The organism is Pseudomonas sp. S49 (assembly GCF_009866785.1).
Lineage (GTDB): Bacteria > Pseudomonadota > Gammaproteobacteria > Pseudomonadales > Pseudomonadaceae > Aquipseudomonas.
In genome coordinates, this window is the sequence record NZ_CP019432.1 from 3,803,438 (window position 1) to 4,264,810 (window position 461,373).

General features: G+C 60.0%; 396 protein-coding genes, 3 pseudogenes and 1 riboswitch (1 of these 400 running past the window's edge). Of the genes and pseudogenes, 222 read left to right on the forward strand and 177 right to left on the reverse strand.

Going from position 1 to position 461,373, the window contains the following annotated elements:
- Positions 1-222 precede the first annotated feature (222 nt).
- Positions 223-1,752: a hypothetical protein gene (locus PspS49_RS16755; protein WP_160040547.1), complete on the forward strand. Its 1,530-nt coding sequence runs from the start codon at positions 223-225 to the stop codon at positions 1,750-1,752.
- A gap of 222 nt (positions 1,753-1,974) precedes the next feature.
- Here the strand turns inward: PspS49_RS16755 and PspS49_RS16760 are convergent, their stop codons facing one another.
- Both PspS49_RS16760 and PspS49_RS16765 read right to left on the reverse strand, forming a co-directional pair.
- Positions 1,975-7,449, reverse strand: a complete 5,475-nt coding sequence (locus PspS49_RS16760; RefSeq protein ID WP_160040550.1) for an ATP-binding sensor histidine kinase — start codon at positions 7,447-7,449, stop codon at positions 1,975-1,977.
- 29 nt (positions 7,450-7,478) lie between these two features.
- Positions 7,479-8,150, reverse strand: a complete 672-nt coding sequence (locus PspS49_RS16765) for a response regulator transcription factor (protein ID WP_160040553.1) — start codon at positions 8,148-8,150, stop codon at positions 7,479-7,481.
- A 200-nt stretch (positions 8,151-8,350) separates the two neighbouring features.
- Here PspS49_RS16765 and PspS49_RS16770 point away from each other — a divergent pair, with 200 nt between their 5' ends.
- The 5 genes from PspS49_RS16770 to PspS49_RS16790 all read left to right on the forward strand — a co-directional run bounded on the left by PspS49_RS16770 (position 8,351) and on the right by PspS49_RS16790 (position 12,985).
- Entirely contained in the window at positions 8,351-9,367 is a 1,017-nt protein-coding gene (locus PspS49_RS16770) for a DJ-1/PfpI family protein (RefSeq protein WP_127928322.1), read from the forward strand.
- Positions 9,368-9,497: 130 nt separating this feature from the next.
- Positions 9,498-9,869: a response regulator gene (locus PspS49_RS16775; RefSeq protein WP_150774782.1), complete on the forward strand. Its 372-nt coding sequence runs from the start codon at positions 9,498-9,500 to the stop codon at positions 9,867-9,869.
- 294 nt (positions 9,870-10,163) lie between these two features.
- Positions 10,164-11,366 (forward strand): NAD(P)/FAD-dependent oxidoreductase, encoded by a 1,203-nt coding sequence (locus PspS49_RS16780; protein WP_150750998.1) that lies wholly within the window; start codon positions 10,164-10,166, stop codon positions 11,364-11,366.
- Positions 11,367-11,419: 53 nt separating this feature from the next.
- Positions 11,420-12,349, forward strand: a complete 930-nt coding sequence (locus PspS49_RS16785) for an MBL fold metallo-hydrolase (RefSeq protein ID WP_127928328.1) — start codon at positions 11,420-11,422, stop codon at positions 12,347-12,349.
- A gap of 159 nt (positions 12,350-12,508) precedes the next feature.
- A complete protein-coding gene (locus PspS49_RS16790; RefSeq protein WP_150750997.1) occupies positions 12,509-12,985 on the forward strand; it encodes a short chain dehydrogenase in 477 nt (158 codons plus the stop codon).
- 46 nt (positions 12,986-13,031) lie between these two features.
- Here the strand turns inward: PspS49_RS16790 and PspS49_RS16795 are convergent, their stop codons facing one another.
- Complete coding sequence (locus tag PspS49_RS16795; RefSeq protein WP_150774784.1) at positions 13,032-13,466, reverse strand: DNA methylase; 435 nt, start codon at positions 13,464-13,466, stop codon at positions 13,032-13,034.
- Positions 13,467-13,660: 194 nt separating this feature from the next.
- Here PspS49_RS16795 and PspS49_RS16800 point away from each other — a divergent pair, with 194 nt between their 5' ends.
- From PspS49_RS16800 to PspS49_RS16815, 4 genes are all read left to right on the forward strand, one after another.
- On the forward strand, positions 13,661-13,909 hold the full coding sequence (locus PspS49_RS16800) for a DUF6555 family protein (protein ID WP_016984867.1): 249 nt from the start codon (positions 13,661-13,663) through the stop codon (positions 13,907-13,909).
- A 2-nt stretch (positions 13,910-13,911) separates the two neighbouring features.
- The gene (locus tag PspS49_RS16805; protein ID WP_127928334.1) at positions 13,912-14,304 is read left to right on the forward strand and encodes a GFA family protein; all 393 of its coding nucleotides are present in this window, start codon (positions 13,912-13,914) and stop codon (positions 14,302-14,304) included.
- A gap of 110 nt (positions 14,305-14,414) precedes the next feature.
- Positions 14,415-14,702 (forward strand): hypothetical protein, encoded by a 288-nt coding sequence (locus PspS49_RS16810; protein ID WP_160040556.1) that lies wholly within the window; start codon positions 14,415-14,417, stop codon positions 14,700-14,702.
- A gap of 1 nt (position 14,703) precedes the next feature.
- Positions 14,704-15,132 carry a hypothetical protein gene (locus PspS49_RS16815; protein WP_160040559.1) on the forward strand — a complete coding sequence of 143 codons (429 nt, stop codon included), beginning with the start codon at positions 14,704-14,706 and terminating at the stop codon, positions 15,130-15,132.
- A 111-nt stretch (positions 15,133-15,243) separates the two neighbouring features.
- On the opposite strand, the gene PspS49_RS16820 is transcribed toward PspS49_RS16815, so the two are convergent.
- Positions 15,244-16,251 (reverse strand): NAD(P)-dependent oxidoreductase, encoded by a 1,008-nt coding sequence (locus PspS49_RS16820; protein WP_160040562.1) that lies wholly within the window; start codon positions 16,249-16,251, stop codon positions 15,244-15,246.
- A gap of 492 nt (positions 16,252-16,743) precedes the next feature.
- Here PspS49_RS16820 and PspS49_RS16825 point away from each other — a divergent pair, with 492 nt between their 5' ends.
- From PspS49_RS16825 to PspS49_RS16835, 3 genes are all read left to right on the forward strand, one after another.
- Positions 16,744-17,106, forward strand: coding sequence for a hypothetical protein (locus PspS49_RS16825; RefSeq protein WP_127928342.1), 363 nt, complete (start codon positions 16,744-16,746; stop codon positions 17,104-17,106).
- 839 nt (positions 17,107-17,945) lie between these two features.
- Positions 17,946-18,533: a nucleotidyltransferase family protein gene (locus PspS49_RS16830; protein WP_224790117.1), complete on the forward strand. Its 588-nt coding sequence runs from the start codon at positions 17,946-17,948 to the stop codon at positions 18,531-18,533.
- A 99-nt stretch (positions 18,534-18,632) separates the two neighbouring features.
- Positions 18,633-19,100, forward strand: coding sequence for a thiol-disulfide oxidoreductase DCC family protein (locus tag PspS49_RS16835; RefSeq protein WP_160040564.1), 468 nt, complete (start codon positions 18,633-18,635; stop codon positions 19,098-19,100).
- Here the strand turns inward: PspS49_RS16835 and PspS49_RS16840 are convergent.
- The 3 genes from PspS49_RS16840 to PspS49_RS16850 all read right to left on the reverse strand — a co-directional run bounded on the left by PspS49_RS16840 (position 19,084) and on the right by PspS49_RS16850 (position 21,556).
- Positions 19,084-19,575 (reverse strand): DUF2269 domain-containing protein, encoded by a 492-nt coding sequence (locus PspS49_RS16840; protein WP_127928349.1) that lies wholly within the window; start codon positions 19,573-19,575, stop codon positions 19,084-19,086. The genes PspS49_RS16835 and PspS49_RS16840 overlap by 17 nt on opposite strands.
- A gap of 1 nt (position 19,576) precedes the next feature.
- A complete protein-coding gene (locus tag PspS49_RS16845) occupies positions 19,577-20,704 on the reverse strand; it encodes a saccharopine dehydrogenase NADP-binding domain-containing protein (protein WP_160040567.1) in 1,128 nt (375 codons plus the stop codon).
- 99 nt (positions 20,705-20,803) lie between these two features.
- Entirely contained in the window at positions 20,804-21,556 is a 753-nt protein-coding gene (locus PspS49_RS16850) for an autotransporter outer membrane beta-barrel domain-containing protein (protein WP_224790116.1), read from the reverse strand.
- Positions 21,557-21,832: 276 nt separating this feature from the next.
- Positions 21,833-22,039: riboswitch (cobalamin riboswitch) on the forward strand.
- 91 nt (positions 22,040-22,130) lie between these two features.
- On the opposite strand from PspS49_RS16850, the gene PspS49_RS16855 reads away from it, so the two are divergent.
- From PspS49_RS16855 to PspS49_RS16880, 6 genes are all read left to right on the forward strand, one after another.
- A complete protein-coding gene (locus tag PspS49_RS16855) occupies positions 22,131-24,068 on the forward strand; it encodes a TonB-dependent receptor (protein WP_160040570.1) in 1,938 nt (645 codons plus the stop codon).
- The gene (locus PspS49_RS16860; protein WP_127928361.1) at positions 24,068-24,427 is read left to right on the forward strand and encodes a (2Fe-2S) ferredoxin domain-containing protein; all 360 of its coding nucleotides are present in this window, start codon (positions 24,068-24,070) and stop codon (positions 24,425-24,427) included. The genes PspS49_RS16855 and PspS49_RS16860 overlap by 1 nt, the downstream gene beginning before the upstream one ends.
- The gene (locus tag PspS49_RS16865; RefSeq protein WP_160040573.1) at positions 24,424-25,344 is read left to right on the forward strand and encodes an ABC transporter substrate-binding protein; all 921 of its coding nucleotides are present in this window, start codon (positions 24,424-24,426) and stop codon (positions 25,342-25,344) included. The genes PspS49_RS16860 and PspS49_RS16865 overlap by 4 nt, the downstream gene beginning before the upstream one ends.
- Positions 25,345-25,394: 50 nt before the next feature.
- Positions 25,395-25,598, forward strand: coding sequence for a PLD nuclease N-terminal domain-containing protein (locus tag PspS49_RS16870; RefSeq protein ID WP_127928365.1), 204 nt, complete (start codon positions 25,395-25,397; stop codon positions 25,596-25,598).
- Between the two features lie 181 nt (positions 25,599-25,779).
- Positions 25,780-26,844 (forward strand): FAD-dependent oxidoreductase, encoded by a 1,065-nt coding sequence (locus PspS49_RS16875; RefSeq protein WP_160042554.1) that lies wholly within the window; start codon positions 25,780-25,782, stop codon positions 26,842-26,844.
- Positions 26,845-26,947: 103 nt separating this feature from the next.
- The gene (locus PspS49_RS16880) at positions 26,948-28,348 is read left to right on the forward strand and encodes a PLP-dependent aminotransferase family protein (RefSeq protein ID WP_160040576.1); all 1,401 of its coding nucleotides are present in this window, start codon (positions 26,948-26,950) and stop codon (positions 28,346-28,348) included.
- Here PspS49_RS16880 and panB read toward each other — a convergent pair whose 3' ends face one another.
- Positions 28,349-29,164: a 3-methyl-2-oxobutanoate hydroxymethyltransferase gene (gene panB, locus PspS49_RS16885; RefSeq protein ID WP_160040579.1), complete on the reverse strand. Its 816-nt coding sequence runs from the start codon at positions 29,162-29,164 to the stop codon at positions 28,349-28,351.
- A gap of 305 nt (positions 29,165-29,469) precedes the next feature.
- Between panB and PspS49_RS16890 the strand changes: the two genes are divergently transcribed.
- From PspS49_RS16890 to PspS49_RS16900, 3 genes are all read left to right on the forward strand, one after another.
- Positions 29,470-29,892, forward strand: coding sequence for a VOC family protein (locus tag PspS49_RS16890; protein WP_127928371.1), 423 nt, complete (start codon positions 29,470-29,472; stop codon positions 29,890-29,892).
- A 52-nt stretch (positions 29,893-29,944) separates the two neighbouring features.
- Positions 29,945-30,454 carry a GNAT family N-acetyltransferase gene (locus tag PspS49_RS16895; RefSeq protein ID WP_127928373.1) on the forward strand — a complete coding sequence of 170 codons (510 nt, stop codon included), beginning with the start codon at positions 29,945-29,947 and terminating at the stop codon, positions 30,452-30,454.
- Positions 30,455-30,595: 141 nt separating this feature from the next.
- On the forward strand, positions 30,596-32,137 hold the full coding sequence (locus PspS49_RS16900) for a class I SAM-dependent methyltransferase (protein WP_150774991.1): 1,542 nt from the start codon (positions 30,596-30,598) through the stop codon (positions 32,135-32,137).
- A gap of 120 nt (positions 32,138-32,257) precedes the next feature.
- Here PspS49_RS16900 and PspS49_RS16905 read toward each other — a convergent pair whose 3' ends face one another.
- Positions 32,258-32,740, reverse strand: coding sequence for an anti-virulence regulator CigR family protein (locus PspS49_RS16905; protein ID WP_174245128.1), 483 nt, complete (start codon positions 32,738-32,740; stop codon positions 32,258-32,260).
- Positions 32,741-32,936: 196 nt separating this feature from the next.
- Between PspS49_RS16905 and PspS49_RS16910 the strand changes: the two are divergent.
- Positions 32,937-33,320: pseudogene (locus PspS49_RS16910) on the forward strand (alpha/beta hydrolase); the annotation flags it as partial.
- Between the two features lie 147 nt (positions 33,321-33,467).
- On the forward strand, positions 33,468-33,623 hold the full coding sequence (locus PspS49_RS16915) for a DUF2986 domain-containing protein (protein WP_077572520.1): 156 nt from the start codon (positions 33,468-33,470) through the stop codon (positions 33,621-33,623).
- Between the two features lie 81 nt (positions 33,624-33,704).
- Here PspS49_RS16915 and PspS49_RS16920 read toward each other — a convergent pair whose 3' ends face one another.
- Positions 33,705-34,589, reverse strand: a complete 885-nt coding sequence (locus PspS49_RS16920) for an EamA family transporter (RefSeq protein ID WP_160040585.1) — start codon at positions 34,587-34,589, stop codon at positions 33,705-33,707.
- A 108-nt stretch (positions 34,590-34,697) separates the two neighbouring features.
- Here PspS49_RS16920 and PspS49_RS16925 point away from each other — a divergent pair, with 108 nt between their 5' ends.
- Positions 34,698-35,465 (forward strand): helix-turn-helix transcriptional regulator, encoded by a 768-nt coding sequence (locus tag PspS49_RS16925; RefSeq protein ID WP_160040588.1) that lies wholly within the window; start codon positions 34,698-34,700, stop codon positions 35,463-35,465.
- Here PspS49_RS16925 and PspS49_RS16930 read toward each other — a convergent pair.
- From PspS49_RS16930 to PspS49_RS16960, 7 genes are all read right to left on the reverse strand, one after another.
- Positions 35,425-36,171 (reverse strand): class I SAM-dependent methyltransferase, encoded by a 747-nt coding sequence (locus PspS49_RS16930; RefSeq protein WP_150774995.1) that lies wholly within the window; start codon positions 36,169-36,171, stop codon positions 35,425-35,427. The genes PspS49_RS16925 and PspS49_RS16930 overlap by 41 nt on opposite strands.
- 114 nt (positions 36,172-36,285) lie before the next feature.
- The gene (locus tag PspS49_RS16935; RefSeq protein WP_137219559.1) at positions 36,286-36,723 is read right to left on the reverse strand and encodes an SRPBCC family protein; all 438 of its coding nucleotides are present in this window, start codon (positions 36,721-36,723) and stop codon (positions 36,286-36,288) included.
- A 56-nt stretch (positions 36,724-36,779) separates the two neighbouring features.
- Entirely contained in the window at positions 36,780-37,166 is a 387-nt protein-coding gene (locus PspS49_RS16940) for a nuclear transport factor 2 family protein (protein ID WP_077572513.1), read from the reverse strand.
- 81 nt (positions 37,167-37,247) lie between these two features.
- Positions 37,248-37,991, reverse strand: a complete 744-nt coding sequence (locus PspS49_RS16945; protein WP_150750976.1) for an SDR family oxidoreductase — start codon at positions 37,989-37,991, stop codon at positions 37,248-37,250.
- A 46-nt stretch (positions 37,992-38,037) separates the two neighbouring features.
- Entirely contained in the window at positions 38,038-39,141 is a 1,104-nt protein-coding gene (locus PspS49_RS16950) for an alkene reductase (protein ID WP_127928387.1), read from the reverse strand.
- Between the two features lie 117 nt (positions 39,142-39,258).
- Positions 39,259-40,515 (reverse strand): cation:dicarboxylase symporter family transporter, encoded by a 1,257-nt coding sequence (locus PspS49_RS16955; RefSeq protein WP_127928389.1) that lies wholly within the window; start codon positions 40,513-40,515, stop codon positions 39,259-39,261.
- 112 nt (positions 40,516-40,627) lie between these two features.
- Positions 40,628-41,053: a VOC family protein gene (locus tag PspS49_RS16960; protein WP_026000724.1), complete on the reverse strand. Its 426-nt coding sequence runs from the start codon at positions 41,051-41,053 to the stop codon at positions 40,628-40,630.
- A 156-nt stretch (positions 41,054-41,209) separates the two neighbouring features.
- Between PspS49_RS16960 and PspS49_RS16965 the strand changes: the two genes are divergently transcribed.
- The 4 genes from PspS49_RS16965 (at position 41,210) to PspS49_RS16980 (ending at position 45,615) form a co-directional block, all read left to right on the forward strand.
- Entirely contained in the window at positions 41,210-42,088 is an 879-nt protein-coding gene (locus PspS49_RS16965) for a LysR family transcriptional regulator (RefSeq protein ID WP_127928391.1), read from the forward strand.
- Positions 42,089-42,211: 123 nt separating this feature from the next.
- Positions 42,212-42,403, forward strand: a complete 192-nt coding sequence (locus PspS49_RS16970) for a hypothetical protein (protein ID WP_150750974.1) — start codon at positions 42,212-42,214, stop codon at positions 42,401-42,403.
- A 168-nt stretch (positions 42,404-42,571) separates the two neighbouring features.
- A complete protein-coding gene (locus PspS49_RS16975) occupies positions 42,572-44,956 on the forward strand; it encodes a DUF3772 domain-containing protein (RefSeq protein WP_160040591.1) in 2,385 nt (794 codons plus the stop codon).
- Positions 44,957-45,153: 197 nt separating this feature from the next.
- Positions 45,154-45,615: a DUF3574 domain-containing protein gene (locus tag PspS49_RS16980; RefSeq protein WP_127928397.1), complete on the forward strand. Its 462-nt coding sequence runs from the start codon at positions 45,154-45,156 to the stop codon at positions 45,613-45,615.
- A gap of 153 nt (positions 45,616-45,768) precedes the next feature.
- Here the strand turns inward: PspS49_RS16980 and PspS49_RS16985 are convergent, their stop codons facing one another.
- The 20 genes from PspS49_RS16985 to PspS49_RS17080 all read right to left on the reverse strand — a co-directional run bounded on the left by PspS49_RS16985 (position 45,769) and on the right by PspS49_RS17080 (position 67,756).
- Positions 45,769-47,169, reverse strand: coding sequence for an APC family permease (locus tag PspS49_RS16985; RefSeq protein WP_160040594.1), 1,401 nt, complete (start codon positions 47,167-47,169; stop codon positions 45,769-45,771).
- Positions 47,159-49,546, reverse strand: coding sequence for a TonB-dependent receptor (locus tag PspS49_RS16990; protein WP_127928401.1), 2,388 nt, complete (start codon positions 49,544-49,546; stop codon positions 47,159-47,161). Before PspS49_RS16990 ends, PspS49_RS16985 begins: the two co-directional genes overlap by 11 nt.
- Before the next feature lie 427 nt (positions 49,547-49,973).
- A complete protein-coding gene (locus tag PspS49_RS16995; RefSeq protein WP_160040597.1) occupies positions 49,974-50,639 on the reverse strand; it encodes a sulfite oxidase-like oxidoreductase in 666 nt (221 codons plus the stop codon).
- Positions 50,640-50,797: 158 nt separating this feature from the next.
- Positions 50,798-51,853 (reverse strand): substrate-binding domain-containing protein, encoded by a 1,056-nt coding sequence (locus PspS49_RS17000; protein WP_160040600.1) that lies wholly within the window; start codon positions 51,851-51,853, stop codon positions 50,798-50,800.
- Between the two features lie 23 nt (positions 51,854-51,876).
- Positions 51,877-52,902 carry an ABC transporter permease gene (locus PspS49_RS17005; protein WP_160040603.1) on the reverse strand — a complete coding sequence of 342 codons (1,026 nt, stop codon included), beginning with the start codon at positions 52,900-52,902 and terminating at the stop codon, positions 51,877-51,879.
- The gene (locus tag PspS49_RS17010; protein ID WP_160040606.1) at positions 52,895-54,451 is read right to left on the reverse strand and encodes a sugar ABC transporter ATP-binding protein; all 1,557 of its coding nucleotides are present in this window, start codon (positions 54,449-54,451) and stop codon (positions 52,895-52,897) included. Before PspS49_RS17010 ends, PspS49_RS17005 begins: the two co-directional genes overlap by 8 nt.
- 8 nt (positions 54,452-54,459) lie before the next feature.
- Positions 54,460-55,131, reverse strand: a complete 672-nt coding sequence (locus PspS49_RS17015) for a methionine ABC transporter permease (RefSeq protein WP_007950374.1) — start codon at positions 55,129-55,131, stop codon at positions 54,460-54,462.
- On the reverse strand, positions 55,128-55,928 hold the full coding sequence (locus tag PspS49_RS17020) for a methionine ABC transporter ATP-binding protein (protein ID WP_160040609.1): 801 nt from the start codon (positions 55,926-55,928) through the stop codon (positions 55,128-55,130). The genes PspS49_RS17015 and PspS49_RS17020 overlap by 4 nt, the downstream gene beginning before the upstream one ends.
- A complete protein-coding gene (locus PspS49_RS17025; RefSeq protein ID WP_160040612.1) occupies positions 55,925-56,734 on the reverse strand; it encodes a MetQ/NlpA family ABC transporter substrate-binding protein in 810 nt (269 codons plus the stop codon). The genes PspS49_RS17020 and PspS49_RS17025 overlap by 4 nt, the downstream gene beginning before the upstream one ends.
- Before the next feature lie 27 nt (positions 56,735-56,761).
- The gene (locus PspS49_RS17030) at positions 56,762-57,808 is read right to left on the reverse strand and encodes an isopenicillin N synthase family oxygenase (RefSeq protein WP_127928413.1); all 1,047 of its coding nucleotides are present in this window, start codon (positions 57,806-57,808) and stop codon (positions 56,762-56,764) included.
- 495 nt (positions 57,809-58,303) lie between these two features.
- Positions 58,304-59,221 (reverse strand): catechol 1,2-dioxygenase, encoded by a 918-nt coding sequence (gene catA, locus PspS49_RS17035; RefSeq protein WP_160040615.1) that lies wholly within the window; start codon positions 59,219-59,221, stop codon positions 58,304-58,306.
- Between the two features lie 163 nt (positions 59,222-59,384).
- The gene (gene catC / locus PspS49_RS17040) at positions 59,385-59,675 is read right to left on the reverse strand and encodes a muconolactone Delta-isomerase (protein WP_150652796.1); all 291 of its coding nucleotides are present in this window, start codon (positions 59,673-59,675) and stop codon (positions 59,385-59,387) included.
- A gap of 15 nt (positions 59,676-59,690) precedes the next feature.
- A complete protein-coding gene (locus PspS49_RS17045) occupies positions 59,691-60,812 on the reverse strand; it encodes a muconate cycloisomerase family protein (RefSeq protein ID WP_160040618.1) in 1,122 nt (373 codons plus the stop codon).
- A 22-nt stretch (positions 60,813-60,834) separates the two neighbouring features.
- Positions 60,835-61,596: a 1,6-dihydroxycyclohexa-2,4-diene-1-carboxylate dehydrogenase gene (locus PspS49_RS17050; protein ID WP_160040621.1), complete on the reverse strand. Its 762-nt coding sequence runs from the start codon at positions 61,594-61,596 to the stop codon at positions 60,835-60,837.
- A gap of 21 nt (positions 61,597-61,617) precedes the next feature.
- Positions 61,618-62,631, reverse strand: a complete 1,014-nt coding sequence (gene benC, locus PspS49_RS17055; RefSeq protein ID WP_160040624.1) for a benzoate 1,2-dioxygenase electron transfer component BenC — start codon at positions 62,629-62,631, stop codon at positions 61,618-61,620.
- Positions 62,632-62,651: 20 nt separating this feature from the next.
- Positions 62,652-63,140 (reverse strand): benzoate 1,2-dioxygenase small subunit, encoded by a 489-nt coding sequence (gene benB / locus PspS49_RS17060; protein WP_137216584.1) that lies wholly within the window; start codon positions 63,138-63,140, stop codon positions 62,652-62,654.
- Entirely contained in the window at positions 63,140-64,495 is a 1,356-nt protein-coding gene (gene benA / locus PspS49_RS17065; protein WP_160040627.1) for a benzoate 1,2-dioxygenase large subunit, read from the reverse strand. The genes benB and benA overlap by 1 nt, the downstream gene beginning before the upstream one ends.
- Before the next feature lie 153 nt (positions 64,496-64,648).
- Positions 64,649-65,605 (reverse strand): AraC family transcriptional regulator, encoded by a 957-nt coding sequence (locus PspS49_RS17070; protein WP_160040630.1) that lies wholly within the window; start codon positions 65,603-65,605, stop codon positions 64,649-64,651.
- Between the two features lie 884 nt (positions 65,606-66,489).
- Entirely contained in the window at positions 66,490-67,413 is a 924-nt protein-coding gene (locus PspS49_RS17075) for a helix-turn-helix domain-containing GNAT family N-acetyltransferase (RefSeq protein WP_160040633.1), read from the reverse strand.
- Positions 67,414-67,480: 67 nt separating this feature from the next.
- Positions 67,481-67,756, reverse strand: a complete 276-nt coding sequence (locus PspS49_RS17080; RefSeq protein WP_160040635.1) for a hypothetical protein — start codon at positions 67,754-67,756, stop codon at positions 67,481-67,483.
- Between the two features lie 138 nt (positions 67,757-67,894).
- Between PspS49_RS17080 and PspS49_RS17085 the strand changes: the two genes are divergently transcribed.
- Both PspS49_RS17085 and PspS49_RS17090 read left to right on the forward strand, forming a co-directional pair.
- Positions 67,895-68,731, forward strand: coding sequence for an AraC family transcriptional regulator (locus PspS49_RS17085; protein ID WP_127928435.1), 837 nt, complete (start codon positions 67,895-67,897; stop codon positions 68,729-68,731).
- Positions 68,732-68,785: 54 nt separating this feature from the next.
- Positions 68,786-69,382 carry a LysE family translocator gene (locus PspS49_RS17090; RefSeq protein ID WP_127928437.1) on the forward strand — a complete coding sequence of 199 codons (597 nt, stop codon included), beginning with the start codon at positions 68,786-68,788 and terminating at the stop codon, positions 69,380-69,382.
- Between the two features lie 112 nt (positions 69,383-69,494).
- Here the strand turns inward: PspS49_RS17090 and PspS49_RS17095 are convergent, their stop codons facing one another.
- Positions 69,495-70,265 carry an AraC family transcriptional regulator gene (locus PspS49_RS17095; protein WP_123593317.1) on the reverse strand — a complete coding sequence of 257 codons (771 nt, stop codon included), beginning with the start codon at positions 70,263-70,265 and terminating at the stop codon, positions 69,495-69,497.
- 231 nt (positions 70,266-70,496) lie between these two features.
- Between PspS49_RS17095 and PspS49_RS17100 the strand changes: the two genes are divergently transcribed.
- The 7 genes from PspS49_RS17100 to PspS49_RS17130 all read left to right on the forward strand — a co-directional run bounded on the left by PspS49_RS17100 (position 70,497) and on the right by PspS49_RS17130 (position 78,948).
- Positions 70,497-72,122: an APC family permease gene (locus tag PspS49_RS17100; RefSeq protein ID WP_127928439.1), complete on the forward strand. Its 1,626-nt coding sequence runs from the start codon at positions 70,497-70,499 to the stop codon at positions 72,120-72,122.
- 22 nt (positions 72,123-72,144) lie between these two features.
- Entirely contained in the window at positions 72,145-73,071 is a 927-nt protein-coding gene (locus PspS49_RS17105; RefSeq protein ID WP_160040638.1) for a 4-hydroxyproline epimerase, read from the forward strand.
- Between the two features lie 55 nt (positions 73,072-73,126).
- Positions 73,127-74,074, forward strand: a complete 948-nt coding sequence (locus PspS49_RS17110) for a dihydrodipicolinate synthase family protein (RefSeq protein ID WP_102899119.1) — start codon at positions 73,127-73,129, stop codon at positions 74,072-74,074.
- A 73-nt stretch (positions 74,075-74,147) separates the two neighbouring features.
- On the forward strand, positions 74,148-75,740 hold the full coding sequence (locus PspS49_RS17115) for an aldehyde dehydrogenase (NADP(+)) (RefSeq protein ID WP_150775013.1): 1,593 nt from the start codon (positions 74,148-74,150) through the stop codon (positions 75,738-75,740).
- Entirely contained in the window at positions 75,730-76,992 is a 1,263-nt protein-coding gene (locus PspS49_RS17120; RefSeq protein ID WP_160040641.1) for an FAD-dependent oxidoreductase, read from the forward strand. The genes PspS49_RS17115 and PspS49_RS17120 overlap by 11 nt, the downstream gene beginning before the upstream one ends.
- Positions 76,993-77,164: 172 nt before the next feature.
- Positions 77,165-77,998 (forward strand): oxidoreductase, encoded by an 834-nt coding sequence (locus PspS49_RS17125; protein WP_160040644.1) that lies wholly within the window; start codon positions 77,165-77,167, stop codon positions 77,996-77,998.
- Between the two features lie 11 nt (positions 77,999-78,009).
- Positions 78,010-78,948, forward strand: coding sequence for an AraC family transcriptional regulator (locus tag PspS49_RS17130; RefSeq protein WP_160040646.1), 939 nt, complete (start codon positions 78,010-78,012; stop codon positions 78,946-78,948).
- 5 nt (positions 78,949-78,953) lie between these two features.
- Here the strand turns inward: PspS49_RS17130 and PspS49_RS17135 are convergent, their stop codons facing one another.
- The 3 genes from PspS49_RS17135 to PspS49_RS17145 all read right to left on the reverse strand — a co-directional run bounded on the left by PspS49_RS17135 (position 78,954) and on the right by PspS49_RS17145 (position 80,491).
- Positions 78,954-79,166 carry a DUF2945 domain-containing protein gene (locus PspS49_RS17135; protein ID WP_160040648.1) on the reverse strand — a complete coding sequence of 71 codons (213 nt, stop codon included), beginning with the start codon at positions 79,164-79,166 and terminating at the stop codon, positions 78,954-78,956.
- Between the two features lie 29 nt (positions 79,167-79,195).
- Complete coding sequence (locus PspS49_RS17140) at positions 79,196-79,396, reverse strand: hypothetical protein (protein ID WP_160040650.1); 201 nt, start codon at positions 79,394-79,396, stop codon at positions 79,196-79,198.
- Between the two features lie 168 nt (positions 79,397-79,564).
- The gene (locus PspS49_RS17145) at positions 79,565-80,491 is read right to left on the reverse strand and encodes a Gfo/Idh/MocA family oxidoreductase (protein WP_160040652.1); all 927 of its coding nucleotides are present in this window, start codon (positions 80,489-80,491) and stop codon (positions 79,565-79,567) included.
- A gap of 188 nt (positions 80,492-80,679) precedes the next feature.
- On the opposite strand from PspS49_RS17145, the gene PspS49_RS17150 reads away from it, so the two are divergent.
- The 6 genes from PspS49_RS17150 (at position 80,680) to PspS49_RS17175 (ending at position 85,381) form a co-directional block, all read left to right on the forward strand.
- Positions 80,680-81,729, forward strand: coding sequence for an NAD(P)-dependent alcohol dehydrogenase (locus PspS49_RS17150; RefSeq protein ID WP_160040654.1), 1,050 nt, complete (start codon positions 80,680-80,682; stop codon positions 81,727-81,729).
- Positions 81,730-81,852: 123 nt separating this feature from the next.
- Positions 81,853-82,548 (forward strand): tRNA (adenine(22)-N(1))-methyltransferase TrmK, encoded by a 696-nt coding sequence (locus PspS49_RS17155; protein ID WP_316916589.1) that lies wholly within the window; start codon positions 81,853-81,855, stop codon positions 82,546-82,548.
- A gap of 181 nt (positions 82,549-82,729) precedes the next feature.
- The gene (locus PspS49_RS17160) at positions 82,730-82,945 is read left to right on the forward strand and encodes a 4-oxalocrotonate tautomerase family protein (protein WP_016987787.1); all 216 of its coding nucleotides are present in this window, start codon (positions 82,730-82,732) and stop codon (positions 82,943-82,945) included.
- Complete coding sequence (locus PspS49_RS17165) at positions 82,942-83,598, forward strand: DsbA family oxidoreductase (RefSeq protein ID WP_160040656.1); 657 nt, start codon at positions 82,942-82,944, stop codon at positions 83,596-83,598. The genes PspS49_RS17160 and PspS49_RS17165 overlap by 4 nt, the downstream gene beginning before the upstream one ends.
- Before the next feature lie 49 nt (positions 83,599-83,647).
- Positions 83,648-84,358 (forward strand): SDR family NAD(P)-dependent oxidoreductase, encoded by a 711-nt coding sequence (locus tag PspS49_RS17170; protein WP_160040658.1) that lies wholly within the window; start codon positions 83,648-83,650, stop codon positions 84,356-84,358.
- Positions 84,359-84,451: 93 nt separating this feature from the next.
- Positions 84,452-85,381, forward strand: coding sequence for a LysR family transcriptional regulator (locus PspS49_RS17175; protein WP_160040660.1), 930 nt, complete (start codon positions 84,452-84,454; stop codon positions 85,379-85,381).
- Positions 85,382-85,438: 57 nt separating this feature from the next.
- Here PspS49_RS17175 and ycaC (PspS49_RS17180) read toward each other — a convergent pair whose 3' ends face one another.
- Positions 85,439-86,071, reverse strand: coding sequence for an isochorismate family cysteine hydrolase YcaC (gene ycaC / locus PspS49_RS17180; protein WP_160040662.1), 633 nt, complete (start codon positions 86,069-86,071; stop codon positions 85,439-85,441).
- A gap of 189 nt (positions 86,072-86,260) precedes the next feature.
- Positions 86,261-87,271 carry a LacI family DNA-binding transcriptional regulator gene (locus PspS49_RS17185; RefSeq protein ID WP_160040664.1) on the reverse strand — a complete coding sequence of 337 codons (1,011 nt, stop codon included), beginning with the start codon at positions 87,269-87,271 and terminating at the stop codon, positions 86,261-86,263.
- Positions 87,272-87,475: 204 nt separating this feature from the next.
- On the opposite strand from PspS49_RS17185, the gene PspS49_RS17190 reads away from it, so the two are divergent.
- From PspS49_RS17190 to PspS49_RS17200, 3 genes are read left to right on the forward strand one after another with little or no spacing between them, the layout of a single operon-like run.
- Positions 87,476-88,639 (forward strand): Gfo/Idh/MocA family oxidoreductase, encoded by a 1,164-nt coding sequence (locus PspS49_RS17190; protein ID WP_174245065.1) that lies wholly within the window; start codon positions 87,476-87,478, stop codon positions 88,637-88,639.
- On the forward strand, positions 88,629-89,711 hold the full coding sequence (locus PspS49_RS17195; RefSeq protein WP_160040668.1) for a sugar phosphate isomerase/epimerase family protein: 1,083 nt from the start codon (positions 88,629-88,631) through the stop codon (positions 89,709-89,711). The genes PspS49_RS17190 and PspS49_RS17195 overlap by 11 nt, the downstream gene beginning before the upstream one ends.
- A gap of 42 nt (positions 89,712-89,753) precedes the next feature.
- Positions 89,754-90,992 (forward strand): nucleoside permease, encoded by a 1,239-nt coding sequence (locus PspS49_RS17200; RefSeq protein ID WP_160040670.1) that lies wholly within the window; start codon positions 89,754-89,756, stop codon positions 90,990-90,992.
- Between the two features lie 83 nt (positions 90,993-91,075).
- Here the strand turns inward: PspS49_RS17200 and ycaC (PspS49_RS17205) are convergent, their stop codons facing one another.
- Together ycaC (PspS49_RS17205) and PspS49_RS17210 are read right to left on the reverse strand one after the other, a co-directional pair.
- On the reverse strand, positions 91,076-91,708 hold the full coding sequence (gene ycaC / locus PspS49_RS17205) for an isochorismate family cysteine hydrolase YcaC (RefSeq protein WP_007915995.1): 633 nt from the start codon (positions 91,706-91,708) through the stop codon (positions 91,076-91,078).
- 128 nt (positions 91,709-91,836) lie between these two features.
- On the reverse strand, positions 91,837-92,433 hold the full coding sequence (locus PspS49_RS17210; protein WP_127928479.1) for a TetR family transcriptional regulator: 597 nt from the start codon (positions 92,431-92,433) through the stop codon (positions 91,837-91,839).
- 141 nt (positions 92,434-92,574) lie between these two features.
- On the opposite strand from PspS49_RS17210, the gene PspS49_RS17215 reads away from it, so the two are divergent.
- Genes PspS49_RS17215 through PspS49_RS17230 form a run of 4 tightly spaced genes read left to right on the forward strand, consistent with a single transcriptional unit; the run spans position 92,575 to position 96,417 of the window.
- Complete coding sequence (locus PspS49_RS17215; RefSeq protein ID WP_160040673.1) at positions 92,575-93,675, forward strand: alkene reductase; 1,101 nt, start codon at positions 92,575-92,577, stop codon at positions 93,673-93,675.
- A 60-nt stretch (positions 93,676-93,735) separates the two neighbouring features.
- Positions 93,736-94,518, forward strand: a complete 783-nt coding sequence (locus tag PspS49_RS17220; RefSeq protein ID WP_116029652.1) for an SDR family oxidoreductase — start codon at positions 93,736-93,738, stop codon at positions 94,516-94,518.
- A 14-nt stretch (positions 94,519-94,532) separates the two neighbouring features.
- A complete protein-coding gene (locus PspS49_RS17225) occupies positions 94,533-95,363 on the forward strand; it encodes an alpha/beta hydrolase (RefSeq protein WP_160040676.1) in 831 nt (276 codons plus the stop codon).
- 55 nt (positions 95,364-95,418) lie between these two features.
- Entirely contained in the window at positions 95,419-96,417 is a 999-nt protein-coding gene (locus tag PspS49_RS17230; RefSeq protein WP_160040679.1) for an NADP-dependent oxidoreductase, read from the forward strand.
- 215 nt (positions 96,418-96,632) lie between these two features.
- Here the strand turns inward: PspS49_RS17230 and PspS49_RS17235 are convergent, their stop codons facing one another.
- Entirely contained in the window at positions 96,633-97,565 is a 933-nt protein-coding gene (locus PspS49_RS17235; RefSeq protein WP_160040682.1) for an AraC family transcriptional regulator, read from the reverse strand.
- Positions 97,566-98,134: 569 nt separating this feature from the next.
- Between PspS49_RS17235 and PspS49_RS17240 the strand changes: the two genes are divergently transcribed.
- The 4 genes from PspS49_RS17240 (at position 98,135) to PspS49_RS17255 (ending at position 102,065) form a co-directional block, all read left to right on the forward strand.
- On the forward strand, positions 98,135-99,484 hold the full coding sequence (locus PspS49_RS17240; RefSeq protein ID WP_160040685.1) for an MFS transporter: 1,350 nt from the start codon (positions 98,135-98,137) through the stop codon (positions 99,482-99,484).
- Between the two features lie 99 nt (positions 99,485-99,583).
- Entirely contained in the window at positions 99,584-100,276 is a 693-nt protein-coding gene (locus PspS49_RS17245) for a fumarylacetoacetate hydrolase family protein (protein ID WP_150776312.1), read from the forward strand.
- A gap of 41 nt (positions 100,277-100,317) precedes the next feature.
- Entirely contained in the window at positions 100,318-101,076 is a 759-nt protein-coding gene (locus PspS49_RS17250; protein WP_122599609.1) for an SDR family oxidoreductase, read from the forward strand.
- Between the two features lie 32 nt (positions 101,077-101,108).
- Complete coding sequence (locus PspS49_RS17255) at positions 101,109-102,065, forward strand: 2-hydroxyacid dehydrogenase (RefSeq protein WP_150750927.1); 957 nt, start codon at positions 101,109-101,111, stop codon at positions 102,063-102,065.
- 568 nt (positions 102,066-102,633) lie between these two features.
- Here the strand turns inward: PspS49_RS17255 and PspS49_RS17260 are convergent.
- Together PspS49_RS17260 and PspS49_RS17265 are read right to left on the reverse strand one after the other, a co-directional pair.
- Positions 102,634-104,760, reverse strand: a complete 2,127-nt coding sequence (locus tag PspS49_RS17260) for a TonB-dependent siderophore receptor (RefSeq protein ID WP_160040688.1) — start codon at positions 104,758-104,760, stop codon at positions 102,634-102,636.
- A gap of 167 nt (positions 104,761-104,927) precedes the next feature.
- Positions 104,928-105,512 (reverse strand): TetR/AcrR family transcriptional regulator, encoded by a 585-nt coding sequence (locus PspS49_RS17265; protein WP_150750925.1) that lies wholly within the window; start codon positions 105,510-105,512, stop codon positions 104,928-104,930.
- A gap of 212 nt (positions 105,513-105,724) precedes the next feature.
- On the opposite strand from PspS49_RS17265, the gene PspS49_RS17270 reads away from it, so the two are divergent.
- The 4 genes from PspS49_RS17270 to PspS49_RS17285 all read left to right on the forward strand — a co-directional run bounded on the left by PspS49_RS17270 (position 105,725) and on the right by PspS49_RS17285 (position 112,038).
- Positions 105,725-106,402: a type 1 glutamine amidotransferase domain-containing protein gene (locus tag PspS49_RS17270; protein WP_127928502.1), complete on the forward strand. Its 678-nt coding sequence runs from the start codon at positions 105,725-105,727 to the stop codon at positions 106,400-106,402.
- A 103-nt stretch (positions 106,403-106,505) separates the two neighbouring features.
- Positions 106,506-107,630 carry an alkene reductase gene (locus PspS49_RS17275; RefSeq protein ID WP_160040691.1) on the forward strand — a complete coding sequence of 375 codons (1,125 nt, stop codon included), beginning with the start codon at positions 106,506-106,508 and terminating at the stop codon, positions 107,628-107,630.
- Positions 107,631-107,909: 279 nt separating this feature from the next.
- A complete protein-coding gene (locus tag PspS49_RS17280) occupies positions 107,910-109,448 on the forward strand; it encodes a cryptochrome/photolyase family protein (RefSeq protein WP_160040693.1) in 1,539 nt (512 codons plus the stop codon).
- 127 nt (positions 109,449-109,575) lie between these two features.
- Positions 109,576-112,038, forward strand: a complete 2,463-nt coding sequence (locus tag PspS49_RS17285) for a PAS domain-containing protein (RefSeq protein WP_160040695.1) — start codon at positions 109,576-109,578, stop codon at positions 112,036-112,038.
- Here the strand turns inward: PspS49_RS17285 and PspS49_RS17290 are convergent.
- Positions 112,000-113,547, reverse strand: a complete 1,548-nt coding sequence (locus tag PspS49_RS17290; RefSeq protein ID WP_160040697.1) for a sensor domain-containing diguanylate cyclase — start codon at positions 113,545-113,547, stop codon at positions 112,000-112,002. The genes PspS49_RS17285 and PspS49_RS17290 overlap by 39 nt on opposite strands.
- A gap of 265 nt (positions 113,548-113,812) precedes the next feature.
- On the opposite strand from PspS49_RS17290, the gene PspS49_RS17295 reads away from it, so the two are divergent.
- Positions 113,813-115,063 carry an MFS transporter gene (locus PspS49_RS17295; RefSeq protein WP_160040699.1) on the forward strand — a complete coding sequence of 417 codons (1,251 nt, stop codon included), beginning with the start codon at positions 113,813-113,815 and terminating at the stop codon, positions 115,061-115,063.
- An 81-nt stretch (positions 115,064-115,144) separates the two neighbouring features.
- On the opposite strand, the gene ycaC (PspS49_RS17300) is transcribed toward PspS49_RS17295, so the two are convergent.
- Positions 115,145-115,777 carry an isochorismate family cysteine hydrolase YcaC gene (gene ycaC, locus PspS49_RS17300; RefSeq protein WP_007916011.1) on the reverse strand — a complete coding sequence of 211 codons (633 nt, stop codon included), beginning with the start codon at positions 115,775-115,777 and terminating at the stop codon, positions 115,145-115,147.
- A 211-nt stretch (positions 115,778-115,988) separates the two neighbouring features.
- Between ycaC (PspS49_RS17300) and PspS49_RS17305 the strand changes: the two genes are divergently transcribed.
- Together PspS49_RS17305 and PspS49_RS17310 are read left to right on the forward strand one after the other, a co-directional pair.
- Positions 115,989-117,575 (forward strand): sensor domain-containing diguanylate cyclase, encoded by a 1,587-nt coding sequence (locus PspS49_RS17305; protein WP_160040701.1) that lies wholly within the window; start codon positions 115,989-115,991, stop codon positions 117,573-117,575.
- Positions 117,576-117,710: 135 nt separating this feature from the next.
- Positions 117,711-118,457 (forward strand): helix-turn-helix transcriptional regulator, encoded by a 747-nt coding sequence (locus PspS49_RS17310; protein ID WP_150750917.1) that lies wholly within the window; start codon positions 117,711-117,713, stop codon positions 118,455-118,457.
- A 261-nt stretch (positions 118,458-118,718) separates the two neighbouring features.
- Here the strand turns inward: PspS49_RS17310 and PspS49_RS17315 are convergent, their stop codons facing one another.
- The 5 genes from PspS49_RS17315 to PspS49_RS17335 all read right to left on the reverse strand — a co-directional run bounded on the left by PspS49_RS17315 (position 118,719) and on the right by PspS49_RS17335 (position 159,401).
- Positions 118,719-120,677, reverse strand: coding sequence for a MacB family efflux pump subunit (locus PspS49_RS17315; protein WP_160040703.1), 1,959 nt, complete (start codon positions 120,675-120,677; stop codon positions 118,719-118,721).
- A 2-nt stretch (positions 120,678-120,679) separates the two neighbouring features.
- On the reverse strand, positions 120,680-121,828 hold the full coding sequence (macA, locus tag PspS49_RS17320) for a macrolide transporter subunit MacA (protein WP_160040705.1): 1,149 nt from the start codon (positions 121,826-121,828) through the stop codon (positions 120,680-120,682).
- Between the two features lie 66 nt (positions 121,829-121,894).
- Positions 121,895-139,720 (reverse strand): non-ribosomal peptide synthase/polyketide synthase, encoded by a 17,826-nt coding sequence (locus PspS49_RS17325; RefSeq protein ID WP_160040707.1) that lies wholly within the window; start codon positions 139,718-139,720, stop codon positions 121,895-121,897.
- A complete protein-coding gene (locus PspS49_RS17330) occupies positions 139,717-152,733 on the reverse strand; it encodes a non-ribosomal peptide synthetase (RefSeq protein ID WP_160040709.1) in 13,017 nt (4,338 codons plus the stop codon). Before PspS49_RS17330 ends, PspS49_RS17325 begins: the two co-directional genes overlap by 4 nt.
- 257 nt (positions 152,734-152,990) lie before the next feature.
- Complete coding sequence (locus PspS49_RS17335) at positions 152,991-159,401, reverse strand: non-ribosomal peptide synthetase (RefSeq protein WP_160040711.1); 6,411 nt, start codon at positions 159,399-159,401, stop codon at positions 152,991-152,993.
- A gap of 477 nt (positions 159,402-159,878) precedes the next feature.
- Between PspS49_RS17335 and PspS49_RS17340 the strand changes: the two genes are divergently transcribed.
- The 4 genes from PspS49_RS17340 to PspS49_RS17355 all read left to right on the forward strand — a co-directional run bounded on the left by PspS49_RS17340 (position 159,879) and on the right by PspS49_RS17355 (position 163,343).
- Positions 159,879-160,673: a helix-turn-helix transcriptional regulator gene (locus PspS49_RS17340; RefSeq protein ID WP_150776092.1), complete on the forward strand. Its 795-nt coding sequence runs from the start codon at positions 159,879-159,881 to the stop codon at positions 160,671-160,673.
- Positions 160,674-160,706: 33 nt separating this feature from the next.
- A complete protein-coding gene (locus PspS49_RS17345) occupies positions 160,707-162,101 on the forward strand; it encodes an efflux transporter outer membrane subunit (RefSeq protein ID WP_160040713.1) in 1,395 nt (464 codons plus the stop codon).
- Between the two features lie 157 nt (positions 162,102-162,258).
- Positions 162,259-162,864 (forward strand): SCO family protein, encoded by a 606-nt coding sequence (locus tag PspS49_RS17350; protein ID WP_008079652.1) that lies wholly within the window; start codon positions 162,259-162,261, stop codon positions 162,862-162,864.
- On the forward strand, positions 162,864-163,343 hold the full coding sequence (locus PspS49_RS17355; protein ID WP_160040715.1) for a copper chaperone PCu(A)C: 480 nt from the start codon (positions 162,864-162,866) through the stop codon (positions 163,341-163,343). The genes PspS49_RS17350 and PspS49_RS17355 overlap by 1 nt, the downstream gene beginning before the upstream one ends.
- A gap of 78 nt (positions 163,344-163,421) precedes the next feature.
- Here the strand turns inward: PspS49_RS17355 and PspS49_RS17360 are convergent, their stop codons facing one another.
- Entirely contained in the window at positions 163,422-163,922 is a 501-nt protein-coding gene (locus PspS49_RS17360) for a hypothetical protein (RefSeq protein WP_160040717.1), read from the reverse strand.
- A 233-nt stretch (positions 163,923-164,155) separates the two neighbouring features.
- Here PspS49_RS17360 and PspS49_RS17365 point away from each other — a divergent pair, with 233 nt between their 5' ends.
- The 3 genes from PspS49_RS17365 (at position 164,156) to PspS49_RS17375 (ending at position 166,369) form a co-directional block, all read left to right on the forward strand.
- Positions 164,156-164,530: a hypothetical protein gene (locus PspS49_RS17365; protein ID WP_127928539.1), complete on the forward strand. Its 375-nt coding sequence runs from the start codon at positions 164,156-164,158 to the stop codon at positions 164,528-164,530.
- A complete protein-coding gene (locus PspS49_RS17370; protein WP_093430734.1) occupies positions 164,527-164,724 on the forward strand; it encodes a helix-turn-helix transcriptional regulator in 198 nt (65 codons plus the stop codon). The genes PspS49_RS17365 and PspS49_RS17370 overlap by 4 nt, the downstream gene beginning before the upstream one ends.
- A gap of 103 nt (positions 164,725-164,827) precedes the next feature.
- Complete coding sequence (locus PspS49_RS17375; protein ID WP_160040719.1) at positions 164,828-166,369, forward strand: alkaline phosphatase D family protein; 1,542 nt, start codon at positions 164,828-164,830, stop codon at positions 166,367-166,369.
- 33 nt (positions 166,370-166,402) lie between these two features.
- On the opposite strand, the gene PspS49_RS17380 is transcribed toward PspS49_RS17375, so the two are convergent.
- Positions 166,403-167,419, reverse strand: a complete 1,017-nt coding sequence (locus PspS49_RS17380) for an ABC transporter substrate-binding protein (protein ID WP_127928543.1) — start codon at positions 167,417-167,419, stop codon at positions 166,403-166,405.
- Between the two features lie 407 nt (positions 167,420-167,826).
- On the opposite strand from PspS49_RS17380, the gene PspS49_RS17385 reads away from it, so the two are divergent.
- On the forward strand, positions 167,827-170,037 hold the full coding sequence (locus PspS49_RS17385; RefSeq protein WP_160040721.1) for an LTA synthase family protein: 2,211 nt from the start codon (positions 167,827-167,829) through the stop codon (positions 170,035-170,037).
- 82 nt (positions 170,038-170,119) lie between these two features.
- Here PspS49_RS17385 and PspS49_RS17390 read toward each other — a convergent pair whose 3' ends face one another.
- On the reverse strand, positions 170,120-172,156 hold the full coding sequence (locus tag PspS49_RS17390; RefSeq protein ID WP_160040723.1) for a TonB-dependent receptor: 2,037 nt from the start codon (positions 172,154-172,156) through the stop codon (positions 170,120-170,122).
- A gap of 335 nt (positions 172,157-172,491) precedes the next feature.
- Between PspS49_RS17390 and katG the strand changes: the two genes are divergently transcribed.
- Entirely contained in the window at positions 172,492-174,762 is a 2,271-nt protein-coding gene (katG, locus tag PspS49_RS17395) for a catalase/peroxidase HPI (RefSeq protein WP_160040725.1), read from the forward strand.
- Between the two features lie 488 nt (positions 174,763-175,250).
- On the opposite strand, the gene pepN is transcribed toward katG, so the two are convergent.
- From pepN to PspS49_RS17425, 6 genes are read right to left on the reverse strand one after another with little or no spacing between them, the layout of a single operon-like run.
- Positions 175,251-177,908 (reverse strand): aminopeptidase N, encoded by a 2,658-nt coding sequence (pepN, locus tag PspS49_RS17400; protein ID WP_160040727.1) that lies wholly within the window; start codon positions 177,906-177,908, stop codon positions 175,251-175,253.
- A gap of 10 nt (positions 177,909-177,918) precedes the next feature.
- Positions 177,919-178,749: a DUF2797 domain-containing protein gene (locus PspS49_RS17405; RefSeq protein WP_160040729.1), complete on the reverse strand. Its 831-nt coding sequence runs from the start codon at positions 178,747-178,749 to the stop codon at positions 177,919-177,921.
- Positions 178,746-179,006 (reverse strand): DUF1315 family protein, encoded by a 261-nt coding sequence (locus PspS49_RS17410; protein WP_007919229.1) that lies wholly within the window; start codon positions 179,004-179,006, stop codon positions 178,746-178,748. Before PspS49_RS17410 ends, PspS49_RS17405 begins: the two co-directional genes overlap by 4 nt.
- Before the next feature lie 32 nt (positions 179,007-179,038).
- The gene (locus tag PspS49_RS17415; RefSeq protein WP_150750902.1) at positions 179,039-179,908 is read right to left on the reverse strand and encodes a rhomboid family intramembrane serine protease; all 870 of its coding nucleotides are present in this window, start codon (positions 179,906-179,908) and stop codon (positions 179,039-179,041) included.
- Positions 179,905-180,876, reverse strand: coding sequence for a metallophosphoesterase (locus tag PspS49_RS17420; protein ID WP_007919225.1), 972 nt, complete (start codon positions 180,874-180,876; stop codon positions 179,905-179,907). Before PspS49_RS17420 ends, PspS49_RS17415 begins: the two co-directional genes overlap by 4 nt.
- The gene (locus PspS49_RS17425; protein WP_003224174.1) at positions 180,876-181,766 is read right to left on the reverse strand and encodes an NAD(+) kinase; all 891 of its coding nucleotides are present in this window, start codon (positions 181,764-181,766) and stop codon (positions 180,876-180,878) included. Before PspS49_RS17425 ends, PspS49_RS17420 begins: the two co-directional genes overlap by 1 nt.
- A gap of 115 nt (positions 181,767-181,881) precedes the next feature.
- On the opposite strand from PspS49_RS17425, the gene PspS49_RS17430 reads away from it, so the two are divergent.
- Complete coding sequence (locus PspS49_RS17430) at positions 181,882-182,832, forward strand: DUF1853 family protein (protein ID WP_160040731.1); 951 nt, start codon at positions 181,882-181,884, stop codon at positions 182,830-182,832.
- A 130-nt stretch (positions 182,833-182,962) separates the two neighbouring features.
- On the opposite strand, the gene PspS49_RS17435 is transcribed toward PspS49_RS17430, so the two are convergent.
- Entirely contained in the window at positions 182,963-184,246 is a 1,284-nt protein-coding gene (locus tag PspS49_RS17435; RefSeq protein ID WP_160040733.1) for an arsenic transporter, read from the reverse strand.
- 165 nt (positions 184,247-184,411) lie between these two features.
- Positions 184,412-184,969, reverse strand: a complete 558-nt coding sequence (locus tag PspS49_RS17440) for an NAD(P)H-dependent oxidoreductase (RefSeq protein WP_127928563.1) — start codon at positions 184,967-184,969, stop codon at positions 184,412-184,414.
- 184 nt (positions 184,970-185,153) lie between these two features.
- Here PspS49_RS17440 and PspS49_RS17445 point away from each other — a divergent pair, with 184 nt between their 5' ends.
- Both PspS49_RS17445 and PspS49_RS17450 read left to right on the forward strand, forming a co-directional pair.
- On the forward strand, positions 185,154-185,384 hold the full coding sequence (locus tag PspS49_RS17445) for a hypothetical protein (protein ID WP_127928565.1): 231 nt from the start codon (positions 185,154-185,156) through the stop codon (positions 185,382-185,384).
- A gap of 85 nt (positions 185,385-185,469) precedes the next feature.
- Positions 185,470-186,363 carry a LysR family transcriptional regulator gene (locus tag PspS49_RS17450; RefSeq protein WP_160040735.1) on the forward strand — a complete coding sequence of 298 codons (894 nt, stop codon included), beginning with the start codon at positions 185,470-185,472 and terminating at the stop codon, positions 186,361-186,363.
- Here the strand turns inward: PspS49_RS17450 and PspS49_RS17455 are convergent.
- The 5 genes from PspS49_RS17455 to PspS49_RS17475 all read right to left on the reverse strand — a co-directional run bounded on the left by PspS49_RS17455 (position 186,329) and on the right by PspS49_RS17475 (position 191,712).
- Positions 186,329-186,943, reverse strand: a complete 615-nt coding sequence (locus PspS49_RS17455; protein ID WP_034152338.1) for a GNAT family N-acetyltransferase — start codon at positions 186,941-186,943, stop codon at positions 186,329-186,331. The genes PspS49_RS17450 and PspS49_RS17455 overlap by 35 nt on opposite strands.
- 14 nt (positions 186,944-186,957) lie before the next feature.
- Positions 186,958-189,213 (reverse strand): Orn/Lys/Arg decarboxylase N-terminal domain-containing protein, encoded by a 2,256-nt coding sequence (locus tag PspS49_RS17460; RefSeq protein WP_127928569.1) that lies wholly within the window; start codon positions 189,211-189,213, stop codon positions 186,958-186,960.
- Between the two features lie 203 nt (positions 189,214-189,416).
- Positions 189,417-190,175, reverse strand: a complete 759-nt coding sequence (gene dnaQ / locus PspS49_RS17465; protein ID WP_038366028.1) for a DNA polymerase III subunit epsilon — start codon at positions 190,173-190,175, stop codon at positions 189,417-189,419.
- A gap of 217 nt (positions 190,176-190,392) precedes the next feature.
- Positions 190,393-190,863 (reverse strand): ribonuclease HI, encoded by a 471-nt coding sequence (gene rnhA / locus PspS49_RS17470; protein WP_007910572.1) that lies wholly within the window; start codon positions 190,861-190,863, stop codon positions 190,393-190,395.
- 90 nt (positions 190,864-190,953) lie between these two features.
- Positions 190,954-191,712, reverse strand: a complete 759-nt coding sequence (locus tag PspS49_RS17475; protein ID WP_007910573.1) for a methyltransferase domain-containing protein — start codon at positions 191,710-191,712, stop codon at positions 190,954-190,956.
- A gap of 66 nt (positions 191,713-191,778) precedes the next feature.
- Between PspS49_RS17475 and gloB the strand changes: the two genes are divergently transcribed.
- The 9 genes from gloB to PspS49_RS17520 all read left to right on the forward strand — a co-directional run bounded on the left by gloB (position 191,779) and on the right by PspS49_RS17520 (position 206,005).
- Entirely contained in the window at positions 191,779-192,546 is a 768-nt protein-coding gene (gene gloB, locus PspS49_RS17480; RefSeq protein ID WP_127928571.1) for a hydroxyacylglutathione hydrolase, read from the forward strand.
- 99 nt (positions 192,547-192,645) lie between these two features.
- On the forward strand, positions 192,646-194,109 hold the full coding sequence (locus PspS49_RS17485) for a transglycosylase SLT domain-containing protein (protein WP_160040737.1): 1,464 nt from the start codon (positions 192,646-192,648) through the stop codon (positions 194,107-194,109).
- Between the two features lie 417 nt (positions 194,110-194,526).
- On the forward strand, positions 194,527-196,359 hold the full coding sequence (locus PspS49_RS17490) for an extracellular solute-binding protein (RefSeq protein WP_150750895.1): 1,833 nt from the start codon (positions 194,527-194,529) through the stop codon (positions 196,357-196,359).
- Complete coding sequence (locus PspS49_RS17495; RefSeq protein ID WP_127928575.1) at positions 196,356-198,197, forward strand: extracellular solute-binding protein; 1,842 nt, start codon at positions 196,356-196,358, stop codon at positions 198,195-198,197. Before PspS49_RS17490 ends, PspS49_RS17495 begins: the two co-directional genes overlap by 4 nt.
- 4 nt (positions 198,198-198,201) lie before the next feature.
- Positions 198,202-199,275 carry a microcin C ABC transporter permease YejB gene (locus PspS49_RS17500; RefSeq protein ID WP_160040739.1) on the forward strand — a complete coding sequence of 358 codons (1,074 nt, stop codon included), beginning with the start codon at positions 198,202-198,204 and terminating at the stop codon, positions 199,273-199,275.
- Between the two features lies 1 nt (position 199,276).
- Positions 199,277-200,296 (forward strand): ABC transporter permease, encoded by a 1,020-nt coding sequence (locus PspS49_RS17505; RefSeq protein WP_160040741.1) that lies wholly within the window; start codon positions 199,277-199,279, stop codon positions 200,294-200,296.
- 1 nt (position 200,297) lies between these two features.
- Entirely contained in the window at positions 200,298-201,908 is a 1,611-nt protein-coding gene (locus PspS49_RS17510) for an ABC transporter ATP-binding protein (protein ID WP_160040743.1), read from the forward strand.
- A gap of 19 nt (positions 201,909-201,927) precedes the next feature.
- Positions 201,928-202,722: an enoyl-ACP reductase FabI gene (gene fabI / locus PspS49_RS17515; RefSeq protein WP_007910591.1), complete on the forward strand. Its 795-nt coding sequence runs from the start codon at positions 201,928-201,930 to the stop codon at positions 202,720-202,722.
- A 151-nt stretch (positions 202,723-202,873) separates the two neighbouring features.
- Entirely contained in the window at positions 202,874-206,005 is a 3,132-nt protein-coding gene (locus PspS49_RS17520; RefSeq protein WP_160040745.1) for a hypothetical protein, read from the forward strand.
- Between the two features lie 81 nt (positions 206,006-206,086).
- Here the strand turns inward: PspS49_RS17520 and PspS49_RS17525 are convergent, their stop codons facing one another.
- The 4 genes from PspS49_RS17525 to PspS49_RS17540 form a co-directional block, all read right to left on the reverse strand.
- The gene (locus PspS49_RS17525; protein WP_127928583.1) at positions 206,087-207,052 is read right to left on the reverse strand and encodes a sensor domain-containing diguanylate cyclase; all 966 of its coding nucleotides are present in this window, start codon (positions 207,050-207,052) and stop codon (positions 206,087-206,089) included.
- A 63-nt stretch (positions 207,053-207,115) separates the two neighbouring features.
- The gene (locus tag PspS49_RS17530) at positions 207,116-207,694 is read right to left on the reverse strand and encodes a hypothetical protein (protein ID WP_038366052.1); all 579 of its coding nucleotides are present in this window, start codon (positions 207,692-207,694) and stop codon (positions 207,116-207,118) included.
- 1 nt (position 207,695) lies between these two features.
- The gene (locus PspS49_RS17535) at positions 207,696-209,858 is read right to left on the reverse strand and encodes a xanthine dehydrogenase family protein molybdopterin-binding subunit (RefSeq protein ID WP_160040747.1); all 2,163 of its coding nucleotides are present in this window, start codon (positions 209,856-209,858) and stop codon (positions 207,696-207,698) included.
- A gap of 22 nt (positions 209,859-209,880) precedes the next feature.
- Positions 209,881-210,336, reverse strand: coding sequence for a (2Fe-2S)-binding protein (locus tag PspS49_RS17540; protein WP_003224136.1), 456 nt, complete (start codon positions 210,334-210,336; stop codon positions 209,881-209,883).
- Between the two features lie 266 nt (positions 210,337-210,602).
- On the opposite strand from PspS49_RS17540, the gene PspS49_RS17545 reads away from it, so the two are divergent.
- Positions 210,603-211,433, forward strand: coding sequence for an alpha/beta hydrolase (locus PspS49_RS17545; protein WP_105709196.1), 831 nt, complete (start codon positions 210,603-210,605; stop codon positions 211,431-211,433).
- A gap of 111 nt (positions 211,434-211,544) precedes the next feature.
- On the opposite strand, the gene PspS49_RS17550 is transcribed toward PspS49_RS17545, so the two are convergent.
- On the reverse strand, positions 211,545-211,937 hold the full coding sequence (locus PspS49_RS17550; RefSeq protein WP_160040749.1) for a GFA family protein: 393 nt from the start codon (positions 211,935-211,937) through the stop codon (positions 211,545-211,547).
- A 621-nt stretch (positions 211,938-212,558) separates the two neighbouring features.
- Between PspS49_RS17550 and PspS49_RS17555 the strand changes: the two genes are divergently transcribed.
- The 3 genes from PspS49_RS17555 to PspS49_RS17565 all read left to right on the forward strand — a co-directional run bounded on the left by PspS49_RS17555 (position 212,559) and on the right by PspS49_RS17565 (position 214,800).
- Complete coding sequence (locus tag PspS49_RS17555; RefSeq protein WP_007910609.1) at positions 212,559-212,924, forward strand: hypothetical protein; 366 nt, start codon at positions 212,559-212,561, stop codon at positions 212,922-212,924.
- A 157-nt stretch (positions 212,925-213,081) separates the two neighbouring features.
- Entirely contained in the window at positions 213,082-213,993 is a 912-nt protein-coding gene (locus PspS49_RS17560) for a carboxymuconolactone decarboxylase family protein (RefSeq protein ID WP_238786292.1), read from the forward strand.
- A gap of 138 nt (positions 213,994-214,131) precedes the next feature.
- Positions 214,132-214,800: a class I SAM-dependent methyltransferase gene (locus tag PspS49_RS17565; RefSeq protein WP_160040751.1), complete on the forward strand. Its 669-nt coding sequence runs from the start codon at positions 214,132-214,134 to the stop codon at positions 214,798-214,800.
- 422 nt (positions 214,801-215,222) lie between these two features.
- Here PspS49_RS17565 and PspS49_RS29870 read toward each other — a convergent pair.
- Both PspS49_RS29870 and PspS49_RS17570 read right to left on the reverse strand, forming a co-directional pair.
- Positions 215,223-215,318, reverse strand: a pseudogene (locus PspS49_RS29870) (metal ABC transporter ATP-binding protein); the annotation flags it as partial.
- Positions 215,319-215,570: a transmembrane sensor/regulator PpyR gene (locus PspS49_RS17570; RefSeq protein ID WP_160040753.1), complete on the reverse strand. Its 252-nt coding sequence runs from the start codon at positions 215,568-215,570 to the stop codon at positions 215,319-215,321.
- Positions 215,571-215,858: 288 nt separating this feature from the next.
- Here PspS49_RS17570 and PspS49_RS17575 point away from each other — a divergent pair, with 288 nt between their 5' ends.
- From PspS49_RS17575 to PspS49_RS17610, 8 genes are all read left to right on the forward strand, one after another.
- On the forward strand, positions 215,859-216,383 hold the full coding sequence (locus PspS49_RS17575; RefSeq protein ID WP_160040755.1) for a sigma-70 family RNA polymerase sigma factor: 525 nt from the start codon (positions 215,859-215,861) through the stop codon (positions 216,381-216,383).
- A 4-nt stretch (positions 216,384-216,387) separates the two neighbouring features.
- A complete protein-coding gene (locus PspS49_RS17580; RefSeq protein ID WP_160040757.1) occupies positions 216,388-217,353 on the forward strand; it encodes a FecR domain-containing protein in 966 nt (321 codons plus the stop codon).
- Between the two features lie 89 nt (positions 217,354-217,442).
- Positions 217,443-219,863 carry a TonB-dependent receptor gene (locus tag PspS49_RS17585; protein ID WP_160040759.1) on the forward strand — a complete coding sequence of 807 codons (2,421 nt, stop codon included), beginning with the start codon at positions 217,443-217,445 and terminating at the stop codon, positions 219,861-219,863.
- 93 nt (positions 219,864-219,956) lie between these two features.
- Positions 219,957-220,460: a VOC family protein gene (locus PspS49_RS17590; protein ID WP_160040761.1), complete on the forward strand. Its 504-nt coding sequence runs from the start codon at positions 219,957-219,959 to the stop codon at positions 220,458-220,460.
- Between the two features lie 35 nt (positions 220,461-220,495).
- Entirely contained in the window at positions 220,496-221,329 is an 834-nt protein-coding gene (locus PspS49_RS17595; protein WP_160040763.1) for an AraC family transcriptional regulator, read from the forward strand.
- A 185-nt stretch (positions 221,330-221,514) separates the two neighbouring features.
- A complete protein-coding gene (locus PspS49_RS17600; protein WP_077572353.1) occupies positions 221,515-221,817 on the forward strand; it encodes a metalloregulator ArsR/SmtB family transcription factor in 303 nt (100 codons plus the stop codon).
- 61 nt (positions 221,818-221,878) lie between these two features.
- The gene (locus PspS49_RS17605; protein ID WP_160040765.1) at positions 221,879-222,862 is read left to right on the forward strand and encodes a zinc-dependent alcohol dehydrogenase family protein; all 984 of its coding nucleotides are present in this window, start codon (positions 221,879-221,881) and stop codon (positions 222,860-222,862) included.
- Between the two features lie 22 nt (positions 222,863-222,884).
- Positions 222,885-223,193, forward strand: coding sequence for an antibiotic biosynthesis monooxygenase (locus PspS49_RS17610; protein WP_160040767.1), 309 nt, complete (start codon positions 222,885-222,887; stop codon positions 223,191-223,193).
- Between the two features lie 137 nt (positions 223,194-223,330).
- On the opposite strand, the gene PspS49_RS17615 is transcribed toward PspS49_RS17610, so the two are convergent.
- From PspS49_RS17615 to PspS49_RS17625, 3 genes are all read right to left on the reverse strand, one after another.
- The gene (locus PspS49_RS17615) at positions 223,331-223,918 is read right to left on the reverse strand and encodes a LysE family translocator (RefSeq protein WP_160040769.1); all 588 of its coding nucleotides are present in this window, start codon (positions 223,916-223,918) and stop codon (positions 223,331-223,333) included.
- A gap of 246 nt (positions 223,919-224,164) precedes the next feature.
- The gene (locus PspS49_RS17620; RefSeq protein ID WP_160040771.1) at positions 224,165-226,402 is read right to left on the reverse strand and encodes an ATP-binding protein; all 2,238 of its coding nucleotides are present in this window, start codon (positions 226,400-226,402) and stop codon (positions 224,165-224,167) included.
- Entirely contained in the window at positions 226,399-227,013 is a 615-nt protein-coding gene (locus PspS49_RS17625) for a biliverdin-producing heme oxygenase (RefSeq protein WP_160040773.1), read from the reverse strand. Before PspS49_RS17625 ends, PspS49_RS17620 begins: the two co-directional genes overlap by 4 nt.
- Before the next feature lie 275 nt (positions 227,014-227,288).
- Here PspS49_RS17625 and PspS49_RS17630 point away from each other — a divergent pair, with 275 nt between their 5' ends.
- The gene (locus PspS49_RS17630; RefSeq protein ID WP_150750881.1) at positions 227,289-227,909 is read left to right on the forward strand and encodes a LysE family translocator; all 621 of its coding nucleotides are present in this window, start codon (positions 227,289-227,291) and stop codon (positions 227,907-227,909) included.
- On the opposite strand, the gene PspS49_RS17635 is transcribed toward PspS49_RS17630, so the two are convergent.
- On the reverse strand, positions 227,906-228,319 hold the full coding sequence (locus PspS49_RS17635; RefSeq protein WP_038366096.1) for a VOC family protein: 414 nt from the start codon (positions 228,317-228,319) through the stop codon (positions 227,906-227,908). The genes PspS49_RS17630 and PspS49_RS17635 overlap by 4 nt on opposite strands.
- A 210-nt stretch (positions 228,320-228,529) precedes the next feature.
- Here PspS49_RS17635 and PspS49_RS17640 point away from each other — a divergent pair, with 210 nt between their 5' ends.
- From PspS49_RS17640 to PspS49_RS17650, 3 genes are read left to right on the forward strand one after another with little or no spacing between them, the layout of a single operon-like run.
- Complete coding sequence (locus PspS49_RS17640; protein WP_160040775.1) at positions 228,530-229,612, forward strand: trifunctional transcriptional activator/DNA repair protein Ada/methylated-DNA--[protein]-cysteine S-methyltransferase; 1,083 nt, start codon at positions 228,530-228,532, stop codon at positions 229,610-229,612.
- 32 nt (positions 229,613-229,644) lie between these two features.
- Positions 229,645-230,442: an isocitrate lyase/phosphoenolpyruvate mutase family protein gene (locus PspS49_RS17645; RefSeq protein ID WP_160040777.1), complete on the forward strand. Its 798-nt coding sequence runs from the start codon at positions 229,645-229,647 to the stop codon at positions 230,440-230,442.
- 1 nt (position 230,443) lies between these two features.
- Entirely contained in the window at positions 230,444-231,073 is a 630-nt protein-coding gene (locus PspS49_RS17650; protein ID WP_127928622.1) for a DNA-3-methyladenine glycosylase, read from the forward strand.
- Positions 231,074-231,267: 194 nt separating this feature from the next.
- Here PspS49_RS17650 and PspS49_RS17655 read toward each other — a convergent pair whose 3' ends face one another.
- The 3 genes from PspS49_RS17655 to PspS49_RS17665 form a co-directional block, all read right to left on the reverse strand.
- Positions 231,268-232,365: an extracellular solute-binding protein gene (locus PspS49_RS17655; RefSeq protein WP_160040779.1), complete on the reverse strand. Its 1,098-nt coding sequence runs from the start codon at positions 232,363-232,365 to the stop codon at positions 231,268-231,270.
- A 2-nt stretch (positions 232,366-232,367) separates the two neighbouring features.
- Complete coding sequence (gene aguA, locus PspS49_RS17660) at positions 232,368-233,477, reverse strand: agmatine deiminase (RefSeq protein ID WP_150750878.1); 1,110 nt, start codon at positions 233,475-233,477, stop codon at positions 232,368-232,370.
- A 104-nt stretch (positions 233,478-233,581) separates the two neighbouring features.
- Positions 233,582-234,466, reverse strand: a complete 885-nt coding sequence (locus tag PspS49_RS17665; protein ID WP_160040781.1) for a LysR substrate-binding domain-containing protein — start codon at positions 234,464-234,466, stop codon at positions 233,582-233,584.
- 351 nt (positions 234,467-234,817) lie between these two features.
- Here PspS49_RS17665 and PspS49_RS17670 point away from each other — a divergent pair, with 351 nt between their 5' ends.
- Complete coding sequence (locus PspS49_RS17670; RefSeq protein ID WP_160040783.1) at positions 234,818-235,333, forward strand: DoxX family protein; 516 nt, start codon at positions 234,818-234,820, stop codon at positions 235,331-235,333.
- A gap of 3 nt (positions 235,334-235,336) precedes the next feature.
- Here the strand turns inward: PspS49_RS17670 and PspS49_RS17675 are convergent, their stop codons facing one another.
- Entirely contained in the window at positions 235,337-236,953 is a 1,617-nt protein-coding gene (locus tag PspS49_RS17675) for a L,D-transpeptidase family protein (protein ID WP_160040785.1), read from the reverse strand.
- A 151-nt stretch (positions 236,954-237,104) separates the two neighbouring features.
- Here PspS49_RS17675 and PspS49_RS17680 point away from each other — a divergent pair, with 151 nt between their 5' ends.
- The 4 genes from PspS49_RS17680 (at position 237,105) to PspS49_RS17695 (ending at position 240,398) form a co-directional block, all read left to right on the forward strand.
- The gene (locus PspS49_RS17680; RefSeq protein WP_007918401.1) at positions 237,105-237,815 is read left to right on the forward strand and encodes a murein L,D-transpeptidase catalytic domain family protein; all 711 of its coding nucleotides are present in this window, start codon (positions 237,105-237,107) and stop codon (positions 237,813-237,815) included.
- Between the two features lie 241 nt (positions 237,816-238,056).
- Positions 238,057-238,314 carry a DUF2790 domain-containing protein gene (locus PspS49_RS17685; protein WP_122607625.1) on the forward strand — a complete coding sequence of 86 codons (258 nt, stop codon included), beginning with the start codon at positions 238,057-238,059 and terminating at the stop codon, positions 238,312-238,314.
- Positions 238,315-238,323: 9 nt separating this feature from the next.
- Positions 238,324-238,995: a heavy metal response regulator transcription factor gene (locus tag PspS49_RS17690; RefSeq protein ID WP_007918415.1), complete on the forward strand. Its 672-nt coding sequence runs from the start codon at positions 238,324-238,326 to the stop codon at positions 238,993-238,995.
- Positions 238,992-240,398, forward strand: coding sequence for a heavy metal sensor histidine kinase (locus tag PspS49_RS17695; protein WP_160040787.1), 1,407 nt, complete (start codon positions 238,992-238,994; stop codon positions 240,396-240,398). The genes PspS49_RS17690 and PspS49_RS17695 overlap by 4 nt, the downstream gene beginning before the upstream one ends.
- Positions 240,399-241,034: 636 nt before the next feature.
- Here the strand turns inward: PspS49_RS17695 and PspS49_RS17700 are convergent.
- Positions 241,035-242,447, reverse strand: coding sequence for an MFS transporter (locus PspS49_RS17700; protein WP_160040789.1), 1,413 nt, complete (start codon positions 242,445-242,447; stop codon positions 241,035-241,037).
- A 103-nt stretch (positions 242,448-242,550) separates the two neighbouring features.
- On the opposite strand from PspS49_RS17700, the gene PspS49_RS17705 reads away from it, so the two are divergent.
- Complete coding sequence (locus PspS49_RS17705) at positions 242,551-243,438, forward strand: LysR family transcriptional regulator (RefSeq protein WP_150750870.1); 888 nt, start codon at positions 242,551-242,553, stop codon at positions 243,436-243,438.
- Here PspS49_RS17705 and PspS49_RS17710 read toward each other — a convergent pair.
- Complete coding sequence (locus PspS49_RS17710; protein ID WP_160040791.1) at positions 243,435-244,055, reverse strand: cell wall hydrolase; 621 nt, start codon at positions 244,053-244,055, stop codon at positions 243,435-243,437. The two genes, PspS49_RS17705 and PspS49_RS17710, sit on opposite strands and share 4 nt — an antisense overlap.
- Before the next feature lie 199 nt (positions 244,056-244,254).
- Between PspS49_RS17710 and PspS49_RS17715 the strand changes: the two genes are divergently transcribed.
- Positions 244,255-245,106 carry a CAP domain-containing protein gene (locus PspS49_RS17715; protein WP_150750868.1) on the forward strand — a complete coding sequence of 284 codons (852 nt, stop codon included), beginning with the start codon at positions 244,255-244,257 and terminating at the stop codon, positions 245,104-245,106.
- A 994-nt stretch (positions 245,107-246,100) separates the two neighbouring features.
- On the opposite strand, the gene PspS49_RS17720 is transcribed toward PspS49_RS17715, so the two are convergent.
- The 4 genes from PspS49_RS17720 to PspS49_RS17735 all read right to left on the reverse strand — a co-directional run bounded on the left by PspS49_RS17720 (position 246,101) and on the right by PspS49_RS17735 (position 251,097).
- Positions 246,101-246,256, reverse strand: a complete 156-nt coding sequence (locus PspS49_RS17720) for a DUF2474 family protein (protein WP_095118385.1) — start codon at positions 246,254-246,256, stop codon at positions 246,101-246,103.
- Positions 246,243-247,259 carry a cytochrome d ubiquinol oxidase subunit II gene (cydB, locus tag PspS49_RS17725; protein ID WP_150750866.1) on the reverse strand — a complete coding sequence of 339 codons (1,017 nt, stop codon included), beginning with the start codon at positions 247,257-247,259 and terminating at the stop codon, positions 246,243-246,245. The genes PspS49_RS17720 and cydB overlap by 14 nt, the downstream gene beginning before the upstream one ends.
- Before the next feature lie 3 nt (positions 247,260-247,262).
- Positions 247,263-248,666, reverse strand: coding sequence for a cytochrome ubiquinol oxidase subunit I (locus PspS49_RS17730; protein WP_160040793.1), 1,404 nt, complete (start codon positions 248,664-248,666; stop codon positions 247,263-247,265).
- Between the two features lie 106 nt (positions 248,667-248,772).
- Positions 248,773-251,097 carry an FdhF/YdeP family oxidoreductase gene (locus PspS49_RS17735; RefSeq protein WP_160040795.1) on the reverse strand — a complete coding sequence of 775 codons (2,325 nt, stop codon included), beginning with the start codon at positions 251,095-251,097 and terminating at the stop codon, positions 248,773-248,775.
- 354 nt (positions 251,098-251,451) lie between these two features.
- On the opposite strand from PspS49_RS17735, the gene moaA reads away from it, so the two are divergent.
- Both moaA and PspS49_RS17745 read left to right on the forward strand, forming a co-directional pair.
- Positions 251,452-252,450 (forward strand): GTP 3',8-cyclase MoaA, encoded by a 999-nt coding sequence (moaA, locus tag PspS49_RS17740; protein WP_160040797.1) that lies wholly within the window; start codon positions 251,452-251,454, stop codon positions 252,448-252,450.
- A 35-nt stretch (positions 252,451-252,485) separates the two neighbouring features.
- Positions 252,486-253,382 carry a bestrophin family protein gene (locus PspS49_RS17745; protein WP_150650441.1) on the forward strand — a complete coding sequence of 299 codons (897 nt, stop codon included), beginning with the start codon at positions 252,486-252,488 and terminating at the stop codon, positions 253,380-253,382.
- A gap of 404 nt (positions 253,383-253,786) precedes the next feature.
- Here PspS49_RS17745 and glp read toward each other — a convergent pair whose 3' ends face one another.
- Both glp and moaB read right to left on the reverse strand, forming a co-directional pair.
- Entirely contained in the window at positions 253,787-254,992 is a 1,206-nt protein-coding gene (gene glp, locus PspS49_RS17750) for a gephyrin-like molybdotransferase Glp (RefSeq protein ID WP_160040799.1), read from the reverse strand.
- Positions 254,989-255,528, reverse strand: a complete 540-nt coding sequence (gene moaB / locus PspS49_RS17755) for a molybdenum cofactor biosynthesis protein B (protein WP_095124582.1) — start codon at positions 255,526-255,528, stop codon at positions 254,989-254,991. The genes glp and moaB overlap by 4 nt, the downstream gene beginning before the upstream one ends.
- Before the next feature lie 289 nt (positions 255,529-255,817).
- Here moaB and PspS49_RS17760 point away from each other — a divergent pair, with 289 nt between their 5' ends.
- The 8 genes from PspS49_RS17760 to PspS49_RS17795 all read left to right on the forward strand — a co-directional run bounded on the left by PspS49_RS17760 (position 255,818) and on the right by PspS49_RS17795 (position 263,852).
- Positions 255,818-256,717 carry a LysR family transcriptional regulator gene (locus PspS49_RS17760; RefSeq protein WP_160040801.1) on the forward strand — a complete coding sequence of 300 codons (900 nt, stop codon included), beginning with the start codon at positions 255,818-255,820 and terminating at the stop codon, positions 256,715-256,717.
- A gap of 216 nt (positions 256,718-256,933) precedes the next feature.
- Positions 256,934-257,779 (forward strand): formate dehydrogenase accessory sulfurtransferase FdhD, encoded by an 846-nt coding sequence (fdhD, locus tag PspS49_RS17765; RefSeq protein WP_160040803.1) that lies wholly within the window; start codon positions 256,934-256,936, stop codon positions 257,777-257,779.
- Positions 257,776-258,261: a cyclic pyranopterin monophosphate synthase MoaC gene (gene moaC, locus PspS49_RS17770; protein ID WP_160040805.1), complete on the forward strand. Its 486-nt coding sequence runs from the start codon at positions 257,776-257,778 to the stop codon at positions 258,259-258,261. Before fdhD ends, moaC begins: the two co-directional genes overlap by 4 nt.
- Entirely contained in the window at positions 258,258-258,509 is a 252-nt protein-coding gene (locus PspS49_RS17775; RefSeq protein WP_093440717.1) for a MoaD/ThiS family protein, read from the forward strand. The genes moaC and PspS49_RS17775 overlap by 4 nt, the downstream gene beginning before the upstream one ends.
- A 2-nt stretch (positions 258,510-258,511) precedes the next feature.
- Complete coding sequence (gene moaE / locus PspS49_RS17780; RefSeq protein WP_160040807.1) at positions 258,512-258,973, forward strand: molybdopterin synthase catalytic subunit MoaE; 462 nt, start codon at positions 258,512-258,514, stop codon at positions 258,971-258,973.
- Positions 258,974-259,303: 330 nt separating this feature from the next.
- The gene (gene chrA, locus PspS49_RS17785; RefSeq protein ID WP_150774678.1) at positions 259,304-260,647 is read left to right on the forward strand and encodes a chromate efflux transporter; all 1,344 of its coding nucleotides are present in this window, start codon (positions 259,304-259,306) and stop codon (positions 260,645-260,647) included.
- A gap of 407 nt (positions 260,648-261,054) precedes the next feature.
- Entirely contained in the window at positions 261,055-262,419 is a 1,365-nt protein-coding gene (locus PspS49_RS17790; protein ID WP_160040808.1) for a glutamine synthetase family protein, read from the forward strand.
- Between the two features lie 149 nt (positions 262,420-262,568).
- On the forward strand, positions 262,569-263,852 hold the full coding sequence (locus PspS49_RS17795; protein WP_150774677.1) for an FAD-binding oxidoreductase: 1,284 nt from the start codon (positions 262,569-262,571) through the stop codon (positions 263,850-263,852).
- Positions 263,853-263,957: 105 nt separating this feature from the next.
- Here PspS49_RS17795 and PspS49_RS17800 read toward each other — a convergent pair whose 3' ends face one another.
- Both PspS49_RS17800 and PspS49_RS17805 read right to left on the reverse strand, forming a co-directional pair.
- Positions 263,958-264,743 carry a DeoR/GlpR family DNA-binding transcription regulator gene (locus PspS49_RS17800; RefSeq protein WP_095113584.1) on the reverse strand — a complete coding sequence of 262 codons (786 nt, stop codon included), beginning with the start codon at positions 264,741-264,743 and terminating at the stop codon, positions 263,958-263,960.
- 253 nt (positions 264,744-264,996) lie between these two features.
- Positions 264,997-265,890, reverse strand: a complete 894-nt coding sequence (locus PspS49_RS17805; protein ID WP_238786293.1) for a LysR family transcriptional regulator — start codon at positions 265,888-265,890, stop codon at positions 264,997-264,999.
- An 85-nt stretch (positions 265,891-265,975) separates the two neighbouring features.
- Here PspS49_RS17805 and PspS49_RS17810 point away from each other — a divergent pair, with 85 nt between their 5' ends.
- Positions 265,976-266,752, forward strand: coding sequence for an NAD(P)H-dependent oxidoreductase (locus PspS49_RS17810; protein ID WP_160040811.1), 777 nt, complete (start codon positions 265,976-265,978; stop codon positions 266,750-266,752).
- Between the two features lie 545 nt (positions 266,753-267,297).
- On the opposite strand, the gene PspS49_RS17815 is transcribed toward PspS49_RS17810, so the two are convergent.
- From PspS49_RS17815 to PspS49_RS17830, 4 genes are all read right to left on the reverse strand, one after another.
- Complete coding sequence (locus PspS49_RS17815; RefSeq protein ID WP_150750855.1) at positions 267,298-268,317, reverse strand: AbrB family transcriptional regulator; 1,020 nt, start codon at positions 268,315-268,317, stop codon at positions 267,298-267,300.
- Positions 268,318-268,367: 50 nt separating this feature from the next.
- Entirely contained in the window at positions 268,368-269,015 is a 648-nt protein-coding gene (locus PspS49_RS17820; protein WP_150650431.1) for a hypothetical protein, read from the reverse strand.
- 72 nt (positions 269,016-269,087) lie between these two features.
- On the reverse strand, positions 269,088-269,510 hold the full coding sequence (locus tag PspS49_RS17825) for an HD domain-containing protein (RefSeq protein WP_160040813.1): 423 nt from the start codon (positions 269,508-269,510) through the stop codon (positions 269,088-269,090).
- A 15-nt stretch (positions 269,511-269,525) separates the two neighbouring features.
- Complete coding sequence (locus tag PspS49_RS17830) at positions 269,526-269,915, reverse strand: hypothetical protein (RefSeq protein WP_160040815.1); 390 nt, start codon at positions 269,913-269,915, stop codon at positions 269,526-269,528.
- 165 nt (positions 269,916-270,080) lie between these two features.
- On the opposite strand from PspS49_RS17830, the gene PspS49_RS17835 reads away from it, so the two are divergent.
- Complete coding sequence (locus PspS49_RS17835; protein ID WP_160040817.1) at positions 270,081-270,512, forward strand: hypothetical protein; 432 nt, start codon at positions 270,081-270,083, stop codon at positions 270,510-270,512.
- A 77-nt stretch (positions 270,513-270,589) separates the two neighbouring features.
- On the opposite strand, the gene PspS49_RS17840 is transcribed toward PspS49_RS17835, so the two are convergent.
- Complete coding sequence (locus tag PspS49_RS17840; RefSeq protein WP_095113590.1) at positions 270,590-270,874, reverse strand: hypothetical protein; 285 nt, start codon at positions 270,872-270,874, stop codon at positions 270,590-270,592.
- A gap of 565 nt (positions 270,875-271,439) precedes the next feature.
- Between PspS49_RS17840 and PspS49_RS17845 the strand changes: the two genes are divergently transcribed.
- Positions 271,440-271,715 (forward strand): fructose-bisphosphate aldolase, encoded by a 276-nt coding sequence (locus PspS49_RS17845; protein WP_160040819.1) that lies wholly within the window; start codon positions 271,440-271,442, stop codon positions 271,713-271,715.
- Between the two features lie 425 nt (positions 271,716-272,140).
- Here the strand turns inward: PspS49_RS17845 and PspS49_RS17850 are convergent, their stop codons facing one another.
- Both PspS49_RS17850 and PspS49_RS17855 read right to left on the reverse strand, forming a co-directional pair.
- The gene (locus tag PspS49_RS17850; RefSeq protein ID WP_160040821.1) at positions 272,141-272,866 is read right to left on the reverse strand and encodes a hypothetical protein; all 726 of its coding nucleotides are present in this window, start codon (positions 272,864-272,866) and stop codon (positions 272,141-272,143) included.
- 87 nt (positions 272,867-272,953) lie between these two features.
- Positions 272,954-273,502: a cupin domain-containing protein gene (locus PspS49_RS17855; RefSeq protein ID WP_007950154.1), complete on the reverse strand. Its 549-nt coding sequence runs from the start codon at positions 273,500-273,502 to the stop codon at positions 272,954-272,956.
- A gap of 364 nt (positions 273,503-273,866) precedes the next feature.
- On the opposite strand from PspS49_RS17855, the gene PspS49_RS17860 reads away from it, so the two are divergent.
- Complete coding sequence (locus PspS49_RS17860; RefSeq protein WP_160040823.1) at positions 273,867-274,049, forward strand: hypothetical protein; 183 nt, start codon at positions 273,867-273,869, stop codon at positions 274,047-274,049.
- Between the two features lie 41 nt (positions 274,050-274,090).
- Here PspS49_RS17860 and PspS49_RS17865 read toward each other — a convergent pair whose 3' ends face one another.
- The 3 genes from PspS49_RS17865 to PspS49_RS17875 form a co-directional block, all read right to left on the reverse strand.
- On the reverse strand, positions 274,091-275,374 hold the full coding sequence (locus tag PspS49_RS17865; protein ID WP_123594283.1) for an FAD-binding oxidoreductase: 1,284 nt from the start codon (positions 275,372-275,374) through the stop codon (positions 274,091-274,093).
- Positions 275,375-275,423: 49 nt separating this feature from the next.
- Positions 275,424-276,914: an aldehyde dehydrogenase gene (locus tag PspS49_RS17870; RefSeq protein WP_160040825.1), complete on the reverse strand. Its 1,491-nt coding sequence runs from the start codon at positions 276,912-276,914 to the stop codon at positions 275,424-275,426.
- Between the two features lie 267 nt (positions 276,915-277,181).
- On the reverse strand, positions 277,182-278,558 hold the full coding sequence (locus PspS49_RS17875) for a glutamine synthetase family protein (protein ID WP_064120847.1): 1,377 nt from the start codon (positions 278,556-278,558) through the stop codon (positions 277,182-277,184).
- 282 nt (positions 278,559-278,840) lie between these two features.
- Here PspS49_RS17875 and PspS49_RS17880 point away from each other — a divergent pair, with 282 nt between their 5' ends.
- From PspS49_RS17880 to PspS49_RS17900, 5 genes are all read left to right on the forward strand, one after another.
- Entirely contained in the window at positions 278,841-279,602 is a 762-nt protein-coding gene (locus PspS49_RS17880) for a gamma-glutamyl-gamma-aminobutyrate hydrolase family protein (protein ID WP_150750846.1), read from the forward strand.
- Positions 279,603-279,972: 370 nt separating this feature from the next.
- Entirely contained in the window at positions 279,973-281,115 is a 1,143-nt protein-coding gene (gene potA, locus PspS49_RS17885; RefSeq protein ID WP_007919249.1) for a polyamine ABC transporter ATP-binding protein, read from the forward strand.
- A complete protein-coding gene (locus PspS49_RS17890) occupies positions 281,112-282,026 on the forward strand; it encodes an ABC transporter permease subunit (RefSeq protein ID WP_127928700.1) in 915 nt (304 codons plus the stop codon). The genes potA and PspS49_RS17890 overlap by 4 nt, the downstream gene beginning before the upstream one ends.
- Positions 282,023-282,898, forward strand: a complete 876-nt coding sequence (locus tag PspS49_RS17895; protein ID WP_127928702.1) for an ABC transporter permease subunit — start codon at positions 282,023-282,025, stop codon at positions 282,896-282,898. Before PspS49_RS17890 ends, PspS49_RS17895 begins: the two co-directional genes overlap by 4 nt.
- 176 nt (positions 282,899-283,074) lie before the next feature.
- Complete coding sequence (locus PspS49_RS17900) at positions 283,075-284,172, forward strand: polyamine ABC transporter substrate-binding protein (RefSeq protein WP_034155530.1); 1,098 nt, start codon at positions 283,075-283,077, stop codon at positions 284,170-284,172.
- 236 nt (positions 284,173-284,408) lie between these two features.
- Here PspS49_RS17900 and thpR read toward each other — a convergent pair whose 3' ends face one another.
- On the reverse strand, positions 284,409-284,930 hold the full coding sequence (gene thpR / locus PspS49_RS17910; RefSeq protein ID WP_127928704.1) for an RNA 2',3'-cyclic phosphodiesterase: 522 nt from the start codon (positions 284,928-284,930) through the stop codon (positions 284,409-284,411).
- Positions 284,931-285,037: 107 nt separating this feature from the next.
- On the opposite strand from thpR, the gene PspS49_RS17915 reads away from it, so the two are divergent.
- Complete coding sequence (locus tag PspS49_RS17915; RefSeq protein WP_160040827.1) at positions 285,038-285,232, forward strand: hypothetical protein; 195 nt, start codon at positions 285,038-285,040, stop codon at positions 285,230-285,232.
- Positions 285,233-285,397: 165 nt separating this feature from the next.
- Here the strand turns inward: PspS49_RS17915 and PspS49_RS17920 are convergent, their stop codons facing one another.
- Positions 285,398-285,751: a DUF1428 domain-containing protein gene (locus tag PspS49_RS17920; protein ID WP_095118352.1), complete on the reverse strand. Its 354-nt coding sequence runs from the start codon at positions 285,749-285,751 to the stop codon at positions 285,398-285,400.
- A 2-nt stretch (positions 285,752-285,753) separates the two neighbouring features.
- Complete coding sequence (locus PspS49_RS17925) at positions 285,754-286,836, reverse strand: hypothetical protein (protein ID WP_160040829.1); 1,083 nt, start codon at positions 286,834-286,836, stop codon at positions 285,754-285,756.
- Positions 286,837-287,122: 286 nt separating this feature from the next.
- On the opposite strand from PspS49_RS17925, the gene PspS49_RS17930 reads away from it, so the two are divergent.
- Entirely contained in the window at positions 287,123-287,398 is a 276-nt protein-coding gene (locus tag PspS49_RS17930; RefSeq protein ID WP_160040831.1) for a hypothetical protein, read from the forward strand.
- A 71-nt stretch (positions 287,399-287,469) separates the two neighbouring features.
- Here the strand turns inward: PspS49_RS17930 and PspS49_RS17935 are convergent, their stop codons facing one another.
- Both PspS49_RS17935 and PspS49_RS17940 read right to left on the reverse strand, forming a co-directional pair.
- Entirely contained in the window at positions 287,470-288,534 is a 1,065-nt protein-coding gene (locus tag PspS49_RS17935; RefSeq protein WP_127928710.1) for a hypothetical protein, read from the reverse strand.
- 116 nt (positions 288,535-288,650) lie between these two features.
- Positions 288,651-288,854 (reverse strand): hypothetical protein, encoded by a 204-nt coding sequence (locus tag PspS49_RS17940; protein WP_007918829.1) that lies wholly within the window; start codon positions 288,852-288,854, stop codon positions 288,651-288,653.
- 243 nt (positions 288,855-289,097) lie between these two features.
- On the opposite strand from PspS49_RS17940, the gene PspS49_RS17945 reads away from it, so the two are divergent.
- From PspS49_RS17945 to PspS49_RS17965, 5 genes are all read left to right on the forward strand, one after another.
- On the forward strand, positions 289,098-290,852 hold the full coding sequence (locus tag PspS49_RS17945) for an L-lactate permease (protein WP_160040833.1): 1,755 nt from the start codon (positions 289,098-289,100) through the stop codon (positions 290,850-290,852).
- A gap of 422 nt (positions 290,853-291,274) precedes the next feature.
- On the forward strand, positions 291,275-291,898 hold the full coding sequence (paoA, locus tag PspS49_RS17950) for an aldehyde dehydrogenase iron-sulfur subunit PaoA (RefSeq protein WP_160040835.1): 624 nt from the start codon (positions 291,275-291,277) through the stop codon (positions 291,896-291,898).
- A complete protein-coding gene (locus PspS49_RS17955; protein ID WP_150750837.1) occupies positions 291,895-292,851 on the forward strand; it encodes a xanthine dehydrogenase family protein subunit M in 957 nt (318 codons plus the stop codon). Before paoA ends, PspS49_RS17955 begins: the two co-directional genes overlap by 4 nt.
- Positions 292,848-295,046 (forward strand): aldehyde oxidoreductase molybdenum-binding subunit PaoC, encoded by a 2,199-nt coding sequence (gene paoC / locus PspS49_RS17960; protein WP_160040837.1) that lies wholly within the window; start codon positions 292,848-292,850, stop codon positions 295,044-295,046. The genes PspS49_RS17955 and paoC overlap by 4 nt, the downstream gene beginning before the upstream one ends.
- 283 nt (positions 295,047-295,329) lie before the next feature.
- A protein-coding gene (locus PspS49_RS17965; protein WP_202982094.1) for an IS3 family transposase occupies positions 295,330-296,513 on the forward strand; the annotation gives its coding sequence in 2 pieces (ribosomal slippage) (positions 295,330-295,594 and positions 295,594-296,513; 1,185 coding nt in all).
- Here PspS49_RS17965 and PspS49_RS17970 read toward each other — a convergent pair.
- A complete protein-coding gene (locus tag PspS49_RS17970) occupies positions 296,478-296,981 on the reverse strand; it encodes a cupin domain-containing protein (RefSeq protein ID WP_160040839.1) in 504 nt (167 codons plus the stop codon). The genes PspS49_RS17965 and PspS49_RS17970 overlap by 36 nt on opposite strands.
- Positions 296,982-297,078: 97 nt before the next feature.
- Here PspS49_RS17970 and PspS49_RS17975 point away from each other — a divergent pair, with 97 nt between their 5' ends.
- Positions 297,079-297,972 (forward strand): LysR family transcriptional regulator, encoded by an 894-nt coding sequence (locus PspS49_RS17975; protein WP_150750834.1) that lies wholly within the window; start codon positions 297,079-297,081, stop codon positions 297,970-297,972.
- Positions 297,973-297,991: 19 nt separating this feature from the next.
- On the opposite strand, the gene PspS49_RS17980 is transcribed toward PspS49_RS17975, so the two are convergent.
- On the reverse strand, positions 297,992-298,936 hold the full coding sequence (locus PspS49_RS17980) for an aldo/keto reductase (RefSeq protein ID WP_174245067.1): 945 nt from the start codon (positions 298,934-298,936) through the stop codon (positions 297,992-297,994).
- A 112-nt stretch (positions 298,937-299,048) separates the two neighbouring features.
- Here PspS49_RS17980 and PspS49_RS17985 point away from each other — a divergent pair, with 112 nt between their 5' ends.
- Together PspS49_RS17985 and PspS49_RS17990 are read left to right on the forward strand one after the other, a co-directional pair.
- A complete protein-coding gene (locus PspS49_RS17985) occupies positions 299,049-299,819 on the forward strand; it encodes an alpha/beta fold hydrolase (protein WP_160040841.1) in 771 nt (256 codons plus the stop codon).
- An 88-nt stretch (positions 299,820-299,907) separates the two neighbouring features.
- On the forward strand, positions 299,908-300,774 hold the full coding sequence (locus PspS49_RS17990; protein ID WP_127928727.1) for a CAP domain-containing protein: 867 nt from the start codon (positions 299,908-299,910) through the stop codon (positions 300,772-300,774).
- Positions 300,775-300,960: 186 nt separating this feature from the next.
- Here PspS49_RS17990 and PspS49_RS17995 read toward each other — a convergent pair whose 3' ends face one another.
- Together PspS49_RS17995 and PspS49_RS18000 are read right to left on the reverse strand one after the other, a co-directional pair.
- Positions 300,961-302,244, reverse strand: coding sequence for a Zn-dependent hydrolase (locus PspS49_RS17995; RefSeq protein ID WP_160040843.1), 1,284 nt, complete (start codon positions 302,242-302,244; stop codon positions 300,961-300,963).
- Positions 302,245-302,380: 136 nt separating this feature from the next.
- Positions 302,381-303,865 carry an NCS1 family nucleobase:cation symporter-1 gene (locus tag PspS49_RS18000; protein WP_160040845.1) on the reverse strand — a complete coding sequence of 495 codons (1,485 nt, stop codon included), beginning with the start codon at positions 303,863-303,865 and terminating at the stop codon, positions 302,381-302,383.
- Positions 303,866-304,491: 626 nt separating this feature from the next.
- Here PspS49_RS18000 and hydA point away from each other — a divergent pair.
- From hydA to preA, 3 genes are all read left to right on the forward strand, one after another.
- Positions 304,492-305,931, forward strand: coding sequence for a dihydropyrimidinase (hydA, locus tag PspS49_RS18005; RefSeq protein WP_150750830.1), 1,440 nt, complete (start codon positions 304,492-304,494; stop codon positions 305,929-305,931).
- A 168-nt stretch (positions 305,932-306,099) separates the two neighbouring features.
- Positions 306,100-307,467, forward strand: a complete 1,368-nt coding sequence (locus tag PspS49_RS18010) for an NAD(P)-dependent oxidoreductase (protein ID WP_160040847.1) — start codon at positions 306,100-306,102, stop codon at positions 307,465-307,467.
- Complete coding sequence (gene preA, locus PspS49_RS18015) at positions 307,468-308,742, forward strand: NAD-dependent dihydropyrimidine dehydrogenase subunit PreA (RefSeq protein ID WP_137216458.1); 1,275 nt, start codon at positions 307,468-307,470, stop codon at positions 308,740-308,742.
- 244 nt (positions 308,743-308,986) lie between these two features.
- Here the strand turns inward: preA and PspS49_RS18020 are convergent, their stop codons facing one another.
- Complete coding sequence (locus PspS49_RS18020; RefSeq protein ID WP_007919317.1) at positions 308,987-309,607, reverse strand: TetR/AcrR family transcriptional regulator; 621 nt, start codon at positions 309,605-309,607, stop codon at positions 308,987-308,989.
- A gap of 139 nt (positions 309,608-309,746) precedes the next feature.
- Between PspS49_RS18020 and copC the strand changes: the two genes are divergently transcribed.
- Entirely contained in the window at positions 309,747-310,109 is a 363-nt protein-coding gene (gene copC, locus PspS49_RS18025; protein WP_127928742.1) for a copper homeostasis periplasmic binding protein CopC, read from the forward strand.
- Positions 310,110-310,112: 3 nt separating this feature from the next.
- The gene (gene copD, locus PspS49_RS18030) at positions 310,113-310,970 is read left to right on the forward strand and encodes a copper homeostasis membrane protein CopD (protein ID WP_160040849.1); all 858 of its coding nucleotides are present in this window, start codon (positions 310,113-310,115) and stop codon (positions 310,968-310,970) included.
- 115 nt (positions 310,971-311,085) lie between these two features.
- Here the strand turns inward: copD and PspS49_RS18035 are convergent, their stop codons facing one another.
- Positions 311,086-312,228: an HlyD family secretion protein gene (locus PspS49_RS18035; RefSeq protein WP_160040851.1), complete on the reverse strand. Its 1,143-nt coding sequence runs from the start codon at positions 312,226-312,228 to the stop codon at positions 311,086-311,088.
- The gene (locus tag PspS49_RS18040; protein ID WP_160040853.1) at positions 312,225-313,880 is read right to left on the reverse strand and encodes an MFS transporter; all 1,656 of its coding nucleotides are present in this window, start codon (positions 313,878-313,880) and stop codon (positions 312,225-312,227) included. Before PspS49_RS18040 ends, PspS49_RS18035 begins: the two co-directional genes overlap by 4 nt.
- 294 nt (positions 313,881-314,174) lie before the next feature.
- Here PspS49_RS18040 and PspS49_RS18045 point away from each other — a divergent pair, with 294 nt between their 5' ends.
- From PspS49_RS18045 to PspS49_RS18070, 6 genes are all read left to right on the forward strand, one after another.
- Entirely contained in the window at positions 314,175-315,470 is a 1,296-nt protein-coding gene (locus PspS49_RS18045) for an OprD family porin (protein WP_160040855.1), read from the forward strand.
- Positions 315,471-315,753: 283 nt separating this feature from the next.
- Positions 315,754-316,578: an NAD(P)-dependent oxidoreductase gene (locus PspS49_RS18050; RefSeq protein ID WP_160040857.1), complete on the forward strand. Its 825-nt coding sequence runs from the start codon at positions 315,754-315,756 to the stop codon at positions 316,576-316,578.
- 30 nt (positions 316,579-316,608) lie between these two features.
- Entirely contained in the window at positions 316,609-317,502 is an 894-nt protein-coding gene (locus PspS49_RS18055) for an SMP-30/gluconolactonase/LRE family protein (RefSeq protein ID WP_150750821.1), read from the forward strand.
- A 64-nt stretch (positions 317,503-317,566) separates the two neighbouring features.
- On the forward strand, positions 317,567-318,538 hold the full coding sequence (locus tag PspS49_RS18060) for a TRAP transporter substrate-binding protein (RefSeq protein WP_095118327.1): 972 nt from the start codon (positions 317,567-317,569) through the stop codon (positions 318,536-318,538).
- A gap of 76 nt (positions 318,539-318,614) precedes the next feature.
- Entirely contained in the window at positions 318,615-319,142 is a 528-nt protein-coding gene (locus PspS49_RS18065) for a TRAP transporter small permease (RefSeq protein ID WP_150650396.1), read from the forward strand.
- Complete coding sequence (locus tag PspS49_RS18070; protein WP_127928758.1) at positions 319,142-320,422, forward strand: TRAP transporter large permease; 1,281 nt, start codon at positions 319,142-319,144, stop codon at positions 320,420-320,422. Before PspS49_RS18065 ends, PspS49_RS18070 begins: the two co-directional genes overlap by 1 nt.
- A gap of 49 nt (positions 320,423-320,471) precedes the next feature.
- On the opposite strand, the gene PspS49_RS18075 is transcribed toward PspS49_RS18070, so the two are convergent.
- The 3 genes from PspS49_RS18075 to PspS49_RS18085 all read right to left on the reverse strand — a co-directional run bounded on the left by PspS49_RS18075 (position 320,472) and on the right by PspS49_RS18085 (position 323,037).
- The gene (locus PspS49_RS18075) at positions 320,472-321,272 is read right to left on the reverse strand and encodes a sulfite exporter TauE/SafE family protein (RefSeq protein ID WP_160040859.1); all 801 of its coding nucleotides are present in this window, start codon (positions 321,270-321,272) and stop codon (positions 320,472-320,474) included.
- Positions 321,273-321,281: 9 nt separating this feature from the next.
- On the reverse strand, positions 321,282-322,526 hold the full coding sequence (locus PspS49_RS18080) for an FAD/NAD(P)-binding oxidoreductase (protein WP_160040861.1): 1,245 nt from the start codon (positions 322,524-322,526) through the stop codon (positions 321,282-321,284).
- A gap of 169 nt (positions 322,527-322,695) precedes the next feature.
- Positions 322,696-323,037 (reverse strand): metalloregulator ArsR/SmtB family transcription factor, encoded by a 342-nt coding sequence (locus tag PspS49_RS18085; protein ID WP_150750817.1) that lies wholly within the window; start codon positions 323,035-323,037, stop codon positions 322,696-322,698.
- A 91-nt stretch (positions 323,038-323,128) separates the two neighbouring features.
- Here PspS49_RS18085 and PspS49_RS18090 point away from each other — a divergent pair, with 91 nt between their 5' ends.
- A complete protein-coding gene (locus tag PspS49_RS18090; RefSeq protein ID WP_160040863.1) occupies positions 323,129-323,992 on the forward strand; it encodes an MBL fold metallo-hydrolase in 864 nt (287 codons plus the stop codon).
- Positions 323,993-324,117: 125 nt separating this feature from the next.
- Entirely contained in the window at positions 324,118-324,975 is an 858-nt protein-coding gene (locus PspS49_RS18095; protein ID WP_127928765.1) for a tyrosinase family protein, read from the forward strand.
- 3 nt (positions 324,976-324,978) lie between these two features.
- On the opposite strand, the gene bkdR is transcribed toward PspS49_RS18095, so the two are convergent.
- Complete coding sequence (gene bkdR, locus PspS49_RS18100; protein ID WP_016985245.1) at positions 324,979-325,467, reverse strand: Bkd operon transcriptional regulator BkdR; 489 nt, start codon at positions 325,465-325,467, stop codon at positions 324,979-324,981.
- A 185-nt stretch (positions 325,468-325,652) separates the two neighbouring features.
- Between bkdR and PspS49_RS18105 the strand changes: the two genes are divergently transcribed.
- The 5 genes from PspS49_RS18105 (at position 325,653) to PspS49_RS18125 (ending at position 331,866) form a co-directional block, all read left to right on the forward strand.
- Positions 325,653-326,888 (forward strand): 3-methyl-2-oxobutanoate dehydrogenase (2-methylpropanoyl-transferring) subunit alpha, encoded by a 1,236-nt coding sequence (locus PspS49_RS18105; RefSeq protein ID WP_127928767.1) that lies wholly within the window; start codon positions 325,653-325,655, stop codon positions 326,886-326,888.
- A 1-nt stretch (position 326,889) separates the two neighbouring features.
- The gene (locus PspS49_RS18110) at positions 326,890-327,948 is read left to right on the forward strand and encodes an alpha-ketoacid dehydrogenase subunit beta (protein WP_003224000.1); all 1,059 of its coding nucleotides are present in this window, start codon (positions 326,890-326,892) and stop codon (positions 327,946-327,948) included.
- Entirely contained in the window at positions 327,949-329,220 is a 1,272-nt protein-coding gene (locus PspS49_RS18115) for a dihydrolipoamide acetyltransferase family protein (RefSeq protein WP_150776141.1), read from the forward strand.
- Positions 329,221-329,227: 7 nt separating this feature from the next.
- Positions 329,228-330,601, forward strand: a complete 1,374-nt coding sequence (lpdA, locus tag PspS49_RS18120; protein WP_160040865.1) for a dihydrolipoyl dehydrogenase — start codon at positions 329,228-329,230, stop codon at positions 330,599-330,601.
- Between the two features lie 245 nt (positions 330,602-330,846).
- A complete protein-coding gene (locus PspS49_RS18125; RefSeq protein WP_008086978.1) occupies positions 330,847-331,866 on the forward strand; it encodes a branched-chain amino acid aminotransferase in 1,020 nt (339 codons plus the stop codon).
- A gap of 283 nt (positions 331,867-332,149) precedes the next feature.
- On the opposite strand, the gene PspS49_RS18130 is transcribed toward PspS49_RS18125, so the two are convergent.
- The 3 genes from PspS49_RS18130 to PspS49_RS18140 all read right to left on the reverse strand — a co-directional run bounded on the left by PspS49_RS18130 (position 332,150) and on the right by PspS49_RS18140 (position 335,100).
- The gene (locus tag PspS49_RS18130) at positions 332,150-332,974 is read right to left on the reverse strand and encodes a TIGR03915 family putative DNA repair protein (protein ID WP_160040867.1); all 825 of its coding nucleotides are present in this window, start codon (positions 332,972-332,974) and stop codon (positions 332,150-332,152) included.
- On the reverse strand, positions 332,971-334,191 hold the full coding sequence (locus tag PspS49_RS18135) for a putative DNA modification/repair radical SAM protein (protein ID WP_160040869.1): 1,221 nt from the start codon (positions 334,189-334,191) through the stop codon (positions 332,971-332,973). Before PspS49_RS18135 ends, PspS49_RS18130 begins: the two co-directional genes overlap by 4 nt.
- Positions 334,192-334,347: 156 nt before the next feature.
- Positions 334,348-335,100, reverse strand: a complete 753-nt coding sequence (locus tag PspS49_RS18140) for a helix-turn-helix transcriptional regulator (RefSeq protein WP_160040871.1) — start codon at positions 335,098-335,100, stop codon at positions 334,348-334,350.
- Positions 335,101-335,179: 79 nt separating this feature from the next.
- Between PspS49_RS18140 and PspS49_RS18145 the strand changes: the two genes are divergently transcribed.
- Positions 335,180-336,283, forward strand: coding sequence for a cytochrome P450 (locus tag PspS49_RS18145; protein ID WP_160040873.1), 1,104 nt, complete (start codon positions 335,180-335,182; stop codon positions 336,281-336,283).
- Positions 336,284-336,411: 128 nt separating this feature from the next.
- Here the strand turns inward: PspS49_RS18145 and PspS49_RS18150 are convergent, their stop codons facing one another.
- Entirely contained in the window at positions 336,412-337,731 is a 1,320-nt protein-coding gene (locus PspS49_RS18150) for an Nramp family divalent metal transporter (protein ID WP_127928780.1), read from the reverse strand.
- Between the two features lie 143 nt (positions 337,732-337,874).
- Complete coding sequence (locus PspS49_RS18155; RefSeq protein ID WP_160040875.1) at positions 337,875-338,411, reverse strand: chalcone isomerase family protein; 537 nt, start codon at positions 338,409-338,411, stop codon at positions 337,875-337,877.
- Positions 338,412-338,558: 147 nt separating this feature from the next.
- Here PspS49_RS18155 and PspS49_RS18160 point away from each other — a divergent pair, with 147 nt between their 5' ends.
- Together PspS49_RS18160 and PspS49_RS18165 are read left to right on the forward strand one after the other, a co-directional pair.
- On the forward strand, positions 338,559-339,332 hold the full coding sequence (locus tag PspS49_RS18160; protein ID WP_160040877.1) for a hypothetical protein: 774 nt from the start codon (positions 338,559-338,561) through the stop codon (positions 339,330-339,332).
- Positions 339,333-339,416: 84 nt separating this feature from the next.
- A complete protein-coding gene (locus PspS49_RS18165; RefSeq protein ID WP_007915061.1) occupies positions 339,417-339,974 on the forward strand; it encodes a hypothetical protein in 558 nt (185 codons plus the stop codon).
- Here the strand turns inward: PspS49_RS18165 and PspS49_RS18170 are convergent.
- The 4 genes from PspS49_RS18170 to PspS49_RS18185 form a co-directional block, all read right to left on the reverse strand.
- Positions 339,964-340,680, reverse strand: a complete 717-nt coding sequence (locus PspS49_RS18170; protein ID WP_160040879.1) for a prolyl oligopeptidase family serine peptidase — start codon at positions 340,678-340,680, stop codon at positions 339,964-339,966. The two genes, PspS49_RS18165 and PspS49_RS18170, sit on opposite strands and share 11 nt — an antisense overlap.
- A 179-nt stretch (positions 340,681-340,859) precedes the next feature.
- On the reverse strand, positions 340,860-341,972 hold the full coding sequence (locus PspS49_RS18175; protein ID WP_160040881.1) for a succinylglutamate desuccinylase/aspartoacylase family protein: 1,113 nt from the start codon (positions 341,970-341,972) through the stop codon (positions 340,860-340,862).
- A gap of 201 nt (positions 341,973-342,173) precedes the next feature.
- Entirely contained in the window at positions 342,174-342,953 is a 780-nt protein-coding gene (locus PspS49_RS18180; RefSeq protein WP_016775210.1) for an ABC transporter substrate-binding protein, read from the reverse strand.
- A 351-nt stretch (positions 342,954-343,304) separates the two neighbouring features.
- Positions 343,305-343,733: a rhodanese-like domain-containing protein gene (locus PspS49_RS18185; protein ID WP_160040883.1), complete on the reverse strand. Its 429-nt coding sequence runs from the start codon at positions 343,731-343,733 to the stop codon at positions 343,305-343,307.
- Between the two features lie 101 nt (positions 343,734-343,834).
- Between PspS49_RS18185 and ftrA the strand changes: the two genes are divergently transcribed.
- A complete protein-coding gene (gene ftrA / locus PspS49_RS18190) occupies positions 343,835-344,812 on the forward strand; it encodes a transcriptional regulator FtrA (RefSeq protein WP_160040886.1) in 978 nt (325 codons plus the stop codon).
- Between the two features lie 155 nt (positions 344,813-344,967).
- Here the strand turns inward: ftrA and PspS49_RS18195 are convergent, their stop codons facing one another.
- Positions 344,968-347,889, reverse strand: coding sequence for a hypothetical protein (locus tag PspS49_RS18195; protein ID WP_160040888.1), 2,922 nt, complete (start codon positions 347,887-347,889; stop codon positions 344,968-344,970).
- A gap of 274 nt (positions 347,890-348,163) precedes the next feature.
- On the reverse strand, positions 348,164-351,082 hold the full coding sequence (locus PspS49_RS18200; RefSeq protein ID WP_160040890.1) for a hypothetical protein: 2,919 nt from the start codon (positions 351,080-351,082) through the stop codon (positions 348,164-348,166).
- 539 nt (positions 351,083-351,621) lie between these two features.
- Between PspS49_RS18200 and PspS49_RS18205 the strand changes: the two genes are divergently transcribed.
- Both PspS49_RS18205 and PspS49_RS18210 read left to right on the forward strand, forming a co-directional pair.
- On the forward strand, positions 351,622-352,002 hold the full coding sequence (locus PspS49_RS18205; RefSeq protein ID WP_160040892.1) for a DUF6124 family protein: 381 nt from the start codon (positions 351,622-351,624) through the stop codon (positions 352,000-352,002).
- Between the two features lie 2 nt (positions 352,003-352,004).
- The gene (locus tag PspS49_RS18210; RefSeq protein WP_116030089.1) at positions 352,005-352,274 is read left to right on the forward strand and encodes a hypothetical protein; all 270 of its coding nucleotides are present in this window, start codon (positions 352,005-352,007) and stop codon (positions 352,272-352,274) included.
- Positions 352,275-352,413: 139 nt separating this feature from the next.
- On the opposite strand, the gene PspS49_RS18215 is transcribed toward PspS49_RS18210, so the two are convergent.
- A complete protein-coding gene (locus tag PspS49_RS18215) occupies positions 352,414-352,827 on the reverse strand; it encodes a hypothetical protein (RefSeq protein WP_127928799.1) in 414 nt (137 codons plus the stop codon).
- Between the two features lie 34 nt (positions 352,828-352,861).
- Positions 352,862-353,200, reverse strand: a complete 339-nt coding sequence (locus PspS49_RS18220) for an FKBP-type peptidyl-prolyl cis-trans isomerase (protein WP_127928801.1) — start codon at positions 353,198-353,200, stop codon at positions 352,862-352,864.
- Between the two features lie 142 nt (positions 353,201-353,342).
- Here PspS49_RS18220 and PspS49_RS18225 point away from each other — a divergent pair, with 142 nt between their 5' ends.
- Together PspS49_RS18225 and PspS49_RS18230 are read left to right on the forward strand one after the other, a co-directional pair.
- The gene (locus tag PspS49_RS18225; RefSeq protein ID WP_160040894.1) at positions 353,343-354,386 is read left to right on the forward strand and encodes a M4 family metallopeptidase; all 1,044 of its coding nucleotides are present in this window, start codon (positions 353,343-353,345) and stop codon (positions 354,384-354,386) included.
- A gap of 14 nt (positions 354,387-354,400) precedes the next feature.
- Complete coding sequence (locus PspS49_RS18230) at positions 354,401-354,712, forward strand: protealysin inhibitor emfourin (protein WP_095118301.1); 312 nt, start codon at positions 354,401-354,403, stop codon at positions 354,710-354,712.
- 1 nt (position 354,713) lies between these two features.
- Here the strand turns inward: PspS49_RS18230 and PspS49_RS18235 are convergent, their stop codons facing one another.
- Positions 354,714-355,226 carry a hypothetical protein gene (locus PspS49_RS18235; protein ID WP_127928805.1) on the reverse strand — a complete coding sequence of 171 codons (513 nt, stop codon included), beginning with the start codon at positions 355,224-355,226 and terminating at the stop codon, positions 354,714-354,716.
- 86 nt (positions 355,227-355,312) lie between these two features.
- The gene (locus tag PspS49_RS18240; protein ID WP_127928807.1) at positions 355,313-355,621 is read right to left on the reverse strand and encodes an RcnB family protein; all 309 of its coding nucleotides are present in this window, start codon (positions 355,619-355,621) and stop codon (positions 355,313-355,315) included.
- Between the two features lie 431 nt (positions 355,622-356,052).
- Here PspS49_RS18240 and PspS49_RS18245 point away from each other — a divergent pair, with 431 nt between their 5' ends.
- Together PspS49_RS18245 and PspS49_RS18250 are read left to right on the forward strand one after the other, a co-directional pair.
- Positions 356,053-357,345 carry an MFS transporter gene (locus PspS49_RS18245; protein WP_077573511.1) on the forward strand — a complete coding sequence of 431 codons (1,293 nt, stop codon included), beginning with the start codon at positions 356,053-356,055 and terminating at the stop codon, positions 357,343-357,345.
- Between the two features lie 12 nt (positions 357,346-357,357).
- Positions 357,358-358,128, forward strand: coding sequence for a substrate-binding domain-containing protein (locus PspS49_RS18250; protein WP_016986234.1), 771 nt, complete (start codon positions 357,358-357,360; stop codon positions 358,126-358,128).
- Here PspS49_RS18250 and PspS49_RS18255 read toward each other — a convergent pair.
- Positions 358,118-359,032: a LysR family transcriptional regulator gene (locus PspS49_RS18255; RefSeq protein ID WP_127928815.1), complete on the reverse strand. Its 915-nt coding sequence runs from the start codon at positions 359,030-359,032 to the stop codon at positions 358,118-358,120. The two genes, PspS49_RS18250 and PspS49_RS18255, sit on opposite strands and share 11 nt — an antisense overlap.
- 251 nt (positions 359,033-359,283) lie before the next feature.
- Between PspS49_RS18255 and PspS49_RS18260 the strand changes: the two genes are divergently transcribed.
- On the forward strand, positions 359,284-361,092 hold the full coding sequence (locus PspS49_RS18260) for a monovalent cation:proton antiporter-2 (CPA2) family protein (protein WP_123376652.1): 1,809 nt from the start codon (positions 359,284-359,286) through the stop codon (positions 361,090-361,092).
- A 145-nt stretch (positions 361,093-361,237) separates the two neighbouring features.
- Here PspS49_RS18260 and hcnC read toward each other — a convergent pair whose 3' ends face one another.
- The 5 genes from hcnC to PspS49_RS18285 all read right to left on the reverse strand — a co-directional run bounded on the left by hcnC (position 361,238) and on the right by PspS49_RS18285 (position 366,149).
- The gene (gene hcnC / locus PspS49_RS18265; protein WP_160040896.1) at positions 361,238-362,497 is read right to left on the reverse strand and encodes a cyanide-forming glycine dehydrogenase subunit HcnC; all 1,260 of its coding nucleotides are present in this window, start codon (positions 362,495-362,497) and stop codon (positions 361,238-361,240) included.
- Positions 362,490-363,899, reverse strand: coding sequence for a cyanide-forming glycine dehydrogenase subunit HcnB (gene hcnB, locus PspS49_RS18270; RefSeq protein ID WP_160040898.1), 1,410 nt, complete (start codon positions 363,897-363,899; stop codon positions 362,490-362,492). The genes hcnC and hcnB overlap by 8 nt, the downstream gene beginning before the upstream one ends.
- Positions 363,896-364,213 (reverse strand): cyanide-forming glycine dehydrogenase subunit HcnA, encoded by a 318-nt coding sequence (gene hcnA, locus PspS49_RS18275; protein ID WP_160040900.1) that lies wholly within the window; start codon positions 364,211-364,213, stop codon positions 363,896-363,898. The genes hcnB and hcnA overlap by 4 nt, the downstream gene beginning before the upstream one ends.
- Positions 364,214-364,453: 240 nt before the next feature.
- Entirely contained in the window at positions 364,454-364,993 is a 540-nt protein-coding gene (locus PspS49_RS18280) for a hypothetical protein (RefSeq protein WP_160040902.1), read from the reverse strand.
- A gap of 226 nt (positions 364,994-365,219) precedes the next feature.
- Positions 365,220-366,149 (reverse strand): membrane protein, encoded by a 930-nt coding sequence (locus PspS49_RS18285; protein WP_007914999.1) that lies wholly within the window; start codon positions 366,147-366,149, stop codon positions 365,220-365,222.
- Positions 366,150-366,456: 307 nt separating this feature from the next.
- Here PspS49_RS18285 and PspS49_RS18290 point away from each other — a divergent pair, with 307 nt between their 5' ends.
- Together PspS49_RS18290 and PspS49_RS18295 are read left to right on the forward strand one after the other, a co-directional pair.
- The gene (locus tag PspS49_RS18290; RefSeq protein WP_127928829.1) at positions 366,457-367,140 is read left to right on the forward strand and encodes a response regulator transcription factor; all 684 of its coding nucleotides are present in this window, start codon (positions 366,457-366,459) and stop codon (positions 367,138-367,140) included.
- Positions 367,118-368,512: a HAMP domain-containing sensor histidine kinase gene (locus PspS49_RS18295; protein ID WP_127928831.1), complete on the forward strand. Its 1,395-nt coding sequence runs from the start codon at positions 367,118-367,120 to the stop codon at positions 368,510-368,512. Before PspS49_RS18290 ends, PspS49_RS18295 begins: the two co-directional genes overlap by 23 nt.
- A gap of 129 nt (positions 368,513-368,641) precedes the next feature.
- Here PspS49_RS18295 and PspS49_RS18300 read toward each other — a convergent pair whose 3' ends face one another.
- Genes PspS49_RS18300 through PspS49_RS18310 form a run of 3 tightly spaced genes read right to left on the reverse strand, consistent with a single transcriptional unit; the run spans position 368,642 to position 370,892 of the window.
- A complete protein-coding gene (locus tag PspS49_RS18300) occupies positions 368,642-369,052 on the reverse strand; it encodes an SRPBCC family protein (protein WP_160040904.1) in 411 nt (136 codons plus the stop codon).
- A 23-nt stretch (positions 369,053-369,075) separates the two neighbouring features.
- Positions 369,076-369,873 (reverse strand): SDR family oxidoreductase, encoded by a 798-nt coding sequence (locus PspS49_RS18305; RefSeq protein ID WP_160040906.1) that lies wholly within the window; start codon positions 369,871-369,873, stop codon positions 369,076-369,078.
- Entirely contained in the window at positions 369,870-370,892 is a 1,023-nt protein-coding gene (locus PspS49_RS18310) for an aldo/keto reductase (RefSeq protein ID WP_160040908.1), read from the reverse strand. The genes PspS49_RS18305 and PspS49_RS18310 overlap by 4 nt, the downstream gene beginning before the upstream one ends.
- 112 nt (positions 370,893-371,004) lie before the next feature.
- Between PspS49_RS18310 and PspS49_RS18315 the strand changes: the two genes are divergently transcribed.
- Both PspS49_RS18315 and PspS49_RS18320 read left to right on the forward strand, forming a co-directional pair.
- Positions 371,005-371,901: a LysR substrate-binding domain-containing protein gene (locus PspS49_RS18315; protein WP_127928838.1), complete on the forward strand. Its 897-nt coding sequence runs from the start codon at positions 371,005-371,007 to the stop codon at positions 371,899-371,901.
- Positions 371,902-373,176: 1,275 nt separating this feature from the next.
- Entirely contained in the window at positions 373,177-373,836 is a 660-nt protein-coding gene (locus PspS49_RS18320) for an isoprenylcysteine carboxylmethyltransferase family protein (protein WP_160040910.1), read from the forward strand.
- A gap of 121 nt (positions 373,837-373,957) precedes the next feature.
- Here the strand turns inward: PspS49_RS18320 and PspS49_RS18325 are convergent, their stop codons facing one another.
- Both PspS49_RS18325 and PspS49_RS18330 read right to left on the reverse strand, forming a co-directional pair.
- Complete coding sequence (locus tag PspS49_RS18325; RefSeq protein ID WP_160040912.1) at positions 373,958-374,623, reverse strand: HAD-IA family hydrolase; 666 nt, start codon at positions 374,621-374,623, stop codon at positions 373,958-373,960.
- A 69-nt stretch (positions 374,624-374,692) separates the two neighbouring features.
- Positions 374,693-375,106: a response regulator gene (locus tag PspS49_RS18330; protein ID WP_095118272.1), complete on the reverse strand. Its 414-nt coding sequence runs from the start codon at positions 375,104-375,106 to the stop codon at positions 374,693-374,695.
- 199 nt (positions 375,107-375,305) lie between these two features.
- Between PspS49_RS18330 and PspS49_RS18335 the strand changes: the two genes are divergently transcribed.
- Positions 375,306-376,247 (forward strand): class I SAM-dependent methyltransferase, encoded by a 942-nt coding sequence (locus PspS49_RS18335; protein ID WP_160040914.1) that lies wholly within the window; start codon positions 375,306-375,308, stop codon positions 376,245-376,247.
- Positions 376,248-376,368: 121 nt separating this feature from the next.
- Here the strand turns inward: PspS49_RS18335 and PspS49_RS18340 are convergent, their stop codons facing one another.
- The gene (locus PspS49_RS18340; RefSeq protein ID WP_160040916.1) at positions 376,369-377,148 is read right to left on the reverse strand and encodes a helix-turn-helix transcriptional regulator; all 780 of its coding nucleotides are present in this window, start codon (positions 377,146-377,148) and stop codon (positions 376,369-376,371) included.
- Positions 377,149-377,258: 110 nt separating this feature from the next.
- Here PspS49_RS18340 and PspS49_RS18345 point away from each other — a divergent pair, with 110 nt between their 5' ends.
- Positions 377,259-378,374 carry an extracellular solute-binding protein gene (locus PspS49_RS18345; protein ID WP_150750788.1) on the forward strand — a complete coding sequence of 372 codons (1,116 nt, stop codon included), beginning with the start codon at positions 377,259-377,261 and terminating at the stop codon, positions 378,372-378,374.
- Positions 378,375-378,532: 158 nt separating this feature from the next.
- Positions 378,533-379,651, forward strand: coding sequence for a P1 family peptidase (locus tag PspS49_RS18350; protein WP_150775054.1), 1,119 nt, complete (start codon positions 378,533-378,535; stop codon positions 379,649-379,651).
- A gap of 350 nt (positions 379,652-380,001) precedes the next feature.
- Here the strand turns inward: PspS49_RS18350 and PspS49_RS18355 are convergent, their stop codons facing one another.
- Complete coding sequence (locus tag PspS49_RS18355) at positions 380,002-380,634, reverse strand: TetR/AcrR family transcriptional regulator (protein WP_160040918.1); 633 nt, start codon at positions 380,632-380,634, stop codon at positions 380,002-380,004.
- 163 nt (positions 380,635-380,797) lie between these two features.
- Here PspS49_RS18355 and PspS49_RS18360 point away from each other — a divergent pair, with 163 nt between their 5' ends.
- Positions 380,798-381,238 carry a hotdog fold domain-containing protein gene (locus PspS49_RS18360; RefSeq protein ID WP_160040920.1) on the forward strand — a complete coding sequence of 147 codons (441 nt, stop codon included), beginning with the start codon at positions 380,798-380,800 and terminating at the stop codon, positions 381,236-381,238.
- Positions 381,239-381,302: 64 nt separating this feature from the next.
- Here the strand turns inward: PspS49_RS18360 and PspS49_RS18365 are convergent, their stop codons facing one another.
- On the reverse strand, positions 381,303-381,989 hold the full coding sequence (locus PspS49_RS18365) for a GNAT family N-acetyltransferase (protein ID WP_160040922.1): 687 nt from the start codon (positions 381,987-381,989) through the stop codon (positions 381,303-381,305).
- Positions 381,990-382,140: 151 nt separating this feature from the next.
- Here PspS49_RS18365 and PspS49_RS18370 point away from each other — a divergent pair, with 151 nt between their 5' ends.
- A complete protein-coding gene (locus PspS49_RS18370) occupies positions 382,141-382,626 on the forward strand; it encodes a DUF3592 domain-containing protein (protein ID WP_160040924.1) in 486 nt (161 codons plus the stop codon).
- 9 nt (positions 382,627-382,635) lie between these two features.
- On the opposite strand, the gene PspS49_RS18375 is transcribed toward PspS49_RS18370, so the two are convergent.
- A complete protein-coding gene (locus tag PspS49_RS18375) occupies positions 382,636-383,193 on the reverse strand; it encodes a YceI family protein (protein WP_160040926.1) in 558 nt (185 codons plus the stop codon).
- Between the two features lie 74 nt (positions 383,194-383,267).
- Entirely contained in the window at positions 383,268-384,623 is a 1,356-nt protein-coding gene (locus PspS49_RS18380) for an MATE family efflux transporter (protein WP_150775050.1), read from the reverse strand.
- Positions 384,624-384,822: 199 nt separating this feature from the next.
- Here PspS49_RS18380 and PspS49_RS18385 point away from each other — a divergent pair, with 199 nt between their 5' ends.
- The 3 genes from PspS49_RS18385 to PspS49_RS18395 all read left to right on the forward strand — a co-directional run bounded on the left by PspS49_RS18385 (position 384,823) and on the right by PspS49_RS18395 (position 387,661).
- Positions 384,823-385,383 carry a chorismate mutase gene (locus PspS49_RS18385; RefSeq protein WP_127928864.1) on the forward strand — a complete coding sequence of 187 codons (561 nt, stop codon included), beginning with the start codon at positions 384,823-384,825 and terminating at the stop codon, positions 385,381-385,383.
- 123 nt (positions 385,384-385,506) lie between these two features.
- Positions 385,507-385,869, forward strand: coding sequence for a hypothetical protein (locus PspS49_RS18390; protein ID WP_160040928.1), 363 nt, complete (start codon positions 385,507-385,509; stop codon positions 385,867-385,869).
- A gap of 148 nt (positions 385,870-386,017) precedes the next feature.
- On the forward strand, positions 386,018-387,661 hold the full coding sequence (locus tag PspS49_RS18395) for a sensor domain-containing diguanylate cyclase (RefSeq protein WP_160040930.1): 1,644 nt from the start codon (positions 386,018-386,020) through the stop codon (positions 387,659-387,661).
- On the opposite strand, the gene PspS49_RS18400 is transcribed toward PspS49_RS18395, so the two are convergent.
- The 3 genes from PspS49_RS18400 to PspS49_RS18410 form a co-directional block, all read right to left on the reverse strand.
- On the reverse strand, positions 387,662-387,955 hold the full coding sequence (locus PspS49_RS18400; protein ID WP_150750779.1) for a hypothetical protein: 294 nt from the start codon (positions 387,953-387,955) through the stop codon (positions 387,662-387,664). It lies immediately after the preceding gene.
- 81 nt (positions 387,956-388,036) lie between these two features.
- The gene (locus tag PspS49_RS18405) at positions 388,037-388,423 is read right to left on the reverse strand and encodes a cytochrome c family protein (RefSeq protein WP_150750778.1); all 387 of its coding nucleotides are present in this window, start codon (positions 388,421-388,423) and stop codon (positions 388,037-388,039) included.
- Positions 388,424-388,475: 52 nt separating this feature from the next.
- Positions 388,476-389,807, reverse strand: coding sequence for a PLP-dependent aminotransferase family protein (locus tag PspS49_RS18410; RefSeq protein WP_160040932.1), 1,332 nt, complete (start codon positions 389,805-389,807; stop codon positions 388,476-388,478).
- Positions 389,808-389,896: 89 nt separating this feature from the next.
- Here PspS49_RS18410 and PspS49_RS18415 point away from each other — a divergent pair, with 89 nt between their 5' ends.
- Complete coding sequence (locus PspS49_RS18415) at positions 389,897-390,790, forward strand: DMT family transporter (RefSeq protein ID WP_160040934.1); 894 nt, start codon at positions 389,897-389,899, stop codon at positions 390,788-390,790.
- Between the two features lie 3 nt (positions 390,791-390,793).
- On the opposite strand, the gene PspS49_RS18420 is transcribed toward PspS49_RS18415, so the two are convergent.
- Positions 390,794-391,609, reverse strand: coding sequence for an AraC family transcriptional regulator (locus tag PspS49_RS18420; RefSeq protein WP_160040936.1), 816 nt, complete (start codon positions 391,607-391,609; stop codon positions 390,794-390,796).
- Positions 391,610-391,740: 131 nt separating this feature from the next.
- On the opposite strand from PspS49_RS18420, the gene PspS49_RS18425 reads away from it, so the two are divergent.
- Positions 391,741-392,253, forward strand: a complete 513-nt coding sequence (locus tag PspS49_RS18425; RefSeq protein ID WP_150750776.1) for a carboxymuconolactone decarboxylase family protein — start codon at positions 391,741-391,743, stop codon at positions 392,251-392,253.
- Between the two features lie 287 nt (positions 392,254-392,540).
- Here the strand turns inward: PspS49_RS18425 and PspS49_RS18430 are convergent, their stop codons facing one another.
- Positions 392,541-393,986 carry a SulP family inorganic anion transporter gene (locus PspS49_RS18430; protein ID WP_160040938.1) on the reverse strand — a complete coding sequence of 482 codons (1,446 nt, stop codon included), beginning with the start codon at positions 393,984-393,986 and terminating at the stop codon, positions 392,541-392,543.
- A gap of 157 nt (positions 393,987-394,143) precedes the next feature.
- Between PspS49_RS18430 and PspS49_RS18435 the strand changes: the two genes are divergently transcribed.
- Positions 394,144-394,461 (forward strand): hypothetical protein, encoded by a 318-nt coding sequence (locus PspS49_RS18435; RefSeq protein ID WP_127928882.1) that lies wholly within the window; start codon positions 394,144-394,146, stop codon positions 394,459-394,461.
- Between the two features lie 53 nt (positions 394,462-394,514).
- Positions 394,515-395,060 (forward strand): hypothetical protein, encoded by a 546-nt coding sequence (locus PspS49_RS18440; RefSeq protein WP_007908120.1) that lies wholly within the window; start codon positions 394,515-394,517, stop codon positions 395,058-395,060.
- 40 nt (positions 395,061-395,100) lie between these two features.
- Here PspS49_RS18440 and PspS49_RS18445 read toward each other — a convergent pair whose 3' ends face one another.
- Positions 395,101-395,736 carry a hypothetical protein gene (locus PspS49_RS18445; RefSeq protein WP_127928884.1) on the reverse strand — a complete coding sequence of 212 codons (636 nt, stop codon included), beginning with the start codon at positions 395,734-395,736 and terminating at the stop codon, positions 395,101-395,103.
- 127 nt (positions 395,737-395,863) lie between these two features.
- Positions 395,864-396,322 carry a GNAT family N-acetyltransferase gene (locus tag PspS49_RS18450; protein WP_160040940.1) on the reverse strand — a complete coding sequence of 153 codons (459 nt, stop codon included), beginning with the start codon at positions 396,320-396,322 and terminating at the stop codon, positions 395,864-395,866.
- A 142-nt stretch (positions 396,323-396,464) separates the two neighbouring features.
- On the opposite strand from PspS49_RS18450, the gene PspS49_RS18455 reads away from it, so the two are divergent.
- Complete coding sequence (locus tag PspS49_RS18455; RefSeq protein WP_160040942.1) at positions 396,465-397,109, forward strand: TetR/AcrR family transcriptional regulator; 645 nt, start codon at positions 396,465-396,467, stop codon at positions 397,107-397,109.
- Between the two features lie 19 nt (positions 397,110-397,128).
- On the opposite strand, the gene PspS49_RS18460 is transcribed toward PspS49_RS18455, so the two are convergent.
- The 3 genes from PspS49_RS18460 to ggt form a co-directional block, all read right to left on the reverse strand.
- Positions 397,129-398,142, reverse strand: a complete 1,014-nt coding sequence (locus PspS49_RS18460; RefSeq protein ID WP_160040944.1) for a hypothetical protein — start codon at positions 398,140-398,142, stop codon at positions 397,129-397,131.
- Between the two features lie 166 nt (positions 398,143-398,308).
- On the reverse strand, positions 398,309-398,842 hold the full coding sequence (locus tag PspS49_RS18465; RefSeq protein ID WP_150775039.1) for a cysteine hydrolase family protein: 534 nt from the start codon (positions 398,840-398,842) through the stop codon (positions 398,309-398,311).
- A 66-nt stretch (positions 398,843-398,908) separates the two neighbouring features.
- Entirely contained in the window at positions 398,909-400,636 is a 1,728-nt protein-coding gene (gene ggt, locus PspS49_RS18470; protein ID WP_127928894.1) for a gamma-glutamyltransferase, read from the reverse strand.
- A gap of 153 nt (positions 400,637-400,789) precedes the next feature.
- On the opposite strand from ggt, the gene PspS49_RS18475 reads away from it, so the two are divergent.
- Complete coding sequence (locus PspS49_RS18475; protein WP_127928896.1) at positions 400,790-401,305, forward strand: methylated-DNA--[protein]-cysteine S-methyltransferase; 516 nt, start codon at positions 400,790-400,792, stop codon at positions 401,303-401,305.
- 98 nt (positions 401,306-401,403) lie between these two features.
- Here PspS49_RS18475 and PspS49_RS18480 read toward each other — a convergent pair whose 3' ends face one another.
- Positions 401,404-401,991 carry an NUDIX domain-containing protein gene (locus tag PspS49_RS18480; RefSeq protein WP_160040946.1) on the reverse strand — a complete coding sequence of 196 codons (588 nt, stop codon included), beginning with the start codon at positions 401,989-401,991 and terminating at the stop codon, positions 401,404-401,406.
- Between the two features lie 195 nt (positions 401,992-402,186).
- Between PspS49_RS18480 and PspS49_RS18485 the strand changes: the two genes are divergently transcribed.
- Both PspS49_RS18485 and PspS49_RS18490 read left to right on the forward strand, forming a co-directional pair.
- Positions 402,187-406,965 (forward strand): RHS repeat-associated core domain-containing protein, encoded by a 4,779-nt coding sequence (locus tag PspS49_RS18485; RefSeq protein ID WP_160040948.1) that lies wholly within the window; start codon positions 402,187-402,189, stop codon positions 406,963-406,965.
- A complete protein-coding gene (locus PspS49_RS18490; protein WP_150751077.1) occupies positions 406,962-407,381 on the forward strand; it encodes a hypothetical protein in 420 nt (139 codons plus the stop codon). Before PspS49_RS18485 ends, PspS49_RS18490 begins: the two co-directional genes overlap by 4 nt.
- A 126-nt stretch (positions 407,382-407,507) precedes the next feature.
- On the opposite strand, the pseudogene PspS49_RS18495 reads toward PspS49_RS18490, so the two are convergent.
- From PspS49_RS18495 to PspS49_RS18505, 3 genes and pseudogenes are all read right to left on the reverse strand, one after another.
- Positions 407,508-408,509 (reverse strand): annotated as a pseudogene (locus tag PspS49_RS18495) (chitinase); the annotation flags it as partial.
- A 43-nt stretch (positions 408,510-408,552) separates the two neighbouring features.
- Entirely contained in the window at positions 408,553-409,188 is a 636-nt protein-coding gene (locus PspS49_RS18500) for a lytic polysaccharide monooxygenase auxiliary activity family 9 protein (protein WP_150775037.1), read from the reverse strand.
- 221 nt (positions 409,189-409,409) lie between these two features.
- The gene (locus PspS49_RS18505; protein WP_150751080.1) at positions 409,410-409,847 is read right to left on the reverse strand and encodes a hemerythrin domain-containing protein; all 438 of its coding nucleotides are present in this window, start codon (positions 409,845-409,847) and stop codon (positions 409,410-409,412) included.
- Between the two features lie 148 nt (positions 409,848-409,995).
- On the opposite strand from PspS49_RS18505, the gene PspS49_RS18510 reads away from it, so the two are divergent.
- Positions 409,996-410,421: a GNAT family N-acetyltransferase gene (locus PspS49_RS18510; RefSeq protein ID WP_007908103.1), complete on the forward strand. Its 426-nt coding sequence runs from the start codon at positions 409,996-409,998 to the stop codon at positions 410,419-410,421.
- 117 nt (positions 410,422-410,538) lie between these two features.
- Here PspS49_RS18510 and PspS49_RS18515 read toward each other — a convergent pair whose 3' ends face one another.
- On the reverse strand, positions 410,539-410,889 hold the full coding sequence (locus tag PspS49_RS18515; protein WP_127928908.1) for a hypothetical protein: 351 nt from the start codon (positions 410,887-410,889) through the stop codon (positions 410,539-410,541).
- 134 nt (positions 410,890-411,023) lie between these two features.
- On the opposite strand from PspS49_RS18515, the gene PspS49_RS18520 reads away from it, so the two are divergent.
- From PspS49_RS18520 to PspS49_RS18555, 8 genes are all read left to right on the forward strand, one after another.
- A complete protein-coding gene (locus PspS49_RS18520) occupies positions 411,024-411,353 on the forward strand; it encodes a DUF6388 family protein (protein ID WP_160040952.1) in 330 nt (109 codons plus the stop codon).
- A 25-nt stretch (positions 411,354-411,378) separates the two neighbouring features.
- Positions 411,379-412,083 carry a YoaK family protein gene (locus PspS49_RS18525; protein WP_150751081.1) on the forward strand — a complete coding sequence of 235 codons (705 nt, stop codon included), beginning with the start codon at positions 411,379-411,381 and terminating at the stop codon, positions 412,081-412,083.
- 148 nt (positions 412,084-412,231) lie between these two features.
- A complete protein-coding gene (gene tusD, locus PspS49_RS18530) occupies positions 412,232-412,624 on the forward strand; it encodes a sulfurtransferase complex subunit TusD (RefSeq protein WP_150751082.1) in 393 nt (130 codons plus the stop codon).
- A gap of 1 nt (position 412,625) precedes the next feature.
- Positions 412,626-412,982 (forward strand): sulfurtransferase complex subunit TusC, encoded by a 357-nt coding sequence (tusC, locus tag PspS49_RS18535; RefSeq protein ID WP_160040954.1) that lies wholly within the window; start codon positions 412,626-412,628, stop codon positions 412,980-412,982.
- Complete coding sequence (tusB, locus tag PspS49_RS18540) at positions 412,982-413,275, forward strand: sulfurtransferase complex subunit TusB (RefSeq protein ID WP_160040956.1); 294 nt, start codon at positions 412,982-412,984, stop codon at positions 413,273-413,275. The genes tusC and tusB overlap by 1 nt, the downstream gene beginning before the upstream one ends.
- Positions 413,272-413,607 carry a TusE/DsrC/DsvC family sulfur relay protein gene (locus PspS49_RS18545; RefSeq protein ID WP_150775033.1) on the forward strand — a complete coding sequence of 112 codons (336 nt, stop codon included), beginning with the start codon at positions 413,272-413,274 and terminating at the stop codon, positions 413,605-413,607. The genes tusB and PspS49_RS18545 overlap by 4 nt, the downstream gene beginning before the upstream one ends.
- Positions 413,604-414,605 carry a glycosyl transferase family protein gene (locus tag PspS49_RS18550; protein WP_160040958.1) on the forward strand — a complete coding sequence of 334 codons (1,002 nt, stop codon included), beginning with the start codon at positions 413,604-413,606 and terminating at the stop codon, positions 414,603-414,605. Before PspS49_RS18545 ends, PspS49_RS18550 begins: the two co-directional genes overlap by 4 nt.
- A 91-nt stretch (positions 414,606-414,696) precedes the next feature.
- Positions 414,697-415,698 carry a glutathione S-transferase family protein gene (locus tag PspS49_RS18555; RefSeq protein WP_127928923.1) on the forward strand — a complete coding sequence of 334 codons (1,002 nt, stop codon included), beginning with the start codon at positions 414,697-414,699 and terminating at the stop codon, positions 415,696-415,698.
- A 116-nt stretch (positions 415,699-415,814) separates the two neighbouring features.
- Here the strand turns inward: PspS49_RS18555 and cysG are convergent, their stop codons facing one another.
- From cysG to PspS49_RS18585, 6 genes are all read right to left on the reverse strand, one after another.
- Positions 415,815-417,209, reverse strand: coding sequence for a siroheme synthase CysG (gene cysG, locus PspS49_RS18560; RefSeq protein ID WP_127928925.1), 1,395 nt, complete (start codon positions 417,207-417,209; stop codon positions 415,815-415,817).
- Positions 417,210-418,490 carry a serine--tRNA ligase gene (gene serS / locus PspS49_RS18565; RefSeq protein WP_160040960.1) on the reverse strand — a complete coding sequence of 427 codons (1,281 nt, stop codon included), beginning with the start codon at positions 418,488-418,490 and terminating at the stop codon, positions 417,210-417,212.
- 15 nt (positions 418,491-418,505) lie between these two features.
- Complete coding sequence (crcB, locus tag PspS49_RS18570) at positions 418,506-418,880, reverse strand: fluoride efflux transporter CrcB (protein WP_064390665.1); 375 nt, start codon at positions 418,878-418,880, stop codon at positions 418,506-418,508.
- Entirely contained in the window at positions 418,880-420,202 is a 1,323-nt protein-coding gene (locus tag PspS49_RS18575; RefSeq protein WP_064587012.1) for a replication-associated recombination protein A, read from the reverse strand. The genes crcB and PspS49_RS18575 overlap by 1 nt, the downstream gene beginning before the upstream one ends.
- Positions 420,203-420,343: 141 nt before the next feature.
- Positions 420,344-420,964 (reverse strand): outer membrane lipoprotein chaperone LolA, encoded by a 621-nt coding sequence (gene lolA / locus PspS49_RS18580; RefSeq protein ID WP_127928929.1) that lies wholly within the window; start codon positions 420,962-420,964, stop codon positions 420,344-420,346.
- Between the two features lie 67 nt (positions 420,965-421,031).
- A complete protein-coding gene (locus PspS49_RS18585) occupies positions 421,032-423,440 on the reverse strand; it encodes a DNA translocase FtsK (RefSeq protein ID WP_034155142.1) in 2,409 nt (802 codons plus the stop codon).
- A gap of 309 nt (positions 423,441-423,749) precedes the next feature.
- On the opposite strand from PspS49_RS18585, the gene trxB reads away from it, so the two are divergent.
- The 4 genes from trxB (at position 423,750) to infA (ending at position 426,549) form a co-directional block, all read left to right on the forward strand.
- Positions 423,750-424,709, forward strand: a complete 960-nt coding sequence (gene trxB / locus PspS49_RS18590; RefSeq protein ID WP_150775027.1) for a thioredoxin-disulfide reductase — start codon at positions 423,750-423,752, stop codon at positions 424,707-424,709.
- Positions 424,710-424,772: 63 nt separating this feature from the next.
- Positions 424,773-425,453 (forward strand): leucyl/phenylalanyl-tRNA--protein transferase, encoded by a 681-nt coding sequence (gene aat / locus PspS49_RS18595; RefSeq protein ID WP_150751088.1) that lies wholly within the window; start codon positions 424,773-424,775, stop codon positions 425,451-425,453.
- Between the two features lie 57 nt (positions 425,454-425,510).
- Positions 425,511-426,218: an arginyltransferase gene (locus PspS49_RS18600; RefSeq protein WP_110719379.1), complete on the forward strand. Its 708-nt coding sequence runs from the start codon at positions 425,511-425,513 to the stop codon at positions 426,216-426,218.
- A 112-nt stretch (positions 426,219-426,330) separates the two neighbouring features.
- Complete coding sequence (gene infA, locus PspS49_RS18605; protein ID WP_002553999.1) at positions 426,331-426,549, forward strand: translation initiation factor IF-1; 219 nt, start codon at positions 426,331-426,333, stop codon at positions 426,547-426,549.
- Positions 426,550-427,503: 954 nt separating this feature from the next.
- On the opposite strand, the gene clpA is transcribed toward infA, so the two are convergent.
- Positions 427,504-429,774, reverse strand: a complete 2,271-nt coding sequence (gene clpA, locus PspS49_RS18610; protein WP_016987404.1) for an ATP-dependent Clp protease ATP-binding subunit ClpA — start codon at positions 429,772-429,774, stop codon at positions 427,504-427,506.
- Between the two features lie 30 nt (positions 429,775-429,804).
- On the reverse strand, positions 429,805-430,188 hold the full coding sequence (gene clpS, locus PspS49_RS18615) for an ATP-dependent Clp protease adapter ClpS (protein ID WP_016987405.1): 384 nt from the start codon (positions 430,186-430,188) through the stop codon (positions 429,805-429,807).
- A 224-nt stretch (positions 430,189-430,412) separates the two neighbouring features.
- Between clpS and PspS49_RS18620 the strand changes: the two genes are divergently transcribed.
- Positions 430,413-430,694: a cold shock domain-containing protein gene (locus PspS49_RS18620; RefSeq protein ID WP_127928935.1), complete on the forward strand. Its 282-nt coding sequence runs from the start codon at positions 430,413-430,415 to the stop codon at positions 430,692-430,694.
- Between the two features lie 77 nt (positions 430,695-430,771).
- Here the strand turns inward: PspS49_RS18620 and icd are convergent, their stop codons facing one another.
- Complete coding sequence (gene icd / locus PspS49_RS18625; RefSeq protein WP_034155137.1) at positions 430,772-432,028, reverse strand: NADP-dependent isocitrate dehydrogenase; 1,257 nt, start codon at positions 432,026-432,028, stop codon at positions 430,772-430,774.
- Between the two features lie 481 nt (positions 432,029-432,509).
- On the opposite strand from icd, the gene PspS49_RS18630 reads away from it, so the two are divergent.
- The 24 genes from PspS49_RS18630 to PspS49_RS18745 all read left to right on the forward strand — a co-directional run.
- A complete protein-coding gene (locus tag PspS49_RS18630; protein WP_127928937.1) occupies positions 432,510-434,735 on the forward strand; it encodes an NADP-dependent isocitrate dehydrogenase in 2,226 nt (741 codons plus the stop codon).
- Between the two features lie 200 nt (positions 434,736-434,935).
- Complete coding sequence (locus tag PspS49_RS18635; protein ID WP_160040962.1) at positions 434,936-435,382, forward strand: NUDIX hydrolase; 447 nt, start codon at positions 434,936-434,938, stop codon at positions 435,380-435,382.
- 59 nt (positions 435,383-435,441) lie between these two features.
- On the forward strand, positions 435,442-436,566 hold the full coding sequence (gene mnmA, locus PspS49_RS18640; protein ID WP_127928939.1) for a tRNA 2-thiouridine(34) synthase MnmA: 1,125 nt from the start codon (positions 435,442-435,444) through the stop codon (positions 436,564-436,566).
- Positions 436,563-437,186 carry a high frequency lysogenization protein HflD gene (gene hflD, locus PspS49_RS18645; RefSeq protein ID WP_127928941.1) on the forward strand — a complete coding sequence of 208 codons (624 nt, stop codon included), beginning with the start codon at positions 436,563-436,565 and terminating at the stop codon, positions 437,184-437,186. Before mnmA ends, hflD begins: the two co-directional genes overlap by 4 nt.
- A gap of 127 nt (positions 437,187-437,313) precedes the next feature.
- On the forward strand, positions 437,314-438,684 hold the full coding sequence (gene purB / locus PspS49_RS18650) for an adenylosuccinate lyase (RefSeq protein WP_016987412.1): 1,371 nt from the start codon (positions 437,314-437,316) through the stop codon (positions 438,682-438,684).
- 86 nt (positions 438,685-438,770) lie between these two features.
- Positions 438,771-439,940, forward strand: a complete 1,170-nt coding sequence (locus PspS49_RS18655) for a cupin domain-containing protein (protein WP_102899355.1) — start codon at positions 438,771-438,773, stop codon at positions 439,938-439,940.
- On the forward strand, positions 439,933-440,358 hold the full coding sequence (locus tag PspS49_RS18660) for a GNAT family N-acetyltransferase (RefSeq protein WP_034155132.1): 426 nt from the start codon (positions 439,933-439,935) through the stop codon (positions 440,356-440,358). Before PspS49_RS18655 ends, PspS49_RS18660 begins: the two co-directional genes overlap by 8 nt.
- Before the next feature lie 233 nt (positions 440,359-440,591).
- A complete protein-coding gene (locus tag PspS49_RS18665; RefSeq protein WP_160040964.1) occupies positions 440,592-441,353 on the forward strand; it encodes a secretin N-terminal domain-containing protein in 762 nt (253 codons plus the stop codon).
- Between the two features lie 474 nt (positions 441,354-441,827).
- A complete protein-coding gene (gene aceA / locus PspS49_RS18670) occupies positions 441,828-443,153 on the forward strand; it encodes an isocitrate lyase (protein WP_007920195.1) in 1,326 nt (441 codons plus the stop codon).
- Between the two features lie 646 nt (positions 443,154-443,799).
- A complete protein-coding gene (locus tag PspS49_RS18675) occupies positions 443,800-444,213 on the forward strand; it encodes an NADH-quinone oxidoreductase subunit A (RefSeq protein WP_003223812.1) in 414 nt (137 codons plus the stop codon).
- Between the two features lie 10 nt (positions 444,214-444,223).
- Positions 444,224-444,898 carry an NADH-quinone oxidoreductase subunit B gene (locus PspS49_RS18680; protein ID WP_007920192.1) on the forward strand — a complete coding sequence of 225 codons (675 nt, stop codon included), beginning with the start codon at positions 444,224-444,226 and terminating at the stop codon, positions 444,896-444,898.
- A 73-nt stretch (positions 444,899-444,971) separates the two neighbouring features.
- On the forward strand, positions 444,972-446,756 hold the full coding sequence (gene nuoC / locus PspS49_RS18685; protein ID WP_064117789.1) for an NADH-quinone oxidoreductase subunit C/D: 1,785 nt from the start codon (positions 444,972-444,974) through the stop codon (positions 446,754-446,756).
- Positions 446,757-446,758: 2 nt separating this feature from the next.
- On the forward strand, positions 446,759-447,256 hold the full coding sequence (gene nuoE, locus PspS49_RS18690; RefSeq protein WP_007920186.1) for an NADH-quinone oxidoreductase subunit NuoE: 498 nt from the start codon (positions 446,759-446,761) through the stop codon (positions 447,254-447,256).
- Positions 447,253-448,608: an NADH-quinone oxidoreductase subunit NuoF gene (gene nuoF / locus PspS49_RS18695; RefSeq protein WP_007920184.1), complete on the forward strand. Its 1,356-nt coding sequence runs from the start codon at positions 447,253-447,255 to the stop codon at positions 448,606-448,608. Before nuoE ends, nuoF begins: the two co-directional genes overlap by 4 nt.
- 133 nt (positions 448,609-448,741) lie before the next feature.
- Positions 448,742-451,456 carry an NADH-quinone oxidoreductase subunit NuoG gene (gene nuoG, locus PspS49_RS18700; RefSeq protein WP_137219226.1) on the forward strand — a complete coding sequence of 905 codons (2,715 nt, stop codon included), beginning with the start codon at positions 448,742-448,744 and terminating at the stop codon, positions 451,454-451,456.
- Positions 451,453-452,460, forward strand: a complete 1,008-nt coding sequence (gene nuoH, locus PspS49_RS18705; RefSeq protein WP_007920179.1) for an NADH-quinone oxidoreductase subunit NuoH — start codon at positions 451,453-451,455, stop codon at positions 452,458-452,460. Before nuoG ends, nuoH begins: the two co-directional genes overlap by 4 nt.
- A gap of 11 nt (positions 452,461-452,471) precedes the next feature.
- Positions 452,472-453,020 (forward strand): NADH-quinone oxidoreductase subunit NuoI, encoded by a 549-nt coding sequence (nuoI, locus tag PspS49_RS18710; protein WP_007920177.1) that lies wholly within the window; start codon positions 452,472-452,474, stop codon positions 453,018-453,020.
- A gap of 9 nt (positions 453,021-453,029) precedes the next feature.
- Positions 453,030-453,530: an NADH-quinone oxidoreductase subunit J gene (gene nuoJ / locus PspS49_RS18715; protein WP_007920176.1), complete on the forward strand. Its 501-nt coding sequence runs from the start codon at positions 453,030-453,032 to the stop codon at positions 453,528-453,530.
- Between the two features lie 3 nt (positions 453,531-453,533).
- A complete protein-coding gene (gene nuoK / locus PspS49_RS18720) occupies positions 453,534-453,842 on the forward strand; it encodes an NADH-quinone oxidoreductase subunit NuoK (protein ID WP_003223790.1) in 309 nt (102 codons plus the stop codon).
- Entirely contained in the window at positions 453,839-455,692 is a 1,854-nt protein-coding gene (nuoL, locus tag PspS49_RS18725; RefSeq protein ID WP_038362640.1) for an NADH-quinone oxidoreductase subunit L, read from the forward strand. Before nuoK ends, nuoL begins: the two co-directional genes overlap by 4 nt.
- 39 nt (positions 455,693-455,731) lie before the next feature.
- A complete protein-coding gene (nuoM, locus tag PspS49_RS18730) occupies positions 455,732-457,264 on the forward strand; it encodes an NADH-quinone oxidoreductase subunit M (protein ID WP_016986254.1) in 1,533 nt (510 codons plus the stop codon).
- 7 nt (positions 457,265-457,271) lie between these two features.
- Positions 457,272-458,735 carry an NADH-quinone oxidoreductase subunit NuoN gene (nuoN, locus tag PspS49_RS18735; protein WP_007920173.1) on the forward strand — a complete coding sequence of 488 codons (1,464 nt, stop codon included), beginning with the start codon at positions 457,272-457,274 and terminating at the stop codon, positions 458,733-458,735.
- Positions 458,736-459,183: 448 nt separating this feature from the next.
- The gene (locus tag PspS49_RS18740; protein WP_160040966.1) at positions 459,184-460,509 is read left to right on the forward strand and encodes an OprD family porin; all 1,326 of its coding nucleotides are present in this window, start codon (positions 459,184-459,186) and stop codon (positions 460,507-460,509) included.
- A gap of 179 nt (positions 460,510-460,688) precedes the next feature.
- On the forward strand, positions 460,689-461,373 hold the 5' portion of the coding sequence (locus PspS49_RS18745; RefSeq protein ID WP_160040968.1) for an acyltransferase. The gene runs 527 nt beyond the window's last position; 685 of the gene's 1,212 nt are visible here — the first part of the coding sequence; the start codon lies at positions 460,689-460,691; the stop codon falls past the right edge of the window.

The window sequence follows — 461,373 nt, forward strand, 5'->3', positions numbered from 1 at the left end:
TGTCGCGTGTTCGAGGAAACGCCCGTAACGAATGGGACTTGTGGTTAGATATCCAGTCTCCGCTTGAGGCCGAGTGGAAAAATTTCAAGAGGCAGAACGTATTTGGAAATCAGATTCTGCTCACTTACAGCATGTATTTCAGGAACGCCAATAGCGCATTGCAAGAGTAGAAACCATTCAGACATATGACATGTCTGTCGCGGAATCCAAAGGACCGTAACAATGAACAATCATTTTCGCCCTACCCCTCCCAACGAAGATTATCCAGTTACCAGGCTTCCCACTCGTGCATACGCCCGCTTCGATCACCTCGAGGTCATCTCGGGTACCAACTCTGTCCTGCTGGCATTCGACTTGGTCGATGGAGAATGGCTGGACCAGGAAGGACAAAAAAACCCGTTACTCAATGTCGAGCAACCCAACGAGGTTGCAAAGGCGTGGAGTAACTGGAAACAACTTCCTTTGCACCAAGCCCCCAATCCTTTCGAAGCCATGCCAATGTATCGGTTGGAATTCGAACTGTCTGACGGACGTGGATTTTTTGGATTACCACCACTCCCCTCGACAAATGATCTACGCGCCCTACGCAACGCAGCGGGAGATATTGAGAGGCTGTGGTTTGAGCTGGAAATTTACAATCAGCGCGGACAGGGACTCGAAGTGGCACAGCTTTATCCCGGACTCTTCGCTAACCCCGTCCAAGTATATATAAAGGGAAAAATGCCAAAAGCGCGAAAGAATAAATCCCTGTCCACCGTTTTTTCCCTCAACCGTCTGCCGACCATCTCCACGGGCCAGATGGAAATTGAGCTTTCCAGCGCCACTGCCGACCTTTTAGCGGTGTATGACGTGGGACAAGGCAATGCAAATGCGCTGATGTCGACTGAACAGTTCCCTGTTGGGTTACCGACACACTATTACGACCTTGGCGCTGGCGTTTACAGAAACAAGCACACAACGCCTCACCCGCTAGCGTTTTGTTTCACCCAATCGCCGTCGATCATACTTTCCCATTGGGACGCCGATCATTGGGCTGGAGCCTACGCGCTTAACATCAACAACAATTATCCCGCGCTCAAGCGCAAGTGGATTGCACCACTTCAAGAGGTCGGTCCTCTGCACATCGCGTTTGCCCACGACGTCATCAATAACGGTGGAGAATTTCTCATCTACTCCCCGCTTCCCGGGCAGATCGGTAACGCCAAGCTATCGAAACAACGGCGTATCAGATTTATGTGCGGTCAAGGCAGAGACCGCAATGGCACCGGGATCGTCATGGCAGTGGAAGAGCCTGACAATATCCCTGCAAGAAGCTGGCTGCTTACTGGTGATTGCGACTATCTGCACTTCGTTAAACAACTGAGCCCGTTACCACCCGTGGGTATGGTTGCACCGCATCATGGCGCCGATCTGGACAGCAAGAGCCCCATCCCTAAACCACCAAGCAACGTGAATTACAAGCGGCTGGCATACTCGTTCGGCCCGGGAAACAAACACGGCAAAGCGGCAGTCCGGCATCCGACATCGCAAGGTGTGACACTTCACAACCATGCGGACTGGGATCACTATTACTGGAATTTGATAACTCCCGGCGACCGTATTCCCAGAGGCGATATTTTGGCGACTTGTGAGCATACAATCGTAACTGCGCGCGGCGGTGCATTGATCGGGTGGGATTCTCCCCCCGGAGCTCTAAGCGCGCCATGCCACGGCACCGCAATCCAATGTTCCGCACCGCTCATCCAGAGCTAGCGGAGCCACCGTCCTTTTCCTGGATGACCTGTAGAACGGAAGGCGAGTATGCATACGCATTGACAGTAAGACTGACAGTCTCGCCTTCGGAGCTGCTCCTCCAGGAATTTATTCCGTTGAAGTCCTGCTGTGCACCAGCATGACGATAATCGAACCCCAACTATTTCTCTGCTGTTGATCTGTCATAAACATCAGATCTTGAGACAGATGGGATTTTCAGATCTACATCTCTCCCTCCCCCATCGGCAACGCCAACACAACCCGCGCCCCACAAGGCGCATTCACCTCCGCCCACAAGCGTCCGCCATGCGCCTCAATGATCGACCGGCAGATCGACAGCCCCATCCCCAGCCCGGTGGATTTGGTGGTGTAGAACGCAGTGAAGACCTCCTCCACCCGATTGCAGGCGAATCCCGGCCCGGAGTCGCTGACGGTAATCCGCACGTTTCCACCGGCACGATCGCTGGTGATAGACAGCCGACGCTCGCCCTCCTCCATCACCGCCATGGCCTCCAAACCATTGACGATCAGGTTGAGCAGAACCTGTTGCAACTCAACCCGGTCGGCCAATACCGCCGGCAAGTCGCTGGCCAGTTGCACGGACACCACGACCCCATATCGAGTCGCCTCACTGCGCGTAAACCCGACCATCTCATCCACCACCGCATTGAGATCCAGCGCTTGCCGTTGCGGTGGTGTCTTGCGGATCAGCGCGCGGATGCGACCGAGCACGTCGGCTGCGCGGTTGCCATCGTTGATGATGCGCTTGAGCCCCAGTTCGACTTCATCGGTGTTCGGCGGTTGTGCGCCGAGCCAGCGCAACGCGGCGTTGGCATTGGTCACGGTGGCGGCGATCGGCTGGTTGACTTCGTGAGCGATGGACGCCGCCAGTTGGCCCATGGTCGCCACGCGGTTGGCGTGGGCCAATTCCGCTTGCACCTCGCGATACCGGCGTTCGCCTTCGCGCACTTGTTCTTCCGCCTGTTTGCGTTCGCTTAAATCAAGCACGAATGCCACGCCCTGTTGCTGACTGGCTTCGAACGCGGCCAGACCGACAATCACTGGCAGCCGACTGCCGTCCTTGCGGATGTATTCCTTCTCGAACGGCTGGGCGCGCCCGGTGCGGATCGCCGTCGCCAGCGCCGCTTCGCTTTCGGCGCGTCGTGCCGGCGGGGTCATGTCGCGCCAATGCACGTTTCCCGAGAGCAGATCATCGCGTTGGTAACCGACCATGCGCAGGAAAGCGTCATTGGCCTCGATGATTTCTCCTTCGACACTCCAGACAATGATGCCGATGATGTTGGCGTCGACCAGCCGGCGAATCTTTGCTTCACGCTCGGCGACGTCGCGATACAGCCGCGCGTTGTCCAGCGAGATTGCCGCTTGTGAAGCGACCAGCCGCAAAACGGCAATGCGCGCCGGGCTGAACACGCCGGCCGACAGATTGTTTTCCAGGTACAGCGCCCCAGCGACCCGACCTTGATTCATCAATGGCAGGCACAGGATCGAGCGGACGCCGTGCTGTTGCATGTACGGATCAGCGGCGAATGCCGGATCGGCGACGGCATCGTCCAGACATAGGTTTTCGCCGGTGCGCAGGGTCTGGTAGAGCACCGATTCGGCCAGCGCGGTTGCGTTGATCGGCTCATTGCAGAGTAATGTGCTGCTGTCGCCAATGCGGGTTCGCGCGGCGATATACGGCGTCTCGCCTTCGGTGAGAATCAGCACACCCTGCTCGGCGCCGGCCTGTTCGATGGCGGTGCGCATGACCGTTTCAATCAAGCGGTCGAGAACAATTTCGCCAGACACGGCCTGGGACACCTTGAGCACTGTGGCCAGATCCAGATGCTCAACGGCGGTGATGATGGTCGCTGTCGCGCTCGGCTGCGCGTCTTCCTGGCGCAGAAAACGGTGCCGCCGCTCCAGTTGCCGCACCTTGCCATCGGCCCCCCAACGCAGGTAACCGTAGCGCGCGTCTTGCAGGTAGACGCGGGCGATTTTCGCCAGACCGCGAGCACCGTAGAAACGCGACGCCAGTTCGTTGGCCAAAGCCTCAATGTGAACGAAGCCGCTATCCACCGCCAATTGAATCGCCCGCTCGTACAGCAACTCTGCTTCGATCGGTTGCCCCGCAACCCGAGCGATTTCGGCACCGACCAGCGCTACATGACTGGCGAAGGTTTCGGCACACTGTTGTGCCCAGATTTGCAGTTGATCGTGGTGCTCTGCCAAGCGTTGCAGTGGATCGGTATCGGCGTCGCCATGAACAGCCAATGTCAGCGCTGCGTAGAAGTGGTATTCGGCCTCCTCGAAAAACGAAGAAATTACCCACATCAATTCCCGGGCCTGGGCCGCGCATTCAGCCGCTGCCGCGTAATCCCCGGCCAGATAGCGCGCCTGCAACTTGCGCACCCAATATTTGCCACGGGCCAACGCCAGATCAGGCGCAGCGAGGTTCGTCTCGAAGCGCGTTTCATCAAATTGTTCATCGTTGAAACTGCCAAATTCCACAGTCTGCCCGCGCAGCATGCGGATCAATGCTCGTTGGCAACTCATGAAGCTCACCACCAACCCGAAGCGGATTTTCTGCGCGTAGGCCAGCCCCGCCTCGGCCTGAACCTGCACCTCCGCCAGCGGCTCGCCAATAAACAGCAGGTCAGAAATCAGGCTGTTGCCGGCATAGGCCGCGTAGGGCAAATCGCCGATGCGGTTCGCGGCGCTAAGTGCACGGCGCAGCAATTCGCGGCACTCGCGCACTGGGCGCATCCAGCGCACCACGAAGATCGAGAAGCACAGATAAGTGCTCGCCTCGTAGCGTGTCAGGCCGCGGCGGTCGACCAGATCACACCCCAAACGGCCAAAGTGGTAGCCAGCGGCATAGTCGCCGAAGCGCCGCCCGGCGACACGGGCAACGTTGGCGTAGAGCACGCAAGAGGCGTCGCAATTACCCTGTTGCAGGCTCAGGCTGACGGCTTTGCAAATGGTAAGGCAGGCAAGGTTCGCATCTGACTGCAACGCCGGAGCGAACAGTTTGCTCAACGCATCCAGCGTCACCAGTGAGGCCGGATCTTCCATCAACGGCAAGTCGATCAGTTGTTCGATGCTGCGTTCGCCCAGTTGCACCCAGATCTGCTGGTATTCCCGGCGCACTTGCTGATCGTCCGGATGTGCCGTCCAGTCGATGCCAACCTGGCGCAGATAGGCCAGGCAGACGGCAACCGCGCGGTCGCTGCGATCGAGCAAAAGGTAGACATCCATGTGCAGACACGTCACCGCGGCGCGCTCCACTGTGTTTGCCGCGCGCTCGGCCAGAACCTGCAATCGGGAGTCGGCCAGCGCAAATTGTCCGGTAAGAAATTCGCACTCGGCGCGGTTCAGCTCCAGGGCAAACGCCAACTCATGGCGGCTGTCATAGCCTTGTTCGCCAAGCACCGTCGCGCCCGCGCCCAAATAGGTCAGCGCGGAGGTGTAAGCGGTCGAAGCCTTGGCACGCTGACCGGCGAGCAGGTTGAATTCGGCCAACTGCTCACGCTCGGACCGGGCGCTGATCAGGCTGGCGCCGCGATTGAGCTGGCCGACAATTTCAAAGATTGCCTCTTCGCGGCCCTCGCCCGGCGTTTGCAGCGCCAACAGCCGGCCGATGCGCAAATGCGTCTGCGCGCGCTCGGCTTCGGCAATCAGCGAGTAAGCCGCCTCGTGCACACGGTCGTGTGCAAACGCACAGGCGCCGTCCAGCCGTTCAACCAGATCCTGGCGCACCGCCGGCCACAACGCCGCGTGCACGCGAGCCGTGGACAGATCGAGGACAGTGGCCAGCGTATCGATCCGCGCGACGTTCCCCAGGCACGCCAGTTGTTGCAGGGCCTGGCGGGTTTCCAACGGCAAACGCGCCAGCTTGCCGACCATCAGATCGACAACGTTGTCGGTGTAACCTTTGCCGTTGATCAACTCCAGATCCCAGCGCCAACGGTTGAACTGATGGTCGTAAATCAGCAGTTCTTCCTCGGCGAGAGCCTGGAGAAACTGGATAACGAAAAACGGATTGCCGCCGGTCTTGTCCAGTACCAGCCGCGCCAGAGTGACGATGCTCGCGGGTGGGCAACGCAGGGCTTCGGCAATCAGTTGTTCGATGTGCACACCGGCGAGCGGGTTCAGGCGAATCTCGTCGATGTGCGCGCCGGCATTGCGAATGGCTTTGAGTTTGCCGCTGAGCGGATGGTCGGCATCAACCTCATTATTGCGGTAGGCGCCAACCAGCAGCAGATAGCCAACCTCCGCGCGGGTCAGCAGATCTTCGAGCAGATCCAGTGTCGCCGCATCCAGCCATTGCAGGTCATCGAGGAACAGCGCTAACGGGTGTTCAGGTCGGGCGAAGACGCTGATAAAACGCTGTAGCACCCGCATGAACCGCTGCTGAGCTTGTTGCGGTTCAAGTTCCGGCACCGGTGGCGGCTCGCCGATAATCAGTTTCAATTCGGGGATCAGTTCGGTCATCAGACGCGCGTTCGGTGACAGTGCCTGCAACAGCGCCGCGCGCCATTCAACGAGCACTTCGCGGCGCTTGCCCAGCAGCGTACGCACCAGCCCCTGAAAGGCCTGAACCAGCGTCGCATAGGGAATATCGCGCTTGTACTGGTCGAACTTGCCGCAGGCAAACAAGCCGCGCGAGGGCACCAGCACTTTATGCAACTCGTTGACCACAGAGGACTTGCCGATGCCGGAATAACCGGAGACCAGCACCATTTTCGGCGATTGGGTTTGTACCATGTGGGCGAACGCATCAATCAGCGTTTGCACTTCGCGCTCGCGACCGTAGAGCTTTTCCGGGATCAGCAGGCGATCGATGGCGCCCTGCTCGTTCAGCGTGAATGTCTCGATGTGCCGGTCGCGTCGCCAGTCGTCCAGGCAACGGCGCAGGTCATGCTCGACACCGGCAGCGGTTTGATAGCGCTCTTCAGCGGTCTTGGCGAGCAACTTCATGACCACCCGCGAGAGCATCACCGGCACGGTGGCCACCCGTTGACAGGCCGGCATCGGCAACCGCGCGATATGGCAATGCACCCACTCCATCGGGTCATTGGCGCTGAACGGCAGCGAACCGGTGAGCATTTGATAAAGGGTCACGCCAAAGGCATACAGATCACTGCGCGAATCGATCGAGCGATTCATCCGCCCGGTTTGTTCAGGCGCCATGTAGGCCAGGGTGCCGGCGATGGTTTCCGGTGGCTCCGGCGCCTGCCGTTCACGGGGTAGACGTGAGGCGAGACCGAAGCCGGTCAGCCGTGCCTGGCCGTCGCTGCAATTGACCAGAATGTGTTGCGGCTTGAGGTCTTTGTGCACCAGACCGCACTGGTGCAGACGGCCCAGCGCCACGGCGATATTGATTGCCAGCAGCAGGGCGGTCTCGGTGTCCAGCGGAGCAGTCAGCAAGCGCGACAGCGGCTCACCGCCGGGGTCGTCGAACACCAGGCATGTCGTTGCGCCTGCGCGTTCAAGGACTTGCGGTTGCAGCGCCCATTCAGCGTTGAGATCGTCCTTGAGGCTGTATTCATGCGCCAGGCGATCAAGGGTCGCAGGCAGCGGCTGAGCGAGGGCCGGGCGCATCACCAGAACACTGTGACGGCCCTCCCTCTGGTCGCGTTCGCGAGCAAACACCCGTTCGCCGTCGTCCCACAACATCTGCTTTTTGCTGGCCATATGTGTCGACACCGTCAATGGGTTGCTGCTCAACCGTTGCGGCGCGCGGGCTCGATGCCCAGGGCTTCGGCTATACGCACCAGATCCGCCACTGAGCGGGCTGACAGTTTTCTCATCACCTGGCCGCGATGGACTTTCACCGTCACTTCGCTGAGGTTGAGTTGCGCGGCGATCTGCTTGTTCATCAGCCCTGCGATGACAAACCCCAGCACCTCACGCTCACGCACGGTCAGCGTCTCGTAAGCCAGACGCATAACCGCGCCAGACTGCTCGGCAAGCAACCGCGCACTGTCCCGGGCCAGCGCGCTGGCCACGGCGTCGAGCATGTCCTGATCGCGAAACGGCTTGGCGAGAAAGTCCACTGCACCCGCCTTCATCGCCTTGACGGTCATGGCGATATCGCCATGACCGGTCATGAATACGATGGGAATGCGCACGCCGGTCTTTTCCATCTGCTCCTGAAAGGTCAGGCCGCTTTCACCCCGCAGGCGCACATCGAGCACCAGACAACCGGGGACATCGCGTTTGGCCGATGCGAGAAAATCCTGGGAGGTTTCGAAGGTCTGCACCTGCAGGCCGATCGAACGCAGCAAACCGTCGAGAGCCTGACGCATGGAGGCGTCGTCGTCGACCACATAAACCACCGGTTCCCTCAGCACGGGCGGGCTTGCGCTGGGGCTGGAATGCGACCACAGAGTCATCGTGAGTCCTCGGCGAGATCGCAACGCGTGCGATGTGCAGGTGAATAAATCTAGTCCATGATGGCAACCGCAGCCAGATGCCAGCCAAACGGTCGCGCAGCAGGCTAGCAGTCGGCGCACGTTGCCGACAGGCCAGAAAACCCTGAATATCGGCCATGCCGCAACCGTCCCACTTCAGCCGATTGAACAGGCAGATTTCGATGCCCAGCGTTTCCCCGCAGCCCGGCACTTCAACCGCGCAATCACGCGACGTGGTTTTCATCGCCTACCCGCGAATGAGCCTGCTCGACCTCAGCGGTGCACAAACGGTGTTCTGGGCCGCGAGCAAAGCAATGTCCGAACGCAGTCAAGCGGGCTATCAACTGCACACCGCCAGCCTTGAAGGCGGGTTGGTGCACACCGTCGAAGGTTTGGCCGTCGACACCCGCGCGCTACGCGATCTGAACATGGCCGCACTGGATACCCTCGTCGTCCCCGGTGCCCCGGACATCTGCCAGACCCTAGACGAGCATGGCCAACTGACCGACTGGCTGCGTCGCGAGGCGCCGAGCGCGCAACGCGTGGTCTCGGTGTGCAGTGGCGCGTTCCTGCTGGCCAAGGCTGGCCTGCTCGACGGCTGTCGCGCCGCAACGCACTGGGCCATGTGCGAGACGTTGCGCGAACGCTTCCCGACGATCGAAGTGGATGCCGATGCGATTTTCATCCAGCAAGGGGCGGTGTGGACATCGGCGGGGGTCACGGCCGGTATCGATCTGGCGCTGGCGCTGGTCGAGGCGGATGCCGGCCGCGAAGTGGCCTTGCAGGTAGCCCGCGAGCTGGTGGTGTACCTCAAACGCCCCGGTGGTCAGGCGCAATACAGCACGTTGCTGCAAGCGCAGGTGCAGGACAGCCCGTTGTTCGAGCCGCTGCACCTGTGGCTGATGGACAACCTCGGCGATCCCAGACTGAGTGTGGAGCGTCTCGCCGAGCAGGCCAGAATGAGCCTGCGCAATTTCACCCGGGTCTACAAACAGAACACCGGCCGCACGCCATCCAAAGCCATCGAACTGTTCCGCCTCGAAGCGGCCAAGCGTCTGCTGGAAAACTCGGCGCACAACATCGACAAGGTCGCGCGCCTCTGCGGTTTCGGTGATGAAGAGCGTCTGCGCGCCTGCTTCCAGCGTCACCTGTCGATTTCTCCGCGTGATTACCGTAGTCGCTTCACTCGTGAAGGCTGATCGCCGGAAGCGCTGACTATCAAAGGGTCTCGACGCGCTATACCTAGGTATAGTTTTGCGCCAGCGCGGACGGCGTATGGTGCAAGAACGACAGGAGTCGTCACGCTTGCCCATCCGGTCAGGGAGCCCTATGCACAACACGGTTGTCATTGCAGTGGTTGACGACGACGAGGCCATTCGCAGTGCGCTGGAAAGCTTGTTGCGCGCCAGCGGTTATCGGGTACGGACCTTTCCCGACGCCCGCACCTTCCTTGAATCAACAGGGCCTGAGCAGGCGCACTGCCTGATTTCCGATATCCAGATGCCCGGCATGAGCGGCCTGCAACTCAATGAGGCGTTGCAGGCGCAAGGCTGGCGCATCCCGGTGATTTTCGTCACTGCTCATCCCGATGACGTGAACACCCGAGTCCCCGGAGTGGTGGCTTGCCTGCCCAAGCCCTTCCAGGCCGATGACTTGCTCAGCCATATCAAACAAGCCCTGAATAGAACCCCTCCCGTGTAGGAGCTGCCGAAGGCTGCGATCTTTTGATGTTGCCTTTTAAAAGCAAGATCAACAGATCGCAGCCTTCGGCAGCTCCAGCAGTTCGATACCTTCGTATACCTCCCTTCGACCCATGCGTAATCCACGCACACCGATGGACAACTGCGCCCGCGCCTCCCACGCCATAGCATTGCTTTCGACAGCGGGCGATTAAGCGCCATGCAGTACGGCAAGCAGTTTGCGGCGGCCAGTGATCGTCACGCCAAGGTCGAAACGACCCGGTTTTATCCATCCATCAGCGTCAGGGAGCACATTATGAAACAGCAATTATTGGTGATCGGTGCAGGGTTCGGTGGGCTATGGAGCACGTTGAGCGCCGCGCGTTTGCTGGATATGCATGACCGCAACGATGTGGAAATCACACTGCTCGCCCCGCAAGCCGAACTGCGCATCCGTCCGCGTTTCTACGAACCCGATGTGCACAGCATGTACGCGCCGCTGGATGCACTGTTCGCTGCCGTCGGTGTGCGTTTCGTCAAAGGCACCGCCGAGAGCATCGACGGCCAGGCACGTCGCGTTGGTTATCGTGATGAAAGCGGTCGTCCGGGTGAGCTTTCTTACGATCGACTGGTGCTGGCCAGCGGCAGCCAACTGGCCCGTCCGCCGGTGCCGGGGCTGAAAGAGCATGCGTTCGACGTCGACCAGATCGAATCGTCGGCGCGCCTGGAACGCCACCTCCATTCGCTGGCCAGTCAACCGGTCAGCAAGGCCCGCAATACCGTGGTCATCGCCGGGGGTGGTTTCACCGGTATCGAAACCGCGACCGAAATGCCGAGCCGTCTGCGCGCCATTCTCGGTGACGATCAAGACGTCCGGGTGATCATCGTCGACCGCAGCAAAGACATCGCCGCGACCATGGGCGACGGCATCCGCCCATCCATCATCGAAGCATCAAAAGCACTGGGCATCGAATGGATCGTCGACGCCAGCGTTGCCGCCGTGGATGCCAACGGCGTCACCCTCGCCGACGGCCGTCACATCGAGAGCAACACGGTGATCTGGACCGTGGGTTTCCGCGCCAGCCCGCTGACTGAACAGCTCAATGCCGAGCGCGATGGCCAGGGTCGTCTGCACGTCGACGGCAACCTCAAAGTGCAAGGCCTTGAACACGTGTTCGCCGCCGGTGATGTCGCCCGCGCCGCCACCGACGACGTCGGTAATTTTTCGGTGATGTCCTGCCAGCACGCGATCAGCCTCGGCCGTCACGCCGGCAACAACGCCGTCGCCGATCTGCTCGGCTTGGCACCGACCACCTACCGTCAGCCGAAATACGTGACCTGCCTCGACCTGGGCGCCTGGGGCGCGGTGTACACCGAGGGCTGGGATCGCCAGCTGAAACTGGTGAAAGACGAAGCCAAGGAACTGAAGACGCAAATCAACAGCGTATGGATCTACCCGCCGGTCGCCGAGCGTAGCGCCGCTCTAGCCGCTGCCGACCCTGCGATTCCGGTGGCCTGATCTGCCCCGAGCGCCCAAGAACCGATGTCTTGCCTGATAAAAAGGAGAACACCATGACCATGCATCTGGATTCCTTCACCGCCAACAGCGCCACCCTGCAAACCCCGACCGAAGAGCTGGTGCCGTCGCGCTACGCGCTGCGCCTCGGTGACATCGACGTGATGGTAATCAGCGACGGCGTTCTGCCGCTGCCGACCCAGACCATGTCGACCAACGCCGATCCCGCCGACCGCGCTGAGTGGTTCAAAGAGATGTATCTGGGCCCCGACGCGTTCGACTGGGCACTCAATGTGCTGGTGGTACGCAGCGGCGAACAGGTGATCCTTGTCGACGCCGGACTTGGCGGCCAGTTCCCCGGCTTCCCCCGCGCCGGGCAGTTTCCCAAACGCCTCGCGGCGGCCGGCATCGACCTCGCAGACGTCACCGATATCGTCATCACCCACATGCACATGGACCACATCGGCGGACTGCTCGTCGACACGGTGAAAAACCGCTTGCGCGACGACGTGCGCATCCACGTCACCGCCACCGAAGTCGACTTCTGGACCTCGCCGGACTTCACCAGCACCGACATGCCCGCGCCGGTGCCGGACGTGCTGCGCTCGACCGCCAATGCGTTCATCCAGCAGTACCAAAGCAAGCTGCGCATCTTCGAAGACGCGTTCGAAGTCGCCCCCGGCGTAGTCGCCAAAATCACCGGTGGCCACACCCCGGGCCACTGCGTGGTCTACGTGACCTCCGGCGCCGAACGCCTGACTTTCGCCGGCGACGCCCTGTTCCCGGTGGCCTTCGACCACCCGGACTGGCACAACGGCTTCGAGCACGACCCAAATGAAGCCGTGCGCGTGCGCGTGCGCCTGCTGCAGGAAGCCGCCGCCAGTGGCGAACTGTTTGTCGCCACACACCTGCCCTTCCCGTCGGTCGGCCGCGTTGCCGTCAATGGCGAGGCGTTCCGCTGGATTCCGGCGATCTGGGATTACTGATTGAGCTAGCGCCACACCGCTTCGCCCGGCCTTGGTCGGGCGAAGTTGTTTTCGCCTGTTACAGATCCGTTCCGGGACAACCGCTACCTTTCCTCTTTTACATGGAACGACGCTCGATCCTTGTTCTCTACCGCTGAACCTACAGCGGAGGGATTGACCATGATTGCCCCTGAAACCGGTATGAAACCGGGTGAGCGTTATCGCATTGAAAGCGTCGAGCGCGCGCCGCAATTTCCTGGGTTTTTCCTCGACGGCAAGTATTACCTGGGCCCCGAGTTGCAGACGGCCGTTGGCTGGCTCGAAGGGCAGCATTTCCTGTATGACCAACTTGATCCCAATGGCGACCCGGTTTATCCGGACAGAATCGTCGGCACGATCACCGCGCGGACACTGGAACTGTCAGATGGCCTGCGTATGAGCATCGATGAAATACCGTTTCAGGCAGAAGCCGTTGCGCCATTCCAGACGCCTGACAAAGCGACCATTGAAACCCGACCACTGGCGATATCTCAGCGACGTACAGCCACTGGCTTTCGACAGCCGATGCAGCCTTCGGCGCTCCTGGTTGCAGGTGCAGCATTGCTGGTCGGGCTGTGCCTGTTGGCGATCAATCGTTCTGGCCGTCGAGTCAAATAGGCTTTGCACGACCTGGGCGGTGAGCGCTTTTCGTCACGGCCCACGATCAAAGGCTGATCACAGCGTTTGCCTCGCGCATGAAGATTTCCACGGTCTTCGGGCCGATGCCGTCGAATTCCGCCAGTCGCTTCTCAAACGCCGGGCGATCAGCGCTGACCTCGACCATATGGCTGACCGTGCCCGCGTACTCGTCGTTAAGCTTGCGTGCCAAGGCGTGCAGCCGCACGGCGGTGGTCTCGTCGTAACGCACGTAATGCGCCTCCCCGAGCATCGCGACCAGCTCACGATGGCTGCACGCAGCCAGTTTGCGCGGTGTATCGCGCCCGTGTTTATCGGCAATCACCCGATAGGCTTCGGCGGCTATTTCGGCCTGTATCCGCTTGCCCATCAGGAAACTGGCAAGCAGCCATTTGAACAGTGCAGCGTCATCGTTGTGCTTGAGCTGAATGTTCAAATCCCTGGCGCTGATCGTCTTGTTCACCGGGTACCTCCGGGGTTGAAATCGAGGGGATTTTTCGTGTTCTGTCTGCTTGGCAAAGGCTTGATCTTTAGGCCGCCGCCGGTTCCAACCGTTCAAAGCAAAACAATTGTCAGCAGCCTGAAACAAACCCCGAAAATCCTTTGAATTTTTTCCGTCGGCAAAACTCATTTGCGTATGAGCGTAAGGAGGAACGCATGAGCAACGTCGACATCTTCGTCATCGAATACAAACTTCACGGCCAGCCAAAGTCATTCGTCATCCGCGCAAAAACCATGCGCAACGCCGACGCATGGCATTGGGCGAGTTGCGACGCCGGCATCGCGCCGATTCCCAAACCCGGCAAGCCACCGTTGAAAGTCATCTCCAAACCCCAGGCCGAACGGTTTGGCATCACCGAGGTGAAATGGCGCGAAACGGCGACGGTGGACTGGATGGAGGCTTAGTCATGCTCAAACAAATAGGCAACACGCTGATCCGCCGTGACCACCGCGCGAGTTGCCATTGCGGCGCCGTCATTCTAGAAATCCACCTGCCCGAAGGCCTGCCCACGCCCCACCGCTGCGACTGCTCGTTCTGCAAACGCCGAGGCGCAATTGTTGCCGCAGTCCCGGCGGCTGACCTGAAAGTGATCCGCGGTAAGTCTGCGTTGCTGAAGTACAGCTTTGGCCAGCAAGTGGCAGAGCATTTTTTCTGCGGGAATTGCGGCATTTACACCCATCACCGACGTAGTACCAATCCGCAGGAGTTTGGTTTCAATGTTGGCTGCCTTGAAGGGGTTAATCCTTACGATCTGGGTGAGGTGCCGGTGGCGAATGGCGGGGCTTGGCAGTCGCCGTGAGATTCCTGTGGTTAATGTGACTGGGTTAAGCTCATTTGATTGAGGGGTGAGTTTCATCTCCTCCGAACAGAGCGAATGGCCTGGCCCGTTAGCCAGACTTCAGGAAGTTTATGACCTCAAAATTGGCAATCTCGAATCTTTTAGGGCCATGGCACGGGGATGCCCATACCGGGCTGATGCAACGCTGCAAGGAGTCATGGGATACACCGCTAGTGCATTTGAGCGATCTCATGGTCGCTACTTTCTTGAATCAGGATATCGCTCCCGAACAGCTGTTGATCGAGGCAAAGGAGCGCATCGAAGTGCGCGAAAGAGATGGCTCCGAGTACTTCGACGGCCAGCTTTTCGAAGCGATAGAAAATGTGAGGTCTCGGGGGCTGGATTTTTCTGGAGTTTGATATGGGGTTCTCCTCCACGCTATGGGCTTGGTACGGCCAGAATGAGTACAAGCAGGTTCTTACCGCGTGCGAAGTAATCGAAGCGCTTGGGTTTCTGGCCCAACCCTCGGACATACAGCAGGCAACTATCCCGGATTGCCCCGCCTGTGAAGTCTGGTCCGAGATGATTCTTCCGATAGAGAAGGTACTTTCAATCTGCGGCAGCGGGCTACCGGAGGACGTGAAGAGCCGGCTGGAAGACATTTGGCAGCGATGCAATAGCCTTACCCAGGCAGCACTTCATTGCCATGATCGCCTGATCTTTGAGCATGAAGAATGGATGCCCATCAGGACACGCGCCACCGAGTTGTTGGCTTTAATGGAGTCGACGGAAATCCATCCATTCCTGGGTGACTTGCTATTGGACTGTAAAAAGTTGCTCTCGGAATAATTCGCTGAGTAGTTCACGCTTACCAGATCGGTTTTACGTTTCAACGGTTGAGTGAATGTCCATCACCGCCGACCTGAATGAGCGGCAAGTCGCCGGTGTTGCGCAGGACGGTTACTGCACTCGTAATTCCAGCAGCTCACCGCCCTCTTTACTCAAACGCTCTAGATACGCACCGGCATCGAGCAACTGATAAGGGAAGTACAGACCTGCCGGAGTGGGTGGTTTGCCATCCAGCCCAAGCAGCCGTTCCAATAACATGGCCACGCTGAGCCCTGTCAACGCTGCGGCACCTGCCGGGTGAACGACGGCATGCCGTGTGTGCAACGCCCGACCCTTGCGATCCTCGCCGACCATTTCGATGAGGATCTCGGTCGACATCGGCCGACCCGCGCGTCGCGAAGAACTCACCCCGCTGGCCAGATTGAACTGCACATTTGGCGCGTCGGTGGCGGCAGCCAGTCCGGTAACATCAATGGACGAGAAGCCAGAGGCTTGCATCGACGTGCCGTCCACCGCCCGGAAGCTGACGTTCTGCTCCTCACCTTCACGCCAGACGTAATTGCCATCGCGCCGCGTCAGGGCGGCGGGCAGCATTTTGCTCAAGTGTTCAAAATCTTTAGCCACGGTCGGCCCGCCGCCGTCCTGCTCGTCAACCAACGCATCAATGCGAATATCGCGCACCCGGGCAAACGCCTCAGCAATGTGCAGCGCCGCCACCGTCGTCGCGCCCACCATCCATTCGTAACCCAGCACGATGGGGGACGCGTCAGGGCGATGGATGTAACTGGCGATTTGCGGCGCAATCTCGAAAATGCCGGACGAAATGCTCAGATGCGGTACCTTGCGCTGCTGCGCAAAACGCAGCCCGACCAGGGAATGATCCATGTAGAAAACCGCCACAGCGCTGATCGGGCGATCACCCAGCCCCAAGTCATCGGCAGCAGGATCAATGACTACGCCCTGCGCCCCGCCCATTTCTTGCGCGGCTTGTTGAGCCTTGGCCAGGTCGCGGCCGCCGATCAGTAACGGTACGTCAGGATGCGCGGCGCGCAACGCTTCGGCAGAACGGTGGCCGATGGCGCCGGAGCCACCCAGAAACAAAATCGGATGAACTGACATGGGTATCCTTCCTCGTCTTTTTGGGATGCAACTTAGTGTTGGTGCGTGCCCGGGCGTGAGGGTTCCAGGCCATTGCCTGAGCTGGAGGGCGGGCCGACGAATGTCATTTTGAACGGCGTGTTGATGAGGCGTGTTTAGGAGTTTTTTGTGGTTGTTTAAAAGACACGTCGCGTTACCGGCTCAAGGCTACAACTTCTTGCGCCGTTGCCTACGACTACGCCAGAATCCGCCGGCTTGTGCGCCTCAAGGGCCACCGGTAACTTGGTTCGCGTCACTGATTCCCAGTGATCGGGTTTAGTAGCCCGTGGTAAATGAAAGTGCACAAGCGTCCGTCAAAAGGTATTTACGTACCTGCACTTGATGGCGGCTGTGCGTAGGGCGCCCTCGGGCGCGCCGGCTTTCTTCTTTTCCCCGGTCTACTAACCTGCGTACAGCTGCCACCCCTTGTTTAGTAGCTCGGTGCGGCGGCCACACCACAGGAAAAAGAAGAACATGTTCAAGATCACGCCGAACCCGCCGGAGACAGATCCGGCCTCCCCGTACGAATCTCCCGATTCCAGGAAATTCCACGAAGCCGCCGAACGCGCCCTTGATTACTACCTCACACCAACCCAACGCATCATGGGCAGCGACAAAAAACACGCCCCCATGTTTCTAGCCAACGCCGACTACGACAGCGAGTCCCTGCTCGTCAACGCCAGCGAGTCCCTAAGCTCAGCCACCGAAATGCTCTGCAACTTCGCCGCCCTCTTGGACCCAGGCCACCGCAAAACTGCGCTGGGGATTGCGCAAGTGGTGATGCTGGGGGAATTGGCGGTGAATCAAGCACTGGATAAAGTTGTGCCGGTGGATTGAGGGGACATCCCTTTGTGGCGGCGGTCTGGCTGCTGTCACAAAGGGATCAAGATTGCATTGGGCGTCTGCTTTCGGCCAAAAGCGGACATTTAGAGCAGGTATGATAGATCCGTCGTTTTTCTTCCCTATTTGGCAATTTGCGGACACGCCTTTACATTCTCAGAGCTGGAAAACGAAAGTTTAAAAATCAACTAGCTGCCTTTTAAAGTAGGTGCCGATGGTTACTCCCCTTGATGTTGAGGGCTTTGATGTTGGATGGATCGCTACTGACGCCATCGGGCACATTGCGTTGTTCACTACGGCTGGTCGGGGTCCGATTCCTGACTCCGCACTTCCCTCCACCGAGGACTGCGAAGAATGGGTCCTTTCATTGTCGGAGGTGTCCGATGTAAATTCAGTCACTTCCATGTCTGGCGCAAACGCTTTCGTCGCCTTTGCCAAGCGTGGACTCTTTGCCTATGACTGGTCGGACGTCCATCGCGCTGCAAGCCAAGCCTTGAACGGGTATGAGCTACAATACCGTCCATTAAGTCCACTAACACTTGACGATTTGCCTACCCCTTTACGGCCGTTGGCTGAGCTTACCCGGCTATCTGGCGTAACGTTCGGAGTATCTATCATAGTGATGGCTGATCGGGTTTCTTAGCCATTATTGGGCGATCAGTGCTGTTTTTGGCTGACTGCTGTCGACCACTGAGGGCAACTCAGAGTCGTTATCAGACGAATCGAACGTCCGCTTCTGGCCGAAAGCAGACATTCACGACGATCCGCTTCAATCTGAAAACAGTCGAAAGCATTCATCAAATGTCACGATTGTGGATACCTTTGCCAAGATCCACATGACCAAGCGCAATGAGAAACACCCAATGCAGCACGAAACACAGCTAAAAACCCTGCTCACTCAGGATCCTGTAAGGATGAAAATCCTGCGCATGGCTCGCGAGCTGAACTTGCCGGATTGCTGGATTGGCGCCGGCTTCGTGCGCAGCCTGGTGTGGGATCACCTGCATCAGCGCCAGCCATCAGCGTTGCCCGCAGACATCGATGTCATCTGGTTCGACCCGGCACGTGCCAGTGCGCAAACCGATTCGGCGCTGGAAAGCACACTCTCGAGCCTCTGCAGTGAAGTGAACTGGTCTGTAAAGAATCAGGCTCGAATGCACTTGCGCAACGCCGATGCTCCCTATCGCTCCGCTGCCGATGCGATGACCTGTTGGCCCGAAACGGCAACTGCCGTTGCTGTCAGACTTGATCGTCAAGACGAGATAGAGGTTTCGGCGCCGTTGGGGCTGGATGATCTGTTCTCGCTGGTGGTACGGCCAACAGAACGATTCAGAATCGAAAAACATGCCATGTTTCTGGATCGCATTCGAGCCAAGGCGTGGCGTGAGACTTGGCCCGACTTGATGTTTGTCACCGAACGGTGAGTTCTCACCTCAGCCGGTTCCTGCCAAGTACGGCCATTCGCAGACAGCAACTTCTAAGGCTATGATCGCAACATTCCAGCCTCTCCCGAACCCAACCCCATGCCCACCTCAAAAACCCGCCCAATCCCCGCCCCGCTCCTCAACCCCGGCGAATCCGTGGTCTTGTTCGACGGCGTGTGCAAACTCTGCAACGGCTGGGCACGCTTCCTTATCCGCCACGACCACCAACGCCGCGTGCGTCTGGCCGCCGTGCAATCGCCCGAAGGTCAGGAGCTTCTGGCGTGGGCCGGTCTGCCCATAGATCAATTCGACACCATGGCCGTTATCCGTGACCGCCACTACTGGGAACGTTCCGACGCATTTCTCGAAGTCATCCGCCAATTGCCCGCCCGCTGGCAGCCGTTGCGACTGCTGCGCATTTTCCCCCGGGGCCTGCGCGACTGGGCTTACGACCGCATTGCGCTGAATCGCTATCGTCTGTTCGGCAAATACGACACCTGCCTGCTGCCCACTCCAGACCACGAACAGCGCTTTCTGAAAGCAGCGGCGTCTACATCAGAAAACTGAACAACTGCACAGGTGTCATCTTCGTCACCATCATCAGCACGATGACGAACATCCCGGAAAAACCGAGCACGCCCATCCAGAACCATTTGCGGTAAACCGCCTGATAATGCTCATCAAGCCCCGCCCCCGCTTCGCTCGCACTCGTCGCCATCACATACAGTCGCTTCTGCAACAGCAACACCGGCAGCCACAGCGAGCCGACGCAGAGGAAAATGATCAACGACGTCAGCACCCACTCGGTGCTCATGGTCAAGCCTGAAAGCCGCATCAGCAGATAACCGCTGATGATCTGCACGAACCCGGCCGGTGTGGTGATCCAGGTGTCGAAGCGCACGACCATGCGTGCGACATGCGCGATCACTTGCGGGTTGGCCGTGCGACTGGCGGCGATCAGGTAGAGGTAGGAGCCCATGCCGAAGCCGAACAGGAAAATCGCCGCGATGATGTGCAGGTACTTCAGGCACAGATAGAGCATGTCAGCGCTGCCCGTCCGAGAAGTTCACGGCCAGGCTCAGGTTGGCCGGGTCGTTGATCGCGGCCATGTACTCGGCGACGCTGATTTCGCCCACGCAAGGTCGGGCGCCGGCGGTCGGCACGTAGCCTTGGGCCATTTTCGTCGCCAGTGCTACGGCGGCGCAGCTGGGGATTTCCGGGCCTTTGTCGTTCAGGGCGGTGAGTTGCGCGGTCATGGACAGCGGTTTACCGTCAACGCCAAGGCCCTGCACGTCGATGTACATCGCGCTTTTGCCATCGCCGAAACGCTCGAAGCGCGTGCCCAGGCGATGCAATCTTGCGGCCCACAAAGCATGGTCACGCACCAGTCCGATTTTGAGTGCCTGAGCCAGCAGACCATTGGCGATACCGCCGAGCTTGAGCCCGGCGCCCGCCTTGAAACTCAGGGTCTGCGCGCCATAACGCCTGGCGAAGATATCCATGTCCGGGACATCGACATTGGCCAGCAGCCGCGTGCCCATCTGCGGCATTTTGCGCAAGGTCAGGTCCAGCCAGCCGGACACTTCGTGCACCTTGCCGTTTTTCAGTTGCTTGATCGGTTTGCCGGCATAGGCGAGTACGCCTTCGATGGTCGACAGACCCGGCATTTTCGCCGATGAGGAAATGCCGTGTTCGATCGAGTCGATGCGTGAAAAACGCTGGCGCTGTTCATCGATGATCGCGGATGACAGCGTCGGCACCGAGCTGCAACCGCTGAGGATCGCCACGCCGGCCAGTTTCGCTCTCGCGTCGAGAATGTGGATGCCGTTGACGAAGGTGCGGCAGTCCGCCAGATCGCAGTAGTTCACGCCAGCGTCGATGCAACTCTGCGCAACGGCGTAGGATTGCCCCTGAAACGGCCCGCCGGTATGCACGACCAACTGAATGTTCAGCGCACGCAATGCGGCTTCGAACTCTTCGCCCATGGCGTCGCCGCACCAGCCTTCGCAGACGTTGCCCGATTGGCTGTTCAGCTCATCAACTTTGCGCTGCAACTTGCGCGGGTCACGACCCGACAGCACCAGCCCGATGTCCGGCATCAGCGCCAGGTGCCGGCACACGATGCTGCCGAAGTTTCCGTAACCACCGACCACCATCACCCTGAACGGCATGCAATTCTTCCCTAAATCAATCCATCAAACAGGCGTGCAGGATATAGGGCTGAACGTCAGCAAGCCATCCACTGTAGGAGTGCGTTTTACCCGTAAGGACTAGAAATTGATCTTGAACCCCAACATCGCGTCATACCCATGGCTGTCGCCATCAAAGCCCTGCCGATAGCCAGCCGAAGCGGTAAACGTGGTGCGCCGGTTAGCCTGGTAATCCACCCCCACATTGACCTCGCCCCACGTGCCCTGAATGTCGGATTCGAACGGGATGTACCCCGATTCAGAGGAAAACTCGGTTTTCGGTTGCCCCTTGAATTCATGCCAGATACTCGGACGGATCCAGCCATTGGTGCGCCGTGCGCTCTTGTCGACGCCCTCGGTGTCCCAGTCCTTGGCGATACGTACGCCGGCGCGGCCGATCAAAGAATCCACGTCCTTGAAGCGAATTTTCGCGCCGACGTCATCACTGCTGTCCAGATCGACGTAGCTGTAGATCGCCTGCAATTGCGGCTCGATGTACCAGTCTTTGTCGACTTCGAACGGGTAGCCGTTTTCCAGCGACGCGGTGTAGCCCCAGCCACGGGTTTTCAGTTTGGCCAGGTCGTTGGGTTTGGCTTCGATGTCGAAGCGGTTGACCTGCAACACGCCGTCCAGATACCAGCCGGAGGGGCCGAAGTGTGTCCAGTAGGCGCCGACGCCGTAAGCGCGTTGGCGTTGTTGCCGCGACTGTTCAATGAAGAGCCGGCTGTGGTGGTAATGGTGGTGCCCGTCTGAGTGCTGATCGACGCATCGACACCGGCTGCAGGCAAACAGGTTTGCGAGACGTTGTAGGCACCCGCCGCCAAAGGCCCGCACGCGGCCTGAACGTCTGCGAGCATCAGGGTGTTGGCCATGGCGACCAGTAAAGCGTTACGAATGAAATGCGGGGCGTGCCCGCCGTGAGGATGGCCGCTGGCACCTTGCATGAGAACCTCCCTGTTCAGCGTGCCAGGCGTATCCCTCACGCCTGTCGACGCCGCGCGATATTGCGTTGTGATGACCGCTATAGACCTTAGTAGTTATTTCGAAAGTTGGTAATTCGCGGGTCGAGGACCTGGATTGACGAGTTGACGAACGGTCATTCGAATGTTCAGATGCCGCCCAGTTTCAGGTGTCCCATGCCGCCGTGCATGGGGTGAAACGGGAAACCGGTACGTTCTTTTCGAACAAGTCCGGTGCTGCCCCCGCAACGGTATGCGCGTGATGCTTTCGATACACCACTGTGGCCGCACGGCCATGGGAAGGTGAAAGCCTCGATACGCGCGAGCCCGGAGACCGGCCTGAATTGCTGTTTGGCAAAATCCTGCGGTGGGCGGGCATGGGCCGGTATTGGCTGTGCGCGATGCCTTCTCCTGCATGCTCTTCTGCGAAGATCCTTTTCGAGAAGACAATGATTCGACCTTTCTACACCTCGGCTCCAACCCTTCTGTTCGGCTGTTTGTTCAGTCCCCTGCTGCTGGCAGATGACACGCCGCTGGAACTCAATCAGCAAATCGTTTCCGCACCGTCGGTGGAGTCGACCACGGTCGCCGAGATGGCGAAGTTCGGCAGCAAGGTCGAGATCGTCACCCGTGAGCAGATCGAACGCGCCGGGCCCAGCGCCGATGTCAGCCGCGTCATGCAGATGTTTATTCCCGGCCTGTATGTGGCGCCGAAAAACGGCCCGTTCGACTACGGCACCTATTCGCTGCTGGGCGGGCGCAACGATGACACGCTGATCCTGCTCGACGGCGTGCGCCTGAACAATCGCCTGTACGGCGGCCTCTATCTGGACACCCTGCCGGCCAACGCCATCGAGCGCATCGAAGTGCTCAAGGGTGGCCAGAGCCTGTTGTTCGGCACCCAGGCGGTGTCGGGGGTGATCAACATCGTCACCCGCAGCCCGCAATCGCGCAAAGCCTCCGGCGAGGTGAATCTGGGCGTCGACAGCTTCGGCGGCACCACCGAAGACGCTCGGGTCGAAAACATCTTCAGCAACGGTTTCGGCGATCTCGGTTTGCTCGCGTACGTCAGCCACAACGTCTCCGACGGTTACCAGCCCTATCGCAACCGCGATATGAAAAACGTCAGCGAGAAGAACCGCGCCTACGAAGTCACCACCTTCGGCGGCAAGGCGATTCAGTCGTTTGGCGAGGATGCACGGCTGGAACTGTTCTACCAATACGCCGACGCCAACCTCGACTTCGCCCGTCCGGTCGACAATCACAAGACCACCAACGACCGCGTGCAGCAGATCGCCACGGCGACTTTCGAGCAGACCATCAATGAGCGTCTGAGCTACTTCGTCAAAGGCCATATCAACGACTGGGACACGCGCTACACCCGGGTCAACAACGTCGCCGGCGGCGGCACCAAAGTCATCAACCACAACGACTATTGGGGCTTCACCGATTGGGGCGTGCAGGCCGAAGGCAAAGCAGAATTGCCCGGTGGCCATGTGTTGGTGTTCGGCACCGACAACCAATGGTTCAAGGGCCAGGACGATGTGCTGATTATCGACAACGACAAGGCTGAAGCGCACGCGTTCTACACGCAACTGCGCCCGCAGATCGACGCCCTGCCCGACTGGCACCCGAGCATCGGCGTGCGTCACGAGGCCATGAGCGGCGGCGACAGTGCCACGGTCGGCATGCTCACTTCGCTGTATGACCTCAATGACAACTGGGCGGTGCGCGGTCAGTACGGCAGCGCCTACAAACTGCCGAACGCCGAGCAACTGTTCGTCAACGAGCCGGGCGACGAGATCGGCAACCGCAATCTCAAACCGGAAAAAAGCCGCAACGCCGAACTGGGTGTCGACTACAAAGGCTTTCTGCTCGACCGCGAATTCAGCGCCAGCGTGACCCTGTTCAAACGCAAGATCGACGACCTGATCACCCTCGATGACATTCAGTGGGTCAACGGTGAAGGCACGATCCAGATGCGCGGTTTCGAGGCCGACGCCAAACTGGCGCTCAACGATCAGTGGAGCCTGCAAGCGGACATGACCCGCAACCTCACCGAGTCGCGCACCGGTGTGACGATCAACGACATCCCGAGCTTCTTCGCCCGTTCACGCGTGGGTTATGAGTCGGAAAATCGCCTGTGGGGCGTTGGCGGTGCGATTCGCTACATTCGCGACATCAAAAGCTCAAAGCAGGTCGAGTACGGCAACTATTCGGTGGTCGACGCCGACGCTTATCGCTATTTCGACAACGCTCATCAACACCGCGTAAGCCTGCTGGTGGAAAACCTCTTCGACCGCGATTACGTCACCAGCCGTTCGAGCAACGTCGATAACCTCGGCCGGCCGTTCACCTCCGAAGTACGCTACACGTACCGCTTCTGATGAGTGACATCAAAACCGTCGACGGCGTCGACACGCACCCGGACTGGTCGCACGTGCCCGAGCACGCACGCCATGTGTTCCTCTGCACCGGCCCGCGTTGCACCCAACGCGGCGCCTTGCAGTTATGGAAAACCTTGCGCCGGCATTTACTCGCGCACGATCGCATCGAGAAGCCGGGCGGCGTCTTGCTGACGCGCACGCACTGCCAGTTTCCGTGCAATCAGGGGCCGATCGTGACCGTGTATCCGGAGCGCTGCTGGTATGGCGTGCGCAGCCATGAAGATGTGCAGCGGCTGGTCGAGGGGCATCTGGTGGACGGTGAAGTGGTTGCGAACTTGCTGATCAAGGCGCGGCCATGAACAGGTTGTGGATGTTATTGAGTGCCCTGCTCTGCGCGGCCCCCGCGTACGCCGACCATTACCGTAATTGCGGCGAAGACTGGCGCGCCGCTGCGCCCTCACGCATCGTCGCGCTCAATCAGCATGCGGCGGATCTCGTGCTGGCACTGGGTGCCGGGCCAGCGCTGGTCGGCGTGGCTTATCTGGATGACACCGGTGCCGGGCAGCGCCAAGCCGAGTATTTCGGTGTGCCGGTGATCGCGCGGCAATACCCGGCCAGCGAAGTGCTTTACGCTGCGAAGCCGGATCTGGTGATCGGCGGTTTTGCCACGGCGTTCGGCGACGGGGTGACCTCCCGCTCGGGACTGGCGCGCAATGGCGTGGGTTCGTATCTGCTGGAATCCGCCTGCAACGGGCACTCGCTGGATTATTTCGCGCATGTACGCAATGACTTGCTGACGCTGGGCAAGCTGCTGCACCAGCAGCAAAAAGCCCAAGCATTGATCGACTCCATGGAAAAGGACATTGCCGGCGCCCGAGCCTTGGCCGGCACGGGTAAACCGTTGTCCGTGTTCTATCTCGACAGCGAAGTCAAAAGCCTCGACAGCGAAGGCCGACGCGGATTTGTCACTCCGCTGCTGGCGGCTGCCGGGGCACGCAATGTGTTCGCCGACATCAACCTGTATCGAGTCACCGCCAACAGCGAAACCCTGCTGGCCAGCGACCCGGACGTGATCCTGCTGGCCGACGCCGAATGGTCGCCCGCCCGCCGCAAACGCTACCTGTTGACCCACGACCCGGTCCTCTCGCAACTGCGCGCGGTGCGCGAGAACCGCATCATCGAGATCCCTTTCACCCACCTGCTGCCAACCTACAACAGCGGCCGCGTCGCCTTGCAACTGGCCCGCCAACTCAACGCGCTGGACAAAAATAAATGAACCCGCCGCACCGTACGCTACCTAACGAACAGACCATCAGGAGGTAGCCAATGCAAATCGAAACCGTGTGGATCGTACTGGCGGCAGTTCTTCTGCTAATCGAACTCTGGGCCATCAATCGGGTGCGCAAGAGTCAGGGGAAATCGAGCAACAAAGGTGTATGGATTGTGCTGATCGTGTTTGTGCCGTTGTTCGGCTTGATTGCCTGGGCGTTGGCGGGGCCCAAGCATGTCAGTCGGCATTCGGCGTCGTAACCTGACTCTTGATCCATAGCGACTGAGCATCCGTCACGGACTGGCATGCCAAATGCCCGCGGGAAATATGGCCGCTTAACCCGTTGCAGGTTTACGAGCCCTGCTTTGGCCGGGCTCTTTTCTGTTTGCTCCCATCGTCACCCTGTTGCAGGATCAGCCGTCGACAACAGGGAATGTTGAAATGGATCAGAAAGCATGTGGACGAATTGTGGTGGTGGGTGCAGGCATCGTCGGCGCCTCCCTTGCGTATCACCTGTCCGGTAAAGGTGCGCAGGTCACGTTGATCGAGGCTGACGAGATCGCGAGCGGCGTGACGGCAAGCTCTTTCGCCTGGATCACTGCCACGCACGCCGGCGCTGATCCGATTGCGCAGTTGCGCGGTATGGCCATAGAAGCATATCGACGACTCGAAACCGAGCTGCCGGATTTGCAGATTCGCTGGACCGGGGCTTTGTCGTACAACGAATCAGCAGAGTATCCGGCGTCGGCGACATTGTTATCGTCTGCCGAGGTGCTTGCCCGCGAACCCAATCTGAAAAATCCCCCACCGTGCGCGTTATTTTGCGCTGACGAAGGTGCGCTCGACGCCGTGCAGACCACCCACGCCTTGATTGCCAGCGCCCGGGCGCTGGGGGCGCAATTGCTCACGCAAACCCGAGTGACCGCTTTCAAAACCTGCAACGCAGATGTCACTGGCGTTGAAACCACAGCGGGCACGTTTGAGGCCGACCTTGTTGTGCTTGCCGCGGGGACTGGCACCCGGCAGTTAACACAGATGCTCAACGTTTCCCTGCCCATCGACGCCTCGCCGGCCATTTTCATCCGCTACAAGACCCAACCGGGCCTCGTCAAAGGCATCATTTCCAGCCCCGAAATGGAAATTCGGCAAAGCGCCGACGGCACGTTGCTGGCCGCTGAAGATTATCTGGGAGAAACGCCGGGTAACTCGCCGACGGACATCGCACGGCAAACCGCCGAAGCCATACGCAAAGAACTTCACGGGGTGGTTTTGATTGAGCCGCAAACCGTCGCCATCGGAATCCGGCCCATGCCCGCTGATGGCATCCCCGTGGTCGGTTACCTGCCCGGCGTCGGCGGAGTTTACGTTTGTGCGATGCATCCCGGTGTAACGCTGGCGGCAATCGTCGGGCGCCTCGCCAGTGAAGAAATCCTTGATCGCCAGTCATCTGCAGCCCTTGTGCCGTGCCGTCCTCAGCGCTTTTTCAAGAACTCGGGCGATGCTTGATTTAGACTCGCCGACGTCTTGCAGCAAGGAATGCGCACCAGCAACGCATGGTCATTTTGCGCAACTCGGACAGCGAAAAATCGCAGTGAAAAGGAGAACAACATTGCCGGCCCCCAAGCACACCGCGTTCGCCTATCAAGCGGTCTATCACTACATCGTCGGCCTGATCGAGGCGGCCAGTGGCACGACTGAGCAGAAACTGCCATCCCTGCGACAACTGGCCCTGCGCCTCGGCGTTTCGGTCTCAACGACCAAATACGCCTACGCACTGCTCGAGGACGAAGGCAGAATCCACGCCAAACCCAGGTTCGGCTATTTCACCCGGTCGATGCCGGCAGCGACTGTGACAGCCAGCTCCGGCAATCTTCTGGACCACGTCTTCGCCAGCGCCCGTCAGCCCGGCATGCTGGCGTTGAGCAGCGATGCGCCGGCGATGTTGCTGTCGCTGCAGGGGCCGTTGTTGCTGATGGAGCGTGAGCTGACTCGCCAATACCCGCCCTCGAATGCACCGCTCTATCAGCCACTCGGCGAGCCGGAATTACGCGCCGCCCTGGCTGAACGCTACACCCGTTCCGCTCACAACCACTGGCAGGCCGAGCAGGTGTATATCGGCGCGGAGCTGCGCAGCGTATTGGAGTTGTCGCTCAGTGCCTTGAATCTCGGTGGCACTGTGGCGCTGGTGGAGTCGCCCTGCTCGTGGGCGATTCTGCGCCAGTTGCAGGCGGCCAATATCCGCGTCATCGAAATGCCCCTCGGCGATGACGGCCGCTTCAACTTGTCTGCGCTCAACGAACTGCTCACGCGCGAACCGGTGCGCCTCGCGGTGCTGTCCTCCACGGTGAATATTCCCCAAGGCCAGTTGATGCCAGCACAGGATAAACAGCAGATCTGTCACTGGCTGGCCGAGCGCGATGTCTGGCTGTTCGAAAACGATGCTTGGGGCGAGTTGTGTTTCTCCGATTCACCCGCGCGCTATCGCGATTTTGCCGACCCGGACAAGCTGCTGGTGTTCTCGACGTTCGACAAGATCATTGGCGGCGAAGCCCCGTATGGTTATGTGCTGTGCCGCCAGCATGCACCGCAATTTCATCGATTGTTTATGCAGCGTGGGTTTCGCCTCTCGCCCATTCGGCAGAAAGCGATTGCCAGACTCTACAGCTCCAGGCGCATCGACCAGCACCTGACCACCCTGCGAGCACTGTTGCGCAAGCGCATGCAACAGCTACAGACCTTGCTGGAAGAACACGGTAACGGTCAGTGGCAGGTAGTCGCCCCACAGGGCGGTGCGAGCTTCTGGCTCAAGGCTGTGCGTCCAATCGACATGCAACGGGTGTTCGAGCGTTTGCTGACCGAGCGAATCGCCATCGCCCCCGGCGAGATCTTCAGCCAGCAAGGCGCCTGGAAGCAGTACCTGCGCCTGAGTTACACCCTCGATTGGGACAAGGACATCGGCCATGCGGTGCAACGACTGGCGCAGGCTATCGGCGCAGAACATCACGCGTAATTAGAGTCCATAACAATGCCGCGCTTCCGGAAACCGGCCATGGCGCACATCGTCGGCAAACTGCGCGCAGGCCTCACTGATCACCGCGCCAACATCGGCGTAGCGTTCGACGAAACGCGGCAGATGCTCACCGCCCAGGCCGAGCACATCTTCGGTGACCAGCACCTGCCCGTCGCAAGCCGGTGAGGCGCCGATGCCGATGGTGGGCATTTTCGACTCCAGGGTAATCTGCCGCGCCACGCCCTCCGCCACACCTTCGAGCAACAGGCTGAAGGCGCCTGCCTCGAGATTGGCCCGGGCATCCTCGGCAATCACTGCGCCGGTCTCAGCGGTCAGGCCCTGGGCCTTGAAGCCGCCCATGACATTGACGAACTGCGGCATTAACCCGACATGGGCCATGACCGGAATACCACGTGCCACCAGAAACTCGACCGTTGGTGCCAAGGCCTTGTTGGCCTCCAGCTTCACCGCGTCGCAACCGGTACGCGCCAATACCTGAGCGCAATTACGAAAGGCTTGCTCGTGGGATTCCTGATAACTGCCAAAGGGCATGTCGGCCACCACACAGGCCAGACGCGTGCTATCGACCACAGCCCGCGTGTGGCCGATGATTTCTTCGAGCTGCATGCTCAGCGTCGAGGCGCGGCCATAACCGACCATGGCCGTGGAGTCGCCGACCAGAATGAAGTCGACGATCGGGTCGATCAGTTTGGCGATACTGCTGGAGTACGCCGTCAGCGAGACGATTTTCTGTTGGCCTTTCATGGCGACCAGTTGCGGCACGGTCAGGCGTTTGGTGAGGGTATGCAGGCTCATGGGCGGCTCCTTGAGGCAGCCGTCCGTAAACGATAAATGTCGCCGAAATCAACGCGAAAATCTTTCATACAGTGCTCAATTCCAAAGGTTTCGAGCGCTCGATTATTCGCCTGAGGTAAAAACATTCAATGCACAGATTTGCCTTAAAAAGCGACCCACGTGCACCCTGCTTCGGACGTTCTCGGTGAAATGCCGATAGCAGCCTGGATGTTTTATTCAGCCGTTTACCGCAGGATACGAAGCTTACGAAGGATTCAACCGATCGATTTTGATCACGGCTTACAACTCGAAACGGAAGTCACCTCATGCTCGAACGCAACAGACTGGTCCCGGAATTGATGGTGACCAACCTGCAAAACAGCCTGCGGTTCTGGGTGTCTTGCCTGGGATTCAGCATCGCTTATCAGCGGCCCGAAGACGGTTTCGCCTACCTGAATCTGAATGGCGCACAGGTCATGCTCGAGCAAGTTGATCCAGATGCCGGCCAATGGTTGACGGCACCGCTGAGCAAGCCCTTCGGACGCGGCATCAACCTGCAGATCGATGTTGCCGAAGTCGCTTCGATCATCCGTCATCTCGGGCAGGCCGGTTTTTCGCTTTACCGTGATTGCCAAGACACTTGGTATCGCGCTGACAACATTGAAGTCGGCCAGCGCGAATTCATCGTTCAGGATCCCGACGGGTATCTGGTCAGACTGGTAGAGCGCTTGGGTGAACGAGCAATTTGAGCTTTACCCTGACGCAACGCTACGATTGCCGAACAACACAGGAGCGCCATTCATGGAAGAAGTCATTACCTACCGAACTGCCACCGCCGAAGATGCGCCGGCGATGTGCGAACTGGGCCAATTGCTCAATTCGGTTCACCACGCCGCCCGCCCCGATATCTACGCCGCCGCCACCGAAGATTTCACCCGAGATTTGCCGCACTGGGCCGGGGTATTTGAAAAGGCAGGCCAGATCGTCTTTATCGCCAGCGCCGGTGAACGGCCCGTGGCGTTCATTACGGCCACCCTCTCCGCCAGTTCCGGGCCGTTGATGCAGCCGCAGAACGTGGTGCGCATTGGTTCGGTGTGTGTCGCCGAACCGTTCTGGGGTAAAGGTATCGGTCGTACGCTGATTCAACGCGTCAAGGACTGGTCCATCGCGCACGATGCGCAGGATTTGCGCCTGACGGTATGGCCATTCAACGAGCGCGCGGTGCGCATGTATGCCGAGTTCGGGTTCGAGACCCGCGCCTTTGAGATGGGTGTGCGTTTGTCAGCAGCGGACAAGTCCGATCATCAATAACCTCTGCGAAATATCCGCATGACCCCTATCGAATGCTGCCATCCTGCCGACAACATTCTGATGGACACCGAGAGGTTTTCACGACGCCAGTCCACCTCCCTGTAAGTGCCACTTCCTATTACGATTCAAGAGGCTGCACCCATGAGCAACGCCTGGAACGAAGGTTATTTCACCGACGAAGGCTACACCTACAGCTATAGCCGGGAAATCAATCCGGTTTTCCAGCGTTACTGCCTGTTGTTGCGCGGCTTTGCCGGGCTGGACAATCCCGACGGTTACCACTGCGAACTCGGTTTCGGTCAGGGTGTGTCAATCAATATTCACGCCACAGCCAGCCCTGCCGGTTTCGTCGGTACGGACTTCCACCCCGGTCAGGCGGCTCACGCGATTGAGCTGGCGGAACTCAGCAACAACGGCGCAAGACTCTATGACGACAGCTTCGAGCAACTGCTGGCGCGCCATGATTTGCCGCAATTCGACAGCATCAGCCTGCATGGCATCTGGACCTGGGTCAGCCGCGACAACCAGAAACTGATCGTCGAATTCGCCCGCCGCCACCTCAAACCGGGTGGTCATCTGTACGTCAGTTACAACGCATTCCCGGGCTGGTCGCCTTCAGCGCCGTTGCGCCAGTTGTTCAGCCTGCACGACCGCTTTGCCAGTCACTCGACGCGGGCGGATCAGCGCATCGATGCCGCGTTGCAGTTTTCCGAAGCGCTGCTGGCGGCCAACCCCAAGTACGCCATCGCCGCGCCGAGTCTGGGCGCCCGGCTGCAGACCATCAAAGGTCAGGACCGCCAATACGTCGCTCACGAATATTTCAATCGCGACTGGAACTGCATGTATTTCGCCGACATGGTGGATGCGCTGGCCCCGGCCAAGCTCGATTACGTCACGACGGCGGTGCCGCTGGATTCGGTCGACGTACTCAACCTGAGCGCCGAAGGCCTGGCCTTTCTCGACGGTATCGAGCACCCGATAATGCGCGAGCAGGCGCGTGACTACTTCGTCAACCAGGCTTTCCGTCGCGACCTGTACGTGCGCGGTGCCAACCGACTCAGCGCGACCGAGCGCCGGTCGCGCATGCTCAATACGCGATTTGTGCTGATGCAACCGACAGAAAACGTAGCGTCCAGCGTCACTGGCCCCGCTGGCGAAGCGTCACTGCAAGCGGAAATTTACGGCCCGGTCCTCGATGCACTCGCCGGCCAGACCTACGAAGCCAAAACGATGCAGCAGTTGCTCGATGCGGTGTCACCAATGGCCTACGACGATCTGGAACAGGCCATCGCCATCCTGGTCAGTATGGGCGCGGTAGCCCCTTGCCAGAGCGAAGCCGCCGAGGCGCTGGTGTACGAACGCTGCGCCGCGTTCAACCTGCAACTGTGCAAACGCGCGCTGTTCAATGCCGACATTCAGGTGCTGAGCAGCCCGGTTACCGGTGGCGGCGTCACCGTCAGTCGTTTCCAGCAACTGTTCCTGATTGCGATCCGTCAGGGCAAGCAGCACCCGGCGGAGTGGGCGCAACTGGCGTGGAGCGTCATCGCCGAACAAAACGAAGTGTTGGTCAAGGACGGCAAAACGCTGACCACCGCCGAAGCCAACATCGCCGCACTGACCGAACAGGCTCAGGCTTTTGCCGAGCAATCGCTGATCGTGCTGAGTGCTTTGAAAATCGTTTGATCAAGGTGGGTGGCGCGCAGTGGTGCAGGCAGGAAATCTGCTGCCACTCGCGCCATCGGCACAGGCCACTGCCGGCAGTCAAAAGCCCATGGCAAACGGCAGCATTTGCCAAGGGGCGCCTTAATCAAACGCCCCGTTGAGCACCTCATAAATCAGCCCGGTTGCCAGCGCGACGAGGATCAGATCCGTGCCCACCTGCTTCCATTCATAACCATCGTAATGCGGCAGACGACCGACCAGACGTCCATCGAGCTTTTTCGCGATCCCGGGCGGCAGCGGTTTGCCGCGCGCAAGGTTCTTTTGAATGCCCGGTGGCAGCGAAGGGCCCGGGCTCCAGTAGTCGCGGTAGCCGCCAACAATCCCGAGCACATTGCCGCGATCGATGCTTGGGCCATGACTCCAGTCACCACCGGAGTTGTTGCCCTTGTTGCCGCCATTGCCTTTCTGGTTACCGTGCCCCTGCACGTTCTGCGAATTGCCCTTGCCATTGCCATTGCCATTGCCCTGACCCTTCCCATTACCGGGATCAGCCAATGCCATCGCCGAACTGAAAACCAGCGCAAGGGACGAAATCATTGCAATCAACGTACGTGACTTCAACATGCGGCGCGCTTTCATGGTGAGTTGCTCCTGTGTCAACTTGACGTTACACATCAGCTTAGTTTATTCCGGCTGACCGATCGTCGATTACAGCCCAGCCCATCGACACCGCCCAACAGGAGCTATTTCAAGGATTTAAAGTTCAGCCACATCGACGTACTGGTCAAAGACCTTGAACAAGCTTGTGCTTGCGGACATGGAGCGTCTGGTGGCCGGACGTGAGCGCATCTACCTCGACCGCTTCTGGAACGAGTTCGCCGGCACCCCGGCCAAAGTCGATGAAGGCACCCGTCAGCACTACGCCAAGCTCTACGCCCGGCCCGGCGCCATGCACGCGGTTTTCGCGCAATTTCGCAGCATTCGTCAGGACGCCATCGACAACGCTCCCGTCCTGCAGAAACACTTGAGCATGCCGGTGCTGGCCGTGGGCGGTGAAAAGTCCTTCGGCAACAATGAAGCGATAGTCATGCGCAATGCCGCGGACAACGTCACCGAAGTGGCGATCCCGGCGGCGGGACATTGGTTGATGGAAGAAGCCCCGGCGCCGACCATCAAGGCGGTGCGCGACTTCATCGCAATGTAAGGAATGGCATTGCCTTGGACGGAGGCTTACGTCAGGATTCGCCCCTTTTCGAGGGCAAAGTGCAGCCTATCTCGTGGCTCGTCCATTGATGCGTACGTTCACGCCCTTCGCTAACCGATATTCAAACTTGCAGACCGGGTAGAAAACATGAATCGCCAAAAGAAACTCAAGCAGTTGTTCAAGGAAAAGGCCAAAAAGGCCAGCGCCAAACTCGCGCCGAAAAAGCCTAAATACATCAGCAAGGCTGATCGGGCGAAACTGGAAGCTGAAGCCGCAGAGCCAGTCGAAACCAGCGAAAGCTGAAATCTCTCTCGCCTGGCGAAAATCCTCTGCATTCTCCAACGGTCTGTCCAAGGCACAATGGGTCGCATCAACTACTGAACGTTAATGCCGCACACGAAGGCGAAGAAACATTGCGTGCAGGTGCCCTGATCCCAAGGCGATTGCCAGTAACACCAGCAAAATCAAAAACCAATCGCCCGGACTTGGGAATTGGCCGAAGATCGCCATCGAGCTGAAGATCCCGAACACAGGGATCAACAGCGACAACGGTGCCACGCGCGACATCGGGTATTCGCGCAACAGCAGGTTCCATCCCCAATAACTGAAGTGCGTCGCGGCATAGACCTGAAACGCCAGCGAAAACACCGTCATCGCATTGAGCTGCGACGGCAATGCCGAGAACGGTGCCGAGCCATGCAACAGCCACGTCAGCAGCATGAGCGGGATGGGTGGAAACAGGCTCGCCCACACCACAAACGCGAAAATCTCACGCACCTTCGAGACCTTGATCACGACGTTGCCAATGCTCCACGCCAGGGCGCTGCCAATGACCAGTGCCAAACCCGCCACCGATGCGTCGCCGGGGCGACTCAATACGATGCCCATCAGGCCCGCGGCGGCCAACAAAGTGCCAAGCCATTGCAACCGGCCCAGACGTTCGCCGAAAAAAACCACGCCCCAACCCAAGGTAAAAAACGCACTGAACTGGATCAGCAGCGATGCCGTTCCGGGGGGCACGCCCCAAGCAATACCAAGGTTGATCAACGCCCACATCGCCACGCCGAAAATCAATCCGTAAGCAGCCAGCCAGTGGAACGCCACACGAGGACGCTCGACAAAAAACACCCAGGGCAATGCGGCCAACGTGAAACGCAGTGCGGTCAGCAGCAGCGGGTCGATAGCGGCCAGTCCGAGTTTGGTCACGGGGAAGTTCAATCCCCAGACAGCCGTCACCAGAACGGCGAGTACAAGATGCTTCTTTTGCATGGTCAATCTTTCCCGGCGCCGAGCGGAAGTACTCGGGCGCGGAGAAATATGCCGGCAATCGGCCTGGCCTGCTTTCAGTCACAGGCCAAACTTCATTAGAATCGGGCCATGCGAGAAATGACCCGTCATACTTACCAGAACACCCCACGCGATGCCGTCGTGACCGCCATTGATTACGCGGACGGCACGCTGTTCCCGCTGCACGATCATCAGCGTGGCCAATTCGCCTACGCCGCTAGCGGCGTCATCACCGTGTTTACCGATGACGGCAACTGGGTCGTGCCGCCGCAACGCGGTATCTGGGTTCCCGCGCGACTGCGCCACTCCATGCAAATGCGTGGGCCTGTCACGTTGCACAACACTTACATCCGCCAGCAAGCGGCGCAGCGCCTCGGACTGCCGGGGCAATGCCAGGTGCTCGATGTGTCGCCGTTGTTGCGTCATCTGCTGTTGAAAGCCATCGATGTACCGGCGCGCTATTCCACGCAAGGGCATGACGGCCATTTGATGGGCTTGCTGCTGCACGAAATCGCCAGCATGCCCGTGCTTTCGCTCAATGCGCCATTGCCGGCGGAACCTAGACTGGCAATGGTGTGCCGCGCGTTTCTGCAGCAGCCTTCGCTGGAGGTCGGTATCGACGACATGGCGCAACGGGCGGGCATGAGCCGACGCACCTTCACCCGACACTTTCGGCTGCACACCGGTATCAGCTATATCGAATGGCGCCAGCAAGCCTGTCTGCTGGCGGCGATTGTCATGCTCGGCAAAGGTAAGTCGGTCACACAGGTCGCCATGGACTTGGGCTACAGCAGCTCCAGTGCGTTTGCGACGGTGTTCAAGCAAGTGTTGGGGGAAGTGCCGAGTCGCTACTTTTAGAGGCGTCCGTTTTACACGTCAGCCACGCGCCCCAGAACAGACTGCTGAAAAACCGCGTCGCCTCGCCAAATCCAGCCTCGCGCAACAGCGCCTGAACTGCCGCCTCGGAATGCGGCGGATCGGCGCCTTGCAGAATCTTGCCCAGCTTGGCCTTCACCTCCTCCGCACTGGCACCCTGCTGGCGCCAACGCTGCCCCCATGCCTGCAGCAATAATGGTTGGCTGGTATAGGCGTAATGATTGCCCGCGACAATCAGCGGCGCGCCCTGCTTGAGACGTGCCTGAATCGTTTGCAGGATCTGGCGCTTGGGATCGTCACCGTTCAGATGATGGAGCACGCCGATCAAAGTCGCCGCGTCGAATTGCCCATCGGCCGGCAAGTCCTCGACATGCCCGAGATGAACCTGCGTCCGATGCAGCAAGTCGTTGGCCTCCAAATGCTGCACGGCGGCTTCAAGCATCGGCGCGGAAGGATCGACCGCGATGAAACGCCACTGCGGTTCCAGCGCCGCCATCGCAATGATTTCCTGCGCCGTACCGCCCGCGCCGACCACCAGTATGTTGGCCGGGCGCGAACCGAGACTGGCGGCCAACATGCAGGCCGCCAGATCGTGGCAGGCGTCGTAGCCGGCCAGGGCGATGCGGCTTTGCCGGGCGTATTCGCTGGCGCGCAAGGTGTCGAATTTTTCTGCTGATGTTGGGTTCACGACGAGACTCCTTTCTGTTTCAGAAGAAACTACGCCGAGACATCAGATAAGAAAAATTCATTAATTTTATGCCCTGCATTCCTTACGGGAATGCGGGGTGTAAACGGTGTGATGTCAATGCTGAGCGATCAATGCCTGCAGCCCATTGTGACCCTCAACGATCAGGCTTTGGATCAGTGCCTGATAGTGCTCAGCGGTATTCAGCTCTTGAGGATCGAAACTTGCCGACCAACTGATGAGCGTTTTGTTCTGTCCCGTCAAAGCGACCAACTTCACGCTGGCCACGTAGTTATCCAGCGGTAAAGGTGCCTCTTCAAAGCGGTAGGACAGCGATAATGCTGAGTCATCAAGCGCCAACAAGCGTTCTCTGACAACCGCGCCATCGGTCAGCGTGAGGGTGCGAATACAACCCACCCTCTGCGCTGCACCGCCTTCGATCTGGCTGCTCACGATCGAAGGATGCCAGTTCTGAATCTGGCCAAACTGCTTCAACACGTTCCAGATCTTTTGTGCATCGCCGTCCACGACAGCGTCAAACTCAACCATCGGCATGACATAAATCCTCTTATGTTGATCCCCGGCAGCGAACTGCCGGGAGCGGTCGGTATTCAGACCTCGAACTGGTGATACACCTTGGCAATGACCTTCCAGACACCGTCGATTTTGATCAGGGTCAGGTAGTCGTTGTAGTCGGCACCAATTGCATCCGTTTCCATGTCCACACGTACCACCGCAGTGGTCGGGGTGATCGCCAGCACGTCGAGTCGCGTGCTGATTTCGGGGGCTGCGCCGTTCTTCTCGACAAAGTCGAACAGGTTCTTGATCGGGCCGCCGAGCAGTTCGCCGTTGGTGAAACCGTACATCACTGCCTCTTTATGGAAGGCTTGAGCGACGCCTTGCGCGCTGCCAATGCGCAGGCCTTCGACGTATTGATTGGCGGTCGCGATCACAGCGTTGTATTCAGCCGTCGGTACGGCTTTGATGTTCTTGGACATGGTTGTTTCCTATCGTTGGGGGTGAGTGACAAAGGCTGCCGGGAGCCGGGGTTGGCACTCGGCAGCGGGAGTAACCGACGTTCACCAATCCTGGCGCGTCGGCGAAATGATCAGGTCGTTGACGGTGACGTTTTCCGGCTGGTTGAGCGCGTAGATCACGGCACGGGCGATATCGTCAGGCGCAATGGCGATGCGGTTGAGTTCCTGGGCGGCCTTGCGCCCTTCTGGATCACTGACCTTGTCCGCCCAGCCGGTATTGATAACGCCGGGGCTGACCGTGTTGACGCGGATGCCGTGCTGCACGCCCAACTCCTTGCGCATGGACTCGGTCATGGCCTGCACGAAGAATTTGGTGGCGCTGTAAACACCCGCCGCCGGCCCGACCTGATGGCCGGCCACCGAGTCCATGTTGAGGATCTGCCCGGACTTGTGCTCGAGCATCATTGGCAGCACGGCTGCTGTGGCATTGAGATAGCCCTTGATGTTGACGTCGATCATCTTGTCCCAATCCGCCACAGCCAGATCGACCCAGTTGGAGAACAGCATCAGCCCGGCGTTATTCACCAGAATGTCGACAGCGCCATAGGTGTCCTGCGCGAATCTGGCGAGCGCCCGGGTTTGATCCGGCCGGGTCACATCAGTGGTAAAAGCGGCCACGTCGTGACCGGCTTCACGCAACTCGGCGACGAAGGCTGCCAGACCCTGTTCATCCAGCGCGGCAGCAACGACGCGAACGCCGTGTGCTGCCAGCGCACGAGTGGTTGCCGCCCCGATACCGGACGATGCGCCGGTGACGATGGCGACTTTGTTGTGCAGATAGTTCATGTTCCGTTCCTCTTTACAGTGAATGCGATTGCGTCCGGGCAGTCATTCATGCGTTTGCGGTGGGCCAGTCGATGTAGCCTTTGGCGCCTCCGCCGTAGTAACTCTCACGCGGCGCAATGGTCAGTTCGAGACCGCGCCGCAGACGTTCCACCAGATCGGGGTTGGCAATAAACAGGCGACCAAACGCCACCGCGTCGATGCGGCCCTGCGCCCGACGCTCAAGCGCCATCGCCAGGTCATAGTTGTTGTTGCCAATGAACGCGCCTTCGAACTGCGCACTCAGTGCGTCCAGGTCCACGCCCGCGGGCACGGTTCGAGATGTGGCAGTGGCACCTTCGACGAAATGCAGGTAGGCCAGATTGAATCGATTGAGTTGCTGGATCAGGTACCCGTATGTCGCCATGACGTTGCTGTCGGGCGGCGTATTGCCGGCATCGGGCGTTACAGGTGAAAGGCGGATACCGACGCGGTCGCTGCCCCAGATCGAAACCACCGCTTCAGTCACTTCCAGCGTCAGCCGCGCACGGTTTTCGATGGAGCCGCCATACCGATCGGTGCGCTGATTGGTCGAATCGCGCAGAAACTGGTCGAGCAGATAACTGTTGGCAGAATGCACTTCCACACCGTCGAAACCGGCGCGCTTGGCGTTCTCGGCAGCCAGTTTGTACTGCTCGATGATTCCCGGAATTTCCGAGGTCTCAAGCGCACGCGGCATCGACACTTCGACAAAACCTTTCTCGGTGTACGTGCTGCCCTCAGCCTTGATCGCCGAAGGCGCGACCGGTGCCTGGCCATTGGGCTGCAACTCGACACTGGAGAAACGCCCGACATGCCACAACTGGCTGACGATTTTTCCACCCGCGGCGTGTACAGCATCGGTGACTTTCTTCCACCCGGCGACCTGCTCTTGCGACCAGATTCCCGGGGTCATCGCATAGCCGCGCCCCTGAGCGGAAATGTTCGTCGCTTCGGCGATGATCAAGCCTGCACTGGCGCGCTGGGCGTAGTACGTCGCGTGCATTTCATTCGGCACGCCGTCTTCGGCCATCCGGCTGCGGGTCACCGGTGCCATGACAATCCGGTTGGCTAACTGCAGCGCGCCCATGGCCATGGGCGAAAAAAGGTCGGTATCACCAGCGTTATCAATCATAAGCACTCCAAATCAATAGACCGGTCGTCTAGTAAAAAGACCCAAAAAAACGCCCCTGTGCCAGCGGGCGTGCACTCGTCAAAAGTGCGATTGCAAAAGCGAATGTCCGCGAAAAACTCACACTTCGGCTGCGGTACGAGCACGTGAGGGTTCAAGCGCAGCCCTTTCCCACTTGGCAATCACCAGCGGTGCGATGGCATTGCCCAATACATTCAGCGTGGTCGTGCCGCTGTCGATGATCCTGAAAATACCTGCGATCAACGCCACACCCTCTAAAGGAAGACCGGCTGAAGCCAACGTTGCGGAGAGGATGATGATGGCAAACCCGGGCACACCCGCCGCGCCTTTCGAGGTCAGCACCATCGTCACCACCAGCAGGATCTGCTGCGACAGGGACAGGTCGATGCCATAGAGTTGCGCCACGAAAATCGTCGCCACGCCGAGGAAAATCGAGGCACCGTCCAGATTGAAGGCATACCCGACCGGTACCACGAAACTGACAATCCGACGCGGTACACCGTAACTCTCCAACCGAGTCATCAACTGCGGCATGACGGCGGCCGATGCGGCACTCGAGAACGCCAGAATCAATTCACTGCGAAAGTAGCGGATCAATTTGAAAATGTTCTCGCCAATCAAGTAGCAAATGCCACCGAGTATCACCAAGGCGAAGACCACCAGAGCCAGGTAAACCACACCAATCAACTTGAGCAGCGGCAACAGCGAGGCAAACCCAAACGTCGCGACAGTCGCGCCGATCATGCCGAAGACACCTATCGGCGCGTAGGCCATGACCATTGAGACCACTTTGAACATCGCGTCGGAAATGCTCTGAACCAGCGCGATTGCAGGTGCACTTTTCTCTCTCGGCAGCGCATTCAGGGCGAGGCCGAACAGCACGGCGAAGAACAGCACCGAGAGCAATTTCGCTTCCGACATCGCCACCAGAACATTGTCCGGCACGATGTTCTGCAGGATCACCAGTGCGCCTTTTGATGGCTCCATGTTGATCGACGCCGTGCCGTGGGACAGGCCGGAAATATCGGTGCCGGTACCCGGCTCGAAGATATTTGCGAAACACAGGCCGACCACAATCGCCAGCGCGGTTATCGCAAAGAAATACCCCAGCGACTTGATGCCCATGCGGCCAAACGACTTGTTATCGCCACCGCCGGCAATGCCCAGAATCATGCAACAGAACACAATCGGTACCACCACCATCTTCATCATCTTGATAAAGATGTCGCCCAGAGGCTTCAGGATCTCCACACTCACCCACGTTTGATACTGCGGATGGGTATTGAAATACCAACCGACGAGCACGCCAAGCAACAGCCCGGCAACGATTTGCCACACCAGGGGAATACGTTTCATGTCTAGCCTTCTTGTTGGAATGAAAGGTCTGCGCTAAGGGCAGTTGCTAGAGTCATGAGCTTCCAGCTCACTTGAGACCGAATGGCACAACCGGGTTGTGCCATGACGTTTGTCACTTGGCGAAGAGCTGGCTCATATCCTTGAAAGCCTTGAATTCCAGAGCGTTGCCGCATGGATCAAAGAGAAACATGGTGGCTTGCTCGCCAACCTGCCCCTGAAAACGAATGTACGGTTCGATCACAAACTCGGTGCCAAAGGACTTCAGGCGTTCGGCCAAGGCTTCCCACTGTTGCCAGCCCAGAATGATGCCGAAGTGCGGAACCGGAACGTCGTGACCGTCGACCGGGTTGCTGTGAACACTTTCCTGGGACGCGGTTTTCGGGTGTTCGTGAATGACCAGTTGGTGGCCATAAAAATCGAAGTCGACCCACTGAGTACTGGAGCGCCCTTCTTCAAGACCAAAGACTTCACCGTAAAAGGTGCGCGCTGCAGCCAGATCGTAAACGGGGATAGCGAGGTGGAAAGGCGAGAGGCTCATCAGAACTCCGATCATATTGTTGTGGGTTGGCGAACATTCCTACCGTCATCGGCGCCTTGGGTTCAGCCGCTGCCGGGGTATGGGAAACATCCTAGGACGGAAAACCAAACATAAAAATCAATATATATTTCTTAGAAACACAATTAATATTTGTGAATGATCAAAGAACTGAAGACACTTATCGCCGTCGCTCGCGAAGGTACTTTCGCTGCAGCAGGCAACAAAATCGGCCTCACGCAGGCCGCCGTCAGCGCACAGATCCAGCGCCTGGAAGCAGAACTCGGCTTCGAGCTTTTCGACAGAAAGGGGCGCTCGGCACACCTCAACAAAATGGGCCAGCAGATCCTCCTGCAGGCGCAAGAACTGCTCAGGCTCTACGACAGCCTCGGTTCGACAACGGTGGGATTGCCGCCCAGCGTGCTGGTCAACATTGGCGCGATTGCTTCGGTGCAGCGCTCTTACTTGCCTGACGCGCTGGCAAAGTTTCACCAGCACTGCCCGCAATGCCGATCCCGGGTAGTGCCGGGCTTGTCGATGGAACTGGTCAACCTGGTGGATGTTGGCGAGATCGACATGGCCGTGATCATCCGCCCACCCTTTTCACTGCAAAGCGACCTGCGCTGGACAACGCTGGCACTGGAGCCTTACCGATTGATCGTGCCCCGTGACGTGCCGGGCGATGACTGGTCCCAGTTGCTGTGCAGCCAGCCGTTCATTAGATATGACCGATCTTCCTTTGGCGGCAGGCAGGTCGACCGCTTTTTGCGGCAGATGCATTTCACACTGCGTGAGGTCTGCGAACTGGATGAGCTGGAAGCAATTATCAAACTGGTCGAAAACGGTGTCGGCGTGGCGTTGGTGCCGCAAACGGCGCCCGACTTTGCATGGCCTGCCGGTGTGCGGGTGCTCGACCTCGGGCAGCACACTTTCCACCGTGATATCGGACTGGTGCACCGGTCGCGGCAGACTTTTACAGAACCTGTGCGGATGCTGGCTGAACTGATCAGTGCTCAGGTGAAGATGGGGTATGAGTGAGGCCTTCAAAAAACAATCATTAACCGCATCAATAACAACCATTGATTCAATGAAGTTCTCTTATCAGGCTCGCGGCGTAAGATCGGCTCCAGACCTAACCACTACCCCACGGAGCACACACTCATGAAACGCCAAGCCCTTTTCAGCATCGCTTTCTCACTGTTCGCCCTGAATGCTTTTGCCGCTGAACCTGCCACCCAGACCGATCCGCTGTTCAGCGACGCAGTAGCCGCCGCCACCCAGACCGACCCACTGTTCAGCGACGCAGTCGCCGAAGGCGGTTCAGACCGTCTGCTCGAACGCCGCGCCGTCTGAATGCAGCGCTTCAGCGCAGTCACCGAAGAAAGGCCCGACCTTACCCGTCGGGCTTTTTTCGTTTGGCAGCGCTGCGCACCTGCCCTGCTCTGCCGGAAAGTTTTCCTCCTCGATCGGCTCGATCACCTAACCTCATAGACTGTGTGATTCATTCGAGCCGCCTCATCCATGCGCAACACATTGAAGTCGTTGTTTTTTGTCGTGTTCATGCTGCTGGTTGGCGGCAGTCCGCCGCTGTGGGCAGCCGACTTGCCGGCGCCGGTAACCACCGCTGCCGCGCCGTTGCCGGTGATTTCGCAAAGCGATCTGCAGGCCTTGCAACTGCGCCTCGATGGCCTCAAACAACAGATTTCCGCCGCGAACAACTATAACCAGCTCGAGGGCCCGCAGGATCGGGTGCAGGCGTTCATTCTGGATGTCGACCGGTTGTCGGCGGCGTTGTTGCCGCAGCAGGCGCAGTTGGCCGTGCAGTTAGGGGTGCTGGGGGCCGCGCCGGACGCTGATCTGGCGGCGGAGCAGGCAGACATCGTCGCGCAACGGGCATCGCTGGCCGAGCAGAAGAACAAGGTCGACGGCACGCTGAAGAGTCTGGCGGCGCTGAAGCAGAGCGCAGCGGATCTGATTACGCAGATCGCCGGCATCCGTCGCACACTGCTGGAAAGTGAGCTGACGCTGGGCACTGACAGCGTGCTGAGCCCGAGTTTCTGGTCGCCACTGGTGAGTCCGACCGAGGATGATCGTCAGCGTCTGCGCTTTTTCGTCGCGCAGGTGCGCGACACCTGGGCCACCGTGTGGGCACCAGGCGAACGCGCCTACACCAGTGTGCTGATGGCGTTGGCGCTGATCATCTGGACATTCGGCCGCAGGCTGGCCGAACGCGGTCTGACCTGGGTGTGCATTTACCGCATGCCCGAGGGACGCCTGCGCCGCAGTGCGCTGGCGTTCGCCTCGGCGCTGGCGACCATCGTCACCACCGGCATTGCCTTGCAATTGCTGTTCTATGCCTGCACCCGCCACCAACCGTTGCCGCCGGTGCTGGAAACCTTCTCCGAAGAATTCGAGAAGGTGGTGTATGCCTGCGTCCTGCTCACCGGGTTGAGCCGCGCGTTGTTGTCGACCGAACATCCTTCGTGGCGCCTGCCGGCGATTGCCGATCAGGTGGCGCTGGCGCTCAGGCCCTACCCGCGCATCCTGTCCTGCACGTTACTGGTGCTGGTGACGCTGGTGCAGGTGAGCAACGCCACCGGCATGAGCAGCCAGATCGTGATTGCCGGGCGCGGGGTCATTTCGATCGTCGTGCTGATGATCGTGACGATCCTGCTGTTGCGCGTCGGCAAAGTGCGCAAGGCGCTGGTCGCGGCCAATGACGCGGAGGCGGCGAACAGTACGTTTGCCGGGGTGATTTACACCCTGGCCAGCGTCTCGATGTTCGTCTCGGCGATTGCCCTGCTCGCCGGCTATGTATCGCTGGCACGGTTCATCAGTTATGAGCTGGTGTGGGCGTACATTGTCTTGTCGGGTTTCTACCTGCTGATTCAACTGGTCAAGGACGTCTGTGAGCATGTGTTTTCACCCCGCCATGCGAGCGGCAAGGCGCTAAAACAGCTGCTCGGCATTGGTGATCGACGGCTTGATCAGATCGAGATTCTGCTATCGGGTTTCAGTCGGGCAGCGCTGCTGTTGCTGGCGGTCATCGCCCTGTTTGTCGGCGGCATCGGCACCACGCTCGGGCAACTGGCGAGCAACATCATGGCGATCCTCGGCGGTGCCGGGCTGCGCAAGCTGAACATCGTCCCCGGCCACCTGCTCAATGCCGTGCTGGCGCTGATGATCGGTATCTGGCTGATCCGCGCCCTGCGCCGCTGGCTCGACAATGAGTTCCTGCCCAAGACCGACATGGACCCGGGCATGTGTGCGTCGCTGAGCACGCTGTTTTCCAACATCGGTTATGCCTTTGTGATTCTGTTGACGCTGTCGTCGCTGGGCGTGCAGTGGACCAATCTGGCGTGGATCGTCAGTGCGCTCTCGGTGGGCATCGGCTTTGGTTTGCAGGAGATCGTGAAGAACTTTGTCTCGGGTCTGATTCTGCTGACGGAACGGCCGGTTAAGGTCGGCGACTTGATCAGCATCAGTGGTGTGGAAGGCGACATCCGCCGCATCAACGTGCGCGCCACGGAAATCCAGCTCAGCGACCGCTCGATCGTCATCGTGCCCAACTCGCAACTGATCTCGCAGAACCTGCGCAACGTGACGCTGGGCGGCAGCGCGCAAGGCGTGGCGGGACTGGAACTCGTGTTCCCGCTGGACATCGATCCTGAAGAGGTCAAAGAGCTGTTGCTCAACACCTACCGGGAGAACGAAACCATCCTTGATAAACCGGCGCCGTTCGTGCGCTTCAGCAAATTGTCACCGGACGGGATTACCTTGTCGGTGACCGGTTATGTGGGCAGTCCGAGGATTGTCGGGGTGACCAAAAGTGATTTGCTGTTCGAGATTCTCAAGCGGCTGGGTGCGGCAGAGATTGCGTTGGCGAAACCACCGGCGGGTGCGTAATGAATCGGTGAGGCTCTGGCATGGAATATTTTCGCTGTCTGAAAAATCGCTTTCGCGAGCAGGCTCGCTCCCACATTTTTTGCGCGGTGAAGGGTTATTCCCGAAGCGCCTATATGCCTGCCTTTTAGGTCTTTATTGGCGGTCAGAGCGCAACCTTATACTCGAGCGGTTTACTCATCGTTCAATAAGGATGTTCCATGCCTCGACGTCTTCTACTGGCTGCACTGTTCATCGCAGTCGCCGGTTGCGCCAGCCCTCCTCCTGCGTCCGTGCACACCCATGATCCCGCCAGTTCGACCCTGCAAGGAGATGCCTCGCGACCGGCGCAGGCGCAGTGGATTCGCACCGAGTTGTACTTCTCAGTGGGTTCGATCGATGGCAAGGACGGTGCAGTCAGCCCGGCGCGCTGGCGTGAGTTTCTTGATCAGGAGGTGACGTCGCGGTTTCCTGATGGATTCAGTGTGCTTGATGCATATGGGCAGTGGCGGGATAAGGGCGCGAAGGAGCCTGAGCGCTTGAGCACCAAGGTGATTGTGATTTTGCATGAGAACAGCCCGAAGAATGCGGGCAACATCGAAGCGATTCGCCTGGCTTACAAGCGTATTACCGGGGACTTGTCGGTGCTGCGGTTGTCGCAGCCGGCGGAGGTGTCCTTCTAGAATCAGAAGCCCCTCACCCTAGCCCTCTCCCAAAGGGAGAGGGAACCGATCCGGGGATATTGAAGAAGTACGCCGACCTGAACGTGCTTCACTGAATCCATAATCGATTTCGACCTGTATTTGCTTCACTGAATCCATAATCGACTCGGTCTTTCAGGTCGATGTATCACGCAAGACAACTCGGTCGGCCCCCTCTCCCTCCGGGAGAGGGCTGGGGTGAGGGTTCGCTTTTAAACGGCTCAACCCGGCCAATAGCACGGCACCAACCAGCAACACTCCAATCCCCAAAAACGCCCCAACCCCCACCACCGTCACGCTGGAATACAGCATGTACAGGCACAACCCGAAAAACAGCAGCGGCAACAGCGGATACAACGGCACCTTCACCGGCCGCGGCACCTCGGGAAAACGCCGCTGCAGGATGATCAGCGCCACGCTGCTCAAACTCAAAAACAACCAATACACCGGGGTCAGGTACTCGACCATTGTGTTGAAACCGCTCTGGGTAAAACTGCCAAACAGTACCAGCAACAACGCCACCGCACCTTCCGCCAGCAGCGCTTTACGCGGTATGCCATGGCGGTCGTCCCATTCGCCGAAACCGCGCAGCTGCGGCACATCACGCGCGGCGGCGTAAGTAGTGCGAGCGCCGACCAGCAGCGTCGAGTTGATGGTCGCAATCGCCGCGATGCCGACCATCAGCAAAATCAGCATGACACCCGGTGCACCAAAAGCACGGTTCAACAACTCAACCGCCGGCGCATTGCTGGCCGCCAGTCCGACGAATCCCAGGCCCTGAACGAACGCCCAATTGAGCGCCAGATAGATCGCCATCAACACGCTCAGCGCACCGAGCATGGCAATGAAAATCCCCCGCCGGCCATCACGCACTTCCGCCGACAACGTCGCCGCATCGCTCCAGCCGCCAAATGCCAGAAAGACGAAAATCATCGCCGCTGAAAATCCGGCCATGCCGGTGTTTTGCGCGACGGGCGCAAGACTCGGCGCAGGCGCTTCGATGCCTTGCCAAGCCAAAAAAACGCCGGCACTGGCAATGCTCAAAAAACCTAGCGCCAGCAACCCCACCAACAAGGTTTGGGTGAGAAAGCCAATGTGCTTTCCAGTGAGATTGAGCAGTACCAGCGCCGCAATCACCGTCCCGGCAAACAACCCCGAGCCGTACTGACCCAGCGGCACCACCGCATTGACGTAATCGGCAAACATGAACGCCGACAAAGCAATCCACCCGGTGTGCATCACCGAAAACCGCGACCAGGCGAACAGGAATCCCATGCGCTCGCCATACGCCGTGCGCAGAAAGTGATAATCACCGCCCGGGTGCGGAAACGCCGTGGCCATCTCGGCAAAACACAGTGCGCCAATCATCGACGCGACACCGCCCAGCACCCACACCAGATAGAAATGCTCTGGCCCGACGTTGAGGGCCACGGTCGGCGCGGTTTTCAGAATATCGGTGGTGATCACCATGCCCAGCGTGATCAGCAACGCCTGAAACACCGGCAGATGCCGCCCCGGTCCCGCGTCAGAAACCATAGGTGGCGCGGGCGTAGTAGTAGGCGCCGTTAGTGCCGATCGGCGAGAGCACGTCGTACGGCAGGTTGCCGCCGTAGTTGATCGCCGAACCGGAGCGTTCCGGGTAGTTGTCGGTGAGGTTGTTGCCGCCCACGGCAATGTTGAATTTCGGGGTGAATTTGTAAGCCACTTCGGCGTCCAGCTGCCACACGGCACCGTAGGTTTGCTCCGGTTGCGAATCGCCGAAATCGAAGACTCGGGTGGTCTCGCCCTGGCGCGTCAACCTCCCAAGCAGGCCCCAGTGTTCGCTGGCCCAGTTGGCGGAAAAGATGAAGCGATCCTTCGGCGCTGCGTCGGTCAGGGTGTTGGTTTCTTCGACGCCAACAAGTGCATCATTGCCGATGCCCAGCGCCGTCAGTTGCGACGGCGTGCCTTTGGTGCTGGTGACTTTGGTGTGGTTGTAGGTGTACGCGGTGGTCAGGCCCAGTTGCCCTTCGTAGAACGGCTGGTGGTAGTTGAGCACCAGTTCGGCGCCGTCGGTGCTGGTGTCGGCGGCGTTGGTGAAGAAGTTGACGTCGTGCACGCCAGCAACGCCGAAGTTGTCATTGATGTAGTTTTCCAGCGCATCGCTGCCAATGCGTTGCGACAGGGTGATGCGGTCTTTGACGTCGATGCGGAACACGTCCAGCGAGGCGTCGAAGCGTTCGTTCAACTGAAAGGTCAGGCCGAGGCTGAAGTTCTTCGAGGTTTCCGGATCAAGCTTCTCGGCGCCCAGTGCGCGGGCGATCGGGTCGTTGACCGAGAGCACGCGGATGTCAGTCAGCGTGCCGCCATCGCCGAAGTTGCTGGTGGTGTTCTGGAAGCCGCTTTGGGCCAGCGACGGTGCGCGGAAGTTGTTCGATACCGCACCGCGCAAGGCCCATTGCTCGGTGAGCTTGTAGCGACCGCTGAGTTTGCCGGTGAGTTTGCTGCCGGCATCGTCGTAATGCTCCCAGCGGGTGGCGGCGTCGACAAAGAAGCGATCAGTGAGATCGCCGGACAACTCGGCGTAAGTGCCGAACACGTTGCGATCCAGATCCGACTCTTCGCTCGGGCGCAGGCCGTTGGCGCCGTCGGCTCCGGAGCCGATGTAGGAGGCCTCGTCACCGGCATAGGTGAGGTAGTTTTCGTAGCGGTATTCACCGCCGACCGCCAGTACGAACGAGCGCTCGCCAAGACGCAGTTCGCGGCTGAAATCGAGGTTGGTGGTGGTCTGGCGCAGTTCGTAATCGCCGGTGTCGAACTTCGTGGGTGAGTCTTCACCGAGGCTGGCGTTGAGCGTCTGCCGGGTCGAGCCATCGAAGCGGTTGCGACCGTGGGTGATGCTGCTGTCGAAATCCCACTCGTCTCCGAGCAGGCCTTTGAAACCGGCGGTGGCGGAAATGTCCTTGTTGTCGCCGAGCGATTGCGGCAAGTAGCCGTTGGGGTAGAACTGCGGCTGTTCATACGGGTAGCGATAGAACTCGGCGCCGGTGGTGTGGCGCTGGTTATAAGTACCGAAGCTGTAAGCCTTGCCGCCGGCCAGCGGCAGTTCGCTGTTGAACCAGAGGTTGACGTCTCGCGCTACGCCGTCGCCCATCACATAGTTGCGCTGGCCGGGGGTGTCGGCAAAACCGTCGAAACCGGCGCGGTTGGTCGGGTTGCGATCTTTGTATTCGGTGCCGCCGCGGATAAACCCGCCCTCTTCGCCCAGGCGCGTGCCGATCTTCGCCGTGGTCACGCTGTTCTGGCCGTCGGTGGTGGTCTTGTCGATAGCGTCCTGATGGGTGTGATAAGCGCCATAACTGGTCGACACTTCGCCGCCCTCGGGGGCGTCGTCGAGAATGATGTTGATCACCCCGGCAATCGCGTCTGAGCCGTACTGCGCGCCGGCACCGTCACGCAGCACTTCGATACGTTTGATCGCGCTGAGCGGGATCGAGTTGAAGTCGACCGGCGCAGTACCGCGACCAATCTTCGACGAGTCGTTGACCACCGCTGAGGTGTGGCGGCGCTTGCCGTTGACCAGCACCAGTACCTGATCCGGGCTCATGCCACGCAGTTGCGCCGCGCGCACGTGGTCAGCGCCACCGGAGTTGGATTGGCGCGGCAGGCTGAAGGATGGCAACAGCGTCTGCAACGCCGCGCCCAGTTCACCATCAGCGGCGCCGGCGGATTTGAGGTCTTCGGCGGTGAGCACGTCGACCGGCACCGGCGAATCGAGCACGGTGCGCGAAGTGCCACGGGTGCCGGTGACCAGCACGGTACCGAGGCGGGATTCGCTGTCGGCGCTGACGGAAGTTTCTTCGGCGTTAGCGGGAAGTTGCCAAATAGCGGACACGACAGCGGCCGCCAGTAATGAACGGGAACGGTAATGCATATAACAGCTCCTTGAATCGCAGTTAATACCCGGCCGTTACCGACAATAAAGTTCGGCAAGCAATGCGCGGCAATGTCTGCTGTAGTTTTGGATTTCTGGAAGGCAGTAAAGCTTTTTTACGGTGAGTTGCAGTTTCCCCAGCGTGAGACGTTTCCCCTTGAAAGCCGATGCTAGACAAGCTGCCGCAACTCGTAAAAGAACCAATAACGCTTAGGTTAGATCGCTCCAAAGGAGTGTTCTTAGTTCAGCAGAAGTGTTGCTGAGCCAACACTTCAACCAACTAAAAACAATTTTTAGACTGAAATACGGTTCCCTGTAGGAGTGAGCATGCTCGCGATTGCGGTATATCAGTAAGAAAGTTGTCAACTGACACACCGCTATCGCGAGCAGGCTCACTCCTACAGTTTTGATCTGCATCAGACGCTACTTAGTCGAACTCTTTTTCCAGCCAGGCATCCTCGGCAATATCCAGTTCATCACCACTGAATCGCTGTTCGGCAAACGGATCGGCGTGCAGATGAAAGCCGTTTTGCTCCCAGAAACCCGCTTGTTCCTGTTCGACGAATTCAAGCCCGCGCAACCACTTCGCGCTCTTCCAGAAATACCGCCCCGCCACCACCAGCCGCAGTGGCCAGCCATGTTGCGCGCTCAGCGGCTGGCCGGCGTAGTGGGTGGCCAACAAACTGTCGGGGTGTAACAGATCATCGAGTCGCAAGTTGGTCTGGTAATCGTGGTCGGCATGGGCCATGACGAACGCCGAGGTTGGCTGGATATCGAACGCCTGCAACAAATCCTGCAGATGCACCCCACTCCACTCGGTGTCGAACTTCGACCAGCGTGTCACGCAATGGATGTCGCAGCGCAGTTGTCGTTGCGGCAGTGCCTGCAGGTCGGCGTAACGTAATTCGATAGGCTGTGCGAGCGTGCCGAACAGGCGCAGCGACCAGTTGGCGAGGTCGTAGTCCGGGATTTCGCCTTCGTGGAGAATTGGAAATCGCTCCGTCAGCACTTGGCCTGGGGGCAGTCGTTTACCGAGCGCCGGATCGGTTTTCGGGGAACGGCTTTTGCGTAAGCGGTCAGCTTTGTTGTGCATGTAAGCTCCAGAACTCCCTCAGTTTGCGCAACTACGCGTTACCCCTGTGGGAGCGAGCCTGCTCGCGAAAGCGGTGGGTCAATCAACAGAGATATCAACTGATCAGACCTCTTCGCGAGCAGGCTCGCTCCCACATGGGCAATGTCGTGGCAAATGTTCTAGTTGGCCACGGGAATCCACGGGGCCCGCGCGACATTCGCGGTATCACCGAAGGCCGGGAGTTTCTGCGCCAGATCTCGAACGTTTTTCACGTCCAGATCCAGCAACTGCTGACGGGTAATCAGTGTCGGCGGTACCAGCACCTGATGCCCCGGATTTTCCCCGGCAATCAACATCGCCAGACTGCGCACACTGATTGCCCCGGCCACTTGCGGATTGACCGCTGCCGTCGCCGCCCAGGCGCTGTCCGGCTCTTTCATGATTTGAATATCGGCAGTGGAAATATCGGCGCTGTAGATCTTCACCTTGCTCGCCAGCCCCGCCTCGTCGACGGCGATTTTCGCGCCTTTGGCGAACTCATCGAACGGCGCAAAAATCACGCTGATGCCCGGATTGGCGCGAAGCACGGCGCTGGCCTGATCCGCAACCGAATTGGCGATCGGCGGATTCAGCGTGCCAAAGCGTGCCTTCTCGACGATGCCCGGATTGGCTTTCTTGACCTGACTCCAGATCTCGTCGCGGCGCTCCATCGGCGTAAAACCGCTGATGTACACGTAGCCGGCATCGAACTTCGTGCCGTTGTCCTTGACGGCTTGATCGAGGGCCAGACGCGCCAGCGCATGGTGATCCTGCTCGACCTGAGTCACTTGCGGGGTGTTCAGATCGACGTCGAAAGCGACGACTTTGATGCCTTTGGCGATAGCGCGATCAATCGGTGCTTTCAGGGTTTCGGCCAAACCGAGCTGGACGATGATGCCGTCGACGCCCAGATCGATCGCCTGATCGATCATCTCGCCCTGACTCGCCGCCTGCTGCCGGGCATCGAATACGCGCAGGTTGGCACCCAGTGCTTCGGTCTGTTTTTCGACGCCGCGCAAATACGCCTCGGGGAAGTCCCCGGAGAACAAATACCCCACCAGCGCGATCTGCACCTGACCTTTGTCGAACGGTGCGGGTGCGCCGGGCAAGGCTTTGGCCTGAGCGCTCAGTGCCATCGCCGAAAGCAACGCACCGGCGAGGCAATGACGGGCGAACTGTGTGATTGAACCGTGCATACAACATCCTTGAATGAAGCGGCTCAACGCGCCCGATGCGCGAGGCCGAAGGTGAACATCAGGGCCAGCACCAGCACCAGTCCCTTGACGAAATCCTGTGCGTAATACGGCGCGTTGAGCATGGTCAGACCGTTGAGCAACGCCGCCACCAGCAGCGCGCCGACCAAGGTGCCAAAGGCGTTGGGCTTCTTCGCGCCGAGTACGGCAAACCCGATCAGCGCCGCGCCGAGGGCATCCAGCACCAGACCGTTACCGGAACTGACGTCACCACGGCCCAAGCGCGCCGCCAGCAACAATCCGCCCAGCGATGCGAGCAACGCCGAGAGCACGTAAGCCAATAATTTGAAGCGCTGCACCGGTGCACCGGCCAGTCGTGCGGCTTGCTCGTTGCCGCCGATGGCATAGAACAAACGACCAATGCGCGTACGTTCGAGAAACAGCCACACCGCCACCGCTACCACCGCCGTGATCAACACCGGAATCGGCACCACCTCCCACAACCGCCCACGCCCCAGCGCCAGAAACGCAGCACTGAAGGTACCTTCGGTTTCCTCACCACTGGGCAAAGTCATGCCTACCGCAATCGAGCGCCCGCCAGTGGGAATCAGCTGCACGCCGATTACCAGAAACATGCTGCCCAGCGTCGCGAGAATGTCCGGCACCCGCAGTTTGACGATCAGCCAACCGTTGAGCAGGCCGACCAGCGCCCCACCGGCCAGACTGATCAATACCGCCGGCACCGCACCCCAGCCGAGCACGACCATCACGTAACTGGCGATCATCAGGCTCATCGCCGCCACCGCGCCAATCGACAGATCGAGGCCGCCGACGGCCATGGTCAGCGTCACCCCCAGCGCCAGCAGCGCGACAATCGACACCGATTGCAGGATGCTGAACAGGTTGCCGACGCGCAGGAATGCCGGCTCGGCCACACTGAAAAACACCACGATCAGCGCCAGCAGCCACAACAGGCCGTAGCGGATCAACCCGTGCAGCAGACGTTCGGCGCGTGCCGGCTCGATCGATAACAGTGAACTTGAATCAGGCACTCGCTCTGCTCCTTGGCGTGGCTTGAGGGGAATGTTCGGTGACGTCGCTGCCGGCCAGTGCAGCGACCAGATCAGCACGATTGAGGCCGGCGCGCGGGTACTCGGCGACCACCGCGTGATCGCGCACCAGCAGGATGCGGTCGGCAATCTCCAGGGCTTCATCGACGTCGGCGCAAATCACCAGCGTCGCCCGGCCCCTGGCGCTGTCGCGCAACAGTTGGCCGATGTCGCGGCGGGCACGCACGTCGACGCCTTGGAAGGGCTCATCAAGGATCAATACCCGCCCTTCGCCGAGCAGCCAGCGGCCGAGCACGACTTTCTGTTGATTGCCGCCCGACAGCGCGCTCATCGGCACATCGATACCGGCAGTCTTGATCCCCAGCGCCGCCACCTGTGCCTCGACCGCTGCCGCTTCGGCGCGGTTGCGGATGAAATCGCCGCGGGTAAAGCGTTCAAGAAACGGCAAAGTCAGGGTGCGACGCAAAGAAAAATCAGGTATCAGCGACTGACTGGCGCGATCTTCGGCTGCGAAGAAAACCCCGCTTTGAATGGCCTGGCGCGGTGAGTCCGCACACCAGTCCGCGCCACCCAGTTGCACCCTGCCCGAGGCCGCTTTACGCAGACCGAACAGCACCTCGGCGATTTCGCTTTTACCGGCGCCCAACAGCCCGGTCAGCACCACCACTTCATTCTCGTGCAGGCTCAGATCGAACGCGGCGGAGCGCGGCAGGATTTGCATGGCGCTGAGCTTCAACACCTCGCGCCCGGTCACGCGCAGCTGGTAAACATGTTCGGCCAGCGCCTGCCCGAGCATGGCGCTCACCGCTTCCGGCAATTGCCGAGCGGTGAACTCGCCCGCGAACTGGCCATCGCGCAGAACGATGGCGCGATCCGCCACGCGTTGCAGGTCGGAGAGTCGATGGGAGATGTACAGAATCGCCACTCCGCGAGTGCGCAAGGTGTCGATCAATCCAAACAGCCGCTGCGCCTCGGCATCGGAGAGCGCGGCGGTCGGCTCATCCAGAATCAACAGGCGCGGCTGCAAAGCCAAGGCTCGAGCGAGCACCACCAATTGCCGTTCGGCCTGACCGAGATGCTCGATCGGCTGCTCCAGCGGCAAGGTCAATCCCAGCCCGGCGGCGATGCTCGCAGCGCGTTCCAGCAGGCGTTGGCGATTGAGCCAGAAGTCAGCGTCTGGCTTGCACAGTTCATCGAGCAGGAGGTTTTCCGCGACGCTCAGACCCGGTGCGATGCCCTCGTTGATCTGTTGGTGCACCGCGACAATACCGAAGCGTCGCGCCGACAGCGGCGAACTGAAATGGCGTGGCGCGCCCTCCAGCCAGATCTCGCCCGCGTCGGCAGTCTGGCTGCCCGCGAGGATCTTCACCAGAGTCGACTTGCCCGCACCATTGGCGCCGAGCAGCGCCACCACTTCGGCGGGATAGATGTCCAGGCTGACCGCGTCCAGCGCCCGGCTCGCGCCAAATATCTTGCTCAACTCACGTACACGAATCAGCGGTTCGCGGACGACGGCGACCGGCACACTCATACAATTCCTTAGCGGCGATGCGCCAGCGAACGAACCAATCGATCACCCAGGCTTTGCACGCCTTGGACGAGGATCACCAACACCACCACCGTGGCAACCATCACTTCATTGTTGAACCGCTGATAGCCGTAACGGATCGCCAGATCACCGAGCCCGCCACCGCCGATCACGCCGGCCATCGAGGAAAAACCGATCAGCATCACCAGCGTCAAGGTGATCCCGGCCAACAACGCCGGCAGCGCTTCGGGTAGCAACACCTTGAAGATCACATGACCGATGTCGCCGCCCATGGCGAGGATCGCTTCGATGCGCCCCTTGTCGACTTCGTCCAGAGCGTTTTCGACGATGCGCGCGAAGAACGGAAACGCGCCAATGGTGATCGGCACCACAGCGGCGGTGCTGCCCAGCGTTGTGCCGACCACCAGCCGCGTCAGCGGGATCAGGGCGATCAGCATCACCACGAATGGCAGCGAACGGCCGAGGTTGACCACGCCACCCAGCACGGCATTGAGGCGTGGCATCGGCAGCAGTCCATCGCGTCGACTGATAAACAGCAGCACGCCCAGCGGCAAGCCGATCAGCAGCGTGAACAGCCCTGCGAGCAGGACCATGTACAGGGTTTCACCGGTGGCGTTGAACACCAGTTGCAGGATTTCATCCCAATTGACCGTGCGGTTCATGAGTGCGCCGCCCGTACGCCGTATTGTTTTAGAAAACTCAGGCCCGGCTCAGCGTGGCCCAGCGGCAGACCGCAGGTCGGCCGCAGCGAAGCACCCAGTTGCGATTGCGGATCGGCCAGCAGCCGTGGCACCGGCCCGGCTTCGACCAAGCGTCCATTGGCCATGAACGCGGCGTGGTCGCAGATCGACTTGACCACGTCCAGTTCGTGGGTGATCAACACGATGGTCACGCCCAGTTGCCGATTGATATCGCGCAGCAATTGCAGGATCGATTCGGTGGTTTCCGGGTCGAGCGCACTGGTGGCCTCGTCCGAGAGCAAATACGCCGGCTCAGCGGCCAAAGCGCGGGCAATGCCGACGCGCTGTTTCTGGCCGCCGGACAGTTGCGAGGGAAAGGCCTGCGCCTTGTCACTCAAACCGACCAGATCAAGCAGTTCGCGAACCCGCACATGACGCCACGGCTTGCCGACCTTGGCGATCTCCAGCGGCACCGCGATGTTGTCGAACACCGTGCGCGAATGCAGCAGATTGAAGCCTTGAAAGATCATGCCGATGCGCTGGCGCTGCTGGCGCAGTTCGCTGACCGACAGCGTCGTCAGGTCGATGCCATCCAGCAGAATGCGTCCGCTGTCCGGTCGTTCGAGCAGATTGAGGCAACGCAGCAGCGTCGACTTGCCCGCGCCGCTACGCCCGAGAATCCCGTAGACCGCGCCGTCGGGAATGCTCAGCGAGACCTGGTCGAGTGCCGGTTGCGCGGCCGAAGGATAAGTCTTGCTCAACTGCTCGATGGCGATCATGGCTTGCCGCCCGCCACCGGAATCACCGAACCGGCGAAGTTGTCGGTGATGTATTTGGCGACCTCGGGCGACGTCAGGTCCTTGGCCAGTTGCGCGATACGCGGGTCGTGTTCGAGCTTGGGCGTGGTCACCAGAATGTTGGCGTAGGGGTTGTGCTCGGCTTTCTCCAGACCCAAGGCATCCTTGGCCGGCACCAGGCCTGCGTCGAGCGCGTAGTTACCGTTGATCACGGCCAGATCGACGTCGTCCAGCGAGCGCGGAATCTGCGGCGACTCGATCTCGAGAATCTTCAGCTGTTTCGGGTTCTCGGCGATGTCCTTGGGCGTTGCCTGGTCCGCTGCCGGGTCGTTGAAGCCGGATTTGAGTTTGATCAGGCCGTTGTCCTGCAACAGGTACAGCGCGCGGCTCAGGTTGGTGACGTTGTTGGGCACGGCGACGGTGCCTTTTACCGGCACGTCGGCGAAGCTTTTGTGCCGGTGCGAGTAGATGCCCAAGGGTTCGATATGCACCGTGGCCGCCACCGCAAGTCTCTCGCCGAGGGCCTTTTCCTGGGATTTCAGGTACGGCAAGTGCTGGAAGTAATTGGCGTCGACGTCACCGTGCACCAACAGTTCGTTGGAGTTCACACCGTTGGGGATCTCGATGACTTTAAGATTCAGCTGCGGATCGATTTTCTGGATGTACGCCAGAATCTGCGCGTGCGGCACCGGGTCAGCGGCGACGCGCAACGGCTCCAGCGCTTGCGCACCGAACGACGTCACCAGCGCGCCGAGCACGGCCAGGGTCAAACCTGCTTTCTTGATCATGTGCGGAGTCCTTGAGCGAGTGATGAGTCAGGCGGATTTACGAATAGGCGGTGGCGGCAGCAGCGCATCGGCGTAGAAGCGCTGCGCGACATCCGGATGCGAGCGCAGACGCCCCTTGAGGTAGTTCCAGCCGACATCGCGAAACAGCGGATTGAGCGGATCACTCGCCGGCCCGCGCGCCTCGCGCAACAGTGCGGTGGGCAGCGGATACAGCGGCACCACGGCATCCAGTTGCGCGCCAAGGAAGAACGCGACAGACAGGCGTTCGCTACCCGCCGGTGGCGAAACCACGCGATGTACCGTGGCCCGCAGATAACCGTTGCTGGCCAGTTCGAGCAGTTCGCCGATGTTCACCACCAGGGTGTTCTCGCGCGGCAATGCATCGATCCAGCGGCCCTCTTCGATTTCGACCTGCAGACCGGCCTGCTGGTCTTGCAGGAGGAAGCTGAGGAAACCGGAATCCTTGTGCGCGCCGACGCCTTGATGGCTTGACTCGCTGGATTGACCGGGATAGCGCATCAATTTGATGTGCTCGTTGGGCTTGTCGCCGTAGAGCTGATCAAACGCATCGGCCCGTAGCGACAGTGCCTGAGCGAACGCACGCAGCAGGCGTAACGACATGCGCGTCATCGCCTCTTGCCATTCCAGCAGCAAAGGTTTCAGTTCCGGCAGTGCCGCCGGCCATTGGTTGGGGCCTTGCAGCCGCGCCCAGAACGGGCTGTCTGCGTCTAATGGCAACACCTCGCGCTCGGCGCCCAGATCGAACTGTTCACGCTGATCGGGCTGGCCACGGGTGATCTCCGAGGCGGCACGGTTGTAACCGCGAAAGTGTGGTGAGTTGATCATGCCGACGGCGTTTTTCTCGCTGTCGGGCAAAGCGAAGAACTGCCGAGCGTGGGCCTGTACCTGCTTGAGCAAAGCGCTGTCGATGCCATGCCCGGTCAGGTAGAAGAACCCGACGTCACGGGCGGCGTGGCGCAGGTTTTCAAGAAATTCGTAGCGCTGTTGCGCCGTGCCTTCGAACAGCGACAGGTCCAGCGTCGGTAATGCGGTGATGTCGAGGGTATGCGGCATGATTCACTCCCGTGTGAATCAAACCTGAAGAACCTGTGATCGATTCAGCGTGTGCCGTCATGGCAATCGGGGGTCTATCGGTTTGATGCGTTTTGATTCGTCGTTGTGACAAAACTAAACGATCTTAAAAATACGTAGCCAATATCTTTTTCGCATTACCTTAGGCCTGATTTCCCCTCACCCCAGCCCTCTCCCGGAGGGAGAGGGAGCCGATCGAGGTGTATATCGCGATACATCGACCTGAACGACCGAGTCGATTATGGATTCGGCACAAACTGTTCAGGTCGGCGTAGCACTAAATATCGCCTCGGTCAGTATCCTCCCAACCCTCTCCCGGAGGGAGCCGACCGAGTTGTTTAGCGTTATGCATCGACCTGAACGACCGGGTTGGATTCGGTACAAAACGTTCAGGTCGACGTAGCGCTCAAGGTCATCTCGGTCAGTCCCCTCTCCCTCCGGGAGAGGGTTAGGGTGAGGGAACCAGACGACTCGGTATCAAGCGTCTTGCAACGCACGCGGCCGTTGGCTGCGTTGTTCGGCACTGGCGTCCGGTGCCTGCTGCAACTGGAAGTCGAACTTCAGCTCGGCATAACGCCCCAAAACCGCGTCCTCGCGGAACACCACCTCCCCGACCAAACCTTCACGGGTCGCATAGGCGAAGTCATCCCACAGGTATTGATCACCCGACAGATTGATCTGCGTCGTCAGGTGCCGATGCCCCGGTGCGCTGATGAAGAAATGCACATGCGCCGGGCGCTGGCCATGGCGGCCGAGCTGGTTCAGGCATTCCTGGGTCGGCCCTTGCGGGTCGCAGCCATAGCCGGACGGCACGATGCTGCGAGCGCGGTAGCGGCCCTCGGCGTCAGTGATGATGCGGCGGCGCAGGTTGTACTCGGACTGGCTCGGGTCGAAAAACGAATAGGTGCCCTTGGTGTTGGCGTGCCACAGGTCAACGGTGGCACCGGACAACGGCTGGCCCTGCAGATCGAACACCTGGCCTTCGAGGTGCATAACGGTGGCGACGCCCTCCTCGCTGCCGTCATCCATGCGGCACTCGCCTTCACACAGCGGCGCGCCGGCCACGTACAGCGGGCCTTCGATGGTGCGCGGTGTGCCGCCGGTCAAGCCGATCTGTGCATCCTTGGCATCCTGTAGCAGGTCAAGAAAATGCTCGAGGCCCAGCCCCGCGACCAATAATCCTGCTTCCGAGCGCGCACCCAAACGGTTGAGATAGTCGACCGCTTTCCAGAACTCGTCCTCGCTGATCTCGAGGTCTTCGATGATCTTGGCGCTGTCCTGCAAGATGCGCAGGACGATGGTTTTCAGCCGGGAGTTGCCGTCGTCGTTGGCAAAACCGGCGGCTTCTTTGAAGAATGTTTGCAGCTCGGCGGTGTGGGCAATTTTCACGGTCATGGTGGTTACCTCATCTTGTTGTTTTGTCGACGCAGTTCTTGAGTTCCAGCACCGTCCCTTGTAGGAGTGAGCCTGCTCGCGATAGCGGTCTGCCAGTTACCATCAATGCTGAATGACACACCGCTATCGCGAGCAGGCTCACTCCTACAGGGACCGGGTTGGGTCAGCGATCGTCGCTGTGGATCGACGACGGATGCCGGCAGAGGCCATCGACCTCGATGTCCATGTAGGGGAACAACGGCAAAAGCATCAGCGTGTCGTGCAGGGCCTCAACGCTCGGCACATCGAACACGCTGTAATTGGCGTAATGCCCGGCGATGCGCCACAGGTGCCGCCAGACACCTTCGCGTTGCAGCCGTTGGGCCAATTCCTTCTCGTCTGCCTTGAGCCGGGTGGCCAGTGACGGGTCCATATCGACGGGTAATTTCACGGTCATTTTTACGTGGAACAACATGCTGGTTCTCCTGATTCAGTGGCGGCGAAAACGCGCCAGACGCTCTTCGTCCAGCGTCAGGCCAAGGCCCGGGGTTCGCGGGATGTGCAGGTGGAAATCGCGGTACTGCGGCGCTTCGGTGACGATGTCTTCGGTCAGCAACAACGGGCCAAATAGCTCCGTGTCCCAGGTCAGTTGTTTGAGCGTGAGGAAGGCGTGCGCCGAGGCCAGCGTGCCGACGGAGCCTTCGAGCATGGTCCCGCCGTAGAGCGCGATGCCTGCTGCTTCAGCGATCTGCGCGGTTCTGAGCACAGCACGCGGGCCGCCGTTCTTGGCGATTTTCAGGGCGAACACACTGGCAGCGCCGTCAGCAGCAAGACTGAAAGCATCCTCGACACTTTCGATCGATTCATCGGCCATGATCGGCGCCGGGCTGCGCTGGTTCAGGCGAATCTGCCCGGAGCGGTTGACCCGCGAAATCGGCTGTTCAATCAGGTCGATGCCGTTGTCACCCAGTACCTGACAACCACGAATCGCCTGGGACTCATCCCAATACTGGTTAACGTCAACCCGCACACTGGCACGCTCGCCCAAGGCTTTTTTGATCGCCACCACGTGCTTGAGATCCTGCTCCAGCGGGTTGGCACCGATCTTCAATTTGAAGATGCGATGGCGACGCGCTTCAAGCATCTGCTCGGCTTCGGCAATGTCGCGCGCGGTGTCGCCGCTGGCCAGGGTCCAGGCCACTTCGAGGCTGTCCCGCACGCGGCCACCGAGCAGTTCACTGACCGGCAGGCCGAGGCGCTTGCCTTGAGCATCGAGCAGTGCACTTTCGATGCCGGACTTGGCGAAGGTATTACCCTTGGCGATCTTGTCGAGCCGATGCATCGCGGCGTTGATGTTGTTGGCCTCCATGCCAACCAGCGCCGGGGCCAGATGTGCGTCGATATTGGCTTTGATGCTTTCCGGGCTTTCATAACCGTAGGCGAGGCCGCCGATGGTGGTGGCTTCACCGATGCCTTCAATACCATCGCTGCAGCGCAGGCGCAGAATCACCAGGGTCTGCTTCTGCATCGTGTGCATCGCCAGTTTGTGCGGGCGAATGGTCGGCAGGTCGACGATGATCGTCGTCAGGTTTTCAATCAGAATTCGCTGCATTTCAATGTCCCTCGAAAAGTCATCAACCAAGGTCGCCGCCACCGACCGGCAGGGTCACGCCGGTGATGTACGAGGCGTCATCGGAAGCCAGAAAGAGGATCGCGCCGACCTGTTCATCAAGGCTGCCGTAGCGTTTCATCAGGCTGCTGTCGAGGGTTTGCGCGACGATTTCCTGATACCAGGCCTGCTCCTGCGCCGACGGTTCGGCGGCATTGCGCGGGATGCGCCGGGGCGGTGCTTCGGTGCCACCCGGCGCGGTGGCGTTGACGCGAATACCGCGCTCGGCGTTCTCGAATGCCAGGCACGCGGTCAGCGCATTGATACCGCCCTTGGCCGCGCCGTACGGCACGCGATTGACGCTGCGGGTAGCAATCGATGAAACGTTGACGATGGCGCCGCCCCCTTGCTTGAGCATGTATGGCAGCGCGGCGTGGCAACACCACAGGGTCGGGAACAGCGAGCGGCGCACTTCAGCCTCGATCTGTTCGACTTCGTAATGCTCGAAGGGCTTGGCCCAGATCGTGCCGCCGACGTTATTGATCAGGATGTCGAGTCGGCCGAAAGTGTTGATCGCCTCGACCATCACCCGCGCACACTCGGCGTATTGCTCAAGGTCGGCGGTCAACGCGAGAACACCCTCGCCTTGCAGCTCGTGAACCAGCTCGGAGCGGTCGACGGCAACCACTTGCGCGCCTTCGCGCAACAGGCGTTCGCACACACGGCGGCCGATACCCTGCGCCGCGCCAGTGACCAGCGCGACCTTGTTGGAGAATCTGTTGTTCATGACAACCTCGAAAGAAGGGTTTCAGGCAGCCGCTGCGGCGAATTTTTCGTAGTAAAAATTCGCGGGAGTGATGCCCTGCTCGCGGATGTATTGGCTGACCGCTTCGACCATCGGCGGCGGGCCGCAGAGGTAGACGTCGACATCGCCTTCATTGAGGTGGCGCGGCTCGATGTGCTGGGTGACGTAGCCCTTCAGAGGATGCGCACTCTGCGGGTTGGCCACGCAGGCACCGAAACTGAAATTGGCGATCCGTGCGGCAAAGGACTCGAGACGATCGAGTTCCACCAGATCGAAATCGTTGGTCACGCCGTAGATCAAATGCACCGGGTGCGCGCTGCCCTGCTCGGCGATCTTTTCCAGCATCGCGGTGAACGGTGCCAGGCCGGTGCCGCCCGCCAACAACAGCAGCGGCCGCTTGATCTCGCGCAGGTAGAAGCTGCCCAAAGGCCCGGCCAGGTTCATGCTGTCGCCAGCCTTGGCCAGCCCGGTTAGGAAGCTGCTCATCAGGCCACCGGGCACGTTGCGAATCAGGAAACTGACTTCTCCGTCCTTCTGCAATGAGCTGAAGGAGTAAGCGCGGGTCTGCTCGCTGCCGGGCACTTGCAGGTTGACGTATTGCCCCGGCAGAAACGCCAGTTTGCTCAGCGCTTCGCCCTTGATCGACAGCGCGATGGTGCTCTCGGACAACTGCCGGACAGCGCTGATCGAGGCCTGGAAATTCGCCTGTTCGGTCTTGCACACATGTGAGCCGGCCGGCACTCGCACGACGCAATCGCTTTCAGCGCGCATCTGGCAGGTCAGCACATAACCTTGCGCAAGCTCGTCGTCGCTCAAGGCGTCTTCAATGAAGTTGTCGCCCATGTCGTACCGCCCGGCCTCGGCAAAACATTTGCAGGTGCCGCAGGCGCCATCGCGGCAGTCCAGCGGGATGTTGATGCCTTGGCGATACGCCGCATCGGCCACGGTTTCATGGCCGCCAGCCTCGATGAAACGGGTGACGCCGTCTTCAAAATTAAGCGCAATCTGGAAATTCATGGTGCACCTCGCCGTGTCGACTAGATGTGGTAGATGTCGATGACCTGACGGACGTAATCGTTTTTCAGCACGACTTTCTTGGCCTTGATCAGCGGCTGTTCGCCACGCAGATCGAGGGTGTAGAAACTGCTGCCGAAGTAGCTGTCGGTGACCTGATAGCGAAAGCTCAGGGTGTGCCAGTTGAAGCGCACCAGGCACTGGTCTGCGCTCTGCTCGACGATTTCGATGTTGCTCAGGTTGTGCGAGGTGCGGGTGTCGGGGATGGTCGCGCTGGAGCGCTCGGTCTTGATCCGGAAGATGCGATCTTCGAGGCCGCCACGGTTGCCGTACCAGATCAGCGAGATTTCGCTTTGAGGGTCTTCGGTGAGCGTGTCGTTGTCGTCCCAGGCCGGCATCCAGAAGGTCGCATCGGCGGCGTACAGTTCCAGCCATTGATCCCACTGGCCGTCATCGAGATAACGCGCCTCGCGGTAGAGAAAATCGCGCACGCTGTCGTAGAGGTTGCTCATCACACGGCCTCCACGGGGATCAACTGTGGCTCGGCGGCAGCGGCCTTGAGCATGGTTTCCTGCCAGTACTTGTGTTGCAGCACGAACAGGCCTTCGTCTTCGGTGCGCATGCCGGAGAGCAGCGGTTTCAGGTCGATTTCTTCGGCCGCTGCGTCCGCGCCTTCAACCCAATGGGTGGCGCCACGGGACATATCATTCCAGCCGCGCCCGGCGCCGTAGCCGGTCTGGCATGAGCGGAACTCTTCCAGATCATCCGGCGTGGCCATGCCGCTGACGTTGAAGAAATCTTCGTACTGCCGAATACGTTTGGCGCGCGCATCGGCGCTCTCGCCTTTGGGAGCGATGCAGTAAATGGTGATTTCGGTCTTGTTGACCGAGATCGGCCGGGCGATACGGATCTGTGAGCTGAACTGATCCATCAAGTACACGTTGGGGTACAGGCACAGGTTGCGTGAGTTCTCGATCATCCAGTCGGCGCGGGCCTGGCCGAAATCCCGGGCCAGTTCGTCGCGACGCTCATAGGCGGGACGATCTTCAGGGTTGGCCCAGCGGGTCCAGAGCAGCAGGTGGCCGTGATCGAAGGAATAGAAACCGCCGCCCTTCTTCGCCCAACTGCCAGCGCTCATGGTCTTGATCGCCTCACCTGCTTCGCGCTGTTGACGCTGGTTCTGGGTGGCGGCGTAGTTCCAGTGCACCGAACTGACGTGGTAACCGTCGGCACCGTTTTCGGCGGTGAGTTTCCAGTTGCCTTCGTAGATATAGGAACTGGAACCGCGCAGTACTTCTAGACCTTCTGGCGACTGGTCGACGATCATGTCGATGATTTTTGCCGACTCGCCCAGATGTTCGGTGAGGGATTTCACATCGGCATTCAGGCTGCCGAACAGGAAGCCGCGATAGGACTCGAAACGCGCGACTTTGGTCAGGTCGTGAGAGCCTTCGCAGTTGAAACCTTGCGGGTAACCCGCTTCGCTCGGGTCTTTGACCTTGAGCAGTTTGCCGCTGTTGTTGAACGTCCAGCCGTGAAACGGGCAGGTGTAGCTGGAACGGTTGCCGGACTTGTGCCGGCACAGCATGGCGCCGCGATGGCTGCAGGCGTTGAGAAAAGCGTTGAGCACACCGTCCTTGTTGCGCGCGATAAAAATCGGCTGGCGCCCCATGGTGGTGGTGAGAAAATCGTTGTTGTTGGGCAGCTGGCTTTCGTGGGCAAGGTAAATCCAATTGCCTTCGAAGATGTGCGCCATCTCCAGTTCAAACAGACGCGGATCAGTGAACATCTCCCGCTTGCAGCGGTAGGCGCCCTTCTCCTTGTCTTCTTCAAGCATGGCATTGAGGTAGTCGATTCCCAGGGACATGGCCGGGGCCTCCATTGTTATTGTTCAGGCCAGGTCAGGTTAGGGAGGCGATGCACGGGGCAATAGCCGAATCCTGCAGATCGCTATCCGTTTTGTGCAGGATGGCGCGGCAGATGATTCGGCGTGTTTCAGAGGGGGGTTTAGCGCAGTGTTTTAGTGGCGGCGTTTGAAGGTCTGCGACGGCAGTTCGCCGTACTGTTGGCGATAGCTTTCGGAGAAACGACCCAGGTGCAGGAAGCCGTAGTCCAATGCCAGTTCGGTGAGGTTGCGTACCGGGCAGCTTGGGTCGCTGAGGCAGGTGTGAATGCGCGCAAGCTTGCGCTGGCGGATGTATTGCATCGGCGTGACGCCGAGTTGGCGTTCGAACAACGCGTACAGCGAGCGCGGGCTCATGCTCGCCTGCGCCGCCAGATGTTCGGCCGGCAAATCCAGTTTAAGGTTACGTTCGATGTAATCGAGGATGCGCTCGAAGCTGACGTTCGGTGCGCTCAGGCACTCACGGCTGACATTGGTGCTCATCAGTGAGATCAGTTTGCTGCCGATGATCTGCGCGTAATGCTCCTGTACCCGTAACAACGGATCGCTGGCCTCGGCTTCCTGGCAGATCATCGCGAGCAGGTTGGTGAAACCTTCCAGCTCATCGAGCCGATAGTGATTGCGCAGGAAACGGATACCGCTGGAGGGGTGCTGCCAGCGCTGCTCGTCGCACACCGATTCGAGCACGCTGACCGGCACCTTGAGGATGAATTTCTCGCAGTCTTCCGAGTACGTCAGATCAACCGGATCATCCGGGTTGATCAACAGCAACTCGCCAGGCACCAGATGCTGTTCGTGCTTGTGCCCGCGCCACAGGCAATTGCCTTGCAAGAGCACTTGCAGGTGGTAAACGGTCTCCAGCGCCACGGAGGTCACGCGCACGCTGCCGCCATAGCTGATGCGGGCCAGATCGAGATCGGCGAGTTTGCGATGGTTGAGGCTGGCTTGCGGGTGGGTGGTTCTGGACAGGCCAATGAAGTGCTGGCCGACGTGCTGATTGACGTAGTCGGAGACGGCATAAGGGTCAGCGTGACGGAACACGCTGCTGCGATCGCTCAGCAGATGGCTGTCCATGGGGCGTTGCTCGTTGTTGTCGTTATTTTTGGGATCACGGGGATTCAGGCATCACGAGCCACAGTACGCCGGAGTGTCAGAGTGGGCAATTGGACGAAGGTTTGGGTGCTCGATAATCGAACGCTTTTTGCGGACTACAGAGTGGTTTGAACAACGCCTACACTTGCCGAAGAAATGCCCTACACGCCAAAAAAACCCGACACAGAAAAATCCTACTTATGACAGCTTTATAAAACAAAAAAAAACCCGTTTCAGTCGAAACTGAAACGGGCTTCTCCCACCTCAACGGCCGTTACTTCAGGTCGTCAAAGTGGTCTCGCAGGAACTCGTAAAAGCGAAAGGCTTTAAACAATCTCCATACAAGGCTCAGCGTACGCAGCAAAAGCTTCATACGTTTTGGCCTCCAGGGCTGGGGGCCAAACCTCCAGCAAGCTTACCGGATCATGCTTGCCTTCAGCATGCATGTCAAAGCAGCCAATGAGGCGGCCGGTTGAAAGCCCTCCGAAGTATCATTCCGGCACGGGTGCAAAACCGTGTCAGAGGGAATGAAATCGTTGAGTTGCCAGCCAAACCTCGTCGCTGCTTAGACATGTGAGCGTCGGCATCATAACCCTCAATAGAACGATACATGACCAGGTAATTCATCGGCTTTGTAAAACGTTATTTCTGCCAGCATTGCTCTTTTCAACATTGGATAACGTATGCATCCACCTGAAACAGAATATTAATGTTGCGAGGGGACGCAAAGACTCATACCATGAGCACATGTCAAAGCAGCTAGTGAAGCAACAAACCTCAGCCGCAAACCGAGGTTAAAAAAACCACCCCGCTAAGGTGGTTTTTTTTCGTCTGCCTTTTCACTGCACTCGACGACGAAAAACAGATCACAACGTCCGCGCCCACGTCTGACTCACCAGATCCTTGCCAAAGCTGTGAACCGCCTCCTCCTCCACCAATTCAAAACCGGCCTTCTGATAAATCTTGCGCGCAGCGGTCAGGTTACTGGTCGTCCACAAGGTCATTTTCTGGTACCCGATCTGCCGGGCAAAGCGCAGGCACTCCTCGACCAGACGGCTGCCAATGCCCAAGCCCCGCGCGCTGGCGTCGACGTAGAGCATGCGCAGTTTGGCGGTTGTTTCATCCTGGCGGACGATGAACACCGAGCCGATGACCTTGCCGTCCTTTTCCGCAATCCAGCAGCGCTCGCTCGTCGGGTCGTAATCACGCAGGTACTTGGCGACCACCTCGGCCACCAGCGCCTCGAACTCCGAATTCCAACCGTACTCACGGGAATACAGGGCCGCTTGTTGCTGCATCACCGTGCCCATGTCGCCGGGCTGCGGATCGCGTAATACGTAGGTTGCGTCTTTGTTGCCTTGCAGCAGTGCCTGGATCAACGTCATGGCGCCGATCAGTTGCTTCTGCTGCGGTTCAGGCAATCGCTCGAGCATGGCGACGATCTGTTCGCGGGAGGCCTTTTCCAGCGGAATCAGGATTTCACGGCCCAAATCGGTTAAGTGCAATTGCGCAGCGCGAGCGTCCGTGGGCGACGGGACTTTCTGGATCAAGCCGCGCTTCTCGAAACCGCTGATGATGCGGCTCATGTAGCCGGCGTCCAGGCCGAGCATCTGGCGCAGGTCGGCACTGGTCAGGTCACCGCGCGAGGCCAATTCATACAAGATGCGTAGCTCGGTCAGCGAGTAGTCGCTTTGCAGCAAATGCTCCTGCAATACGCCGATCTGATGGGTGTAGAAGCGGTTGAAGCCGCGCACAACGTCGGCTTGCTCGAGGAGATGGCTGCTGGACATGGCAGATACTCAGTTAATTGCTTAAAGCAACTATATATTTGCCTAAAGCAACCATGTCAACAGAAAGCTATCGACACTTGGCCAACACCACCTGACAGGTGTCCGGCGTGCCCCCGGAGCGCCCGGCATAACGGATGCAGTTGTTCATCGATTTCTGCCGGGCCATGTTCAGACTGGAGCCCCAGGCCAGACCGCCCTCGCCGACCGACGGCAAGGCTTTCGCGTAGCAGGCGTCGCCAACACCCGACGGTGGATAGTGTTTTCGGCTGGAGCAACCTGCATTAAGCGTCAGGCTAAGGCCGATCAGGGTAAGCATGCCCCAGAGCGTGCATCGGTTGAGCATCGTTTTTCACCTGCCGCCAAAACGGGTCGTAACCTGCTGAGTCTAGCCCTCTCACCTGCACAAATCTTCTAAACGTCGATGACCATTGCGCGGTATTTTATGGGGCCGCACCTTTCAATGGCGAACACTGGAGCCTTCGTGGATAAACGCAACTGGATCGAGCTGTCCCAGGATGTCGACACCGGGATTGAATCGATTCGTGCTCACTTCGAGGGGCATGCCTACGATCCGCACTGGCATGACAGCTTTCTCGTCGGCGTCACCGAGCAAGGTGTGCAGCAGTTCAATTGCCGCCGCGTGCGCCATCGCAGTACGCCGGGAAACGTGTTCCTGCTGGAGCCGGGGGAAATCCACGATGGGCAAGCGCCGACCGAGGAAGGTTTTACCTATTCGATGCTCTACCTCGATCCGCACTGGCTGGAGCGTGAACTGCATGCGCTGTTCGAAGACGCACCGTCCGACAGCCAGCCCGGTTTTGCCGACACGCTGAGTCAGGACCCGCGTCTGGCCACAGCGATCAGTCACGCTTTCCATGCGTTGCATGACGGCGATCTGCGCATCGTCCGGCAGACCGCCGTCGATGGTTTGCTGAGCTCGCTCACGCGCCATCTCGACTGGCGCAAGCGCCAGGTTTTCGATCCGCGCCTGCCATTGGTGGCGCAACTGGCGCGGGATTATCTGCACGCGCATACCTATGAAGATATCGGTCTCGATGATCTCGCGCGGGTCTGCGGGGTCGACCGTTTTCGTCTCAGCCGCGCCTTCAAGTCGGCTTTTGGCCTGGCGCCCCACGCGTACCTGATCCAGTTGCGCCTGGCCAAGGCGCGGCAGTTACTGGCCCGGGGTGAAACGCCGGCGCAGGTCGCCAGCGTGCTCGGTTTTGCTGATCAGAGTCACATGGGGCGGTGGTTCCGCCGCGCCTATCAACTCACCCCCGCCGACTACCGCAAGCGCTGCTCAAACCTTCCAGACTGATCCACAACGACTGGCGATCATGGCTTCCTGTGTTTACTTCCAAGGAATCCGCCCGTGGCGTCATTATTGCCCTTCCTGCTGTTTGCTTTCGTTGCCTCGATCACGCCGGGGCCGACCAATATTCTGGTGTTGAGCCACAGTTCGCGCCAAGGCTTGCTCGCCACGCTGCCAATCATTTTTGGCGCCTGCGCAGCGGCGGCACTGATTGTATTGGTGGTCGGCCTCGGTGCCGGTGAAACCTTGCTGCGCTACCCGCGCGTGCAGCAAGCCATGGCCTGGGGCGGCGTGCTTTGGTTGAGCTGGCTGGCGTGGCAGATCTATCGCAGCACGCCGCCATCGCTGGACCCTACGGATACACAGGAAGAAAGTTTCAACGTGCTGGGCGCCGCCATGCTGCAACTGGTCAATCCCAAGGTATGGATGATGGCTGTAGCGGTGGTCAGCGTGTTTGTCGGCGGTGGCGACAAGACCCTGCGACTGCTGGTGTTGTCGCTGGCGTTTCTGTTGGTGTCGTTGCCATGCATGACGTTCTGGGCGTTGCTGGGTGTGGGCAGTGCGCGATTGATGGGATCGCCGAAAGCGTTCAAGCGGATGAACACGGCACTGGCGTTGTTATTGCTGCTCTCGGCATGGCTAACTGTCCTGGCTTAACGCCCTCGTAGGAGCTGCCGAAGGCTGCGATCTTTTGATTTTGTTTTTTAAGATCAAGATCAAAAGATCGCAGCCTTCGGCAGCTCCTACATAGCGCTTCAATACCATTTCATCAGGGTGAGGTGGCCTGCCGGTACTCACGCGGCGTAAACCCGGTCGACGCCTTGAACTGCCGAGTGAAGGCGCTGTGATCGGTATAGCCGCATTGCAACGCCACATCGGTAATCGGCAAGTCGGTGTGCAGCAAGCGGTGCGCGTGTTCGAGGCGCACTTTCTGGATCATCTGCCGTGGCGTCAGGTGGAACACGCGTTTGCAGTAACGCTCCAGTTGCGCGACTGAAATACCGGCGATTCGCGTCAGTTCACCGAGGGTCACGCGGCGATTGAAGTTCGCGCGGATATGCTCATCGACAGCCGCCAGCCGCTCGAATGCCGGGTGCGTTTCACTGGCCGATTGCAGGTCCACGGAAATCCCCGCCAGGCCAATGATCACCCCGTCACGGTTGTACAGCGGCTGCTTGTGCGTCAGGCACCAGCCCGGTTCGCGACTGCCGTACAGATGCAGTTCGAGCTGATCCTCCAGCACAAAGCCCTCCTCCAGTACCTTGCGATCCTGCTCGGTGTAGCCGGGTCCGAGTTGTGCCGGGAACACCTGCGCACTGGTTTTCCCGAGCAACGGGCGCAAATCCTTCAAGCCACAGCGTTGCACCAGCGTGCGATTCGCGAGCACGTAACGGGCTTGCACATCCTTGATGAAAATCGCCGCATTAGGGATCACATCGAGCATCGGCAACAACAGCGCGGCGCCAGCCAAGAGCTCCTCAAGTGTTTGCGGACGATGCCCATCAATGCCTTGAGACAGGATCGAAAACGCCTGTTGCATCAAAGATTCCTCTCGTAACGTGGATGGACGAAGCGCCCGCCATGCGGTCTTCGCGTGCAGATTGCAGCATCGCTCAAGACCTGTCGAGGGCCACGTTTCGCCAGCGCGACTGTGCTGATTTCGTCATCGAAGCCGCCGCAAAACATCAATCGCCCCACCGTTGATAAGTTCAAAGTCTGGCCGTCCCAGTGACACAACTGCCTATCCAATAACTCACAAGAAGGCGATGCCATGTCAGGCCAAGGCAAGTTCAAAAAACAGCTTTCACTGATCGACCTCACATTTATCGGGCTCGGGGCGATCTTCGGTTCCGGCTGGTTGTTCGCAGCCAGTCATGTGTCCGCCATTGCCGGGCCGGCGGGGATTTTTTCCTGGCTGCTGGGCGGCTTTGCGGTGTTGTTGCTGGGCATCGTTTACTGCGAGCTGGGCGCGGCATTACCGCGTGCCGGTGGTGTGGTGCGTTACCCGGTTTACTCCCACGGGCCGCTGCTCGGCTACTTGATGGGCTTCATCACCCTGATTGCGTTTTCCAGTTTGGTGGCGATCGAAGTGGTTGCTTCGCGCCAATACGCGGCAGCGTGGTTTCCCGAGCTGACCAAGGCTGGCTCTGGCGATCCGACGATCCTCGGCTGGATGGTGCAGTTCGGCCTGCTGTGCGTGTTTTTCCTGCTCAACTACCGCAGCGTGAAAACCTTCGCCAAGGCCAACAATCTGGTCAGCGTGTTCAAGTTCATCGTGCCGCTGCTGGTGATCGGCGTGCTGTTCACCTTCTTCAAACCGGCCAATTTCGAGGTACAGGGTTTCGCCCCGTTCGGCCTGTCGGGTGTGGAAATGGCGGTGTCGGCGGGCGGGATCATTTTCGCTTATCTGGGTCTGACGCCGATCATCTCGGTGGCCAGCGAAGTGAAGAATCCGCAGCGTACCATTCCCATCGCGCTGATCCTCTCGGTGCTGCTGTCGACGCTGATTTACGTGCTGCTGCAAATGGCCTTTCTCGGCAGCATCCCGACGGAAATGCTCGCCAATGGCTGGGCCGGTATCAGCAAGGAGTTCGCCCTGCCGTACCGTGACATCGCGCTGGCACTGGGCGTGGGCTGGCTGGCCTGGCTGGTGGTCGCCGACGCGGTGATCTCGCCGAGCGGTTGCGGCAACATCTACATGAACGCCACCCCCCGCGTGATCTATGGCTGGGCGCAGACCGGGACCTTCTTCAAAGTCTTCACCCACATCGATGAAAAGTCCGGGATTCCGCGTCCGGCGCTGTGGCTGACTTTTGCCCTGTCGGTGTTCTGGACCCTGCCGTTTCCGTCGTGGGAAGCGCTGATCAACGTGGTCTCCGCCGCGCTGGTGCTGAGCTACGCCGTGGCACCTGTGTCAGTCGCCGCACTGCGCCGCAATGCGCCGGACATGCCACGGCCGTTCCGGGTCAAGTGCATGGGCGTGCTCGGGCCGGTGTCGTTCATCATCGCCGCGCTGATTGTCTACTGGTCGGGCTGGAACACTGTGTCGTGGCTGATCGGCCTGCAAATCCTGATGTTCGTCGTCTATCTGCTCTGCGGTCGTTTTGTGCCGACCGGCCACCTGAATCTGGCCAGCCAAGTGCGTTCCTCGGCATGGTTGATCGCCTTCTATGCGGTGACCATCGTGCTGTCGAAACTCGGCACCTTTGGTGGCCTCGGCATCCTCGCTCACCCGTTCGACACCATCGTCGTCGCTGCTTGCGCCACCGGCATTTATTACTGGGGCGCCGCGACCGGTGTGCCGGCGCACCTGCTGCGTCTGGAAGAGGACGACGAGGAAAGCGAAGTCACCGCCCCTGCCTCAACCGTTTCTGCACGCCCTGCCGGCGCCTACTGAAATCACCTAAAGGGATCTATTCATGAAAGAACTACACGTCATTGATTCCCATACCGGCGGTGAACCGACGCGCCTGGTGATGAACGGCTTCCCCGATCTGCCCGGCAACAGCATGGTGGAGAAACGCGATGCGCTGCGCACTGAGCATGATCAATGGCGCCGCGCCTGCCTGCTGGAACCACGCGGCAACGATGTGCTGGTCGGCGCGTTGTATTGCGAACCAGTATCGGCGGACGCCACTTGCGGGGTGATTTTCTTCAACAACGCCGGTTATCTGGGCATGTGCGGCCACGGCACCATCGGCCTGATCAACTCGTTGCAGTACTTGGGAAAAATTCAACCGGGCATCCACAAGATCGACACCCCGGTCGGCCCGGTCAGCGCCACGTTACATGACGACGGAACCGTCACCCTGGGCAACGTCCCAGCCTACCGCCACCGCAAACAGGTGCCGGTGGACGTGCCGGGCTTCGGTCAGGTATTGGGCGACATCGCCTATGGCGGCAACTGGTTCTTCCTCGTTTCCGAGCACGGTCAGACGCTGACGATGGACAACGTCGAACACCTCACCGCCTACACCTGGGCGATGCTCAAGGCCCTCGAAGATCAGGGCATTTACGGCGAGGACGGTGCCGTCATCGATCACATCGAACTGTTCGCAGACGACGCCGTTGCCGACAGCCGCAACTTCGTCATGTGCCCCGGCAAAGCCTACGACCGCTCGCCGTGCGGCACCGGCACCAGCGCCAAACTCGCCTGTCTGGCCGCCGACGACAAGCTGCAACCCGGCGCAACCTGGGTGCAGGCGAGCATCACCGGCAGCCAGTTCGAAGGCCGCTTCGAATGGGACGGCGAACGAGTCCGCCCGTTCATCACCGGCCGCGCTTACATGACCGCCGACAGCAAATTACTGATCGACGAAGCAGACCCGTTCGCGTGGGGCATATGAGCCACCGCGCTGACTTTTCACCTCAATTTGAACGATGTGCCAAGGAGTTAAAACAATGAGCGACAACATCTTCACCGGTTGCATGCCGGCCCTGATGACCCCGTGCACCGCCCAGCGCAAACCGGACTTCGATGCCCTGGTGGCCAAGGGTCGCGAGCTGATCGATATCGGCATGAGCGCCGTGGTTTATTGCGGTTCGATGGGCGACTGGCCGTTGCTCACCGAGGCTGAACGGCAGGAAGGCGTGGCGCGTCTGGTCGCTGCCGGGATTCCGACCATCGTCGGCACCGGCGCAGTGAACTCACGCGAAGCGGTTTCCCATGCAGCGCACGCGGCGAAAGTCGGCGCGCAGGGTCTGATGGTGATACCGCGCGTACTGTCCCGTGGTGCTTCGGCGACTGCGCAAAAAGCCCACTTCGCAGCGATTCTGCAAGCCGCACCGAACCTTCCAGCAGTGATCTACAACAGCCCTTACTACGGCTTCGCCACCCGCGCTGATCTGTTCTTCGAACTGCGTCGCGAGTACCCGAACCTGATCGGCTTCAAGGAATTCGGCGGTGGTGCTGACCTGCGTTACGCCGCCGAAAACATCACTTCCAAGGACGATGATGTGACCTTGATGGTCGGCGTCGACACGCAAGTGGTGCACGGTTTCGTCAACTGCAACGCCACCGGTGCGATCACCGGTATCGGCAACGCCCTGCCCCGCGAAGTGCTGCAATTGGTGGCGCTGAGCAAGAAGGCCGCACAAGGAGATGCCAAGGCCCGTCGTCAGGCGCGGGAGCTGGAATCGGCGCTGGCAGTGCTGTCGTCGTTCGATGAAGGCTGCGATCTGGTGCTGTATTACAAGCACCTGATGGTGCTCAACGGCGACAAGGAATACACCCTGCATTTCAACGAGACCGATGCGCTGAGCGACTCGCAGCGGCGTTATGCCGAGAAGCAGTACTCGCTGTTCCGTCACTGGTACGAGAACTGGTCGGCGGAACAGAATTTCGCCTGATCGACTCCCCCCTCACCTGCCGCGAAGCGTTGTGCTACGCGGCAGGTATTTCCCTTTTTATCAGGAAGACACCATGACTCTGACGGGCCACATGCTGATCGGACAGCAATCCATTGCGGGCAATCGCGAGGCTGTTCGCGGGATCAATCCGGCCACGAATGAAGCGCTGGAACCGGCGTATGCCGGAGGATCGACGGAGCATGTCGAACAGGCCTGCGCGCTGGCCTGGGCAGCGTTCGATGTTTATCGCGAGACAGCACTGAGTCTCCGCGCCGAATTTCTGGAAAGCATTGCTGGAGAAATCGAAGGGCTCGGCGATGAACTGATCGAGCGTGCCCACGCCGAAACCGGGCTACCGCGTACACGTTTGCTAGGCGAACGCGGGCGTACTTGCCAACAATTAAGAATGTTCGCCCGCACCGTGCGCGCCGGTGAGTGGCTGGATGTGCGCGTCGATAGCGCGCAGCCGCAACGCCAACCGCTGCCGCGTGCCGATCTGCGTCAACGGCAGATTGCACTGGGGCCGGTCGCGGTATTTGGTGCGAGCAATTTTCCGCTGGCGTTTTCCGTGGCCGGTGGTGACACCGCGTCAGCATTGGCCGCCGGTTGCCCGGTGATCGTCAAGGCGCACAGCGCGCATCCCGGCACCAGCGAACTGGTTGGTCACGCGGTGACGCGGGCAGTAAAAGCCTGTGGTTTGCCGGAAGGCGTGTTCTCGTTGCTGTACGGTTCCGGCCGCGAAGTGGGCATTGCGCTGGTCACTGATCCACGGATCAAAGCGGTGGGCTTCACCGGTTCGCGCAACGGCGGTCTGGCGTTGATTCAAGCGACGCAAGCCAGGCCCGAACCGATTCCGGTGTACGCGGAAATGAGTTCGATCAATCCGGTGCTGCTGTTTCCGGCGGCGCTGGACAATCGCACACAGGCGTTGGCTGAAGGGTTTGTGGCTTCGCTGACACTGGGCGCGGGTCAGTTCTGCACCAATCCGGGTTTGGTGATTGCCTTGAAAGGGCCGGTGCTGGACCGGTTCATTAGCGCCACCCGCGAGATCATTCAACGCAGCCCGGCGCAGACGATGCTGACACCGGGCATTTTCAGCACTTACGAATCGGCCGTGAATGCGTTGGCCGAGAATGCCAGTGCGAACATCGCGGGTGTTGGTCAGAGCGGCAACGGCCCGAACCAGTGTCAGGCGCACATATTCGTCACAGAAGCGGCCGACTTTCTCGCCGATCACAGGCTGCAAGCGGAAGCATTCGGCGCGGCGGCGCTGATCGTGCAATGCAGCAGTGAGGCTGAAATGCGTCAGGTGACCGAACATCTGGAAGGCCAGTTGACCGCGACATTGCATCTGGATGACCAAGACCTGGAACAGGCGCGTGCATTGCTGCCGACGCTCGAGGGCAGGGCCGGTCGCTTGCTGGTCAACGGCTGGCCAACCGGGGTCGAGGTGTGTGACGCGATGGTGCATGGCGGGCCGTTCCCGGCCACATCCGACTCGCGCACGACATCCGTCGGTACAGCGGCGATCCTGCGTTTCCTGCGCCCGGTGTGCTATCAGGACTTCCCCGACAGCTTGTTGCCGACCGCACTGAAACAAGGCAATCCGCTGCAATTGCGTCGTCTGCTCGATGGACAAAGGGAAGCTCTGCACCATGGCCAATAACGTCTCCCACGACATCGCCGTGGTCGGCGCCGGCATCATCGGCGTCGCCTGCGCACTGCGTCTGGCTCGCCAAGGATTGCGCGTGGTGGTGATCGATCAGCAGCCACCCGGCCACGGCGCCTCGTTCGGCAACGCCGGGCATCTGGCGACCGAGCAGGTGTTTCCGATTGCCGACGCGTCCATCCTCAAGCGCCTGCCGGCGATGCTGATGGACCCGATGGGACCGTTGCGACTGGACTGGAAATACCTGCCGCGCGCCTTGCCGTGGTTTACGCGCTTGTTGCTGAACCTGCGCCCGACGCCGTTTCAGAACACCGTGGCAGGTTTGCGCGCGCTCAATGAAAGCAGTCTAGAGGCCTGGCAGCGCTTGCTCGCCGACATCCAGCGGCCGGAATTGCTGAAGATCGATGGTTCGCTACTGGTGTTCGAACGACCCGAATCGCGTCAGGCAATCCAGGCATTACAGACTCGACTGCATCAGCAGCAGGTGCCGGTCGATTACTGGCAGGCCGGTGCCATACGCGACACGGCGCCGCAACTCAGCCAACAGATTCAGGGCGGCTTGTTCTTCCCGCGCACCGGGCATTTCATCGATCCCTACCGCGTGGTGTGTGAATTGGTCGAAGCGGCCAAGGCCAGTGGTGTGAGTTTTGTCCAGCAACAGGTTCAGGGCGGCTATGTAGAGGAGCACGGTGTTTCGCTGATCACCGGATCGGGTGGTTTGACGGCCAGCCGGGTGCTGATCGCCTGTGGTGCGCACTCAGCGAAACTCACCGCCGCCCTCACCGGCAAAAAAGTACCGCTGGACACCGAGCGCGGTTACCACCTGATGCTGCCGCAGGAACACGACCGACTGCCCTTCCCCGTTACCTCACTGGAGCGCAAATTCATCATGACGCCGATGTCCGAAGGCTTGCGCCTGGCCGGCACTGTCGAATTCGCCGGACTGGAAAAACCGCCGAGCATGGAGCGCGCGTGGCAGTTGCATCGGTTGAGTCAGGGCTTGTTTCGCGAGGATCTGAGCGCTGACGCAGCGACGCCGTGGATGGGTTTTCGACCATCGTTGCCCGATTCATTGCCGGTGATTGATCAGGTTTGTGAGGGCAAGGTGTTGCTTGCGTTTGGGCATCAGCATCTGGGGCTGACACAGGCAGCGGTGACGGCGGAGATGGTGGTGCGGATGACGGGCGCAGATGCAATCCCGGCAACGGCTTTGCCAAGTGGCGCGCCCTATCGATTGGCACGTTTCTGACGGCCACAGAACAGCAAGATCGACCGTGAGCGTGCTTAGCGGCGCTGCCACCGTTTTATCTGCACATCACGAGCGCCTGATAGGAATAGGCAAGTCTCCAAGACAAACCGGCATAGGTCACCGGTTGGGGGATGGCTACCATGACACCACACCCGAGTCATTGGAGACCGTCATGAAACCCAGCAAAACCCTGTTCATCACCGGCGTCAGCAGCGGTTTCGGCCATGCACTGGCCAAGGAAGCCATTGCCAACGGCCACCGCGTGATCGGTACTGTGCGCAATGAAAGCGACCTGAAAAACTTCCAGGCGCTGTCCCCGGACAACGCTTACGGCGTGCTGCTGGACGTTACTGATTTTGAGCGGATCGGCAGCGTCGTTGCGCAAGTGGAAGCCACTCACGGTCCTGTCGATGTGCTGGTCAACAATGCCGGTTACGGTCACGAAGGCATTTTTGAAGAATCGCCGCTGGAGGACATGCGCCGTCAGTTCGACGTCAATGTGTTCGGCGCTGTCGCCATGACCAAAGCCTTCCTGCCCTACTTCCGCCAGCGTCGCGCCGGCCACATCCTCAACATCACCTCCATGGGCGGCACCATCACGATGCCCGGCATCGCCTATTACTGCGGCAGCAAATTTGCGCTTGAAGGGATCTCCGATACCCTGAGCAAAGAGCTGCGTCCCTTCAATGTCTACGTCACGGCGGTGGCGCCTGGCTCGTTTCGCACCGACTGGGCCGGCCGTTCGATGCAACGCACCGCGCGCAGCATTGCCGACTACGACGCCAGTTTCGACCCGATCCGCCAAGCCCGGGAAGCAAAAAGCGGCAAACAGCTCGGCGACCCGCAAAAGGCTGCGCAAGCGATGCTGCAGATCATCGATTGTCCCGAGCCGCCCGCCCATTTGTTACTCGGCAGTGATGCGTTGGGGCTGGTGCGTGACCGACTGCAACGGGCGCTCGACGAGATTGATCAATGGCAAGCGCTGAGCTGCTCCACCGATCACTGAGAGAGAAAACAATGACGCCGGCCGATGGCAGCACCGCGCGCATGGTGCAACTGATGAAAGTCCTCGCGCCGGTCGAGGGCTACAACCTCAGCGCGCTCGATGACGTGCGCTTCCTGCGCTCGAACCGCCCACTGACCCGCACACCAGTGTTGTACGACCCCGGCATTGTCATCCTCTGTCAGGGTCGCAAGCGCGGTTATCTGGGTGAGGACACCTACGTCTATGACGCGCAGCATTATCTGGTGGTGTCCGTGCCCATCCCCTTCACCATGGAGACCGACGCCACGGCAGCCGAGCCGATGCTCGCGATTTACATGCAACTGGATTTTCAGTTGGCCAGCGAGTTGATGTTGCAAGTGGATGAGGTGCATGGCGTCAGCGATGCTGAGCCAAAAGGCATGTACGCCTCGCCGATGGACGACGCGCTGCGCACCACGACCTTGCGTTTTCTCGAGGCGATGAGCGTCGCCGGTGAAGCGCAAATTCTCGGGCCGGCGCTGGTGCGTGAGATCTATTACCGCATTCTCACCGGCGAGCAAGGTGGATCAATGCGTGCCGCGCTGCACCGTCGCGGGCATTTCGGCAAGGTCAGCCGGGCGATCCGCAAGATTCACAGCTGTTATCAGCAGCGCCTCGACGTCGAGCAATTGGCCCACGAAGCGAGCATGAGCGTACCGAGTTTTCACCTGCACTTTCGCAACGTGACCGATACCTCGCCGATGCAATACCTGAAGTCGACACGCCTGCATCAGGCGCGGCTGCTGATGCTGCGCCAGGCGATGAGCGCATCGGCGGCAGCGTTCGACGTCGGTTATGAAAGCGCCTCGCAATTCAGTCGCGAGTTCAAGCGATTTTTCGGCCGCACGCCGCAGGCGGAGATTGAATGGATGAAGGCGACGTACTCATTGCCGCCGCCGACAACGCCTTCCGAATTCGTATCGTCGCACTAGACCGGTCATTTCGCGGGATGAAGGGCCGCGCCGTGGTGCATCGCCAGATGTCCGGTCTTGTCACTTTTGACTTCGTACTGCGGTTCGTCCTTGGAAGCAGGCCGATGGCGGCCCATGAACTCGACATCCCGGGTGTGCACCTTGAGCACCTTGCCGCGAATCTCCCCGGCCTCGCTGTTCCAGTGAACCGCGTCGCCAACCTTGAATGACGTGCTCATGGCCTGCCCCCCACACTTATTCAATCCGGTCATCGCGACTCAGGATGCTCGCTCGACACCGAGTTGTTGGCCGCCACATCCGTCATGTCTTCATCGACCGGCGACTCTTCATCGGCGGGCAATGGAACCTCAGGCGGGTTGCGTTTCGGATCATGCCCCGTCTCATTGTCCGTCGTCCGTGTCACGTCTTGCTGTGACCGGTTGCCCGGTGCATTTTCATCGATGTCCATGCTTGCTTCTCCGTTCTTGTACGCGGGATATCCGCGCTTAAACGTGAGAGGCAACGGCACAGCGCAAGTGCCGAGCACTGGACGAACGGTGCTCCAACGAAAAAAACCTGCCGTTCAGGGCAGGCTTTCGCTTGGCGATTAAAATAATCGTGCCGGGCCAGCCGGACGCTAATCGTAGAACGCCTCAACCAAAACCCGACTGCCGACAAAGAAACTGTCCGCCACCAACCGTAACGGCTGCACATCCAGGTCACTGGCCTTGTCGCCGATCAACTGTTGGAAATGTCTGTACACCGCCGCGTACTCGCCCTCCTCCGACACGGCCTGACGCACGCCATCGATGCTCAACAGAGCCCCGCCGTTTTCCAGACGCAGAACACCCTCGGCACAACGAACTTCGATACTCCACAGCTCATCATGCCCATGGTCGAAATCGAACTCCGCCCGCACATCAAGCTGACGCGCATCCGCCATTTTGATCGACGCAGCAATTGGCGACTGGCAGTTGCTCGGTACGCGCAGCTCAGCGGATTCGACAAACAGCGGCAGCTTCAGCAGATGGGTGACGATCGACAAGGCATTGATCCCCGGATCGAACACACCGAGGCCGCCGGGTTGCCAGATCCAGGCCTGGCCGGGGTGCCATTTGCGCACGTCTTCTTTCCAGTCGATCTGCACGCTTTGCAAAGTGCGCGAGGCGAGCCAGTCGCGAGCCGCTTCGATACCGGGCGCGTAGCGTGAATGCCAGGCAAACAACGCGCTGACGCCCTGCCCGGCAGCCTGATCGACCAGCGCCAGCGCTTCGCCCAACGTGGCGCACGGTGGTTTTTCCACCAGCACATGTTTGCCGGCAGCCAGCGCCTCTTGCACCAATGCAAAGCGACCTTGTGGCGGCGTGCAGAAGGCAATCGCGTCAACCTGCGGACCGTTTTCCAGCAGCTCGCTCAACGAACGGAAATTTTCGACACCGGGGCAAGGCTTGCCTTGGGTAGCGACGGAGACCAACTGGAAAGCGGGATTGGCGAGGATCGCCGGGACGTGTTGATCCTGGGCAATCTTGCCGTAGCCCACCAGACCGAGACGGATTGGTTGCATCAATGACTCCTGTTTTGATTTTGTTGTCGTCAGTGAACCGGGAGATTACCTGTAAACGCCACGAGCGTCTGTCCGCGCAATGTCACAACAACGCACAGGATCAGGCAAGGATTGCACAGGAATGCACTAGTGCCCGAAGCGCCGGAAAAGAAACAATGCCTTACGACAAACCGATCGAGGATGTTCCCATGCTTGTACAAGCCTACGGCGCCCACGCGGGCGACAAACCCCTTGAACCGATGCAGATAAACCGCCGCGCGCCGGCCGCCCATGATGTGCAGATCGATATCGCCTTTTGTGGCATCTGCCATTCGGATCTGCACCAGGTGCGCGCGGAATGGGCCGGTACACAATTCCCATGCGTACCGGGGCATGAAATCGTCGGTCGCGTTTCCGCCGTCGGCGCACATGTGTCGGACTATAAGGTCGGTGATCTGGTCGGCGTCGGTTGCATCGTCGACAGCTGCAAACATTGCGATGACTGCGAAAGCGGTCTGGAAAACTATTGCGACGGCATGATCGGCACCTACAACTTCCCGACCGCGGATGCGCCGGGCTGGACGCTGGGCGGCTACTCGCAAAACATCGTTGTGCATGAACGCTACGTGTTGCGCATCCGTCATCCTGAAGCGCAACTGGCCGCCGTCGCACCGCTGCTGTGCGCGGGCATCACCACCTACTCGCCGCTGCGTCACTGGAATGCGGGACCGGGCAAGAAAGTCGGCGTGGTTGGCATCGGTGGCCTCGGCCACATGGGCATCAAAGTGGCTCACGCTCTGGGCGCCCACGTTGTCGCATTCACTACCTCTGAATCCAAACGCGAAGCGGCCAAAGCGCTTGGCGCCGATGAGGTTGTGGTGTCGCGCAATGCCGAAGAAATGGCCGCACACGCCAAGAGCTTCGACCTGATCCTCAACACCGTCGCCGCGCCGCACGATCTCGATGCATTCCTGGTGCTGCTCAAGCGCGATGGTGCGTTGACGCTGGTCGGCGCGCCTGCGACGTCGCATCCTTCGCCGAACGTGTTCAACCTGATCATGAAGCGCCGCACGATTGCCGGCTCGATGATCGGCGGCATTGCCGAAACTCAGGAAATGCTCGATTTCTGTGCCGAGCACGGCATCGTTTCCGACATCGAACTGATCCGCGCCGACCAGATCAACGACGCCTACGAGCGCATGCTCCAGGGCGATGTGAAATATCGTTTCGTGATCGACAACGCAACGTTGGCCGGCTAAGCCTCAGCGCCCATTGGCCGTTCAGCGCGGCCAATGGGCCATTGAATTCCGTCGCCGGGATTTGACAGGTCCGGCGTTGCTCGCCAGAGTCGCACCCCTTTGCCTGCCATCAAGGGGTTGCCGTTGAACGAACAGACATTGTCCATGCGCCTTGAGCGGGTGGCTGCCCACGTACCTGCCGGTGCGCGATTGGCGGATATCGGCTCGGATCACGGCTATCTGCCGGTGGCGCTAATGCGCCGTGGTCTGATCAGCGCGGCCGTGGCTGGCGAAGTCGCGTCGACGCCGTTCCACGCGGCTGAACGCACCGTGCGCGAGAATGATCTGCAGCAGCAAATCAGTGTGCGCCGGGCCGATGGTCTGGCAGCAATCAAACCTGACGACGGCATCACCGCCATCAGCGTCTGCGGCATGGGCGGTGAAACCATCCGCGACATCCTCGACAGCGGCAAGGCCCACCTCAACGGCCAGGAACGTCTGATCCTGCAACCCAACGGCGGCGAACAACCCTTGCGCCAGTGGCTGATGGAAAACGGCTACCGCATCCTCAGCGAAGAGCTGCTGCGGGAAAACCGCTTCGACTACGAAATCATCGTCGCCGAACGCGCTGAACCGGTGATCTATACCGACAAGGAACTGTACTTCGGCCCCTTGCAGATGCAGGCCCGCAGCCCCGAGTTTCTGCGCAAATGGCAGCACAAACTTCACCATAAGCAGAAGACGCTGAGCCAACTCGCCCATGCGCAGCAGGGTTTACCGGATGGAAAGGTGCAAGACCTGACGCAACAGACACGCTGGATTACCGAGCTGCTGGCCTGAGCGCCAGCGTTTCGCACTGAGAAAACGCGTGCACAGGATGACTGCTCGCGCGCCCTCATTTGATACACCACATCATAAATGATGTACCCCAAGCCCCATTTATCAATTCTCTCCTGCCTCTTAAAGTCCTCTCCAACAGCCGCCCATCACTCCGACGGGCCAGCGACTGGAGATACCCCAAATGCCTTTCATCAGCGTACGTATCACCCGTGACGGCGTGACCCGGGAACAGAAAGCCCAGGTCATCAAGGAAATCACCGAAACGATGCAGCGGGTGCTGCACAAGGACCCGAAACTCACCCACATCGTGATCGAGGAAGTCGACACCGATAACTGGGGTTACGCCGGCATCACCACCACCGAATATCGCCAACAGTTGGCGGACTCGCAGTCATGAGCCGGGCCGTGAAAATCGATTTCGTCTCGGATGTCGTTTGCCCCTGGTGCGCATTGGGCGCCACCGCTCTGGAGCAAGCGATCCGGAATCTGGCGGGCGAAGTCGACGTGGAACTGACCTACAAACCGTTCGAACTGAACCCCGACATGCCCGCCGAAGGTGAACACGCCATCGAGCACATGATGCGCAAATACGGGCGCAGCGCTGAGCAAGTGGCAGATCGCAACGCGATGATCATCGAACGCGGCGAGCAGATCGGTTTTCACTTCGACCTGGAAAAACGCAGCCATTTCCACAACACCTTCGATGCCCATCGACTGCTGTTCTGGGCCGCCACACAAGGACGTCAGCGTGAGTTGAAGCAAGCCTTGCTCAAGGCCTACTTCACTGACGGCAAGAACCCGAATGACCACGCCACGCTGGTGATGCTGGCAGGCGCAGTCGGGCTCGACAGTCAGCGTGCGCAAGAGGTTCTGGCCAATGCAGAGTTCAGCCAGGCCGTGCGCGAACTTGAACGGTTTTACCAGCAGCGCGGCATCGACTCGGTTCCGGCCATGGTCCTTGATGACAAACAGGTCATCCCCGGTTCCCAGTCCGTCGCTTATTACGAGCAAGCGTTACGTCAAGCCGCGCAGATTGCGGCTCACGCCTGACACCCGAACTTCGTTTTTTCAAACCATTCAGATTGCATGAGGAAACATCATGAGCACGTCCAAAAAAGTTGTAGTGATCACCGGCGCCTCGCAAGGCATTGGCGCAGGCCTGGTCAAGGGTTTCCGTGAACGCGGCTATCAGGTTGTCGCGACCTCCCGTTCGATCAAACCGTCCACTGACGCGGATGTTCTCGCCGTCGCCGGTGACATCGCCGACCCGCTGACCGCCGAACGTGTGATTCGCGAAGCCGTTGCTCGTTTCGGGCGCATCGACACGCTGGTCAATAACGCCGGGATATTCGTCGCCAAGCCTTTCACCGAGTACAGCAAGGAAGACTACGCACAAGTGGTGGCGACCAACATGAGCGGCTTCTTCCACATCTCGCAATTGGCCATTGCCGAAATGGAGAAAAACGCCAGCGGCCACATCGTCAGCGTCACCACCAGTTTGGTCGATCATGCGATTGACGGCGTACCGTCGGTGCTCGCGTCGCTGACCAAAGGTGGCATCAACGCGGCGACCAAATCCCTGGCCATCGAGTACGCCAAGCGCGGCATTCGGGTCAACGCGGTGTCGCCCGGCATCATCAAGACACCGATGCACGGCGAAGAGACTCACGCCGCCCTCGGTAGCCTGCACCCGGTTGGGCATATGGGTGAGATCGACGACATCGTGCAAGCGATCCTTTACCTGGACAGTGCGAAGTTCGTGACCGGCGAAATCCTCCATGTCGACGGTGGTCAAAGCGCTGGCCATTGACACCTCCCCACGGCACTGCCGGTGTGTACCGGCGGTGCCGCTTCATGAGATAAACCTGAGAATGAACCGTCAGTTGATCCTCAGGCTTATTCCATGAAGCGCCACTTTGAAGACTTGCAGTTAGGCAGCATCGAACTCTTTTGCCTCGCCGCTGAAGCCGGCAGCTTCACCGCCGCCGCGCAGCTTGCGGGTGTGACGCCGGCCGCGGTGAGCCGGTCGATTCTTCGCCTCGAAAAAAGATTGGGTTCACGCTTGTTTGCCCGAACTACCCGCAGCATTCGCTTGACCGAAGCGGGCAGAAACTTTTTCGTCCAGTGCAGCCAGGCGCTGACGCAACTGGTCGAAGCGCAACAAGAAGTCATGGGCGCACAGTCGTCACCGTCCGGTCAGTTGCGCATCAGCCTGCCCACCACTTACGGGCACCACCGCATTCTGCCGCTGCTGCCAAAATTCCGCGCGCTCTACCCTGACGTCACCGTCGACATCCACTTGGGCAACCGCAATATCGACTTCGTCGGCGAAGGCTACGACCTGGCGATCCGCGTCCGCGCCCAACCGGACTCGACCATGGTCGCGCGGCTGCTGGAGGATGCCAAACTGGTGGTGGTCGCCTCCCCCGACTATCTGAAAAAGGCTGGCACACCGCAGACGCTTGAGGATCTGGTGCAACACGAATGTATTCAGTTCGAACTGCCGAGCAGCGGGCGGCGGATTTCCTGGCTGTTCCAGGAAAACGGCCACGATCGCGAAGTGATTTCCGACGGCGGTTACTCCTGCTCCGATGACGTGCTCGGCGGTGTCACGCTGGCCAGACATGGTGCCGGGGTCTTCCAGACGTACAAGTTCATTGTCGAAAAGGAGCTGGCGGACGGCAGCTTGGTCGAGGTACTTAAGCCGTACGCCGGGCGCTCGCGACCTTACACCTTGCTGTATCCGCATGGACGGTATGTGCCGCAACGGGTCAGGGCGTTTGTCGACTTTCTGTTGCAGTTTCGTGATGAGTGGGCGGTTGACGCTGATTGAATCGGCGCAACACAAAAGCCTGCTTTTCATGGCAGGCTTTTGTGTGGTCGCGCAGGCTTACTTCTGCTGTGCGGTCAGCGCCGTGTAGCTGTTCATCAGGTTGCGGTAGTTCGGGATCCGCTGCGACAGCAGGTTACCCAGACCTTCAATGTCGTTGCGCCAGTCGCGGTGCAGCTCACACGCCACCGAGAACCAGTTCATCATCTGCGCACCAGCCTGAGTCATGCGGCTCCACGCGGCTTGTTGCACGGTGGTGTTGAAGGTGCCGGAGGCGTCAGTCACCACAAACACATCAAATCCTTCCGCCAGCGCCGACAAGGTCGGGAACGCTACGCAGACATCCGTGACCACACCGGCAATGATGATTTGCTTGCGACCGGTAGCTTTGATCGCCTTCACAAAATCTTCGTTGTCCCACGCGTTGATCTGACCAGGACGAGCGATGTACGGCGCATCCGGGAACATCTCTTTCAGTTCCGGTACCAACGGGCCGTTCGGGCCTTGTTCGAAGCTGGTGGTGAGGATGGTCGGCAGTTCGAAGAACTTGGCCAGATCCGCCAGGGCCAGTACGTTGTTCTTGAACTCGTTTGGCGAGAAGTCCTGCACCAGGGAAATAAGGCCGGTCTGGTGGTCGACCAGCAGCACGATGGCGTCGTCTTTGTTCAGGCGGTTATAGGTTGGAGTGGTCATGGTCTGCTTCCCTTTTGAGTTTTAGAAGTTGTTGTTGCGTTCAAGTTGGGTACAGATTACTGACGCACAGGGACGGGATAAATCGGCTGAAAAGCGTTTCACCGTCAACTCAAAAAGGACAATTTTCCGGCTGCCGGTGAGTCTGAAAAACTGGCACCACTGACAAACCTGCGCGGAGCAGTCACGGGGTCATTTATCAGCTGCAGGTCCCCGCGCCGTGCTGTCGCGCTTCGTCAATGTGAACGGCAACACCACATGCCGTTGCGGCAACGGCTGTTTCTCGATCAGCGCAATCAGCATTTCCACGGCCTTCTCGCCGAACATTTCGGCGGGCTGGGCAATGGTCGTCAGCGGTGGATCGCAGTACGCGGCCATTGGAATATCGTCGAATCCGGCGAGAGAAATATCCTCCGGCACACGCAGCCCCTGCTCTTTAATGCTCTTGAGCGCGCCGATGGCCATTTCGTCATTTTCACAAAACAGCGCGCTCGGTCGGTTGTCGAGCGCGAGCAGTTTCCCGGCACCCGAATAGCCAGCGTCCAGGGTGAAATCGCCGTGACAGATGAGCGTGTTGTCCAGCGCAAGACCGGCGTCGCGCAGGGCCGCCTCATACCCCGCCAGACGATCACGCGTGAGCGGGCTGCCTTTGGGTCCTTTGATCAGTCCGATGCGCTGATGCCCCATCGCGATCAGGTACTCGGTCATGGCTTTGGCCGCCGCAACGTTATCCAGACTGATCGTTGGATGCCGTCCGTGCCGGATGACTTCGCAGGCATTGACGATCGGGGTCAGCACTGGCTCGGCGGCGGATTCATCGAATGGATCAAAGGCACGCAACTGAATCACGCCATCGGCTTGATGGGCGTACACCAGATCAGCGAACTGGCGCTCAAGTGATGCCTGGCCCTGGGTGTCGCACAACAGCAACCGGTATCCGGCGGCCTGCGCGGCTTTCTGTGCGCCGCTGATCACCTTGGCGAAAAAAGTGTTGGCAATAGTCGGGACCAGAATCACCAGGTTGCCCGTTCTGCGCGAGCGAAACTGCACCGCCATCAAATTCGGTCGATAGCCGGTTTGCTGGACGGCGGCCATGACCCGCTCGCGGGTATCGGGCAGCACACGCTCGGGGGACTTCAATGTTCTCGACACCGTTGCTACCGAGACACCCGCCAGCCGTGCCACTTCGCGGATATTGGACAAGACTGCCTCGCTCTTTCAATCAAATCGGCCGTCGAGCTTACCGCACAGCGTCACACGCCGAAACGTTGGCATTCGTCAGACACGGTTTGACACTCGCTGATTTCAGGCCTAGATTTCGCCGACGATGTAACCGGTTACATCATCAATGTTCCGCATGAATCCACTGAGACAATTGCCATGATTGCAGCAGGTAGAAAAATAAGAATGGGCTTCGTCGGCGGTGGTGAAGGCGCCTTCATCGCCCAGGCACACCGGCAAGCCGCCGGCCTCGATGGACGCTTCGAACTGGTCTGCGGTGCGTTCAGCCGCGACGCCCACAACAATCAACGCAGTGGTGCGGCGCTTGGGCTGCCTGCGCAACGCTGCTATGACGCCTGGCAAGACATGCTGGCCGCCGAGCACGCACTGCCGGCCGATCAGCGCATGGAACTGCTGGTGATCGTCACGCCTAATCACCTGCACGCCCCTATCGCCAGTGCAGCACTGAGTGCGGGTTTCCATGTGTTCAGTGAAAAGCCCGCTGCGCTCAATCTGGCGCAAGTGCAGGACTTGGCCCGCGTGGTCAACAACAGCCAGCGGATCTACGCCTTGGCACATACCTACCTGGGGTATGCGATGGTCTGGCAGGCACGCGAGATGGTCGCCAACGGTGAAATCGGGCGTCTGCGCAAAGTCCTCGTCGAATACCCGCAAGGCTGGCTCAGCAGCGATGTGGCTGGCCAAGGCAACAAACAGGCGGGCTGGCGCGACAATCCTGAACAATCCGGCATCGGTGGCTGCATCGGTGACATCGGCACGCACGCGTTTTCCCTCGCGGAGTTTGTCGCCGGTCAACCCATCCAGTTCATCAGCGCGATGCTCGGGTCGCATTTGAGCAGTCGCCAACTGGATGACGACGCCTCGATGCTGTTCAAAATGGCCGACGGCGCCAGCGGCGTATTGATCGCCAGCCAAGTGTGCGCCGGCGAAGAGAACCCGCTGAAGATTCGTCTGTATGGCGACAAGGGCGGGCTGGAATGGCGTCAGGAAGAGCCCGCCAGTCTGATCCATCGCCCCTTGAATGAGCCGATGCGCGTGCTGCGCTCGGGCCTTGGTCAACCTTGGCTGTGCGCAAACGCCACGCGGCGCATGCGCTTGCCCGCCGGGCACCCGGAAGGCTACCTCGAGGCCATGGCCAATCTCTACGGTGACCTCGCGCAGGCCATTTTCCAGGGTGCGAGCGGCCCTGACGCACCGGGCGTTCCCGGCATAGCCACCGGGCTGCGCGGCATGGCCTTCATCGAGACCGCCATCGCCAATCATTGTGGCGAAGCCAAATGGACTGCAATACCTGACCTTGCCAATGGAGCAACCGCCAATGAACTTTAATCAACAACGCCCGAGCGGGATGCGCGGCCCCGGCATCTTTCTCGCCCAATTCATCGCCGACGAAGCGCCTTTCGATACCTTGGCCAACATCGCGCAATGGGCAGCTTCTCAAGGCTACAAAGCCATCCAGTTGCCAACCCTCGGCACGCGCTTCATCGACCTCGAACGCGCCGCCGACAGTCAGGATTATTGCGACGAACTCATCGCCGTATGCGCCAAGGCCGGCGTGGTGATCAGCGAGCTGTCGACGCACCTGCAAGGCCAACTGGTCGCGGTGCATCCGGCGTTCGACGCACTCTTCGATGACTTCGCCCCGGCAGCGCTGCGTGGCAATCCGCAAGCACGCACCGAATGGGCGATCAACCAGTTGAAACTGGCGGCGCGCGCCAGTCAGCGCTTGGGGTTGACCGCCCACGCGACCTTTTCCGGCGCCCTGCTCTGGCCCTACGTCTACCCATGGCCGCAACGCCCTGCCGGCCTGGTGGAACAGGGCTTTGCCGAATTGGCGAAACGCTGGTTGCCGATCCTCGAATGCTTCGATGAGGCCGGTGTCGACCTCTGCTACGAGATCCACCCCGGCGAAGACCTGCACGATGGCGCCTCTTTCGAACAATTCCTTGAAGCGGTGAATCATCATCCGCGCGCGGCAATTCTGTATGACCCGAGCCATCTGTTGCTGCAGCAAATGGACTACCTGGGCTTCATCGATCGCTACCACGCGCGCATCCGCATGTTCCACGTCAAGGATGCGGAGTTTCACGCCAACGCGCGATCCGGCGTCTACGGCGGCTATCAGGGCTGGGTTGATCGCCCGGGGCGGTTTCGTTCATTGGGCGATGGCCAGATCGACTTCAAAGCGATCTTCAGCAAACTGACTCAATACGACTTCAACGGTTGGGCCGTGCTGGAGTGGGAATGCTGTCTGAAAGACGCCGCGCAAGGCGCTGCCGAAGGGGCGGCCTTCATCGAGCGACACATGATCACCCGAACCCGCAAGGCATTCGACGATTTCGCCAGTGTGAGTGCTGACGAGCAATCCAACCGGCGTCTGCTGGGCCTTGGCGAACCCTGATTACCACGCTGTTACCGACATAAAAATAATACGGTGATTGAAATGAACGTAATGAATGCGCGACTCAGCGTCATGATGTTTCTGCAGTTTTTTATCTGGGGCGGCTGGTTCGTCACCCTCGGCACCTTTCTCACCACGACACTGGCAGCCAGCGGCGGCCAGGTGGGAATGGCGTTCTCCACGCAGTCGTGGGGCGCGATCATTGCGCCGTTTGTCGTTGGTCTGATTGCTGATCGCTTTTTCAATGCCGAACGCATCTTGGCAGTGCTGCACCTGCTGGGCGCGGTGCTGCTCTTTCAGCTTTATCGGGCAACTGATTTCAGCGCGTTTTATCCCTATGTGCTGGCCTACATGCTGGTCTACATGCCAACGCTGGCCCTGGTCAACGCGGTAGCCTTCAGACAGATCAAAGACCCGGCCCGGGAGTTTTCCCGCATCCGCGTGTGGGGCACCGTTGGCTGGATCGTCGCCGGCATCGTGATCAGTTTCGGCTTTGCCTGGGACGCTCAACAGACGATTGCTGCAGGCGGTTTGCGCAACACGTTCCTGATGTCCGCCGTGGCCTCGCTGGTGTTGGGCCTCTACAGTTTCAGCCTGCCGAAAACCGCACCGTTGAAATCCACCACCGATACACCTGGTATCAAACAGATGGCGGGGATGGACGCATTGGGCCTGCTCAAGGATCGCAGTTATCTGGTGTTCTTTCTCGCGTCCATCCTGATCTGCATTCCTCTGGCGTTCTATTACCAGAATGCCAATCCGTTTCTGGCCGAAATCGGTGTCACCAACCCCACCGCGAAGATGGCTCTGGGTCAGGTCTCCGAAGTGCTGTTCATGCTTCTGCTACCCCTGTTCATCCAGCGTTTCGGCATCAAGATTGCCTTACTGGTCGGGATGCTGGCCTGGGCCTTGCGCTATGTGTTGTTCGCCTACGGCAACAATGGTGACCAAGCGTTCATGCTGCTGATCGGTATTGCACTGCACGGCGTGTGTTATGACTTTTTCTTCGTCTGTGGGCAGATCTACACCGATGCCAAAGCGCCCGAGCGCTTCCGCAGCTCGGCTCAGGGCCTGATCACCTTGGCCACTTACGGTGTGGGCATGCTGATCGGATTCTGGGTGGCGGGTCAGATCACTGACCACTTCACCGCGCAAAACGGCCACGACTGGAGAAGTATATGGCTGTTCCCGGCAGGATTTTCGGTGGTGGTTCTGCTGTGTTTCGCACTGGCGTTCAAAAGCCGTGGCGGCGAAAAGGAAGGGATGCCGTCGACCGTCTAGAAACGCCGTTCTGATAGGCGCAGCGGCAGAAAACAGAAAAAGCCTGCTTTTCAGGGCAGGCTTTTCGTTTACATCGCGCAGGCTTACTTCTGCTGTGCGGTCAGCGCCGAGTAGCTGTTCATCAGGTTGCGGTAGTTCGGGATCCGCTGCGACAGCAGATTACCCAGACCTTCAATGTCGTTGCGCCAGTCGCGGTGCAGCTCACACGCCACCGAGAACCAGTTCATCATTTGCGCGCCGGCCTGAGTCATGCGACTCCACGCGGCTTGTTGCACGGTGGTGTTGAAGGTGCCGGACGCATCAGTCACCACAAACACCTCAAATCCTTCCGCCAGCGCCGACAAGGTCGGGAACGCTACGCAGACATCCGTGACCACACCGGCAATGATGATCTGCTTGCGCCCGGTGGCCTTGATTGCCTTCACAAAATCTTCGTTGTCCCACGCGTTGATCTGACCAGGACGAGCGATGTACGGCGCATCCGGGAACATCTCTTTCAGTTCCGGTACCAACGGGCCGTTCGGGCCTTGTTCGAAGCTGGTGGTGAGGATGGTCGGCAGTTCGAAGAACTTGGCCAGATCGGCCAGGGCCAGCACGTTGTTCTTGAACTCGTTTGGCGAGAAGTCCTGCACCAGGGAAATAAGGCCGGTCTGGTGGTCGACCAGCAGCACGATGGCGTCGTCTTTGTTCAGGCGGTTATAGGTTGGAGTGGTCATGGTCTGCTTCCCTTTTGAGTTTTAGAAGTTGTTGTTGCGTTCAAGTTGGGTACAGATTACTGACGCACAGGGACGGGATAAATCGGCTGAAAAGCGTTTCACCGTCAACTCAAAAAGGACAATACCGATCAACCAGGCACTTCTGCACTGTCGGCAGATATCAGCAATGACGCGGTCATTTCAGCGTGGCATACCGCAAGGATTTCATCGGCCAGCGCTGAATCATCCGGGCAGGCACGCGACAGAATAATCGCGCCCACCGCCCGCGCCAGCATGTCGATCATTTTCACTCGCCCCTCACCAGATGCCGCGTCGGGCCCTGTCGGGTACTTGTCGCCGAGCGTCTGCAGCGTGCGTTCGATCCCCTCGGCAAACGCCGTTTTCACATCGTCAGACTGACGCGCTGCGTCGCCGCACAAAGCGGCCATGGTGCAACCGCTGCCCCGCCCGTCCCGATGTTCTTTCGAGACATAAGCGTCGATGAAACCTTGAACATCGACCATTTCGGCACCGACCAACGAGCGCGCAAGGCTGTTGGCCGAGGCTTCGGACATCAGGTCGGCCTTCGAGCCGAAGTGTTTGTAGAAACCGCCATGGGTAAATCCGGCCGCCGCCATCAGGTCCGCAACGCCGACACCGTCAAAACCTCGCTCACGGAACAACACCGAAGCGGTCTCGACGATGTGCTCGCGGTTTGCCTGCGCCTGGGCTTTGGTCACTCTCACGTGCAATACCTCCGCTGAAAAATCATGCGCAGATGATACATAGATGTCGGCCATAATCAAAACCGTTGACAGTTTAGATTTCGATCATCATCCTAATTACAGAAGTTATCGCTGCTCATCCACAGGCACGGATCAAACCCCATGACCGATCAAAATCTGTTCACGCCGTACACGCTTGGCTCCCTGACGCTGGCGAATCGCATCGTTCTCGCGCCGCTGACCCGCAATCGAGCGGGCGAAGGCTTTGTGCCCAGTGAGTTCGCAGCCACCTATTACAGCCAGCGCGCCTCCGCTGGCCTGCTGATTTCTGAAGCGACGCAGATCTCCCGACAGGGCCAGGGCTATCAGGACACCCCGGGGATTTACACGCAGGCGCAGATCGATGGCTGGCGCAAGGTGACCGCTGCGGTGCACGAACAAGGCGCGAAGATCTTTCTGCAACTGTGGCATGTCGGTCGTGTTTCACATGTTGATCTTCAAGAAAACGGCGCCGCACCTGTAGCGCCCTCGGCGATACGCCCGGCGACCAAAGTGTTCGTCAACAACCGTTTTGAAGACGTTTCCGCGCCACGAGCACTGGAGATCAGCGAACTCCCGGGGATCGTCAACGATTTCCGCCAGGCAGCGGTCAACGCGATCGCCGCTGGGTTCGATGGTGTGGAAATCCACGGTGCCAACGGCTATTTGCTCGATCAATTCATCAAGGATGGCGCCAACGTGCGCACCGATGCCTACGGCGGCTCGATTGAAAATCGTGCGCGCTTGTTGCTGGAAGTGACGGCAGCAGTCGTCGCCGAGATTGGCGCAGATCGCACCGGCATTCGCCTCTCGCCGGTGTCGCCGGCCAACGGGGTGTCGAGCAGCGACCCGCAAGGGCAGTTCGATTACATCGTCGAGCAACTCGATGCGCTGGGCATCGTTTATCTGCATGTGGTCGAAGGCGCAACCGGCGGGCCGCGCGATGTCGCGCCGTTCGATTTCGGCGCTCTGCGCCAGCGATTCAAAAACACCTACATCGCCAACAACGGCTACGACCTCGAGCTGGCGAACGCGCGGATTGCCGAGGACCACGCCGATCTGATCGCCTTCGGTCGCCCGTTCATTGGCAATCCCGATCTGGTCGAGCGCCTGGCGGCCGGTGCGCCGCTGGCCGGTTTCAACCCCGCCACCCTGTATGGCGGCGGTGCGGAAGGCTACATCGACTATCCGACCTTGGCTGAATGGAGCGCTAGTGCTCAGTAAGCCGAGCACCAGCGTATTTACTGCCTCTCCTTAATCGTTTTTGTGAAAAGAGATGACCCTATGAACGCCCACCCTACTGTTCTTATCACTGGCGCCTCGACCGGCATCGGCGCGGTTTACGCCGAACGTTTCGCCCAACGCGGGCATGATCTGGTGCTGGTCGCCCGCGATCTTCAGCGCCTGGAAACGCTCGCCGCGAAGTTGCGCAGCGAATACAGCGTCGCCATTGATGTGCTGCAGGCCGACCTGACCCAACTCAGCGATCTGCACACCGTCGAAACGCGCCTGCGCGACGATGCGCGCATTGGCATCCTCGTCAATAACGCGGGCGCCGCGCAGTCCGGCAACTTCATCGAGCAGAGCACCGACAAAGTGGCCAATCTGGTCGCCCTCAACACCACGGCACTGGTGCGGCTCGCCAGCGCCATCGCTCCCCGTCTGGCAAAGGCCGGTGACGGCGCCATCATCAACATCGGCTCGGTGGTCGGTCTGGCCCCGGAGTTCGGCATGTCGGTCTACGGCGCGACCAAAGCGTTTGTCCTGTTCCTGTCTCAGGGCCTGAGTCTGGAACTGTCGCCGTTGGGCGTCTACGTACAAGCCGTGCTGCCGGCCGCGACGCGTACCGAGATCTGGGATCGCGCAGGCATCGATATCAACACCTTGAGCGAGATCATGGAAGTCACCGATCTGGTCGATGCAGCGTTGGTCGGTTTCGATCGTCGCGAACCGGTGACCATTCCACCGCTGCATGAAGGTGAGCGCTGGGATGCCTTGCAGACCGCGCGGCAGGGCCTGCTGGCACAGATCCGCCAGTCGGCAGTCGCCCAGCGCTATCTGGCGTGATTACAGTGGAACAAATGCCTTTCGTCAACGCCGCCAACCAATCGATTTTGGTTGGCGGCACGGCCTTCGCCTATCGCGACCTCGGCCCGAAATCGGCGGTGCCGCTGATCCTGCTCAATCATTGGGGCGCGGCACTTGACGACTTCGACCCGCGAATCGTCGATGGTCTGGCGCGAACCCGGCGCGTGCTCGCCATTGACTATCGCGGTGTCGGTGGCTCAGGCGGCACCGCGCCCCTGACCGTCGCGCAGATGGCCGACGACGTCATCAGCCTGATCGCTGCGCTGGAATTCACCAGCGTCGATCTGCTGGGTTTTTCCCTCGGCGGATTCGTTGCTCAGGACATCGCGCTCAAAGCGCCCGCGTTGGTGCGGCGCCTGATTCTGACCGGCACCGGACCGGCTGGCGGAGTCGGTATCGCCAAGGTCGGTGCGGTTTCCTGGCCACTGATGTTCAAGGGTTTGCTGACCCTGCGCGATCCCAAGTTCCACCTGTTTTTCACCACAACCGCCAACGGACGCCGGGCCGCGACAGACTTTTTGCAACGCCTGAAAGAACGCCGCAAAGACCGCGACAAGCGCCCGACACCCAGCGCTTTTCTACGGCAGTTGAGAGCCATCAAGGCATGGGAAAAACAGACGCCGCAGAACCTTGGCGGCCTGCAAATCCCGACGCTGGTGGTCAACGGTGACAGCGACATCATGGTGCCCACGGTCAACTCGATTGACCTGGCGAAGCGGATTCCCTACGCGCAACTGATCATTTATGAAGACGCCGGACACGGCGCGATTTTCCAGAACTACGCTGACTTTGTCAGCAAGGCGCAGGCGTTTCTCGACCATTGAGGTAATCCGCTCAGGCAACGCAGCCCTTCCCCAAACAGTGAGAGCCGTATCCACCATGAAAGCTTATTTTATCGATCGTTACGGCAAGCAGAACGGGCGTATTGGCGATGTCTGCGAGCCTGTATCCGGCGCCCATGACGTGCTGATTGAAGTCCATGCAGCCAGCGTCAACGTACTCGATTCAAAGATTCGCAGCGGCGAGTTCAAACTGATTCTGCCGTACTCATTCCCCTTGGTGCTGGGCAACGATTGTGCCGGCGTGGTGATTGAGGTTGGCGCAGCGGTCAAAGGTTTCAAGCCCGGCGACGCGGTGTATGCACGCGTGCCCGAACAGCGAATCGGCACCTTCGCCGAGCGAATCGCCGTCGAGCAAAACGCCGTGGCGTTAAAGCCCGTCAACCTCAGTATGGAGCAAGCCGCCGGCATTCCCTTGGTTGCCCTGACAGCCTGGCAAGCGCTGGTCGACATCGCCCGTTTGCAAAAGGGGCAGAAGGTCCTGATTCACGCCGGTTCCGGCGGTGTCGGAACAATCGCCATTCAACTGGCCAAGCGCCTCGGCGCTGTTGTCGCGACCACCACCAGCACCGCGAATGTCGAATGGGTTAAAGCGCTAGGCGCAGATGTGGTGATTGATTACAAACAGCAGCACTTCGAGCGCGAATTGCGCGACTACGACGTGGTGCTGAACAGCCTCGGCACCGACGTCCTGGAAAACTCGCTCAAGGTACTCAAACCGGGTGGTCAGCTGATTTCCATTTCAGGCCCGCCAACTGCCGAGTTCGCCAAGGCGCAGGGCCTGGCCTGGCCGCTGCGGCAAGTCATGCGCTTGTTGAGCCTGAGCATTCGGCGCAAGGCGCGCAAGCAGGATGTCCGTTACAGCTTCCTGTTTATGCGGGCCAACGGTGCACAGCTGCAAGAAATCACCTCCCTCATCGAGGCCGGCCACATCACGCCGGTGCTGGATCGCATCTTCGCCTACGAGTCGACTGGCGAAGCACTGAACTACGTTGAGCAAGGTCGTGCAAAAGGCAAAGTGATCGTTCGGATCAAATAGCGAAATGCCTGTCATCAGTTGGCGAAAAAACCATGGATAACGTTTCCTGCAATACCGAAGAGCGCCCTGCCAGCGAACAGGACGAAACGCAGAACAACCACGAAAGTGGACAAGCAAATCACCAACCGCCCGAACCTGTGCAGCAGACCGCCACGCTCAGCACTGCGCCTGTCGTCTGGCGGCCCTTGATGCTCCAGCCTTAGTGTCCCAAGCCCTTATGTGTCCAACGGCGATTGCGGCGTATCCGGATTGAGTTGCCGGCGGCGAAACTGTCCCGGCGGCTGGCCGTGAATCTGCCGAAAGCGTCGGGAGAAATACGCCTCGTCAGCGAAGCCGCACAACCGCGCCACCTCACCCACTGAGCGTGTGCTGTTGAGCAGGAAATTGCGTGCCGCGTGCATCCTGCGTTCAAGCACCAGTTCGGTGAAGGTCTTGCCGATTTCCTTGCGCAACCAGTGCGTCAGATAGGTCGGGGACAGGTACGTCGCCGCAGCCACCTTGATCAGATTGAGATCGGGGTCGGCAATGTTCTTGCGCAAGTATTCGAACATGCGGCCCAGCGCATCCCGGCGGCTGACCTCGGCCGCATTCTCCTCGGCCAAACGCTTGAGTGGCTCGGCGTAAAGGAAACACACGCTGCCAATCAGTTGCAGCAGCAAGCCCTTGAGCATCTCGCGCGTACCAAACTGACGGTTCTCGTCCAGCGTGCGCATCTGCTCGATCAAGGCACAGACCTTGGCGAAGTCCTCATCCCCGAGAATAAAATCCAGATGCTCCTGAAAACGGAATGGCGATAACTCCGGCGCCAGCAGAATCGACACCTCCTCCAGGTCCATCGGGTCGCACTGCAAATGCGGCAACAGAAAGGTCTGGGAAAAATTGATCACCATGAAATTGCTGTCCGCTGGATGCGGGATTACGTGCACCCGGTGCGGCAGGATGAATGCCAGGGTATTGCGCGGGAACGGGCGCTCGACGTTGCCGATGTGCTGCACGGTGTCGCCACCGAGGTTGATCTGGATCTGAAAATACTCGTGCCGATGGGGACTGGTCTCGGCGCGCCGGCCCTTTTTGTCGCGGATGTAGAAGTCGGTCAATTCGCTGCGCTGCTGCATGACATAGGTGGGAATACGGCTGGGTGACGACATCTGCGCGGAATCCTCGACAGGTATTTTGCAGTGAACTGACGACCGTCATCTTGCAGACATGTACGCAGTGCACGCAAGCAGTCATACGACGACCTGCCTCTCCAAGGATTTTTCATCTTCGATATGGCGTTTAGCCTGTCCAAAACCGCCGAAAAACAATTACGATTTTTTATCGTTAATAATCAACTAATTAATCGACACATCTAAATAATTCATCAGGAGATTAACCCATTTATTTCTTGGACAGGTTTAGCAACGCCACTGCCATAGAAAAAAAACGTTCTAACTCCTCGGTTGCTTTACCGATGTTGTACGACCACTGTTAGCCGACGCAGCCCAACCTCTTCCAAAAACAATCACAGGTGTGCACGTCATGATTCAATTTTTCCCCCTCGCCGCCCCTCCCGACATTGTCCCGATCACGCCGACTGGAAGACGTTTCTAAACGTCTGACGCCGGCTACTCGCACCGTTCGCTCCAGTATCGATTGCTATGCCCCGACCATCGCGGGCAACGCCTTCGGCTGCGCGAAAACATCTCGATTCTTCTAACAATAACGAGGTCTCTCCATGTCGAATTCACATGCTTCCCAAGCCACCGTGCCGCCGGTGATAGACGGCGCCCGAGACGCCGTCCTGCCGCAACGCCTGCCCTCGCGGCGACGCTGGTTCATGCTCTCGCTGCTGCTGATTGCGACGATCATCAATTACATCGACCGGGTCAATATCTCGATTGCCGCGCCATTCATGGCCAAAGACCTGGGTCTAGACAAGATTGAAATGGGCCTGATTTTCTCGGCATTTGCCTGGACCTATGCCCTGGCTCTGGTCCCTGCCGGGTTTATCGCTGACCGCTTCGGTTCGCGCTTCACTTACGGCGTGTCGCTGATCAGTTGGTCAACGGTGACCGTGTGCCAGGGCTTTGCCACGGGCTTCGCGTCCTTGTTCGGTTTGCGTCTGGCGGTCGGTGCGATGGAAGCACCGGCGTTTCCGGCCAACAGTCGCGCGGTGACGGTGTGGTTCCCGGCGCGGGAGCGCGGTCTGGCCAGCAGTATCTACGTCTGCGGGCAATACCTGGGCACGGCGCTGTTTACCGGTGCGCTGCTCTGGCTGGCGACCACCTTCGACTGGCGTCACGTGTTCTACAGCACCGGCCTGCTCGGCATCGTCTTCGGCGTGCTGTGGTTGTACCTGTATCGCGATCCGTTGAACTGCAAGAAGGTCAGCAAAGAAGAGTTGAAGTACATCGAAGCCGGCGGTGGTCTGGTCAAAAGCAGTCAGGAACGTACCCGCTTCAACTGGCGACAAATCGCCGAGCTGTTCAGCTACCGGCAAATCTGGGCGATTTGCATCGGCAAGTTCGCCAGCACCTCGGCGCTGTACTTCTTTCTGACCTGGTTCCCCACCTACCTGATCGAAGAACGCCAGCTGACCATGATCAAGGCCGGGATCTTCGCAGTTCTGCCATTTGTCGGCGCGACGGTCGGCATCCTTCTCGCCGGCATTGTGTCGGACTTGTTGATCCGCCGTGGCTATTCGATGTCCTTCGCTCGCAAGTTGCCGCTGGTGATCGGCTCGATGCTGGGCATGTCCATCGTGCTGGTGAATTTTACCGACTCGAACACGATCTGCATCGCCGTGCTGACCATTGCGTTCTTCGCCCAAGGCATCGCCTCTTCTTCGTGGGCCGCCGTGTCGGAAGTGGCGCCGAAGGAACTGATCGGCTTGACCGGCGGGGTCACCAGCCTCGCCGCCAACATTGGCGGCATCGTCACGCCGATCGTGATTGGCGCGATTGTGCATGCGACCGGCTCATTCGCCTGGGCCTTCTGGTTCATTGGCAGCGTGGCGCTGATTGGCACCCTCTCCTACTCACTGCTGCTCGGCCGCTTGTACCGCATCGAATTGAAAGTGCGCTGACGCCAACAGCACCGTTTTCTCCAACTAGAGGCGGCTTTCGTCCAACTTCACCAACGACTGCCGCCGTACGCTGAAGCTACCAACAGGACTCATAACAGGATGAACATGACTGAATACGTCTTCACCCCGGATCTGCCCGTGACCTTGCCCGTTGTCGGCAGTGAGCAACGTTTTCCCGTTGGCCGGGTATTTTGTGTCGGGCGCAACTACCCGTGGCCAGACGCCGTCGGCCAGTCGCGCCAGCCACCGGTGTTTTTCATGAAACCGGCGAGCACCGTCGTCGACGCCGTCGGTGAAGTGGCATTCCCTTCGCTGACCGAGGATTTCGCCCACGAAATCGAGTTGGTGGTGGCCATCGGTGAAGGTGGCGCGAATATTCCGGAGAGCGAGGCGCTGGCTTATGTCTGGGGTTACGCCGCCGGCCTCGACCTGACCCGTCGGGATGTTCAGCGCGCCGCCAAGGGCAACGGTTTGCCATGGGAAGGTGCCAAGGTGTTCGACGGCGCCGCACCGATGACCGCCATCGTGCCAGTGACCCGCGCAGGCCATCCCGAAGGTGAGTTGTGGCTGAACGTCAACGGCCAGGAGCGTCAGCGCGACAGCCTCGACAGCCAGATCTGGTCGGTCGCTGAAGTGATCAGCCGGATCTCCCAGTCAGTGGCGCTAAGGGCCGGCGACCTGATCATGACCGGCAGCCCCGCCGGCGTCGACGGCCTGCAACCGGGCGATGTGATCAATGCCGGCATCGACGGTATCGGCCAACTGGAAATGCGCGTCGGCCCACGGGCCTGAACGCCGCAGTGATTTGAAGACAGGAGAACAACAAAATGTCCATCACACATCCTTTGAAAGTCGCGCTGGTCACCGGCGCTGGCAGCGGAATCGGCCGCTCCGTGGCGCTTGGCCTGCTAGCCGACGGTTACACTTTGGTGCTTGCCGGTCGCCGGCCGGAACCGTTGCAAGCATTGGTCGAACTGGCGGCAAGCGAGGGGCACGAAGCCCTGGCGGTGCCGACCGATGTGCGCGACCCGGCCAGTGTCGACGCGCTCTTCGCAACCATTGCCGAGGTCTACGGGCGTCTGGATGTGGTCTTCAACAATGCCGGGGTCAATGCCCCCGCTGTGCCCTTGGACGAACTGACGTTCGAGCAGTGGCGCAACGTGATCGACACCAACCTCAACGGGGTTTTCCTGTGTGCCCGTGGCGCCTTCGGCCTCATGCGCCGGCAACAGCCACAGGGCGGACGCATCATCAATAACGGTTCGATTTCGGCACACACTCCGCGCCCGTTCAGCAGCGCCTACACCGCCAGCAAACATGCGGTGCTGGGGCTGACCAAATCGCTGGCGCTGGACGGTCGCGAATTCAACATCGCCTGCAGCCAGATCGACATCGGCAACGCCCTGACCGAAATGTCGGTACGCATGACCAAAGGTGTACGTCAGGCCAACGGCAGCATCGCCGTGGAGCCGATGGTCGACGTCAAGCATGTCGCCGATGCCGTGCGCTACATCGCCGGCCTGCCGCTGTCGGCCAACGTTCTGAACATGACCGTCATGGCCACCGCCATGCCGTTTGCCGGCCGCGGTTAAGCCGGCCTTTTTATTCGGTAAGAGAGGTTTACATGAAGCCAGAAGTCTTGCAGCTCAGCCCGATCCTGATTCCTGAAATCAACACGCGTCTCGACGAATTGTTCACGGTCCGACGCTATTTCCAGCAGGCGGACAAACAGGCGTATTTACAGGAGCACGGCGCGAATATTCGCGGGGTGATCACCGGTGGCCATACCGGCATCACCCAAGCCGTCATGGCGCAACTGCCGAAACTTGAAGTGGTGGCGGTCAACGGCGTCGGCACCGATGCGGTGGACCTGGCTTACGCTCGGGATCGCGGCATCCGCGTGACGGCGACCATTGGCGCGTTGACCGAAGACGTCGCCGACCTCGCCATCGGACTGCTGATTTCCGTGTGTCGCGGGTTGTGTACCAGTGATCGCTATGTACGCTCGGGCCAATGGCCGCATAGCGCCACACCGCTGGCGCCGCTGCCGCTGGCGCGTCAGGTGTCCGGCATGCGTATCGGTATTGTCGGCATGGGCCGGGTGGGCCGCGCGGTGGCTAGTCGAGCGGCGGCGTTCGGCTGTCCGATCAGTTACACCGACCTGCAACCGATGAGCGATACACCCCACACTTTCGTCGCCGACCTCAAGCAGTTGGCCCGCGACAGCGATGCGCTGATTCTCGCCGCCGCTGCCGACAAGGCTGAAGCCATCATCGATGCTTCCGTACTACAGGCCTTGGGCAAGGACGGTTATCTGATCAACGTGGCACGGGGCAAACTGGTCAACGAGGCTGATTTGGTGGCAGCACTCGCTGCCGGCGAGATCGCCGGTGCGGGGCTGGATGTGTTTGTCGATGAACCGAATGTGCCGGAAGCCTTGTTCGGTAATGAGCAAGTGGTGCTGCAACCGCACCGCGCCAGCGCGACATTGCAGACGCGCACGCGGATGGGAGAAATGGTGGTGGCGAGTCTGCTGGACAGCTTTGCCGGGAAGACGCCGCAGGGTTGTGTCACTGGTTAAGTGGCAGGTGCCGAAACAGCTGCCCTCACCCTAGCCCTCTCCCCCAGGAGAGGGAACCGATTGGGGGATATTGGCGATGAGCGCCGACGTGCAATAGCGTCTGTGAATCCATGACCGCCAAGCATTGCGGATGAACCCGTAATCGACGCGATCTTTCAGGTCGATGCATAGCGCAAGACATCTCAGTGGGTTCCCTCGCCCCCCAGCAGAGGGAGCCGATTGGGGGATATTGGCGATGAGCGCCGACGTGCAATAGCGCCTGTGAATCCACTACCGTCAGGCATTACCGATGAATCCATAATCGACGCGATGTTTCGTGTCGATGCATAGCGCAAGACACCTCGGTCGGCCCCCTCTCCCGCAGGGAAAGGGACCGATTGGGGGATGTTGGCGATGTGCGCCAACGTGCAATAGCGCCTGTGAATCCACTACCGTCAGGCATTACCGATGAATCCATAATCGACGCGATGTTTCAGGTCGATGCATAACGCCAGACACCTCGGTCGGCCCCCTCTCCCTCAGGGAGAGGGCTGGGGTGAGGGGCAGCCGTTGCAGCGTCGAGCTCGGCTTACAAGGTATAGGAAATCCCCACCTGCACCGTTCTCGGCGCACCCGGATAGGCGTAGACATTACCAAACGCGCCCTCTTCATAATCCCGGTCAAACAGGTTTTTCACGTCAAGATTAAGCCGCACCTTCTCGTTGACCTTATAGAAGCCGAGCAAATCGACGACGGTGTAGCTGTCCATCGAGAACGCAGTATTAGCGGTTTGCCCAGCACGCTCGTCGACGTACTTGAGTCCGGTGCCCAGGCCGAGGCCTTTGAATGCACCGTCCTGAAATTCGTAAACGTTGAGCAGGCTGAAGCTGTTTTGCGGAATGTTCATCAACCGTGTGCCCGAGCGGATCACATTGTCTTTGGTCACTTCGGCATCCACGTAGGCGTAGCCGCCGATCACCCGCCATTCGGGGGTCAGGTTGCCGGCGACGTTCAGGTCGAAACCACGGCTGCGCACTTCCCCGGCCGCCACGCTGAAGGTCGAGTCCACCGGGTCGGTGGTCAGCACGTTGCGTTTTTCGATCTGATAGATCGCTGCATCCACGCTCAACTGATGGTCCAGCGCTTCCCACTTGACGCCCATTTCGTAGGACTTGCCTTTCTCCGGTGCAAAGCCTCCGCCCACGCGGCTCGCGCCGGTGTTGGGCTTGAACGAACGTGCAGTGTCGGCATAGATCGCCAAGGTCTCGGTCAGATCGTAGGTCACGCCGAGGCGTGGCGTCACCGCGTTGTCGCTGGCCTGCCAGTTTTTTCCGCCCGGCACATAGGTTTCATAGTCGTGCTCGAAACGCTCGAAACGCGCCCCGGCCAATACCTTCAGACGCTCGGTCAACGCCACCTGATCCTGCACGAACGCGGCATAGGTCTTGAGGTTTTCCTTGTCGTGAGTCGGCGTGCGAGTCAGCGCCGGACGCGGCTGGCCGTAGACCGGATCGAAGATGTCGATCGGGTAGGCGCCGACCGCGCCGCTGGAGCGCTGAATGATCGACTTGTAATCGTAATCTTCGTATTCGATGCCGGTCAGCAAGGTGTGCTGCAAGCCACCGGTGCTGAAATGCCCGGTCAGATTGAGCTGGGTGTCCTTGTCGGTCCACTCCAGTTTGCGGTAGTTGAAGTTGCGCCCCAGGGTTCGACCGTCATCGGCAATGCCGTTGGCTTCGATCGCGTTGCCCTCAAGCGAGCCGTCGAGCCACTGGAAACCACCGCCCAACGTCCAGTCATCATTGAGCAGATGTTCGAAGCGCAGTTGCGCCATGTTGTTGTCGTTGTGCAATTTGCCGGCGTCTTTTTCGCCGAAAAACGTGTCGCGCGAGGCGGTGCCGATCTGCTTGGCGTAACGCGTCACGCCGCGATCCAGTGGATGATTGTTGCGCATGAAATCACCCTCGAAGATCACTCGGGTGGCATCGCTGGCCTGCCAGGTCAGCACCGGCGTGATGCCGTAGCGCTCGGTCTCGACGTGATCGCGGAAGGTATCGCCGCCCTCACCCACGACGTTCAATCGATAGGCCAGGCGACCGTCTTCATCCAGTGGGCCGGAAGCGTCCAGCGTGCCGCGTTTCATGCCTTGATCATTCAACTGACTGCCCAGCGTGACCGTGCGCTCGGCCAAAGGCTGCTTGGAAACCACATTGAAGGTGCCGCCGGGATCGCCACGACCGTAGAGCATCGTCGCCGGCCCGCGCAGCACTTCCAGACGCTCGATGGTGTTGGCGTCGGGCATGTTCGGGTAGCCGCGATTGATCGGGAAACCGTTGCGGTAGAACTCGCCGGTGGTGAAGCCGCGCACGGTGAATGTGGTCAGGCCCTGCCCGCCGAAATTGTTCGCCCGGCCGACGCCGCCGGCATAGTCCAGTGCATCCTGCAGACGCGTGGCGCCGAGGTCTTCGACCGCATCCTTGGTCACTACGCTGATCGATTGCGGGGTTTCATGGATCGAGGTGTCGGTACGGGTGGCACTGGCAGAACGTGTCGCGCGATAACCCTGCACCGGGCCGTCGGCTCGTTCGTAATCCGCCGTGCCGACCACGTCGGTCGCCTCCAGCTCTAGCGCTGAGGATGTTGAATCGGCCTGTTCGGCCCATGAGGAAGAAGACAACGCCTGCAGCACGCAAATTGAAAGCAGAGTACGACGCATGAAATGAAAACCTTACGAATAGGCCAGAACGAGGGGTAAAACCGCCAGCAAAGCGCCGCGGATGGTATACCAAGTGTTCCGTTATTGAAACTTATTCCCATTCGTATGTTTGAGCGGACCGCGTGCCAGTACGCGTGTCATCCATTGCATCGCACAAAAAACCTTGGTCAAACGTGCAAAAGCTGTTTCGTCATTGCCATCGAAGTATCCAGGGATTGCCCGGTACGCTGCAGCTTGTTCAGCAAACTGGCGCCCAACCACAACTGATACAAGGTTTCCGCCAGATGCCGGGCATCGCCCTTGGGCAGACTGTTTTCAGCCTGGCCCTGCTCGATGCACAGGGTGATGCGCGCCACCACTTGCTCGGCGCCATCGCGCAAGGTCAGACGCATCGACTCCGACAGGTCGGCGACTTCGGCGCTGAGCTTGACTACCAGACACTCATCGCCGTGCCCTTCGAGGGTGCAGCGGTTCTGCCAGCCCTGCCAGTAATCCATCAGCCGCTCGTAGGCGCTCAGCCCCGGCAGCGTCAGGCGCCGCTCCATGTCGGCGAGGTAGCCGACGAAGTAATCCGCCAGCAAGGCCTGACCGTACAACTCTTTGGATTTGAAGTAGTGATAGAACGAACCCTTGGGCACACCGGCGGTTTGCAGGATTTCGTTGAGGCCGACACTGGTGAAGCCCTTCTCGGCCATCATCCGGTGGCCGGTGTCGAGCAAATGTTGGCGGGTGTCGTCGTAGGTCGGTTTCATCGGGCGCACATTACCAGGCAATAGACCAGTCGTATATTTCGAGGAACGGAAGTTTGCCATACCTGTCGATGAAAAACCGCCGGATAAAAAATTACTAGACGACTGGTCTAATTGGAATCTATGCTGCGCCCCGACAAACGTTTTCTGACCGGTGTGGCCGATGTGCGAATCCTTCGCTCAATCGAAGACACCTGATCGACTCAAGGTGCTCTATGAAAATCCTGATGGTTTTGACTTCCCACGATCAACTCGGCAACACCGGCAAGAAAACCGGCTTCTGGCTGGAAGAGTTCGCCGCGCCCTACTACGCCTTCAAGGACGCCGGCGCCGACGTCACACTGGTCTCGCCGGCCGGTGGCCAGCCGCCGCTGGACCCGAAAAGCGATGAGCCCGATGCGCAGACCGCCGAGACTGATCGCTTCCGCAAAGACTCCGCCGCGCAACAGGCACTGGCCAATACCGGGCGCTTGGCCGACGTCAGCGCCGATGATTTCGATGCGGTGTTTTACCCGGGCGGCCACGGCCCGCTGTGGGACCTGGCCGAAGACAAGCAGTCGATCGCGTTGATCGAAGCGTTTGACCGCGCCAACAAACCCCACGGTTTTGTCTGCCATGCGCCGGGGGTGTTGCGTCACGCCCTCAACGCTGACGGCAAACCGCTGGTCCAGCATCGCCAGGTCACCGGTTTCACCAACTCCGAAGAAGAGGCCGTCGGCCTGACGGACGTCGTGCCGTTCCTGATCGAGGACGAGTTCCAGCGTCTCGGCGGCCATTATTCGAAAGTGGCTGACTGGCAGGTTCATGTGGTCGCCGACGGGCAACTGGTCACTGGCCAGAACCCTGCCAGCTCGGCCGCTGTCGCGAAAAAACTACTGGAGATGCTGGGCTAAAACCTCGCTTCCAACCTTCCTAACGCCGGGTGCGTATTGCCCGGCGTTATTTTTTCACCCCATCAATAGACGACTGGTCTAATAAGTCGCAAAAAGGTCACACATGAACAACAGCCGTTTCTTCACCCCCGCCACTCTCGGCCATCACACCCTGAAAAACCGCATCGTCCTGCCGCCCCTCACCCGCCAGCGCAGCACCCAACCGGGCAACGTCGCCAATGAGCTGATGGCCGAGTATTACCAACAGCGCGCCGGCGCGGGTTTGCTGGTCACCGAAGGCACGCAGATCGAACCCCGTGGCCAGGGTTATGCGTGGACGCCGGGCATTCATACGCCTGAGCAAATCGCCGGATGGCGCAAAGTCACCGAGGCGGTGCATGCCGTGGACGGGGTAATTTTCGCCCAGTTGTGGCACGTCGGCCGTGTCTCCCACACCGCGCTGCAACCCGACGGCGCAGCGCCGGTTTCGGCCTCCGCCGTGGCTACAGATCGGGTCAGCGTGTTTATCGAAACCGCGCCCGGTGCCGGTGAACTGGTGCCGCCGTCGGCACCTCGGGCGCTCAGTACCGATGAAGTGCAGGAACTGGTTCAGCTGTACATCCAGGCCGCACGCAACGCCATGGACGCCGGTTTCGACGGCATCGAATTGCATTGCGCCAACGGTTATCTGGTGAACCAGTTCATCTCCGCCCACAGTAATTTGCGCGACGATCAGTACGGTGGTTCGCTGCACAACCGCCTGCGCTTTCTCAAGGAAGTAGTCGCCGGCGTCGCCGAGTGCATCGGCAAGGAAAAAGTCGGCGTACGGTTCGCGCCGCTGTTTACCACCACCGATGAAGCGCGCACTTACCTGGGCATGGTCGAAGAGGATCCGCACAGCACTTACATTGAAGCGATCAAAGTGCTGCAGGACGTGGGCATCGCCTATCTGTCGATTGCCGAAGCCGACTGGGACAACGCCCCGGCGATGCCCCTCACGTTTCGTCAGGCAGTACGTGACACCTTCAGCGGCGCGATCATTTATGCCGGGCGTTACACCGCAGAATCCGGTGCGCAACTGCTTGAATCCGGATTGGCCGACTTCGTCGCTTTCGGTCGCCCGTTCATGGCCAATCCCGATCTGCCGGCGCGCATTGCCAATGACTGGCCGTTGAATGCGTTGAACCCGGCGACGGTGTATGGCGGCACCGCCGAGGGCTACACCGACTACCCCGTTTTTCCCGGCTAAGCCATTCAAGACAAAATAAACGCTTCCGAAATATCGGGAGCGTTTATCCGAGTCGGAGTGCAAACCCTTGTGGGAGCGAGCCTGCTCGCGAAAGCGGCGTGTCAGTCACCCAAAATGTTGAATGGGACGACGCCTTCGCGAGCAGGCTCGCTCCCACAGGGGGATGTGAATATTCACCGCACAAAAACCTATACAACTACTATAATCTGTACAACTATCTGGACTTGATGTTTAAACGTCCACTCGGCAGCCTGCTGCTCATTACGCTGAATCCGTGAAATGAACAAAACCCATCGGCTGTGCCTCGTTCTGGGTGACCAGTTATCGTTTGATCTGGCTTCATTGGCAGGCCTGGATCGCGAACAGGATCGTGTGCTGCTGGTCGAGGTCATGGAGGAAGCGAGCCACGTTGCCCATCATCCGCAGAAGATCGCTTTAATCTTCAGCGCCATGCGTCACTTCGCTCAGGCGCTGGAGAACCAGGGCTTCCAGGTGCAGTACGTGACCCTCGACGACCCGCAGAACAGCGGCTCGGTGCCCGGCGAATTAAAGCGCTGGCAGGCGCTGCTGCAGGCCAACGAATTGCACATGACTGAATGCGGCGACTGGCGTCTGGAGCAATCGCTCAAGGAATGTGGCTTGCCGATCCATTGGCATGCCGACAACCGTTTCCTCTGCAGCCGCGATGAGTTTCGTACGTGGGCCGCTGGCAAAAAGCAGCTGCGCATGGAGTTCTTCTACCGCGAGATGCGCCGCAAAAGTCGTCTGCTGCTCAACGGCGATGGCACGCCGGTCGGCGGCGCCTGGAACTTTGATGCCGACAACCGCAAACCCTTGCCGAAAACGGTAAAGGCGCCCTACCCGGCTGGTTTTACCAACGATGCAATCACCCTTGAAGTCCTCGCACTGGTCAAGGATCGCTTCGCCAGTCACTACGGCAGTCTGGATGACTTCAACTATCCGGTGACCCACGCCGATGCCCAGGCCCTGTGGGCCTGGTTTCTCGATTACGGTCTGGCCGGGTTCGGCGATTATCAGGACGCGATGGCCAGCGACGAACCGTATCTGTTCCATGCGCGCATCAGCGCGGCGCTGAACATTGGCTTGCTCGATCTGCGTCAACTCTGCAGTGACGTGGAGTCGGCCTATTGGTCAGGCAACATTGCCCTGAATGCCGCCGAAGGCTTCATCCGCCAACTGATCGGCTGGCGCGAATATGTGCGGGGCGTTTATTGGCTGCACATGCCGGAATACGCCGAGGGCAATGCCTTCGGTAACACGCGGCGCCTGCCAGAGTTTTACTGGACCGGCGATACAAAAATGAACTGCATGCGCCAGGCCATCGGCCAAAGCCTGAAACACGCCTACGCCCATCACATTCAGCGCCTGATGGTCACCGGCAATTTCGCCCTGCTCGCCGGCATCGCGCCAAGCCAGATCTGTGAGTGGTATCTGGCCATTTACATGGACGCTTTCGATTGGGTCGAGCTGCCCAACACCCTCGGCATGGTCATGCACGCCGATGGCGGTTACCTCGGTTCCAAGCCTTATTGCGCCAGCGGCCAGTACATCAACCGGATGTCCGACTACTGTCGCGACTGTGCTTACTCGGTGCGCGAAACCACGGCCGACAACGCTTGCCCGTTCAATGCCTTGTACTGGCATTTTCTGATGCGCCACGGTGACCTTCTGCGCGGCAATCAGCGCATGGGCATGATGTACAAAAACCTCGATCGCATGCCGCCGGAAAAACAGCAGGCTTTGTGGCACCGCGGGCAAGGGCTGCTCGACAGACTGGATCGCGGCGAATCGCTATGAAAGCGCGCGAGCCTTGATCCCCGTGCAACTTAACCATGAGGCCCCGGGTCAATGGCTCACAAAGCTTGTGAAGCAGAGGGCTTGAAACACACCCATTGAACGCAAGCCAACCATCAACGCATGAAGGGTGAACATCCTGAAACAGCTTACTCGCGAGGAGCTTGAGTCCGAAGTCACGCGCCTGCGTCTGGCCGTCAAGGCGACCTGCGACGCCGTTTGGGACTGGGATCTGCAAACCAACCAGGTCATCTGGAACGACTCGCTGCAACAGGCGTATGGCTACGCATCAACGGCCATAGAACCGACGTGTGACTGGCGGTTTGCGCAGATTCACACACAGGATCGCTCGCGCGTGACAACCTCGATTCGCTCGGCCATTGACGGCTCTGGCACGACCTGGAGCGCTGAGTACCGCTTCCTCTGCCACGATGGCTCATACGCCGAAGTCCTGGATCGCGGACATCTGATCCGCAATGCCGACGGCAAAGCCGAACGCATGATCGGTGCGATGCTCGACCTGACCCGTTCACGCAGTGCCGAAACCGCACTGCGCCAGAGCGAAGAGCGCTTCAGCACCATTCTGGAGACCATCGAGGCGGCGTTCGCCATCGTCAAAGTCAAATTCGACGCCGACGACCACCCCATCGACTATTACTTCGTCGAGGCCAACCCGGCGTTCGAACGTCAGGCCGGGGTCAATCTGCGTGGCAAATGGGTCACCGAGTTTGCGCCCAACCTGGAGAAATTCTGGTTCGAAACCTACGGTCATGTGGCCAAGACCGGCGAGCCGGCAAACTTCGAGAACTACGCCAATACCTTCGAACGCTGGTTCGATGTGCGCGCCGTGCGTGTCGGCGACCCGGCCGATCGGCAGATTGCGATCTTCTTCAGCGATGTCACCGAGCGCCGCGACGCGCAAGAACGCTTGCGCATCAGCGAGGCCGTCGCCCGGGAAAACGTCGAACGCGTCCAGCTCGCTCTGGCCGCCGGCGCCATTATCGGCACCTGGCACTGGCACTTGCCCAGCGATCGCTTCAGCGTCGATGAAGCCTTCGCGCGGGTGTTCGACCTCGACCCGGCCTGGGGCCTCGACGGTCTGAGCCTGGAGCAAGTGGTGATGACCGTTCACCCGGATGACAGGGAAGGACTCACAGCCGCGATCAACGAAGTCATTGCCCGTGGAGGTGCCTATTCGCACCAATACCGAGTGCGCGGCGCAGATGGCCAATACACCTGGATTGAAGCGAACGGCCGCGTCGAATGTGCTGAAGACGGCACACCTGTACGCTTTCCCGGCGTGCTCATCGATGTCGAAGACCGGCGCAACGTCGAAGCCGAGCGCGACCGGGTCACCGCCGCATTGAAAGCCCTCAACGACACACTGGAACAACGGGTCTCGGCGCGCACCGCAGACCTGATGCAGGCCGAAGAGAAGCTGCGCCAATCGCAGAAAATGGAAGCGGTCGGGCAACTCACCGGCGGTCTGGCCCATGACTTCAACAACCTGCTGGCAGGCATTTGCGCCTCCCTTGAACTGATGGAAAAACGCATCGGCCAAGGCCGTCTGAACGACATCGACAAATACATGCTGATCGCTCAGGACGCGGCCAAACGCGCCACCGCCCTGACCCATCGCCTGCTGGCCTTCTCCCGCCGGCAGACCCTCGATCCACGGCCAACTGAGGTCAACGCGCTGATTGCTGGCATGACCGAACTGATCCAGCGCACCGTCGGCCCGAGCATTCGCCTGAAGACGGTCGTCGCCGCCGATCTGTGGCCGGCGCTGGTCGATGCCAGCCAACTGGAAAACGCCCTGCTCAACCTGTGCATCAACGCCCGCGATGCGATGCCCGATGGCGGCAGCATCACCGTCGAGACCGCCAATCGAACCCTGGATGCTGAATCAGCGCGCGTACGGGAAATGCCCGAAGGGCAATACCTGTGCTTGTCGGTCGCCGACACCGGTACCGGTATGAGCGCTGAAGTGATCGCCAAGGCCTTCGACCCGTTTTTCACCACCAAACCGTTGGGCCAGGGCACCGGGCTCGGGCTGTCGATGATCTACGGTTTCACCAAGCAATCCGGCGGGCAGGTGCGGGTGCAATCGACTGTGGGTCAAGGCACCACCATGTGCGTTTACCTGCCGCGCTATCTCGGCGAAACGCAGCGCAATCACGATGACGCGCAAAGCTCGGCAACGCCTCATGCCAAGGCCGGTGAGACCATCCTGATTGTCGACGACGAACCCACCGTCCGCATGCTGCTCAAGGACGTGTTGAGCGACCTCGGCTACGACTTGCTCGAAGCGTGCGACAGCGTTGAAGGATTGGAAGTGCTGCGCTCCAGCGCGCACATCGATCTGCTCATTACCGATGTCGGTTTGCCGGGCGGCATGAACGGCCGGCAGATGGCCGATGCGGGCAGGCAAATCAGACCGAAGCTCAAGACCTTGTTCATTACCGGGTACGCGGAAAACTCGGTGATCGGCAACGGTCAGCTCGGTCCGGGCATGCAGGTGCTGACCAAACCCTTTGCCGTCGACACGTTGGTGTCACGGGTAAGTGGTCTGCTGACCATCGACTTCGATTGAAGGGTGCGCAGCGAACCTCATGAACCTGTTGCGCCCTGCAGTCTTCGCTTGATACAGCGCCTGATCAGCGAACTCGATCAGCCCCTGCACCGGGTCCAGATGTGAACCACGCGCAGCGGCGATGCCGATGCTCAGGCTCACGCGGGTCACGGGACTGGTGGGGTGGGCAATGTTTTCCTGCTGCAAGCGCTGAAGAATCAGCTGCGCCACTACCGCAGCACCTTCAATGTCCGTGTCGGGCATGATCACCGCGAACTCTTCGCCACCGTAGCGCGCCACCAGATCCGACGGCCGTCGCACACACGCATCCAGCACGTGACCGACGGCCTGCAGACAGGCGTCACCGGCAACGTGCCCAAGCGCGTCATTGAACCGTTTGAAATAGTCGATATCGATCATCAACAAGGCCAGCGACGAGCCGTCGCGCTGTGCCCGCCGCGCCTCTGTGGCCAGGGTTTCGTCGAAGCAGCGCCGATTTGCCAGCCCGGTCAGCGCATCCTTCATGGCCAACAGTTCCAGCTGCCGATTGGAGCCGAGCAACTGCTGCTGAGCGATGCGCAGTTCGCCTTCAACCTGGGTCCGGCGACGGATATCGAGGATCAAGAACCAGCCAATCAGACCGGTGAGCCCCAACAGCCCCGCCACCACCACCGCCGACAACAGCGCCTCGGTTCGCCACGCCGTGAGCGCTTCACGCTTGCCGATGGCGACTGTGGTAATCAGCGGCAATTTCTCGCTTTTGCGAAAGGCGTAGAGGCGTTCGACGCCATCCAGGCTGGAGGTATACGACGCGGTACCGACCGATTGATCGACCAGGTACTTGGCGTAGATCGGCGACTTGGAAAAGTTGCGGCCCATGTCCTGTTCGCGGAAAGGATAGCGAACCAGCAATGTGCCGTCGGTATAGGACAAGCCTATGGCGCCGTCCTGGCCGATATCGAGTTTGCCGAACAGACGCAGAAAGTTTTCCACGCCCAAGGTCACGGCCACGACCCCGGCAAACTCACCGTGATCATCATTGAAACGGCGGCTGACGGTGATCACCCACTCCTGATTGGAACGGCTACGGATGGGGGGCCCGATAAAGGGTTCGCGGCTCGGGTCGTCGCGATGATGAATGAAGTAGGCCCGATCACTGCTGTTGGCCCCCGCCGGGATCGGTCGATTGGACGACATCAGCCAATGACCCTGACGGTCATAGATGGTGATCCCGCTCATTTGTGGCATCAACGGCTGCTGGCGGTTGATCAGCGCACCCAAGCGCTGGATCTGCGCGGGGCCACTGCCTTCGGTCTCCAGGCGCTCGACCAGCCCGAGCAGCAGCAGCGAACTTTGCCGGACAATGCCCTCGGAATAGGTCTCGAGTGCCTGGGTCAGGTTCAACCCGTGCACGTTGACTTCCTCCAGCGCGCGATCGCGCGAGGACAGCACTTTCCAGATGGTCAGCGACGCCAGAGAGCAGCCGATGACCAGCAGCAAGAGGATGACGAGGTGGGTATCACGCTTCACGAAAGTACCTAATGGAAAGTCCGGTTTCCCGTTCCGGCCGTTACTGATTCAAGGCAATAACAGCGGTCGTATGTCCTCGACCGGCGCAAGGATACAAGTAGCGCGTCGAACGTGCAGCAACCGTATGACGGAACGTCGTTTTCAGCCCCTTGGCGTTGTTTCGCAACGACACGGCGGCGGCCTGCAACTTATATTCGTGGCCGCAGGTCATTAGGCTTGCTGAGGTTGAATCCATCCGCAAACCTCAACTATTGAAGACACTGCCGTGGCCGCTGACCTCGATCGCCGCAATAACCTGTCACTGGACAGCCTGAACTTTTTCCTCGCCGACGTGCGTGATGGTCTCGGGCCCTATCTGGCCATTTACCTGTTGGCGGTGCATCACTGGGAACCGGCCAGTATTGGTCTGGTCATGACCATCGCCGGGGTCGCCGCGCTGATCACCCAGACACCCGCCGGTGCCTGGGTCGACAACAGCCGGCGCAAACGTGCGTTGATTGCGATCGCCGCGCTGTTGGTGACCGGCAGTTGCCTGCTGCTGCCGTTCGTGACGTCGTTCACCTGGGTGGCGCTGACGCAAACCCTGAGTGCGATGGCCGCTTCAATATTCGCCCCGGCCATTTGCGCGATTACCCTGGGCATGACCGGGCCACGGGCATTTACCCGCCGAACCGGGCGCAACGAAACCTTCAATCATGCCGGCAATGCCTGCGCCGCCCTGCTGGCCGGGGTATTCGCGTATCTGTTCGGCCCGGTGGCGGTGTTCTATCTGATGGCGGCCATGGCCCTGGCCAGTGTCATCGCCATTGCCTGCGTGTCGCCAGACGCGATCGACCATGATCAGGCCCGCGGACTGGACCCGGCCGACGCTGGCCATCGTCAGCCTTCCGGTTTATCGGTGCTGCTGGGCAACCGCTCGCTGTTGCTGTTCGCCATTTGCTGTGCGCTGTTCCACCTCGCCAATGCGGCGATGTTGCCGCTGGTAAGCCAAAAACTCGCGCAAACCAATTTGCAGATGGCCACGCCGCTGACCTCCGCCTGCATCGTGGCCGCGCAGTTGGTCATGGTGCCTGCGGCGTTACTGGTCGGAGCGAAAGCCGATGTGTGGGGACGCAAACCGCTGCTGCTGGCCGGTTTTCTGATCCTGCCGTTGCGCGGTGTGCTCTATACGCTGTCGGACGATGCTTATTGGCTGGTCGCGGTGCAGATGCTCGACGGTGTTGGCGCAGGCCTGTTCGGCGCCTTGTTTCCGATCATGGTCAAAGACCTCACGCAAGGAACCGGGCACTTCAACATCAGCCTCGGCGCACTGACGACTGCCTTCGGACTCGGCGCCGCGTTGAGCAACGGTCTCGCCGGGTTGGTTGTGCAAGAGGCCGGTTACAGCGCGGCGTTTCTGACACTGGCCGGTATTGCAGCAGTAGCGGTTGTCCTGCTCGGTATCGGGGTGCCAGAAACCCAGCGCGCTGGGCGTCAGGCTGAAACCGGAATGGTCGAGGCCGCTGCAGAATCCTGAACGTACCCTGCTGTTCAGCTTTAACGTACAGACACGACAAAAGCCTGCTTTCAGGGCAGGCTCTTGTTTGGTCGCGCAGGCTTACTTCTGCTGAGCGGTCAGCGCCGAGTAGCTGTTCATCAGGTTGCGGTAATTCGGGATCCGCTGCGACAGCAGATTACCCAAGCCTTCAATGTCGTTGCGCCAGTCGCGGTGCAACTCACACGCCACCGAGAACCAGTTCATCATCTGTGCACCGGCCTGGGTCATGCGACTCCACGCGGCTTGTTGCACGGTGGTGTTGAAGGTGCCGGAGGCGTCAGTCACCACAAACACATCAAACCCCTCCGCCAGCGCCGACAAGGTCGGGAACGCTACACACACATCGGTCACTACACCGGCAATAATGATCTGCTTGCGGCCGGTAGCTTTGATCGCCTTGACGAAGTCTTCGTTGTCCCAGGCGTTTATCTGACCTGGGCGAGCAATGTACGGCGCGTCCGGGAACATCTCTTTCAGCTCTGGCACCAGCGGGCCGTTCGGGCCTTGTTCGAAACTGGTGGTGAGGATAGTCGGCAGTTCGAAGAACTTGGCCAGATCGGCCAGGGCCAATACGTTGTTCTTGAACTCGTTCGGCGAGAAGTCCTGCACCAGGGAAATAAGGCCGGTCTGGTGATCGACCAGCAGCACAATGGCGTCGTCTTTGTTCAGGCGGTTGTAGGTTGGAGTGGTCATGGTCTGCGTCCCTTTTGAGTTTTTGAATTTGTTGTTGCGTTCAAGTTGGGTACAGATTACTGACGCACAGGGACGGGATAAATCGGCTGAAAGGCGTTTCACCGTCAACTCGAACAGGACAATCAGGCAATAAAACACGCTCCGCGCCGAACTTTCTGGCGATCCTTGTCATACTGTTGCGATGCATTACGTATGAAAAAAGGAGAGGTTCATGCTCGGACGCCGTCCGCCAGAGCCGAACACCGAAGACTCAAGCAGAGCCGCCTCTGCCCGCAACGCCGTGCGCGCCGGCTCGACATTCCGCCTGACGGTCAGCTTTATGCTGGTGGTGGTACTGGCCTTTCTGACGGTCGAGAGCTGGCGCACCTGGCGCGACTATCGCGCTGCATTCGCCTCCGCGCGCGATTCGGTAACCAACCTGGCCCGCGCCACCGCACAGCATGCCGAAGACACCATCCGCCAAATGGACGTGCTGACCGCAGCGCTGAGTGAACGGGTCGAAGGCGACGGTCTGCAGAACCTCGACGTGCCGCGGATCCACAAATTGCTGGTGCAGCAATCGAAAATCATGCCGCAGTTGCATGGTTTGTTCATTTACGGCGCTGATGGGCAGTGGATCGTCACCGACAAGGAGGTCACGCCCGAGACCGCCAACAACGCCGATCGCGATTACTTTCAATATCACCGCAGTCATGATGATCGACAGGTGCGCATCGGTGATGTGGTGGAAAGCCGATCGACCCATGACCTGATCATTCCCGTCTCCCGTCGTCTGAACAATCCCGACGGCTCGTTCGCCGGGGTGCTGCTGGGCACGGTCAAGGTCAGCTACTTTGTCGACTATTACGGTGACTTCAGAATCGATGACAAAGGCGCACTGGTGCTGGCCAGACGCGACGGCACCATTCTCGTGCGCCGGCCGTTCATCGCCTCGGTGATCGGCAAAAGCCTGGCCAACAGCGAGATCTTCAAGGTCTACCTGCCCAACGCCAACGCCGGCATTGCGCAAGTGCGCGCGGTGGTCGACGACACTGAGCGGTTGTATGGCTATCGCGCGCTCACCACCTATCCGCTGGTAGTCGAGGCCGGGCTTTCGCGGGAATCGATCATCGAACCGTGGCAGCAGGATTTGCTGAAAAACGGCTTCGTGCTGGTGTTTCTGATTTTGGTGCTCAGCGGTTTCGGCCTGGTCGTGCTGCACCAGTTGCGCCAGCGCATGGCCATGGAGCGGGAAATTCGCTACGCGCACCAGACCATGCGTGACATGGCGCTGACCGACAGCCTGACCGGGCTGGGCAACCGCCGCCGTCTGGACAATGCGCTGGTGGACGAAATTCGTCTGGCGCGGCGGCAGGGTTCGGCGCTGTCATTGATCATGCTCGATGTCGACCACTTCAAACGCTACAACGACCAATATGGCCATGCGGCGGGCGATGACTGCCTGAGCGCCGTCGGGCAGGCGATCCAGCAAGCGGTCAAACGACCGAGTGACCTCGCGGTGCGCTACGGCGGCGAAGAATTCACCGTGCTGCTGCCCAACACCGACAATGCCGGCGCCATTCAGGTTGCCGAAGACATTCTGCAAGCCATCCGTATGCTGCAACTGGAGCACGCCGGACATCCATTGGGCTATGTCACCGCCAGCGCCGGAATTACCACACGGCACCCGGTCGATGACACGGTAACCCCGGCGATCCTGTTGAAAGCAGCCGATACCTGCCTGTATCAAGCCAAGCAACAGGGCCGTAATCGCTGGTGCTCACAGGGCAAACAACCCGACATCGCGGTTATGAGCTAATAACACCTTCATTAAACCGTCGCTCAAACGTTGTACTAGGATAGGATCCAAGTCTGCGGTATTTCGTCGACCAAGGAGATCGTCGACAGTGCTGCAGACGTTTTTGAATTAACGCCTCTCAGGGATGACACGCATATGAATTCACACTTGTTCCCCCACATCGGCAAGGTCATCGCCAGCACCGGCAGCCGACACTTTCCGCGCATGCTGCATGACCTGATCCTGACGCAACTGGCGGTAGACGCCACGCACATCCGGCAGATGCGTGTCGAACCGCTGGGCCGCGCGTCGAGCCGCAGTGAGCCGGAGCCGCTGAAAGAGCCGGCCCTGCTCGCCGAAACGGTGTTTTCCGAACACAGTGCGGCGGCCCACCACTTACAGAATCCGCCGGCCGCGACCAGCGCGGACGCCTCGCAACTGCACCTGACCCGGCGCAAGGACGGCTACCGCTACGTGATTTCGGTGTACCGCAACGGCGAGTCGCAGCGCTTTTCCGCGCAGGAGCGCAGCCTGTTGCAGGACATCTCCCCGGTGCTGCTGCCGATGGTGGAAAAACACATCAACGCCCTGCAACCGGCCAGCCCTGATCCACAAAGCCCACCCGAGTCCGCAGAAGGCAGCGGCCTGGAAACCTTGCGCTTGCGCTTTGACGAGCGTCTGGAGCAACTGGGGCTGAGTCTGTCGAACCGCGAAACCGAAGTGTGTGTCGGCCTGCTCGCCGGGCGCACGGCGCCGGAACTGGCCGAGCAGTTGGCGCTGAAGGTCAACACCGTTGAGAGCTATCTGAAACGGGCGGCGATCAAGTTGGGCATCAGCGGACGGCATTCGTTGATGCGCTGGATGTATTCGCCGCTGGAGGCGTTGGCGTCGAGTGCGGCGTGATACACCGGGATTAGTGAAGGCTTGGCTTTTTTGGTTGTGTCAGTGAGATTCCCCCCCTCACCCCAGCCCTCTCCCCCCAAGGGGGCGAGGGGGAAAGGGAGCCGATCTCGGTTGAATTCGAAACTGAGTTCGACTTTTGAGCCGATCTTTGTGCTTTTCAGAACCTGAGTTCGACGTGGTATTTCAGGTCGGCGAACCTCGAAAGAACACCGCGGTCAGTCCCCTCTCCCTCTGGGAGAGGGCTAGGGTGAGGGTTCGCTTTTAATCCCGCGCCAACGCCTCAATCGGATCAAGCCGCGAAGCATTCCGCGCCGGCACAAACCCGAACACAATCCCGATCAACGTCGAACACACCACCGCCGTCAGCACCGACGCCAGCGAAAACACCATCTCCCATTCCTTGATAAACACCGAAAACAGATGCCCGATCGCATACGACAGGGAAATCCCGATCGCCCCGCCCAACAGACACACCATCACCGCCTCCACCAGAAACTGCTGACGAATGTCCGACTGCCGCGCGCCCACCGCCATGCGAATACCGATCTCCCGCGTACGCTCGGTCACCGACACCAGCATGATGTTCATTACCCCGATACCGCCCACCACCAGGGAAATCACCGCAATCAGCGACAGCAGCAACGCCAGTGAGCGGCTGGTTTTCTGCACGGTCTGCAAGACGCTGTCGAGGTTGTTGGTGAAGAAATCCTTGGTGCCGTGGCGTTGCAGCAGCAGTTGAGTGACGTGCTCTTCCACCACTTTGCTCGGCTGGCCGTCCTTCATGCGCACGCTGATGCTGTCCAGATAACGCTGGCCCAACACCCGCCCGGCGGCGGTTTCGTAGGGCACCCAAACGTTGAGGGTCTTGCCCGAGGCGAACAGGCTTTTATCCTGCGCGGCCACACCGATCACCGTGCACGGCAGGTTGCCGATGAGGATCACTTGGCCCAACGGATCGACGTCTTGCCCGAACAGGCGCTGCCGGGTGTTGTGATCGATGACCACCACCTGCGCCTGGCGTCGCGCATCGCTCTCGCTGAACGGAATGCCCGCGGCCATCTTGATCCCGCGCACTTTGAAGTACTGATCGCTGACGCCGTTGACCTGCGCATCCAGATCGATATTGCGATAGCGCAGCAACAGGCTGCGGCCAATCATTGGCGTGGCGCTGTCGACGTAGTACAGCTGATTCAGCGCGGTGACATCTGCAGGCGTCAGGGTTTCGATGGCTGCTGCGCGTTTGTCGCCGTAACTGCTGCCGGGATAGACATCGATGGTATTGCTGCCAATCGCGGCGATGTCCTTGAGCACATAGTTCTTAGCGCCCTCCCCAACCGCCGAAATCGACACCACGGAAGTAATGCCGATGACGATGCCGAGCATGGTCAGCAAGGTGCGCATGCGATGGGAAATCAACGCCACCCACGCCATAGCGAACGCCTCTTTGAACAGCCCGAGACTGGCAACAAGACGTCGAGAGGCGGTGGCTTTCGGTGCCACCGGTTCTTCGCTGAGCAGGTGCGTGGTGTCGCGTTCGTTGGCCCGGTCGCTGAGGATTTCGCCGTCGCTGACTTCGATGATGCGCTCGGCGTTGGCCGCCACTTTCGGGTCGTGGGTCACCAGAATCACCGTGTGCCCCGCCGCGTGCAGCTCCAGGAGGATGCGCATCACCTCTTTGCCGCTGGCGGTGTCGAGGGCGCCGGTCGGCTCATCGGCGAGGATTACTTCGCCGCCATTCATCAAGGCCCGGGCGATACTCACCCGCTGCTGCTGGCCGCCGGAGAGCTGGCTCGGCCGATGCGTCAGGTGGCCCTCCAGGCCCAGTCGCGCCAACAACTCGCGGGCGCGGGCATGGCGCTGAAGCTGCGGCGTACCGGCGTAAATCGCCGGCATCTCGACGTTGTGCATCGCACTCAAATGCGGCAGCAAGTGGTAACGCTGGAAGATGAAACCGAAGTAGTCGCGGCGCAGCTCGGCCAGGGCCTGATTGTCCAGATCGCGGGTTTCCTGGCCGTTGATTTTGTAGCTGCCGGCGGTGGCATAGTCGAGGCAGCCGAGGATGTTCATCAGCGTCGATTTGCCAGAACCCGAGGCGCCGATAATCGCGACCATTTCCCCGGCATTGATCGTCAGGTTGATGTTCTTCAGCGCCAGAAACTCGCGGTCACCGGCGGTGAAACTGCGGGTGATGCCGGTGAGCTGTAGCAGTGGTTCAGTCATGCTCAGGCCCCCGCCACATTGGTCAGCGGATCTCCGATCACCACGCGATCACCTTCAGCCAGGCCGCCATTGATCTGCACTTTGACGTTGTTGTTGATCCCGGTCTGCACATTGCGCGACTGCGCGTGGCCCTTGGCGTCCAGCACCCGTACCGGAAAACTGCCATCGGCATTGCGCGGCCCGAGCGCCGCCACCGGTACGGTCAGCACCGACTTGGCGGTGTCGAGGATAATGCGCACCTGCGCGGTCATCGAAATGCGCAAACGATGGTCGGGGTTCGGCACCTCGAACAAGGCGTTGTAGAACACCGCGCTACTTTGCTTCGGCGTGCCGGCGGGTGGCGTTTCGAGGAAGTTCTGCGGCGCCGGGTCCGTGCCGCGCAGTTTCGCGTAGTAGCGTTTGTCCTCGCCGAGAATGGTGAAATACACCTCTTGCCCCGGGGCGATGTGAATCACGTCGGCTTCGGACACCTGCGCTTTCACCGTCATGGTGTCCAGATCCGCCAGTTTCAGCAGGACCGGCGCCAGTTGGCTGGCGATCACCGTTTGCCCTTCTTGAGTGACCACGCCGACCACGTCGCCATCGATTGGCGCGACGATGCGCGTATACGCCAGATTGACCTTGGCAGTGTCGATCTGGATGTGCGCGCTTTTGATCTGCGCGTCCAGCGACATCAGATTGGCCTGCTGCACCTGATAGTTCGACTCGGCGGTTTCAAAATCCTGACGGGAGATCGAGGCGTCGTCCTGCAAGTTTTTGTAGCGCTCGTAAATCGCTTTGGTCTGCCTGAGTTGAGCTTGGGTCGCGCGTTTTTGTGCTTGCAGGTTCTCCTCATCGACCTGGGCTTGACGCAGCGTATTCTGCAACACCAGCGGATCGATTTCCGCCAGCCACTGGCCCTTCTTCACCTTGTCGCCGACCTTGACCTTGAGCGACTTCAATTGCCCGGACACCTGCGCGCCAACGTCCACTTGTTTGATGCCTTCGAGCAACCCGGTGGCGAGCACCGCGTTTTCAATGTCACTGCGTTCCACCGGCGCGGTCAGGTATTGCGGCGCCTCGGCCGGTGCCTGCACCGCGTAGAACGCCAATCCCGCTACTGCCACTAACGCCAAACCCATACCGACTTTGCGCAACTTCGACTTTTCCATAAATGACCACAAGTCCGTTCAGGGGTGAACCCGGCCAGCGGCCGGGCTCTGGTAGATAAACAACAATCAGGAAACCACTTGCCCGGCCGGCACTTTCAGGCCGTCATGCCACCACGCCGCGAGACTGAAGACGTTGGGCGCCTTGAGAATCGTGAAGTGGTTGCCCGGCCCGTACCACACCGCCAGATCCGCAACCTGCCGTTGCCAGCCTTCGACCATCGCCGCTTGCTCGCGCTGATTGCCCCAGGCATCCAGCGTCGGGTCATCGACCAGCGCCAGCCGCACCGGCCCGGTGTAGGCCAGTGGCGGTTGATAGACCGTGCGCAAGGCTGTGGCGAAGGTGCGGACCGGGCCATGCATCGCATCCGGTGCGGCGCGCTCCGACAGCACGCCCGCGTGCACCATCCCGGCATGCAGCAAGCGCATTTGCGTGGCGTCATCAGCGTCGGCAAACACCTGCGGATCGATCTCCAGCGACTTGCCACTGGACAGTTGCAGGGTGTCGATCAAACGTTCCAGCGCCGCCGTACCGGTGTACGGCTTGCCTGCCGTGCCGTTGCCGCCCGGCGCTTCGCTGTCGATCAACGTCAACGAAGCCACCTCGCGCCCGGCCGCTTGCAACTGCGCCGCCATGGCATGCGCCACCCAACCGCCGAAGGAATGGCCGATCAGGTGCACCGGGCCTTGCGGGTAAGCCTGCGCGATCGCCTGCAGATAAAACGCAGCAGCGGCCTCGACCTGACTGTGCGGCACACTGCTGCCGTCCAGCCCGCGCGGTTGCAGGCCGATGATCGGCCACTCCGGCCCGATCGCTTCGGTCAGATGAATGAACCCGGTGACGCTGTCACCTGCCCCCGGCACGCAGAAAATCGGCGCATGCCCCACGTGCCCGGTCTGGATCGTCAGCAGCGGCTGATACACCGCCGTGGCGGGCGCGACTACCGCCTCAAGTGCCTGAGTGATGGCCTGCCCCAACGCTTGAATATGCGGATTTTTCATCATGCTGCGGTGATCGCCGGGGATATCGATGCACTGCAACAGACGACTGTCGAAGCGTTCCTCCCAACCGCGTGTCGGGCTTGGCACAGACTGCCCGTCCATCAGCGCCTGCGCGCGGAACAGATGAATCGTCTGGCTCGCCGGGCTGACCTGGTAATGCGCCAAGGCCAAGCGATGCGCCGCCTCGCGATCGAAGTAATGCCAGGCATCCGCTGCGCTGACCGTGGCCAGTTCCGGATCGGTCAGTTGCTGCACCTGGCAACGCTGGAACAGCGCGTGGAAATCCAACTGCTCCATCTGGGCTTCCAGAGCCTCGACCGACGCCAACGCGGTGGCACTCTCAGCACCGAGCATCAGCGCACGCCCCCGGCAATGCCCGAGCAACTGGCGCTTGTCGAGATCCTTGCCGCTCCACATCGCCTTGTCCTGGGCCAGCGAGTTGGGCGCGTAACTGTCGAGCATGCCGATGAAGTCCACCGGTTGATCCTGACCCAGCAATTGCTGGGCAACCTCATGGGCCAGCACCCCGCCGAACGACCAGCCCGCCAGACGATACGGCCCGTGTGGCTGCACCGAACGGATGATCCCGGCCATCCTCGTGGCCATGCATTCGATTGTGCGCAGCTGTGGCTGACCAAACGGCACGCCGGGCAGGCCATAAATCGCAAATTCGCCGCCAATGTGCTGCGCCAGCGTCGGGAAATACACGTCGCGGCCGCTGAATTCATGCACCAGGAACAGCGGCGTACCGGTATCTCCGGCTCGCACCACGACCAGCCCTTCCGGCAGTCCGGCCATTTCATCCTGAGCGAGCAACGCTGCCGCCGACTCGATGCTCGGGTGCTGGAACAATTCGGCCAGTGACACCTGCATTCCGCCGCGTTGCAGCAGATTGACCAGCCGCACCGCGAGCAACGAATGCCCACCCAACTCGAAGAAGTTGTCGTGACGACCGACCTGCTCGACGTTGAGCACTTCGGCCCAGATACGCGCCATCGCGGTTTCCACCTCGCCTTGCGGCGCCACATAAGGACGATTGATCACCGCGTCGGCGCCCGGCTCTGGCAAGGCCTTGCGGTCGACCTTGTCGTTGGGGGTCAGCGGCAATGCGTCGAGCAACACGTAGGCGCCGGGCACCATGTACTCCGGCAAACGCTCAAGCACATGGGCACGCAAGACCTCCAGGTTTGGCGTTTCGATCCCTGCACGCAACGTGTACCAGGCCACCAAGCGTTCATCGCGCACCATCACCACCGCTTCGCGAATCGCCGGATGTTCGATCAGCCGCGCTTCGATTTCCCCCGGTTCCAGACGCAAGCCGCGCAGCTTGATCTGGAAGTCGTTGCGCCCGAGGAATTCCAGGTCGCCGTCGTTGTTGTAGCGCGCTAGATCGCCGGTGCGGTACAGCCGATCACCGGTCACGAACGGGCTGTCGATGAAACGCTCGGCCTGCATCTGCGGAAATCGGTGATAACCGCGCGCCACACCCACACCGCCAATGTGCAACTGGCCGCTGACACCCTGCGGCACCGGTTGATCGTAAGCATCGAGGACATACAAACGCGTGTTGCTCAGCGCCTTGCCGATCGGCACCGCGTTGTGTGGCACCGGCTGATCCGGTTCAAGCGTCCAGCCGGTGCTGTCGACCGTGGTTTCGGTCGGGCCGTAAACGTTGTGCAAACGCACCCACGGCAAGCGATCGCGCACCTGCCGCGCCAAGGCCGCGCTGAGTTCGCCGCCACCGTTGAGTACATCGGTGAGGCTGGTGCACTGGCTGACATCGGCCTGCTCAATGAAGTCTTGCAGCAGCGCCGGCACGAACTTGACCACAGTCACTTGGTGCTCGCGAATCGCCTGCACCACATAGGCCGAATCGCGGTTGCCATCGGGCCGTGCCAGCACCAGACGCAGGCCGGAACACAGCGGCCAGAAAATCTCCCACACCGAACTGTCGAAGCTGAACGGGGCCTTTTGCAACAGTGCGCCATGCTCGGTCGGCGCACTGATCTGCGAGCCCCAATGCACCATGTTACAGGCGCTGCGATGCTCGATCATCACGCCTTTCGGCAGGCCGGTGGAACCGGAGGTGTAGATCATGTAGGCGAGGTTCGCGGCACTCAGGCCCGGCACCTGCGGATCGTGATCGGGCTGCTGCCAATGACCTTGATCGAGGTCGATCAAGGTCAGTGCAGGCGCGTCGAACAGCGAACGCGTCGCCGCTTGCACCAGCACCGCGACCGGCGCGCTGTCCTTGAGCATGTAGGCCAGACGTTCCGCCGGATACCCCGGATCCAGCGGCACATACGCCCCGCCTGCCTTCAGAATGCCGAGCAGACCGACCACCAGATCCAGCCCGCGCTCGACGCAAATCGCCACGCGTGAATCCGGCTGCACGCCCTGTTCGCGCAAGTGATGAGCCAGTTGATTGGCCCGTGCATTGAGTTCGCGATAGGTGAGGCACCCGGATTCGGACTGCACGGCGATAGCCTCGGGTTTAACCCGCACCTGCGCTTCAAACAAGCAGTGCAACGGCTGTTCCAGCGGGCAGTCGACTTCGCTCGCGTTGAAGTCGTGCAACAGGCGCTGACGTTCGTCCTGCGCCAGCAACGGCACCTGCTCCAGCAGCGTTTGTTCATCGCTCACCAGCGCAGCGAGCAAGCGCTGGAAGTAACCGACAAAACGCCGCACCGTCGATTCATCGAACAACGCCGTGGCATAACGCAGCGAGCCGCGAACGCCATCGGCGCTATCGCCGAGACTCAGCGACAGGTCGAACTTCACAAAGTGGCTTTCCCCCGCCACGCCTTCCAGCGTCAGCTCGCCAAGTTGCAGGCTCGGGCCGTCATTGTTGTCCCAGCTCAGCAGGGTCTGGAACAACGCACTGTGGGCCAGACTGCGCAGCGGTTTGCTGATGTCCACCACGTGCTCGAACGGCAGATCCTGATGCGCCTGCGCCGCCAGGGTTTGCGCCTTGACCCGCGCCAGCAACGCTTCGCCGCTGAGTGCGCCCGAGGTGTCGATGCGCAGGGCCAGGGTGTTGACGAACATGCCGATCAAGCCTTCGACCTCGGCGCGGGTGCGGTTGGCCACCGGCGAGCCGATGACCACGTCGGTCTGCCCGGACAAGCGACTGAGTAACATCGCCCAAGCGCTGAGGATCACCATGTACGGCGTCACAGCGCGACGTTGGCACAGCGCTTTGAGTCCGCGACTCAGCGGCGCGCCCAGCACTACGTCGATATGGCTGCCGGCAAAGTCCTGTTGCGCCGGACGCGGACGATCGGTTGGCAGGGTCAGCAACGCCGGGGCACCGGCCAGGGTCTGCTGCCAGTAATCGCTCTGCCGTTGCAGTACCTCGCCACTGAGCCAACGGCGTTGCCACACCGCGTAATCGCTGTACTGCAGCGCCAGCGCTGGCAACGGGTCTTGCTGGTCATGGCTGAAAGCTTGGTACAGCGCCGCCAGCTCACGGGTCAGCACGCCCATCGACCAGCCATCGGAGATGATGTGGTGCAGCGTCAGCAACAGCACATGGTGATCGTCGGCCAGACGCACCAGTCGCCCGCGAATCAGCGAATCGCGGGCAAGATTGAACGGTGCGCTGGCTTGCTCCTCGATCAGCCCACGCAAGGCGTTATCGGCCTGCGGGTGCTGGCGCAAATCTTCAACTTGCAGCAACAGACCGGCCTCGGCTGGCACGATCAGTACCTGCGCCTGATCGTCGATCTGGGTGAAGCGGCTGCGCAGGGTTTCGTGGCGCTCGACAATACGCGCCAGTGCCCGCTGCAGCGCGTCTTCATCCAGCCGCCCGCGCAGACGCAGGCCCAACGGAATGTTGTACGCCGTGTTGCCACTGTCCATTTGCGCCAGGAACCACAGGCGCTGTTGCGCGAACGACAGCGGCAGCACTTGCTCACGCGCTGCCGGCACAATCTCCGGCAACGTGCTGCGCGCGGCCCGGCTCAACACCTGCGCCACGGCTGCCAACTCGGGATTGGCGAACAGCTCGGCCAAGGTCAGCTCCACGTCCAGCTGTTGGCGAACCTGCGACAGCATGCGCATCGCCAGCAACGAATGCCCGCCCAACTCGAAGAAATTATCGTGTCGTCCCACCTGCTCGACCTGCAACAACCCGGCCCAGATGCGCGCCAGGTTTTCCTCCAGCGCAGTGACCGGCGCGACACAGACCCGGCTGAGCATGGCGGCCTGGGTCGGTGCCGGCAGCGCCTTGCGGTCGATCTTGCCGTTGTTGTTCAGCGGCAACGCTTCCAGTTGCACCCAGGCCGTCGGCAGCATGTACTCCGGCAAACGCGTCGACAGTTGCGCGTGCAGTTCAACGCTGTCGAGTTGTCCATCGTGCGCGGTGAAATAGGCGACCAGACGCGGGGTCTCCTGAGCGTCGCGGCGTGCCAGCACCACGGCTTCCTTGATCCCCGCGCAGTTCAGCAGGCGGTTTTCGATCTCACCCAGTTCGATGCGGAAACCACGGATTTTCACCTGATCGTCGTTGCGCCCGACGCAATCGAGTTGCCCCGGCGCCAGCCAGCGCGCGAGGTCGCCGGTGCGATACAACAACGCGCCGGGTTTATCGCTGAACGGATCGCGGAGGAATTTCTCGGCGGTCAGATCGGCTCGGTTCAGATAACCCAGCGCCACGCCCTGCCCGCCGATATACAGCTCACCGGTCACGCCCATCGGCACTGGTTGCTGATGCGCATCGAGCACATAGACCTGAGTGTTGGAAATCGGCCCACCGATCGGCACGCTCTCGGCATTTTCCGCCACCTCCCGCACTTCGAACGTCGTGGCGTAGGTGGTGGTTTCGGTAGGTCCGTAGCAATGCAGGATGCGCAGTTGCGGCGCTTCGGCCAGCAGCGTGCGGAAAGCCGCCGGATCACCGCGCTCGCCACCACAGAGCAGAATGCGCAGGCCTTTGAGGGCTTGCGGGATCAATTGCACGTACTGGTTGAACAACGCCGTGGTGACGAACAGAATCGTCGCGCCACTGGCATTCAGTTCACGGCCAAAGACCTGCGGATCCAGCAGGGTCTGATGGTCGATGATCACCACGCGACCACCGTTGAGCAACGGCCCCCAGATGTCCATGGTGCTGGCATCGAATGCAGGATTCGAGGCGAACACCACGCGATCCTGCGCATTGAAATCGGCATAACCGTTATTGAGCACCAAGCGGCCGATGCCACGGTGCGGCACCATCACCCCCTTCGGCGTGCCGGTGGAGCCGGAGGTGTACATGATGTACGCCAGCGACTCGGAAGACTGCACCAGGTTAGGGTTGTGTGTCGGTTGCCCGTTGAGGGTCAGCCTGTCCAGATCGATACGCGGCGCGGCGTAATCGATGACTTCGCCGCTCAGGGTCAGCAGCGCGGCCGCGCGACAGTCCTCGACCATGAACGCCTGACGCTCGCTCGGCGCGTGGATGTCCAGTGGCACATAGGCCGCCGCGCACTTGGCAATCGCCAGTTGCGCCACCAGCAGTTCCAGCGAGCGTGGCAGCAGGATCGCCACGTGATCACCCGGTTGCACGCCTTGGCCGATCAGGTGATGAGCCAGGCGATTGGCCTGCGCGTTCAGTTCGAAATAACTCAGCGATTGCGCGCCATGCACCGCCGCCACAGCCTTTGGATGCGCCGCCGCTTGTTGCTGGAAAATCCCGTGCACGGTCAGGGCCTGCGGGTAATCACGCGCGGTGGCGTTGAACTCGACGAGCAAGCGCTGACGTTCCTCCGCCGCCAGTAACGGCAGGTGTTCAAGGACTGCGTGATCATTGCCGACCATCGCTTGCAGCAGCCGCTGGAAGTAACCGACAAAGCGGCGGATGGTCGATTCGTCGAACAGCGCCGTGGCGTAGTTCAGCGAGCCGCGAATCACGCCGTTGACCTCGCCCAGGGTCAGCGTCAGGTCGAATTTCGCGACCTCGTCCGCGCCGGCCACCGCTTCCAGTGTCAGCTCGCCCAGCGCCAGTTGCGGCCCAATGTGACTGTCCCAGCTCAGCGTGGTCTGGAACAGCGGACTGTGCGCCAGGCTGCGCGACGGTCGGGTGATTTCCACCACTTGCTCGAACGGCAGATCCTGATGCGCCTGCGCCTCCAGTGTCCGCGCCTTGACCCGTGCCAGCAGCGTTTCGACACTCGGCTCGCCCGAGGTATCGATGCGCAGCGCCAGGGTGTTGACGAACATGCCGATCAAGCCTTCGATTTCCGCGCGGGTGCGGTTGGCCACTGGCGAACCGATCACCACATCGGCCTGCCCGGACAGACGACTCATCAGCAATGCCCAGGCACTCGTCAGGGTCATGAACAGGGTCACGCCATGCCGCTGGCTCAGGGCTTTGAGTCCGGCGCTCAGGTGTTGGTCCAGCACCACTTCGAGGTTGCTGCCAGCATAATCCTGATGCGCCGGGCGCGGACGATCGGTGGACAGCGTCAACAGCGCTGGAGCACCGTCGAGGGTTTGTTGCCAGTAATCACTTTGCCGTTGCAGCACTTCACCGCTGAGCCAGCGTCGTTGCCACACCGCGTAGTCGCCGTATTGCAGCGTCAGCGCCGGCAGCGGATCGCGCTGGCGCTGGCTGAATGCCTGATACAACGCCATCAGCTCGCGGGTCAGCACGCCCATCGACCAACCGTCGGCGACGATATGATGCACGGTCAGCAACAGCACATGGTGATCGTCGGCCAGACGCACCAGCTGTCCGCGAATCAGCGGGTCGTTCTGCAGATCAAACGCCGTCGAGGCCTCCTTCGCCATCAACCTGTGCAAGGTGTCCTCGGCCTGAGGCTCTTGGCGCAAATCTTCCACACGCAGCAGCAGGCCGCTGTCGACCGGCGCAATCGTCACCTGCGCAGTGTCATCGCGACTGATGAAGCGGCTGCGCAGGGTTTCGTGGCGGGCCACGATACGCGCCAGCGCCGATTGCAGCGCATCAATGTCGAGTCGACCGCGCAAGCGCAGGGCGATGGGGATGTTGTACGCCGAGTTGCCGCCCGCCATTTGCGCGAGGAACCACAGGCGTTGCTGGGCGAAGGACAAGGTGCCGTCACGCGTTACCGGCACAATCGACGGCTGGGTGCTGCGCTCGGCACCCGCCAGGCACTCAGCGACCGCCGCCAGTTCGGCATTGGCGAACAGATCCGCCAACGCCAGCTCCAGCCCCAACCGTTGCCGGACCTGTGCAACCATGCGCATCGCCAGCAACGAATGCCCGCCGAGCTCGAAGAAATGATCATGGCGCCCTACCCGTTCGACCTGCAACACCTCGGCCCAGATCTGCGCCAGCGTAGCTTCCATTTCGTCTAGCGGCGCGACGTATTCACGGGTGAACAACGCGGCCAGATCCGGTTTCGGCAACGCCTTGCGGTCGACTTTGCCGTTGGCCGTCAGCGGTAAAGCGTCGAGCCGGACAAAAGCCGCTGGCACCGTGTACTCCGGCAGTTGCCCCAGCAGATGCGCACGCAGCTCGCCGACGTTCAGCGCTTCGCCTTGCGCGGTTTCGGTGAAATACGCCACCAGTCGCGGCTGGCCGGGCTGATCTTCACGGGCCAGCAGCACGGCGTCCTGAATCCCTGGCAACTGATTGAGGCAGGTCTCGATTTCGCCGAGCTCGATGCGCACACCACGGATTTTCACCTGATCGTCATTGCGCCCCAGGTATTCCAGCGTGCCGTCCTCGCGCCAGCGCGCAAGGTCACCGGTGCGGTACATCCGCGCGTTCGGCAAACGGCTGAACGGGTCGCGCAGAAAACGTTCGGCGGTCATTTGCGGGCGGTTCAAATAGCCACGGGCGACGCCGGCACCGCCAACGTACAGCTCGCCCATCACCCCCAGTGGCACCGGACGCTGCTGTTCATCGAGCAGGTAAACACTGGCATTGCTCAGCGGTTTGCCGATGTGCAGCACTTGCCCTGCCTCGATCAACCCGGACGTAGCAACCACCGTGGCCTCGGTCGGGCCGTAGTTGTTGATCACCTTGAAGGACTGGTTGCGGTTGAACTGGCGCAGCCGGTCACCGCCGATCAACAGGGTTTTCAGGGTTGGATGCGCCTGCTCCTGGCTGAAGGCGTACTCGGCCACCGGGGTTGGCAGGAAGCTCACGTCCAGCGGCTGTGCGCGCCACCAGTCGAGCAGTGCATCGATGTCTTCGTTGCCATCGTGGGCCGGCGCCAGATGCAGGGTCGCGCCGACGCACAACGCCGGCCAGACTTCCCAGGCCATGGCGTCGAAACCGAAGCCGGCGAGGCTTGAAGTGTGGCTGCCGGCGCGCAGATCGAACGCCGCACAGTGCCAGTCGAGCAGATTGCTCAGGGTGCGGTGCTCGACCATCACGCCTTTGGGCTGCCCGGTGGAGCCAGAGGTGTAGATCACATACGCCAAGTGTTGCGGCGTCAGCGCCGGCACTGACGGAGTGTCGATTCTGCTGCTTGGCCACTGGCGCAGATCGAGGTCGATCAGCGGCACTTGCAGCTCGGGCAGACGTGCGCGCAGTGTGCTTTGGGTCAACACCGCAACCGGTGCGCTGTCCTCCAGCAAATAGTTCAGCCGCTCCGTTGGATGCGCCGGGTCCACCGGCACATAACCGGCGCCCGCCTTGAGAATCGCTACCAGTCCGACCAGCGTATCGAGCCCGCGACGGGCAACGATGGCCACACGATCATCAGGCCGCACACCCGCTTCGATCAGGTGATGCGCCAAGGCGTTGGCTTGGTGGTCGAGTTCGGCATAACTCAGGCGCGCACCAGCAAAAATCGCCGCCGGCGCGTGCGGTCGCTCAGCCACTTGCTGCTCGAAACGCTGGCCAATGGTCAGCCCCTGAGGGAAATCGGCGCGGGTGGCGTTAAAGCCGATCAATAGCTGCTCCCGCTCAGCGGCCGACAGGATCGACAAGCGTTCGAAGCCTTGATGCGGTGCCTGTTCCAGCGCTTGCACAAGGCTGTGCAAGGCACATTGCAGATAGTCGCAAGTACGCCGCGCGTCGATGCCGGCACCGGCCAATGCGCTGAGGCTGAACCCTTCGCCAAGATCGTCAACGCTAAGGGTCAGGCGATAGCTGCTGTGTTCCTCGGCTTCCAGCAGTTGCATGCCGTGCCACGCCGATGCGGCCTCGGCAGAGGCATTCGTCGCCGCAGCCCCGTGACGATAGTTGAACAAAGTGCTGAACAGCGGCGTGGTCGGCGCCATCGCGCTGCAATGCTGGATGCGCGCCAGTTGCGCGTGTTCGTGCTGGAGCAATTGGCTCAGCCGTCGATGGGTAGCCAATGCCGCGCCTTTGACGCTGTGCGCGGTCAGATCGATGCGCAGCGGCAAGGTATTGATAAACACCCCGAGCGCACGCTCGGCACCCTCACCGCCGTGCAAGCGGCCGAGCAATACCGTGCCGAATACCACGTCATCGCGGCCCGACAACTGCCCGAGCACCTGCGCCCAGGCCAAGTGCATCAGGCTCGCGGCGCTGACACCCAGACGCCGCGCCTGCTGGCGGATGTCGCGGCTCAGACCGAGGTCGAGGGTCAACCGCGCCTGCTCAGCCAGCCCTTCCTGTGCCGGGGCCTGGCCGTAAGGCAAGGTTGGCTCGCCAACGTCGCCGAGCATGTCGCGGAAGAAGCTTTCATGCTGCTCATCGCTCATTCCGGCCAAGGTCTGCGCCACGTAGTTTCGATATGGCACCGGCTCGGCGAGACGTTGTGGCTGGCCGCTGAGGAAGGCCTGCATTTCCTGTTGCAGCACCTCCAGCGCAACGTGGTCCATCACCAGATGATGGAACAGCAGCAACGCGACAACCCGCTGATTGACCGCGTCCCACGCGTGGACCACGCGCATCAGCGGCGCCTGGTTGACGGCCATGCGGTAGTGACCGGCATCGAAGCGAGCGCGCAACTGCGCCAGTGCATCGCCGTTCACGTCCTCCAGTGCAATACCTTCGCAGGCCAGTGACGCCTGGCGCCAAACCACTTGCACCGGGTCTTCGAGGCCTTCCCAGAACAGCGAGGTGCGCAGAATGTCGTGGCGCTGGATGACGCTCTGCAAGGCCTCGGTGAAGGTGTTCAGGCGCTGTTCATCGGCGAACGCAAACTGTGCCTGCAATACGTAAGGGTCACCCTGAGCAGCAGACAGATGATGGAACAGAATGCCCGTCTGCAACGGCGCCAGCGGATAAATGTCCTGCACATTGGCCGTGCCGCCGGGGATGCTGGCGACGATGCGGTCAAGGGTCGCTTGATCGAGCGTCACCAATGGCAGCAGTTCCGGCGTGATACGCGTGCAGTCCGGCGTAATGCGGTTGGCCGGGACCTCGGCTTGCGGCTCACCACCGACGGCCGCCGCCAGTGCGGCGAGTGTCGGCTGGTTGAACAGCACGCGAATGTCGGCGCTGAGGCCGGCACGACGCATTTTCGCCAGCAGATTCACCGCCATCAACGAGTGCCCACCCAACTCGAAGAAGTGGTCGTGACGCCCTACCCGTTCGACGTTGAGCAACTCGGCCCAGAGCGCGGCGAGCAGGGTTTCCACTTCGCCGACCGGCGCCTCGTATTCACGCACGACCAATGCCGCCAGATCCGCCGCTGGCAATGCCTTGCGATCGAGTTTTCCGTTCGGGCTCAGTGGCAGCGCATCGAGGTGCACAAACACCGCAGGCACCATGTAGTCCGGCAGATGTTCCAGCAAATGGCTGCGCAGCGCTTCGATGTCCAGCCGCTCCCCGGTGTAATACGCGACCAGACGCTTGTCGCCGGGCACGTCTTCGCGGGCCAGCACCACCGCTTCCTGCACCCCCTCGATCTGGGTCAGGCGTGCCTGGATTTCACCCAGTTCGATGCGCAAGCCACGGATTTTCACCTGGTCGTCGTTGCGCCCCAGGTATTCGATATTGCCGTCGGCCAGATAGCGGGCAACGTCGCCGGTGCGGTACATACGGCCATTGGCCTGAAACGGATCATCGAGGAAGCGTTCCGCGCTCAGTTCTGGTCGGTTGAGGTAACCACGGGCCACCTGCACGCCGCCGATGTACAACTCACCGACAACGCCTTGCGGCACCGGCTGTTGTTGGCCATCGAGGATGTACATGCGGGTGTTGGCGATCGGTTTGCCGATCGGCGTGTTGTCCGGGGTTTGCTCCAGCGGCCCGGCGCAATTCCACGCGGTCACGTCGACGGCGGCTTCGGTCGGGCCGTAGAGATTGTGCAACTCACTGCCCGGCAATTGCCGTTTGAACCGCCGCACCAGACTGCCCGGCAAGGCTTCACCGCTGCACATCACCTGACGCAGCCCCGAGCAACGCGCGCTGTCGCCATGGGCAAGGAACACGTCGAGCATCGACGGCACGAAGTGCAGCGTGGTAATCCGTTCTTGCTCGATGATTTCGCTGAGATACAGCGGGTCCTTGTGCCCACCGGGCTGCGCCATGACCAGACGTGCGCCGGTCATCAACGGCCAGAAAAACTCCCACACCGACACGTCAAAACTGAACGGTGTCTTCTGCAACACCGTGTCCGCTGCTGTCAGTGGATAGGCGTCCTGCATCCACAGCAAGCGGTTGACCACCGCGGTGTGTTCGTTGATCACGCCTTTTGGCTGGCCGGTCGAACCGGAGGTGTAGATCACGTACGCCATGTGTTGCGGGGTCAACTCGGCGGTCGGCAGAGGGTCGCTCGACAGCGACTGCCAGTGCGCTTGATCGAGATCGACCAGCGGCACCGCGACGTCACCGAGCAGCCCGCGAGTGGAACCTTGCACCAGCACCGCCAGCGGCGCGCTGTCGTCCAGCATGTAGGCCAGACGTTCCAGCGGATACGCCGGGTCCAGCGGCACATAACCACCGCCAGCCTTGAGGATCGCCAGCAGACCGACAACCATGTCCAGATCGCGCTCGACGCAAATCGCCACCCGTGAATCCGCCTGCACGCCCAAGCCACGCAAGTGCCGCGCCAGTTGGTTGGCCTTGGCGTCCAGCTCGGCATAGGTCAGGCGCTGCTCACCGGCGACCACCGCCGGAGCCTGCGGCGTGCGCGCCACTTGCGCCTCGAACAGACCGTGGAGGGTCTGCTCAAGGTTGTAATCCACTGCCGTGGCATTGAAATCATTCAGCAGGCGCTGTTGTTCGTTCTCTGCCAGCAGCGGCACGTGTTCCAGCACCGTTTGATCATTGGCGACCATCGCCTGCAACAGACGCTGGAAATAGCCGGCGAAACGCAGCACCGTCGCCTCGTCGAACAGCGCCGTGGCGTACTCCAGCGAACCACGAATCACACCGTTGCACTCGCTCAGGTTCAGCGACACATCAAACTTGGCGAAGTGACTCGGCTCCGCCACGCCTTCCAGGGTCAAATCACCGAGGGCCAGCGCCGGGCCTTGCAGACCGTCCCAACTGAGCAACGTCTGGAACACCGGGCTGTGCGCCAGACTGCGCAGTGGCCGGGTAACTTCCACCACCTGCTCGAACGGCAGATCCTGATGCGCCTGCGCCGCCAGCGTCAGCGCCTTGACTCGGGCCAGCAGCGCTTCGACGCTGAGTTCGCCCGAGGTGTCGATGCGCAAGGCCAGAGTGTTGACGAACATGCCGATCAAGCCTTCGATCTCGGCACGACTGCGGTTGGCCACAGGCGAGCCGATCACTACCTCAAACTGACCGGACAAACGACTGAGCAGCATCGCCCAGGCGCTCATCAGCGTCATGTACAGCGTCACGCCATGGCGCTGGCCTAGTGCCCTGAGGCCGGCACTCAAACGTTCATCGAGCACCACGTCGACACTGCTGCCGGCATAGTCCTGCTGCGCCGGCCGCACGCGATCGGTCGGCAACAGCAACAGCGCCGGAGCGCCCGCCAGCGTCTGCTGCCAGAACTCGCTCTGGCGCTGCAACACCTCACCGCTGAGCCAGCGCCGCTGCCACACCGCGTAATCGGTGTATTGCAGCGGCAGCGGCGGCAGTGGATCCGCCTGACCCTGGCTGAACGCCTGATACAGCGCCATCAGTTCGCGGGTCAAAACGCCCATCGACCAACCATCAGAAATAATGTGATGCATCGTCAGCAACAGCACGTGATGATCGTCGGCCAAGCGGACCAGCCGTCCGCGAATCAGCGCATCGTCCTGTAAATCGAACGGCCCCGAGGCTTCGCCCTGAATCAGCGCCTGCAAGGTTTGCTCGGGTTGCGGGTGTTGGCGCAGGTCTTCGATGCGCAGCAACAGGCCGCTGTCGACCGGAGCGATCAGCACCTGTGCCTGATCATTGAACTGGGCGAAACGGCTGCGCAGGGTTTCATGGCGGGCAACGATCCGCGCCAGTGCACGCTGTAGCGCAGCGTCGTCGAGGCGGCCACGCAAACGCAGGGCCACGGGAATGTTGTACGCGGTATTGGCGCCTTCCATTTGCGCGAGAAACCACAAGCGTTGCTGGGCGAACGACAGCGGCAAGGCGCCGTCTCGGGCCACCGCGACAATCTCCGGTTGCGTGCTGCGCCCGGCCTGCGCTACCGCCTCGGCAACCGCGGCCAGCTCGGCGTTGGCAAACAGATCGCCCAGCGCCAGTTCCACGCCGAGGCGCTGGCGAACCTGGGACACCATGCGCATGGCCAGCAACGAATGGCCGCCGAGTTCGAAGAAGTGGTCCTGACGCCCTACTCGCTCGACCTGCAGCACCTGCGCCCAGATCTGCGCCAAGGCGCTTTCCAGTTCGTTGTGCGGGGCCTCGTATTCGCGGCTGAACAACGCCGCACGCTCGGGTTTCGGCAAGGCTTTGCGGTCGACCTTGCCATTGGCGGTCAACGGCAGTGCGTCGAGTCTGACGAAGGCCACCGGCACCATGTACTCCGGCAACTGAGTCAACAGGTGCGCGCGCAACTCGGCCACGGCCAGCGGTTCGACCTGGCTCTGCTCGGTGAAATACGCCACCAGACGCGGCTGACCGGGTTCATCTTCGCGCGCCAGCAGCACCGCTTCCTGAATGCCGGGCAACTGGTTGAGGCGGGTTTCAATTTCGCCGAGTTCGATGCGCACGCCACGGATTTTCACCTGATCGTCGTTACGCCCCAGGTAGTCAATCGTGCCGTCGGCGCGCCAGCGTGCGAGGTCGCCGGTGCGATACATGCGCGCATTCGGCAAGGCGCTGAACGGGTCATGGAGGAAGCGCTCGGCGCTCAAGTCGGCGCGATTCAAATAGCCGCGAGCGACCCCGGCACCGCCAACGTACAACTCGCCCATGACGCCAATCGGCACCGGACGCTGCTGTTCATCGAGCAGGTACACCGTGGCATTGGTCACCGGTTTGCCGATGTGCAAGGCATCGCCTGCCTCGATGCGTCCAGAGGTGGCAACCACGGTGGCTTCGGTCGGGCCGTAGTTGTTGATCACATCGAATTGCTGATTGCGGCTGAACTGGCGCAAGCGGTCGCCACCGATCAGCAGCGTACGCAACGTCGGGTGTTCGAGGTTCTGGCTGAAGGCGTATTCGGCGACGGGCGTCGGCAGAAAACTGACGTCCAATGGCTGCGCACGCCACCAGTCGAGCAGCGCATCGATATCCTCGGTGCCTTCGTGAGTCGGTGCCAGGTGCAAGGTCGCGCCGGCACACAACGCCGGCCAGACTTCCCAGGCCATGGCGTCGAAACCGAACCCGGCAAGGCTTGAAGTGTGGCGCCCGGCGCACAGATCAAACGCTGAGCAATGCCAGTCGACCAGATTCGACAAAGTGCGGTGTTCGACCATCACGCCTTTGGGCAGACCGGTGGAACCGGAGGTGTAGATCACGTAGGCCAGGTGCGCGGCGGTCAGGCCCGGCACGTGCGGATCAGAGGTTTCGCTCAGCGGCCAGGTCAGCGGATCGAGATCGATCACCGGCACCTGCAGCGCCGGCAAGCGGTCCCGCAGATTATTCTGGGTGAGCACGGCGACGGGGGCGCTGTCGCTGAGCAAGTAGTGCAGACGCTCGGCCGGGTGCGCCGGGTCGACCGGTACATAACCGGCGCCGGCCTTGAGAATGGCGACCAGCCCGACCAGCGTATCGAGGCCACGGCGGGCGACGATGGCGACGCGATCATCAGGCTTCACCCCAAGCGCGATCAGGTGATGGGCCAAGGCGTTGGCATGCCGGTTGAGTTCGGCATAACTCAATTGCTCACCCAGGCACTGTGCTGCCAGCGCTTCTGGTCGCTGCGCCACTTGCGCCTCGAAACGTTGGGCAATGGTCAACGTTGCCGGGTAGTCGGCCTGAGTGGCATTGAACGCCAACAGCACCTGCTCGCGCTCGGCCGCCGGCAGAATCGGCAACTGGTTGATTGCGGTATCGGGCGCCTGCTCCAGTGCCAGCACCAGACTTTCCAGGGCGCAGTGCAAGTAATCGCAGATACGCTGTGGATCGACCTCGGTGGTAGCCAGCAAGGTCAGGCTGAACGCATCGCTGAAATCATCAACGCTCAGGGTCAGCGGATAGTTGGTGCGTTCTTCGGAGCTGATCGTGCTGATGCCTTCCCAGGCGGCAAGCACCTCGGCACTGGCCGTCGCCGCCGTGTGGCTGTGACGGTAATTGAGCAAGGCACTGAACAACGGCGTCGGCGCGACCACACCACTGCAACGCTGTGCCAGGGCCAGCGGCGCGTGTTCGTGGCGCATCAGCGTGGTCAGGCGTTTGTGGGTCGCCTCCACCGCCGCACGCACGCCTTGCGCATCGACATCGACCCGCAGCGGCAAGGTATTGATGAAAATTCCCAGCGCCCGTTCGGTGGCTTCGGCGCCCTGCATGCGCCCCATCAGCACCGTACCGAACACCACGTTTTGCTTGCCAGTGAGCACCGCCAGTACCTGCGCCCAGCCCAGATGAAACAGGCTCGCGGCACTCACGCCGAGCTGCCGCGCCTGCGCGCGCAGACGCTGGCCGAGCAACGGGTTGATCGGCAGGCTCAGTTCGGCGATGCCGAGGCCGTCACCCTGCACATCCTGCAAACCGTAGGGCAGCGTCGGCTCGGCAATGTCAGCGAGCATCTCGCGGAAAAAAACCTCGTGCTCGGCCTCGCTGATGCCCAGCCGCGCTTGCGCCACGTAATTGCGAAACGGCACCGGGCGCCCGAGCGCTTGATCCTGGCCGGTGAGGCAGGCGAGCAGTTCATGACGCACCACATCGAGTGCCGAGTGGTCCAGCGCCATGTGATGGAACAGCAACGTCGCGACCACGCGCTGACCGTCCTCGTCCCACGCGTAGGCCAGACGCATCATCGGCGCGCACCGGACGTCCAGACGGAAATGCCGCGCATCGAAACGCTCGTGCAGTTGCTGCAGCGCAGCGCTTGCGCCGTCTGCCAGCACGACCTCTTCGATCGGCAACTGTGCCTGACGCCAGACCACTTGCAGCGGCACGTCCAGCCCCTCCCAATGCACCGCCGTGCGCAGGATGTCGTGGCGATCGATGACTTTTTGCAAAGCTTGAGCGAAGTCCTGCAGACGCTCATGGCTGCTGAACGCGAAGTACGATTGCATGACGTAGGGATCGCCCTGCTCGTTGCTCGCGTGGTGATAGAGAATCCCCTCCTGCAACGGCGCCAGTGGGTAGATATCCTGCACGTTGGCGGCACCGCCCGGTACCTCGGCGAGCAAGCGATCAAGGGTCGGCTGATCGACTTCAGCCAAGGTCACCATCGCGGGCGTGATGTGCGGGGTGCCGGGAAGAATGCCGTTGGCCGGGACTTCGACCTGACCGGCCTTGGTGGCCGAGTATTGCCCGGCCTTGATCAGTTCGATCAGTGCCGGTTTGTGCTCGCGCAGCGCCGCCAGCAGTGCCGGATCGCTCAAGGCCTGCTTGTTGCCGTTCACCCGCAGCTGATCATCGGTGACCGCCAGTTGGATGTCTTTAGCCTTCAATGTGGCCAACAGTTCGATCACGTTCACAGGACGATCTCCATTCTTTCCGTAATTGCGGCGTAGCCGGCCAGGGTCGGTTGTTCGAACAACGCCCTGACATCGGCCTCCATGCCTTCCTGACGCAACCGGCCGATCAGACTGACCGCCAGCAGCGAGTGACCACCCAGTTCAAAGAAGTGATCGTGACGCCCTACCCGTTCGACGTTGAGCAGTTCGGCCCAGAGCCGTGCGAGGGTGATTTCGACGTCGCCGACCGGGGCTTCGTATTCGCGGGTTTTCAACGATTGCTGATCCGGCGCCGGCAGGGCCTTGCGGTCGAGCTTGCCGTTGGGACTCAGCGGCAAACCCTCGAGATGCACGAACACGGCGGGCACCATGTAGTCCGGCAAGTGCTCGAGCAAATGACTGCGCAGCAGGTCGATGTCCAACCGTTCACCGGTGTAATAGGCGACCAGACGTTTGTCGCCCGGCACGTCTTCACGGGCCACCACCACGGCTTCCTGCACACCGTCGATCCGGGCCAGGCGTGCCTGAATTTCACCCAGTTCAATACGCAGACCGCGGATCTTCACCTGATCATCGTTACGCCCCAGGTACTCGATATTGCCGTCCGGCCGATACCGCGCGACGTCGCCGGTGCGGTACATGCGCCCGCCAGGCTGGAACGGATCGTTGAGGAAGCGCACGGCACTCAGCTCAGGCCGGTTCAGATAACCACGCGCCACCTGCACACCAGCGATGTACAACTCGCCAATCACGCCTTGCGGCACCGGCTGCTGTTGCGCATCGAGGATGTACAGGCGGGTGTTGGCGATCGGTTTGCCGATCGGCGTGTTGTCCGGGGTCTGCTCGATGGAGCCTTCGCAATCCCAAGCGGTGACGTCGACGGCCGCTTCGGTCGGGCCATACAGGTTATGCAAACCGCTGCCCGGCAATTGCAGTTTGAAGCGTCGCACCAGACTGCCCGGCAACGCCTCGCCGCTGCACATCACCTGCCGCAGGCCGTCGCAGCGTGTGGTGTCGCTGTTGCCGAGGAATACGTCGAGCATCGACGGCACAAAGTGCAACGTGGTGATGTTTTCGGTTTCGATCACTTCAGTGAGGTATTGCGGGTCCTTATGCCCGTCGGGCCGCGCCATGACCAGTCGCGCACCGGTCATCAGCGGCCAGAAGAATTCCCACACCGACACGTCGAAACTGAACGGGGTTTTCTGCAACACCGAATCGGCCGCCGTCAGCTGATAGGCGTCCTGCATCCACAGCAAGCGGTTGACCACACCGGTGTGTTCGTTGACCACGCCCTTTGGCTGACCGGTCGAGCCGGAGGTGTAGATCACGTACGCGCTGTGCTGGGGTGTCAGCGCCGGGATTTGCGGATTGTCGGTGGACAGGGATTGCCAGGTGTTCTGGTCAAGATCGACCACTGCCGCTTTGACATCCCCCAGCAACCCGCTGGTAGCACCGTGCACCAGCACCACGGCCGGCGCGCTGTCCTCGAGCATGTAGGTCAGGCGCTCCGGCGGATAGGCCGGGTCCAGCGGCACATAAGCGGCGCCGGCCTTGTTGATCGCCAGCAGGCCGATGACCATTTCCAGGCTGCGTTCGACGCAGATCGCCACCCGCGAATCGACTTGCACGCCAAGGCTGATCAAATGCCCGGCCAAGCGGTTGGCGCGCTCGTTCAGTTGCGCGTAGCTCAATGCCTGTTCGCCGGCGACGACGGCGACAGCCTGTGGCGTACGTCGCACCTGCGCTTCGAACAAGCCGTGCAACGTCTGCTGCAAATCGTAATCGACGTCGGTGTCGTTGAGGCCGAGCAGCAACGCCTGCCGCTCTTCGTCCGACAACACCGTCAGGCGATTCAACGCTTGCTGTGGGGTGTGCTCCAAGGCTTCAACCAGCGCGGTCAGCGCGTTGTGCATGTACTGACCGATGCGTGCTGCGCCGATGCGCGACGGCGTCATCACTGTCAGTTCAAAACCGCTGCCCAGATCGTCGACGTTGAGGGTCAACGGGTAATTGGTGCGTTCCTCACCGGCAAGGGATTCGATGCCCTGCCAGGATTCACGCTTGGCCTCTTGTCGGGTTTCATTGTCGCTGTGCCGGTAATTGAGCATTGCGCTGAACAGTGGCGACGGCGCCGCGACACCGCTGCAACGCTGGGCCAGCGCCAGCGAAGCATGTTCGTGGGCCAACAGCGCACTGAGCCGCGCATGGATCGCCTTGACCCCGGCGCGCACCTCGGTTTCGTCGACATCCACACGCAATGGCAAGGTGTTGATGAACATGCCCAGCCCGCGATCCGCGCCCGCGCCGCCCTGCATGCGGCCAAGCAGCACCGTGCCGAACACCACCCGCTCCTGAGCGGACGTTGCCGCCAGCACCCGCGCCCAGGCGAGATGGAACAGGCTGGCGACGCTGACGCCGAGCAACCGTGCCTGACTGCGCAGACGCTGCGCCACCACGGCGGGCAGCGCTTGACTGACTTCCTCGATGTCATTGCCGTCGCCGTGCACGTCCTGCAAGCCGAACGGCAGCGTCGGTTCGTCGATGTCGCCGAGCATTTCGCGGAAGAACACTTCGTGCTCTTGTTCGCTGACGCCAAGGCGGGTCTGCGCGACATAATTGCGGTACGGCACAGCGTCTACCGGCAATCGTTCATCGCCGCGCAAAATCGCCTGCATTTCTGCGCTGACCACCGCCAGCGCGGTGTGGTCCATGGCGATGTGGTGGAACAACAGCATGGCGACGACACGCTGATTGTCCGGATCGAGGGCATACACCAAACGCAGCAGCGGTGCCTGATCCAGGTCCAGACGCCAGTGCCGCGCATCGAAGCGCGCACGCAACTGATCGATGGCTTGACCCTGCGCAGGCTCCAGCGCCACGGCTTGTACCGGCAGCTCGGCACGCCGCCAGACCACTTGCACCGGCGCCGCCAGTCCTTGCCAGACAATCGAAGTGCGCAGGATGTCGTGGCGCGCCATGACTTGACGCAGCGCCGCAGCGAACCCTTGAAAACGTTCAATACTGTCGAACGCCAGACACGATTGCAGCAGGTACGGATCGCCTTTCACGGCGCTGAGGTGGTGATACAGAATCCCTTCCTGCAACGGCGCCAGCGGATAAATATCCTGCACGTTGGCCGCGCCACCCGGCACCGTGGCGACGATGCGTTCGATGCTGGCCTGATCCAGTTGCACCAGTGGCAGCATGTCCGGGGTGATGTGCGTGCAGTCGGCCGCAATCAGATTCTCCGGCACTGCAACCTCGCGACCACTGCCCACCGCGGCCGCCAGCGCGGCCAATGTCGGTTGGCTGAACAGCACGCGCACATCGGTGCTCAGATCAACCTGACGCATGCGTTCGATCAGCGTCACCGCCAGCAATGAATGCCCGCCCAGTTCGAAGAAGTTGTCGTGACGGCCGACCTGTTCAACGTTCAAGACGTCCGACCAGATCTGCGCCAGGCCGATTTCCACCGAGCCTTGCGGTGCGGCATATTCGCGGCTCAGCCACGCCGTTTGATCCGGCTCCGGCAGCGCTTTGCGGTCGAGTTTGCCGTTGGCAGTCAGCGGTAGTGCTTGCAGGCGCACGTAAGCGGCGGGCACCAGGGCCTGCGGCAACTGCGCTTGCAGATGACTGCGCAAATCCTCGATCTCGACGTTCAAACGTTCGGTAAACCACGCCAGCAACTGGCCGTCGCGCACCAGCACCACGCAATCCTGCACGGCCGCGTGACGACTCAACGCCGCTTCGATTTCCCCCAGCTCGATGCGCACACCGCGCAGTTTGACCTGATCATCGTTACGTCCCAGGTATTCGACGTTGCCGTCAGCCAGCCAGCGCGCGAGGTCGCCGGTACGGTACATGCGCGCCTGCGGTTCGTCGCTGAACGGGTCGTCGAGAAAGCGTTCGGCAGTCAGCTCGGGGCGATGCAGATACCCGCGCGCCACACCGGAGCCGCCGACATACAACTCGCCAGCGACGCCGATTGGTACCGGGCGCTGCTGATCGTCGAGCAGGTAAATCTTCGCGTTGGCCATCGGCTGACCGATGTGCAGCACCTGCCCGGCCTCGACCGCGCCAGAAGTCGCAACCACCGTGGCTTCAGTCGGGCCGTAGTTATTGATCACCGCGAAGGTCTGCTCGCGGGGGAACTGGCGCAGCTTGTCGCCACCGATCAGCAGCGTGCGCAAGGTCGGGTGGCCTAGGTCGCGACTGAACGCATATTCGGCCACCGGCGTCGGCAGGAAACTCACCTGCAACGGCTGCGCACGCCACCATTCCAGCAACTCGTCGAGGTGCTCGTTGCTCACCGTTTGCGGTGGCAGATGCAGGGTCGCGCCGACACACAGTGCCGGCCAGACCTCCCACGCCATCGCATCAAAACCGAATCCGGCGACGCTCGATGTGTGGCTGCCGGCGCGCAAGTCGAAGGCCTCGCAGTGCCAGTGCACAAGGTTCTCCAGCGTCGCGTGTTCGACCATTACACCTTTCGGCTGGCCGGTGGAGCCGGAGGTGTAGATCACATAGGCAAGATGCGCCGGGGTCAGCGCCGGCAGTTGCGGATTGCTCTCGGACAACTGCTGCCAAGTGGGATTGTCCAGATCAATCAGCGGCACGGCGCCGAGCAAATCGGCCGTCGCAGCCTGCGCCAGCACCGCCATCGGCGCGCTGTCCTGCAACAGATAGGCGATGCGTTCCGCCGGATACGCCGGATCGACCGGCACATAACCGGCGCCGGCCTTGAGGATCGCCAGCAACGCGACGAGCATGTCCGGGCCACGGCGCAGACACACGGCGATACGGTCATCGGGCTGCACGCCGAGCCCGAGCAAGTGATGGGCCAGGCGATTGGCGCGCTGATTGAGCTGAGCGTAGGTCAGATGCTGATCGCCCTGCAGCACGGCCAGTGCCTCCGGCTGCTGCTCGGCCTGAGCCTCGACCATCCGCTGAATCGTCGTGCCACGCGGGTAGGCTGCTGAGTGCTGGTTGAAGCCGACCAGCAAGTGCTCGTATTCCGCCACCGAAAGCACCGGCAAACGGTTGAGCGGGCGTTGCGGTGCTTCTTCCAGTGCGGTCACCAGATGTTCCAGTGCGGTGTGCATGTAACTGCAGATCCGCTGTGCACCAATCTCGGCGAGCGCCAGCACGTCGAGGACAAACCCTTCGCCCAGATCATCCACCGACAGGGTCAGCGGATAATTGCTGCGTTCCTCGCCGCCGAGCATGCGCACGCCCTGCCAGATACCCTGGCCGTCGCGCGGCTGTTGTGCGGCGGCGCTGTGCCGGTAGTTGAGCAAGGCGCTGAACAGCGGCGCGGAACCGGCCATGCCAGTGCATCGTTGAGCCAGCGCCAGTGATGCGTGTTCATGACCCAAAAGCGCTGTCAGCCGCGCATGAGTAGTTTTCACCCCGGCGCGCACGCCTTCAGCTAGATCAACCCGCAACGGCAAGGTGTTGATGAACACCCCCAGCGTGCGGTCGGCACCCTCGCCGCCCTGCATGCGCCCCATCAACACGGTGCCGAAGACCACGTCGCGGCGTCCGGAGACCACACCCAGCACCTGCGCCCAGGCCATGTGCATCAGGCTCGCCGGGCTGACGCCCAACTGCCGCGCCTGTTCGCGCAGGCGCAGATTGAGCGCCGCATCGACCGGTTGCAACGCTTCTTCGATGCCACGTCCATCGCCCTGCACATCCTGCAGACCGAAGGGCAAGGTCGGCTCGTCGATATCGCCAAGCATCTCGCGGAAGAACACTTCGTGCGCCTGCTCATCGGCGCCCAAGCGGGCCTGCGCCACGTAATTGCGGTAAGGCATCGGCGGCGTCAGCGTGTCGAGCTGATCGAACATCAATGCGTGCATTTCCCGACCGATCACGTCCATGGCGGTGTGGTCGAGAATCGAGTGATGGAACAGCACAATGGCGATGACTTGCTGTTGCGCCGGATCCTCGGCGTAGACCATGCGGATCAGCGGTGCCTGATTCAAGTCGAGGCGGAAATGCCGCGCATTGAAACGCGCCTGCAACTGCTCGAGGATGTCGCCGTCACGGCCCTCCAGAGGCACCTGTTGCACGACCATCTGTGCCTCGCGCCAGACTACCTGCTGCGGATTGGGCAAGCCTTCCCAAACCACGCTGGTACGCAGAATGTCGTGGCGGGCGATGACCTGCTGCAAGTGCGCGGCAAAGGTCTGTAAACGTTCGAGGCTGTCGAACGCCAGACGCGATTGCAGCAGATACGGATCGCCCTGCTCGGCGCTCAGATGGTGATAAAGAATGCCTTCCTGCAACGGTGCCAGCGGATAGATATCCTGCACATTCGCAGCACCGCCCGGCACCGTGGCAACAATACGATCAATGCTGGCTTGATCCAGTGTTGTCAGGGTCAGCATGTCCGGGGTGATGTGCGTGCAATCGGCCGCAATCAGATTGGCCGGCACTGCGATTTCCCTGCCACTGCCCAAGGCACGCGCCAGCGCGGCCAGACTCGGCTGGTTGAACAGCGCCCGTACATCGGCGTTCAGACCGGCCTGACGCATGCGTTCGATCAGGCTCACCGCCAACAGCGAATGGCCGCCGAGTTCGAAGAAGTTGTCGTGACGGCCGATCTGTTCGATGTTCAGCACGTCGGCCCAGATCTGTGCCAACGCGATCTCGACCGGGCCTTGTGGCGCTTCATATTCACGGCTGAGCCACGCGTCCTGATCCGGTTCGGGCAAGGCCTTGCGGTCGAGTTTGCCGTGAGCCGTGAGCGGCAGGCTGTCCAGTCGCACATAGGCGGCCGGCACCAAAGTGTCCGGCAGTCGCGCTTGCAGGTGGCGGTGCAAGTCGCCGATCTCGACCTGCTCGATGTCAGTGAACCACGCAACCAGACGCCCGTCGCGCACCAGTACCACGCATTCGCGGACCGCGTCATGAGCGCTCAACGCGGCTTCGATTTCGCCGAGTTCAATGCGTACACCCCGTAGTTTCACCTGATCGTCGTTGCGCCCCAGGTATTCGATATTGCCGTCGTCCAGCCAGCGCGCGAGGTCGCCGGTGCGGTACATGCGTGCGTGCGGCTCGTCGCTGAACGGGTCGTCGAGGAACTGCGCAGCGGTCAGCTCCGGACGATTCAGATAACCCCGTGCAACCCCGGCGCCGCCGACATACAACTCGCCTTGCACACCGGTCGGCACTGGCTGCTGCTGGCGGTCCAGCAGATAAATCCGCGCATTGGCGATCGGCCGGCCGATGTGCAAAAGCCGCCCGGGCTCGATGCGCCCGGACGTCGCCACCACCGTGGCTTCGGTCGGGCCGTAGTTGTTGATCACATCGAACGTCTGATCTCGCGGGAACTGGCGCAATTTATCGCCACCGATCAGCAATGTGCGCAGGGTCGGATGGCCCAATTCACGACTGAAGGCATATTCGGCCACCGGGGTCGGCAGAAAGCTCACCTGCAACGGCTGCGCGCGCCACCACTCGAGCAGTTCGTCGAGGTGTTCATTGCCGATCGCGGACGGTGGCAGATGCACGGTCGCGCCGACGCACAACGCCGGCCAGACTTCCCAGGCCATGGCATCGAAACCGCAACCGGCGACGCTGGCGGTGTGGCTGCCGGCGTGCAGATCAAAGGCTTCGGCGTGCCAGTGCACGAGGTTTTCCAGAGTGCGGTGCTCGACCATCACGCCTTTCGGCTGCCCGGTAGAACCCGAGGTGTAAATCACGTAGGCCAGATTCGCCGGGGTCAACTTCGGCAGTTGCGGATTGTGCTCAGGCAAGTGCCGCCAGTCGTTGGTGCCCAGATCGATCACGGGGACAGCGCCGAGCAGGTCGCGCGTCGAGGCCTGCGCCAGCACCGCGATCGGGTCGCTGTCCTGCAACAGGTAGGCGATGCGTTCTGCCGGGTAATCAGGATCAATCGGCACATAACCCGCGCCGGCCTTGAGAATTGCCAGCAGTGCGACAAGCATGTCCGGGCCGCGACGCAGGCACAGCGCGACGCGGTCGTCGACTTGAACGCCGAGGCCAATCAAGTGATGGGCGAGACGATTGGCGCGCTGATTCAGTTCGCGGTAGCTGAGCTGTTGCTCGCCCTGCACCACCGCCAGCGCCTCGGGATGCGCCGCCACTTGTGCTTCGAAAAGGCGCGGCACAGTCTGTGCGGGAGGATATTCACGACCGCTGATGTTGAAACCGACCAGCACCCGTTGCCGCTCGCCCGGCGACACGATCGTCAGTTGCTGCAACGGCGCCTGCGGTGTGTACTCCAGCGCCGTGACCAGACTGTGCAAGGCGGTTTGCAAGTAGTCGCAGACCCGTGCGCCATCCACCTGCGGCACCGCTTGCACGCTCAAGCGGAAACCTTCGCCAAGGTCGTCGACACTGACCACCAGCGGATAATTGCTGCGCTCGCGCGAGCTGAGAATCTGCACGCCGTCCCACATGACAGCCGCCGATTGCGGCGCACTGTGGCGGTAGTTGAGCAAAGTGCTGAACAGCGTTTGCGAACCAGCGACACCACTGCAACGCTGGGCCAGCGCCAGCGAGGCTTGCTCATGGCCGAGCAACTGCGCCAGGCGCGCATGGGCGGCACGCACGCCGCTCTCTACCGAATCCGTACCGACGCTGACGCGCAACGGCAAGGTGTTGATGAACATGCCCAACGCCCGATCCGCGCCCTCTCCACCTTGCATGCGTCCGAGCAATACGGTGCCGAACACCACGTCTTGCTGGCCGGAAACCTGCGCCAAGACCTGAGCCCAGGCCTGATGTACCAGACTCGCGACGCTGACACCCAGCCGCCGTGCCTGCTCACGCAGACGCTGGCCAAGGCTGGCGTCCAGCTCGGAATGACTGTCGAGGATCGCGCTGCCGTCGCCGTGCACGTCCTGCAAACCGAAGGCCACGGTGGGTTCGTCAATGTCAGCAAGCATCTCGCGGAAGAAGACTTCATGAGCCTGATCATCGGCACCGAGCCGCGCCTGCGCGACGAAATTACGGTACTGCACCGGCGGCGGCAGGTCGCTGCTGCGGCCGAGCATGACGTCGTTCATTTCCGCGACCAGCACTTCCAGCGCGGTGTGATCGAGGACGATATGGTGCAGCAGGAGAATGCCGATCCAGCGGTTGTGCGGCTGATCTTCGGTGTAGACAAAGCGCATCAGCGGCGCGCGATTGAGGTCGAGACGATAGTGGCGCGGATCGAAACGCGCCTGCATCTGCTCGAGCACGTCGCCGTCGAGTTCGTCGGCATCGACGCGTTCCAGCGCCAGTGGCGCTTCACGACAGACCACCTGTACGGCTTCTTCGAGCCCCTCCCAGACGATGCCGGTGCGCAGAATGTCATGGCGTTTGATCACGCCGTTCAAGGCACGAACAAAGTCTTTGATCTGCGCCAGACCGTCGAAGGCAAATTGCGCCTGCAACACATACGGATCACCGGCGCTGGTGGCCAGATGGTGATAGAGAATCCCCGCCTGCAACGGCGCCAGAGCATAGATATCCTGCACATTGGCGATGCCACCCGACACAGTTGCAACGACACGGTCGATCGCTGCTTGATCGAGATTGGCCAGCGGCAGCATCGCCGGAGTAATGCGCGTGCAACCCGGTTCGATCAGGTTGTCGGGAACGACGATGACGCGTTCGCTGCTCAGGGTCGCCGCCAGCGCGGCCACGCTCGGCTGACCGAACAGTACGCGCACGTCACAGTGCAGATCCTGTTGGCGCATGCGTTCGATCAGCTTCACTGCCAACAGCGAATGACCACCGAGTTCGAAGAAGTTGTCATGGCGACCGACCTGCTCGACACCGAGTAACGTCTGCCAGAGTCCGGCAATCAGGTTTTCCACGGCACCAACCGGCGCTTCGAAACCACGCCGGGCGAATGCATCGCTGTCCGGTGCCGGCAAGGCTTTGCGGTCGAGCTTGCCATTGGTGGTCAGCGGCAAAGCGTCCAGACGCACGAAGGCGCTCGGCACCATGTAGTCAGCCAACACTGCCAACAGATGATCACGCAATTGCGCCACATCCGGCGCCGCACCTTCGTCGGCCAGCCAGTACGCGACCAGACGCTGATCGCCGGGGCTGTCTTCGCGAGCGATCACCACAGCTTCGCGCACGCCTTCGCAGGTAGACAGGCGCGCCTCGATCTCGCCCAGTTCGATGCGGAAACCGCGAATCTTCACCTGATCGTCGTTACGCCCCAGGTATTCGAGGCTGCCGTCCGCCGCCCAACGCGCAAGGTCGCCGGTTTTATACAAGCGCGCACCGGCGTTTTCGCCAAACGGATCATTGATAAAACGCTCGGCCGTCAGTGCTTCGCGATTCAGATAACCGCGTGCCACCCCGGCCCCGCCGACGTACAACTCGCCAATCACGCCGACCGGAACCGGTTCGTACTGAGCGTCGAGGACATACAGTTGCAGGTCGGGAATGCGCACGCCAATCGGGCTGACGCCAAGCAACTGCGCGTCGGCGGCCTGCAACGGCCGATATGTCACGTGCACCGTGGTTTCGGTGATGCCGTACATATTCACCAGCCGTGTTCCGGCATTGCCGACCCGCGCATACCACGGTTTGAGCAAGCCCGGCTCCAGCGCTTCGCCGCCGAAAACCACTTCCCGCAAGGAATGCTGCAAGGTGCTGCGGCCCTGGGCGGCGATCAGTTGGCGGAATGCGCTCGGCGTCTGGTTGAGCACGGTGACGCCGGTTTCGCACAGCAGCGCATAGCAGTCGTCCGGCGAGCGGCTGACGGCTTGCGGGATCAACAGCAGTTGCCCGCCGAACGCCAGCGCGGCCCAGATTTCCCAGACCGAGAAGTCGAACGCGAAGGAATGGAACAGCACCCCGATGTCTTGCTGGTTGAACTGGAACCAGTCATGGGTGGCAGAAAACAGCCGCGCCACGTTGCGGTGCTCGACCATCACGCCTTTGGGCAGACCGGTGGAGCCGGAGGTGTAGATCACGTACGCCAGATGCGCCGCCGTCAGCTCGGGAATCTGCGGATTGCTCTCGAGTTCGGCCTTGAGGTGAGCGCTGTCGAGGTCGATCTGCGGCACCTCGAGAGCGGCCACACGATCGCGGGTCGCCGCCTGCATCAGCACCGCCGCCGGGGCGCTGTCCTGCAAGGTGAAACTGATTCTGTCCAACGGATAGGCCGGATCGATCGGCACGTAACCGGCGCCGGCCTTGAGAACACCGAGCAGGCCGATGATCATTTGCGGGCCGCGCTCAACGCAGATGGCGACACGGTCATCGGGGCGGATGTTCAGCGCCAGTAAATGATGGGCGACCTGATTGGCGCGACGATTGAGTTCGCCGTAGCTGAGCGTCTGCCCTTCAAAGATCAACGCCGTGGCGTCAGGTCGGGCCTGCGCATGGGCTTCGAATTGCTGGTGGATCAGCGTGGTTACAGGGAACTGCGCCAGCGGCAAATTGCTGCCGTGCAGCAGGTGTTCGCGTTCGCTGGCGGGAAGGATTGTCAGCTCTTGCAGCGCCACATCAGCGGTGGATTGCAGGGACGCCGCCAGACTTTCCAGCGCCGTGTTCAGGTACGCGGCCATGCGCTCGGCGCCGAGCGCTACATCCGCCAGCGCGGTGATGCGCAAGTCTGCGCCGAGGTCATCGATGTTGATCGTCAGCGGGTAGTTGGTGCGCTCACGCGCGCCGAGCACCTGCACACCGGGGGCAATGTCGACCACGTCCGCGACTTCTTCGACGCTGCTGTGCCGGTAGTTGAGAATCGCGCTGAACAGGGGCGTCGGCACGGCCACTGCGCTGCAACGTTGGGCCAAGGCCAGCGAGGATTGCTCGTGCGCCAGCAGCGCGGTCAGGCGCCGGTGGGTTGCCAGCACGCCGGCACGCACACTTTGCGCGCCGACATCAACGCGCAGCGGCAAGGTGTTGATGAACATCCCTAACGCCTGTTCACCGCCCTCGCCCGCGTCCATCCGCCCCAGCAGCACCGTGCCAAATACTACTGCCGTGCGCCCGGACAATTGCCCCAAAACACGTGCCAGCGCCAGATGCGTCAGGCTCGCAACGCTCACGCCGAGCTGCCGCGCCTGCTCGCGCAAATTCTGGCTCAAGCGGCTGTCGAGCATCAACGAAGACTCCTCGATGGCGTGGCCGTCACCCTGCACATCCTGCAAACCACACGGCAGTGTCGGCTCGTCAATGTCGGCGAGCATTTCGCGGAAAAATGCTTCCTGCGCCTGCTCGTTACCGGCACCGCGTGCCTTGGCCAAGTGATCGCGATACGGCACCGCCGCTGGCACTTGCGCAGTCTGCCCGAGCAGGCAGGCCTGAACTTCCCGGCGCAGCACATCCAGCGCCACGTGATCCATGATCATGTGATGAAACAGCAACAGCGCAACGACACGGCCCTGCGCAGGATCCTGCGCATAGACCATGCGCAGCAGTGGCGCTTGCTGCATGTCGAGGCGGAAGTGCTGCGGGTCGTGGCGTTCGAGCAGTTGCGTGAGCACGTCTCGGTCGCTGTCGACGGTAATTGCCTGACACACCAGCGGCGCCTCGCGCCAGACCACTTGCACCGCCTCGTCGAGGTACTCCCAGACAAATGAGGTGCGCAAAATATCGTGGCGCTTGACCACCCAGCGCAGCGCCTCGGCGAAGGCGTCCAGCCGTTCCTGGCTGTCGAACACGAAGCGCGCCTGCGAGATGTAAGGGTCACCGGCAGCGGCCGAGAGGTGGTGATAGAGCATGCCCTCCTGCAACGCGGACAACGGATAGATGTCCTGCACGTTGGCGGCGCCACCGGGCACCGTGGCGACGATGCGGTCAAGCGCGTCCTGATTCAGCATCACCAGCGGCAGCATGTCCGGAGTGATGCGAAACGCAGGGCTCAGCCAGTCGCCGCCATGTTCGGCGACCAGTTCCAGCAGTTGCGCCTTGTGCGCCGCGAGGCTGTCCCACAACGCGTCATCCAGCGCGTCGTCGCTGCCCAGAATGACCAGGTCTTCATCTTCCTGTTGAAGGCGGATCGCATGGGTGGAAATAACAGCCATCAGTTCGCTGAAATGCATGAGGTAACCTGCTGTAAATGCGGAAAAAAGGAGCGCGCAGCAGCGAGTCCGTGCACGCGGCGCGCAGCCTGGAAAAACTAAAACATCGGGGCGTGGCTGTCTGACATGGGAAGCGGGGACAAGCCGCCGGCTTGAGCACCGCAAGCCCCCTGTGGGAGCGAGCCTGCTCGCGAAAGCGGTGGGTCAGTCGACATCATCATTGACTGAACCAACGCTTTCGCGAGCAGGCTCGCTCCCACAGGGTTTGTGTCCGAGGATCAGAGACGGCGCTTGCGATTGAGGCTCGGGATGGTGGTCTGGGCGATCTCGACCTGCCTGGCCTGTCTCGAGGTCTGTGCCGCCAGCGCGGCCAGTGTCGGCTGGCTGAACAGCGTGCGCGCATCGACATGCAAACCGGCCAGACGCATGCGCGCGACCAGACTCACCGCCAACAGCGAATGCCCGCCCAGCTCGAAGAAGTTGTCGTGCCGCCCCACCTGCTCGACGTTGAGCACCTGCGCCCAGATCTGCGCCAAGGCTGTTTCCACGTCACCTTCGGGTGCCTCGTAAGGACGACTGAGCAGCGCCTCCGCTCCCGGCTCCGGCAACGCCTTGCGATCGATTTTGTCGTTGGGCGTCAAAGGCAACGCCGCCAGCATCACGTAGGCACCGGGCACCATAAACTCCGGCAACCGCGCCAACACATGCGCGCGCAACGCTTCCAGCGTGGGCGCAGTGACCTCGGCCCGTACGCTGTAATAAGCCACCAGCCGCTCATCGCGCACCAGCACCACCGCTTCACGGAGGGCCGGGTGTTCAAGCAAGCGCGCCTCAATCTCGCCCAGCTCAAGACGCACCCCGCGCAGCTTGACCTGAAAGTCATTGCGACCGAGAAACTCGAGATTGCCGTCAGCGCCATACCGCACCAGATCACCGGTGCGATACAAGCGATCACCGGCCACGAACGGACTGTCGATAAAGCGTTCGGCCTGCAATTGCGGCAGGCCCAGATAGCCGCGCGCCACGCCCACTCCACCAATGTGCAAATGCCCGCACACGCCAAACGGCACCGGCTGATCGCAGGCATCGAGCACATACAGGCGCGTGTTGCTCAGCGCCTTGCCGATCGGCACCAGTGTCGGCGGCACCGGCTCGCCGGGCTCCAGGGTCCAGCCGCTGCTGTCGACCGTGGTTTCGGTCGGCCCGTAGACGTTGTGCAGGCGCACCCACGGCAGGCGCTCGCGCACTTGCCGAGCCAGCGCAACGGTCAACTCGCCGCCACCGTTGAGCACGTCGGTGAGGCTGGTGCACTGGCTGACATCATCCTGTTCGATGAACTGCTGCAACAACGCCGGCACGAACTTCACCACAGTGATGTTCTGTTCGCGGATCACTTGCGTCACATAAGCCGAATCGCGATTGCCATCGGCCCGCGCCAGCACCAGACGCATGCCCGAGCACAGCGGCCAGAAGATCTCCCACACCGAACTGTCGAAACTGTACGGGGCCTTTTGCAGCAGCGCCCCGTGTTCAGTCGGCGGTGACAACTGCGAACCCCAGTGCACCATGTTGCAGGCGCTGCGGTGCTCGATCATCACGCCCTTCGGCGTACCGGTGGAGCCGGAGGTGTAAATCATGTAGGCCAGATTCGTCGCGCCGAGATCCGGCACCTGCGGATTGTCGTGTGGCTGGTCCTGCCAGGTGCCGAGGTCGAGATCGAGCAGCGGCAGGCCGGGGTCGCCGAGCAGATCACGCGTTGCGGCATGCACCAGCAGCGCGATCGGTGCGCTGTCCTGCAACATGTAGTTGAGGCGTTGCGCCGGATAATCGGGATCGAGCGGCACATAAGCACCGCCCGCCTTGAGAATGCCCAGCAGACTGATCACCAGTTCCGGCCCGCGCTCGACGCAGATCGCGACCCGCGAATCCGGTTGTACGCCGAGCCCACGCAGATGATGGGCCAGGCGGTTGGCCTGCTCGTTCAGCTCGCGATAGGTCAGGCGCTGTTCGGCGAATTGCACGGCGATGGCATCCGGCTTGCGCTGCACCTGTTGTTCAAACAGCGCCTGAAGTGGCTGGTCCATCGGGCAGTCGACGGCGGTGGCGTTGAACTCGATCAGCAACCGTTGCAGTTCTTCCGGTGGTAACAACGGCAGGCTATTCAGCGGCCGCTGCGGCGTGGTCTCCAGCGCTTCGACCAAACCGTTCAGCGCCGACTGCACATAACTGCAAATCCGTTGCGCGCCGATGGTCGACAAGGTTCGGGTGGTCAGGCGCAAGCCCGTGCCGAGGTCATCGACACTCAGGGTAAACGGGTAATTGGTGCGTTCCTCGTTGGCCAGAGTCTCGATGCCCTGCCAGGTTTGCCGGGAGGTTTTTTGCTCGACGTCATCGCTGTGCCGATAGTTGAGCAAGGCGCTGAACAGCGGCGCCGGCGCAGCGACGCCACTGCAACGCTGAGCCAGCGCCAAAGAGGCGTGCTCATGGGCGAGCAACGCTGTCAGGCGGGCATGCGTGGACTTCACCGCCGCGCGTGCGCCTTCGCCGACATCGACCCGCAGCGGCAAGGTGTTGATGAACACCCCCAGCGCCCGGTCGGCCCCCGCGCCGCCCTGCATGCGCCCCATCAACACCGTGCCGAACACCACGCTTGGCTGGCCGGATGTCGCCGCCAACACTTGCGCCCAGGCGAGGTGGATCAGGCTGGCGACACTCACGCCGGCCAGACGCGCCTGCTGCTGCAAGCGCTGATAGAGACCGCTGGCCAGGGTTTGCTCGGCTTCTTCGATGTTGCTGCCGTCGCCCTGCACATTCTGCAAAGCGAACGGCAAGGTCGGCTCATCGATGTCAGCGAGCATCTGGCGGAAAAACGCTTCATGCTCCTGTTCACTGACACCCAATCGCGTCTGCGCCACGTAGTTGCGATACGGTACTGGCGGCGCCAGCGTCTCCGAGTGCCCGGACAGGCTGGCGTGAATTTCTTCGCGCATCGCTTCCAGCGCGATGTGATCCATCGCCAGGTGATGGAACAGCAGGATGCCAACCACCCGGTTGTGCGCAGGATCACGGGCATACATCAGGCGCAGCAGCGGTGCCTGACTGACGTCGAGGCGATAGCGCCGTGCGTCGAAACGCTGGTGCAATTGATCGATGATCTCGCCGTGGGCAGGATCCAGTTCGACCTCCTGCACCGGCAGAATTGCCTCGCGCCACACCACTTGAACCGGTGACGTCAGCCCTTCCCAGACCACCGCCGTACGCAGGATGTCGTGCCGCGCCATGACCTGACGCAGCGCAGCGGCGAAGGCCTCGACCCGTTCAAGACTGTCGAACGCCAGCAGTGATTGCAGCAGATACGGATCGCCCTGCGCGGCGGTGATGTGGTGATAGAGAATGCCTTCCTGCAACGGCGCCAACGGATAGATGTCCTGCACATTGGCGGCACCGCCCGGCACGGTGGCGACGATACGCTCGATCATTGGCTGATCCAGTTGCACCAGCGGCAGCAGCTCAGGCGTGATGTGCGTGCAGTCGACAGGAATGCGATTGGCCGGCACCTCGACTTCGCGGCCGCTGCCCTCCGCTGCAGCCAGCGCCGCCAGTGTTGGCTGGCTGAACAGCACGCGAACATCGCTACTCATGCCGATCTGGCGCATGCGTTCGATCAAGCCCACAGCCAGCAACGAGTGCCCGCCCAGCTCAAAGAAGTGGTCGTGACGCCCTACCCGTTCGACTTGCAAGACCTCGGCCCAGATCTGCGCCAAAGCGATTTCGACGTCACCTCGCGGCGCCTCGTACTGACGACGGATCAACGCTTCCGGCCCCGGCGCCGGCAAGGCCTGGCGATCGAGCTTGCCGTTGGCCGTCAGCGGCAGCGTCGCCAGGCGGATGTAGGCGGCCGGCAGCATCGCGGCTGGCAAACGCGATGTCAGGTGCGCGTGCAAGTGCAGGATGTCCAGCGTTTCGCGCTCGGTAAACCACGCCAACAGTTGGCCGTCACGCACCAGCACCACGGCTTCCTGCACCGCAGCATGGCTGGCGAGTGCCGCTTCGATTTCGCCCAGTTCGACACGCACACCGCGGACTTTCACCTGGTCATCGTTGCGACCGATGTACTCAAGATTGCCGTCGGCGCGCCAACGGGCGAGATCGCCGGTGCGATACATACGCGCATCCGGCTGTGCACTGAACGGGTCGTCAAGAAAGCGTTCGGCGGTCAGCTCCGGGCGATTCAGATAACCCCGGGTAACCCCGGCGCCGCCGACATACAGCTCGCCGATGATGCCGATCGGCACCGGGCGCTGCTGATCATCGAGCAGGTAAGCCGTGGCATTGCTCACGGGTTTGCCAATGTGCAACGCCTGCCCTGGAGTGATCAGCCCCGAGGTAGCAACCACCGTGGCCTCGGTCGGCCCGTAATTGTTGACCACCGCAAAACCCTGCGCGCGGTTGAACTGGCGCAGGCGATCACCGCCGATCAGCAAGGTGCGCAAGGTCGGGTGATCCAGTTGTTTGCTGAAGGCATATTCGGCAATCGGCGTTGGCAGAAAGCTGACGTCCAGCGGCTGGGCACGCCACCAGTCGAGCAGCGCGTCGATGTCTTCGCTGCCTTCGCTCGCGGGTGACAAATGCAGCGTCGCTCCGGCACTCAGCGCCGGCCAGACCTCCCACGCCATCGCGTCAAAACCGAAGCCGGCGAGGCTCGAAGTGTGCTGCCCGGAGCTGAGCCCGAATGCCTCGCAGTGCCAGTCGAGCAGATTGCCCAGCGTACGGTGCTCGACCATGACGCCTTTGGGCAACCCGGTTGAGCCGGAGGTGTAAATCACATACGCGAGGTTGCTCGTGTTCAGCTCCGGCACGTCGGGATCGGTCAAGTTGTCGAGCGACCATTCGCGCCGATCAAGCTCGATCACTGGCAGCGCTGTGGCGGGCAAGCGATCACGCAGATCGCTTTGCGTCAGCAACGCCACCGGAGCGCTGTCGCTGAGCAGATAACTCAGGCGCTCGGGCGGATGCGCCGGGTCGATCGGGACATAAGCGGCGCCAGCCTTGAGAATCGCCAGCAGCCCGACCAGCGTCTCCAGGCCTCTGCGGGCAACGATCGCAACCCGGTCATCGGGCCGTACGCCGAGGCCCAGCAGATGATGAGCCAACGCATTGGCTTGCCGGTTCAGTTCGGCATAACTCAGGGTTCGTCCCTGATACGTCGCGACCACGGCGTCCGGTTGTTCGGCCACTCGGGATACGAATCGCTGATGAATCAGTGGGCCTTGCGGATAACTGACGCGGGTGTTGTTCCACTCATCGAGCAGGGCCAGTTCTGCCGGGCTATTGAGGTTGAAATCGGCGATCGCGAGTTCCGGGCATTCCAGACCCTGCTCCAGTATCAGCAACAAGCGCTCGGTGAACGACGCGATCTCGTCAGCCGTGAAATAGGCCGGCGAGTACACCAGATGCAACCAGGCCTTGTCGGTGTAACGGTTGCTGCGCAGGTGAATGGCCAGCGGAGTCGCCTCGTGCTGGTTGGAGACCTTGACCGAGTGTCCCGACGCCTCACCGTAGCGATAATCATGGTCGTCCTGTTCGTAGGACACCGACAGCTCGAACAGTTGCGAGCGGTCTTCACGCAATAGGCCGAGCGCGCGGTTCATCTCGCTCAGCGGGTAGCGTTGATGACGAAAATCCTGCTTCAGACCATCGCCGATTGCCTTGATCAATTCAGCGAATGACATCGCTCGACCGAAGCCCATGCGCATTGCACTGACCTGGGTGAACAAGCCCAAAGTGCTTTTGAAGCGGGCGCCGGAGCGATTGAGAATCGGCAAGCCGACCACCCACTCGTCACGCTGGGCGGTGCGACTGAAATACACATGCAGCGCCGCCAGCAAGACATGAAAGGCCGAGCCACCGAATCGTAGCGCGCAGTCTTTCATGCGCTCGTGCAGCACGGCAGGAAAAGCCTCGACGTGGATGCGGCTTGGCGCCGATTCAGCGTCGAGGGATTCGTGATGGCGGGACGTCAACAAGGGCTCGGGAAGGCTACGGTACTTGTCCAGCCAGTAGCGTCGATTGCGTTCATAGCGGAGTGACTGATGGTAGCGCGCGTCATCTTCGATAAAGCCGACATAGGACGGTGCCGCCCTGCGCGGGCGCTCGCCACGGCACAACGCGCTGTAGATCTCGCCCACCGACTTGAACAGCAGCGCGAACGCCCAGCCATCGATGATCAAGTGATGGGCCTGGGCTGCCAACCAGTGGCGATGGCGATCGAGGCGAATCAGACAGAAGCGGAACAACGCTTGCCCGCTCAATACAAAGGGCAGCGCCATCTGCGCTTCGACCAGCGCCCGCGCCGCCGACTGTGGGTCAGGGTGGCCACTGCAGTCATACAGCGGCATGGCCACGGGCAGCGCCTGGGCAAAACCTTGCAACGGCAGCCCGTCGCGACCAACGTCCGCTCGCAGAACAATGCGCAAGGCATCATTGGCTTCAACCAGAGATTCAAGCGCCGATTGCAGCAATGCCGGATCCAGCGGCCCGCTCAGTTCGACGTAACCGCCAATGTTATACAGCGGCGAATCTCCGCGGCTCAGTTGGTCCAGCCAGATATCCCGTTGAGCGGCAGTCAGCGGGAATGTCTCGACAGGCACGGACAGATCGTCCGCCACGTTGGCAGAAGTAGGCTGCATAAGATCCTTCTCATGTAATTTTGCCGGTATTCAAGCATCGGCCCCCGCGCCGACATGACACCTGAAACCCGGACAACCACCACCCTGATAGGCGCCATGGGCGTGGTTATCGCAGGCAACGTCTAAAAATTCGGAGAGGAAATACTGAAAAGCTTGTAGGAAAAAAACCACATACCAGCGCCGCCATTTGCCCGAGCGCTGCCGATCAGAATTGACCATCGCCCGGGTTTTCGGGGCTTTAGCGTGACTGAACAGTCACGCTCGCCGATATGCCAGTGATCAACACCGTCAGAACCCCGGCGCCAACAATCAGAAATAGTGGCACTTTGTGTCCCCGATTTCCCCTACAGACGTAGGACAAATCCATAGGCTTAAATCCCGCTCCAGATCGTGTTCAAGGAGAAATGACGGCGTGGGTGGCTTTTGCATAATCGGCAGACGATTCAGTGATGGTTCTGAACCAGGGATGACAAGGATATGAATCTGAGCGGCAGTATTCGCAATATGGAAAACCCACACTTCTACTGGCAACTCGGTGAGCTGATTGCCAGTACCGGCGATGATCACTTCGCCACGAACATGTTCCAGTTGGTCGACACGCTGGTGCCGGTCAACCGGGTAGATCTCAGTGAGTGGACGCTGGATGAGCGTCAGGCCAGCGTGGTCGACATCAAACCGTTGGGCAGCGCCGGTCTGACGCAGACCTGCGCACCGGCCGATCCGCTGGAAAGCCCCGACGACCATCCGTTGTTGCAGAAAATGATCGAGATGAACGACTCGCTGCTGATTCAGTTACGCGCCTCGCTGCAGCCTCGGCATCCGCAACACAGCGCCCACCAGTGCAATCTGGTCTCGCGCACGTCCAACCGCCGTTGCGTGATTTCGTTTTACCGACCGCATACGCAACGGGTGTTTTCCCTGCCGGAGCTGTCGTTTCTCAAAAGCCTGTCCGACACCCTGCTGCCACTGATCGAACGCCACGCACAGATCAGCCGGCAGATCCTCGCCCGTCAACCCCGCCAACCGTTGGCCGAACTGGATCAGGCACCGCTGGCGCAAGTGTTCGATGAGCGATTGGCGCTCAGCGACATCGCCCTGTCGGTGCGCGAGAAAGAAGTCTGCCTCGGCCTGTTGACCGGCGGCACCGTGCCGCAAATGGCGGAAAAGCTGCGGGTGAAAAACAGCTCGATCGAGACGTATCTCAAGCGCGCCACCGCCAAACTCGGCGTCAGTGGCCGCCATGGTCTGGCGAAATGGATGGCCGGGGCCTGAGCACAACGCTCTTTATATGCATGAGGCAGTTCGATGTTGACGTTGCGACTTTCCCTGCTGTCCATCGCGGTGCTGATGGGCGGTTGTTCATTGATTCCCGAATATCAGCGGCCCGTTTCACCCAGTGCCGCGCAGTATCCGACAGCAACGCAAGCGGCCACGAGCAACGAGGACTGGCGCACGCTGTTCACCGACCCGGCGCTGCAACAGCTGATTGAAAGCGCCTTGGTCAACAACCGCGACCTGCGCGTGGCGGCTCTCAACGTCGAAGCCTTTCAGGCGCAATACCGCATTCAGCGCGCCGACCTGCTCCCGGCGGTGTCCGCCAACGCCAACGAGTTACGCCAGCGGATGCCGCCGAGCGTGACCCAGGGTAAAGCGCTGATCAACTCGACGTACTCGGCCAACCTCGGCATCAGCGCCTATGAACTGGACTTCTTCGGTCGCGTGCGCAGCCTCAGCGAACAGGCGTTGCAAACGTGGCTGGCCACCGAACAGGCGCGGCGCAGTGCGCAGTTGAGTCTGGTGGCCAACGTCGCCAACGCCTACCTGACCTGGCGCGCCGATCAGGAACTGCTGGAACTGACCCGCGACACCCTCGCCGCCGATGAGCAGAGCCTGCACCTGACCACGCGCAACCGCGAGGCTGGCAAGTCGTCGGCGCTGGAGCAGGCCCAGGCGCAGACCAGCGTCGACAGCTCACGGGCCAATCTGGCGCGCTACCAGCGGCAGGTCGCGCAGGACTTGAACAGCCTGACGTTGCTGGTCGGCGCGCCAGTGCCCGAGGCCCTGCCCGGCCGTCCGCTGGCCAGCGATCTGGTGCAACAACTGCCCGCCGGGCTGCCTTCGGATCTGCTGCAACGGCGCCCGGACATTCTCCAGGCCGAATACAAACTCAAAGCCGCCAACGCCAACATCGGCGCGGCGCGGGCGGCATTTTTCCCCAGTGTCAGCCTGACGGCGAATGCCGGCACCTCCAGTCGTGACCTGTCCGGACTGTTCGGCGCGGGCTCGGGCGCGTGGACCTTTCAGCCGCAGATCAGCCTGCCGATCTTCAACGCCGGCAGCCTGCGCGCGAGCCTGGATTATTCGAAGTTGCAGAAAGACGTCGCGGTGGCTGAATACGAAAAATCGATTCAAACCGCGTTTCAGGAAGTTGCCGATGGTCTCGCCGCACGCAGCACGTATCAGCAGCAATTGCAGGCGCAGCGCAATCTGGTCCAGGCCACGCAGACCTATTACAACCTGGCGCAGAACCGTTATCAGAACGGTGTCGACAGTAGCCTGACGTTCCTCGATGCGCAGCGATCGCTGTTCAGTTCGCAACAGGGTCTGATCACCGATCGCCTCGCGCAACTGGTCGCCGAGGTCAATCTGTACACCGCGCTGGGCGGCGGCTGGAGCGTTGAGGATTCGCGGGTGCAGTGAGTCCGTCGTCACTTTTTCTTACACCTTTTGTCGCTCGATCCTGCACCGTGCGGCAATCCGTGGCCGGCCTCTGCCCTCAGTTTGGTATCATGCGCCGCTTTTACGGTTAACCCCCTGCCAGTCCTGCTGACTGACGGGCTGCAAAAGGCGGTATTAGATGACGGCTTTGTTGACTCGCCGCAAGGTGCTTGCGGGAATGGGCGTGCTCGGGCTCGGCCTGCTCGCCGGCTGCGACACCCGTGGCCAATTGTCGTACAAGTACGGCAAGGATCTGAGTAACAAGATCATGGGACGTACCTTCAAACTGAAGAACACCGACGGCGAAACCATGACGCTGTCGAGCTTTCGCGGCATGATGCCGATGGTGTTTTTCGGCTTCACCCAGTGCCCGGCAGTCTGCCCGACCACCCTCGCCCGCGCGGCCAAAATCAAGAAGCTGATGGGCGCTGATGGCGACCGTTTGCAGGTGATTTTCATCAGCCTCGATCCCGAGCGCGACACGCCGGAAATCCTCGACGCCTACATGAAAGCCTTCGACCCGACCTTCGTTGCGCTGTACGGCACGCTTGAGGAAACCGCGGCCACGGCCAAGGAATTCGACGTGTTCTACGAGAAAGTCCCGGCCGGCGACACCTACACCATCTCGCACACTGCCACCAGTTACGTTTACGACTCCAACGGCGGCTTGCGCCTGGGTCTGTCCACCTCGCTTTCGGCAGAACAATGCACGGAAGATTTGCTTACTGTTATGGAGGTTTGCTGATGCAACCTGTTCTGAACCACCTCAAACGCGCTGTCATCGGTCTGTCTCTGCTGGGTCTGGCATTCCAGGCGACCGCAGCGACCAAAGTCGACGATGCCTGGGTCCGTGCCACCGTGCCGACCCAGTCCGCCAGCGGCGCGTTCATGACCCTGACCGCCGACAGCGACAGCAAGTTGCTCAGCGTCGCGACGCCAGCAGCCAAAGACGTGCAGATCCACGAAATGACCATGAAGAACGACGTCATGAGCATGGGCCCGGTGAAGTTCGTCGAGCTGCCGGCCGGCAAAGCCGTCAAGCTTGATCCGAACGGCTACCACGTGATGCTGATGGGCCTGACCGGTCAGTTGAAGGAAGGCGAAAGCGTACCGCTGACCCTGACCGTGGAAAACGCCAAAGGCAAAAAAGAGACCATCGAAGTGAAGGCACCGGTTCGTGCGCTGACCAACATGGAAGGTCACGATCACAGCAAAATGCACTGATCTCACTGAGCGGCAATAAAAAGGGGCAGCCTGATCGATGATCAGGCCGCCCCTTTTTTGTATTTGATCTGCGCAGTATTAACGCCTGCGGGCCAATGCCTTGCGTACGCTTTCCCGTGACATCCCCGAGCCGGAACGGGTCACGGTTTTATCTATGGGCGCCTTGGCCAACTGTTCCTTGCGTTGTGCCACCTGACGCCAGTGGTAAGCGAAATATCCGCCCGCCACCACAATCCCCAGCCAACCGAACACCGAACTGACGAAAAACCACAGCGCCAGTGTGATCCACACGGTTTTCGAGTTGAACAACTTCAGACTGTCATCGGCAGGCAGCGATTCAACCGGTTCAACCGCGGCCTGCTGCGTCACCGGCATTCTATGCACCCCGTCCAGATCAAAGCGCAGCGCGAAGTCCGCCCCGGGCACCGGAATGTCTAGCTCATTGCCCTGAGCACGATGCACCCGAATTTCGCCATCGACAAGCGACATGGAGCTGAAACTGATCTGGGCTTCATAGTGAATCTCGCCGTTGACCTGGGTCACGACCGTTCGTTTTTGGTCGATGGGGGTGTCGCGCATGCCGACTCCTTGAGCGTTGCACGTCGGACGACGTGCGAAGGGATAATCCGTTGGGCTCGAATGCTACTGAGTGGCTATTACGCTGTCCAGAAAGTGTGCCCCAAAGCTGCAGACCTACACGAAATCCTCCGGCATGAGTCTGTTCGAGGCTACCAGCCATGATGGAAAGCGTGCTTTACATCGAACAAATCTTCGGCGACCATGTAAAGGGTCTTTTACATAGGAAGTAAAGAATGAACCGCTACTACCTCGAATTGGGCGCAGCATTAATCATCTACATGCTGGTACTGACAGCCTCATTGATTGCCTCGCAATACCTGATGGACGCCCCCATCGTGCTGCGCTCGGCCGTCGCACTGACGCCGGTCATTCCGGCGGGACTGATGTGCTGGGCCATCGTGCGCAACATGCGGCGCATGGACGAAATGCATCTGCGCATCCAGTTCGAAGCATTGGGATTTGCCTTCGCCGCCTCGGCATTGTTGACCTTCAGCTACGGTTTTCTGGAAAACGTTGGCGCCCCACATATTCCGTGGACGTGTGTGTGGCCGGTGATGGGGCTGATGTGGATTGTCGGCCTGCACATTGCGCGGCGCCGCTACCAATGAAAAACCGCCTCAAGGAATTGCGCGCCGAGCGCAAATGGTCGCAGGTCGATCTGGCTGAACGCCTGAGCGTATCGCGTCAGACGATTAACGCTATAGAAAACGAACGCTACGACCCGAGTCTGCCACTGGCCTTTCAGATTGCCCGGGCGTTCGAGTTATCAATCGAAAGCATTTTTGATGATGGCATGAACTGAAACGCTCCCCTCGCGTCCTCGCTACTTGCAAAAACGGACTACGCTCGGTGACACCACGGCATTGCGTGGCATCCGTTTTTCTATTGTCAGCGAGGACGACAACATGAGTCCCTTTGGCCCGGTTTTGAGCTTTCGCGGTATTCAGAATCAGAAATACTGTGTATCTGCCCTGCTGGTGCAAGACCTCAACGCACCGGCACCCACTACGCAGGTCGCGCAGGCACACAATCCGACGATCAAACGGATTGCCCGGATTCCTTTGATCAAACCGCGCATGGCCGTCTGGCGACTGGACATGCAGATCCAGCAAAGTAAAACGCAGTTGAAGATCGACTATGACTTGGGAGATGTGTCGGGCTCATTTCACGTCCCGCCTCTGGATCAGGCTCCCCGCATCGCTTACACCTCGTGCAACGGTGTGTCGGACGTCAAATACCTGAATTCGCTGGCAGATCGCTATGCCGAACGCTGGAGTCATCTCGCGCAGACCCACAAACAAGCCGAGTACCATCTGTTGGTCATGGGAGGCGATCAGATTTACAGCGATGAACTGTTACAGACTCAAGGCCCCTTGAATGAATGGTACAAACAGTTCTCCTGGAATCGCGATGACACTCTGTGGACTGACGAAATGGAGATTCAGGCAGACGAGTTTTTCGCCAGTGTTTATCCGCGATACTGGGCCAGACCTCAGATACTGAACATGCTCAGTAGCGTTCCGACCCTGATGATGTGGGACGATCACGACATCATCGACGGTTGGGGATCCTATCCCCAGGCCCTGCATGAAAGTCCCGTACACCAGGGGCTGTTCCGCATTGCCAGTTATTATTTTCGTCTCTACCAATTACAGGTTGACGAAACCGAGAGCCGCCCGGGAGCGATTACTCGTCAAGGGCATACCTTCGCTTTTGAAGGCCTCGGTGGCCTCGCCATTGTCGTTCCCGACCTCAGGTCTGAACGTGCGCCCGACATCAAAGGCAGAAACGGCCAGCTCAAACAGCCCACGCAAATCATGTCGCAAAAAAGCATCTCGCAGATGTTTACCTGGATCAAAAGCCTGACGGCCAGCAAACCTTCACACCTGCTGTTCATCTCCAGCGTTCCGGTATCGTTCGTCAACCTTGCGCTGCTTGAGGCCCTGATCGGATGGATTCCGGGGGAGATCGGGCCGGAGGATGATTTCCGGGACCATTGGCGCCATCAGCCGCACAAAAACGAGCGTAAGCAACTGATCAATGGATTGCTCGATTTCGCCAAGTTGGCGAAGTGCAAAGTCACCATTGTCTCCGGGGATGTGCATGTAGCGGCCGCCAGCGTCATTCGTTCGGCCAACCCCCGGCATATCGACAATGGTGCAGAAGTCATCCATCAGCTGATTTCAACCGGCATCGTCCATCCTCCTCTGCCTGTGCTGACGATCAGAAGCCTGGAAACAATCACCGGTACCCGGGAAAAGATCGACACCGACCTTACTGCCGAGATGCAAGCCATTGGATACGACGGAAATTGCCTGATTGCCAGTCGTAACTGGCTGTCCGTCGAGCCAGATAAAAGTTCCGACGGGCGCAATCGGTTGTGGGTGAAATGGCACGTCGAGGGGCACGATCACCCTATTACGCGACTGATCGAGCCTGCCGGTTGAGTTCCGGAAATCCCCTGCACCGGGCCGGGTTCTTCAGCTACCGGCCCCACCATGCGCCTCTTCAAAGAAGTAATCCTTCCAGCTGTCGGCCTTGTTCTTCAGCACGCCCAGTTCCTGCAATTTCTCGGCATAAATAAAGGTGCGCTGCGGCACCACGGTGAAATCGATTTCCGGGTCCTTGACGATTTGCTCGACCAGAGCCAGCGGCAACTTCGACTGTTCGACACGAATGTACGCCTGAGCCGCCGCCGGTTTGTCGGCCTTGATGATTTTCTCAGCCTCAGCCAAAGCGTCGTAGAACGCCTTGTAGGTCTTCGGGTTTTCGTCGTGGAATTTTTCTGTGGTGTAGAGCACGTTGAACGTCGCCTGGCCGCCGAGCACGTCGTAGGAACTCAACACTTTGTGCACGTTGGGATTCTGCAGAGCCTGATACTGGAACGGTGGGCTGGAGAAGTGCGAGTTGATTTCCGAGCCGCCGGCAATCAGCGCGGCCGTTGCATCAGGGTGCGGCAGGCTGACTGAGATGTCGTCGAATTTCTTGTATTGCGCGTCACCGAACTCCTTGGCGGTTTCGATCTGCAAGGTGCGTGACTGGAAGCCGACACCGGCGGCCGGCACGGCAATGCGGTCCTTGTCGGTGAAGTCCTTGAGCGTCTTGATGTTCGGATTGTTGGTCAGCAAATAGTTGGGCATCGAACCCAGCGCGGCAATGGCTTTGACGTTCTGTTTGCCTTTGGTGCGGTCCCACACCGTGAGCATTGGCGGTACACCGGCAGACACCACGTCGAGCGATCCGGTGAGCAGCGCTTCGTTCATCGCCGTGGCACCGGAAATGCTGTTCCAGTCGACCTTGATATCGAGGCCCTGCTCCTTGCCGTGTTTTTCGATGAGGTTCTGATCGCGCACTACATCGAGAATCAGGTAACCGATACCGAATTGCTGGGCGATGCTGATCTTGCCTTCGGCCTGAGCGCCGGTGCTGAACAAGGCACTCGCCGCGAGAGAAGCGGCCAACAGAGTCAGTGCGGAACGTTTGAACGGTGTGGCCATGACAACCTCGCAGCATGGGGTGGTTTGCTGAAAGGCCTGACTTTATAGATATAAAAAACATAAATTAAATATCTTTATCGCATATCGATAGCACGGGTTGTTGAGCGAACCGAGGCGGCGGGCTTTTGATTCTGAGGTTTGAAAAGATCGCAGCGTTGCGCAACTCCTCCATTGGATACCGGTGATGGTTTGGTGGCTTAAACAGCCTGAAACAATAAATCCGTCGGTGGCAATATCGCCGATTGCCGTTTGACCCGAGGGCCGGTCAGGGCTGCAGACGCGACATCACCTTTGAAAGCTCGCGCACCGGCGCATCAGTTGAGCGTTTAAAAGGGCGATCAGACAGCCCACCCTTGGTATCATCGCGCACACTTTTATGACGATTTAATGGCTGGAAGGTCTTTTTTGTGAGCGCTCTTTTTAACCGGTTGCGGCAGCCGCATGCCCGCCTCTTTTCGTTGATCTTTCTCGTGCTGATTGTGCCGGTGTGCCTGCGTGCGGCACTGGGCTGGTCAACGCCGCTGGGCTATGTGTCGGATCTGGCTATCGGCAGTCTGTTGGTGGTTTTGCTGCATCGCCGGGCGTGGTGGCTGGCCTTGCCGGTGCTGGTGTTCTGGGGCTTGCTGGCCGTGGCGACCGCTGAACTGGTCAGCGCCGTCGGGCGTCTGCCGACGCCTTCGGATATTCATTATCTGATCGATCCGCAGTTCGTGGAGAACTCCACGGGTGGCGGGCTGGCGCACCCGGCGCTGGGCATCACTTTGCTGCTGGCTCTGGGGTTCTGGCTGCTGACCCAATTTGCCGGCCGTGGCATGCCGCGTCCGCCCCTGCCCCGAGCGGTCTGGGGTGCGCCGCTGGTACTGTTCGCCGCGCACTGGGGCGCGCAAAACCTGTGGCCGAGCGAAGCGGATCCGTGGCGCCAGTACAACCTGCCGCACCAGTTGCTGGCCACCGAAGTCGCCGATCTGCAGATTCAGGCCGAGGAATGGCTGGACGGCGATGTCGAAGAACCCGCTCCAGCCATGGCCGGTCTCACCGACGTCGACCTCAACGGGCAGCAACTGCTGGCCGCGCCGGGGCAGGCGCGCAACGTGCTGATCATCGCGCTGGAAGGTATTCCCGGTGCCTACATTCGCGCCAACCGCGAAGCCATCGGCAGTCATTATCAGGAAGACCTGATGCCCAACCTCAGCCGCTGGGCCGAGCGCGGCATGAACACCCCGGATTACGTGCTGCATACGCACCAGACCATTCGCGGTTTGTACTCCATGCTCTGCGGCGATTACGACAAGCTCAACAACGGCACGCCCAAAGGCGTGGAGATGCTCACCCTCAACGAGCGCAATCAGGCCTGCCTGCCGGCGCAACTGCGTGAGCACGGCTTCAGCACGCACTATCTGCAAGGTGCCGGCCTGCGCTTCATGGCCAAAGACAAGATCATGCCGCACATCGGTTTCGATGCGACTCATGGCCTGGAGTGGTTCAGCAACAGCAACTATCTGGAGTTCCCGTGGGGCAAGGATGACAAGGCCTTCTTCGAGGGCGCGCTCGATTACGTCGGCCAACTGAAAAAGCAGAAAAAGCCGTGGATGCTGACATTGCTGACCGTCGGCACCCATCAGCCCTACTCCGCGCCCGAGGAATATCTGGAGCGCTACGAAACGCCGAAACAGGCCGCTGTCGGTTATCTCGACGATGCGCTGCAACAGTTCCTCAGCGGCCTCGAGCGTCAGGGCGTTCTGAAAGACACGCTGGTGGTGATCACCTCGGACGAATCCCACGGCATCGACGGCGTGCGACTGGCCTCGTCGTGGGGCTTCAATCTGACCCTGGCGCCGGAGCATGAACAGCTGCCGCGACTGAACAAAGGCGTCTACGGTCACGTCGATCTGAGCACCTCGATCCTCGACTACTTCGACCTGCCGGTGCCTTCCGCGCTAAGCGGTCGTTCGCTGTTTCGCGACTATGACAGCGGCCGCGAAATCATGTCGTTCACCAACGGCAAGCTGCGTTATCACAACGGTCAGGGGATCTTTTCCGAGTGCGACATGCCGCGCCGCTGCCGCTACTACGAAAGCGCCGGTTTCATTGCCGAAAGCGCCACGTACAAAGGCAACTACAGCGGCCACCCGGCCCGGCATATCGCTGCTCGCGCCAATGCGCTGGACCTGTCACTGCTGCGCACGCCGCTCAATCATCGCTATCAGTTCGGCAGCACCAACGTCATCCCGCTGCAAGCGCAGATCAAGGATGACTGGGCCGACAACCTGATCGGCGCGCAGTACCTGGAAATGCCCAAAGGCTCGCACACCCGCGTGCGTCTGACCGTACGTTCAGTCGATCCGCAACAGGCAGCGTACATTCAGCTCAAGGCCAAGGAGTTTGAACAGGACGTGCAGATCGGTCTGCCGCAGGAGATGGTCGCAACCGCCGACCAACCACTGGAAATGAACTTCAGCTTCGACAACCCGCAAGAGCGCAAAGCGTTTTCTTTCCATTTGCTGGGGTATGGATTGGGCGCAGTTGAAGTGACGGACTTCAGTGTGATCACTGAATTGCCGGGGCAAGAGGACATTCTTGACGACGTGCCGGAGGATGACACCGCTCAATCCACCTGATCACGCCCGTGTCGGAGCTGCCGAAGACTGCGATCTATTGCTTTTAAAATAGAGATCAAAAGATCGCAGCCTTCAGTGATTATCAGAACGTCGTGCGCAAGCCGACCTGAATGCTGCGCCCTTCTGCCGGCGCAATGTCGCGCAGGATCGAACTGGCATAACGCACGGTTTGATTGGTCAGGTTCTCGGCATTGACGAAGGCCAGCCATTGGCTCTGACCGACATCGAAGTGATACCCGACATTGGCGCCCAGTGTGGTGTAGCCGTCAGTGCTGCTTTCATTGTCCGGCACGCGATGTTGTGAACTGGCGTGTTCGACATCGATGCGTGCCTGCCACTTGTCCAGCTCCCACAGCAGCCCGGTGTTCAACCGCAGCGGCGCGATGCGTGGCAAGTCTTCGCCGGTGTCGAGGTTCTTCGCTCGGGTGTAATCGCCGGACAACTCCAAGGCAAACTTGCCGTAGGCGCCTTCGCCGAGTTTCCAGTGGTCTTGGGCTTCAATGCCGCTGAAGCGCGCCCGCACGCCGGAGTAGGTGTATTCAGGGATGCCGTCGGCGTCCTCTTCGCCCTCGTCATTCAGCGTTCGGCCCGTGCCGAGCAAGCCGATGTAGTTGGAGAAGTGGCTGTAAAACACACCGACACTGCCCTTGTGCGTACCATTGTCGAAGCGCAGCGCAAGGTCACTGGACACGGCTTTTTCTTTCGACAGCCCGGCATCGCCGACTTCATAAGTGCCGGTCGCGACGTGAGCTCCGTTGGCGTACAGCTCATAAAATGTCGGCGCACGTTCGGTGTAGCCCAGCGTCGCGGCCACCGACCAGATCGGCGTCAGCGTGTACACCGCACCGGACGACAGACTGCCAGCGGTGAAACTGCTGGATCGATCGGCGTTGGCGAAGCGCTCGTTACCCTTGGCGTCCGGGTCGACCGTGGTGTGCTCAAGGCGTCCGCCGAGGGTGAACAGCAGTCGGGCGGTGGCTTGCCACTCTTCCAGAATGAACAGCGCAGCGGCATCGGTATCGGTCTGCGGCACGAATGCTTCTTCGCCGAGTGCCGAGAACTCGTTGCGGCTGACCTGCGCACCGATTACACCGTTGAACGGCCCCAACGGCTGGTGCCGAGCCTCGCCCCGCGCCTCGTAACCTTTGTTCTTGAACGTCGTGCCGACCTCGCCACCTTCGATTTCGCGGTGTTCGTAATCGGTGTAGCCCGCATCCAGCTTGATCGAACTGAATGGCCCATCGAGATTGCGGATCTCCGAGGCGAAGGCGTAGTGCTCCTGTTGCATGCGGATGCGCACGTCTTGTTCAGCGGGCGAACCGTAGTTGGAGTCGTAGTTGCTGTAGGACAGGCCAGCGTATCCGTCATCCCAGGTATACGACCCGCCGACCGCGCCGCCGTCCTGGCGACCATCGCTGTTGGCCAGTCGATGCTTTTTCGAGTCACCGTCGTCGTTTGCGCGTTCGCCAGCGGTTTTCGCGTAACCAGGGATTTTCAGATCATTGAACTCGCGGGCGCTGGCGTCCAGGTGCAGGGCGAATTGTCCGTTACCGGCCTCGAGTTTGCCGGCGCTGCTACGCGTGGTGTCGGCACCGCCGTAGCGCAACTCACCGGCGCCATGGATGCCGTCGATAGCCTCGGTCGGAATGCGGTTATCGAAGGTGTTGACCACCCCGCCAATGGCACTGCCGCCGTACAGCAGCGCTGCCGGACCACGGACGATTTCCACGCGCTCGACGTTGACCGGGTCCAGCGGCACGGCATGGTCATAAGACAGCGACGAGGCGTCCAGCGCGCCGACGCCATTGCGCAAGATACGGATGCGATCACCGTCCTGACCGCGAATGATCGGCCGGCTCGCCCCAGGCCCGAAGTACGACGAGGACACGCCGGGTTGCTTGTTCAGGGTTTCACCGAGGCTGCCCTTCTGTTGGAAGGTGAGGTCGTCGCCGCTGAGAACGGTCGAGGGCGAAGCGAGTGTCTGGCTGCCGAGCGGATTGCCGGTGATGACTTGCGGTTGCAGTTCGAGGGTTTCAGCGGCGAACACCGGGGATGCAAAAAGCAGCGCGGCGGCCAACGGATTGAGGCGTCGTTGCAAGGGTTTAGAACGGGCAGGCATTGCAGAATTTCCATGCGCTGAAAAGTGAGAATCGCTGCCAGCGTTTTGCTTTAACGCTGGTAGAAACAGAATGAAACGAATTTTATGTTATACAATAACATTTCTTCCTGTCATCCCGATTTTCACTTTTTGTTTTTTTGCAGAGGCTCAAAAACGCCTGTTTCAAGCAGGCAGCCGCTATCGGCTGATCCGTGAAGTGCTCCGAAAAACGCTGAAAGACTTTGCCTATCAGCCTCCAATAGTCGGCCTATTAGCTGACTCTCCAAGTCGGGTCTAGCCTTACTAGTCCGAAGTCGGCACGAGCCGGCCGTAGCAGACCTGATAAGGACCCGAACATGGCAAACGAATCGAAATGCCCGTTCAACCACGCCGCCGGTGGTGGTACGACGAACCGTGACTGGTGGCCGAATCAACTCAACCTGAAAATCCTGAGTCAGCACTCGCCCAAGTCCGATCCGTTGGGCAAGGACTTCGACTACGCCAAAGCCTTCAAGAGCCTCGACTTTCAAGCCCTGAAACAAGACCTCAATGCGCTGATGACCGACTCCCAGGACTGGTGGCCGGCCGACTTTGGCCACTACGGCCCCCTCTTCATCCGCATGGCCTGGCACAGCGCCGGCACCTATCGCACCGCCGATGGCCGTGGTGGCGCCGGCTCCGGTCAGCAACGTTTTGCGCCGCTGAACAGCTGGCCGGACAACGTCAGTCTCGACAAGGCCCGCCGCCTGCTGTGGCCGATCAAACAGAAATATGGACGCAATATTTCCTGGGCCGACCTGATCGTTCTGACCGGTAACGTCGCGCTGGAATCCATGGGCTTCAAGACCTTCGGTTTCTCCGGTGGCCGCCCCGATGTGTGGGAGCCGGATGAGGACGTCTACTGGGGGTCCGAGCACGAATGGCTGGGTGGCGACAGCCGCTATGGCAAAGACAAGTCCGCCATGCAGGAGCCCGGTGACGGCACGCTGGTGGCTGAGCCGGATCTGCACGGCAAAGAAGAGAGCCGCACCGATCAGGGCGAACGCAATCTGGAAAACCCGCTCGCAGCGGTGCAAATGGGCCTGATCTACGTCAACCCTGAAGGCCCGGAAGGTAATCCTGACCCGGTCGCTTCAGCCCACGATATCCGCGAAACCTTTGGCCGCATGGCCATGAACGATGAAGAAACCGTGGCGTTGATCGCCGGCGGTCACGCCTTCGGTAAAACCCACGGCGCCGGCCCTGCCGATAACGTCGGGCCGGAACCGGAAGCGGCCGGCCTCGAAGAACAGGGCCTCGGCTGGCGCAACGCGTTCGGCACCGGCAAGGGTGGCGACACCATCACCAGCGGTCTGGAGGTGACCTGGACGACCACACCGACGAAGTGGAGCAACAACTACCTGGAAAACCTGTTCGGTTTCGAGTGGGAGCTGAGCAAAAGTCCTGCGGGTGCGCATCAGTGGATTCCGAAGAACGGCGCTGGTGCCGGAACCGTTCCGCATGCCCATGATCCGAGCAAAAAGCTTTCGCCGACCATGCTCACCTCCGACCTGGCGCTGCGTTTCGACCCGGCTTACGAGCAGATCTCGCGGCGCTTCCTCGCCAACCCGGATCAACTGGCCGACGCCTTCGCCCGCGCCTGGTACAAACTGATCCACCGCGACATGGGCCCGTTGTCGCGCTACCTCGGCCCGGAACTGCCGAACGAAGAGCTGCTGTGGCAGGACCCGATTCCTGATGTCACACACCCGTTGATCGACGACAGCGACGCGGCTGCGCTGAAAAGCAAAGTGCTTGCCTCGGGTTTGTCGGTGTCGCAACTGGTCTCCACCGCCTGGGCGGCACTCTCGACGTTCCGCGGTTCAGACAAACGCGGCGGCGCCAACGGCGGTCGCCTGCGTCTGGCGCCGCAGAAGTTCTGGCAGGCCAACCAGCCCGAGCAACTGGCCAAAGTGCTGCAAACCCTCGAGGGCATTCAGGGCGAGTTCAATGGCGGCGGCGCTGGCAAAAAAGTCTCGTTGGCAGACCTGATCGTGTTGGCGGGCAATGCCGGGATTGAGCAAGCAGCGAAAAACGCCGGGCACTCCGTCTCCGTGCCGTTCAATCCGGGGCGTACGGACGCCTCGCAAGAGCAAACGGATGTTGACTCGTTTGGCTTCCTTGAACCGATTGCCGATGGTTTCCGCAACTACAGCAAAGGCAAATACACCGTGTCGGCCGAGGCGCTGCTGATCGACAAGGCACAACTGCTGACTCTCACGGCGCCGGAAATGACTGTGCTGCTGGGTGGTTTGCGGGTGTTGAACACCAACGTCGGGCAGAGCCGGCATGGCGTGTTCACTTCGCAGACCGAGGCGCTGACCAATGACTTCTTCACCAACCTGCTGGACATGGGCGTGGAGTGGAAACCAACTTCGAGAGATGCGGATGAGTTCGAGGGGCGCGACCGTAAAACCGGCAGCGTGAAGTGGACGGCGACGCGGGTTGATCTGGTGTTTGGTTCCAACGCGCAACTGCGGGCGTTGGCTGAGGTGTATGCCAGTTCGGATGCGAAGGAGCAGTTCGTTAAGGACTTTGTTGCGGCGTGGACGAAGGTCACCAACCTCGACCGTTTCGACCTGAAGTAACTTTTAGTCAATAAAAACGCCGCATTGATTAATGCGGCGTTTTTTTGTGCGTACGGCTTGGGGAGTTGTGTTGATGCATAAATCTTACCCCCTCACCCCAGCCCTCTCCCCCAAGGGGGCGAGGGGAAAGGGAGCCGATCTTCGTGCTTTTCAAGTCCTGAGTTCGACTCCGGACTTTCAGGTCGGCGTATAGCGCAAAGACACCTCAGTCAGTCCCCTCTCCCACTGGGAGAGGGTTAGGGTGAGGGGCTTTTCAGATCCTGAGTTCGACTCGGACTTTCAGGTCGGCGTATAGCGCAAAGACACCTCGGTCAGTCCCCTCTCCCACTGGGAGAGGGTTAGGGTGAGGGGCTTTTCAGATCCTGAGTTCGACTCGGACTTTCAGGTCGGCGTATAGCGCAAAGACACCTCGGTCAGTCCCCTCTCCCACTGGGAGAGGGTTAGGGTGAGGGCCAGTCCACAGCTGGAACACCGACTCCAATCCACCATCAAGCCAGACTCTTGCTCACCACCTCATACACATCACTCGACAACTGCCCCGACGCCCGAATCCGCTCCAGCTCGCCTTTCATCAACGCCTGACGCGCATCGTCATATTTGCGCCAGCGAGTCAGCGGCGCCAATTGGCGAGAAGCGATCTGCGGGTTGAAGCCGTTCAGCTCGATCACCAGGTCCGCGAGGAAGCGATAGCCGGAGCCATCCGCCGCGTGGAAGTTGATCAGGTTCTGCCCGGCAAACGCGCCGACCAGCGCACGCACCTTGTTCGGGTTCTTGATGTTGAACGCCGGGTGCTGCATCAACGCTTTCACGCGCTCCAGACCGCCTGGCAAAGTGCTGCCGGCCTGCACGCTGAACCACTGATCCATGACCAGAGGATTGTCCTTGAAGTGCTCGGCGAAACTGGCCAGCGCCAACGCTTTCTGCTCTTCAAATGGCGAGTTCACCAACACCGCCAGCGCCGTCAGGCGCTCGGTCATGTTGTCGGCGCTTTCGAATTGCTCCAGCGCCGCCGCCAGTACTTCCGGCTTGCCGCTGAGCATCAGGTACGACAGCGCAATGTTCTGCAGCGCGCGACGGGCGAAATGCTCGGCTTCGGCGACGTACGGCGTTTGCTTCGACAGGTCACGGTTGGCCTGATAACGCAGCCACAGTGCCTCGAACAACCCTTCGGCCAATTGCTTGCGCGCGAACTCACGGGCGATATGGATCGCATCCACATCAGCCACTTCGCTGATTTCAGTGAGGTACGCCTCACCCGGCAGCGAGAGCATTTCCGCGACCATCGCCTGATCCAGCGATTCGTCCGACAGCACCGTACGCAGTGCCGAGACCAGACGCGGATCAAGCTTCAGGCTCTCGCCCTTCTGCTGCTGGCCAATCAGCTCTTGCAGGACCTGTACCGACAGTTGCTGACCGGCATCCCAGCGGTTGAAACCGTCGCTGTCGTGCTGCATCAGGAACATCAGTTGATCGCGGTTGTACGGGAAGCTCAGTTTCACCGGCGCCGAGAAGCCGCGCAGCAGCGATGGCAGTGGCTGTTCAGCGATGTCAACGAAAGTGAAGGTCTGCTCGGCTTCAGTCACCGAGATCACGCGAGTAGTGCCTTGCGCCGACGCTTCACCGCTCAGACGCAGGGCAATCTCGTTGCCTTTGCTGTCGAGCAGGCCGAGTTCGACCGGGATCACGAACGGCAGTTTTTCAACTTTGTCCGGGGTTTCCGGGCAGCTCTGGCGGAAGGTCAGGCTGTAGGTTTTCGCGGCAGCGTCGTAAGACTCGCTCACCGCCAGACGCGGTGTGCCGGCCTGGCTGTACCAGCGCTTGAACTGGCTCAGGTCGACGCCGTTGGCATCTTCCATGGCCTTGATGAAGTCGTCGCACGTCACCGCTTGGCCGTCATGGCGCTCGAAGTACAGATCGCTGCCCTTACGGAAACCTTCAGCGCCGAGCAAGGTATGGATCATGCCGACCACTTCCGAGCCCTTTTCATAAACGGTCAGGGTGTAGAAGTTGGAAATCTCGATGAAGCTGTCCGGGCGCACGGCGTGAGCCATCGGGCCGGCATCTTCAGCGAACTGATGGGTGCGCAGATAAGCCACGTCCTGAATGCGCTTGACCGTGGCCGAGTTCATGTCGGCCGAGAAGCCGGAATCACGGAACACGGTGAAGCCTTCCTTCAGCGACAGCTGGAACCAGTCGCGGCAGGTCACGCGGTTGCCCGACCAGTTGTGGAAGTATTCGTGAGCGACGATCGCTTCAACGCGCTGATGCGCGGCGTCGGTCGCGGTTTCGGCGCGGGCCAGTACGGCGCTGGAGTTGAAGATGTTGAGGCCCTTGTTCTCCATCGCGCCCATGTTGAAGTCGTTGACGGCGACGATCATGAAGATGTCCAGATCGTACTCGCGACCGTAAACCTCTTCGTCCCAGCGCATCGATTTCTTCAGGCTGGTCATCGCATGCTGGCACTTGTCGATGTTTTCCGGTTCGACGTAGATGCGCAATGCGACGTTGCGGTCGGTCATGGTGGTGAAGCTGTCTTCAACGCACCACAAATCACCGGCCACCAGCGCGAACAGGTACGCCGGTTTCATGAACGGGTCTTCCCAGGTTGCCCAGTGCCGGCCGTCTTCGCCCGGGCCCGAGGCGATCGGGTTGCCGTTGGAGAGCAGCACCGGATAGCTGTGCTGTTCGGCGACCACGGTGGTGGTGAACTTGCTCATCACGTCCGGGCGGTCGAGGTAATAGGTGATCTTGCGGAAACCTTCGGCCTCGCACTGGGTGCAGAACATCGTGCCGGATTTGTACAGGCCTTCCAGTGCGGTGTTGGTTTCCGGGTGGATCTTGACGCTGGTGTCGACCGTGAAGGTTTCGGCGGTCGGCTGCAGGGTCAGATGATTCTCGGACAATTGATAGTCAGCAGCGCCAAGCTCTTTATCGGCCAGGGTCACCGAGAGCAACTCCAGCTGCTGACCATCGAGCACCAGCGGCGGCAGGCCCGGGCCACGTGCCGGGTTGCGGCGCATGACCAACTGCGCGTGCACCAGGCTGTGATCCTCGAACAACTCGAAGGTCAGGTGAGTTTCATCGATCAGGTACTCGGGCGCCTGATAGTCCTTCAGGTAAATCATCTTCGGTTGTTCGGTGCGCATGCTGGAGTCCTTATTGATGCACGGCGAGCTGATAAGCCGTGTACTTGCGAATATTGATCACGCCGGTATCGAAGATCAGGTACTGGCCCTTGATCCCCAACAACGTGCCTTCGGCAATCGGGTTCTTGTCCAGGTTGAAGCTGACGATTTTGGCCGGGTATTGCTCGACCGGATAGCGGATTTCCAGCGGTTCGACATCGGCAATGGTCTGAATCGCCTGCAGGCCGAATCGCTCCTGCAAACCTTGCAGGCCTTCGGCGCAGCTTTCGAATAACTGGTCACGTACCTGCGCCAGATCGACCGCCGCCGCATCGCCCTTGAGCAACGCGCGCCAGTTGGTTTTGTCCGCCACTTGGCTACGGAACAAATCTTCGACGAAACCCGATTGCTGCCGCGTGGCAACGCGCATGATCGGCAATGCCTGACATGCGCCCTGATCAATCCAGCGAGTCGGCAGTTGCGTAGCACGAGTAATGCCAACCTTGATGCCCGACGAATTGGACAGGTAAACCACGTGATCGGTCATGCAGAACTGCTCGCCCCACGCAGGGTCGCGGCAGGTGCCGGCGTCATAGTGGCAGCGCTCCGGGCTCATGATGCACAGGTCGCACTGCGCCAGTTTGGTCATGCACGGGTAGCAGTAACCCTGACTGAAACTGGTTTTGGTCTTGCGCCCGCAATGGGTGCAGTGGATCGCCCCCAGGTATTCCAGACGCACCGTGGTGCCGATCAACGGGTTGACCGGCACCTCGACGTCATCCAGACGAAACGCGTATTGCACGTTCGGCCCGTCCAGGCGCGCCGACATTTTGCTGATTGCACCGCGGCCAATCTCGATCAATGGATGGCATCCGATTTGAACAGGATGTTCGGCACTTCGATCGACTTCGACGCACATTCCTGCGGACCCATGTAACCGGTGCGCTGGTCTTCCGGCAGGTTCTGGATTTCCCAGGCGATCATCGCCTGCAACGACAGCTCGCGCTGCTCGGCGGTGAGTTTGCCGCCGTCGGACCACTTGCCGATTTCCACGGCCAGTTTCAGGCTCTCGTAGATGTCCGGGGTAATGTTGTTGATCATGTCGTTAAAAGAGGACATCAGGGTCTCCGTGCTCTTTATCTACTGAAATTTTAGGCGGCCAGTTTACGGCGGTTATACAAACCGCCCAACAAACCGGTGAAGCATCCGATGAGTAACCCGCTGACATGCGCGGCGTTGGCGATTTCGCCGAAGCCGATCACCGAGATCAGCCCGGACATGCACACCAACAACCAGATCAGCATCATTGCCAGTACACCACGCGGCAGACGATAGGCCGGGTTCGGCGACAGCAGCTGGAAGATCCAGCAATGCCCGAGCAAGCCGTAAAGTACGCCGGACAGACCACCGAACAAGGTCGCGCCGCTCCAGACAAACTGCGCGTAGTTGGAAACGAGGCTGAACAGCAGCGTCAGGCCGATCAGGTTGATGCTGCCCTGGCGCGACTCGATGCGCCGCCCCAGCTCCCAGTACCACATGCCGTTCATGGCCAGGTGGAGGATGCCGAAGTGGATCAGCATCGGCGTGACCAGACGCCACCACTGCCCTGCCGCCAGACTGTCGGCCAATGGTGTGAAATGGATGTACTCGCCGACTACCTGAAAATCGAGGAAAGTCAGCCAGCGCAGGGTTTGCAGGTTCTCACCGAGGTACGTCAGCCCGCCAACGATCAGGCACAGCAACAGGATGAACCCGGTGGCCTTGGCGTATTTCAGTTGCTCGGTGAAGCTCGGCCGCTTGAAGGTTGGCGCGACGGGGATGTCCATTTGCTGATCGGGATCACCCGCCGGGAAGCGTTCGTACAAGGAGCGCACGTCTTCGCTGATTTCCGCCGGTGCCCACAGCACTTGTTCGCCGGCCTCTTCGCTGACCCGATGCGGGACCTGCATGCGTTGCAGCAGCTTGACGAAACCACTCAAGTCCACCGCCAACGGCAGACGCAATACCGCTACCGCACTCATTGCAGCACCTCCGGCCGCTCGACATCGACCCAGACAAATTTATGCGGATCCAGACGTGTTTCCTGATCCAGACGATAGGCGACCAGTTTGCCGTAGAGCACCGCGCTGTAATCCAGACACGCGAGATTCGGGCGGATCGGCGCCGGTTTGCCGCTACGCCAGTAGTGGCCGACGAACAGCAACGGCTCGTCGACGCCGTAGCGCAGCAGGTTGTTTTTTTCGCTGGAGGTCAGCGGCTTCTGCGCCACCGGGTCTGGCAGTGCATCAGGCTGAAAGACGATATCGCCGTAGGTTTTCGGATCGTCTTCCCAGAACTTGGTGCGGAAGAACGAGCGAACCAGACCGTCGCCGCTGGTCATGGTCAGACCATCCGGCAGGCGCATGTCAGTGCCGCGCAACAGGCGGTCGAATACGGTACAGGCGAAACTGTCCGGAACCGCCGAGGCCTGCAGGAAGTGTTCATCGATACAGCCATTGGGGAACAGCGCGCGCAGCGGTTCGATCAGGCCGGCATCCCAACAGGCGTGGACGACGCGGAAACGCCCGGCGTCGACAAACAGCGGCAGCTCATAGAACCAGCGTTGGAAATCGTGCCAGTCGCCGGGATGGTCTTCGAACTGGGTCAGGGTTTCGTGCAGCAGACGCGCATGGCGCGGCGTGTGTTCGCGGACGAACTGCTTGCCGCTGCCCGGTAGCGCGGGCGTGCTCCAGCCCAGCGCGTTGAATTCGTGGTTGCCCATGATGCACAAGGCCTGACCGGCCTCGACCATGTCGTGGACGATGTGCAGCGCCTCGCGAATGCGCGGGCCTCGGTCGATGATGTCGCCGACGAACACGGCCATGCGCGATGGATGCCGCCAGACCCCGCCCTGCTTGTGATAACCGAGACGGTCCAGCAAGTGTTCGAGGGTCAGGGCGCATCCGTGCACGTCACCAATCAGGTCATAACTGCGCGCGGGATCGAGCATCAGTCGCCTCCACCGCCCAGCTTGCTGCCCCAGCCGAGCTTGGTGCGGCAGACTTCGTAGTAGTTGTGATCGAGTGGGTGAATCAGGCGCAGCTTCTGCGCTTTCTTGCTGACGGTGATGGTGTCGCCCGGCGCGCAGGTGAAATGGTTCTGCCCATCGCAGGAGACTTGCGGGTAAATCTGCATGTTTTTCGACACGACGATTTTCAGCTCACTGTTGCCATCGACCACAATTGGTCTACTGGACAACATATGGGGGTACATCGGCACGATCACAATGGCATCAAGCTTGGGGTGCATGATCGGCCCGCCGGCAGACAGCGCGTACGCGGTGGAACCGGTCGGCGTGGCGACGATCAGGCCGTCGGCCTTCTGGCTGCAGACGAACTGGCCGTCGATGTACAGCTCGAACTCGATCATCCGCGTCGACTTGCCCGGGTGCAGCACCACGTCGTTGAGCGCATCGCCCTGGCCGATGGCCTCGGCATGCCGGCGCACTTCGGCTTGCAGCAGGAAGCGGTTTTCCACCAGATAGTGGCCGTCGAGCACCTTGGCGACTTCGACTTCCAGCTCGTCCGGGCGAATATCGGTGAGGAAACCGAGGCTGCCACGGTTGATACCGAGCACCGGAATATTGTGTTTGGCCAGCGCCCGCGCGGCGCCAAGCAGGCTGCCGTCACCGCCGACGACGATGACCATGTCGCAGACTTCGCCGAGCATCTTGCGCGACGAGGTTTGCAGGCCGTGGCCCGGCAGCACTTCAGCGATGGTGTCTTCGAGGATCACATGCAGGTGACGATCGAGCAGAAACCGTTTCAGTCGGCGGACGGTATCCAGCACCTGGGAACTGCCCAGGCGACCGATGATGCCGATATTACGAAATTGCTCCATGGGACCTCTGCGGACAATCGAAAACGCGAAAAACCCGATTATGGGCGAAAGCGCCGGTTAGACAAAATCCTTTCAGCCTCAAGGGTGCGCTCGTGTTTACGGCTATGCTCGCAAGATGATCCTATTTCCCGACTTGCTGCAGTTGCCCCACCAATTACGCCACCCGGAAGTGCGCGATCTGGCGTGGGTGATCCTCGCCCCGCCGATGCTCGCCACCACACCGTGGCCGCAGCGTCATCCGCTGGCGGGCAGCGACTGGGTGCACGATCCCGAACGCCTGGAACACTGGTTGCGTCAGCTCGACCGTGACAGCTATGGCTTGCTGCATTGGCTGTCGCAGGCACGCACGCGACGTCTAGGCCTGTATTACGAGCGGCTGTGGCAGTTTGCCGTGGAGCATGCGCCGGGTATTGAGCTGATCGCGGCCAATCTGCCGATCCGCCGCGAGGGCCACACCCTCGGTGAACTGGACATGTTGTTGCGTGACCGCGACGGCGTGCATCACCTGGAGCTGGCGATCAAGCTCTACCTCGGCCCGCAGAATGGCGACGGCCGTGATCCGGCGCAGTGGCTGGGGCCGGGTTGCCACGATCGGCTCGATCGCAAACTAGCGCACTTGGCCGAGCATCAGTTGCCGATCTCGGCCCGTCCGGAAAGTCGCGAAGTGCTGGCGGCGCTGGATATCGAGGTGTTCAGCGCGCAACTGTGGCTCGGTGGTTATTTGTTGTACCCGTGGCCGGGACAGGCTGAATCACCGAGCGGCGCACATCCGCAGCATTTGCGCGGCAGTTGGTTGCATCAGAAGGATTGGCCGGCGTTTGTCGCGCAACGCCCGGCCGGGCGCTGGCAACCCCTGCCCCGGCATGCCTGGCTGGCACCGGCGCATTACCCGGCTGATCAGACCTGGACTTTGGAGCATTTACGTATCTGGCTGAATGATCTTGAACCGCTGGCCCCGGCGCAGTTGATGGTGCGCCTGATCGAGAATGCCCGGGGGGAATGGGAAGAAGCGGAGCGGTTGTTTCTGGTCTCGGATCTTTGGCCAAATGTCCCCGGCCAGGCCTGAAGTTTTTAGTGCCTGACCCGGCCTCTTCGCGAGCAGGCTCGCTCCCACATTTGGACTGCATTTCAAATGTAAAGAGAGGCGATACATCCCCCTGTGGGAGCGAGCCTGCTCGCGAATGGGCCACCTCGGTCTAGAGCGAAAGCCGCACAGCCAAAGCCGCCAACGTCACCAACAACACCGGCACCGTCAACACAATCCCGACCCGGAAGTAATAGCCCCAGCCAATGTGAATCCCCTTGCGCTCCAGCACATGCAGCCACAACAACGTGGCCAGACTGCCAATCGGGGTAATCTTCGGCCCCAGGTCACTGCCAATCACGTTGGCATAGATCATCGCCTCCTTGACCACTCCGCTGGCCTGACTGGCATCGATCGACAACAAGCCAATCAACACCGTCGGCAAGTTATTCATGATCGACGACAGCAACGCCGTCAGCACCCCGGTGCCCATTGCCGCACCCCAGACGCCATGACCGGCGAAGACATCCAGCCAACCGGCCAGATACCCGGTCAGCCCGGCGTTACGCAGGCCATACACCACCAGGTACATGCCCAGCGAGAAAATCACGATCTGCCACGGCGCTTCTTTCATCACCTTGCGCGTGGATATCTTGTGACCGCGAGCGGCGATGCCCAACAGCAACGCGGCACACACCGCGGATATCGCACTGATCGGGATGCCCAGCGGCTCCAGCGCAAAGCAACCGATCAGCAAGATCACCAACACCGCCCAGCCGGCATAAAACGTGGCTTTGTCGTGGATCGCGGTCTCTGGATGCTCGAGTTGCTCAGGGTCATACGTCGATGGAATGTCGCGGCGGAAAAACCACAGCAACATGCCCAGCGTCGCCGCTACGCTAACGAAGTTGACCGGCACCATCACCGCCGCATAGCGGTTGAAGCCGATGTGAAAGAAGTCCGCCGAAACAATGTTGACCAGGTTCGATACCACCAACGGCAGGCTCGCGGTATCGGCGATAAATCCCGCGCCCATCACGAAGGCCAAGGTTGCCGCCGGGGAAAAGCGCAGCGCCAGCAACATCGAAATCACGATCGGCGTGAGAATCAGTGCCGCGCCGTCGTTGGCAAACAGCGCCGACACCAGCGCGCCGAGCAGCACCATGAAGGCAAACAGCTTGCGCCCGCTGCCCCGCCCCCAGCGCGCCACGTGCAATGCGGCCCAGTTGAAGAACCCCGCCTCGTCGAGCAGCAGGCTGATGATGATCAGTGCGACGAAAGTGCCAGTGGCATTCCAGATGATCTGCCACACCAGCGGGATATCGCCGAGATGGACGACACCGAAAATCAGCGCCAGTACTGCGCCAAGCGTCGCACTCCAGCCGACGCCGAGGCCTTTGGGTTGCCAGATGACAAGGGTAATGGTCAGCAGGAAAATCAGTGACGCAGCGAGCATCCGCAACAGCCTTAAATTAAGTAGAAGAGCTAAACACTAAAACCTGTGGGAGCGAGCTTGCTCGCGAAGGCGGACTGTCAGTCACTCATGATGTGTGGCTGATGGCCCCTTCGCGAGCAAGCTCGCTCCCACAGGATCTCTGTTGTGCCAGGGATTTCGGTGAGCTTACTTCTTGTGTTGCTCTACGAATTGTCCGTACGCATTGATAAAACTCTGCAGAAAAGGTTTCACCGATTCGCTCAACTTACCCTCTTCATCAAACGCCGAACCCGCGCCGCCCAGATACGCTTCCGGCTGCTGCATGCACGGCACATTGAGAAACACGAACGACTGGCGCAGATGCTGATTCGCGCCGAAACCACCGATTGCACCGGGCGATACACTGATCACCGCCCCCGGTTTGCCACTCCAGACAGCCTTGCCATAAGGCCGCGATCCAACGTCAATGGCATTCTTCAACGGCGCCGGCACCGAACGGTTGTACTCGGGGGTGACAAACAGCACCGCGTCGGATGACGCCACTTTTTGCCTGAAAGTGCTGTAGGCTGCCGGCGGTGAATCACCGTCGATGTCTTCGTTATAAAGTGGCAGATCGCCAATTTCGACAATCTCAAGCTTGAGGTTGGCCGGGGCCAGCTCTGCCAGTGCCAGAGCGACCTTGCGGTTGATCGATGCTTTGCGCAGGCTACCGACCACTACAGCGACGTTGTAGACATTGCTCATGGAAGACTCTCGATGGTCCGTGGGAGGAGCCAGTAGTTATAGATGATCCGGTGACGATTCCACCAGCACCCGATGGGAAAATCCCGCGAGCTGATTATTTTTTTCCTGTAGGAAAACTTACAGGCCTTGATGGCGGTCTACCAAGCCGCAAATCAAGCGTTTTATCTCCAGAGGTTCTAAGCAGATGGCAGCAGTACTCGTCGGTCAGTTCCATGCAAGAGATGCGGAAGGCCGCGTTTATTCCGTGCATGAGTTCCAGGAATCCAACCCGTCGGCAGACGGTTCCACTGGCTCGGAGCCGATTTACAAACTGGCCATTGGCGATCGCGTCAACAAGGTCAGTGAGAGCGAGTTTCTTCTGGTTCAGTCAGGCATCACCCTGATCCGCGAACCTGAGCCAACCGTCGCTTCATAACTGGCCGTTATGAGCAGAAGTCATATGCGCAGACTTGGGGTAGGATTCAGCCACTGACCCCACCTGCTGAACATGGACTTCACGCATGCGTTTACGTCATATCGAAGTGATTCAGGCGCTCTTGCAGACCGGTCACCTGGGCACTGCCGCCGAATGGCTGCAGTTGCCGGTGGCCGAGGTCGAAGAGCGTTTGCGCGAAGCCGAGAGTCAGTTGGGGTTCATGCTGTTTTCCAGCGTGCGCGGACGCCTGCAATCGACGCCCGAAGCACGGGCGTTGCAGGTCGAAATCGCTCATGTCTACGAAGCGCTGGAGCCGGTGCAGCGTCTGGCCAGCAGCCTAAAGCAATACCTCGCCCCGCCCTTGCGCATCATCGGCACCCCGCCGCTGGCGCAGCAATTACTCCCACACAGTCTCGCCGCCCTGCGCCGACGTCTGCCCGATGCACCGTGCAGCCTGCTCAGCGCACCGACCCGCGACATCGTCCGCAGCCTGTTATTGCGCGAAATTGATCTGGGCTTGAGCCTGCACGATCCCGAACATCCCGACATTGATTGCCGGCCACTGGCCCAGGGCAAGCTGCAACTGCTCGCGCCCCACGGCTGGCTGCAACCGAAACAGAAATACATTTCCCTGCAGGATCTGGCGGGTCAGGCCATGGTCGGTCTTGAAGGCCAGGACCCGCTGAGCCCGGCGCTGGAAAACAAGCTCCAGGCCCTGCGTCCGGCGCCGAGCATCCAGACCCGCGTACAAACCCATCAGATGATGCGCAGCATGGTCGAGGCCGGCGAAGGCCTGGCCATCGTCGACCCGTTCACCGCACTGGGCGCGCGCGCCGCCGGACTCGACGTGTGCCCGCTGTCGCCGGCCGTGCCGATCAGCCTCTATGCCCTGACCTTCAAGCACTCCGCGCCGTCATCAGCGATTCAGACGTTACTGACGATCATCACGGAACAAGCCGAGGCGATGCTGTCGAGCTGAGCGGGTTTTCCAGCGGATTATCGAACAATCGATACCAGAACAGCGCCACTTCGGCGGTGTTCGGGTCGATGCCGCGATAGCGCAATTGGTCGACTCCGCCAATCACATAACCGCAGCGTTCATACAATCGACAGGCCCCGAGGTTGTTGTTCTGGGTTTCGAGCATGATCCCCGGCAGCTTTTTCTTGCGGCTCCAGAACTGGGCGACATCGAGCAGTGCCTTGGCCACACCATGCCGACGCGCCGGCGCGTGCACCGCCAACTCGTCGATATGCGCAAACCCATTCCAGTTGGTGCTGATCACCAGATGGCCGACCGGTTCATCGTCCAGATACGCCATGAAAATCGCGCTGTCGGGCGCATTGTGAAAGGCGCTGAACTCCTCCGGATCGATGCCGTAGCACTTGCGATAAGGCACGATCGGCGTGACCCGCCACTGCTCAACGGGCTGACCAATCACGGCGGCTCCATAAGCCGCAACTTCGAAACTGAAGTCGCTGCCCCAGATATACGGCGCAAAGCCTTCATCGGCGACACGCACCGACAGCCCTGGGTATTTCGGATTCATGACCGGTTGCATACTGGGAAAAGTCCTCATTCCTTGACGCAATCGACGGTGTACTGCCGTCCATTGCCTTCATCTTCATGTTGAAGTCCATGCACATCAGCGACAAAACCGGGGAAGCTGCTATCGAACGTGCGGGCAAATTTCAGGTAATCGATGATCGAGCGGGTCGATTCGGTAAAGCGTTCGCCGGGCATGATCAGCGGAATCCCCGGCGGATACGGTACGAGCATGACCGCTGCAATCCGGCCTTCCAGCTCATCGATCGGCACCGCTTCGACTTCGCCACGCACCAGATGATCATAGGCGTGAGCCGGCTTCATGGCGATTTCCGGGAGCACGGTGTACATGCGTTTAAGGTGTTTGGCCGTGGCATTGCTGCGATAGCAGGCGTGCAACTGATCACACAAATCGCGCAGGCCCATGCCGCGATAACGCGCGGTGTCTTGCTGGGCCACGCACGGCAGGCAGGTATCGAGGCGTACGTTGGCATCGTAACTGCGTTTGAACTCCAGCAGCTCGGTGAGCAATGTGCTCCATTTGCCTTTGGTAATGCCCATGGAGAACAACACCAGAAATGAATACAGACCGGTTTTTTCAACAACCAGGCCACGTTCCCATAGAAACTTGCTGACCACCGCCGCCGGAATACCCTTCTCGCTCAGCGCACCGCCGGCATTCAGCCCCGGCATCACCAGCGTGACCTTGATCGGATCAAGCAAGACGTAATCGTCACTGACCTCGCCGAAACCATGCCAGTCGGCATCCGGTTGCAATAGCCAATCCTCGGTCTGTACGCGATCAATGCCTTCGACACCCGGCGGCTGCCAGATCGAAAACCACCAGTCATCGGCGGCAATGTGCTGGCGCAGATTGGCCAGCGCACGGCGGAAACTCAGCGCTTCATCAAAGGTTTCCTGCAACAGCGAACGCCCGGCCGGGCCCTCCATCATCGCCGAGGCAACATCGAGTGAGGCGATGATGCTGTACTGCGGCGAGGTCGAGATGTGCATCATGAACGCTTCATTGAAACGATCGCGATCGAGTTGCCGCGCGCCGCCGTCCTGCACATGAATCATTGAGGCCTGACTGAAGGCAGCGAGCAGTTTGTGCGTGGAATGGGTAGTGAACACCAGCGGACTGTCGTCACTGCGCGAGGTGGCCATGCCGTAACGCCCGGCGAAGAACTCGTGAAACGCCGCGTAGGCGTACCAGGCCTCATCGAAATGCAGCACTTCGACGCTATTGCCGAGGCTTTGTTTGATCAGCTCGGCGTTGTAGCAGAGGCCGTCGTAAGTCGAGTTGGTGACCACCGCGAGTTTGACTTTCGGTGCGCGGCCCTTGGTCAGCGGGCTGGCGTCGATCTTCGCTTGAATCGATTCGCGGCTGAATTCGCTCAGCGGGATCGGGCCGATAATTCCCAGTTCATTACGCTCCGGGCACAGGTACAACGGGATCGCGCCGGTCATGATGATCGCGTGCAACACCGACTTGTGGCAGTTGCGATCGACCAGCACCAGATCGTCACGGCCGACCATCGAGTGCCAGACAATCTTGTTAGCTGTTGAGGTGCCATTGATCACGAAAAAGGTGTGATCGGCGCCGAAATTGCGCGCCGCGCGCGCTTCAGCTTCGGCCAGTGGCCCGGTGTGATCGAGCAGCGAGCCAAGCTCCGGCACCGACACCGACAAATCCGAACGCAGGGTGTTTTCGCCAAAGAACTGATGAAACGCCTGCCCCACCGGGCTTTTGTGATAGGCCACACCGCCGCCATGGCCGGGGGTGTGCCAGGAATAATTGGAGTCGGCGGTGTGCTGCACCAGCGCCTTGAAAAACGGCGGCAGCAAACCATCCAGATACTTGCGCGCCGCCCGCGCGACTTGCCGGGCCAGGAACGGCACGGTGTCTTCAAACAGATAGAGAATGCCGCGCAGTTGATTGAGCTCGGCCATGGCATCGGCCGGAGCATTTTCCAGGGTGACTTGCTCGCCGAGGGCAAAGATCGGCAGATCCGGTGCGCGCACCCGCGCCAGACCGATCAGTTCGGCCATGTTCTGCAACAGATGCGAGTTGGTGCTGGCGTCCTCGGCGGCAATCAGCATGCAGGCGAGGCCATGGTGGGTGGATGCCACCAACCGCCCTTCGGTGTAGTCGATAGCCGAAACGATATTGAACCCTTCCTGCTCCAACTCCCGGGCGATGCCACGGATACGGTCACCGGCGACCGTGTCGGCCTTGATGTCGCGATGGACGATCAACACCGGAAACTTCAAATCTTTGTACATGAGGCTCAGTGTCCCGAGGCGGCAGAATTGAATCGGCCAATGCACTCAGGGTAGAGGGTTGCAGGCAAAGTGGCGAGGGTGGCCACTTGGCTTCATACCGCCAAAAACAAAAGATCGCAGCCTTCGGCAGCTCCTACAGAGGATCGCATTCCAATGTAGGAGCTGCCGAAGGTTCGGGCCGCGATCGGACGATCTCTTGATCTTCAAGCCTGAGCGTCCGCCTCGGCGATCTGCGTCCACAACGCCGGGCCACCGGCAGACTTGGCAATGATTTCCAGCCGCACCAGATGCGCCGCCAATTCATCTTCCGTCGCACGAATGATCCGCGCTGGCTGACGATCCGCAGGCAAGCGACGAATCTCGGTCGCCGAGTTGTCTGCGCCATCCCCCGTGCCATTACCGTCAGACGCGTTACCCGCCAGCGACAGACTGGTCTGGCCGCCGGTCATGGTCAGGTAGACGTCGGCGAGAATCTCCGAGTCAAGCAAGGCGCCGTGCAGTTCACGGCCCGAGTTGTCGACGCCATAACGTTTGCACAACGCATCGAGGCTGTTGCGCTGCCCCGGGTGACGTTCCCGGGCCATCATCAAGGTATCGAGGATCGAGCAGTGCTGGGTGATGTCAGCGCGATCGTGCTGGCCCATCAAAGCGAATTCGTTGTTGATGAAGCCAACGTCGAACGCCGCGTTGTGGATGATCAGCTGTGCGCCCTTGATGAATTCGAAGAACTCATCGGCCACTTCGGCAAACCGTGGTTTGCCAACCAGGAACTCGTTGGTAATACCGTGGACGCCGATGGCGCCTTCATCACTCTCGCGATCCGGTTGCAGGTAAACGTGAAAATGCCGGCCCGTCAGGCGTCGGCCGATCAGTTCGACACAGCCGATTTCAATGATCCGGTGACCATCGGTCACCGGCATGCCGGTGGTTTCGGTATCGAGTACAACGGATCTGGTGGCCATCAGTGTTCAGCTCTCAACGGGTCGATCTTGCAAAAAACGCGGATGTTAACACGCTCGGTGGGGTGTTTCAGTCAGACCGTGGCGCCCCATTCGCGAGCAGGCTCGCTCCCACATTGGAATGCATTCCAATTCAGGGAAGGGGCATCAGATCAGGAATGCATTTCCCTGTGGGAGCGAGCCTGCTCGCGAATGGCCGCACCACGGTTCAGAGGCGAAATCAGCTCTGCTTGTAACCGCGAACCTCATCCACCCCACGGTTCGCCAACTGGTCCGCCCGCTCGTTACCGTGATGGCCAATGTGCCCACGCACCCATTTCCAGGTGACCTTGTGGCGGTTGACCTGCTCGTCCAGCTCTTTCCACAGATCAGCGTTCTTCACGGGCTCTTTGGCCGCGGTTTTCCAGCCACGTTTTTTCCAGTTGGCCATCCACTCGTTGATGCCCTTCATCACGTATTGCGAGTCGGTCACCAGCAGCACTTCGCACGGGCGCTTCAAGGCTTCGAGGCCGCGGATCGCGCCGAGCAGTTCCATGCGGTTGTTGGTGGTGTTGGCTTCGCCGCCCCACAGTTCCTTTTCGACGCCCTTGCACACCAGCAAGGCGCCCCAGCCGCCCGGGCCGGGATTGCCTTTGCAGGCGCCGTCAGTGAACAGTTCTACAGTGTCGACGCTTTCAACGCTTTCGCTCATGCCACTCTATCCAGAAAAATGCCTGTCTTGCCGATCACGGATCGACAATGACCGAGGCCGGGACAAACCCGGCCACAAATAAAAGAAGGTTTACGGTTCGATGCGCCGGCGATTGACCTTGGCCATCGGCAGCGGAATCAGCTTGCCCATCGGCTCGCGGCGCTCCTGACGTAACGGTCGCAGCCCGACCACAATCTTGCGCGCGACCAACAAATAGAAGCCGCCGCCCGACAGTTGCCAGTCACCGGCCTTGCGTTCCCAGCCGGCCAGGCGGGCCTGCCACTTGGGCGACGCGAGCGGCGGACGATAGCACCCGAAGCGGCGTTTCTCCAGCGCGAAGCCCAGCAGATTGAGCCAGTCAGCAACCCGTGACGGTGAGATGCAGCGCGCCTGACGCAAGGCGTCGTGGGCGAAAACATGGCGCAAGCCCCAGGTACTCCACGGGTTGATACCGATGATCAGCAAATGCCCGCCGGGGCGCACGCTGCTCGCTGCTTCACGCAGCAAACCGTGGGGCGACAGGCAGAAATCCAGGCCGTGCTGCATCACCACCACGTCGGCGGCGTGCTCGCTCAGCGGCCAGGCCTGCTCTTCGCAGACAATCTCGACCCCCGGCAACGGCGCACCGAGGCGCACATTGCGCTGCACTTGCGGCGCCGCCGGCGGGGTTTCGGCCGATGGACCGTAATGCACCAGATAACCGCCGAAGAACCGGCCCAACTCGTCTTCGAGCATGCGCCGCTCTTCATCGAGCAGAAATTGCCCAAGCGGGCCGGACAGCCATTCACGGGCTGCACCGATCAGGGCCAGCCAGTCAGGATCAGCCTGTGCGAACGCTTTATCACTCATCGCATTCTCCAAAGCGCCAGGAACTACTAAGATGCGCCAATGTTTTCCGCTTGGCGAATTCCGACGATGATACAGATCAGTGCCCTGCCCGCGTTCACCGACAACTACATCTGGTTGTTACAGGATCACCGTACCCAGCGCTGCGCGGTGGTCGATCCCGGCGATGCCGCGCCAGTGCAGGCATGGCTCGAAGCGCACCCAGGCTGGGTCTTGAGCGACATCCTGATCACCCACCATCACCATGATCACGTCGGCGGCGTCGAACGCCTGAAAGCCGCGAGCGGCGCGACCGTTTACGGCCCGGCCAGCGAAAACATCCCCGGGCGCGACGTGGCGCTCAAGGACAACGACAGCGTCAGCGTGCTCGGCTGGGATTTCGACGTCTATGCGGTGCCCGGTCACACTTTGGGACACATCGCCTATTACCACCACGGCTTGCTGTTCTGCGGCGACACCCTGTTCGCTGCCGGTTGCGGCCGCTTGTTCGAAGGCACACCGGAGCAAATGCACCACTCGCTCGGGCGACTCGCCGCGTTACCGGAAGATACGCTGGTCTACTGCACCCATGAATACACCCTGAGCAATCTGAAGTTTGCCGCCGCCGTCGAACCGAGCAACCCGGACATTGCCGCCCGTCTGGAAAAAGTCACCCAGCAACGGCAAAACGGCGTGATGACCCTGCCCTCGACCCTCGCTCTGGAAAAACTCACAAACCCGTTTTTGCGTACCACTGAAACATTAGTTACACAAAAAGTGGACGAACGGGCAGGCGCTCAAAACCGGGCGCCGAGTGAGGTATTTGCGGCTCTGCGGGCCTGGAAAGATAAGTTCTAAGCACCCCGCTGCCTGGTACAAAAATTCTGAATGGTTGACCGCAAGGGGTGCGCTTTCTAGAATCGCCCGACATTTTTGCCCGGAACTTACTTCCAGCCAATGTCGTCATCCATACGTAAGTCCGTCAATTCAGACGCATTGACCCGCCTGGCGCAAGCCATCGCGGTGGCTGTGTCCGCCACGCTGGCGGGCTGTTCCAGCCATGCTCCGCAGACTGAAGCGACCCATACGCCGAACATTGCTGCGCGAGCCAAGCAGAAGCCGATCTGGCTGACCGAAAAGCCCAGCCCACAGGTTCCCCAGGACATCTGGGAACGCATGCGCCAGGGCTTTCAGCTGCAGGAAGGTCTCGGCGTCAACCCGCGCATCGAGCAACAGCGCCTGTGGTTCGCCAGTAATCCCTCTTTCCTCGAGAATGCCGGCGAACGCGGCAGTCTCTATATTCACTACATCGTCGAACGCCTCGAAGAACGCAACATGCCGCTGGAACTGGCCCTGCTGCCAGTGATTGAAAGCGCCTACAACCCGATGGCCTATTCCCGGGCCGATGCTGTAGGGCTGTGGCAGTTCATTCCGTCCACCGGGCGTTACTTCAACCTGCGTCAGACCCGCTTCTATGATGGCCGTCGCGATATCACCGCCTCGACCACCGCAGCGATGGACTACCTGACCCGCCTGCACGACATGTTCAACGGTGACTGGCTGCTGGCTCTGGCGGCGTACAACGCCGGCGAAGGTACGGTCAGCCGTGCCATCGAACGTAACGAAAAGCTTGGCCTGCCAACCGACTACTGGAACCTGCCGCTGCCGGCAGAAACCCAGGCGTACGTGCCGAAGCTGCTGGCGCTGTCGCAAGTGGTACTGGCGCCGGAAGCCTACGGGGTCAACCTCAACCCGATCGCCAACGAACCGTACTTCCAGGTCGTCGAAATCAACCAGCGCATGGATCTGTCCAAGGTCGCCGCGGTTGCCAATATCGACGAAGACGAACTGTTCCAGCTCAACCCGGCTTTCAAGCAACGCACCACCATCGATGGCCCTCAGCATTTGCTGGTGCCAACGTCGAAGGCGCAACTGCTGACCGCCAGCCTGCAGACCATGCGGCCTGACGAGCTGATCAGCCCGCGTTCGCTGAAGCCGGTGTTCGAGGGTGCCGATCCTTCCGAGGTGGCAAAACTCAAGCGTGCTTACCGCGTGAAGCGTGGCGACAACCTCGGCTCCATCGCCAAGGCCAACAAGGTTGAAGTGAAGGATCTGCAGCGCTGGAACAAGTTGACCGGCAAGAACCTCAAGGTCGGCCAGACCCTGGTGATGCAAGACACCACCAAGCGTGCGCCAGTTCGCAAGTCTGGGCGCGTCAATACAGTGATTGCGGCCAACAGCAAGAGCAAAGGCAAGGACGACAGCGCGCAGCAGACCCAGTACAAGGTCAAGCGCGGCGACACGCTGTACGTCGTGGCCAAGCGCTTCAACGTTGAGATGCAGCATCTCAAGCGCTGGAACCCGGGTGCGGGTAAAGCGTTGAAGCCGGGGCAGATGCTCACGGTTTATCAGCCGCACTGATGGAAGAGCCCCTGAGTTTGCAGGGGCTTTTTTTTGCATCACGTTTTTGTGGTGTGCTTTAGATCCATCCCCCTCACCCCAGCCCTCTCCCCCCAAGGGGGCGAGGGGGAAAGGGAGCCGATCGGGGGCTTTTCAAAATCTGCGTTCGGCTCGGTATTGCAACCGCAGTCAGTCCCCTCTCCCTCCGGGAGAGGGTTAGGGTGAGGGGCTTTTCAAAACGTGAGTTCGACTCGACAGCTCAGGTCGGCGTAGCTCGAAGAAACAACTCGGTCAGTCCCCTCTCCCTCTGGGAGAGGGTTAGGGTGAGGGGCTCTTCGCGCAAACGATTAACCGCGCATTAACTCCCATCTTTTTCCAGTCCAGACAAGCTGTTACTGTACGGCCCACTAAGCCCAAGCCGCCTGGATCGGATCTGACTTGAAGCGTCCCCTCCTCCTGCTCCTGATCAGCCTGGCCTTGAGCTCAACCGCAAGCGCGACGATTACCGAAAGTCACGGTTATGCGCAGTTCGGCACGCTCAAGTACCCGGCCAGATTTACCCACTTCGACTGGGTCAACCCGCAAGCGCCCAAGGGCGGTACGTTGCGGGTGATGGCGTTCGGCACCTTCGATACGGTCAACCCGTACACCTTCAAGGGCACCAGCCCGGTCACTACAGCGAATTTCCTCCAATACGGCATCAATGAGCTGAACGAGCCGTTGATGGTCGGCACCGGTCAATATTCGCCATCCGGCGACGAGCCCGCGTCGAGTTACGGCTTGATCGCGCAATCGGTGGAGTACAGCGAAGATCGCAGCTGGGTGGTGTTCAATCTGCGCCCGGAAGCGCGTTTTCACGACGGCACGCCGATCACCGCTTATGACGTGGCTTTCTCCTATCGAACGCTGCTCAAGGACGGCCATCCGCTGTACCGCACTGCCCTACAAGAAGTACTGCGGGTCGACATTCTCAACAAACAGCGCATTCGCTTCGTGCTCAAGCGCTCGGGCAATCCGCTGCTGATCCTGCGCCTCGGTGAATTGCCGGTGCTGCCGCAGCACTACTGGAAAGACCGCGACTTCAAGGCCACCACCTTCGAACCGCCACTGGGCAGCGGCCCCTATCGCATCACATCGGTGACGCCGGGTCGGCAGTTGATCTTCGAGCGGGTCAAGGATTACTGGGGCAAGGACTTGCCGGTCAATCGCGGCAAGTACAACTTCGATCGCATGGAAGTCGAGTTCTACCGCGACAGCGATGTGGCCTTCGAAGCGTTCAAGGCCGGCGAGTTCGACATCTACATCGAGCATCAGGCGAAGAACTGGGCCAACGGCTACAACTTCCCCGCCGTACGCCGTGGCGACGTGATCAAGGCGCAGATCCCGCATCAGATCCCGACCCAAAGTCAGGGTCTGTTCATGAACGCCCGCCGCGCCACCTTCGCCGATGTGAAAACCCGCGAAGCGCTGGGCCTGATGTTCGACTTCGAGTGGACCAACCGCGCACTGTTCAGCGATGCCTACAAGCGCACTACCAGTTACTACCCCAACAGTGAATTCACAACCTCCGGCCTGCCGGTCGGGGGGGAATGGCTGATGCTCAAGCCGTACAAGGAACAACTGCCGGCCAAGCTGTTCACCGAGCCGTTCACTCTGCCAAAAACCGACGGTCGCGGCATTCCCCGGGAAACCATGCGCAAAGCCTTGGCATTGCTCGCCGAAGCTGGCTGGAAGCTCAACGGTCAGCGCCTGCAAAATGCTGACGGCCAACCGCTGCGCTTCGAGCTGTTGCTGGTCAATCCGAACCTGGAGCGCCTGTACCAGCCGTACATCGAGAACCTCAACAGCATCGGCATCGACGCGCGCCTGCGCACCGTGGATCGGGCGCAGTACAAACAGCGCCTCGATCAATTTGATTTCGACATGATCTCGATGACGCTCAACCAGACCTTAAGCCCAGGCCTTGAGCAGTGGCAGTACTTCCACTCCAGTCAGGTGAACGTCAAGGGCAGCAAGAATTACGCGGGGATCGCCAATCCGGTGGTCGATCACCTGCTCGAACAATTGCTCGCCGCGCGCACCCGCGACGAACAGGTCGCCGCCGGCAAGGCGCTCGACCGCGTGCTGCTCTGGCAGCACTACAGCATTCCCAACTGGTACCTCAATTATCACCGTCTGGCCTACCGCAACCGGTTGGCCTTCGTCACCACGCCGCCCTACACCTTGGGCCTGAGCGCATGGTGGCTGAAGTCTTCGGAGAAAGATCAATGAAACCGATCCGCGCCCTGCTCGTCCAGGCCAGCGGCTTGCTGTTCGCCGGGCTGGCCTTGGCCGCCCCGCAACACGCCGTGACCTTGTACAACGAGCCACCGAAATACCCGGCCGATTTCAAGCATTTCGACTACGTGAATCCCGACGCGCCCAAGGGCGGCGTGTTCCGTCAGGCCGGCTTCGGCGGCTTCGACAGCCTCAACCCGTTTATCAGCAAGGGTGTGCCGGCCGATGACCTCGGGCAGATCTACGACACCCTGACCAAGCACAGCCTTGACGAGCCGTTCACCGAATACGGCCTGATCGCCGGCAAAATCGAAAAAGCCCCGGACAACAGCTGGGTGCGCTTCTATCTGCGCCCCGAAGCACGTTTCCATGACGGCCACCCGGTGCGCGCGGACGACGTGGTGTTCAGCTTCAACACGCTGACCAAGGAAGGCTCGCCGATGTTTCGCGGTTACTACAACGATGTCGCCGAAGTCGTCGCTGAAGATCCGCTCAAGGTGCTGTTCAAGTTCAAGCACAGCAACAACCGCGAGTTGCCGCTGATCCTCGGCCAGTTGCCGGTGCTGCCGAAACACTGGTGGGCCGATCGCGATTTCAACAAGGGTAACCTGGAGATTCCGCTGGGCAGCGGCCCGTACAAGGTCGCCGAAGTGAAGGCCGGACGTTCGGTGCGTTACGAGCGGGTCAAGGATTACTGGGGCAAGGACCTGCCGGTCAATCGCGGTTTCTACAATTTCGACACGATGACCACCGATTACTACCGCGACAACACCGTCGCCCTTGAAGCCTTGAAGGCCGGCCAGTTCGATTACTGGCTGGAGATGGCCGCAAAAAACTGGGCCAACGCCTACAACATTCCGGCCGTCACTGAAGGCCGCCTGATCAAGGAACAGATCGCCAACAGCAACCCGACCGGCATGCAGGGTTTCGTCTTCAACCTGCGCCGCCCGGTGTTTCAGGATGTGCGCGTGCGTCAGGCGCTGGGCTTGTTGTTCGACTTCGAATGGACCAACAAACAACTGTTCAACGGTGCCTACTTCCGTACCCGCAGCTATTTCGAGAACTCGGAAATGGCCGCCACCGGCCTGCCCGACGCCGATCAACGAGCGATCCTTGAGCCGTTCCGCAGCAAGCTGCCGGCGCAGGTGTTCAGTGAAGCGTTCGACAATCCCAAGACCGACGCCAGCGGCATGATCCGCGCCCAGCAGCGCGAGGCCTACCAACTGTTGCAAGAGGCCGGCTGGAAGATTGTCGACGACAAAATGGTCGACGCCACGGGCAAACCTGTTGTGATCGAATTTCTCTTGGCGCAGACCGAGTTCGAGCGCGTATTGCTGCCGTTCAAGCGCAACCTCAGCGACCTCGGCATCGATCTGGTGATCCGCCGCGTCGACGTTTCGCAGTACATCAACCGCGTGCGCTCGCGGGACTTCGACATGATGGTCGGCAGTTTTCCGCAGTCCAACTCGCCAGGTAACGAGCAGCGCGAATACTGGATGAGCGCCGCTGCCGATAAATCGAGCAGCCGCAATACTTTGGGTTTGAAAGACCCGATCGTCGATCAACTGGTCGAGAACCTGATCAACGCTGACTCGCGCAAAAGCCTGGTGGCCCACGCCCGCGCACTCGATCGTGTGCTGCAATGGGGGTATTACGTAGTGCCCAACTGGCACATCAAGACCTGGCGCGTGGCTTACTGGAATCACATCGGCCACCCGAAGGTCTCACCGAAATACGACATCGGCATCAGTACCTGGTGGGTCAAGCCGAACGCGAAACCTGCGATAGAAGTCGAAACCAAACTGCAAACCGACCCTGCGGGCACGGAGTAATCAGATGCTGGCGTATATTTTTCGGCGACTGCTGCTGATCATCCCGACCCTGTTCGGCATTCTGCTGATCAACTTCGTGATCATCCAGGCCGCGCCCGGTGGCCCGGTGGAACAGATGATTGCCAAGCTCGAAGGCTTCGAAGGCGCTACCAGCCGGATTGCCGGCGGCGGTGCCGAGGTGTCGGTGGCCGGCTCGTCCTATCGCGGCGCGCAGGGGCTGGATCCGGCGCTGATCAAGGAAATCGAACACATGTACGGGTTCGACAAGTCGGCCCCGGAACGTTTGTGGATCATGGTCAAGAACTACGCGCAGCTGGATTTCGGCGACAGTTTCTTCCGCGACGCCAAGGTCATCGACCTGATCAAGGAAAAGATGCCAGTGTCGATCTCGCTGGGGCTGTGGAGCACGCTGATCATGTACCTGGTGTCGATCCCGCTGGGGATCGCCAAGGCCACGCGGCACGGCAGCCACTTCGATGTGTGGACCAGTTCGGCGATCATCGTCGGCTATGCGATCCCGGCGTTCCTCTTTGCGATCCTGCTGATCGTGGTGTTTGCCGGCGGCAGTTATCTCGACTGGTTCCCGCTAAGGGGCCTGACCTCGAACAACTTCGATGAACTGAGCATGGGCGGCAAGATCCTCGACTATTTCTGGCACCTGGCGCTGCCAGTGACGGCGCTGGTGATCGGCAACTTCGCGACCATGACCCTGCTGACCAAAAACAGCTTCCTCGACGAGATCAACAAGCAATACGTGGTCACCGCCAAAGCCAAAGGCCTGACCCGTCATCGCGTGCTCTACGGCCACGTGTTCCGCAACGCCATGCTGCTGGTGATTGCCGGGTTCCCGTCGGCGTTTATCGGCATTTTCTTCACAGGCTCTCTGCTGGTGGAAGTGATTTTCTCCCTCGACGGTTTGGGCCTGATGAGTTTCGAAGCGGCGATCAACCGCGACTACCCGGTGGTGTTCGGCACGCTGTTCATCTTCACCCTGCTGGGGCTGGTGGTGAAACTGATCGGCGACATCACCTACACCCTGGTCGATCCGCGCATCGACTTCGAAAGCCGGGAGCATTGAGATGAACCTGTCCCCTCTCAACCGCCGCCGCTTCGAACTGTTCAAGGCCAACAAGCGCGGCTGGTGGTCGCTGTGGCTGTTTCTGATCCTGTTCGGCCTGAGCCTCGGCGCCGAGCTGATCGCCAACGACAAGCCGTTGGTGGTGCATTACGACAACAGTTGGTACTTCCCGGCGATCAAGCGCTACCCGGAAACTGCGTTCGGCGGCGAATTCCCGCTGGAAGCCAACTACAAGAGCCCGTACATCCGCGAACTGCTCAAGGCCAAGGATGCCTGGGTGCTGTGGGCGCCGATTCCCTATAACTACCAAAGCATCAATTACGACCTGAAAGTCCCGGCGCCGGCGCCACCCTCGGCGGACAACCTGCTCGGCACCGACGATCAGGGTCGCGATGTGCTGGCGCGGGTGATTTACGGCTTCCGGATTTCGGTGCTGTTCGCGCTGACGCTGACCGTGTTGAGTTCGATCATTGGCGTGATTGCCGGCGCGTTGCAGGGTTTCTATGGCGGCTGGGTCGATCTGGCCGGGCAGCGTTTTCTGGAGATCTGGTCGGGGCTGCCAGTGCTGTACCTGCTGATCATTCTCGCCAGTTTCGTCCAGCCGAATTTCTGGTGGCTGCTGGGGATCATGCTGCTGTTCTCGTGGATGAGTCTGGTCGACGTGGTGCGCGCCGAGTTCCTCCGTGGTCGCAACCTCGAATACGTGCGTGCGGCGCGGGCACTGGGTATGCAGAACGGCGCGATCATGTTCCGCCACATCCTGCCCAACGCGATGGTTTCGACCATGACGTTTATGCCGTTCATCCTGACCGGCGCCATCGGCACCCTCACCGCGTTGGACTTCCTCGGTTTCGGTTTGCCGGCCGGCAGTCCGTCGCTGGGTGAACTGGTCGCCCAGGGCAAATCCAACCTGCAAGCGCCGTGGCTGGGCATGAGCGCGTTTGCCGTGCTGGCGCTGATGTTGAGTTTGCTGGTGTTTATCGGCGAGTCCGCTCGCGATGCCTTCGACCCGAGGAAGTGAAATGAATCAGGACAATCTGATCGAAGTGCGCGACCTCGCCGTCGAATTCGGTTTCGGCGAGCGCGTACACCGGGTCGTCGAAGGCGTGAGTTTCGACATCAAGCGCGGCGAAACCCTCGCGCTGGTGGGCGAATCCGGCTCGGGCAAATCGGTGACCGCGCACTCGATCCTGCGCCTGCTGCCCTACCCGATGGCCCGTCATCCGGCCGGCAGCATCAACTATGCCGGGCAAAACCTGCTGGGGCTGAGCGAAAAAACCATCCGGCACATTCGCGGCAACCGCATCGCGATGATCTTTCAGGAGCCGATGACCTCGCTGAATCCTCTGCACTCGATCGAGAAGCAGATCAACGAAGTCCTCGGCATCCACAAGGGCCTGACCGGCAAAGTCGCGACCAAGCGAACGCTGGAGCTGCTGGAGATGGTCGGCATCCCCGAGCCGCACAAGCGCCTCAAGGCCCTGCCCCACGAACTCTCTGGCGGTCAGCGCCAACGGGTGATGATCGCCATGGCCCTGGCCAACGAGCCTGAACTGCTGATTGCCGACGAACCGACCACCGCTCTGGACGTGACCGTTCAGCTGAAAATTCTCGATTTGCTCAAGGAATTGCAGGCCAGATTGGGCATGTCGCTGTTACTGATCAGTCACGATTTGAACCTCGTGCGAAGAATTGCGCATCGTGTATGTGTCATGCAGCGCGGTTGCATCGTCGAACAGGCATCGTGCGCAGAGCTGTTCCGTTCGCCGCAGCATCCGTACACTCGGGAATTGCTCGGCGCGGAGCCCAGCGGAGGCCCGGCGAGCAATAAAATCGGTGCGCCGTTGCTCGAAGTCGAGGACTTGAAAGTCTGGTTCCCGATCAAGAAAGGCCTGCTCAAACGCACGGTGGATCACGTCAAGGCAGTGGACGGCATCAATTTCAGCCTGCCTCAGGGTCAGACTCTGGGGATTGTCGGGGAAAGCGGTTCCGGCAAATCCACGCTGGGTCTGGCGATTTTGCGGCTGATCGGCAGCAAAGGCGCGATCCGCTTTGAAGGCAAGCAGCTAGACTGCCTGACGCAGAACGAGGTTCGCCCGTTGCGTCGGGAGATGCAGGTGGTGTTTCAGGACCCGTTTGGCAGCCTGAGCCCGCGCATGTGCGTCAGCGATATCGTTGGCGAAGGCCTGCGGATTCACAAGATGGGCATCGCCGAGGAGCAAGAGGCGGCGATTATTGCGGCATTGAAGGAGGTAGGTCTGGATCCGGAAACCCGGCACCGCTACCCCCACGAATTTTCCGGTGGGCAACGGCAACGAATCGCCATTGCCCGGGCTTTGGTGCTGAAACCGGCGCTGATCCTGCTGGACGAGCCGACGTCGGCGCTCGACCGGACGGTGCAGCGGCAAGTGGTGGAGCTGTTGCGTTCACTGCAAGCCAAGTACAACCTGACGTATTTGTTTATCAGCCATGACCTGGCTGTCGTCAAAGCGCTGAGCCACCAGTTGATGGTGGTCAAGCATGGCCAAGTGGTCGAACAGGGAGACGCGCAAAGTATTTTTGCCGCCCCCCAACATCCGTATACACAGCAGTTGCTGGAAGCCGCTTTTCTGGCACCAGCCACTGCGCAATAACCTGAAAGAGGAGCAACACATGGGTTTTCTCGCCGGTAAGCGCGTACTGATCGTCGGTGTCGCCAGCAAGCTGTCCATCGCATCCGGCATCGCTGCCGCCATGCATCGCGAGGGCGCTGAGCTTGCCTTCACTTATCAGAACGACAAACTGAAAGGTCGTGTTGAAGAATTCGCCCAAGGCTGGGGTTCGAGCCCTGAGCTGTGCTTCCCGTGCGACGTGGCCAGCGATGAAGAAATCGCCAAGGTCTTCGAAGCACTGAGCAAGAAGTGGGACGGCCTGGACTGCATCGTCCACTCCGTTGGTTTCGCCCCGGGCGACCAACTGGACGGCGACTTCACCGAAGCCACCACCCGTGACGGTTTCCGCATCGCTCACGACATCAGCGCCTACAGCTTCGTGGCCCTGGCTAAAGCCGGCCGCGAAATGATGAAAGGCCGCAACGGCAGCCTGCTGACCCTGTCGTACCTGGGCGCCGAGCGCACCATGCCGAACTACAACGTGATGGGCATGGCCAAGGCTTCGCTGGAAGCTGGCGTCCGTTACCTGGCCGGCTCCCTGGGCCCGGACGGCACCCGCGTCAACTGCGTATCGGCTGGCCCGATCCGTACCCTGGCAGCCTCGGGCATCAAGAACTTCCGCAAGATGCTGGCCGCCAACGAAGCGCAAACCCCGCTGCGTCGCAACGTCACCATCGACGAAGTCGGCAACGCCGGCGCCTTCCTGTGCTCCGACCTGGCGTCGGGCATCAGCGGCGAAATCATGTACGTCGACGGCGGCTTCAACACCACCGCCATGGGCAACATCGAAGAGTGATCTTCGCTTAGCCAATAAAAAACCCGCCGATCTGGCGGGTTTTTTTATGCCTGAGATAAACCGCCCCTGCACTACATATGTACCGCCCGGTCTGCTGTCCCTCGCTCGATAATCGGCGCTTGATGCCTGTCAGCCGCCAAGGAGAGCACAGATGAGCGACACACCACCCACCCTGCCCCCGCAACAGACCCTGATTCAAAACCTTATTGCCGAGCTGACCGCAGCCCCCGTGGTTACGCCCGGCGCCCCCTCGCGTACGCTTGAAATCCCTCGCGCATGCCTGTTGCGCGAATGGATGGAGCTTTACTGGGCAGCCCTTGAGCGTCCCGAGTTTCTGGACTGGGCCAGCCGCTTCCACATCGATCTCGATACCTTGCGTCTCAAGGGCGACACCCTGCAAGCGCAGATTCCGTCAAACGGCACCACGAGCCTGCGCACATTCACGCTGGAAGATGACTCCGGCTGGTGGCAGATGGCGCCGATGTTATTGTCCATCGCCCAGCACATCGACCCCGGCAGACTCGGCTTGCCCTACATTGGTGGTAAATCCGCCAATCCGCTGTATCGGTTTCCCCGTGAAGTGGTACTGGCGTTTTACGGGTATCCGGAGCCGCAAAACGCGCTTCAGGCCAAAATGATCGTCGCCGAACTGAAGGCTGTCGGACTTGCTGGAATCGATCAAAACGGCAACACCACCTCTGCGGTGGTCAAGGAACGTACCGCGCAGTTGCAGGACATTAAAGTCATCGCCGAAACCATCGATGAAGTGGTGCGCACCAGCGATCCGTTCGAGCAACGCAGCCTCGCCAACACTCCCGTGTCACTCAAATCGGCGTCCGTCCTGGCCACGCGCGGCGGCCCGCGTCTCAAGCTCGGTCAGCTTCTGGCGAGCTATGGATGGCCTCAACCGGAAAATGTCGAGGAGGCTCGGGCGCTTGCGCAACGCTTGCGACAGCACAACTGGCCGCCGCTGCCCTACGTCAGCGAATATGTACAGACGGGAATCCGGATCAAGCACTATCAGGATGAATTCGCCGATATCGAAGACTGTCGGCATATCGTCCGGCGTCTGGAAGACCTGAGCTGGAACAAGACACCCACGGCGAAAATTGATCTGGAAGAACTCAGTGAACCGATTACGGTTTCGGCGCTGGGTGAACGTATCGCAATAGGCCAGCGTGAATTGCTCAAGCTGCGGTCCGAACCGGCGTTCCAGGCTATTTTGCAGCAACACAAATTGCCTGCGGACAGTCAACTGCTGCTGACCAGTACCGGTCACGTCGGTACGTCCAGCGAGCACGGCTGGGTAACGCTGACACCGCAAGTGGAAAAACACGCCGGCCTGAAATCCTATCGTGATCGACTCAGGACCCAGGCACGTGAAGCCGGTGGTGCTTTGCGGGTCAGCGGCCAGGTCAGCCTCGCGCAAATGCTGGGTTTCTACCAGATATCACTGCCCAAAACGGTGCAGCAAGCACTGCTCATCGCCAAATGGGAGAGGACAAACCTGCACATGCGCCCCGGGCACATGAATCACTGGTATTTATTAGGTCAGCCCGGCAAGCAGACCGAGCGTTTCACTGCCGAGCAACGGCGAATCATCGTTGAGACCACGCGTGCGTTCTTGCCCAAGGACTCGGCACCATTGATCGATTATCTGAGCGAAGGCGTCGATACCGATCTGCCTCTCGCCACCCTCAAGGCCAAAGCCGATTATCTGATCAGCCGGATTCTGATCACAGCGCGAGCCCAGGCATTGGGCAATGAATTACTCGACAGACTTGCCGCGCCTGCTCACACCAAGGCACTTCTGGCCACCAATCGCGAGCGCCTGCTCATCGCGGCGCTGATTCTCAGCCTCGACACGACGGCGGGTGAGCATCTGGACCGCATCATCGGCCAGCCCTTGAATGACAATTTCTTCTGGGGCGAGAGTTACGAGGAGGTGCGACGCTTTATCGATCACCAATTCGGTCTGACGTTGGTAAAAAACAAGACACTGGCCACCCATCTTTTGTTGTCCGGCCTCGCCCCGGAATTTTTGATCCGTGATATTCCCGCAAACATCAATTACATGAGTTGCGTGCGCTGGGTCAGGTTGAAACAGATCGTGCTTTATATCGAAAACCGTTTTCCGGGCGTGGCACGCCTGATGACGTACAAACAATTGTCCGCGCTGACCAAAGGGCCGGTCCCGGCTGACTTCTACACGTTCCTGCGCAGTGATGCCTGCGCCTCGGCTGTGCTGGACTGGGCAGTGGTCAGAGGCTTGATCCAGCGCGAATCCGAAAGCTCGACGACCCTCTATGACGCCGTCTCGCTGAAGCGCGCCGATATTGCCTTTCGCAACCACAATCGACAGATGAGCCAGTTTTACCGCCGGGCTTTTATCGCGACATTCCCGACGCCCGCCACGGTCGCCCTGAATGATCTGCGCAAGGTCTTCGTCGATAATGCGCATCTGGAGGACAAGGCCCTGTTCCTTCCAGCAGCGAGAAATGACTGTTACTCGCTGATCGAAATGCATCTGGCCGCCAGGCTATCCACTGATATGCAGGCCTGGCAATCGAACCATGCGCAAGTCTCGTTGACATCAATGAGCGCATCATTTGCCAGGCTTCGTCACGTGCCGACGCTCTTTCATGCGGCACTTGCTGCTCGCCTCAAGCAGATGAAAGACGCCCATATCACCCTGATCAAGGAAGCCTTCTGCCGTTTGCCGCTGGCGCAACGGCTCGACATCGAAGACAACACCGTGGAATTGCTCGCCCTGCAGCCACTGCCCTCCTCAGCAAAAAACCTTGCGGGACAAATAAAACCCGCTGGCGACACCGCACCGTTCGCCATCATTGCTCTGTTACGCGGAACGACGCACAGGGTGTTCGAAATTTTCACCCGACGGTCAGAGGTTGTCCTTAGGCGCGATATCGATATCGCCCTGCTGACACCGTCTGCTATGAACGCGAAGGCGAAATCGCTGCCTTTCGATGCCCAGGCCTATAGCAACGGAACCTTGCCCAACGCCAACGCCACGTGCAACGCACTCATCACCCGCCTCGAGGTTCACGGTGCACCCGTGCCGCAGCAGACGCGCAGCGATGTTCCCGATACTTTCTCCTCGAAAAAGGTCGACGCCATCGCCAGCACCGCGGTCCGGCATCTGTTCGATGCCTACGAAAGCCAGGCACTGCAACACGCCCTGATCGCACCGGCGCTCAAGGATACCGATGACAGTCAGGACCAATGGCTGAAGTTTTATGCAACCCTGACTCCGCCCAAATAATGCCGTGTCGTGCATCGGCGTCATCGAACAGGTGATGCCTGGATTCACCGCCAATCCTACAGGGGATCTGCGGTGCATTCGCTAGCAGCGCTTCAGGGCCTGCTTGTGCGCATACATCGCGCCATCGGCATCCGCCAACAGCCGATCCACGGTCTCATGGCGTTTGGCGTCGTATTCAATCTGGCCGACGCTGAAGCGAATCGCATAACCCCGGTGCAACGTGGCGTTGCGCTCTTCGAGAATGTCCTTGAGCCGCGCCATGATCGTCGTGGTTTCGACATGGCTGGAACCTGTGAGCAGCGCGACAAACTCATCCCCGCCCAAGCGCCCGACCACATCACTCTCGCGAAAGGCAATGCGCAGCACATCGGCAAAGGTCTTCAGCGCACTGTCGCCCTCGGCATGGCCATACAGATCGTTGATCTGCTTGAAATCATTCAGATCAAAAAACAGCAAGGTTGCCGGGCGTTCCAGCCGCGCGCAGGCGTCCAATGCATGCTGCGCCAACTGCTTGAAACCACGGCGATTGGACAACAACGTCAATTCATCCATGCTCGCGATCTGCACAGCGGCCAACTCTTGCTCGGCCATTTCCGCCAGATCACGCAACAGCGCGCGTTCTTCCTCGTCGAGGTCGCGGGGCTTGGTGTCGATCAGGCACAGCGTGCCCATTTTATTGCCGTTGGGCACGGTCAACGGGTAGCCGGCATAGAAGCGGATATTCGGCGCACCGGTCACCAGCGGGTTGTCATGGAAACGCACGTCCTCCCTGGCGTCGGGCACCAGCAGCAGGTCGTTCTGAAGTATCGCGTGGCCGCAGAACGAAACATCCCTCGGCGTTTCAGTGGCATCCAGGCCCACACAGGACTTGAACCATTGCCGATCCTTGTCGACCAGTGTCACCAGTGCAATCGGCACGTTGAACAGGCGCTTGGCCAGTCGCGTCAGTCGGTCGAACCGCTCCTCCGGCGCCGAGTCAAGCAGGTCAAGGCCGTGCAGCACTTGAAGACGCGTAGCCTCATTGGCGGGTTTTCCTGGAACCAGCATTCGCACACTCCGTTGGCATCAATGCTCTTCAGCGTAGCGTTAAATCCGCGTGGGTTCCTCTCATCAGATCCCCGCCACCGGACACGGCCCGCCGGCATCGGCCCACAGCTTGAACTGCGCGACAAAAATATCGTGCGGCACCGGCACCGGCGCGCGCCCTGCTCCGGGGTTCCAGCCCCACAGCACCAGTTTGTCTTCGCTGACGTGTTTGATCAGCGCGGCAAAGTCGCGATCACCATTGCTCGAGCGATCCTTGATCATCGCGCAGAGCTTGTCCGGTGGCAGGCCGATCCAGGCCATTTTGTGTGCCGCCGGTGGCAGGCTCCAATGCGGCGCACCCGGTGGTGCATGCGGGCCGTAACTGGCCGGCGGATTGTTTTCCGCGTGACAGGTCGCACACGGCAAACCGGCGGCACCCTTGCCGTCCATGCCGCGCACCACGCTCATGGCGTGGGGAATGCCGGCGTCGAACTGCAACGGCGAATCACCGGGAATGTGGCAATTCTGGCAACGCGGACTTTGAAAGACTTTCTGCACCGTGCCGAACGCCTTCAGCGCTTCCTGATCATCGGCAAACAGATCCGAGGCATAACCGCCCAGCCCCAGCAAAATCACCGTACCCAACACTAGATGTCGTTTCATCTCACACCCCCGACAGTTGCAGCGGCAACTCGCGCAGACGTTGCCCGGTCAGGGCGAACACCGCGTTGGCCACGGCTGGCGCGGTCGGCGGCACACCGGCTTCGCCGATGCCGCCCGGTTTGTCGCTGCTGGGCACGATGTGCACTTCCACCACCGGCATCTCGTTGAGCCGCAGCACCTGATAATCGTGATAGTTGGACTGCACGACCGCGCCATCCTTGAGCGTCAGTTTGCTGTGCAGCGCCATGCCCAGACCGAAAGTGATGCACGACTCCATCTGCGCAGCGATGCTCTGCGGATTCACGGCAATCCCGCAGTCCACCGCACAAACCACGCGGTGCACGCGAATCGCCAGATTGTCCTGCGACACTTCGGCGACCTGCGCCACGTAACTGCCGAACGATTCGTGTACTGCCACGCCCAGCGCATGGCCATCCGGCAATGGGGCTTTCCAGTTGGCCTTTTCCACCGCCAGATTGAGCACACCTAAATGCCGAGGATGATCCTTGAGCAAGGTTCGTCGGTACTCGACCGGATCCTTGCCTGCCGCTGTGGCCATTTCATCTATCAGCGATTCCATGACGAAACCGGTATGGCTATGGCCCACCGAGCGCAGCCACAACACATTGATGCCGGTTTGCGGCGAATGCAGATCGACCTGATGATTGGCCAGGCCTTTGACGTAAGGACTGTCGGAAACGCCTTCGACCGAGGTTGCATCAACGCCGTTCTTGACCATGGTTTTTTCCAGCATCGTGCCGGCCATGATCGACTGCCCGACCAATACATGCTGCCAGCTCGACGGCAGGCCATCGGCACCGAGCCCGATCCGCGCCTGATGCAGGAACATCGAACGGTAGTAACCGCCACGAATATCGTCCTCCCGCGACCACACGGTTTTCACCGGCATGGCGGCGGCTTTAGCCACTTGCACCGCTTCGGCGACAAAGTCTGACGTTGGGTTGGCCCGGCGCCCGAAACCGCCGCCCAGGAATTCGGTGTGAATCTCGACCTGCTCCGGTTTCAGCCCGGTAATCTTGCCGGCGACCATTTGATCCAGCGTCTGAAACTGCGTGCCGGTCCAGATTTCGCATTTCTCGGCGCTGATCTTCACCGTGCAGTTGAGCGGCTCCATCGGCGCATGAGCCAGATAGGGCACGCTGTATTCGACGTCGATTTTCTTCGCCGCTTTACCAAAACCGCCCTTGGCATCACCGGCCTGACTCGCCGAGGTGCCTTGTGTCGCGGCCAGTTTGCGGAAACTTTCCAGCAGCTTTTCACTGCTCAGATCGGCATGCGGACCTAGATCCCAATCGATCTTCAGCGCATCACGGCCCAGTTTCGCCGCCCAGTAATGATCAGCGATCACCGCAACGCCCGTCGGCACTTGCACCACTTTGTGCACGCCCGGCACCGCCAGCGCCTCAGCACCTTCGAAGGATTTAACGCTGGCACCGAATACCGGTGGGCGCGCGACCATTGCGGTCATCAAACCTTCAAACTGCACATCCATGCCGAACTTGGCGCGGCCGGTGATTTTCTCCGGCGTGTCGAGGCGTTTGGTCGGTTTGCCAATGACTTTCCAGTCTTTTGCCTCCTTGAAGGTGATCGACTTCGGATCCGGCACCGGCAGTTGCCCGGCAGCATCTGCCAGCTCGCCATAAGTCGCACGTTTGTCGCCGGCGATCACCACGCCCGATTCGGTGCGAATCGTCGATGGCGCCACTTCAAAGCGCTTCGCCGCCGCCTCGACCAGCATCTGCCGCGCGGTCGCGCCTGCCAGCCGATAACGGTCGAACTCCATCCACGTCGACGTCGAGCCGCCGGTAATCTGCATGCCGCCAAACCCCGGCATGCCGTAATCCGCCGCTGACGCCGGCGAGTGTTCGACGCGGATCTTCGACCAATCGGCGTCCAACTCCTCGGCGATCAACATGGTCAGGCCGGTCCAGATGCCCTGGCCCATCTCTGAATGCCCGAGCAACACGGTGACGCTGTTGTCTGCTGCAATGCGCAAAAACGCATTGGGCGCGAACACCTTGCCTTCATTTTCGGCTGCATAGGCAAACTTGTGGCCGCCGGGGACGACAAACGCCACCACCAGCCCGCCGCCCAACACGGCACTGCCCTTGAGAAAACCCCGACGCGATACAGGACTGTTCATCACCTATCTCCCACAGATTGAATCAGCCGATTTCCGATGCACGCTTCACAGCTGCGCGAATGCGGGGATAGGTGCCGCAACGGCAGATGTTGCCGGAGAGCGCCTGATCGATATCGCTGTCGGTGGGTTTGGGGATTTTCGCCAATAAGGCTGCGGCAGACATGATCTGTCCCGACTGGCAATAACCACACTGCACCACGTCGAGTTCGGCCCAGGCCTGCTGCACCGGGTGTGAGCCGTCGGTGGACAGACCTTCGATGGTGAGGATTTTCTGGCCGTGGGCCACCGCTGTTGCGGGGGTGATGCAGGCGCGCAACGGCGCCCCGTCAACGTGCACAGTGCAGGCCCCACACTGGGCCATGCCACAGCCGAATTTGGTACCGGTCAGGTGCGCGACATCGCGCAGGACCCAGAGCAACGGCATGTCCGCGGGGACATCGAGCTCCTGATCCTTGCCATTGATATTCAAGGTCAGCATCGGGAAAATTCCTCAGACTCACGGTGTTCTGAAGGGGCGTCGCTGTGGCCATCAATGCCTACGCGCGCCTCGGCTTATCCCTTTCAGCAAAGCCTAATTTGCGCGTGAAGCCAGACGTTGCGACCACCGGTCATGCAGATGTCGACTTTAATCCTACAGTTGATAACGGCTCGCACTGAGCCATCGCAGTGGAAAACTCGTCATGAGCGAAACCGGTCCGCGCTGACCGCGCGGGTTACCCATCAGATTGGTCTGAAGTTGCGAACATGGGATTTGTCACCACCAAAGACGGCGTCGAGATTTTCTACAAGGATTGGGGCCCGAAAGACGCGCCGGTGATCCACTTCCACCACGGCTGGCCGCTGAGTTCCGATGATTGGGATGCGCAGATGCTGTTCTTCCTCGGCAAAGGCTTCCGGGTGGTTGCCCATGATCGCCGTGGGCACGGGCGTTCGAGCCAGGTCTGGGATGGCCACGATATGGATCATTACGCCGACGATACGCTGGCGGTGGTCAATCATCTGGGCCTGAAGAATGTTGTTCACGTTGGCCACTCGACCGGTGGCGGTGAGGTGATCCATTACATCGCCCGGCATGGTCAGGCCAACGTCGCCAAGGGCGTGTTGATCAGTGCGGTACCACCGTTGATGGTGCAGACCGAGAGCAATCCTGGCGGGCTGCCGAAATCGGTATTCGATGATTTTCAGGCGCAACTGGCGGCGAATCGCGCGCAGTTTTATCGCGACATTCCGACCGGGCCGTTTTATGGCTACAACCGGCCAGGAGCCACGCCATCGGAAGGGATTATTGCCAACTGGTGGCGTCAGGGCATGATCGGCGGAGCGAAGGCGCACTACGACGGGATCGTGGCGTTCTCGCAGACAGACTTCACCGAGGACTTGAAAAAGGTCACGGTGCCTGTGCTGGTGATGCATGGTGAGGATGATCAGATTGTGCCGTATGCGAACTCGGGACCGCTGTCGGCGAAGCTTCTGCCGAACGGCACGCTGAAATCGTATCCGGGGTTCCCGCACGGGATGCCGACGACGGAGGCGGAGACGATCAACGCGGATCTGCTGGCCTTTATTCGCGGCTGAACAATGTAGGAGCTGCGGAACGCTGCGATCTTTTGATTTTGCGCCTTGAAAATCAACATCAAAAGATCGCAGCGTTCCGCAGCTCCTACACAGGCAGATTATGGGCTGCAATTAATCTTCGGTTCGGCCAGTGTTTTCGCGATCACGCTCGTAGTGGTGAGCCAGTGGGAGCGCCGGTAGCCAAGACTCGCGGCGAATAGTCCAGAGTTCATAGGTGGGCTTGAACTGATTAGGCTCATCGAGCGATCCGACGTTGACCTCTACTTCATCTTCGGAACGCGCGAACACCGGAGAGCCGCAACGCGGGCAGAAAAAACGCCCGTTGTAGTCGCGGGTTTCGCCGGTGACCTTCAACGCATTCTCGGGGAATATGGCCGAGGTGCCGAACAGCGCGCCGTGGCGTTTGCGGCAGTCGAGGCAGTGGCAGATGCCGACGCGGTAGGGCTGACCTGTCACTTCGAAACGGACATCGCCGCACAGGCAACCGCCAGTCAATCGATTCATGTCGCACCTCCTCTTCAGAATTTGAAATTAGCGACAGCCCTCACCCTAACCCTCTCCCAGAGGTAGAGGGAACTGACCGCGCTGAATGTGCAAGTTGCACCGACTTGAAATACCGAGTCGAACTCAGGTTTTGAAAGGCCTGGAGATCTGCTCCCTTTCCCCCTCGCCCCCTTTGGGGGAGAGGGCTGGGGTGAGGGGGGAATCGCACTGACACACCGCAAAACCCAAAGCCCCCGCCATCCAGTATTTCCATCAATAAACACGAAGGCCGTGATCACGTTTAAAGCACACAAACCGTTACGCCATCCTCCCTACAACACCTTGCGTCGTTACCTACGCGTACGCCAGAATCCGCCGGCTTACACGGCTATGGGCCGGGCTATATCGTTGGCCTGTCACTGCAAAACAGTGATCGGGTTTGGTAGCCCGTCTGTAATAGCCGTGTGACAACACCCAGTGCTGTGTCTTTGTGGAGGCTCAGTTCAATGGTAGTCATGCGTGGGGCTCACTCGTGAGCGCCGGGTTCCTATTGCAGCCGGTCTACCAACCCGCGTATGGCCACCACCCACTCGTTTGGTAGCGAGAGTGATGGCTCCTTAAACTGCGATAGGAGTTTCATCCATGTTCAAAATCACGCCAAATCCACCGCCCACCGACCCAATCCCTCACGACCCCGCGCTTGACCCGCAAAAGGTCAAAGAAGCCACCGACCGCGCCCTCGACTACTATCTTCGCCCCGAAGCACTGGGCGCTCCACCAAGCTCGCCCCCGTTTCGCCCGGTCTATCTGGTCGACCCCACGCTGGATGAAGAAACCCTGTTGGTCGAAGCCTGTGAGTCGCTTTCCTACGCCCACTCCATGGCCGGTAACATCGCCAACTCAATAGGCGGCCCGGAGCGCAAACCGCTGCTGGCGCTGCAACAGGTGATCATGCTCAACGAGCTGTTGGTCAACCGACTGCTGGACAAGCTGCGCATCCCGCAGTAGCCAACACACGGAATGAGTGAGGGGTCACACCCTCACTTTCGCTTTGCCGCCTCCCGCAGATTGATGAGCAGAACTCATCAAGCCATCCCGATTTAACTGTCTAGTCCCCACCAGTCACCTCGCTTAGTCTTTCCTCCACGCCCAATGGGAGATCGACATGCACAAGCACACACTCGGCATCCGTTCACTCGAAGTATCCGCCCTCGGCTTTGGCTGCATGGGCCTGAGCCGTGGTTATGGCCCGACCACGGATACCCAGAGAATCGCAGAACCACAGTGGACGGAGCCTTTCACGATGGCCACTGACACACGCAGCAGCGCTGCCCTCCCCGCACTCATGGCGCTCTGCCTGAGCGTTGGCGCGATGTTCAGCCTTACCACCCAAGCAGCCGAGGCACCGAAATCCATGACCACCCCGCAAACCACCGGACAAGCCCTTTCGAGCAAACAACAGACGATTCCACTGATTGCTGCGTTCATGGCGACCAGCGACATGCCCAACCTCAACGCGGCCCTCAACCAAGGACTGGACGCTGGCCTGACGATCAGCGAAACCCGGGAAATTCTCGTGCAGCTCTACGCCTATGTGGGCTTCCCGCGCAGCCTCAATGCCTTGAATGAGCTCATGACCGTGGTGCAGGCGCGCCAACAACGCGGCATCGAAGATGCGCCGGGGCGTGAGCCGGGCCGGGCGATTCCAGTCGGGGATGAACTGCTGGCCGCCGGCACCGCGAATCAAACGAAGATCTCGGGCGCTCCGGTCAAAGGCCCTGTGTTCGAGTTCGCCCCAGTGATTAACCAGTTTTTGCAAACCCACCTGTTCGGCGACATCTTCGAGCGCGACAACCTCGACTGGCAAAGCCGTGAACTGGCCACTGTCGGAGCGCTGGCAGCGACGCCGGGCGTGGAACCGCAACTGCGCGCGCATATGGCGGCGAGCCTGCGCGTCGGGCTCAGCGCGGCACAGTTGGGCGAGGTCACTGAGCAGTTGAAAAAACACGGGGATGCGCAGACTGCCGAACGTGCAAATGCAGCGCTGAAAGACGCTTTGGCGGCTTCGAAAAGTTGACCGAAAACTGACTTGATGTCGATTTTCTTCAAAGAAAATCGGCGTTCGGGTTGTGGTGGATGCGCTGATCTAAAAGCCCTGGCGGCTCACCTGCGATCATCGTCCATACTGTAGTTTTTCAAAAGTCGGGACACCGCCATGCCCTCCCCCGAATCCAGCCTCTTGCAGAGCTGGCACGACAACGCTGATGCCTGGATCGAAGTGATCCGCAGCGGCGCCATCGAAAGCCGCCAGCAGGTTACCGATCAAGCGATTCTGCTGGCGATCATGGGCCGGCAGCCGCAGCGAGTGCTTGATCTTGGCTGCGGCGAAGGCTGGTTGTTGCGGGCGCTGGCGGATCGCGGGATTGATGCCGTCGGGGTGGATGGCGATGCGCGGCTTATTGAAGCGGCGCGTCTGGCGGGGGCGGCGCAGGTGCATGTTGCCAGTTATGAAGCGCTGGTCGATGGCAAGATCGACATCGGTCGCGACTATGACCTGATCTGCGCCAATTTTTCATTGCTGCATCAGGCCATCATTCCGTTGCTTGCGGCGATGAATACGCTGCTTGTTCCCGGCGGGGTTTTAGTCATTCAGACACTGCATCCGTGGGCTGTGGCGGCTGGGGATTATCAGGATGGCTGGCGCGAAGAATCCTTCGCCGGGTTCAAAGGCCAGTGGCAGCCGATGCCCTGGTATTTCCGCACACTGTCGAGCTGGCTGAATGCGCTGGACATGGCCGGGTTCCAACTGGCCAGCCTGCAAGAGCCACAACACCCGCAAAGTCCGCTGCCGCAGTCATTGCTGATGGTTGCCGAGCGCCGCTGAGATTTCAGAATTTCCACCATCCATTGTAGGAGTGAGCCTGCTCGCGATAGCGGTATTTCAGGCAATACAAATGCAGACTGATCCGACGCCTTCGCGGGCAGGCTCGCTCCCACAGGGTTTTGCGTTGACCACATATCCAGGGAACGCTGCGGCCCACTGTGGGAGCGAGCCTGCTCGCGATAGCGGTATTTCAGGCAATACAAATGCAGACTGTTCCTACGCCTTCGCGAGCAGGCTCGCTCCCACAGGGTTTTGCGTTGACCACATATCCAGGGAACGCTGCTGCCCACTGTGGGAGCGAGCCTGCTCGCGATAGCGGTGTGTCAGGCAATACAGATTCAGACTGTGCCAACGTCTTCGCGAGCAGGCTCGCTCCCACAGGGTTTTGCGTTGACCACATATCCAGGGAACGCTGCGGCCCACTGTGGGAGCGAGCCTGCTCGCGAAAGCGGTGTGTCAGGCAACGTAGACTCCGACTGTGCTGACGCCTTCGCAAGCAGGCTCGCTCCCACAGGGATCTATGCGGTTTGCGGGATCATCCGCGGGCCACGGATGCGGTATTGCGCCAGCAGGCGCATGACGTAGCCGATCTTGATCAGGGTCGGGCCGAGGACGGTCAGCGAATGCATCGCCACCAGCAACGCAATCGGTATCTGGCCGTTGTAGAGGTAGGCGCCGTAGATGCCGGCCAGCAGCATGATCAGGCCGGCGACGAGGACTTTGCTCGACAGGTGCAGAACGTTCAGCGGGCTTTCGAAGAAAGTGAGCATGGTGGCGTACTCCTGATCGGTTCGTTGTGTACTTTGAGTACTTCAAGTCCCGTGCCAGATTTTCAAGCCAGAAGAATCAGTCACTTGAAGAGAGTCGAGTCAATTTGACACAAACGAAATGAAGTCAGTTTGACTCTGCACCTTGTCATTAGGACTACACCCAATAAAAAATCAGAAACCCTCCGCCTAAAAGCAAACCAATATCATTTGCGCACCCTCCGTCCTTTTGCTTTAATCGCGACCCATTCTTATTTAGACCGATAACGGTCGCCCTGGACGCTTGCGCTGATGACCGTCGCCAATGCCTCGCTCGTGCACAATCTCTACCTCAGCCACCATCGCTGGCTGCACGAGCTATTGCGTCGACGCCTGAGCAACGCGATGGATGCCGCCGACCTCGCCCACGACACCTTCATCCGCGTGCTCAAGCGTCCGCAAACCTTCAATGGCGAAGTGCATGAGCGCTCGTATCTGGCGACCATTGCCCGGGGTTTGTGCGTCGATCACTGGCGCCGTCGGCAACTGGAGCAAACCTGGCTGGAAACGCTCGCCAACCGCCCACCAGCCTTGCAGCCCTCGCCCGAGCAACAGGCAATCATCGTCGAAACCCTGCACGAAGTGGACGCCATGCTCCAGCGCTTGCCGCAACGGGTCAGCGAGGCGTTCATCCTCGCGCAACTGCACGGCATGCCTTACAAACTGATCGCCGAACAGATCGGTGTCAGCGAGCGGATGATCAAGAAGTACCTGGCGCAGGCGATGATGCATTGCGCGATTCTCGAAGCTGAACTCGACGGGTTGCTGATTGAATAGCCCCGTGAACAAACTCAGCCATGCCAGCCTTGAACAGGCCGCCAACTGGTACGTGCAATTGCATGACGAGCAGGTCGCCGAGCCTGAGCGTCTGCGTTGGCAGGCGTGGCTGGCGCAAAGCCCCGAGCATCAGGCCGCGTGGCGTTATGTCGAGCGGGTCGGCCAGCGTTTCGCGCCGTTGCAGAACGAAAGCGAAGCCGTCAGCCACACCCTGCGCAACAGCGCGCGCAGTTCGATCAGCCGCCGTCAATCGCTCAAAGGCCTGCTGATTCTTGCGGCGACCGGGCTGGCGGGCTGGGCGGTCGGGCGCAACACGCCGCTGCTGGACTCGGTCGAACGCTTAAGCGCCGACCTCTCGACCGGCACCGGGGAAACCCGCGAAGCCACGCTAAGCGATGGCAGTCGAATCTGGCTCAACGCCTTGAGCGCCTTGAATGTGCGTTTCGATGCCCGCCAGCGTTTGCTGCAACTGCGCGCCGGCGAAGTGCTGATCGACACCGCAAAAGACCTTGGTCGCGCCTTTTGGGTCGAGACCGAGCAGGGCCGGATGCGTGCGCTGGGTACGCGTTTCAGCGTGCGCCAGACGGATCGCAACACGCTGCTGAATGTCTACGAGGGTGCCGTTGAGGCCACTAACCACCAAGGCGAAAGCCAAGTGGTGCAGGCCGGTCAGCAACTGGTATTCAGCGCCGGCCGGTTGTACACCGCGTCCGCAGCGGATCCAGCGCGCGAAGCCTGGCGCCGGGGCGTGCTGCTGGCCGATAACCTGCCGCTGGGCGTACTGATCGAAGAACTCAGCCGTTATCGCCCGGGGCATCTGCATTGTGATCCGGCGGTGGCGGACTTGCCGGTGATGGGCTCGTTCCCGCTCAAGGACACTGATCAGGCCTTGCGTCTACTGGAAGCGGCGCTGCCGATCCGCGTCGAAAAAACCTTCAACTGGTGGGTCAGTGTCGGGCCGAAAGGCTGAGGATTTTTTCAGCTCACGGTTCCCTTTTCGCTTGTCCATTCGGTTAATCCTCAGCAGCCCTCATTTCGTTGATTGCCCCCGGAAATTCCATGTTGCGCGCCACCTTCGCCCGCTGTCGTTTTACTCTGGCCATGGCATCTGCCGTGCCGGGGTTGTGCGTGTCGATGGCGCTGGCAGATGTGCAGAGGCAGCATTACACAGTGGCTCCCGGCTCATTGGTCACAGTGCTCAACCATTTCGCCGAGCAGAGCGGCGTGTTTATCGCCGGGCACAATGATCTGGCGGCAGACAACCGCAGCGCCGGTCTGAGCGGTGATTACACCCCGCAACAGGCTTTGCACATCCTCCTCAATGGCAGCGGTCTGCAAGCGCAGCGGCAAAGCGGCGGCGGTTACGTCCTGCGCAGCACAGCCTCTGCAGCCCCACTGCAACTGGACGCCACCACCATCAGCGGCAAAACCCTCGGCGCCATCACCGAGGACACTCACGCCTACACCACCGGCCTCAGCGCCTCCGCCACTGGCCTGCCGCTGTCCCTGCGCGAAACCCCGCAATCGGTCACGGTGATCACCCGCCAGCAACTCGACGATCAGGGCGCCAACGGCATCGCCGACGTCCTGCGCCGCGCACCGGGTATCAGCGTGCAGAACTACGACAGTGAGCGCTGGGAATTTTCCAGCCGTGGCACGCCGATCACCAATTTCCAGTATGACGGGGTCAACACCGACTACGACGGCGTCTACGATTACGGCACCACCAGCACCGACATGGCGACCTTCGATCGCGTGGAAATCATCAAGGGTGCCACGGGCCTGATGACCGGCTCGGGCGACCCGTCGGCCACGGTCAACCTGATCCGCAAACGCCCGACGCCCGCGTTCAAAGCCGCACTCAGCGGCAGCGTCGGTTCGTGGGACAACTATCGCAGCGAATTTGACATTGCAGGCCCGCTGAACGACAACCTGCGCGCACGCTTCGTCGGCGTCCATCAGGAACGCAGCGCTTACGCCGATCACTACCAGAACAGCAAGGACATCGCCTACGCCGTCGTCGAAGCCGATCTGAACCCGGACACTCTGTTGACCGTTGGTTTCGATCAACAGAACACCCGCTCACGCGGTGCCACCTGGACCGGTTTCCCGATGTTCTACAGCGACGGTTCGCGGACGAATTTCTCGCGCTCGTTCAACCCGGCCACAGACTGGAGCCGCCGCGACTTTATCAACCAGACCTTGTTTGCCGCCGTCACCCGGCTATTGCAAAACGACTGGGCGTTGAAAATCAGCTACGACCGCAAACACCGCGAACACGACACCCTCCTCGGCTCCGCCAGTGGCGGCAATCCGGATCCGGTGAGCGGCGACGGCATGTTCCTGTACATGGGCCAATTCAAGGGCGACGAGGTGCAGGACAATCTTGATATCAACCTCGGCGGGCCGTTCAGCCTGTTCGGTCGCGAGCATCAGTTGCTGGTCGGTTTCATGTCGATGAACACGCGCCAGGACAACCCGGTTTACGGCTCGGTGTACCCGCCGCTCAACGGCAGTATTTTCGACTGGCATGGCGAGTTCGCCAAACCGGATATCCCGCAGATCGGCACGGACGCCATCCGCCAACGCCAGACCGGCGCATACCTCTCGACGCGCTTCAGGGGCAGCGACGATCTGGCGCTGATCCTCGGCGCACGCGTCAGTGATTTCAGGGGCAGCGACCATCTCGATTACAGCGACCCGAATACGGCCAATGTTCGCGACGGCTACCGCCAGACCGGGGTGGTCACACCGTATGCCGGTGTGGTCTACGACCTCGATGACACGTACTCGCTCTACACCAGTTACACGCGCATCTATCAACCGCAACTGAGCAAGGACGCCACGGGCCAGATACTCGACCCGGTGCAGGGCGACAGCTACGAAGCGGGGATAAAGGCCGAATATTTCGACGGCCGGCTCAACGCCAGTTTCGCCGTGTTCCGCATCGAGCAGGACAACGTCGCCGAACAGGTCAGCGGCTTCGACAATCAGGCGGTGTACCGCGCCGTGCAAGGTGCGACTACAAAGGGCTTCGAGTTCGAACTGGCCGGTGAAATCGCCGAAGGCTGGAACCTCTCCGCCGGCTACGCCTACAACCACACCCGCGATGCCAGGGGTGATCCGGTCTACGCCTCGATCCTGCAAACCACGGCGCCGGAGCAACTGGTGCGGCTGTTCAGCAGCTATCGCCTGCCCGGCGCCTGGCAAAACCTCACCCTGGGCGGCGGTGTCAGTTGGCAGAGTGAATTTTTCGGCAACGTATTCCAGCCCGGCGCCAAGCAGAACGCGCGCATCACGCAGGACAGTTACTACCTGGTCGACGCGATGGCGCGCTATCGCTTCAACGAGCACCTGAGTACTTCGCTCAACATCAAGAACCTCTTCGACAAGAGCTACTACACGGGCCTTGGCAATTTCGGCACCGGTTTCTACGGCGAACCGCGCAACCTGCAACTGACGGCGCGCTGGGATTTCTGACCCCGGCAACTTGTCGATCTACGGCACCGGCAATCGACCAGGGACTGACTACGCTGTTAATCCTGCGTGTCTAACCTGCCGAGGATGACTGCCATGCAACGCTTTCAAAAACTCACCCCTTGCCTGTGGTTCGACGATCAGGCCGAAGCCGCTGCGAAGTTCTACTGCTCGATCTTCGATCACTCGAAAATCACCGGCCTGACCCACTACAGCAAGGTCGGTCAGGAATTTCACGGCAAGCCGGAAGGTGCAGTGATGACCGTCAGTTTCGAGCTCGACGGCCAGACCTTCACCGGGCTCAACGGTGGGCCGATGTTCAAATTCAGCGAGGCGATCTCGTTTCAGGTCAACTGCCAGAATCAGGAAGAAGTCGACCATTTCTGGGGCCATCTGTCCGAGGGCGGCCCTGTCGAGGCCCAGCAATGCGGCTGGCTCAAGGACAAGTTCGGGGTGTCATGGCAGATCGTCCCGGTGGCGTTCATGCACATGATGCTCGATGCCGACACCAGCAAATCGCAGCGAGCGATGCAGGCCATGTTCACAATGAAAAAACTCGATATTGCCGAACTCGAACGGGCCTTTGCCGGCCAGAGCTAATACACTGGCGCCCTGGCCTGCCGGGAATAACAACGATGAAACACGCTGCCGCCAAAAACCCTGAAAAAGCCCCGCGCTTCTGGCGCGACGCGGCGCTGCCATTCATTGAAGCGCGGGCCATCGCCGATGGTCGCGAGGTCTGCTATGCGCGGCATTCCCATGCGCACTTTTCCATTGGCGCAATCACCGCCGGGCGCAGCACGTATGTGCATGAACAGGCGCAGTTCGATGTCGCGGCGGGCACCGTGGTGCTGATGAATCCCGGTGATGTGCATGCGTGCAATCCGATTGATGACCAGCCTTGGTCGTATGTGATGCTGTACGTCGAGACGCCGTGGCTGACGGATCTGCAGCATCAGTTGGGGTTCGCCGGTGATCTTGAGTTTCGGCGCTTTTCCACCACACACCTTGATGACGCTGAGCTGTTCAACGAGCTGAACGGGCTGTATCAAACGTTGGTCGACCCGCAACAGGATGTGCTGCGCAAGCAAAGCGCTGCGGTGGAGTTTTTCAGCGGTCTGCAACTGCGTTTGAACCCCGCCGGCCACTCTCAGCGCGAGCCAAATTTCAAACTGGAACGCGCTGCCGATTTCATCCGCGAGCACTGCACCGAAGTGCTGAACCTCGACGACATCTGCGCCGCTGCACAGCTTTCACCGTCGTACCTGATCCGCGCCTTCAAACAGCATTACGGCATGACGCCCCACGCCTTTTTGGTCAACCAGCGCATCCAGTTTGCCCGCGAGCGTTTGCGCGACGGCCAGTTGATCGCGGATGTGGCGCTTGAGGCAGGGTTTGCCGATCAGGCGCATTTTCAGCGGGCGTTCAAGCAGCACCTGGCGGCCACGCCCGGCCAATATCGCGGCTGACGGCTTGCCCCGATTGATCGTTCCCACGCTCCGCGTGGGAACGCAGCCCGGGACGCTCCGCGTCCCTTCCAGAGCCGAACGCAGAGCGTCCGATGAGGCATTCCCACGCGGAGCATGGGAAAGATCAATCGCTGGCCAACACATTCAGATATTGACATATCGGTAAATTCCGATATCGTCGCGGCATGGAACTACTCGAAATCTTCAAAGCCCTCTCGAACCGTACGCGCCTGGAAATCCTCAAAGGCCTGAAGGATCCCGAGAAACACTTTCCGCCCCAGGATGAGGGTGACGTGCACACGGTGGGTGTTTGCGTCAGCAGTATTCAGGAAGGCGTCGGGCTGTCGCAGTCGACGGTGTCTGATTATCTGGCGACGCTGCAACGCGCCGGCCTGGTGGAAGTCAGGCGCATCGGCCAATGGACCTATTACAAACGCAACGAAGCAGCGATCAGTGCGCTGGCCGAGATCATCGGCAGCGAGCTGTAATTTTTTACCCCATTATATCGAGAATTCCCGATATCCCTTTTTACCGAAACGAGGCAATGCAATGAAAGCGATGATCCTTACTTCATTTGGCGGCGCGCAATCGTTCGAACTGCGCGACGTGCCCAAGCCAGTGCCACAAGCGGGCGAAGTCCTGGTACGGGTGCACGCCACCTCCATCAACCCGCTGGATTATCAGGTTCGCCGTGGCGACTATGCCGATCTGGTGCCCCTCCCCGCCATTACCGGGCACGACGTTTCTGGCGTTGTCGAAGCCGTTGGGCCGGGGGTGACGGCCTTCGTACCGGGCGACGAGGTCTGGTACACCCCGCAAATATTTGCCGGCCCGGGCAGTTATGCCGAGTACCACGTTGCGGCGCAAAGCATTGTCGCCAAGAAGCCGCCCGCGTTGAGTCACCTCGAAGCGGCCAGCCTGAGCCTGGTGGGCGGAACCGCGTGGGAAGCATTGGTCGTGCGGGCCGCGCTCAGGGTCGGCGAAAGCATTCTGATCCACGGCGGTGCAGGCGGCGTCGGCCATGTTGCGATCCAGCTGGCCAAAGCCATCGGCGCGAAGGTCTTCACCACCGTGCGTGAAGGCAATTTTGAGTTCGCACGGCGCATGGGCGCCGATGTGCTGATCGACTATGAAAAGGAGGATTACGTCGACGCGATCCTGCGCGAGACCGAGGGGCGCGGCGTCGATGTGGTGTTCGACACCATCGGCGGCAACGCCTTGTCACGCAGCCCTGACGCGCTTGCACAGCTTGGTCGCGTGGTGTCGATCGTCGACCTTGCCCAGCCACAAAACCTGATTCAGGCGTGGGGCAAGAACGCCAGTTATCACTTCGTGTTCACCCGGCAAAACCGCGGCAAGCTCGATGAACTGAGCGCCTTGATCGCAAACGGTCAGTTGCGTCCACACGTTGGCGCAGTCTATCCACTGGCCGACATCGGCCTCGCCCATGCCTTGCTGGAAACGCCTAACAACGGCGTCCAAGGCAAAATCGCGATTGCCGTCGCGCCGTCGCCCGAACTCGCCAATCGCTGAACTCAGTTCCGAGGAGAACATCATGATTTATGAGATCGCTTTACTGCCCGTTCACACAGGGAAAACCGAAGCCTTCCGGCAGGCGTTTGCCAAGGTCGAGCCGTTGCTCAAACGCGCCAAGGGTTACGGCGGGCACTTGCTTGCGCAGGGAATTGAAACGCCTGGGGTGTTCAATTTGATTGTGCGCTGGCGATCCCTTGAGGATCACACGCCGGGGTTTGAAGCGAGTGAGGACCATCGGCTGTTCATGCTGGGTCTGGAGGAATATTTTTCCGAAGAGCCGAAGGTGTATCACATTGAGGGCGGCGCCTTTCAGCAGCCGTTCGACTAGCTCCGGAAAGTGACGAACAATCTCTCGGCTACCCGCGATCCATTGTAGGAGTGAGCCTGCTCGCGATAGCGGCGTATCAGTCGACATCTATATTGACTGATACGCCGCTATCGCGAGCAGGCTCACTCCTACAGGGTTTACGGTAGCAGCAGGTATATCGCGCTGACGGTCAACAACCCCGCCATGCTCCGATTGAACCAGCGCATCCCCGCCGCATTGCTCAGATACCCACGCAAAAACGTCCCGGCATACGCCCAACAACCCACCGACAGATAACAGATCACCAGATACACCGCCGCAAACTGCCACACCAGCCGCGCCTCGCCATCGGCGACAAACGCGCCCATACCCGCGACGCAGGCCAGCCAGGCTTTCGGGTTAAGCCACTGCATCACCGCGCCATACAGCATCGATGGCGCTCGCCCTGATTCACGGGCATTCAATTGCCCGTCATCCACGGCCAGTTTCCACGCCATGAACAGCAGAAACGCCACACCGGCCAGTTGCACCACGCGGGTCATGAATGGCCAGAGCTTGAGCACCTCGTGCAGACCCAACCCCATCAGCACCAGCAGCAACACAAACCCCAACGTGGCCCCGGCAACATGCCGTTGACTGGCGCGAAAACCGAACTGCGCCCCGGAACTCAACGCCACAATGTTCACCGGCCCCGGCGTGATCGACGCCGCCAACGCAAACGCCGCCATGGAAACAATCAGACTCATCGCACACCTGCTTCAAATCGAGGAACAAGGTGCTCACGGTATCGAGCGCCCGATCCTGGGTATTGAAGAAAATGCCCCTGTGATCCTGATCGTTCCCACGCTCTGCGTGGGAATGTAGCCCGGGACGCTCCGCGTCCCTTCCAGAGCCGAACGCAGAGCGTCCGTTGAGGCATTCCCACGCAGAGCGTGGGAACGATCAAACAATCCCATTCGCGAGCAGGCTTGCTCCCACATGAAAATCGACGCTCAGTCCAAACGCGGCACGGTGAAGCGGAACTCGCTGCCCTGCCCCGGCTCGCTCTCGGCGAAGATCCGACCGCCGTGGGCTTCGACGATGCCTTGGGTGATGTACAAACCGAGACCAGTGCCGGTCGGGTTGCCCTCTTTCACCGTCCAGTAACGGTCGAACACGTGCGGCAGATGCTCCTTGGGAATGCCTTCGCCACTGTCGCGCACGGTGAAGACAATGTCATCGCCGACCGACGTCGCATGCACGCCCACCCTGCCCAGACGCGGAGTGAACTTGATCGCGTTGCCGACCAGATTCGACAGCACCTGAAACAGCCGCTCCGGGTCGGCGTGGATGCGCAGATCAGGATCGGCGGCAAAGGAAATGCTGATGTCCTTGTCCAGCGCCAGCGGCGCGAGCAGTGCCTGCGCCTCCTCGAACATCTGCCCGACGTCAAGTTTCTGCGGGATGATGGAGTAGCGCCCGGCATCGATTTTCGAGGTATCGAGCAAATCCTCCAGCAGCGTATTCATGCGGCCGGCAGCCTGTTGCATGGTGTCGATGGCCGTCGAGATGCGCCGCGAAGTGTGCGGGCCGTCCGAGCTGAAAGCCTTCTGCATCATGCCGCAGAGCATCGAAATCACGGTCATCGGGTTGCGCAGATCGTGGGATACCACGGCCACCAGCTCATCGCGGGCGCGCACCGCTTCCTGCTCACGACGCACTTGCCGCGCCAGATCATTTTCCAGTGCCGAACGCCGTAGATCGTTGGCGGCGAACAGATCACCGTGGCTCCACTTGGTGGAGATCCCGGCCATCTCGACTTTCCAGATTTCAAACGAGGTACGCGGGCGCAAACGCAGGCCGGCGTCGGAGTTTTCCAGGTCCAGCGGCTTGCGCGGATCGCCGCTCCAATTGATGTTTTCCTTGACCTCCGGACGGAACCAGAACACACCGTTGTCCACCGGTTTCGGCAAGCTCATGGCGAGCACACCGCTGGCCACCTGCTGATACTGCGCGGCCGGCGGGTAGACGCTGGCCAGGTGATGACTGGCAAACACCGCCTCGCCGCTGTCCTGCAACCACTTGTGCAAGGCGCGGATTTCTTCCGGCTCCGGGCAGTTGCCGTAACGGTGCAGCTGCTTGTCTTCGATGATTGCAATACCGCCGGCATTGGTCAGCGCCATCAGGGTCTGCGGCTGGTTGGCCAGTCCGTCGAAGACATTCTGCGGCGAGTCGATCATCGCCTGATTGAGCAGCGCCAAGGCCTCGACTTTCTCTTCACGCTGGCGGCTGATCTCCAGTGCTTCCATGGCGCTGATCTGTAGCGACAGCACCTGGCCGATGGTCTGACATGCGGCGCGCAACTCATGCGGCACGTGCAGTGGCTGACGATTGCCGCAACTGATCAGGCCCCAGAGCTTGTCACCCTTGAGCAGGGAAATGCTCATCGACGACAGCACGCCCATGTTCTTCATGTACTGGCAGTGGATCGGCGAAACGCTGCGCAGGGTGGCGAAACTCAGGTCCAGCGGCGTGTTCGTGTCCGGGCGCAGCTTTGGCAGCAGCGGCACCGGTTGGTAATCGGCATTGGGGATGATCCGCAGCCAATTGGTGCGATACAGCTCGCGCGCCTGCTCGGGAATGTCCGACGCCGGGAAAAACAGGCCGTTGAACACTTCCATCGACGGGTCCGAGGCTTCGGCGATGACCTGACCGTGGCCCTCCTCTTCGAAACGGTAGATCAACACCCGGTCGTAACCGGTCATGGCCTGGATTTCCTTGACGCTGATGTCGTACAGCGCCTGCAAGGTGGTGGCCGCTTGCAGACGCTGGAGCATGCGCCCCAGATGGGTCTGGTTGCCGGCGACGTTGCGCGGCTGGAAATTCTCGACGTGGATTTCCAGCTCCAGAATCAGCACGCCCTGATGGCGATGCAGCAGGCCCTCGAACGCGGTGCCATTGAGCCGGAAGCGCAGCGGCTGCAAGTCGGACAGCGACGGTTGCAGCAAGGCTTCGCGCACTTTTGCCGCTTCGGCATCGCCGATCAGGCTTGCCAGCGGCTGGCCGATCAAGCTTTGCGGCTCTCGGGCCAGCAACGTTTCGACATTGGCGCTGACCTGAATGATCGCCAGCTCAGACTCGCTCAGGGTCAGCAGCAAACCGTGGGGCTGGATCGCACCGGGGAAACGGATCGGCTCGTCGGCACAGTTGGCCAGCAGTTCTTCAAAGGCTTCTTTGTCTTGCGGGTTCATGCCAGTACCTCCCGGCTTTCGAGCCAGCGCTCGAAACAGCTGAATGTGGTTTGTGCTGCCGTGACGACAGCGGCGCGCTCGACGGGGCTCATCGGCCGACTGCCGAGGTATTCGATAAAGTCCCGCCAGCGCCGGCCCGTGGCGGCGCCGTAGATATCGAGAAAGGCCGCGCCGTTATCGGCTTCCAGGCCTAACCGGGTGGAGATTTCCCGGCGCAGAATCTGCCCGCCGAGCGTCGCGCCTTCGAGCACGTAGAGCACGCCCAGGCAGGCAGCGCTTGAATCGATGACCGGCAACTGCTCGCATTGCGGCAGGCTTTGCAGCGCTTCGGCAGATACGCCCATCGCGTGCAGATCAGTGCGCAAGGTTGGCGCTTTGAGTCGAGGCGTCAGTTCAAAATCGGCAGGCATTGCATCGCTGCGTAGCAAAGCGTTTTCCAGCGGCAGATAGAAGCCGTAATAAGCCTGCATCAGCCGCACAAAAGCCTGCGTATCGAGAAAATCGGAGAAAAAAGGAAGGCGTTTTTCCAGTGCGATGTGCAGTTCGGCAGTGCCGGCTCGCAGATCTTGCAGCACCGGTGGCACATAAACTTCACGGGCCTTTGCTTGCATGTAGATCGCTCTTGGTGGGGCCGCCTGGGGCCAAACGGGGTGGGTACAACGTCGGCGAGATTTTACACGGCTATCGCCGTATCTGACCGGATGGATAGTTTTTTCTGACGAAACCATCACCCTGTGACTGATACAGAGTGAAGGCATCTGCAAAAAGTTCGACCGCGTTGCCCAACAGCGCCGGGCGCTGTACCGCGGCAGCGCTGCGTGACTGTATGGGTCTGAGCGCGTGGGGGCTGTGATAAAAACATCGTTCTCGTTACTGGAGTGCCGCCATGGATCTCGCCACCCTCACCCTGTTTCTTCCGGCCTGTTTCGCCCTGAACATGGCCCCTGGGCCGAACAATCTGCTGTCGGTCAGCAACGCCACGCGTTATGGCTTTCGCCGCGCGTGCACGGCGGGCATCGGGCGGATTCTGGCGTTCGCCGGAATGATTGCGCTGGCCGGTGCGGGCCTGTCGGTGGTGCTGCAGACCTCGGTATGGCTGTTCCATGCGATCAAGATCATTGGCGCGGCGTATCTGTTGTATCTGGCCTGGCAGTTGTGGCGGGCCAATCCTGAGGCCGAGCAACAGGTAACGGGCGCGACCGTTGGTTTCTTTGCGTTGGCGCGGCAGGAGTTTCTGGTGGCGGCGGGCAATCCGAAGGCGATCCTGTTGTTTACCGCGTTTCTGCCGCAGTTCGTCGACCCGGCGCGCCCGGTGCCGGCGCAATTCGCGGTGCTGGGCGTGCTGTTTCTGTTGCTGGAGTGGATCGCCATCAGCGCCTACGCGTGGATGGGCCTGCACATGCGCCGCTGGTTCGCCGAGCCGCGCGGCAAACGGATCTTCAATCGTTGCTGCGCAGGCCTGCTGTCGGCGGCGGCATCGGTGCTGTTGACGGCGAAACGTGCTTAAGCCTCGGACGGGCCTTTGAGTTCGACCTGATTGCCATCCGGGTCGAAGCAATACAGCGACAGCCCTTTGCCCTCGGCGCCGAAGCGTGATTCGGCTTTTGCCACAGTCAGGCCGAAGGTTTGCAGGTGTGCAATCAGCGCTGCTTCATCGAACGGTTCGATGCGCAGGCAGAAATGATCAACGTTACGCCGCTCGGCCCCGGCCGCCCCGCCGCCCTTGCGGCCGAGTTCGCCTTGCAGGTCGACGAGGTCGATCATCGAAGTGCCGGCGCGCAGGTGGATCAGGCCCAGCGGCTCGTTGCGCTTGACCACTTCGGCGCCGAAGACCTGGTTGTAGAAGTCGATGCTGCGTTGCAGATCGGCGACGCGCAGGACGATGTGATCAATGTGTTGGATGGAAAACGGATGCATCGGGCACACCTCAACAAACGGTAGGAGCTGCCGATAGCGGCGATCTGTGGATTTTGGGACGCGGAGCGTCCCGGCTGCATTCCCACGCAGAGCGTGGTAACGATCAAGATCGCAGCCTGCGGCAGCTCCTACACGGTAGTTCAGGGGATTTGAAAATTCACTGTCGATTTTTCGGTGGAGCCATCGACAAACTGGTTTTACTCTCAGTCCATGAACATACAAACCGCTGTCCTGCCGCCCCACGCCGAGATGGTTCGCGCCATGCTCGAACGCGACACTGCCTATGAAGGCGTGTTCTTCACGGCGGTGAAAACCACCGGGATCTTCTGCCGCCCCAGTTGCACGGCGCGCAAGCCGAAACCGGAGAACGTCGAATTCTTCGCCCATGCCGACGAATGCCTGTCTGCCGGCTATCGCGCCTGCCTGCGTTGCAAGCCGCTGGACGCCGCGGCCATCGCGCCGGACTGGGTGCAGCGCCTGCTCAAAGCCGTAGAGGCCGATCCGGAGCTGCGCTGGAGCGATGCGCAGTTGCTCGCCGAAGGTATCGAGCCACTGAAGCTGCGGCGCTGGTTCAAGCAGCATTTCGGCATGACCTTCCATGCGTGGCTGCGTACGCGCCGCTTGGGCATGGCGCTGGGCGGGATCAAGCAAGGCACCTCGATTGATCACGCCGCGTTTGATTCGGGTTATGAATCGCTCAGCGGTTTTCGTGATGCCTTTCAGAAGTCCTTCCACATCACCCCCGGTCGCGTCGAACACAGCGAGCCGCTGCTGTTCACTCGGTTGACCACGCCGCTGGGGCCGATGATTGCCATGGCCGAACGCCGTGGGCTGGTGTTGCTGGAGTTTCTCGATCGCCCGGCGCTGACACGCGAAGTCGAGGAACTGCAGAACCGCTATGGCTACGCGGTCGCGCCGGGGCACAACGCGCATTTGCAGCAGATCGAGCAGCAACTGGCGCAGTATTTCGCCGGCCAACTAAATACCTTTACCGTGCCTCTGCATCTGCCCGGCAGCGAGTTTGCCCGGCAGGTCTGGTCGGCGTTGCTGCAAATCCCCTACGGCCACACCAGTACATACGGCGCCATCGCCGCCGGTTTGGGCAAACCCGGCGCCAGTCGCGCGGTCGGTCTGGCCAACGGGCACAATCGGTTATCGATTGTGGTGCCCTGCCATCGGGTGATCGGCGCGGATGGCTCGCTCACCGGCTATGGTGGTGGGCAGCCGCGCAAAGCGTTTCTGCTGCGGCTGGAAAACGCCGCCGTGCAGCTCACCCAACAACTGGCATTCTGACCAACCTCATCAACTGACAAGAAGGATTTTTGATGAACGCGCTCGCTACGCAGTTTCACCAGTTGCACCAGCAAGGCCTGTTGATGCTGACCAATGTCGCCGACGCCACCGGGGCGCGACTGGTCGAGCATCTGGGCGGTAAAGCCGTGGCCACCAGCAGCGCGGCGGTGGCCTGGGCCCACGGGTATCCGGACGGCAACACCCTGCCCCTCGAACGTCTGGTGTCGACGGTGGAATCCATCGCCCGGGTGATCAGCATTCCGTTGACCGTGGATGTCGAGGCCGGGTATTCCGATGACCTCGGGCGCGTGGCCGAAGTGCTCGATGCGGTGATCGCGACGGGTGCCGTCGGCATCAATATCGAGGATGGTTCGGCGGATCCTGAATTGCTCGCGCGCAAGATCGAAGTGGCGCGACAGGTTGCCAACAAACGCAATGTGCAGCTGTTCATCAATGCGCGCACCGACGTGTATCTGAAAAGCCTTGTGCCAGCCGAGGATCGCGTCGCCGAAACCCTGCATCGGGCGGCGCTGTATCAAGCGGCCGGCGCTGATGGTTTGTTCGCGGCGGGCGTCACGTCGGCCTATGAAATCGAGGCCATCTGCAAGGGCACTGCGCTGCCAGTCAATGTCCTTGGTTTCGCTTGCCTGCCTTCGCCTGAAGAACTGCAAGCGCTGGGCGTGCGCCGCTTGAGCGCGGGTTCCGGCATTGCCGAATTCCTCTATGGCGCGATGGGTGGGCTGGTGAAAAGCTTTCTGGCCAGCGGCAAGCTCGATACCCATGACCTCAAGGCGTTCAGCTACGGCGAAGTCAACGGTTTGCTGAAATAACATGGCCGACGCCTATCCAGCGGCCAGCGCGTTTCTGGCCGCGCTCGATGCAGATTGGCAGCGCCATATCGCAGCGGTCGGCCCGTGCCTGCATCAACCGCATCCGGCGCGTGATCCGTACGAATCGCTGGTGCGGGCGATTGCTTATCAGCAACTGCATGCCAAGGCTGGCGATGCGATTGTCGGGCGGTTGGTGGGGTTGTTTCCCGGGCAGTCGTTTCCGCGGCCCGAGCAGATTCTTGCGACGGATTTCGAGCGAATGCGCAGTTGCGGGTTTTCCGCTGGCAAGATTGCGACGATTCAGGGCATTGCCCAGGCAACGCTGGAGGGTGTGGTGCCGGATTACGCCACCGCGCTGGCGATGGATAACGAGGCGCTGATCGAACGTTTGGTCAGTTTGCGCGGGGTGGGTCGCTGGACGGTGGAGATGTTGCTGATCTACAGCCTGGAGCGCATGGATATTCTGCCGGCGGATGATTTTGGTGTTCGCGAGGGGTATCGGCGGTTGAAGGGGCTGGAGGTGCAGCCAACGCGCAGGCAGATGGTTGAGATCGGGTTGGCGTGGAGGCCGTATCGGACGGTGGCGGCGTGGTATTTGTGGCGGGTGCCTAAACCGCTGCCCTCACCCTAGCCCTCTCCCGGAGGGAGAGGGGACTGATTGGGGGAGATTGGAGATCTACACCGACTTGAAATAGCGTCTTTGAATCCATGATCGCCAAGACTTAGATCCATAATCGACTCGGTTTTTCAGGTCGATGTATAACGCAAGACACCTCGGTCGGCTCCCTCTCCCTCCGGGAGAGGGCTGGGGTGAGGGTCGGCTTTTCAAAGCCCGGATTTCAACCGGCTGAACGCCCGGATCAACGCCCGATTGAACGCCTTGCCATTGTCATTCTTGCTGTACAACGAAGCCCTGACCTGCGCGGACGGATACGTCCCCGGATCATTACGAATCGACGCGTCCACCAAACCATCCGCCGCTGTGATCGCATTGGCGTAATGAATGGTGTCGGTGATCGGCGCAATCACTTCCGGCGTCATCAGATAATCCATCAGCGCCAACCCGGCCTGGGGATGCGGTGCGTCCTTGGGCACGACCATGGCATCGAACCAGATCAACGTACCCTCTTTCGGAATCCGGTAACTCAACTTGAACGGCTTCTTCGCCGCTTCCGCCTGCCCCGCCGCGATGGCGACGTTGCCGTTCCACGACATCGCCACACAGGTGTTGCCGTTGGCCAGATCGCTGATATTCAGGTCGTTATCGAAGTAACGAATATACGGCCGGATCTTCGCCAGTTGCTGCTCGGCGAGTTTCAAGTCATCGAGGTTCTGCCGGTTGATGTCCAGCCCCATGTACTTCATGACAGCGGCGAATACCTCGTTGGGATCGTTGAGCAGACTCACCCCGCAATCGGCGAATTTCGCCACCACCGCCGGATCGAACAACATCGCCCAACTGTCCGTCGGTGCATCGGGCGCACGGTGCTTGATTGCCTCTTCCTGATAGCCGACGCCAGTGGTGCCCCAAGCGTAAATCCCGGCGTAACGATTGCCCGGATCGAACACCGCCATGTGCTGACGAAACTCCTCGCCAACCCCGACAAAATGCGGCACCCGGGCCTTGTCCAGCGGCTGGATCGCGCCGCTCTCGATGGCGCGCGACAGGTGCTGGCCAGCGGTTAACACCAGGTCGTAACCGCTGCGCCCGGTAAGCAGTTTGGTCTCTACGGTTTCCAGCGAATCAAAGTGATCGGCGACCACATGAATACCAGTCTTTGCCTCAAAATTCTTCAGCGTATCCGGCGCCAGGTACTCACCCCAGATGTACAGATTAACCACCGGTTTGGCGGAGTCAGCAGCCTGCACACACAGGGGTGCAAGCACCAGCAATAACGCTTGAGTCAGTTTGTGCAGGCCCATGATTACACTCCTTTGCCGGCGTATTGCGGCATGGTGATGCACGCGACGTTGCCGCCACCGAGGAGGATTTCCCGGGAGTTTTCGATGCCGACGATTTTGTGCTGCGGGAACAGTTCGGCCAGCGTCGCCAGCGCCACTTGATCGTTGCGATCACCAAACAGCGGCACCACGATCGAACTGTTGCCGGCGTAATAGTTGATGTACGACGCGCAGATTTTCGTGCCGGCCTGACGGGTGTGGGTGCTGTCCTGCTGATCGAGGCCGTCGGCTTCTTCGGCGGTCCACTCGAGCACATCCGGTTGCGGCAGTTTGTGCACGATCAGCTCGCGCCCTCGGCTGTCGCGGGTGCTGCGCAGGATGTCGTAGGCCTCCTGGTAGATTTCCCATTGCGGATCGTCGCGGTTGTCGGTCCATTGCAGCACCACTTCACCGGGACGCACGAAACAGGCGAGGTCGTCGACATGGCCGTCGGTTTCGTCGAACTTGCAGCCGCGTGGCAGCCAGATGACTTGCTCGGCGCCGAGGTAATCGGTCAGGCGTCGGGTGACTTCGTCCTTGCCCAGATGCTGGTTGCGATTGCGGTTGAGCAGGCATTGTTCGGTGGTGAGGATGCTGCCCTGACCGTCGCTCTGGATGCCGCCCAACTCGGCAATCAGCGGCGCGCGGTAGCGGTCGAAGCGCTCGATTTCGAGGATCTTGCTGGCGATCTGGTCGTCCTTGTCCCACGGGTAATACAGGCCGCCGTCAAGACCGCCATAGGCGTTGAATTCGAAGTCGACGCCACGCACTTCACCGCTCTGATCGTTGACCACAAAGCATGGGCCGCTGTCGCGGAACCAGGTGTCGTTGCAGGTCATCTCGATCACGCGCACTTGTGGCGGCAACTGCCGACGCGCCGTGGCGAACTGCGCGGCTGAGGCGCACACGGTGACTGGTTCGCTATGGGAGATGGCGGTGACGATCTGCACCCAGACTTTCTGCGCCGGTTTCGCGCCGTTGCGCCACACGTCGGTGCGCTCCGGCCAGCCGAGCCAGCAGCCAGACTTGGCTTCAAATTCGCCGGGCAGACGGAAGCCGTCGTGTTTGGGGGTGGAGTCGAGCAAACGTGCCATGGTCAAACCTCGTCTTCGCGATGGGATTGGAATGACCACAGGCTAAGGGCGCGCGCACTGCGCCCGCCAACGATGATTATTACGGAATAGTTGAATTCAACTCATCAATCGACCAGTTGATCGTTGAACCATTCGAGCATCTGCGCCACCGCCGGGCGCTCCAGCCGCAGCCGTTCGCAGACCAGTGCGTATTGGCCGAGGGCGGTCATACTGGAGGCGAAGGGCCGCACCAGCCGGCCACTTTGCAGATCTTCTTGCGCGGTGAGGTTGTCGCCCATGGCCACGCCCTGCCCTTGCGCCGCCGCTTCCAGCGCCAGACCGGCGTGGGCGAAATACAGCTGACGCTGCGGGCGTAAATCGCCAGCGTGGCTGGTCAGCCACGCGGTCCAGGTCTTGCCGTCCTGATCGTCGTGCAGCAGGCAGTGGCGAACCAGATCCTTGGGTGTTTTCAAGGTGCCCTGGTTGAACAGACCGGGGCTGCACACCGGGAAGAACTGCAGGGCTGGCAGAGGCCGCACGAAGTAGGCACTGCTGTCGACCGGGCCGGTGCCGTAGGTGATCGCCAGGTCGATGTCTTCGCCCGGTGCACTGGCGTCGATCGGTTGTTCGTAGAGGTGCAAGGTGATGTGCGGATAGCGCGCATAGAAATCGCTGAGGCGACTCATCAGCCACTTCTGCGCCAGCTCCGCAGTGACGGCCAGTCTGAGCACCGCCAGCGAGGATGGGTCGCGCAATTCATCGCAGGCATCGCCGATCAGTTCGAAGGCCTGTTGCAGGCTCTGCATCAAGCGCCCGGCGGCGATGGTCGGGCGGATTTGCCGACCTTCGCGGATGAACAGCGGCACGCCAAGTTGCTCTTCGAGCTGGCGGATCTGATGGCTGACGGCGCTGTCGGTGACGCACAGTTCGGCGGCTGCACGGCCGAAATGCGCGTGGCGGGCGGCGCATTCGAAGGTGCGCAGGGCGGCCAGTGAGGGAAGTCGTCGCATGGGGGGCTGGTCCGTTTTTTTGGCCATGCTGACTGGGCTGTGGGTCTGCGTCCAGCCCTGTTGCCCTCACCCCAGCCCTCTCCCGGAGGGAGAGGGAGCCGATCGGGGGATATTGAGGATGTACGCCGACCTCAACGTGCTTGGGTGAATCCATAATCGACTCGGATTTTCAGGTCGATGGATGACGCAAGACACCTCGGTCAGTCGAGGGGCCTCTGACTGTATCGCACTGTATACCCCGAAGCCGCAGACACACCAAAAGCACAATCCCCCACCCCGCCGACACATCCCCGATACACCCCGACGCTGAAATACCCCGGTCGATTTCACTCAACTCACCGGAGCTGCAGCATGACCACCACCCTTTCAAGCGCCGTCAAAGGCCTGCACCTGAACCTCGACCGCGCCGGTACCTGGCTCGCGCCTCTGACCCTGCGTCTGTTCATCGCCTGGGAATTTTTCGAATCCGGGCTGGAGAAATTCAACGGGCAGAACTGGTTCGAAGACATTCAGGACAAATTCCCCTTCCCCTTCGATCACCTGCCGGCAACGTTGAACTGGGAACTGTCGATGTGGGCCGAACTGATCTGCGCGCTGGCAATTCTTGTGGGCTTCGGGACACGGATCTCAGCGATTTCGCTGATGGTGGTAACGGTCGTCGCCACCGCTGCCGTGCACTGGCCGGCCGACTGGTCGTCACTGAGCGAGCTGGCGCAGGGTTATGCAATCACCAACAAAGGCTTCGGCAACTTCAAGCTGCCGGCGATTTACCTGGCGGCGCTAGTGCCGCTGGTGTTCGCCGGGGCTGGCAAATTGAGTGTCGATGCGTGGCTGGCGCGGGTGTTCTGGAACAGAACCACCCGCTGAGACTCAATGCGCCCGGTCAAGCCCGACGAGCAAGGCGCTGTCACGGCTGTAGATATCCGGCGCGTAACGCACGTTTCCGCTGCTGTCGACCTGCGCTGTCCAGTAGGTCATCAGGATCGGCACCGGCGCCGACAGGCGAAATTCGTGGGTGGTGCCGGTGGCCAGCAGGGTTTCAGTGCGGGCCTTTTCCGCCGGGGTGAGCAGCAGATCACGCAGTTGCATCGGATGCTCGACCCGCACGCAGCCGGAGCTGAAGGCACGCGGGCCCTTTTCAAACAGCGCCTTGCTTGGCGTGTCGTGCAGGTACACCGAGAACGGATTGGGGAAGCGGATGACCATTTGCCCCAACGGATTACGTGGCCCGGCGTCCTGACGCAGCATGATGTTACCGGGGTTGTCCCAGTCGATATCCGCTGCCGCCAACGGCTGCCCGTTGGCGTCGAGCACTTGCAGGTTCTGGCGGCTGAGGAAGGTCTGGTCCTTGCGGATTTCCGGCAGCTTGTCTTCCTTCCAGATGGTCGGCGGTACGGTCCAGGTCGGGTTCAGGGTCAGGCGCGTCACCCGCGATTTCAGTAGCGGCGTCTGGCGCTCCGCGCGACCGACCTGGGTGCGGGTCTGCCACACCGGCACGCCGCCCTGATACAGCGTCAACTCAGCGGCGGCGACATTGACCAGCAAGCCATCGGGCTCTATGTCCTGGGCCATCCAGCGGAAACGCTCAAGGTTCACGCGCAATTGTTCACGGCGGGTCAGCGGACTGATGTTGAGTTCGGCAATCGTGCCCGGCCCGACCACACCGTCGGCCTGTAACGAATGATTGGCCTGAAAACTCTTCACGGCGTCGACCAGCACGCCGTCATACGCATTGCCGGACGTACCAATGATCTGAGTCAGATAGCCTTCGCTGTACAGACGCTGAGCCAGTTCCGGCACGCGTTTGTCTTCCATGTCCGGGCGCAGCAGCGGCCCGCTGCCGACCGACTGCCATTGCGGCAAGGCTTTGAGCCGTTGCGCCGCGTAGAGCTGACGCAGGTCCTGATATTGCGCCAGGCGCGGACGGGCCAGATCAAACGCGGCGGGAATGTCGTGCATGCCCGGTACGGCGATCGCCAACAATTCCGCCTGACGGTCACGCGGGCTGGCGTCGGCATGCCACAGCGGTTCGAAGTGTGATTGCAGCAGGCTTCCGAAGTGCAGATCCTGCAGGGCCTGGAGGTAGTTGCGGCTGATGTCGATGTCGGCACACAACTCGCCATCCTGAGGCGCCGTGGTTGCGACCGGATAGCGTTTTGGATTGAGACCATCATCGGCCAACAGCTGCAATTGCGCGCGCAACACCGGCAATCGTGCCGATTCACTGGCCCACACCGGCATCCAGTCCTGCTGCTGGTAGAACGCCTGCAATTGCGTCAGCGCCGGGCCGTTGAGATGCGCGGCAATCGCCGGGCACGACTGCGGCAGACTGATCATTACAGCCTGCAAGGGACTTTGCGGCTCGACCGGCATCTCGGCCGGTGGCGTTGGCAATGTCTCCAGCGGCGGCAACGGCTCATCGGCACAAGCGACAAACGGCGCAGCGAGCAAACAAATGCTCAAGTAGCATGCGTACTTTTTGAACAACTGCTTTACTCCAATCCATGGCCGTCCAGATGATGGCCAACCTTACATCAGGTGCGCTTGAGAGTCAGGCTCGATCAACGGGCTTGCGGGTATTGACTGGGAGTCAGGAGCCAAAGTGCCAAATATGTAGCAAGTGAGGACACTTTATAAAATGTTGACGTTTTTGCGCCGACTTCTGCTGACTGCCACCGCTATCGTCGTGACCAGTCCAGTTTTTGCCGCCGGCAAACCATCGCCGGTTCTCTTCACCAGCCTCGCGCACGCCGCGCCAGAACTCAATCCCCAAGCGCTGAAAGGTGCTTTGAACGCCATGCAATGCGCGGTCAACAACGGTGCGAAGCCGTCCCGCCATCTGGCGATCATCGACTATTCGCAACCGTCCACCGAACGCCGCCTGTGGATCTTCGACCTGAGCAAAAAGAAATTGGTGCTGCGCGATCTGGTCGCCCACGGCTCCAACTCCGGGGAAAACTTCGCCACGCAGTTTTCCAATGTCGAAGGCAGTTACCAGTCCAGCCTCGGCCTGTTCCGCACCCAGGAAAGTTACAGCGGCACCCACGGTTATTCGCTGCGCATGGACGGTCTGGAGCCGGGTTTCAATGACATGGCCCGCGATCGTGCGATCGTCATTCACGCCGCCAGTTATGTGAATCCGTTGTGGAGCAAGAAACAAGGACGTATCGGCCGCAGCCAGGGTTGCCCGGCGGTACGACCGCAGATCGCCAAGCAGGTGATCGACCGCCTGAAGAATGGCCAGTTCATGTTTTCGTGGTACCCGGATCAGCGCTGGCTGAAATCGTCGCCGTACCTCAACTGCCAGCCGCAGCAGGTGGCGAGCATTCTCAATACCCACGCGAGCTGACCGACCACCCCAAATCCCCTGTAGGAGTGAGCCTGCTCGCGATAGCGGTGTGTCAACCAACACAGATGGTGCCTGACACACCGCTATCGCGAGCAGGCTCACTCCTACATTTGATCCTTGTCAGCCCCATGTTTCATTACAACTTTGTCATTCAGCTGTCGGTTTGCCGTGCGGATCGCTCGGTAGCCTGAAGTTGTCCCGGCGCCAATGCCGATCAACTTCGACCACTGAGTGACTGACCATGAAAACCCTCCTGCTCGCCTTCACCGCCCTCCTCGCCACTGGCAGCGTGTTCGCCGCGAACATGCCCGACACCGCCGTGATTCATGACAAATCCGGCTTCTACGTCAATCTGGATGTCGACAAAGTCCTGTCCAGCACCGATATTTCACAAGCGTGCGGCGTGGTCCCGGCGCAATTGAATTACCTCGACCATCAGGGCCGCGAACATGTGCTGGACTATCAGGTACAAGGCAGCGGCTGCATCAATGACCATTGAGACTGATCGATGAATATTCTGGTTGTCGAAGACGAACCCAAGGCCGGCAATTACCTGCTCAACGGTTTGCAGGAACTGGGTTACAGCGTCAGCCTCGCCCGCGACGGTGCCGACGGGCTGCACCTGGCGCTGGAACACAGTTTCGATGTGATCGTGCTCGATGTGATGATGCCGAAAATGGATGGCTGGGAAGTCCTGCGCCGGTTGCGCAAGGAGGCCGACACGCCGGTACTGTTCCTCACCGCCCGCGACGATATCGCTGACCGCGTCAAAGGCCTGGAACTGGGCGCCGACGATTACCTGATCAAGCCGTTTTCCTTCGCCGAACTGGTGGCGCGCCTGCGCACCCTGACCCGGCGCGGGCCGATCCATGAAGACGAACAGCTGCAGGTTGCTGATCTGCAGATCGACGTGCTCAAACGCCGCGTGAGCCGCGCCGGGGTGCGCATCACCCTGACCAACAAGGAGTTTGCGTTGTTGCAATTGTTCGCCACGCATACCGGGCAAGTGTTGGCGCGTTCGCTGATCGCCTCACGGGTGTGGGACATGAATTTCGACAGCGACACTAACGTCGTCGATGTCGCCGTGCGCCGCTTGCGGGCGAAGATCGATGACCCGTTCCAGCTCAAGCTGATCCACAGCGTGCGTGGCATCGGCTATCGCTTCGATACGCAGCCATGAGCCCCCATCGCCCGTATTCACTGACCCTGCGCCTGGCGCTGGCCTTCGCCCTGCTCGCGTTCGCCTCACTGGCCGGCCTCGGCGCGGCGCTGTATGGCGAACTGGAAGAACAGCTGACCCGCCGCGACGACATCTCACTGGTTAGCCGCGTCGATCAACTGCGCACGTTCCTCAACGACAGCAACACCCTGGAGCTGATCAAGAACAAACCGGCACTGTTCCAGAACATGCTTGGCAACCGCGAAGCGCTGCTGACCATCGGTGCGCCGGGGCAACCGCCGCTGCTGGTGGTCAACCCGGGCAATCTGAGCACGCCGACGTTGCCGGCGGTGCCCATCGACCAGGCGATGACGCTGGAAGACGTGCAGCACCTGCCGAGTGTCGACGGTGTGCCGTTTTCGGCGGTGGCGGCGAGTATCGATTCCGGTGAGCTGGGCAATCTGCAAGTCACCACCGGGCGCCTGATGAGCGAGCGCACGGCGATGCTTGCCAACTACCGTTTGAGTGTTTATGGCCTCGCCTCGCTGGCAGCGCTGGTGCTGGCGGTGGTCGGCTGCCTGCTGGTGTATCGCGGGTTGCTGCCGTTACGGCGACTGGCGAAACACGCTCATGGCATCGGCGTCGGCAACCTTGGCGAACGCCTTGCCAGCAGCGGTGCGCCGCGAGAATTGCAGCCTATGATCGAAGCCTTTAATGCCATGCTTGATCGACTCGCCAAGGGCTTTGCGCAGTTGAGTCAGGTGTCCACCGACATGGCCCACGAGTTGCGCACGCCGATCAACAATCTGCTCGGCGAAACCCAGGTCGCGCTGCAGCAGAATCGCAGCAGCGAGGCGTATCAACAGTTGCTCGCCTCCAACGTCGAAGAGCTCGAACGGCTGACGCGAATGCTCGACAACATGCTGTTTCTGGCCCGCACCGATCCGGCCAGCGCCTTGAGCCAGCGCCAGGAGCTGGATGCCGCGGATGAGATGCAGCGCATTGCCGATTACTTTGAAGGCCTGGCGGCTGATGTCGGGGTGAGTATCGAGGCCAGTGGTAGCGGTGTGATCTGGGCGGAACCGATGCTGTTGCGCCGCGCGTTGGCCAACCTGTGTGCCAATGCGATCAAGTACGGTGCGGCGAATTCGACGGTGCAGGTGGAGGCGATTGCCGAGCCGGATGGCAGTTATGTGCGGGTGCGTAACCACGGCACAACCATTGCCCCTGAACACTTGGCGCGGCTGTTCGAACGTTTCTACCGTGTCGATCAGTCCCGTGAGCGCTCGGCGCAATCCAACGGTCTGGGCCTGTCGATCGTGGCAACCATCATGCAGTTGCATCAGGGCCGCTACAGCGCCAGCAGTGCCGATGGCATCACCTGCTTCGAACTGTTCTTCCCCGCCCGGCAATCTCGGGACTGAACATCAACACCATTCCCACACTTGATCTCGGTTCGGCCGAAGATCTACTGACCAACCCGCTCCCCTGTGGGAGCGAGCCTGCTCGCGAAAGCAGAGTGTCAGTCACCGGAGATATTGGCTGTACCGCCCCCTTCGCAAGCAGGCTCGCTCCCACACTTGATCTCGGTTCGGCCGAAGATCTACTGATCAACCCGCCCCCCTGTGGGAGCGAGCCTGCTCGCGAAAGCGGTGTGCCAGTCACCGGAGATGTTGGCTGTGCCGACCTCTTCGCGAGCAGGCTCGCACACACTTGATCTCGGTTCGGCCGAAGATCTACTGATCAACCCGATCCACTGTGGGAGCGAGCTTGCTCGCGAAAGCGGTGTATCAGTCACCGGGGATGTTAGCTGTGCCGGCCTCTTCGCGAGCAGGCTCGCTCCCACACTTGATCTCGGTTCGGCCGAAGATCTACTGATCAACCCGATCCACTGTGGGAGCGAGCTTGCTCGCGAAAGCGGTGTGTCAGTCACCGGGGATGTTGGCTGTGCCGGCCTCTTCGCGAGCAGGCTCGCTCCCACATTTGATCGCGGTTCGGCCGGAGACCTACTGATCAACCCGCCCCCCTGTGGGAGCGAGCTTGCTCGCGAAAGCGGTGTGTCAGTCACCGGAGATGTTGGTTGTGCGGACCTCTTCGCGAGCAGGCTCGCTCCCACCGTTGAACTGCGCTCGGCTGATGATCAACGCCATGAGCATCAACGCCACCGCGACGCCAAAAGTGATGTGCAATCCGCTGGCAATCGCCGTTGCAGGCGCCTGTGTCGGATCCCCCGCCGCCAGCGCAAACACCGCGCCCATAACCGCCGCGCCGGTAATCAACCCAAGGTTGCGCGCCAGCCCGAGCATCGCCGAAACCACGCCACGCTGATCCTGACTGACCCCGGCCATCAATCCGGTGTTGTTGGCCGCCTGGAACAACGCGTAACCGACAGCTATCACCATGATCGGCAGTACGTACGCGGGCAGTCCCATACTCATGGGCAGGAGTGCCAGCAAGCTGCAACCGCCGGCCATCCCGAGCAACGCGCCCGGCACGATCCGTCGTGCGCCGAAGCGATCCACCAAACGTCCCGCCGGTACCCCACTCATTGCGGACAACAACGGTCCGATCGATAACGCTACTCCGACCATTGTGCTGCTGAGGCCCAACCCCCGGTGCAGGTAAAACGGCCCGACCACCAGCGTGGTCATCATCACCGTTGTCACCAGCAACGTCAGCGTCAGGCTGCTGCTCAGTCGCGCGTCGCTGAACAGCGACAAACGAATCAGCGGCGACTTGGCCTTCATCTCGACCACGATGAACAATCCTGCGCCGCACAGGCTGGCCAACAGCAACGGCACGGTGAAACCTTCAAGGGTCATTGCCAGCGCATAGGCCGCCAGCGTCAACACCAGCACCACGCTGCCAGAATAATCGAACGCGACTCGCGGTCCGGCGGCCCGATCCGCTGGCAAAAATCGGTACACCAGCCAAATATTGAGCAAGCCCAACGGCACGTTGAGCAGAAAAATCGCCTGCCAGCCGACATGCGTCATCAACAACCCGCCCAGCGACGGCCCAAGACTGGTGCCCGTCGCCGACATCGTTGCCAGCAAACCCATCGCGCTGCCCGCCCGCGATTTGGGCACTGCTTCTGACACCAGCGCCACCGTCAAGGCGAACATGATCGCCGCGCCAACACCTTGCACCGCCCGTGCGCCAATCAGCCAACCGAGTCCCGGAGCCAATGCGCAAGCCAACGAAGCGCTGGTGAAAATGCCGATCCCGATCAACAGCAATCGACGCCGACCGAAGCCATCGCCCAGACGCCCGACACTGACAATCAAAGTGGTGATTGCCAGCAGGTAAGCGAGCACGATCCATTGCACTTGCTGAAACGTCGCCTCGAATGCGGTCGCGAGGATCGGCAACCCGGCGTTGGCAATGCTGGTGTCCAGTGACGGCATCAACATCGACAAGGCCAGGCTGGTCAGCGCCCAGCGGGCGGGAGTGCTCAGGGGGTCTCGGGACATGGGAGGCTCGCAGCGCAAAAGTGATCTGCCATAGCCTGAGCCTCGACAAGACACGGCGCAAGACGCATGCTTTGCACTCGATACCTGCACGGAACGCCATGTCATGAGCACTCCGGATCTGAACCTGCTGATCACCCTCGATGTGTTACTGCGTGAAGGCAGCGTCGCCCGCGCCGCGAAATGCCTGCGGTTGAGCCCGTCAGCCATGAGCCGCGCCCTCGCCCGTCTGCGCGAAACCACGGGCGATCCGTTATTGGTGCGAGCGGGTCGTGGCCTGGTGCCAACGCCGCGCGCATTGGAATTGCGCGAACGGGTCAGTCATCTGGTGCAGGACGCCGAGGCGGTTTTACGGCCTGCCGAAGTACTCGATCCCGGCCGCTTGCAACGCACCTTTACCTTGCGCAACACCGACGGCTTTGTCGAAACCTTCGCCGCCGCCCTGCTCGCCCGTATCGCCGAAGAAGCACCCGGCGTGCGCCTGCGCTTTGTGCAGAAAGCCGACAAGGACAGCACGCCACTGCGCGAAGGCCGCGTCGATCTGGAAACCGGCGTGGTCGATGACAGCACCGACCCGACGCTGCACAGCCGCATCCTGTTTCAGGATCAATGGATCGGCGTGGTGCGTGAGGGGCATCCCTTAAGCACGGGAAAAATCACTGGCAAGCGCTTTGCCGGCGGCGAGCACATTCTCATTTCACGACGCGGGCGCAGCAGTGGCCCGGTCGACGAAGCGTTACTCGCGCTAGGGCTGACACGAGACATCGTCACCTCATTCGGTGGATTCTCGGCGGCGCTGACGCTGGTGCGTGAATCAGACCTGATTGCCACGGTCCCGCAACGTCATACCAGCAAACTGCGCACGGGCCTGCACAGTTTCGCCCTGCCCTTCGCGATGCCGGCCATCAGCGTGTCGATGCTCTGGCATCCGCGCATGGATGCCGACCCGGCGCATCGCTGGTTGCGCGAGTGTGTGCGGCAGGTCTGCGCTTAACGCGCGTCGCCACCGGCAGGTTTGTAGAAGAGGAATTTTTTCGTTTCGGCGGTCTTGCGGTACTCCTTGGCCCAGCTCGGATGCACGTTGCGGTCGTGGAAATACAGCGCGCCGTTGGTGCGATCCTTGAGCTGGCGGTTCAGCGCTTTGCGGGCGATATCCTTGGCCAGCGTGTATTCGGCATCTTCCTTGACCTGATCCGGACGCCCGTCGCACCACCAGGAAAACTGGCAGCTCTTGGTTTCCGAACCTTGTTTGACGACAGCGCACACCGTGTCGGGAAAGCCTTCGTGGCCGAGGCGATTCATCACCACACTGGCCACGGCTTCCATTTCCGGCGTGTCCTTTCCCTTGGCTTCCCAATAGATACTGCGCGCCAGACAGGTGATCGGATCGTCCAGCGGCGCCGCGCCGGCCGGGTCGACCGCCTGCACTTCGGTCGGGGTGATGGCCTCGGCTTTCGGTGCTGGTGCGGCGCTGATTTTGTCCGCTGCTTTCTCTTCCAGCACTTGGGCTTTCTCTTCAGCCTTCGCTTTGATCGGGGCCTGATCGGTGGCCCACACGGAGCCTGCCAACAGGGTCAATACAAGACAACCAGCCCAGCCTTTCAATCCCATGTCTGTTCTTCCGGCAGCGCCCGAGTCGGGCAAGGTGTTACGTCGGGGAGACACCCGGTTTCCGGGGCCTTCGGTGAGTGTAGACGGCAAATACAGAGGCAAAGTTGCGCAGAAAATCCACTGAATGAAGAAAAAAGACATTGCACTCACCGGGGGCCTTTCGCGCATCATGGGCGCATTCAGCTCAAGGGAGATTTCCATGCGCTTCATGCCATTCGTTTTGCGTTGTGCCGCGTTGTCCGTGGGCGTTGTGTTTGCCATTCCGGCGCTGGCCGGCGATGAGTCGCAGTTGATCGAGTCGATCAACAGCTACCGCAGCCAACCGCAGCGTTGCGGGTCGCAGGCGTCGAATGAACTGCCGCCGCTGTCGGCTGATCCACGGCTGAGATTACGCGCCACCGGTGCTGTCGATCTTCAGCAAGCCATGGCCAGCGCCAGTTATCCGATGGTCAATGTGCAGGCGATCACGCTCAACGGCCCACGTGATGCGGCGTCGGCGATGCAGGCGATCAAAGAAAGTTTCTGTCAGGTGGTGCTCGATCCGCAGTTTGTCGATGTTGGTGTCAGCCGCGACGACCGTGACTGGCGCATCGTGCTGGCGCGGCCGCTGCTGTCGGCCAAGCTGGGGGATGCGCAAAGTGAGGGGCAGAAATTGCTGAGTGAACTCAACGTCGCCCGCAGTCAGGCACGACAGTGTGGGGGTCAGGCTTTTGCCGCTGCCGCACCGCTGGCCTGGAACACGACACTGGGCACGATCGCCCAGGATCACAGCCGCGACATGGCCAACAACAATTACTTCGACCACAAGGACCGCGACGGTCGCACCCCCGGCGATCGCGCGGAACTCGCCGGTTACAGCGGCCAACAGGTCGGCGAAAACATCGCCGCCGGGCAAGACACCGTGCACAAAGTCGTCGAAGGCTGGCTCGCCAGCCCCGGCCACTGCGCCAACCTGATGAACCCGCAATACCAGGAACTCGGCGCAGCCTACGCGACCGATCCTAAAAGCAGTGCCGGCATTTACTGGACCGCCATGTTCGGCGCCCAGTAAGCCCAATCGCAAAAACACCACAATACCTGTGGGAGCGAGCCTGCTCGCGAAGAGGCCTTTACAGTCAACATTAACGTTGTCTGAGCTAACGCCTTCGCGAGCAGGCTCGCTCCCACAGGGGATCGGGTTGATCATTAGATCTTCGGCCGAACCGAGATCAGATGTGGGAGCGAGCTTGCTCGCGAAGAGGCCATTACACTCAACACCGATGTTGTCTGACCTGACGCCTTCGCGAGCAGGCTCGCTCCCACAGGGGATAGGGTTGATCATTAGATCTTCGGCTGAACCGGGATCAAATGTGGGAGCGAGCCTGCTCGCGAAGAGGCCATTACACTCAACACCGATGTTGTCTGACCTGACGCCTTCGCGAGCAGGCTCGCTCCCACGGGGGATCGGGTTGATCATTCGATCTTCGGCCGAACCGAGATCAGATGTGGGAGCGAGCCTGCTCGCGAAGAGGCCATTACACTCAACACCGATGTTGTCTGACCTGACGCCTTCGCGAGCAGGCTCGCTCCCACAGGGGATAGGGTTGATCATTAGATCTTCGGCTGAACCGGGATCAAATGTGGGAGCGAGCCTGCTCGCGAAGAGGCCATTACACTCAACACCGATGTTGTCTGACCTGACGCCTTCGCGAGCAGGCTCGCTCCCACAGGGGATAGGGTTGATCATTAGATCTTCGGCTGAACCGGGATCAAATGTGGGAGCGAGCCTGCTCGCGAAGAGGCCATTACACTCAACACCGATGTTGTCTGACCTGACGCCTTCGCGAGCAGGCTCGCTCCCACAGGGTTCGGCGATGTTTACATATTCTCCAGCTACCACAAATCCTTGTAGGAGTGAGCCTGCTCGCGATGAGGCCGGCACAGTCAATATCTCCATTGACTGATCCACCGCAATCGCGAGCAGGCGAAGGCCTACAGGGGGTAGTCAGTGACCTCAAGATCGGCGGCAATAAAAAACCGGAGCCTGGCTCCGGTTTTTCTTGGGGTCAGTGGGTTCTCATGCCCGCTGCGTACATCGCCAGTTTCAGCACGCTGGCGACAACCGCCAGCGACACCACGCTGCCCAGCCAGATCAACAACAGCCAGCCCAGACGCTTGTACCAGCGGCTGGATTTCACTTCTCGCGAATCAATGGTAGCCATCGCCAATCCTCACTTTGCCGCGGAACACGTAGTAGCTCCAGAAGGTGTACATCAGGATCACCGGCAGGATGAACAGTGCGCCAATCAGCGCAAACAACTGGCTCGACGGCGGTGACGCGGCGGCCCAGATGCTCACCGACGGCGGGATGATGTTCGGCCAGATGCTCAGCGCCAGGCCGATGTAACCGAGCAGCATCAGCACCAGCGTGAACACGAACGGCCAGTGCGTATGCCGCTGACGCAACGTGCGCAAAAGCCCGAACAGCGCCAGCAACGCCAATACCACCAACCCGGCGAACACCTGCAGATGCCCGTGCGTCGACCAACGTGTCGCCAGTTCTGGATGCAGTTGCAGCGTCCACACGCCAATCACCAGCACCATCGCCATCAACAGCAAGGCCAGCGGCCGGGTGAACAGGCGCATCCGCGATTCCAGCATGCCCTCGGTCTTGACCAGCAGCCAGGTGCTGCCGAGCAAGGCATACGCGATCACCAGGCCCACGCCACACACCAGCGGAAACGGCGCCAACCAGTCCAGACCGCCACCGGCAAACTGCCGATCGACCACCGGAATCCCGGACACATACGCGCCGATCACCACGCCTTGGGCGAACGTCGCCAGCAGCGAACCACCGATAAACGCCTTATCCCACCAATGACGTTTTTGCGGCGACGACTTGAAGCGAAACTCGAACGCCACGCCGCGGAAAATCAAACCGCAAAGCATGAGGATCAGCGGCAGATACAACGCCTCGAGAATCACTCCGTACGCCAGCGGAAACGCGCCATACAACGCCGCGCCACCGAGCACCAACCACGTCTCGTTACCGTCCCAGACCGGCGCGACAGTGTTCATCATCACATCGCGTTCTTGCTCGTCCGGGATCAGCGGAAACAGAATCCCCAGGCCCAGATCGAAGCCGTCCATGATCACGTACATCATCACCCCGAAGGCGATGATCACTCCCCAGATCAACGAGAGATCGATACCCTGAATAGCCATAACTCAATGCTCCTTCATAGGGGCGATAGCCGCCGAAATCGGTCGACGCGGCGTCTGCAATTCATCGCCCGCAGGCGGATGTTCGTGGTGCGGCTGCGGGCCTTTTTTCACCAGTTTCATCATGTAGCCGATGCCCACGCTGAACACTGTGAAATAGATCACCACGAACAGCGCCAGCGACGTACTCATCTGCGCCACCGAGTGATGCGACGCGGCATCGTGGGTGCGCAGCAAGCCATACACCACCCACGGCTGACGCCCGACTTCCGTGGTGATCCAACCGGCCAGCAGCGCAATCAAGCCGCTCGGCCCCATCAACAACACCAGACGCTGGAAGCCGCGATGCCGGTAAAGCTTGCCGCCACGGCGCAACGCCAGACCGAGCAAACCAACGAGAATCATCAACATCCCCAACCCCGCCATGACGCGAAAGCTCCAGAAGATCACGGTCGAATTCGGCCGGTCCTCTTTCGGGAAGCTCTTCAGCGCCGGGATCTGCTTGTCGAGGCTGTGGGTGAGGATCAGGCTGCCGAGGTACGGGATTTCCAACGCATATTTGGTCTTCTCCGCGTCCATGTCCGGTATGCCGAACAGCACCAGCGGCGTCGGACCGTTGTCGGCGTTTTCCCAGTGGCCTTCGATGGCGGCGATTTTTGCCGGTTGATGCTCCAGCGTGTTCAAGCCATGGGCGTCACCGACCACCGCTTGAATCGGCGCAACGATCAGGGCCATCCACAACGCCATGGAAAACATCTTGCGCACCGGCGCCGTGTTATTGCCGCGCAGCAAATGCCAGGCAGCCGACGCACCGACGAAGAACGACGTCGCCACAAAAGCGGCAATCGCCATGTGCGCCAAACGGAACGGGAATGACGGGTTGAACACGATCGCCAGCCAGTCCAGCGGCATCACCCGCCCGTCAACGATTTCGAAGCCCTGCGGCGTCTGCATCCAGCTGTTGGACGCAAGAATCCAGAAGGTCGAGATCAACGTGCCGATGGCGACCATCACCGTGGCGAAGAAGTGCAGGCCACGGCCAACCCGGTTCCAGCCGAACAGCATGACCCCGAGGAACCCGGCTTCAAGGAAGAATGCGGTCAGCACTTCATAGGTCAAAAGCGGCCCGGTGATGCTCCCGGCAAAATCCGAGAAGCCGCTCCAGTTGGTGCCGAACTGGTACGCCATGACCAGCCCCGAAACCACGCCCATGCCAAAGTTGACCGCAAAGATCTTCGACCAGAAATGGTAGAGATCGCGGTACGTGTCGTTATGGGTTTTCAGCCACAGACCTTCGAGTACCGCAAGGAAACTCGCCAGGCCAATGGTGATCGCCGGGAAAATAATGTGGAACGAAACCGTGAACGCGAATTGAATTCGCGCCAGGTCCAGTGCCTCCAGATTGAACATGATGATGTCCTCATCCAGGCTGAAAAGCGGCAGCACGAACCCGGGCCACCGCCAGACGCGAACGCCTGCAGCCAGTCAAATTGCTATGGTTTTTATGAGTCGCGGGTTACGCCACCGACGACGGGATCAGGTTGCTGACCTTCGCGGCTTCGAGGCGGATCGCCACGAATTTGGAGGTCGGCGTGTACGTCCGCTCGCCGTAGCTTTCCAGCGGCACTAGCGGATTGGTCTCCGGGTAATACGCCGCTGCCTGCCCTGCGGGAATGTCGTAGGCGATCAAAGTAAAACCGCTGACCCGACGTTCACGTTCGTCATCCCACAGCGCCACCAAATCAACCTTCTGCCCCGGTTCAAAACCCAGGCGCTGGATGTCCTGCTCGTTGGCGAAGATCACATCGCGCATGCCATAGACCCCGCGATACCGGTCATCGAGGCCGTACAGCGTGGTGTTGTACTGATCGTGGGAACGCATGGTTTGCAGAATCAGATGCGGCTTGACCGGCAGGTTGCGCACGCCCTCGCTGATCAAGTGCTCGGGCAGCACGCACGGGGTGAACTGCGCCTTGCCGCTGGCGGTGTTCCAGACCCGATCCGAAGCGTCGTTACCGAGGTGAAAACCACCTGGAATCAGCAGTTTTTCGTTGAAGTTTTCGAAGCCCGGAATCACATCGGCAATCAGGTTGCGGATGCGCCCGTAGTCGCCCACCACCCACTCCCAATCGATCGGGTGTTTGCCCAAAGTCGCGGCGGCGATCCCGGCAATGATCGCCGGCTCGGATTTCAACTGCGCCGACTTCGGCTTCAACTGACCGAACGACAAATGCACCATGCTGAAGGTGTCTTCGACGGTCACGCCTTGCGGGCCTTCAGCCTGGATATCGATGTCGGTACGCCCGAGGCACGGCAGGATCAGCGCGTCGCGACCGGTGACCAAATGGCTGCGGTTGAGCTTGGTCGCGATGTGCACGGTCAGGTCGAGTTTGCGCATCGCCGCGTGGGTGCGCGGGGTGTCCGGCGTGGCTTGGGCGAAGTTGCCGCCCAGACCGATAAACACCTTGGCTTCGCCGCGCTCCATGGCGCCGATCGCCATCACCGTGTTGTGCCCGTGCATGCGCGGCACGTCGAAGTTGAAACGTTTTTCCAGCGCGTCCATCAGGTCTTTCGGCGCCAGTTCGTTGATGCCCATGGTGCGGTCGCCCTGCACGTTACTGTGGCCGCGAACCGGGGAAAGCCCGGCGCCCGGACGGCCGACGTTGCCGCGCAGCAGTTGCAGGTTGATGACTTCCTGCAGGGTCGCCACTGAATGCACATGTTGGGTCAGGCCCATGGCCCAGCACATGATCACGCTCTTGGCGCGGCCATACATGCGCGCGGCCAGTTCGATGTCATGCAGCGGCACGCCGGACTGCTCGAGAATGTGCTCCCAGGTGGTCGCATCGACTTCAGCGAGATAGCTGTCGAGGCCCGCGGTGTGTTCGGCGATGAAGGCATGATCGAACACCGGTTCGCCGCCAGTCGCTTGCGCTTCGCGTTCCCACTGCAGGAGGAATTTGACCATGCCGCGAATCATCGCCATGTCGCCACCCAGGGCTGGGCGGAAGTACGCGGTGTTGGTCGCTTCCCAGCCGTTGCTGAGCATTTCGAGCGGGTTCTGCGGGTTCTGGAAACGCTCCAGGCCACGCTCTTTCAGCGGATTGATACAGACCACTTGGGCGCCGCGCTTTACCGCTTCACGCAGCGGTTCGAGCATGCGCGGGTGGTTGGTGCCGGGGTTCTGGCCGATGACGAAAATCGCGTCGGCGTGATGCAGGTCCTCGTAGACCACGGTGCCTTTACCGACGCCGAGGGTCTCGATCATGCTCACCGCACTGGCTTCGTGGCACATGTTCGAGCAGTCGGGGAAGTTGTTGGTACCGAACGCACGGACGAACAATTGATAGAGAAACGCCGCTTCATTGCTCGCACGACCGGAGGTGTAGAACTCGGCCTCGTGCGGCGACTTGAGGTTTTTCAGGTGATCGGCAATCAGCGTGAACGCGTCGTCCCAGCTGATTTCCACATAACGGTCGACCCGCGCGTCGTAGCGCATCGGGTGGGTCAGACGCCCCTGATATTCCAGCCAGTAGTCGCTCTGCTCGGCCAGACTCGACACCGTGTACTTGTTGAAGAAGGCCGGGTCGACCAAACGCCCGGTCGCTTCCCAGTTCACCGCTTTCGCGCCGTTTTCGCAGAACTTCAACATGCTCGCACCCGGCGCTTCACCCCAGGCACAACCCGGGCAGTCGAAGCCGCCGTTCTGGTTGGTCTTGAGCATGGCCCGAATGTTTTTCAGGGCGTTTTCACTGCCCAGCCAGCTCTTGGTCAGGCTGATGACAGCACCCCAACCGGCAGCGGCGCCTTTGTAGGGTTTGTAACGGTCGACTTGTGACATGGGACTCTCCATGACGATGCACACAGGCATGAACCTGATTCGGTTAAACAGCGACGGCCGACTTTCAAGGTTGCAAAGCGGTCGTTGGGTTTGCCGGGGCAAGGATATGAACCGTTACAAAACGTTGTCTAATCGCTATTAATGACCGCCTTATCGAAAGCATCTATCACGGCTAAAAACCCTTTATTTACGGGGCCTTGCGAAACTAACGGAGCAACTTTCCACGAAAAATAATTCATCATCGACGGCATCAATCAGCTGTTCATTAACAGTGATTGGACGCCACTGAAAGTTAGCCATAACCTGCGCTGACCGAATCCCTTCAACCGGGATTTTCATTCCTGCGAGGCTGTCATGTCAGAGCGTGTCTTGATCGATGGTTACAACCGCCGCGTCGACTATCTGCGCATGTCGGTGACCGACCGCTGCGACTTCCGCTGCGTCTATTGCATGGCCGAAGACATGCAGTTCCTGCCACGGCAAAAAATCCTCACGCTGGAAGAGATCTATCAACTGGCACAGAGCTTTGTGGCGCTCGGCACGCGCAAGATTCGCCTAACCGGTGGCGAGCCGCTGATCCGTCCGGGCGTGGTCAAGTTGTGCGAGCAGATCGCCGCCCTGCCCGGCCTGCGCGAGTTGTGCATGACCACCAACGGCTCGCAACTGGGCAAACTCGCTGCGCCGCTGTTCGACGCCGGGGTCAAACGCCTGAATATCAGCCTCGACAGCCTTGATCCGCAGCGCTTCAAACAGATGACCCGCACGGGCGATCTGGCGCAGGTGATCAACGGCATCGATGCCGCGCGCAAGGCCGGTTTTACCCGCACTAAACTCAACGTGGTGGTGATGCAGGGCCGTAATGATCAAGAGATCAACGATCTGGTGAGCTTCGCGATCGACCGTCAGCTCGACGTCTCTTTCATCGAAGAGATGCCGCTGGGGATCATCAGCGAACACAGCCGTGCCGAGTCATTTTTCTCCAGCGCCCAGGTGCGCGAAAAGATTGCCGAGCGCTATACCCTGATCGACTCGGCGGAGTCGACGCAAGGCCCTTCGCGCTACTGGCGGCTGGCGGAAGCGCCGGAGATTCGCCTGGGCTTTATCTCACCGCATAGCCACAACTTTTGCGGCACCTGCAACCGCGTACGGCTCACCGTCGAAGGGCGCCTGCTACTGTGTCTGGGTAACGAGCATTCGGTGGATCTGAAAGCGCTGCTGCGCGCCCACCCGGGGCAACCGCAGCGGCTGGAGAAAGCCATTGTCGAGGCGATGAAACTCAAGCCGTATCGACATAATTTCGAAGTGAACGATGATGTTCAGGTCGTGCGCTTCATGAACATGACGGGCGGCTAGACCGCCCCTTCCAAGGGTTATCGGAACCGCACAGCATGATCATCAGACCCAAGGTCAACCAGTTCGCCATTCTCTTCACCCTCAAGGGTTCGATCGCCAAGCGCATTGCCATGCGCACGTTGATGGTCACCCTGCTCGCCTCGGCCATCGTGCTGGTGGAAATCCTCCATCCAAGCAACTTCACCAAGGTCAACGCCACGCCGTTTACGTTGCTCGGTTTGTCGCTGTCGATCTTCATGAATTTTCGCAACAACGCCTGCTATGACCGCTGGTACGAGGCGCGCAAGGCCTGGGGCGAAGTGATCGTGCACATTCGCTCGGTGATCCGTGAAACCCATGTGATTCGTGAATCGGCTGAGCGCAAGCCGTTGTTGCTCAACCTGTGCGGCTTTGCCCATGCGTTGAACGCGCGATTACGCAAGGAAAGCGAGGCCGATGCGAGCAGCCAATGGATCATGCCGAAACCTGATCCGCAGACCCCGGACTACAGCGGACGCATTTTGCAGACGGTCGGCCAGCAGTGTTCCGATTTGCATCAGAACGGTGAACTGACTGAGTGGCGCTACATGTTGCTGGCCAATCACCTGACCAGCCTGACCCAGGCGCAAGCGGTATGTGAACGGATCAAAACCACGCCACTACCATTTCCCTACACGCTGTTGCTGCACCGGACGATTTATCTGTTCTGCATCCTGCTGCCGTTCGCCATGGCGGAACCGCTGGGCTGGCTGACGCCGCTGTTCACGGCGATTGTCAGCTACACGTTCTTTGGCCTGGATGCGATTGCCGATGAGCTGGAAGACCCGTTCGGCCGCGATGAAAACGACCTGCCCACCGATGCACTGGTGCGCACCATCGAACGCGATATCCTCAGCGAACTGGGCGCAGACGTACCGCCGGCGCTGAAGCCGGTTGACTATGTGCTGAGCTGATCCTTCTCTCCAGACACCCCGAAACCCTGTGGGAGCGAGCTTGCTCGCGATGGCGCCGGTGCAGTCAACATCTTCGTCGACTGACCCTCCGTCATCGCGAGCAGGCTCACTCCTACAGGTTTTGCATTCACACCCGAATATTGTTGAGCTTCACAAAACCATTGTAGGAGTGAGCGTGCTCGCGATAGCGCCGGCCCAGTCAATATCTTCGTCGACTGACCCTCCGCCATCGCGAGCAGGCTCACTCCTACAGGTTTTGCATTCACACCCGAGTATTGATGAGCGCCAAATCCATTGTGGGAGCCAGCCTGCTCGCGAAGGGGCCCTATCAGCCAAAATCAATGTTGACTGACACTTCGCATTCGCGAGCAGGCTCGCTCCCACAGTTTTGATTGGTGGTGAGGTCAGGAGAGTTCGTTGAAGGGAATAAAGCGCAGCGGGTCGCCGAGGTTGTGCGTGCTGTGCTCGGGGATTTCCACCAGGCCATCGGCCCAGGTGGCGCCGAGCAGGACGCCGGAGCTTTGATTGGGATAAAGCACTGCGTGCCCTGCTTCCAGCTTCACCCGCAGGTATTCACGACGGCTGCCAGCCTTGTGCCAATCGAAGCCCGCGTTGACCGTAAAACTCAGCGGCGTGACGTCTTCGACACCTTGTACGCGCAGCAGATACGGCCGCGCCAACAACCCGAACGTCACCAGCGCCGACGTCGGATTGCCCGGCAAACCAATCACCGGCACCGTGCCGAAATGCCCGACCGTCAGTGGCTTGCCTGGCTTGATCGCGAGTTTCCACAACAGCGGTTTGCCGTTTTCGCGCAGCACCTGCCCCAGGCAATCGGCATCGCCGGCAGACACGCCGCCCGTGGTCAGAATCAGATCCGCGCTCACTTGCAGTTGCTCAAGTTTGAGCCGCGTCTGCGCCGGGCGATCCGGGAGGATGCCGGCGTCGATCACCTCGCAGCCCAACTCCCGCAACCAGTGGCCGAGCAATACGCGGTTGCTGTTGTAGATGCTGCCGGGGCGCAGCGGCTGACCCGGTTCGACCAGTTCATCACCGGTCGACAGCAGCGCCACACGCGGGCGACGCACCACGTGCAGTTGCGCCAGCCCTTGCCCGGCGGCGACTGCCAGTTCGAATGGTCCAAGGCGTTTGCCGGCGCGCAGCAGGATGTCGCCGACGCGATTTTCCTGACCTTGCGCGCGGATGTTCTGCCCCGCCTTCAGCGGCTGCAAGAAGCGCACGCGGCCGTCCTCCAGCACTTCGACGTTCTCCTGCATCTCGACGCAGGTAGCGCCGGGCGGCAGCGGTGCGCCGGTAAAAATCCGTGCGCAGGTGTCGGGCAGCAACGTGTCCGGCGCCAGCCCGGCGTAAACCTTCTGTGAGACCTTCAACGGCTGTCGGTGCAAATCGGCGAGATTGAGCGCGTAACCGTCCATGGCGCTGTTCGGCCACGGCGGCAAGTCGAGGGTCGCCACCAGATCACTGGCCAGCACCCGCCCACGCGCATCGTCGAGCGCCAGCAGTTCGCTGTCGGCCAGACGTTGCTCATTGGCCATGCCGAGCAACTGGTCGAGTGCGTCCTCGACCGGCATCAACGGTGCCCGGCTCATCCGCGAGTGCCGCAGGCCTGCACGGCTTTCAGGTGCGGAACGAAGTTGCACGGGCGATGACGGTTATCCAGCTGCTCGGCAAGAATGCCTTCCCACGCGGTCCGGCAAGCCCCCGTGGAACCCGGCAGGCAGCACACCAGCGTGCCGTTCGACAGTCCGGCCAGCGCGCGGCTTTGCACGGTAGAGGTACCGATATCCAGAATCGAGATCGCGCGAAACAGTTCGCCAAAACCATCAATCTGCTTATCGAACAAGCAAGCCACCGCTTCCGGTGTACTGTCGCGACCGGTAAACCCGGTGCCGCCAGTGATCAGCACCACCTGAATGCCTTCGTCGGCAATCCAGTTCGCCACCTGAGCGCGGATCTTGTACAGATCGTCCTTAAGCAGGTTGCGCTCGCTCAGCGTATGACCGGCCTCCAGCAAGCGACTGACCAGCAACTGGCCCGACGTATCGCTGGCGTAGTCGCGCGTATCGCTGACCGTCAGTACGGCAATATTCAGGGGGACAAACAGGGCATCGGCTTTGGCGCTCATGGCAGTTCTCCGGCAGCAGTCAATCAACATTGCCGAGCAGCCTAAGTGCCACTTATGAGTACTGTCTAATCACTCTGGCCAACCACATTATCGACCGCCTCTATCGGTGCCTTTCAGGTTGTTCAGGGCCAGTGAAACCGGGCCTGATAGAGCCGATCGATAGTCCCTTAAACACTTCCGATTGGACGAACAACCGTTCAGATGAGATCGTCGCACCCTGCGCTTTTCGTGCGCCTCGCGCATCTGCGTCAATACTCAATCAAAAAATCCTCATCAAGCAGGTGCCATCGTGGACATCAAACAACTCAAGTTCCTGATCGCGCTGGACGAAACCCGCCACTTCGGCCAGGCCGCCGCACGCTGCCACATCACTCAACCGACGCTGTCGATGCGCCTGCGCAATCTGGAAGACGAGCTGGATCTGGTGCTGGTCAACCGTGGCCAGCGCTTTGAAGGTTTTACCCAGGCCGGCGAGCGTGTGCTGGCCTGGGCGCGCACCTTGCTGGCAGCTCACGACGGTCTGTTCGCCGAAGCGGCGGCGTGTCGCGGGCAATTGGTCGGTAGCCTGCGTCTGGGTCTGGTGCCGCTGAGCAGCTTCAACCCGGTCAATTACATTCAGGGTTTGTCCGGCACTTATCCGGAGCTGAAATTCAGCCTGTCGTCGCTCAGTTCCGACGAGATCATTGCCGGGCTGGGCAACAATCAGCTTGATCTCGGCGTGTGCTACCTCGATCACGTCAACCCGAACTATTTCGATTTTTTCGAGATCGGCGAAACCCGCGTCGGCTTGCTTTACGACAACCGCCATTTCCATTTCGAAGGCTCGGAAATGAGCTGGGAAGACGCCGCCGAATTGCCGCTGGGGATGATCACCGCCGGCATGCATTATCGTAAATCCATCGATTTGAGTTTCCGCAGCCGTGGCCTCAGTCCACAGCCGATCATGGAAAGCGATTCGACCTATCAGCTGTTGCAGGCGATTCACCAAGGCTTCTGCTGCGCGATCATGCCGCTGGACAGTGGCCTGGAAGAACCGATCGAGCACCTGTCGTTCATGCAGTTGCCCGATGCCAGTGTGCTCGCACCGCTGGGGCTGGTGATGCGCAAGACCGAACCGCGCTCGGCGATTGCCGAGAAGTGTTTTGCCGAGGCGCGGAAGTTGTTTGGGGTAGAAGTGCCCGCTGAATAATTGATGTTGGATGTCAGACCGCCTTCGCGAGCAGGCTCGCTCCTACAGGGGAACGCATTCCAAATGTAGGAGTGAGCCTGCTCGCGATGGGGCCTGACCCGACAACACATATTTTGGTTGATCGACCAAAGCAATCACCACATCGGAACAAGCGATTGGACGCATTTTTAACGCCCCCGTAGCCTGAACACTCTTCAGCGCCTCGGGACTTTCAAGATGCTCTGCCAAGTCGAAACCGTCACAGAATCCACCAGCGAACCCAACGCCCCAGCACCGCAACCGGCGCAGGTGGCGTTTCGCGAATACCTGCCGGACGCCGCCCTCTCCCACGCAGCGCTGGCCTCGGAAATCGCCCTCGCCATCAGCTACAACGGCCTGAGCCAGGCAGTGATGATGGTCTCGCCCGGCAACCTCGAAGACTTCATCCGTGGCTTCAGCCTGAGCAACGCGATCATCGACAGCGTCGACGAGATCTACGACATCCGCCTCACGCATTTCGATCAGGCCTGTCAGGCCGAGGTGCAGATTTCCAGCCGGGCGTTCTGGGCCCTCAAGGATCATCGTCGGCAAATGACCGGCATCAGTGGCTGCGGCATCTGCGGCGTCGAAGCGCTGGAGCAGGCGCTGCCGCAACTGCAAATTCTGCAACCGTCGGCACTGCCGCCAGCAGAGCATTTCGACGGCATTCGCCAACGCATCGAAGCCGCTCAACAACTGGCGCGCAGCAGCGGTGCCTTGCATGCAGCGCTGTACTTCGACGCCAACGGTGAAGCGCTGCTGTGCCGCGAAGACATCGGCCGCCACAACGCCCTCGACAAGCTGATCGGCGCGATGCAGATCGACGCCACCGATGTGGCTGAAGGCTTCGTCTTAGTCACCAGCCGTTGCAGCCTCGAACTGATCCACAAAGCCGTGCGCGCGCGCCTCGGCACCCTCGTCAGCCTGTCCGCGCCTACCGCGTTGACCGTGCGTTGGGCGCTCAAGCATCGACTCAATCTGATCCATGTGCCACACCGCAACGCCCCGCGAATTTACAGCCCGATCCAGGAGTATTCCGCATGAGCCACACCCTCACCCACCTCGACGATCAGGGCCGCGCCAACATGGTCGACGTCAGCGATAAAGCCGCGACCCACCGCGAAGCCAGCGCGCAAGCCTGGGTGCAGATGCGCCCGCAAACCCTGCAGATGATTCAGGCCAACGGTCATCCGAAAGGCGATGTCTTCGCGGTGGCGCGGATTGCCGGAATACAAGCGGCCAAGCGCACTCATGAACTGATCCCGCTGTGCCATGCGCTGTTGCTCAGTTCGATTCACGTCGAACTCAAGGCCTGCGAACCTGACCGGGTGCAGATCACCAGCACCTGTCGCCTCACCGGCCAGACCGGCGTCGAACTCGAAGCGTTGACTGCCGCCAGCGTCGCCGCGCTGACCATTTACGACATGTGCAAAGCGGTGGACCGGGCGATGGTGATTGGCGACATCCGCCTGCTCAGCAAACAGGGCGGACGCTCCGGCCACTTTCAATGGGAGGACGCGCAATGATCCTGATCAACTACTTCGCCAGCTACCGTGACCGGCTCAATCTCGGTGGTGAAAAAATCCCGCTGACTGAGGCTTTGGGCAGCGTTGAAGATGTGCGGCAAATGCTTATGCAGCGCGGTGAGTTGTGGCGCGAAGTGCTCGGTGCCAGCAACCTGATGTGCGCGGTGAATCAGGAGCTGTGTCAGCCGAGTCAGGTGATTGAGGATTTTGATGAAATCGCGTTTTTTCCGCCGGTCACCGGGGGTTGATGATGACGATTCGAGTCCAGCACAAAAGCTTTGATGTCGGCCAGTTGACTGCTGATCTGCACGCGCGCAATCCACGGGTGGGCGCGGTGGTGAATTTCATTGGTTATGTGCGTGATCTGAATATTGGTCAGAGTGTTAATGAACTGTTTCTTGAGCACTATCCGGGGATGACCGAAAAAGCCCTCGAGCAGATCGCCGAAGAGGCCCGCGAGCGCTGGCCGCTGTTGGGGGTGGAGATTGTGCATCGGGTCGGTGCGTTGTCGGTGAGTGAGCCGATCGTGTTTGTCGGGGTCAGCAGCAAGCATCGGCATATGGCGTTCGAGGCCTGCGCGTTCATCATGGACGTGCTCAAGACCCGCGCGCCGTTCTGGAAGCGCGAGACTACGCCTGAGGGTTCGCACTGGGTCGAGGGCCGTGAGAGCGATCGGGATGCGGCGTTGCGCTGGAGTCTGGCGCATGCCTGAAGAGCAAAAGCCCCTCACCCTAGCCCTCCCGAAACGTCGGACCGCCCCGAGGGAGAGGGGACTGATTGGGGGATATTGCAGAAGTACGCCGACGTGAAGGAGTTGTGGTGAATCCATAATCGATGGGATCTTTCCGGTCATGGAGAACGCCAGACACCTCGATCGGCCCCTTCGGGTGACCATCAAATCCATAATCGACTCGATCTTTCAGGTCGATGTAAAACGCCAGACACCTCGGTCGGCTCCCTCTCCCTCTGGGAGAGGGCTGGGGTGAGGGTTGAAAGTCTGGTTAGATAGCCACTCCGCCAGGATTCAACTCCGGAGTCTCGCTTGAGCACAGCGCCGAACAACCTGCCCCGCCCCGATCCCGTCACCCTGCGCCAGGCCTGGCGTTTCTGGCTGAAACTCGGCTGCATCGGTTTCGGCGGGCCGGCCGGGCAGATCGCGATCATGCATCAGGAGCTGGTCGAGCGCCGGCGCTGGATCTCTGAAAAGCGTTTCCTGCACGCGCTCAACTACTGCATGTTGCTGCCCGGCCCCGAGGCTCAGCAATTGGCGACGTACATCGGCTGGCTGCTGCATCGCACCTGGGGCGGAGTCATCGCTGGTGTGCTGTTTGTGTTGCCGTCGTTGTTCATTCTGATCGCCTTGTCCTGGCTGTACGTCGCTTTCGGGGATGTGCCAGCGGTGGCCGGGGTGTTTTACGGGATCAAACCGGCAATCACCGCGATAGTGCTGCACGCCGCGCATCGCATCGGCTCGCGTGCATTGAAGAATGCCTGGCTGTGGGCGATTGCCGGGGCGTCGTTCGTGGCGATTTTCGCCTTCAATGTGCCCTTCCCCTTGATCGTCCTCGGGGCTGCGTTGATCGGCTATCTGGGCGGACGATTCGCGCCGCAGCGGTTCAGCAACGCAGGTGCGCGTAACAGCGAGAAATCCTTCGGCGCGGCGTTGATCGACGACGATACGCCGGCGCCCGAACACGCCCGTTTCAGTCTGCCGAAGTTGCTGCGTCTGGGGTTGATCGGCGCAGTGCTCTGGTGTTTACCGATGGCGTTACTGACGGTGCTGTTCGGCTGGGACGGCACGTTCACGCAAATGGCCTGGTTCTTCACCAAAGCCGCGCTGCTTACCTTTGGCGGCGCTTACGCGGTGCTGCCTTACGTCTATCAGGGCGCCGTCGGGCATTACGGCTGGTTGACGGCAACGCAGATGATCGACGGCCTCGCCCTCGGCGAAACCACGCCGGGCCCGCTGATCATGGTGGTGGCGTTTGTCGGTTTCGTCGGTGCCTACGTGCAACCGGCGTTCGGCCCCGAACATGCCTTTGCCGCCGGGGCGCTGGCGGCAACGCTGGTGACCTGGTTCACCTTCCTGCCCTCGTTTCTGTTCATCCTCGCCGGTGGACCGTTGGTGGAATCGACGCACAACGAACTGAAGTTCACCGCACCGCTGACGGCGATCACCGCCGCCGTGGTCGGAGTGATTGTGAATCTGGCGTGTTTTTTCGCCTATCACGTGTTGTGGCCAAACGGTTTTGCCGGGGCGCTGGATGTGTTTTCGCTGATGCTGGCGGTTGCGGCAGCATTGGCTTTGTTCGTTTTCAAACGCGGCGTGATCAGTGTGTTGATCGTTTGCGCCCTCGCCGGGCTGGGCTTTCACCTGATGCGCTGAAGCGTGGCCTGCGAATCTCCCGTTTACACGCCCGGGAATTCCCCCTTACTATCCGGGCACACCGGTCGGCGGCTCAGCCCGCCACCGACGTTTTCCGCCAACGGAAACACGCGTTATGAGTACGTCACTACAACAAGCAGAATCGTTGAACGTCTCTACCCTGCGCGCCCTCTCTCACAGGGGCGGCGTATGAATCGTATCGTCAATCTCCCCATGGCCCTGCGCCGTTCCAAGCTGCGTCACTCCGCACGCCCGCCGGATATCACCCGGTCTGTCTGATCGCGTCCGTTAAAAAACCGCGACAGCCCCCTGCTTCTTGATATCCCTGCCAGGACAGCCACGCCTATTGCCGCGTCGTGTCCGGCCCGAATCTGCGCGCCTGTGCGGCGCCATCGTGAGTGATCGTTATGAAATTCGCAGCCCTTGAAGACGCAAGCCTGTTCCTTGAACAGAACCCCGATATCGACATGATCGAGCTGTTCATCCTCGACGCCAACGGCGTGCCACGCGGCAAGCTGTTGCACCGCGAAGAACTGCTTGCCGTGTACCAAAGCGGTCGGCCGCTACCCAGCACCATCCTCGGTCTGACCGTGCAGGGTGAAGACGTCGAGAACTCCGGTCTGGTCTGGGACGTCGGCGATATCGACTGCCGCGCCTATCCCCTTGAGGGCAGTCTGGTGCGCCTGCCATGGCGGCAGATTCCGACCGCCGCCGTGCAGGTCAGCATGCACCCGACCGAGGGCATGCCAGCGAGCATCGCCGACCCTCGGCACTTGCTGATCAAGGTCATCGACGGCCTCAAAGCCGAGGGTTATTACCCGGTGATGGCGTGTGAACTGGAGTTCTATCTGCTCGACGCCAAACGCGATCACAACGGCCGCCCGCAACCGGCACTGGACGCCGACGGTGGTCGACCGCGACACACTCAGGTTTACGGTTTGCGTGAGCTGGAACAGATCGAACCGTTTCTCGCCGACCTCTACAGCTCCTGCAAACTGCACGGCATTCCGGCGCGCACGGCGATCTCCGAGTACGCGCCGGGTCAGGTGGAAATCACCCTTGAACACGGTGACGCGCTGGAGGCGATGGACCAGGCCGTGCGCTACAAACGTCTGGTCAAAGCCATCGCCCACAAGCACGGCATGCAGGCGACCTTCATGGCCAAGCCGTTCGATGATCTGGCCGGCACCGGCATGCACATGCACGTGAGTCTGGCCGATGGCGCGGGGCACAATCTGTTCGCCTCCGAAGACCCGGCCGGCACGCCGCTGTTGCGCACGGCGATTGGCGGCATGCTCGCGTCCTTGCTCGATTCGCTGCTGCTGTTCTGCCCGAACGCCAACTCGTACCGGCGCTTCCAGGCCAACAGCTACGCACCGTTGGCGCCGACCTGGGGTGTCGACAACCGCACCGTCAGCCTGCGCGTACCGGGCGGCCCGGCCAACACCCGGCACATCGAACACCGCATCTGCGGCGCCGATGCCAACCCGTATCTGGCCGCGGCGGCGATCCTTGCCGGGATTCATCGTGGCATTCGTGAAGACCTTGATCCGGGTGCGCCGGTTGAAGGCAATGGTTATGCGCAGGCGAAGGAGTTACTGCCGACCGATTGGCTGACCTCGCTGCAGGCGCTGGAGAATTCGGTGTGGGCGCGGGACGCCTTGGGGCAGGAGTTTCTCGGGGTGTATCTGGCGGTGAAGCGTGCCGAGTACCGGCAGTTCATGGCCGAGGTGGGTGAGCAGGATTGGCGTTGGTATCTCACCGAGGCTTAACGATCCGACACCGAACCTGTGGGAGCGAGCCTGCTCGCGAAGGCGTCGTCACATTCAACATGTTGGGTGACTGACACGCCGCTTTCGCGAGCAGGCTCGCTCCCACAGGGGATTGCACTCCGACTCCCGAATTTTGTGTGGACACTGACATGACCGAACGCTGCAATTCCTACTACACCGCCACCCTCAACCAGGAAACCGACTACCCGACCCTGCAAGGCCGGCACAAGGTCGACGTGGTGATCATCGGCGGCGGCTTTACCGGCGTCGCCACCGCTGTCGAACTCGCCGAAAAAGGCCTGAAAGTCGCTATCGTCGAAAGCCACAAGATCGGCTGGGGCGCCACCGGGCGCAATGGCGGCCAAGTCACCGGCAGCCTTTCCGGTGACGGTGCGATGCGCAAACAGATGCGTTCGAAACTCGGCGACGAGGTCGATGATTTCATCTGGCACCTGCGCTGGCGCGGGCATGAAATCATCCAGCAACGCGTCGAGAAATACGGCATTCAATGCGATCTCAAACACGGCCATTTACACGCGGCGTACAAGCCCAGTCACATGACTGACTTGCGCAAGGATTATGAAGAAGCCGTACGGCGCGGATTAGGTGATGAAGTCAGCCTGCTCGACCGCAGCCAAGTGCGTGACCTGCTGCAAAGCGACCTCTACCACGGCGCAATCAAGAATACGCGCAACATGCATCTACACCCGCTCAACCTGTGCATCGGCGAAGCGCGGGCGGCGGAAGGTCTGGGGGCGCTGATCTTCGAAAACAGCGAAGTGCTGGAGATCATTCACGGCGCTACGCCGGGCGTTCGCACGGCTCACGGCCAGATCGACGCCAAGCAAGTGATGCTCGCCGGCGACGTCTATCACAAGCTCGAACCCGGTCAGCTCAAAGGCAAGATTTTCCCGGCCATGGGCGGCATCGTCACCACCGCGCCGCTCGGCGATCTGGCCAAGCAGATCAACCCGGAAGATCTGGCGGTGTACGACTGCCGCTTCGTCCTCGACTACTACCGACTCACTGCCGATGGCCGCCTGTTGTTTGGTGGCGGCGCCAATTACAGCGGCAAGGATTCACGGGACATCGCCGCCGAACTGCGCCCGTGCATCGAGCAAACCTTCCCGGCGCTCAAAGGCGTGCAGATCGACTACCAGTGGAGCTGCGCGATGGGCATCGTGATCAACCGCATCCCGCAACTGGGCAAGCTCTCGGACAACGTCTGGTATTGCCAGGGCTACTCGGGGCACGGCATCGCAACGACGCACATCATGGGTGAAATCATGAGCCGGGCGATCACCGGGCAGATGGAGCAGTTCGATACGTTTGCCCAGTGCCAGCACATACGCGTGCCGATGGGGGATTTGCTCGGTAACCCGTTGTTGGCTGCCGGGATGTGGTATTACCAGATGCTCGAAAAGTTGCGGTGATTGCACTGGCCCTATCGCGAGCAGGCACACTCCTACATTTTGGAATGCGATCCCCTGTAGGAGTGCGCCTGCTCGCGATGAGGCCATCAGGCCCACCACAAAACCTCAATCCGGCAACTGCTCGACCACAATCCCCAACCGCCGGTAATCCTCGACACTCCCCGACGCCACATGCCGTTCGGTAATCAGCGTATGCAGGCGCGAACACGGCGCCACCACAAACGGCTCCACCGCCCCCAACTTATCCGCCGTGGTCACCGCAATCACTCGCGCGGCGCCATCGAGCATCGCCTGCTTCACCGGCACTTCATCGAAATGCAGCGAGGTAATCCCCACTTCCGGGTGAATCGCACAGACGCCGGTAATCGCCAGGTCCGCCCTGATCCCGGCCAGCAGCCGCAGCGCCTCATGCCCACCCGCCGCCATCGTTCGCGGGTTCAACTGGCCGCCGGCGAGAATCACTTTCACAGCCTTGAATTCAGACAAGGCAATCGCTGTCATCGGCGAAGCCGTCACCGCCGTGATGCTGATATCTGCACGCAACGAGCGCGCCACTTGTAGCGTGGTCGAGCCGGAATCGAACAGCACAATCTGCCCGTCTTCAATCTCCTGCGCCGCCCTTTGCGCCAAACGGATCTTGACCTCATCCGTCTCGTCCAGCCGCGTGAAGTAATCCTTTCCGGAATCCTTCGGACGCGGCAGCGCCCCGCCGTGCACGCGTTGCACCAGCCCGGCGTTGTCCAGTTCGGCGAGGTCGCGGCGGATGGTGTCCTCGGACACCGCGAAGTGCTGGCTCAACTCGGACGCCATGACTTTGCCGTCGCGTTCGAGGAGCAAAAGAATTTTCTGTCGACGCAGGGACGGCAGTTCAGCCGCAGAATGATCGTGCATGGTTATGCCTGTTTGTGCTTGTAATTGCAGGTTTGGCGAGACTAACCAAAGCCTCGCGCAAACACAAATCGGCAGGTATCGATTGTTTCGATCATTGGAATCAACAAGGCGAATTTTTTCTTTGCTTTCAACCTGTTCAGAATGACCCCACTCTAAAAGGCTCAGGATGAACACCTCATGAATCTCAATTTTGCGTTTGCGTGCATGATCGTCGTGTCGTTTGCGATTGCCCTCGGCCACGCCTGACAGTGCCTCAGACCGACGCCAACAAATGCTCACGCAGCCATTTATGCGCCGGATCGCGGTGCGAACGTTCACCCCAGAACATCGCCATCTCGTAGCCCGGCACCTCCAACGGCACGTCGACCACTTGCAACGCCGGGTTGCCGCGCACCAGGCGTGACGGCAGCATCGCCACCAGATCGGTGCTCGCCAACACCGACATCGCCATCAGAAAGTGCGGCACCGACAACACCACTTTTCTCATCAGCCCAACATCGGCCAACGCCCGGTCGGTCACCCCGAAAAAGCCCCCGCCCTCGCGCGACACCATCACGTGCTCCAGCGCGCAGAACTGTTCGCGGCTCGGCGCCTGCATCAAACCTGGATGCCCGACTCTACCGGCCAGCACATAACGCTCGGTGAACAGCGGACGTCGATGCAGCTCCGGCGGCGCGTCTTCGCTGATGTGCAGCGCCAGATCGAACACGCCCTGCTCGGCCTGTTTGACCAGATGCGCCGGCGTCAGATCGATCACCGCCAGCCGCGTGCCCGGCGCCTGTTCACGCAAACCGCCCAGCGCTGGCAACACCACCGTCGACTCGCCGTAATCGGTCGCGGCGATTTTCCAGGTGTGCGTCGCCAGCGCCGGGGCGAACGCACTGGCCGGCGCCACCGCCCTCTCCAACGCTTCCAATGCCTCGCGCAACGGTTCACGCAATTCATCGGCGCGCGCCGTCGGGCGCATGCCGCGCGGCCCGGGCAACAACAGCGGATCACCAAAGATGTCGCGCAACTTGGCCAGATGCACACTCACCGAAGGCTGCGACAGGTTCAGGCGCTGCGCCGCGCGGGTGACGTTATGCTCCGACAGCAACACATCGAGGGTCAGCAACAGATTGATATCCAGCCGTCTCAAATTATTCATGGCTATACCAGACATATCAGACATTCATTTCCAATATACCGGTTGAACGCCGATCCTGCAGTCACTCAGCTAACGGAGCTTCAACATGAACGTGCTACTGGTTTACGCCCATCCAGAACCGACTTCCCTCAACGGCGCGCTGCGCGACTTCAGCGTCCAGCGCCTGCAAGCCGCCGGCCACACCGTGCAGGTCTCCGACCTCTACGCGATGAACTGGAAAGCCAGCCTCGACGCCGACGACGCCCCTGAGCGCGATGCGACGAAACCGTTCCACGCCTCCCTCGACTCGAAAATCGCTTACGCCGAAGGCACCCAAGCCGCTGACATCGCTCGCGAGCAGGAAAAACTGTTGTGGGCGGATGCGCTGATCCTGCAGTTTCCGCTGTGGTGGTTCACCATGCCGGCGATTCTCAAAGGCTGGGTTGATCGGGTGTATGCATACGGCTTTGCCTATGGCGTCGGCGAACATTCCGACAGTCGTTGGGGCGAGCGTTATGGCGAAGGGAAAATGAAAGGCAAACGGGCGATGTTGATGGTCACCACTGGCGGCTGGGAGTCGCATTACGCGGCGCGTGGGATCAACGGGCCGATTGATGATTTGCTGTTTCCGATTCAACACGGGATTTTGTACTACCCCGGTTTTGAAGTGGTGCCACCGTTTGTGGTGTATCGGACTAGTCGGATGGACGCTGCGCGGTATGCCGAGACTTGTGATGAATTGGGGCGGCGGCTGGATGAGTTGTGGAGTGCGCGGCCGATCGGGTTTCGGCAGCAGAATGCGGGGGAGTATGAAATCCCTGCTTTGACGTTGAAGAGCGATATCGCGCCGGATAGCGAAGGCTTCGACGCACACATCCGCTAGTGCCGCATCGACCACGTAGAGCAAAAGCCCCTCACCCTAACCCTCTCCCATAGGGAGAGGGGACTGACCGAGTTGTTTTTTCGAGCTACGCCGACCTGGGATATCGAGCCGAACTCAAGTTTTGAACAGCCCACAATCGGCTCCCTTTCCCCTCGCCCCCCCTGGGACTGACCGGGTTGTTTTTTCGAGCTACGCCGACCTGGGATATCGAGCCGAACTCAAGTTTTGAACAGCCCACAATCGGCTCCCTTTCCCCCTCGCGCCTCTGGGGGAGAGGGCTGGTTTTTTTTCGAGCTACGCCGACCTGGTATATCGAGCCGAACTCAAGTTTTGAACAGCCCACAATCGGCTCCCTTTCCCCCTCGCCCACCTGGGGGAGAGGGCTGGTTTTTTTTCGAGCTACGCCGACCTGGGGTATCGAGCCGAACTCAATTTTTGAACAGCCCACAATCGGCTCCCTTCCCCCTCGCCCCCCTGGGGGAGAGGGCTGGGGTGAGGGGGATGGATCTAACTGACACACCGCAACACATTGTCATCAGCTCGAGTCATGTTTCCTCGCGCGCCCGCCGCACCTGAACCAACAACGCCGGCGCAAAATGCAGCAACACCATCCGGCTCAAATGATGAGTCAGGATAAACACCACATTCAGCCCACCACCAAACGCGACAATCGCAATCGTCTCAATCGCACCTGGCATGTACGCCAGCCACAGCGACAGCGGATCACTGCCCAACCAGCGTGCTGCGACTTCAGCAAATACTGCAGCAACCACGATCATCAAACCGACCGAGACCAACGCCGTGCGGCCGTGACGCCCCAGCTCCGCGACACCCAGCCCCTGAAAACGTGAACCGATCCGCACGCCGAGAATCAGCGCCGCCAGATTCAAACTCCAGTCCGGCATATGAAAACCGTGCAGCCATCCCGCTTTCACAAACACCGCCGTGATGATGATCGCGGTGAGCATGAACGGCGCCGGTACGCCGATCACCAGCAGCAAGCGTCCAAGCAGTACACTCAGCGCGATCACCGAACACGCGGTCAGCGCCATGCCCGTCGTCAAAGGATCGCCGTCGGCAACCGCGATGGCCGCTTGGCCGGGAATCAGGAAACTCACCAGCACGGTAATCAGCAGCAAGCGCATCAGGTGCACGATGATGACCTTGCTCGACGCCTTTTCCGATTCGAGCAAATCAAACACCGCTGCCAGCGCACCGGGATAAACCGCCAACAGCGCATCGGTGCGATTCCAGCCCGCGCCGCGCGTCAGCCACCATCCGGCCAATGCGATCTGCACTGCCAGGCAAATCAGCAACACGCCGAGGCTCGGCAACATCGTCGAGGCCGTCTCGCTGTCCCACGCTTCGAACATCAGCCCGGTGGCGATGCCCAGCGTGACCTGGATGTAGCCCAGTCCATAGGGGGTTGCCGGGGCGATACCGGTTTTACTGGCAAACAATGCGGTAACGACGATCGAACCCAGCAGCAGGCCATGGGGTACGCCTTCGAACTGCAACAGTGCGCCGAAACCAGCCGCAATCAACAAACACAGAATAGATTTCATCAATCCTCCATCGACTTGAAAGTGTGACTTACGTCGTCTGAACCAATGAGTCAGGATGTACTTTCATGGCGCGTGATCGATGGTTTCTTCGGTGTTTGCGCAACCAGTATTCTGCGGGTGTGCTGTTCCTGTGACTGAACCAGCTTCTCGCCCTTGATAATCTTCAGGCATTCAAGCAACGAGCTGACACCAAAGAAACCCGCGACCGGCACGGTGATACCCATCCAAAAGGCGAATTTCGGTTCAAGCCCCATTGGCTGGATCAACAGGAGTGGAGACATCGCAATAGCGGACCACACGATATACAGGGTGAAACTCCAGGCTTTTCTCCAGATCCTGGAAAAACGCTTTCTATACTTCGGGCGGAAATCAATCCTGTGGCGCTCGACATCAAGCTCAACGTACTTTCTGGAAAGCACATAGTCCCTGAGGTTTCTGGCCGGATTAACGAGGGAAATCAGATACGCGACATCGGCGGGATTGATCGTCGAAGTACCCGCGATAGCCAGGTAGCCGCGCTCCCTGACCAAAAGAGGTAAATCAGGATTCTGCTCAATATCCTTCAACACCTCTTTAGCGACCCGGTACTCCTCCGCAAGCCGGCTTTTGCCCATAAACGATAATTCGCGAATCACCTTTGTCGCAGCAGCGACGACTCCGATTACCGTCAGTAGCTGAACGATCGTTGCAAACTCCATCCTTGGTTCCTCCCTCTGTGCCTTGCATGGCAGTAAATCGATCGGGAAATGACCTGAGCGGGCAATCCCCTGTTAACCGCGCAACCGTCCAATTGCCCGGCGGTATTTTTCGACCCGTTCCAGATCCTCCCAGCTCGGCGAGGCAATCCGCGACAGGTCGCTGTTCTCTTCCAGATCCGCCAGCTTCACCACCCGACCGATCGGGTTCTGTGCGGCGCGGTCGACGAAATCCTCGTAGGACTCGCCCGGCACTTTGCTCACCGACTCAATCGCCATCAGCACTTCTTCGCTGAAACCTTCCTTGCGCAAGTCATCGAGGCTGACACCGCAATCCTCAACCACATCGTGCAGCACGGCGACGATGCGTTCTTCCAGCGTGCTCATGCGCAACATAACCTTCAGCGGATGCAGAATGTACGGCGCACCGCCCTTGTCGACCTGCCCGGCGTGGGCCGTGGCGGCGATGGCGATAGCACGTTCGAGGGTCTGGGTCATGGGATTCTCCGAGGGTTAAACGCCGTAGCGGCCGCCGACGTGGATGTTGCGTTTGAGCCAGTTGCCGATTGCCTTCAGCCGTCCGACTGGTTTGGCTGGTCCGGAATGACGCTGAAGAATCAACGACACCAATGTGGCCTGATCGGCTTTCGGATGGGTATCGATCAACTCGGCAACCCAGGTGCAATCAGCTTTGTTCAGATGCTCACGCCACTCACCGGGCCAGGCGTCCAGCTCATCCAGCGCCAGCCACCGCGCACCGCCCTGCTCGGCATGCCCGCCACCTATTGACTGCTCGAAACACAAAGGCGTAGCCGGCCGGGACAGGTCGAGGCTGAAAATGTAAACGTCGTGGGTTTTATGTTGCGGTGTGGGAGCGTTGTTGCGGCTGCCGATAACCATCATGGCGATGTTCCAATCCTTGGGCGCTGAATGTTTCCGATTGTTTCGCAGTGTACGCCACGGGAGCAAATCAAAAACCCGATGGAACCTCCCTCCTCCACAGAATCTCGAATCTGTATCAGCGCCAAATCACCGATCAGACACGGCGCCATTGGAGAGGAAACCCCGATGAACATTCGCTTCCTGTTTCTGATCGCCAGCTTCGCCGTCATTCCCACTTGCGTCATGGCCGAAGGCTGCGACGTCCAGACCCAATCCTCCAGCGCCTCGGTGCCAGCGGTGGAAACCCACAGCTGCTATGAATACGAAGGCATGCCGGTCAACTCAATCGACTGGTCGTGCAGCAACGAAAGCAAAGACATGCTCAGCAGCACTAAAACCAAGGTCGAACACTGTGCCGATCACTACCAGGCCACGTGCATCGCCACCATAACCCAGGAATCCCTGGCCAATCCGCACTCCACCAGCAAAGACAAGAATGCCAAGGCATTGAACATCCCCGACAAAGCCCAAGTGACCACGTATTACTACGACGTGGAGCATTTGGCCCAGGCGCGGATTGATTGTGAGAATGGTGGCGGGCATTGGAAAACCAAGTAAACGACTGATATCCATGCTTGCGACAGACAAAGAAAAGCCCGGCTTAAAAAACCGGGCTTCTTAGTGCGCAATATCCCTTAACCACCGCCGTTACCACCACTGCTGCTACCGGACGGTTGACCCGCTGGGCTGGGTTTGGAGGCAGAAGGCACCGGCCCATTGTCGGTCTTGCCACCATCACCACCCTTGGGCAGCGAATTGGCATCCGGGTCGGCATTGGTGGCTGGAGACGCCGGTTCACGCGTCTGGCTGTTGCCGTCGTTGGCTGTCGGAGTCGGCGTTTCGCCAGCCGCGATCGCGTACAGCGAACTGCCGGACAGCAACGCCGCGAGGGTTAACACCGCAATTTTATGGTTCAGCATGGTGGCTCTTCCTTTGCGTGGTGAGTTACAGCATTGGAAGAAGGTGTGCGGCGAAGGTGCGGCGTGTCGGACGAATGGTTATCGCCCAAAAGGCTCGCACCATTTCGATGTCTGAAAACTTCGTAGGAAAACACCCCAGGTGGCGAGAGAGCTTGCTCCCGCTGGGCTGCGAAGCTGCGCCAAAACCGGATAGTCCGCTTCTCCCAGAGATACCGCACGCCCCGAATTACGACGGATGCGTCGCCGAGCGGGAGCAAGCTGTCTCGCCACGGTTACAGGTTTCACGTCCTACAGGTCGGTTGTGGCGGCTGAAATTGCTGCCTAGAGTGAGGTTGTCGCCGACCGCAGTCAGCGATGGGTTTCGCAGCCCTCAGAAGTGACACACACCGCCAAATGACAACTGTGGCAAAATCCGCCACCGCTTCATTTTATGGCGGCTGTGTGTGGGAGACCTTCGGGTCTGCCGGTTTGACTCTTCTCCGGTCTGCGAACCCGCATACAGCTGCCACCCATTTGTTTCGCAGCAGAAAGGTGGCACTTCCTGACCCATTGAAGAGTGCAACCTATGACGATCAAAACACCGCTCCACCACTACGCCCACATGTCCCACCCCGCCACCGACCACCCCGTTCTCCTTATCGACACTAACGCCCCGCTACGCGACCTCCACGCCTGCGCCGCCGAACGCCTCAACGCCGTTCTCAAATACCTTGACCTCATCGCCTGTACCCGCCTCGCCGATCACGCGGAGCATGACATCAACACCGTCACCAATATCGCCAGGATCATGGTGCAGGATGTGAGTGATGTGTTCCGAGTGATTGAGCAGCGGGGGATTTGAGCCTGCATCGTAGAAAGAGCAGGTGCGGAAAGTGGAGGTCATTCCGCCACCATATTTTTTCGATAGCCATTCTTTCCATATGAAGGGATGGAAATAGTGATAGCGATTTAATAGCGTTCGGATCAGCCATTGGCCATCAGTAGTTCGGTGAAATTTAAATTACCGAGTATTTAGTGAATCAAGGCTGTGTTTTTTCATGTATCCCTTCAATTAATGTAAGGAAGAAAAAATGACAGATAGAAGACCTTTTAACCCAAACGTGACTGTACCCAAGCCAGGCGGTGGTGAGCAGCCTCGCTCCAGAAACAATGATGGTCAAGTTAGCGACAAGCGAAGTGATGCAGGTAAACCTAGAAAGAAATAATCCGCACTGGTGACAGATCACTAACAAAATAGATCTGTCGCCGCGTCGAAACATATGTCAATCAGACACTAAATCCTAAATCACTTCTGATCGCAAGAATTGTCTTAGAGTACAACTTCTCAACAGGAGCCAAACGCTCAGTCATTTCAGAGACAAATATTTCAAGCAACTGCTCTCTGCGGACGTATTGTTGTTCTCGCTCATCCCTACATTGCATAGCTCTAGCTTCACACGCCTCTAATTTCTTAAAAAGCCTATCAAGTTTTTCAGATTCCGCAGCCTCTCGCCCATCAAGACTTGTAATTTCTTTTACAATATTGTCTGCCTGTTCACTTGCAGTGCGGTGGCCTTCATCTGCAAATTTTATGTTTACATTGCAAAATCTAAGTGGCGTCAGTTTCTCTACACTATACGCAGTCAATTCCGCATACGCCTGCGATAGCGAACTGATCAGGTGAGCGGTTTTTTGCTCAGCAACAAGTTGACATTTTATCGTGGCAGACATTAGCCCGCTGAGATCATTATCATCAGCGACACTGCCAGCCTCCTTAAATGCAAGTGAACCCAACTTAGTATTTATCCTGGTAAGCTCCTCCGCTATATTCAAATAAGCTTCTTGCCTGAGCTTCCCTGCACGCTCTTTAGATTTTTCTTTAGAATCGTGGTCCAACTGAATAACCAGTCGATTCAAGTTACTACGATTAGATATAAAAACACCTGTCAATGCGATCACTGCAGACAACACCGCAGTAATTAACGCAAGGGGTACCACACTAAAAATATCCATACAACCTCCCTATTGAAATAATTCAACCCCAAAAAAACAACTTATCTAATTCATTGCAGCGATTATGCCCACTGCATGGAACTGAAATCAAAAATTTGCCGGCGTATTCGCACTAATAATCTCAGCCTCATCCGCCCCGATATTCCGAAACTTATGCGGCAGCGTCGTCGGAAAATAATACCCATCCCCCGCATTCAACACACTCACCGACCCATCCACGGTCAACTCAACCGTACCCCGCGTCACCAGCCCACACTCCTCGCCTTCCGCATGCACAATCGGCTCTTCCCCGGAGCTCGCACCCGGTGCGTATTGCTCGCGCAGCAGGCGCATCTGGCGGCTGGGTACGGAGGCGCCGATTAGTAGCAGGCGCAGGCCGTGGCGGCCGAGGTCAGGTTGTTCGTTGGCGCGGAAGACGTATTGGTGTTCGCGCGGGGGTTGGTCGAAGGTGAAGAAGTCGGCCAGGGACATCGGTATGCCTTCGAGCAGCTTTTTCAGGGAGCTGACGGAGGGGCTGACGCGATTCTGTTCGATCAGGGAAATGGTGGCATTGGTCACGCCGCTACGCCGGGCCAGCTCGCGCTGGGAGAGTTTGTAGCTTTCGCGTACTAGTTTGAGTCGAGAACCCGTATCCATGACAGCCTTATGTGAGTAGTACTTAAGGGTAATGGGGGTGGGTGGCGGGTGCCGCGCGAGGGGCGCGGGTCACGTTGCTCCCGTGTCCCGGAACCGTGAAAGGCGGCTATTAAATCACGTTTGCCGGTGTTGCTCAGCAGGTTCGATGGACGGTGGGGTAAAAGTCCTTCTTGCCTTGGTAATGCGGGCACTGTGGGAGCGAGCCTGCTCGCGAAAGCGGTGTGTCAGGCGACGGGGATGTTGGCAGATATGGCCTCTTCGCGAGCAGGCTCGCTCCCACAGTTGGATCTCTTTTGTGTCAGTTGGCTTTGTGGAGTTTGTCAGGCCGCCATCCCTGGCAAGCCAGACTCCCACAGAGTATGTGATGTTTCTGTGGGAGGGATGGTGGCTGGGCTGGCCTCATCGCGAGCAGGCGAAGGCCTACAATTTGATCTTTGGTGTTTCAGTCGGATTGATGTTGCCTTTGCTGGCCTCTTCGCTGGCAGGCCAGCTCCCACAGTTGGATATCTGGGTGTCAGTGACATCGGTGGTGTTGCTGCAGCATTAAAAAACCGGCGGGGTCTTGGGGACCGCCGCCGGGGAGGTAACTTAGAGGCCGAAGCGGTCGCGTAGCGAGTAGTAGACGGCGCCGAGGGCAGTCAGTGGCGCGGAGAACGTGCGGCCGCCGAGCATTGGCATGTGCGGCAGCGATGCGAAGGCGTCGAAGCGTTCGGCGTCGCCGCGGATCATTTCCGAGATCAGTTTGCCGGCCAGATGCGAGCAGGTGACGCCGTGGCCGCTGTAGCCTTGCATGTAATAGGCGTTCTTTTCGATGCGGCCGAATTGCGGCATGCGTGACATGGTCAGCAGGAAGTTGCCGGTCCAGCGATAGTCGATCTTGACGTCTTTGAGTTGCGGGAAGGTCTTGAGGATCTTCGGGCGGATCAGTTGTTCGATGTCGTCCGGTTCACGCGCGCCGTAGACCACGCCGCCGCCGTACAGCAGACGGTTGTCGGCAGTCAGACGGTAGTAATCCAGCAGGTAGTTGCAGTCTTCGACGCAGTAATTGTTGGTGATCAGGCTGCGTGCCTGTTTCTCGGTCAACGGTTCGGTGACGACGATCTGCGAGCCGCACGGCATGCTTTTCGCGGTCACGCGGTTATCCAGACCTTGCGGCAGATAAGCGTTGCCGGCGATCAGCAAGTACTTGGCGCGGACCTGGCCTTTGGCAGTGCGCACGACGTTGGGCTCGCCGTATTTGATTTCCACGGCCGCCGATTGCTCGTAGATCTTGCCGCCCAAACGCGTGATCGCAGCCGCCTCACCGAGCGCCAGGTTCAGTGGGTGAACGTGGCCGCCCTGCATGTCGAGCAGACCACCAACGTAAGCATCGGAGCCGACTTCGCGACGAATGTCAGCCGCGTCGAGCATCTTCAGATTGCGGTTGCCGTAACGTTCCCAACCGCGCTTCTGCTCGGCCAGACCGTTGAGTTGTTTCTTGTTCATCGCTGCAAAGATACCGCCCGGGCGGTAGTCGCATTGGATGTCGTATTCCTTGATGCGCGAACGGATGATGTCGGCGCCTTCGAAGATCATGCTGCCGAGAATTTCTGCAGTCTTGTCGCCATAGCGCTCTTCGATCACGTCGACATCGCGGCTGTAGGAATTGACCAGTTGACCGCCGTTGCGACCGCTGGCGCCGTAGCCGACTTTCGCCGCTTCCAGCACCGTCACTTTGTAGCCGGCTTCGGTGAGGAACAGCGCCGAGGACAGGCCGGTGTAGCCCGCGCCGATGATGCAGACGTCGCACTCGACCGACTCTTCCAGAACCGGGAAGTCGATGACTTCGTTGCGGGTGGCGGCGTAGTAGCTGTTTACGTGTTGCTGTTTCATACGTTTCTCCGAGGGCCGCCAATAAACGGCGACCACCGCTGTAATAGATTCAGAGCTTGATCCAGGTCGCTTTCAGCTCGGTGTACTTGTCGAACGCGTGCAGCGATTTATCGCGGCCGTTGCCCGACTGCTTGAAGCCACCGAACGGTGCGGTCATGTCGCCGCCGTCGTACTGGTTGACCCAGACGCTGCCGGCGCGCAGGCCTCGGGCGAAGGTGTGCGCCTTGCTGAGGTTGCTGGTCCAGACGCCGGCGGCGAGGCCGAAGATGCTGTCGTTGGCGATCTGCAGTGCTTCTTCAGCAGTGTCGAAGGTGATCAGCGACAGCACCGGGCCAAAGATTTCTTCCTGGGCGATGGTCATTGCGTTGGTCACGCCGTCGAACAGCGCCGGTTGCACATAGAGGCCACCGGTTTCTTCAAGGGTGCGTTGTCCGCCAGCAATCAGCTCGGCGCCCTGCTCGCGACCGATGCTGATGTAGCGCAGCACGTTGTCGAGTTGACGCTGATCGACCACGGCACCGACGGTGGTTGCCGGATCGAGTGCGTGACCCGGTTTCCACGCTTGCAGCGCTTCCACCAACAGCGGAATGAACTGCTCGCGGATCGAACGCTCGACCAGCAAGCGCGAACCCGCCGTGCACACTTCGCCCTGGTTGAACGCAATGGCGCCGGCCGCTGCTTGTGCTGCCGCGCGCAAATCCGGTGCGTCGGCAAACACCACGTTCGGGCTCTTGCCCCCTGCTTCGAGCCAGACGCGTTTCATGTTGCTTTGGCCTGCATAAATCATCAGTTGCTTGGCAATCGCCGTGGAGCCGGTGAAGGCCAGCACGTCGACGTCCATGTGCAACGCCAACGCCTTGCCGACGGTGTGACCGAAGCCTGGCAGAACGTTGAACACGCCTTTCGGAATGCCGGCATCCAGCGCAAGTTGAGCGATGCGGATTGCGGTCAGCGGCGATTTTTCCGAAGGTTTCAGAATGAACGAATTGCCCGCCGCCAGTGCTGGAGCGAATTTCCAGCTGGCCATGATCAACGGGAAGTTCCACGGCACGATGGCCGCAACCACGCCGGAAGGTTCGCGAGTGACGAGGCCGAGTTGATCGTGCGGTGTGGCGGCGACTTCGTCGTAGATCTTGTCGATGGCTTCGGCGCTCCAGCGGATCGCGTTGGCGGTCGCCGGGATGTCGATGCTCATCGAATCGCTGATCGGTTTACCCATGTCGAGGGTTTCCAGCAGCGCCAGTTCTTCCTGGTGCTGCAGGATCAGATCGGCGAAGCGGATCAGGATGCGCTTGCGCTCGGCCGGGGCTTTTTTCGCCCAGATGCCGGACTCGAAAGACTGGCGCGCGACTTCAACAGCGAGGTTGGCATCGGCTTCATCGGTGCTCGCCACAGAGGCGAGGAAACGGCCGTCGACGGGGCTCAGGCATTCGAACGTGTCGCCACTGATGGCCGGGCGGTATTCACCGTTGATGAACGCGCGGGCTTCGATGGTCAGGGACTGGAAGCGTTGTTCCCAGTCGTTGCGGGTCGTTGTCATTGTTGTGGCTCGACAAGGGGAATTGGGGGTGTCGGGGTGTTGGGTCTGGCTTGAGATGGCTGCCCTCACCCTAGCCCTCTCCCAGGGGTAGAGGGGACCGACCGGGGGATGCTCAGAATCTCCGGCGACCTGAAAAATCTTTGCCGAATCCATAATCGACTGGATCGTTCAGGTCGCCGAATATCTCAAGACAACTCGGTCAGTCCCCTCTCCCTCCGGGAGAGGGTTAGGGTGAGGGGCTCTTCGGCTTTTGAGGGCCTCAACCCATCACACCGTATGCAGATACCAGTTGTACTCAAGGTCTGAAATCGAGTTCTCGAACTCGGCCAGCTCGCTCTCTTTACACGCGACAAACACGTCGATGTACATCGGGTCGATATAGCGGGCCATGACCTCACTGTCGTCCAGCTCGCGCAATGCGTCGCGCAGGTTGTTCGGCAGGCTCTGTTCGTTCTGCTCGTAGCTGTTGCCTTCCACCGGTGCGCCCGGCTCGATCTGGTTGGTCAGACCGTGGTGAATACCGGCCAGCACCGAAGCCATCAGCAAGTACGGGTTGGCGTCAGCGCCAGCAACGCGATGCTCGATACGCACGGCGTCCGGCGAACCGGTCGGTACGCGCACGGCCACGGTGCGGTTGTCGATGCCCCAGCTCGGCGAGTTCGGTACGTAGAACTGCGCGCCAAAGCGGCGGTACGAGTTGACGTTCGGGCAGAGGAAGGCCATTTGCGCAGGCAGGGTCTCCAGCACACCGCCGATCGCGTGACGCAGTGCGGCGTTCTGCTCGGGATCCTCGCTGGCGAAGATGTTGTTGCCTTCTTTGTCCAGGATCGAAATGTGTACGTGCAGACCGTTGCCCGCCTGACCCGGATACGGCTTGGCCATGAAGGTGGTGTCCATCTCGTGGTCGTAGGCGATGTTCTTCACCAGACGCTTGAGCAGGACGGCGTAGTCGCACGCCTTGATCGGGTCGGAGACGTGATGCAGGTTGACTTCGAATTGCGCCGGGGCGCTTTCCTTGACGATCGCGTCAGCCGGGATGCCCTGCTCTTTCGCGCCTTCGAGGATGTCTTGCAGGCAGTCGACGTATTCGTCGAGATCGTCGATCAGGTACACCTGAGTCGATACCGGACGCTTGCCGGACACCGGCGAACGTGGCGATTGCGGACGACCGTTCACGTTGTCCTGATCGATCAGATAGAACTCGAGTTCGAATGCTGCGCAGATGGTCAGCCCGAGGTCATCGAATTTGCGTACGACGTTGGCCAGCACTTCACGCGGGTCAGCGAAGAATGGCTGACCTTCGATTTCGTGCATGGTCATCAAGAGTTGTGCGGTTGGGCGCTTCTGCCACGGCTCGATGCTCAGGGTGCCGGGAATCGGATAGCAAATGCGGTCAGCGTCGCCGATGTCCAGACCCAGGCCGGTGCTTTCCACCGTGGAGCCATTGATGTCGAGGGCGAAAAGCGAGGCCGGCAGGTTGATGCCTTTCTCGTAAACCTTATGAAGACTGGTGCGTTCGATGCGCTTGCCGCGCACCACACCGTTCATATCCGCAATCAGAAGGTCGACGTACAAAACCTCAGGATATTTCTTAAGGAATGCGTTTGCTTCGTTGAGTTGAACGGTACGCAGAGGGACCGACATGATGCACCTATTTAGCTGTTAATTATTATGTTCACTGCTGTTTCGCCGAGCCAGTCAACCCGAACGGCAAAGTGAAGTCAATAGCGAACAGATGGCCGCTCAGGGTTTATTTTTCGGGCTTTTTTTAACACTTGCGTGCCAATACAGGCGCCGCAGCCCCGGAAATCATGAAGATATGATGAACGGCGTTTAGAATTTTTTACATGGCAGTTGTTAATTAAAATCAACGAGGCTAAGCTCCGGAAAAGCTCGTTCAAGTGTCAAACTTCGAGGTGAATAAAAATGGCATTCAAGCCATTGATCGGCGTTACAGCGTGCGTCAAACAGATTGGCCTGCACCCCTATCACATCAGCGGCGACAAGTACGTACGTGCTGTCAGCGTTGGCGCTAACGGGCTGCCAGTGGTCATTCCTTCCCTTGGCAACCTGACTGAAATCGAAGACCTGCTCGGTCAACTCGACGGTCTGCTGCTGACCGGCTCGCCCTCGAATGTGGAACCTTTCCACTATCAAGGCCCGGCCAGCGAACCCGGCACGGATCACGATCCGGCGCGGGATGCCACCACCCTTCCTTTATTGCGTGCAGCCATCGCGGCGGGCGTTCCGGTGCTTGGCATTTGCCGGGGCTTCCAGGAAATGAACGTGGCGTTCGGCGGCAGCCTGCATCAGAAGGTGCATGAGCTGCCGGGCATGCTCGATCACCGTGAAGCCGATAGCCCTGATGTGGCCGTGCAATACGCACCGGCCCATGCCGTGACGGTATTGAGCGGCGGCGTGTTCGAAGCACTGGAGTTGCCGGGCGAGTTCCAGGTCAACTCGATTCACAGCCAGGGCATCGACCGCCTCGCCCCCGGCCTGCGTGCCGAAGCGGTGGCGCCGGACGGTTTGATCGAGGCGGTCTCGGTCGAGCACAGCCCGACCTTCGCCCTCGGCGTGCAATGGCACCCGGAATGGCAAGTGCTCGATAACCCGAACTACCTGAAGATTTTCCAGGCATTCGGCGAGGCTTGCCGGCAACGGGCGGCGCGGCGCAACAAACGCTGACTCAACCCAAGAATCCATAACGATTTACTGCCCCCACGGACGTCGGGTGTGCCTGCGCACATCCGTCATTCGTGAACAGCAACACCCGTAATAACAACAAGTACGACCCAGGCAGCCAGGACGGCGGCGCCGAACAAGCCGGATCGGTACGGGTAATGCCAGTCAGGTAAACGCATTTCCCCTGTGGGAGCGAGCCTGCTCGCGAAAGCGGTGTATCAGCTAACAATGATGTCGACTGACACTCCGTATTCGCGAGCAGGCTCGCTCCCACAGGTTCTGCGCCATAGCTGACAGGCATCCCGTACAGGCTTGCAATCCACTTAAGCCCGGCCACATTGGCCCGGCGAACGAAACCTGTTGGGAGTTTCACATGGCAAACGCCTCCAGCACTTACAGGAAGGCACTTGAAGGCCATCAGCAACCGAAAAAGGTGCTGGTGAAAGTCGACCGTGTCACCAAGAAGTTCGACGAAACCGTGGCCGTGGACGATGTGTCCCTGGAGATCCATCAGGGCGAAATCTTCGCCCTGCTCGGTGGCTCCGGTTCGGGCAAATCGACCCTGCTGCGCATGCTCGCCGGTTTCGAGCGCCCGACCGAAGGGCGGATTCTGCTCGACGGCGTGGACATCACCGACATGCCGCCGTACGAGCGGCCGATCAACATGATGTTCCAGTCCTACGCGCTGTTCCCACACATGACCGTCGCGCAGAACATCGCCTTCGGCCTCAAGCAGGACCGTTTGCCCGCCAGCGAAATCGACGCCCGTGTCGATGAAATGCTGCGTCTGGTGCACATGACTCAATACGCCAAACGCCGTCCGCACCAGTTGTCTGGCGGCCAGCGTCAGCGCGTCGCCCTCGCCCGCTCGCTGGCCAAGCGTCCGAAGCTGTTGCTACTCGATGAGCCTATGGGTGCGCTGGACAAAAAGCTGCGTTCGCAGATGCAACTTGAGCTGGTGCAGATCATCGAACGCGTCGGCGTGACCTGCGTGATGGTCACCCACGACCAGGAAGAGGCCATGACCATGGCCGAGCGCATCGCGATCATGCACCTCGGCTGGATCGCCCAGATCGGCAGCCCGGTCGACATTTATGAAGCACCGGTCAGCCGCATGGTTTGCGAGTTCATCGGCAACGTGAACGCCTTCGACGGCACCGTGGTGGAAGACCTTGAAGGTCACGCGATCATCCACAGCCCGGACTTGCAGCAGAAGATCTACGTCGGTCACGGCGTCAGCACCTCGGTGCAGGACAAGTCGGTCACCTACGCGATCCGTCCGGAAAAAATGCTCGTCAGCACCACCCAACCCGAGTTCCGCTACAACTGGTCCGAAGGCAAGGTGCATGACATCGCCTACCTCGGCGGTCACTCGGTGTTCTACGTCGAATTGCCCGGCGGCAAAATCGTCCAGTCGTTCATGGCCAACGCCGAACGCCGTGGCGCGCGTCCGACCTGGGACGACAAAGTCTACGTCTGGTGGGAAGACGACAGCGGCGTGGTACTGCGCTCATGAGAACCTTCAATCAGCAATTCCTGCGCCTGGTGCCCAGCGGGCGAAAACTGGTGATCGGCATTCCGTTCATCTGGCTGTTCCTGTTCTTCATGCTGCCGTTCTTTCTGGTGATGAAGATCAGCTTCTCGGAAGCCGCGCTGTCGATCCCGCCGTACTCGGAGATCTACACCTACGCCGAACAGAAATTCCAGCTGCTGCTGAACATCGGCAACTACACCATGCTCGGCGAAGACGAGCTGTACCTGTCGGCCTACCTCGGTTCGCTGAAGGTCGCGGCGCTGAGCACGATGATGTGTCTGCTGATCGGTTTCCCGATGGCCTACGCGATCACCAAGACCGGCAAGGAAACCCAAAACGTTCTGCTGCTGTTGATCATGATGCCGACCTGGACCGCGATCCTGATCCGCGTTTATGCGTGGATGGGCATCCTCAGCAACAACGGTTTGCTCAACGGGTTTCTGATGTGGACGGGGCTCACCGATCACCCGATCGAGATCCTCAACACCAACACCGCCGTCTATATCGGCGTGGTCTACGCCTACCTGCCGTTCATGGTGTTGCCGCTGTACGCCAACCTCGTCAAGCACGACGGTAGCTTGCTGGAAGCCGCGCAGGATCTGGGTTCGAGCAACTTCAACAACTTCTGGAAAATCACCGTACCGCTGGCCAAGAACGGGATTATTGCCGGCTGCATGCTGGTGTTCATTCCGGTGGTCGGTGAGTTCGTGATTCCGGAACTGCTGGGTGGCCCGGAGACCCTGATGATCGGTCGCGTGCTGTGGCAAGAGTTCTTCAATAACCGCGACTGGCCGGTGGCGTCTGCGCTGGCGGTGGTGATGCTGTTGATCCTGATTGTGCCGATTCTGCTGTTCAACCGCAGCCAGGCCAAAGAGATGGAGGCACGGGGATGAAACGCTTCGGTTTTTCCAAGTTCATGCTGATCTTCGGTCTGATGTTCATTTATCTGCCGATGCTGATTCTGGTGATCTACTCGTTCAACGCATCCAAACTGGTGACGGTGTGGGGCGGCTGGTCGGTGAAGTGGTACGTCGGTTTGCTCGACAACACGCAACTGATGGGCTCGGTGGTGCGCTCGCTGGAAATCGCCTGCTACACCGCGATTGCTGCGGTCGCGTTGGGCACCCTCGCCGCTTTCGTGCTGACGCGAGTGACACGCTTTAAGGGTCGCACGCTGTTTGGTGGTCTGGTCACTGCGCCGTTGGTGATGCCTGAGGTGATCACCGGTCTGTCGCTGTTGCTGCTGTTTGTGGCCATGGCGCAGTTGATCGGCTGGCCGCAGGAGCGTGGCATCGTCACGATCTGGATCGCCCACACCACGTTTTGTGCCGCTTATGTCGCGGTGGTAGTCTCCGCCCGCCTGCGCGAACTGGACCTGTCGATCGAAGAAGCAGCGATGGATCTCGGTGCGAAGCCGTTCAAGGTGTTTTTCCTGATCACCATTCCCATGATTGCGCCGTCGCTGGCCGCGGGCGGGATGATGTCGTTCGCCTTGTCGCTGGATGACCTGGTGTTGGCCAGCTTCGTCTCCGGCCCGGGTTCGACCACGTTGCCGATGGAAGTGTTCTCGGCCGTGCGTCTGGGTGTGAAGCCTGAGATCAATGCCGTAGCCAGCCTGATTCTGCTGGCGGTTTCCTTGGTAACCTTCCTGGTCTGGTACTTCGGCCGCAAGGCAGAAGCCAACCGCAAAAAAGCGATTCAGGAAGCGATGGATCAGACCGCGAACGAGTCGTGGCAACCACAGCAACAAGCCGCCACCGCCTGACCCTGTAGGAGCTGCGGCACGCTGCGATCTTTTGACGTTGTTTTTGAAGATCAAAAGATCGCAGCGTGCCGCAGCTACTACAAAAATGTAGTCAGCCCCTCGGTCAGTCCCCTCTCCCTCCGGGAGAGGGTTAGGGGGCTTTGCGTAACGTGAATAAAAAGAATGGAGTTGTACCGATGAAAATGTTTGGCAGGACTCTGCTGACACTGTCCTTAATGGGCGCAATGGTCATGGGCGCCCAGGCCAACGACAAGGTGCTGCGTGTTTACAACTGGTCCGATTACATCGCGCCGGACACCGTCAAGAAGTTCGAAGACGAGACCGGCATCCGCGTGACCTACGACGTCTTCGACAGCAACGAAACCCTTGAGGCACGTTTGCTGGCGGGCAAATCCGGTTACGACCTGGTCGTGCCGTCAAACAGTTTCCTGGCCAAGCAGATCAAGGCCGGCGTCTATCAAACGCTGGACAAATCCAAGCTGCCGAACTGGAAGAATCTCAACCCGGTGCTGCTGAAAAACGCCGCCGCCAGTGATCCGGACAACGCCCACGCGTTCCCGTACATGTGGGGCTCGATCGGCATCGGTTTCAACCCGGCCAAGGTCAAGGAAGTGCTCGGCGCCAACGCCCCGACCAACTCCTGGGACTTGCTGTTCAAGCCGGAAAACGCTGAAAAGCTGAAAGCCTGCGGCATCAGTTTCCTCGACTCGCCGACCGAAATGATCCCGGCCGCCCTGCACTACCTGGGCTACCCGGTGAACGACAAGGACACCGCACACATCAAGGAAGCCGAGGCGCTGTTCATGAAGATCCGCCCGAACGTGGCGTATTTCCATTCCTCGAAATACATCTCCGATCTGGCCAACGGCAACATCTGCGTGGCGGTCGGATACTCCGGTGACGTGCTGCAGGCCAAGGCCCGCGCCGTGGAATCGGGCAACAATGTGGTGATCGATTACAGCATTCCCAAGGAAGGCGCCGGCAGCTTTTACGACATGGTCGCGATCCCGCGCGATGCGGCGAACGTCGAGAACGCTTACCTGTTCATGGACTTCCTGATGCGTCCGGACATCATCGCCGAGATCACCAACAGCAACGGCTACAGCAACGCCAACGCGGCGGCCACGCCATTGGTGGATGAAGCGATCCGCAACGACCCGGGTTCGTATCCGTCGCAAGCGGTGATGGCGACGTTGTATGCGGTGCCGGATCAGCCGATTGCTACGCAGCGAATCATGACCCGTGGCTGGACCCGGGTGAAGCTCGGTAAGTGAGCCGATGATCGTTCCCACGCTCCGCGTGGGAACGCAGTCCGGGACGCTCTGCGTCCCAAAGCGTGACGCGGAGCGTCACAAGAGGCGTTGCCACGCAGAGCGTGGGAACGATCAGTGTAAAAATTTCCCGTTCACGCAGCGCCTTACCACCGCTGCACCCTGCTATGAACGGCCTCACCTGGCTCCCTCGGCTCAGGTGAATTCTCAGGCGCCCTCGGGCGCCTTTTTTTGTGCCTTCAGATCAGCGGCCAATCCTGCAGGATCCGATAGCGGCCCTTGTGTGATTCGAACAGGGCGAAGCGTTCGGCACGCAGGAAAAACTCCGGTGGCGTAGCGGATTCCGGCTCCGGCGCGCGGTAGTCTCTAGCCAACGTCAGGTGCGGGCGAAACTCGCGGGGGGTCTCTTCAAAGCCAAACGGCAACATCGCCTGTTCCAGCCCGTAGACCAAGCGCAGCAACGCCTGCGGAGCCTGCTCCGGCGCCAGCGACAACACCCCGGCGCGATGCCAGACCTGCAAACGATCCAGCGAAATCTTCAACGCCTCTCCTGGCGTACGCACTTGCCCGGCCGCCTCGCAGACCTCGTTGATCTGCGCCAATGGCACCGCGCCGAGAAACAGCAGCGTCAGATGAAAATTGTCGGCCGGCACCGGTTTGCCGGTTCGCAACCCCAACTCCCCGCGCCATTGAGCAATCGCCTTGCGTTGCGCCGACGGGCAGTCGAGGGCGAAAAACAGCCGCTTCGCTTCATCGGTCATGGCCCTGCTCCCCTGTTCAAAGTGATCCGCCGGATTCTACACAGCCTGATCTGACGACTCGTGACAGGAAGCTATAGTTCAAGGATTGCCATCAACCGGAGGCCGCCATGCGCGAGGTCCTCAGCAAAGAACCGTGGTGGGCCCGACCGCCGCAACCCGGACAGGACGAAACCGAACTGGAATGGGGCTGGCTGGTGCATTACAGCGAGGGTGAGCCGCGTTTCGAGTTTGTCCGCGAACGCCCGACGGACGAGCAGATTCGCAACCGCAAAAGCTGCCGCATCACCCCCTCATCCGAGTGAACACAGGCATTTTTCACTCACCCTGTGGGAGCGAGCCTGCTCGCGAAGGCAGTGTGTCAGGCGACAAAAAGTTTATTGATACACCGCTTTCGCGAGCAGGCTCGCTCCCACAGGGTTTCGTGGCGAACCATGATTTTTTTGCCCATACCCGGATTTGCGCTGGCCTCAGGGCTCGATGAGGTATTGGAAGCCGCCGTAGATCATCCGCTGGCCATCGAACGGCATCGGGTTCACATCGGGCTGCATGCGCGGGTCCTCCATCATTTTTGCCATGCCGGCATCCCGGGTGGCTTTGTCCGGCCAGATCAGCCAGCCCGAGGCGACGGTTTCGCCTTCCTTGAGCTTCACCGCCATCGGGAACGAGGTGAGCTTGCCGTCCGGCACGTCATCTCCCCAGCATTCAGCAACGCTCAGGGCGCCGTACTCCTTGAACAGTACGGCGGCAATTTCGGCGTGCTTTTTGTACTGCTCACGATTGGCGGTTGGCACCGGCGCTACGAAAATATCGATGTAAGCCATGATCACTCTCCTTGCACGTTGGGTTCGATCTGCTGATTGGTCGATTGCGGTGGCCGCCATTCGACACGATCCACACCCAACCCGACCGACGGTTCATCGTCCCCACCCAGATTGCGCTCGACCTGCCCGGCGATGTGCAGCGTGCCGGCCATGACGCCGGTGGTCGGGTTCTGCACCAGCTTCAACCACGCCTTGTCGAAGGTGCTGCCCAGGCTGCTGCGGATCAGTGCCTCACTGTCGGGCCGGTCATTGGCCTGGATGATCGCGCGGATACCCGCCACACCGACCGAAATCAGGCCGCCAGCCAGTTTTCCGGCGGCGGCAGCGACCGCACTGGCAGCCCCGCGCGGGGCCATTTCCGCTTCCATCCGTTGGCTGGCGCGTTTGGCCACCGGCGCCATGCCGGCGTCCGTCGAGGCAATGCCCTTGGCGCCACCTTCGGTGTGAATCTTGTCGATCAGCGCGGCATAGGCCGGCAGCGTGTTCAGCGGCTCGGTACTGATGACCTGATACAGCGAAGCATTGCGCGCCGGCGGCGGGCCCAGCGCAATGGCGGGGACTTTCTGCAAGCGTCCGTTGAGCTGACCAACGGGCACACCATGGCGCTGGGCGATGAGCGGCATCTGCTGCGCCATCAACTGCGCATAGAACGCCGTCGCCTGGCCGAGAATCGCATCAGGATCGATCTCCACCGCCACCGGCGCCAGCACCCTTTCCTGATATTGCTCAAGCAGATACGCCGCCAGGCGCTTGGCCGACGCGTCCTGCTCGCCACCGGCATTGATCGTGTACCAACTGACCTTCATCGACAGCCATTCCTGGGTCCAGTAGCTGCTGAACCACGGGATGAAATTTTCTTCAGTTTGCTGATAGACCCGAGTGCGCCAATGTTCCATCGAACCACGGGCGAAGACTTTGACTTGCTCGGTGGACTGCTGCGAAGCGCTGACGATTTCCCGGTCGATCTGCTGCCAAGTGGCCGGCGAGACAAACACGGCCTGCGGCGCCGACACCGGCGCCCGCGCCGAGGTGGCGCAGCCGGCCAGCAACAACACTGCGGCGACGAGCAGCGCACGCGGGTTCACGGTTGAGGTTTCCTTTAAAAGGACGGAAGCAGATTTGAGTATAGGTGTGTGCGCAGGGCCGCTTGTCCGGTTTTGGCTGGTCTGGCGCCTTCGCGAGCAGGCTCGCTCCCACAGGGGAATGCGTTTCAACGTGGGAGCGAGCCTGCTCGCGAAGGCGCCATCAGCAACACCCCAAAAAACCCAACCATCACTGCCATCGATATTCACCATCGCCACGATTGCCTTCCGCCCACCGCCCATCAAAGGCACGATTGACTCATCCGAAACACAACGAGGAGTTCACAACATGATTCACACCCACGTCACACTCTCCGTGAGTTTCCCGGTGTTCGGCAGCAACTATTACGACCAGCACGCCGTGTCGCACAAGGCACAGGCACTGGTGTTCAACGAAGATTTCGAAGATCTGCTGATGCCCGCCGCGAGCAATCATTTCAGCAATGAAGTGGTCGGCCTCAACGATCAGTTCCGTTTTCTGAGCGACATTCTCGCCACCCATTTGCTGGACATCGAGGCCTCCGTGCCTGCGCGATCCAGCGTCCGGGCGAGCGCTCACTTTTAATTGCAACACGCACAAAAAAGCCCACTGGCCGTATCGGCGCAGTGGGCTTTTTCACATCAGGATTGCGCCGTTCAGCGCTTCCAGCACTCAGCGTAACGCGAGCAGACATTGTACTGCGCATCCATTTTGGCCATACGGTCGAGATGGCGTATGACGGTTTCGCCCATGACCTCCTTGGACGACTGGAAGTAGTACGTGATCATGCTGGTTTCCATGTCGGCCTGCACCGCATTGCCACGCTTGCCGGAAGTACCATCGACGGCGGACCATTCTTTCAAGCGCTTGTCGTCGATGCTGCGCAGACGTTTGCGATACTCGTTGCTAGACCGGGTGATCGCCTCGCTGGAAATCGCGGAACCCTCAATGTTGAACGCGTCTAGATTCTGACGGTACAGCGTCCAGTAATCGTCTGGCAGTTCAAAGCCCATTTTCGCCTTGCGCTCGCTGACCAGCGAATCGAGTTTTTCCGGCGTAAACGTCGTCGCGGCGCGCGTCTTCGCGTCGGACTTCAACACCACGAAGAGGCTGCCATTGACGATGCGGTCGATCATGACCGTCCGCTCCGGCGTATCCGGCAGCAGCACTGGCGGCTTGGGAAAGATCGGGTTGCGCCCGGCACAGGCCGCCAGCCCCTCGCGTTTCATCGGGAGCGGCGTGCGTACGTCCTTGCCATCGATGCGCTGCACGCGCTGCATCAGCGTCGAACACTGGCGGCCCTTGAGGTCGAAGGTCAGCTCATATTCTGTATCGCGCTGAGGTTTGAAGCTGAAACCCGACCCGCACACGGCATAACCGGTCTGGGTGTTGACCTTCAGGTACATTTCCTTGTCGGGCGGCAGCTTGATTTCCAGGTAGCTCTTGGCCTTTTCCGGGGGCGCCACGCTCATGCCGACCCGGCGCGCGCTGTCGACGATGAACAGGTTGTTGAGCAAGCCGGTGGTCTGGCCATCGCAATGCTCTGCATCGTAATAATCCACCGACGCGTTATCGGTGCTGGCGACAAAGCGCAGCTTGGCGGCATCAGGTGCGACCGAATCCTGATAGGTTCCCAACTGGGTGCACCCCGACAGCAGCAGGCCCGACAGAACTGCACTGATAACAACGGGTATACGGCGCGACAGCAAAGCCACAGACATGATCATCCTTGGGGGAGAAGGGGCAAAAAAAACGGCGATGCTACTTAATTGCCATCATTGCGTCCACTCCCCCGCGTCTGCGCGACTGTTCTGCTAATGGGGCGCGCAGAACTCAGTCAATCATCATCCCGATCACGGTAGTAACGACGCCCGTCGCGACGATCATCGCGGTCGTCCCAGCGCCGGTCATGGTCGTAATTGCGGCCATGATCGCGGTCGTAATGCCGGCCATGGCGGTGGTCATCATCAAAATCCGCGACACAGCCGCCGAGCAATACGGCGGCGGTCACGGTCAGCAGCATCGTTGTTGCGCGCTTCATTCAACACTTCCCTAAAACCAAGGTCTTGACGACGGAATCGGCCACGCTGCCCGCGCCTTCAGAACGCGGTGCGCGCAGCCGCAAATACGACCGGGTAAAACGCCGTTGATTCAGTGGCCACTAGCGACCGTTTGTCGCCCCGACCGCCGCAGCCAAACGGCGGCGTATTGCCACCTATACTGCTTGCAACCAAGCACCACGCAATGGATCTGCGCCCTCAATAACAACAAGCAGAGGTGGACCATGGTCTGGCAGCAAATCTACGATCCGTTCGGTAACCCGGTGATCTCCACGCTCATGGCCGCCGTACCGGTGGTGGTGATGCTCGCGGCGCTGGCGTTCTTTCATGTCAAAGCGCATCTGGCGGCGCTGCTGGCGCTGGCGTCCGCCCTGCTGATTTCGATTTTTGCCTTCGGCATGCCAGCGAGCATGGCGGGCTCTGCGGCGTTGTTTGGCGCGGCCAATGGCTTATTGCCGATCGGTTGGATCGTCCTCAACATCATCTTTCTGCATCGCCTGACCACCGAGAACGGTTCGTTCAAAGTGCTGCAGGATTCCCTTGCGCGCATCACTGATGATCGCCGTTTGCAGTTGCTGCTGATTGCGTTCTGCTTCGGTGCGTTTTTCGAAGGCGCGGCGGGGTTCGGTACGCCGGTGGCGGTGACCGGGGCGATTCTGATCGGTCTCGGTTTTTCGCCGCTGGCCGCGTCCGGTCTGGCGCTGATCGCCAATACCGCGCCAGTCGCATTCGGCGCACTCGGTACGCCGATCATCACGCTGGCCAAAGTTACCGGGCTGGATGAAATGGAACTGTCGATGATGGTTGGTCGGCAGTTGCCGTTTTTCTCGGTGCTAGTGCCGTTCTGGCTGATCTGGGCCTTCGCCGGGTGGCGCAAGATGCTGGAGATCTGGCCGGCGATTCTGGTGGCCGGCGTCAGCTTCGCGATCCCGCAATTTCTGGTGTCGAACTACCACGGCCCAATGTTGGTGGACGTGATCGCCGCGTTGATTTCCATGGCCTGTCTGACGCTGTTTTTGAAGGTGTGGAAACCGGCGACCATTCACACCTCGGCAGCGCTGTCTGGGCGCGTCGACAACTCCAAAGTCGAGGAGGAAAAAGTCACCGCCAGCGCCGCGTTCAGCGATCAGGCGCGCCCGGCGGTGATGCGTGCGTGGATGCCGTGGATCATCCTCACCGTGTTTGTGTTTGCCTGGGGCACGCAGGGCTTCAAGAATATGTTCGACACCCGTCCGGCGATTGATCCGGTCACTCAATCGGCCAAGCTTGATCCCGCCGGCAAACCGCTGCGCGAGGCCAACCCGATTTTCGCCCCGGCCGTGACGTTCACCAGCCTGCACCTGCAAATCGAAAAAGTGCCGCCCGTGGTTGCCGCGCCGAAAGCGGAAGAAGCGGTGTACAAATTCACCTGGCTCACCGCCACCGGGAGCGGGATTCTGCTGGCGGCGATTGTCGGCGGTTTGCTGATGGGCTATTCGATTCCGCAACTGATCAAGCAATACCTGCGCACGTTGTGGGTAGTGCGGTTTTCGCTGATCACCATTGCGGCGATGCTGGCGCTGGGGTTTCTCACGCGCTACTCGGGACTCGACGCGACCATGGGCCTGGCGTTCGCGGCGACGGGGATTTTCTATCCGATGTTTGGCACCTTGCTCGGTTGGCTCGGCGTGGCGCTGACCGGTTCGGATACGGCGTCAAACGTGTTGTTTGGCGGCTTGCAGCGGGTGACCTCGGAGCAGCTCGGGATCAGTCCGGTGCTGATGGCGGCAGCGAACAGTTCGGGTGGGGTGATGGGCAAAATGGTCGATGCGCAATCGATCGTGGTCGCCTCCACCGCCACCCGCTGGTATGGGCATGAGGGCGAGATTCTGCGCTATGTGTTCTTCCACTCGATTGTGCTGGCGATTCTGGTCGGCGGACTGGTGACGTTGCAGGCGTATGTGGCGCCGTTTACGCATATGGTGGTTGGCGGGCATTAGGGCGGCCGAACACATTCTCATGTGGGAGCGAGCCTGCTCGCGAAGGCGTCCGGTCTGCCAGTGAAGATGTTGGCTGTGCCGGCCTCTTCGCGAGCAGGCTCGCTCCCACAGGTTTCAAGTTGTGAATGAAATGGTGGTTACCACACAGATCCCTGTAGGCCTTCGCCTGCTCGCGATAGCGGTGTGTCAATCGCCACATTGCTCACTGGTCTATCGCTATCGCGAGCAGGCGAAGGCCTACAGTGGTTCTGTGTTGGCCAAGCGATTAATGAGCTGCTTGCATAACTCTATAGCGCAAATCCGCAAAAACCTTTTCCTCTCTCCAGTAGTCACTCCTTAACGAGACCGGCGATGACGCTGGCTGCCCGCTTGGGCCTTCTACGACCCTGCTGCCCTGATGAAGAGAGAAAAGGAATCGAACCATGACGATTTCCCGACGCAGATTTCTGATCCTCGGCGCCGTGACCGCCACCGCCTTCGCGATGCCGCCGTTTATCAGCCTCAAGGCCTACGCGGCCAATCTGGAGCAACCGGCCATGAGCAAAGTGACGATCAACGTCAACGGCAAGCCGCGTGCGCTTGACGTCGACACCCGCACCACCCTCCTTGATGCCTTGCGCGAACACCTGCACCTGACCGGCAGTAAAAAAGGTTGCGACCACGGCCAGTGCGGCGCCTGCACGGTGATCGCCGATGGTCGACGGATCAATTCCTGCCTGACCCTGGCGGTGATGCACGAAGGCAGTGAGATCACCACCATCGAAGGTCTCGGCATGCCCGACAAGCTGCACCCGATGCAGGCCGCGTTCATCAAGCACGACGGCTATCAGTGCGGCTATTGCACGCCGGGGCAGATCTGCTCGGCAGTGGCGGTGATCAAGGAAATCCGCGATGGCATTCCCAGCCATGTCAGTGAAAGCCTCACCGAGGCGCCACGGTTGATTGCCAGTGAGTTTCAGGAGCGCATGAGCGGCAATATCTGCCGCTGCGGCGCTTACTCGAACATCATCGAAGCCATCACTGAAGTCGCGCAGGTGCAATCATGAGACCGTTCAATTACAGCCGCGCCGACTCCCCCGCCGCGGCCGCCGCACAAGCTGCGCAGGTCGAAGGTGCGCGGTTTATCGCTGGCGGTACCAACCTGCTCGATCTGATGAAACTCGACATCGAAACGCCGTTGCACCTGATCGATGTCAATCACCTCGGCCTGGATCAGATCGAAGCCACGCCAGAAGGCGGACTGCGCATCGGCGCGCTGGTGCGCAATACCGATCTGGCGGCTGATCAGAGGATCAGAAAAGACTACGCCCTGCTCTCCCGCGCTTTGCTCGCTGGGGCTTCCGGGCAGTTGCGCAACATGGCCACAACCGCCGGCAACCTGCTGCAACGCACGCGCTGCCCGTACTTTTACGACACAAATCAAGCCTGCAACAAACGCCAACCCGGCAGCGGTTGTGCAGCGATTGGCGGGGTCAGTCGGCAGTTGGGGATTATCGGCGTCAGCGACGCGTGCATCGCCACGCACCCGAGTGACATGGCGATCGCCATGCGCGCCCTCGATGCGCAGATTGAAACGGTAAAACCCGATGGCACGACCCGCAGCATCGCCATGGCCGATTTCCATCAGTTGCCCGGCACCACGCCGAACATCGAAACCAGCCTGACACCCGGCGAATTCATCACCTCGGTGACGCTGCCCGCACCGCTTGGCGGCAGCCACGTTTATCACAAAGTGCGCGATCGCTCGTCCTACGCGTTCGCCTTGGTGTCGGTCGGTCTGATCCTGCAAAAGGACGGCAGCGGCCGCATCGCTGTCGGCGGTATCGCGCCGAAGCCGTGGCGGGTTGAAGCCGCCGAAGCGTTGCTGCCCCAAGGCGCCAAAGCCGTCAGCGCACGCCTGCTCGACGGCGCCACGCCAACCCACGACAACCAATTCAAACTGACCCTGGTCGAGCGCACGCTCGGTTCGGTGTTGGCGCAAGCGAGGGATGAAGCATGAAATTCGACACGCCCGCCACCACCAACCCGATCGACCAGTTGAAGGTCATCGGCCAACCCACCGACCGCATTGAGGGACAGCTGAAAACCAGCGGTCAGGCGCCATTCGCCTATGAACAACATGAAGCGGTGGCCAATCAGGCTTACGGCTTTATGGTCGGCTCAGCCATCGCCAAAGGCCGGATCAACAACATTGATCTTGAACAGGCGAAAGCCGCGCCCGGCGTGCTGGCCATCGTCACCGCCGCCAACGCCGGCAAACTGGGCAAAGGTAAATACAACGCCGCACATTTATTGGCCGGGCCGGAGATTCAGCACTACCACCAGGCTGTCGCACTGGTAGTCGCCGAGACGTTCGAGCAAGCCCGTGCGGCTGCGCAGATGGTCAAGGTCGATTACGTCGCCGCCAAGGGCGAATTCGATCTGGCCAGCGTGCGCGACCAAGGCGTCGAGCCGAAAGACGAATTGCCCGACGTCAGCCACGGTGATTTCGCCAAAGCGTTCGCCGCCGCGCCGGTGCAGTTCGATCAGACCTACACCACGCCGGATCAGTCCCACGCGATGATGGAGCCGCACGCCACACTGGCGGCGTGGAAAGGCGATCAACTGACCTTGTGGACATCCAATCAAATGATCGCCTGGAGCGTCGGTGACATCGCCACGACGCTCGGCTTACCCAAGGAAAAGGTGCGGCTGATTTCGCCCTACATTGGCGGTGGTTTCGGCGGCAAACTGTTCGTGCGCGCCGATGCGATCCTTGCCGCCCTCGGTGCGCGGATGGCTGGCAGGCCGGTGAAGGTCGCCCTCGCCCGCCCGCAGATCGCCAACAACACCACCCACCGCCCGGCGACGATTCAGCGCATTCGCATGGGCGCGACAGCGGACGGCAAACTCACGGCGATTGCCCACGAGGGCTGGTCGGGCAACTTGGCTGAAGGCAAGGTCGAGGTCGCGGCGCAACCGAGTCAGTTGCTGTACGCCGCCGAGAACCGGCAGGTCAGCATGCGTCTGGCGCCGCTGGATCTACCCGAAGGCAACGCCATGCGTGCGCCCGGCGAAACCCCGGGGCTGATGGTGCTGGAAATTGCCATGGACGAGATGGCCGAACAGCTCAAACTCAATCCGATCCAGTTCCGCATTCTCAACGACACACAAGTCGACCCGGTGAAAACCGAGCGGCCGTTTTCGCAGCGGCGCCTGATCGAATGCCTGCAGACCGGTGCCGAGAAATTCGGCTGGGACAAGCGCAATGCGCAACCGGGAACACGTCGAGAAGGTCGCTGGCTGATTGGTATGGGTGTCGCGGCGGCAATCCGCAACAACCTGCTGGTCAAGTCCGGTGCGCGGGTGCGGCTGGAGCGCGATGGCAAAATCACTGTTGAAACCGACATGACCGATATCGGCACTGGCAGTTACACGATCATCGCGCAAACCGCCGCCGAAATGATGGGCGTTGGCTTGAAGGATGTGAGCGTGCATCTGGGCGATTCTAGCTTCCCGGTGTCGGCAGGCTCCGGCGGGCAATTTGGCGCCAACTGCTCGACCGCCGGGGTGTACGCCGCGTGCATGAAACTGCGTGAAGCGGTGGCGGGCAAGTTGGGTATGGCGGCGGATCAGGCGGAGTTTGTCGACGGTCAGGTACGGCTCGGCAGCAAGAGCGTGCCGTTGCGCAATGCGGCTGAAGGCGGCGCACTGGTCGGCGAGGACAGCATCGAGTTCGGTGATCTGGCCGAGAAATATCAGCAGTCGACCTTTGGTGCGCATTTCGTTGAGGTGGCGGTGGATGCCGCGACCGGTGAAGTGCGTGTGCGTCGCATGTTGGCGGTGTGCGCGGCCGGGCGGATTCTCAACCCGAAAGCGGCGCGCAGTCAGGTGATCGGCGCGATGACCATGGGCGTCGGTGCGGCGTTGATGGAAGAGCTGGCAGTGGACAAGAAACTCGGCTTTTTCGTCAATCATGATCTGGCCGGGTATGAAGTGCCGGTGCATGCCGACATCCCGCATCAGGAGGTGATTTTCCTTGATGAGACCGATCCGGTGTCTTCGCCAATGAAGGCCAAGGGTGTTGGTGAATTGGGGATTTGCGGGGTCAGTGCGGCGGTGGCGAATGCGATTTACAACGCTACGGGGGCTAGGGTGCGGGAGTATCCGATCACCCTCGATAAAATCCTCTCTTCACTGCCGGAGATGATCTAAACGCCTGAAAAGAGCCCCTCACCCTAGCCCTCTCCCAAAGGGAGAGGGGACCGATTGGGGGATATTCAGGAGCTGCGCCGACTTGAACGTCCTGCTGTGAATCCATAATCGACACAGCCATTTCAGGTCGATGGATAGCGCAAGACACCTCGGTCGGCCCCCTCTCCCTCCGGGAGAGGGCTGGGGTGAGGGAAGCGCTTCACTCGGAACGCGAATACTTGCAGTGGTCTAATTTCCCCGGACACCCCGATAGGTGGAAAATACATCTATCGAGGAGTTATTCATGACTAAAAAACGCAGGGCATTCGACGACAGCTTCAAGCTGCAAGTCGTGAAGATGATCAAGGATCAGGGACTGACTGTTGTGCAGGTTTGCCAGGATCTGAACATTGGTGAGACAGCCGTTCGACGCTGGGTTCAGCAATACGAGGCAGAGCAACTGGGGCAGGCCGGAATCGGCAAGCCATTGACGGCAGAGCAACAGCGCATCCGGCAATTGGAACAGGAAAATCGGCAGCTCAAGGTGGACAACGACATCTTAAAAAAGGCTACCGCCTTCTTTGCCCGCGAGCTGAAGTAAGGTATCGACTGGTTCGGCAGCTGCAACAGAAGGCTTACTCAGTGGCACATGTCTGTCGGTTGCTGAGCATCAGTCGTTCAGGCTTCTATGAGTCTCAGAAGCGTGCTGATGCGCCTGTTCGGCAGAGTTGTCCTGTTCTTGTGCAACTCAAGGCGTCTTTCGCCGAGAGTGGAGGCTGCTACGGCAGCCGCCCTTTGCGCGACGCTTTGCGCGGTAAAGGCATGCTTGTCGGGCTGTATAAAATCCGTCGATTGATGCGGGCTAACGGACTGCGTTCAGCCTGGAAGCGCAAGTTTGTACACACAACCGATAGTAATCATGACCTGCCGATTGCAGAGAATGTACTGAACAGAAAATTTGATCCAGTAGCGCCAAACAAGGCCTGGGTAGCCGACATCACCTATATCCGCACCCGCAGTGGCTGGTTGTATCTGGCCGTGGTATTGGACTTGTTCTCGCGCAAGATAGTGGGCTGGTCGATGGCTCCGAACATGCCGGCAGAGCTGGTGTGCACCGCGATGCAACTGGCTATCGCGCAGCGTCAACCGCCGCCAGGCTTGATTGCCCACTCAGATCGGGGTAGCCAATATGCGAGTGCAACTTACAGAGAATTACTGGCAAGAAACGACATGCAGCAGAGCATGAGCCGTAAAGGTAATTGCTGGGACAACGCAGTGATGGAGCGCTTCTTTTTGAGTTTGAAAATGGAGCGGGTATGGCGCCGTGACTACGCGAACCACGCTGAAGCGATCCGCGACATCACCGAGTACATCGTTGGGTTTTACAACAACGAACGGCTGCACTCGAAACTGGGATATCTGCCACCGACCGTTTATGAGCGAGCGATGGCGTCAAAAACACCTATCGAGGTGTCCGGAATTAGTTGACCACTGCAACTGCTCATCACTCACCTGCTCCATCCAATCCACTACTTTGCCATCCAGTACTTCAGCGATAGCGATATGGCTCATCGCCGTGGTGGGCGCTGCCCCGTGCCAATGCTTGGCTCCCGGCGCGATCCACACCGTATCGCCAGGGCGAATCTCACGCACCGGTTGCCCCCACTCCTGCACAAACCCGGAACCGGCCGTGACGATCAATGTCTGCCCTAACGGATGGGTATGCCACGCTGTACGCGCCCCTGGCTCAAACGTCACCGTCGCGCCACTGACTCGCGCGTCTTCAGTGCCTTTGAACGGCCCATCGACACGGACAGTGCCAACGAACCAGTCCGCCGGGCCTTTGGCCGAAGGTTGCGAACCATTGGGCGTGACCGTCACACGCGGGGATTCATTGGCCTGCACCTCACCTGCCAGCAGGGAAAGGGTCAACGCAGAAGCGGCAATCGGGTTCATGGCAATTCCTCCAGATAATCAATGCCACTACTTTACCCAGCCAAACTCTTCCGATAATCGACTAGAATTCAAAAAAACTTATGCAGGACACTCATCAATGCTTCGGGAAAACGCCACCGATCTGCTCGCCTTCCTCGCCGTGGCCCGCGAACGCAGTTTCACCAAAGCTGCCGCCAAACTCGGCGTTTCTCAATCGGCACTGAGCCATACCATCCGCGCACTCGAAGCGCGTTTGGGCCTGCGCCTGCTGACCCGTACCACCCGCAGCGTCTCGCCCACCGAAGCCGGCGAACACCTGCTGCAAACCATCGGCCCACGCTTCGAAGAAATCGAAGTGGAACTCGCCGCCCTGAGCAACCTGCGCGACACCCCGGCCGGCAAGATCCGCCTCAACGCCACCGACCATTCGCTGGATTGGCTGCTGCGCCCGGTGCTCAAAACCTTTCTGCCCCAGTACCCGGACATCAGCGTCGAGGTGAGCTGCGACTATGGTTTCGTCGACATCGCCGGCCAGGGTTTCGACGCCGGCGTGCGTCTGGGCGAAGACGTCGCGCAAGGCATGATCGCCACCCGCATCGGCCCGGACATGCGCATGGCTGTAGTCGGCTCACCCGCCTATTTCGCCAAACGAACCCCGCCGCAAACGCCACGCGACCTGACCGAGCACGCCTGCAACAACCTGCGCCTGCCCACCAATGGCGGGTTGTACAGCTGGGAGTTCGAGAAGGATGGCGAAAGCCTGAAAGTGCGGGTCGCCGGACAGATCACCTTGAACGGCGTCTACCCGTTGCTGGATGCCGCATTGGACGGTTTCGGGCTCAGCTACATCCCGGAAAACATCGTCGCGCCGTATCTGGCGGATGGCCGTCTGCTGCAAGTGCTGGAAGACTGGTGCCCGACGTTTGCCGGTTATCACCTGTATTACCCGAGCCGGCGCCAGGCGGCACCGGCGTTTGCGTTGTTGCTGGAGGCGTTGCGCTATCGCGGTTGAGCACCGTCTACGAGATCGATCAACCCAGCAACGCAATCAACTGATGCCGTTGCGCATCGGTGAGCATCGGCCCGAACCCGGCCTTGGCGTTGTCGGCCATGTAACGCGGATTGCCCGTGCCGGGTATCACGCAAGTCACCGCCGAATGCGAAAGCAGAAACTTCAACGCCAGTTGCGGCCAGCTGTTGACCTGCACATCCGACACCCAGCCCGGCAGCGGTTTGCCTTTGAGCCGCGCCAGCAGTCCCCCGCCGCCGAACGGCCGATTACAGATCACCGCTACACCGCGTTCGCGGCACAAAGGCAGAATGCGTTTTTCCACGCCTCGATCATCGAGGGCGTAGTTGATTTGCAGAAAATCCAGTTGTTCGGCCTTCAGCAGCGCTTCGACTTCCTCGTAGGCCGAGGGCGTGTAATGGGTGATGCCGATGTAACGGATACGCCCCTGTTCTTTCCAGTCGCGCAGGGTCGGCAGGTGGGTTTGCCAGTCGAGCAGGTTGTGGATCTGCATCAGGTCGATGCGTTCGGTGCGCAGCAGGCTGAACGACTGCTCCATCTGCGCAATGCCTTCCTTGCGCCCGCGCGTCCACACCTTGGTCGCCAGAAACGCCGGCGAGCGTGGTTCGTGGATCGACAGCAGTTCGCCGGTGGTCTGTTCGGCACGGCCGTACATCGGTGAACTGTCGATCAGCGTGCCGCCCTTGGTGAACAGCTCATCGAGCACTGCCGGTAGTTGCCGATAAGCCGGATCACCGGGGGCGACATCGAAACCGCGATAGGTGCCCAAGCCCACGATGGGTAGCAATTCGGAGCTGGACGGGATGGCGCGGGTCTGCATGGCGTGGCCTCCGGTGGTCGCGGGCGTCGTCGCGGTGGCCAACGCCCGATCAAAGGTGAAGACCGCCGAAACCCCGGCAGCCAGCGTGAGCAATCGGCGACGGGAGTAACCCTCAGTGTGGCTCATGCTGGTTCCCCTGCTGCGTGGATCTGTTGCCTGTTGTGTGTGCGAGCGGCCCGGTTGCAGGGCTGGACTACACTGCGACAGCGATCCTTCACACACCGTTAAAAGTAGCCGAATGTCCCGAACCCTGATGTCACTCGTCGCATTGATCGTTGCCGTGTACCTGGTGCTGTGTGCGGCGCTGTTCTTTTTTCAGCGCTCGCTGATCTATTTTCCGCAGCCCAATGCCGTCAACACCGCTGATTCCCGGATAACCCTGTCGATGCCGGATGCGCAGGTTTCGGTGGTCACCCGCGAGCGTGTCGGGCCGCGGGCGCTGATCTATTTCGGTGGTAATGCCGAGGACGTGTCGCACAATCTGCCGGAGTTTGCCGAGGCATTTCCGAAATACGCGGTGTATCTGCTCAACTATCGCGGCTTTGGTGGCAGCAGTGGTTCACCGTCCGAAGCGGCGATTGCCGAGGATGCCTTGGCGCTGTTCGATCAGGTGTACGCCAGCCACCCGCAGATTTCGCTAATTGGCCGCAGCCTGGGATCGGGCGTCGCCGTGCGTCTGGCCAGTCAGCGACCGGTGCAACAGCTGATTCTAGTGACGCCTTACAACAGCCTCGAAGAAATCGCGGCGCAGCAATATCCGTGGGTGCCGGTGAAATGGTTGCTCAAGGATCGCTTCGAATCCGGCAAATACGCCGCGCATATCCGCGTGCCGACTTTGCTGCTGGCGGCCAGTGACGACGAGGTGATTCCGCGCGCCAGCACGCAGCGTTTGCTGGAGAACTTCCCGCAAGGCGTGGCGGTGCTCAGGGTGGTGCCGGATTCGGGGCATAACTCGATCTCGGATCGTGCGCAGTATTTGCAGTGGATGGGGGATGTGTTGAATCGGTGAACCAAGTCCCGATTCCCCAGTCCTACTCGCGCCGCTTTCTGCGGTTCACTCAACTTTTGCGCTGTCCTCCTTCAGAGCTGCCCGTCTCATGCGCCACGCCGTTCGTTCGTCTCGCTTGGTTTCGCTGTGCCTGCTGATCCTTTCGCCGCTGTTCGCTGAAACCGCCCTTGCCGGTGCGGAGCGGCAACTGGTGGCTGCCATCAACGACTACCGTGCCCATCCGCAACGCTGTGATCGACGCCCGGCGCAACGGCTCGCACCGTTGGCGCTGAAGTCGAACCTGGCCTTGCCGATCGGTTATCGCTACGCCGGGGGCATGCGCGAAGCGTTGAAGTCGTCCGGTTATTCCGCCGTGGCGGTGCGCAGTATTCGTGTGATCGGCGCCGAGGACGCCGAAGAGGCTTTCGACCTGCTGCAAGACGAGCACTGCGCCGCGCTGCTGGATGCGAGCTACGCCGACATCGGCGTCAGTCGTTCGCGCAATGAATGGCAAGTGGTGTTGGCGCAACCGGTGCTCGACAGCCGCGTTGGCGATAACCGCAGCGTCGGCAAGGCCTTGCTCGCTGAGGTCAATGCCGCGCGCGCCCGGCCACGGATGTGCGGACGCCAGCGCTTCGCCGCCGCCCGGCCATTGAGCTGGAACGCCGCGCTGGGCGCCGCCGCACAGGGGCATAGCAAAGCCATGGCTTACGGCAACTACTTCGCCCACCGCGATCCGGACGGCGACATGCCCGCCGATCGCGCCCGCGCGGCCGGCTATCGCGGTCGGCAAATTGGCGAAAACATCGCCGCCGGACAGAGTTCACCGGGCAAGGCCATGGCCGGATGGCTGGCCAGCCCCGGGCATTGCGCCAATCTGATGAACCCGATGTTTACCCAGGTCGGCGCCGGGTTTGCCAGTGAGGCACGCAGTGATGAAGGGGTTTACTGGACGATGGTGTTTGGTGCGCAGTGATTGATCGCACAAGCCCCGGTTTCAGGTCTTCCTTGCGCAATATTGACGGCGATACAACGGCTATCGCGGCCCATCACATTTTCATGACGCTGTGGTGACGGCAAAAAGATCGCAGCCTCCGGCAGCTCCTGCACAGGATTGATGGTTTCCCTGTAGGAGTTGCCGAAGGCTGCGATCTTTTGATCTTCAAGCCGCCCGCTGCCCTCCCGCGACCATCGCCGAAGCCGCCAGCATCGCCCGCAACAACACCGCGCACCCCGCCGCCAGATCATCCGGCGCGGCGTTCTCGATTTCGTTGTGGCTGATGCCGCCTTCGCACGGCACGAAAATCATCCCGGCCGGGCCGAGTTCGGCGAGGAAAATCGCGTCATGGCCGGCGCCGCTGACGATGTCCATATTCGACAAGCCAAGCCCTTTCGCCGCGCCGCGCACGGCTTCCACGCAGCCTTTTTCGAAGTACAGCGGCGGGAAGTCAGCGGTCGGGGTCAGTTCATAAGTCAGACCGTGTTCTTCACAGGTGGCGTCGATGACTTGCTTCACCTCGGCAATCATCGAGTCCAGACGCGCCGGTTCCAGATGACGGAAATCGAGGGTCATGCGCACTTCGCCGGGGATGACGTTGCGCGACCCGGGATAGGCTTGCAGGCAGCCGACGGTGCCGCAAGCATGCGGTTGGTGGCCAAGGGCGGCGCGGTTGACCGCACCGACGATCACCGAGGCGCCGACCAGTGCATCTTTGCGCAGGTGCATTGGCGTCGGGCCGGCATGCGCCTCGACGCCGCGCAGCTTGAGGTCGAACCACTTCTGCCCCAATGCACCGAGAACCACGCCGATGGTTTTCTGCTCATCTTCGAGGATCGGACCTTGTTCGATGTGCGCCTCGAAATACGCGCCGACCTTATGCCCGCTGACCTTGCGTGAACCGGCGTAGCCGATCGCATTGAGCGCTTCACCCACAGTCACGCCGTCAGCATCGACTTTGGCGAGGGTTTCTTCGAGGGTGAATTTCTCCGCAAACACGCCGGAGCCCATCATGCACGGGGCGAAGCGCGAGCCTTCTTCGTTGGTCCAGACCACCACTTCCAGCGGCGCTTCGGTTTCTACACCGAGGTCGTTGAGGGTGCGCAGGACTTCGACACCGGCGAGCACGCCGAAGCAGCCGTCGAACTTGCCACCGGTGGGTTGGGTGTCGATGTGGCTGCCGGTCATTACTGGTGGCAGGTTGGGATTGCGCCCGGGGCGACGGGCGAAGATGTTGCCGACGGCATCGACCGTGACGCTGCAACCGGCGTCCTTGCACCATTGCACGAACAGGTCGCGGGCCTGGCGGTCGAGATCGGTCAGGGCCAGGCGACAGACACCGCCCTTGACCGTGGCGCCGAGTTTGGCCAGTTCCATGAGCGACGCCCATAAGCGGTCGCGGTTGATGTGCTGATGGGTCGATTGCAGAACGTCTACGGCTGCGTTCATGGGGATCTCCTCAGTGCTGATACCGATAGTTCCCACGCTCTGCGTGGGAAATTATCCATGGACGCTCCGCGTCCGCTGTTGGGACGCGGAGCGTCCCGGGCTGCATTCCCACGCAGAGCGTGGGAACGATCATGTGTTACACCGCTGTTTTAACGGCAGAGGGCTGCGCGCGCATCACGCACAACCCGTAATAAATAATCCCGCCCAGCGCCGAGCCGGTGAACCAGCCATAGCTGTAGAACCAGCTGAACGCATCGCTGCCCAGCGACAGCAAGGTCAGCACCACCGGCACCCCGAACGCGATAAACCCGGCCCAGTTCCACGCTGGATAGACGTCGTCGCGGTACAACCCGGCCAGGTCCAGTTGCTGTTTCTTGATCAGGAAATAGTCCACCACCATGATCCCGGCGATCGGCCCGAGCAGGCTCGAATAACCCAGCAGCCAATTGGAATACACGGTTTCCAGGCTGACATCGGAGACGATCAAACCGAGTTTTTTCAGCAGTTCATGGCCCATCAACAACAGCCCGACAACTCCGGTCAGCAACACCGCTTTGGTGCGGTTGATGACCTTGGGCGCGATGTTCTGGAAGTCATTGGTCGGCGAAACAATGTTGGCGGCGGTGTTGGTCGACAGCGTGGCGATGATGATCAACGCCATCGCCACCGCCACCCACACCGGGCTCTGGATATGCCCGATCAGAGTGACCGGATCGGAGACGGTCACACCGACCAGTTTCACCGACGCGGCAGTCATGATCACGCCGAGGGACGCGAACAGAAACATGGTCAGCGGCAGGCCGAAAATCTGCCCGAGGATCTGATCTTTCTGGCTTTTGGCGTAACGGCTGAAGTCCGGAATGTTCAGCGACAACGTCGCCCAGAAACCGACCATCGCGGTCAACCCGGCGGCAAAGTAACTCACCACACTGGCGCCCTCCGGACGCTTGGCCGGAATCGCCAAAAGTTCGGTCATCGACACATTGGGCATCGCCCACACCAGCAGACCGATGCCGACCGCCACCAGCAACGGCGCCGACAAGGTTTCCAGCCACTTGATCGACTCGGCGCCACGAATCACCACCCACAGGTTCAGCGCCCAGAAGATCATGAAGCCAATCACCTCCCCCGTGCCGCCGAGGGATTTCCAGCCCTCGAAAATCGAGCCGAGAAACAGGTGAATGGCCAACCCGCCGAACATCGTCTGGATACCGAACCAGCCACACGCCACCAGTGCGCGGATCAGGCACGGCACGTTGGAGCCGAGAATGCCGAACGACGAGCGCAGCAGCACCGGAAATGGAATGCCGTACTTGGTGCCGGGAAACGCATTGAGCGTCAGCGGGACCAACACGATGATGTTGGCGAACAGAATTGCGAGCAGCGCTTCACCAACAGTCAGGCCGAAGTACGCGGTGAGCACGCCACCGAGGGTGTAGGTCGGCACGCAGATCGACATGCCGACCCACAGCGCGGTGATGTGCCATTTGTTCCAGGTTCGTTCGCGCACCTTGGTCGGTGCCATGTCGTGGTTGTAACGGGGACTGTCGAGGACGTCGCTGCCGGCTTCAAGCTCGAACAAGCCGTCGCGCTCGGTCACTTGCGATCTGATCTGTTGCATGGCCGCTCCACTGTTCTTCTGATTATTTTTTTGCTCATCAGGCGGCTTGCACACGAGGGTGCGAGCCGGACGATGGCCGGAGGAACTGACAACTTTCGCGCACCGGCCATGGTGTCAGCGGCGGCATCAATAAACGTGCCGGGTAACCCGCTAGCGCATCGGGCGGTGTTTCAAACGCTGTGCAACTTTCTGATATTCATCAGTTTTAATTATTCACCGGATGAGTTCGCGGAAACTTGTCTGGGTGCTCAGGCTAAACACTTGGCAAGTTGTCCGAACAGACAGGACTCAATCTGGTGCACTGCATTTATTTTCATCGTGAGCGAGCAACCGCAGCTCAACTTCAAGCGGCTGATTTCACATAGGAAATCTTGCTCATATTTCCATCCTGTCAAGTGCGTCAAAATGGTGAACGGCCTCACCATTTTGGTGATTTACAGTTTTTATCGTTATTTTTCATACACTTAAAACAGTCATAAGCTTATAAAAAATAATCTTGATCTATTGCAAATCTGCGACTAGCTTCTATTCCTGACAGCGCTGACAGGAATACGACCTGTAACGCTGTACATCAATAAAACATCTAGAACCGGCACAAGTCGGTCAATGCCTGCGAGGAACTCGGAATGTCTCTGTTGATCCGTGGCGCCACCGTTGTTACCCATGATGAAAGTTATCGCGCCGACGTCTATTGCGCCGACGGCGTGATCAAAGCCATCGGTGAAAACCTTGATGTTCCCGCCGGCGCCGAAGTCCTCGACGGCAGCGGCCAATACCTGATGCCCGGCGGCATCGATCCGCACACCCACATGCAACTGCCGTTCATGGGCACCGTGGCCAGTGAGGATTTCTACAGCGGCACAGCGGCCGGTCTGGCCGGCGGTACCACGTCGATCATCGACTTTGTGATTCCCAATCCGCAGCAGTCATTGATGGAAGCGTTTCATCAGTGGCGCGGCTGGGCGGAAAAGTCCGCCTCCGACTATGGCTTCCACGTCGCCATCACCTGGTGGAGCGAGCAGGTGCGTGAGGAAATGGCCGAGCTGGTCAGCCATCACGGCATCAACAGCTTCAAGCATTTCATGGCCTACAAGAACGCGATCATGGCTGCCGATGACACGCTGGTGGCGAGTTTCGAGCGCTGCCTGGAACTCGGCGCGGTGCCGACCGTGCATGCGGAAAACGGTGAATTGGTTTATCACCTGCAACGCAAGTTGATGGCCCAAGGCATCACCGGGCCGGAAGCGCATCCGCTGTCGCGTCCGTCGCAGGTTGAAGGTGAAGCGGCGAGCCGAGCGATTCGTATTGCCGAAACCATTGGCACACCGCTGTACCTGGTGCACGTTTCGACCAAAGAGGCCCTCGACGAAATCACCTATGCGCGCAGCAAGGGTCAGCCGGTGTACGGCGAAGTGCTGGCCGGGCATTTGCTGCTCGACGACAGCGTCTATCAACACCCGGACTGGCAGACCGCTGCCGGTTACGTGATGAGCCCGCCGTTCCGCCCGCGCGGTCATCAGGAAGCACTGTGGCACGGGCTGCAAAACGGCAATCTGCACACCACCGCCACCGACCACTGCTGTTTCTGCGCCGAGCAAAAAGCCGCCGGGCGCGATGACTTCAGCAAGATTCCCAACGGTACGGCGGGTATCGAAGATCGCATGGCGGTGTTGTGGGATGAAGGCGTCAACAGTGGACGTTTGTCGATGCAGGATTTCGTCGCCCTCACCTCCACCAACACCGCGAAGATTTTCAATCTCTATCCGCGCAAAGGCGCGATTCGCATCGGCGCCGATGCCGATCTGGTGCTGTGGGATCCGCAAGGCACCCGCACCATTTCCGCCAAGACCCACCATCAGCAGGTGGATTTCAACATCTTCGAAGGCAAGACCGTGCGCGGCGTGCCGAGCCATACCGTCAGCCAGGGCCGGGTGGTCTGGGCCGATGGCGACCTGCGCGCCGAGCGCGGTGCCGGGCGGTATATCGAACGGCCGGCGTACCCGGCGGTGTTTGATTTGCTGAGCAAGCGGGCTGAGTTGCACCGGCCCACTGCTGTGAAACGCTGATCCCCAGAAGATGATCGTTCCCACGCTCTGCGTGGGAATGCAGCCCGTGACGCTCCGCGTCACTGGACGCGGAGCGTCCCTAGAGGCATTCCCACGCAGAGCGTGGGAACGATCAAAAACCAATGCCCATCAGAGGCAGCACCTCAAATAACCGTGAGGCACAAAACCGTGATCGAGACCCTCAACCATCTCCCCCACCCGCACGAAAGCGCGGCCGCCCTCGCCGGGCATTTCACCGATCTGGCGCCGCCGCTCAATGATCGGCAGGCGCATCTGGAAGCCGCGCGCTGCCTGTATTGCTACGACGCGCCGTGCGTGAATGCGTGCCCGAGCGAGATCGACATCCCGTCGTTCATCCGTAATATCCATCAGGACAACGTTCCGGGTGCGGCGCAAAAAATCCTCTCGGCGAACATCCTCGGTGGCAGTTGCGCCCGAGTGTGTCCGACCGAAATCCTTTGCCAGCAAGCCTGCGTGCGCAACAACGCTCAGGAATGCGCGCCGGTGCTGATCGGCCTGCTGCAACGCTACGCCGTGGACAACGCACACTTCACCGAACATCCGTTCCAGCGCGCCGCCGCTACCGGTAAACGCATTGCCGTGGTCGGCGCCGGGCCGGCCGGTTTGTCCTGTGCACATCGCAGCGCCATGCACGGGCATGACGTGGTGATTTTCGAAGCACGGGAGAAGGCTGGTGGTCTCAATGAGTACGGGATCGCCAAGTACAAACTGGTCGACGACTACGCGCAGAAGGAGCTGGATTTTCTCCTGCAGATTGGCGGCATCGAGATTCGTCACGGGCAGAAGCTCGGCGAGAATCTGACGCTGAGCGAACTGCATCAACAGTTCGACGCAGTGTTCCTCGGCCTCGGCCTCAACGCCAGCAAGCAGCTCGGTTTGGCCCATGAAGATGCGCCGGGCCTGCTCGCTGCCACCGACTACATCCGCGAACTGCGACAGGCCGATGACCTCACGCAACTGCCTTTGGCCGAGCGCTGCATCGTGCTCGGCGCCGGCAACACGGCGATCGACATGGCCGTGCAAATGGCTCGCCTCGGTGCTCGCGACGTCAATCTGGTGTATCGCCGTGGCGCGGCGGACATGGGCGCCACCGGTCATGAACAAGACATCGCCAAAGCCAATCAGGTACGCCTGCTGACCTGGGCGCAACCGGAAGAGGTGCTGCTCGACGATCATGGCCACGTGCGCGGCATGCGTTTCGCCCGCACCGATCTGGTCGACGGTCGCCTGCAAACCACCGGCGAGACCTTCGAACTGGCCGCCGATGCGATCTTCAAAGCCATCGGCCAGTCCTTCGACGGCAGCGCCCTCGCCGACCCGCTAGCCCGCGAACTCAAGCGCCAGGGCGAGCGCATTCAGGTCGACGAAAACCTGCGCACCAGCATCCCCGGCGTATACGCCGGTGGTGACTGCACCAGCCTCGATCAAGACCTCACCGTGCAAGCCGTGCAGCACGGCAAACGCGCCGCCGAGGCGATCAACGTTCAACTGATGCTTAACGTGGAGGCTGCGTAAATGGCCGATCTGTCGATTGTCTTCGCTGGCATCAAAGCGCCGAATCCGTTCTGGCTGGCCTCCGCGCCACCGACCGACAAAGCCTACAACGTCGTCCGCGCTTTCGAAGCGGGCTGGGGTGGCGTGGTCTGGAAAACCCTTGGGGAGGACCCGGCCGCGGTCAACGTGTCGTCGCGTTATTCGGCGCATTACGGCAATAACCGTGAAGTGTTGGGCATCAACAATATCGAACTGATCACCGACCGTTCGCTGGAGATCAACCTGCGCGAAATCACTCAGGTGAAGAAGGACTGGCCGGATCGCGCACTGATTGTTTCGCTGATGGTGCCGTGCGTCGAGGAGTCGTGGAAACACATCCTGCCGCTGGTCGAAGCCACCGGTGCTGACGGCATCGAGCTGAACTTCGGCTGCCCGCACGGCATGCCTGAACGCGGCATGGGTGCGGCGGTCGGTCAGGTGCCGGAGTACGTCGAGCAGGTGACGCGCTGGTGCAAGACCTATTGCTCGCTGCCGGTGATCGTCAAACTGACGCCGAACATCACCGACATCCGCGTCGCCGCCCGCGCCGCCCATCGCGGTGGCGCCGACGCGGTGTCGCTGATCAATACGATCAACTCGATCACCAGCGTCGATCTGGAGCACATGGTCGCCCTGCCCACCGTCGGCAGCAAAAGCACCCATGGCGGTTATTGTGGCTCGGCGGTGAAGCCGATTGCGCTGAACATGGTCGCCGAAATCGCCCGCGATCCAGAGACGCAGGGCCTGCCGATCTGCGGCATTGGCGGCATCGGCAGTTGGCGCGATGCGGCGGAATTCATGGCGCTGGGCAGCGGCGCAGTGCAGGTGTGCACGGCGGCGATGCTGCATGGTTTTCGCATTGTCGAGGAGATGAAGGACGGGCTGTCGCGGTGGATGGACAGTCAGGGTTACGCCAGCATCGCTGAATTTTCCGGGCGTGCAGTGGGCAATACCACGGACTGGAAGTACCTCGACATCAACTATCAGGTGATCGCGAAGATTGATCAGGAGGCGTGCATTGGTTGCGGGCGTTGCCACATTGCTTGCGAGGACACTTCACACCAGGCGATCGGCAGTCTGAAGCAGGCGGACGGCACGCATAAATATGAAGTGATTGATGAGGAGTGTGTGGGTTGTAACTTGTGCCAGATCACTTGTCCGGTGGCGGATTGCATCGAGATGGTGCCGATGGAGACTGGCAAGCCGTTTCTGGACTGGAATCATGATCCGCGGAATCCATATCACGTTGCGGTCTAGATTGCCGACTGATCCAACAGCCCCCTCACCCTAACCCTCTCCCAAAGGGAGAGGGGACTGATTGGGGGATATTGGCGAGATGCACCGACTGAAAGATCGGTTCTGAATCCATAATCGATACAGGGCACAAACTCGGAAGGCTTTAAATCCATAATCGACTGGATTTTTCAGGTCAACGTAGCCCGCAAGACACCTCGGTCGGCCCCCTCTCCCTCCGGGAGAGGGCTGGGGTGAGGGTCTGCTTCTAGGGCTCCAGCCCGATCCCACGCAAAATCACACTCGTCACCGTCTGCACCGCCCGCTCAAACTGCATGTCCGACAACGGCTGATGTTCATTCAGAATATTCACCTGATGATCAAAGTCGGCATAGTGTTGGGTCGACGCCCAGATCATGTACAGCAGACTCGACGGCTCCACCGGCAGAATCCGTTTATCCTCGACCCACTGGCGAATCTTCGCTTCCTTCATCTTCGCCCAGTCATACAGGCTGACATCCAGCGCCTCGCCCAACGTTGGCGCACCGTGGATGATTTCGTTGGCCCAGACTTTCGAACCATACGGCCGACTGCGCGAGTGATTCATCTTGGCGCGGATGTAACTGCTCAGCACCACGCGCGGATCGTCGAACATTTCGAAGCACAGCGCGTCCTGTTTCCACACTTCCAGCAGGTCGAACAGCACCGCACTGTACAGCTCGCTCTTGGTTGAGAAGTAGTAATGCAGGTTGGAGCGCGGCAATTGCACTTCAGCGGCGATGTCCGCCATGGCGGTGCCGCCGAAGCCTTTTTCGGCGAAGACTTTTTCCGCCGCCAGGAGGATTTTCTCGACGTTATTGCGACGAATCTCGATCTTGTGATTGCCCATGAGGGCTCCCTGACAACAGCGTTGCCCAAGACTAGCATCCGCTCTGGTCCGCGGGCGACCGCTGCAAACAAAACTTCGTACTGGCGTGAGCGGATGGCTAAACTGACGACTCTTTGATCCTGCCTCAGAGGTATTTGCGATGCTGTTCAAGAACGCCATGACTGCCACTGCCCTGCTCGCTTCGCTGTTCGCCGCATCTTCGGTATTTGCCCACGCCCACCTGAAAAGCCAGACCCCGGCGGCCGACAGCACCGTCGCCGCACCCGCCGATTTGCGCCTGACCTTTTCCGAAGGCGTGGAAGTCGAGTTAACCAAAGTCACCGTGACACACGATGGCGCACCGGTCGTGCTCAAACCCTTGAGAACCGAGAGCGACAAGAAAACCCTGATCGTCACCCCCGTCGCACCACTGACGGCCGGCGAATACAAAGTCGAATGGCGCGCGGTGTCGGTGGATACGCACAACAGCGAAGGCGCCTATCAGTTCAAGGTGGGTCAGTAATTCATGAGTGAAGCGCTGGTGCTGTGCCGCTTTGTGCATTTCATCGTGGTGTTGATGCTGTTCGGGGCCTGGCTGTTCAGGCCGTTGCTGCTCAAGGATGAAGCGCTGCAAGTGGACCGGCACCTGGCGCGACTGGCGCGTTGGCTGGCTGTCGTGGCGCTGCTCAGCGGGATTGTCTGGGCACTTTTGATAACTGCGAGCATGGCCGGCTCGGCTACGGCGGCGTTTGATCCGGACACGGTTGCGCTGGTGCTGGGCCATACGTTTTTTGGTCAGGTGTGGCGTTGGCATCTGCTGATCAATGCCGCGCTGCTGGCCTTGTTGTTCACACCTTGGCGCTCGAGCATGCCGTTGCGGTTGGGCTTGAGCGGCTTGCTGCTGGCGACCCTCGCACCGGTCGGGCATGGCGCCATGCTCGATGGTTTGAGCGGGCAATTGCTGATTCTCAACCAGATCGTTCATCTGACCTGCGTGGCGGCGTGGTTGGGCGGGTTGTTGATGCTGGTGCTGATTTTGCGTCAGCCGACGGAGCCGATGCGTGATGTTTTGCGGCGCTTCAGCGGGATCGGTTATGCGCTGGTCGCGGGGTTGCTGATCACCGGTTTGATCAATGTGCGCGTGCTGACCGGCCAGTGGTGGCCGACGCCGTTGTTCAGCGGGTTTGCGTTGATTCTGTTGATCAAGGCGCTGATCGTGCTGGGAATGCTTGGGCTGGCGCTGTTCAATCGCTTGAGGATTGATGATTGCGAACAGCGCATGGGCGCGCTCAGGCGCAGTGTGATGCTCGAATGGCTGCTGGGCATTGGCGCGGTGGCGGCCGTCTCCCTGCTCGGCACCCTGCCCCCGATGACCGCTGGATAAACACAGTTCAAATGTGGGAGCGAGCCTGCTCGCGAAAGCGGTGTGTCAGATAAAGAAATGTGACTGATACGACGCTTTCGCGAGCAGGCTCGCTCCCACAAGGTTATGCATTGGGTCAGTGGGGTTGGGTGTCGCCTGCTGCGGTGTCAATGCTGACCACCACCGACATCCCCGGCCGCAACCGTTCCTCTTCCTGCTGATCCGCATCAATGGTGATTCGCACCGGCACCCGCTGAGCAATTTTCACAAAGTTGCCAGTAGCGTTATCCGCCTGTAACAAGGCAAATTCCGACCCCGTCCCCGGGGAAATATGCTGCACATGCCCGGTGAATTTGCGGTGGTTCAAGGCATCGACAGTGAAGCGCACCGGTTGCCCGACCCGCACATTATCCATCTGGGTTTCCTTCATGTTGGCGATCACCCATTTCTGGTTCGGCACCAACGCCATCAACTGCGCCCCGGAGTTGACGTAGGCGCCGAGGCGCACGCCGATCTGCCCAAGCTGACCGTCACGCGGCGCGACGATGCGGGTGTTCGACAGATCGATCCGCGCCAGTTGCACAGCCGCTTCGGCGCTGGCCACCGCTGCTTCCAGCGAGCCGCGATTGACGATCACCGTTTGCAGATCCTGCCGGGCGATTTCCAGATTGGCCTTGGCCTGCGCCACCCCCGCAACACTTTGCGCATTCGCCGCCAGCGCTACATCCATCTCACGCTTGGACACCGAACCGTCGCGCACCAATTCCTGATTACGGCGCAGATCCGCCTCGCTCTTGCGCAACTGCGCTTCGCTGTCAGCCTGTACGGCCTGACGCAATTTGATCGTCGCCTCGGCGCTGTTGCGTTGCTGCACCACATTGGCCAATGCAGCTTTCTGCACCGCCAGTTGCGCCAACGATTGATCGAGGCGTTGCTGATAGATGCGGTCGTCGAGGCGCACGAGCAAATCACCGGCCTTCACATACTGGAAATCCTGCACTGGCACTTCATAGACATAACCGGCGAGTTGCGGGCCGATGATCGTCACCTGGCCACGAATCAGCGCGTTCTCCGTGGTTTCCACCGCACTGCTGAACGGCGGCAATTGCCAGGCATACAGCACGATCAGCACACCAACGATGGCAATCGCGGCAAACCCCAGCGAGGAAATAATCCGCACCCGCAGCGAACGTGGCTCGGTGTTTGGCGATGACGGCGGCGCCTCACCCTCGGGCGTGGCAGCGATGGCATTGGTGGTTGTGGTGGTCGGTTCGGTCATGAAGAAGTGGCACCGCTAGAAGGTGTGGATGGCGCCGTGGCGACGGCTTTGGTGGTGCTCATCAGCCACAGCGCACGAATGGACAGCCAGATCATGGTCAACACCGCAATCACGGCGATCAGCATGAACACATCGTTATAGGCCAGCACGTTGGCCTCCCGCGTGGCGGCATTGGCCAGGCTGCGAATCCCCGCAAGGTTGCGCAGACTCGGGTCGGCCAACAGCGAACCGTACGCCGAGCCGCCGCTCTGCACGCGTGCCGCCACCAAAGGGTCAGACAGCGTCAGGTGCTCAACGATTTGACTGGAATGAAATTTTTCCCGGACGATCTGAAAAGTGCCCAGAAGTGCCGCGCCCAGCAGGCCGCCCAGGTTATTGCAGATCCCGAACAGCACCGAAAAGCTCACCAGATTGCGCGGATTGGTCAGCACGTTACGGGTGCCGAAAACCATGGTCGGGCCGAGGAAAAACGTGCTGCCGAAGGCCAGCAGAAACTGACTGAAATAGAGGTTTTCCGGCCGGGTCAGGTTGTTGGAAAAGCTGTCCATCACCGACCCGGTGGCCATCAGACCCAGCGAGATGATCAACGGCATCAGCAGGTGCTTGGGGTCGATCGTCAGTGCGCTGGTCAACAACCCCGCGACGCTGCCGATCAGCATTACCACGTACAGGCTGTGCAACTGCTCATAGCCCATGTTCAGGTTCTGCATAAAACCCACGGCACCGGTGGACTGTTCCGAGGTGACCATGCGAATCAGGGTCACCGCCAGCGCCAGGCGGATCATCGTCCCGCTGCCAAGCCAACGGGTCATCAGCAGCGGGTTGCTGCGGTTATGTTCGATGGCCAGACCGGCGAGGATCAAGGCAATCGAGGCGGCCAGCGCATAGCCGATCCAGTTGGCCTCCAGCCACCAGTCAATCCGCCCCAGCGACAACACCGCACACAGCAGCGCCACGCCGGTGGCGAGAATGGCGAAGGTGAGAAAGTCGAGTTTTTCGAAGGTTTTGAAGCGGTCGCCCGGCGGCAACTTGAGCATCAATACGCAGCCTAGCGAGAGCAGTGCCATGCCCAGTTCGAACAGGTACAAGCCGCGCCATTCGGCGATCTGCAACAAGTCTTCGGAAAATAATCGCGCCAGTGGCAGCGCCAGTTGTGAAGTGCCGAGGCCAAGCACCAGCGCCTTCAGCCGCCACTTCGCCGGGAACGCCTGGACCATGTAATACAGGCCCAGCGAACTCAGCGCCGCGCCGACCATGCCGTGGGCCGCGCGCACCGCCACCGCCGAATTGAGGTCATTGACGAACAAATGGCCGAAGGTCACCAGCGCATACAACACCAGGAACACTTCGGTGAACGCGCGCAAACCGAACTGCTGGCGAAACTTCACCAGCAGCAGGTTCATCGACACGTTGGTCATCACGTACGCCGCCGGTAACCAGGCCATTTCCGCCGTGGTCGCGCCGAGTGCTCCTTGCAGATAAGGCAGGTTGGCCACCACCAGCGAGTTGCCCAAGCCACCGGTCACCGCCACCAGCAAACCGACCAGCGCATAGGCCAGACGCTTGGGGTTGGAGTGCAACGGCGTCGAGGGGGAACCGGGCAGACTGGGCTTTTCGTGGGGCTGCCAGTTGCGCGGGGCGTATTGATCCATTGCAAGGCCTTGTACGGAGAGTGGGTGAAGTTTGCCGCAAATTCATTGCTAAAACACTTTTCCCCTGTGGGAGCGAGCCTGCTCGCGAAAGCGGTGTGTCAGTCGACAACGTTGTCGGATGAAAGTCCGCATTCGCGAGCAGGCTCGCTCCCACAAGGGATCTGGGTGATGGCAGGAAGTCATCGCATAACTTGCTGTTGACATTCCCGTAAAACCTAGGAAATATCCGCACCCATGTTGTACGACGACGTATAACAAATAATAAAAACAACAAACGAAACAGGGAGCGTCACAGTGAGCACACTCGTCTGCAATTCCGTCCGCCCTTCCCGTCTTTCCGTCACCCGCCCGCGTACCGCTTTAAGTCTGATCGGCTGCAGCAGCCTCGCCCTTGCCATGCCGATGAGCGCCGATGCCGAAGGCTTTCTCGAAGACAGCAAAGCCACGCTGAACCTGCGCAACGCCTACTTCAATCGCAACTTCGTCAACCCCGCCTACCCGCAGGGCAAGGCTGAAGAGTGGACGCAGAACTTCATCCTCGACGCCAAATCCGGTTTCACTCAGGGCACCGTCGGTTTCGGCCTCGATCTGCTGGGGATGTATTCGCAGAAGCTCGATGGCGGCAAAGGCACGGGCGGCACGCAACTGTTGCCGATCCACGATGACGGACGCCCGGCGGACAATTTCGGACGGCTCGGCGTAGCGCTGAAAGCCAAGGTCTCGAAGACTGAACTCAAGGTGGGTGAATGGATGCCGGTGCTGCCGATCCTGCGCTCCGACGACGGCCGCTCCCTGCCGCAAACTTTTCGTGGCGGCCAGATCACTTCCACCGAGATCAATGGCCTGACCGTCTACGGCGGCCAGTTCCGCGGCAACAGCCCGCGCAACGACGCGAGCATGGAAGACATGTCGATGAACGGCCGTGGCGCGTTCACTTCCGACCGCTTCAACTTCGGCGGCGGCGAATACACCTTCAACGACAAACGCACCCTGGTCGGTGTGTGGTACGCCGAACTCAGCGACATCTACCAGCAACAGTATTTCAACCTCAGCCACAGCCAGCCGTTGGGCGACTGGACGCTGGGTGCCAACCTCGGTTTCTTCACCGGCAAGGAAGACGGCAGCGCCCAGGCTGGCGACCTCGACAACAAGACTGCGTTCGCTCTGCTTTCGGCCAGATACGGCGGCAACACGTTCTATGTCGGCCTGCAAAAACTCAGCGGCGACGACGCGTGGATGCGGGTCAACGGCACCAGCGGCGGCACCCTCGCCAACGACAGTTACAACGCCAGTTATGACAATGCCAAGGAACGCTCCTGGCAGCTGCGCCACGACTACAACTTCGTCGCCCTCGGCATTCCCGGCCTGACCCTGATGAACCGCTACATCAGCGGCGACAACGTGCACACCGCCACCACCAATGACGGCAAGGAATGGGGTCGCGAGTCGGAACTGGCCTACACCGTGCAGAGCGGCCCGTTGAAAAACCTCAACGTGAAATGGCGCAACGCGACGATACGCCGGGACTTCAGCACCAACGAGTTTGACGAGAACCGGATCTTTATCAGTTATCCGATTTCGTTGTTGTAAAGCCAGTCGCCACACCGAGTTTCCCTGTGGGAGCGAGCCTGCTCGCGAAGGCGGCGTGTCAGTCAACATCACTTCGAAATGACATACCGCTTTCGCGAGCAGGCTCGCTCCCACAAGGGGATTGCATTGCAACCAAGGAATTGTGGTGATCGAAAAGTGAATCAGCCCCTTCCGTCATTTACACCAAAAGTCGCGTTGACAAGTTCCGGAAACCCTACCGATACTTCAGCGCAGTCATACGACAACCTACAACAAACCTAATAACAACGTGTAAGGGATTGCCATGACGTCTACCTCTACTCCCCGCGCTCCGTTCAACCGTCTGCTGCTGACCGGCGCCGCCGGTGGCCTGGGCAAAGTCCTGCGCGAACGGATGCGCCCTTATGCCAATGTCCTGCGCCTGTCGGACATCGCCGCCCTCGCCCCGGCTGTCGATGATCGCGAAGAAATCGTGGTCTGCGACCTCGCCGACAAACACGCCGTGCATCAACTGGTCGAAGGCGTCGACGCAATCCTGCATTTCGGTGGCGTCTCCGTCGAGCGGCCGTTCGAAGAAATCCTCGGCGCCAACATCTGCGGTGTGTTTCACATCTACGAAGCCGCGCGCCGGCATGGCGTGAAGCGGGTGATCTTCGCCAGTTCCAACCACGTCATCGGCTTCTACAAACAGGACGAGCCGCTCGACGCCAGTTCCGCGCGCCGCCCCGATGGCTATTACGGATTGTCCAAGTCCTACGGCGAAGACATGGCCAGTTTCTACTTCGATCGCTATGGCATCGAGACCGTCAGCATCCGCATCGGCTCCTCGTTCCCCGAGCCGCAAAACCGTCGAATGATGCACACCTGGCTGAGCTTCGATGACCTCACGCAACTGCTCGAACGCGCGCTGTACACGCCGAACGTCGGCCACACCGTGGTCTACGGCATGTCCGACAACAAAGACGTCTGGTGGGACAACCGCTTCGCCAGTCATCTCGGCTTCGAGGCCAAGGACAGCTCCGAAGTGTTCCGCGAAAAAGTCGAAGCGCAGCCGATGCCGGCCGCCGATGATCCGGCGCGAATCTATCAGGGCGGCGCGTTTGTCGCCGCCGGACCGTTCGGCGACTGATCACTCTGATAACGACACAAGGGATTGAGTATGCAAGCCGAACTGATCGTCGATGCCCGCAACGCCGTGGGCGAGAGCCCGGTCTGGGTACCACAGGAAAACGCGCTGTACTGGGTCGATATTCCCAACGGCGGCCTGCAACGCTGGAGCGCCGACACCGGCCATGTGCATGCCTGGAAAACCCCGGAAATGCTCGCCTGCATCGCCCGCCACAGCCGTGGCGGCTGGGTCGCCGGCATGGAGAGCGGTTTCTTTCATCTGCATCCGCACAGCGACGGCAGCCTCGACAGCGAGCGACTTGTCAGCGTCGAGCACGGCCGCAAAGACATGCGTCTGAACGATGGCCGTTGCGACCGTCAAGGCCGGTTCTGGGCCGGCAGCATGGTGCTGAACATGGGCCTGAGTGCGACCGAAGGCCGGCTCTACCGCTACGGCGCCGGGCAGTCTGGCGTGATCGAAGCGCAACTCGACGGCTTCATCGTGCCCAACGGCCTCGGTTTCAGCCCCGACGGCAAGACGATGTACCTGTCCGACTCGCACCCCGACGTGCAACTGATCTGGGCGTTCGATTACGACACCGATACCGGCACACCGTCGAACCGCCGCGTCTTCGTCGACATGAACCACTTCCCCGGCCGGCCCGATGGTGCTGCTGTGGACGCCGAAGGTTTCTACTGGATCTGCGCCAACGATGCCGGCCTCATCCACCGTTTCGCGCCGGACGGCCGACTCGACTTCTCGCTGGCCGTGCCGGTAAAAAAACCGACCATGTGCGCCTTCGGCGGCAGCCGGATGGACACCCTCTTCGTGACCTCGATTCGCCCCGGCGACGACCACGACCCGCAATCCCTCGCCGGCGGCGTGTTCGCCCTCAACCCCGGCGTCAAAGGCCTGGAAGAACCGCTGCTCGACGATTCCCTGTAACACCCGCCTCTGCTGCACCGCTGCGCCTTGAACACAAAAATAACAAGACTGGAGACTCACCCCCATGAACTTCAAACGCACCTTGCTGGCCGCTGCACTCCCGCTGATGTTTACCTTCACTGGCGCCGCTCAGGCACTGCAACTCAAATTCGCTGACATTCACCCCGCCGGTTACCCAACCGTGGTGGCCGAAGAAAACATGGGCAAGACCCTGACCAAGGAGACCAACGGCGAACTGACCTTCCAATACTTCCCCGGCGGTGTGCTGGGCTCCGAAAAGGAAGTCATCGAGCAGATGCAAGTCGGCGCCGTACAGTTGTCTCGCGTCAGCCTGGGTATCGTCGGCCCCGTGGTCCCGGACGTGAACGTGTTCAACATGCCGTTCATCTTCCGCGATCATCAACACATGCGTAACGTCATCGACGGCGCAGTGGGCGACGAGATCCTCGACAAAATCACCAACTCTGAGTTCGGCCTGGTGGCCCTGGCCTGGATGGACGGCGGCACGCGCAACGTCTACACCAAGAAACCGGTGCGCAAGCTCGAAGACCTCAAGGGTATGAAAATCCGCGTGCAAGGCAACCCGATGTTCATCGACATGATGAACGCCATGGGCGGCAACGGCATCGCCATGGACACCGGTGAAATTTTCAGTGCCCTGCAGACCGGCGTGATCGACGGCGCGGAAAACAATCCGCCAACCCTGCTCGAACACAACCACTTCCAGAATGCGAAGTACTACAGCCTCACGGGTCACCTGATCCTGCCAGAGCCGATCGTGATGTCGAAAATCACCTGGGAAAAACTGACCCCGGATCAACAGGCGCTGGTCAAGACAGCCGCCAAGGCTGCCCAGGCCGAAGAGCGCGTGCTGTGGGACAAGAAGTCCGCTGCCAGTGAAGAAAAACTCAAGGCCGCCGGCGTCGAGTTCATCGAGGTCGACAAAAAACCCTTCTACGACGCCACCGCACCGGTACGGGAAAAGTACGGCGCGAAGTATGCCGACCTGATCAAGAAAATCGAAGCCGTTCAGTAACGCCTCCCGCTCCGTCCTCATGAACAAGGCCCGGTGCGCCCGATGACTGCGGCGCGCCCGGTTACGGTGGAACCCGATGAAGAATCTACTGCTGCGTATCAACGACAAGATCTACATGACGTGCATCTGGGTCGCCGGCCTTTCCGTCCTGGCGATTTCCCTGATGATTCCCTGGGGCGTGTTCGCCCGCTACGTCCTGGGCACCGGTTCGAGCTGGCCCGAGCCCACGGCGATCCTGCTGATGATGGTGTTTACCTTCATCGGCGCTGCCGCCAGTTACCGCGCCGGCGCGCACATGGCCGTGGCCATGCTCACCGATCGCATGCCAGCGCACGTGAGATCCGCGGCGGCGATTTTTTCCCAGCTGCTGATGGCGGCGATCTGCATCTTCATGACGATCTGGGGCGCCAAGCTGTGCATGTCCACCTGGAACCAGTTCATGGCAGCCCTGCCCGATCTGCGCGTTGGCGTGACCTACTTGCCCATTCCCGTGGGCGGCTTGCTGACGCTGATTTTCGTGCTGGAAAAACTCTTGCTCGGTGACCAGAGCAAACGGCGCGTCGTGCAGTTCGACCTGGTTGAAGAAAGTGAAGGTGCCGCTTAATGGACGCTCTGATACTGCTGGGCAGTTTTATCGCTTTGATCCTGATCGGCATGCCGGTCGCCTACGCGCTGGGCGCGGCCGCGCTGATCGGTGCATGGTGGATCGACATTCCGTTCCAGGCGGTGATGATTCAGGTTGCTTCGGGGGTGAACAAATTCTCGCTGCTGGCCATTCCGTTCTTCGTGCTGGCCGGTGCGATCATGGCCGAGGGCGGCATGTCGCGTCGATTGGTGGCGTGTGCCGGGGTGCTGGTGGGGTTTGTCCGCGGTGGCCTGTCACTGGTCAACATTGTCGCCTCGACCTTTTTCGGCGCGATCTCCGGTTCGTCGGTGGCCGACACCGCGTCGGTGGGTTCGGTGCTGATTCCGGAAATGGAACGCAAGGGCTATCCACGGGACTTCTCCACCGCCGTGACTGTCAGCGGTTCGGTGCAAGCCCTGCTGACCCCGCCCAGCCATAACTCGGTGCTCTACTCCCTGGCCGCCGGTGGCACGGTTTCGATTGCCTCGCTGTTCATGGCGGGCATCGTGCCGGGCTTGCTGATGAGTGCCTGCCTGATGGTGCTGTGTCTGATTTTCGCGAGAAAACGCGATTATCCCAAGGGTGAAGTGATCCCGATGCGCCAGGCGTTGAAAATCGTCGGCGAAGCCCTCTGGGGCCTGATGGCGATGGTGATCATCCTCGGCGGCATCCTGTCCGGCATTTTCACCGCTACCGAGTCGGCGGCCATCGCCGTGCTGTGGTCGTTCTTCGTGACCATGTTCATCTACCGCGACTACAAGTGGAGCGAACTGCCGAAACTGATGCACCGTACGGTGCGGACGATTTCGATCGTGATGATCCTGATCGGTTTCGCGGCGAGCTTCGGCTACATCATGACCCTGATGCAGATTCCGGCGAAGATCACCACGGCATTTCTGACCCTGTCGGACAACCGCTACGTGATCCTGATGTGCATCAACGTCATGCTGCTGTTGCTCGGCACGGTGATGGACATGGCGCCGCTGATCCTGATCCTGACGCCGATCCTGATGCCGGTGATTCTCGGCATCGGCGTGGATCCAGTGCAGTTTGGCATGATCATGCTGGTGAACCTTGGGATCGGATTGATAACGCCGCCGGTGGGTGCGGTGCTGTTTGTCGGTTCGGCGGTAGGCAAGGTCAGTATCGAGAGCACTGTGAAAGCGCTGCTGCCGTTCTATGCCGTGCTGTTCCTGGTGTTGATGTTGGTGACTTACGTGCCGGCACTTTCGCTGTGGTTGCCGCACTTGGTGTTGTAAGCCGATAGAAAGATCGCAGCCCTTGATGGGCTGCGATTTCTTCAGAACCTCACGCCCGCAACAACATATACCCCGCCACCACCAGACAGACACTGGCAAACCCCACCTGCAACGCCCGCGCCGGCACCCGCGCGCAGAGCTTGCGACCGATGATCATGCCGACAATGCTGGCGACAATAAACGCCGCGCCCTGCCCGTCAATCCGCACGCCGGCGTGAAACGAGCCGATCACCCCGATTGCCGAAATCAGACTGATCACCATCAACGACGTGGCGACAATCCCGCGCATCTGCACATCGGTCAGTTGCTTGAATGCCGGCACGATCAAAAAGCCGCCGCCGACGCCGAGCAAACCGGACACCACGCCAGTAATTGCGCCCAGCGCCGCCAATGTAGCGGTGCATTTGGCGGTCCAGTCGAAGCGCCCGGTGTCTTCATTGAGCATGCAGTTCTTCTGGCCCCAGCTAGCGTGACCGTGATCGCTCGGCCCCTCCTGCTGGCGCTCGCGGCGCAGCATGCGCCAGGCCACCATGACCATCAGCAGACTGAACAGGACCATCAGGATTTTCTCCGACAACTGGTGCGCGAAGTAAATGCCCAACGGCGAAAACACCGCCCCCAAAGCGGCAATCAACAACGCCGCGCGATAGCGCACCAGGCCATGACGCAAACCGTCGATAGCCCCGACCGCCGCCGCACTGCCGACCGCAAACAACGCCACCGGCGCTGCCTGCGTCATCGTCCAGCCCAACCCGAGCACCAGCGCCGGCACCGCAAGAATGCCGCCGCCGGCCCCGGTCAAGCCGAGAACCAACCCCATCACCACACCAAACAGACTTGCCAGTAACATAGGGTTTTCTCAGCCGACCTTGGAAAGACGTGTCAGCCACTCGCGGCCCTTGAGCATGCCGTTCCAGTAGAACCACGGCAGCAGCGACGCCTTGAGAAACCACGCCGAACGCCGCGCCACCGTCGGGTCCATTGGAAAAGTCGGCAGCAACTTACCGGCATAACCGAACTCGGCGAGAATCACCTTGCCCTTCTCCACCGTCAGCGGGCAGGAACCATAACCGTCGTACTTCAGCGGCAGCGGTTGTTGCTTGCGCAGGGCCAGCAAGTTTTCCGCGACCACCACGACTTGCTTGCGCACCGCTGCGGCGGTTTTCGCGTTACTGGTGCCGCAGATATCACCGAGTGCGAACACCTCGGGAAAGCGCGGATGCTGCAGGCTGTGCGGGTTGACCTCGCACCAGCCGGCAGCGTCGGCCAACGGGCTCTGGGCAATGAAATCCGGCGCAACCTGCGGCGGCACGACGTGGAGCAGATCGAAGGTTTTCGCCACACGGGTGACGTTGCCTTCAGCGTCCTTGATCTCGAACCACGCGGTTTTCGCCGGGCCGTCAACCTTGACCAGATTCGAATTGAACGCCAACTGTGCGTTGTACTTTTCGATGTACTTCATCAACGGCGGCACAAACGTCGCCACGCCAAACAGTGCAGCGCCGGCCAGATTGAATTCGACCTTGATGTTGTTCAGCACGGCGGTTTTAAGCCAGTGATCGCAGGACAGATACAACGCCTTTTGCGGTGCGCCGGCGCATTTGATCGGCATCGCCGGTTGAGTGAACAGCGCTTTGCCGCCGCGCAGTTTCTGCACCTGATCCCAGGTGTATTGCGCATGCTGGTAGCTGTAGTTGGAAGTGACACCGTGCTGGCCGAGGCTTTCCTGCAGGCCTTCGATCTTCTCCCAGGCCAGACGCAGGCCGGGGCAGACAATCAGGTTTTGATAGCTGACCGTGCGTTGATCGTTGAGGGTGAGTTGGCGCTTGTCCGGGTCGATTGCGGTGACTGCCGCTTGCAGCCAGTTCGCTTGCTTGGGCATGACCTTGTTCATCGGCCGTGCGGTGTCTTTGACGTCGTAGGCACCACCGCCGACCAGCGTCCACGCCGGTTGGTAGTAATGCTGGGCGCTGGGTTCGATCACGGTAACTTTCAGCGCAGGATCACGCTTGAGCAGGCTGGCGACGAAACCGATACCGGCCGTACCGCCGCCGATGACCACGATGTCTGCACTGATGGATGGGCCCCAGTGTTGATCGTTCATTGCTTGTTCCTTTTGCTGCACGCAAGGATTGTTCGAGCCAGCACACAAATCCCAATGTGGGAGCGAGCCTGCTCGCGAAGGCGGCGTGTCAGTCGATGCAACTATTGCCTGACCTAACGCTTTCGCGAGCAGGCTCGCTCCCACATTGAACCAGTGGCATGGCTGGCATTTATTGATGACCCAGACTTTTCAGCACGGCTCCGCAATACAATCCGGAGAGCGTTTTCATCACCTGAATGACTTCCGGACTGGCAAGGCAGTAAAAAATGTACTTGCCTTCACGACGGGTCGCGACCAGCCCTTCATCACGCAGGATGCCCAGTTGCTGGGACAGCGTCGGTTGGCGCACACCGGTCATTTTTTCCAGTTCGCCGACGTTGCGCTCACCCTGAGTCAGTTGACACAGGATCAACAGGCGATCCTCATTGGCCATGGCCTTGAGCAACGCGCAGGCCTTGGAGGCCGAGGCACGGAGTTGGGCAACTTCACATTCGGTCAGACTGGATTGCATTTGCACGATGCCTTCAAGGTCACTTAAGCTGCGAACATTATGTTTTTAGATAAAGTGTTGCAACCCATTTCCCTTGTTCAGGTTGGTGTCCATGCCCGCGCAGATTGAAGCTTTCCTCGACCCCGCCTCTTCGACCTACAGCTATGTGGTCTATGAAGCCGATGGCGGGCAGTGCGCGGTCGTCGATCCGGTGCTCGATTACGACGGCGCCGCCGGACGCACCTGCACCGCCCAAGCCGACAAGATCATTGCCTTCGTTCGCGCGCACAACCTGCAGGTGCAGTGGCTGCTGGAAACCCACGCCCACGCCGATCACCTGTCCGCCGCGCCTTACCTGCGCCGGGAACTGGGTGGCAAAATCGCCATCGGTGAATCGATCAGCAAAGTGCAGAACGTGTTCAAGACGCTGTTCAATCTGGAGCCGGAGTTTTGCGTCGACGGCTCGCAGTTCGATCACCTGTTCGCGCCGAACGAGTCGTTCCGCATCGGCAACCTCAAGGCCACCGCTCTGCACGTCCCCGGCCACACCCCGGCGGACATGGCTTATTTGATCGATGGCGAGCAGATTCTGGTCGGTGACACGCTGTTCATGCCCGATGTCGGCACGGCGCGCTGCGACTTTCCCGGCGGCAATGCCCATCAGCTGTTTGCCTCGATCCACAAACTGCTAGCCTTCCCCGCCAGCGTGAAACTCTACGTTTGCCACGACTATCCACCGGAGAGTCGCGCCTCGCAGTGCCAGACCACGGTCGGCGAACAACGCAAAAGCAATATTCATGTGCATGACGGGATTGATGAGGCAGCGTTTGTCGAAATGCGCACCAAGCGAGATGCCGGGCTGGGTATGCCGACGCTGTTGCTGCCGGCGATTCAGGTGAATGTCCGGGCCGGACATCTGCCACCAGCGGAGGACAACGGTGTGGTTTACCTGAAGATTCCGCTCAATTCCCTATAGGAAAAAACCGCTCGACCGGCCACTGGATTATTTTTCCTACGAACGCTGTCGAGGGTGATGAACTGGTGAAAATCCTGTAAGCGAGCAGACTCCATTGGGCAAACATTCAATGGAGTTTTCGCAATATGGATATTCGTCGTAATCACCGTGACATGACACCGCAACAGAAATCCGCATTCATCGATGCCATCCTGAGGCTGAAGAACAACGTCGACAGCGTCCTGCGACCCGGGCAGCAATGCCGCTATGATGATTTCGTCCAGATCCACAAGAATTCGATGGGCGGGGCCAGTCCGCTGGTACCCAATCCACATCGAAGCCCCTTGTTCTATCCGTGGCATCGCATTCTGATCCGCCAGTTCGAACTGGCCCTGCAGTCCGCCGCCAGTGATCCGACCATCACCCTGCCTTACTGGAACTGGCAACTGACCGGGGCCGACAACCCCTTCACCTCGCACTTCATGGGTTCGAACGGTGACAACCTGCAAGACCAGCGTGTCACCAGCGGCCCGTTTTCCAGGGAACAATCGCAATTCGATGTAAGGGTCTGGGACGAAGGCCTGGGCAACACGGGCATTCGTCGAAATCTCGGGGCAATCGGCGCACTGCCCAGCGCAGAGACAGTCATATCGACGCTCAACAGGGCGCCTTACTGGATGAATGGGAGTGGCTGGGAAAACGTCTCGGAAATCGAATTGCACAATCCGGTGCATGCGTGGATAGGCGGCAGCATGGGGGAAGCTTCCTCACCCAATGATCCAATATTCTTCCTGCACCACTGCTACCTCGACTTGTTGTGGGAGCGCTGGAAACACCAGCATCCTGGCACTCCCGGCTTTACCAATGAGGCCGGCTCGACAGACATGAATGAAACCGTCCTGATCTTTCACCCCGCCAACGAACTGGCGCCCTGGGAGCAAACCTTTACCGTCCAGCAAACCCTCTTCACCACAGAGCTCGATTACCGCTATGAGTACATCTGACGTTCAACTGCCCAGCGTCAAACCGTTAGCGGGTAATGGCAGCGCGGTCTTGTAGCGCACCTGCTTCAGCGCAAAACTTGACCGGATATTCGCCACACCCGGCACTTTGGTCAGGAAGTCCATCATGAAGCGTTCGAGCGACTGAATGGTCGGCACCAGGACCCGGATGAGGTAATCCGGGTCTCCGGCCATGAGGTAGCACTCCATCACCTCCGGGCGATCGGAAATGGCTTCCTCGAAATGCTGCAGCGCTTCCTCGACCTGTTTTTCCAGGCTGACGTGAATAAACACGTTCACGTGCAGACCCAGCAGATCGGCATCCAGCAGCGTGACCTGCTCGCGAATCAGCCCCAATTCTTCCATGGCCTTGACCCGGTTGAAGCACGGCGTCGGCGACAGGTTCACCGAGCGCGCGAGGTCGGCGTTGGTGATGCGCGCGTTCTCCTGAAGGCTGTTGAGAATGCCGATGTCGGTACGGTCCAGTTTGCGCATGAGACAAAACCACCTGTTTTTTATGTTTATGCAGAATTTCTATCTGCAAATCGTCTCCAGCGCAACGAAACAGAGATAAATATTCTTCTTGCCCGGGCCTATGATTGTTGTAGGACAAGATTTCTTCTACCGAAGAATGACTGCCAGCTCACTACAAGAAATTCACAAGATCGAGCGTAGAAGCCATGACCCAAGCGTATGAACCGCTGCGTCTGCACGTCCCTGAACCCTCGGGCCGTCCAGGCTGCAAAACCGATTTTTCCTACCTGCATCTGACCGATGCCGGTACGGTGCGCAAACCTTCCATCGACGTCGAACCTGCCGACACCGCCGACCTGGCTCGTGGGCTGATTCGCGTGCTCGACGATCAGGGCAACGCCCTCGGCCCATGGGCTGAAAACGTGCCGGTCGAGATCCTGCGAAAAGGCATGCGCGCCATGCTCAAGACGCGGATCTACGACAACCGCATGGTGGTCGCCCAGCGTCAGAAAAAAATGTCGTTCTACATGCAGAGCCTTGGCGAAGAAGCCATCGGCAGTGCTCAGGCCCTGGCGTTGAACATCGACGACATGTGCTTCCCGACCTACCGCCAGCAAAGCATCCTGATGGCCCGCGATGTGCCGCTGGTCGACCTGATCTGCCAACTGCTGTCCAACGAGCGCGATCCGCTCAAGGGCCGGCAGTTGCCGATCATGTACTCGGTCAAGGATGCCGGTTTCTTCACCATTTCCGGCAACCTCGCCACCCAGTTCATTCAGGGCGTGGGCTGGGGCATGGCCTCGGCGATCAAGGGCGACACCAAAATCGCCTCGGCGTGGATCGGTGACGGTGCTACCGCCGAATCGGACTTCCACACCGCCCTCACCTTCGCCCACGTTTATCGCGCGCCGGTGATCCTCAACGTGGTCAACAACCAATGGGCGATTTCGACCTTCCAGGCCATCGCCGGTGGTGAAGCCACCACTTTCGCCGGACGCGGCGTCGGTTGCGGCATCGCCTCGCTGCGCGTGGATGGCAACGACTTCTACGCGGTGTATGCGGCATCTGCCTGGGCTGCCGAACGCGCCCGCCGCAACCTCGGCCCGACCATGATCGAATGGGTCACCTACCGTGCCGGCCCGCACTCGACCTCCGATGATCCGTCGAAATATCGGCCGGCCGATGACTGGAGCCACTTCCCGCTCGGCGACCCGATCGCCCGTCTCAAACAGCACCTGATCAAGGTTGGCCACTGGTCGGAAGAAGAGCACACCGCTGTCAGCGCCGAGCTCGAAGCCGAAGTGATTGCCGCGCAGAAACAGGCCGAACAGTACGGCACCCTCGCCGGCGGCCAGATTCCAAGCGCCGCGACCATGTTCGAAGACGTCTACAAAGAGATGCCGGAGCACTTGAAGCGCCAGCGTCAGCAGTTGGGGATCTGACATGAACGATCACAACAACAATATTCAGTTGGAAACCGCCATGACCACGACCACCATGACCATGATCCAGGCCCTGCGCTCGGCCATGGATGTGATGCTTGAGCGTGACGACAATGTGGTGGTGTTCGGTCAGGACGTCGGTTACTTCGGCGGCGTGTTCCGTTGCACCGAGGGCCTGCAGACCAAGTACGGCACCTCCCGCGTATTCGACGCACCGATCTCGGAAAGTGGCATCGTCGGCGTGGCCGTCGGCATGGGCGCGTACGGTCTGCGTCCGGTCGCCGAGATCCAGTTCGCCGACTACGTCTACCCGGCGTCCGACCAGATCATTTCCGAAGCGGCGCGCCTGCGTTATCGATCGGCTGGCGAGTTCACCGCACCGATGACCCTGCGCATGCCATGCGGCGGCGGCATCTATGGCGGTCAGACCCACAGCCAGAGCATCGAGGCGATGTTCACTCAGGTGTGCGGCTTGCGCACCGTGATGCCGTCCAACCCATATGACGCCAAAGGCCTGCTGATCGCCTCCATCGAGAACGATGACCCGGTGATCTTCCTTGAGCCGAAACGCCTGTACAACGGCCCGTTCGACGGTCACCACGACCGCCCGGTGACCCCGTGGTCGAAACACCCGCAAGCCCAGGTGCCGGACGGTTACTACACCGTGCCACTGGACGTTGCTGCGATCACTCGTCCGGGCAAGGACGTGACCGTGCTGACTTACGGCACCACCGTGTACGTGTCGCAGGTCGCTGCCGAAGAAAGCGGCGTTGACGCTGAAGTCATCGACCTGCGCAGCCTGTGGCCGCTGGACCTGGAAACCATCGTCAAATCGGTGAAGAAAACCGGCCGTTGCGTGGTGGTTCACGAAGCCACCCGCACCTGCGGTTTCGGCGCCGAGCTGGTGTCGCTGGTGCAAGAGCATTGCTTCCATCACCTGGAAGCGCCGATCGAACGCGTCACCGGTTGGGACACTCCCTACCCGCACGCGCAGGAGTGGGCGTATTTCCCAGGGCCGTCCCGAGTGGGCGCGGCGTTGAAACGGGTCATGGAGGTCTGAATGGGCACGCACGTTATCAAGATGCCGGACATCGGCGAAGGCATCGCAGAAGTAGAACTGTCGCAATGGCACGTCAAGGTTGGCGATCTGGTGGTTGAAGATCAGGTGCTGGCGGACGTGATGACCGACAAGGCGATGGTCGATATTCCCTCGCCGGTACACGGCAAGGTGATTGCCCTCGGCGGCCAGCCGGGTGAAGTGATGGCGGTTGGCAGTGTGCTGATCAGCATTGAGGTTGAAGGTGCTGGCAACCTCAAGGAATCGGCGGCTCCTGCTCCGGTAAAAGAAGCACCTGCGGCGCCGAAGGTTGAAGCAGTCGTTGAGAGTAAACCTGCTCCAGCCGCCCCGCGCCCTGCTGCGGTTTGCCAAGGCCCGATGGTTGCCCGCGAAGCAGACGAACGTCCGCTCGCCTCGCCGGCCGTGCGCAAACATGCGCTGGATCTGGGTATTCAGTTGCGTCTGGTGCGCGGTTCCGGCCCGGCCGGTCGTGTGTTGCACGAAGACCTTGAATCCTACTTGGCACAAGGTCAGTCGAACGCTTCGGCACCGGTTGCTGCCGCGTACGCACAACGGACTGACGAAGAACAGATTCAAGTGATCGGCATGCGCCGCAAGATCGCCCAGCGCATGCAGGACGCTACCCAGCGTGCCGCACACTTCAGCTATGTCGAAGAAATCGACGTTACCGCGATTGAAGAACTTCGTGCGCATCTGAATGAAAAACACGGCGCCAGTCGTGGCAAGTTGACCTTGCTGCCTTTCCTCGTCCGCGCGCTGGTCGTTGCTCTGCGCGACTTCCCGCAGATGAACGCCCGTTACGACGATGAAGCGCAGGTCATCACCCGCCTCGGTGCGGTGCATGTCGGCGTCGCCACGCAAAGCGATGTTGGCCTGATGGTGCCGGTGGTGCGTCACGCCGAGGCGCGCAGCCTGTGGGACAGCGCCGCCGAGATCTCGCGTCTGGCCAACGCCGCACGCAATGGCAAGGCCAGCCGCGATGAGCTGTCCGGCTCGACCATCACCCTGACCAGCCTCGGTGCACTGGGCGGCATCGTCAGCACGCCAGTGCTGAATCTGCCGGAAGTGGCCATCGTCGGCGTGAACAAAATCGTCGAACGCCCAATGGTCGTCAAAGGCCAGGTCGTGATCCGCAAGATGATGAACCTTTCCAGCTCCTTCGATCACCGCGTGGTCGACGGCATGGACGCGGCACTCTTCATCCAGGCCATTCGCGGCTTGATCGAACAACCTGCCACTTTGTTTGTGGAGTAAGGCGCGCATGCAATCTCTGAACACTACGCTGCTGATCATCGGCGGCGGCCCCGGCGGTTATGTGACGGCGATCCGCGCCGGCCAACTGGGCATCTCGACGATTCTGGTCGAAGGCCAATCGCTGGGCGGCACCTGCCTGAACATCGGCTGCATCCCGTCGAAAGCGCTGATCCATGTGGCCGAGCAGTTTCACCAGACGCAGCATCACAGCCAGCATTCGGCGCTGGGCATCAGCGTTGCCGCGCCGACGCTCGATATCACCAAAAGCGTCGAGTGGAAGGACGGCATCGTTGATCGCCTGACCACCGGCGTTGCCGCATTGCTGAAGAAGAACAAGGTTCAGGTCATCAACGGCTGGGCCAAAGTCATCGACGGTAAAACTGTTGACGTCGGCGACACGCGCATCCAGTGCGAGCACTTGGTGCTGGCCACCGGTTCGACCAGCGTCAATCTACCGATCCTGCCGATTGGCGGGCCGATCATCTCTTCCACCGAAGCGCTGGCACCGACATCCGTGCCGAAACGTCTGGTGGTGGTTGGCGGTGGTTACATCGGTCTGGAACTGGGCATTGCTTATCGCAAGCTTGGCGCCGACGTCAGCGTGGTCGAGGCGCAGGATCGCATCCTGCCGGCCTACGACGCGGAACTGACGCAACCGGTACATGACGCACTGAAGCAACTGGGCGTGAAGCTGTACCTCAAGCACAGCGTGCTGGGTTTCGATGGCACCTTGCAGGTGCGCGATCCGGAAGGCGAAACCCTGAATCTGGAAACCGATCAGGTGCTGGTCGCCGTCGGTCGCAAACCGAATACCCAGGGCTGGAACCTTGAAGCGCTGAATCTGGATATGAACGGCTCGGCGATCAAGATCGACAGCCGCTGCCAGACCAGCATGCGCAATGTCTACGCGATTGGCGATTTGAGCGGCGAGCCGATGCTGGCCCACCGCGCCATGGCTCAAGGCGAAATGGTTGCCGAGTTGATCAGCGGCAAAACCCGCGAATTCAACGCGACCGCCATTGCTGCCGTGTGCTTTACCGACCCGGAACTGGTGGTGGTCGGCAAGACTCCGGACGAAGCCAAGGCTGCGGGGCTGGACTGCATTGTTTCCAGTTTCCCGTTCGCCGCCAATGGCCGGGCGATGACGCTGGAATCGAAAAGCGGCTTCGTGCGCGTGGTCGCTCGTCGGGATAACCATGTGATTGTTGGCTGGCAAGCGGTGGGCGTCGGGGTTTCCGAGTTGTCGACGGCGTTTGCGCAAAGCCTGGAAATGGGCGCGCGGCTGGAAGACATCGGAGGCACCATTCATGCGCATCCGACACTGGGTGAAGCGGTGCAGGAAGCGGCGCTGCGTGCCCTCGGGCATGCGTTGCACCTGTAGCTGCGTTGATCGTTCCCACGCTCTGCGTGGGAATGCAGCCGGGGACGCTCTGCGTCCCAAAAGCCGAACGCGGAGCGTCCGATGAGGCATTCCCACGCAGAGCGTAGGAACGATCAAGCGTGGGAACGATCAGTGGAGCGAATTCCGGCTGCGAAACCGCTCAAGAATGAAGTATTGTTGTGCCCATCCAAAAAACGTCAGAAGCCTTGAACCGTTTCGGCGGTTGTTCAGTGATAGAGGGTGTCATGGGTAACGAAAGCATCAATTGGGACAAGCTGGGTTTTGACTACATCAAGACCGACAAGCGCTATCTGTCGTACTTTCGCGATGGCGAGTGGGACAAAGGCACCCTGACCGAAGATAACGTGCTGCACATCAGCGAAGGCTCGACTGCCCTTCACTATGGCCAGCAGTGCTTCGAAGGCATGAAGGCCTATCGTTGCAAGGACGGCTCGATCAACCTGTTCCGCCCGGACCAGAATGCCCTGCGTATGCAACGCAGCTGCGCGCGTCTGCTGATGCCGACGGTCGACACCGAGCAGTTCATCGAAGCGTGCAAAGCCGTGGTTCGCGCCAACGAGCGCTTCATACCGCCATACGGCACCGGCGGAGCGCTGTACCTGCGTCCGTTCGTGATCGGCGTGGGTGACAACATCGGCGTGCGCACGGCACCCGAGTTCATCTTCTCGATCTTCTGCATCCCGGTCGGCGCCTACTTTAAGGGCGGCCTGACCCCGCACAACTTCCAGATCTCCAGCTACGACCGCGCTGCCCCACAAGGCACCGGCGCAGCCAAGGTCGGTGGCAACTACGCGGCCAGCCTGATGCCGGGCTCGAAAGCGAAGAAAGCCAACTTCGCCGACGCGATCTACCTGGACCCGATGACCCACACCAAAATCGAAGAAGTCGGTTCGGCCAACTTCTTCGGGATCACCCACGACAACAAGTTCATCACCCCGAACTCGCCGTCCGTGCTGCCAGGCATCACCCGCCTGTCGCTGATCGAACTGGCGAAATCGCGTCTGGGCCTGGAAGTGGTTGAAGGCGACGTGCTGATCGACAAACTGTCGGACTTCAAGGAAGCCGGTGCTTGCGGTACGGCTGCGGTGATCACCCCGATCGGCGGTATCAGCTACAACGATCATCTGCATGTGTTCCACAGCGAGACCGAAGTGGGTCCTGTGACCCAGAAGCTCTACAAAGAGCTGACTGGCGTGCAGACCGGCGACATCGAAGCGCCAGCGGGCTGGATCGTCAAGGTTTGATCTGACGGCTGCTTATGTAGAAAAGCCCTCCACCGAGTGATTGGTGGGGGGCTTTTTTATGGCGCTTGGCGCAGTATTTGTGGCGTGCTTGAGATTCTTTCCCCCTCACCCCAGCCCTCTCCCCCAGGGGGGCGAGGGGGAAAGGGAGCCGATTTTTGTGCTTTTCAAAACCTGAGTTCGACTTGATCGTTCAGGTCGATGTAGTACGCGAGAACACCTCGGTCGGCCCCCTCTCCCTACGGGCGGTCCGACGTTTCGGGAGGGCTGGGGTGAGGGTAAGCTCTTAGCTCTTCAAGGCAATCCGTTTACCTGCGCGACTGGCAATCCCGCTCGCCTGCCCATTCTGCTGCTTACCCATCCGCGCCTGCGTAATCAACCCGGGAATCAACTCCCCTTCCGGCAGATTCTTCCAGAACCGCGCCGGCAAATGCCCCTGCATGACCTTCTCGTTCAACCGCGCTGGATTAAAGATGTGGCTGTAATAAGTCAGCCACAGATCCCCATGAGGATCGTCGACATTCTGCGCCAACTCCTGCCATTCCACCGGGCATTGCCGTTGATGGATCAGTTGCTCGCCATCGTAATAAACCCCGTCGCGCGGCGTGGCGATCAACCAGCGATGACGGCCCATTCGCCCGATGAAATGCTCACTGGCGCTGTGCAAAATGTCATGGGCCGGTTCATGCCAAGCCACATATTGCGGACCCGCGCTGGATGAAGGGCGTTCGATGAAGCGCACAAACGCATGCAGATGATGGGCTTCGCGATTGACTTGTTTGATCCGTCGCTGCAGTTCACTGCCGAGTTTGTCCCCGGCCATCATCGCCGTGCGATCGCCATGGCTAACGCGCCACAACACTTCATACAACAGGCTCCAGCGTTGATCGCCGCGATAGCGCGAGGCTTGCTCAAGTGTGTCGAGCAACGCTCGCGGAATGCGCGCCTGAAACGGCCCCTGCCCCTCAGGTACCGGCTCATCATTGGCAAACAGATCACCGACACCCTCCGAGGCCCAGCTCACCAGACTCGGGTCGACTTCATGGCTCAGCAACCAGCGCGCCTGCTGGCGCCAAGTATCGAACAGATCATCGCAATCGAGATTGATCATCCCCACAGCCCCATCTGCTGCGGCATTGGCCGGTCGCGCAGTTGCTGATAGAGCAAGTGGCTGGTGACCTCGGCCTGCTGCGGATGGTAGTCGCTGGTGATGATGAACGGCTTAGCCTTGGCCAGCACACAGCGCATACGCGCGACGTCTTCGTAGCGGATTCGCCGCTGTCGGCGCAGCTCGACCAGACGTTCGGTGGTGCGCAGGCCGATACCGGGAATACGCGCGATCAGAGACGCTTCGGCACGGTTCAGATCCAGCGGGAACACTTCACGATTCTGCAACGCCCAAGCCAGTTTCGGGTCGATGTCCAACGCCAGATTGCCCGGCCCCTTGAGCAACTCATCGGCGCTGTAGCCATAACTGCGCAAGAGAAAATCGGCCTGATACAAACGGTGCTCACGCATCAGCGGCGGCGCAGCGAGAGGCACGCTTTTCGGGCTGTCGGGGATCGGGCTGAAGGCCGAATAGTAGACCCGGCGCAGACGGAAGTTGCCGTACAAGGCCTGGGCGCTGTGGAGGATGGTGCTGTCATCGGTGTCGTCGGCGCCGACAATCAACTGCGTGCTCTGCCCGGCCGGGGCGAACTTCGCCGAGCGCGGTTCGTTCAAAACCGTCTGCACGCCGGTGTAGATGGTGTTCATCGCCTGTTTGATCGAGGTGATGTCCTTTTCCGGCGCCAGCACTTGCAGGCTGGCATCGGTCGGCAATTCGATGTTGACGCTCAGGCGATCCGCATAACGCCCCGCCTCTTCGATCAATGCCGGATCGGCTTCGGGAATGGTCTTGAGATGGATGTACCCGCGAAACTCATGCTCTTCGCGCAGCAGCTTCGCCACCCGCACCAGTTGCTCCATGGTGTAGTCCGCCGAACGAATGATCCCCGAACTGAGGAACAATCCGCTGACGCAGTTACGCCGGTAGAAATCCATGGTCAGCGCCACGACTTCTTCGGGAGTGAAACGGGCACGCGGGACATCACTGGAGCGGCGGTTGACGCAGTATTGGCAATCGTAAAGGCAGAAATTGGTCAGCAGAATCTTCAACAACGACACGCAGCGCCCGTCCGGCGTGTAGCTGTGGCAGATGCCCATGCCATCGGTCGAACCCAGCCCGCTCTTGCCCTCGGAGCTGCGCTTGGGCGCACCGCTGCTCGCGCAGGAGGCGTCGTACTTGGCGGCGTCGGCGAGGATGCTCAGCTTGTCGATGATTTGCATGGCGCGGGCCCTATACTGTTTGCATATACAGTATAGAGTCGACTGCGGTGACACAAGGAGGCAAATGCGCCCCTCGTCGGTCAGAAGCTGAAAATCAAAAGATCGCAGCCTTCGGCAGCTCCTACAGGAGTCGCGTACACCCAATAAATCTCAGCCCTACCCAATCCATGTAGGAGCTGCCGAAGGCTGCGATCCTTTGATCTTGTGGTTTTCAATCGGCAACTCAACACCAAACCGCGCACCGATCTCCTTGCGCCCCACCGCCGTCAACGCCAACGCCCGACTGTCCAGATCCTGGGTCACCCACTTGCGCTTCAACGCGGTCTGCAACAGCGCCGCCCCCAGCGACCCCCCGAGATGCGGCCGGCGCATGCTCCAGTCCAGGCACGGGCAGGCAAATTTGCGGCGCAGGGTCGTCAAATCCTCCACTTCGATGCCCAGACCGAGAAACAACGCCTCGCCCGTCTCACTCAAGCGATATGCCTGCTCGTCGGTTGCCACCAGCCAACCACCTGCGATCAAACGGTCATGCAGCAACACCGCCAGCGTCCCGGCCATGTGGTCGTAGCAGGTGCGGGCGAATTGCAGGCGATCCGGGGTGTGCGCCTTGAACGTCGGGGCGGCGTTCTGGCCAATCACCATCAGCGCTTCCAGCGCCTGCGCCACCCGCTGATCGGCGAGGCTGTAATAGCGATGGCGGCCCTGCACGTGCAGGCGCACCAGGGCCAGATCCTTGAGTTTCGCCAGGTGTGCACTGGCGGTCGAGGCGCTGACTTCGGCGATCGTCGCCAGCTCCGTGCTGGTGCGGGCGTGGCCGTCCATCAGCGAACAGAGGATTTTTGTCCGCGCCGGCTCAGCGATGGCGGCGGCCACCTGCGATACACCGATGTCTTGATGTTCTGCGTGCATAGTTCGCTCCCGGACGAATCGTCGTCGTTGCGCAGTGGAGATAGTAGCAACACTTTCCCTGCCGACAAGGATGCAAACCATGAACCCGATCAGCGCCACAACGCATGCCGATCCTTATCCCTACTACGCCGAACTGCGCGCAGCAGGTGGACTGACGTTTCATCCGGATCTGAAACTGTGGGTCGCCAGCAGCGCTCGTGCGGTGTGTGCGGTGTTGGCCCACGCTGATTGCCGGGTGCGTCCGGCGCAGGAGCCCGTGCCCAAAGCGATTGCCGGCAGGATGGCCGGCAAAGTCTTTGGCCAGCTGATGCGGATGAATGACGGCGAACGCCAGCGCTGTCCGCGTTCGGCCATCGAGCCTGAGCTGGCAGCGCTGGACCTTGAGACGATCAATGCTTTGGTCGCCGCACGGCTGATCACAGCGGACGCCGACGGTGTGTACAAGGCAATGTTTCGTGGCCCGGTGTGCGTGGTCGCGGCGCTTTTGGGATTCACGCCCGCGCAGGCGCGGGTAGTCAGCAAGCTGACGGCGGACTTCGTCGCTTGCCTGTCACCGTTGAGCGATGACCTGCAATTGGCCGCAGCGGATGCAGCGGCCGAACAACTGCGCGGCTACTTCATCGAATTACTCGCCGAGCCTGCCAGCAATTTGTTGAGAGCCATCCAGCAGCGTTTTGCCGGCGATGGAGAAACCCTGATCGCCAACCTGATCGGCCTCTGTTCGCAGACGTTCGAAGCCTGCGCCGGGCTGATCGGCAACACGCTGTTGGCGTTACGTCGTCAGCCAGCGTTGCGCGGCGAATCCATCGAAGCAATGCTTGGCGAAGTCCAGCGCTTCGACCCGCCTGTGCAGAACACCCGGCGCTTTGTCGCCGCGCCCTGCGAGATTGCTGGTGTGCGGGTCGAAGCAGGTGATGTGATTCTGGTTTTACTGGCCTCCGCCAATCGTGATCCGGCGCTTAACGCACAGCCTGAGCAGTTTCTGGTGCAGCGCGAGAACCGCCGCAGTTTCAGTTTCGGCAGTGGTCGGCACGAGTGTCCGGGGCAAGCGTTGGCGATGAGTATTGCCGGGGCGACGGTGCGGGAAGTACTCAAAAACGGCACCGATCTGAATCGCCTGAACTGGCACTACAGGCCTTCGCTCAATGGGCGCATTCCTGTGTTCAGCGACTCGGGCGCCTGACAGTCCGTCTTCGCGAGTAAGCTCGCTCCCACAGGGTTTTGGGGTGTACACACTGTTGTGATCACCTCGAACATTGTGGGAGCGAGCTCGCTCGCGAAGGGGCCCAACCAGTCACTGCAAAATATGGCTCAAGCCGCCCACTGCAAAATCAACCAGCTGTTAGCGCCACTGATCACCACAAACAACCCCCACGCCAATACCCGGGTTGGCCAGCGATTCACAAACGGCCCCATCAGCTGTTTGTCGTTGGTCATGCGAATCAATGGATACAGGGCAAACGGCAGTTGCAGACTGAGCACCACCTGACTCAGCACCAGCAACTTGCCAATCGCGTTATCGCCCATCAGCCACACGCCGATAAACGCCGGAATCAACGCCAGTCCGCGAGTAATCAAGCGTCGCTGCCAGCACGGAATCCGCAGGTTCAGGTAACCCTCCATGATCACCTGGCCGGCGATGGTGCCAGTGAAGGTCGAACTCTGCCCCGACGCGAGCAACGCGACGCCGAACAACACGCTGGCCAGCGCACCGCCGACCAGCGGATCGAGCAGGTGGTAGGCGTCCTGAATGTCCACCACCTCGGTGTGCCCGGACTGGTGAAACGCCGCTGCCGCAAGAATCAGGATCGCCGCGTTGACCAGCAACGCCAGCGCCAGCGAACCGATGGTGTCGATACGCGCCAGTTTCACCGCGTCCTGCTTGCTCGCCAGGTCCTTGCCGATCATCCGCGTCTGCACGATCGAGGTGTGCAGATAGAGGTTATGCGGCATCACCGTCGCACCGAGAATACCGATGGCCAGGTACAACGGCGCCGCCTCGCTGATCGCCGCCAGCGACGGTTTGAAGCCTTGGGCGACATCCGGCCAGTACGGTTTGATCAGCAACAGTTCAACGAAAAAACACACGCCAATGGTCGCGACCAATACCAGCATGATTGCTTCCAGCCTGCGGAAACCGCGATTTTGCAAGGCCAGCACCAGCAAGGTGTCGAACGCCGTCAGGGCAATGCCGAAGGTCAGCGAACAACCGAGCAGCAAGTGAAAGGCCAGCGCACACCCAAGCACTTCGGCCAGATCGGTGGCGATGATCGAGATTTCCGCCAACACCCACTGCAGGCGCGCGGTCGGTGTGCTGTAGCGCTCACGGGACAGCTGCGCCAGATCGCGCCCGGTGGCAATGCCCAACCGCGAACACAGGCATTGCACGACCATGCCCGCCAGACTCGCCAGCAACACCACAAACAACAGGCTGTAACCAAAGCGTGAACCGGCCTCGATGGCGGTGGCCCAGTTGCCCGGATCCATGTAACCGATCGACACCAGCAACCCGGGACCGGCAAAACGCAGCACGCGTTTGAAGAACGACGCATTGGGATCAACCGCAACACTGCCAGCCACTTCCGGCGGACAAAACGGCGCGGTGGCGATTTTGGGCAAACTGAATTTCACGCACACATCCAGAAACAAGTCGGAAAGACGCAGCTTAGAGGTTTCCGCCACAGCCTTGAAGCGCAAAAGATCGCAGCCTTCGGCAGCTCCTACATTGGAATGCACTCTCCTGTAGGAGCTGCCGAAGGCTGCGATCTTTGCTCTTATCGACTCACCCCCAACAACTGTTCGCGCAACTCCGGACTGCGCGTACGCGGATCAAGCCAGATATCGAAAAACGCGCGGGCAAACAGCGGGTCATCGATCTCATGCTGCAACTGCTGACCGACAAAAAACCGCGCGCCCTGCCCCGGCAGATACACGCCGGTAATCCGCGTGCCGGCCTGTACATCGACGAACGATTGCTGCATCTGTACCTGCCAACTGGCCAATTGCGCCGGGCTGACGCGGGGGCCGGCCAGGCGTTTGATTTCGTCAACGCTGGCCTTGACCAGGTCGTCGCGGGAAATGCTGCGGCGGTAGATCAGCTCCAGCGCAAACGGCTGGCCCTCGGCCAAGGGCCGCGCGGCGCTCCACAGGCGCGCGTTGTAGACATCGAAACCGAACACGCTGTAATCGCCGGTACCGATGATCTGCGCGCCGGGCACCGCGTCCTGCCAATTGGCCCAGGTTGGTGTCAGCAATAGCGCCCACAAGCCGATGCCGCAACATCCCCGTAACACCTTGGGTGTTCTGTTCATCGCGGTATCGACTCCGGCAAGCCCTGATAGTCAAAGCATAGCCGGGTATCGTCGCCAGCACTTTGTATACAAAATCTGCGCACATAGGCAGCAATCGCCGATCGACAATGCTAACGTGGCGAACCTTCAACGGATGGAGACTCCTGCGTGCTGATCCTCAAACTGCTGCTGATTCCCGGATTTCTGCTGCTGATTTCCCTGGCGGGCAAACGCTGGGGGCCAAGCGTGGCCGGGTGGTTGTCGGGGTTGCCGGTGGTGGTCGGGCCGATTCTGTTTTTCCTCGCCATCGAGCAGGGTCCGGCGTTTGCCGCGCAGTCGGCGGTGGCGGCGTTATCGGCGATGTTCGCGATGATTGCGTTCTGCATCACCTACGCGCAGGTCGCGCAACGAGCGAACTGGCCGTTGGCGTTGGCCGCGTCGTTGTCGGTGTGGGCCGTCATCGCTGGGGTGTTGTCGCTGATCCCGGCGTCGCTGCCGTTTTCCGTCGCGGCGGCGGCGATTGCGTTGCTGGCATCGCCGTACCTGTTTCCCACGGTGCAACCGGTGCTCAGCGGCACGGCGCCGAAGTCGGACAGACTGATCTGGCGGATGATCGCCGGCGCCGCGTTGACCCTGGTGGTGACGATGCTCGCCAGCACCGTCGGCGAGCGCTGGAGCGGTTTGCTCGCGGTGTTCCCGGTGCTCGGCAGCGTGATGGCGGTGTTCTCGCAACAGACGCGCGGCCCGGCATTTACCGCCGCATTGTTACGGGCGACGGCGACCGGCATGTATTCGTTTTCGGCGTTTTGTCTGATCTCGGCATTGACCTTGCCAACCATGGGCCTGAGCGGATTTGCCGTCGGCGTCGCGGTGTCGGTGGCCATGCTCGGCGTGACCAAACGCCTGTTGGCCCGTCCGTTGGCGAAAGCGCAGGCGCAGTAACCGCTCGGATGATTCGCGCTGGAACGCCCGCCCCCCTCCGTGGGATGATCGCCCGCCTCGCGCGACCATCCACCGGAGATTCACATGTCATTGTTGAGCAAAAAAGCCGTTGTCCTGCTGGTGGCGGCCCTCGCCGGTTTCGGCGCCCTCCACGCGCAAGCGGCCAAGAAAAATGCCGGCACCGAGAAAGTCTCGATGCTCGATGGCAAGTTCACGTTTGTGCTGCCAAAAGGTTTCGTCGCCGACCCGCTGCCGACCAGCCCGAGCGGGACCACGGGCACGATGTACACCAACGAGGCCACAAAAACCGTGGTCATTACCGCTGAAAACAAGATTCCCGAAGGCCAGCACGTCAAGGACAACGACGGGCAGTTCCTCGATGGCAGCGTGTCGAGTTTCATCGAAGATCAGCGCAAGGCCCTGCCTGACTTCAACAAACTCAGCGAAAAAAGCCTGACCCAAAAAGGCACCGGCCTGGGCCTGCGTCAGGTCGACAGCACCGCGACCCAGGGCGGTGGCCAGACCCTCAACACCACGCTGATGGCCGGCTCCGGCACGAAGATGGCGCTGGTGCAGGTGATCTCCCGCGCCAGCGACAAGAAAGGTCACGATGCGCTGGTGAAAACCATCCTCAAGGATTGAGCTGCTGCAACCAGCCATTCAAATCGCGCAACTCGGCCGCACTGATACTGTGGCCGACGCCGGGATAGGCATGGAACTGCGGTTTGTAACCGAGTTTCTGTAGTTGCGTGTTGGCCTCGGTGCCGTTTTTATACGGCACGGGATCATCGGCCGTACCGTGGCCGATAAAGATGCTCAGCGGCAACGGCTGCTGCTCGACCTTGAGTTCACTCTTCAACACCGGCAACAAACGCCCGCTCAACGCCGCGATCCCGCCGACAGCCACTGGCGGCCGCAGCCCGACCTCATAGGTCATCATCGCGCCCTGGCTGAAGCCGATCAGGTACACCTTGTCCGGGGTGGTGTGATATTTCTGCGCCGCTTGCGCGATAAAGTCGCGCAGCTTCTGGCCACTGACCTTCAGATCATCGGTCTCGCCGTTGTAGGCGCCTTCACCCTTCTTGCGAAACCACTGGAAACGTCCTTCACCCAATGACAGCGGCGCCTGCACCGACAGGTAGTTGTATTGCGCCGGCAGTTGGAATTTCATGCCGATCAGGTCGGCTTCGTTACTGCCGTAACCGTGCAGGAAAATAACCAGCGGCCGCGCCTCGGCGTCGGCGTGCACCTGTTCAATGTACTTGAGCGGCAGATCGGATTGCAGAGTGGTTTGCGCCTGCACAGCGCTGGACGCCAGCAGGGTCAACAGAGCAAAGACCTTCAACATAGAGCCTTCCTTCACGGAGTGTCGGGTTCGGGGGGAGCCTAACATCCTGCGGCGTGGATCAACATGTTGGGTGCTGCTGATGGCCCCTTCGCGAGCAGGCTCGCTCCCACAGGGGAACGCATTTCAAAGGTGGGAGCGAGCCTGCTCGCGAAAGGGCCGGTGAATCCAGTGAAGATCTATTAATCGTTAGTCAATTTGCCCGTCCGAAACGCCACCCGCCCCGCCACTTTCGCCTGCCAGATCCCCGGCTCGGTATAACGCCCACGATCCAGCGCAAACAACACGCCACTAGTACCGGAGCGCACGGTGGTCACACGATCCTGCAACGGATCCACCACCTCAAACAACGCATCACCCTTCTCCACCCACTCGCCGGCATTGCGCAAGAAACTCACCACACCATGGTGCGGCGCGAACAGATATTCGGTGCCCTCGAACGGCAGACCTTCGCAGCACTCGCCCGGCGCCGCCGGCCATTCGCCGCTGATAAAACCCTGCTCGGCGAGGAAGCCCAGAATCGCCTCACAATTGGCCTGCGCCTGATCGACCCGGGTGTCGCCCATACTGCCCAGCTCCAGCGTGGTCGCCAGATTCGCCGCAGGAATCGCAGCGTTAGGAAATGCCCGCGCCAGCCGCAACCACGGCGTCGAGCAGGATTCATCGAACGAACTGCCGCCGGAATCTTCACACAGCAGCGCCACGCCGGCCTTCAGACGCGCCGCCAATGATTGCCACTGTGGCCAGTGCTGCGGCAGCGCGTACAAGTGAATCGCTGCGTCGAAATCACAATGCAGATCGAGGGTGATGTCGGCATCGCAGGCATGGCGCAGCAACAAACGATGCAAGGCTTGCAGTTGCGAGACCGGTGCCGGCAATTCATCGAACACCTGGCCCATCGCTTGGCGGATCAGCGCGACGTTGGCTTCGGCATCCGCGCCCAGACGCTCACCGATCAACGCCGCGACCGGTGCGCTAAGTTCCACGAAGGCGCGGTTGAAGTTCTTGCCGCTACCCAGTTCGAAGCGGCCCATGTGCGCGCCTTGCACGTGTTGATCAAGGCCGATCGGGTTGGCCACCGGCACCAGCTCGATCACGCCCTGCAAACGGCCTTGCTGTTCCAGCGCATTGAGGCGCTGCTTGAGTTCCCACGCAGTGCGCATGCCCGGCAGTTCATCGGCGTGCAGGCTGGCCTGGATGTACACCTTGCGGGTGCCCGCGCCATAGCGAAACACGCTGAGCGAGCGCTCGCTGCCCAAGTGGCTCCAGGGCAGAACATGGTCGATGCGTTGCATGGGAAAATCTCCTCAATTTCCGGATCACACTGATCCCCTGTGGGAGCGAGCCTGCTCGCGAAGGCGGTGTGCCAGACAACAAAGATGTTGAATGTTAAACCGCTTTCGCGAGCAGGCTCGCTCCCACAAGGTTCTGTGGTTTTATTAGAGCGCAAAAAAAGTGGCCACCGCGCAAACGGGGCCACTTTTTTCTACGGCGTATTAATGGCCGTACACGTCAAAGTCGAAGTACTTGTCCTGGACTTTCTTGTACTCGCCATTGGCGCGGATTTCGGTGATGGCTTTGTTGAATTGCTCGGCCAGCGCGGTATCGCCCTTGCGCACCGCAATGCCAGCGCCGCCGCCGAAGTACTTGGCGTCTTCGTAGGTCGGGCCAACGAATTCAAAACCTTTGCCGGCGTCGGTTTTCAGGAAACCGTCACTCAGGTTGACCGAGTCAGCCAGCATCGCGTCGATACGCCCGGAAACCATGTCGAGGTTGGCTTCCTGTTGCGAGCCGTAACGCACCAGGTCGATCCCGGCCGGAACCAGCACTTCGGTGGCGTAACGGTCGTGGGTACTGGCACGCAGCACGCCGACTTTCTTGCCCTTGAGCTCGGTCAACGGGTCTTTGACACCGGAGCCTTCCTTCATCACGAAGCGCGCCGGGGTGTGGTAGTACTTGATGGTGAAATCGACGTTCTTCTTGCGATCATCGGTGATGGTCATCGACGACAGGATCGCGTCGATCTTCTTCACTTTCAGCGCCGGGATCAGGCCGTCGAATTCCTGCTCGACCCAGGTGCATTTGACTTTCATCTGCGCGCACAGCGCATCGCCGATGTCGACGTCGAAACCGGTGAGTTTGCCGTCAGGGGTTTTCATCGAGAATGGCGGGTAACCGGCTTCGATACCGATGCGGATCGGCTTGGCGTCTTCGGCCACAGCGGTCAGGGACAACATCGACAGTGCCAGAGCACCGAACATCACTAGCTTCTTCATTTATAACTCCTGTGGGCGGAGGCTTTTATTGGCAGCTTTCGATTCAGCGTTCGGTCATGGCCAATTGGCCACAAACACCGAAGTGGCCGGCAGTCTATGGCGGCGCGCACAGGGTAAATTGTGTTTAAGCGACAAATACTTATGAAAGATCGGCGCACCGATTGACCGGGGTCAACGGGTGCGCCGTCGTGGTGCAAAGGCTGTAGGACAAGCGCTTTTCCAGCGCAGAAAATCGCTGATTTCCCTGTAGGAGCTGCCGCAGGCTCGGGCCGCGTTCGGACGATCTTTTGATCTGTTTTTTTAACCATCAAGATCAAGAGATCGCAGCCTTCGGCAGCTCCTACAAGGGGATCAGCATTCGCAGCCGATGGCGGTTTTGGCGGCTTGCTCAACGCTCAGTTGAAAACCTTCATCCAGCCATCCGGTAACGCCGCCGATCATCTCCTTGACTGGATAACCCAGCGCCGCCAGTTTCACCGCCGCCTTGTTCGCGCCGTTGCAGTGCGGGCCGGCGCAATAGACCACGAACAGCGTGCTTTTCGGGTAGCTGGCCAGTTCAACCGCCGTCAGCAACCGGTTCGGGATATTGACCGCGCCCGGCACATGCCCGCGCTCAAAGGCCAGCGGGCCGCGAACGTCGACCAGGACGAAATCAATCTCGCCAGCCTCTTGGCTACTGAAGACGTCGGAACAATCGGTTTCGAAAGTCAGACGATTGCTGAAGTGCATCAGGGCGATTGCCGACGGTGCGGCAGGAATGTCGCGAACCAGACTGACCATGGGTGTTGCTCCTTTATCTGAACGGGTGTGAACAGACTTTATCGAGCGGCCGCTTGCGGCTACAGTGGCGCACAAGACACTCACCGGGAATTTTCCGCCAAATGCCGACATCACCAGGTCTGGTCGCGATTCTGGCCTACGACGGCCTCTGCACATTCGAGTTCGGCATCGCCGTGGAGGTCTTTGGCCTGACCCGGCCGGAGTTCGATTTCCCGTGGTACACCCACGCCATCGCGGCAGTCGATCAAGGCCCGATGCGCGCCTTGGGCGGGATTCAGGTATTGGCCGATGGCGGCCTGGAATTGTTGGCCGAGGCGCGCACCATCATCATTCCCGGCTGGCGCGATCGCAACGCGGCGGTGCCGAATGAACTGCTCGATGCATTGCGTCAGGCCCATGCCCGGGGTGCGCGGTTGCTGTCGATTTGCTCCGGTGTATTTGTGCTGGCGGCCACCGGCCTGCTCGACGGCCACGGCGCCACCACTCACTGGCGTTACACGGCGGAACTGGCGCAGCGCTTCCCGGCGATTGCCGTCGATCCGGATGTGCTTTATGTCGATTCCGGTCAGTTGATCACCTCGGCCGGCAGCGCTGCCGGGATCGATGCCTGCCTGCATCTGGTGGCGCGGGACTTCGGCACGCAGGTCGCCAACTCGGTGGCGCGGCGTCTGGTGATGTCGCCGCAACGCACCGGCGGTCAGGCGCAGTTCATTCCGACCCCGGTCAGCCCGACGCCGCGCAACGATCTGTCGCGGGTGATGCAATGGGCGCGCGAGCGTTTGCATGAACCGCTGGAAGTGCGTGATCTGGCCAGTGAAGCAGCGATGAGTGAGCGTACGTTTCTGCGGCGGTTTACCGAGGCCAGTGGGCAGTCGCCGAAGGCGTGGTTGCAGCATGAACGGTTGGCGCGGGCGCGGGAGTTACTTGAGAGTACGCCGCATAACACCGAGCAGATTGCCGAGCGTTGCGGTTATCGGTCGGTGGAGAGTTTTCGTGTGGCGTTTCGTGGTGTGGTGGGGGTGCCGCCGTCGGTGTATCGGGAGCGGTTTGGGCGTGGGGTGAAGGCCGTCGGTTCCTGAGGGAATCTTGAAGGCCCTTTAACGAGCAAGGGTAATGCATTCCGCGTCAGGCTTTTTGAGATTAAGGCCCGTTGCAATCTTTAGTTTGCTACGGGCCAAACCAAATTGATCATTCCGAACTCTGCTCGAAATGATCAATGAATGCGATTCCTATGCTAAAGCTTCGCTTTCCATTTTAAGCGAATATCATCAATTTTTGACGGTCCATAGTTGTAATAATGAGCGCCAAAATAAATTGTCAATACTCTCGGAGATGCAGGAGATATGTTATTCGGCGTGAAAGTTGTCAAAATTTTCTCCCAAGCATACGCACGAGGAATCTTTGCATGATAGTATGTGGTGCTGTCGATTATTATGACGAGTGTTGAAACATCTGGACACTGATAGATGAAGCTTAATTCGTACTCTTGATTATTCTCGATATCACTGAAAGACTTCATCATGCAAGTGTGATTATCTTTATTATTGGATTGAACAAAATATTCCTCTCCTGAACGAATAATAGACGACGGATATTGTGGGTAATGTTTCCAGCCATCCCAATTGAACAAGTCAAAAGTCGTAAGATAATCAAACCCGACTCTCACCGAATAAACCCTTCGCTGACAATCCACCGCATCAACCAAATCCCCCCCTTCAAACAACCCCACCTTCAACACAATCGTCACTGTCGAATCCGCCTTGCACTCCCGCAACCACTGCACTTCAGTCGTGTAAGTCAATCCACTGCCCTGATCATGTGTCACCCCCACCAATTGCTCTTTGGTGCGTGAACTGTCGTCCGTTCTGGTTTCCACATAACTCAACCACACAGGCAGGCCCGAACGCTGAAAAGGCCATTTGTCGCACAGCACTTTGGTGTCGTCCTCGATCAACCCAATATCCAAAACCTCCCCCGTCGCCCCTTCGATCAAAGGCTGCGGCATGTTTTTCTGCAGCAAAACACCAATGGTCAGCGGCCGTGTTTCTCCAGGAGCAGGTTGCCCGGCCCGAAACGTCCTGTAGCTCAACGCCACATCGCGTCCCAGATTGGCGCCGGTGATGGCCGCCGCGATATTGAAATCCAGATAAGGCTGGCCGCTCGCACCCTTGCGCACTGGCGCCGTCGAACCATCGCCGGGACGGCCGATGACCGTCAGTTCGATTTCGTCCTCAGGCTTCAATATCGAAGTGTCGAAGCGCACGGTGAAACCCTGTTGATACTGGTTGGGATCGAGGACGTAAACCGGAGCTTCGATGACAGTGGGCGGTGGCACTTCGGCCTGCGCCTCGCCGACGCTCAGCGTCAGTTCACCGGATGTACCGAGCAGTTCGCCGTTACGCACGATGGTGTAAGTCGCTGCAACTTTTCCGTTGAGATTGGCCGTCACATAGGGTTTAGCCACAGTAAACTTCACCGGACTGCCCGCCGAATGCGAGGTCAGGTCGGCGAAATCACTTGTGCTGCCGTTACTGCCTGAGCCGCGCCAGACATACGTCACGCGATCTTGCGCCAATGTGCCCAGATGCGGACAAGTCAACGTGACACCTGCGGGCGGCACCTGCTCAGGATCGAGCGTGCCGTCCTGGGCTTCCTCCACCTCTGGCGGGGCGAACGTCGGCAACGCCACACCTACCTGCAGCAACAACGGCAACGAATCGCGCACGTTCTGCAGCAGCAGATCGTCGTTGGCCACCGTGTAATGCACCCTCACCCGCAACCCGTTGAACCTGCGGATGACTGCATGACTGACAGTACGCAGGATCGGCGTATTTTCCGGCACATTGCCGACCGGACGCGGATCCGAGTAATACTCCACACCGCCGCCAGGCAGCGCGGCTTCCCAGATCAGGTCGATCTGATCGCCGCTTTTACGTCCCGCATACCAAGGGATTTCGTTGGTTGCCCATGGCGCCTCAGGGTCCAGAAAACCGCCAGGCGCCTCGATCACAGTGGGTGCCGCCAGTTGACTGATTTCCCCTTGCACATTGACGCTGGCGACCATCGAAGAGGCCTCGTCCTCGCCTGTTCTCGTGCGTACATACCGGACCGAGGCCGAACCCTTGGCAAGGGCTCGGACCGAGGCATTGGGAATCACGAACTCATAGGCAAACTCGGTAAAATCGACGAATTGCTCCGCGGGGATAACGATGATCGGTTTACCCTGCGCCGGCATACCGGTCCAGGTCACTTTGATCCGGTCGTCCACGTCGAAGTGTTCTTCACGTGCATAAACACTGACGATGACGTCCTTGTCACCCAACTGCTCGAGATCAATGACGGTTGTGACGGGTCTGTTGTTGACCAGAATTCTCGGTTGGGGAAGCCGCGTTCCCTTCGCATCCACCAGGACCCGAGTGATTTTCGCCCAAGGCGCGCGCTCATCCGGATAGTTGCCAACGCGGTCGATCACCTGAAAAGTCACCGCTACATCCGGGCCATCGCCAGCGCTCTCGATCACGTCTTTTTTGAAAGTGATGAGAATCGGATGGTTCACGGGGTCGTCGACCTGCTCCTGAGTCACCGGATAATGAAACACCTCCTGACTACCCCAGCGGCACAAGATGTAATCGAAAGCAGCCATGTTTTCGTAGGGGAAAACATGCATCTGAACGCCTTTCTCGGCTATGTCCGGAGTGACCCCGTGCGTCAGGTCCGGTATCAACGTGTACGTGAGACCGGAATGACCTTCTTCGGGATCGTTATCAAAGCCGCCGGGGCGCTGGAATTTGGCCAGCAGAATCAACGTTGGCTCGGAGTCCTGGAACGCCTGTCCAACTCGCTTTACGCGATAAAACGCCTTGACCTCGCCCTCCAGAACAAAACCTTTAGCAATCCTGAACACCAGTCGCTTGTTGAGATCTTCGGCGTCGAGTTCCTTGCTCCACACCGCGACCGTCAAATTGCCCAGATACATTTCGAACTTGTCCCCAATGCTCATCACCAGCCACGGGTCAACGATGACTTGCAAATCCCCCTCGACAGCGCGAATGGGAATACCGCCGTGGTAATGCTCCGGCGTTCGCAACTCGGTTCTGCCGGTGATATGCGGTGGTCTCAAGGCCAATGGCTGGTTTTCAACCAGGGGTGTGTTCATGGTGACGCTCCTTCGTGATGGACGGGCGGCAGTCGGCCGAAACGCTTGAGCTATCAGAAAGGAATTTATCGACGAGGGGTACTGACAGATCTGACAGGTCAGCACGGTTTTCCGACAGATGGTCTGTTTGAATGGACGAGCTGGAGCAGAGAAAAAATGGCGAAGGCCTGATTGGGTTTTCGTCGAGGAAAGGTGATCTCGCAGACACAACGGGCCAAACCAAATTGATCATTCCGAACTCTGCTCGAAATGATCAATGAATGCGATTCCTATGCTAAAGCTTCGCTTTCCATTTTAAGCGAATATCATCAATTTTTGACGGTCCATAGTTGTAATAATGAGCGCCAAAATAAATTGTCAATACTCTCGGAGATGCAGGAGATATGTTATTCGGCGTGAAAGTTGTCAAAATTTTCTCCCAAGCATACGCACGAGGAATCTTTGCATGATAGTATGGGGTGTTGTCGATCATTATGACGAGCGTTGAAGCATCTGGACACTGATAGATGAAGCTTAATTCGTACTCTTGATTATTCTCGATATCACTGAAAGACTTCGTCATGTGAGTGTGATTATCTTTATTATTGGATTGAGCAAAATATTCCTCTCCTGAACGAATAATAGACGACGGATATTGTGGGTGATGTTTCCAGCCATCCCAATTGAACAAGTCAAAAGTCGTAAGATAATCAAACCCGACTCTCACCGAATAAACCCTTCGCTGACAATCCACCGCATCAACCAAATCCCCCCCTTCAAACAACCCCACCTTCAACACAATCGTCACTGTCGAACCCGCCTTGCATTCACGCAACCACTGCACTTCAGTCGTGTAAATCAATCCACTTCCCTGATCATGCGTCACCCCCACCAACTGCTCTTTGGTGCGTGAACTGTCATCCGTTCTGGTTTCCACATAACTCAACCACACAGGCAGGCCCGAACGCTGAAACGGCCATTTGTCGCACAGCACTTTGGTATCGTCCTCGATCAACCCAATATCCAAAACCTCCCCGGTCATCCCTTCGATCAACGGCTGCGGCATGTTTTTCTGCAACAAAACACCAATGGTCAGCGGCCGTGTTTCTCCAGGAGCAGGTTGCCCGGCCTGAAACGTCCTGTAGCTCAACGCCACATCGCGTCCCAGATTGGCGCCGGTGATGGCCGCCGCGATATTGAAATCCAGATAAGGCTGGCCGCTCGCACCCTTGCGCACTGGCGCCGTCGAACCATCGCCGGGACGGCCGATGACCGTCAGTTCGATTTCGTCCTCAGGCTTCAATATCGAAGTGTCGAAGCGCACGGTGAAACCCTGTTGATACTGGTTGGGATCGAGGACGTAAACCGGAGCTTCGATGACAGTGGGCGGTGGCACTTCGGCCTGCGCGTTGCCGACGCTCAGCGTCAGTTCACCGGACGTCCCCAACAACACGCCGCCGTGCACAATCGTGTAAGTCACCACGACTTTGCCGTTGAGGTTGGCAGTGACGAACGCCTTGGCTACCGTGAATTTGACGGGTTTGCCCGCTGTGTGGGTCGTCAGGTCGACGAAGTCACTGGTGCTGCCGCCACTGCCTGATCCGCGCCAGTGATAGGTCACGCGATTGCCGGCAGACGTGCCTTCGTGTGGCGCGATCAACGTTACACCCGCGGGCGGCACGCGTTCGGGGTCGAGCGTACCGCCCTGCGCCTCCTCCACTTGCGGCGCTTCAAATCGCGGTAACGCTTGTCCCACCTGCAGGAACAACGGCAACGAATCACGCACGTTTTGCAGCATCGCGTCGTCGTTGGCCACCGTGTAACTCACCCTCACCCGCAAGCCGTTGAACCGGCGGATATCGACGTTTTTTACGGTGAGCAGAACCGGCGTGTTTTCCGGCTGATTGCCGACCGAACGCGAGTCGGAGTAATACTCGGTACTGCCGTCAGGACGATCGCCCTCCCAGCGCAGAGTCACTTGGTCGCTGTTCTTGCGCCCCGCATACCAAGGAATTTCGTTGGTTGCCCAATCCGCCTCAGGGTCCAGAAAACCGCCAGATGCCTCGATCACGGTGGGCGCCGCCAGTTGACTGATTTCCCCTTGCACATTGACGCTAGCGACCAACGATGGGACCGCCACCTCCCCCTCTCTGATCCGCTCATACCTGACCGAGGCCGAGCCCTTGGCAAGAGCGCGGACCGAGGCATTGGGAATCACGAAGTAATAGGTAAATTCGGTAAATTCGACGCATTGCTCCGCAGGCGTGACGATGATCGGTTTGCCTTGCGCTGGCATACCGCTCCACGTCACCACAATCTTGTCGTTTACTTCGAAGTGGTCTGCCCGCGTGTAAACACTCACGATGACATCGTTGTCGCCCAGTTGCTCGAGATCGACCGTTGTGACGGGCTTATTGTTGACCAGGATTCTCGGTTCCGTGAGCCAGGTGCCCTCCGTTCTCACCAATACCCGAGTGATTTTCGCCCAAGGCGCGCGCTCATCCGGATAGTTGCCAACGCGGTCGATCACCTGAAAAGTCACCGCTACATCCGGGCCATCGCCAGCGCTCTCGATCACGTCTTTTTTGAAAGTGATAAGAATCGGATGGTTCACGGGGTCGTCGACCTGCTCCTGAGTCACCGGATAATGAAACACCTCCTGACTACCCCAGCGGCACAAGATGTAATCGAAAGCAGCCATGTTTTCGTAGGGGAAAACATGCATCTGAACACCGTCTCTGGCTATATCCGGAGTGACCCCGTGCGTCAGGTCCGGTATCAACGTGTACGTGAGACCGGAATGACCTTCTTCGGGGTCGTTATCAAAGCCGCCGGGGCGCTGGAATTTGGCCAGCAGAATCAACGTTGGCTTGGAGTCCTGGAACGCCTGTCCAACTCGCTTTACGCGATAAAACGCCTTGACCTCGCCCTCCAGAACAAAACCTTTAGCAATCCTGAACACCAGTCGCTTGTTGAGATCTTCGGCGTCGAGTTCCTTGCTCCACACCGCGACCGTCAAATTGCCCAGAAACATTTCGAACTTGTCCCCAATGCTCATCACCAGCCACGGGTCAACGATGACTTGCAAATCCCCCTCGACCGCGCGAATGGGAATACCGCCGTGGTAATGCTCCGGCGTTCGCAACTTGGTTCTGCCGGTGATATGCGGTGGGCTCAAGGCCAATGGCTGGTTTTCAGCCAGGGGTGTGTTCATGGTGACGCTCCTTCGTGATGGACGGGCGGCAGTCGGCCGAAACGCTTGAGCTATCAGAAAGGAATTTATCGACGAGGGGTACTGACAGATCTGACAGGTAGGAAAGGTTTTCCGACAGATGGTCGGTCTGGATGGACAATCCACGGGAGCGGAAAAGATGCGAATGTCGGATTGGGCAAACGTTAAAGCACCCGGTAAAACGCAGCATCATTTAGACATCAGCCATGAGGCTACAGCGCCTTGCGCCTTTGCCTACAACTACGCCAGAATCCGCCGGCTTGTGCGGCTTGGGGGCTGCCGGTAACTTGGTTCGCGTCACTGAATGTTCAGTGATCGGGTTTAGTCGCTCGGTAATCTACTTAAACTGTACAACGTTCCAGACAGTAGGTATTTCGATACCTCACTCAATGGTAGCTGTGCGCAGGGCGCCTTCGGGTGCGCCGGTTTTGGTGGAGTTCCCGGTCGACTAACCTGCGTATAGCTGCCACCTTTTCGTTTAGTCGCGAGGTGGTGTCAGCATCACTTTGGAAAACTACACCATGTTCAAAATCACACCAAATCCGCCCGAAACAGACGCAGAAATCGATCCAAATCCAACGTCCCCCTATTCCACACCGGGCTCCAGAAAACTCCACGAAGCCGCCGAACGCGCCCTCGACCACTACCTGAAACCCACGCCCCCAGCGCCTCCACGCAAACCCAGCACCATGTTCCTCGTCGACCCCAACACCGGCGCCGAAGACCTCATGGCCCACGCCTGCGAATCCATGGCTTCGGCCAGCGTCATGCTCAGCGATTTCGCAGCCCTGCTCGACTCGCCCTACCGCAACACCGTGCTCGGCATCCAGCAAGTGGTCATGCTCGGCGAACTCGCGGTCAACCGCGCCCTCGACAAAATCGACCCCGCCCTGAGGCAATAATCATGTCCAATAAAACAGATGCACAGGTCGTCGCGGCACTGGTGGCGATGGGTTTCAACGAACGGGACGGACGCTGGGCACAGAACGCCTGCCTGGTGCTGTTCGAAAGCGAACGAGAATCCATCGTCGCCTCCGCCGTCACCGTCCTTCCCCAACTCGATGAACTGGAAATCGACGCCGTGCTACCCGCACTGCGCCGCGTCACCCGCCGGTTCCCCTCACTGCAAAGAACCGTGGCCGACACACTGGCCGAGATGGCGCACGCAGCCTGATTGACCGCGTGATCGCTCTTCGCGAGCAGGCTCGCTCCCACAGTTGTTCGCGGTTGCTCGCGGTATTTGAGTACACCGCCGTGCCAATGTGGGAGCGAGCCTGCTCGCGAAAGCGTTCTTTCTACATCGGACGCGTGAGTCACGACGCTCGAAAATCCGCGAGGATAAAGGGTGTGTGGTCACGCAAGTAAACGTCGACATCGTCCAGCGAGTGCAACGCTTCACTGGATGACTCCACGCATTCTTCATCGTCATGGCGAATGACCGTGACGAAAAAGGTTTCTGCCTGTCGGACCAACGTCGCAGTGCGTTTGACCGGCCGCCCATCCTCCTGGGCAAAGGACATCGCACGTAACGTTTCATTTTGCAGAGCTTCAGACACGTTTGCTTTGAGAGCCTTGCGTTTGGCGAGCAGTTCTTTCGCGACTACCCAGCTGCCAACTGCAGCGGCAGCGGAAACGAACAACATATAGTTGTAGGTCGATCCCCTGCGAGTCGCATGCCTCTCAACCAGCCAATCGGCAACTTGTGAAACCACCTGCCACACATCCATCGCATTTATTCCCAAGCGTAAAAAAGACCCGGTTTCAATCCTCCCGCGTCAGCACTTCCAACAACTCAATCTCAAACACCAGATTCGAATTCGGCGGGATCTTGCCCATCGTCCGCTCGCCATATCCCAGATGCGCCGGCACCAGCAATTTACGTTTGCCCCCCACCTGCATGCCCATCAAGCCCTGATCCCAACCCTTGATCACCCGCCCGGTGCCAATCACGCACTGAAAAGGTTTGCCACGGCTGTAGGAAGAATCGAACTCGCTGCCGTCTTCCAGCCATCCGGTGTATTGGGTGGTGATCAGTGCGCCTTTGACGGCGGCTTTGCCTTCGCCGACCTGAAGATCGATTACCTGCAGTTCATCTGTCATGTTCGTGGACTCTTTGTGGTTGGCCCGGTCGGGCGCGGTTGGCGTTTTTCGCAGAATCCGTTGCCAATGGCAATCCATGGAACCGAAACTCGCGTCGCTGCTCACATGTTTATCGACATCGCATTAAGCCAGGGAAGCTCTGATGACCGACTCACTACTGCGCAGTTTTATTCCACCCTACATCCTCAACCGCATCATCGCTCACGGTTCAGCGCCGCAACGTACGGCAGCGATGCTCACGCTCAATCATGTACGCAGCCTGTTGCCCAATCCAGGCGCACCCGCACAACCCCCGGCACGGACGATCCTGCCCGAGAAGAGCAAGCCCGGCCTGGCCGAACGCAGCGTGCACGATGCGCAGAACAAAATGCTCTTGCCGGGCCAGCTCGTGCGCCTCGAAGGTCAGCCGCCGAGTGGCGATGCGGCGGTCGACGAGGCTTACGATGCGCTGGGAGCCAGCTATGATTTCTTCTGGAAAGTGTTCGGTCGCGATTCGATCGACAATCAGGGCTTTGCCCTGATCGGCAGCGTGCATTACGGCCAGGGTTACGAAAACGCTTTCTGGAATGGCGCGCAAATGGTGTTTGGCGACGGCGATGGCGAAATCTTCCAGCGCTTCACCCGCTCGCTCGACGTCATCGGCCATGAACTGGCCCACGGCGTTACCGAAAGCGAGGCCGGGCTGATTTATGCCAACCAGTCCGGCGCGTTGAACGAGTCGCTCTCGGATGTGTTCGGCGTCTTGACCAAGCAATACTCTCTCGGCCAGACAGCCGAACAGGCAGACTGGTTGATCGGCGCCGACCTGCTAATGCCGAAGATCCAGGGCAAGGGTCTGCGCTCGATGTCGCACCCCGGTACGGCCTATGACGACCCGTTGCTGGGCAAGGATCCGCAACCGGAGCACATGCGCAAGTTCGTCATCACCAGCGAAGACAATGGCGGCGTGCACATCAATTCAGGAATCCCCAACCGCGCGTTTTATCTGGCAGCCCGAGCGTTTGGCGGCTTCGCCTGGGAAAAGGCCGGACGAATCTGGTACGACACGCTTTGCGATAACCGCTTGAGCCAGGACGCAACGTTTGACGCGTTCGCAAAATTGACCATCGACCACGCGGGCCAGCGCTTTGGCGCTGAAGCAACCGACGCAGTGCAGCAAGCCTGGGCGCAGGTCGGCATCGAATAATTCGAGGAGGCTGTATGAAAACGCTACCCGAGCTGGATGACGATTCCGTTTTGCGCGTATCTCGCCAGGGTGGCGTTGCAGCGATTCACAGCCTGAGCCGCCCACGTGAAATCGAATTTGCACAATGCGACATCAGTCAGCGTTCAAGGATCTGCTCGGTGCTGGAGGGCTGCCTGCCATTGGACAGCAGCGAATCCGGACGTGGGGATCAACGCTTCTATCAGATAGAAGTGCGCTATCAGTCCGGGGAAATGGTGTTGAAGGTGCCGGAGGATCGGGCGCCGGGGGATCTGGTGCATTTGTGGGACAAGGGGGAGTTGCTGTGATTCATGCAGGCGAGTCTTCTGCACCGACACCTGGCAATTTGCGTGGGCCAAAGCTTTCCGTTTGGCCGAAAACAACACCGTTGAATGTATGCGTACAGCACTCGCAACGCGGCGTCATGTCCTGCGCCTTCAGATTCGGATTGACCATTTGCAGGCGATTCTGCTCGTCGACATACAGCCCACTGAAATAACTGGATTCACCCAATCGCACGATTTCCTGACGATCTTCTTCATCGATGGCAACCATCCAGAACACTGGGGCCGATTGATCAAGTCGCGCGACAGCCTCGCTGAAAATGGAATCCCATTGACCGCCAACGCGAGACAACAAGAAGCGAAAAAGCGGGGTGTAGTCTCTTCCGTATTGCTTGCCTGGATGCATCGAACTTCGCATGGCTTCGCTGCGGCTTGCGGTTTTGGTATTGCGTTGATCGCGGTAACGGGCGACCAAATCATTGCGGCGAACACCCCAGGTGCGAGTGTTGATTTTGCGGTAAAGCGGTTTCTTGTCCAATCCCTTGCCCCTTATCCAGAGGTCCGCTGTTTTACAGGAACGGCGTTCGAATGCAATCGGCCATCCGTGGCCAATTATGACCGGGGTTAACGCTCGACCGGTTGCATCTCGACAATTGTCCCGTTGGTAATCATCACCATCACGTACTTGTCGTTGATCTGCACCCATTGGGCCTGATCGATGGGTGCTTTCAGACCTTTGGCTTTCCAGTTTTGCAGGGCCTTGTCCTTGCGCTGATACATTTCAGGCGCACGGTCGTTGACCTTCAACTCCCGATCGCTGGTCGGCGATTGCACGGCCTGTTCATTTGAGGTTTGCGCCGCTTGAACAAGTGGGCTGATCCCGGCAATGCCGGCGACGAGGGCCAGGCTGGCGATTAGGGTTTTGCTGTTCATCGGTGAACCTCCTGAGATGTGTGCTACCTGAACTCGGACTGCCGGGTTCGGGAATCATTCCTTGTTTTTTTGCCTGGGCTGGCTGGGGATTGTAGTTGTCAGTTGGGCCGCTATCGCGAGCAGGCGCAGGCCTACAGATTCCGTGGTGTAAGCAGAATTTGCAGTTGCCACGAAAACCTGTGGGAGCGAGCCTGCTCGCGAAGGGGCCGGCACATTCAACATCTTCATTGTTTGGGCCACCGCTTTCGCGAGCAGGCTCGCTCCCACAATGGTCCGCGGTATCGACATAGACGAATTGATCCACTTTGCACATCAATCCATGCCAACAATGCAATTAACATCCTGTTACACCTGAGCCACCATCCGCCTCAATAAAAACCGTGCGCCGCCCTCCCGTCGCGCACGTCATAAAAGCGGTGGAGTACTTTTCTATGACAGCCTCAATCCCACACAACGGCTCGCGGGCCGGCGCCATTTTCCGGGTGACCTCGGGCAACTTCCTCGAACAGTTCGACTTCTTTCTGTTCGGCTTCTACGCCACGCAGATCGCGGCGGTGTTCTTTCCGGCGAGCAGTGAGTTCGCTTCCCTGATGATGACCTTTGCGGTGTTCGGCGCAGGCTTTTTGATGCGTCCGCTGGGCGCCATCGTGCTCGGTGCGTACATCGATGATGTCGGTCGACGCAAAGGTTTGATCGTTACCCTGTCGATCATGGCCAGCGGCACGATCTTGATTGTGCTGGTGCCCGGTTACGAAAGCATCGGCCTGTTTGCGCCAGCGCTGGTATTGATCGGGCGCTTGCTGCAAGGCTTCTCGGCCGGGGCGGAATTGGGCGGTGTGTCGGTGTATCTCGCCGAGATTGCCACGCCGGGCCGCAAAGGTTTCTTCACCGCTTGGCAGTCGGCCAGTCAGCAAGTGGCGATCATTGTCGCCGCCGCGTTGGGCTATGCGTTGAACGCGTGGATGGCGCCGGAGGTGGTGGCCGATTGGGGCTGGCGGATTCCGTTTTTCGTTGGCTGCATGATCGTGCCGTTCATCTTTTTCCTGCGCCGTAACCTGGCGGAAACCGAAGAATTCGCTGCACGCAAACACCGCCCGAGCATGGGCGAAGTGTTCCGCACCCTCGGCCAGAACTGGGGCGTGGTACTTGGCGGCATGCTGATGGTTGCGCTGACCACCACCGCGTTTTACCTGATCACCGTGTACGCGCCGACCTTCGGCAAAACCGTGCTGCATCTGAGTACTTCGGACGCGCTGTTGGTGACCTTGCTGGTCGGGGTGTCGAACTTCTTCTGGCTGCCGATTGGCGGCCTGTTGTCCGACCGTATCGGCCGTCGTCCGGTGCTGATCGCCATGTCGCTGCTGGCCTTGGCCACGACTTATCCGGCGCTGTCGTATCTGGTGCAGGCGCCGAGCTTCAGCCACATGCTGCTGTCGCTGTTGTGGCTGTCGTTTATCTACGGCTTGTACAACGGCGCGATGATTCCGGCGCTGACCGAGATCATGCCGGTCGAGGTGCGCGTTGCCGGTTTCTCCCTCGCCTACAGCCTGGCCACCGCCATTTTCGGTGGTTTCACCCCGGCGATGTCGACCTTCCTGATCCAGTACACCGGCGACAAAGCCGCGCCGGGTTACTGGATGAGCATCGGTGCGCTGTGTGCCTTGTGCGCCACTCTTTATCTGTACCGCCGTGCCGGTGGTCGTCTGCAACCTGTCGCGGCCTGAGGAAAACTCGCCATGAAAAAACTGTTTACTGTCACCGCCCTGCTCGCCGGTCTCGCGTTCAACCTCGCGGCCCAGGCCGAAGAATTGAGCGTGATGACCTCCGGCGGCTTCACTGCTGCCTACAAGATTCTCGGGCCGAAATTCGCTGCCACCAGCGGCAACACGCTGACTACCAGCCTCGGCCCGTCGATGGGCAAGGCGCCGGAGGCAATCCCCAATCGCCTCGCCCGCGGTGAACACGCCGACGTGGTGATCATGGTCGGCTACGCCCTCGATGACTTGATCAAGCAAGGCAAGGTCGACCCGGCCTCGCGCGTTGAGCTGGCAGATTCGCGGATTGGCCTGGTGGTGCGCGAAGGCGCGCCGAAACCGGACATCAGCAGCGTCGACGCCTTGAAGAAAACCTTGCTCGACGCACAGTCGGTGGCTTACTCCGACAGCGCCAGCGGCGTGTACATCGAGCAGCAGTTGTTCAAGAAACTGGGCATCGAAGATCAGCTGAAACCGAAGGCAAAAATGATCGCGAAAATCCCGGTCGGCTCGGTGGTTGCCACTGGCGACTATCAATTGGGCTTCCAGCAGGTCAGCGAATTGCTGCCGGTGCCGGGCGTGAGCTTCGTCGCGAAAATTCCGGAATCAGTGCAGTCGGTAACGCGTTTTGCCGCCGGGATTCCGGTCGGCGCACAGCATCCTGAAGAAGCCAAAGCGCTGCTCGCTTACCTCGCCGCGCCGGCCGCGCAAGCTGACGTGCAGGCCACCGGACTGGATTCGGTCAAGCGCTGATCGTAGGCGGCTGGACTTTCATTTCTATCACCAGCCGCTCCAGTTCCAATGCCGCCGGGGTCAGCGTACGACCCCGGCGCTTGATGATGCCGACACTGCGCATCACTTGCGGATCGGTCAGTGGCACCCGCGTCAGGATCGGATGATCCGGCCCGGGCATCGCCATCAGCGGCACCGCCGCCACACCCAACCCCGCCTCCACCAGACCGATCATCGTTGTCACATGCCGGGTTTCGCAGATGCTCGAACGCTGCGGCACCACCGTGCTCAACGCCTGATCGAGCAGAAAACGGTTGCCGGAGGTCTTGTCCAGCGAGATGTAATCCTGCTGATAGAACTCGTCCCAGCTCACACTGCTGCGTTCGGCCAACGGATGATCGCGGCGACAAGCGACGACGTAGCACTCCTGCACAAGCGGTTCGAACTCGACTTTGGCATCCTGCGTGCCGAGAAAACTCAAACCGAAATCCGCCTCGCCATTGACCACCGCACTCAACACATCGTGCGCGCTGGAGTCGAGCACTTTGACTTTGATGCGCGGGAATTGCTGGTGATAGCGCGCGATCACGCGGGGCATGAAGTAGTACGCCGCCGAAGGCACGCAAGCGACGGTGACATGGCCCAAACGGGTCGAAGCGACTTCGCTGATGCCCAGCAACGCGACATCCAGATCATCGAGCAAACGCTCAACGCTGGGCATGAAACCGCGCCCGGCCTGGGTCAGGCTGACCTTGCGTGTAGTGCGTTCGAAGAGTTTGACGCCGAGGGCGTCTTCGAGCTTTTCGATGCGCCGGCTCAACGCCGGTTGCGACAGGCGCACAGTGTCGGCGGCCTTGCGGAAACTGCCCTGCTCGACCACGGCGCGAAAGGCTTGCAGATCGTTGAGGTCGAAGTTGATGGCCATGACGGGACTCGGGGATTGATACGCAGAGGTTATAAATGTAACTAATTGATGCAAATTATTACAGGTTAAAACCAAGATCCCTGTGGGAGCGAGCCTGCTCGCGAATGCGTTCTGTCAGTGACAACTATGCTGGCTGACACTCCGCATTCGCGAGCAGGCTCGCTCCCACAGGGGATCTTCGGTGGATGAAAAGTCGCTGTAGCCCTTATCCTTGTCACCCCCCGCCGTACCGTTGTCAGGAGTAACCCCCCATGCCCCATGAAGGCAATCTGTTGCAAGCCGCCGTCGTCTTTCTGTTCGCGGCCGTGCTCACCGTGCCTTTGGCCAAACGTCTGCAACTGGGCGCCGTGCTCGGTTATCTGTTTGCCGGGGTAATCATCGGCCCTTCAGTGTTGGGCCTGATCGGCAACCCGCAAAGCGTCGCGCACATTTCCGAACTGGGTGTGGTGTTGCTGCTGTTCATCATTGGTCTTGAGCTGTCGCCACGACGTTTGTGGGTGATGCGCAAATCGGTGTTCGGCGTCGGTCTGGCGCAGGTGCTGCTGACGGCTTCGGTGATTGGCGTGTTGGCCTTGTCGGTGTTTGGCCAACCGCTGAACAGCGCGATTGTGCTTGGCCTTGGCCTGGCGCTGTCCTCGACGGCATTCGGGTTGCAAAGTCTGGCCGAGCGCAAGGAACTGACCAGCCCCCACGGGCGGTTGGCGTTTGCGATTCTGCTGTTTCAGGACATCGCCGCGATCCCGTTGATTGCGCTGGTGCCGATGCTGGCCGGTGGTGCACACGACACCAGCAATGCCGAAAGTCTGAATCACGCGCTGCAAGTGCTCGGCGGTATCGCCGTGGTCGTGGTCGGTGGGCGTTATCTGTTGCGGCCAGTGTTTCGCGTGGTGGCGAAAACCGGTCTGCCGGAAGTGTCGACGGCCACGGCGTTGCTGGTGGTGATCGGCACGGCGTGGTTGATGGATCTGGTCGGTGTGTCGATGGCGCTGGGGGCGTTTCTTGCCGGTTTGCTGTTGGCGGATTCGGAATATCGCCATGAGCTGGAAGCGCAGATCGAGCCGTTCAAAGGTTTGCTGCTCGGGCTGTTTTTCATCAGTGTCGGCATGGGCGCCAACCTTAGTTTGCTGCTCAGCGCGCCGATCACCGTGTTGGGCCTGACGCTGCTGTTGATCGGTCTGAAATTGCCGCTGCTGTTCGTCGTCGGACGTCTGGCCGGTGGCTTGAACAAGGTCAGTGCAATACGCCTCGGTATCGTCTTGGCGGCGGGTGGTGAATTTGCCTTTGTGGTGTTCAAGATCGGTCGTGATCAGGGTCTGTTCGAACCGCGCCTGTATGACTTGCTGGTGCTGACCATCACCCTGTCGATGGCGGTGACGCCGTTGTTGCTGCTGATCTGCGCGCGGCTGGTCAGCCCGAAAGTGCAGCCGGTGGAAGTGCCGGAAAAATACCGTGAGATCGACACTGACACCCCGCGTGTGGTGATCGCCGGCATGGGCCGGATGGGCCAGATCGTCGCGCGGATTCTGCGTGCGCAGAACATCAAATTCGTCGCACTGGACACTTCGGTGGAAACCATCGAACTGTCGCGCAGTTTCGGCGGTGTGCCGGTGTTCTACGGCGACCCGATGCGCCCGGAAATTCTCAATGCGGCCAAGGTTGGCGAGGCGGAATATTTCGTGATTGCCACGGACGATCCAGACACCAACATCAAGACCGCCGAGGTGGTGCGCAAGCTGTATCCGCACATGAAGATCATCGCCCGGGCACGTAACCGTCAGCATGTGCACCGCTTGGTGGATGTTGGCGCGGAGGCGATTCGTGAGACGTATTACTCAAGTCTGGAGATGAGCCGGCGCACCTTGGTCGGCCTCGGTTTGACCCAGGCCCAGGCCGATGCGCGGATCAAGCGCTTCAAGCACCACGACGAACAAGTGCTGGAGGCACAGCACGCGATCTACGACGACGCGGCCAAAGTCCTGCAAACCGCCCAGGAAGCCCGGGCGGAACTGGCGCGGTTGTTCGAATCGGATCAACTCGAAGAAGAATCCCGCCAAACCTGAGCCCCGCACAAAACCTGCCGATTGTTCCCACGCTCCGCGTGGGAATACAGCCCGGGACGCTCTGCGTTCCAATTCGCAAGCTGGAACGCGGAGCGTCCCTTGAGGCATTCCCACGCGGAGCGTGGGAACGATCATCTTGCCAAGGTCAGACCAGTTCCAGTTCCAGCACTTGCTTGACCGGGGCTGCTGCAAACCGGTCTGCCAGAAACGGCGTGATGTCCAGCGGCAGCGGTTCATCGTTGACCAGCTTATCCAGCAACACGCCAGTAATCGCCGAGGTCAGAATCCCGGTGCGGAAGTGCCCGCAGGCATTCAAATACCCTTCCACCCCACGCATTGGCCCGAGAATCGGCAACTCATCCGGCGACCCCGGACGCAACCCCGCCCAAGTACGCTTGAGGTTGACATCCTTGAGTTCCGGCAGACACCGCACCGCACCCTGCACCAGCCCGGCGATTTCCGGGTAGGTGGTGGTGACGTCGAAGCCTTTGTCTTCGGTGGTGCTGCCGATCAGGATCTCGCCGTTGTCCTTTTGCGCCACGTAGCAGTCACTGGTGGTCAGGCAGCCGTTGAGGATTTTCGGCATGCGCTCGGTCAGCAGAATCTGACCCTTCACCGGTTTCACCGGGATGCGAATGCCCGTCGCCCATTCGCTCAAATCTGCCGCCCAGGCACCGCCGGCGTTGATCAGCGTCTTGCAGTGGAACACGCCCTCCTCGGCCGTCTGCACCCCGGTGACGCGGCTGCCGTGATGCAACACGCCGGTGACGTTGGTGTTGACGAAAATATCGACGCCGTTCTGTCGCGCGCCTTCCATGTAGGCGTCGGCGAGGCGGAACGGGCTGACCTGATGGTCGCAGAGAAACTCCAGCGCCCCGCGTGCTTCATGGCTGACGCTCGGCTCCGACTCGCGCAGCGCCGCCTGATCGAGCCAGCGCACCTGGTCGGCCAGATGCGGAATGCAGCCGACGATGTGCTCGGCGTAGAGCCGGTCTTCGTCGTCGTAGATAACGAATTTCAGCCCGGTCTTTTCGAACTTGAAATCCATGCCGTGATTGTCTTTCAGCTCTCGGTGCAACGCCGGGTACAGCGCGTTGGACTGCAGGGCAAAATCGAAAAACGACTCCGGCAGGATATGCGGCGTGCTCGCGTCCACCGCCACCGCCGCGCCCTGGGTTTCGCGCTTGCGGTTGGCCGACATCATGCGGAAGAAAATCACCCCGCAGCCGAGGCCGACCGACTCACCGATCGCCCACAAACCGCCGGCCGAAGCACGGGTCGCGTTGCCCGGGCGCTTGGCATCGATCAGCGCGACCTTGAGGTTTTTGCGTTTGGACAATTGATAGGCGCAAGACGCACCGATCACGCCACCACCGGCGATGACCACGTCATAGAACTTACTCATGGGCAGCGGCCTCCGTGCCGACAGACTGGAACGCGGAAAAAGGAATCGGATCAATCGGAAAACGCGGGCGCAGCCAACCGACGTCCTTGCGTCCGGTCGCTTGACGCAGGCGGTCGCTGCAGTAGCCGACGCACATGCGCCCCTGGCAATCGCCCATGCTCACGCGGGTGCGCATTTTCAGGCTGGCGATGTCTTGCACGCCCTGCTCCAGCGCCAGGTCGATGTCAGCGCGGGTGGCGTGTTCGCAACGGCAAATGACCGTGTCGGCGGCAGGCAATGCGGTCTGGCCAACGCCGCGTTCGGTGTAGCGATCCACGGCAGCACGGAAGCGCACGATGGCTTTGAGCTTGCTCAGGTAACGGTCACGACGAACCCGCGCCAGCTCTTCTTCGAGCACGCCGCGTTGCAGCAGAATCGAGGTCGCCGCGATCTTGCCAGCGAGCATCGCCGCTTCACCACCGCGAATCCCGCCCATGTCGCCGGCCAGATGCACGTGCGGTTCATTGCTTTGCTGCCAGACGTTGGCGTTGGCGCGCAGGTAACCGTCGTCGCTGAAGCCGTGATCCAGGCCCATCTGCTGACTCAGTTGCGTGCGCGGAATAAAGCCGTAACCGACCGCGAGGGTCTTGGCTTCGAAGCGCTCGACGCGGGACATGTCCGGCTCCCAAGTGGCCGAGTACGGCGCGACGCTGACGCTTTTCAGCTCGCCCTCGCCGTGGGCTTCGACCACGCCCCAGCCGTAGTTCATCGGGATGCCGTGCAGTTTCAGGTAGGCGAGCATGCTCAAACCATCGAGAAACAATTGCGGCTTGTTCAGCAACGCCAGACTTTCGCGGGCGATTTTGCCGAACGCACAAGCCTCATACACACCCGCGACGCTGACGCCCGAAGCATGCAACTGCGTCGCCACCAGCGGCAGCAGCGGCCCGGTGCCGGCGATGATCACCGGCCCTTGCGGCTTGACCACACCGCTTTTGATTTGCAGTTGCAGACCGCCGAGCATGATTACCCCCGGCAAGGTCCAGCCCGGAAACGGCACGCTGCGTTCGTGGCAACCGGCGGCCAAGAGCAATTGCGGGTACTCGATTTCGTGCAGTTGCTCGTCGCCATCAAGCACCACCAAGGCGCGGGTGCCTTCGGCGCCGACCACGCGATGGTTGAGGCGCACGTCGATCAGCCCGGCCTGCTCCTGAAAATCACCGTGCAGTTTGCCCAGCGCTTCGGAGTAACGCGGGCCGAGATAATCCAGTTGCACGCCGTCACGCAGCGGCCCGCGATATACCACGCCGCCAAGCCGCGATGCTTCTTCGAGCAGGGTGCAGCGCACGCCGTGGCGCGCCAGTTCGATGGCTGCCGCCATCCCTGCCGGGCCGCCGCCGACGATCACCGGTTGCAGGCTCATACGATCACCTCCTGCGCGGTGATGCGGTTGACTTGGGTTTCGATCTGCATGCCGTCGCGCACGACGGTCTGACAGGCACGGCGTTTGTGCCGACCATTGATTTTCACCAGGCAGCACTGGCACACGCCCATGCCGCAATAGGCGCCGGTGATCTGGTTGTGATCGTTGCGTGCAATCTGACGCACGCCGATGGACTGGATAACGCTGAGTACGGTTTCGCCGATGGCGGCGGTGACCGCTTGGCCGTTGATGTGAACGGTCATATCCGCCTGCGCCAAAGGCTGGATATCAAAAGATCTTGGTTGGCAGTGCATTGCAATGTTCATCCGTGAAGGTTCGGTTGAGGTGGTGTCAGCTCCTTGCTGCACTACAGCGTGTCGACGCGTTTATTGTTGCTGTGATTGGGGCGTCGACGCGTACTCCGTCAGCGCAACAAGGTGCGCGTGAAGCACTGTAGTTCATACCTCAGCAAAGGCCGGGATCATTTACGTTAGGCGATCTCGCCGCTCGAAATATTGATCCAGGCCAGTGAAAGCAGTTGGATTGTCCAACGATCAGTTGGAGAAGACGAACTGCCCTTTGATCTTCTTCGCGCCGATGAAGCCCAGGTCCGGGAACAGCAGGGATTTGATCCAGGCGGCGTAGAACACTATGGCCAGGGTGATGCCGACGGCAATCACGGTCGACAGCGGATCTTCCTCATAGCCCTTGAACATGCGTGACACCTGACTGATGGTGAGGAGCACGTAAACGGTGTAAGCCGCCGCCACGTTCTTGTAGAAGCCCCATGCAAACAACAACGGAATGCCACCAGCGATCAGCAACATGGTCAGTGCCAGACCGGCGCTTGCGTCGTAGAACAGGAAGAAACCGACGACTGAGCCGATCAATGCCTGAATGCAGGTCAACACGATCAGCAGGGTGACTTTGAGTGAATGCTTTGCTCTGAGGGCCGGATCCGGACGCCCGCCGATCCAGGCCGCCAACACGCGATCTTTGACCGCACCGCCCGACAACGCATTGAACGTTTCGGTTTTCGAGCGCCCCGCTTCGAGCATCTCAACCAACTGGCGTTTGATTTCCTTCTTGTCCAACGTGTTCATCCTTAAAGAGAGGTAAAAGCGGCCAATCCACTTCCGGCGGCGATTCTCGCTTTTGCCCCCGGAGAAAGCAAAAAGCCGCTTCCACCCGAAGGTGGAAGCGGCCGAGGCATGGGCCTCAATGGAGCAATCAGTGCACGAACAGGGCGATCAGGATGATGATCGGGATCGGTACGCCGAGGAAAAACAGCAGAAGTGAGCGCATGGTGATGCTCCTTGTTTAACGGACTGGAGTGGTCGTGGTGTAGGTGTCGACTTCAACGTACTCGACGGCATCCCGACGACGACCGCCATAAGTAGCCGCGAGGCTGGCGAAGAACGCACCGGCCAACAGCGAGATAAACATCCACAGCGAGGTCCAGGCAGCGACTTTCGCAGCGGTGTCGGCGGCTTGTTGAGCTTTCAGCTTGGCGTCGGCCAGGGCTTTCTGAGTGCGGGCGTAGATCTCATCGACGCGGCGCTCGGCATCGGCTTGAGTCAGGTTGGTCCGTTGGGCGACCAGTTGCGCAAGGTAGGTACGGTCTTCGGCACTCAACTGACCGTTGGCCAGGCTTTGCGCGAAGATGCGGGCTACGGCGCCATGCGCGGCGTCATCGCTGACGGAGGCTGGGCGGTCATCGCGGAACAGGCTATCGATGTAGTAGCCGTACTGGTTGCTGTCGGTATTCGCAGCAGCAGAGCCGGCCGCTTGGGTCATCGCGCTGGCAGCACCGCCAGCCACACTGGCACCGGCCTGGACACCACCACTGATGACGCTGCTGACCGAGCCAACCACCAGAACGGCGGTGACCAACGTCGCCACACACCAGGCGAGGAAGCCATGCGCGGTGTCGCGGAAATACACTTCGTCACCGTGCATGTTCGCCCACTTCACCCGCAGGCGACCGGCGATGTAGCCGCCCATACCGGAAGCGATGATTTGCGTCGCCGCCAGCCAGACTATCGTTGAAATGCCCAGGCCCTTGGCGCTGACGCCCTCTCCGGCCCACGGTGAAACGGCAGAGAAACCCAAACCGAATCCGAGCAGGACCAGAATCATCGACAGTGCAGCGGCAGCCGCGGCACCAGCGAAAATCGCGCCCCAGGACACGCCCGAAACGCTGCTCGACTCTTCAACGGCGGGATAAAACCCATCAGGGGATCTATTCATTGTTGTTCTGCTCCAGGCATGAAAAATGGTGTTACAACTCGTCATCAGAGGAATTGCAGTGACCGTGCCAGTCGCGATAATTAAATAAGTCGTTTAATTTCAGCCAGTTATAAAGAATGAACTTCCGAAAACCTTGCAAATTGCAACAACTGCCGGATAACAGCGGGTTTTATGCATTGGCCTTGAATACCCATCACGCTCGAAATTTGCGTTTGTGACAGGTGAACATGAAAGTTAATTTAAAGCGTCAGCGGATTTTCTTGGCAAAATGCTGCCATTCCGTTTGAACCGATCAGCAGGCCTGCCTATGACTCGTATCTTGACCATCGAAGACGACGCCGTGACCGCACGGGAAATCGTCGCCGAACTGAGCAGCCACGGACTCGACGTCGACTGGGTCGACAATGGCCGCGAAGGCCTCGACCGCGCCGTGAGCGGCAACTACGACCTGATCACCCTTGACCGCATGCTGCCCGAACTCGATGGCCTGGCCATCGTCACCACCCTGCGCACCATGGGCGTGGCCACACCGATTCTGATGATCAGCGCCCTCTCCGATGTCGACGAGCGCGTACGCGGCTTGCGGGCCGGCGGCGATGACTACCTGACCAAGCCGTTCGCCACCGATGAAATGGCCGCACGGGTTGAAGTGTTGCTGCGTCGGCAGAACAGCGGCGCGACTCAAGCGACGACCCTGCAGGTAGCCGACCTCGAACTGGACTTGATCAGCCACGAAGCGCGCCGTGCCGAACAAGTGCTGACGCTGTTGCCGACCGAGTACAAGTTGCTCGAATTCCTCATGCGCAACAGCGGCCAGATCCTTTCGCGGATGATGATTTTCGAAGAGGTCTGGGGTTATCACTTCGACCCCGGCACCAACCTGATCGACGTGCACATCGGCCGTCTGCGCAAGAAGATCGACGCCGTCGGCCATGTGCCGCTGATCCGCACGGTACGGGGCTCCGGCTATGTCATTGCCGAACCCGTCTGACGGCTGGCGTTCCTCCAGCAGCCGCTTGCTGGCACTGTACAGTTCGCTGTTTGTGGCCTGGAGCGCGATCCTCATGGGGGTCATGTATTACGAAGTCTCCGGCTACCTCGACAACCTCGCCAAACATTCGCTGATGCAACGTCAGCACCTGTTCTCGCACTTTCGCGGCGAACAGCTGGAAGACGCGCTCGCCGCCAGCATGACTTTCGATATTCGCGGCATCGACGCCTATGGCTTGTTCGATGCCGACGGCGTTTACCTCGGCGGCGCGTTGCAGCAGATCCCCGAGGGTCTGCCGCTGGACGGCAAGATCCACATGCTCGCCGACTGCGCCAATTCCGATGATCCGACCTTGCCCAATGACAGCTGCGACGCAGTGGCCACGCAAACCCGCGACGGCCGCTGGCTGGTGTTGCTGCGCGACAACGGCTCGTTATTCGCCGTCACGCGGATCATTTTGCATGCGTTGTTCTGGGGCGTGTCGCTGACAATTCTGCCGGGCATTGCCGGCTGGCATTTGCTGCGGCGCCGACCGTTGCGGCGGATTCGAGCGATTCAGGACAGCGCCCAGGCGATTGTCGCCGGCGATCTGACTCATCGATTACCGCTGTCCAATCGCCGCGATGAACTGGACATGCTCGCCGCGATCGTCAACGCCATGCTCGAACGCATCGAGCGTTTGATGAATGAAGTCAAAGGCGTTTGCGACAACATCGCCCATGATTTGCGCACGCCGCTGACGCGCCTGCGCGCGCAGTTGTATCGCATGCAGCAGCAGGCTGGCGAAGGCTCGCAGGAAGCGGCGCAGCTGGATCTGGTGCTCGCAGAAGCCGATACGCTGATGGCGCGCTTTCGCGGGTTGTTGCGGATTTCCGAACTGGAGGATCGTCAGCGTCGCTCGGGTTTTGTCGAACTCGACCCGGTGCAACTGCTGGAAGAACTGCATGAGTTTTACCTCCCGCTGGCCGAAGAAGGCGAACTGCGTTTCGAGCTGAACATGCCGGAAACATTGCCGGCGCTGAATGGCGACCGGGCGCTGTTGTTCGAGGCGTTGGCGAATCTGCTCAGCAACTCGATCAAGTTCACGCCACCGGGCGGCACGGTGATGCTGCGTGGAGTCAACGCGGGTGGGCAGACGCGGATTGAAGTGCACGACTCAGGGCCGGGGATTCCCGAGGCCGAACGTGAAGCGGTGTTCCAGCGCTTTTATCGCGCCGAAGGTGGGCAGCCGCAGGGTGGCTTTGGTTTGGGGCTGTCGATTGTCGCGGCGATTGTCAGCTTGCATGGCTTCAGTCTTGAAGTCGGCAGCAGTGATCTGGGCGGGGCGAAACTGGTGCTCGATTGTCGGCAGAGCCTGATCGAAAATTCCTGATTCTCGACATGATCGTTCCCACGCTCTGCGTGGGAATGCCTCAAGGGACGCTCCGCGTTCCAGCTTGCGAATGGGACGCAGAGCGTCCCGGGCTGCATTCCCACGCAGAGCGTGGGAACGATCATCAGCTCAGGCGGGGTAATTGGCTCGGAGTGCTTCGAGGCCACCCTGGTAGATGCCGCTGAACAGCGCCACCACTTCCTCATCGCTCACGCCTTTGGCATTGAAGCGCCCCGACCACGTTACACGTGCGCCCTGCCCTTGGGCTTCAACCTTGATCGTCGCCAGATAATCCGTGGCCGGAAACGGCGCCTGTTCAATCGAATAGCTGTAGGTCTTCGCTGTGTTATCGAACGCTTGCAGACGCTCGACCACCACGCCGCCGTCAGCGGTTTGCAAGGTGCGCACGCGCCCACCGTCGCTCAGTTCACTGTTGGGAATAAACGGCAGCCAATCGGGCAGCGTGTTGAAGCCGCCGATCAATTGCCAGACCTGATCGGCCGAGGCCGGGATGTCGATGGTTGCTGATGCTGTAGGCATAGATAAACGTCTCTCTCGGGAATTCAGATCGTCAGGCTGTCGACCACGCCGCCATCGACGCGCAAGGCTGCGCCGGTGGTGGCCGAGGACAGCGGCGAAGCAATGTAGGTGACCAGGTGCGCGACCTCTTCAACATCGGCGACACGCTGGATGATCGAAGTCGGACGGGCCTTGAGCACAAAAGCGTCGGCTTCATCGCGCAGGTTGCGCCCGGATTCGGCGGCGGCATCCTTGAGCATGTCTTGCAGGCCATCAGTGAAGGTCGGTCCCGGCAGGATCGCATTGACCGTCACCCCGGTGCCAGCCAGACGTTTGGCCAGACCGTGGGACACCGCCAGATTGGCGCTTTTGGTCACGCCGTAGTTGATCATGTCGGCTGGCGTGGCCACGCCGGATTCCGAGGACAGGAAGATCACTCGGCCCCAGCCTTGCTCGACCATCGCCGGCACATAATGCCGCGCCAGACGCACACCGGAAATCACGTTGACCTCATAGAAGCGCGTCCACTCGCTGTCCGGCGCGTCGAAGAAATCCACGGCGTCGAAGATGCCGAGGTTGTTCACCAGAATGTCCGCGCGCGGTTCAGCAGCGAACAGCTTCTGCGCGCCCTCCGCGGTGCCCAGATCGGCAGCCAAACCACGCAACTGCGCACCCGGGACTTTCTCGCGAATACTCGCCAACGCCTGTTCAACTTTGCCCGTGTCGCGGCCGATCACCACCACCGTGGCGCCAGCTTCGGCCAGCGACTGGCTGATACCCAAGCCGATACCAGCAGTGCTGCCGCTGACAATGGCCAGTTTTCCACTCAGATCAATCTTCATGCTTTCACCTCATCGATTGGCAATGGTGCACGTTCGGAAACCAGTCTGGCGTCGCGCATGGCCTGCCAGAAACCGGCAGGAATAACGGCTGACAATGCGGCGACGTCTTCAGCAATTCGGCCGGGTTTGCTGGCGCCGGGAATCACCGCCGCAACCGCTGGATTGGCCAGCGAGAACTGTAGCGCAGTGGCTTTGATATCGACGTTGTAAGCAGCGGCGATGCGTTTGATCTGCTCGACCTTGGCGATGACTTCAGGGCTGGCCTTCTGGTATTCGAAGTGCGCGCCACCGGCGAGAATGCCCGAGCTGTAAGGGCCACCGACGACGATCTCAACGTTCAGCGCCAGCGCCGAATCCATCAAGCGTTGCAACGGGCGTTCGTGATCGAGCAGCGTGTAGCGACCGGCCAACAGAAAACCGTCCGGCTGCGCTTCGCTGAGGTCAAGGGTCAATTCGCACGGCTCGACTTTGTTCACGCCCAGGCCCCAGCCGTTGATCACGCCTTCTTCGCGCAAGCGGGTCAGCACTTTGAATGCGCCAGTGCGGGCCTGATTGAAGTATTCCAGCCATTGATCGCCGTAGAAATCCTGCGCGATGTCGTGCACCCAGACGATGTCGAGGCGATCGGTTTGCAGGCGCTTGAGGCTGTCTTCGATCGAACGCATAGTCGCGTCGGCGCTGTAGTCATTGACGATCTTGTTCGGGCGACCGTGTTCGAATACGCCGCTTTTCTCGCCGAGATCACGGGCAGCGGCGTCTTCGACTTCATCGAGAATCACCCGGCCGACCTTGCTGCTGAGCACATAGTCGTCGCGCTTGTATTGCTTCAGTGCTTCGCCGAGGCGGATTTCCGACAGGCCCGAACCGTAGAACGGCGCGGTATCGAAGTAACGTACGCCGGCATCCCACGCGGCATGCACGGTGGCTTGCGCTTCGGCTTCCGGGATGGCGCGGAACATGTTGCCCAGGGGCGCGGTGCCTAAGCCCAGTTGGCCGGGCAGTTTGTCTTTCAAGCTCATTGGATTTTCCTCGTAGGTTCTGGGTCGGTGTGACCGTTGAGCAGATCCTAGATTGCGACACCGAGACCGTCCAAGACATAATGCGCAGCACTTGAGTCCCTATAGGTCTGACATGATCGACATCCGCCAATTGCGCTACTTCGTGGTCGTCGCCGAGGAAGAACACGTCGGCCGCGCCGCCGAACGGCTACATATTTCCCAGTCGCCGCTGAGCCGACAGATCGCCCAGCTCGAAGAGCGCCTGGGCCTGACGCTGTTCGAGCGCAGCCAGCAACGCATTCGCCTGACCCGCGACGGTCAGACCTTCCTCGCCGAAACCCGCGCCCTGCTGACCCACGCCAATCGCCTGGAATCCCTCGGCAAGCGCCTCGGTCGCGGCGAAGAAGGCGGTTTGTGCATCGGCTATATCGAGAACGCCATGCACGCCGGCGTCCTGCCCAATGCCTTGCGCGTGTTGCGCGCCGATCGGCCGAATGTGCATGTCGCGCTATACAACCTCAGTTCCGCCGAGCAGTTGGAAGGCCTGCGACAGCGTAGTCTCGATATTGCCTTGGTGAGTGAGCCGCCGACCGATGACGATCCTGATCTGCTGAGCTTTCAGGTGCTGGATGATCCGATGCTGCTGGCGTTGCCGGAGCATCATCCATTGGCGCAGCAAGCGGCGTTGAACCCCGAGGATCTGGCCGAGCAGGAATGGATCGGCGTGCAGCCGCGTCAGGATGCCAACGATCAGTTTGTCAGCGCGTGCATCCGCGCGGGGTTCACCCCGGATGTGCGCATGCAGGCGACCGAGCCTTTTACCGCGCTGGGTTTGGTAGCGTCGGGGCTGGGGATTGCGATGATCCAGAAAGGCTTGAGCCATAACGCACCGCCCGGTGTGGTGTTGCGGGAACTGCCGTGGCTGACGCTGACTACGCCATTGTGGGCGGCATGGCACCGGATAAATTTGCGGCCGCTGGTCGAAACCTTCCGCAAAGTCCTGACTGACGACAAGGTATCTGCTGACTGACATAGCCCCTTCGCGAGCAAGCTCGCTCCCACAGTTTCAGAAGGTGATCTCGCATTCTGTGTACGACGCAGATCCCTGTGGGAGCGAGCCTGCTCGCGAAAGGGCCGGCACATCCAACATCGAATTTGACTGACCCAACGCCTTCGCGAGCAAGCTCGCTCCCACACTTTCAGATGTGATCTCGCATTCTGTGTACGACGCAGATCCCTGTGGGAGCGAGCTTGCTCGCGAAGGGGCCGGCACACCCAACATCGAATTTGACTGACCCAACGCCTTCGCGAGCAGGCTCGCTCCCACAGGTTCAGATGTGATCTCGCATTCTGTGTACGACGCAGATCCCTGTGGGAGCGAGCTTGCTCGCGAAGGGGCCGGCACACCCAACATCGAATTTGACTGACCCAACGCCTTCGCGAGCAAGCTCGCTCCCACAGGTTCAAATGTGATCTCGCATTCTGTGTACGACGCAGATCCCTGTGGGAGCGAGCCTGCTCGCGAAGGGGCCGGCACACCCAACATCGAATTTGACTGACCCAACGCCTTCGCGAGCAGGCTCGCTCCCACAGTTTCAGATGTGATCTCGCATTCTGTGTACGACGCAGATCCCTGTGGGAGCGAGCCTGCTCGCGAAGGGGCCGGCACATCCAACATCGAATTTGACTGACCCAACGCCTTCGCGAGCAAGCTCGCTCGCACACTTTCAGATGTGATCTCGCATTCTGTGTACGACGCAGATCCCTGTGGGAGCGAGCCTGCTCGCGAAAGGGCCGGCACATCCAACATCGAATTTGACTGACCCAACGCCTTCGCGAGCAGGCTCGCTCCCACACTTTCAGATGTGATCTCGCATTCTGTGTACGACGCAGATCCCTGTGGGAGCGAGCCTGCTCGCGAAAGGGCCGGCACACCCAACATCGAATTTGACTGACCCAACGCCTTCGCGAGCAGGCTCGCTCCCACACTTTCAGATGTGATCTCACATTCTGTGTACGACGCAGATCCCTGTGGGAGCGAGCCTGCTCGCGAAAGGGCCGGCACATCCAACATCGAATTTGACTGACCCAACGCCTTCGCGAGCAGGCTCGCTCCCACAGGTTCAGATGTGATCTCGCATTCTGTGTACGACGCAGATCCCTGTGGGAGCGAGCTTGCTCGCGAAGGGGCCGGCACATCCAGGATCAAAATTGACTGATCCAACGCCTTCGCGAGCAGGCTCGCTCCCACAGGTTTTGTGGCGGATCTACACTCAACGGATCAGCACCCCGCCGTGAGAACGCCATGAAAATGTCTGCACAAATGACCGTCGTCGCGGTACTCGCCACCCTCGCCTGGCTGGGTCTGGCGGTGTGGGGCATTGGCGGTGTGGCGATGTTCTTTTCCCACGGTTCGCTGGTGATCGTGGCATTGGCGACGGTGGCGATGGTGATTGCTTCACTGTTCAGTGAGGTCAACCTCAGTTCTGGCGAACGTGAAGATCGCGCCAATCGCTGGGTGATTCCGGCCTTTGGTGTGATTGGTCTGGTCAGTGGTTTCTTGCCAGCCTATTGCGACCGGATGAACTTCTGGACGTTTGGTGGTGAAGGCGTGCGCTGGCTCGGCGCTTTGCTGTTTATCGTCGGCGGCGCGCTGCGACTGTGGCCAGTGTTTGTGCTGGGGCGGCGCTTCAGTGGATTGGTGGCGATACAGCCGGGGCATCGCCTGGTGACGGATGGCATCTATCAGCACCTGCGCAACCCGAGTTATCTGGGGCTGGTGATCAATGCCGTGGGCTGGGCGCTGGCGTTTCGTTCGGTGGTGGGATTGTTGCTCGCGGCGCTGACGTTGATCCCGTTGATTGCCCGGATTCATTCGGAAGAAGCCCTGCTGCGTGCGCAGTTTGGGGCGGAGTACGAGGCTTATTGCGCGCGGAGTTGGCGGTTGCTGCCTGGGGTTTATTGATTTGCGAACACCGTCCCCCTGTAGGAGTGAGCCTGCTCGCGATAGCGGTGGGTCAGTCAAATCCATGTGTCTGACAGACCGCTATCGCGAGCAGGCTCACTCCTACAAGGGATTGTGTTTGTCAGTTGCGTTGCAGGTGCAGGCCGTCGCTGTCGACTGCAACGCGGATGTCAACGTAACTGGCCAGCGTCGCGTGCGCCGTTTCCAGCGGATGCTGATGCGTCGTGGTGATGATCATCAACGCCGCGCCAGCCGCTTCGGCCGCTTGAATACCGACAGTGGCGTCTTCGAAGATCAGGCAATCACGCGCTTCCAGGCCAAGACGTTTCGCAGCCAGTAAATAGCCGGCCGGATCAGGTTTTCCGGCCTTCACATCTTCAGCCGTGATCATCACCGCCGGCGCTGGAATCCCCGCCGCCGCCATCCGCCGTAACGCCAGATCCCGTGGTGCCGAGGTCACCATTGCCCAGCGATCTTTGGGCAGGCTGTTGAGAAATTTCGCCGCGCCGGGAATCTCGACAATGCCTTCAACGTCTGCGATTTCCGCCTCGGTGATGAACGCCGCTTGCGCCTCGGCATCCACGCCCGGCAGGTTCAGGCGATTGATCGTGTCGATGGCTCGCGCGCCATGAATGGTCGGCAAAAAGGTTTCCACATCGACACCATGGCGCACGGCCCAGGCTGACCAGATCCGCTCGGCGGCAGCAATGGAATTGAGGACGGTGCCGTCCATGTCGAACAGAAACGCGCCGAACGCGCGATCAAATACAGCATCGTGAGCAGACAAAGGGTCGCATCCTCTGGCAAAAGATCGGGCGGGCAATGTAGCACTTGCCCGCCCGATTCACCCAGCGTGTCAGTGCAGGCGCGGGGCCTTGGATTTGAACGCGCTGTCGACGCAGTCGAGCAATTGACCGATGGCCCAGGGCTTCTTGATGAACGCCACCGAATGCTTGACCCCGGAGGTCTCTGGCGTTTCGTAGCCGGACATGACCATCACCGGCTTGTCCGGCCAGCGGTCGCCGACCAGGTTGGCCAGATCAGCACCATTGAGGGTGCCGGGCATGGTGATGTCGGTCAGCAGCAGCGCCACTTCCGGCGCGTGTTGCTCGAGATATTGCGATGCGGCGTCGGCGCTGGTGTGCGGCTCGACCTTGAAACCTTCCTCCTGAAGAATTTCGCAAAGAAACTCCAGAATCAACGGATCGTCCTCGACTACCAGAATCAACCCGCCAGGAAGGTGCGCATCCGCCGTCGGTGTTGGGCACATGGAACTGCACTCCCTGAATTGCATTAACGATTTAGCGGCTTGAATCCGCTGCTTATCTGGTATGAGCGGCGGGCTCTGCAGAAATTCATTTTTGATACAGGTCTTTTGCGAAACGGCGTTTTTGCCCGTCAGCGGCAATCGTTCGCGACGGTGTATTTGTGGTTAAAATGCCGACCCTTTTGCTTGCCGATCCTGACCGATGAACCCTGAAGCCCTCGCTACCCTCCACGCCCATCTGCTGCCGGCCCTCGCAGCAGCGCCGAGCGAAACCCGCCGCCTGCTCCACGGGCGCGGCCGCTGCTGGCCGGGGCTGGAGCAGTTGACCGTGGACTGGCTGCAAGGCGTGGTACTGGTGTCGCTGTTCAAGGAACCAGCGCCTGAGCAGCTGGACAATCTCAAGGCGCTGCTGCTGGAACTCACCGGTTCCGCCGAATGGAAACAGTCCGGCGCGCACACCTTGCTGATCCAGCATCGCTACTTGCCGCAGAGCACTGCCGAATGGTTGCAGGGCGATGAAATCGACGAAATGAGCATCGTCGAGGGCGGCTTGCAGTACCGCGTCGATCTGGGTCGCAAGCAGAACGCCGGGCTGTTTCTCGACATGCGTTACGGGCGCAACTGGGTGCGCGAACAGGCCGACGGCAAACGCATCCTCAACCTGTTCGCCTACACCTGCGGGTTTTCCGTGGCGGCCATCGAAGGGGGCGCCAGCCATGTGGTCAATCTGGACATGTCGCGCGCAGCTCTGAGCCGGGGTCGCGACAATCATCGCTTGAACGGCCATGACTTGAGCAAAGTCAGTTTCCTTGGCCACGACCTGTTCAAGTCCTGGGGCAAGGTGATCAACAGCGGCCCCTACGATCTGGTGATCATCGATCCGCCGTCGTTTCAGAAAGGCAGTTTCCTGCTGACCAAGGACTACCAGCGCGTGCTGCGTCGTCTGCCGGAATTGCTCACGGCGCAAGGCACGGTGCTGGCGTGCATGAACGATCCGGCGTTCGGTTCGGACTTTCTGATCGATGGCGTGACGCAGGAAGCGCCGGGTTTGCGCTTTGTAGAGCGGCTGGAGAATCCGCCGGAGTTTCCGGACATTGATCCTGAAAGCGGTCTCAAGGCCCTGATCTTCCAGCGCACTATCTGACACCCCGAAGATCCCTTGTAGGAGTGAGCCTGCTCGCGATAGCGGTCTATCAGTCAAATAGGTGATATCTGACACACCGCTATCGCGAGCAGGCTCACTCCTACAGGGGGATTGTGTTGGGTCAGGGAGTTGGTGGGCGCAGCACCAAAGCAAACAACTCACCATGCCCGGTGACATTGAGCTTGTGATACAGATTGCGCCGATGCACCTTGACCGTCTCCGGCGAAATACCCATCTGCTGGGCCATCGCCTTGCTGGAGAAACCCTGCAGGATCAGCCGTGCCGTGTCGACCTCACGCACCGTCAGCCGCGCATCGAAGCGGTCAAGCAACGTCGCCAGATCACCGACCACCGTTTGCGCCACCGCGCCCTGCGGCGGCAACAACTGCACATGCCGACGCATCGCCGCCAGCACCCAGTCGCGCACGCACAGCAGCCGACCCTGCTCGGCCATGTCGAACGGCGTCGAGCGACCCAATGACAAACCGAGCACGCCGCCCTCGACGTTGATCATGAACTGCAACTCGTCTTCACCGACCATCAAACGAAAGTAGCTCTGGTAATACTCGCTGTGCAGAAACTGGTCCGGCGCCACCGAGGCGAGGCTGTGCAAACCGTCAGCAATGCCGGTCGAGGCGGCTTGATAAAACGGATCGAGCAAGTACATCCCGGCGCAGTATCCGGCCAGTTCCTCTTGCTCGTCGGCGCGGCCCTGGCTGTCGAAGTCGATCAGCAACTGCGGCGCCTGCCCGGCTTGCATCAGCGCCACCAGCGCGTTGTCCAGCGGCACCAGCAATCGCAAGGTGTCCACCAGCGCGCGCCAGAAACCAGCCTGACCGACAGCGGCAAATACCCGCGCCAGGCTTTGATGCACTGGCAGTTCCTGCAGCAACGCGTCCACGCACTACCCCTTTTGAGTAACCCATGATGGGAATGGGTCAGGCCTGGCCGGCCCGATAGGCTGACCACTCTTGTTCATCACCGGCCTGTACAGGCCAGGAGTGCCGCATCATGCGTCGTCGCCGTGGCTGTATCAACCTCAGCATTAAACTGGGCCTGCTGGCCGGAATTGGCGCCAGCTCGATCGCCTTGGCTGCCGACGCGCCGAGCGTGCACGTCTACAACTGGTACGACTACATCGGTCCGAACACTCTCCACGATTTCCAGCGCGACAGCGGTATCCAGCCGGTCTACGACACCTTCGACAGTGCCGAAGTCCTCGAAGGCAAACTGATGACCAGCCGCAGCGGCTACGACGTGGTGGTGGCAAGCAACTTCAGCCTGCCGACGCTGATCAAGGCCGGCGCCCTCGCCCCGCTGCCGCGCGAGCAACTGCCGGGCTGGAAGAATCTCGACAGCGACCTGCTGGCGAAGCTGGCCAACAACGATCCCGGCAATCAATACGCAGTGCCTTATCTGTGGGGCACCAACGGCATCGGTTACAACATCGATAAAGTGCGCGCGGCGCTGGGCGACAAGGCGCCGGTGGACTCGTGGGATCTGGTGTTCAACGAAGCCAACCTCGCCAAACTCGGCCAGTGCGGTGTGGCGATGCTCGATTCGCCGTCGGAGATGCTGCCGGTCGCCCTGCATTATCTGGGGCTGCCACCGAACAGCACCGATCCCGAAGACTATAAAAAAGCCGAAGCGCTGCTGCTGAAATTGCGCCCGCACATCGCTTACTTCAACTCGTCGAAATTCATCAGCGACCTGTCCAACGGCAACATCTGCGTGGCGGTCGGTTGGTCGGGCGCGATGCTGGAGGCCAAGACCAATGCCGAGCAAGCCAACAACGGCGTGAAGATCGCCTACAGCCTGCCCAAGGAAGGCGCGCCGGTGTGGTTCGACACGCTGGTGCTGCTCAAGGACGCACCGAATCGTCCCCAAGGCCTGGCCTTTATCGACTATCTGCTGCGCCCCGAAGTGATCGCGCCGGTCAGTGATCACCTTTCTTATCCGAATGGCAATCGTGCGGCGACACCGCTGGTGGCCGAAGCCACGCGGGACAACCCGGCGGTTTATCCGTCTGCTACGGCAATGGCCACGCTGTACACCCTTGAACCGTTGCCGAAAGCCACCGAGCGAGTGCGCACGCGGGTGTGGAGCAAGGTCAAGAACGGCCAATAAAGCCTTTTGAACATTGCACAAAACCCTGTGGGAGTGAGCCTGCTCGCGAAAGCGGTGGGTCAGGCACTGATGTGTTGAAAGTGCGGACGCCTTCGCGAGCAGGCTCGCTCCCACAGGGTCAGTGCACAACCCAGCATTTTTTTGAGAGACAGAAATCAATGAAACCTCGTGCCCGTGACCTCAACATCCGCATCGGCCAACTGCCGCCCGGCCCGCTCAACGCCATCACCGATGTACCCGGCGTGCGCGTCGGCCACAGCAATGTGCGCGGACGCAGCAGCGCCGGGCGCGACATCTGCACCGGCGTCACACTGATCGAACCGCGCCCGGGCTCGACCAATCAGCAGCCGTGTTTTGCCGGCGTGCATGTGCTCAACGGCAATGGCGACGCCACCGGCCTTGAATGGATTCGCGAGGCGGGTCTGCTGACCAGCCCGATTGCCTTCACCAACACCCACAGCCTTGGTGTAGTGCGCGATGCATTGATTGCTCTGGATCGCCAGCAGCAACCCGACGACGGTCGCCTCTACTGGAACATGCCGGTGGTGCTGGAAACCTTTGACGGTTTGCTCAACGACATCAACGGTTTCCACGTCCAGCCTGAACACGTCGCCGAAGCGTTGAGCGCAGCCGTCGACGGCCCCGTCGTCGAGGGCGCGATCGGCGGTGGCAGCGGCATGATCTGCCATGAATTCAAGGGCGGCATCGGCACCTCGTCGCGGCGGTTGAGCCGTGCTCAGGGTGGCTGGACCGTCGGCGCGATCGTGCAGGCCAATCACGGCATTCGCAGTGAGTTACGGGTCGATGGCTACCCGGTCGGGCGCTACATGGAACAGAAAGATTCGCCGTTCTTGCGCGCAGCGTTGCCGCATCCGGGCATGGGTTCGATTGTTGTGTGTCTGGCCACCGATGCGCCGCTGTTGCCGCATCAGTGCACACGTCTGGCACAGCGCGCGAGCCTGGGTCTGGCGCGCACCGGCGGTGGCAACGAGGATCACAGCGGCGACATTTTCATCGCCTTCGCCACCGGCAACGATCACGTGCCGCCCGCCGCCTACGAAGGCAAAGGCGCGCCGACCTGTGACGGCTTGCGCATGGTCAACAATGACCACATCAGCGAGCTGTTTCTCGCCGCGACCGAGGCGGTTGAAGAGGCGATCATCAATGCTTTGCTGGCCAGCGAAAGCACCGAGGGCAACGGGCATTCAGTGCCGGGACTCGACGCCGACACCCTGCTCGCAGCCCTCGAAAAATCAGGTTGGCCCGGCGCCCGTTGACACCGCGTTTCCCCTGTAGGAGTGAGCCTGCTCGCGATCGCGGTTTGTCAGTCGAAGTTGATTTGACTGACCCACCGCGATCGCGAGCAGGCTCACTCCTACACAGGATCACGTCAGTATTTGTGTACCAAGTTCTCGCCGCCGCCCGGGCGACTGGCGGTACTTGAGCCGCCACTTGCACACTCCTAGGATGGAATCACGCAGTGGCTCCGCTCTATCGAGCGCTGCGTAGGCACGGGTGCTCTGAACCCCAATCAAGCCCGTGTCTGGCTTCATGCGCATCTTGAGCCTCGAGGGCTCTACTTCCTCCCCATCAAAGAGCTTTGAGGCTCTTTTTTTGTCTGCGTAAATCAGCAGTCCGGCAGCGCATCGACGCGAATCGAGCGCCAGGCCGCTTGTGCCAGCAACTCGCGATAATCCGCCGGGCTGCCCTTCACCCGCCCCGCCAACCAGGCACGGCAGTAACTGTCGGCCTGACCAATGATCAACGACGGCAAAAGTTCGGCGGGCAGCGCCTTGAGTTCGGTAACTCGCCCTGATTCGGCCAGCCAGTCGCGCAGACGCAGATTGCGGGTTTTGTTGCGCTCGGCCAGTTCGTCTTTGAACGGCCCTTTGGTCACAGCAAACCGCGCGTGGTACTGGAAACGCGCCCATTCGGGTTGACGCTCGACCCAATCGACGTAGCTGAACACCAGCGCCTGCACACCTTCCTCGGTGGTTTGCGCTGCATCCAGATAGGCATCGCGCAGGCGCGCCTGATCCTCCAGCGCGGTGAAGAACAACGCGGCGACCAAGCCCTCCTTGTTGCCGAAATGGTGATAGATCGCCCCGACGCTGGTGTCGCACTCAGCGCGAATCATCTCGATGGTGGTGGCCTCGATCCCCTGCTCGTTGAACAGGCTTAGCGCCTTGCGAAAGATATCGCGCTTGAGTTCGGCGCGGCGGCCGGGGTAGCTGCGTTCAAGTAGATCTGCGGTGTCCATGCGGCTCACTGCCTGAAAATCGGGATTGAAAGGCACACGTCGTGCCCATGAAAAAACACGCACAGGTTGACAGATTTCCCGCAGACCGAATACCGTTCAGTTACAGAACATTATTCTGTAACGGAACATCATTCTGCAAAATCACTTTCCGCGAGGCGTTTCCATGAGTCAGTTTCTCAGCATGTTCAACAGCGCAGGCCCGCAAGCGTTCAGCCAGATGGCCTGCCAGGTCGCGCCGTACTTCAGCACCATCAACCCACTGGTGACCGAGTTGCGTGCGAACTCGGCGACGGTACAAGTACCGTTCCGTCGTGAGATAACCAACCACCTCGGCACCGTGCATGCGATTGCCATGTGCAACGCGGCGGAACTCGCCGCCGGGATGATGACCGATGTGTCGATCCCGGCCGGCGCACGCTGGATCCCCAAAGGCATGACCGTGGAATATCTGGCCAAGGCAAAAACCGATGTGACGGCGGTGGCCAGTGGTGAAGGCGTGGATTGGCAGAGCGAAGGCGACAAGATCGTCACCGTGGATATCCGCGACACCGAGGGCAAGCACGTGTTCACGGCGCGGATCACCATGAACGTCAAACTCGGCTGAATCGGGGACACAAAAAAACCCTTGCTGCGGCATTCACAGCAAGGGCTTTTTCAGCGATGTGAGGTCAGTGCAAGGTCAGGCGCTGGCGGACAAACTCCTCGACATGGCGAGTGGTCTGATCGAGGTGTCGGTCGCGCTGTTTCTCGGCGTCGAGCATCGCGCGCTTGCCGTTCTTCTGCAGCAGATAGGTGTGAATCTGCTGCACTTCCAGCGACCGGTAGATCGGTGTGGTGTCGATAAATCCGCGCAAGCCGTTGCTGCGGTAATGCCGGGTGCTCATCAATACCTGCGTTTCCCGTGAACCGATCACTTCAAAACCCAAGGCTTCGAAGTACGGGACTTTACCCACGGTGCAGGCCAGTTCCGCATGAGGATAACGCCCGACCATTTCGCCGATCAGCGCCCGCGCCACGCCCTGACGCCGATGCCCTTCGCGCACCGCCATATAAGCCACGCTGCAGGCTTCCCAATCGCCCTGCACCGGCAGGTACAACAGAAAACCGATCACTTGCTCCGGATCATCCTCGTCGGTGGCGACCAGCAACTCGACGTCGGTGCCCTTCTCGCCATTCAACGCTTCCAGATACAGATGCACCTCATAGCCGACCGCGTACTGATAGACGTTGTATAGCAGGTTGCTCGGGCCGAGACCGACCGCGCTGATGTCGGTCAGGTAATCGACGACCATCTGCAGAATCTGGCTGTTGACGCCTTCGGGGCATGGGGTTTTGTAGTGGGTGATGCGTGGCATGACGAACTCCGACGGTAAAAAGCGTTGCCGACAGCCGCAGCGGTCGACGAGCCGCGACATCATACCGTGACCGACCCGGCGGACGTCTAAAGTTCCTGTTCCGAGCGCCGATGTAACGGTCTCCTACCAATGTCACCACCAGGGATCGGCCATGTACTACCCGCGCGAAGCTGCCAAGGATCACCTCTACAACCGTATCGTCATGCTGACCGTTGCTTGCTGCGTGGTGCTGCTGCTCGCTGCAATGGCTCACAAGTCGGGCATGCTCTATGGGGCGCTGAGTTTCAACGGTGTGGAAACCCGTGGCAGCGTCACGGCATTGGAGCAGATTCCAATGAACGCCAATGGCAAGGTCATTCACTATCAATACACCGATGCCCAAGGCCAGCCCCATGAAGGGCAACACGCCGACGAACGCTACGTTGAGCATACCCAGTACGAAGTCGACGGCCCGATCACCCTGCTGGTGTCGCCGTGGATGCCAGATAAAAGCTGCATCGCCAGCCAGTTGCAGAGTTACCGTACGAGCTTCTGCATCATGACCGGCGGTGTGTTGCTCGCACTGCTGTTTCTGCTGATCTCCGGCAGAACGTTCTGGCAGATTCAGGCGATGAAAGAACAGGACCGGTTTTATTGACTGGCGAGGTCACTGCTGCGGCGCCACCACTTTGAATTTGATGGCGATGTCCTTGGACACCACGGTGTCCGCCCACTCCCCCGCGCCGAGGCCGAACTCGTCGCGCTTGAGTATCAGGTCACCGTCGAAAATGCCGATGGCACTGCCCGGTTTCAATTCCACCGGCACCTGCACTTCGCGGGTAATGCCCTTGAGGGTGAGTTGTCCGTCGATCAGATAGCGACGCTCGGCCACTTGGGTGAAACGTCGGGATTCGAACACCGCCACGGGAAATTTTTCGGTGTTGAACCACGCCGGTTTCACCAGCTCGGTGTTGGCGTCTTCACTGCCGGCATCGATGCTGTTGAGGTCAATGTGCAGCGTGGTACGGGCGTTGGCGAGGTTGTCGGTATCAAAGTCCAGCGTCGCCTCGAACTTGCCAAAGGTGCCGTACATCGGCGAGCCCATCTGGTTGTAGGTAAAACTGATCTGGCTGGCGGTGGTGTTGACCCGCGTGTATTCGACAGCCTGCGCGGCACAAACGACGCACAGCGAACACGCGGCAGCCAGCAGCAATCGGATCGACATGGGATTCTCCGGGCGGGGCTGGCCGTCGAGGGCCTCGATTGACTTAAGCAAACATCCACGCGTTACGCCAGCGCCTAAACCAGCCGCTCGATCTTCTGATGCTGCCAGACCAGTTTGTAATACAGGGTCTGCAACACCAGCATGCCCAGATATGCCACCGGAAACGCCATCCATACACCCTGCAAACCGTACTGCCCGTCCAGCCAGTACGCGGCCGGCAGTTGCACGCCGACCACGCAAATGATCGCAATCACCACCGGCACCAACACCGTACCGCTGGCGCGCATGATCCCGCCAATGATTGCCTGGAAGCCGAACACCAACAGGCTCCACAGCATGATGTGCAGCAGATGCTCAGCCATCGCCCGGGTCGAATCCTCGGTCAGGAACAGGCCCAGCAACCAGTGCGACAACAGGTAACCAAGCACGATCAAGCCGCCGGTCAGGCACACGTTGATCAGCAGCCCGGTGCGCAGAATCGGCCCCATGCGTTCCAGTCGCCCGGCGCCGATGGCCTGCGCACCGAGGATCGACGCGGTGATCGCAATCGACAAGGCCGGGAACTGCACATAGTTGACGATCTGTGTCACTGCGCCATAGGCCGCCGTCGCTTGCGAACCGTGCTGGTTGACCAGCGCCAGAATCACCAGCTCCGACAGCGACAGCACAATCATCTGCACGCCGGTCGGCAGACCGATGCGCAACACTTTGCCGAGAATCGCCCCGTCGAGCCGTAGCGCGGCAAAAAACTCGCGATCCGGCGCCAGTGGATGGCCCTTGCGAATCAGCCGCCACGCCAGCCACGCCATTGCCGCCAGGTTGCCGGCCAACCCTGCGTACGCCGCACTCTGAATGCCCAGTTGCGGCAGGCCGAACCAGCCGCGAATCAGCGCTGGGGTCAGGGCCAGCCCGACACAGGTCGACACCACCAGCGCCAGCAACGGCGACAGCGTATCGCTGACCCCGCGCAACAATTGCGTGAACAATACGAACACCAGCAACGACGGCAAGATCCACATCATCACGTGGGCATACGCTACCGCATCGTCGAGCACATCCGCTGGCGTCCCCAAACCCGCCAATGCCTGTCGCGCAAACACGCTGCCCAATACTGCGGCCACCAGGCCGATCAACACGCCCAGCAACAGCGTCGCCCCGGCAATCGCCTTGACCATGTGCGGTTCGCGCGCGCCCCACGCCTGACCGATCAACACCCCGGCGCCCGCACCGAGGCCGATCACCAGTGCGATAAAGAAGAACACGATGGGAAACATCCCCGACACCGCCGCCAGTGCCTGGGTGCCGAGCATCTGGCCGATGTAGATGCTGTTGACCGTGCCCGACATCGATTGCAGAAAATTCGACAGCACCATCGGCGCGAGGAACAGCAGGTAGGTGTGCCAGAGTGGGCGTTGGGCGACGGCTTGCATTGAATAGAGGTCCATCTCGACGGCGGGAGGGCTGATTGAGGATAGCTTCGGTGAGTTGCTCGCGGGGTGCAATTAACATTTCAAATCGGTGTTTATTACCGGTGGTCACGTCTGTGTAATTGGCGCGGATCTGTAGGTGTCAGGTAACGCCTGTGGTAAACAACAGCCCTCGCCCATTTTTCTTATTGAGGCTCTGTTCATGCCGCACGTTGCCAATCTGTTGACCGCCAGCCTACTCGCCCTGCTCGCCACCAGCGCTCACGCCGCCGCGCCCGCCGAAACGTTGAAGCCGTTGCTGGAAACACTCAACGAACGCCTGAACATCGGCGACCTCGTCGCGCTGACCAAATGGGACAGTGGCAAGCCGATTCAGGACAGCCCGCGTGAGGCGCAGGTCATTGCCAATGCCCGAGCGCTGGCCGCCGAGCACAAGCTCGACCCTGAAGACGTGGCGCAACTGATCGCGGCGCAAATGGAGGCGAACAAATTAGTGCAGTACGGGTTGCTCGCACAATGGCAGGCGGCCGCTGCCGCACCAGACACCCCGCGCCCCGACCTCGGTAAACAGATCCGCCCGCGTCTGGATGAACTGCAAACCCGTCTGCTGCAGCAATACGCCGAGTTCGCGCCCTATCGCCATGACGCGAATTGCCCGGCGTGGCTGGCCAAGGCGCGCAGTGGCCTGACCCACGATGCGTTGCATGAGTTGGCTTTGACGCGGGCGACCGGTGAGCTGTGCGTGCGATCAACCACCCCATGAAACGGGGGCTCGGGCATACATTGCTGGCGTCGATAGTCACCATCACGTCAATGAAGTTCTCATAAAAAATCCACGGCGTAACATCGGCTCCAGACAAACAACTACCCCTTGGAGCACACGATCATGAAACGCCAAACCCTTCTCAGCATCGCTTTTTCGGTTTTCGCCATTAACGCTTTTGCCGCCACCCCGGCACATACCCAGGTCGCTGAAGGCGGCTCGGACAAGTTGATTGAAAGTCGTGTTGCTGAGGGCGGTTCTGATCGTCTGCTCGAACGCCGCGTTGCCGAAGGCGGTTCCGATCGTCTGATCGAACGCCGCGTCGCCGAAGGTGGTTCCGATCGTCTGATCGAACGCCGCGTTGCCGAAGGTGGTTCCGATCGTCTGATCGAACGCCGCGTTGCCGAAGGTGGTTCCGATCGTCTGATCGAACGCCGCGTTGCCGAAGGTGGCGCTGATCGCCTGATCGAACGCCGCGTCGCCTAAACCACTGGCTTCATCGCAACCCCAAGAAAAAGCCCGGCCTGATCAGCCGGGCTTTTTCCTGCCCGCAACCATCCATTCCCCGACTGGTCACCCACCACCCGTTGCGCATACCATGCGGCCACAACTTCAAAACAGACCTCGCCTGCCCATGCTCAAAGCCAGTCTGCGTAGCCACCTCACCCTTTGGTTTGCCGGTTTGTCCCTGCTGACGCTGCTCAGCGTGGGCTTCTATGTCGGCCACATCGCCACGGAACAGATGAAGCAGGCCAGCGGCAATGCCTTGCTCAACACCGCGCGCTCGGCGGCATCGTTATTGGGCGAGCAACTGCGCGAACGCCAGTTGGAGGTTTATCTGCTAAGCCGCGCGCCGCATCTGGAGCGGGGCGATCTGGACAACCCGGCGATTCTGAAATCGATGCAATTGCGTACCCAGGCCCGCGCCGAGTATGCGTGGATGGGCGTCACCGATGCCGAGGGCAAGGTGCATCAAGCGGTGAACGGCTTGCTGGTGGGTCAATCGGTGCAACAACGGCCGTGGTTCCAGGCCGGGTTGCGCGGGGAGTACACCGGCGATCCCCATGAGGCGGTGCTGCTGGCGAAAATGCTCCCGGGCCTGCCGAACGGTGAACCACTGCGTTTCATCGATTTCGCCGCGCCGATCCATAACGCCGACGGCCAGGTGACTGGCGTACTGGGCGCACACGCGCACTGGAGTTGGGTGACACGCATTGTTGAGTCAGCGGCGTTTTCACATAAAAACTCAACACCGGATATCGAGGCGTTGATCATCGATCACGATGGCAAGATTCTCTATCCGGAAGCGCTGGCGGGTCAGCAAGTGGCGGCGACGGACTCGGAATTGCAGGGGTGGACGGCGGGCAACGGCTTCCTCACCAGCATAGTCACCGTACCGACGCCATCGAGTACGGCGCTGTCGTGGTCGATTGCCGTGCGCCAGCCATTGGAAACTGCGCTGCAACCGGCGCGGCTGCTGCTCTACAAACTGCTGATACTGGGCGTGGTCGCGGCCGTGCTGTTTGGCCTGGTGGCCTACTACCTGGCGCTGTATCTGAGCCGACCGATCGAACAGCTCGCGCATTCGGCCAGACAAGTCCAGAACAAACAGCCCGGCGCACAATTCCCGCTGCAACACCCGGTGCGAGAGATTGCTCAGCTCGGCCAGTCCATCGATGCAATGACGCAATCACTGCTCGGCAAAGAGCGCGAACTGCAAGAGGCCAATGCCTCGCTGGAAGCAACCGTCGCGCAACGCACCGCTGCGCTGACGCAGGCCAATGCCGAATTGCTGAGTCTGGCGACCCACGACAGTTTGACCGGCGTTTACAACCGTCGCCGTTTCGACGAGAAACTCACCGAATACACACTGCTGTTCCGCCGCACCGGACGTCCGTTTTCCCTGCTGCTGATCGATGCTGATCACTTCAAACGAATCAATGACAGCCACGGTCACGCCGTGGGTGATGAGGTGCTGCAACAGTTGGCGCAACTGATTCAGAGCAGCTTGCGCACCACCGATTTCGTCGCTCGTTACGGCGGCGAAGAGTTCGCCGTGCTGTTGCCGGAAATCGCCCAACCCGACACCCCGGAAGTCGTCGCCGAGAAGATTCGCGCGGCGGTTGCCGAGGCCGGTTTTCCTGCGGTCGGAAATGTGACGGTGAGCATCGGTGTCGGCCTGGCAGACCCGGCCGACAACAGCCACAGCGCACTGATCAAACGCGCCGATCAGCAGCTCTATCAAGCCAAAGCGGCGGGTCGCAATCAGGTGGCGTGATCAGCCCTTCTTCACTTCGCAAATCCCGTTGGCCCTGTTCTTCCCGGTGTACGACACCGCAGGCGAACCGTCGGGATTGATGCTCAGGGAAATGGTCACCCCCGCACCTTTTGCTTCGAAGTAGTTGTCGTTGAATTTCTTCAACTGGCCTTCCTTGCCATTGATGTAGATCGGCCCGCCTTGATCGGCGTGCACTTCGATCTTGCCCGGGCACGTGGCGTTGAACATGGGGATGCTCGCGTGGGCCAGTCCTGTGGCAAGCAGCAGCGGTGTTGCCAATAGCAAAAATTTCATGGTGGGTTCCTTGAAGGCAGCAACAACGCCGAATAGATTTTTCATGTCATTTTCAATCAGGGACTTCGGCAGCTCCTGCCGTCATTGCGAGAAGGTCTGAAGATAAGCCAACAGGTTGTCGAGTTTTTCTTCGTCACTCAGGCCCCAGAAAATCATCCGCGTGCCGGGCACCACGCCTTTCGGATCCTTCAGATAGGCAATCAGCGTTTCACGATCCCAAGTCACCCCCGAGTTCTTCATCGCCTCGGAATACACGTAATTAGCCGAGGTACCGGCGGGCCGCCCGATGATGCCATTGAGTTGCGGGCCGAATCCGGGACGGGCCGATTCGCCGACCTGATGACAGCCCCCGCACAGGCGCGGGAAGATTTTCGCGCCAGCTTCGGGGTCGCCTGCGGCGAGGGTGAACGTACTGAACAGGCTGGAGCCGAGCATCAGAGCGAGTGACAGTGCAGCGGTGTTTTTCATCGAGGGTTCCGGGTCGGTCTGCATCGGGCGGCGCAAGGGTAGCATTTTGTTTTTACCGGTAAGCGCCAATGATCCTGCTGATTTTGATCAATGCCTGGCGCAACACATCCATCTCTACCGAACCCAGCGCAAGCCGAATCGCATGCGGCGCATGGCCCGACACCGAAAACGGCTCGGCGGTGGTGACGGAAATCTGCTCGTGCATCAGCTCGACGACAATCTGGTCGGCGCGCACATCCTCCGGCAACGGTAGCCACAGGAAATACGACGCCGGATGGCCAACACTGGGCAATCCTTTCAACACTTCGGCCGCCAGCGCCTGCCGCGCCTTGGCATCTTTGCGTTTCTGCTCCTCGAGCAACGTCACTGTGCCGTCGTCGAGCCAGCCACAGGCGATGGCGGTCATGACGCCCGGCGTGTTCCAGGTGGTGGCGCGGATGATGCGTTCCAGTGCTGGCACCACGTCGGTCGGGGCGGCAATGAAACCGACGCGCAGGCCGGTTGCGATGTTTTTCGACAGGCCCGAGACGTACACCGTGCGCTCCGGCGCCAGATCGATCAGCGTACGCGGTGGGTTTTCCACCAGAAATGCGTAGGCCGCGTCTTCGATGAGTGTCAGATCATGACAACGGGCAATAGACACCAACTGCTCGCGCTGCGCCAACGGCATCACCCAGCCCAGCGGATTGTGCAAGGTCGGCATGCTGTATACGGCACGCACCGAGCGGCTGCGACAGAGTCTGTCCAGCGCGGCGAGATCCGGCCCCTGATCGCTGAACGGAATCGCCACGACTTCCAGATGCAGCGCTTCGGCCAGTACCTTGAAGCCGGAATAGGTCAGGGCGTCGGCAGCAATCACATCGCCGGGTTTGAGCAATGCCATCAACGTGACGGCGAGGCCTTGCTGGGCGCCATTGACGATCAGTACTTGCTCAGCGTCGACAGTCACCCCGCGCGTCAACAGATGCCGAGCGACCGACGCACGTTCGTGGGCACGGCCGGCGTGCGGTTGATAACGCAACAACGCTTCCAGGTCGCCCGACAACGCCAATTGGCGCAACGCGCTGCGCAACAAATCGGCCTGACCGGGCAACGACGGGTAATTGAAATTGAGGTCGATCATGCCGACCGCCACGTCTTTCTGATCGATGCCCTGCCCCGGCGACAGCGAGGTTTCGCGGACAAACGTGCCGCGCCCGGTTTCGCCGCTGACCAGGCCCATGGCCTCCAGCTCCGCATACACCCGCGAGGCCGTGACCAGCGCCAGCCCTTCCTCAGCAGCCAGTTGCCGGTGAGTTGGCAACCGCGTACCCGGCGGCAACTGCCCCGAACGAATGTCGGCAGCATAGGCATCGACGATGGTCTTGTAGCGCGAACGTGGCATGCCTGATGTATCCATGACAATTCTTTGATTGTGCTGATTCTCGGCTCTAGCATGACCGCAACGCAACCCACTTCTGAGCGTGATCTGCTATGGAACGGACTTCGAATCTGACGACCCCGGCACTGGAAAAAACCAGTGGCTGGATCAATGGTTTTATCGGCGTAGTGATCTTCAGCGGTTCGCTGCCGGCCACGCGTCTGGCGGTGCTGGAGTTCGATCCGGTGTTTCTCACCGTGGTCCGCGCTGCCATCGCCGGGGTGTTGGCTGTCGCGCTGTTGTGGCTATTTCGCGAACGGCGCCCGGCGCGCGATCAGTGGCTGTCGCTGTTGATTGTCGCGCTGGGCGTAGTGCTCGGTTTTCCTCTGCTGACCGCCCTGGCGCTGCAACACGTGACATCAGCGCATTCGATTGTGTTTGTCGGATTGTTGCCATTGGCCACGGCGATTTTTGCCGTGCTGCGCGGCGGTGAGCGGCCGCGACCGGTGTTCTGGATTTTCTCCATTCTCGGCAGCGCGCTGGTGGTCGGCTTCGCGCTGGCACAAGGTCTGACTGCCTCGCCCACCGGCGATCTGCTGATGCTCGCGGCGATTCTGGCCTGCGGTCTCGGTTATGCCGAAGGTGCGAAACTGTCGCGAACCCTCGGCGGCTGGCAGGTGATTTGCTGGGCACTGGTGCTGTCGCTACCGGTGATGGCTGTTTTGAGTCTGTGGCTGGCGCCCGCCTCGTTCAGCACGATCAGCCTGTCGGCGTGGCTGTGTCTGGGCTATGTGTCGCTGTTCAGCATGCTGATCGGCTTTGTGTTCTGGTATCGCGGTCTGGCTCAGGGCGGGATTGCGGCGGTCGGTCAGTTGCAATTACTGCAGCCGTTTTTCGGTCTGGCGCTGGCGGCGACGCTGCTGCATGAACAGGTCAGCCTCGGCATGCTCGCCGTGACGCTGGGCGTGATCCTGTGTGTCGCCGGGGCGAAGAAATTCGCCAAATGATCCTCAGGCGCCGGCCTTCCACTCGCGAGGGCTGAGCCCGGTCTTGCGCCGAAACGCCCGGGCCAGCGCCGAAGGACTTTCGTAACCGACCTCCTCGGCAATCAGCGCAATCGCTTTGCCTTCACGCAGGCGTTTCTGCGCCAGACTGACCCGCCAGCTCAGCAGATAATCGGCCGGAGTCTGCCCGACGACCCGGCGAAACTGCTCGGCAAATCCGGCGCGCGACAGGTTGGCGACAGACGCCAGATCCGCCACGCTCCAGGGCTTTTGCGGTTGCTCGTGCATCAGGTTCAAGGCGCGGGAAAGACGCGGATCGGCCAGCCCGGCGATCATCCCCGGTTGCTGCTCGCGACTGCTGATCAAATGCCGCAACAGCAGAATCACCAGCAGTTCGAACAGTCGATCCATCACCGCCACGCGCCCGCAATGCCCTTCGAACGCTTCCTTGAACAGCCATTCGACGGTGTTGGCCAGCTCCGGAATGTCCGTCAGTTTCAGCACCAGGTAATCCGGCAGTGCCGCCGCCAGTGCATTACCGGAACCGCCATCAAACATCAGCGTTGCGCAAACCACCTGAGTGTCCATGGCTTCGTCGGCAAACATGCGATGGGCGAAGGGTCTGGGGAAGAAGATCAGCGACGGCTCACTGAGGCGGATCTCGCGTTCGCTGCCCGGCTTGAGCAGCAACTCGCCGGCCTGCAACAAATGCACATGGCCGACCGGTTCATTTTCATGAACCGCGACGCCGCAGAACGTGCCGCTGTGAAAAGTGCCGGCCGTCACACCGAAATGGCTGAGCAATGTTGAAAGGCGATCCATGGACGACTCCAAGGGCATATCTGGACGATCTGCCGCATATCCTCGACGATTTGCCGCCAATCCACCAGCCTCGCTCAATAACATGGCCTCCATCCCCGGCGCACTACGCACCGGACTTTCGGAGAATCACCATGAGCCGCATCCACGCAATCAGCCTCGAAACCGCCACCGACGCCACCCGCCCTGTGCTGGAAGGCGTGAAAAAGAAAATCGGTTTCCTGCCCAACGTCTTCACCACCCTGGCCAAAGCGCCGGTGGCCCTCGAAACCTACGTGCAAGCCTCGGCGATCCTCGGCAAAACCTCGCTGAGCGCCCAGGAAAAAGAAGCGGTGTACCTCGCCACCTCCCAGGTCAACGGTTGCGACTACTGCCTGGCGGCCCACACCTTGTTTGCCGGCAAGGCCGGGCTCTCGGCACAGGACATCGTCGCCGCCCGCCAAGGCGAACTCAACGCCTACGCCACCCTCGCCCGTCAGCTGACCGAAAGTCGCGGCCATTTGAGCGATGCACAGATCGCCGCCGCCCGCACTGCCGGCATCGACGACGTGAAGATCATTGAAGTGATTGCACTGGTGGCCGTGCAGAGCCTGACCAACTACCTGAACAACGCGGCGCTGACCGATATTGACTTCCCCGCCATCTGAGTCCGGCCACACAAAACCTGTTGGAGCTGACCTGCTCGCGATAGCGGTGTGTCATTCAAAGCATCTTTGAGTGACACACCGCTATCGCGAGCAGGCTCGCTCCCACAGTTTTAACGTGCGTACAACCCCCGCGGCAAAGCCGCCCCACTCAACAGGATGAGCGTTAGCTCGGCTGCCGCTCTTGATCTTGATCCACGGGCGACGTCGGAAGGCTGAGTGGGCCGTAAGGGCGAAACCCTAAGCCGCCGTGACCGCAGCAACGGATATGTACCCGGTCAGCCAGATAATCAGTGATGCTCCTCACCCGCCCGCTTCAACAACTTCTTGCACCGCTCAGACAAATGAAACACCTGCAAATGCTTACCCGCCTTGGCATAGCGCTCGCGCAAAGTCTTCAAAGCAGCAATCGCCGAATAATCAACAAAACTCAAATGCCGACAATCCAAAGTCACCCGAGCCGGATCATTGGCCGGATCGAACTGATTGAGAAACGGCGCAGTCGAGGCAAAAAACAACGTGCCATGCAGACGATAAAGCTTGCTGCCGTCAGCCTCCAGATGCTCATCGGCATACAGCTCACGGGCCTGCTGCCAGGCAAAGTTAAGCGCGGCGATAATGATGCCGCACAGCACCGCAGTGGCCAGATCAGTGAACACCGTAATAGTGGTCACAGCGATGATCACCAGCACATCGTTGAGCGGCACTTTGTTCACCACCCGCAACGACGCCCAGGCAAAAGTCTGCTGCGACACCACAAACATCACACCGACCAGCGCCGCCAGCGGAATACGCTCGATCAGCGGCGACAGGAACAGAATGAACAACAGAATCAGCACCCCAGCGACCACACCGGACAAACGCCCACGCCCGCCGGAACTGAGGTTGATCACGGTCTGGCCGATCATCGCGCAACCGCCCATGCCGCCGAACGCACCCGAGACCATATTCGCCGCACCGAGCGCCACGCACTCGCGATCCGGGTAGCCACGGGTTTCAGTGATTTCATCGGTGAGGTTCAACGTCAGCAGGGTTTCCAGCAGACCGACCAGCGCCATCAGAATCGCGTAAGGCGCAATGATGCGCAGGGTTTCGAAATTCCACGGGATGTCCGGCAAAGCGAAGGTCGGCAAGCCACCGGCGATGTGCGCCATGTCGCCAAGGGTGCGGGTCGGCAGGCCGAACAGATAGACCAGCAGGCCGACGCCGAGGATCGCCACCAGTGCCGGCGGCACCGTTTTTGTCAGACGCGGCAGAATGTAGACGATGGCCATGGTCAGCAGCACCAGCCCGGCCATCAGGTACAGCGGCGTACCGCTGAGCCAGTCTTCGCCGCTCTTGAAATGCTCCAGTTGCGCCAGGGCAATGATGATCGCCAGGCCGTTGACGAAACCGAGCATCACCGGGTGCGGCACCATGCGCACCAGTTTGCCCAGGCGCAGCAGTCCGAACGCCATCATGATCAAACCGCCGAGCAACACCGTCGCCAGCAAATACTGCACACCGTGCTGCACCACCAACGCGACGATGACCACCGCCATCGAACCCGCCGCGCCGGAGACCATGCCCGGCCGGCCGCCGAACAACGCCGTCAGCGTGCAGATGATGAAAGCGCCGTACAAGCCCATGAGCGGATTGAGGTGCGCCACCAGCGCGAACGCAATGCATTCGGGCAACAGGGCAAACGAGGTGGTGAGTCCGGCCAGGACATCGGCGCGCAGACGAATCGGTTTCATGGCTTACCTGACTGAGCGGCCGACGAGCGCGGCCGCGGGTGTTCGGGGAAAAGAGGGTTGCGGATGTTACGGAATTGTTCCGGATCGAGCCAGTGAACGCTGACACCTGTCGGCTCGGGCTTTATGCTGGCGCGCTCCTGTATTCATCGAGTTCGACATGTCTGCATTTCTGACGTCCCGCGAAGTGTGCCAGCGTTTGCGTGAAGCGGCGCTCGGTGTGCTCGCGTTCACAGTCTGCGAAGCACCTGCCGAGACTGGGCTGGTCACAGTCGATATCGACGGCTGGCGCCTGCTGCTGGATTTTGCCGGGGGGCGATTACATCACTGTGAACACGCCCGCAGCGACGATGGACAAGAAGGCTCGCTAGAGCGCTGGCAGCGTTTTGGCACCGACCCGGTGAGCCTGCTCAGTACCTGGGAATTGGCGCAGATCGAGCAATTGCTCAAAGCGCCGACGAACGAGGTTGCTCAATGATGGCACTCTGCCCATAATTCGCGCCCTCCTCTATTCCCACGCAAGGAACTGCCGTGAAGAAGTCGCTGTTGTTGATCCCGATGCTGGCTCTGCTGCTGCAAGGGTGTGGCATGACCATGACCCGCTACGAGCCGAGTTTCGAGAACGTTCAGAAGCTCAAGCAAACCCCGCCGCTGCATGCGATCAGCAACCCTCAGGTTACCGCCGAATCCGGTGAAGGTTCGCTGGTGGTGCGTGCCAATCCGGTTCGCTCACCGTCTGGCAGCATCCCGGCGCACATTCAGGACGCGATCACCGAAGAACTGCGCAAGGCCGGTCTGCTCGATCCGCAGGCTCAGCGTCAGTTGAAAGTGCTGGTGGTGAAGAACGAACTGTCCGCCGGCATGGGCACGGGCGACGGCAAACTGGCTGCTCGCTTCACCCTGCTCAATGGCAACGATGTGGTGTACGACGCGACCAAGAATGTCAGCAGCCAGTGGAGCAGCAGCTTCTTCGGTTTCATTGCGATCCCGAACGCGGTCAACGCTTACAACCCGATGGTGCGTGACCTGCTGAAGGAACTGTACAGCGATCCACAGTTCATTCAGGCCCTGAAGTAAGGGCAAAAAAGAGCCGCGATTGCGGCTCTTTTTTTTCGCTTCAAACCCGTGGAATACCGGTTTCGAGCGCCGAGTACTTCAGGTTTTTGTTATCAACCATTTGCTTGAGCAACGCGTTGACCTGACGGGTAAAGGTGTCATTCACCGCGTCTTTAGGCGTGTTGGCCATCAGCGGAATGAACCAGATGCCGATCCAGGTGCCGATCGCATCGTGGTTGCTCGCGGTGGTCAGGGCCTGACCTTGGCCATCCAAGCCTTCCAGGCTCAAGGTGTACTGATCGGTGCCGTACGCCGGGATTACCATCATGCTGAAGCCGCTGATGAAGGCCAGCACCATGGAGCCTGCATTCGGCGGATGGTTGTACATTTTCAGACGCAGGCTGTAGTCGCCCGGCTGCTTCTGGAACTCGTCCAGAGTGACACGGCCGAACAGGCCCGAGTCAGTGAGGATTTTTTGCAGCTGTGGTTTCAGTTGATCACGTGCCTGCGGCACTTCCACGGCGGAACCACTTTTCGGCTCGCCCTGATAGAAATCGAAATCGACGTAGACGTTTGGCTTGTTGGCGTAGCTGGCCATCGACGGCATGGTCACCGGCGCCACTTCGTCTTTGGTGAAACTGGCACAACCGCCCAGCGCAAGTACCAGCCCCAGCGCCAGAATTTTCCCGAATTGCATGATGTCCGTCCCTATGTGTACACGACCAAATGATGGCATTGAGCCTTCATTGCGAAGGCCGGGCGGATTCTAGAGAGAGAGGCCTTCCAGCGAAAGCCTGAATTGGCGAAATCGGCAAAAAAATTGCTCAGCCCTGCCGCAAGTCGAGGATGTAGGTGTAATACCCGCTGTCGCGTACGTAACCGAGGGATTCGTACAAGCCTTGCGCCTTGAAGTTGTCCGTGGCGGTTTCCAGCACCAGGCCCTTGGCACCGGTTGCCAAGGCAAAGTCACGCGCAGTGTTCATCAACAGTCGGCCAACCCCGCGCCCACGGGCGGCGGGTGCAGTGAACAGGTCGCTGAGCAGCCAGGTGCGGTGGGCATCGATGGACGAGAATGTCGGATACAGCTGCACGAAACCCAGCGCTTCACCGTGTTCATCCTGAGCAAGAAAAATCGCCGATTCGCTGGCAGCCATGCGTTCAGCGATGAAGGTTCGCGATTGCACAAGGTTCGCCGGCTGCTGGTAAAAACCTCGATAAGCGTCGAATAACGCCGCCACCGCATCCAGATGTGTCGCGTCGGCTCGCACGGCCTGAAGAGTCATACGCCCGCTCCGTTCCAATCAATGATCGAAACAGCATAGCGCTGCCCTTCGAGTATGCTGGCCTCCTCGCTATATAGTTTTGTATATTGCGAAACCGAAATCGCCAGAACCTTTCCATGCCGTCCAGCCAACCTGTGTGTCCATGAGTGCCATCCGCGTACGCAACGAGCAGTTGATCCTCGCCGCCGCCAGCGAAAAATTCGCCGCCAACGGTTTCGACGCCACCCAGACTCGCGACATCGCGGCACGTGCCGGGGTGCCCAAGGCCAATCTGTATTACTACTTCCAGACCAAGGAAAACCTCTACGGCAAAGTACTGCTGGGTTTTGTCGAACCGCTGCTGGAAGCCTCAGCGGCGCTGCGTGAAAGCGATGATCCGCTGACGGGGCTGCGCGCCTACATTGCCGCGCGGATTCGGATTGCCCGCGAGCATCCGGCGATTGCCAAGGTGTTCAGCGGCGAATTGCTGCTGGGCGGTCGACAGTTGCCCGACGAGTGCCGAGATCTGTTGCAGGCCGAAGCGCGGCGCAATGTTGAATGCCTGCGCAGCTGGATCGAGCGCGGTTTGCTCGCGCCGGTGGATCCGGAACATTTGATGCTGTTCATTTGGTCAGCGACGCGTACGTACACCAATATTGGCTGGCAGATGGGCCGGATCATGGGGCTTGAAGTGCCGCAGGATGAGGACTATCAAACGGCGGCGCAGACGATCACGCGGATGGTGCTGGAGGGCGTGGTCGTAGCGCCGCGAGTCGGCGAGATTCGTGGGGTTTTGTTTGCGACTTGAGGGAGGGCTGCTGCGCAGATCAGGGCATGAAGTCTACGGGGAGTTCCAGATGATCTTTCATGCGCTCGTTCCAGTCGTGCAAGGCGTCGGGTAGACGTTTTTTCCATTTCGCAGCATTAGTGTAATAGCGCAGACGCGAGTGGCCGGTACTGTCACAGGTCACCAGCAGCACCCAGAAATGGCCAGCGGTTGACCGCATCACGACGCCGGTACCGCCGAGGCCGCGCATCCACATCTCCCAGACCTGACTGCCCGGCACATCGGTGCCTGGCTCACCCGTCATCAGGGAGCCGGACTTTTCCACCAGTGTCTGATAATCACCTTTGAGCAAGGTGTGCAGTGCCTGGTTCTCTTCCGGTGTTTGCGCCAGGCCCAGGCTGAGCATGTCGTAATCCAGCATCAGCGGTTGCTGCGAGGCGACAAAACGACCGGTGTAGTAGACGCCCAATCCGGCACTGCAATATCCGCCTGCGCCCACGAGCGAAATATCCAGCACACCGTTGATGGGAGTGAACGACAGGGTGCACTCGTCTTCCGAGTAAACGGCCTTACCGTCCTTGAGTGTGGCGATGCCATCCAGATCACCGGAGTTGGCGCCCTCAGCTGCCGTAATGTCGATGCTGATGTGCGTAGCATCGCGGCGCTGGGTTATCACCGTCGCCGAGGTTGAAGTCCCCGGCGGAACAAGCTGCCAGGTCGCGTCCCAACTGAAGGGCTGGGTGGCGTGTTCAAGTTCGGTCAGGCGCATCAGGTACTGGCGGCGCAAACAGGCCGTCTGCTCACCACAGGCGTTGCGATTTTTCAGCCACTGCCGCTGGTCCGTCTTGAGAGCTTGGGCATCGGGGACATTAGCCAATGTCGAATGCCACAGCTTGCCCAGCGTCTCGTCGAGCAGCGAAATCTGCGGGTCACCACAAATGGCTTTTTCAGTTTTGCTGTTGGCCGTGGCGCAATCGAAACTGCTGGCTTGGGTAACAGAGGCAAACGCAACGGACATCAGCACCAAGGCATGACGCAGGGAGATGGCGAACATCGAGAGATTCCATTCTTCGGACGGCGCGCAGTATGCCAGTGCTGCTGCCGGAAATCCCCACTGTAGGAGTGAGCCTGCTCGCGATAGCGTTCTGTCAGACGATGCTGCGCCAACTGACACACTGCTATCGCGAGCAGGCTCACTCCTACAGGTTTTGTGTGGGTTGTCAGAACGTGATGTCGGCTGCGGGTATGACGTCGATCCGCGCCACGGAGCCGGTCAGGTGCGCCAGATCCTTGTTGTGTTCGGCGATGATGTCTTCGGCGCTCATGTTGCCGTTGTCGACCGTGGAATGCGCGTCGGCCACAAGCACCACGTCATAACCCAGTTGATGGGCCTGACGCACGGTGGCGTTGATGCAGTAATCGGTTTGCAGACCACAGATGACCAGTTTTTCGAAATCTTCGCTCGGCAGCAGTTTGCGCAAGTCTGTCTGGTAGAACGAATCCGGCGTGGTCTTGCGTACGCGCAAGTCCTCAGGCGATGTCTCAAGCCCTTCGGCCAGTTGCCAGCCTTCGGCGCCAAGGGCCAACGGGCTGTCCTTTTCTTCATGCTGGATCAGCACCACTGGCACACCTGACTTGCGCGCCCGGGTGCTGAGACCGTTGATGGTGTCGATCACCCGGTGAATGTCATGGCACTGATATTCGCCCGAGCAGAGGGCGCGCTGGACGTCGATGATCAGTAATGCGGTGGTCATGATGAGCCTTCCTTGATCAGTCCTTGAGACAGGGGCGGACGTGAGCCCGCCCCCTTTTTACGCCCCTCAGTAACCCAGTGACAAGCCGGTGTTGCGGCGCGGATCATTGGCGCCGTAGAAACGGTTTTTGCCAACGGGCTTACCGCCCAGCGAAGGTGCCCCCACCAGAATCGCGGCGATGTGGTTGGCGTCCTGCGGGCCGGCGAACTTGTGGCCCCAGCTCTCGAGAATCTTGCGCGTATCGGGGCTGGCGGCGAAGTCCTCGAGGTTGGTTTCCTCCGGCATCCACTGCTGATGGAAGCGTGGCGCATCGACCGCTTCCTGAAGGCCCATGCCGTAGTCGATGACGTTGAGCATGGTCAGCAAAGTCGCCGTGATAATGCGGCTGCCACCCGGCGTACCGACCACCATCACCACTTTGCCGTCCTTGGTGACGATGGTCGGGCTCATCGATGACAGCGGTGCCTTGCCCGGCGCTATCGCATTGGCTTCGCCCTGCACCAGACCGTACATGTTCGGCACGCCGACCTTGGAGGTGAAGTCGTCCATTTCATCGTTGAGGATTACCCCGGTCTTGCTCGCCATCACGCCCGCGCCGAACCAGTCGTTGAGGGTGTAAGTCACCGACACGGCATTGCCCCACTTGTCGACGATCGAATAGTGGGTGGTGTTGCTGCCTTCATGGGGCGCTACGCCGGGCTTGAGTTCAGCCGACACGCCGGCCTTGTTCGGTTGGATAGCGTCGCGCAGTTTGGTCGCGTAGTTCTTGTCCAGCAGGTGTTCGATCGGGTTTTTGACGAAATCCGGATCGCCGAGGTAGCTGTTGCGATCGACATAGGCGTGGCGCATCGCTTCAATCTGATAGTGCATACCCTGAGCCGAATGGAAGCCCAGATCCTTCATCGGATAGCCTTCGAGGATGTTCATGATCTGGCAGATCACCACGCCGCCGGAGCTTGGCGGTGGCGCCGAGACCACATGATAACCACGGTAGTCACACTCCACCGGCGCCAGTTCGCGGGTCTTGTATTTGTCGAGGTCGGCCTGAGTGATGATGCCTTTGTTGGCCTGACTGGAGGTCACGATGGCATCGGCGACCCAGCCTTTATAGAAGCCGTCGGCGCCTTTATCGGAAATGCTCCGCAGGGTTTTGCCGAGGTCCTTCTGCACCAGTTTCTGCCCGACCTGCATCGGCTCGCCGTTGTGCAGGAAGATCGCGCCGGAATCGCGCATGTCCTTCTTGAACACGTCGGTGGCGTACTCCAGCAACTCGACGTCACCCTGCTCCAGCGCAAAGCCGTCTTCCGCCAGTTTGATCGCCGGGGCAATCATCTCCTTGCGCGGCTTGGTCCCGTATTTGCTCAGCGCCAGTTCCATGCCAGAGACCGTGCCGGGCACACCCACCGCCAAATGGCCACGGGTGCTCAAGTCGGGAATGACGTTGCCTTCCTTGTCGAGGTACATGTTCGCGGTGGCCGCCAGCGGCGCTTTTTCGCGGAAATCGAGGAAGGTCTTGCGCCCGTCCGCCAGTTGAATGGTCATGAAGCCGCCACCGCCGAGGTTGCCTGCTGCGGGATACACCACCGCCAGCGCGTAACCCACGGCGACTGCCGCATCGACGGCATTACCGCCACTTTTCAGTACGTCGACACCCACATGGGTGGCCAGATGTTGCGCGGTGACCACCATGCCGTTTTCGGCGGCAACCGGTGCGACTGACGCCGCGTGAGCCATGAGACAGCTGAGTGCCAGTGAGGTCGCTATCAGCGATTTGGCCAAAGGTTCGTACTTCATGAGTCGATCTCTTTTTTTGTTTTCAGGGTCTGTGCAAAACAGAGGCGGAACGCTTCAAGAGCATCAAGCAGTATGGTCGGCTTTGCGTATTGCGCCTCCCCGATCAGGCAGTATGCTGGGCACTGTTGCTGTCCTGATCCGGAGTCTGCCGTCATGCCCTATACGTTCATCACCCTGCCCTCGCCCGTCGGTGAGCTGAAGCTGGTCGCGAACGGCTCACGACTGGCGGCCATCCTCTGGGAAAACGACAAACCGAACCGCGTGCGCCTCGGACCGATGAGCGAGGCACCCGACACTCCGATCCTGATTCGAACGGCTCGACAACTTGAAGAATATTTTTCCGGGACGCGTGACTGTTTTGATCTGGAACTGGATTTCGCTGGCACCGACTTTCAGAAAAAGGTCTGGGCGGCGCTGCTGACCATTCCATTTGGCGAGACGCGGACCTACAGCCAGATTGCCGAACAGATCGGCAACCCCAGCGCCGTGCGGGCAGTGGGAGCCGCCAACGGACGCAACCCGATTTCCATCGTCGCGCCGTGTCATCGGGTGATCGGCGCCTCGGGGAAGCTGACCGGGTTTGCCGGTGGGCTGGAGGCGAAAGAGCGCTTGCTGACCCTTGAAGGTGGCGACTGGTTGCAGATTGGCAAAACCGGGGATTTGTTTTAGTCAGTTAATACGAATCAAGAGATCGCAGCCTTCGGCAGCTCCTACCTTGGAATGCATTTTCCTGTAGGAGCTGCCGAAGGCTGCGATCTTTTGATTTATCAGTTAAACAAGTTATTCATCGCCGCATACTGCAACAGCATGATGGTCTTGGCGTCGCAGATCTCACCGCGCTGAAACGCTGCCAACGCTTCGTCGAAGCTCCACTCCAGCACTTCCAGTTCTTCGGTTTCTTCTTCCAGACCGCCACCGTCGCTGACCTTCGATGCAGCGTCGTATTCGGCAATGAAAAAATGCAGCTTCTCGGTCACCGAACCGGGACTCATGTAGGCCTCGAACACCTTCTTCACATCGTGCACGCGATAACCGGTTTCCTCCTCAGCTTCATCGCGAATCCGTTGCTCCGGCGCCGCGCCTTCGAGCAACCCGGCCGCCACCTCAATCAGCAAACCATCATGACCATTAACGAACACCGGTAAACGGAACTGCCGGGTCAGCACCACCGTGCGCTGCTCGCGGTTGAACAACAGAATCGCAGCGCCATTGCCGCGGTCGTAGACCTCACGGGTCTGACGCTGCCACTCGCCATTGTTGCGGTGATAATCGAAGGTGATTTTCTTCAGCAAATACCAGTCATGGGACAACACCTGAGTGTCGACGATGTTGACCCGCTCGGCTGTGTTGGACATGACGTCTGATCCTTTTGTCATTGAAGGCTCCCGGGTAGGTAAAAGCCCATTTTTGTGAACGAAAAAATGAAACCGTATACCGCCCCACAAACTATGTCGAAACATCCTACATACATCACCTACTCGCCCGACTTCTTTCCTGTTTGATCCCCCGCAAAGTCCGCGCACCTTTTTGATGTGCGCGAGAGACTGCGAATGCTTCCAACCGATCGGCTGCTGGCCCTGAACAACAGCATCGGCCTGCTCGTCGTTGCTGCTTTGAATCCCGATGAGCCGGATTTTGACAACCTGATCTACGAGTTCCGCCTGTGTCTGAACAACTACGAGGCCTGGGCAGAGCAGTTCTGGACAGGCACCGCGCTGGATATCGAGCAGGTGTTCACTGTCGGCAACGACGTGCGCCTCAGCGCGCCGATCAAGTCGCGTCAACCGCTCAGTTCATCGGTGGTCATGTGCCCGGCCAGCGGAGCGTTGACGCTGGTGCATATGTTCGAGGCCGCGCGGTTCGTGCCGATCGGCGATACGCCGGTGACGCTCGAACCGGTGCTTGCCGATGTCGGTGGCGTGCTGACTTTCGGCGAACCGCTGCATCACACCATCGGCCCCAGCGGCATTCTGCAGGTGACCGACTGCGATCGGGGCCAGCGTTATCGCATCACCTTCTTTCCCGATGTGTCCACCGACCATGTGCGTGCGCTGTATGCCTCTTATGAAAGTGTCATTGCAGGCCTGGAAGGCTGGCTGCGCGCTGAGTGGGCAGGGTTTCAACCCCAGTGGACGGAGTTTTCCAGCGCCGGGTTTCTTCAGCGTTACGGTCAGTTGCAACAGGCCGACTGGCGTGGATTCGAGAAAGCACTTAATGGTGTTTGGGATGACATCAAGCAGGTATTCGCCCTGCTCGCCGATCTGCAGGCCAACAGCGAAAAATTGCTGGAATACCTCAGCGAGGCCGAGCTTGAGGCGTTATTGAATGGCTCCAGCGACGCCATTGCCAACGGCTTGTTGATCCTCAGTGACGAACCTCTTCTGTTTATTCATCTGGCCGCGTTTACCAGTTGGCTGAAGATGCTACCGCCGCAGTATCTGGCTGAAGTGGTGGCCGAGGTGCGGGTCGAACTGCTGATCAGCTTTCTGTTGATGGGGTTGTCAGGTGGCGTCGGCGTGCCGGTGCGCCTGAGCAGCAAAGTGCTGGCGAAGGTCAAGTCACCACGCGCTCGGGAGTGGTTGGCGGCTTCGGCTTTGCGCTTGGCCGAACTGACGTCCTCGGCGGATCTGACGCGGCACGCCAGCGTTTTGAAACCGCTGATGCTCAATGTGCGCGACGTTGAGTTGAAACCGACACCGGCGATACCGCTGAACATTCGTCAGGCCGACTCGCTGGTGTTGACGGTGCCGAATCCGGCGCCTGTTGTGCGGGACAAGTCTGGCGGTTCGAGCCGGATCGAGCGGCATGAGCCGCATGACGACTCGTCGGATCAGGCGAAAAACCCCAACGGCGACAGCGCCGATTGCGTGCCGCGCACCTGCACCAACGGTTGTCCGGTGTCGATGGTCACTGGCGAAGAACTGCTGACCCTGACTGATGGGGTGCTTGATGGCGTGTTGCCGTTTGAGTTCACGCGGTTGTATCGCTCTAGTGCCGCTGAGATCGATGTCGGGCTGGGGTTTGGCTGGAGTCACTCGCTGGCGCATCGGCTCGCGTTTGAGGGTGACTTTGTTGTCTGGGTCGACCATGAAAACCGTCGAACACGGTTTCCGCTTCCTGGCGTTTCGCGCCCGGCGATTCACAACAGCCTGTCGCGGGCGGCGATTTTCCTGGGCGATGAACCGGAAGAGCTGATCCTCGCACTGGCCGGGGACGCGGCGCGGTTTTATCACTTTCGTGCAGGACGGCTGACAGCGATCAGCGATGCCTATGGCAATCGTCTGACAGTGCAGCGCGATCGATCTGACCGGGTGCAGCGCCTGGACAACGGCGCCGGGCGCTCGCTGCTGTTGCGGTATGACCGCGCGCAGTTGCTCGGTGTTGATTACCAAGTGTTTCGCGACGGTGCCTGGAGCACCGAACAGGCGCTGGTCAGCTACCGCTACGACGCTTATCAACACCTGATCGAGGCCAGCAACGCCGTCGGTGACAGCGAGCGTTACGACTACGACGACGCTCACGTAATCCTGCAGCGGCAACTGGCCGGCGGCGCGAGTTTTTTCTGGGAGTGGGAGCGGTCGGGGAAAGCCGCGCGTTGCGTGCGTCACTGGGCGTCGTTTTCGCAGATGGACACCCGTTACGTCTGGAATGACGACGGCAGCGTGGCGGTGCATTACGTCGATGGCACTGAAGAAACGTACGTCCACGACGAGCGTGCGCGGCTGGTGCGTAAAGTCTCGGCGGACGGTGGCGAACAGCTCAAGGCTTATGACTCCTCGGGGCGTTTGATTGCCGAGCAGGATGCCTTGGGCGCGGTCACCGAATACCGCTACGACGAGGTCGGACGGCTGATCGCGCTGATTCCGCCGGATGAGGCGCCCACGTCCTACGAGTATCGCAACGGTTTCCTGTTTCGGCGTTCGCGCGGCGATGCGGTGTGGATCTACCGGCGCAATGCCGAGGGCGATGTCACCGAGGCGGTCGACCCCGACGGTCAGGTCACCCATTACTACTACGACACCCGGGGTCAGTTGCTGTCGATCCGCTACCCGGACAGCAGCCGGCATCGGCTGGTCTGGAATGCCCTCGGCCAGTTGACCGAAGAAACCCTGCCCGACGGTGGCGTGCGGCGTTTTTCCTACGACGCACTGGGTCGGCGGACCACAACCGCCGACGAACACGGTGCAGTCACTCGTCAGCATTGGGACGCCGTTGGCCGACTGATTCAGACGACTTTTCCTACCGGCAGCACCCGCGCCTACAGCTACGGCGCCTACGATCAGGTCACTGCCGAACGGGATGAACTGGGGCGCATCACTCGTTACGAATACGACGACGATCTGCACCTGGTCTCGCGGCGGATCAACCCCGACGGCACGCGGGTGCAATACCGCTACGACCATGCGCAGCTACTGCTCACCGAGATCGAAAACGAGTCCGGGGAAAAATACCGGCTGGATTACACGCCGACCGGGCTGATTCGTCAGGAAAGCGGTTTTGACGGCCGGCGCACGGCGTACGCCTACGACCTCAACGGGCATCTGCTGGAGAAGACCGAGTTCGGTGATGACGGCTCTTGTCTGCTCACCGCTTATGAGCGCGATGCGGCCGGACGTCTTCTGGTCAAAACCCTGCCCGACGGCCTCAAGGTTGTTTATCAATACGACCGTCTCGGCCGACTGATCGGTGTTGATGACGGCCAGCAACACCCGCTGGCCTTCGAGTACGACCGCCAGGACCGCTTGATCACCGAGCATCAGGGCTGGGGCACCCTGCGTTACCGCTACGACGCCTGCGGCCAGCTCAAACGCATGCGCCTACCGGACAACAGCATTCTCGATTACCGCCACGCCAAGGGCGGCGCGCTGACCGACATCGATCTCAACGGCGCGCCGCTGACCCGTCACGTCTATAAGTCCGGTCGCGAACTGCAACGCCAGCAGGGCCTGCTACTCAGCGAATACTCCTACGACGATCAAGGACGATTACTCGCCCACGCCGTAGGTCATCAACGCGATTCGCTGTACCGCCGCGATTATGCCTACAGCGCCAACGGCAATCTCGCGCACATTGCCGACAGCCGCCACGGCCAACGCACCTACGGTTACGACGCCCTCGACCGGCTGATCCGCGTACGCCACTCACGCGACGAACTGCCGGAATCCTTCGCCCACGACCCGGCCGGTAACCTGCTGATGCAGGACCGCCCCGGCCCGAGCCAGATCCAGGGCAATCGCTTGCTCATGCAGGGCGACCGTCATAACGACTACGACGCCTTCGGCAACCTGATCCGCGAACGCCGCGGCCGCGCGCAGACACTCGTCACCGAATACCGCTACGACTGCCAGCACCGCCTGATCGGCCTGACCCGTCCGGACGGCCAGACCGCGTCCTACCAATACGACGCCTTCGGCCGGCGCATCCGCAAAACCGTCGGCGACGCCACCACCGAGTTCTTCTGGCAAGGCGACCACCTCGTCGCCGAAAGCAGCGAAAGCGAATACCGCAGCTACGTCTACGAACCCGGCACCTTCCGCCCCCTCGCGCTGCTCGACGGCAAAGGCCCGAAAAAGGCCTGCCCGTTCTACTACCAACTCGACCACCTCGGCACCCCGCAGGAACTCACCGACTACAGCGGCGACATCGTCTGGTCCGCGCAATACGACGCCTACGGCAAAGTCGCCGCACTGAGCCTGGCCGGTGACGACTACCTGAACCAGCCGCTGCGTTTTCAGGGGCAGTACTTCGACGGCGAAAGCGGCCTGCATTACAACCGCCACCGGTATTACGACCCGAGGCTGGGGCGATATCTGACGCCGGATCCGATCAAGTTGGCGGGTGGGCTGAACCAGTACCAGTACGTGCCGAATCCGACGGGATGGGTGGATCCGTTGGGGTTGAACTCCAACTGCCCACCGCCGAATAAACCTGGGTGTGAGGTGCCGGGTGGGATTGACGGGGCCAAGGTTGATGAGGGTGAACCACAATTACCGGACTTAATCCATGGCATTGACCCACATTCAGTGAAGCGAACGCATGCAATTATGGGAAAAAAATCAACTAAAGACGTCGAAAAAATAAGGGATCAAATGCGAGCGGATGGCTACGATGTCAGCTACCCCATAGACGTAGCAGAACATCAGGGCACCTTCTATATTCTAGATGGACATCACCGTGCAGCAGCTGCAAAACAAACAGCAACGCCAATAACTATAAAATTGATCACAAATATCAGAGAGCATAAAGGACAACTTAATACGATCGAAGAAGTCATTGAATCAGCTAACAATGTCGGATACGACCGATTGGAGCATCACAGAAGAAGATGAAAACAGTCGATAAAAATCTTGAAGACCTAATAACTGACTTTCTTTCAAAAGTTGAAAGTGGAACAGAACTACTACTAAAAAAATTTGGCACTCGGAATATTTTAAGACTCTGGCGGAGCAAGCAAATCGAACGCTGCGGTGAAATAACTGATGAAATTCAATATGAACTGCACGGCGTAGGGTGCGCCATTCATTTCCCATCAGAATCAGTGGACTTCGATTACGGCTCGAACAGCAGAATCGACGGCTTTGACGTATGGCGCCTTTACATTTACGCTTCGGACAGGCCGCTTACATATGAAAAATACTGCGACAAGAAAACACTCGAAAAAGAATTCAAAGAGCTTATCTATTTAAACAGAATCGAAAAGATGTCGATCAATGACAATCTTTATGTCCTGGTTAAAACCGAATAAAAACATACCCACACGCATTCCAAACCAACAAAAAAGCCCGGCAGCGCTACCGGGCTTCTTTATTTGCAACTACCGAGCGATGAGTGAGCGCGTGTCATCGACAGCCTGCCCGGTGAAAGAGACCCCGTGAATCAACGGCCCATAACGCAGGCTGAACTCCCAGCTATACGGCACGCCATCCTTGCTGGTGCCGTTGTCCCAGTTCACCGACCAGGTCATCAAGCCTTTGATCGGCAGCCCCTTGATAGCCAGACGCTTAAGAACGTTACCGACCACGGTCTTGTCGATCACATAACCGGTGGCCGCCGCATCGTTGTTGGCCGGTAGGCCGATGACGAACTTGTCCGCCGGGATCCGCGTGAAGCCGCGAGTGCCGGTCACCAGACTTTCGGTCAGGTAGTAAAGGAAATCCTCCTTCAGCGCATCGTTGTTCTGCGCAATCCACGCACCCGCGCCGTTGTTGGCTTCCGGCACCCATACCCCGTCACCGCCCTGATTGTAGAACTGCGGGGCGATAAAGTCGTAGTAGCCTTCCAGTGCCTGCAGGTAGCTCACGTAGTTGCCGGTACTGGTCAGATACGGGAACTCCGGGGCCATGCTGATGATGAAGTGTTTGCCCTGGCCTGCGTAGTGATCCTTGACCCGTTTCAGCGCGGCCGGCAGGACGGTCTTGTTGGCAGCGAAATCAATCGCGCTCTGTTCAAGATCGATGTCCAGTCCATCGAAGCCATAGGTTTCCACCAGACGGATGATTTCGTTGGCCAGCGGCTCTTCCTGACCGCTGCGCAATTCGATGTGCGCATCGGCACCGCCGAGGGAAATCAGCACGGCCCGACCCTGACTGTTGAGCACGCCGACCTGGCGGCGGAACTCGGCATCGGACACGTTGAACGGCTTGAAGGTCGGAATGCCGCTGCCCTTCATGAAGGCCACTGCAACGACGTTGTACTCCTTGGGCACTTCCTCCAGCGAGAGGCTGGCAAAGCGGCCCTGGCGATAACCATCGCTCGCCCCCGCTGGCCAGTTGTGCCAGAAGCCCATGAGGATCTTTTTGCCGGCAATGCTCGGCATCAGCGAAGCGGCATCGCTCGCCGGGTTTTGCATTAAAGAAAAGTCGATATTTGACATGTTCTAATCCTTCAGAACGTGTGGATTTGACGACGCAGCGCCGTTATTTGAAGTCGACGTCGAAGGCCTGATAGAAGGCGTTACCGGTGTTGGCAACGATCCACATCAGCACGATCACGTGATGGCCCTTTTTGTTGGCTGGCAGTTTCACCGCGTGATTGACCTTGGCCTTCAGCTCATTCGGATAGCTGTAATAAGGCACCTGAGTGTAGAAGTCCTCGAAAAACGGTTGCGCTTCCAGTTGCGCGCGGCTGATGCGTTGTTTCGGGTCCCAGCCATCCTTGGTGATCAGCCAGCGGTAGCCGCGGGTGGTGTGCGGCGCGGTGTATTCCCATTTGATTTCGAGGGTCTGCCCCGGCGTGACATTGAGCAGCGGCCAGGTGAACGGGCGAGCGAGTTTCTTGCTCATTTCTTCATTGGTGAAGTTCACGCAATCGCGGGCATCGTTCTTGCCGCCGCTGAGAATGTAGCCGTCGGCCGGTGGCGTGACACTGTCCGAGTCGCTCTGGTAAGGGGCCGGAAACGGCCCCGCTGCCAGTGCCGGGAAATTCTTCCCGCCTTCCATTTCGTTGACCTGCCAGGCGCCGAGCAATCCTTGCTCGATCGCCACCGCACCGCGGCTCGCAGGGGAGATGACACGACCGTGTCGCAGTTGGGTTTGTGCGTGTGGTTGATTCATGTTTTTCACTCCGTTGATTTAAGAACTCTCCTTTCCGAGGAGAGGCCTTCAAGCTAACGGAGACGGATTTTTTGTCCATCGGCGGTTTTGTCGCAGTCGACGGCCTCAAGACGTAAAAACACTGAAAATACTGGATGTATATACAGTCAATTACGATAACGCCCACCCGAGATGACGACAAAAGATTACACGCCAATGCTGCAAAAACTGCCATTCAGTACTCACGGCAACTGTGCCTTGAACTCCTTTTCGTACTGCCCGGCGAGTTGTACTTTCTGTTTCTCGTTGAGCAATTTTCCGGCCATCTGGAAGAACTTCTGCTCTTCTTCCTTTAAATGATGATGAACCTTGTCCGACAGCTTCTTCGCGGTTGCCAACCACGCCGGACTGGACATCTCGGTCTCGTCGAGTTCTTCCATCATCTCGTCCATTTCATGGTGTTCAGCGATGGCATGGCGGCTCAGATCGACACCGTCATCAAGCTCCATCAGCGGAATGTAGAAATGGCGCTCTTCAGCAGTTTCATGAGCCTGGAGTTCTGCCTTGAGCTGTTTGTAAGCTTCGACCCGTTCCGGCGTATCGCCGCTGGTTTCGATCAGGGTTTTGGCGTAGCTACGCTGGCGGTCATGGCTTTCGCGAAGGGCTTCGAAAATATTCATGGGGGATCCTCATCAACCGCGTGCTGGAATGACGCTGTAAAGGCTAGACCCCGACGCGAGAGCGGCAGTTCCACCGGGTTGAAGAAGGGCTTGGAAGATGGCTTCGGGGCAGGATAGGCTGCAAATTCAAACCACAAGGAAGTCATGCATGAACCTGCGCATCGAGCTGTCACAAAACCCGACCGAAGAAGAACGCACAGCCATCCTCGCGCCGCTGCGTGCGCACAACGTTGCCAACGCCGGACCGTCGACCTTCGAGCCGATCGCTCTGTTAGTGCGTGATGAACACGACGCGATCCTCGGAGGTTTGTATGCCCACACGTTCTATCGTTGGCTGTTCATTGAGTTATTGGCCGTGCCGGAACAGGGTCGCGGCAAAGGTATCGGCTCGCAGTTGATGCAGAGGGCGGAAGATCTGGCACGGGAAAAAGACTGCGTTGGCATCTGGCTCGACACCTTCTCCTTCCAGGCTCCGGAGTTTTACAAGAAGCTTGGATTCAGCGAATGCGGAGAGATTCTGGATTACCCCTTGGGGCATAAGCGGCATTTCTTCCAGAAGCGACTGATTGGTTGAATGTTGCGGCCCCTTCGCGAGCAGGCTCGCTCCCACATTGGAACGCATTGCGAAATGTGGGAGCGAGCCTGCTCCGGGCGGCGTTCCGACGAAGGTGGCAGCCGCGTCAACGCATGATCAGAGGCAGGTCGCTAAAGCCGCCAACCGGCGCTTGGCGACAAAGTCATCCTTCTGCGCGTAGTAATTCAGCGTCGTGCCCGAAGCTTCAGTGATCACGTCGACAAACGACTCCGCCGAACGGGTATACACCGTCGTACCGCCCGATTTGCGCGGTTCCAGATACGCCGCCGCATCGACGCCGAACACCGCCTCGTCCTGCCAGCCGAACTGCACACACTGCGCCACGACTTTTTCGGCTTTGTCCGAAGTCAGTACTTTATAGGGGGTTTTGGTGCGAGCATCGTCCATCACCGAGCCTGCGCAACCGGCCAGCAGCGTCGCCGCCAGCGCTACCATCAGAATTCGCATTGCATTCGCTCATTCAGAAAAAAGCGGACTGTATCACCTCAGCAGCAGAAATCGTTCTGCTTTACTGCATTTATAGCGCGACACGCGCAGGCCGCTGCGGCAACCTAAGGTCATCAGCCTCACAAGGAAAACACATGGCGCCTACCGACCAGCGACATGAACATGCCCTGAAAGTGTTTCTCGACGCGCGTCCCGAACTGCGCGATACCCTCGACCACCTCAACCCGTTGCTGGCCCAGGCCAAAGGCGAAACGCAGGCGCAGTATCGTGAAGAACGACTGCATGAAGCGTTTGAGGCCGAGGCGGAAAGTCTCGGTCTGTTCGCCTGGGAGTTGACCTTGCAACTGACCGCTGATTCGCCTGAGGAGTATCAGGCGCAGCGTCTGGAAGTTCACCGTGAAGTCGCAGAAATGGCCGGTATGGATTGGCTGGAATATTGCGATCTGTATGGCATAGAACCGTAACCACCGCGAAAGGACACCGCCACTCATGCTGCCATCCGCCTCGACTCACCGCGCCAGCCCCGGCCATCTGCACACGCAGAAGTGGCGCGGGCGGGTGGGTCTGGCACTGGTGGCCAGCCTCTCGGTACTGGCCGGAATGACCGACGCCATCGGCTTTATGGCCAGCGGCGACTTCGTCTCGTTCATGAGCGGCAACACCACTCGACTCGCTGTGGCGATCAGTGATGGCGATGTCGGGCTGACCGTGCGTCTGGTGATTCTCGTCGCAACTTTCGTTGTCGGTAATGCTTTGGGTGTTGTAGTTGCGCGCTTGGGTGGACGCCGGGCGCTGCCGCTGCTGCTATGTATCGCTACCCTGCTGTGCGCGGCAGCGGTCTGGCCATTCGACACCCAACTGCCGGCGCTGATGGCGGCGATTATTGCGATGGGCATGCTCAATGCGGCGGTCGAAGAGGTAAACGGCTTGCCGGTCGGGCTCACTTACGTGACTGGCGCATTGTCGCGATTCGGCCGTGGATTGGGTCGCTGGATGCTCGGCGAGCGGCGTAGCGGCTGGCGGGTGCAACTTGTGCCCTGGAGCGGGATGTTTATCGGCGCGATTCTGGGGGCGGTGCTGGAACATCATTTGGGACTGAAGGCGATGTTTGTCAGCGGAGTGCTGGCGGCGATGATTGGGCTTCTCTCCCTGAGAATTCCACGACGCTGGCAACTGGGCTATATGCCGCGTTAATTGAGGCCGGCACATTCAATATTTTTATCGCCTGACCCACCGCTTTCGCGAGCAAGCTCGCTCCCACAGGGGCCTGAGTACAACTTGGGTTTCGCGGCGGCTTCGATAAAGCTTTATCATGGCCGCAGTTTTGCTGATCGAGTCCATCATGAAGTTCGCCATTGCGCTGTTTTCCGCCGCCCATGCGCCCTCCTCGCGCCGCGCCCTGCTGTTTGCGCAGGCTGCGCTGGCCGGTGGGCATGAGATTGTCCGGCTGTTTTTCTATCAGGACGGCGTTTATAACGCTTCGGATGCGCTAGTCACCCCGCAGGACGAACTGGACCTGCCCAAACAATGGCGCACGTTCATCAGCGAGCAGAAGCTGGATGGCGTGGTGTGTATCGCCGCCGCCCTGCGCCGTGGTGCGCTGAACGCTGAAGAGGCCAAGCGTTATCAGCGTGAAGCGATTTCGGTCAGCGCGCCGTGGGAATTGTCCGGCCTCGGTCAGTTGCATGACGCAGTGCAAGATGCTGACCGCTTGATCTGCTTCGGAGGTGCGTGAGATGGCCAAGTCCCTGTTGATCATCAGCCGCCAATCGCCATGGTCAGGCCCTGCCGCCCGCGAAGCACTGGACATCGTGCTGGCCGGCGGCGCCTTTGATCTACCGATCGGTTTGCTGTTTCTCGATGACGGCGTGCTGCAACTCAGCGCCGGGCAAAACGCCAAGGCCCTGCAGCAGAAAGACCTCAGCGCCAACCTGCAGGCGCTGCCGATGTTTGGTGTAGAAGAGCTGTTCTATTGCGCTGAGAGCGCCATCACTCGCGGTCTCGACAACTTGTCGCTGGACGAAGCACAGCCGCTGACCGCCGAGCAAATCACCGCCCTTATTGACCGTTACGACCAGGTGATCACTCTCTGATGTCGACTTTGCATGTGTTGTCTCATTCCCCTTTTGGCGACGATCGTCTGACCAGTTGCCTGCGCTTGATCGGCAGTACTGATGCTCTGTTGCTGTCCGGCGACGCGGTCTATGCGTTGCAAGCGGGCACTGCGCCGTTTAGCGCACTGCAAAGCCGCCAGATCAAATTGTTCGTTCTGGCCGAGGATGCACAGGCGCGCGCCATCGAAGTGCCGGACTGGGCCGAAGCCATCGATTACCCGGCCTTCGTCGAGCTGTCGCTCCATCACGACAAGGTCAACAGCTGGTTATGAAGGCCATGACCGTCGGCGCCCGCGCCATCGAACTGGACAAGGACGGCTTCCTCGTCGACCTGAGTGACTGGTCGGCTGATGTCGCCAGTGCGCTCGCCGCCGCCGAAGACATCGAGTTGACGCCCGAGCACTGGGAAGTCCTCGAACTGCTGCGCAGCTTCTACGAAGAATTCCAGCTGTCCCCGGCCACCCGGCCGCTGATCAAGTACACCGCGTTGAAACTCGGCCCGGACAAAGGCAACAGCCTGCACCTGAACCGACTGTTCAAAGGCACCCCTGCCAAACTCGCCGCGAAACTGGCGGGCCTGCCCAAACCGACGAATTGCTTATGACCGACTTTCCAGCGCTGACTCTCGAAACGCCCGCCGAGCATCCCTTCGCCCAGTTCGTGCGCATCCTCGGCAAAGGCAAACGTGGCGCTCGCGACCTGACGCGCGAAGAAGCCCGGGAAGCCATGGGCATGGTGCTCGACGACAAGGTTGAGGACACCCAGCTCGGCGCGTTCCTGATGTTGCTACGACACAAGGAAGAAAGCGCCGAGGAAATGGCCGGCTTCACCGAAGCCTTGCGCGCACGTTTGCAGGCACCCACGTTGAACGTCGATCTGGACTGGCCGACTTACGCCGGCAAGAAGCGCCATCTGCCGTGGTATCTGCTGGCGGCGAAGTGTCTGGCACAGAACGGTGTGCGCATCTTCATGCACGGCGGCGGCGCTCATACCGCCGGGCGTCTGTACAGCGAGCAGCTGCTCGGTGAGTTGAACATCCCGTTGTGCCGCACATGGCAGCAGGTCGGCACAGCACTGGACAACGGCGGACTGGCATTCATGCCGCTGGTGGACTGGGCGCCTCAGTTGCAGAACATGATCGACCTGCGCAACACCTTGGGCCTGCGTTCGCCGATTCATTCCCTGGCGCGGATTCTCAATCCGCTGGGCGCACGCTGCGGCCTGCAAAGCATCTTCCACCCCGGCTATCAGGCGGTGCATCGCGATGCCAGCGGTCTGCTCGGCGACACGGCGATAGTGGTCAAGGGCGATGGCGGCGAAATCGAAATCAACCCGGATGCCGACAGTCACCTCTACGGCACCACAGATGGCGAGAGCTGGGACGAGGAATGGCCACAATTGTCGGCGCAACGCCACGTCAAACCGGCGACCCTGGACGTTGAACATCTGAAAGCCGTGTGGCGTGGTGAGGTGGTCGACAGTTACCCGCAAATGGCCCTGATTGCGACCATGGCCCTGGCCTTGCGCGGCCTCGGCCAACCCCGCGAACAAGCCTTCGCCACCGCCGAGCAATACTGGACTGCGCGGAACAAATCGATTTAACCGATCATTCGCGCCCGATCTTTGCGCTTTTTGTTCGAACTCATCGGAATAGACTCGGCTCCAACGAATATTGGTTTACGGAGTCTTGATCATGGGTTTACTCGTCGATGGCCGCTGGCAGGACAAGTGGTACGAAAGCAGCAAGGACGGCGCGTTTCAGCGCGAACAGGCCAAACGCCGTAACTGGGTCACCGCCGATGGCCAGCCCGGCCCGAGCGGCGAAGGCGGTTTTGCCGCTGAAGCCGGGCGCTACCACCTCTACGTTTCGCTAGCCTGTCCGTGGGCGCACCGCACGCTGATCCTACGCAAGCTCAAAGGTCTGGAAAGTCTGATCGACGTTTCGGTGGTCAGTTGGCTGATGCTGGAAAACGGCTGGACCTTCGACACGGCGCTCGGCTCAACCGGCGACAAGCTCGACGGCTTCGACTTCATGCACCAGCGCTATACCGCCGACACGGCCGATTACACCGGCCGCGTTACTGTGCCGGTGCTGTGGGACAAAAAACTGAAGCGCATCGTCAGCAATGAATCAGCGGAAATCATCCGCATGTTCAACAGCGCGTTCGATAATCTGACCGGCAACGATCTGGATTTCTACCCGGCGCCCTTACGCGCTGAAATCGACGCGTTGAACGATCGAATCTATCCGGCCGTGAACAACGGCGTGTACCGCGCTGGTTTCGCTACGTCGCAACAGGCTTACGAAGAAGCGTTCGATGAGGTGTTTGCCGAGCTGGATCATCTGGAGCGGGTGCTGGGCGCCAATCGCTACTTGTCGGGTGAGTACCTGACCGAAGCCGATATCCGCTTGTTCACTACAATGATTCGGTTTGACGCGGTGTATCACGGGCACTTCAAGTGCAACCTGCGGCGAATTGCCGATTACCCGAATCTGTCGAACTGGCTTCGTGAGGTGTATCAGTTGCCGGGGATTGCCGAGACGGTGGATTTCCAGCACATCAAGAATCACTACTACGGCAGTCACAAGACGATCAATCCGACGGGGGTTGTGCCGAAGGGGCCGGAGCAGGATTTCACCGCGGCCCATGATCGGGCGCGGTTGAGCGGCAAAGGGGTTTGGCGCCGGGGCTGAGATCTGCATCGTTTTTGAAGACCTCTTCGCGAGCAGGCTCGCTCCCACAGGGGATTTGTGCACGACACAGATCCAATGTGGGAGCGAGCCTGCTCGCGAATGGGGCGACTCGGTTTTCAGACTTGCGCCTGAGCCCCTTCGAACCAAGCCAGCTTCTCGCGCAGTTGCACCACTTCACCAACGATCACCAGTGTCGGCGCATGCACTTCATGCTCCGCCACCAATCGTGGCAGATCGGCCAGCGTGCCGGTAAAGACCCGCTGATTGACCGTCGTACCCTGCTGAATCAACGCCGCCGGGGTATCCGCTGAACGACCATGTTTGATCAGTTGTTCGCAAATGACCGGCAAGCCGACCAGACCCATATAGAACACCAGCGTCTGCGCCGGGGCGACAAGGTCGGCCCATGGCAGATCGGTGGAACCGTCCTTCAAATGCCCGGTGACAAAACGCACCGACTGCGCGTAATCACGATGGGTCAACGGAATCCCGGCATACGCCGCACAACCGCTGGCCGCTGTGATACCTGGCACGACCTGAAAGGGAATGCCATGAGCGGCCAGCTCTTCGATTTCTTCGCCGCCACGGCCGAAGATGAACGGATCGCCGCCCTTCAACCGCACCACGCGCTTGCCGGCCTTGGCCAGATCGACCAGTTGCTGGTTGATCTGATCCTGCGGCACGGCGTGATCAGACCGACGCTTGCCAACGTAGACCCGCTCGGCATCACGACGACACAGCTCAAGAATCGCAGGTGCAACCAAACGGTCGTAGAGCACCACGTCGGCTTGCTGCATCAAGCGCAAAGCCTTGAAGGTCAGCAGATCCGGATCGCCCGGACCGGCGCCAACCAGATACACCTCGCCAGTCGTGACCATGGCTTCGCCATCGATCTTGGCTTGCAGCAGACGCTCGGCCTCGGCGCCCTGTCCGGCCAGTTGGCGATCGGCAATCGGCCCCTGAAACACGTCTTCCCAGAAGCCACGACGCTGCTGCACATCCGGAAACAGGCTTTTCACCTGATTACGGAAACGCGCGGCGAGTCCGGCCAACTGACCGTAAGTCGACGGAATCCAGGTTTCGATCTTGGCGCGAATCAACCGCGCCAGCACCGGCGCATCGCCGCCGCTGGACACGGCAATGATCAGCGGCGAGCGATCGACGATCGCCGGGAAGATCACGCTGCACAAGGCAGGCGCATCGACCACGTTGACCGGCACGCAGCGCTTGTGAGCATCGGTGGAAACTTGTGCGTTCAGCGTCTCATCGTCGGTGGCGGCAATGATCAGCCCGCAACCGTCAAGATCCGCCTCAACGTAACCGCGCAACAGGCATTCACCGCCAGAGGCAGTAACCAGTTCACGCAGTTGCGTTTCGATTTCAGGTGCGACCACCCGCAGTAGCGCACCGGCATCGGCCAGCAGGCGGGATTTGCGCAAGGCAATTTCCCCCCCACCGACGACCAACACACGACTGCCGCGCAGGTTGTGAAACAGCGGCAGATATTTCATTTAGCCGATGACCTCAAGGCCACCCATGTACGGCTTCAGCACGTCCGGCACACGGATCGAACCGTCGGCCTGCTGGTAGTTTTCCAGCACGGCCACCAGAGTACGGCCAACCGCCAGACCGGAACCGTTCAAGGTGTGCACCAGCTCAGGCTTGCCGGTTTCCGGGTTGCGGAAACGCGCTTGCATACGACGGGCCTGGAAGTCGCCGCAGTTCGAGCACGACGAGATTTCGCGGTACTTGTCCTGGCTCGGGATCCACACTTCGAGGTCATAAGTCTTGACTGCGCTGAAGCCCATGTCGCCGGTGCACAGCGCCAGCGTGCGGTAAGGCAGGCCGAGCAGTTGCAGGACTTTTTCGGCGTTGGCGGTCAGGCCTTCCAGCGCTTCCATCGAGCTCGACGGTTCAACGATCTGCACCATTTCAACCTTGTCGAACTGGTGCTGACGAATCATGCCGCGAGTGTCACGACCCGATGCGCCGGCTTCACTGCGGAAGCACGGAGTATGGGCAACGAACTTGATCGGCAGCAGTTTCGAGTCGACGATTTCGCCGGCAACGATGTTGGTCAGCGACACTTCGGCAGTCGGGATCAAGTACAGATCGGCTTCGCCTTCGCGAGCGATCTTGAACAGGTCTTCTTCGAACTTCGGCAGTTGACCGGTGCCTTGCAGCGCCGGGGCCTGAACCAGATAAGGCGTGTAGGCCTCTTCGTAGCCGTGCTCGTTGACGTGCAGGTTGATCATGAACTGTGCCAGTGCGCGGTGCAGACGGGCGATCGGGCCACGCAACAGGGCGAAACGCGCGCCGGACAGTTTGGCGGCGGTTTCAAAGTCCAGCCAGCCGAACTTCTCGCCCAGCGCCACGTGGTCTTTCACTTCGAAATCGAATGCAGTCGGCGTGCCCCAACGGCGCACTTCGACGTTGTCGTCTTCGTCTTTGCCGACCGGCACGGATTCGTGTGGCAGGTTCGGGATGCCGAGCAGGATCGAATCCAGTTCGGTCTGGATCGCGTCCAGTTCGACTTTACCGGCGCTCAGTTCGCCCGCCATGCGCTCGACGTCCGCCATCAACGGCGCGATGTCTTCGCCGCGCTGCTTGGCCTGACCGATGGATTTGGAACGCGCGTTACGCTCAGCCTGCAGTGCTTCGGTGCGGGTCTGGACGGTCTTGCGCTGTTCTTCCAGCGCTTCGATGCGCGCGGTATCCAGGGCAAAGCCACGGGAAGCCAGGCGGTCCGCTACGTCCTGAAGGTTGCTACGTAACAGTTTGGAATCGAGCATGTCGGTTTCTCGTTATCAAAGTTTGGTCAAAGACAGGCCAGCCCACGTCGCGAGCAGCCCGCCGAATACGCTGAGTGCCGCATAGCCCAGGGCCAGCGGCACTTGCCCGCTTTCCAGCAGGCGCACCGTATCCAGTGAAAAGGATGAAAAAGTCGTCAGCCCCCCGAGGAAGCCGACCATCAACCCGGCACGCACCTCGATCGGCACCTCCGGGCGTATCAAAAACAGGCCGTACAACACGCCAATCAACAGACAGCCCACGATATTAACGGCCAGCGTCGCGGTATAGAAGTGCCGCGGCCAATTGGCGTTGACCCAATTGCCGGTGGCGAAGCGCAACAAGGTGCCGGCGACACCGCCGACGGAGACCGCAACAATCAATGGAAGCACTATTTTCTCCGCTGCCGAGGGCTTAAACGGTCGAGTTGAGCGAGGTGGTTGAGCTTCTCGCCGATCTTCAATTCCAGGCCGCGCGGCACCGGTTGGTAGAACGGAATCGGTTCGAGCTCTTCCGGGAAATAGTCTTCGCCGGCGGCGTAAGCGTCCGGCTCATCATGGGCGTAGCGGTATTCGTCACCGTAGCCCAATTGTTTCATCAGTTTGGTCGGTGCGTTGCGCAAGTGCAGCGGCACTTCCAGCGAGCCGTTTTCAGCAGCGGCACGCAGAGCGGTTTTGAAGCCCATGTACACCGCATTGCTTTTCGGCGCGCAGGCAAGATAAGTAATGGCCTGGGCCACGGCCAACTCGCCTTCCGGACTGCCGAGGCGTTCCTGCACCTCCCACGCCGCGAGGCACAGGCTGAGGGCGCGCGGGTCGGCGTTGCCGATGTCTTCACTGGCCATGCGCACCACACGGCGGGCCAGGTACAGCGGATCGCAACCACCGTCGATCATCCGCGCAAACCAATACAGCGCGCCGTCGGGGTTGGAGCCGCGTACCGACTTGTGCAGCGCCGATATCTGGTCGTAGAACGCTTCGCCACCCTTGTCGAAACGTCGACGAGTATCGCCGAGCAGGCTTTGCAGCAGCTCGGTGCCGATTTCGCTGTTGTCTTCAGCAAGATCCGAGGCGTTTTCCAGCAGATTGAGCAGACGTCGGCCATCGCCATCGGCGGCGGACAGCAGCATTTGGAAGCCTTCGTCGTTAAGCGTCAGGTTGCGCTTGCCCAGCCCACGCTCTTCAGTGAGTGCGCGATGCACCAGTTTGCGCAGCGCCGCTTCGTCGAGGCTTTTCAGCACGTAGACGCGGGCCCGCGACAACAGAGCGTTGTTGAGCTCGAACGAAGGGTTTTCGGTGGTGGCGCCGATGAAGATCAGCGTGCCGTCTTCAACGTACGGCAGGAACGCGTCCTGCTGGGATTTGTTGAAACGGTGCACTTCATCGACGAACAGAATCGTGCGCTTGCCGTACTGGCCGGCCTGCTGCTTGGCGATTTCAACGGCCTGACGGATCTCCTTGACCCCGGCGAGCACCGCAGAGACCGTTTCGAAGTGCGCATCGGAGACTTCGGCGAGCAATCGTGCAAGGGTGGTTTTACCCACGCCCGGCGGGCCCCAGAAGATCATCGAATGCAGGGCACCCTGCTCCAGCGCCTCACGCAGAGGCTTGCCGCGAGCGAGCACGTGCTCCTGACCGACGTACTCATCCAGATTGGTCGCACGCAAACGCGCGGCCAGTGGCTGGGCAATCGGTGCACTGCGAAACAGATCCATCACGTAGCGTTGAAACCTCTATTTTGCCGATCATTGACCCTGTAGGAGTGAGCCTGCTCGCGATAGCGGTGGGTCAGACGATGAAGATGTGACTGACAAATCGAATCGCGAGCAGGCTCACTCCTACAAAGGGTTTCGTGTTTATTCCTGGATCACGTCAGCACCCTTGGGGATGTCGAACTTGAACTTGGACGGCGACACCGGCTCGTTGGCCTTGACCCCGGTAAACAGGATGTTGGTGCGCTGGCCGACGCTGTCGATCAGTTGCATATCGTTAAGCAGACCGTTGCGGAACGACAGACGCAGGTTGTCGAACAGGGTGTCCTTGGTTTTCGGCTTGAGGGTGAAGTCGATCACGCCGCCCGCCTCTTTCGCGCTGATGTCGAAGCTCTGGCTGATCTTCGACACATCACCGGACAGCAGCAGTGCCGGGGTCTGGGTCAGGCGCTCGTCGAGTTTCTTGATGGTCGCCTGTTCCAGATCCGGGTCCCACAGGGTGACTTTCTTGCCGTCGGAGACCATGGTCTGCTCGGCCGGCGCGTTGGTGTGCCAGTAGAACAGGCCCGGACGCTGCAGGGTCATGTTGCCGGTGGTTTCCTGCAACTGCGTGCCGCTGCCGTCGAGGGTCAGCTGCGAAAAGTTCGCGCTCAGGGTCTTGGATGTTTCCAGCAATTGGGTCAGACGCGCCACGTCCTTGTCATCGGCGTGGGCCGTGAGAGTGGTCAGCGCCAGTACTGGCAGCAGCATGCGGATAAGACGCATGGGAGTCCTCTTGAATACTCGTTGGGAGAGCGGCGGCACATCATTGTCCCGCCTCTTGCGTTTGCAATCAGTCGCGTACCGGGCCCGGGGCCAGGACTTCACGGGAACCGTTGGTGTTCATCGAGGTGACGACCCCGGCCATTTCCATGGCTTCGATCATCCGTGCGGCACGGTTGTAGCCGATCTTCAGCTTGCGCTGTACAGCGGAAATAGAGGCACGACGGCTTTCGAGTACGAACTGTACGGCTTCGTCATACAGCGCGTCGGCTTCCGGATCATCGCCATCGCCGCCACCGCTGCTGCCTTCAAAACCGCTGCCGGCTTCTTCGACACCGTTGAGGATGTCGTCGTTGTATTCCGGTGCGCCGCGCAGTTTCCACGCTTCGACCACCCGGTGTACTTCATCGTCGGAAACGAACGCACCGTGAACGCGGATCGGCAGGCTGGTGCCCGGTGGCATGTAGAGCATGTCACCGTGGCCGAGCAGTTGTTCGGCGCCACCCTGATCGATGATGGTTCGGGAGTCGATCTTGCTCGATACCTGGAACGCCATACGGGTCGGAATGTTGGCCTTGATCAGACCGGTGATCACGTCCACCGACGGCCGCTGGGTCGCGAGGATCAAGTGAATACCGGCCGCACGGGCCTTCTGGGCGATACGGGCGATCAGTTCTTCAACCTTCTTGCCGACAATCATCATCATGTCAGCGAATTCGTCGACCACTACAACGATGGTCGGCAGTTTTTGCAGCAATGGTGCTTCGTCGTGGATGCTTTCGCGCTTGTACAGCGGATCGCTCAACGGCTCGCCGGCGTCCTGGGCTTCCTTGACCTTGGCGTTGAAGCCGGACAGGTTACGCACGCCCATCTTCGCCATCAGCTTGTAACGGCGCTCCATCTCGGCAACGCTCCAGCGCAGGGCGTTGGCGGCGTCCTTCATGTCGGTCACAACCGGGCAAAGCAAATGCGGAATGCCTTCGTAGATCGACAGTTCCAGCATTTTCGGGTCGATCATGATCAGCTTGGCGTCTTCCGGGCCGGACTTGAACAGGATCGACAGGATCATCGCGTTCACACCCACCGACTTACCGGAACCGGTCGTACCGGCCACCAGCAAGTGCGGCATCTTCGCCAGGTCAGTGATTACCGGTTTACCACCGATATCGTGACCGAGTGCCAGGGTGACCGGCGATTTGAAGTTGTCGTACTCAGGCGTCGACAGCACTTCGGAGAAGCGCACGATCTGCCGGTCTTCGTTGGGAATCTCGATACCGACGGTGGTCTTGCCCGGAATCACCTCGACCACACGTACGCTGGTCACGGCCAGGGAGCGTGCAAGGTCTTTGGCCAGGTTGGCGATGCGGCTGACCTTTACCCCGGCGGCAGGCTGGATTTCGTAACGGGTAATCACCGGGCCAGGATGGATCGAATCCACCGTGACTTCGACGCCGAACTCCTTGAGCTTGATCTCGAGCAAATGGCCGACTGCCGCCAGGGATTCCGGTGAGTAATTGAGTTGTTTCTTTTCCGCAGGATCGAGAATCGAGATCGGCGGCAACGTGCCTTCCACGGCGCTGTCGACGAACAACGGCACCTGTTTCTCTTTCTGCACGCGTTTGCTTGGCTCAGGCGCTTTGGCTGGAGCTGGCGCAATGACCGGCGGAACTTGTTTCTCGCGATCGGACATGTGCTTGCTGAGGGCTTGCTCACGTTCGATCAGGCGTTCTTTGACTTTGGCCTGCTCACGTTTGTCGGTGACCGTCGGCGCGACCACGTCATGCACACGATCATCGACTTCACGCAGTTGCGCGACCAGTTGCTTGCGCTCGGTACGCGCCGACCACCAGCGATTGAGCGCGCCCTGGAACAGCTCGAACAGATCGAGGGTGATCTTGCCGGTGATGTCCATCACCTTGAACCACGACAGGTCGGTGAACACCGTCAGGCCGAACAGGAATAGCGCGATGAACAACAGCGTGCTGCCCTGAATGTTCAGCGCGTTTTTCGCCAGATTGCCGAGGCTTTCGCCCAACGCGCCACCGGCCCCCGCTGGCAGACCCGACGCTGCATGGAAATGCAGATGTGCCAGCGCCGCGCCGGACAGCACCAGAAACACCAAACCGATCAGGCGCCAGGAAAACAGCCAGCCGCTCCACTGCCACGGCTCGTGGCGCTGGCGAAAGATCTGGTAGGCCTTGATCGCCAGCAGCAACGGGAAGATATAAGCGAAATAACCCAGCACCATGAACAGGATGTCAGCGCTGTAGGAGCCCGCCGGGCCGCCGAAATTCTGTACATCGTCGATCTTGCTGTTGTGGCTCCAGCCCGGATCGTCCTTGCCGTAGGTCAGCAAAGCCATCATCAGGAACAGGCACAAGGCGCCAATGGCGATCAATGCACCTTCCTTGAGCCGGTAGTGCAATTGTTGGCGCCAGAGCGGAACGACTGTTTTTGGTGCTTCGGTGGATTTCTTCAAAACGCTTCTTTTCCTGCGCCCGAGGCGCGTCCATCTATTGAATGACGATAAAAAACTGCCCAATCCAGGCAGGTAAAAAAGTGAACGAGCGCAACTGAGACTACTTTTAACACTGTGCTGCCGGTTTTATAAACACAGCCATGAATACAGCGCACCGCGAATATTCTGTAACAGCCCGGCATTGTACGGGTTTGTGCGTCCGATGCCATGCTTCAAACCCCAGGATCAAGCATAGTCAAGCACACAAGACCTGTGGGCCAATTTGAGCATGCATTACCTTTTGTGACAAAGGCTTATGAGGGGTATTTGATGAACGTAGCGAAGCATTCACGCCTGATCATCCTCGGCTCCGGCCCGGCCGGTTACAGCGCTGCCGTGTATGCCGCCCGCGCCAACCTCAAACCCGTGGTGATTACCGGCCTGCAGGCCGGTGGCCAGCTCACCACCACCGTCGAGGTCGACAACTGGCCCGGCGACGTCGAAGGCCTCACCGGCCCGGTGCTGATGGAGCGCATGCAGAAGCACGCCGAACGCTTTGCCACAGAGATCGTTTACGACCACATCCACACCGCCAAGTTGCAGCAGCGCCCGTTCGAGCTTATTGGCGACAGCGGCACTTACACCTGCGATGCGCTGATCATCGCCACCGGCGCCTCGGCGCAATACCTGGGGCTGCCTTCGGAAGAAGCCTTCGCCGGCAAAGGGGTTTCTGCCTGCGCGACCTGTGACGGCTTTTTCTATCGCAATCAGGTGGTCGCCGTGGTCGGCGGCGGCAATACGGCGGTTGAGGAAGCACTGTACCTGTCGAACATCGCCAAGGAGGTGCACCTGATCCATCGCCGCGACAAACTGCGTTCGGAGAAAATCCTCCAGGACAAACTGTTCGAGAAAGCCGCCAACGGCAACGTACGCCTGCACTGGAACCAGAATCTCGACGAAGTACTCGGCGATGCCAGCGGGGTCACCGGCGCGCGACTGCGTGACAGCCATACCGGCGAAACCCGCGAACTGGCACTGGCCGGCGTCTTCATCGCCATTGGCCACAAACCCAACACCGACCTGTTTCAAGGCCAGTTGTCGATGCGCGACGGCTATTTGCAGGTCAAGGGCGGCAGTGACGGCGACGCGACCTCCACCGGGATTCCCGGGGTGTTTGCCGCCGGCGACGTGGCCGACCACGTTTATCGTCAGGCGGTGACGTCGGCAGGCGCCGGCTGCATGGCCGCGCTCGATGCCGAGAAGTATCTGGACGACATTCCTGTCATTTAACGGCACACTTTATTGCGGGCCGAACAGCCCGCACCGCCCTCCCCTTCTGCAAGCCTGGATGCCATGCTGACTTGGTTACAACGTAATTCACTGACTTTTCCACCGCTGGAAAAGGCCATGCGCGACCCCAACGGATTGCTCGCCGCTGGTGGCGATCTGTCGGCCGATCGGCTGATTCAAGCGTATCGCCATGGCTGCTTTCCGTGGTTTTCCGAGGGCCAGCCAATTCTCTGGTGGTCGCCGGATCCGCGCACGGTGTTGTTTCCCGACGAACTGCATGTTTCGCGCAGCCTCGGCAAATTACTGCGCCAGGAACGCTATCAAGTGACCTTTGATCAGGACTTCGATGCGGTAATCCGCGCCTGCGCCGCACCACGGGATTATGCCGACGGCACCTGGATCACCGAGGCGATGCAGGACGCCTACGTCGAACTGCATCGTCGCGGCTTCGCCCATTCGGTGGAGGTCTGGGACCAGGGAGAGCTGGTCGGCGGCCTGTATGGCCTGGCGATGGGCCAACTGTTTTTCGGCGAATCGATGTTCAGCCGCGCCGACAACGCCTCCAAATTCGGCTTTGCCACCCTGGTGCGCCATCTGCAAGACTCGGGATTCGTGCTGATCGATTGCCAGATGCCGACCGATCATCTGCACAGCCTCGGCGCCCGGGCGATTCCTCGTCAGCAATTCGCCGACTTTCTGGCAAATCACCTGGATCAACCCAATCGTGCCACCTGGGTTTGCTGAGCGACTTTTGCGCGCGTGGCTTACACTTAATTCACCAGCTTATCCCGAGGGTTGATCATGACCGAGTTGGCGCGTTTGAAGTTCTATGCCACTCAGCCTCACTCTTGCAGTTATCTGCCCGAGGAGCAGGCCACGACCCTGTTTCTCGATCCGAGTCAGCCCATGGATGTGCATGTCTACGCAGACCTGTCGGAAATGGGCTTTCGTCGCAGCGGCGATCATCTGTACCGCCCGCATTGCCAGAACTGCAATGCGTGCGTGCCTGCGCGCATCCCGGTAGCGCAGTTCACACCCAATCGCCAGCAGAAGCGGATTTTCAAACGCAATACGGATTTGCAGGTGCGCCCGGCCAAACCGCAGTTCAGCGAAGAATATTTCGATCTGTACCAGCGCTACATCGAACAACGCCACGCCGACGGCGACATGTACCCGCCAAGCCGTGATCAATTCTCGACTTTTCTGGTACGCGATCTGCCCTTCTCGCGCTTTTACGAGTTCCGACTCGACGGACGGTTGCTCGCCGTGGCGGTGACCGATTTACTGCCGAACGGTTTGTCGGCGGTATACACCTTCTACGAACCCGACGAAGAGCGCCGTAGTCTTGGCCGATTTGCCATTCTCTGGCAAATCGCCGAGGCACAGCGCCTCGGGCTTGAGGCGGTGTACCTCGGGTACTGGATCAAGAACTGCAAAAAGATGAACTACAAGACGCAATACCGACCCATCGAATTGCTGATTAATCAGCGCTGGGTCATCCTCAACTAAACCCAAGCCGTAAACCCCTTGGCGTAAACACCATTTTTCGGGCACAATGCACGCCGCTTTTGCCTGGCGCAGTTGCACCGGGCCATTCATTGGATACCGAGGGCTTTACTGCATGTCGAAAGAAGACAGCTTCGAAATGGAAGGCACTGTCGTCGACACCCTGCCCAACACCATGTTTCGTGTGGAGTTGGAAAATGGGCACGTCGTAACCGCGCATATTTCCGGCAAGATGCGCAAGAACTACATTCGTATTCTTACCGGTGACAAAGTGCGCGTCGAGCTGACGCCCTATGACTTGAGCAAAGGGCGCATTACTTACCGCGCTCGTTAATCAAGTCAATACAGAACGCCCGGTTTATGCCGGGCGTTTTTGTGTCTGCGCTTTGTTGGTTTTGTGTGTATATCCGTTTCTGCGGGTGTTGCCGCTGGCGGTTTCGCTCTTACAGCGACTCACTTTTCCAGACGCCGAAAAGTAAGCAAAAGGCTTTGCCCCTGGCGTACGGCACTTCGCTTAGGCTCAGTGTTCCCTCGCTACGGTGTCCATCCGGGGGCATCGCCTACGGTTTGCTTCGCTGCACCTCCTCTCGATGTATGCGGCTACGCCGCACGGCGCTGCGCGCCTACCCCCCGGATGAACACCTACGCTCGGCCTGCCGATGGGGCAAAAGATCAAAAGCCAAAGCAAGATCAAGTGCCAGATCAAGAGCCCCTCACCCTAGCCCTCTCCCGGAGGGAGAGGGGACTGACGGTGGTGTTTGGGAGAGTTACGCCGACGTGCGATACCGCGTTGAACTCAGATATTGAAAAGCACACAAACCGGCCCCCCTCTTCCTCGGGAGAGGGCTGGGGTGAGGGGAAGCACCACCACAAATCCAAAGCCGACCACGCCCCGCTCTTCACCACTCAATAGGCCGAGTGTCAGCTCGCCTGCTCTTGATCTTGATCCACGGGCGACGTCGGAAGGCTGAGTGGAGGGATTGATCCGGGCGTGGGAGCGCAGCGACCGTTTGGCGCAGCCAAACACAGCGAGAGGAGGTGCAGCGAAGCAAACCGTAGGCGCTGCGCCCGGATCGATCCCGGAGCGAAGGAACCCCGAGCCCCAGCGAGCGGGCCGCACGCAGGAGCAAGCGTTTTTTGCTTACTTTTTTTGGCGCTTGAAAAAAAGTGAGTCGCCGTAAGGGCGAAACCGTAATAAGCCATCACCGCAGCAACGGATATTCACCCAAAAACCCCAAACAACAAATAACAAAAAGGCGCCCGAAGGCGCCCTCTTGATCCAAGGCCATCAGGCCATTTCTGCGGTGGTCTCGAAGTCAAACGTCAACTCACCATCCTTGATGTCGATGTGAACCACACCGCCATGCTCGGCCAGCTCGCCAAACAGAATCTCCTCCGCCAACGGACGCTTGATCTTGTCCTGGATCAGACGCGCCATCGGACGCGCCCCCATCGCCGAGTCATAACCACCCGCCGCCAGCCAACTACGCGCCGCATCAGTGACCTCAAGCAGCACACGCTTGTCTTCCAGCTGCGCCTGAAGCTCCGTAAGGAACTTGTCCACCACACTTTTGATAACCTCATGACTGAGGCGACCAAACTGGATAATGGTGTCCAGACGGTTACGGAACTCCGGCGTGAAGCTCTTCTTGATCACTTCCATCGCATCAGACGAGTGATCCTGATGGGTGAAACCGATCGAAGCGCGAGCAGCCGTCTCGGCACCAGCGTTGGTGGTCATGATCACGATCACGTTGCGGAAGTCCGCCTTGCGCCCGTTGTTGTCGGTCAACGTACCGTGATCCATCACCTGCAGCAGCAGGTTGAAGACTTCCGGATGCGCCTTCTCGATTTCATCGAGCAGCAATACGCAGTGCGGCTGCTTGGTGATCGCTTCGGTCAACAGACCGCCCTGATCAAAGCCGACATACCCCGGAGGCGCACCGATCAGACGCGATACGGTGTGACGCTCCATGTATTCGGACATGTCGAAGCGAACCAGCTCAATCCCCAACGCCTTGGCCAGTTGCCGCGCAGCCTCGGTTTTACCAACACCGGTCGGGCCTGCGAACAGGAACGAACCGACGGGCTTGTCAGGCGACTTCAGGCCGGCACGCGACAGCTTGATCGCAGTCGACAGCGAATCGATGGCCGCGTCCTGACCAAACACCGTCAACTTCAGGTCACGCTCCAGATTACGCAGCAGCTCCTTGTCGGAACTGGTGACGTGCTTAGGCGGAATCCGCGCGATTTTCGCGACGATGTCTTCAACCTGTGGCACTTCGATGCGCTTCACACGTTTTTCTACCGGTTGCAGACGCTGGTAGGCGCCCGCCTCGTCGATCACGTCGATGGCCTTGTCCGGCATATGCCGATCATTGATGTAGCGCGAGGCCAGTTCAGCAGCGGCGCGCAACGACTCATCGCTGTATTCGATGTTGTGGTGCTGCTCGAAACGCCCTTTCAGGCCGCGCAGAATACCGATGGTGTCTTCCACCGACGGTTCGACAACATCAACCTTCTGGAATCGACGTGCCAAGGCACGATCTTTCTCGAAAATGCCGCGAAATTCCTGGAACGTGGTCGAGCCGATGCAGCGAATGTCGCCAGACGACAGCAGCGGTTTGAGCAGGTTCGAGGCATCCATTACGCCACCGGACGCAGCGCCGGCACCGATGATGGTGTGGATCTCGTCGATGAACAGGATCGCCTGCGGACGTTTTTTCAATTCATTGAGCAACGCCTTGAAGCGCTTCTCGAAATCACCGCGATACTTGGTGCCCGCGAGCAGGGCACCGAGGTCGAGGGAGTAAACAACGCTGTTGGCCAACAGATCCGGCACCTGGTTGTCTACAATGCGCTTGGCCAGGCCTTCGGCAATCGCGGTTTTACCCACGCCTGCTTCACCAACCAGCAGCGGATTGTTCTTGCGTCGACGCGCGAGAATCTGCGCGACACGCTCGACTTCCGACTCACGGCCGACCAGCGGATCTATTCGACCCTGACGCGCGAGTTCGTTGAGGTTGCTGGCATAAGCATCCAGAGGATTGCCTGAAGAAGAAGACTCACCGCCCTCGTCGTCCTGCATATCTTGTTCACCTTCAGAGTGATCGCCATGCCCCGGCACTTTGGAAATGCCGTGTGCGATGTAATTGACGACATCGATGCGCGCAACGCTCTGCTGTTTCAGCAGGAACACTGCCTGACTCTCTTGCTCACTGAAGATGGCAACCAGCACGTTAGCGCCGGTTACTTCGCGTTTGCCCGAGCTCTGTACGTGGAAAACAGCACGTTGCAGTACACGCTGGAAGCCCAGGGTTGGCTGGGTTTCGCGATCTTCGTCATGAACGGGGATCAATGGCGTGGTGGAGTCGATGAACTCCTGCAGGTCATGCTTGAGTTTGTCGAGGTTTGCGCCGCAGGCACGCAAAACGGTGGCGGCAGCCTCATTGTCCAATAGGGCCAGCAAAAGGTGTTCGACGGTCATGAATTCATGACGTTTCGAACGAGCCTCCTTGAAGGCTAGATTGAGGGTGACTTCGAGCTCGCGGTTTAACATAGCTTCACCTCATACCCAAGTGGTCGGCGATTAACCGTCCTTCTCGATTTCACAGAGTAGCGGATGCTGGCTTTCCCTGGCGTACTGGTTGACCTGCATGGCCTTTGTCTCGGCGATGTCGCGGGTAAACACTCCACATACTGCCCGTCCTTCTGTGTGGACGGCCAGCATGACCTTGGTCGCCAGCTCGCGATTCAGGTTAAAAAACACCTCGAGCACTTCGACGACGAAATCCATCGGTGTGTAGTCATCGTTGAACAAAACCACCTTGTACATCGGCGGCGCCTGTAACGCAGGCTTTGCTTCCTGAACAGCAACGCCTGCCGAATCGTCGTCGTGCTCCTCTGGAAGATCCTTTTGGAGAAGCGGGCGATCCTGATTGAATGTTAGTCGAATCTGGCTGATTGCATGCATGGAAAGAAAGGTTCGTCAGTTGTGCAAATACAGTGGTGGGGGCGGTTGTCCACGTTTTCAACTCCGACTGCCCGGTCACCTTGACTATCGGGAAAACGGTGTTACAACCAATAGAGCCCACAGTGGGTAAAAAAGATCCGCGGAGTCAATCCTTTTAACGGATCAGATTGCGGATGAATTGGATGATACTCCAGCGATGGAGTCTGTTGCAGAGGGATTTGAGCATGGCTGTCGGCAAGGTGAAATGGTTCAACAATGCCAAGGGATTCGGCTTTATCAATACCGAAGCCCGCGAAGGCCGCGATGAGGATGGCAAAGATATTGATTTCTTTGCGCACTACTCCGCCATTGAGATGGACGGGTATAAAACCCTGAAAGCGGGTCAGGCAGTGAAATTCGAGATCGTGCAAGGCCCCAAAGGCCTTCACGCGGTGAAAATCTGCTCGGCAGACGTGGTCAACGAAGCGACCCCGGCCGCCCCCGCAGCGCAAACGGTATCCAGCTGACGCCTCAGAACCTTCAGCCATAAAAAAACCGCCTGCCTCAATTCATCGAGGCAGGCGGTTTTTTATGTGCCCGCGTTTTACATATGCGAAATCAACGCATCCCCAAAGCCCGAAGACGAAACCAGCTTGGCCCCGTCCATCAGACGTTCGAAGTCATAGGTCACAGTCTTGGCACCAATGGCGCCGTTGGTGCCCTTGATGATCAGATCCGCCGCTTCGGTCCAGCCCATGTGGCGCAGCATCATCTCGGCCGAGAGAATCAGCGAACCCGGGTTGACCTGATCCTTGCCGGCGTACTTCGGCGCAGTACCGTGAGTCGCTTCAAACATCGCCACGGTGTCGGACAGGTTGGCACCCGGCGCGATACCGATACCGCCCACTTCCGCCGCCAAAGCGTCGGAGAGGTAGTCGCCGTTCAGGTTCAGGGTCGCGATCACATCGTATTCGGCCGGGCGCAGCAGGATCTGCTGAAGCATGGCGTCAGCGATGGCGTCTTTGACCACAACATTCTTGCCGGTTTTCGGGTTTTTGAACTGCATCCACGGGCCGCCGTCGAGCAGGGTCGCGCCGAATTCTTCAGCGGCCACTTCGTAGGCCCACTCTTTGAAGGCACCTTCGGTGAACTTCATGATGTTGCCTTTGTGCACGATGGTCAGCGAATCGCGATCGTTATCGACTACATATTGCAGAGCCTTGCGCGCCAGGCGCTTGGTGCCTTCCAGCGAAACCGGCTTGACGCCGATGCCGCAGTTTTCGTCGAAACGGATCTTGGTGACGCCCATTTCTTCTTTAAGGAATTTGATGACTTTGGTGGCTTCCGGCGAACCGGCCTTCCACTCAATGCCCGCATAGATGTCTTCGGAGTTCTCGCGGAAAATGGTCATGTCGACGTCGCCAGGCTTTTTCACCGGGCTTGGTACGCCTTCGAACCAGCGCACCGGGCGCAGGCAGACGTACAGGTCGAGTTGTTGACGCAGGGCCACGTTCAGCGAGCGGATGCCGCCACCGACCGGGGTGGTCAGCGGGCCTTTGATGGAAACCACGTAATCCTTGACTGCATCGAGGGTTTCCTGAGGCAGCCAGGTGTCCTGATCGTAAACCTGAGTGGCTTTTTCCCCGGCGTAGACTTCCATCCAGGAAATCTTGCGCTTACCGCCGTATGCCTTTTGAACTGCAGCATCGACAACCTTGATCATCACCGGACTGATGTCGACACCAATGCCGTCACCTTCGATGAAGGGGATGATCGGGTTATCAGGAACATTGAGAGAATGGTCTGCATTGACGGTGATTTTGTCGCCGACGGCTGGAACCTGAATCTTCTTGTAACCCATGCTGAACTCCATTGTTTGGATTGAACACCTGGCTTGGTTCGAGCGTAACCCAGTTAAATCAACACGCAAACCCTCTGTTCGTGGCGCGGCTACATCTCGTTTCGTACAAGCCTGAAAGCAAAGGGAAAAGCGCCAAACTCAAGCATTCGCGACGACTCTACGCCCGACCCCGCCCTGCGACCTTTAGACCAATGGACGAGAATCGTTGCATATGAACCATCGGCAGATTGCCAGCTACCTATGTATAATGCCGCCCGCTGACCACAGGGTCACGACGGCTGGCCTCTCTAGCACGAGACTTTCCGCCTGATTGGTCGGGTTGTTACCGCAGCCTGACTGCTTGACGCTCTACTGATGCACCCAACATCACCGCGAAGAATCTCGACATTCGGTTCATGGATGACTTTGAACGAACGCGCTTACCCGGCGCCCCTCGAGTTTCTGCGCACGCTTTAGCAAAGAAGAGAGAGTTAATCCGAATATGCCCACCCGCTCGAAGATCATCTATACCTTCACCGACGAAGCTCCAGCCCTCGCCACCTATTCCCTGCTGCCGATCATCGAGGCGTACACCGCTTCGGCCGATATCGCCGTGGAAACCCGCGATATCTCTCTTGCAGCACGTATTCTGGCCAGCTTCCCCGAGCAACTGGGCGACAAAGCCGTAGCCGACCACCTCGCCGAACTGGGCGACCTGGCCGTTACGCCTGAAGCCAACATCATCAAGCTGCCGAACATCAGCGCTTCGGTGCCACAGCTGCAAGCCGCGATCAAAGAGCTGCAAGCTCAGGGTTACAACCTGCCGGACTACCCGGAAACCGTGACCAGCGACGCTGACAAAGACGCCAAGGCGCGTTACGACAAGGTCAAGGGCAGCGCCGTGAACCCGGTTCTGCGCGAAGGCAACTCCGACCGTCGCGCACCGCTGTCGGTGAAGAACTATGCGCGCAAGCACCCGCACAAAATGGGCGCCTGGGCCAAAGACTCCAAGTCCCACGTCGCTCACATGAGCACCGGCGATTTCTACGGCAGCGAAAAAGCTGCCCTGATCGACGCCGCTGACGCCGTGAAGATCGAGCTGATCGCCAAGGACGGTACCGCTACCGTCCTGAAAGAAAAAACCACCGTTCAGGCCGGCGAGATCCTCGACTGCGCCGTGATGAGCAAAAACGCCCTGCGCGCGTTCATCGCTGCTGAAATCGAAAGTGCCAAGGCCCAGGGCGTGCTGCTCTCGGTTCACCTGAAAGCGACCATGATGAAGGTCTCCGACCCGATCATGTTCGGCCAGATCGTTGCCGAGTTCTATAAAGACGCCCTGACCAAGCACGCTGACGTGCTGGCCGAAATCGGCTTCAACCTGAACAACGGCATCGGCGATCTGTACGCGCGCATCAAGGCCCTGCCGGCTGAGCAGCAAGCTCAGATCGAAGCTGACATGGCCGCGGTCTACGCTGCTCGCCCATCGCTGGCGATGGTCAACTCCGACAAAGGCATCACCAACCTGCACGTGCCGAGCGACGTGATCGTCGACGCCTCGATGCCAGCGATGATCCGTGACTCCGGCAAAATGTGGGGCACCGACGGTCAGCTGCACGACACCAAGGCGGTCATCCCGGATCGTTGCTACGCGACCATCTACCAGGCTGTGATCGAAGATTGCAAAGCCAATGGCGCTTTCGACCCGACCACCATGGGCAGCGTGCCAAACGTTGGCCTGATGGCAAAGAAAGCCGAAGAGTACGGCTCGCACGACAAAACCTTCCAGATCAAGGCTGACGGCGTTGTTCGCGTCACCGACAGCAAGGGCAACCTGCTGATGGAACAGACTGTTGAAGCCGGCGACATCTTCCGCATGTGCCAGACCAAAGACGCGCCGATCCAGGACTGGGTCAAACTGGCCGTCAACCGTGCTCGCGCAAGCAGCACCCCGGCGATCTTCTGGCTGGACCCAATGCGCGCTCACGATGGCGTAGTGATCGAGAAAGTTCAGGCTTACCTGAAGGATCACGACACGGCCGGTCTGGACATCCAGATCATGGCACCGGTCGACGCGATGAAGTACACCCTGCAGCGCACCCGCGAAGGCAAGGACACCATTTCGGTGACCGGCAACGTACTGCGCGACTACCTGACCGACCTGTTCCCGATCATGGAACTGGGCACCAGCGCGAAGATGCTGTCGATCGTGCCGCTGATGAACGGCGGTGGCCTGTTCGAAACCGGCGCCGGCGGTTCGGCTCCGAAGCACGTGCAGCAACTGGTTGAAGAGAACTTCCTGCGCTGGGATTCGCTGGGCGAGTTCCTCGCACTGGCAGCGTCCCTTGAGCATCTGGGTGTGAACTACAACAACCCGAAAGCACTGGTACTGTCGAAAACCCTGGATCAGGCCACTGGCCAGTTCCTCGACAACAACAAGTCGCCATCGCGCAAAGTCGGCAACATCGACAACCGCGGAAGCCACTTCTACCTGGCGATGTACTGGGCTCAGGCCCTGGCCGCCCAGACTGAAGACGCTGCACTGCAAGCGCAATTCGCCACTCTGGCAAAAACCCTGACCGAGAACGAAGCAACCATCGTTGCCGAGCTCAACGCCGTTCAGGGCAAGCCAGTCGACATCGGCGGTTACTACCACGCCAATGCCGAGCTGATCAGCAAGGCCATGCGCCCAAGCGCAACCCTCAACGCGGCGATTGCTGCGCTGGTTTAAGGTTGTAAAGGGAACATCACAAACCCCGGCCTTGTGTCGGGGTTTGTGTTTCTGAATACAACACAAATCCCCTGTAGGAGTGAGCCTGCTCGCGATAGCGGTATACCATTCAACATTAATGGCGGCTGACACACCGCTATCGCGAGCAGGCTCACTCCTACATGGGATTGGGTTTCAACCAATAGATTGAGGAAGGTTTTATGGAATGGCTCCCCCACATCACCGTCGCCACCATCGTCGAGGACAACGGTCGCTTCCTGATGGTCGAAGAACACAAGGCCGGGCGTAATGTGCTCAACCAGCCCGCCGGCCATCTCGACCCGGACGAAACCCTGATCGATGCAGCCGTGCGCGAGACCCTCGAAGAAACCGGTTGGGACGTCGAACCCACCGGCGTCATCGGCATTTACCTGTACACCGCGCCGAGCAACGGCGTGACTTACCAGCGCGTGTGCTTCAGCGCCAAAGCCGTCAAACACCACCCGGATTATCAACTCGACGACGGCATCGTCGGTGCCAAGTGGCTGACCCGCGAAGAATTAATCGCCCAACGCGACAACTGGCGCAGTGAGCTGATCATCCGTTGCATCGACGATTATCTGGCCGGCCATCACTTCAGCCTCGAACTGATCCGCCCTTCTCTTTAGCCTTGAGGCCGCGAGCCTGCTAGAATCGCGTCCTTTTTCAAGACACTCATTGAATCCCTATGCGTGATCCAGCCCCTTCTGACACATCCAAGAAGCGCGTCATTGTCGGCATGTCCGGCGGCGTGGACTCTTCCGTTTCCGCTCTCCTGCTGATCGAGCAGGGTTACGAGGTGGAAGGCCTGTTCATGAAGAACTGGGAAGAAGACGACGGAACGGAATACTGCACCGCCATGGACGACCTGGCGGATGCTCAGGCTGTCTGCGACAAGATTGGCATCAAGCTGCACACCGCCAACTTCGCCGCCGAGTACTGGGACAACGTGTTCGAGCACTTTTTGGCCGAGTACAAGGCCGGACGCACGCCGAACCCGGACATCCTCTGCAACCGCGAGATCAAGTTCAAGGCGTTCCTCGACTACGCCATGATGCTCGGCGCCGACCTGATCGCCACCGGCCACTACGTGCGCCGCCGTGACATCGATGGCCGCACCGAACTGCTCAAAGGCCTCGATCCGAACAAGGATCAGAGCTACTTCCTGCACGCCGTCGGCGGTGAACAGATCGCCAAGACCCTGTTCCCGGTCGGCGAACTGGAAAAGCCGGAAGTGCGCGCAATTGCCGAGAAATACGAGCTGGCGACCGCCAAGAAGAAGGATTCCACCGGGATCTGCTTTATCGGCGAGCGTCGCTTCAGCGATTTCCTCAAGCAATACCTGCCAGCGCAACCGGGCGAGATCAAGACCACCGAAGGCGAAGTCATCGGCCGTCATCACGGTTTGATGTACCACACCATCGGTCAGCGCCAGGGCCTCGGTATCGGCGGTTTGAAAGACGCCGGCGACGAGCCTTGGTACGTGCTGCGCAAGGATCTCGACACCAACGAGCTGATCGTCGGCCAGGGCAACAACCATCCGTGGCTGTTCTCCGGCGCCCTGCTCGCTTCGGAAATCTATTGGGTCAACCCGATCGACCTGAGCCAACCGCTGCGCCTGACCGCCAAAGTGCGTTATCGCCAGAGCGATCAGGCCTGCACCCTGGAAAAAACCGCCAGCGGTTACCGCGCCGTGTTCGACGAACCGCAACGCGCGGTCACGCCGGGCCAATCGGTGGTTTTCTATGACGGTGAAATCTGCCTCGGTGGCGGCGTGATCGAAGTCGCCGAGCCGTGGAGCGGCCAGGCATGAGCCCGACTCAGGAACAACTGACGGCGCTGGGCGGCGTGTTTCTCGCCGCCGTGCTGGTCGACCGGATCGCCAAGACCGGCCAGACCAGCGAAGCTGGCCTTAGTTGCATGCTCGGCAGCCTGCTGGTGCGCGACCCGAAGGACACGCTGGACGTGTACGGTGGCGATGACCTCAATCTGCGCGAAGGCTATCGAGCGCTGATCGGTGCACTGGAACGCGACCCGAGCACGTTGCAACGCGAGCCACTGCGCTACGCCCTGTCGATGCTCGGCCTGGAGCGTCAACTGGCCAAGCGCAACGACATGCTCGACATCATCGGCAAGCGTTTGCCGCAGATCCAGTCGCAGGTCGAGCATTTCGGCCCGGCCCACGAAAACGTGGTCGCGGCTTGCGGCGCGCTGTATCAGGACACCCTGAGCACCCTGCGCCAACGCATTCAGGTGCACGGCGACATGCGCAACCTGCAGCAACCGAGCAACGCCTCGAAGATCCGCGCCCTGCTGCTTGCCGGCATCCGTTCAGCGCGCCTGTGGCGGCAGCTCGGCGGCCATCGCTGGCAGTTGGTGATCAGCCGGCGCAAGCTGCTCAAAGAGCTGTATCCGTTGATGCGCAGCGAGTAATTCGCCCTGCAATAAAAGCTTTGTAGTCTGTAACGCGTAATACGCCGGTCAGTTGGCAACGGACCGGCGGATTTTTTCATGTATGATACGCGCCCCATTTCGTTGCCCGACTGTCCGAGAACACCCCATGCAGCTTTCTTCGCTCACTGCGGTTTCCCCTGTTGACGGCCGCTACGCCGGCAAAACCCAGGCCCTGCGCCCGATTTTCAGCGAGTACGGCCTGATCCGTGCCCGTGTTCTGGTTGAAGTGCGCTGGCTCCAGCGCCTGGCCGCCCACGCGGGCATCCCTGAAGTGCCAGCCTTCTCCGCCGAGGCCAACGCCGTTCTCAATGAACTGGCTGAAAACTTCTCGCTGGAGCACGCCGAGCGCGTCAAAGAGATCGAGCGCACCACCAACCACGACGTCAAAGCGATCGAATACCTGCTCAAAGAGCAGGCGGCCAAGCTGCCGGAGCTGGCCAAGGTCAGCGAGTTCATCCACTTTGCCTGCACCAGCGAAGACATCAACAACCTGTCCCACGCCCTGATGCTGCGCGAAGGCCGTGATGACGTGATGCTGCCGCTGATGCGCCAGACCGCCAACGCCATCCGCGAACTGGCCATCCGCTTTGCTGACGTGCCGATGCTGTCGCGCACTCACGGCCAACCAGCCTCCCCGACCACTCTGGGTAAAGAGCTGGCGAACGTGGTTTACCGTCTCGAGCGTCAGATCGCTCAAGTCGCTGCCGTGCCGCTGCTGGGCAAGATCAACGGCGCTGTCGGCAACTACAACGCGCACCTGTCGGCCTACCCGCAGATCGACTGGGAAGCCAACGCCCGCGCCTTCATCGAAGACGAACTGGGCCTGGGCTTCAACCCGTACACCACGCAGATCGAACCGCACGACTACATCGCCGAGCTGTTCGACGCAATTGCGCGCTTCAACACCATCCTGATCGACTTCGACCGTGACATCTGGGGCTACATCTCCCTGGGTTATTTCAAGCAGCGCACCATCGCTGGCGAAATCGGTTCGTCGACCATGCCGCACAAGGTCAACCCGATCGACTTCGAAAACTCCGAAGGCAACCTGGGCATCGCCAACGCATTGTTCCAGCACCTGGCGAGCAAACTGCCGATTTCCCGCTGGCAGCGCGACCTGACCGACTCCACCGTACTGCGCAACCTCGGTGTCGGCTTCGCCCACAGCGTGATCGCCTACGAAGCCAGCCTCAAAGGCATCAGCAAACTGGAGCTCAACGAGCAGAAGATTGCCGCTGACCTCGACGCTTGCTGGGAAGTATTGGCTGAGCCGATCCAGACCGTGATGCGCCGCTACAACATCGAAAACCCGTACGAGAAGCTGAAAGAACTGACCCGCGGCAAGGGCATCAGCCCTGAAGCGTTGCAGACTTTCATCGACGGCCTGGACATGCCAGCGCAAGCGAAAGCCGAGCTCAAGCAACTGACTCCGGCCAACTACATCGGCAACGCTGTAGCGCAAGCCAAACGCATCTGATCGACCGCTTGATCCGTTTGAGACGCCCGGCCGCGCCGGGCGTTTTTATTCCCGTCTGAAAAGTGCTTTTTTTCAATAGGTTACATATGAATCCCGATATTCCTCTTCAACTTCTGGGCGGCATCACGGCACGCGAGTTCCTGCGTGACTACTGGCAGAAAAAGCCATTGCTGATCCGCCAGGCGATTCCTGATTTCGAAAGCCCGATCGACGCCGACGAACTGGCCGGCCTGGCCCTGGAAGAAGAAGTCGAATCGCGCCTGGTGATCGAGCACGGCGAGCGCCCTTGGGAACTGCGTCGCGGCCCGTTCGCTGAAGACGAGTTCAGCAAATTGCCGGAAAAAGAGTGGACTCTGCTGGTACAAGCGGTTGACCAGTTCGTGCCGGAAGTCAGCGAACTGCTGGAAAACTTCCGCTTCCTGCCGAGCTGGCGCGTTGACGACGTGATGATCAGCTTCGCCGCCCCGGGTGGCAGCGTTGGTCCGCACTTCGACAACTACGACGTGTTCCTGCTGCAAGGCCACGGCAAGCGCAACTGGAAAATCGGTCAGATGTGCGATTCCGAGAGCCCGCTGCTGCAACACGCCGATCTGCGCATCCTCGCCGAATTCCACGAGACCGAAGAGTGGGTGCTGGAACCGGGCGACATGCTCTACCTGCCACCGCGCCTGGCTCACTGCGGCGTCGCGGTCGATAACTGCATGACCTACTCGGTCGGTTTCCGCGCACCAAGCGCTTCCGAAGTGCTGACTCACTTCACCGACTTCCTCAGCCAGTTCCTGACTGACGAAGAGCGCTACACCGACGCCGACGCACAGCCTGCAGCCGACCCGCATCAGATTCAGCACGATGCACTGGATCGCCTGAAAGCCCTGCTCGCCGAGCACATGAGCGACGAACGCCTGCTGCTGACCTGGTTCGGCCAGTACATGACCGAGCCACGCTATCCGGAACTGGTGGCCGGCCCGGAAGAAATCGAAGAAGAAGACTTCCTCGCCGCCCTGCAGGATGGCGCCATTCTGATCCGCAATCCGAGTGCGCGCCTGGCCTGGTCGGAAGTCGATGACGACCTGCTGCTGTTCGCCAGCGGCCAGAGCCGTTACCTGCCGGGCAAGCTGCGCGAACTGTTGAAGCTGATCTGCGCCGCTGACGCCCTGCACACTGACAACCTCGGTGAGTGGCTGAACGACGAAGACGCTTGCGGCCTGCTGTGCCAGTTGGTCAAGCAAGGGAGCCTGGGGTTCGCCGATGAATAAGATTCGCGTACGTGTCGCAGACTGGCAGAAGGACATCGCCGAGATCCGGCGCATTCGTGAAACGGTGTTCATCGCCGAACAATCGGTGCCACCTGAGCTGGAATGGGACGCGGATGACGCGACCGCCGTACATTTTCTGGCGTTTGAAGGCGACTTTCCGATTGGCACTGCGCGCTTGTTGCCTGATGGGCACATTGGCCGGGTTTCGGTGCTGAAAGACTGGCGCGGCATGAAAGTCGGTGATGCGCTGATGCAAGCGGTCATTGCTGAAGCTGAAGAACGCGGATTGAAGCAGCAAATGCTCAGCGCGCAGGTTCAGGCCACCGCGTTCTATGAGCGTTTGGGCTTCAGCCTGGTCAGCGAGGAATTCCTCGAAGCCGGGATTCCGCATGTCGACATGGTTCGCCATTCGGCCTGAGACCCGCCCTGATCGTTCCCACGCTCTGCGTGGGAATGCCTCTCGGGACGCTCCGCGTCCCTTGCGGCATGTGACGCAGAGCGTCACTGGCTGCATTCCCACGCAGAGCGTGGGAACGATCACGCCCCGACATCAACCGATGCCGGGGCGTTTTGCTGTCTACGATTCAACTTGCCCCACCCCAGGCCGACAAACTGGCAATATCAAGCCTTTCGAAAGCGGAGATAACGGACATGTCCCTACGCACCCTGCTCACCACCCTGCTGCTCGGTTGCAGTTTTTCGGTGATGGCAGCCACAGAAATCGTGCCTCTCAATTACCGCACCAGCACCGACATGCTGCCGATGGCGCAAGACTTCCTCGGCAAGGACGGTCAGGTCAGCGCCTACGGCAACCAGCTGATCATCAAGGCCGAGCCGGACAAGATTCAGGAACTCAAGGCGCTGATCACCCAACTGGACACTGCGCCCAAGCGCTTGCTGATCAGCGTCGACACCAATGAAAACAATGGCCGTGGCGACGAAGGCTATTCGGTCAACGGCGCTCAGCCGAATCAGACCCGTATCATCAGCCGCAGCACCACCAGCCGCGAAGGCGGCGTGCAGCAGGTTCAGGCCACCGATGGCATGCCAGCGCTGATTCAAGTCGGCCAAAGCGTGCCGCTCACCAATGTTCAGAGCGATTCCTACGGCGGTTACAACAGCCAGACGCAATACCGCAACGTCACCCAGGGTTTCTATGTCACCGCCAGCGTCACCGGCGATATCGTTCACCTGGCGATCAGTACCAACCGTGACCGCATGAGCCAGGAACGTCCCGATGTAGTGAACGTGCAAAGCACCGACACAACTGTCAGCGGGCGCCTCGGTGAATGGATCACCCTCGCCGGCGTCAATCGCCAGACTCAGGCCGACAAACAGGGCCTGACCCGCAGCTACTCGACTCAAGGCCGGGATGACATGACCTTGAGGGTGAAAGTCGACGCTCTGGACTAAAGCACCAAAAACTGACTGATTAGTCGTATTAGACGAAAGATGTAGTGCTTGAAAAAAAGCACTACAAAACGTTTGACGGGGTAAAAAAGCGAAGGCATGATGGCCTCGCTCCCGCTAATCAGAGGCCCTGGCAAGGGCCTTCGAAGCGATGTTCGCACCTACCCCGCGAACCGCTTCGTGTCTGTACCGCCCACAAGGTGTGTTTGACGAGGTTGCCGACTGGAACGAAGTTGTCCCGAGGGACGGAAGCGTAATTAGGTAACCCGGCTTCACACTGTAGACCGTATAAAGGCCCACGACGCCCGAATGCGCCCGCAGTCCGCCACTACCTGCTCACTTCCCCTCGAGCCCATCGTTCATCCCGTCGCCTACCCCGCCGAATCCGTCTTGACCACCTAAGCTTCTGGTCAGCGAGCGCAGGAATTTTCCACCGCAGAACAACTTTTCATAAAAGACGCGACGAGGTTTATCTCCATGGCACTGACACGCGAACAGCAAATTGCAGCCCTCGAAAAAGACTGGGCTGAAAACCCGCGCTGGAAAGGCGTGACACGCACTTACTCCGCTGCTGACGTCGTCCGTCTGCGTGGCTCGGTTCAACCTGAGCACACCTTTGCAAAAATGGGCGCCGACAAGCTGTGGAACCTGGTCACCCAGGGTGCCAAGCCGTCCTTCCGTCCTGAGAAAGATTTCGTCAACTGCATGGGCGCCCTGACCGGCGGCCAGGCTGTTCAGCAGGTCAAAGCCGGTATCCAGGCGATCTACCTGTCGGGCTGGCAAGTGGCTGCGGACAACAACTCCGCAGAATCCATGTACCCGGACCAGTCGCTGTACCCGGTGGACTCGGTGCCAACCGTGGTCAAGCGCATCAACAACTCGTTCCGTCGTGCTGACCAGATCCAGTGGAAAGCCGGCAAGAACCCGGGCGACGACGGCTACATCGACTACTTCGCGCCGATCGTGGCTGACGCTGAAGCCGGTTTCGGCGGCGTACTGAACGCCTATGAGCTGATGAAGAGCATGATCGAAGCAGGCGCCGCCGGCGTTCACTTCGAAGACCAACTGGCTTCCGTGAAAAAATGCGGTCACATGGGCGGCAAAGTACTGGTTCCTACTCAGGAAGCCGTACAGAAGCTGACCGCTGCGCGTCTGGCGGCTGACGTTGCCGGTACCCCGACCATCATTCTGGCCCGTACCGATGCTAACGCTGCTGACCTGCTGACCTCCGATTGCGACCCGTACGACCAGCCGTTCGTGACTGGCGAGCGCACTCAGGAAGGTTTCTACAAGGTTCGCGCCGGCCTCGATCAAGCCATCGCCCGTGGTCTGGCTTACGCGCCATACGCCGACCTGATCTGGTGCGAAACCGCCAAGCCGGATCTGGACGAGGCTCGTCGCTTCGCCGAAGCGATCAAAAAGGAATACCCGGACCAACTGCTGTCGTACAACTGCTCGCCTTCCTTCAACTGGAAGAAAAACCTGGACGACGCGACCATCGCCAAGTTCCAGCGCGAACTGTCCGCCATGGGTTACAAGCACCAGTTCATCACCCTGGCCGGCATTCACAACATGTGGCACAGCATGTTCAACCTGGCGCACGACTACGCCCGCAACGACATGACTGCCTACGTGAAGCTGCAGGAGCAGGAATTCGCTGACGCCGCCAAGGGTTACACCTTCGTGGCTCACCAGCAGGAAGTCGGCACCGGCTACTTCGACGACATGACCACTGTGATTCAAGGTGGCTCGTCGTCGGTCACCGCACTGACCGGTTCGACCGAAGAAGAACAGTTCCACTGATTCGGCTTCGCTGAGCAAACGGCCTTTGCGGATCGTATAGAAAGCTAACCGCAGAGCCGCAAAACTGACGCCCCGACTGGTTCGGGGCGTTTTTTTGCTCGAGATAATCTCCCAGACACCATCAATCCCCTGTGGGAGCGAGCCTGCTCGCGAATGCGTTGTGCCAGCTTGCACATGCGGCGACTGACCCACCGCATTCGCGAGCAGGCTCGCTCCCACAGGTTTTCTCTTCAGCCCGCGAGACAAAACATTGATCCAGCGCGGTACATCCGTCAGAAAAATCCGCTAAAACGGGCGCCGTCGCTACTTGCAGTAACGTGCAAGTAAGACAACTTCCCAACTGACATCCCGTTAAACAGTTACAAAACACCCGCAAACGATATTAATTATCATTTAGCCACAACTATGTTCGTTACATTCCCTACAAAACATTATTTGCATAAACCCGCCTAATGCCCGCAACGCATGGGCTGCAGGGCATTGGAGATGCGCTATGCCCTTATTCCAATAAATAATTTCGCTATAGGAATTTTACTTGCAGGGTGTTTAGCCATAAAATCAGCGCGATTGATTGCTGCGACATATCGTCACTGCCTATTTCTTTATCAAGCTCAGAGACCTTTGCTCTCTGTTAAGGATTACCAGCATGCCCGAAGCGACAGGACTCATGGCCCACAACTGGGGCTTTGCCATTTTCCTTCTGGGTGTCGTCGGCCTGTGTGCCTTCATGCTTGGCGTCTCCAGCCTCCTTGGGTCAAAAGCCTGGGGTCGCAGCAAAAACGAACCGTTCGAGTCCGGCATGCTACCTACCGGTGGCGCCCGCTTGCGGCTCTCAGCCAAATTCTATCTGGTCGCGATGCTCTTCGTGATCTTCGATATCGAAGCCCTCTTTCTCTTTGCATGGTCTGTGTCCGTCCGCGAAAGCGGCTGGACCGGATTCGTCGAAGCTCTCGTTTTCATAGCAATTCTGTTGGCAGGTCTTGTCTACCTGTTCCGAGTGGGCGCCCTTGACTGGGCTCCGGAAGCTCGTCGCAAGCGGCAGGCGAAGCTGAAACAATGAGGCTTTGGCAATGCAATACAATCTCACCAGGATCGACCCCGATGCTCCTAACGAGCAGTATCCGATTGGCGAACGGGAAACCGTTTCCGATCCGTTAGAAGATCAAGTCCACAAAAACATTTTCATGGGCAAGCTGGAAGACGTGCTGAGTGGCGCGGTCAACTGGGGACGTAAGAACTCCCTGTGGCCGTACAACTTCGGCCTGTCGTGCTGCTACGTGGAAATGACCACCGCCTTCACGGCGCCCCACGACATCGCGCGCTTTGGCGCCGAAGTGATCCGGGCATCGCCGCGTCAGGCCGACTTCATGGTTATCGCCGGGACCTGCTTCATCAAGATGGCGCCGATCATCCAGCGTCTCTACGAGCAGATGCTCGAGCCGAAGTGGGTTATCTCCATGGGTTCGTGCGCTAACTCCGGTGGCATGTACGACATCTACTCTGTGGTTCAAGGGGTGGACAAGTTCCTGCCCGTGGACGTCTACGTACCTGGCTGCCCTCCCCGTCCGGAAGCATTTCTGCAAGGCTTGATGCTGCTGCAGGAATCGATCGGCAAGGAGCGTCGTCCGCTTTCCTGGGTCGTTGGCGATCAAGGCGTTTATCGCGCCGACATGCCTTCGCAGAAGGAAGAGCGCCGCGAACAGCGAATCGCAGTCACCAACCTGCGCAGCCCTGACGAAGTCTGATCCAGATCTGTTCTGACAAAGAAACGAGAAGCTGGCTTCATTCTTTACGTTGACCGAAAGCGAAAAAATAACCATGACTACAGGCAGTGCTCTGTACATCCCGCCTTATAAGGCAGACGACCAGGATGTGGTCGTTGAATTGAACAACCGTTTTGGCGCCGAAGCGTTCACCGCTCAGTCGACCCGCACCGGCATGCCGGTACTCTGGGTCGCGCGCGCCAGGCTCGTTGAAGTCCTGACTTTCCTGCGCAACCTGCCCAAGCCGTACGTCATGCTCTATGACCTGCACGGCGTGGACGAGCGTCTGCGCACCAAGCGCCAAGGGCTGCCGAGCGACGCTGAGTTCACCGTGTTCTATCACCTCATGTCGCTGGAGCGTAATAGTGACGTGATGATCAAGGTCGCCTTGTCCGAGAGCGACCTCAGCTTGCCGACCGTCACCAGCATCTGGCCGAACGCCAACTGGTACGAGCGTGAAGTCTGGGACATGTTCGGTATCGATTTCAAAGGTCACCCGCACCTGTCGCGCATCATGATGCCGCCGACCTGGGAAGGTCACCCGCTGCGCAAGGACTTCCCGGCGCGCGCCACCGAATTCGATCCGTTCAGCCTGAACTTGGCCAAGCAACAGCTTGAGGAAGAAGCCGCGCGTTTCCGTCCTGAAGACTGGGGCATGAAGCGTTCCGGCCCGAACGAGGACTACATGTTCCTCAACCTCGGCCCGAACCACCCTTCGGCGCACGGTGCGTTCCGCATCATTCTGCAACTGGACGGCGAAGAAATCGTCGACTGCGTGCCGGACATCGGTTACCACCACCGTGGTGCCGAGAAGATGGCCGAGCGTCAGTCGTGGCACAGTTTCATCCCGTACACCGACCGTATCGACTACCTCGGCGGCGTGATGAACAACCTGCCGTACGTGCTCTCGGTCGAGAAGCTGGCCGGCATCAAGGTGCCTGAGAAGGTCGACGTCATCCGCATCATGATGGCCGAGTTCTTCCGGATCACCAGCCACCTGCTGTTCCTCGGGACTTACATCCAGGACGTCGGCGCCATGACTCCGGTGTTCTTCACCTTCACCGACCGCCAGAAGGCGTACACGGTGATTGAAGCCATCACCGGTTTCCGTCTGCACCCGGCCTGGTACCGCATCGGTGGTGTCGCCCACGACCTGCCACGCGGCTGGGAAAAACTGGTGAAAGACTTCGTTGAATGGCTGCCAAAACGCCTCGACGAATACACCAAGGCTGCCCTGCAGAACAGCATCCTCAAGGGTCGTACCATCGGCGTCGCCCAGTACAACACCAAAGAAGCCCTGGAATGGGGTGTCACCGGTGCTGGCCTGCGTTCGACCGGTTGCGATTTCGACCTGCGTAAAGCGCGTCCGTACTCCGGCTACGAGAACTTCGAGTTCGAAGTGCCGCTGGCCGCCAATGGCGATGCCTATGATCGCTGCATGGTTCGCGTCGAAGAAATGCGCCAGAGCATCAAGATCATCGACCAGTGCATGCGCAACATGCCGGAAGGCCCGTACAAGGCGGATCACCCGCTGACCACGCCGCCGCCGAAAGAGCGCACGCTGCAGCACATCGAAACCTTGATCACGCACTTCCTGCAAGTTTCGTGGGGCCCGGTGATGCCGGCCAACGAATCCTTCCAGATGATCGAAGCGACCAAGGGCATCAACAGTTATTACCTGACGAGCGACGGCGGCACCATGAGCTACCGTACCCGGATCCGCACTCCAAGCTTCCCGCATCTGCAACAGATCCCTTCGGTGATCAAAGGCAGCATGGTCGCGGACATGATTGCGTACCTGGGTAGTATCGATTTCGTTATGGCCGACGTGGACCGCTAAGCATGAACAGCACGCTTATCCAGACAGACCGTTTCACCCTCAGTGAAACCGAGCGCTCGGCCATCGAGCACGAGCTGCATCACTACGAAGATCCGCGCGCGGCGTCGATCGAAGCCCTGAAGATCGTTCAGAAGGAACGCGGCTGGGTGCCGGATGGCGCCTTGTACGCGATCGGCGAGATCCTCGGCATCCCGGCCAGCGACGTTGAAGGTGTGGCGACGTTCTATAGCCAGATTTTCCGTCAGCCGGTTGGCCGTCACATCATTCGCGTCTGCGACAGCATGGTCTGCTACATCGGCGGCCACGAGTCGGTGGTCAGCGAAATCCAGAACAATCTGGGCATCGGCCTGGGTCAGACCACCACCGACGGTCGTTTCACCCTGCTGCCGGTCTGCTGCCTCGGCAACTGCGACAAGGCACCGGCGCTGATGATCGACGACGACACCTTTGGTGATGTGCAGCCTGCTGGCGTCGCCAAACTGCTCGAGGGCTACGTATGACCCTGACATCTTTCGGTCCTGCCAACCGCATTCAGCGTTCGGCCGAGACTCACCCGCTGACCTGGCGTCTGCGTGACGACGGCGAAGCCGTGTGGCTCGACGAGTACCAGGCCAAGAACGGTTACGCCGCTGCGCGCAAAGCCTTCGCCGATATGGATCAGGACGCTATCGTCCAGACCGTGAAAGACGCAGGCTTGAAAGGGCGCGGCGGTGCAGGCTTCCCCACTGGCGTGAAGTGGGGCCTGATGCCCAAAGACGAATCCATCAACATCCGCTACCTGCTGTGCAACGCGGATGAAATGGAGCCGAACACCTGGAAAGACCGCATGCTGATGGAGCAACTGCCCCATCTGCTGATCGAAGGCATGCTGATCAGTGCTCGCGCGCTGAAAACCTACCGTGGCTACATCTTCCTGCGCGGCGAATACACCACCGCCGCCAAGCACCTCAACCGTGCCGTGGAAGAAGCCAAGGCAGCGGGCCTGCTGGGCAAGAACATTCTGGGCAGCGGCTTCGATTTCGAGCTGTTCGTCCACACAGGCGCCGGGCGTTACATCTGCGGTGAAGAAACCGCGCTGATCAACTCCCTCGAAGGCCGCCGCGCCAACCCGCGCTCCAAGCCGCCCTTCCCTGCCGCCGTCGGCGTGTGGGGCAAGCCGACTTGCGTGAACAACGTGGAAACCCTGTGCAACGTGCCGGCGATCATTGCCGACGGCGTGGACTGGTACAAATCGTTGGCCCGCGAAGGCAGCGAAGACATGGGCACCAAGCTCATGGGCTTCTCCGGCAAAGTGAAAAACCCGGGCCTGTGGGAACTGCCATTCGGCGTCACCGGTCGCGAGTTGTTCGAAGACTACGCCGGCGGTATGCGCGACGGCTTCAAGCTCAAGGCCTGGCAGCCAGGCGGCGCCGGTACCGGTTTCCTTCTGCCAGAACACCTCGACGCGCAAATGTATGCCGGCGGCATCGCCAAAGTGGGCACCCGTATGGGTACCGGCCTGGCCATGGCGGTGGATGACAGCGTCAACATGGTCTCCTTGCTGCGCAACATGGAGCAGTTCTTCGCTCGCGAGTCGTGCGGTTTCTGCACCCCGTGCCGCGATGGTTTGCCATGGAGCGTCAAGCTCTTGATGGCCATCGAACAAGGTCGCGGTCAGCCAGGCGACATCGAGACCCTGCTGGGTCTGGTCAACTTCCTCGGCCCGGGCAAGACCTTCTGTGCTCACGCACCGGGTGCCGTGGAACCGTTGGGCAGTGCCATCAAATACTTCCGTCCAGAGTTCGAAGCCGGTATCGCGCCAGTCAGCGCCGCCGTCCCGCCTCTGGCAAGGCCGATCGTAATCGGCGCGTAAACGCTTAACAGGTGAAGGGCCTGGGCCCTTCTCCTCCTGCGATGACGCCTTTCGAGGCTGGTTTGATTCGCACGGATAACAAGATTCCATTAGCCACGCCCGCTGACACCGGGCCAACGAAGACCTTTGAACCATGGCCACTATCCACGTAGACGGCAAAGCGCTCGAAGTCGACGGGGCAGACAACCTGTTACAGGCATGTCTGTCGCTGGGCCTCGACATCCCTTATTTCTGCTGGCACCCCGCGCTTGGTAGCGTCGGGGCTTGCCGCCAGTGCGCGGTCAAGCAGTACACCGACGAGAACGACACCCGTGGTCGCATCGTCATGTCCTGCATGACCCCGGCCACCGACAACACCTGGATCTCCATCGAAGATGAAGAATCCAAGGCGTTCCGCGCCAGTGTTGTTGAATGGCTGATGACCAACCACCCGCACGACTGCCCTGTGTGCGAAGAAGGCGGTCACTGCCACCTGCAAGACATGACCGTGATGACCGGCCACAACGAGCGCCGTTATCGCTTCACCAAACGCACCCACCAGAACCAGCAACTGGGCCCGTTCATTTCCCACGAAATGAACCGCTGCATCGCTTGCTACCGCTGCGTGCGTTTCTACAAGGATTACGCTGGCGGCACCGATCTCGGTGTGTTCGGCGCCCACGACAACGTGTACTTCGGTCGCGTTGAAGACGGCGTGCTCGAAAGCGAGTTCTCCGGCAACCTCACCGAGGTCTGCCCGACCGGTGTGTTCACCGACAAGACTCACTCCGAGCGCTACAACCGCAAGTGGGACATGCAATTCGCGCCGAGCATCTGCCATGGCTGCTCGAGCGGTTGCAACATCTCCCCGGGCGAGCGTTACGGCGAACTGCGTCGCATCGAAAACCGTTTCAACGGTTCGGTGAACCAGTACTTCCTGTGCGACCGTGGCCGTTTCGGTTATGGCTACGTCAACCGCACCGACCGTCCACGTCAGCCGCTGCTGGCCGACGGCACCAAGCTCGGTCTGGATGCTGCACTGGATAAAGCGGCTGATCTGCTGCGCGGTCGCAACATCGTTGGTATCGGTTCGCCGCGTGCCAGCCTTGAAAGCAACTACGCGTTGCGTGAACTGGTGGGCGCCGAGCACTTCTACTCGGGTATCGAAGCCTCCGAACTGGAGCGCATCCGTTTGGTCCTGCAAGTGCTGAAAGACAGCCCGCTGCCAGTGCCGAACATGCGCGACATCGAAGACCACGACGCGATTTTCGTCCTCGGTGAAGACCTGACCCAGACCGCCGCCCGTGTGGCGCTGTCGCTGCGTCAATCGGTCAAAGGCAAGGCTGAAGACATGGCCGAAGCCATGCGCGTCCAGCCTTGGCTCGACGCTGCGGTGAAGAACATCGGTCAGCACGCGCTGAACCCGCTGTTCATCGCCAGCCTGGCGGAAACCAAGCTCGACGACATCGCTGAAGAATGCGTACACGCCGCTCCTGACGACCTGGCGCGCATCGGCTTCGCCGTTGCTCACGCGCTGGATGCCAGCGCCCCGGCCGTTGAAGGTCTGGACGCCGAAGCACTGCAACTGGCTCAGCGCATCGCTGACGCCCTGCTCGCTGCAAAACGTCCGCTGATCATCGCCGGTACTTCGCTGGGCTCCAAAGCCTTGATCGAAGCCGCCGCGAACATCGCCAAGGCACTGAAGCTGCGCGAGAAAAACGGTTCGATCAGCCTGATCGTGCCGGAAGCCAACAGCCTCGGTCTGGCCATGCTCGGTGGCGAGTCGGTGGATGCTGCGCTGCAAGCTGTCATCGACGGTAAAGCCGACGCGATCGTTGTGCTGGAAAACGATCTGTACACCCGCACTGCCAAAGAAAAAGTCGATGCCGCACTGAACGCTGCGCAAGTAGTGATCGTTGCTGACCATCAGAAAACCGCTACCAGCGACCGCGCGCACCTGGTTCTGCCAGCCGCTAGCTTCGCTGAAGGCGACGGTACTTTGGTCAGCCAGGAAGGTCGCGCCCAGCGCTTCTTCCAGGTTTTCGACCCGCAATACATGGATGCGAGCATCCTGGTTCACGAAGGCTGGCGCTGGCTGCACGCCCTGCGCGCGACCCTGCTGAACCAGCCGATCGACTGGACGCAACTCGACCACGTCACCGCTGCCGTTGCTTCGAGCACCGAGCAACTGGCGCGTATCGTCGACGCTGCACCTTCGGCGGCGTTCCGCATCAAGGGTCTGAAACTGGCGCGTGAGCCGCTGCGTTATTCCGGTCGCACCGCGATGCGCGCCGACATCAGCGTTCACGAACCGCGCACCCCGCAAGACAAAGACACCGCGTTTGCCTTCTCCATGGAAGGTTACTCGGGCTCTGCCGAACCGCGTCAGCAAGTGCCATTTGCATGGTCGCCGGGCTGGAACTCGCCACAAGCGTGGAACAAGTTCCAGGACGAAGTCGGTGGTCACATCCGCGCTGGCGACCCAGGCACCCGCCTGATCGAAAGCACTGGCGACTCGCTGAACTGGTTCGCTGCAGCACCGCGCGCATTCAATCCGGCGCCGGGCACCTGGCAAGCCGTGCCGTTCTTCCACCTGTTCGGCAGCGAAGAAAACTCTTCGAAAGCCGCGCCGGTTCAAGAGCGTATTCCGGCTCCATACGTGGCACTGGCCAAGTCCGAAGCGGATCGTCTCGGCGTCAACGACGGTGCCCTGCTGAGCCTGAACGTGGCCGGTCAGACCCTGCGTCTGCCGCTGCGCATCAATGAAGAACTGGGCGCCGGTCTGGTGGCATTGCCTGCGGGCATCGCCGGCATTCCACCGGCATTCGCCGGCGTATCCGTCGACGGTCTGCAGGAGGCAGCGCAATGACCTGGTTCACCCCTGAAGTGATCGATGTGATCCTCTCGGTCGTCAAAGCCATCGTGATTCTGCTGGCCGTAGTGGTCGCGGGCGCGTTGCTCAGCTTTGTCGAACGTCGCCTGCTGGGCTGGTGGCAGGACCGTTACGGTCCGAACCGCGTTGGTCCGTTTGGTATGTTCCAGATCGCCGCCGACATGCTGAAGATGTTCTTCAAGGAAGACTGGACCCCGCCGTTTGCCGACAAGGTGATCTTCACTTTGGCACCGGTGGTGGCCATGTCGGCCTTGCTGATCGCGTTTGCGATCATCCCGATCACCCCGACCTGGGGCGTCGCGGATCTGAACATCGGCCTGCTGTTCTTCTTCGCCATGGCCGGTCTGTCGGTCTACGCGGTGTTGTTCGCCGGCTGGTCGAGTAACAACAAGTTCGCCCTGCTCGGCAGCTTGCGTGCCTCGGCGCAGACCGTGTCCTACGAAGTGTTCATGGGCCTGGCCCTGATGGGCATCGTGGTCCAGGTCGGCTCGTTCAACATGCGCGACATCGTCGAGTACCAAGCGCAGAACCTGTGGTTCATCATTCCGCAGTTCTTCGGCTTCTGTACCTTCTTCATCGCTGGCGTCGCCGTGACTCACCGTCACCCGTTCGACCAGCCGGAAGCGGAACAGGAACTGGCCGACGGTTACCACATTGAATACGCCGGTATGAAATGGGGCATGTTCTTCGTCGGTGAATACATCGGCATCATCCTGATCTCGGCGCTGCTGGTCACCCTGTTCTTCGGTGGCTGGCACGGTCCGTTCGGCATCTTGCCGCAACTGGCGTTCGTCTGGTTCGCACTGAAGACCGCGTTCTTCATCATGCTGTTCATCCTGCTGCGCGCTTCCATTCCGCGTCCGCGTTATGACCAGGTGATGGATTTCAGCTGGAAATTCTGCCTGCCACTGACCCTGATCAATTTGCTGGTGACCGCTGCGGTCGTGTTGTGGAACACGCCTGCAGTCGCGGTTCAGTGAGGATTTGACCCATGTTCAAATATATTGGCGACATCGTTAAGGGTACTGGTACCCAGTTGCGCAGCCTGGTCATGGTCTTCGGCCATGGCTTTCGCAAGCGCGACACCCTGCAATACCCGGAAGAAGCGGTCTACCTGCCACCACGCTACCGTGGTCGTATCGTCCTGACCCGTGACCCCGATGGCGAAGAGCGCTGCGTAGCCTGCAACCTCTGCGCCGTGGCTTGCCCGGTGGGTTGCATCTCGCTGCAGAAAGCTGAAACCGAAGACGGTCGCTGGTACCCGGACTTCTTCCGTATCAACTTCTCGCGCTGCATTTTCTGCGGTCTCTGCGAGGAAGCCTGTCCGACCACCGCAATCCAGCTGACACCGGATTTCGAGATGGCCGAGTTCAAACGTCAGGACCTGGTGTACGAGAAAGAAGATCTGTTGATCTCCGGCCCCGGCAAAAACCCTGATTACAACTTCTATCGTGTTGCAGGTATGGCAATCGCTGGCAAGCCGAAAGGCTCCGCGCAGAACGAAGCCGAACCGATCAACGTGAAGAGCTTGCTGCCTTAAGGAAGAACGATGGAATTCGCTTTCTATTTCGCATCGGGTATCGCTGTTGTGTCCACGCTTCGCGTAGTCACCAACACCAACCCTGTGCACGCCCTGCTCTACCTGATCATCTCGTTGATCGCCGTGGCCATGACCTTCTTCGCACTCGGCGCACCGTTCGCCGGCGTGCTGGAAGTGATCGCTTACGCCGGCGCCATCATGGTGCTGTTCGTGTTTGTGGTGATGATGCTGAACCTCGGCCCGGCCTCGGTTCAGCAAGAACGCGTCTGGCTCAAGCCAGGTATCTGGGCTGGCCCGGTGATACTCGCCGCGCTGCTGCTGGCCGAACTGCTGTATGTGCTGTTCGCTCACCAGAGCGGTCAGGCCATCGGCCACACCACCGTAGACGCGAAAGCCGTGGGCATCAGCCTGTTCGGTCCGTACCTGCTGGTGGTCGAACTCGCCTCGATGCTGCTGCTCGCCGCAGCCGTCACGGCGTTCCATTTGGGCCGTAACGAGGCGAAGGAGTAAGACATGCCTGCTATCCCTCTCGAACATGGTCTGGCGGTTGCCGGCATCCTGTTCTGCCTTGGTCTGGTCGGCCTGATGGTCCGCCGCAACATTTTGTTCGTGTTGATGAGTCTGGAAGTGATGATGAACGCCTCTGCACTGGCGTTCATTGTTGCAGGCGCCCGTTGGGGCCAGCCGGATGGACAGATCATGTTCATCCTGGTGATCAGCCTTGCAGCCGCCGAGGCCAGTATTGGTCTGGCGATCCTGCTGCAACTGTATCGCCGCTTCCACACGCTCGATATCGACGCTGCCAGTGAGATGCGCGGATGAATCTTATCTTTCTGACTTTCGTATTCCCTCTGATCGGTTTCCTGCTCCTGTCGTTCTCACGTGGACGCTGGTCGGAAAACCTCTCGGCGCTGATCGGCGTGGGTTCCATTGGCTTGTCGGCGATCGTCGCCGCCTACGTCATCTGGCAATTCAACGTCGCACCACCCGAAGGCGGTCACTACACGCTGGTACTGTGGAAGTGGATGGCGGTCGAAGGCTTCAAGCCTGACTTCGCCCTCTACGTCGACGGCCTGTCGATCACCATGCTCGGCGTGGTGGTGGGCGTGGGTTTCCTGATCCACCTGTTCGCGTCCTGGTACATGCGCGGCGAAGCGGGTTACTCGCGTTTCTTCTCGTACACCAACCTGTTTATCGCCAGCATGCTGTTCCTGGTGCTCGGCGATAACCTGTTGTTCCTGTACTTCGGCTGGGAAGGCGTGGGCCTGTGCTCGTACCTGTTGATCGGTTTCTACTACAGCAACCGCAACAACGGTAACGCCGCACTCAAGGCCTTCATCGTGACCCGGATCGGCGACGTGTTCATGGCCATCGGCCTGTTCATCCTGTTCCAGCAAGTGGGCACGTTGAACATCCAGGAACTGCTGGTGCTGGCACCGCAGAAATTCCAGGTCGGCGACTTCTGGATCACCCTGGCGACTCTGATGCTGCTGGGTGGTGCGGTCGGTAAATCGGCACAACTGCCGCTGCAAACCTGGCTCGCGGATGCGATGGCTGGCCCGACTCCGGTGTCGGCACTGATCCACGCCGCGACGATGGTTACTGCCGGTGTCTACCTGATCGCCCGTACCCACGGTCTGTTCACCCTGGCGCCGGAAATCCTCCACCTGGTCGGCATCGTTGGTGGTGTGACCCTGGTACTGGCCGGTTTCGCCGCACTGGTACAAACCGACATCAAACGTATCCTCGCCTACTCGACCATGAGCCAGATCGGCTACATGTTCCTGGCGCTGGGCGTTGGTGCATGGGATGGCGCGATTTTCCACCTGATGACCCACGCCTTCTTCAAGGCCCTGCTGTTCCTTGCTTCCGGTGCGGTGATTGTTGCCTGCCACCACGAGCAGAACATCTTCAAGATGGGCGGTCTGTGGAAAAAACTGCCACTGGCCTATGCCAGCTTCATCGTTGGTGGTGCTGCCCTCGCCGCTCTGCCACTGGTCACCGCCGGCTTCTACTCCAAGGACGAAATCCTTTGGGAAGCGTTCGCCAGCGGCAACCACGGTCTGCTCTACGCAGGTCTGGTCGGCGCGTTCATGACGTCGCTGTACACCTTCCGCCTGATCTTCATCACGTTCCACGGTGAAGCCAAGACTGAAGCCCACGCCGGTCACGGCATCGCTCACTGGCTGCCATTGTCGGTGCTGATCGTATTGTCCACCGCCATCGGCGCGATGATCGTTCCGCCACTGCACGGCGTACTGCCAGAAAGCGTTGGCCATGCTGGCGGCGAAGCCAAGCACAGTCTGGAAATCGCGTCGGGCGCCATCGCCCTGGCCGGTATCCTGCTGGCAGCGCTGCTGTTCCTCGGCAAGCGTCGTTTCGTCACGGCGATCGCCAACAGCGGCATCGGCCGTTTCCTTTCGGCCTGGTGGTTCGCTGCCTGGGGCTTCGACTGGATCTACGACAAACTGTTCGTCAAGCCTTACCTTGCGATCAGCCACGTACTGCGCAAAGACCCGCTCGACCAGACCATCGGTCTGATCCCGCGTATGGCCAAGGGGGGTCACACCGCCCTGAGCCGCACCGAGACCGGTCAACTGCGTTGGTACGCTGCTTCGATGGCTGCTGGTGCCGTGCTGGTGATCGGCGCCATCGTGCTGGTAGCGGTCTGATATGAACCTTGCGAATTTGCGAAAGGAAACGAGCCCGTCATGATTCTGCCTTGGCTAATCCTGATCCCCTTCATCGGCGGCCTGCTGTGCTGGATGGGTGAGCGCTTCGGCGCTACCCTCCCGCGCTGGATTGCGCTGTTGACCATGACCCTGGAACTCGCCCTCGGCCTCTGGCTGTGGGCCCACGGTGACTATTCATTTGCGCCGGCGCCTGGCGCCGATCCGACCTGGGCGCTTGAGTTCAAGCATGTCTGGATCCAGCGCTTCGGCATCAACGTGCACCTGGCCCTCGACGGTCTGTCGCTGTTGATGATCCTGCTGACCGGTCTGCTGGGTATCCTCTCGGTACTCTGCTCGTGGAAAGAGATTCAACGTCACGTTGGCTTCTTCCACCTGAACCTGATGTGGATCCTGGGCGGCGTTGTCGGCGTGTTCCTCGCCCTCGACCTGTTCATGTTCTTCTTCTTCTGGGAAATGATGCTGGTGCCGATGTACTTCCTCATCGCGCTCTGGGGTCACAGTTCTTCGGACGGCAAGAAAACCCGGATCTACGCGGCAACCAAGTTCTTCATCTTCACTCAGGCTTCCGGCCTGATCATGCTGGTGGCGATCCTCGGTCTGGTGCTGGTCAACTTCAACAACACTGGCGTGATTACTTTCAACTACGCCGACCTGTTGAAAACCAAGATGTCGATGACCACCGAGTACATCCTGATGCTCGGCTTCTTCATCGCCTTCGCGGTCAAGCTGCCGGTCGTACCGTTCCACTCGTGGTTGCCTGATGCCCACGCCCAGGCGCCGACCGCCGGTTCCGTCGACCTCGCCGGTATCTTGCTGAAAACCGCTGCCTACGGTCTGCTGCGTTTCGCTCTGCCGCTGTTCCCGAATGCTTCGGCCGAGTTTGCGCCGATCGCCATGACCCTCGGTCTGATCGGGATCTTCTACGGCGCGTTCCTCGCTTTCGCACAAACCGACATCAAGCGTCTGATTGCCTTCTCGTCCGTTTCCCACATGGGTTTCGTGTTGATCGGCATCTATTCCGGCAGCCAACTGGCGCTGCAAGGTGCAGTGATCCAGATGTTGGCGCACGGTGTGTCGGCGGCGGCACTGTTTATCCTCAGCGGTCAGTTGTACGAGCGTCTGCACACTCGTGACATGCGTGAGATGGGCGGTCTGTGGTCGCGTATCGCTTACCTGCCGGCGATCAGCCTGTTCTTTGCAGCCGCGTCCTTGGGTCTGCCGGGTACCGGTAACTTCGTCGGTGAGTTCCTGATCCTGATCGGCTCCTTCGCAAGCTGGCCATGGATCACTGCGATTGCCACTTCCGGTCTGGTGTTCGGTTCGGTCTACTCGCTGATCATGATCCACCGTGCCTACTTCGGTCCGTCGAAATCGGATTCGATCCTGCACGGTATGGACGCTCGCGAACTGATCATGGTGCTGGGCCTTGCGGTGCTGCTGGTTTACCTCGGCGTCTACCCGCAACCGTTCCTCGATACTTCTGCCGCCACGATGCATGGCGTGCAGCAGTGGCTCGGCACCGCCTTCACTCAACTCGCTTCGGCCCGGTAAGAGCGCTATGGAATTCACGATTCAACACTTTATTGCGCTTGCGCCACTGTTGATCACCAGCCTCACCATTATCGTGGTGATGCTGGCAATCGCCTGGCGCCGCAACCACTCGCAGACCTTCCTGATCTCGGTCGCCGGTCTGAACCTGGCCTTGCTGTCGATCCTGCCAGCCCTGAAAGTCGCGCCTCTGGCCGTGACCCCATTGCTGCAGATCGACACCTTCGCTTGCCTGTACATGGCGCTGATCCTGGTCGCCACCCTCGCCTGCGTCACCCTCGCCCACGCCTATCTGGGTGATGGCGGCTCGGGCTACCCGGGCAACCGTGAAGAACTGTACCTGCTGATCCTGATGGCCGCCGCCGGTGGTCTGGTTCTGGTCAGCGCGCAGCACCTGGCCGGTTTGTTCATCGGTCTGGAACTGCTCTCGGTACCGGTCTACGGTCTGGTGGCTTACGCCTTCTTCAACAAGCGTTCGCTGGAAGCCGGCATCAAGTACATGGTGCTGTCGGCCGCCGGTTCCGCGTTCCTGTTGTTCGGTATGGCGCTGCTCTACGCCGACTCGGGTTCGCTGAGCTTCGTCGGTATCGGTCAGGCACTGGCTGCAACCGGCCTGCCTAGCTCGCTGGCACAACTGGGCCTGGGCATGATGCTGATCGGTCTGGCGTTCAAGCTGTCGCTGGTACCGTTCCACCTGTGGACGCCGGACGTCTACGAAGGTGCTCCGGCACCGGTGGCGGCATTCCTCGCGACCGCTTCCAAGGTTGCGGTGTTTGCGGTGATGGTGCGTCTGTTCCAGATCTCCCCTGCTGCGAGCAGTGGCGTACTGAGCGACGTGCTGACCGTTATCGCCATCGCCTCGATCCTGTTCGGTAACCTGCTGGCCCTGACCCAGAGCAACCTCAAGCGTCTGCTCGGTTACTCGTCCATCGCGCACTTCGGCTATCTGCTGATCGCACTGGTGGCGAGCAAGGGGCTGGCGGTGGAAGCCATCGGCGTGTACCTGGTGACTTATGTAATCACCAGCCTCGGCGCCTTCGGCGTGATCACCCTGATGTCCTCGCCGTACAACGGCCGTGACGCGGATGCCCTGTACGAATACCGCGGCCTGTTCTGGCGCCGCCCGTACCTGACCGCCGTGCTGACCGTGATGATGCTGTCGCTGGCGGGTATCCCGCTGACCGCAGGCTTCATCGGCAAGTTCTACATCATCGCTACCGGTGTTGAATCGCACCAATGGTGGCTGGTCGGCTCCTTGGTACTGGGCAGCGCCATCGGCGTCTTCTACTACCTGCGCGTGATGGTCACCCTGTACCTGATCGAGCCAAACCTGCGTCGCCACGACGCCCAGCTGCACTGGGAACAGAAGGCAGGCGGCGTAATGCTGCTGGCCATCGCCCTGGTCGCGTTCTTCCTGGGTGTGTACCCGCAGCCATTGCTGACTCTGGTTCAGCAGGCGGGTCTGGCGGGCTGATTGCTTGGCTGGCTAGAAATGAAAACGGCACCTTCGGGTGCCGTTTTTGTTTTTGCGGGATTTAACATCTTGAACACTTGCGCTGGCCTCATCGCAGGCGCGCCCGCCTCCCCAGGTTTGTGCGTCGCTCACAAACTCCGGGCACACCCAAAAACCATTGTGGGAGCGAGCCTGCTCGCGAAGGCGTAGGCACTTTTAACATCTTGATTGGCTGACACTCCGCTTTCGTCGGAACGCCGCCCGGAGCAAGCTCGCTCCCACAGGTTTGTGTGGCGTTCACTCAATTCATATAACCACATGACGAAATTGTAATTCCCTCATCACCTTGGCGTTATCCGCAGCTTGCAACGATGTCACCCGGCGACCAATGCCGGCGGGCCCTGCCCCGTCGAACAATAAAACCCACGCCGAAGCACGTTCCCGTTCTGCCGAACCCAAGGAGTGTTTGATGGTTAACCCTACAAAAATATCGATGGCCGCTTTAGCGGTGGTGGTCGGCGCCGGGCCGTCCACGGTGTTTGCTGAAGACAAGCCTGAAGGCTTTGTCGAAGGCAGCAGCCTGACAGTGCTCAACCGCAACTTCTACTTCAATCGTGATCATCGCAACGACCAGTCCAGCCCAACCGGCAACGGTTACTCCGAGGCTTGGGCGCATGCAGTGATCAGCAAGTTCGAATCCGGTTTCACCCAAGGCACCGTCGGGGTCGGTGTCGATGCGTTTGCGATGATCGGGCTGAAACTCGACACCGGTGACGGCCGCAACGGTGGGCGCAGTTCGTTTGATGTGATGCCGGTCAACAGCGACGGCGAGGCGCGGGACGAATACACCAAGGTCGGCGGCGCTGCGAAAATCCGGGCGTTCGATACGGTGGTCAAGGTCGGTGATGTGTTCCCGGCCAACCCGATGGTCGCGGCGGGCGACTCGCGCTTGCTGCCGGAAAGTTTTCGCGGGGTGACGGCGACCAACACCAGCATTGAAGGTTTGTCGGTGCAGGGCGGTCGATTGCACGCGATGAGCCAACCGGTGTCCAGCGACATGCGCGAGAACTTCGCGACGTTCTACGCAGGCCCGGTCAACTCGCCGTGGATCGCTTATGGTGGCGGCGATTACGTGCTGAACAAAAATCTCAGTTTCAGCGTGTATTCCAGCCGTCTCAAGGATGCGTGGAATCAGTACTACGCAGGCACCGCCTGGACCTATCCGCTGTCCGAAGACCTGTCGCTGTTCGGTGGTTTGAACTATTACAAAGCCGTCGATGAGGGCAAACAACTGCTCGGCGAGTTCGACAACAACATCTGGAGCGGCCGCGTTGGCGTCAAGCTTGGTGCCCACTCCGTCGCCCTCTCCCACCAGCGCAACAACGGTAATGACGACTTCGATTACCTGCGCCAGTCCGACTCGATCTTCCTCGACAACTCCATCCAGTACAGCGACTTCAACTCGCCGAAAGAACGTTCGTGGATGGTGCGTTATGACCTCGACATGAGCACTTATGGCGTGCCGGGTTTGTCGTTCATGACCCGTTACGCGCGCGGCACCGACGCCGATTATTCCAACGCCAACGCCGTGTACATGCGCCGCGATGCCGAGGGTAATCCGCTGACCGATCAGAAGCGCTGGGAGCGCGATGTGGAAGTCAAATACGTGGTGCAGAGCGGTTCGATGAAAGACCTCTCGCTGCGCCTGCGCCAGGCCACCACCCGCGCCACGGCGTTCGAGTCGGACCTGGAGGAAGTGCGAGTGATTGTCGAGTACCCACTGACCATTCTCTGACTGCATGGTCGATGCAAATTCACCTTTAGAAGCTCCTTGCTCCTTTGGTAAGAGGTGAATCTTTTGGCGTCCTTCGGGGCGCTTTTTTTTGCTCTGCACAAAGCCATCGTTGGCTTGACCGCAGCGCCGGCCACCTGCCATCTTCACCTGCGCTGAACAACAAGAATAACGAGGGACCGATGAGTAGCCGCAAGAACCTGGAAATCGAGTACCTGCGAGGCGCGGCCGTCGGCCTGACCTTTTTCAGCCATGTCACCATGATGCTGCCGTTCCATACCGACACGCTGCTGAGGATGTTCTCGATTTTCATGCCGTGGACCGGGGTGGACCTGTTCTTCTGCATTTCCGGTTTCGTGGTGAGCAAGGCTTATCTGGACTACTTCGACAAGCACCGCGCGCAGGGTCAGTTTGGTCTGGCCGCCGCGTGTTTCTGGTTGCGGCGCGCCTACCGTCTCTTGCCCACAGCCTGGCTGTGGATGCTCATACCGCTGTGCTTCTCTCTCGTTTTCAACCAGTCGAACGCCTTCGGTTCATGGTTCGACAACCTGCGCAGCTTCACCGCTGTTGCGACCTTCAGCGCAAACCTGGCACATGGTTACGGCTCACTATTGGCTTCCAGCCCGCACTACTGGAGTCTGGCGCTTGAGGAGCAGTTCTACTTCGTCTTGCCGTTTTTTCTGTTGTTTATCACGGCGCCGCGCTGGCGGGTCATTGCCCTGTTCGCGCTGATTGCCTTGCAGTTCGGTCTGGACCGTAACCCGTTCGGTACCCCGGCCAGCACCATGCTCACCAACTTCCGCCTCGACGCCATGCTCTGGGGAATTCTCCTGTGCCTGTTCACACGTAGCCGCCTCTATCAGCAGA

Coding starts and splice junctions, on each gene's coding strand:
- PspS49_RS17955 (WP_150750837.1), top strand. CDS start 291,895: ATGAGACCGTTCAATTACAGCCGCGCCGACTCCCCCGCCGCGGCCGCC.
- PspS49_RS18675 (WP_003223812.1), top strand. CDS start 443,800: ATGCCCGAAGCGACAGGACTCATGGCCCACAACTGGGGCTTTGCCATT.
- aat (WP_150751088.1), top strand. CDS start 424,773: ATGCTGACTTGGTTACAACGTAATTCACTGACTTTTCCACCGCTGGAA.
- PspS49_RS18300 (WP_160040904.1), bottom strand. CDS start 369,052: ATGCCTACAGCATCAGCAACCATCGACATCCCGGCCTCGGCCGATCAG.
- PspS49_RS17135 (WP_160040648.1), bottom strand. CDS start 79,166: ATGAGCACGTCATTCAAGGTTGGCGACGCGGTTCACTGGAACAGCGAG.
- PspS49_RS17110 (WP_102899119.1), top strand. CDS start 73,127: ATGAGCGACAACATCTTCACCGGTTGCATGCCGGCCCTGATGACCCCG.
- PspS49_RS17260 (WP_160040688.1), bottom strand. CDS start 104,760: ATGCGTCGTACTCTGCTTTCAATTTGCGTGCTGCAGGCGTTGTCTTCT.
- PspS49_RS17890 (WP_127928700.1), top strand. CDS start 281,112: ATGAGAACCTTCAATCAGCAATTCCTGCGCCTGGTGCCCAGCGGGCGA.
- PspS49_RS17230 (WP_160040679.1), top strand. CDS start 95,419: ATGAAAGCTTATTTTATCGATCGTTACGGCAAGCAGAACGGGCGTATT.
- PspS49_RS17820 (WP_150650431.1), bottom strand. CDS start 269,015: ATGGAGTTTGCAACGATCGTTCAGCTACTGACGGTAATCGGAGTCGTC.
- cysG (WP_127928925.1), bottom strand. CDS start 417,209: ATGAAATATCTGCCGCTGTTTCACAACCTGCGCGGCAGTCGTGTGTTG.
- PspS49_RS17920 (WP_095118352.1), bottom strand. CDS start 285,751: ATGGCTTACATCGATATTTTCGTAGCGCCGGTGCCAACCGCCAATCGT.
- PspS49_RS18420 (WP_160040936.1), bottom strand. CDS start 391,609: ATGGATCGCCTTTCAACATTGCTCAGCCATTTCGGTGTGACGGCCGGC.
- PspS49_RS18105 (WP_127928767.1), top strand. CDS start 325,653: ATGACCCAAGCGTATGAACCGCTGCGTCTGCACGTCCCTGAACCCTCG.
- PspS49_RS18205 (WP_160040892.1), top strand. CDS start 351,622: ATGTTCAAAATCACACCAAATCCGCCCGAAACAGACGCAGAAATCGAT.
- PspS49_RS17895 (WP_127928702.1), top strand. CDS start 282,023: ATGAAACGCTTCGGTTTTTCCAAGTTCATGCTGATCTTCGGTCTGATG.
- PspS49_RS18090 (WP_160040863.1), top strand. CDS start 323,129: ATGCCCGCGCAGATTGAAGCTTTCCTCGACCCCGCCTCTTCGACCTAC.
- PspS49_RS18195 (WP_160040888.1), bottom strand. CDS start 347,889: ATGAACACACCCCTGGTTGAAAACCAGCCATTGGCCTTGAGACCACCG.
- PspS49_RS17475 (WP_007910573.1), bottom strand. CDS start 191,712: ATGAGTGATAAAGCGTTCGCACAGGCTGATCCTGACTGGCTGGCCCTG.
- PspS49_RS17530 (WP_038366052.1), bottom strand. CDS start 207,694: ATGAAACGACATCTAGTGTTGGGTACGGTGATTTTGCTGGGGCTGGGC.
- PspS49_RS18115 (WP_150776141.1), top strand. CDS start 327,949: ATGGGCACGCACGTTATCAAGATGCCGGACATCGGCGAAGGCATCGCA.
- PspS49_RS17730 (WP_160040793.1), bottom strand. CDS start 248,666: ATGTTCAATCTGGAGGCACTGGACCTGGCGCGAATTCAATTCGCGTTC.
- PspS49_RS18635 (WP_160040962.1), top strand. CDS start 434,936: ATGGAATGGCTCCCCCACATCACCGTCGCCACCATCGTCGAGGACAAC.
- PspS49_RS17540 (WP_003224136.1), bottom strand. CDS start 210,336: ATGCTGACCTTGAATATCAATGGCAAGGATCAGGAGCTCGATGTCCCC.
- PspS49_RS16825 (WP_127928342.1), top strand. CDS start 16,744: ATGTTCAAGATCACGCCGAACCCGCCGGAGACAGATCCGGCCTCCCCG.
- PspS49_RS18500 (WP_150775037.1), bottom strand. CDS start 409,188: ATGAATCAACCACACGCACAAACCCAACTGCGACACGGTCGTGTCATC.
- PspS49_RS16840 (WP_127928349.1), bottom strand. CDS start 19,575: ATGCTCTATCTGTGCCTGAAGTACCTGCACATCATCGCGGCGATTTTC.
- ggt (WP_127928894.1), bottom strand. CDS start 400,636: ATGAAGTACGAACCTTTGGCCAAATCGCTGATAGCGACCTCACTGGCA.
- hflD (WP_127928941.1), top strand. CDS start 436,563: ATGAGCCCGACTCAGGAACAACTGACGGCGCTGGGCGGCGTGTTTCTC.
- nuoN (WP_007920173.1), top strand. CDS start 457,272: ATGGAATTCACGATTCAACACTTTATTGCGCTTGCGCCACTGTTGATC.
- PspS49_RS16770 (WP_127928322.1), top strand. CDS start 8,351: ATGCCCAGCGTTTCCCCGCAGCCCGGCACTTCAACCGCGCAATCACGC.
- PspS49_RS17695 (WP_160040787.1), top strand. CDS start 238,992: ATGAGCCCCCATCGCCCGTATTCACTGACCCTGCGCCTGGCGCTGGCC.
- PspS49_RS16785 (WP_127928328.1), top strand. CDS start 11,420: ATGACCATGCATCTGGATTCCTTCACCGCCAACAGCGCCACCCTGCAA.
- PspS49_RS17525 (WP_127928583.1), bottom strand. CDS start 207,052: ATGCTGGTTCCAGGAAAACCCGCCAATGAGGCTACGCGTCTTCAAGTG.
- PspS49_RS18180 (WP_016775210.1), bottom strand. CDS start 342,953: ATGAAGAAGCTAGTGATGTTCGGTGCTCTGGCACTGTCGATGTTGTCC.
- PspS49_RS17850 (WP_160040821.1), bottom strand. CDS start 272,866: ATGGATATTTTTAGTGTGGTACCCCTTGCGTTAATTACTGCGGTGTTG.
- PspS49_RS17800 (WP_095113584.1), bottom strand. CDS start 264,743: ATGCACGATCATTCTGCGGCTGAACTGCCGTCCCTGCGTCGACAGAAA.
- copD (WP_160040849.1), top strand. CDS start 310,113: ATGAGTGAAGCGCTGGTGCTGTGCCGCTTTGTGCATTTCATCGTGGTG.
- PspS49_RS18260 (WP_123376652.1), top strand. CDS start 359,284: ATGCCCCATGAAGGCAATCTGTTGCAAGCCGCCGTCGTCTTTCTGTTC.
- PspS49_RS18095 (WP_127928765.1), top strand. CDS start 324,118: ATGGATATTCGTCGTAATCACCGTGACATGACACCGCAACAGAAATCC.
- PspS49_RS18400 (WP_150750779.1), bottom strand. CDS start 387,955: ATGAAATTTTTGCTATTGGCAACACCGCTGCTGCTTGCCACAGGACTG.
- PspS49_RS17735 (WP_160040795.1), bottom strand. CDS start 251,097: ATGTCACAAGTCGACCGTTACAAACCCTACAAAGGCGCCGCTGCCGGT.
- PspS49_RS17790 (WP_160040808.1), top strand. CDS start 261,055: ATGAAATTCGCAGCCCTTGAAGACGCAAGCCTGTTCCTTGAACAGAAC.
- PspS49_RS17340 (WP_150776092.1), top strand. CDS start 159,879: ATGAATCTGAGCGGCAGTATTCGCAATATGGAAAACCCACACTTCTAC.
- PspS49_RS17450 (WP_160040735.1), top strand. CDS start 185,470: ATGCGTTTACGTCATATCGAAGTGATTCAGGCGCTCTTGCAGACCGGT.
- PspS49_RS18380 (WP_150775050.1), bottom strand. CDS start 384,623: ATGCAAGCCGTCGCCCAACGCCCACTCTGGCACACCTACCTGCTGTTC.
- PspS49_RS18185 (WP_160040883.1), bottom strand. CDS start 343,733: ATGGTCAGTCTGGTTCGCGACATTCCTGCCGCACCGTCGGCAATCGCC.
- thpR (WP_127928704.1), bottom strand. CDS start 284,930: ATGACCGATGAAGCGAAGCGGCTGTTTTTCGCCCTCGACTGCCCGTCG.
- hydA (WP_150750830.1), top strand. CDS start 304,492: ATGTCTCTGTTGATCCGTGGCGCCACCGTTGTTACCCATGATGAAAGT.
- clpA (WP_016987404.1), bottom strand. CDS start 429,774: ATGTTAAACCGCGAGCTCGAAGTCACCCTCAATCTAGCCTTCAAGGAG.
- PspS49_RS17500 (WP_160040739.1), top strand. CDS start 198,202: ATGCTGGCGTATATTTTTCGGCGACTGCTGCTGATCATCCCGACCCTG.
- cydB (WP_150750866.1), bottom strand. CDS start 247,259: ATGGCTATTCAGGGTATCGATCTCTCGTTGATCTGGGGAGTGATCATC.
- lolA (WP_127928929.1), bottom strand. CDS start 420,964: ATGCGTCTTATCCGCATGCTGCTGCCAGTACTGGCGCTGACCACTCTC.
- PspS49_RS17140 (WP_160040650.1), bottom strand. CDS start 79,396: ATGGACATCGATGAAAATGCACCGGGCAACCGGTCACAGCAAGACGTG.
- PspS49_RS18020 (WP_007919317.1), bottom strand. CDS start 309,607: ATGGGCAATCACAAGATCGAGATTCGTCGCAATAACGTCGAGAAAATC.
- nuoI (WP_007920177.1), top strand. CDS start 452,472: ATGTTCAAATATATTGGCGACATCGTTAAGGGTACTGGTACCCAGTTG.
- PspS49_RS18385 (WP_127928864.1), top strand. CDS start 384,823: ATGCCGCACGTTGCCAATCTGTTGACCGCCAGCCTACTCGCCCTGCTC.
- PspS49_RS17100 (WP_127928439.1), top strand. CDS start 70,497: ATGTCAGGCCAAGGCAAGTTCAAAAAACAGCTTTCACTGATCGACCTC.
- PspS49_RS17310 (WP_150750917.1), top strand. CDS start 117,711: ATGAATTCACACTTGTTCCCCCACATCGGCAAGGTCATCGCCAGCACC.
- PspS49_RS17375 (WP_160040719.1), top strand. CDS start 164,828: ATGAGTCCCTTTGGCCCGGTTTTGAGCTTTCGCGGTATTCAGAATCAG.
- PspS49_RS18370 (WP_160040924.1), top strand. CDS start 382,141: ATGTACTACCCGCGCGAAGCTGCCAAGGATCACCTCTACAACCGTATC.
- PspS49_RS18085 (WP_150750817.1), bottom strand. CDS start 323,037: ATGCAATCCAGTCTGACCGAATGTGAAGTTGCCCAACTCCGTGCCTCG.
- PspS49_RS17575 (WP_160040755.1), top strand. CDS start 215,859: ATGACCGTCGCCAATGCCTCGCTCGTGCACAATCTCTACCTCAGCCAC.
- PspS49_RS18680 (WP_007920192.1), top strand. CDS start 444,224: ATGCAATACAATCTCACCAGGATCGACCCCGATGCTCCTAACGAGCAG.
- PspS49_RS17870 (WP_160040825.1), bottom strand. CDS start 276,914: ATGACAACGACCCGCAACGACTGGGAACAACGCTTCCAGTCCCTGACC.
- PspS49_RS18215 (WP_127928799.1), bottom strand. CDS start 352,827: ATGGATGTGTGGCAGGTGGTTTCACAAGTTGCCGATTGGCTGGTTGAG.
- PspS49_RS18425 (WP_150750776.1), top strand. CDS start 391,741: ATGAGCCGCATCCACGCAATCAGCCTCGAAACCGCCACCGACGCCACC.
- PspS49_RS17270 (WP_127928502.1), top strand. CDS start 105,725: ATGAAAATCCTGATGGTTTTGACTTCCCACGATCAACTCGGCAACACC.
- PspS49_RS17080 (WP_160040635.1), bottom strand. CDS start 67,756: ATGCTCAACCGATGCACGCTCTGGGGCATGCTTACCCTGATCGGCCTT.
- PspS49_RS17415 (WP_150750902.1), bottom strand. CDS start 179,908: ATGAGTGCGGTAGCGGTATTGCGTCTGCCGTTGGCGGTGGACTTGAGT.
- PspS49_RS17070 (WP_160040630.1), bottom strand. CDS start 65,605: ATGGACAGCCATCTGCTGAGCGATCGCAGCAGCGTGTTCCGTCACGCT.
- PspS49_RS18145 (WP_160040873.1), top strand. CDS start 335,180: ATGAACCCGATCAGCGCCACAACGCATGCCGATCCTTATCCCTACTAC.
- PspS49_RS17305 (WP_160040701.1), top strand. CDS start 115,989: ATGCTCGGACGCCGTCCGCCAGAGCCGAACACCGAAGACTCAAGCAGA.
- PspS49_RS17355 (WP_160040715.1), top strand. CDS start 162,864: ATGCAACCTGTTCTGAACCACCTCAAACGCGCTGTCATCGGTCTGTCT.
- PspS49_RS18355 (WP_160040918.1), bottom strand. CDS start 380,634: ATGGACACCGCAGATCTACTTGAACGCAGCTACCCCGGCCGCCGCGCC.
- PspS49_RS18475 (WP_127928896.1), top strand. CDS start 400,790: ATGCCCTATACGTTCATCACCCTGCCCTCGCCCGTCGGTGAGCTGAAG.
- PspS49_RS17625 (WP_160040773.1), bottom strand. CDS start 227,013: ATGCAAGCAAAGGCCCGTGAAGTTTATGTGCCACCGGTGCTGCAAGAT.
- PspS49_RS17945 (WP_160040833.1), top strand. CDS start 289,098: ATGGTCTGGCAGCAAATCTACGATCCGTTCGGTAACCCGGTGATCTCC.
- PspS49_RS17225 (WP_160040676.1), top strand. CDS start 94,533: ATGCCTTTCGTCAACGCCGCCAACCAATCGATTTTGGTTGGCGGCACG.
- PspS49_RS17840 (WP_095113590.1), bottom strand. CDS start 270,874: ATGCTGAACCATAAAATTGCGGTGTTAACCCTCGCGGCGTTGCTGTCC.
- PspS49_RS17345 (WP_160040713.1), top strand. CDS start 160,707: ATGTTGACGTTGCGACTTTCCCTGCTGTCCATCGCGGTGCTGATGGGC.
- PspS49_RS17560 (WP_238786292.1), top strand. CDS start 213,082: ATGCACAAGCACACACTCGGCATCCGTTCACTCGAAGTATCCGCCCTC.
- PspS49_RS17605 (WP_160040765.1), top strand. CDS start 221,879: ATGAAAGCGATGATCCTTACTTCATTTGGCGGCGCGCAATCGTTCGAA.
- PspS49_RS16820 (WP_160040562.1), bottom strand. CDS start 16,251: ATGTCAGTTCATCCGATTTTGTTTCTGGGTGGCTCCGGCGCCATCGGC.
- PspS49_RS18125 (WP_008086978.1), top strand. CDS start 330,847: ATGGGTAACGAAAGCATCAATTGGGACAAGCTGGGTTTTGACTACATC.
- PspS49_RS18365 (WP_160040922.1), bottom strand. CDS start 381,989: ATGCCACGCATCACCCACTACAAAACCCCATGCCCCGAAGGCGTCAAC.
- PspS49_RS16875 (WP_160042554.1), top strand. CDS start 25,780: ATGGATCAGAAAGCATGTGGACGAATTGTGGTGGTGGGTGCAGGCATC.
- PspS49_RS16920 (WP_160040585.1), bottom strand. CDS start 34,589: ATGCAAAAGAAGCATCTTGTACTCGCCGTTCTGGTGACGGCTGTCTGG.
- PspS49_RS17520 (WP_160040745.1), top strand. CDS start 202,874: ATGAGCGACACACCACCCACCCTGCCCCCGCAACAGACCCTGATTCAA.
- PspS49_RS17595 (WP_160040763.1), top strand. CDS start 220,496: ATGAAACACGCTGCCGCCAAAAACCCTGAAAAAGCCCCGCGCTTCTGG.
- PspS49_RS16990 (WP_127928401.1), bottom strand. CDS start 49,546: ATGCATTACCGTTCCCGTTCATTACTGGCGGCCGCTGTCGTGTCCGCT.
- PspS49_RS17160 (WP_016987787.1), top strand. CDS start 82,730: ATGCCTTTCATCAGCGTACGTATCACCCGTGACGGCGTGACCCGGGAA.
- hcnB (WP_160040898.1), bottom strand. CDS start 363,899: ATGAGCCTGCAACCGGTGATCGTCGGCGGCGGCCCGGCAGGGATGGCG.
- PspS49_RS17995 (WP_160040843.1), bottom strand. CDS start 302,244: ATGAACGCAGCCGTAGACGTTCTGCAATCGACCCATCAGCACATCAAC.
- PspS49_RS17175 (WP_160040660.1), top strand. CDS start 84,452: ATGAAGCGCCACTTTGAAGACTTGCAGTTAGGCAGCATCGAACTCTTT.
- PspS49_RS18050 (WP_160040857.1), top strand. CDS start 315,754: ATGACGTCTACCTCTACTCCCCGCGCTCCGTTCAACCGTCTGCTGCTG.
- PspS49_RS17255 (WP_150750927.1), top strand. CDS start 101,109: ATGAAGCCAGAAGTCTTGCAGCTCAGCCCGATCCTGATTCCTGAAATC.
- PspS49_RS16805 (WP_127928334.1), top strand. CDS start 13,912: ATGCTCAAACAAATAGGCAACACGCTGATCCGCCGTGACCACCGCGCG.
- PspS49_RS17130 (WP_160040646.1), top strand. CDS start 78,010: ATGACGCCGGCCGATGGCAGCACCGCGCGCATGGTGCAACTGATGAAA.
- ycaC (WP_007916011.1), bottom strand. CDS start 115,777: ATGACCACTCCAACCTACAACCGCCTGAACAAAGACGACGCCATTGTG.
- PspS49_RS17635 (WP_038366096.1), bottom strand. CDS start 228,319: ATGCATCCGTTTTCCATCCAACACATTGATCACATCGTCCTGCGCGTC.
- PspS49_RS18220 (WP_127928801.1), bottom strand. CDS start 353,200: ATGACAGATGAACTGCAGGTAATCGATCTTCAGGTCGGCGAAGGCAAA.
- aguA (WP_150750878.1), bottom strand. CDS start 233,477: ATGGCACGTTTGCTCGACTCCACCCCCAAACACGACGGCTTCCGTCTG.
- PspS49_RS17900 (WP_034155530.1), top strand. CDS start 283,075: ATGAAAATGTTTGGCAGGACTCTGCTGACACTGTCCTTAATGGGCGCA.
- PspS49_RS16935 (WP_137219559.1), bottom strand. CDS start 36,723: ATGCCGATGGTTGAGTTTGACGCTGTCGTGGACGGCGATGCACAAAAG.
- PspS49_RS16955 (WP_127928389.1), bottom strand. CDS start 40,515: ATGAAACGTATTCCCCTGGTGTGGCAAATCGTTGCCGGGCTGTTGCTT.
- PspS49_RS17830 (WP_160040815.1), bottom strand. CDS start 269,915: ATGATGGTTATCGGCAGCCGCAACAACGCTCCCACACCGCAACATAAA.
- PspS49_RS16860 (WP_127928361.1), top strand. CDS start 24,068: ATGAGTGACATCAAAACCGTCGACGGCGTCGACACGCACCCGGACTGG.
- PspS49_RS16915 (WP_077572520.1), top strand. CDS start 33,468: ATGAATCGCCAAAAGAAACTCAAGCAGTTGTTCAAGGAAAAGGCCAAA.
- PspS49_RS17745 (WP_150650441.1), top strand. CDS start 252,486: ATGATCATCAGACCCAAGGTCAACCAGTTCGCCATTCTCTTCACCCTC.
- PspS49_RS18555 (WP_127928923.1), top strand. CDS start 414,697: ATGGGTTTACTCGTCGATGGCCGCTGGCAGGACAAGTGGTACGAAAGC.
- PspS49_RS18040 (WP_160040853.1), bottom strand. CDS start 313,880: ATGGATCAATACGCCCCGCGCAACTGGCAGCCCCACGAAAAGCCCAGT.
- PspS49_RS17335 (WP_160040711.1), bottom strand. CDS start 159,401: ATGCAGCCTACTTCTGCCAACGTGGCGGACGATCTGTCCGTGCCTGTC.
- PspS49_RS17700 (WP_160040789.1), bottom strand. CDS start 242,447: ATGTCCCGAGACCCCCTGAGCACTCCCGCCCGCTGGGCGCTGACCAGC.
- PspS49_RS18250 (WP_016986234.1), top strand. CDS start 357,358: ATGAAAAAACTGTTTACTGTCACCGCCCTGCTCGCCGGTCTCGCGTTC.
- PspS49_RS16800 (WP_016984867.1), top strand. CDS start 13,661: ATGAGCAACGTCGACATCTTCGTCATCGAATACAAACTTCACGGCCAG.
- PspS49_RS17455 (WP_034152338.1), bottom strand. CDS start 186,943: ATGCAACCGGTCATGAATCCGAAATACCCAGGGCTGTCGGTGCGTGTC.
- glp (WP_160040799.1), bottom strand. CDS start 254,992: ATGAGCCGGGCACCGTTGATGCCGGTCGAGGACGCACTCGACCAGTTG.
- PspS49_RS16775 (WP_150774782.1), top strand. CDS start 9,498: ATGCACAACACGGTTGTCATTGCAGTGGTTGACGACGACGAGGCCATT.
- PspS49_RS16945 (WP_150750976.1), bottom strand. CDS start 37,991: ATGAACTATCTGCACAACAAAGTCGCCATCGTCACCGGCGCATCGTCC.
- PspS49_RS16925 (WP_160040588.1), top strand. CDS start 34,698: ATGCGAGAAATGACCCGTCATACTTACCAGAACACCCCACGCGATGCC.
- PspS49_RS18455 (WP_160040942.1), top strand. CDS start 396,465: ATGAGTGCCATCCGCGTACGCAACGAGCAGTTGATCCTCGCCGCCGCC.
- moaC (WP_160040805.1), top strand. CDS start 257,776: ATGAGCCACACCCTCACCCACCTCGACGATCAGGGCCGCGCCAACATG.
- PspS49_RS17670 (WP_160040783.1), top strand. CDS start 234,818: ATGACCACCACCCTTTCAAGCGCCGTCAAAGGCCTGCACCTGAACCTC.
- PspS49_RS18460 (WP_160040944.1), bottom strand. CDS start 398,142: ATGTTCGCCATCTCCCTGCGTCATGCCTTGGTGCTGATGTCCGTTGCG.
- PspS49_RS16895 (WP_127928373.1), top strand. CDS start 29,945: ATGGAAGAAGTCATTACCTACCGAACTGCCACCGCCGAAGATGCGCCG.
- katG (WP_160040725.1), top strand. CDS start 172,492: ATGGCAAACGAATCGAAATGCCCGTTCAACCACGCCGCCGGTGGTGGT.
- PspS49_RS18485 (WP_160040948.1), top strand. CDS start 402,187: ATGCTTCCAACCGATCGGCTGCTGGCCCTGAACAACAGCATCGGCCTG.
- tusC (WP_160040954.1), top strand. CDS start 412,626: ATGGCCAAGTCCCTGTTGATCATCAGCCGCCAATCGCCATGGTCAGGC.
- PspS49_RS17000 (WP_160040600.1), bottom strand. CDS start 51,853: ATGCACGGTTCAATCACACAGTTCGCCCGTCATTGCCTCGCCGGTGCG.
- PspS49_RS18545 (WP_150775033.1), top strand. CDS start 413,272: ATGAAGGCCATGACCGTCGGCGCCCGCGCCATCGAACTGGACAAGGAC.
- PspS49_RS16890 (WP_127928371.1), top strand. CDS start 29,470: ATGCTCGAACGCAACAGACTGGTCCCGGAATTGATGGTGACCAACCTG.
- PspS49_RS18335 (WP_160040914.1), top strand. CDS start 375,306: ATGAACCCTGAAGCCCTCGCTACCCTCCACGCCCATCTGCTGCCGGCC.
- PspS49_RS18135 (WP_160040869.1), bottom strand. CDS start 334,191: ATGCAAATCATCGACAAGCTGAGCATCCTCGCCGACGCCGCCAAGTAC.
- PspS49_RS17600 (WP_077572353.1), top strand. CDS start 221,515: ATGGAACTACTCGAAATCTTCAAAGCCCTCTCGAACCGTACGCGCCTG.
- PspS49_RS17075 (WP_160040633.1), bottom strand. CDS start 67,413: ATGTCCAGCAGCCATCTCCTCGAGCAAGCCGACGTTGTGCGCGGCTTC.
- PspS49_RS17170 (WP_160040658.1), top strand. CDS start 83,648: ATGAGCACGTCCAAAAAAGTTGTAGTGATCACCGGCGCCTCGCAAGGC.
- PspS49_RS18515 (WP_127928908.1), bottom strand. CDS start 410,889: ATGCGAATTCTGATGGTAGCGCTGGCGGCGACGCTGCTGGCCGGTTGC.
- PspS49_RS17615 (WP_160040769.1), bottom strand. CDS start 223,918: ATGAGTCTGATTGTTTCCATGGCGGCGTTTGCGTTGGCGGCGTCGATC.
- pepN (WP_160040727.1), bottom strand. CDS start 177,908: ATGCGCACCGAACAACCGAAGATGATTTACCTGAAGGACTATCAGGCG.
- PspS49_RS16780 (WP_150750998.1), top strand. CDS start 10,164: ATGAAACAGCAATTATTGGTGATCGGTGCAGGGTTCGGTGGGCTATGG.
- PspS49_RS17190 (WP_174245065.1), top strand. CDS start 87,476: ATGGGCTTCGTCGGCGGTGGTGAAGGCGCCTTCATCGCCCAGGCACAC.
- PspS49_RS17015 (WP_007950374.1), bottom strand. CDS start 55,131: ATGAACCGCACGGTCAATTGGGATGAAATCCTGCAACTGGTGTTCAAC.
- PspS49_RS17435 (WP_160040733.1), bottom strand. CDS start 184,246: ATGCTCGCTGCGTCACTGATTTTCCTGCTGACCATTACCCTTGTCATC.
- PspS49_RS18060 (WP_095118327.1), top strand. CDS start 317,567: ATGAACTTCAAACGCACCTTGCTGGCCGCTGCACTCCCGCTGATGTTT.
- PspS49_RS16965 (WP_127928391.1), top strand. CDS start 41,210: ATGATCAAAGAACTGAAGACACTTATCGCCGTCGCTCGCGAAGGTACT.
- PspS49_RS17495 (WP_127928575.1), top strand. CDS start 196,356: ATGAAACCGATCCGCGCCCTGCTCGTCCAGGCCAGCGGCTTGCTGTTC.
- PspS49_RS18245 (WP_077573511.1), top strand. CDS start 356,053: ATGACAGCCTCAATCCCACACAACGGCTCGCGGGCCGGCGCCATTTTC.
- PspS49_RS17875 (WP_064120847.1), bottom strand. CDS start 278,558: ATGTCGGTCCCTCTGCGTACCGTTCAACTCAACGAAGCAAACGCATTC.
- nuoH (WP_007920179.1), top strand. CDS start 451,453: ATGACCTGGTTCACCCCTGAAGTGATCGATGTGATCCTCTCGGTCGTC.
- PspS49_RS18620 (WP_127928935.1), top strand. CDS start 430,413: ATGGCTGTCGGCAAGGTGAAATGGTTCAACAATGCCAAGGGATTCGGC.
- benB (WP_137216584.1), bottom strand. CDS start 63,140: ATGAGCAACCTCTACGACAGCGTGCGCGATTTTCTCTACCGCGAGGCG.
- PspS49_RS17835 (WP_160040817.1), top strand. CDS start 270,081: ATGAACATTCGCTTCCTGTTTCTGATCGCCAGCTTCGCCGTCATTCCC.
- PspS49_RS18065 (WP_150650396.1), top strand. CDS start 318,615: ATGAAGAATCTACTGCTGCGTATCAACGACAAGATCTACATGACGTGC.
- PspS49_RS17440 (WP_127928563.1), bottom strand. CDS start 184,969: ATGAGCAATGTCTACAACGTCGCTGTAGTGGTCGGTAGCCTGCGCAAA.
- PspS49_RS18000 (WP_160040845.1), bottom strand. CDS start 303,865: ATGCAACAGATCAGATCGCAAGTGACCGAGCGCGACGGCTTGTTCGAG.
- aceA (WP_007920195.1), top strand. CDS start 441,828: ATGGCACTGACACGCGAACAGCAAATTGCAGCCCTCGAAAAAGACTGG.
- PspS49_RS16760 (WP_160040550.1), bottom strand. CDS start 7,449: ATGGCCAGCAAAAAGCAGATGTTGTGGGACGACGGCGAACGGGTGTTT.
- rnhA (WP_007910572.1), bottom strand. CDS start 190,863: ATGAGCGAAAGCGTTGAAAGCGTCGACACTGTAGAACTGTTCACTGAC.
- copC (WP_127928742.1), top strand. CDS start 309,747: ATGCTGTTCAAGAACGCCATGACTGCCACTGCCCTGCTCGCTTCGCTG.
- PspS49_RS18665 (WP_160040964.1), top strand. CDS start 440,592: ATGTCCCTACGCACCCTGCTCACCACCCTGCTGCTCGGTTGCAGTTTT.
- lpdA (WP_160040865.1), top strand. CDS start 329,228: ATGCAATCTCTGAACACTACGCTGCTGATCATCGGCGGCGGCCCCGGC.
- PspS49_RS16985 (WP_160040594.1), bottom strand. CDS start 47,169: ATGGTTTCTGACGCGGGACCGGGGCGGCATCTGCCGGTGTTTCAGGCG.
- PspS49_RS18430 (WP_160040938.1), bottom strand. CDS start 393,986: ATGAAACCGATTCGTCTGCGCGCCGATGTCCTGGCCGGACTCACCACC.
- PspS49_RS18285 (WP_007914999.1), bottom strand. CDS start 366,149: ATGAATAGATCCCCTGATGGGTTTTATCCCGCCGTTGAAGAGTCGAGC.
- PspS49_RS17815 (WP_150750855.1), bottom strand. CDS start 268,317: ATGAAATCTATTCTGTGTTTGTTGATTGCGGCTGGTTTCGGCGCACTG.
- nuoM (WP_016986254.1), top strand. CDS start 455,732: ATGATTCTGCCTTGGCTAATCCTGATCCCCTTCATCGGCGGCCTGCTG.
- paoA (WP_160040835.1), top strand. CDS start 291,275: ATGACGATTTCCCGACGCAGATTTCTGATCCTCGGCGCCGTGACCGCC.
- hcnC (WP_160040896.1), bottom strand. CDS start 362,497: ATGAGTAAGTTCTATGACGTGGTCATCGCCGGTGGTGGCGTGATCGGT.
- PspS49_RS17365 (WP_127928539.1), top strand. CDS start 164,156: ATGAACCGCTACTACCTCGAATTGGGCGCAGCATTAATCATCTACATG.
- PspS49_RS17930 (WP_160040831.1), top strand. CDS start 287,123: ATGATTCACACCCACGTCACACTCTCCGTGAGTTTCCCGGTGTTCGGC.
- ftrA (WP_160040886.1), top strand. CDS start 343,835: ATGCCGACATCACCAGGTCTGGTCGCGATTCTGGCCTACGACGGCCTC.
- PspS49_RS17980 (WP_174245067.1), bottom strand. CDS start 298,936: ATGAGCCACACTGAGGGTTACTCCCGTCGCCGATTGCTCACGCTGGCT.
- PspS49_RS17195 (WP_160040668.1), top strand. CDS start 88,629: ATGAACTTTAATCAACAACGCCCGAGCGGGATGCGCGGCCCCGGCATC.
- nuoF (WP_007920184.1), top strand. CDS start 447,253: ATGACCCTGACATCTTTCGGTCCTGCCAACCGCATTCAGCGTTCGGCC.
- PspS49_RS17010 (WP_160040606.1), bottom strand. CDS start 54,451: ATGAGTGTGCCGGTCGCCGTCGTCCGCGAACCGCTGATTCGTGTACGT.
- PspS49_RS16950 (WP_127928387.1), bottom strand. CDS start 39,141: ATGATTGATAACGCTGGTGATACCGACCTTTTTTCGCCCATGGCCATG.
- PspS49_RS18655 (WP_102899355.1), top strand. CDS start 438,771: ATGAATCCCGATATTCCTCTTCAACTTCTGGGCGGCATCACGGCACGC.
- PspS49_RS17690 (WP_007918415.1), top strand. CDS start 238,324: ATGAATATTCTGGTTGTCGAAGACGAACCCAAGGCCGGCAATTACCTG.
- PspS49_RS17915 (WP_160040827.1), top strand. CDS start 285,038: ATGCGCGAGGTCCTCAGCAAAGAACCGTGGTGGGCCCGACCGCCGCAA.
- PspS49_RS16855 (WP_160040570.1), top strand. CDS start 22,131: ATGATTCGACCTTTCTACACCTCGGCTCCAACCCTTCTGTTCGGCTGT.
- PspS49_RS18310 (WP_160040908.1), bottom strand. CDS start 370,892: ATGAGCTTGAAAGACAAACTGCCCGGCCAACTGGGCTTAGGCACCGCG.
- PspS49_RS18660 (WP_034155132.1), top strand. CDS start 439,933: ATGAATAAGATTCGCGTACGTGTCGCAGACTGGCAGAAGGACATCGCC.
- PspS49_RS17550 (WP_160040749.1), bottom strand. CDS start 211,937: ATGAATCGATTGACTGGCGGTTGCCTGTGCGGCGATGTCCGTTTCGAA.
- PspS49_RS17425 (WP_003224174.1), bottom strand. CDS start 181,766: ATGGAGCAATTTCGTAATATCGGCATCATCGGTCGCCTGGGCAGTTCC.
- PspS49_RS18415 (WP_160040934.1), top strand. CDS start 389,897: ATGGAACGGACTTCGAATCTGACGACCCCGGCACTGGAAAAAACCAGT.
- fdhD (WP_160040803.1), top strand. CDS start 256,934: ATGCTCTGCCAAGTCGAAACCGTCACAGAATCCACCAGCGAACCCAAC.
- clpS (WP_016987405.1), bottom strand. CDS start 430,188: ATGCATGCAATCAGCCAGATTCGACTAACATTCAATCAGGATCGCCCG.
- PspS49_RS18240 (WP_127928807.1), bottom strand. CDS start 355,621: ATGAACAGCAAAACCCTAATCGCCAGCCTGGCCCTCGTCGCCGGCATT.
- PspS49_RS17125 (WP_160040644.1), top strand. CDS start 77,165: ATGAAACCCAGCAAAACCCTGTTCATCACCGGCGTCAGCAGCGGTTTC.
- PspS49_RS16765 (WP_160040553.1), bottom strand. CDS start 8,150: ATGACTCTGTGGTCGCATTCCAGCCCCAGCGCAAGCCCGCCCGTGCTG.
- catC (WP_150652796.1), bottom strand. CDS start 59,675: ATGTTGTTCCACGTAAAAATGACCGTGAAATTACCCGTCGATATGGAC.
- PspS49_RS17390 (WP_160040723.1), bottom strand. CDS start 172,156: ATGCCTGCCCGTTCTAAACCCTTGCAACGACGCCTCAATCCGTTGGCC.
- PspS49_RS18305 (WP_160040906.1), bottom strand. CDS start 369,873: ATGAAGATTGATCTGAGTGGAAAACTGGCCATTGTCAGCGGCAGCACT.
- PspS49_RS16845 (WP_160040567.1), bottom strand. CDS start 20,704: ATGCCGTTCAGGGTGATGGTGGTCGGTGGTTACGGAAACTTCGGCAGC.
- PspS49_RS18170 (WP_160040879.1), bottom strand. CDS start 340,680: ATGTTGAAGGTCTTTGCTCTGTTGACCCTGCTGGCGTCCAGCGCTGTG.
- PspS49_RS17215 (WP_160040673.1), top strand. CDS start 92,575: ATGACCGATCAAAATCTGTTCACGCCGTACACGCTTGGCTCCCTGACG.
- PspS49_RS17865 (WP_123594283.1), bottom strand. CDS start 275,374: ATGAAACAGCAACACGTAAACAGCTACTACGCCGCCACCCGCAACGAA.
- PspS49_RS17680 (WP_007918401.1), top strand. CDS start 237,105: ATGTTGACGTTTTTGCGCCGACTTCTGCTGACTGCCACCGCTATCGTC.
- PspS49_RS18445 (WP_127928884.1), bottom strand. CDS start 395,736: ATGCAATTCGGGAAAATTCTGGCGCTGGGGCTGGTACTTGCGCTGGGC.
- PspS49_RS17665 (WP_160040781.1), bottom strand. CDS start 234,466: ATGCGACGACTTCCCTCACTGGCCGCCCTGCGCACCTTCGAATGCGCC.
- PspS49_RS17620 (WP_160040771.1), bottom strand. CDS start 226,402: ATGAACCCGCAAGACAAAGAAGCCTTTGAAGAACTGCTGGCCAACTGT.
- PspS49_RS18295 (WP_127928831.1), top strand. CDS start 367,118: ATGTCATTGCCGAACCCGTCTGACGGCTGGCGTTCCTCCAGCAGCCGC.
- PspS49_RS17555 (WP_007910609.1), top strand. CDS start 212,559: ATGTTCAAAATCACGCCAAATCCACCGCCCACCGACCCAATCCCTCAC.
- PspS49_RS17315 (WP_160040703.1), bottom strand. CDS start 120,677: ATGACTGAACCACTGCTACAGCTCACCGGCATCACCCGCAGTTTCACC.
- PspS49_RS18165 (WP_007915061.1), top strand. CDS start 339,417: ATGTCATTGTTGAGCAAAAAAGCCGTTGTCCTGCTGGTGGCGGCCCTC.
- catA (WP_160040615.1), bottom strand. CDS start 59,221: ATGACCGTGAAAATTGCCCACACCGCCGAGCTGCAAACATTCTTCAAA.
- PspS49_RS16905 (WP_174245128.1), bottom strand. CDS start 32,740: ATGTTGAAGTCACGTACGTTGATTGCAATGATTTCGTCCCTTGCGCTG.
- preA (WP_137216458.1), top strand. CDS start 307,468: ATGGCCGATCTGTCGATTGTCTTCGCTGGCATCAAAGCGCCGAATCCG.
- PspS49_RS17570 (WP_160040753.1), bottom strand. CDS start 215,570: ATGCTCACTTTCTTCGAAAGCCCGCTGAACGTTCTGCACCTGTCGAGC.
- PspS49_RS17445 (WP_127928565.1), top strand. CDS start 185,154: ATGGCAGCAGTACTCGTCGGTCAGTTCCATGCAAGAGATGCGGAAGGC.
- PspS49_RS17105 (WP_160040638.1), top strand. CDS start 72,145: ATGAAAGAACTACACGTCATTGATTCCCATACCGGCGGTGAACCGACG.
- mnmA (WP_127928939.1), top strand. CDS start 435,442: ATGCGTGATCCAGCCCCTTCTGACACATCCAAGAAGCGCGTCATTGTC.
- potA (WP_007919249.1), top strand. CDS start 279,973: ATGGCAAACGCCTCCAGCACTTACAGGAAGGCACTTGAAGGCCATCAG.
- PspS49_RS17655 (WP_160040779.1), bottom strand. CDS start 232,365: ATGGGCCTGCACAAACTGACTCAAGCGTTATTGCTGGTGCTTGCACCC.
- PspS49_RS16975 (WP_160040591.1), top strand. CDS start 42,572: ATGCGCAACACATTGAAGTCGTTGTTTTTTGTCGTGTTCATGCTGCTG.
- PspS49_RS17795 (WP_150774677.1), top strand. CDS start 262,569: ATGACCGAACGCTGCAATTCCTACTACACCGCCACCCTCAACCAGGAA.
- PspS49_RS17710 (WP_160040791.1), bottom strand. CDS start 244,055: ATGGGATTGAAAGGCTGGGCTGGTTGTCTTGTATTGACCCTGTTGGCA.
- PspS49_RS17030 (WP_127928413.1), bottom strand. CDS start 57,808: ATGCCGCATACCCTCGACATCACCGCATTACCGACGCTGGACCTGTCG.
- PspS49_RS17645 (WP_160040777.1), top strand. CDS start 229,645: ATGAACGCGCTCGCTACGCAGTTTCACCAGTTGCACCAGCAAGGCCTG.
- PspS49_RS17095 (WP_123593317.1), bottom strand. CDS start 70,265: ATGCAACAGGCGTTTTCGATCCTGTCTCAAGGCATTGATGGGCATCGT.
- PspS49_RS17855 (WP_007950154.1), bottom strand. CDS start 273,502: ATGGATACGGGTTCTCGACTCAAACTAGTACGCGAAAGCTACAAACTC.
- PspS49_RS18230 (WP_095118301.1), top strand. CDS start 354,401: ATGAAAACGCTACCCGAGCTGGATGACGATTCCGTTTTGCGCGTATCT.
- PspS49_RS17545 (WP_105709196.1), top strand. CDS start 210,603: ATGGGATTTGTCACCACCAAAGACGGCGTCGAGATTTTCTACAAGGAT.
- PspS49_RS17685 (WP_122607625.1), top strand. CDS start 238,057: ATGAAAACCCTCCTGCTCGCCTTCACCGCCCTCCTCGCCACTGGCAGC.
- PspS49_RS18450 (WP_160040940.1), bottom strand. CDS start 396,322: ATGACTCTTCAGGCCGTGCGAGCCGACGCGACACATCTGGATGCGGTG.
- PspS49_RS16995 (WP_160040597.1), bottom strand. CDS start 50,639: ATGCACAACAAAGCTGACCGCTTACGCAAAAGCCGTTCCCCGAAAACC.
- benC (WP_160040624.1), bottom strand. CDS start 62,631: ATGAATTTCCAGATTGCGCTTAATTTTGAAGACGGCGTCACCCGTTTC.
- PspS49_RS18575 (WP_064587012.1), bottom strand. CDS start 420,202: ATGGATCTGTTTCGCAGTGCACCGATTGCCCAGCCACTGGCCGCGCGT.
- PspS49_RS18290 (WP_127928829.1), top strand. CDS start 366,457: ATGACTCGTATCTTGACCATCGAAGACGACGCCGTGACCGCACGGGAA.
- PspS49_RS17630 (WP_150750881.1), top strand. CDS start 227,289: ATGGATCTCGCCACCCTCACCCTGTTTCTTCCGGCCTGTTTCGCCCTG.
- PspS49_RS17565 (WP_160040751.1), top strand. CDS start 214,132: ATGCCCTCCCCCGAATCCAGCCTCTTGCAGAGCTGGCACGACAACGCT.
- PspS49_RS18410 (WP_160040932.1), bottom strand. CDS start 389,807: ATGCCACGTTCGCGCTACAAGACCATCGTCGATGCCTATGCTGCCGAC.
- PspS49_RS17025 (WP_160040612.1), bottom strand. CDS start 56,734: ATGATCAAGAAAGCAGGTTTGACCCTGGCCGTGCTCGGCGCGCTGGTG.
- PspS49_RS17420 (WP_007919225.1), bottom strand. CDS start 180,876: ATGCTCGATCCCGCGCGCAGTTATGACCTGATTGGTGACGTGCACGGA.
- serS (WP_160040960.1), bottom strand. CDS start 418,490: ATGCTCGATTCCAAACTGTTACGTAGCAACCTTCAGGACGTAGCGGAC.
- PspS49_RS16900 (WP_150774991.1), top strand. CDS start 30,596: ATGAGCAACGCCTGGAACGAAGGTTATTTCACCGACGAAGGCTACACC.
- PspS49_RS18210 (WP_116030089.1), top strand. CDS start 352,005: ATGTCCAATAAAACAGATGCACAGGTCGTCGCGGCACTGGTGGCGATG.
- PspS49_RS17120 (WP_160040641.1), top strand. CDS start 75,730: ATGGCCAATAACGTCTCCCACGACATCGCCGTGGTCGGCGCCGGCATC.
- PspS49_RS18600 (WP_110719379.1), top strand. CDS start 425,511: ATGACCGAGTTGGCGCGTTTGAAGTTCTATGCCACTCAGCCTCACTCT.
- PspS49_RS17245 (WP_150776312.1), top strand. CDS start 99,584: ATGAACATGACTGAATACGTCTTCACCCCGGATCTGCCCGTGACCTTG.
- PspS49_RS16830 (WP_224790117.1), top strand. CDS start 17,946: ATGACCAAGCGCAATGAGAAACACCCAATGCAGCACGAAACACAGCTA.
- PspS49_RS18330 (WP_095118272.1), bottom strand. CDS start 375,106: ATGTGCCCAACACCGACGGCGGATGCGCACCTTCCTGGCGGGTTGATT.
- PspS49_RS17585 (WP_160040759.1), top strand. CDS start 217,443: ATGTTGCGCGCCACCTTCGCCCGCTGTCGTTTTACTCTGGCCATGGCA.
- PspS49_RS16870 (WP_127928365.1), top strand. CDS start 25,395: ATGCAAATCGAAACCGTGTGGATCGTACTGGCGGCAGTTCTTCTGCTA.
- fabI (WP_007910591.1), top strand. CDS start 201,928: ATGGGTTTTCTCGCCGGTAAGCGCGTACTGATCGTCGGTGTCGCCAGC.
- PspS49_RS17235 (WP_160040682.1), bottom strand. CDS start 97,565: ATGTCGTCACCCAGCCGTATTCCCACCTATGTCATGCAGCAGCGCAGC.
- PspS49_RS18255 (WP_127928815.1), bottom strand. CDS start 359,032: ATGGCCATCAACTTCGACCTCAACGATCTGCAAGCCTTTCGCGCCGTG.
- PspS49_RS17640 (WP_160040775.1), top strand. CDS start 228,530: ATGAACATACAAACCGCTGTCCTGCCGCCCCACGCCGAGATGGTTCGC.
- PspS49_RS17705 (WP_150750870.1), top strand. CDS start 242,551: ATGAGCACTCCGGATCTGAACCTGCTGATCACCCTCGATGTGTTACTG.
- PspS49_RS17505 (WP_160040741.1), top strand. CDS start 199,277: ATGAACCTGTCCCCTCTCAACCGCCGCCGCTTCGAACTGTTCAAGGCC.
- PspS49_RS17860 (WP_160040823.1), top strand. CDS start 273,867: ATGTTTCTGTGGGAGGGATGGTGGCTGGGCTGGCCTCATCGCGAGCAG.
- trxB (WP_150775027.1), top strand. CDS start 423,750: ATGAACGTAGCGAAGCATTCACGCCTGATCATCCTCGGCTCCGGCCCG.
- PspS49_RS17985 (WP_160040841.1), top strand. CDS start 299,049: ATGTCCCGAACCCTGATGTCACTCGTCGCATTGATCGTTGCCGTGTAC.
- purB (WP_016987412.1), top strand. CDS start 437,314: ATGCAGCTTTCTTCGCTCACTGCGGTTTCCCCTGTTGACGGCCGCTAC.
- PspS49_RS17460 (WP_127928569.1), bottom strand. CDS start 189,213: ATGTACAAAGATTTGAAGTTTCCGGTGTTGATCGTCCATCGCGACATC.
- PspS49_RS17265 (WP_150750925.1), bottom strand. CDS start 105,512: ATGAAACCGACCTACGACGACACCCGCCAACATTTGCTCGACACCGGC.
- PspS49_RS16865 (WP_160040573.1), top strand. CDS start 24,424: ATGAACAGGTTGTGGATGTTATTGAGTGCCCTGCTCTGCGCGGCCCCC.
- hcnA (WP_160040900.1), bottom strand. CDS start 364,213: ATGCACTGCCAACCAAGATCTTTTGATATCCAGCCTTTGGCGCAGGCG.
- PspS49_RS17810 (WP_160040811.1), top strand. CDS start 265,976: ATGAACGTGCTACTGGTTTACGCCCATCCAGAACCGACTTCCCTCAAC.
- PspS49_RS16960 (WP_026000724.1), bottom strand. CDS start 41,053: ATGAGCCTCTCGCCTTTCCACCTCGCTATCCCCGTTTACGATCTGGCT.
- PspS49_RS16940 (WP_077572513.1), bottom strand. CDS start 37,166: ATGTCCAAGAACATCAAAGCCGTACCGACGGCTGAATACAACGCTGTG.
- nuoJ (WP_007920176.1), top strand. CDS start 453,030: ATGGAATTCGCTTTCTATTTCGCATCGGGTATCGCTGTTGTGTCCACG.
- PspS49_RS18435 (WP_127928882.1), top strand. CDS start 394,144: ATGTCTGCATTTCTGACGTCCCGCGAAGTGTGCCAGCGTTTGCGTGAA.
- PspS49_RS17145 (WP_160040652.1), bottom strand. CDS start 80,491: ATGCAACCAATCCGTCTCGGTCTGGTGGGCTACGGCAAGATTGCCCAG.
- PspS49_RS18740 (WP_160040966.1), top strand. CDS start 459,184: ATGGTTAACCCTACAAAAATATCGATGGCCGCTTTAGCGGTGGTGGTC.
- PspS49_RS18035 (WP_160040851.1), bottom strand. CDS start 312,228: ATGACCGAACCGACCACCACAACCACCAATGCCATCGCTGCCACGCCC.
- PspS49_RS17150 (WP_160040654.1), top strand. CDS start 80,680: ATGCTTGTACAAGCCTACGGCGCCCACGCGGGCGACAAACCCCTTGAA.
- PspS49_RS16980 (WP_127928397.1), top strand. CDS start 45,154: ATGCCTCGACGTCTTCTACTGGCTGCACTGTTCATCGCAGTCGCCGGT.
- PspS49_RS17975 (WP_150750834.1), top strand. CDS start 297,079: ATGCTTCGGGAAAACGCCACCGATCTGCTCGCCTTCCTCGCCGTGGCC.
- PspS49_RS18130 (WP_160040867.1), bottom strand. CDS start 332,974: ATGATCAATCTCGATTGCGATGATCTGTTCGATACTTGGCGCCAGCAG.
- PspS49_RS17360 (WP_160040717.1), bottom strand. CDS start 163,922: ATGCGCGACACCCCCATCGACCAAAAACGAACGGTCGTGACCCAGGTC.
- PspS49_RS18505 (WP_150751080.1), bottom strand. CDS start 409,847: ATGAATATTTTCGAAGCCCTTCGCGAAAGCCATGACCGCCAGCGTAGC.
- PspS49_RS17370 (WP_093430734.1), top strand. CDS start 164,527: ATGAAAAACCGCCTCAAGGAATTGCGCGCCGAGCGCAAATGGTCGCAG.
- PspS49_RS16835 (WP_160040564.1), top strand. CDS start 18,633: ATGCCCACCTCAAAAACCCGCCCAATCCCCGCCCCGCTCCTCAACCCC.
- PspS49_RS18630 (WP_127928937.1), top strand. CDS start 432,510: ATGCCCACCCGCTCGAAGATCATCTATACCTTCACCGACGAAGCTCCA.
- PspS49_RS18395 (WP_160040930.1), top strand. CDS start 386,018: ATGCTCAAAGCCAGTCTGCGTAGCCACCTCACCCTTTGGTTTGCCGGT.
- PspS49_RS18070 (WP_127928758.1), top strand. CDS start 319,142: ATGGACGCTCTGATACTGCTGGGCAGTTTTATCGCTTTGATCCTGATC.
- PspS49_RS17430 (WP_160040731.1), top strand. CDS start 181,882: ATGATCCTATTTCCCGACTTGCTGCAGTTGCCCCACCAATTACGCCAC.
- gloB (WP_127928571.1), top strand. CDS start 191,779: ATGATACAGATCAGTGCCCTGCCCGCGTTCACCGACAACTACATCTGG.
- PspS49_RS17935 (WP_127928710.1), bottom strand. CDS start 288,534: ATGTCTGTGGCTTTGCTGTCGCGCCGTATACCCGTTGTTATCAGTGCA.
- PspS49_RS18350 (WP_150775054.1), top strand. CDS start 378,533: ATGAAACCTCGTGCCCGTGACCTCAACATCCGCATCGGCCAACTGCCG.
- PspS49_RS18550 (WP_160040958.1), top strand. CDS start 413,604: ATGACCGACTTTCCAGCGCTGACTCTCGAAACGCCCGCCGAGCATCCC.
- PspS49_RS18225 (WP_160040894.1), top strand. CDS start 353,343: ATGACCGACTCACTACTGCGCAGTTTTATTCCACCCTACATCCTCAAC.
- PspS49_RS18320 (WP_160040910.1), top strand. CDS start 373,177: ATGAAAATGTCTGCACAAATGACCGTCGTCGCGGTACTCGCCACCCTC.
- PspS49_RS18110 (WP_003224000.1), top strand. CDS start 326,890: ATGAACGATCACAACAACAATATTCAGTTGGAAACCGCCATGACCACG.
- PspS49_RS16755 (WP_160040547.1), top strand. CDS start 223: ATGAACAATCATTTTCGCCCTACCCCTCCCAACGAAGATTATCCAGTT.
- panB (WP_160040579.1), bottom strand. CDS start 29,164: ATGAGCCTGCATACCCTCACCAAACGCCTGACCGTGCCGCAACTGGTC.
- PspS49_RS17610 (WP_160040767.1), top strand. CDS start 222,885: ATGATTTATGAGATCGCTTTACTGCCCGTTCACACAGGGAAAACCGAA.
- PspS49_RS17220 (WP_116029652.1), top strand. CDS start 93,736: ATGAACGCCCACCCTACTGTTCTTATCACTGGCGCCTCGACCGGCATC.
- PspS49_RS18480 (WP_160040946.1), bottom strand. CDS start 401,991: ATGTCCAACACAGCCGAGCGGGTCAACATCGTCGACACTCAGGTGTTG.
- tusD (WP_150751082.1), top strand. CDS start 412,232: ATGAAGTTCGCCATTGCGCTGTTTTCCGCCGCCCATGCGCCCTCCTCG.
- PspS49_RS17990 (WP_127928727.1), top strand. CDS start 299,908: ATGCGCCACGCCGTTCGTTCGTCTCGCTTGGTTTCGCTGTGCCTGCTG.
- nuoG (WP_137219226.1), top strand. CDS start 448,742: ATGGCCACTATCCACGTAGACGGCAAAGCGCTCGAAGTCGACGGGGCA.
- PspS49_RS18465 (WP_150775039.1), bottom strand. CDS start 398,842: ATGACCACCGCATTACTGATCATCGACGTCCAGCGCGCCCTCTGCTCG.
- PspS49_RS17590 (WP_160040761.1), top strand. CDS start 219,957: ATGCAACGCTTTCAAAAACTCACCCCTTGCCTGTGGTTCGACGATCAG.
- moaB (WP_095124582.1), bottom strand. CDS start 255,528: ATGAGCGCCAAAGCCGATGCCCTGTTTGTCCCCCTGAATATTGCCGTA.
- PspS49_RS17825 (WP_160040813.1), bottom strand. CDS start 269,510: ATGACCCAGACCCTCGAACGTGCTATCGCCATCGCCGCCACGGCCCAC.
- PspS49_RS17845 (WP_160040819.1), top strand. CDS start 271,440: ATGACGATCAAAACACCGCTCCACCACTACGCCCACATGTCCCACCCC.
- PspS49_RS18405 (WP_150750778.1), bottom strand. CDS start 388,423: ATGAAAAACACCGCTGCACTGTCACTCGCTCTGATGCTCGGCTCCAGC.
- PspS49_RS17045 (WP_160040618.1), bottom strand. CDS start 60,812: ATGCAGCGAATTCTGATTGAAAACCTGACGACGATCATCGTCGACCTG.
- ycaC (WP_160040662.1), bottom strand. CDS start 86,071: ATGACCACTCCAACCTATAACCGCCTGAACAAAGACGACGCCATCGTG.
- PspS49_RS17280 (WP_160040693.1), top strand. CDS start 107,910: ATGAACAAAACCCATCGGCTGTGCCTCGTTCTGGGTGACCAGTTATCG.
- moaE (WP_160040807.1), top strand. CDS start 258,512: ATGACGATTCGAGTCCAGCACAAAAGCTTTGATGTCGGCCAGTTGACT.
- PspS49_RS17970 (WP_160040839.1), bottom strand. CDS start 296,981: ATGAACCCGATTGCCGCTTCTGCGTTGACCCTTTCCCTGCTGGCAGGT.
- PspS49_RS17240 (WP_160040685.1), top strand. CDS start 98,135: ATGTCGAATTCACATGCTTCCCAAGCCACCGTGCCGCCGGTGATAGAC.
- PspS49_RS17330 (WP_160040709.1), bottom strand. CDS start 152,733: ATGCATTTCAGCGAACTGATGGCTGTTATTTCCACCCATGCGATCCGC.
- PspS49_RS17410 (WP_007919229.1), bottom strand. CDS start 179,006: ATGTCCTCTTTTAACGACATGATCAACAACATTACCCCGGACATCTAC.
- PspS49_RS17880 (WP_150750846.1), top strand. CDS start 278,841: ATGGCATTCAAGCCATTGATCGGCGTTACAGCGTGCGTCAAACAGATT.
- PspS49_RS18525 (WP_150751081.1), top strand. CDS start 411,379: ATGCTGCCATCCGCCTCGACTCACCGCGCCAGCCCCGGCCATCTGCAC.
- nuoK (WP_003223790.1), top strand. CDS start 453,534: ATGCCTGCTATCCCTCTCGAACATGGTCTGGCGGTTGCCGGCATCCTG.
- PspS49_RS17165 (WP_160040656.1), top strand. CDS start 82,942: ATGAGCCGGGCCGTGAAAATCGATTTCGTCTCGGATGTCGTTTGCCCC.
- PspS49_RS18360 (WP_160040920.1), top strand. CDS start 380,798: ATGAGTCAGTTTCTCAGCATGTTCAACAGCGCAGGCCCGCAAGCGTTC.
- PspS49_RS16815 (WP_160040559.1), top strand. CDS start 14,704: ATGGGGTTCTCCTCCACGCTATGGGCTTGGTACGGCCAGAATGAGTAC.
- PspS49_RS17650 (WP_127928622.1), top strand. CDS start 230,444: ATGGCCGACGCCTATCCAGCGGCCAGCGCGTTTCTGGCCGCGCTCGAT.
- bkdR (WP_016985245.1), bottom strand. CDS start 325,467: ATGCGCAAACTGGACCGTACCGACATCGGCATTCTCAACAGCCTTCAG.
- PspS49_RS18510 (WP_007908103.1), top strand. CDS start 409,996: ATGAACCTGCGCATCGAGCTGTCACAAAACCCGACCGAAGAAGAACGC.
- infA (WP_002553999.1), top strand. CDS start 426,331: ATGTCGAAAGAAGACAGCTTCGAAATGGAAGGCACTGTCGTCGACACC.
- nuoE (WP_007920186.1), top strand. CDS start 446,759: ATGAACAGCACGCTTATCCAGACAGACCGTTTCACCCTCAGTGAAACC.
- PspS49_RS17940 (WP_007918829.1), bottom strand. CDS start 288,854: ATGAAGCGCGCAACAACGATGCTGCTGACCGTGACCGCCGCCGTATTG.
- PspS49_RS18175 (WP_160040881.1), bottom strand. CDS start 341,972: ATGCAACGCATCGACCATGTTCTGCCCTGGAGCCACTTGGGCAGCGAG.
- tusB (WP_160040956.1), top strand. CDS start 412,982: ATGTCGACTTTGCATGTGTTGTCTCATTCCCCTTTTGGCGACGATCGT.
- PspS49_RS18375 (WP_160040926.1), bottom strand. CDS start 383,193: ATGTCGATCCGATTGCTGCTGGCTGCCGCGTGTTCGCTGTGCGTCGTT.
- PspS49_RS18315 (WP_127928838.1), top strand. CDS start 371,005: ATGATCGACATCCGCCAATTGCGCTACTTCGTGGTCGTCGCCGAGGAA.
- PspS49_RS16810 (WP_160040556.1), top strand. CDS start 14,415: ATGACCTCAAAATTGGCAATCTCGAATCTTTTAGGGCCATGGCACGGG.
- PspS49_RS18075 (WP_160040859.1), bottom strand. CDS start 321,272: ATGTTACTGGCAAGTCTGTTTGGTGTGGTGATGGGGTTGGTTCTCGGC.
- benA (WP_160040627.1), bottom strand. CDS start 64,495: ATGTCCCTGGGAATCGACTACCTCAATGCCATGCTTGAAGAAGACAAG.
- PspS49_RS17775 (WP_093440717.1), top strand. CDS start 258,258: ATGATCCTGATCAACTACTTCGCCAGCTACCGTGACCGGCTCAATCTC.
- PspS49_RS18155 (WP_160040875.1), bottom strand. CDS start 338,411: ATGAACAGAACACCCAAGGTGTTACGGGGATGTTGCGGCATCGGCTTG.
- PspS49_RS17350 (WP_008079652.1), top strand. CDS start 162,259: ATGACGGCTTTGTTGACTCGCCGCAAGGTGCTTGCGGGAATGGGCGTG.
- ycaC (WP_007915995.1), bottom strand. CDS start 91,708: ATGACCACTCCAACCTATAACCGCCTGAACAAAGACGACGCCATCGTG.
- PspS49_RS18080 (WP_160040861.1), bottom strand. CDS start 322,526: ATGAACGATCAACACTGGGGCCCATCCATCAGTGCAGACATCGTGGTC.
- PspS49_RS16790 (WP_150750997.1), top strand. CDS start 12,509: ATGATTGCCCCTGAAACCGGTATGAAACCGGGTGAGCGTTATCGCATT.
- dnaQ (WP_038366028.1), bottom strand. CDS start 190,175: ATGGCCACCAGATCCGTTGTACTCGATACCGAAACCACCGGCATGCCG.
- PspS49_RS17510 (WP_160040743.1), top strand. CDS start 200,298: ATGAATCAGGACAATCTGATCGAAGTGCGCGACCTCGCCGTCGAATTC.
- nuoL (WP_038362640.1), top strand. CDS start 453,839: ATGAATCTTATCTTTCTGACTTTCGTATTCCCTCTGATCGGTTTCCTG.
- PspS49_RS17050 (WP_160040621.1), bottom strand. CDS start 61,596: ATGAACAACAGATTCTCCAACAAGGTCGCGCTGGTCACTGGCGCGGCG.
- PspS49_RS17720 (WP_095118385.1), bottom strand. CDS start 246,256: ATGGCTACCATTGATTCGCGAGAAGTGAAATCCAGCCGCTGGTACAAG.
- PspS49_RS18390 (WP_160040928.1), top strand. CDS start 385,507: ATGAAACGCCAAACCCTTCTCAGCATCGCTTTTTCGGTTTTCGCCATT.
- PspS49_RS16970 (WP_150750974.1), top strand. CDS start 42,212: ATGAAACGCCAAGCCCTTTTCAGCATCGCTTTCTCACTGTTCGCCCTG.
- paoC (WP_160040837.1), top strand. CDS start 292,848: ATGAAATTCGACACGCCCGCCACCACCAACCCGATCGACCAGTTGAAG.
- PspS49_RS17380 (WP_127928543.1), bottom strand. CDS start 167,419: ATGGCCACACCGTTCAAACGTTCCGCACTGACTCTGTTGGCCGCTTCT.
- PspS49_RS17115 (WP_150775013.1), top strand. CDS start 74,148: ATGACTCTGACGGGCCACATGCTGATCGGACAGCAATCCATTGCGGGC.
- PspS49_RS18055 (WP_150750821.1), top strand. CDS start 316,609: ATGCAAGCCGAACTGATCGTCGATGCCCGCAACGCCGTGGGCGAGAGC.
- PspS49_RS18200 (WP_160040890.1), bottom strand. CDS start 351,082: ATGAACACACCCCTGGCTGAAAACCAGCCATTGGCCTTGAGCCCACCG.
- PspS49_RS17805 (WP_238786293.1), bottom strand. CDS start 265,890: ATGAATAATTTGAGACGGCTGGATATCAATCTGTTGCTGACCCTCGAT.
- icd (WP_034155137.1), bottom strand. CDS start 432,028: ATGGGTTACAAGAAGATTCAGGTTCCAGCCGTCGGCGACAAAATCACC.
- PspS49_RS18520 (WP_160040952.1), top strand. CDS start 411,024: ATGGCGCCTACCGACCAGCGACATGAACATGCCCTGAAAGTGTTTCTC.
- PspS49_RS18345 (WP_150750788.1), top strand. CDS start 377,259: ATGCGTCGTCGCCGTGGCTGTATCAACCTCAGCATTAAACTGGGCCTG.
- PspS49_RS17200 (WP_160040670.1), top strand. CDS start 89,754: ATGAACGTAATGAATGCGCGACTCAGCGTCATGATGTTTCTGCAGTTT.
- PspS49_RS17535 (WP_160040747.1), bottom strand. CDS start 209,858: ATGAACAGTCCTGTATCGCGTCGGGGTTTTCTCAAGGGCAGTGCCGTG.
- macA (WP_160040705.1), bottom strand. CDS start 121,828: ATGGAAAAGTCGAAGTTGCGCAAAGTCGGTATGGGTTTGGCGTTAGTG.
- PspS49_RS17715 (WP_150750868.1), top strand. CDS start 244,255: ATGCGCTTCATGCCATTCGTTTTGCGTTGTGCCGCGTTGTCCGTGGGC.
- PspS49_RS18490 (WP_150751077.1), top strand. CDS start 406,962: ATGAAAACAGTCGATAAAAATCTTGAAGACCTAATAACTGACTTTCTT.
- nuoC (WP_064117789.1), top strand. CDS start 444,972: ATGACTACAGGCAGTGCTCTGTACATCCCGCCTTATAAGGCAGACGAC.
- PspS49_RS17275 (WP_160040691.1), top strand. CDS start 106,506: ATGAACAACAGCCGTTTCTTCACCCCCGCCACTCTCGGCCATCACACC.
- PspS49_RS18140 (WP_160040871.1), bottom strand. CDS start 335,100: ATGCACGCAGAACATCAAGACATCGGTGTATCGCAGGTGGCCGCCGCC.
- moaA (WP_160040797.1), top strand. CDS start 251,452: ATGTCAGAGCGTGTCTTGATCGATGGTTACAACCGCCGCGTCGACTAT.
- PspS49_RS17020 (WP_160040609.1), bottom strand. CDS start 55,928: ATGATCGCCATCGAGCAGTTGAGCAAGACTTATCCTTCGGCCGCGCAA.
- PspS49_RS17485 (WP_160040737.1), top strand. CDS start 192,646: ATGTCGTCATCCATACGTAAGTCCGTCAATTCAGACGCATTGACCCGC.